The organism is Algoriphagus sp. oki45, assembly GCF_036245605.1.
In the GTDB taxonomy this organism is placed as follows: domain Bacteria; phylum Bacteroidota; class Bacteroidia; order Cytophagales; family Cyclobacteriaceae; genus Algoriphagus.
In genome coordinates this window covers 1-461,373 of record NZ_BTPC01000003.1, presented here as the reverse complement: position 1 = coordinate 461,373, position 461,373 = coordinate 1, and the positions used below count along the sequence as shown (strand labels likewise).

Genomic DNA, 461,373 nt, shown 5'->3' with positions numbered 1-461,373 from the left:
GAAACTCCAACTACCTGCCCATCCACCACTTTTTCCTGATATACCACTTTATAAACATCTCCCTTTTGCAGGGCCTGAAAATCAACCGACCATCCAAATAGATCTGCGAATTTGTTGATAATCTGGATCGAAACGTCTTTTTCGTCCATGTCTACATAAAGGGAGCGATCTATAATTCCTCCGATTTCTTTGGTTCTGAATTCCGCTGGCTTTTCGGCTTTATATATTTCCAAAGAGTCCAAATTGAACACAACATATTCGGCTGGATTGGGCTCATAAATGAAAAACTGGGCTTGAGAGGAATCAGAGGGGGTAAGAATTGTAAACTTCTTGTTTGCAGCAATCCACCTTACATCAAATACTTCTCTGGACTTTTTGGCGATTTCGTCTATGATCTGATAGGGAACATTGAAAGGCGAAAGGATAGAGGCCAAAGTTTGATTTTTATTCACCGTGCCCTCTACTATATTCAAACCCGTGACATTGATTCCATATAGATAGGTTTGGGGGTCAGCTTCCAAGGCTAGCGAATCGAGGGGCTGATCTTCAATTGAATCCGTATCGGCTACTTCTGAGGATAAAATTTGGAAAGTTGCGATGGCTCCAACTACAATAAATAGAGCCATAATACCTGTCCGTAAGTTTTTCATTGATCAGGGTGAAGATTGTGGTAATAATAATTAACTAAAAAAGGAAAAAAAGGTCTTTTTTCCAAAGAATATTGGTTGAACGGCATTGCACAACAATTGTACCGCAGCTATTCAAAAAGGAAAACTTTTTCCCTATTTCTGAAATTTTCCAAAACCTTTGATAATTCCCCTCCTTTCTATGGAATCTTTCTGGTAAGTAAGGATATCTCATGGTCAAATATTTATCTTTGACCTCCCAAAATTTAGGATACAAAAATGCTGAGAACACATACATGCGGCGAACTTCGCCTAGACCATGTCAATCAAAAAGTAACCCTTGCCGGTTGGGTGCAGCGGGTAAGAAATAAAGGGGGATTGATTTGGGTTGACCTGAGAGATCGCTACGGTGTCACCCAATTGATTTTTGAAGAAGGGTCTGCAGAGAAGGAATTGTTGGAGAAAGCAGCCCAACTGGGAAGAGAGTTTGTGGTCCAAGCTTCCGGTCAGGTCATCGAGCGGACTTCCAAAAACGATAAAATTCCCACCGGCTCCATTGAAATCAAAGCAGAAGAACTCACCGTTCTGAATCCTGCCAAAGTCCCTCCTTTCATCATCGAAGATGAAACAGATGGTGGGGATGACCTGAGGATGAAATACCGGTATTTGGATTTGAGAAGGGGAGTTGTTCGGGAAAAACTCCAATTGAGGCATCGAATGATGCAAGAGACCAGAAAATATATGGATGGTCAAGGCTTCATCGAGGTGGAAACTCCGGTTTTGATCAAGTCCACTCCCGAAGGCGCGAGGGATTTTGTGGTTCCAAGCCGGGTCAATCCGGGTGAGTTTTATGCTTTGCCTCAATCCCCACAGACTTTCAAACAGCTGCTGATGGTCAGTGGATTTGACCGATACTTCCAGATTGTAAAATGCTTTCGGGATGAAGATTTGAGAGCAGATCGTCAGCCGGAATTTACCCAAATCGACTGCGAAATGTCTTTTGTCAATCAAGAGGATATTCTACAGACATTTGAAGGTTTGGTGAAGAGTCTTTTCCGTGAGGTCAAAGGAATAGAGCTAGGCGAAGTGGATCGGATGACTTTTGAAGATGCCATGAAAGGCTATGGAAATGATAAGCCCGATCTCCGCTTTGGGATGAAATTTGTCGAATTGGACCACCTGGCCAAAGGGAAAGGATTTTCGATTTTTGATCAGGCAGAATTGGTCGTGGGTATCAATGCTCAGGGGGCTGCGGGATATACTCGCAAGCAAGTAGATGAATTGACTGATTGGGTCAAAAGGCCGCAAATCGGAGCGAAGGGGCTGGTCTATGTCCGATATAATGAGGATGGATCGCTTAAATCCAGCGTGGATAAGTTTTATTCCCAGGAGGATTTATCTGCATGGGCAGAGGCGTTTGGAGCAAAGCCCGGCGACTTGATGTTGGTATTAAGTGGAGATGCTAAATCGACCAGAAAGCAACTGTCTGAATTGAGATTGAAAATGGGCGAAGACTTGGGCTTGCGCGAGCGAAATGTCTTCAAGCCTCTTTGGGTAATTGACTTCCCTCTTTTAGAATGGGATGAAGAGACCCAGCGCTATCATGCCATGCACCATCCCTTTACTTCACCCAAACGGGAGGACATTCCGCTTTTGGAAAGCGATCCGGGTTCTGTCCGTGCAAATGCCTATGATTTGGTGATCAATGGGGTGGAAATCGGCGGAGGTTCGATTCGTATTCATGATCGGGCCACCCAGCAATTGATGTTTACCCATCTCGGATTTACTCCTGAGGAGGCTCAAAAGCAATTTGGCTTTTTGATGGAGGCCTTTGAATATGGTGCCCCCCCACATGGAGGAATTGCTTTTGGCTTTGACCGTCTTTGTGCCATTTTCGGTGGCTCGGACTCGATCAGAGATTACATCGCTTTCCCGAAAAACAACTCAGGCCGAGATGTGATGATCGATACACCAAGCACGATATCGGAAGATCAGCTACAGGAATTGTCGATCAAAGTGGCTTTGAAAAAATAAGTCTTAGGATGGTCTCTAGAGGCCATCCTTTTTTATTTCTCTCCGATCAGATAAGAGCGAATACCCATTACTATCAAGAGTTGCGCAGTGGCGTAGGTCCCCATGATCAGAATTCCCGCCTCTGGAAAAGACAGATAAAATTTGTCCACAGCTATTATCCCATCGGAAATCAAAAACAGGATTGATCCCACAAATACCTGCCAAAAGCTGGCTGGGATGCATTTATTATAGCGATCACGAGCTGTGGCCACCATGGATACAATAACCAAAATGTACCCGATTACGGGGATTTTGAGAATTCCGAGGTTAGGATTGATTAGGTAAAAAATAAAGGCAGCGGCAAGATAAACTGGTAGGTTGAAGAAGAAGCTTCGTACAAAATTGACCTGATCAATGCGGGTGGCTTGTTTTTGCGCCAGCTTAAATCCGATGATGTAACAGACATGGGCAAGGAAAAAAGATCCCAATCCATAGACAAACAGGTTTGGCCACAATAAAAGGACATCTCCAATCCAAGAAAAAATCAAAGCGCCGAGAACGGACTTAGTTAAAAGTGTGCTCGCTATAGGTCGGGTAATGAAAAAAAAGTATCCTATCAACCCCAAGATAATGAGAGGCTTGGAGAAAAATCTGGAGGCCTGATTTCCCTCGATCAAAAAGGCAAGGTCGACTAGGGTGGCACCCAAAAACAAATAGAGCCAGATGATGTTTTTATCTCTCAAAGCAATAATATTTTGAAATTTAATGTAAATCTAAAAGAATATGTGGGTTATGTGTTTTTTTATACATCAATCACTAGGTGATTCAAGGTGTAACCTCCATAAGATATAAGCCAAAAAATCCAAATTGGATTACTTTTGGCGAAAATTGGGTTAAAATTTCAAGACTTTTTTCCGAGAAAATCAAAAATGTTTGGAATGGAGGGTTAAGCTTATGTTAAAAAGCGTGAAATTTGCAGAGCAAAATTTAACGTTAACTACCCTTTGAATCAGGAAGTCAACCTTACCTTTGCGACGATTTTAAATCAAAACCAACTCTTACCAAAACAAAAAATTATGAGGCAAAATTTACTGAAGAACTTGCTGGCGATGGTCATGCTGGTGCTGAGCACCGGGTATGCCTTGTCTCAGGGTGTGACCACTTCGGGTATCTCCGGCGTGGTGACAGAAGCAAACGGTGAACCTCTACCCGGAGCTAACGTGGTAGCAACTCACCTTCCATCCGGTACCCGTTATGGGGCTGTTTCCAATCTTGAAGGGAAATATTCTATTCCGGGTATGCGTGTAGGTGGTCCATACAGAGTTTCTGTTTCTTTCATTGGATATTCCACGCAAGAGGTAGAAAATATTGTATTGTCCCTCGGTACATTTTCTAACGTAAATGTGGTTCTTGCTGAAGAGGGAACTGAATTGACAGAGGTAGTTGTCACTGCAGAAGGTAGTGTATTCTCTTCAGAGAGAACAGGAGCTTCTACATCTATCAATAATTCTACAATCAATAAACTTCCAACCATTGCTAGAAATATCAATGACTTTACCCGTTTGACTCCTCAGTCCAATGGGCAGTCTTTTGCTGGTCAGGATGGACGCTTGAACAATATCACTGTCGATGGTTCATACTTCAACAACTCATTTGGTTTGGGTAGTGGAAGTAACCCAGGAGGTAGAACAGGTGTTTCTCCTATTTCTTTGGATGCGATTGACCAAATTTCCGTGAACGTTGCCCCTTATGACGTTCGTCAAGGTAACTTTACCGGTGCTGGTATCAACACGGTTACTCGTTCTGGGACCAACGAATTTGAAGGATCCGCCTACTATTTCTGGAGAAATAACAACAATGTAGGTACTCAAGCCAAGGAAAATACTTTTGATCCAGGAGAATTCAAGTACAGACAAGTTGGTTTCCGAGTAGGCGGACCAATCATCAAGGATAAATTGTTCTTCTTTGCTTCATTCGAAGATGACAAAACTACTGAACCGGGTACCACTTTTAGAGCTAATAACGGTGGTGAGGCTATCGGTGGAAACGTAACCCGAGTTCTTGCTTCTGATTTGAACCAGCTAAGTAACTTCTTGAGAGACAATTTTGGATATGAGACCGGACCTTATCAAGGATATGATCACTCTACGGTTGCAACCAAATTCTTGGTGAAATTGGACTACAACATCAATGACAGAAACAAATTGAGCGTACGATACAATCACTTGGATTCTTCTACTGATGTATTGCTTTCCAACTCTTCTTCCTTGGGTTTTGGCTCTAGAAGATCAAACTTGAATGGTCTGAATTTCCAAAATTCCAACTATATCATTTTTGAAAATATCAGATCAATCATTGGTGAATTGAATACCCGGATCGGGAATAACATGACCAACAATCTGATTGTAGGCTATACCTATCAAGATGAAAGCCGTGGTTCAAGAGGTCAATTCTTCCCATTGGTTGATATCTTGGAAGACGGAGCTACATATACCACTTTTGGATTTGAGCCTTTTACTCCTAATAATGAGTTGAGATATAAGACCTTCCAAATTCAGAACAACCTTCAGTATTTCTATGGCAAGCATACTTTCACCGGTGGTTTCAGCTATGAAAACTATCAATCTGAAAACGTATTCTTCCCAGGCTCTCAGTCAGCTTATGTATTCAACTCTTTGGAAGATTTCTATTCCAGTGCTGATGCATTCTTGACTGGAAGACAAGACACCATCAACGTTAGAAGATTCCAAGTACGATATTCAAACGTTCCGGGTCAGGTGAAGCCTATCCAGCCTTTGAAAGTAAATTATGCAGGTATTTATGTTCAGGATGAATACCAAGTGAATTCCAAATTCAATTTGACCGGTGGTTTGAGAATTGATATTCCGTTCTTCGGTGAGACTGCTTTGAGAAATCCGGAAGTAGAAACCCTCAACTTCAGAAATCCAGCTGGAGAGACTGTAAGATTCAGAACAGATCAACTTCCAGGTGCCAATATCCTTTGGTCTCCAAGAGTTGGATTCAACTGGGATGCTTCTGGCAACAAGACGCTGCAAGTAAGAGGTGGAACAGGTATCTTCACCGGTAGACCAGCTTACGTGTGGATTTCTAACCAAGTAGGTAACAATGGTATCCTTACCGGTTTCGAAAGACAGGATAATACCGATTCCCGTCCATTCAATCCTGATCCGAACGCTTACAAGCCAGGTACTGTTACAGGCGCACCTGCTGCAAACTATGAATTGGCTCTTACTGAAGAAAACTTCAAGTTCCCACAGGTTTGGAGAACAAACATCGCTGTGGACAAGCAAGTAAAAGGTTTTGTATTCACCGGTGAATTCATCTACAACCAGGATGTTAACGGAGTAGCCTATTACAACGCTAACCTTGCTCCAGCCAACGGAGCCTTCACAGGCCCTCATGCAAGACCTAGATGGGTAGGCGGTAACTCTGCCACTCGAATTAATGGAAAGATTGACAATGCAGTAACTCTTTCTAACCAAGCTGTTGGTAACTCATGGGTAGCTTCTTTCTCCGTGGATTTCCCAACAGTTAATGGGTTCTCTGGTAAGGCTGCTTACTCTTATGGAGAGTCAAAAAATACCGTAGATCCAGGTTCTATTGCCTTCGGTTCTTGGAACAACAACCCACACAACGGTGATCCTAATAATCCAACTCTTGGCTTCTCCTCAAATTTTGCCGGACATAGAGTATTTACCGCTCTTGCTTATGAATTGGACTTGTTGAGCATCGGAAAGACAAATGTTTCCCTATTCTGGGAAGGTCGTACAATCGGCAACGGGTCATATGTTTACGGTGGTGACTTCAACGGTGACGGTGGATTCAGTAATGATTTGATCTACATCCACAGAAATACTTCTGAAATGAACTTCGAGCAGTTCTCTTCTTCAGGAGTTACTTTCACTCCTCAGCAGCAAGCTGCTGCTTGGGAAGCATTTATTCAGCAGGACAAATACCTCAGCGCAAACAGAGGAAGTATCGCCGAAAGAGGTGCAGTGATTATGCCGATGGTATTCCGAGCTGACTTCAGTGCTTCTCAGCAGTTGATCACCAAGAAAGAAGGTCAGTTCCTTGAGTTCCGAGTGGATATCCTTAACGTTGGAAACTTGCTTAACTCAGACTGGGGTGTTGGTCAGTCGTTCACTACTACTTCCCCACTTGTGCCTAGAGGAGTTGATTCGAATGGTGCACCTGTATTTAGACTTAGAAACTTCGGTCCTCAGTTGATTGATTCCTCCTTCCAAAATACGGTCAGCCCGGCCGACGTTTGGAGATTGCAGTTTGGATTGAGATACACATTCTAATCTATAGAAAATCAAATTTTTAAAAACGCCTCTGATTTCAGAGGCGTTTTTTGTATTTTTTGAAATCCTTACTATTAATTTTTATTGAATGAAGCTAAAAGCACTACCCTTACTGATCCTATTTTCTCCGTTTTTCTCGCACATTCTATCCGCTCAGACCGATAGCCTAATTCTGAATAACAAAGACAAAATCATCGGCGAAATCAAATCCATGGACAGAGGTGTGATGGTATTTGAAACGGATTACTCCAATTCTGATTTTAAAATTGACTGGAAAAAGGTCAATCAGGTCTATTCCCAAACCAAGTTTCTGATTACGCTATCAGATGGAATGAGGTATAACGGCATGGTCAACAGTATCAACGATAGCTTAGTCAAAATTACCCCTTCCATTCCAGAGAAATTTCTTGACCTAAAAAAGAAAAAACACAAGCAGGACACCACCTCCCTCGATCCCGTAGCAGTCCCAATCAATACAATTGTTTATCTAAATGCCTTGGATGAGGGTTTTTGGAGTAGGTTGTCCCTCTTTTTTGATGTTGGAACTACTTTGACCAAAGCCAATGACCTGAGGCAGTTTACCTTCAATATGGGCACCGGATATTTGGCTGACCGATGGAAAATCAACCTTACCCTGAATAACCTTCGATCTACTCAAAACGGTACCGAACCTATTGTCCGGAATGAACTCACTTTGGCATACAACTATTTTCTTCAAAAAGATTGGTATTTACTCTACAATCTGAATATACTCTCCAATACCGAGCAATTGTTGGATTTTAGAAATTCCAACATGGTCGGTATAGGTAAATACCTTGTCCATACCAATAAAGTATATTTGGGATTTCAGGGGGGAGTAAACCTCAACAATGAAAAGTTTGCCAATCAGCCGAGCTCTTCTAGGACCGCTGAAGGATTTTTAGGTGCTGGATATAATATTTACGACATCGGAGATTTGGACTTGATGACTACAGTAATGATCTACCCCAGCTTAAGTACTCGAGACCGAATCAGAAGTGATTTTAAGTTTGATATCCGGTATGAGTTTAAGTTTGACCTGTACTTCAAAGTCGGTACTACGCTCAATTACGATAATCAGCCCGTAGAAGGAGCATCTGATTTGGATTACATTTTTCAGACTACCATCGGCTGGAAGCTTTAAGCTAAAAAAAGTGCTGCCTTTAAGCCTATTGCTACATTTTGAGACATTAGTATCCCCGTTATTTTCCTTTGGTGGCATACATTTACCTTCAGTAAGTTTTCCCCTGATGGTAGTAGAAAGGCATGTATTTTTGCATTTACCAACTTTTATTCCCGGGATTGGGTTGTCACTGCATGTTATATCACAAACAGTTTTTACATCCAAGTAGCAGCGAATGGATAGTCTTTATTCATGGCGCCGGGGGAAGTAGTGCCGTTTGGCACAAGCAGTTGAGGGATTTTCAGAAGGAATTTAACCTTCTGCTAATCGATCTGCGCGGACATGGAAAGTCCATTGACCTTCCTCAAGCTATCTGGAAAGAGGAATACACCTTCGAAGCAGTCACACGGGACATTATCGAAGTCTTGGACCACCTACAGCTCCCTCCAGCCCATTTTATGGGGGTTTCATTGGGGACAATTTTGGCCAGACAATTGGCTGAAATGGAGCCACAGCGGGTCAAATCACTCGTCATGGCAGGAGCAGTGACACGATTGACGACTCAGTCGAGGATTTTGGTCTTTTTGGGCAACACCTTCAAGAAAATCATTCCCTATATGTGGTTATATCGGCTGTTTGCATTCATCATCATGCCGAGGAAGCAACATGCGGAGTCCAGAAATCTGTTTATCCGGGAAGCTCAAAAGCTGTGTCAAAAAGAATTTATCCGCTGGTTCAAACTGACAAAGGATATCAATCCTTTGCTCAGATATTTCAAGGAAAAAGACATCAATATACCCACGCTCTATGTGATGGGGGATCAGGATGTAATGTTTTTGGAACCGGTAAAAAACATTGTCAAACATCATAAAAACTCTATCCTTAAGATTCTTGATCGCTGTGGTCATGTCGTCAATGTAGAGCAACCAGAACAATTCAATCTGCTTTCTATCGCCTTTATCAAAAACCAACCTCTTTCTCTTTCTCAATGAAACCACAGACCAAAACCATTTTAGTTATTGGAATTCTGCTGATCATAGCTGTAGCATTCTTTTACCCAAGGCTAAGCAATCAAAGAAGTCAGCCCGAATCTTCCGGTTCGGGAGGGGGTGGTGGCCAGCAGGCCTTGCCGGTAAGTGTAATTAGATTGAAAAACGATACGTTGAGGAACCAGCTTCAGGTAACAGGAACCATACTCCCCAATGAAACTGTCAACCTTCGCTCTGAAATCTCCGGCTTGGTTACTCAAATCAACTTCAAAGAAGGACAATATGTATCCAAAGGAACTCCTTTAGTTTATCTCAATGATGACGAACTTCAGGCTCAGTACCAGCGGCTGCAGTTTACCCAGCGTTTGTTTGAATCTCAGGAAAACAGACAAAAACAGCTTTTGGCAAGAGAAGCAATCAGTCAGGAAGAGTATGATATCGTCCTGAATCAATACAATACCGCGCTCTCTGATATCAAACTTGTCGAGGCTCAGTTGGCAAAAACAGTAATCCGTGCGCCATTTAGCGGGATTCTTGGACTGCGCCTTATTTCCGAAGGATCAGTAATCGGTACCAATGATGTCATTGTGAATATTGTGAATATCGATCCTATCAAAATCGAATTTTCTATCCCCGAGCGCTATGCAAATCAGGTTACCGTAGGTTCTCCGGTATTCTTCTCCAATGAAGCCTCCCCGGAAGAAGTAAGAGGTGAAGTATACGCTTTTGAACCTCAAGTGGACCTGGCAACCCGGACACTCAAGCTGAGAGCACAAAGTCCAAACAGAGACCGGAGATTCCTCCCGGGGATGTTTGTCAAAATCAGATTTGTCTTGGAAGTAGTGGAAAATGCACTTTTGGTACCAGCAGAATCAGTTATTCCTGAACTCGATGGCTATAAAGTATTTGTCGCAACTCAAGACGGAAAAGTTGAAGAAAGAAGAATAGAAATCGGAACCAGAACCGATACTCAAGTCCAGGTACTCTCCGGACTGAAGGAGGGCGAGCTGGTACTCACCACGGGTGTGATGCAAGCACGGCAGGGAATGCCGGTAGAACCTACAATTATCAATTGATTTATGGCCAGTCTTTCTAATCTTAGTATCAACAGGCCTGTATTGGCAATAGTGATGTCTCTGGTGATTCTCCTTTTCGGTGGAATCGGGATATCTCTCCTTGGCATCCGGGAGTTCCCAAGTGTGGATCCTCCGGTGATTAACGTCAGTACTTCATACGTCGGAGCAAATGCAGACGTCATCGAAGCACAGATCACTGAACCGCTTGAAGAGCAAATCAACGGGATTCAGGGGATCAAATCTCTGACCTCTATCAGTGCCGATGGGAGAAGTAATATCTCCGTTGAATTTGATGTAGGTGCTGATTTGGAAGCTGCCGCCAATGATGTAAGGGACAAAGTGGCCGGTGCACAGGGAAATCTCCCTCCTGATGCAGAACCGCCTGTGGTTTCCAAGGCAGATGCCGATTCCCAGCCTATTGTGGCAGTCAATGTAAAGTCCAATAACAGAAGCTTGTTGGAGCTATCGGACATTGCAGATAAGATTTTCAAAGAAAGATTGCAGACTATTCCCGGGGTCAGCCGGGTTCAGATTTGGGGTGAAAAAGAGTACGCCATCCGGCTCCGAATGGATCCCCTGAAAATGGCTTCTTACGGAATCACTCCTTTGGATGTCCTGCAAAAGGTACAAAGTGAAAACCTCGAATTGCCTTCCGGGAGAATTGAAGGGGCTAATATCGAACTCTCTGTTCGAACCAAAAGCCGACTCAGTTCCCCTCAGGAATTCAATGACCTGATCATCAAAGAGGATCAGAATAACATTGTCCGGTTTCAGGATATAGGTAAGGCCGAACTCTCAGCACTCAATGAGCGGACTGTCCTGAAAAGAGATGGAGTGCCCATGGTAGCTGTCGTCCTTGTACCACTTCCCGGCTCTAACAATATTGAGATCGTCGATGAGTTCTATAGAAGACTGGGTCAAATTGAAAAGGATTTGCCTGAAGATGTGGGAGTTGAGATCGGATTTGACTCTACGGAATACATCAGAAAGTCCATTGCCGAGGTTCAGGAGACTATCATTACTGCATTTATTCTTGTTGTAGCGATTATCTTTTTGTTCCTAAGAGACTGGAGAACCACTTTCATTCCTGTATTGACCATTCCAATTTCCTTAATTGGGGTGTTTTTCATCATGTACTTGCTGGACTTTTCCATCAATGTGCTCACACTTTTAGGTATTGTACTCTCAATTGGTCTGGTGGTAGATGATGCCATTGTGGTCTTGGAAAATATCTATGCCCGTATCGAGAAGGGAGAAAAACCCTTGGAAGCGGCGAAAAAAGGATCCGAAGAAATCTTCTTCGCCGTCATTGCTACTACGGTAGCTCTTGCCGCTGTATTTCTTCCGGTTATCTTCCTTACCGGTACTACAGGAAGGCTCTTCAGGGAATTTGGTATTGTGGTGGCAGGCGCTGTAATTATTTCCTCATTTGTGGCATTGACCATGACTCCAATGCTGAGCTCCAAATTGCTTAAAAGAAGAGAGAAGCAAACTGCATTTTACAACTTGACTGAGCCATTCTATGTGTGGTTGAATGACCTGTATGAGAAAGCTCTAGCCGCGTTTATGAAAGTAAGAGGTTTGGCCTTTTTGTTGGTTTTAGCCTTGGCTGGAGGGATTTATGTCCTGTTCAATAGTCTACAAACCGAACTGGTTCCTACTGAAGACCGGGCTGAATTGAGAATCAATATGTCTGGACCTGAGGGGGCTACCTTCGGCTACATGGATCGTGTGATTGATAATTTGGTTGAAGACTTTCAAAAGGAATTGCCTGCAGAGGAGCGGGTAACCGTGATTTCAGTGACTTCTCCGGGTTTTGGCACAGCCAATACCAATTCAGGATTTATCCGTCTTTTCCTTACTGATGCTGAAAAGCGACAGAGAACCCAAAAGGAAATTTTCAATCAGGTCAACGCCAAACTCAGAAGTGTAACTTCAGTAAGGGCATTTGCTCAGGAGCCGGTTTCTATCGGAAACCGCCGGGGTGGACTACCTGTTCAATATGTGATTCAGGCACCTACGATTGAGAAGCTGAAAGAAGCTATTCCTCCCTTCATGAATGAGGTTGGCAAAAGTCCTGCATTTATCTTCTCTGATATCAACCTGAAGTTTACCAAGCCCGAACTCGAGATCGAAATCGACCGGGAGCGTGCCCGTAACATCGGAGTATCTGTCCAGGAAATCGCAAGAACCTTACAGCTTTCTTACTCAGGCCAGCGATTTGCCTACTTTATCATGAATGGTAAGCAATATCAAGTAGTGGGAGAAATGCAGCTGCAAGACCGAAATGAACCTATTAACCTTCGGATGCTCTATGTTAGGGGGGATAATGGACAACTGGTGCAGTTGGATAATTTGGTAAAGGTGAGAGAAAATAGTACTCCGCCTCAGTTGTACCGGTTCAATCGCTTTGTAAGTGCTACTGTTTCTGCAAACCTTGCAGAAGGGTATACTATCGGTGATGGATTGGATGAGATGGACCGAATCGCTTCAGAAGTGTTGGATGATACCTATTCAACGGATGTCTCAGGGCCTTCAAAGGAGTTCAGAGAAAGCTCAAACAGCTTGATCTTTGCCTTCATTTTCGCCTTGGTATTGATCTATCTGGTTCTTTCTGCACAGTTTGAAAGCTTCCTGGATCCACTGACGATCATGTTTACTGTGCCTCTTGCTTTGTTTGGAGCTCTATTGACTCTCTGGCTTTTTGGATTCACCCTGAATATTTTCAGTCAGATCGGGATTATCATGCTGATTGGTTTGGTGACGAAAAACGGGATTTTGATCGTAGAATTTGCCAATCAACGTAAGGCCCAGGGCATGCCCATTGAAGAGGCAATTTTCGGTGCAGCAGTAGCTCGATTCCGTCCGATCTTGATGACCAGTTTGTCTACCATACTAGGGATTCTTCCTATTGCTTTGGCCTTGGGCGCAGGAGCTGAAAGTAGGGTCCCTATGGGGGCTGCTGTTATCGGTGGACTGACATTTGCCACCGTGCTCACGCTCTTTATAATCCCAGCCATTTATACCTATCTCACTTCCAAGCAAGGAAGATTAGCCAGAATTTGATGAAAAAGCTTTCATTCGTATTTCTATTAAGTTTATTCTCAGTCCACTTTCAGACCTTTTCCCAACAGTCTCTCGATTTGGAAAAGGCGGTCCAGATGGGTTTGGAAAACAATTTGCAAATCAAAATTGGGCTTGAAACCGTAAATATCCGGGAATTGGACAAGAGGATCGGAGTAGGTAGCTTTTTTATGCCGGTCATTGATGCTACCCATTTACGTACCTTTGGTACTGAAGACGTAACTCAGACTTTTGTCAATGACCCTGAAAACCCCAGGGAGATCGATGGGGCAAAATCAAGGAATAAATCCTACAGTGTGGTAGGGGTCTATGGATTCAGGCCGGAGACTATCGTTACCATGAAGCGGTTGGGGGTACTGACAGAAATCTCTGAGTTAGATTCTAAGGTGATTGTAGAAAATACTGTAGCAAGCATTTCCACAGCTTACTACAGACTCATTCTAGAGCTTCAGCGGTACAATGTTCTCAAAGAAACCCTTCGACTGAGCAAGGCCCGATTGGATATTGCTCAAGCTCAATATGAATTAGGAGGGGCTGGAAAGCGGGACTACCTTACCGCTCAGGTAGATTACAATTCGGACTCCAGCTTGTTGATTACCCAAGAGCAGGTTATCCAAAATTCAAGAGTAAATCTAAACGAACTCTTGGCTATTGATCCAGGAACCATGTTTTCGATTCAGGACTCCACCATTCAAATCGGGGATCGCTTGTCATTGGAGACGCTTGTAGAGAATGCCTTTTTGGAAAACAAACTCCTGCTAGTCAATCAAAGGCTCAACAACGACGCCTATCTTCAAATCAAGGAATTGCAGGCTTCCAGATTACCGGTGATCAATCTCAATTCAAGCTTCACCAATACGGTTTTCAATTCAGACGCAGGTTTCTTGATTCAGAACGAACGACAAGGGATCAATTATGGGGGAAACATCACCTTAAACCTTTTCAGTGGTCTAACCCTCAACAGAAGAATCCAGAGTGCAAAAGTGAATAAACGAATTCAGGATTATTCCCTTGACCAATATGAAATCCAGCTTCGTTCCGATATAGAAAGGGCCTATAACATATATACCAAAAACCTGCAGTTGCTCAAAATTGAAGAAGTCAACTATCAGGTAGCCAAGGAAAACTCCGAAATAGCCCTTGAGCGATTTAGACTCGGGATATCCTCATACTTGGAGTTTAGAGATGCTCAGGTAAACCTGCTCACAGCCGAAAATAGGTTGATTACGGCTATTTTTTCGATCAAGGAGCAGGAAATCGAACTGATGAGGCTCAGTGGCAAAATTTTCTTTGAGAATAGTTATGAGGATTTTTCGGTAAACCCTTGATCTTCAAAATCTCCACGAACGGGGCTCTAAAACGGGCTCCGTTTTTTATTTGCTTTTTTTAAGAATCGCTTCTTTTTTGTTTTGGCATAGCCTTTGCCAAAGGGCCCTTGAACCATCGAGGGATTTCCCTTTCGCATGAAGCAATTTATTTCTGCAACATTTTCTATTCTCATCCTTCTGCTCTCAGGGGTTCAGTGTACCTTTTTTGAAGAAAGACTGAACCGAAATGAAAAATCCACCTATCAATTGGATTTGTTAGGCATTCAGGAAAGAGGGAGTATTCGCGCAGCTGTTGACAACAATTCCACGTCATATTACATCTATCGGGGCCGAAGGATGGGCTATGAGTTTGAGCTCCTGAGAGATCTGGGGAAAAACCTTGGGGTACAGGTCGAGTTTGTGATTGTATCGGATATTCAAGAGGCTTTCGAAAAACTTGACGAAGGCAAGGTAGATGTGATAGCAATGAACCTGGAGCCAAGTGTGGATCGCTCAAGAAAAGCTGCTTTCACTCATTATTTGGGTACCATGAGTACTTTGGTGATTGGAAAAAAGCCAATCGAGAAGCCAGTCACTTGGGAAGAAATAGGCAAGGATACGATTCATATCCGTAAGGGTACGGTCTACAACAAGCAGCTGAATAGCATCAAGGATTCGTTGGGGCTTGGTTTTACTGTTTTGGTTTCAGATGTTCATGAGGAGACATTGATCGATCAAGTGGCCGATGGAACTATCAAATGGACCGTAGCTGATAGGAATATTGCCAAAGCCAATCAAACCTATTATCCTGATTTGGATGCAACCCTAAAGGTCTCAGAGGATGGAACAGTTCATTGGGCAGTAAGGAAAAATTCTCCCGAACTTTTAGACGCCATCAATACTTGGCTCGCAGAGAAGAAAAAGCGTTTTATCCCTGAGGTTTATGCCAAATACTTTCTCAGTTCCCGAAATAGCTATTACCGAATCAACAGTCCTTTTTCCTCTTTGGGAGGAAATAGAATTTCTGTATTTGATGAGTTGATCCAGCAAAATGCCCGGGAATTAGGTTGGGATTGGAGGCTTTTGGCGGCTCTGGTCTACAAGGAATCGGGCTTTGATACCTCAGCAGTTTCCTATGCGGGAGCAGAGGGTTTACTTCAGCTGATGCCAGTTACGCTGGAACGATTTGGCGTAACAGATCCCAATGATCCTACAGAATCCCTTCGAGGAGGTGTGAGGTATCTTCAGTACTTGGATAAATTCTGGATGGAGCGTGTACCGGAGACAGCCGAACGGGTGAAATTTATTCTAGCTTCCTATAATGTAGGGCAAGGGCATGTGGAAGATGCTTGGAGGCTGGCAATGAAATATGGAAAAAACACACAAAGCTGGAAAGAGGTCTCTTACTTTTTGAATCTTAAAAGTGACCCGGACTACTACCGTGACCCCATCGTGAAAAGCGGTTATGCTAAGGGCCACGTAGCGGTCAATTATGTCCGGGATATTCTAGCCTTGTATGATTCTTACCGGAATTTGATTTCTCCTTAATGAAGCTCAAAGAGCGCCTCTATCTCTACAGGGATATTGTCCGGAAGAGAACCCATTCCTACTGCTGATCGTACGCCGATTCCGTTTTCTTCTCCCCAAACGGAGGCAAACAGCTCACTGCATCCGTTGATCACATAGGGATGTCGCTCAAAGGAGGGGATACAATTCACCATTCCCAAGACCTTGATGACTCGCTTGACCTTATCCAAACTGCCCAAATTGGCTTTGATTGTCGCCAACATCGCCAATCCCACCTGTCTGGCTGCGATTTTTCCCTGCTCAATATCCAAGTCCTGACCAACCCTTCCAATGATCAGAGTCCCGTCTGGCTTGACGGTTCCATGGCCGGAGAGATAGAGATATTTGCCATCGATGAGGCAGGGTTTGTAGACTCCCAATGGCTTTGGAGCTGGAGGAAGTTCCAATCCTAACTTTGCAAAATTCTGTTCAGGGGTGTTCATAGTATTTTATTTTGGGGAATTTAGACAAATAGATCCAGAATCAGAACCCCGATCAGGCCGGCAACTGCCACGATCGTTTCCATCAAAGACCATGATTTAAGCGTGTCTTTGATACTCACATTGAAAAACTCCTTGTACATCCAAAATCCTCCATCGTTGAAATGGGAAAACATCAAGCTACCTGCTCCGATCGAAAGCACCAATAGATTGGGATTGACGTCCATGGTGCTGACTATGGGAGCAATGATCCCTGCTGTGGTCAAGCCAGCGACGGTAGCAGAGCCCACACATACACGAATGACAGAGGTAATCAACCAAGCCAGAATCAGGGGATGCATTTCCCAAGTTTGCAGATTTTCAGCGATGGTTTGACTCACTCCGGTATCGGTAAATATTTGCTTCAATGCTCCCGCACCTGCTACGATCAGCAGAATCATGGCAATGTCCTTGGTGGCCACGGTGTAGATTTCCATCAGATGGGACATGCTTATTTTCCTGCGGATACCCAGAGAAAATGTGGCATAAAGCAAAGAAATCAGCATCACCACTCCAGGATCGGCTAAAAAGTAAATCCAAGAAGCCGTAGGGCTTTCTTTGGGAAGATCCAGGGTCAAGGCTGTCGTACCTACCAAAAGAAGTACAGGCAGCAAAGCAGTAAATAGGCTATTTCCGATGCTCGGTAATTCATTTTCAGGCTTTGGATCAGCTTGAAAAGTCTGAAGAGGAGTGGATTTGATTTTTTTCAAGAAAGGAGCAAAAATTGGCCCTGCAACGATGATGGTAGGAATGGCAATCAAGAAGCCATAGAATAATGTCAGCCCCATGTTGGCGTCGAATTGGGCGACCAAAGCTGCCGGAGAAGGATGTGGAGGTAAAAATCCATGAGTAACCGAGAGAGCCGCCAAAAGCGGCATTCCTACATACACTGCCGGCAGTCTAAACTGGTAGGAAACGGTAAAAGCCAAGGGGACCAAAAGCACAAAGCCCACATTATAAAACAGGGGAATCCCAACGATCAAACCGGTGAAGGCCATCGCCCAAGTGATGTATTTTTCACCGAAAAACCGCATCAGAAATCCTGCAATCCGCTGCGCAGCCCCACTTTCAGCCACCAGCTTGCCCAGCATGGCCCCGGTGACAATCACAATCACCAAATCTCCCAAAAGTGACCCCATTCCTTTTTGGACAGACCTAGCTACTTGGTCAGCAGGCAAGCCCAGCATCAGGCCGGCTGCGATGGAAGCGATCAGGAAGGAAAGAAAGGGGTTGAGCTTGGCCCATACGATCAGCAGAACCAAAATCGCGATGGATAGCAATACCAGAAGAAAGGTCATAATGGGGCTGGGGTTAAGCAAGAAATATAAGGAAATCTCATGGCTTAGAATCTTCTTGGGATAGCAATTCCGACTCATAGCATTGGATTTTAAAAAAATGAGGCTGTAGATAAAAGTCATTTTGTTTTGGAGTTCACTGTTTTATCCACCTTTTTTGAATAAAACTCCCTTGATATTCCAGCCCGAAGAGATATAATCCAGAGGGAAGTTTTTCGCAAAATTGAGAGAACAAATCCTCGTTCCACGTATCCTCCAAGAGAGTCTGACCCAGAGAGTTTTGAAGGGTTACTTTTGGATTGGGCTTCCAATCCCTAGGGAAAATAAGTCCCAGCCTACCTTCTGAATAAGGATTTGGGTAGATGATAACGTCTTTGGTATTAGATGAACTTGGGCTTTCCACGCGGATCACATCACTCCAAATGGATTCCCCCGTATAACTGATTTTTCTGATACGATAGCCATAGGAAAGATATCCTTTGGCCGTTTGGTCCAAAAACTCAAGATCATGGGCTTCTCTCTTCTGTGGATCAGGGCTAATCACACCTACTTTTTCCCATTGCCTTGTGGAGAAATTTAGCCGATGGATCTCAAAAAACAGAATTTCCTTTTCGCTATTGACTGACCATCTGATTTTATTGCCCAATGGGGTGCTTGATCCCTCAAGTTTTAACCAGCTCAGAGGAAGAATACTGGTAGTCCTAAAGCTCCCCACAGTAAAATTGACCCCCGATAGCTGTGAAAAAGTAACTTCTCTTCTAGCCCAAAGTAGTGCGGGATCCAAACCAATAAGATTTATGCCTGGAGCTGGATATCCGGTACCGACAATTCTAAGGTCTGTCACATCTCCCACGATCAGCTGATCAGCAGAAATCCTCAATTCAATCGGGTCGCTTCCTGTCGATAAGTCAGAAAATTCGAAATAGCTGAATTTTCGATACAGGATGGGAGTACCATCTGAATCGTTGAATCCAGGATTGAAATCTGCACCCTTGTATTCTGTAAATCTTATTGAGATATTCCCTCCAGGGGAGTTTCCCAATAGTTGTACTTTCCGAAGTCCTCCGTTTTGGGTGTCTTCAAAAGGGAACGTGGCATTGCTGGAATTCAGAGTTGCTGGAAGTCCGAAGTAGGTCATTTTACCTACATTCCTCCATCTTCCTCCGGAATGAGATAGGACTCCCGAATTACTGGTATTGATCAATAAATCGTTCCCCTCCATGTCTATGACTCCTTGTATGAGGGAAAGATTTCGGGTGATAGTCAGATCAGAGTTGGGGTGAAATACTCCTCCGGATTTATTGAGGGTTAGATCCCTTACAGTGAGTGAAAAGCCCAAAATCTCCTGACTGGAGGAGCCCAGCAGTGTGAGATGAGTGGATGAGGATAAAAAGTTTCCAGATCCTGATTTTTCCAGATTTCCCAGTAAGGTAAGGTTGTTGGGAAGAGATAGATTTTGACTTCCCTGTAACTCTACGTCCCGGACTGCTACCGGGGTGGCGGCGTCAGCATATGAGCTGGAGAGAAATGCCTTGGGTAAACTGCCTCCCCGATGGATAATTTTCCCATTCAACTGAAAATTGGCAGCTTCAATGCGGGGATTGCTCCCTTCCAAAATCAGAGTACCTCCATTTTGCAAATCAAAGTTTAGCGCACTGATTGTGCTGCTGGTAGATCTGTTGAGGATATTTCCATTGCACTCAGAAATAAAGGTGGCCCCTGATTCAATTACCAGTTCCCCAAAAGGTCCGGTCCCAAATACTGTGGTTTCGGTGTTGAAGGATAGGGTAAAGCACACATTAGGGATCACGGAGGTATCAATCTTTTGCAAGACGCTACCTGACCTCACTGTGAATGAAAGTGCTTTGAATGGACTTTCGATGACAAATTGCTCGCCTGGATCGGCTTCAAAAATCACCGAATAGCGACTTTGGGTAGTTTGTGCACTCCAGCTGTTTTTTTCAACGACGGTTCGGCTGCTTCCTTTGAAGGTAAGGGTGCTTCCGACGGAGTTTCCAATCCAGTTTTGACTGTTCCACGCATTCCCGGGAGTACCGGGGGCCGGACCAGAAAAGGCGTGGAGGCTTCCATACACATCCAAATTGAATCCATTTAGGTTTAATTTTTGGGCAGCTCCGGTCTCTGCATTGATGAAGATACTTTTCACCTCTTCATTTGCTGTGAGAGTTAAGGTGTGGGTTTGATCAATGTAGATATCCTGGCCTAGGCTGGGTTTAATGGATGCAGGCTGCCAGGAAGTGCCATCCCAAACGTTCCAAATCGAAGGGTTTGGGAAGTTGCCGCTGGAGATGGTTTTGTAGGCCCCAATTTCTTGAGCATTGACGAAATGAGAGAGGCACATGATTCCTCCAACTGCCAGGATAATCCTGTATATTCGGCAGTAAAAATGAGGAATACAGCAAACTAAATAGCTCAATGCTCTCATAAAAAATCGGATTTAAAAAGTAGTTCAATTTAAAAAAATGGGAAATAATAAAAAAATCGTTTTAACCTTTTTTTTACTGATTTTCATGTCATTAGGTCATTCCCAAGCCCAGATGTTCGAAGTCAGTTTGCTGACCTGCGGTCCGGGAGAAGAGCTTTATTCTTCCTTTGGGCATAGCGCTATCCGAATCCGGCAGACCGGTTCTCAGGGGCGGGATTTGGTTTTCAATTTTGGGACCTTTGATTTTAACACTCCCAACTTCTACGGGAAGTTTGCTACAGGAAAGCTGAATTATATGCTCAGTGTGTCGACCTACGATCAGTTTGTGGTGGAGTACTACCAAGACCAAAGGGAGATTCGCGAACAGGTTTTGGATTTGAGCGCAGAGCAGAAGGATTTCCTGCTTCAGCATTTGGAGGCTCAGTACGATCCAGCAAGGAGATTTTATAAGTACGACTTCTTTTTCAACAATTGTGCAACCAAGATCCGAGATGCTTTTGAAATCGCAATTGGGAGGCAGCTGGTCTGGAATGACCCTGTCAATCCCGAGGAGAAGACCTTTAGAAATCTGATCGACGAATACGTTTATCCGCTCCCCTGGGCAGATTTGGGGATTGACTTGGCCTTGGGCGCAGTCATCGATCGGGATGCGACCGAGCGGGAAGAGCAATATTTACCCGATTACATGGAGCAGGCTTTTGCCAGAGCGACTCTCGAGGGAGATGGACCTACCCGTCCTCTGGTCAAAGAGTCCCGAATCATTCTTGAGTTTCCGGAAAAAGCTGACCCTTCTCTCAGTTTGTTGAATCCCTATTTGATCTTTTGGTTGGTGGCAGTGATTTATGGGGTCTTAACCTTTTTGGATAAAAGAAAAGGAAAAATCAGTTTGGGGCTGGACGTGATTTTCTTTGGTGTTCTTGGCCTTTTGGGTTTCCTGATCGTGTTTCTCTGGTTTTTTACTGATCATTCCGCCACCAAATGGAACTGGAATCTGCTTTGGGCATTCCCGGGGCATCTGATTTTGGCAATAGGTCTCTTGCGGAAAAATAAGGCTGCATGGATCGGAAGGTACCTTTTAGCCACCCTGATTCTTGCCGTTCTGGCTCTTCTGATTTGGATTTTGGGGTTCCAATCCTTTCATCCCAGCCTGGTGCCTTTGTTTTTGGTGCTGTTCCTTCGGGCCAATTTCTTGTATTACCATATTGGGCAAACAGAAAAGGCTGGATTGGTCAACTGAAAAATCAAACCTTTTGCCCTGTTTCATGTGTTGAACCCTTGTTATGGAATTCAAACTTACCTCAGACTATCAGCCTACCGGAGATCAGCCCAAAGCCATTGAAAAACTGGCCGAAGGGGTGAATGCCGGCGAATCCGCCCAGGTTTTGCTGGGGGTGACTGGTTCGGGGAAGACTTTTACCATTGCCAATTTGATTCAGGCTACCCAAAGGCCCACCTTGGTATTGAGTCATAACAAGACCCTTGCTGCCCAGCTTTATGGAGAATTCAAGCAGTTTTTTCCTGAAAACGCGGTAGAATATTTCATTTCCTATTACGATTATTACCAGCCTGAGGCATTTATTCCAAGTTCGGGTACCTATATAGAAAAGGACCTCAGTATCAATCAGGAGATCGAAAAACTCAGACTGAGTGCCACTTCGGCCTTGCTGACCGGAAGGAGAGATGTAATTGTAGTTGCTTCAGTTTCCTGTATTTATGGTATTGGTAATCCGGAGGAGTTTGGGAAAAATGTAATTCGTCTTCAGGAGGGAGACCGTATTCCAAGAAATCAGTTGCTCTTCAAGCTGGTGGATATTCTCTATTCCCGAACCCAGAATGAACTCACACATGGGACTTTTCGGGTGAAAGGAGACACGGTAGATATTTTTGTGGCCTATGCGGATTGGGGATACCGGATTTTCTTTTGGGGAGATGAGATAGAAGCTATTCAGCGGATAGACCCTACTACCGGAAAAAAGCTGAATGATGAAAAGATCATTTCTATTTTCCCCGCCAACCTCTTTGTGACCGGAAGAGATACCATCAATCAGGCGATCAATGAGATTCAGGATGATATGGTCGCTCAGGTGAATTTCTTTGAAAAAGAAGGCAAATTCATTGAGGCAAAAAGGCTTCAAGAAAGGACTGAATTTGACTTGGAAATGATTCGGGAACTGGGATATTGCTCCGGAGTGGAGAACTATTCCCGGTATTTTGACCGGAGACAGCCGGGGATGAGACCCTTCTGTCTTTTGGATTATTTTCCGGAAGACTTTCTGATGGTAATCGATGAGAGCCATGTGACAGTACCCCAAATCCGGGCGATGTGGGGTGGAGACCGATCAAGAAAAGTCAATTTGGTCGATTTTGGTTTCCGATTGCCATCAGCCTTGGACAATCGTCCTTTGAAATTTGACGAATTTGAGCAATTGACCCGGCAAGTAATCTATGTGTCGGCAACTCCAGCGGACTATGAATTGGCTTTGACTGAAGGGGTAGTGGTCGAACAGATTATCCGTCCCACCGGTCTTTTGGATCCCACTATTGAGGTGCGACCCAGCCAAAATCAGATTGATGATTTGCTCGAGGAAATTGATCAGACCATAAAAACTGAGGCTAGGGTCTTAGTCACTACGCTTACCAAACGGATGGCAGAGGAGCTGCAGAAGTTTTTGGAAAGAGCCGGAGTAAAATCCCGATACATCCACTCCGAGGTAAAGACTTTGGATCGGGTAGAAATTCTCAGGGAACTTCGTCTGGGCGTATTTGACGTATTGGTAGGTGTCAATCTCCTTCGAGAAGGGTTGGACTTACCCGAGGTGTCACTGGTGGCTATTTTGGATGCGGACAAGGAAGGTTTCCTGAGAAATGAGCGATCGCTTGTACAGACTATTGGTCGGGCTGCCCGAAACTCTGAGGGTAGGGTCATCATGTATGCGGATCAAATCACTGAATCCATGCGTATGGCCATCGATGAGACCAAGCGGAGAAGGGCTTTGCAAATGGCGTATAACGAGGAGCATGGGATAGTCCCTACCACCGTGATCAAATCGCGGGATAAAATCATGGGGCAGACCAAAGTGGCTGATTCCAAGAAAAATGCGAAAGTCTACGCAGAACCTATGCCGGGAGAAGCTCCAATCGCTGCAGACCCGGTGGTACAATATCTAAGCAAGGACAAACTCCAAAAACTCATTGAGCAGACCCAAAAGCAAATGGAAAAAGCAGCGAAGGAGCTGAATTTCATGGAAGCTGCGCGTCTGAGAGACGAATGGATGGCTCAGAAAAAACGACTCGAAGAGCTTTCCCGTACACTCGGTTCCTAATCATAATCCAAAAGAAGACCATGACCCTTCAGGAGGTGAGGGCTCTTGCCGCAAAAGGGGAAGGGCTGAAAATTGAGTTCAAGAAAAAAGCAGCCTTCCCGGAAAAGATTGTCAGGGAAGTGATTGCCTTGGCCAATACGGCAGGGGGTGACTTGCTCATCGGGGTAGACGATGACGGGACGGTCAGCGGACAGCGGTTTATCGAGGAGGAGGTCTTTGTAATGAACAAAGCGATTGACACGCTGATATTCCCCAAGCTTGAAGTGGAGTGTACGATCATAAAACTTACCGAAAAGAAGGGGGTGGCAGTTTTTCAGATTCCTTTGAGCCCGGATCGCCCTCATTTTTTGAAAGAAAAGGAAAAAAAGCAGGCATATGTGCGGGTTGCGGACCGTAGTATTCAGGCGAGTAGGGAGGTTTGGGAGATTCTGAAGAAAGGACGGGTGCCGAAGGATACGGTTTTTACGTACGGCAGAAAAGAGGAACTCTTGATGAAAGCTTTGGGAGAAAATGGAAAAATTACTCTTAAAGAGTACTCCCGCTTGGCAAGAATTCCCATCTTTTTGGCTTCCAAAACCTTGGTTCGTCTCGTGACTGCCAATGTTTTGCAAATTCATCCTCAGGAATCGGAGGATTATTTTACTCTGAAGGAATAGGGGAGTTCAATCCCTGTGCGATGTGTAAACCCTTGACTTCCCTGCAGGCCACCGGTGTGGATGATGAGGATTTTGGAATCGGTAGGAAAGTGGTCGTTTTTTATTTTTTCCCAGATAGCAAACCCCATTTTTCCGGTATAGATCGGGTCCAGAGGAACCTGAAATTCCTTCCAAAACCATCGGATAAACTCAATCAATTCCTGCTTCCACCTAGCATAGCCCCCAAAATGAAATTGAGTTTCGATTTGAACTTGCCCCTTTGATTGGACTTGATACTGGGCCGCTAGATTTTCCATCTCTTGCCGGATAAATTCCCCTTTGAGCACGGAAATTCCCAGCAAAGTCTGGTAGGGGAGAAGAGAAGCAGCCAAACCCAATAAGGTGCCTCCAGTTCCGATTGGAGTGGCAAGGTGAGTGAAAGCGGATGCTCCTGGATTCAAAATTTCGCTTGTTCCTTGAATGGCCAGTTGGTTGGTTCCTCCCTCAGGAATCAGGTAAAAGTCTCCGAATTTTTGCTTTAAGTCCTCAATAACAGAGAAGGTGTTCTTTTCTCGGTAGGTTTTCCTGTCTACAAAGTGAAGCTCCATTCCCTTTTCCCGGGCATAGGCCAAGGTAGGATTCTTTGAGTCTGTGCCTTCGCCTCGAATGACTCCAATGGATTTAAATCCTTCTATTTGTGAAGCGGCCGCAGTAGCATGAATATGGTTTGAAAACGCTCCTCCAAAAGTCAGGATCATGGATTTTCCTTCTTTTTTGGCTTGTTGAAGATTGTATTTTAGTTTGAAAAACTTATTTCCCGAAACCAAAGGATGTACTTCATCGAGCCTTAGGATAGCGAGTTCAAGCTTCTTTTCTGCAAGAAGGTCATGGAAGAGGGGCTGAATTCTGGGCTCGTGAAGGTAATCCATTGGAGTTTTCATCAAAGTTAAGCGCTATCCTCCTATTTTTACGGGATGATGCAGCCGGAAGAAGACTTCGAAGAAGAAGAGTTAGAACTTTATGAACACCATCGAATAGTGGTGGACAAGGGTCAGTCTCCGGTGAGGATCGATAAATTCCTTACGGAAAAAATAGCCTACGCTACCCGAAATCGGGTTCAAAGAGCGATAGATGCAGGGACTATTTTAGTCAATGGGATGTCTTCTAAGTCCAATTACAAAATCAAGCCGGCTGATGAAATCCGGGTTTTGCTGGAGAAACCACCTCGGGATACAGAAGTCATTCCTGAAAATATTCCTTTGGATATCGTATTTGAGGATGGACATCTTTTGGTTGTGAATAAACCTGCAGGAATGGTGGTGCATCCTGCACATGGAAATTGGACGGGTACACTGGTCAATGGATTGGTTTACCATTTTCAGCATTTGCCAGAAATGAAGGGGAATGTTGGGCGCCCCGGATTGGTCCACCGAATTGATAAAGATACTTCTGGGCTCTTAGTCATTGCCAAAACAGAGGAAACTATGGCTCCCTTGGCTGCCCAATTTTTTCATCATACCATTGAAAGAACCTACTTAGCTCTTGTGTGGGGAGAGCCGGAGGAAGACGAGGGTACTGTGGTCGGACATGTGGGCCGGAGTGCCAAAGACCGAAAGGTCATGGATGTCTTTCCGGATGGCAGTCAGGGAAAGCATGCCGTCACCCATTGGAAAGTTCTCAGGCGATTGCGATATGTGAGCTTGATTCAGTGCAATCTGGAAACAGGCCGAACCCATCAAATTCGTGCCCATATGCGCTATCTGGGGCATCCTCTATTTAATGATGCCATGTACGGTGGAGATAAAATCCGCAAAGGAACCCAATTTGCTAAGTACAAAGCATTTGTTCAAAACTGTTTTGATTTGATGCCGCGCCAAGCCCTGCATGCGATGAGTTTGGGTTTTGTTCATCCGGTGACTCAAGAGAAGCTTTATTTTGAAGCCCCATTGCCACCTGATTTTTCTGGAGTCCTCGAGAAATGGGAAAACTACGTTCAGTTTGAATAGGCTTGGGTAGGGCAGTTTTAAAAAAAGAGGGATGTTCCCGTTTTTTACTGGAAATTGATTTGCATTTTTCTAAAAAAGGAAGGCTAAAAATAGATTTTTGTCAATTAATCTCATCTTTTCTGAAAAGAAGGCAGAAATCTTTGATTTTATCATTGCGATTTTTCTAAAATGAATTAGAAAAATTACCCAAATTTTAACAATACATCATAAATCAATCGTTTTCATTAAGAAATGTATAAAAATTAAATCATTTTCTTAGAAAGTTTGCAAAATAGAGTTTTCACCCCCTATATTTGAATCAAGCAAACGGCTAAAAAGTTTACTTCATACTGTAGGATGTTGAAATTGGCAGACAAGCCCTCCTGTCTCGGGGGTGGGGATGCTGGGATAAAGCAATTAGCGAGCTCGTAATTTGCCTAACTACCCCGTGGAGGTTCGAATCCTTCTCCTACAGCAGGTTATTTTGGGTTTATTGTTAATTGACTAAAACCATGGAATTTTATTTCATGGTTTTTTTATTGTCCATGCTTGAATAAATCCAAGCCAATTTTGAGCTTTTACTTTCTTTTTCGATTTTCTAATTCAGAGGCAAAAAGATTCTTTCCAATTATTGATTAGGTATTAAAAAAGCTATTTGGATAAAAAAAATGAAAAAAAGTAAAATAAATCTTGCAAAAATTTTAATAAATCGATCTGTTTTCTAATTTTGAGACATCAAAAGCTTCTAATTACTCAATCGATTACGGAGAGAAATTTGGAGGGTTTTGATTTCCAGTAAGTTATGGGTAAATGGCAAAACAGCCACCAGCTTACCAAATTACAGCCATACTGTAGGATGTTGAAATTGGCAGACAAGCCCTCCTGTCTCGGGGGTGGGGAGCCCAGCACAAAGCGAGCGTCGACCGGACTTTAGCCTAACTGCCCCGTGGAGGTTCGAATCCTTCTCCTACAGCAAAAAAAGCAACAGGAATGTTGCTTTTTTTTTGCGGTATTGATTCTGCAAGTAGGCCGAGGAAGGTTAATGAATGGTATTTTGACCTGATTTTTGGATGTAATTTGTGGTGAATTGCAAATACTCGTGATTTTGTGACTATCTTTTCTGTGTTAATTACCTCAGTTCCGCATGTCCCGGGAATCCGCTAAAAAGCACCTCAGACATCCTATTCGAAAAAAACTACTCGCCTTTTTTCTGAAGGTAGTTTTGGTTTTACTCTTTTTAGAATTCCTGCTTTATTTCGGATCGAATATTTTTCTCTCGCGGTATGCGCAGCGTAAAATAAATGAGGCAACACATGAAGTTTATGTGGTTGATTTTAACCGGTTCAATTTTTCACTTTTGAGAAGAGGATTTTTTCTGGATGGTCTTGTCCTGCAGCCGGTAAATTCTGATCTTAAAAATGAAGGTCAGGCTCTCTTTGACATCAAATTGGATCAGGTTGGATTTTCCGGGCTTTGTTATGATTTTTTTGAAAAGGAATTTACAATTGGAAAAATCTACTTGGATAACCCCAGTGTTGAATTAAGCCTTGCGGCGAATCAGACCAATGAACCTCCCAAAAATCAGGGCAAAAAGGAAGGCTCTCCTGTCAAACTACTTGAGCAGGAAATCAGGAAGAGTATCCTTAAAATGAACCTGGGTGCATTCCGGATTAATGAAGTCGAAATAGACCACGCTAACGTCTTATTTTTCAATTTTCTGAGTAAGGGAAATCTTGATGCGGAAAATACCTATCTGGTGGTCAAGAATATTGATCTGACTACCAAGGAAGAATGGACGACTCCTTTTAATGCAGAGGGTTTTGAATTTGAGTTGGATGAGGTAAAGTTTACTCTGCCGGATGGGGTGCATTCACTTGAAGCTGAGCGGGTATTTATTTCTTCGCTTGAGGATTTGGTTAATATCACCACTTTTTCTCTTCGCCCTGATGAAAGTCAGCAAAGTAAGGCTTACTATACTGTTAACTTGGACAAACTCCTTTTGGGGAATGTAGATCTGAATAAGGCCTTCATGACTTCCGAAATGGAGGTGGACGAGTTAATTCTCAATGAACCGTACTTTAAAGTTGCGAGTAATCCCAACCCCCATAAGGACAGCACAGCTTCCGGAAATCTAAATGATTTTATTCAAGGCATTCTCAAGTCCGTAAAAATAAAAGAACTGTCAATTAACGACGGCAAATTCGTAAAATCCCAGATTGCGGATACTCTAAAAAGTCGAATTGAACTGGAGCGTCTTAACTTCAAAATGGTCAAATTCTATCTTGGCGAGGATTTCCTGCTGAGGGAAAATCAATTCTTTTATGGCGAGGATGCCTCTATGGAAATAGATGGAGGTAGTCTTTATCTCGGAGATGATATTCACTTGATTCAAGGAGAGAAGATTTTTGTGTCCTCATTCAAGGATGAACTGATCGTCAGAAACCTCACTTTGAGTCCAAGGGAGGAAGGAATACAATCAAAATCCCCCAAAAACCTCCTTAAAGTAAGCTTATCAGAATTTTCTCTGGATGAAATCGACCTCAAAAAACTTTACAATGAAGGGATATTGAATGTAAACAGTCTTCTTATTGACAGGCCTAGTGTTGAAGTGGTAGAATTGGAAGATGCTGAAGAAAAAGTAGGAGGAGTTTCTACCAATGAGCTTATTTCTGGGTTTTTAAACCAAGCAAACATTGGTTCTTTCGAAGTAAGAGATGGAACTGTGCAGTTTACCGATGCCAGAGGGAGGAGAAGCAATGATATCGGATTTGATCGATTTAGTTTTCTCTTAGATGATCTATCCTTAAATGCTGATTCTTCTTTGCCCATTCAGGATCAGATTTATGCAGAGGAAATATCCTTGGATTTGTATGATTATCGATTAAAAATCAAAGATAACCTTCATGTCATTGTTGCGGATCAGCTCACGGTGGATTCCAGAAGAAGTCTGTTGGCGATAAGGAATTTGAGTATCAGGCCAGAGTCCCCGGATCAGATCCAATCCCTTCTCGATACCTACGGTAAGACCTCTGCGATCAATTTATTTGTTCCTTCATTTCGTGCCGAGGGTCTGGATGTAAAGGGGGCATTGATGGAAAAGGTGCTGGATGTGAGCCTGATAGATATGCCAAACCCGGAATTCGAAATCTCTGCCTACCGGGCGAAGCAAGAAACTGGGAAAGGAGAATCCCTTCAGTCTACTTCAGAAATTAAGGATGTTCTTTTGGGGTATTTCAATTTCATTCAGGTGGATTCTTTGAATTTGGGCCGAGCAAAGATCAAATATGAAAGCTTGATTCAGAATAAGAAAAGCAGTTTTCAAGAAGATGATTTTAACTTAAAACTTAAAAATTTTTATCTAAGCTCTACAGACACCACTTTTTCTGAGAAAACGCTCTTTTCAGAAGAGATTGACCTTACTTTCAATAATTACTCGTTTAATCTGGCTGCCGGCAAATACAATGTTGAAACGGATTTATTGAACTATAACTCAAAGGCTCAAGCCATCATTTTTGATCAATTGATTCTCAAGCCCGGGGATAATTCAAATAGTCGTTTAAATCTCGGGTTAAATTTTCCCAAGGTGGTTTTGCGAGGGGTGGATATAGAGGAGTTTGTTTTTGACAATATTCTCAATCTACAAAAACTAGAAATAGATCAGGGTTTGGTAGAAATAGGGATCGACCAGGAAATTTCTGTAGCGGAGACCAAAGGTCCAAAGAAGAAAGCTATCAGAAAATCTGTTGAATTTATAAGCATTGATTCAATCCAAGCTGTAGATTCCCAACTCCAACTGCTTTACCTAGGTGAAAATGCCTCGCGGCAGTCGATCCGAACCGGATTTGACTTTTTGATTCAAAATTTCTATCTGGATTCTTTGATGACTGAAAATGCGGATTTCAGTTCGATCTATTCTTCTGCGAATCTGGACCTTAAGGACTTTGTCTTTGCACTGCCTGACAGTGTTCATACCGTTAGTTTTTCCAAGGTAAGTCTTGGCGATCAAAGGGAAGAGATTGTTTTTTCGGACCTCAAAATCACCCCCAAGGACCATTTTGGGAAAAGTGGAAGTCCGGTGGTTGAAGCAAAAATTGATCAATTAGCGATTCGAAACAATCACCTTCCTGAGGTTTTGGATACCAAAACGCTCGATTTCAGGGAAATCCGAATTGTCAACCCCCAAGTGGACCTCTATCTGGATACACTGAAGTCTTCAACAAAGTCCAGTTCCAAACCAAAAAAAGAGAATCAGTTGATAGATTCTTTTTTGGTGGGAGACTTGCTTTTGGAAAATGGGAAAGTTCAAATCCACAAAAAAGGTATCGGGCCAGATCCACGATTAAACTTCCCTCAACTTGACTTCCAAGTCAAAGATTTGGGACTAGATCTAATGAATAAGGAACAAAAAGTGGACCTTGAGGATCTAGTAAAAAAGAACATTGCCTTTTCTCTAAAAGGATATCAGATCGATACTCCTGACAGTAATTACAGAGTAAGCCTTAAATCCATAGCCTATGAAAACGGCAACTTGGATATTCAGGGTATCTACTACCGACCCATCTTGGGGAATTATGCCCTTCTTCGAAAACTGCCCTTCCAGACGGATGCAGTCACGGCAAGGGTAAATAGTATTCGACTGGAAGGTTTGGATCCTTTGGAATACGTACAAAACGCGAAAATTAAGGCGAATAATCTGAGTATTTCCGGCGCAGAGATTGATTTGTTCCGTGACAAAAGGTTACCGCCGGACTTGTCTATTTACAAGCCGATGCCTCAATTTTTGATGAGCCATTCCAAAGTGTCGGCGGATATTTTTTCGATAAGGGTTAGAGATGGAAGAGTTAGGTATTATGAATTTGCACCCAAAGGAAACCTTCCCGGAATGATCAGCTTTGATCAGATTCAGTTGGATTTGGCGCCATTTTACCTAAGAAAGGAGGGAGAAGCCTATCCTCTTGATAAAGCAAGAATTGGTATCCAAGCCCGAATTATGGATCAGTCTGAAGTAAACCTGAATGCAGAGATGTACTTTGAGGAGAATTACCCCATGGATGTGGAAGTCAAAATGAAGGATTTTTCATTCACAGAGGCGGATGACTTTCTCTCAAAAACTCTTTTTGTGAAAGCTGTGGATGGTACGGTGACAGATGGAGACTGGAATTTCCGGCTGAATGAGGATTTTGCCCGAGGTAGGATGAGTTTTGGATATACCGATCTGAAAGTTCAATTCCTGGATAGCCTTACCTTGGAAAGAGGCTTGGGAAAGCTGAAGATCTATACTTTTGGAGCTAACCTGCTTGCAAAAAATAATAACCCAAGAGGAGGAAAAGGGAAAGTGGTGAGCAGAAGAATCTTCCAAGAGAGAAACAAAGGCAAGTTTGTCTTTAGCGCCTGGTGGAAGGCTACTTTCAGTGGACTCCGCGGCACATTTGGCTTGGGAAGGGCAAAAGTGCCGAAGGACTTGAGGAAAGAAGAAGAGGAATAAAAAAGAACCCATACAAAAGGTAGTATTGTATGGGTTCTTTTATTGAATGGGTTTGATTAATCCAGTTTCCCCTCAGTGTCTTTGAAGTCTCCTATGATTCGCGCGCCACTGTTGATCTGCACATCTCCGTAGATGGTTATTGTATTGTTATCACCTACAAATTCTAAAGTAGCGCCACTGTTTAGCCTTAAATCACCATAGATTACAGTCGACCCGGAAAGTCTCAGGGTAGAATTGCTATTGACATTGATGCTGGTGTTTTTTCTGTATTGACCAAAAGCAAACGACCCAACTACCGTCATCAATCCGTTGCTGTTGACATTTAGATTTTGCTCAATGGCCAAAGAGCCGCAGAAAAGAAATTCCCCACCTATGTTTACATTCTTTAGCTGCGCAGAACCAGCAAAGGCGGCATTTTCATTTCCGTTGATATTCAGATTGGAGCTACCTCGGTAGGGGGAAAGGCCCGTGCAGTTTATGTCTTCATTTTCCTCATCGTCGTCGTCATCCTCATCCCGTTCTACGATTTTTAGAATTTGAATTCCTCCTTGTCCGGTGGCTACAAAAATGAATTTGTCCTCAAATCGCACAAAATTTGATGACCCGTCCAAATCCAAGACTCCATAAAGCTTAGGGTCATCTTCATCATCCACATCCGCAATGGATATTCCTGCAGCGCCATTCGCCATGAAAAGCAGATCATCTTCCACGGATACTGCATTGGTCACAATATCTCCGGCTTCTACATTTTCGGGATTGATAGGAATAGGGAGGAGACTTTCTTCCCGCCCGTTAGAGAGGCGGTAAATTCCAGCGCCTTTTCTTCCCAAAGCGATAAATACATGATCGTCTTCAATATCGATAGTCCTTTTTGCCTGAGGCTCATCAGCATCGAGAGCTATTCTGGTCACCTCGGTTAAAGAGTTGGGATTCAAAATGCCCGCACCTTGAGTACCGCTAAGGATTGCTAGTCGATTTTCGCCAAAAGTCACACTCCTTAGGTCTTCACCTGGCACTTCTGAAAGCTTGTTCAGATTCCGGTCAAAGAGGGTCAAAGCACCATTGCTTCCACTGACTAATGCGGTAAATTGACTGGTGGCAGTCACATCGGTGGCTACAAAACCCGGAACTGATATCAACCGAAAGTCAGAGGTAAACTGACCGTTGGAGACGGAGACTATGCCCAAATTGGCCGGGTCAGTCACTTCGCTTTGATCTACATCCACGGCCATGGCTAAGAACAATACCCCGTCCCGATATTCCAAAGCACTGATATCGGCGTTTTTGAATATGGCTTGAGCCACAATTCTTGGCTTGTAAGCATCGGAAATATCCAAAATCTCAACTGCTCCCAAGTAAGTGGGACCTGCTGTATTGTAAGCCACATAGGCATAGTCATCATCAATATCCACATGGGTAGCCTGAAGGGTATTTCCTTCATAGACAGGTGATGATGCCTGAGAAATAAGGACCAAGGCGATTTCCTCAGCATCATCATCGTCCCAAATTCTTCCTGATGAATTTGAAGGGGCGGTAATTCCAATGACCCCGGATCCATCCAAAGAAAGTCTTTGACTTAAATGCTCACTGTCAGTATTGATAATGATGGAAGAATCATTGGGGGTTCCCGGGTCATCGTTGCAGGAAAAAGCCAAAAGAAGTAGGGTGAAGGCAATTAGGAATCCAATGTTCTTTTTGCCGAAAATTCGTTTCATACTTGTGTTTTTGTTATTTGAATACAGTGAAATGGAATTAAATTCTAAAATATGCTCAAAATCAAAATATTATTTTGATTTAGGCTTTCAAAAATAAAAAAAAGGCCGAAAATCCAATTTCGGCCTTTACTTTTTTTTGATAAATAGTAGCTAATTATCTCCTCAGGATGACCTTGTGATACTCCCGATTGGCACCCCAGCTGATTTCAAAAGTATAAACTCCGGCTGCTTTGAGACGAAGAATATCAGCCAGTCTCAGACTTAGCTCTCTAGGAATATCCCCTTCCAAAATATCGAATTGGCCAGTTGATGAGATCAAACGGACAGTGATTTTTTCATCATTGTATGCCCTGCTATCCAGCATTTCAAGGTTGATCGGATCTCCTGTGGTCGGATTTGGATATACTTTCCATCGGGTCAATCCTGAAAGTGATTCAACCTGAATGGCCTTGATGTCGCTGTAGGTGAAGTCCCCATCGAAGTCAAACTGCTTCAGTCGGTAGAAGATATTGCCTCCGGCGATAGGGAGTTTGAAGTCTTGATAGGAATAATCAGTTTGAGAATCTGAGTAGCCAGCACCATTGACCTGACCTATGGTTTCCCATGATTTTACGTCATTGACCGAGCGCTCTATTTCGAATCGATCGTTTTCCCATTCTTTAGCGGTAGCCCAAGTCAAATCACCTGAGCGCATAGAAGAATTGTATTCCGCATTAAAATAAAGGTATTCCAAAGGTAGAATTCGGAAGTTGGGGTATCGGATGTAAACGACGCCTTGGAAGCCGTTGCTACCTCCTGTCCTTCCGGCTCCACCACCTGAACCAAAGGTGGTAGCAGGTAGACCTACTCCGGTATTATTTCCTCTACCACCGGCATAGAAGGTAGAGCCACCAGAACCTGTGTAAGTGCTTCCGCCCATACCCGGTTCATTTACTGTGGCCCCGAAGGAGGTACCTCCTCCTCCAGCTCCATAATGCACGTTTTCTCCGGAAATACTCTGCATTAATCCATTACCACCATTTCCTGCGGTCATCAGAGAAGCATTTCCGGTACCATTATTTCCACTTGAAGCAGCGCCTCCACCACCGGCACCGGACCCACCAAAGCTTTGACCCATGGCTACCCCTCCTGAGTTACCATTACTTGCGGCGCCTCCTGATGAGGCGTTAGTTCCGAATGCTGCTCCCCCGCCTCCTGATGCTCCATTAGCTCCTTGACGATCGGCGTTGTTTCCACTAGAAGAACCACCTTTTCCTCCTCCTGCGGCATTGAGATCTGCGAATGTACCTTGGGCAGAATTGAAACTAGGACCTGTGAAACTTGATTCAGTTCCATTTGTACCTAGTTGGGACAGACTCGTGGCTCCTAGACCTTGAGATCCAGGCGTTACTTCAAAAGAAGCTCCTTGCAAACCAGGCGCTCCATTCATCGTGATTCCAGTGTAATGCTGATAAATAACAGCTCCACCGCCACCTCCGCCTGCGGCATCTCCAAAGCCTCCGCCTCCACCTCCGCCGACTACTAACACCTCAAATTCATCCAAGCCATCTGGAGCATTCCAGGTCCATGAAGAACAATCTCCGGTGATTCGGATGATAGTATAGCCTTCAGCATCGGTATATTGGAACACATCTCCAGTACCCGTACAAGGTGAAGGATCAGGGCAATCGTAAGTGAATACCAGCCTGCCATTTGGTCCTGTTGTGCTTATAATTGCCTGAGCTAGTCGATCCGCCACAGGCTCAGTAGCTGGAACTTGAGTGGCAAATACATCCGTACCACTGAATACGATAAAGATGAGTTCACCGGGTATGACAGAGACTGTCTGAGTTGCAGTATTTCCTCCTGTTCCGTCTCCAAATGCCTGAATAGTAACTTGGCTCACTCCAGCAGGAACTGTGTAAATAGCATCTCCATTTGCGGCCAAATACTCCGTACTGCAATTGATTCCATAAGGAGCAGTATTGTTTGTCGGTACCGAGTATGGACATTGATCGGCTATCCCTTGGATGGAGTTGATGGTCAGGATGGTTGTTCCTTCATTCGAATAGGGTAGTGATTGGAAAGTAAATTGACCCGGAGTGACGACGGTTACAGAAATGTTTTGGTCAGCAATCACGTTTGCTCCATCTGTACTGTAATTGATCACATATTCTCCCGGGGCTAGCTCAGGACCGTAAACGGTAATTGTCGAGACATAAGGAGGAGAGGAGCCAACTGGAGGATTGTCCACATCAATACTGGAAATAGGATAGCTTGGATCTTCCACCGTAATGGTTCCTGTGGCATTTACTGATCCACAACCTCCGGTCAAAGGAATACTGTAATTGAAAGTTCCTACTTCAGTTGGAGTTCCGGATATGGTAATGTCTCCCGAACCTGAATCAAAAGAAGCACTGATTCCTAAAGGAAGACCATTTGCCCCGGCTACCCCTTCATTTACTATTCCTGTGGCTCCGGTACTACGATGAATGAGGGTGATAGGAACCACGGTGTCAAGACATAGTACAGGGTCAGGGTTTACAGGGGTTACGGTGTTTTCTGGAATTACAGTCACGGTAACAGAAGAAGTCGGCATTGAATTACAATCCACTCCATTTAAGGTAGAGATGGTAATCCTTCTAAACTGGGTGGTCTCTGTCAATGCTGGAGAATCATAAGTAGCACCGGTCGCGCCAGTAATGGTGGTCCAGCCTGGATTAGAAGCATTGGTGAATTCCCACTGATAGGAAATAGTTCCGTCGCCGGTTCCAACAGAAGTGCTTGTAAATGCAACTGGATCTTCTCCTTCACAGATAGTCTGGTCTGCCGCAATCGCTCCTGCAACCGGAGTTGACTGTAAGGTGATGGTCACGGGTTCAGTTGCCGGTCCTTCGCAACTATTTGCGCCTACAGAGGAAATGGTATACCTTCTATATTGGGTAGTCTGGGACAATACAGGGGGATTGTAATTAGCTCCTGTTGGATTTCCCGGAACATCCACCCAATTTGGAGTAGATAGGTTAGTGTTCATTTCCCAACGGTAGGAGATGACTGCTCCAATATCCTGCGGACTATACACACTACCGATTATGGCTGCAGGGGTGTCACCTTCACAGACAGTTTGGTTACTTGCTATTGTGCCTTGATCAGGAACGTCCCGGACCGTGATTAACCCTTCAACTCGCACTTGTTGACATGAACCTGTTGTAAAGACCTCATAGAAGTATTGTCCGGGAGTGGTAGGAGAGCCGCTGATTCTCAAATTCACACCATTCCATGTGGCAGTAAGCCCAGCAGGTAAGCCTGTAACCAATGGTCCGTCCAATCCGCCACCCACTGCATATTCAATATCCACAATTGGAGAATCTTCACAGACCACTTGACTGTCATCCGTACCAACTGCAGAGGTTAATCGAATAAATGGCGACAGGGTACCGAAGGAAATGTCATCCAAGGCGAAATCATTTCCTCCCAATGCAGTATTTAGGTTGACAATTTCAATGATTGCCGTAGTAGCCGTACCTGAGCTCCAGCTCGGATTGGATCTGAATTCTCTCCAATTGTCCAATCCTACTTGAGCTTGACTAGTTGGTTCAGGTGCAGTTGACAGATCAAGAACAGTACCTACTAATTGTCCATTGATTTTGAATTGAAGCCTAGCATTTGAAGCAGGATTCAAATTCATTGCCCATGCCGAAAAATAGTATTCAGTAAATTGCTCAACTGCTACTTCTTGTCTCCAAATTACGGGTTGTCGGAGTGGACTACCTATAAGTGCCCCTCCATTGACCATCATAAAGTTTCGTGGCCCAGTTGCATTATTGGTATGATCTCTACCGAAGAAATTGGTATGATATCCAGGAGGAGTTGTGGTAGTACTTCCATGTGCATTTACATTAACCGCATAATACCCTTCAGGCCATAAACCTGTTGCAGGATTACCATTGACATAATACGCTTGATTTTGAGTGTATTCGGTGAAGAAACTTGGATTCGCTGGATCAAAATTGGTAAATGACCCATCGATTATCAATTCCTCAGCAATACTTATGGAAGCCGTGCTGGTGCATCCGTCAGGAGAAGTAGCAGTCACTGAGTAAGATCCTGCTATATCTACTACTATGGATGATGTGGTTTCTCCTGTATTCCAGAGCCAGGTCGTACCCGTTACATTTGAGCTAGCCACCAAAACCACACTTCCATCCACCGCACAATAATCCGCCTGTAAGGTAATTACAGGAGTAGGATCTACGGTAATGGTGAATGATTGCGATGGCCCAGGACAACCATTCACCGATGGTGTCACGGTAATTGTCGCTGTGATTGGACCTGCCCCAGGATTTTGGGCCACAAATGAAGGAATATTTCCTGTGCCGGATGCAGCTAATCCAATGGATGGATGGCTATTCGTCCAGTTATAGACCACCCCAGCAACTGCATTTCCACTAAAATTCACAGCTGAAGTAGATTGCCCAGAACAACCCACATCCTGATTAGAAATTGGATTTACAGTCGGCATAGGCCGAACCAGTACATCGACTTGGAAGGTGTTCCCCACGCATCCATCTGGAGTGATAGGAGTAACCGTATAAGTCACTGTTTGATCTACCAGTGAGGTATTGGTCAAAGTCTGGGAAATATTGGATTGAGGTGTTCCAACATTGGACTCTCCGGTTACATTTCCATTGGGAGATACGGTCCAAGTGTAAGTTGTACCCGCCGGAACGGATCCATTTGTCCCGTTTTGAGGAGTTACGGTAAATGTGCCTCCACTACAGATAATTGTTCCCGTGATGTTGGATATCACTGGTGTTACATTGACATCTGTGGAATTGGTAAACGCAGACACTGCCGTACACCCGCCTGCATTGCTGTAATTCACCGAAACATTTTTGGTACCGCTTGTTAACCAAGTAAGTGTGACGGTATGGTCAGTAGCTCCAATACCTCCAGAGGTAATGGTATAATCGGTTCCGACTGTCCCAGGTACAGTCCAGATATAGTTGGATTGTCCTGGTTGTGTGGTATAGGTGACAGGAGCTCCTACACACAGATCAGTAGTAGGGGCCTCTGTAAATGTTGGAGTTGGAAGTGGACTTACATTTAAGGAGTTTGAAACCGCCGATGCCGCAGTACAATTATTTGAGTTGCTATAGTTTACAGAGATATTTTTAGTGCCACTAGACAGCCATCTTAAGGTTACTGAATTATCAAATGGTCCAATTCCTCCAGAGGTGATGATATAGTCTGTTCCAGCAACACCCGGTACAGTCCATGCATAATTGTCTTGCCCGTTCTGAGTTGTATAGGTTACCGTGGTTCCCACACAAACTTCAGCAGGTATAGAAGAAGTGAAGGTTGGAGTTGGAAGGGCATTGACTATGGTTGAATTAACCACCGCAGCTACAGCCGTACAACTAGTGGAATTGGTATAATTGATAGAAACATTTTTGGTACCTGCTGTCAGCCAAGTCAGCGTAACCGTATTGCTTGTGGTCGAAGCGCTTCCACCTGTAATCGTATAATCAGTTCCTACAGTGCCGGGAATAGTCCATACATAGTTGGATTGACCTGGTTGGGTAGTATAGGTAACTGATTCTCCAACACAAACCTCTGCAGGAGGTGGAGTAATAAATGTTGGCGTAGGAAGCGCATTTACATTGGTAGAATTTACTACAGCTGATGCTGCAGAACAATTACTTGCGTTTCTGTAATTGACTGAGACGTTTTTCGTACCCGCTGTCAACCATCTAAGTGTGACTGTATTGCTTGATGCTCCGATTCCGCCCCCGGTAATAGTGTAGTCGATTCCCGCGGTTCCTGCTATTGTCCAAGTATAATTGGATTGACCCGGTTGGGTGGTATAAGTTATTGGAGCGCCCACGCAGACCTCAGAAACAATAGGAGCGGTAAATGTTGGTGTAGGAAGCGCGTTTACTATTGTTGAATTGATGGTCGCAGCAGCAGCGGTACAATTGTTTCCATTTGTATAATTTACAGCAACTGCTTTGGAACCACTAGTTAACCAAGTAAGTGTAACTGTATTGCTGGTATTTCCAATTCCCCCTGCAGTAATGGTATAATCAGTACCTGCTACACCTGGAACTGTCCACATATAATTGGATTGACCCGATTGGGTGGTATAGGTCACTGAAGTTCCTACGCAGACTTGGGCGGGAGGTGGCGTAATAAACGTTGGAACTGGAAGCGCATTTACAATAGTAGAATTGACCGTAGCCGTGGCCGCAGCGCAATTGTTTGAGTTGCTGTAATTAATGGAGACATTCTTGGTTCCGGCAGTTAGCCAGGTCAACGTCACCGTATGGTCCGCTGCTCCAATTCCTCCGGAAGTAATGGTATAATCCGTTCCAGCCGTACCAGGGATTGTCCAAATATAGTTCGACTGCCCGGTCTCAGTAGTATAGGTTACTGAAGCGCCCACACAAACTTCACCTGCAGGTGTAGGAGTCAAGGTTGGAACTGGCAATTCGTTCACCACGAAGGCTCCAGAAATACTCGAAGTTTGATCCGGACCACAACCTCCTGAACTAGAGACTACCACATAGTAGTATCTAGGAGTCCCATCTGCCAAATCAGAAGGCGGGGTAAATGTGTCAGAGTTTGTACCTACCTGCGTATCTACTCCTGTGTTAATTACTCCGGTCGTATTGCTGTACCACTGATAAGACAAGGTTCCGTTTCCGGAAGCGCTTACGGAAATTGGACTAAATGGCCCTTGGCCGTCACAGATAGTTTCTCCTGTAAGATCCTCTGAGTCGATAGCCGTTAATGGATTGACAATAAATGCTCCTGAAACCGAAGAAGTAACCGTACCACAGCTTGGACTGGTGGCAGTAGCATAATAGTACCTTGGTAATCCATCCGCCACACTCGCATCAGATGGAGGAGTGAAGGTAGAATTGGTTTCGCCGGTGAGCAATATGCCCCCGGTGTTGGTAGGAGAGGTATTTTGATACCATTGATAGCTTGCAGGTGTTCCCCCGTCACCTGTTGCAGCAATTTCAAGTTGGGTGAATGTACCTCCACCAAGACAGAAAATCTGATCGGGAGCTGATGAGTCAAGGTCTAGGTTGATTGCCGTTCCGGATGGGGAAACGATATAGGCACCTGTTAAGTCAGATGGGGTTGGACCACTACAAGTTCCTGATACCACTACATAGTAGTAAGAAATGCCTTCAGGTGAAGAAGGAGGGGTAAATGTGGCTGAGGTAGCCCCAGGAACTGCCGTACCCGGATCAATACTGATGTCCGAATTATCAGGTTTGCGATACCATTGGAAAGTTAATCCAGATCCCGTAGCGGTGATGGTAATCGGATCAAATCCATCCCCAAAACATTCTGTGTCACCCAATTGACCCGGATCAATTTCAGGATCTATTGCAACCGGGGTGCTTATTTCTATGGTATTTGAAGCTGGAGTTGGAATTGAGCAACCATTTGCATCGGTATAATTAACTGTTACCGTTTTGCTACCAGAACTTAACCACTGAATAGTGACTGTGTTGCTTCCTGTTCCTATTCCTCCTCCAGTGATGTTGTAATCTGTACCTTCAGTACCGGGAATAACCCAAACATAATCTAATTGTCCGCTTTGTGTAGTATAGGTTACGGCATCGTTGAGACAAACCGGATTAGATGGCTCGACTGTAAAACTTGGCGCAGGTAGGGGGTCAAGGGTTATGGTATTTGAAGCAGGAGCGATTCCTGTACATCCGTTAGCATCCGTATAGTTCACAGTTACGGTTTTGGCTCCGTCAGTCAACCACTGTAGGGTGACAGTGTTACTGTTAGTCCCGATGCCTCCGCCTGTGATGGTGTAATCAGTACCTGCCGTTCCAGAAAGGGTCCAGACGTAATTGGATTGACCTGACTCGGTGGTATAGGTTACTTCTGCTCCAATACAAACCGGATCGGATGGCTCGACGGTGAATGTGGGTACTGGAAGGGGATCAAGCGTTATCGTATTGGAAGCCGAAACTGCACTGATACAGCCATCTGGATTAGTGTAGCTAACCGTCACAGTTTTATCTCCAGGGGTTAACCACTCTATGGTGACGGAATTACTTGCCGTGCCAATACCACCTCCGGTGATCGTGTAATCCGTTGATTCAACACCCGAAACCGTCCAGATGTAATTAGATTGCCCGGATTGAGTGGTGTAGGTTACCTCGTCTCCAATACAAACCGGATTTGAAGGCTCAGTAGTGAAGGTCGGAACAGGAAGTGGGTCTAGATCGATGGTACTGATAGCAGGTGAGGCACCTTCACAGCCATTTGAATTTTCATAATTCACTGATACTGTTTTTTGCCCATCGGTCAACCAAATAATGCTGATGGTCTCATCGGTGCCGCCTCCTGTGATGGTATAATCAACCCCTTCTGCACCAGAAATAGTCCAGTCATAGTCAACAATGTCCGGGCCGGATTGGGTGGTGTAAGTGACCTCTTCTCCAATACATATTACACCGGTAGGTTCAGCAATAAATGTGGGAACTGGCAGTGAGTTAATATCAATTGAATTTGAAGCAGGAGCCACCCCTGAACAACCGCTGGCGTTGTCATAATTAACAGTGACAGTCTTCGAACCTGTGGTCAACCATGCAATAGAAATTGTATTGGTGGTAGATCCACCAGCGACAATAGTGTAGTCTGTTCCTTGGACTCCCGAAATATTCCAGGTGTAATTGGCACGGCCAGATTGGGTGGTATAAGTTACGGTCTCATTTAAACAATAATCACCGGATGGCTCTACGATAAAGGTGGGAGTGGGTAGAGGACTGACCGAAATAGGGCTACTGATAAAGGAAGCAGCTTGACATCCACTGGAATTGGAATAGCGGAGGAATACCTGTTTGGTGCCTTGAGTTAACCAAGTTAGCGTAAGTGTATTATCTGTACTTGTTCCACCGGAAGTAATGGTATAATCGATTCCATCACTGCCTGAGATCTGCCAGTCATAGTCAAATTGACCTGATTGGGTAGAATAGGTTACCTCTTCTCCAATACATACCACACCCGAAGGTGCTGCGGTAAAGCTTGGGCTGGGAAGTGGATTGACCGTAAGGCTACGGGTAGCGAAATCATCCGGGCAGCTTCCTGAACCTGCTACTGTATAAGTAATGGTTGTAGAGCCGCTGGAAATAGCGGTGACTGCTCCGGTTGAACTATTGATAGTGGCGACCGCTGGATTACTTGAGGTCCAAGTTCCTCCGAGTGAGGTAGAAGCAAATACGGTGCTTTCGCCGACACAGAGTTCATCTTCACCACTCAAAGTTCCGGCATCTGCTAATGGAGTCACCGTGATGGATCGGGTTTCAAAGTCATCTGCGCATCCTCCATTACCTGAGACGGTATAGGTTATAATAGCCGAACCTGCAGCTACTCCCGTCACCATTCCAGTTGCAGGATCTACAGTGGCTACAGCCGGATTTCCTGATGACCAGGTACCCCCTGAGATAGTGGAGGAGAAAGTTCTAGTTCCCCCTTCACAAACTTCTTGGGTTCCACTGAGGACACCTGCATCAGGTGGTGCAGTCACGGTGATGCTGATACTTGTTTCCGGTGCAGGACATCCTCCACTGGCAGGAAGTCTATAGAAAATATCCACTGTACCCGCTGAAATCCCCGTTACCAAACCTGTACTGGAAACAGTGGCAATAGCTGGATTGGATGAAGACCAGGTACCAAAAGCGGTAGAAGATAAAAGCTGAGTATCCCCACCAATACAAATGTCCTGATTTCCACTCAAAGTTCCTGGACTAATTGGCGCATTAACAAAGACCGTTCTGGAAGAAGTGGCAACAGAACAGCCCGTTATCGTATATCGGATAGTCGCAGCCCCTGCACTAACGCCTGTGATTACACCTGTATTGGGGTCAACTGTGGCAATAGCAGGGTCAGCAGAGGACCAAACACCTCCCGCCATGGAGGAGGTAAACGTGGTGGTGCCTCCAATACAAATAGATTGGGGGCCGTTAACTATTCCTGCAGTCAGTGTGTAAGTTAATTTTATTCGACCAGGTCCCCCCTCACCACCATTTTGATCTGTTCCATTCCGACGGGCACCACCTCCTCCACCCCCAGGTCCGGAACCTGAGCCGCCAGGAGTGTTGGTGGAAGTATTTGCAACACCACTTCCTCCGTTTCCCCCTCCGTCAGGAGCTATTGCACCATTTTGATTTGTTGCGTTGATTCCATTTCCACCAGGGCCTCCAGAAGACCCACCTCCTCCACTCCTTTGGCTTCCTCCAAAATTATCTGCAATTGCACCATTTCCACCAGATCGTCTTACCTCACCTATGCCTAATGAAGCACCACTACCGCCTGTATTTGAGTTATTGGCAGCTCCTTGACCACCATTTGCAACAACAAGATTTGAACCAAATACTGAACTACCTCCATTGATTATTGAGTTATTTCCTCCAGCACCTACAGTATAATTAAAAGAGTCTCCGGGATTTACGGTGATTATAGATCTAGAATATCCTCCACCACCGCCACCAGCTCCATAACCATCTGTGGTTCTTCTACCACCTCTTCCTCCACCTCCCCAGGCTTCTACAATCACCTCAGTGACTCCTATAGGGACTACCCAGGTTCCTGATGGATTGGTGTCAAAATCTAAAGTCTCAACACAGCCACAATCCTCCACTTCTATGGTTCCTGTTGCAAAGGCTACTCCGCAAGTTCCCAGTAATTCAATGCTGTAGTTGAAAATTCCCATCTCTGTTGCATTGCCAGTTATGCTTATTTCCCCGGTAGAAGAATTAAAGGTAGCGCTTACGCCAGTTGGAAGGCCATTGGCTCCGTCTACTCCATCTCCGGAGATTCCAGTAGCACCTGTAGTACTGTGGGCGAGATTAATGTCTCCTGTGAAAAAACAAAATGTATCGGAAGAACCTGGGGAGACTGTTTTGCCTGGATTTACTCGTATAGTCTTCGTAACAATGGCAGGACTGCAAGAACCACCGCTTGCGGTGAGTTGTAAGGTGATCAGGCCCAAGGCACTGTCATTTGGCCCGGCTGTGTAGGTCGCAGTAGCAGGGTTATTGGCATTTGTCCAGGTTCCGCTACCATTCAGATTTGTCCATACACCACTTGTCGCAGCACCTCCGATATTTCCTCCCATAAGAGCTGAGGTATCTCCATCACAAATCTCGTCTAAAGCTCCTCCTGCATTTGCCGTTGGGCTGGTTGTAATGGTAATCGTCTTGGTGGCTGTAGCTACTCCACAACTTCCTCCTACTGTGGTTAAGGTTAAGGTGATTGTTCCAGTTTCTGATGGTCCTGCCGTGTAAGTGGCATTTGCAGGATCGGTAGGATTATTCCATGTTCCGGCCCCACCGCTCCAGATTCCTCCAGAAACCGATCCGCCCACAGATCCGCCCATGGCCGGAGTGGTTTGCCCTTGACAAATTCCAGAAAGTGCAGGACCAGCGTTGGCTTGGGGAAGTGCATTGACAAAAATTGTTTTTGAAACTGAAGTAGAACCACAAGTCCCTCCAGAAGTGGTTAATGTGAGCGTGATTAAGCCGGATTCTCCAGGTGCAGCAGTATAGGTCGCAGTAGCAGGATTGTTGGCATTGGTCCAAGTACCCGATCCCCCGGACCAAGTTCCAGAAGTGGCTACACCACCGATGCTACCTCCCATTGGGGCTGAGGTTTGACCTTGGCAAATTGGGGCCAAGGCCCCTCCGGCATTAGCTGTGGCGCCTGGGTTTACGGTAATTGTTTTGGAATCACTTACCGTTCCACAGGAGCCGCCTGAGGTGGTCAGAGTCAATGTAGCTGTGCCGCTGTAGCCGGCAGGAGGAGTCCAAGTTGCATTTAAGAAAGTTGCACTGGGGCTAAACGTACCTCCTATTCCTCCATCAGACCAAATGGCCCCAGTCGCTCCACCACCAAAACTTCCTCCAAGGGGTGCAGAGAGGTCTCCCTGACAAATTGCAGTGAGGGCAGTACCTGCATCAACGGTTGGGTTTGGATTAACCAAAATTGTCTTGGAGGCGGTTCTGACACAGGATGCTCCAGTGGTTGTCAGTGTTAATGTTGCTGTTCCTGTATATCCTGCAGGAGGGGTCCAAGTGGCATTCAAATTTGATGCACTGGGACTAAACGTACCACCTATGCCTCCATCGGACCAGATTCCTCCTGTGGCAGATCCTCCAACAGTACCTCCTAAAGGAGCAGAAGTTCCGCCTTGACAGATCGGAGCCATAGCAGGACCAGCTGATATTGTAGTAGGGCAGGAGGGTCTAAGCGCAAGCAAAATTGAAGCACTTCTAGCATTGCCGCTAATTGACACTGTACCATTTCCTGTTGCTCCAGCAGTAGGTTTAATTGCCCATGCTCCCCCAATTGCCATATCTAACTCTTCATTCAAATCCACATCATAAGCTTCATTAAGGGATGATGGAGAAGTGGTTGTCCAAGAGTTGTTTGTGTGATTTCTATCGTTTTGTAAGGCAGTGAGCATAACAATGGCAGCATTATCACTTACTGTTGTTATGGAATTTGCAGTTACAGTGCTTGAATTACTATTTATTCGAATGGCTCCTGGGGGAACATCAAATGGATTTGAGTTATCTACTCCAGAGAAAGCAATAATAGCCCCCTGCATAAAATCCGTATCGCCATCTCCGGTAAAATTAAAATTGGCAGCAGCTACATCTGCAGCCGTAGCAATTTTATAGTAGAAGTCAACTCTCCATTCATCTCTACTCCCAGAACCACTGCCTGTTTCGTAATAAGTTGAACCGCTTATTAAAGTCCATCCAGGATATGTTTGGCTTGTTATATCACTATTGTCTTCGTCGGCCTGATGGATAGTTAATATCATTAAATCCCCAACTTGTAGCCCTGTTGGACGAGCAATTGATATTGTATTGTCGTTATCAGAATCTGTTGTGGCTGTTCCTCTCTGGGCAATCTGCCCCCTCACTTCTCCGACTCCAAAAAATCCAACGGATAGGATAAAAAACAATAAAATCACCCATAGTCTACCTCCCAAACCTATTTCAGGTTTTTGGAACGTAGACCTTAGAAATTTGTCTGAATAAAAATTTCCCATTTGAGCCCTTCTAAATCCAACAAACATACAAAAAAATGAATTTCAAACACGTTTTTTTGCCTGAAAATCTTGAAGTTAACTCCCGGACACCGGCAACATACTCCTTTGATCCACTCAAAAAAAATTCGTTCCAAAATCGAAGATGGAAAGGCATTAATTGAAACCTATTTGAAAAAACAGCAGAATCAACCGGTGTAAACCAAAACATACTATTTTTTGGATTACTAGGCACTTGACTATTAGAAAATAAAACGCTGATAGGGGATAAAATTATCCCTGATAAAAGGTGTTTTATATAATTTAAACTGTATTTGTTTTCCATAGGCAATACCCCTCAGTCTTCAGAAATATCTTTCCCTATTTATTCAAAAGGAACCAATTTTAAAAAGTAAATATCAATTATACAAAATAATATTTTAGCGTCGGTTTTTAGTTTTGGAAATGCAAAAATCTGTCATTTAAGTTGTTTTCTGTTGCTAGTTTGATTTTGCTATTTTCTTGAAATCAGGGCTGAAGATCGCACCTTGGGCTTCTTAAAGGCATAAAGTCCTTGTTAAATTGGACCTTTGAGTTTGGATAGAGAAAAAAAGGAATGGTTTTAAGGTTTGAATAAAATATATCCTTGCAGACAACTAGTGTTGTATCTTTTCATTTTCCAGTGTTTCTAGATGAGAATTGTACTGCTCTGCCTATTTCAAAAAAATACCCTGACCGTGTGAGTCAGGGTATAAATTATAAACCTATTAACCTCAGACTTTACCCATTCATACTGATCAAAAACTCAGCATTATCCCGGGTTCCTTTCATACGATTGAGTAGGAACTCCATGGATTCTTGTGAGTTCATATCGCTCATCAGCTTACGGAGAATCCATACGCGCTGCATCTCTTCCTTGTCCATCAACAAGTCCTCGCGACGGGTACCTGAACCCAGGACATCAATGGCAGGATAGATTCGACGGTTGGCCAACTTTCTGTCGAGGGCCAGTTCCATGTTGCCGGTTCCTTTGAATTCTTCAAAGATTACCTCGTCCATTTTGGAACCAGTTTCAACCAGAGCTGTAGCGATAATGGTCAAGGAACCTCCGTTCTCTACATTTCTTGCCGCACCAAAGAATCGCTTGGGTTTGTGCAATGCATTCGCATCCACACCTCCAGAGAGGATCTTTCCAGAGCTAGGTACCACCGTATTGTGTGCACGCGCAAGTCGGGTGATGGAATCCAGAAGGATTACCACGTCGTGCCCTACTTCTACCATTCGCTTTGCTTTTTCCAAAACGATGTTGGCAACCTTCACATGGCGGTCGGCCTGCTCGTCAAAGGTGGAGGAGATCACTTCCGCTCTAACTGAACGGGCCATATCCGTCACTTCTTCCGGACGCTCATCGATCAGCAAGATCATCAGATGGACTTCCGGATGGTTTTTAGTGATTGCATTGGCGATTTGTTGAAGGAGGACGGTCTTACCAGTCTTCGGCTGGGCTACTATCATCCCTCGCTGTCCTTTCCCGATAGGGGCAAATAGATCCAAGATTCGGGTGGAGTATCCATCCGGCTTGGTAGACAGGTTCAGTCTTTCTTCAGGGAAAAGAGGGGTCAGGTATTCGAAAGGTACCCGGTCTCTGATCTCGTCGGTTGTTTTTCCGTTTACAGTACCCAATTTGAGTAGGGCAAAGTACTTTTCTCCTTCTTTAGGAGGACGGATGGAGCCCTTAATATGGTCACCTGTTTTCAGTCCAAAAAGTTTGATTTGGCTTGGAGATACATAGATATCGTCCGGGGAGGCCAAGTAGTTGTAGTCCAAAGAGCGAAGGAATCCATAGCCTTCAGGCATGATTTCTAAAACCCCCTCATTCTCAATGACTCCGTCAAATTCTCTTGGGCTTAGGTATGGTTTCTTTCTATTCGAGTTCTGCACCGTCTCTGCAGCCGGCATCATCACTTCATCGTGAGATTTGAAATTTTTTCTTTTTGGGAGCTCGATTTCGGAATCCTGCTTAGGGCCTTTGGAGTCTCCTTCAGCAGAAGTATTGGCTTGGGTTTCTTCGGAAACTTTCGCATTGACATCTACCTCTTCAAAAACCCTTCTCCTCGGTCTGAAAGTCTTCCCCTCTTCCGCGTTTGCTGATTCACGTTCCTGTTTTTCAGCTTTGGGAGTTTCCTGTTTCTCCGGTTTAGGTGATGGTTCGCGCTTGGGTTTAACTTCTGCGCTTGCTTTTTCTTCTTTCGGAGCTTCTACTTTTTCTGAAGCAGCTGGAGCCGCGGGGGCTTCAGTCACATTTTGTCTTTTGAATTTAGGCTTGAATTCAGCCTCGTCGGTGGCTGGTGGAGTAGGGGCTTTGGGTGCGGGTTCGGGTTTCTTTTTTTCGTCTTCCGCTTGAGATTCGACGATTGAGGGCTTTTTCTTTGGGAGTGCCTGCTCTGGGGTGATGGCTTGCTGGTCGAGGATGGCGTAGACTAGGTCGTCTTTTTTGAGGTTTTTGAAATTTTTAACCCCAAGTTCCTCAGCAATCTCCTTCAGTTCAGATAAAAGCCTGATTCGGAGTTCTTCTATGTTGTACATAAAGAGGGAATGAAATAAATAAAGTCTTGTATGATGTGGTAATTGGAATCGTGGATGATTTTCTGAGCAAAAAAGGTCTGCAGGAAAAGCTAAAGTCAAAGTGGGCTGACTTGTTCATACACGGTGATAGCGCAATAATAAGTCCAAGCAATGGATTTAACAAATTTTTTGAATTTGGATTCCCTTTTTTTCCTAAAAGAGTCAGGATAAGACCTGTCTAAGCACCGCAAGGGATTTAAAGGGGCTGGGATTGTCAAGATGCTCACTATAATACCCAAGAAGGAAATCCAGCAATTTTCTCCTCAGACTCGCATTGATCTTTTTGGGGCAAGCATAGCCTTCTCCAAGTAGGTCATTGATGAAATCATAAGCTTCTTTTTGTTCTGCAAATGAAAAAGGCTGCTGCCGGGATTCTTCAAAGTAAATCATGGCTTCTTCTGGACCAAAACCCAAGTATTTGGCTTTTTCCAGTAAAAAGACCAGTGGAAAATGAGCGAGAAAGGTGTCCTTTTGATCCAAAATCCGAATGCTTTCCTCTACAAAATCAAATAGAAACTCATTCTGGTAATTTTCATAAATACTCCTGCTGATCACTTCAGTCATAAACAGGGCGATTCCCGTTCGCTGAAAATCGAATGGAATCATTTGCAAGGGAAATTGGATTTTGGCCTCGGATACTCTTTGCAATCCTGCATTTTCTTTGTCATACACCACTAGATCCAATACGGTGAGGGGTTGGTAAAGGGCCATTTTGCTGCTTTTCCCCTGTGACCGGACTCCATTGATCAGGTAAGACTTCAGACCCAGTTCTCTGGTGAAAATTTTCACAATAATGCTGGTTTCCTTGTACCGGATATAGCTCAATACAATGCCTGAGGTCTTTTTGATCATGGAGATTTACTTTTTATCCTCCAGGAAGCATTTTCTGCACCTTGCCTCATAGCTTTCCTTTTCTCCCAGAACCACCTTGTCCTTGCTGGCGGTGAGCCTTAGCGAAAAAGCAGCCAAATCTCCGCATTTCATGCAGATGGCGTGTACTTTGGTCACATATTCGGCAATGGCCATAAGCTGAGGCATGGGTTCAAAAGGCTTTCCCTCGAAGTCCATATCCAATCCGGCCAGAATGACTCTTTTGCCTTGATTGGCTAGGATTTGGGAAGTTCGGACCAGTTCAGAGTCAAAAAACTGAGCCTCATCTATGCCCACCACATCACAGTTTCCAGCAAGTAGAAGGATGTCTCCTGCAAACTGGACCGGAGTGGATCGAATGCTGTTTTCGTTGTGGGAGACTACATCGGACTCGTGGTATCGCTTATCGATTGACGGTTTGAATATTTCTACCTTTAATTTGGCGATTCTGGCCCGGTTGAGTCTTCGGATTAGCTCTTCCGTTTTGCCTGAAAACATAGAACCACAAATCACTTCGATCTGTCCTTTTCGTTCAGCGGGTCGTCGTGGGTTGGGTGATGGCTCGATAAACATGGACTATTCGGTGTAGGTGAGATGTGGAAATTTATTGATTTCAGCGACTCGGATGAGAATTTCTCCTTCTAAAATTCGGGTTTGGCAGGTCAGGCGCTCCGAGGATTTCAGGCGGTTTTGGTTGAGGTAAAAGATTTCCCGATCTGTAGGCTCACTGAGCTTCCCTTCACTATTTACCAAAATCATTTTGCAAGTAGTACATCTGCCTTTTTTCCCACAGGCATGCATCCAATCAATTCCATTTTCATGAATTAATTCGATAACTTTACGATCTCCGTGCTCCGATTCAATGACAAAATTTCCAAGGTTTTGAATGATAATTCGGGGCATTTTTACGTTTGATTTTGAAAACCGGACCCATCCATGACAGTTCAAATTAACAGCAATTATTTAGAAAATTATTCCAAAGAATACGCCCAAATCGTCTGCGACCGCTTTTTTTCTGACCGAAAGTTCATTTCCGGTCAGGAAATCATCCAGTTGACGAATAGTACTCAAGTTAATTTTTTTATCATCAAGCGGCTTTTTGAACTTTGGCAGGAGGAATTGGGCAAGCTAAAATCCAATCCGTTTTTTGACTATCGGGATATCACGGTCCATGAGGCTTTGACCCAGTTTATGAATGTGCTTTCCCGACGAATCAAGGTAGAAAGAACCCATTTCCAGCCTCTTGTAAAGGAAGCTGTGAGTCAGGCGATTCATTTGGCCTGTTTTCCTGTGGATTTTTACCAATCTGAAATCCAAAAAGCCCCTTCGGGAAAAATCAACGATTATCTAAAGGAGAACAGAAAGTACTATAAATGGCATGACCGGGTGGTTACCTTCCTGATCGACAAAGCAGGATTTGGCCAAGATAAGGATTCCTATCTCAAAGCCATTGCGGCCAACTATCAGGTAATTCGGGAAAATCTGGAATCAGAAAACCTGCTTATTGCTACTTTGGGTGATATTCGTCCCTTTGATATTGATCAGTACAAGGGGGCTGATTCCACCTCTTCAATTGAAAAAGAAGATCTACCCCATTCAGAGCCGATTGTGAGTTCAGCCACTCCAGAGGAAGAGCCTGTTATCAATAAAGAAGAGCCGATCTTGGAAGAGGTTAAAGTGGCGGTGGAAGAAGCCGCTAAGCCAATTTTTCAATCTCCTGCGGCAAAAGGAAATTTGGACTCCATGGCTTTAAAATCCCACTTTTCAGCCCAAAGTTATAAAGGGATGAAAGGCATTTTGGGAGAGTTGTCCGAAAGTTTGGCCTTGAATCAGCGATTTATGTTTACCAAGGAGCTTTTTGATGGAAACGCTGACTTGTTAAAGCATGCACTGAAGTCCATCGATCAGGCGGGATCATTTGACGCAGCGATTGAGTTGATTAATTCCCGCTACGTGAGCGAACTGGATTGGGAGACGGATTCCGAGGCGGTTCGCGAATTCCTCATGTTGGTTTACAGAAAGTACCCGGATTAATCTCAGGCTTGAGTCTGGATTTTTTGCTTTTCTAATTGATCAATCAACTCAGACGTCCAAGTTGGGCTACTCTTGAGGAGTCCAGCTTGACAAAAATGAAGAGCAAAACCGTAAATGACCAAAGAGAGGATCCCCCATAGCTGAAAAAGGGTAGGGGGATACCCACCACAGGGAAGAGCCCAATGGTCATGGCAATATTGATCATGAAGTGGAACAGGAGGATAGACACCACTCCATAGCCATAGATTCTTGAAAACCGGGTTTTTTGGCGTTCAGCCATGATGACCAGTCGGTAGAGCAAGGCAGTAAACAGGCCGATGACAATCAAGCTGCCCATCCAGCCGAATTCCTCACCCAGGGTACAGAAAATAAAGTCCGTATGCTGCTCAGGTACAAAATCAAATTTGGTCTGCGTTCCTTCCAAGTAGCCTTTTCCAAAAAGCCCTCCAGAACCTATCGCAATTTTGGATTGGGTGACATTCCAGCCCACGCCCAAAGGGTCAATATTGGGATTAAAAAGCACCATGATTCGGTTTTGTTGATGGGGCGGAAGTTTGGATACTACATAGTCCAGGGAATAAGTAAAGGCAATCAGCCCCAAACCAATTAGAGAGAATACCAAGGTCTTTTTCAAACTCTTTCTTCCCAAAAGAGACAATATAGCTACGATCAGTACAATGCCTCCTACCAAATAAAGATTGTTTTCTATACCCAATGCCAAAAGTGCCAAAGCCACAATCCCAAAACCCAAAACAAAATACCATTGAGGTAGGCCCTCTCTGTAAAACATGAGCAAGAAAGCAAAAAACACCATGGCGGTTCCGGTGTCCGGCTGAAGCAAAATCAAAAGAATTGGAATAAATAGTACCCCGAAAGCGATCAGTTGATTTTTGGTTTTTGTCAGATCAAAAGTGGGCCTCTCCATAATTTTTGCCAAGGCCAAAGCAGTGGCGAATTTGGCAAATTCTCCCGGCTGAATTCTAAAACTGCCAAAACCAATAGACAAGACTTGTCCATTGACTTCTTTTCCTATGAATGGTGTGACTACTAGTAGGGCTACGAAAAAGAGGAAAATAAATAAGGATAGATTTTCAAAAAAACGATAATCTGCCACCATGATCAGAATAATCAAAATGACTGAAATCCCAATTCGTACCAGCTGCTGTCCGGAATTGATGGACATATCAAACATGCTCTGAGGAGCCTGGCTATCATAGACTGCCGCATAGATATTGAACCAGCCAAAAATCACTAAGGCAAAATAGATGAGGACCACGCTCCAGTCCACCCGACTGATTTGAATATCAGATTCTCTCATTTAATAAATAAAATTGCCTGCCATCACATAATCCTGCAAGGCTTGTCGTGTCACTTCTCCCTTGAGGTATTTCTCTATCATCAGAGAAGCAGTACTCGCAGCTGCTCTTCCACCCCAGCCAGCATTTTCCACATAGACTGCAATTGCGATTTTTGGGTCTTCCTTGGGTGCAAAAGCAATAAATACGGAGTGATCTTCCCCGTGTGGATTTTGAGCTGTTCCGGTTTTACCTGCTAGTGTAATGTCCTTCATTGCTGCCCGAGCCGCCGTACCGTAAATCGCCTCTGCCATAGCATCCTGAATCAGATCAAAGTGGCGGGCATCAACTCCTACCTCCCTTTTGATTTGATATTTGCCGGGAATCAGCGTGGGGTCACCATCGACTGCTTTGATCAGGTGAGGGATATAGTAGTACCCCTTGTTGGCAAAAATGGCTGCCAAATTGGCCATTTGAAGTGGGGTTACTAGCATCTCACCCTGCCCGATAGAAAGGGAATAGATGGTAGAGTATTTCCATCTTCCTTCCCCGTAGATTTTGTTGTAATAATTTCCCGAAGGGATTTGTCCGGATTTTTCATTGGGGACGTCCACGCCCAGATTGGATCCGAGGCCAAAGCGCATTACTTTTTCCCTCCAGTCGTTCAAACCGATCTCAGTATCTTTGAAGGTATTGGAGACAACTTCCCGGTTGATGATCTGACGGAAAGCCTGATGGTAATAAGGGTTACAGGAATTACGGATAGCTCCAAATAGATTGACTGGGCTCGGGTGATTGTGGCAGGCCACTAGGGATCTATTACATGAGAAAGTAGTCTCAGGCACGAGAATGCCATCTTGAAGTCCAATCAGGCTTTGCACAATTTTGAAAATGGAGCCCGGAGGATAGGTGGCCATGATCGGTCTGTTGAACAAAGGCTTTTCAGGATCCCTGTTCAGTTTGAGGTAATTTTTTCCAAAATCCGCTCCGGTTAATTCATTGGGATCATAAAAGGGAGCCGAAATCATCGCGAGAATTTCCCCGGTTTTTGGCTCAATGGCCACCACAGAACCTTTTTTACCCTGCATGAGCATTTCCCCATAGCGCTGAAGCTCCATGTCCAAGGTGGAGGTGATGTTTTTACCGGCCACTGAAGCGGTATCGTATTCCCCGTCCTTGAATGGCCCCTTGTCCACGCCACGGACATTGACCATTTTGTATTTGACTCCCTTTTTGCCCCGCAGGTCATTTTCATAATACCTTTCCAGCCCGCTTAAGCCGACATAGTCTCCCTGAGTATAGTATTTCGTGGTATCTCTTTCGAGCTGACCGGCATTGATCTCTCCTATATATCCTAAGGCATGCGCTGCAGTGGAGTTAGGATAAGACCTTACTGATCTAGTGAGAATAAATAGCCCTGGATAGTCCACCAAGAAATTCTGAATACGGGCAAAATCCGTGGTGGAGATTTGCTTGATCAGAGGAGAGGGTTTTACAGAGGAGTATTTTCTAGCTGCAGTCAGGGCTGTGGTAAGGTCCTCTTTGGAGATTTCAAACAGCTTGCAAAACTGGAGTGTATCCTGGATTTTCAGCTCTTTGGGTACCACCATCAGATCAAAGATGGGATTGTTGTAGACCAAAAGTTCTCCGTTTCGGTCATAGACCAATCCTCGGTATGGGTGGTCTACGATTCGTTGGATAGCGTTCCGTTCAGCTTTTTTCAAAAAGCTGTCATCAAGTACTTGAATAGAAAACAGTCTGACTAGGAGAACCAAACTCACCAGGAAAATAAAGATGAGAATGATTACCGGTCTTTGATCATTCATCAGATTCCCCTCCTACGTTTGAAGAATAGCAGTTGTACAAGTATAGCCAAAAGGCAAGTGAAAATCGAGGAAAAAAGACTTTTTGTCAGAATAGAAAAAAAGCTTCCAAATCCCCACTGATCTATGCCAAAAAAGGCCATAGAAAAGATGAAAATCAGGGGGAATGCATAACTCAAAAACCATCCCAAGCCCATTTCTCCCAATGTGGGTGCCTGCAAGTCATCATAGCCTCCGGTGGGGCTGATTACCTTGAGCCAAAGTGGTCTGAAGAAAGCTAAAAGGGTTGCCGCTGCCATGTGAATGCCGATTGTCTCGTAGAATACATCTATCACGAATCCCATACCAAAAGCGATCAAAAGTAGAGGAATCGGAGCAAGACTGATCGGTAAAAGCAAAATTCCCAACAAATACAGGAAGGCAAAAGCCTGCCCGAACAATGCCAGATTTTTCAAAAAGAAAATCTGGATAAGCAATAGAGCCAAGAGGCTCAGCACATAAGAAATCAGGCTTCTAATATTCATTGCTTATCTCTGACTGTTGATAAAGGGAGTCCAGCTCCTCAAACTGGGTGTTTTCCACCAAGTAGACATAGCTTACTTTACTGAAATCCGTACTCAGTGTGATTCGGATTTTCAGATAGTTCGGGTTGTCATTATCCGGATTTACCTCCTTGATGATTCCGATTGGAATACCTTCCGGAAAAACCGCGTTGAATCCAGAAGTAATCACCGTATCACCGGGTTGGGTAAGTATATGCCTGGGTACATAAAGGAGATTGGCTTCCAAAGAGTTTTTGCCATCCCACTGCACGGAGACCAAGTCGTTGGTGGATTTGATTTTGGCCGAAATCAACAGGCCGGTATTGAGCAGGGAGAAAGCTACTGAATAGTTTTCTGAGACGGATTTCACCCGACCGACCACGCCATCGGGATTGAAGACACCCATTCCAGGCTTTACCCCATGCTTTTTCCCCTTGTTGAGAGTGAGGTAATTCTGCGCAAAACGCAACGAATTGGCAATGACCCTAGCTCCTCGAAACTCATAGGTCACCTCCAATGCAGAATCAAGGGGCAGATACATGCTATCAGCAGGGTAGGTGAGGAAAGTGAGTTTTGACCGGATCTCGGCATTTTCCTCAGTCAGGGATTCATTGGCTTCTGCCAGGGAAAAGAACTGAACCAAGTCGGCCTGCTTCTTCAGTACAGATCCAATCACTGCATTAGAACTGTTGAAGAAAGCGGCCCCTTGAGGGGAGTTGTTGGTGACGACCATCCAGATGGCAATCACTTCCAGTAGGATGAATAATAGGAATGCTCTTAATCGGTAAAGAAATTGAAGGATGCGTAGCATTCAGCGATTAGGTCATCAGTACAGTTCGGAAGTTTTGGATGTTTTTCAAAGCCGTTCCCGTGCCTCTTACTACGGCCCTTAGCGGATCCTCAGCAATGTGGATAGGCAATTTGGTCTTTTGGTGAAGCCGCTTGTCTAGACCTTTCAGCAGTGCCCCGCCACCCGTGAGGTGGATTCCGTTGTCATAGATGTCAGCGGAAAGTTCCGGAGGAGCGATTTCCAAGGCCTTGAGTACCGCTTCTTCGATTTTGGAAACGGACTTATCAAGAGCAAAAGCAATTTCAGAATAGGATACTTTGATGACCTTGGGAATCCCTGTCATCAAGTCTCTACCTCTGATTTCATAGTCTTCAGGAGCCTCGTCCAATTCAGTCAGAGCTGAACCGATAGCTATTTTTACCTTTTCTGCTGAGCGCTCTCCAATCAGAAGATTATGCTGTCTTCTCATGTAGTCCAAAATATCTTTGGTAAAAGTATCGCCGGCTACTCGGATGGATTGGTCAGCTACGATACCGGAAAGTGCGATCAGAGCGATTTCCGTAGTACCTCCTCCGATATCCACAATCATGGATCCCATGGGTTTCTCGATATCGATCCCAATACCTATAGCAGCTGCGATCGGCTCATAAATCATGTAGACTTCTTTTGCTCCTGCATGTTCGGCTGAGTCTCTGACAGCTCTTTTCTCTACTTCTGTAATCCCTGAAGGAATACAAATGACCATGCGGTGAGACTGAGGGAACATTCCCTTTTTCTGACCTGGGATCATTTTGATAAGCCCTCTGATCATCTGCTCCGCAGCATAGAAATCAGCAATTACTCCGTCTTTGAGCGGGCGGATGGTTTTGATATTTTCGTGGGTTTTCTCATGCATATTCATGGCCTCTCTCCCCACAGCCAAGACCCTGTTATTCGTCTTGTCTATGGCAATGATAGAAGGCTCATCTACCACGATCTTGTCCTTATGGATGATCAGCGTGTTGGCTGTACCCAAGTCGATGGCAATGTCACTTGAGAAAAAATCAAATAATCCCATTTTATACTTTTGATTGGATTGGAGTTGGTGTTGAAGATTTAAGATAGTATCTCGATACTGATTTTAAACGCGGGTCGGCAAAATTATTATCTTAAATCGATAAAACTCAGGGAAAGAAGAAATTTTTACAGAATTGCTGTCAGTATTGGCAATCAGATTTTATTTGATTTTGCTGGGTTTTCTCATCCTTGAGTAATTTAAATAATAAGTGAATGAGGGGAAGCTTTTTGCAATTCGAAAATCTTTCTCTTATTTTTGCGCCGTATTCGAAAGTTTCTGGAGGGGACACCAAGTCCCCTCTTTCATTATCCTAACCTATGGGCATACAGCGGCATACTATTGAAGACTTGGCTAAAAAGCACCTTCCGGACGACTCCCATTTCCTGGTGGAAGTCAAAATGGAAGACAAGAGCGGTAAGTCAAAGATTATGGTACTGATCGACGCAGACCAGGGAGTCACTATTGACACTTGTGCGCGAGTGAGCCGAGCCATTGGTGAGGAACTGGAAGCCGACGAGTCTATTGTTGATGCATTTGTGTTGGAAGTTTCATCTCCCGGGTTGGATTATCCCTTGGCGACTCCAAGGCAGTACCAGAAAAATGTAGGGCGTGAGCTCAGGGTTTGGCTGCAATCCGGTGAAGAGCAGAAAGGCAAGTTAATTGCAGTAGAGGAATCAGGAATAAAGCTTTTGATAAAAGTCAAAGAAAAGGGCAAAAAAGCCCGGGAAGAAGAGTTGAGTCTTCCCTATTCAGAAATTAAGAAATCAATCGTACAAGTATCTTTTAAATAAATCCAATGGATGCCAAAATCTTAATAGAATCCTTTGCAGAGTTTGCAAGGTCTAAAAATGTGGATCGACCTACCATGATCCGTATTCTGGAAGATGTGTTTCGCGCGATGATCCGTAAAAAGTTTGAAACGGATGAAAACTTTGATGTGACCATCAATGCCGATCAGGGTGATTTGGAGATTTTCCGTATCCGGGAGATCGTAGATGACAACTCGGAGGATATTTGGGATTTTGACAAGATCAGCCTTACCGATGCGCAAAAGATCGAACCCGATTTTGAAATAGGTGAGGAAGTGTACGAAAAAATTGAGCTGGAAGAGTTCGGAAGAAGAGCTGTGCAAATGGCTCGTCAGACACTTATTCAGAGAATCAAGGATCTTGAAAAAGATATTCTTTACAATAAGTACGAAGAGCAGGTTGGTGAAATCATTTCAGCCGAGGTCTATCAAATCCTGAGCAGAGAGATTTTGTTGATCGATTCTGAAGGAAATGAATTGGTTTTGCCTAAGGGCGAGCAGATCCCAAAGGATAGATTCAGAAAAGGAGATACAGTCAAGGCGATCGTACATAGAGTAGATATGATCAATGGCAACCCTAAGGTGATCCTTTCGAGAACTTCTCCGGTTTTCTTGGAGAGACTTTTCGAAAACGAAGTGCCTGAGGTTTACGATGGCTTGATCACCATTATCAAAATCGTGCGTGAGCCGGGAGAGAGAGCCAAAGTAGCTGTAGAGTCTTACGATGATCGAATTGATCCCGTTGGCGCTTGCGTCGGAATGAAAGGTTCAAGAATCCATGCGGTGGTTCGTGAACTTCAAAATGAGAATATCGATGTGATCAATTACACAGAAAATCTGGAGCTATATGTGTCCCGAGCCCTGAGCCCGGCCAAAGTATCTTCAATTTCTGTGAATGCAGATACCAAAAGAATTTCTGTTTTCTTAAAGCCGGATCAGGTATCCCTAGCCATCGGTAAAGGAGGGCATAATATCAAGCTTGCCAGTAGATTGGTGGGTTATGAGATCGACGTATTCCGTGAATTGAGTGAATATGAAGAGGAAGATGTGGTCTTGGAGGAGTTCTCTGATGAGATCGACGAGTGGATCATCGACGAGCTGAAAAAGACCGGTTTGGACACAGCTAAGAGTGTTTTGGCACTGACCAAAGAAGATTTGATTAGAAGAACTGAACTGGAAGAGGAGACTATCGATGAGATTTTCCGAATCCTCCGTACAGAATTTGAACAATAATAAGGGGATATACCCCGAAGAATACCCTAATTTTACTTAAGATTTCGAAAGAGGTTTTTGCTTATGTCAGAAGAAAAAATGATGCGATTAGGCGCTTTAGCCAGGAAACTCAACGTGGGAACAGCAACCATTGTGGAGTCTCTGGGCAAAAAGGGCTTTGAAGTGCAGGACAATCCCAATTCCAAAATTAACATGGAGCAGGTGGCCATGCTGGAAAAGGAATTCAAGTCCTCTGCACTGGAAAAAGAAGAGGCTTCCCACCTTTCTATTGGGAAGAGACATGAGCCGATTTCTATCGAGCCTGAAGTAGATCGTGCTCCAGAGCCGGTGATTCCACCTGCTCCTGAGCCTCAGCCAAAACCTACTCCTACCCCTCCACCTGCTCCAGCCCTTGAGCCTGAGGTAGAAAAGGTTTCCACAGAAGCTCCCAAATTGGGAGGGATAAAAATCCTGGGTAAAATCGATCTGGACAAAAAGCCCGCTCCACCCAAGCCAGAGCCTAAGCCGGCACCTGCGCCTCAAGCGCCTAAGCCAGCTCCAGCTCCAGCGCCAGCCCCCAAACCTGCTGAAAAGCCAAACCAGGAGCAGCCTAAACCAGCTCCTGTTAAGCCAGCTACTCCTACACCTCCGCCTGTTCAGGAACCAGCCTCTCAAGAAGAGGTAGATTTGATTTCTGCTAAGGCAGATTCCCTGAAGGGACTTACCGTTTTGGGTAAAATCGAATTACCGGTAGATAAGTCTAAGAAAAAAGGCGGTCCAGTAGCCTCCTCCGACGAGAGAAACCGAGATAAAAAACGTCCTCGAAAACGCATTGACAAGCCAGGAGGTGCACCAAATACCAACAGGCCTGACAATCGTGGACAAAAGCCGGGAAATCAAAAAGGCAAAGGCAATCAAAATCAGCAGCGAACTCAAAAAGCTGAGCCTACCCAAAAAGAAATCCAGGATCAGATCAAGCAGACTTTGGCAAGACTTCAGGGCAATAAGCCAGGAGGTAAGACCAAATCCAGAAGAGATAAAAGGGCTGACCGCGACAGGGAAGTGGAAATGGAAGGAGAGGAAACAAAAATCCTCAAAGTGACTGAATTTATTTCGGCCAACGATTTGGCTTCCTTGATGGACGTGACTGTCAATCAGATTATTTCAGCCTGCATGTCTTTGGGGATGTTTGTCTCAATCAACCAGCGACTCGATGCCGAAGCGATTACTATTATCGCAGATGAATTTGGATACGATGTAGAGTTCACCAAATCCATTGAAGACGAAATCGTAGAAGAGGTAGAAGATGATCCGGAGGATTTGGAAGAAAGAGCTCCAATTGTCACTATCATGGGTCACGTAGACCATGGTAAAACCTCCTTGCTGGATTACATCCGAATGTCCAAAGTGACCGCCGAAGAGGCAGGGGGAATCACCCAGCACATCGGTGCTTACGATGTGCTGACCAAGACAGGTCATAAAATCGCCTTCTTGGATACACCGGGTCACGAGGCGTTTACCGCGATGAGAGCCAGGGGTGCCAAAATCACCGACGTGGCGATTATCGTGATCGCGGCTGACGACAGCATCATGCCCCAGACCAAAGAAGCAATCAATCACGCTCAGGTAGCAGGAGTTCCGATGATCTTTGCTATCAATAAAGTAGATAAGCCTAATGCCCGTCCTGAAAAAATCAAGGAAGAGTTGGCTGGCATGAACCTACTTGTAGAAGAGTGGGGAGGTAAATACCAGTCCCAAGATATCTCTGCCAAGACCGGTCAGGGTGTAGATGAGCTTTTGGAAAAAGTATTGCTTGAATCAGAGATTCTTGAATTGAAAGCCAATCCTGATAAAAATGCCGTGGGTACAGTAATCGAGGCCTCCTTGGACAAGGGACGTGGTTATGTGGCAACGATCATGGTTCAGGCAGGTACACTCAGAGTTGGTGATATCATGCTGGCAGGTCAGCACTACGGCAGGGTCAAGGCGATGTTTGATCACAAAGGAAAGAAAGTGAAAGAGGCCGGACCTTCTACACCAGTTCAGGTATTGGGCCTAAGCGGTGCCCCACAGGCAGGGGATACAATCAAAGTGTATGACACGGAAAGAGAAGCAAGAGAAATTGCCAATTCCCGAGAGCAAATCCAGAGAGAGCAAAGCTTGAGAACCAAGAAGCACATCACTTTGGATGAAATCGGACGTCGATTGGCCATCGGTAGCTTCAAGGAACTCAACATCATTATCAAAGGTGACGTGGATGGTTCTGTGGAAGCCTTGTCCGATTCCTTGCTGAAGCTGTCCAAAGAAGAGGTAAAAGTATCCATCATCCACAAAGGCGTGGGACAGATCTCTGAATCTGATGTCTTGTTGGCATCTGCTTCTGATGCAATCATTATTGGTTTCCAGGTGCGTCCTTCTACCAATGCTAAGAAACTTGCCGAGCAGGAAGAAATCGAAATCCGTCACTATTCCATCATCTACGACGCAATTAATCAGATCAAGGATGCGATCGAGGGAATGCTTGAGCCGGAATTTGAGGAAGTCATCACAGGTAATATTCAGGTGAGAGAAATCTTCAAAATTTCCAAAGTGGGTACTGTTGCCGGTTCTTATGTCACTGATGGTTACATCACTAGGAAGAACAAAATCCGAATCATTCGGGATGGTATTGTAATCCATGAAGGTGAAATCGATCAGCTGAAGCGATTCAAGGACGATGTGGCTGAAGTAAAAGCCGGATACGAATGCGGTATCTCCATCAAGAATTTCAATAATATCCAGGTAGATGATACGATTGAAGGATATGAAATGAGAGAAATAAAGAGGAAGAAATAATTAGATTTCATTCTTCGGATAAAAAGGAACGGTTTCGCCGTTCCTTTTTTAGTTTTGGAGCATGTTAGATGCTTTTCGAATTATTCTTATCGGGCTTTTTCTTTTTTCAAGTCTTTCTCTGATTTTGGGATTGATCCGTCCGGTGTTAGTCCTGTGGTTTTTAGACCGATTCAATCGCCTGTTGGTCATCAAGTTTTATGGATTTCTAATGCTCATTCTAGGGTCCCTTCTCATTTTGCTTTCTTTGGCTAAGTGATTTCAGAATAAAAATTTGATATTTTTCAACTTCGCCAAATAAACCACTTATTGTTAATCTTTTGGATGCCTTGATTTTTCTATCCGGGAAAAAAATCTGAATTTCCGAACAGATTGACCTAGTCTTGAGAAAAATCATTTCCATAGCACTTTTGATTTGCTTTGCCATCTATCATTTTGGCTACTATGGATTTTATTTGTCTGCTTCCTACTCTTTAGAATCCAGCTGGAAAGATAAAATCTACAGCGAGCAACTGGGCTCTTTCGAGGAGCGAATGATGGAAATCCCTCTTTCAGCTCCCTATATGGCCAATCAGGAGGACTTTCAAGCTACGAATACCAGGTTTGAAAAGGACGGTAAATATTTCCGTGCCATCAAACAGCGGTACCAAAACGATACACTCCAGATTGTCTATGTTCCGGATACCTCTCGAAGGGTATTGGAGTCATCGGTCAAAAAATGGATTTCCTCTCTGGTGGATGATGAATTACCACAAGACCAAAACGGTAAAAGTATGGTTAAGCTTTTTGCCAAAGACTACGTAGAGTCAGACTTGTTCAACCTGCCTATTGCAGAGCGATCAGGCTATGAAATACAGATTGGGTTTATTTTTTCAGCTTACATGAGTCCTTTTTTCAACCTTGACTCGCCTCCTCCACAGATTTCCTGAATGCGAAATTCCTGATTACTCCTTAGGGCGGAGTGATTGGGTATGTACTTAATTTCAACTAAGCAGGAAATCCCAATGGCTTTGGGGCTTCCTGCTTGCCCTATTTTCCCTCTGTATACTATCAATTTTATTAGCATGAACTTCTATACCAAGTTCCTGAAAGGCTTTTTTTTGGCCTTTTTGGGACTATATACCTATACATTGGCCCAGTCCCCCACGGACGAGCTCATGATGCCCAAGCAGGAAATCTGCTTCTTGGGATATTATGAATACGGGCAATTTGACGAATATTGGGAAGGTTCCCTTCTCAGAACTAACGGTACCATCGCTACCGTACAGCGAAGAACAGCCTTGCTTATGGCGGCCTATGGATTGACGCCAAAGCTGAATCTATACGCAGGGCTTCCCTATGTTTCTACTAATTCCACCCTTCCAAACGGCGGGAAATTTGCCGGAACTCAAGGATTTCAAGATTATTCAATTGGGCTGAAGTACCAGTTTTTCCAAAGGAAAACTGAAGAAAATGAATTTTCGGCCTTTGCCTCCCTGAATTTTTCCAACCGTGCTTCCGATTACCTTTCGGATTATCAGCCCTATTCCCTTGGACTGGGCACTTTCCAGTTAGCCTGGAGAGGAATCCTTCATTACAAGCTGAAAAATGGTTTTTATGCCCGTGGATCCGGAGCTTTTGTATGGAAGGGCTACACCAAAGCGGAGCGTGAGTTCTATTACAACGACGGGAGCTACTTTACCCCATGGATGGATGTGCCTAATTCCTGGAATTACGAAGCTGTTTTGGGAAAGTGGTTTAAAGGGAATCTCCTTCGGGTGGAGCTCAGCTATATGGGGCAGCGCTCTACTTCGGGCGATGATATCCGGGCCTATAATGCTCCTCAACCTACCAATCGGGTAAATATGGACAGGCTGGGATTTTTCGCTCACTACTATTTTCCGAAGGTCAAAGGCTTGGGTGTTTTGGCTTCCTTTAATCAAGTGATCAGAGGAAAAAATGCCCCGAAAATGAACAGCCTGGGAACTGGAATCACCTATCAATTTGGACTTTAATCAGCAGATCAATGAAAATATCTATACTTAAAAACCTGATGGTTTTTGCAGCCGGTGCCCTGATTTTTTCCTGTAATATGGAATTGCCGACTCAGCTTGAGTTCGAAAGCTATGAATATGCCTCTCTGGATGAAAATGGGGGTAAGCTTAAGCCCATTTTGATTGCTCAGGGAGCAGATATACTTGTCCCAGTGCCTAGCGGGGAGACTTCTCCTGAATTTTTGAATGAAGTAGAAGAGGTGAAAAGAAGGATTGCATCGATGAACCAGGCGCAAAAGGAGAATGTCCTTCAATGGACCAACAATCCAGTAGTGAGGTGGAATGAAATAGCTTTGGAGTTGATAGCCAAATACAATCTCATTCCCGGTCCCAATCCTGATGGCACATACACTTTACCTGATCCTTCCAACCCTCAAGGCCCCCCTTCATTTCCCTTTGCCCATCCACCCTATGCGAGTAGGGCTTTGGCCTATCTTTCAGTAGCCCAGTATGATGGATTGATTTCTGCTTGGCATTATAAGTTTTTGTACAAAAGGCCAGCCCCCTATCAAGTAGATCGGGAGATTCCCCATGCCTATGTAGCACAAGCCATACCTGCTTATCCATCCAGTGGCGCAGTTTTGGCTCGGGTGTCTAGGGCTGTTTTATCGGTCATGTTTCCTCTGGAAGCGGATTATCTTGCCCAGAAAGAGCAGGAGCATCTCGAAGCCTTATTGCTCTCCGGCGAGAATGTCCCTAGTGATTTGGATGCCGGACAGATTATCGGGACCGAAATCGCATTCATCGCCTTACAAAGAGCATCCCAAGACGGGATGAAAAATGCCCAAACCAGTAAGGCGGTCTCAGATTCTATAGCCAATGCGGCATTTGAGCGATTTGGATGGAAGTGGATCAATCTTGAATCTCCCCAGCGCCCAGTCGGATTGACTCCTCTTTTTGGAAAAGTCCGTATGTGGAACGTCCCGAATGTAGAGGCTACCCGGCCTCCTGCACCTCCTGCCCCTGGAACTCCAGCCTTCGAGGAGGATGTAAGGATATTGAAAGAGTTTGCTGCCAACGTCACACCTGAGCGCAGGAGAATTGCTAATTTTTGGCAAGATGGATTGGGAACCTATACCCCTCCAGGACACTGGAATGACTTTGCAAACCGAAATATTGTGGAAAAAAAGTGGAATCCCCTTCGTTCTGCACGGGTACTAGCCTATTTGAATATGGCGATGATGGATGCTGGAATCAGCTGCTGGGATGCTAAATATTATTACCACTACCCCCGTCCCATTCAGCTGATTGATGGATTTGAGACCATAGCCGGTACTCCAAATTTTCCGGCCTACACTTCCGGTCATTCGGTTTTTTCGGCCTCAGGAGCAGAAGTATTGGCCTACTTTTTTCCAGACAAAGCCCGTCAATTCAGAGATTGGGCTGAGGAAGCGGCTATTTCACGGGTTTATGGTGGAATTCACTGGACATTTGATGCTACAGTAGGTACCCAACAGGGTAGAGATGTGGCTGAATACAGTATTCAGCGGGCCCAACAAGACGTAGCCAACCAATAAATTTTTGGAAGTCAAAGAACCTTTGCAGGTTCTTTGGCTTCTTGTTTTAAGCTCTTGAAGGCTAAGAAAATCAACGAAATCGCCAACACAAAAAGCAGGGCGGCGATCAGTGCCAGCACATAGCCTTTTTCCTGATAGTTTTTCCAGGCAAATAATCCCAAAGAGGCCAAAGTCACGGTAAACATGAAAAACATGGGAATCGTCACAAAGGTCGCGGGGATGTTTTTCTTGATCAGCCAAACAGCGATAGTCAAAAGGGCCAATGCAGCCAGAAGCTGATTGGCTGAGCCGAAAATCGGCCAAAGAGTAGAAAACTCCCCGGAAAGAAGCAAAAGCACGGATAGAATCACCACAATAAGGGTGGAGACATAGCGGTTTTTGGACAAAACTTTTGCAGCGGGCTGAGGCATATCCTCGAAATATTCCTGAAGGGTGAATCGAGCCAATCGAGTACATGTATCTAAGGTCGTCAATGCAAAAGCAGAAACGGTCAAGGCGACAAAGCCCACGGCGAATTGCTCAGGGACGCCTAATGTGGATATCATTCCTCCCAAACCCGTGGAAAAGAGGGATACAGGACCTTCTGTCCCCAATCGATCCACATATTCAGTGCGTGAAAGCACTACCACAGCCCCGACGGAGATGATGGCGAGAAAGGATTCGATCAGCATTCCACCAAATCCAACTACCTTGGCATCACTTTCTTTATCCAGCTGCTTGGAAGTGGTTCCTGATGCTACCAAGGAATGAAAACCCGAAATAGCTCCGCAGGCAATGGTCACGAACAGAACAGGAAAAAGATAGCCGAGATTCTGATCGGAGGTATGGATCTCTTGGCTCATTTCAATCTGTGGATTGGCTACGAAAACACCCAAAACCGCCGCCAGCATCATCCCATAGAGCAGATAGCTGTTTAGGTAATCTCTGGGTTGAAGGAGTAGAGAAACCGGAGTGACCGAAGCCAAAAAGGCATAGCCCAAAAGCAGAAGTATCCAAACCTCGTAGTCCAAGGCAAAAGGAAGCTGGGTACCGAGATAAACGAAGTAGTACATCAAAACCACTCCGATTACGGTGAGGATGATAAAAGGGATTGTCTTTTGTCCTACACTTCGATTGACTAACCCAAAGGCGATGGCCAAACCGATAAAAAGGATAGAAGCGGAGGCGACCCCTGGATTGGCTACGAAGGTTTTGGCAATGATATCGGAGAACACTCCAATGACCAAAATCAAAGTGGAAAAGGAGAAAAGGACAAACAACTGCTTTCCTTTGGGTCCGATTTGATTTCGGATAATGACCCCAATTGACTTTCCCTCTGTCCTCAGGGATGCCGCCATACTGCCCAAGTCATGGACCGCTCCGAAGAAAATGCCTCCGACCAAAATCCAGATGACAGCGGGTATCCAACCAAAAGTAACAGCGATAATTGGTCCCACAATTGGCCCTGCCCCTGCTATGGAAGCAAAATGATGGCCCAAAACCACGATGGGTTTGCTAGGCTCGTAGTCCACTCCATCCCTCAGCGTATGGGAAGGGGCTTTTCGGCTGTCACTCAGTCCAAATTTGTTGTAAACAAAGCGCCCATAAACGCGATAGGCGAGGATTAAAATAACAGCAGAAACTAGAAGGAGCAGAGATAAGCTCATGGTTATTTGGATAAGTGGTGGGGAGGCAGAGTCAAAATTTTGTTGATCCGAATACTTTCAAAATAATGTAAAATTAATGTCTTGAAAAAGTCATTTTACAGAAGGGATTCTTTTCCGGTCTGATGCCTTCTCTGGATTTTAATTTTAATTACCGGAGATAAGGTCTAAATTTGTAGCCTTTGACTCGTCAAAAAACAACCTAATATACCTCTATGGCTTGGTTTAAAAGAACTGATAAAGGCATCAAAACCTCTACTGCTGAGAAAAAAGATGCTCCCGACGGACTTTGGTTTAAGACTCCCAACGGAAATATTATCCATACCCGGGAGTTAAAAAACAACTCTTTTGTGTGCCCGGATGATGATTTTCATGTGAAAATCGGCTCCAAGGAATATTTTGAGATCATTTTCGACCAAAACAAATTCACCGAGATGGACAAAGACATGAAGTCCGGTGATCCGCTGAAATTTTCAGACACCAAGCCTTATTCCTCCCGTATCAAAGCAACCATCGAGAAGACCGAACTCAATGATGCCGTACGCACAGCCTATGGCAAAATGAATGGATTGGATATCGTAGTGGCCTGTATGGACTTTTCTTTTATCGGAGGCTCCATGGGTTCTGTGGTGGGAGAAAAGATTGCCCGAGCCATTGATCACTCCTTGAAGCACAAGGCTCCGTTTTTGATGATTTCCAAATCTGGTGGAGCTAGAATGATGGAAGCTGGGTTTTCTTTGATGCAGATGGCAAAAACTTCAGCAAAGTTAGCCCTCTTGGATCAGGCTGCTATTCCTTACATTTCGCTTTTGACTGACCCTACCACTGGTGGTGTCACGGCTTCCTATGCCATGTTGGGGGATTTCAATATTGCTGAGCCGGAAGCTTTGATCGGATTTGCAGGACCAAGAGTCATCCGGGAGACGATCGGAAAAGATCTTCCCAAAGGTTTTCAGAGTTCTGAATTTGTTTTGGAACACGGATTTCTTGATTTCATCATCGATAGGAGGCAGTTGAAATCAAGACTGACCACTTTGCTAAACCTCTTGAACAATTAATCAGTTATCTGAGTAAAAAGGATCTGAAAGCCAAGTCAAATTTGCCCGCATTTTTGGCCTGTTTTTCTGATTAATAAATATATTTGTGCACCCAAAAAAGGGGCTATTCCTAGGAAAAAGTAAAACAAAAATTTCATGGGTTCTGTAATTATTACGTCCATTGTAGCATTCACGGTAATTATCCTGCTACTGGTACTTATCCTCCTTTTTGCCCAGTCCAAGCTGGTCAATACAGGCGATGTCAAAATCGTCATCAATGGTGACGAAAAAAATCCTGTCGTGACTTCCGCAGGTACTACCCTTCTTTCCACTTTGGGTAACCAAAAAATCTTCCTTCCATCAGCTTGTGGTGGAGGCGGTACTTGCGCCATGTGTAAGTGTGTGGTGGAAGAAGGTGGAGGCGATGTATTGCCCACCGAGGTAGGTCACCTCAGCCGTGCTGAGCAGCAAGGAAAAGTAAGATTGGCATGTCAGGTCAAAGTAAAGCAAGACATGAAAATCCGAGTGCCGGAAGAAATCTTCGGTATCAAGAAGTGGGAGTGTGAAGTAGTTTCCAACTACAACGTCTCCACCTTCATCAAAGAGTTCAAAGTGAAATTGCCTGAAGGCGAAACACTTGACTTTGAATCCGGTGGATACATCCAAATCGACGTTCCTGCGATCACTGTAAACTTCAAAGACATTGATATCACTCCACATCCTGAATTGGGTCACCCTAATGATGTGTACAAGAGTGATTGGGATAAATTTGGTTTGTGGAGCTTGGTAATGAAAAATGATGAGCCTCTCTTCAGAGCTTATTCTATGGCCAACCACCCTGCTGAAGGTAACATCATCATGTTGACCATCCGTATTGCTACTCCACCTTGGGATAGAGCAAACAACAGATGGATGGACGTGAACCCGGGAGTATGTTCTTCCTATGTGTTCTCCAGAAAGCCGGGTGACAAAGTGACTATCTCAGGTCCATACGGAGAATTCCACATCAACCCAACCGAAAGAGAGATGATCTACATCGGTGGTGGTGCAGGTATGGCTCCGTTAAGATCTCATATCTTCCACCTTTTCCATACTGAAAAGACCGGAAGAAAAGTATCCTACTGGTATGGAGGTAGATCCAAAAAAGAACTCTTCTATGTACCTCATTTCCGGGATATCGAAAAAGACTTCCCTAACTTCCAATTCCACATTGGACTTTCCGAACCACTTCCTGAGGATAACTGGAATGTGAAAAAATCTTTGGACGGAGAAGGTGATGGTTACATCGGATTCATTCACCAGGTTCTTTATGACAATTATCTGAAGAATCATCCTGAGCCAGACGAGGTAGAATATTACCTTTGTGGACCTCCTTTGATGAATGCTGCGGTGCTCAAATTGCTGGATGATATGGGTATCCCTAAAGAGAATATCCGATTTGATGATTTCGGAGGATAAACAAAAAATAAAATCCCGCTCAGGCGGGATTTTTTAGTTTAGTACCATTTTTGTTTACTTTGATCTGAGATCACCGATACATGAATATTCACTCTTTTTTTGAACCCGTCGCTGAGTATCTTCTGGAGAAAAGCTATTCTGAAAACTCCTTTTTCCATCAAATACATATCCATGGAGAAAAATTTCCTGATCTGAAAGGTATTCAGATTGCCTTTGTCGGCCTCAGGGAAAGCAGGGGAACAGCCAAAGCCGAAAGCGTCTCAAGGGGAAGTACTGAAATCCGGGAAAAGCTGTACGAACTCAAGAAGGGTTTGGCTCCTTATCGAATGGCTGATTTGGGGGATATTATTTCGGGAGAAACGCTAAATGATACCTATCAGGCTATTCGGCAGGTGGGAGAGTACTTGATGAAGCAGCAGATCCTTCCCGTTTTCTTTGGAGGCACCCATGATTTGGATTTTGGGCAGTATTTGGCTTATCAGAAGTTAAAAAAGCTGGTCAACCTAGTCACTGTTGATGCCAAAGTGGACATGGAGGAGCAGGGTCCGGAAGACACCCGACATACTCAGGAGATCGTCCTTCATCAACCCAATTTTCTTTTTTCCTACTCTCACTTAGCCTATCAGAGCTTTTTGGTCGATCCTACGCTGATCAATGTCATGGAGAAATTGTACTTTGATCATTTACGCTTGGGCCAGCTGAGAGATGGATTCAAGGAAGTGGAGCCCTTGGTTCGGGATGCGGATTTGTTGAGCTTTGATCTCAGTGCGATCCAATCGGCCGATGCTCCCGGGGCGGTGGATGCCCAGCCTTTTGGTCTATCAGGTGAAGAAGCTTGTCAGATTTGCTGGTTTGCAGGGACCAATGAGAAATTGAGCTCTTTCGGGCTCTTTGGCTATGATCCTTATTTCGATGATGCTGCCAATAAGACGGCCAAAGTAGCGGCAGTGATGATCTGGTATTTCGTAGAAGGCTTTTACAATAGAAAAGACAGCCTTTCTTTCAAAAGCACGGATTATATCAAGTACACCGTCTCTTTAGACACCAAGCCCAATACCCTCGTTTTCTATAAAAGTAAAAAAAGCGGGAAATGGTGGATGGAAATCCCCCAAAATGAAATCCAGCGATTTGACCGGGTCAGTACCGTGCCATGCAGCTACTCTGATTATCAAATCGCCCAAAAAGGAGAAGTGCCCGAGCGCTGGATCAATGCACAAGTGAAGTTTTTTTGATGAAAAATTTCACCAAACAGCAGCTTGCCCTGAGAAATGGGCATGATAAACCCGAGATTTGGGTAGCCTACCGAGGAGTGATTTACGATGTGAGCTCTTCCAGGCTTTGGGCTAGAGGAAAACATTACGAACATTGGGCAGGGCAGGATTTGACTGAGGAGCTTAGGGATGCCCCACATACTGAAAAAGTTTTTGAAAAATTTCAGGCCATAGGTCTTCTCATATGATACTGATAGCAGATAGCGGTTCCAGTAAAACGGACTGGAGAATCATCCATAAGGATGGCAAGATAAGTCAACATCGTGGAGTGGGTTTTAATCCCTACTACATGACCTCTGAGGAAATGGCCCTGCAGTTGAGAGAAGATTTTCTGGTCAATGCGGAGGGTGAGATAGAGCAAGTGTTTTTTTATGGCGCAGGCTGCTCCGCTCCAGACCGAAAGGAAGAAGTCAAACAGGCGTTGCTTTCTGTGTTTCCTGATGTTGATGTGTCCATAGACCATGATTTGTCTGCGGCTGCCCGAGCGACTTGCGGGCATAAGCCGGGTATTGCCTGTATTCTGGGCACGGGCTCCAACAGCTGTGATTATGACGGGAAAGAGATCATTGATACCCGGCCTGCGGCAGGTTATATTTTGGGAGACGAAGGGGGAGGCGCTTTCATCGGAAAAAGGTTTCTCATCGATTTTATCCATGAAGAAATGCCCCAAAATATCAGAGAAGCGGCTATAGAGCGGTTTCACTTTTCTCAAAACATCATTCAGGATCATGTATATCGTCAGCCTTTTCCCAGTCGGTATATGGCCAGTTTCTGCAAATTCATTTCAGAGCATAAGTCGGACCCTTATTGCTATGGCCTATTTTATTCTTCCTTTATGGCATTCTTTGACAAGCATGTCTGCAAATACAAGGATTACCAAAATAAACCGGTCAACTTTGTAGGGTCTATCGCCTACTACAATGGGGATATCCTACGAAAAGCAGCACTAGATCGCGGCATCCAAGCCTCCATAATTATCGAAAATCCAATCGCAGGCTTAACCCTGTACCATCAAGAACTCCTATGAAAGTCACTGAAAGCAATTCTCTATACGATAACCTGGAAAAAATGGAGGTCGCACAACTCCTCCTGTCTATCAATGAAGAGGACCATAAAGTGGCCCCTGCAGTCAAAGGAAAGATTCCTGCCATTTCAGCCTTGGTTGAGCAGATTGTTCCAAGGATGCTGGAAGGCGGCCGTCTGTTTTATATCGGAGCAGGGACTAGTGGTCGTTTGGGGATTTTGGATGCTTCTGAATGTCCGCCAACCTACGGAGTACCTCATGATTGGGTCATCGGTTTGATTGCCGGGGGAGATGCTGCTATCCGGAAGGCAGTAGAAAATGCCGAGGATGACCCTGAACAGGCCTGGAAGGATATTCTGGAATATGGCTTTTCCGAGCTGGACACGGTGATTGGGATTGCCGCTTCGGGCACTACTCCCTATGTAATCGGAGGAGTAAAGCAAGCCAGGGAAAAGGGCTTGCTAACCGGTTGTATTACATGCAATCCAGACTCTCCGCTTTCTCAGGCAGTCGAGTACCCCATTGAAGTGGTCGTGGGTCCTGAATTTGTGACAGGAAGTACCCGGATGAAATCAGGAACTGCCCAGAAGCTGGTTCTCAATATGATATCCACTACAGTGATGATAAAGCTGGGCAGGGTCAAAGGAAACAAGATGGTAGATATGCAACTGTCCAATGCCAAGCTGGTGGATCGTGGGACCAAAATGATCATGGAGGCAACGGGTGTGTCATATGAAGTAGCTCAAGACCTTTTGCTTACACATGGTTCGGTGAGGAATGCTACAGCCTTTTTTTACAAGGAAGGGGAAAAGTAGAAAGATTTGAAAAGGCTCTGCAAATTAACCGAATTAGCTGTATCTTTGCGGCCTTATTAAATCACTGGATTTCAGTAATTTATTTCTAAAACCAAACTACAGCAGGGATGCTGCAAAACGATGAAAAAAAACAATCCTAGAAAACCATTTTTTAATTCAGAAAACCAAGATTCTGATTCTTCCCAATTCAAGAAAAAGTCTGAATTTTCTTCCAAAAAGACCGGGAAAGGGGATTTCCAAAAGAAGTCTTTCGACAAGCAGGAGCGGAAGTTTGATTCCAGACCGGATTTTGGAGATAAGCCAAAAGGTAGATTTTTTAAAGGAGAGGAGAAGTCAAGCCCTTTCAACAAAGAAGAAAAGAGACCTACTAGAGGAGGGAAATTCGAGAAGGACTTTGACTTTGGTGAACGAAAGCAATCAGGCAAAAAGTCATTTTCTCCCAAGTCCGATAGGCCCAAGCGGGAGGATTTTTCAGGCAAAAAGTTTGATAGGCGAAACGAAGAGCCTGAAAAGCCTTTTCGCAAGAACTTTTCCCAAGAAGGCCCGGAAAGGAAAGTGTACAAGGGAAGAGGAAAGGATGAAAAACCGAGATTTGAAATTAAGAGAGGGGAAAACTTCTCCGAAAAAGGTGAGGTTAAAAGAGGTTTTGGTAAAAATCGGCCCAGAAAGCAGGAATTGAATCCTGAAAGGCCGGAATACAACTTCAGTGATATTCCAGGCAAAAAATCCCAGGATGCAGGAGAAGACGGTCAAATTCGTCTGAATAAATACATCTCCAACTCAGGAATCTGCAGCCGTAGAGAAGCGGATGACTTGATTGCCAAAGGTATGGTCACGGTAAATGGAGAGGTCGTAACTGAACTGGGCAGGAAGGTAAAAAAGACGGATCGGGTGATTTTTCAGGGCAAGCGGATCAACCCCGAAAAGCCTGTTTATGTCCTGCTGAATAAGCCCAAGGATTTCATCACCACAACCAATGACCCTATGGAGCGTAAGACGGTGATGAATCTAGTAGCCAATGCCTGTGAGGAAAGGATTTTCCCTGTGGGTCGTCTGGATAGAAATACCACAGGTTTGCTTTTGTTTACCAATGATGGAGAGCTGGCAGCGAAACTTTCTCATCCATCCAACCAAATCAAGAAAATCTATCAGGTCACTCTGGATAAGCCCCTCACCCATAAGGATGAAGAGCAGATTTTGGAAGGTCTGACCTTGGAGGACGGAGATGTAAAAGTGGATGACATGCAGGTACTGTCCAAAGACCGGACAATTCTCGGTTTGGAGATTCATATTGGCCGAAACCGAATCGTCCGTAGACTCTTTGCCCATTTGGGATACGAGGTCACCGCTTTGGACCGGGTGATGTTTGCAGGCTTGGACAAAAAGGACCTGAAGCGCGGAAATTACCGATTCCTTACCGAGAAGGAAGTGATTCGATTGAAATATTATCTATAAAAAGAAAAGCTCCAATAGGAGCTTTTTTTATGCGAATCCCTTAAGCTGTTGGATCAAATCTCTTTTGGTCAGGATTCCGCCCTTTCTCCAGAGGATTTTGCCTCGCTTGAATAGGATGTAGTGTGGAATGGAGCGGATAGCAAACTGTTGACTGAGTTGGGGATGCTTGTCCACATTGATTTTGAGCAGTTTTATCTTTCCACCAAATTCGGCTAAGGCTTCCTCCAAGACCGGGTTCATGGTTTGACAGGGTCCGCACCAATCCGCATAAAAATCGACCAATACCGCATCCTGACTTTGGGTGATGATATCTTTTGGATTTTTCTTGGGCATTTTTAAAGGTTGAGGGTTAAAAGTTAAGAGTTATGGGTGTCTGTAAATGTCGAATTGTTGAACTGAGGAATTGATGAATTGAGAGTTAATTTTCATTGGTTATAGTCTTAGAATATGTTTTCTTCTCTCCAATTCAATTACATTTTACAAAGAAGAAGGCTGCCTTGGTAGAAAGCAGCCTTTGTAATTCGATCAAACTTTTGGAATTAGTTTCCGCTAGGAGCAGCTCCTGCTGGTCTCTGGGGCATCTGAAGGCCTAATTTGGCCAATACCAATTCAGTAAATTTATCTTCCTCTTTAGTATAAAGAAGAATTGGAGATTGTCCGGCAGTCTCAGCAAAGATGTGGGTGTAGTTGTTTTCAGCAGCTACGGCATTGATTGCATTGATGACTTTGGTCTGGACTGGCTCCAATAGCTCCTGAAGCTTTCGCTGATAGGATACTTGAGCGTCCTGTTCGTACTTCTGAAGATCCTGTTGCAGCTTGGTCAATTCAGCCTCTTTTGCGGCACGGGCATCATCGGTCATGGTTTGTGCGGCTTGCTGATACGCCTGAACCTGACGCTGAAAGTCATTGGCTTTGGTTTGGATATTGGTTTGAAGCTGGGTTTGGTAATCTTGAATGTCCGCACCGATTTGCTCCATTTCCGGCATCAAATCCATGATGAATTCCACGCTGGTATAACCGATTTTGATCTCTTGGGCCTGAGCCGCAAATCCCATGAATAGCAAGGCTACTGCAGATAGGATAACTTTTACTTTCATATTGTTCTGATTTGTTTTTGTACTTGTCTTTTTATTTTAAAAGAAGAGCTAGCATTTGGGAGCAGGGCTCTTTTTTCTTTTACTCACTAATTTTCATCTATTCCCAACTCCTCCAGGACAAATTCTGAATAATCATGTCTAGGGTCAGAGTAAATGATCGCAGAAGGTCCGGCAGCCTTATCAAAAAGCACGGCCAGGTTGTTTTTTCTGGAGACCCTTTCGATCGCATCGTAGATTTTCGATTGAAGGGGCTGCAGCAATTCTGCCTGCTTCTGATAGTAGACTCCGTTGATTCCGAAGATTCTGCTGTTGTATTCCTGCGAGGTCTTTTCCTTCGCCTTGATATCTGCCATCCGCTGTTGGTACATCTCTTCAGTGAGCAGTACCTCTTCAGCTTTTAGCTGAGTGTACATTTCTTTAATCTCCTGATCCAAACTTTGTGCCTCCTTTTTCCAGTCATTACTCAGCTTGGCGAGTTCGTCTTGGATGACTTTGTAGTCCGGGTGCTTGTTTAGGATAAATTCGGAATCGATGTAACCAAACTTTTGTGCCTTTAACTGGCTGCCAAAGAGCACAAAGAGCAGCAAAAGTACAATTTTCGGTGAGTTATTCATTTCTTCTGGAGTAAAATCAGAGCCTTAGTTTCCATGAAAATCGCAATTTTATTTTAGCATATTTTAACTAACGCTCCGATACTTAGAAAGATTATCTAAACTGCTGTCCGATTGTAAAGTGGAATTGTGGTCCACTTGCTGTTCTCTGTCCGGGTATAGGATCAAATCCATATCCCCAATCCACTCCCAGCAAACCGAAGGCAGGCATAAATATTCTGGCTCCTACACCTGCTGACTTTTTCAAATCGTAAGGATTAAAATCCTTGTAACTACCCCAGTTGTTTCCGGCTTCTGCAAACCCTAACAAGAAGATGGTGGCCGATGGATTAGGAGAAACCAAGAAACGGATTTCCATCACGTACTTGTTATAGACTACTCCACCATAAGGATCAGGATTTGCAGTGCCTCTTGTATCTCTACCAGGGGTGATACTTTGATTTTCATAACCTCTCAATCCAATGATTTCTTGACCCAAGGCAAAGTTATTGAAGGTCATTCCATCTCCACCCATTACAAATCTTTCCAAAGGTATGATGCCGATTTTATCCCCATAAGATCCCAAGAATCCCATATGCGCCCGGGCACTGGCTACCCATTTGGAAGATCCGAATATTGGCGTGTAGAAGGAAGCATCAAACATCCACTTGTGGTATTCCAGCCATGCGTATTTTTCCTGATCGGGAGATTCGGAAGTGATATTGTCATTCAGTGAGGCATAAGGCGGGGTGATATTGATCCCCAGAATTATGTTTGATCCCAATCGTGGATAGATGTTGTTATCCACGTTGTTTCTCGCAATGGTGGTGTTTAAGGTAACACTCTTGGAAGTACCCGTAGGATAGCTCAATCCAAAGGAAGTTCCAAATTGGTTGAACTCATAGTTTTGGAACTGAAGGGAATTACTGATGCTAAAGTAATCATCCGGCCAAGTGACACGCTTAGCCAGCCCCACGGTCACCCCTGTGATTTTGAAGAATCCAAGATCATCATTGACACCCGGATTTTGACTAAAGAAATCTACCTGTCTTTGGACTGAGTGGTTAAAGGAGAAGCTCAAAGCATTGGCTTTTTTACCTCCAAACCACGGCTCGGTCAGTGAGATGGAGTAGTTCTGGAAAGTACGCCCGTTGGCTTGGACTCTCAGGGAAAGCTTTTGTCCGTCTCCCACCGGAAGTGGGTCCCACTTATCGAAGTTGCCTATATTTCTGATGGAGAAGTTGTTGAAAGAAAGTCCAACTGTACCCACAAAGCCATAGAATCCACCCCAACCACCGGAGAGCTCGATTTGGTCATTGGGTCGCTCCTCCAGCTCAAATGTGATGTCCACCGTGGCATTCTCAAAGTTTGGCCGAAGATCCGGATTGATCTTTTCCGGGTCGAAATAGCCCAATGTGGAAAGTTCTCGAATGGTTCTCACCAATAGGCTTCGGTTAAACTTCTGCCCTGGAAGGATACGGATTTCCCTCATGACCACGTGGTCGGAAGTCCGTTCATTTCCTTTGATATTGACACTGTTGACCGTCACTTGAGGGCCTTCAAAGATCCGCATCTCCAGATCAATTGAGTCACCGGTCACATTGACTTCTACTGGCTCAATATTGAAGAAAAGATATCCATCGTCCTGATAGAGTGAACTTACGTCATCTCCTTTTTGGGGATCATAATTGAGTCTTTTCTGGAGCTTTTCCTTATCATAAACATCGCCTTTTTGTATGCCCAATTTGGCGAGAAGCACGGTGCTGGGATGGATGTAATTTCCGGTAAAGGTGATGTTGCGGTAGAAATACTTTCTCCCTTCTTCCACGTTGATATCGATATTGATTTTATCGTTGGAGAAGTTGTAGACAGAGTCTTCAATAATTTTTGCATCCCTGAAGCCCCGGCTATTGTAAAAGTTGATGACGTTGTCTTTGTCGTTACGGTATTCCTTGGGGATGTATTTGGACCCGTTCAGGAAGTTGAGTTTGAAGTTTTTGTGGATGTAGGAAGTAAAATCCTCTTTTGTGGCAGGTTCAGTGTGTAAAAGTGAGTTTTTCGCACTTTCCAAATTGGCATCAGTGAGTCGGGAATAGGCATCTTTGAAAATAGCCACTCTTGCATATTCCTTGGTCTTTTTCATTTTTCCCTTCAAAGCTCGATCAGCGATTTCATCATTTCCGTAGAATTGGATTTCGTTGATTTTGACCTTGGAGTTGATATTGATATCAAATCGGAGTTTGACACTGTTAGGTAAAGTGGTATCTCGGTCCTGATAGATTTTCACATCGGTATTGAGGTACCCCTTATCTAGGTAGTATTTTTCGATGTTTCTTTTGGCGGTATTCAGTACATCGTCCCTTACCACTCGCCCACGGATATTGACTTTGTCCCGAAGTTCGCTCTCCTGAGTTTTGTTGATTCCTTCAAATTCCACTCTGGAGAATCGGGGCCTTTCTGTCAAATCCAAAAGGAGATAGATGTCCTCTCCTTCTATTTTTGTGACTAGGATTTTTACATCTCCGATGATTCCCTGTCCCCAAAGTTTCTTTAGTGCATTGGAAATGGCGTCACCAGGGACATCAATCCGGTCGTCTACTTTCAATCCGGAAAGGGAAATGATAGCGATCTCATCCAATGTGGTTAGTCCTACCGCTTTGATTTCTGCTATGCGAAATTTTTGCGGCTTTGCATAGTTCAATTCCAGGATGTTGACAGCCCGTGGAGAGGTGTATCGGCTTTGTCCAAGCCGGATTTGGGCCATGGCCGAGACAGACCAGATCAAACAACAAAGAATAATTAAACCTCTTTTCATCAACAACTTATGGTTTTACTTGCTCACCGGTTTTGCCAAACCTACGTTCACGTTTCTGATAATCTTTCACTGCGGCATAAAGGTGTTCCATTCTGAAATCCGGCCAAAGTACAGGTGTAAAATATAGCTCTGTATAGGCCAGCTGCCAAAGGAGGAAGTTGCTGATTCTGTATTCACCACTCGTCCGAATCATTAGTTCCGGATCAGGAATTCCGGCTGTATCAAGATTACTTGCTACAGTCTCCTGAGTGATTTCTTCAGGTTTCAGCTCACCAGTTGAGATTTTTTGAGCAATGCGCCGGACGGCTTGAGTGAGTTCCCATTGGCCACTGTAGCTTAAAGCAAGAATAACTGTCAAACCGGTATTACGGGAAGTCTGTTCTTTTGCCTCCATGAGCTTATTGTAAGCGGATTTGGGAAGACTGTGTATATCACCGATCGCCTCCAGTCTGATGTTGTTTTTCATCATTAGGGAGATTTCATCGATGATGGTTTTTACTAGCAGCTCCATCAGAGCTCTTACTTCATCTTGGGGCCTGGACCAGTTTTCGGTAGAGAAGGAAAACAGGGTTAAATATTTTACTCCGAGGTCATCTGCACCTTCTATTGCGTCTTTTACAGCATGAATAGCATGCCGGTGTCCGAAAATTCTCATGGCTCCTTTCTTCTTGGCCCATCGGCCATTTCCGTCCATGATGATCGCAATATGTCGGGGGATATTAGTAAGGTCTAACTGTTCCTTCATTCCAATGCCTTGGGTACCTACTTTTTTGGAGGTACAAAAATGCTATTTCTTTTTTAATTATCAGCCTTTTGGTCCATTAATTAATACGCGTAGCACTTGACATTGGCAAAGGTGTAGGAGACGGTCAGGCCTAGGAAATAGTACCAGTCTTTGGTATTGGGGTTTCCGAAATTGATGATCTGAGAGGGGGTAGTACCTGTATTGGGATCGACTTCGGTATTGAGGAAAATCCCTGCCTTGGAATCGATTTTATCCAAATAATCCGTAAAGGTCGGTCTGAATCCCAGTTCTCCTGCCAGTGTCCATCGGTCATTCAAGCGGTATTTTACACCTCCACCAAATGGTATCACCGGAGAAGTAAGTTGGTAGTAATCTGCCGGAGTAAAGCGCTCAGCACTGGGTCGCCCTTTCATAGTGAAATAGGAAAAACCAATTCCAAAGAAGGCATACGGCGACCAACGGAACTCCGAATCATTGCGAAGGAAATCCAAGAAGTTGAATTCCATCACCGCAGAAGCCTCGATTACTCCACCTTTGAACCGGGCATCTCTGCTTTTTGCCACCAAATCCAAAGGTCTCACCTCATCATCTGCATGGAGAATAGCAGTACTCAAAGCCACCCGTAGTGTCCACACATTGTCAAAATTTCTCTTGCCAAACAACGTACCTTGAAATCCAATCTGGCCCAGATCAACTTTTCTAATGATATCCCCTGAATAGGTAGCGCCACCAATTCCTCCACCGATTTCGTATTTCTGAGCCATTGACTCTGAAATCCCCACAGTTAAGCTGATGAATAAAATGACTAAATATCTGAAAATGTTGGAATTGACCTTTTTCAAGACGATGCAAGTTAGAAAGGACTTAACGTTTAAAAAACGCAACAAAGTATTTAACGGGTTAATTAATGTTAAGCTCAAGGTCCTGAATGTTTCAGTTTCTCATATCAAATCCCCAATTCAACTTTTGTCGGAGTGTATCAAAGAAATGGTAATGAGGAAGTTTTACCAAATTTGCAGAAAAGGCCTCTTTTTTTACACTTAACTTAATATCCGAAGAAATTGAGGTAGATCGAGAATCCAAAGAAATCATGAATTTATCGGTTCTTCCTTCTATTTCAAAGCTAATTTCCGAATCATCAGAGACTATGATGGGGCGGACGTTAAGATTATGAGGGCTTACCGGGGTGATCACAAAGCTTTTTGCTCCCGGAGTGATCAATGGACCTCCACAACTCAGAGAATACCCTGTAGAACCAGTGGGAGTGGATACAATCAGCCCGTCTGCCCAATAGGAATTGAGATATTTGCCGTCAATATAGGTGTGGACGGTGATCATCGAAGAAGTATCCCGCTTGTGAATGGTAAATTCATTCAGGGCAAAATGGATCCCATTGAAGAACTTTCTGTTGCTCTGAAGACTTAATAAGACCCGGGATTCCAGTTGGAAATTGCCTTCAGCAAGATGTTCTACGGCTTCCTTTATTCGGTCAGTGGCTACTGTAGCCAAAAAACCCAATCTTCCTGTATTTAGTCCCAAAATTGGGATTTCATGTTGCCCTACTACACATACCGTGTCTAATAGTGTTCCGTCTCCTCCAATTGAGATAAAAAAGTCCATAGAGGCAATTTCCTCTTGGGTTTCCAATACCCAATAGCTCAGCCGCTGATTCCCGTTCATTTTCATCAGCCGGTCAAATGTCTCGGTCGCAAAAATCTCAAACTCATGTTTGATCAGTTCATCAAAGAGCAGTTCGACTTCTGAGAAATATTCAGCCTTCAGTGCCAGGCCGTGCAGGGCGACTTTCATTGGATACTGGGTATTCTATGGATTCAGGGTAAATCAGACAGGGAAATAAGTATTTGCTTAGGTCCCAATAAGAAGATTCACAGATCAAATATCTAAAAATCTCAACAAGTTGCCGATTCGGTCCTCATCAGCACTGATTCCGGTCTCTTCCTGAAAATGATCAATTACCCGATACCCGAACCTTTCCAATGTGGCTTTCACGTGCTTGAGGTCCGGCTTATCCAGTTTCAGGGTAAGCTTGATCTTGTTTTCATCCAAAGGATCTGAAGTGATGAATGAGCTCAATACTTTGGTGTTTTCAGATTCGATCAACCGGCAGATTTCCGATAGGTGGTAGTCTGACATTTCCATGGAGAGAATCAAAACTCCTCCTTGAGATTTGATGGAAAGGCTGTCAGCAAAAGCCGCAATGGCATCCTCCATGGTAATCACCCCGAGATAGGTGTTTTCCCGATCCAATACTGCCACCAGATTGGAGTGTTCGTCTGCCGATACTCTCAATACATCATAGATGTGCTTGTCTGAATATACCCAACAGGCCCCGGATACAACTTCCACTTTGCTGATTAAGACCTCAGGGTCATTAATCTCAAAAATGATTTCATCACTTACGAAGCCCAAAAACTTACCCTCATCCACGACCGGAAGCGCATCTGTCCGGATCTCCTCCATCCAGTTCAATGCCATACCGGCCCGATCTGAAAGTTTCAGGGGTGGAATGAGACTGTTGATAAATTCGTAGGCTTGCATGAAAGAAAGTTAAGAATTGAATTCAGAAGTAAAAACGTCCGAGGATAGTTTTCTGTTCAATTCTCCGGGTTTTTTGGGTCTCAAGTCAGAAAATAATTGGCCAGAATACCCAAAATTACTCCACCTAGAATGATTACCGGTGAAGAAACCTTAGAAAACTGCAAAAGTCCATAGGTTCCCAAAATGAATATAATATTGATTCCATTGGCTTCCAGAGGCTCAAAAAGCAAATAGGCCGCGGCAATGAGCATTCCACAGGATACGGCGTTGACTCCTTCCAAAGCTGCCCTTACTGGGCGATAAAGCTTCAGTTGATCCCAAAATCGAATCACAAAAAAGATCAGAAATATTCCGGGAAGAAAAATCCCTGCAGCTGCGACAAGCCCGCCCATGAGAAATCCAAAAGTCCCAAACTCCCGCATTGACAGAGCTCCAATATAGGAGGATATGGCAAATGTGGGCCCGGGTACTCCCTGTGAAATAGCATAGCCGGTCAGAAATTCCTCTGAGCTCAGGAAATGCTTAAAATCCACAAATTCAGTGTAGAGATAGGGAACCAGCACCTGTCCCCCGCCAAAAATCAAACTCCCGTTCCGATAGAAATTCTCAAAAAGCAACAAAGGTTGCCATTTAGTGATGGCCCCTGCCACCGCTGCTAAGATCAGTACTCCGCCCCAAAGGTAAAAGTTAGCCCATTTGACGGAGAAGGATTTGTCTTCCTCCGATTTGGGTTGGCTTTTGTATTTCATTGAGGTGCTTAATCCCCCCAGCACTAGCATGATGGGGAAAATGTATGGTGAGCTGTAGAAAAAAGCGACAAAAGCAGAAATCAGCATCAGGATCATAGCCTCTGTGCTTTTCACCATTTTGCTAATCGTTTTTTGCGCAGCAAAAATGATAAATCCTATAGCCATGGGCTGAATGAATCGGGCAAAATTCAGTGCTCCGGGGGTATTTTCCTGGAGAAAATTGATCAGCAAGGCCGCTGAAGTCATGATCAGAGTAGCCGGAAGAATCCAAACGATTAAGGCCAAATATGCTAAATTCGGTCCCCCCACACGGAAACCAATCGCAGAAACCAGCTGTGTAGAAGAAGGGCCCGGCAGCATGTTGCACAGGGCATTGAGCTCCCATAGTTCCTCCTCGGAGATATAGCCTCTAGACTTGACCATGCGCTCGAGCAACATCGCCAAAAAAGCCTGAGGTCCTCCAAAGGAAGTCAGGGACAGGATCAGAATGTCCTTGAGGAAAACAAGATATCGGACCCTTCGTACCGACATCTTATTTTCTGAGACCCAGCTCTCTTAGTCTTTCTTCCAAAAACTCTCCGGCCGTAGCATCGGTAAATTGCTTTGGATTGGCTTTATCGATACAGCTTTCCAGACAGGTTAGATCCATTTCTGAGCGGGGATGCATGAAAAATGGGATAGAGTAGCGGCTGGTGTTCATTTTGTCCCGTGGAGGATTTACTACCCGGTGGATGGTGGACTTCAGCTTCTTATTGGTCAGACGCTCCAGCATATCGCCTACATTGACCACAAGCTGATCCGGTAGGGCAGTAATTGGAATCCATTTTCCGTCTTTTCTCAATACTTGCAAGCCGTCTGCACTTGCCCCCATGAGTAGAGTAATCAAGTTGATATCTCCATGCTCAGCAGCTCTCACTGCATCGGCAGGTACTTCATCCGGATTTTCGATTGGGAAATAATGGATCTGACGAAGGATAGAATTGCCATAAGCTACTTTATCCTCAAAATAGTCTTCAGGAAGCTCCAAATTTAGTGCAATCGCCTTTAACATTTCCTTACCTGCATTTTCCAGGGTTCTGAAGGCCTCCAAGGCATCCTGCTTGAATTGAGGGATTTCCTTTGGCCAAAGATTGGCGGGATATTCCCCTTTAACTGGATCTTCGTCCGGAATAGCTTCCAATTCTTGTCCTACATGGTAGAATTCTTTCAAATCACCCGTATTTCTTCCTTTGGCATGTTCCTTTCCTTTTCCGGTGTAGCCTCTTTGATACCCAATTTCAGGTTTTTGGTATTGGGTTTTTACCTCATCGGGAAGGGCAAAGAAATCTTTGATGGATTGATAAAGCCGATCCTGAAGATCTTGGGATAGGCCATGATTTTTTATGGCTACAAAGCCGATATTCTGATAAGCTTCGCCCAGCTTTTTTACAAAGTTCATCTTTTGCTCAGGGTTGCCTGAGGTAAAATGAGCAAGGTCTAAGCTTGGGATCTCGTCGAAAAGGATTTCCATTGTGGAATTGGGTTTAATTGGGGTTCAACTAGAATTGTCCAAAAATAAATATCTTTAGACTCAATACTTACTCTTTGTATGAACAAATTCCCTGTATTCCTCCTGCTTTTGGTCTTGGGTTGGTTTTCCTGCAATCCTGATAAGAAAAGAATCAATGAAAAAGTAATTTCGGCCGAGCAGGATTCAGTTCAGCAAGTTGAGGCTGTTTCCCCTGTGACCTTTTTTCAGTTGGAAGATTCTGCTGCATTTCCGGATGCCATTTTGGAATTATATACTCCATTAGGCAATCAGGTTTTCAGACCGGGAAAAGTTCCTTTTGAGTTCAATGTCAAAAACTTTCCCATTTACGAAGCCGAGATCCGGACCCCAAGACTTTTCAATATCATCAACGGGGGAGATCCTGTGGGTCACCTTTCTCCTATTTTTCAAAAGGAATTGGCCGAAGGGACATACAGGGTAGTGGGATATTTGGTGGATGAGCAAGGATTAGCCTTAAAAAGCTTTGGGAATTACGTGGATAGAGATTTCTTGGTAGGTGAGTCCAGACCTTTTCCGTATTCAGCCGAACCCTATTTGGCACTAAATCTTCCCAGGAATGCTCAAAATGTACCCTTAGGCGAAGAATTGATTATTGATTTTCTTGTTTTGGGAGGCGATATGAAGTTGGATGGCTTGATAGTGCAGGTGGAAATCAATGATTGGAGCTACGAAATAGATCACATGGCCCCGATTTTGGTTGAAAATCTTCCTGTAGGTGACTATCAGGTCAAGGTCAAACTCCTCAGAAAGGATGGAAAAGAACTCGAAGGACCTTTCTCTTTTGTCACCAAGTCGGTCTTTGTTCGATAAGTCCTTATCTTTGCCGACAGATTTAAACCTCCATTTTCATGCTTTTAGTCAATCAAATCCGGGAGAACTATTCTACCTTTCTGGCCAGTTTGCAGAAAAGAAATATCCCCAATGCCCAAGAGCTTTTGGATCAGGCCATTGCTTTGGATGATCGGAGAAAGTCCAGCCAAACCGAACGAGATCAGCTTCAGGCAGAGGCAAATGCCCTGTCCAAATCGATAGGACAGCTGATGAAAGAGGGGAAAAAAGAGGAAGCTGAAGCCGCAAAAGCAAAAACTGGCGAAATCAAATCCCAAATCAAAGGGCTGGAAGAAGAAAACTCCCTAGCGGAAGAAAGTCTCAAAGCCCTGCTATATACCATCCCCAATGTGCCTCATTCCAGTGTGCCTGCCGGAAAAAGTGCTGAGGACAACGAAATTGTATTGGAGCATGGAAGCATTCCTTTTCTGTTTGAGGGCAAGTTGCCGCATTGGGAACTGATCAAAAAGTATGACATCATTGACTTTGATCTGGGAGTGAAAATTACCGGGGCAGGTTTTCCTGTCTACAAAGGAAAAGGGGCTCGTTTGCAGCGGGCATTGATCAATTTTTTCCTGGATGAAGCCTTAAAGGCAGGTTTTGTGGAGGTGCAGCCCCCCATTCTGGTCAATGAAGATTCGGGATATGGTACAGGTCAGCTACCGGACAAGGAGGGGCAGATGTATCATGCCACTGCAGATAATTTGTATCTGATCCCTACCGCCGAGGTTCCTATCACCAATTTGTACCGGGATGTGATTCTTTCAGAAGAGGACTTGCCCATTCGGAATGTGGGATATACGCCATGTTTTCGTAGGGAAGCAGGCAGCTGGGGAGCGCACGTGAGAGGTCTGAACAGACTTCATCAGTTTGACAAAGTAGAGATTGTACAAATCACCCACCCGGATAATTCGTACCAAGCCTTGGAAGAAATGAGTGCCTATGTACAAGGGCTTTTGCAAAAATTGGAGCTTCCTTATCGGGTGCTCAGGCTTTGTGGAGGGGATATGGGCTTTACTTCGGCTTTGACTTACGACATGGAAGTCTTCTCTGCTGCACAGGAAAGATGGCTGGAAGTAAGTTCGGTTTCCAACTTTGAGACCTATCAGACCAATCGCTTGAAATTGAGATTCAAGGGCGAGGACAAAAAGACCCAATTGGCTCATTCTCTCAATGGATCTGCCCTTGCCTTGCCAAGAATTGTGGCATCCATTCTGGAAAACAACCAAATACCGGAGGGCATTCTGATGCCGAAGGTTTTGATCCCTTACTTGGGATTTGATAAAATCTAAATCATATAAAACCGTCAGCAATGGCGGTTTTTTCTTTTTCTATTCCAAAAATCATGAAAATACACTTGCTACTTATTTTGGTATTTCTACCTCTTTTTTCCTTTGCTCAATCCCAAGCCGAGGAGGAAAAAGCCATTGCCAATACCATTCAATTATACTTCGATGGGATGATGGAACGAGATGCCTCCAAGCTGGAAGAAGCTTTTCTACCGGATGCACGACTGATCGGCTACAGAGGAGATCAGCTTTTTGTCACGCCTTTTGCGGAGTGGAAAGCAGGTACTGCCAAGGGAAGCCCAAGAAATCCTGAAGAGTACAGGAATGAATTGAAAAATATCAAGATTGTCGGAGAAATGGCCTTGGCAGAGACAGAGCTCTTCTGGCCGGGAATCTATTATTATGACTATCTCACCCTACTAAAGGTGGAGGGAAAGTGGAAAATAGTCCACAAAAGCTGGTGGGAAAGGCCGCTGGAAAAGTAAATCAGGACAGATGGAGAAGTTTCTGATGAATCTCCAGTACTTGAGGAATCAGTAGTTTGTTTTCTGCATTTTTGATCACAAAGTCAGCCAGCTCATTTTTCTTTTCATCGGGTAGTTGCTGATCGATGATGCTGTTGATCTGTGCCTCCGAGCGATGTGGGTCTCTCATTAGTACTCGGGCTACCCGGACTTTGAGAGGAGAGCTCACATTGATTAATTTATCCAACTGGCTTGCTGAGCCTGTTTCGAAAAGAAGAGCTGCTTCTTTGAGCACATAAGGAGCCATTTGTTCCTTGGTCCACTTTTCAAAGTCCAGACCAACTGCAGGATGAACCAAAGCATTTATTTTTTTAACCTTCTCAGGGTCCGAAAAGACTTGATCTGCAAGATATTTCCGATTCAAAGTCCCTTCTTGGGTGTATGCCTCCTGACCAAATTCCTCAGCAATTTTGAGTTTTAGATCGGAATCATGCTCCATTAGCCACTTGGCCCGATCATCTGCCGAATAAACAGGGATCCCCAAAAGGCCAAAAATGCGGCAGACCGTGGATTTTCCGGATCCGATCCCGCCGGTTATTCCCACCTTCAGTGCAGGTTTATTGTCCATATTTCAGGCGGATTAGCTCGGGATTTACTTTGATGTCCTTGATGTATTTGGGCGAAGGGGAGACTTGAATGGTGAGGGTGCTGTCAGATCGGTTTCTTTTGGAATAGTCCAAAATGGCCTCGAATTCCAGTTCCTTGAGTTCGTCGACAAAGCGCTCGTCGACCAAGTAGGTCATGACTGGAGTGATTTCTTCGTCTTCGAGGGAAACCGTTCTTGGGAAATTGATTTTTTTGACTTTCAGCCGCTTGTTGCCTTCCAGGAAATTCACAACATCAAAAGACACCTTGATTTCTTGGATTTCTAGCTCCACAAAATCGGCCAAGGATTTGTCCAGCGAAAGGTCGACTACACCCGAGAAGTTTTCATCCAGGTTTTTCTGGTCCAATTGGACTGGAAAATATCCCTCATAAAGCTCGATGACGGAGCTCGGACCTTTTACTGTGATGGATTTTGGCTCAAAATCTATATCCCCTTCAATGATGGCATTTTTTGCCAAGGTGTAGGAGGCAGAGTCCAGTTTTGGGATCAGAGCGATCGTCTCGATGCGATCAATTTGATAAGGGATAGAGTCTTCTAATAGTCCGATCAGCTGAGTAGGAGTAAGAAACTCTCCAAGGGATCGTTTCAAGTCTGAAGTTAATAGGAATTTTCTCTCGGCCGGATTAGCTAAAGGAATGGGGTAGGGGGGCTCGTTCAGATTGAAGTATTTTCTCAACAAATCCCAACCATTGCCGGTAATCTGAATCTGAATGCTTTTTGGGAGCGGTTTTACAGGGTAATACCGTTCCGTGTCGTATTCCCAAGCGATAGGGTAATCGACAATAGTGGTGTAATTGTCCTTGTTCAGGGCATTTAAAATCCAAAAAGTGGTAGCTGCAAGAATGCAGAGAACTACCACTTTTAGATTAGAGAGTTTTCGGGAAGAAATCCTGCGTGAGGATTTTTTGGTATCCGGCAAAGCTCGATTATTTGGTTGAAGCTGTTTTTTTGGAGAAGTCGAGCGAAATAGCGGATTTTTCCACTTTAACTTTGAGTCCTCGGTCCAGTTCGATGTAGACTACATCGCCTTCAACACTGCTTACCTTGCCGTGTATACCACCGATTGTGACCACTTCATCTCCTTTTTTTATTTCTTCGATAAACTTCTTGGTCTCTTTCTGTTTTTTCTGCTGAGGTCTGATCATGAAAAAGTACATGATCAAAATGATGGAACCAAAGAGAAAAACCTGCCCAAGAATGCCAGCCCCTCCTGCAGGAGCCTGAGCTAAGATGTAATTCAGCATGTGATTATCTCTTCAGAGGACCAGCAGGAGCAGCAGCTCCTGCCAATTTTGGAGTTACAGAACCCTTCATTCTCAAGCGGGTTACTGTAGGGTTGGTGTTGGCTTGGATAGTCACAGTAGGAGCCTGAGAACCGGATTTAGCAGTAGAGTTAAATACTACTTTCACAAATCCGCTTTCTCCTGGATTTACAGGTGATTTAGTCCAGTCAGGGCTAGTACATCCACAGGATGCGGTAATGTTGGAGATGACCAACGGAGCCTGACCGTTATTGGTGAAGTTGAAGATGTGCTCAACTACTTGTCCTTCGTTGATGGTTCCGAAATCGTACTCCATTTCCTGAAACTCAAATGCACCCATAGAGCTGGGATCTGCCGTAGATGCGGTCTGTACATTTACAGGAGTCACTGCAGTATTTGAATTTTCAAGTTGGGCGATTTTTTCTTCCAAAGCTTTGATTTTGTCAGCTTGATCGTCCTTTTGGTTGCATGCGCCAAGCAAAGCTACCACGGCAAGCACGCTGAGAAATTTAATTTTCATAGGATTATAATTGTTTGATTTTATCTGAATTTCAAATGGATGTACTAGGAAAACCTAATCTGTTTTTGATTGGTTTCCGGAGCATTGCCAGTTAATCAGTTTTTCCCTTGGTTGATTTGCTCAATAAGTTTATTGACATCGCTAAGAAGGTTCTCAGCTTTGTTTTTGGCTTCGCTGATTACTCTTTTACCTTCAGTCTTTGCTTCGTTCAGGTGAAGTTCTTTTCCTTCTACCAACTCTTTGATTAGCTCTTCCAGCTCTTTTTGGTATTTGGAAAGTTTGAAGGTAAGCTTATCTCTAGTATTAGCTCCGGTATCCGGTGCAAATAGGATTCCCAATGCGGTACCCACTCCGGCACCGACTAGAAAGGCGAGTAAAGTATTGCTGTTCTTGCTCATAGTTTTCTTATTTATTGTCTAAAAGTCCTCGACCACTCTTACGTATTTGGCCGCTTTCGGTTAGTTCTTTGGATAAAACATCCAATAAACCATTAACAAACTGCTTGCTTTTCGGTGTACTGTATGTTTTTGAAATGTCTATGTATTCATTGATACTGACCTTAACCGGAATACTTGGGAAGTTTTTCATCTCAGCAAGTGCCATGGAGATGATCACTTTATCAGTGAATGCCAAGCGCTCAATATCCCAGTTTTTGGTTTTTTGTGCGATCAGTGCTTTACTTTTCGCATCGTTTTCGATGGTGAAGTTAAAGATATTTTGAAAAAATTCCCTGTCTTCGTCCCAGTTCATGGCAATTTCGGGAAGTCTGTTGTCCTCTGAATCAGAGATATTGGAGGCATTTTTCAAAACTTTGGAAGCCAAACTTCTTACCACCGACTTGTTTTCAGTCCAATTCAGATCCTTTTCTGAAAAGAAGTTGAGCATCACTTCATTTTTGAAAATGATTTTTTTGAGCAGATCATCTGCCAGTTCGTAATCCTGCTCGATGGTAGGCTCAGCAATTTGCAGATAGGCCTGGTAAATTTCACTTGGTTTGATGTAATCTCTAAACCACTCTTTGATCTCCAGCTCGATGTCGTCTAGGTTGACTTGATTCCTTATTAGGGCGTTTTGGTAGTCCTGCGACTCCCGAATCTTTGCTAATACCTGATTCTTGGCCAGATTAAGGTCGTTTCCAAAACCAACCGGACTGTCGCCCGCCAATTTTTTCTTTTTGGCAAAGTCTTTCTCAACATGCTGAGCAAATGCCTGCAAAAGTTCAATTGCAAGGAGATAGAGTTGGGGAATTCGCTCAGCAGATGCCACCATGTTTTTCAGCAGAAACTGCTGGTCTTTCTCGTTGGCATTTTTGTATTGCTTCAGTGCTTCCAAAACTACCTTTTTGATTTTTGGACTGGCATCAGAGGCTCCCAGAAGTTGGGGGTTTTCAATATTTTGGTCAAAAAGGCGAAGCGCTTGCTCGGCTTCTTTGTTCAGTTGGGCTTTATCCTGCACTTCCATGCTGTTGAGATCGGGAAGAAAGGATTCTTTGATGAAGTCCTTGGCGAGGTTAAGGTTGGATCCTTTGCATTGTTCATAGGCGTAGAGATTTTGAAAAGCCTTGACCCTTAGGATTCTTCTGTTAAGCATAGTATTGTTAAAGAGCTGTAAATATAGGGAATTTGGGAGTGCCAACCCTATGGTGAATAGGACAAAAAACCCACCGACTCTTTCTAATCGGTGGGTTTTCAAAGGAGTAGGTCGAGAATCAGAAGGATAATTTTACCCTTCCAATAGCTTCAATTCTTTCTTTGGCTGCCTTGATGGCAGCTTCCTGAGCTGGAATATTCTCCTTCTCGGATTTATTCAAAATAGAAAGACAGGTATCATAGATTTTTTCGGTCTGCTTGTAGACAAGCTCCTCGTGGTAATCTCCGTAGTATTCTGCACCGACATTAATTACCCCTCCGGCATTGATCAGGAAATCCGGAGCGTAGATAATTCCTTTCTGCATAAGGATTTTACCGTGCTTGTCTTCTTCTGCCAGCTGATTGTTTGCTCCACCGGCGATGACGGTGCATTTCAGTCGGTCAATTGTTTGATCATTGATTGTAGCCCCCAAAGCACAAGGGGCGTAGATGTCCATGTCCAAATCATAGATTACACCCGGGTCTACTACGGTAGCTCCGGTGTTTTTGGCTACTTCCTGAAGTTTGTCTTCGAAAATATCGGTAATGAAGATTTCTGCTCCTTCTTTTACCAAATGGTCAATCAAGTACTTTCCAACCTGTCCCACACCTTGCACTGCGATTTTTTTACCGGAAAGGGAATCATTTCCGAAAGCTTTTTTGGCAGCTGCTTTCATCCCTACATAGACTCCGTAGGCAGTCACTGGAGAAGGATCTCCTGCTCCGCCCTTGATCTGAGGAAGCCCGGTGACATGATTGGTTTCCATGGCGATGTACTCCATGTCTGAGGTCTTCATGTTTACGTCTTCAGCAGTTACATATCTTCCTCCGAGGCTTTCTACAAATCTTCCAAACCTTCTCAGGAAGGCTTCATTTTTCAGTTTTGGGTCACCAATGATGACTGCCTTGCCTCCGCCGAGATTCAAGCCTGCCAAGGAATTTTTGAAAGTCATCCCCCGAGAAAGCCTCAATACATCCGTGATTGCCTCTTCCTCAGTAGCATAAGGCCACATTCTAGTCCCGCCAAGTGCCGGCCCCAAAATAGTATTGTGAATTCCGATGAGTGCTTTCAGTCCAGTAGCCTGATCATGGCACACTACCAACTGCTCATGGTCCATCGTGGTGATCTGTCCGAATATGGATCCCTCTCTCACCGTTTCGGTTGTTTTAATCTCTAACATGCGAACTTAGCTTTTTAGAATGTGTTATATTTGGGTTGTGTCCTTTGCTATCAGGCCGATACAAAATTAAATACTTTTATCAGCCTTCAAAGCAAACTCATCCGCAGTTTAATTAAGTTTATTTCCGTTTTAAAAGTTTTTATTTGGTGAAGCCGCTTTGGAGATTAAATAAGTATTTGTACAAATACAAGGGTCTATTGCTTTTGGGGATAGGATTTACTGTCATTTCCAACTTCTTCGTAATAATCCCCGCGCAGCTGGTCCGAATAGCAATAGATTATGTGGTGGAGAGCTTTGCGCTTTATCGCCCTCTTATGAACGGCGGATTGGGCGAAGCAGCGAGAGATAATTTTCTTCAATACGTACTCGTATTTGGGCTGTTGATCTTGGCTATGGCTCTATTGAGGGGGCTTTTTCTCTTTTTGGTACGGCAGACCATTATTATCATGTCCCGTAGGATCGAATATGACATGAAAAATGAGCTTTTTGACCATTACCAGAATCTTCCTTTAAGTTTTTACAGAAAAAACAGTACCGGTGACTTGATGGCAAGGATTTCGGAAGATGTCAGTCGGGTCAGGATGTATCTCGGACCAGCCATTATGTACGGTGTTGGACTTTTGACCCTTTTCCCAATGGTGATTTATTATATGATCAGGGTAAATGCTGAGCTTACACTATATTCTCTTTTACCTCTTCCTGTACTTTCCCTGAGCATTTATTTTGTCAATAATCTTATTAATGAACGTTCTGAGCGTATCCAGCGAAGTCTGTCCGGACTAAGTACTTATGTGCAGGAGGCCTTTTCCGGGATTCGAGTACTCAAGGCATTTGTAAGAGAGGAAGATTCTTCGATGGCGTTTGCAGAGGCGAGCGAAGAATACAAGGAGAAATCCATTGCACTGACTAAAGTCAATGCCCTCTTTTTCCCATTAATCATGGCATTGGTGGGAGTATCCACCATTATTACGGTCTATGTTGGAGGCTTACAGGTCATTGAAGGGCAAATTGGATACGGGGTGATTGCTGAGTTTATTTTGTATGTCAATATTCTTACCTGGCCGGTGACTTCCTTAGGTTGGGTAACCAGCATTGTCCAGCGGGCAGCGGCTTCCCAGACAAGGATCAATGAATTTTTAGATGCCAAAAATGACATGATCAGCACAGAAAAAATCAAGACCGAAATTGATGGAAATATTGAAGTACAGGATCTGACCTTCGTGTACCCTGATTCAGGAATCAAAGCTCTGGACTCCATTTCCTTTAAAATCAAAGCAGGACAGACCTTGGGAATCATTGGGACTACAGGCTCAGGAAAATCAACTATTGCCAATCTGCTGATGCGAATGTATGATCCTACTTCCGGTGTAATCAAGGTGGATGGGAGAGAATTGCCCCGATACGATGTGGCAGATTTGAGGAGACAGATTGGATTTGTGCCACAGGATGTGTTTTTATTTTCGGATACCATTGCCAACAATATCGCGTTCGGATTGGACCATGCAGACCGTGAACTAATTGAGCAGGCTGCCAAGGATGCTGACGTCTATCAGAATATCATTGATTTTCCAAAAGGATTTGAAACTCTTCTTGGAGAAAGAGGAATCACCCTCTCGGGCGGGCAAAAGCAACGGGTTTCCATTGCGAGGGCTATCGCCAAGGAGCCCAAAATTCTCATATTGGACGACTGCTTGTCTGCTGTGGATACCAAGACAGAAAATGCCATTCTTTCTGCGCTAAAATCCATCATGAGAGACCGAACCTCGGTAATCATTTCTCATCGGGTCTCCTCTGCCAAGCTCGCAGATCATATCATCGTGCTCCATGATGGGAAGATCATCGAGCGGGGAAACCACGAATCCCTTATGGATCAAAAAGGCGTCTACGCCGAGCTGTATGAAAAGCAGACCCAAGCCGGTGAGCCGGTGGATTCGTGAGAATAGCTGTTGAATTTCAGCTTTTTCCGTAACTTCATGATCCAGCACTAAAATTTTTGAATCATGGAAAAGAAGAAAACCGCAACAGAAGAAATCGAAGAAGTCCTTCAGGAAATTGGTCAAAAAATAGAAGAATTGATTGAAAAGGGGAAAGAGGCCGGTTCGGATGTCAAGGAAGAAATAGAGAAAAAGATCAAGGATCTGAAAGAAAACAAGACCTCTTTGGAGGAAGAATTGAAGAAAGCCAAGGATCTTCTCAAAAAGGAATACGAAGAAAAGAAAGAAGAAATCGAGCCACGATTAAAAGAATCCAAAGGCTTTGTTGTGGAGGGCTTGAGACAGTTGGGCTTGGCCTTCAAGTCCTTATTTGGAAAAAGCAAATCCTGAGGAAAGGAGCCCGGCTTTCAAGGATCAAAAAAATACCCTCATGAAATAGTAAGTTCATGAGGGTATTTTTTATTCTCGGCCGATTATTTATTTGCCTTGAAGGGCATTGCAGCGGTCATAGCTTGGGTCAATGTCTATGAATACATCTTCCTTTGCAGTCAAAAACCATTTTTCAAGCAGCTCATCCTCTTTTCTTCTGAGAGTAGCTGCTTTCAGCTTTTCGTAATCATCCTCCAAATTAGCCCGGTGAGCAGGGTATCGGGCTTTGTAAAAGAGAATCCTAACCTTGGTCCCTTCCCGTGGATCTTCAAATCTCATGGGCTTGGTCATGTCTCCTACCTGCATCGTATCTATTGTAAAATAAAGCACAGGGTCTTCAAGGGTTCTTAGAGAAAGACGGTTGGAGTTGGTGGCTGGATCTACAAAGAATCCTCCATTATCTGATGTAGTTCTGTCATCAGAGTATTCTTTTGCTGCCTTTGCAAAATCGATTTTACCGTTTTCGATCTCAGTTTTCAAGCTGTCCAGGTAGCGCTCTGCTTTTAAAATATCGTCTTCCGTGGGTGCGGGGATAAGAAGAATATGTCGCGTATTGTAGGAAGTCCCTCTGTTTTCCAGCAGCTGTATCATGTGAAAACCGAATTGGGTTTCAACAGGATCACTGATTTCGCCCTGTCTGAGTCCTAGGGCAGTGGATTCATATTGAGGGGCAAGTTCTCCCCGTCGGAAAAATCCCAAATCTCCACCTTGGGCAGCAGAACCGGGGTCTTGGGAATACCGTCTTGCCAAATCCGCAAAATCAGCCTTTCCATCCAAAATATCTTTTTTAAACTGGAGTAATTGGTTGACCATTTGGTCTCTTAGGGCAGGATTGATGGTGGGTTTCTTTACAATTTGCCCTACCGTAGCTTCAGAGGTAAAGAGAGGAAGCGAGTCTTGAGGTATGCTGTTGAAAAAGGATCTGACCTCAGCAGGCGAGACGGTTACACCTTCGGTGATTCGACCTCTCATACGTGTCACGATGAGTTGCTCGCGGATCACATCCTCGATTTCTGCTTTGAGCTGATCGGCAGTTTTGCCATATACTTGTACCAAGACGTCTTCGTCTCCTCCAAACTGTTGCATCACGGCACTGAAACGGCTATCTACTTGAAGCATCACCTCTGCATCAGTGACAAATATGGAGTCAATCTCTGCCTTGGCCACCATAAGTTTATTGATGAGCAAGGATTCGAACACGTCACATCTTGAAGGAGCTTCCACTCCCTGTTGGGCTTGGGAAAGTGCCTCCAGATAAGATTTCTGAATATCTGACTCCAAAAGGATATTGTTGTCTACTTTGGCTACAATCTTGTCCAGTACTTGTCCGGTTTGGGCGGGCTCCTGAGCTAGGGTCTTTACGGCTAATCCGACAAAGGCTAGAATTGCAAACAGATGGTTTATAGTTTTCATAGAAATGTTCTTTCCTGTCAAGCTTCCGTTGCTTACGGTTATCGATTGAGAGCTAGATAAGCCTCCTCTTTGACCGCATTGTTTACATTGACAGGATACTTGGTTTTAAGCGATTGGGTGAGTGTGTTTTCCAGATAATCCTGATAATCTCGAATTACCAATCCTCTGGATTCTTCAAATTTCCTTGGGCCTGCGGCAAACTTCTGGCCAATTACAATCAGGTAGGTTTGGCCATCCACTTGAATTTCCTGATAATTTTTGTTCATATCCGCCTTGGAGAGCACCGGATGATCTGTGTACTCAAATACTCCGGACTGAGTTTGAAATGCCAAAGGAGAATTGCTTCGGTAATTGTCCTCAAAGGCCCTGACCAGGGAGGAATTGTACCCTCCGTTGCTCAGTTGATTTCGAGCAGAGGTAAGTTGGCCAGAATCGAGTACTTTCACTATAAAGGCCTCCGCACGATCTTTCCATTGATAATTGGAAATATTTTTTCTGTAATACTCCACCTGGCCTAAGGAATCCATCAGCCCTTTTTGCCAAACCTCCTTATTCATCAAGGAGAAGAGCAATATCCCATCCCGATACTCCTTGGTGAGCATTTGATATTCTTTATTGCTCGAAGAGATATCCTGAACTTCTGTTTCAGAAAGGATGTGAGCCACATATCTGTCGTACCAAAAGTCAAAAGTCCCTTCTTTCGGATTATTTCTTACTTCCAGGTCTTTCATGTATTCGGCGAGATCCTTGGCCAAATAAGTTTTGCCTTTCAGTGAAAAAAGAGGGACTTGGTAAAGACTTTTAGCTGTCATTTGGGCTTCGAAATCAGCTTTTTCAATGCTGTTCAGTTCCTGTCCCAATTTGGAAACTGAGGCTTCATCTTCTTTGAACCCATAGCGAGCTTTCTGCACGGCCACCACTTGGGATTGAATCATTCGAGAGCGGCTGTCTCTGAGAATTTTTGACCGAATACTTTCTTCTAATTCCTCGAATGAGGAAAGAGGCTTTTTATCCTCCAATCTGAGAATATGATAGCCATATTGGGTGCGAATGGGAGGGGAGACTTCTCCAATTTCCGTAAGGGAGAAGGCCGCCATTTCAAAATCCGGAATCATTGCACCCACCCCAAACCATGGCAGAATACCTCCTCTTTGGTTGCTGGCCAAATCTTCGGAGTAGTTCAGAACGATATCTTCCCAAACGGTGGATTCTTTCTGTATTTCAGTGTAGATATCTGCGATTTTTCTTCTTGCATTGGCCTCCTGCAAGGAATCGTTGGGCTCGAAGCGTACCAAAATATGAGAAACCTGAACTTGTCCAGGGTTGTGTTTGCGGTCTTGGACTTGAACGATGTGATAGCCATAGTTGGTCAGCACGGGGTCAGACACTTGCCCAACTTGGAGGTTGAAGGCAGCATCTTCGAAGGGCTGTACCATTTGAAGGCTAGTAAAATAGCCTAAGTCTCCACGATTGGACTGTGCAGAAGGGTCATCGGAATATTGAACCGCCAGTTCATTGATATTGGCTCCATTTTCAATGTCGCCCTTGACTTTCAGTGCCATTTTCAGGACGATCAGGCTATCCTCTGTACTGGCGTTGGTGGGAAATTGGAACAGGATATGACTCGCTCTGACAATTTCCTGCATCCGGGAATATGCTTTTCTCAATTCTCCTTCTTCCAGAGAGTTTCTGATCAAAAATGGAGCGATCAAAGTTTCCTTGAATGAATCAAATTCCCTTCTGAATTCTTCGGTTTGGTCAAGTCCTTGGGCTTCTGCCTCTCGGACCTTGAGCTGATAATTGATGAATAAGTCCAGATTTTCTTCAAATTCTTCCCGGCTGATTCCTGGAGAAGAATCTACCGGGCCTGATTTGGAAATCAAGTACACCAGTTCGTCTCGTTGGATCGATTTGCCACCTACGGTCAAGAGTACCGGTGATTCCGCCGGGTCTTGCCCAAAGGAAGGAGAAACGAACTTTCCAGAGAGAGAGATGAAAAGGGAAAAAACAAATGCCGAAATGATCCGGTGCTTCATGAAATGGAATTCCTATTTGACGATGCAATGTTACAAATTTATCAGGAATTCAGGGAGATTGCTTTTGCTGGGAAGGATTTAACCAAAATTAGGAACGAAACCACTTGATAAGCCTGCAGGTGTTTACTCCGTCTTTGGATTCAAACTCTATTTCGTCCATGATTTTTCGGACCAGAATGATTCCCAAACCTCCCTTTCTCTTTTCTACCATGACTTTTTGAATGTCTGGCATTTCATACTCTAGCAGATTGAAGGCTTCTCCTTGGTCAGAGATTTCCACGATCAGTTTTTCCTCCGAATCCTTGATTTCCAGATGGATTTGATCTTTGGGATTACATCCGTGGGAGTGAATGATAAGATTGGCACAGACTTCTTCTACAGCTAAGGTTACCTGGAGACGATCGATTTCGGATAAGGCATAGTTTTCCAAAGAGCTTTGAATAAAAGCCCGAAGATTTACCAAAGCTGAGGTTTGGCAGGATATATCTACCTGGTATTTCATTTACTTGGCCAATGCTTCTGTTTTGTCCGGGTAAATTGGAATTAGCTTATCCAAGCCAAGAATGCGGAATACTTCGACCACTTTGGGACTCAGTCCAGATATTTTTAAAGTGATATCTTTTTCCTGAAATTCTTCCAAATAAGACATGAATACCCCCAATCCTGCTGAGGAAATGTATTCCAAATTTCTTCCGTCAATCAAAATGGAACGGGATCCATTTTGAACTAAATCCTGAATGGCTTCATCCAAGATGACAGAGTTACTTGCATCTACTTCCCCGTCCAGGCTAAGGATATCATGCAGGTCTTCTTTGGTTTTTTCCAGTCGGAGCATATTGGGTTATGGTTATTTCTTACTTAGATAGATGGTGAGGATGAAACTTTACCACCATTAGTGAGTAATCGTCATCGATCATTCCGTTGCCTCCTACGAAGTCATGGAGCGTATCAATCAAGATATTCTGTATTTCTTTAGGACTTTTATCGGGGTGCAATTCGACCAGGCTCCTGATTCTTTCAAAACCAAATTGTTGTCCTTTTTGATTTTTGGCTTCTACTATTCCGTCAGTAAACATCACCAGAATATCTCCTTCACCATATTCCATGGTTTTCTCCTGAACGTGATTTTCGTACTGTCGGTTTCTTAATATTCCTAATCCCAAACCGTCCTGCATCAGAAAATCGGACTTTTTCTCTTCAGCTTTGTAGAAAAGCGTAGGAACATGCCCTGCCCGGGAGTGGCAGATCTGTTTGGATTGGGTATTTATTAAGAAAATCGAGGCTGTGATGAAATGATTTTTGCTCAGGCAGCGGCTCAGTGCCGAATTGGCCTGAATCATAAACTGTGCAGGAGAAAGGTCCAGCTGAATGAGACTCTGGAATATTCCTTTCATTTGCGCCATGTGGAAGGCTGCAGAGGTGCCTTTTCCCGACACGTCTCCCATGATTAGAACATACTTTTCTTCACTGATCGCGAATGTGTCGTAGTAATCTCCACCCACCTCATCAGCAGCATTGGAATAGGCGCAGATCTCGAAAGTATCCGGGTGATCCAGTCGGGTAGGTAGCAGGGATTTTTGTACGCGCTGAGCGATTTTGAGTTCCTCCTGATAGCGTTCGTTCCGGATGGCTTGATTTAGCAATCGGTGGTTTTCTACCGCGATACTTGCTTGTCTAGAAAAGGTGGTGATTATGCCGATCATTTCCTTGTTGAAACCATCACGAACCTCTTTGACCAACAGGATTTGACCAATTTTTTGATTATTGACTACCAAGGGCACGACTAATGCAGATTGGTACTTCATATGATCCAGCCTTAGGTTCAGGGGCTGAAGTAGATTTACAGAAGTTGATTTTTCCCATTCTTCTATGGGAATTTCCATGATCTTAGCCAAGCTTTCTCTGTCTTTGTCATCCAAAAATCGAAGCTGAATAGGAGTGTTTTTCCCCCCTTCATGGACATCCAGCCATGCTCCATCAGCATAGGAGGCGCTCATGCAGGAATCCATCAGGATATCCAAAACCTGCTCTTCGTTTTCCTCTGGTTTGATCGACTGGCTGAGTCGCTGAAAATTGATCGTTTCGGTTAGTTTTTGCTCGAAGACCGAGGAAGTCGGTAGGTTGAACAGGGTGACCAAGAAGCTAAATAATCCATACAAAAAGATAAAGCCAAAGAGAGAAATCAGAAAGAGGTTGTCCGTCAAGTTGACTTGATAGATTTCTGCATCGCTGTAGGCTAAAAATCTAGTGAAAAGGAAGGCCGTACTGACCAAAATGAGAAAAAGAAAAAGCAGAGATTTCCATTTTTCTTTGAAATTCAGATAAGGGATCCACTTGAGATTTCCGGCCAAAACAGCCGAAATGATCAATAGGATAACCAATCCGAAAATGAAGGAATAATCCAGGTTGTTTTTGTTGAAAAAAACAAAAAACATGGCTACCAGCAAAGCAAATTCAAAGGCTTGCCATTGCTTGACTACCTGTTTTGTTTTTTGATAGAGAATGAGCGTTTTCCAGAGTAGAGCAGTGGAAATGAGGAAAATCGTAGTCAGTGCAAAATTGATATGATAGAAAAAGTTTTTGAGAAAAGGGTCAGCGCCGAGTTTGCTTTCCCCTAAAGAAAAATAGAAAAGCTCGATCACCAGGGCAATTCCACTGGCAAAAATACCTGTGGAGGCTCCTCTCCAGACCATTTCCAGAAAGTTTTTCTGCTTGTTTTTTTCCAGGGAATTGGTATAAAAAAAATATACGCAGATAAAGAAAAGAATTTCAAGAATCCAGGTGATTTCACTTGAAATTCCGGACTCCAGAGAATTGATCATTCCAAATATCCTGACCAAATCCACAAAAAGCAGTGCCAGCCACACCAAAAGGGATAGTAGGAGTGTCAGTCTGCCGATATGGAATTTGGGTAGCTTGATCATGGATAAATGATCACAATAATACTCAATCTGATCTAAACTGAATCAGTGAAAGCCCAACCTAGTGCCGGGCAGGTGTTAAAAATTGTAAACCGGACTTATAAGACCACCAAGTCATCCACGACTCCCTGTCCTACATGGTCGTCGATGAGTGCCAGGATTTTGGAGCGGTTGAGGAGAAGCTCTTTCTTCAGTGGGCCGGAACTGATGCGTACATAGAGCTTCTTTTCTTTGACAAACAGTCCATTGGTTCGGCTGGAGATGGTTTTTCCTACGATTTCAGGCCAGGAATTGATCAATAGGTTTTCTTGGTATTTGCCTTCCAGCCGGTAGGCTTTGAGCAGCTCTTTGAATGCTGACTCAAGTGGAGCAGCTTCTTTTTTTCTACCGGGGTTGTTGTCGTAGGCCATAGATTCAGACGAAAAGTTCGGCAGCGATACTGTCTGCCAATAGCATTCCTGATGGAGTCAAAGATAGGGTATTCTCTTCCTGAATCAGCCATCCTGACTGTTCAAATTTGTGGATCTCTCGCTCTTTCTCCTCCTTCAGCCAAATTCCAAATTTTTCTGCAAAAGCCTTTAAATCCAATCCCCAAATTGTCCTGAGGGAAGTTAAAATCAACTCGTTGGCTCGGTCTCCGGGAGTGTCTTCCTCAATTTCATAAACCAACTCTCCAGAGCCTAGGGCATCCAGGTATTTGGCATTGGACGCCAGGTTTGCACCTCTGGTTTTTCCGTCAAAAGAATGTGCACTTGGGCCAATTCCCAAGTAAGGAACTCCTCTCCAATAGTTTGCATTGTGCAGAGCCCAATTTCCGGGTTTGCCAAAGTTGGAAATTTCGTATTGGATATAGCCTGCTCTTTGGGTCTCTTCCTGGAGCCATTCCAATTGCTCCGCAACATAGTCCTCATCAGCTGGGGTAAATTTTCCTTTTTTTGTCCAGTTGCCCAAGGCGGTTTTGGACTCTACAGTCAGGCTGTAAGCAGAAATATGTCCGGGGTCTTGCTCCAGAGCTATTCGAAGGTCTTTTTTCCAAAGGCCATGATCAGAATGAGGAAAACCATAAATCAGATCTATGCTGAATTTTTCAAAACCCGCCTTCCTGGAAATTTCAAGAGCATTTAAGGCTTGGTCGGCTGAGTGACTTCGATTGTAAAACTTAAGGATTTCGGCTTGGAAACTTTGAACACCCAAACTCAGACGGTCTATCCCCAAGAATTTCCATTCTTCCAGCTGCTGGGGATTAAGGTCATCGGGATTGGCTTCCAAGGTGACTTCTTCCAGCTCGATGGAGTAATGGCTTTTGACCGAAGATAAAATCGATTCCAGCTGAGAACTGCTCAAAAGAGAAGGAGTGCCTCCTCCGAAGTATACGGTAGAAATCTTTTCTCCCTTCAGCTCATCTTTACGGAGTGTGAGCTCCAGTATGAGGCAATCTACCAGCTCAGCTACTTTGGAAAGGTTGGTCGAAAAATGGAAATCGCAGTAATGACAAGCCTGTCTGCAAAATGGAATATGAATATAGATGCCTGCCAAAGGGATTTCGGTTATTTTGCAAATATAACCAATCCCCCTATCCTTGAAGTTTAGGTTTGAATTCCTTTTTCTGCTTCTTCTTTTCTTCCCTCTATGCCTTCGAGGGCAAGAGGTATTTGGGGTATTTCTAGAAGTAGAAAATATGCCAATACAGGATGTTTCCTACTTTTTATCCAAAGAGCGAGCCGCAGGCCAAGCAGATTCCAGTTTGAAACAAATACTGTCCAAGGGATTCCTCCAAGCCAAAATCTTGGAGAAGGCCGGACAAGACACTCTGGTCTATCAGGTAGTATCGGGGCCTTTGTACTCCTGGAGCGAACTTAAACTTTCCTCAGTTCCGGAGGAATTTTTAGAGGCTAAAGGCCGGCCAGGAGAGGAATATACCGCACCTTATCTGTGGATAGAAGAATTGCTGGATTTTGCGGAGGACAAAGGCTTGCCTTTTGCGGAGGTAAAAATTGATAGTGTTCAAATCCATGGAACTAAACTTGCCGGAAAAATTGATTTCCAACCAGGTCCATTGATTACATGGGACAGCCTTTCTTTGGCTGGAAATGTAAAGACCCGTACTACTTATATTCAGCTCCTTTCGGGCTTAGAAGTTGGTAGGCCTTTTTCTCAGCGTAGATTGGAGGAATCTACCAAACTGCTTCAGAAATCTCCTTATTTTTCACTGAGCGGGTTACCTGAGGTCCGTTTTCAACAGCAAAAAGCTAAACCCGTTTTTTCCTTGCAGGAGAGAAGGCTGAATGTTTTTGATGGAGTGGTTGGTTTTTTACCCAATGAAAATGAGCCCGGAAAGCTTCTGGTCACAGGGCAGGTAGACTTGCAGTTGTATCATTTGGGTGGAAAAGGAAGGGATATTTCACTTCAATGGCAGAGGCTAAATGTGCAGTCTCAAGCTCTGGATTTGAAATACAAAGAGTCATTTATCTTCAGGTCGCCTTTGGATGCTTCCGTGCAATTTAGCCTATTGAGACAGGATAGCTCTTTTGTCAATCGTTCTTTTGTGCTTGACTTTGGCTATCGGGTATCGGAAAGCGGCTATTTAAACTTTTTTACTCGGAGACAAGCCGGAGATTTACTGGAGCAGCCTGAGTTTGACCTTGAGAAGTTACCTGCGGCTATAGATTACCGCTGGAATCAGTATGGAATAGGTGGAGAATGGAATCTTTTGGATGATTTGAGATTTCCCAGAAAGGGATGGAGGCTATCCGGAGAATTTTCCGCAGGGAATAAGCGAATATTAGAAAACACAGGTATTCCTGAAGATCTTTATGAAGGGCTCACAGAGAGTTCAACTCAGATCCAAGGAAGGGTAGAGGTAGAAAAGCATATTTTTCTTAAGCCTGCCTGGGGGATGTGGATTCGAGGTTCTGGGGGTATCATCGATAATCCAAATCTTTTTCTCAATGAACTATTTCGGATAGGAGGGCTTAATAGCATTCGAGGCTTTAATGAGAAGTTTTTCTTTGCCCGCCATTATGGATTTGTCAATTTTGAGCAGCGGCTGTTTTTTGGACAGAATTCCTATTTGATGGTCTTTGGGGATTTTGGGGTGCTGGATAATCCTTATTTTTCTCCTCAAAAGGACACACCTTTTTCTTTTGGATCAGGAATTAATTTGGACACGGAAGGAGGATTGTTCAGTTTTGTGTTTGCGCTGGGCAAGTCAAACGTTCAACCTTTGTCCTTCGAGTACGCTCGTGTGCACTTTGGATATTTAGCAAGATTTTAATCAGGTCTGATGAAACGCCTTCTATTTGCCATTTTCGGATTTTTGTGGAGTATTTTAATTACTCATGCACAGGTCTTGGAAACCTATGAAGTCACTCAGAATAATTCCGAAGGAGGCAGTATGCTTAATCCAAAAGTAGCTTACGAATTTGCTCTTTCTTCTTCCGGTTTTCCTTATTCCAACTTTGCCATTGAAGCGGCAGCAGAGAGTACATTGTTTCTTGACGGAAGGTTGTGGATGACCACCGAGAGGGATACACTCATTCTTATTTCCCTGAAGCAAATTGAAAAAATTGCTGGAAATACAGATTTTAAGTTGGTCATTTTTACACCCAAGGCTAAGGGAGACCGGGTTTCTGTCCAAAAGGTTCTAAAACTACCCAAAACCATCGATCAAGCCGGGGGGGATGAATTTTCTTCATCCCCTATTCCTCGCGCTTCTTATGGAGCTGATATTAGGGATTTCTTTTTTGTCAGCTTACTGATCATACTGTTTTTGGTTGCCTTGTACAGATTGGCCTACCCCTATTTACTTTCTGCCCTTCTTCAGCCCGTGTCTGTATTAAGTGCGGAGGATTTTTCAGATTCAGGAAGTTTGCAGAAGTTTTTCTCGTTTGATATTCTCTCCTACCTATTTATTGTCAGTTTGAAGGTAGCTCAGCTCCTATTGATGATAGGAGTGGTTTTTAGGCCCCAGCTGCTCATAGAGCAGGTCGGATTGGAGTATGCTTCTTTAATCTTGGTTTGGGTGGGATTAAGCTTTCTTGTGTTTTTATCGATTATTTTAAAATTTGTGGGGATCCGTATGATTTCATATTTCTTTGACTTGAGCAAGGTGGATTTTGCTCACTTTTTTTATCTACTAAGATTGATTGTTTTGGGTGTGGCATTGATTTCCGCAGGGGTTGCATTTTTTGTAGTCAATGACTTTGGAAGAATGGAACAAATGTTACCTTTTTTTATTAAGGGAATCTTTTGGGTATACCTTGCTGCTATTTTCGCTTTGTTTCTGATTATGATGAATCGGCTGAGTTTTAAGAAATATCATTTATTTACTTACCTTTGCATCGCCGAACTGGTGCCTTTTCTCATCCTATCGAAGTGGGTTTCGGTCTGGTTGTTTTAACGAGTGTTTTTAATAAAAAATTGATAAATCTGGTATGAGTAATACTCCAAAAGATCGATTTAAGCCTGTCAAAAGTATTTTAGTTTCTCAACCCAAACCCAGCGATGCCAATTCCCCATATTTTCAATTGGCAGAGAAGTACAACCTTAAGATTGATTTTCGCCAGTTTATCAAAGTCGAGCCAGTACCCCCAAAGGAATTCAGAAAGCAGAAAATCGACATTCTGAAGCATACCGCGATTATTTTTACCAGTAGAAACGCCATAGATCATTTCTTCGCCATCTGCAAAGATTTTAAAATAGAGATGCCGGCGGAGATGAAGTATTTTTGCATCTCCGATCAGACGGCCCATTACCTTCAAAAGTATATAGTCATTCGCAAGAGGAAGCTTTTTGTGGGACAGCGAACAGCTCAGGATTTATTTGATTACTTCAAAAAGCATAAAAACGAAAAGTACCTTTTCCCATGTTCGGATATCCGCAAAGATGACATTCCCGAATACATGGAGAAAAATGGAATAGCCTTTACAGAAGCCATCATTTATCATACACTTCCAGCTGATCTTTCGGACTTAGCAGATGTTAAGTACGATATACTGGCTTTTTTCAGCCCTTCAGGATTGAAATCCTTGAAGCAGAATTTCCCGGATTTTGTACAGGGGAAGACCAGAATTGCTGCTTTTGGTCCTACTACTTCACAGGCTGTCCGTGATTTGGGATTGATTTTGGATATTGAAGCTCCGATGCCAAATGCCCCAAGTATGACTGGAGCTTTGGAACTTTACATTAAGAAGGCCAATAATTTGTAAATCTTAGAATCATTTTCTGTGGATTTTCAGTTTAAATGTTTACACTCGTTAAAAATTGAATAATTCACACGCAATGTCAACAAATAGCCGTTTGGACAATTTTTTGAAATGCACAAAGTATTTGCTGATTTTCATCCTTTTCAGCCCTGTATTGGTGAATGCACAGCAAGATGCTCAGTTTACCCAGTACATGTTCAATGGCATGTTCTACAATCCTGCTTTTGCAGGTAAGGATGGAGGATATCGCTTTTCAGCGTTGCATAGGTCCCAATGGGCTGGATATTCGACAAGTAGCGGTCAGGGTGGTGCTCCAATTACGCAACTGATTACTGCCCAGGGTCGATTGGACTCAAAAAGTATAGGATATGGGTTGACTTTGGTAAATGATCAAATAGGCCCCTCCAATAATTTGGAAATGAACTTTCAAGGGAGCTATCATAAAAAGCTAAGGAGGGGAGTATTGAGTTTAGGGGCCTCAGCAGGCATGTTTTCGAGCTCTTTGGATTACGGTGAGTTAATAGTGGTGAACCCAGAGCCAAATTTGCCTAGTTCAGGAAAAGAAAATCAAATAGCCCTGGATTTTGGGGTTGGAGCTCTTTTCGACAGAGGAGATTATTATGTCGGATTAAGCAGCAAACATCTCAATCAGCCAACTTTTGATTTTGGTGATGCTACCTATGAAAATCAACTTAAAAATCATTCCTATTTTCTCTTTGGATATCGGATCAGGCCGATAGGTCAATTAAGAATTGAGCCCAGTTTTCTATTAAAAACTGTTTCTTTCAATAATTTTTCCTACGATGTGAGCGTTATGGCAACACATCAAAACAGGATTAATGCAGGTCTAGCCTATAGAGGTGAGGAGTCGGTCTCTCTAATTTTAGGCTATAGTTTACTTCGGGACAACTCCTTGAGATTGGGTTATGCATTCGATCTTGTGATAAGTGGGTTAGAAGCAAAATCTCCCACGAGTCATGAATTTATGTTGAGATATGTTCTCTCGGATGTCACAAAAGAAGTCCAACGGGTCATTCAGAGAACTCCCCGTTTCAGGTATTAAATCGATAAAAATCAGAGGTTCTGGCTATGTAATTATTTAGAGTAAAATTGGCAGGCAATTTGCATTATTAGGATTTATTCTTCTAATTTTCGCCATCTAAGTCAGTTTTGCGCTTGAAAAAATTTGATGAATTCAAAAACGTCATTTATGTATAAAAAAATGAAACTCCGTCTTTTGCCAATTTCCTTAGGCTTGGCAATAGCCACACTTTTACCAGGCTGTGGGCTTTTTAACAAAAAAGGATCAGCCAGTGAAAAGGCAAATAGGAGAGGGGAAGTTACAGGTGTGCCCAAACGTGCAAGCTGGTCTCAAAACCTCCCAATCGATATGGTTCCTATCAAAGCCGGGACTTTTTGGATGGGCCAATCAGATGAGGATATTGCTTACACCCAATCCTCAATGAATAAGCAGATAACGATCTCTGAATTTTTTATGGACAAGTACGAAGTGTCCAATAATAAATACAGACAGTTTTTGGAAGCCGTTAAAAATGGCGAATTAGCCACTGGCACTCCGACTACTCTTAAAGATCCACCTACTTTCAACTATGATGAACTGAGACCAGATACCACGGTATGGTCAACAAGCTTCTCTTATCATTATGGTGATCCTTTGATGGAATTTTATTTCGATCACCCTGCCTTTGACAACTATCCAGTAGTAGGAATTTCTTGGGATCAGGCTAGGCAATATTGTGAGTGGAGGACTTACCACCTAAGAGCAAACGACGAGGCTGAGTTTGACGTACCTGCCTTCCGACTTCCTTCTGAAGCAGAATGGGAGTACGCCGCAAAAGGAGGAAAGGATGTTGCCAAATACCCTTGGGGCGGTCCATACCTTAAAAACAAAAGAGGATGTCTTATGGCCAACTTTAAGCCTGGAAGAGGTAACTACATCGATGATGGATTTGCATACACTGCCCCTGTTGATGTATTTGCACCAAATGGATTTGGCTTATATAACATGTCAGGTAACGTCGCTGAATGGGTGATGGACGCCTACAAAACAACTTCAAGAGTGGACACTTGGGATTTGGATCCAGTATATGATGATCCAAATGAGCCTAGAAAAATCGTCAGAGGTGGAAGCTGGAAAGACATCGCGCATTATTTAGAGACGTCTACCAGAACTTATGAATACCAGGATGTGGCTCAGGCTCATATTGGATTTCGAACTGCGATGACATTTATGGGCCGATCAGGCTCCATGGATGTTAAAGCCACTAAAAGAGCAAGAAGATAAACCACATAAAACCCTACAAAAACCTTAACCTTAATTTAAAACTAAAAAATGGCTAGTAAAGGCAACTTCTTTTATTCAAGCGTGATGCCCAAGATTTATGGTATCGGTGCTGCAGTAGTAATTCTTGGTGCAATGTTCAAAATCCTCGACTGGCAAGGGGCCAATCTTATGATCGGGGTGGGCTTGACCACAGAAGCCATCATCTTTTTCCTTTCTGCTTTCGAGCCTAGACAAGAGGATGTGGATTGGAGTAAAATTTATCCTGAACTAGCCGACGGAGGATCCAAGAAAGGAAAAGGAGACGATGTCTCTGCCAAGTTGGATGATATGCTGTCAAAAGCTAAAATCGGACCTGAATTAATAGAAAGCTTAGGCAAAGGAATGAGCAATCTGGCCTCTTCTGCTGAGAAAATGGGCAACCTTGCAGATGCTGCCGTTGCCACAAATGAATATGCAACCAGCGTGAAAACTGCAGCTAAGACATTGGTAGACATGAATGCTTCATACAGCAAAACTGCAGCTGCCCTTACCGAAATGTCTTCTGCCTCTCAGGATGCTAAAGCTTACCATACTCAAGTACAAACGGTAACCAAAAATCTTTCTGCACTTAATGCAGTGTATGAAATGGAACTTCAAGATGCTAATAGCCATGTGAAGACACTGAATAAGTTCTATAGCAACATGACTTCAGCTATGCAAGGTCTTACTGAGGCTGGGAAAGAGACTGAAGCCTTTAAAAATGAGCTGGCTAAGTTAAATCAAAATGTAAGTTCTCTTAACAAAATCTATGGTGGAATGCTTTCTGCCATGAAAGGTTAATCTCATCCAATCATCTAAATAAAGAATCCAAAAAAGATGGCAGGAGCTAAAGAGACACCAAGACAACGGATGATCGGGATGATGTACTTGGTCCTGACGGCCCTTTTGGCCCTTCAGGTAAGTAATCAGATCCTCCAGAAGTTCGTACTCATCAACGATGGGATGGAAAGAACTTCCAGAAACTATATATCAAAAAATGAATTCACTGTCAATTCAATCAAAGCGACAGTTGAAGAACAAGGTAACAATCCTAAGGATGTTCCAAAAGTTGCTGCAGCGCAGCAAGTTCGTGAAGCTACAAAGGAAATCACAGTTTATCTGGAAGATCTCAAGCAGGAGTTGATCACTCAGGCTAATGCAAAAAATGAAGAAGGTAACTTCGTCAATGCTGCATTGAAGAACACAGAAGTTCCAGGAAACATGTTTGCTAACAATGGCAAAGGAGATGAGCTAAAAGAAAAATTGAATGCTTATCCAACAAAGGTTTCTGAAATTCTCAACGGTATCGGAATCACTGGAGTATCATTTAAGCCAATAGCTCTTGATGCTTCAGAGATTGAAATATTTGCAAATGATAGAGAAGTTAGAGGTAAGAGCTTCACCAATCTAAACTTTGTAAAGTCCCCAGTTGGTGCAGTAATGGCATTGCTTTCTCAGTTTCAAAATGAGGTTTTGAACATCGAAGGTGAGGCTCTTGCTCAAATTACCCAATCGATAGGATCGTTCTACTTCAAAGCTGATATCCTAGAAGGTAAGATCGCAGCGGTTTCCAACGTGGTCGCTGCAGGGACCAAGTTTGAAGGAGACATGTTTATTGCTTCCGCTTCCTCATCAGCTGCTCCTACCATGACTCTCAACGGTCGATCAGTTCCGGTTGAAAATGGATTTGGAAAGGTGGAATTCGTAGTACCTCCTGCAGGCAGCTACGATGATCGTGGTCTTTCCAGACAAGTTTTGAAAGGGGAGATTGTTACCAATGTGGGCGGTGAAGATCAGGTGATTCCTGTAGAATATGAGTATTTTGTTGCAAGACCGGTGATCAAAGTTTCTTCTGAGGTTGTACAGCAGCTTTATGCAGATTGTGCTAATGAGCTTTTGATTGAAGTCCCTGCATTAGGAAATTCTTATTCTCCAGAATTTGCAATTTCAAATGGTCAGTCTATTAAAGGAAATAATCCTGGTCAGGTGACTATTATACCTGGTGCTTCCGGGAAAGTGACCATTGGGGTTAGTTCCGGAGGTAATAAAATCGGCGATGTCGCGTTTGACATTAAGCCGGTTCCAGCACCTACCATCCGCGTTGTTGGTTCTAATGGAAGTGAAGTTGATTTGAGTCAGGCTCAAGCTATCAATGTTCTTTCCGGAATTAAAGTTGTAGCAGTCCCTGAACCGACTTTTGCCAGAACTATGGCAAAAGATGCCAACTTCGAAGTGACTGGTGGTGAACTGATCCTTCTGAGAAGTGAGGTTCCAAGACAGACTATCCCAATCGGTGGCAGCATGCGTTCTTTGCTCGAAAGTGCAAGACCGGGTGATGATATTGTGGTGAGAGTGACACAAGTAACACGAACAAACTTCAGAGGAAACAAAATCAACTCTGAACTAAGAGAAATCAAGAGGATTGCTGTTAAATAAGCAGTTCTGCAAACTACCTATAGTATGAAACGATTGGTGCAAAAATTCTTCCTCCTTGCCTTTATCCTGCTTGGCTTTAGTCTTCAGGGAGTAGAGGCGCAAGTAGCCACAAGTGTCAACCCATCTGGTTTTGGGGATCGACAGTTTGATATGGATACTGTTTACTCTGTAAAAAGAATCAGGGAAGATGATAAAATGTATCAAATCTCTGTCTGGAGAAGAATAGACTTAAGAGAGAAATACAACCTGTCTCTTTATGGTTCTGGCGACAATAAAGCCAATGGAATCGTGAACCAAATTTACAAGGCTGTAGTCGATGAGAATGCCTTGGAAGTATTTGGAGATGAAAATTTCACTCAGCCCCTCTCGATTGCTGAGTTTCAGGAAAATTTCTGGATTTCTGCAAACGGGGACTCTATTTTCGTGAAGCAGTTGTACTACTTGGACTTTAAAGAAGACTTTGTTTTTGAAAAGCACCATTCAAAAACAATCTTCGACATCAAGTATTTAGAATTGGTCATGCCATCTGCGACAAATGCCAATGCTGGACAAAAGACCATAGCTTATATTAGGTACAAGGATTTTGTGAACTATTTCAAAAACCATCCTGAAGCTCGATGGTTAAATTACCAGAACATATCTAAAAGTTTAACCTACGATGAGGCTTTTGAATCGCGATTATTCAGATCAGTGGTTAGAAGATTCACCAATCCAGATGAGGCCCTTATTGCTGATTTGGTGGATGGTGAACATCCTAACCCAGAGATGCAAGCTTATCTCAATTCTCTGGCTTTTGAATATAAATTACTGGAATTCGAAAACTCACTCTGGGAGTGGTAAAAAATAAAAGGGGCTTAGGCCCCTTTATTTTTTTCCTTCCATTCCATCAGACTTTGTGCACGGCTGCTTCCAATGACCTCACTTAGTTGCTCCAAGTTGGCTTCCTTGATTTTTTTTACTGATTTGAAGTGCTTCAGTAATTTTTCTGCAGTATTCTCCCCGATTCCTGGAATTGCAGTCAACTGAGTTCCAAATGCATTTTTGCTTCTTACTTTTCGGTGAAAGGTAATCGCAAAGCGGTGTGCTTCATCTCTGATTCGTTGGAGTAATTTGAGACTCTCTGACTTTTTATCGATATGAATGGGGTATGAATCTCCTGGAAAATAAATTTCCTCCAACCGCTTGGCTATTCCGATTATTGGCATTTTACCATAAACTCCAAGTTCCTGCAGGGCCTCTACTGCCGAGGAGAGTTGGCCTTTTCCCCCATCGATTACTATCAACTTGGGCAAGGGTTTTTCTTCCTCCAAAAGGCGTTTGTATCTTCTCCCCACGATTTCCTTCATGCTGGCAAAATCGTTGGGTCCTTCTACAGTTTTGATATGAAAGTGCCGGTATTCCTTGACTGCTGGTTTCCCGTTTAGAAAGCATACCATACTAGCCACTGGACTTGTACCCATAATATTGGAGTTGTCAAAGCACTCAATGTGATCAGGAATCTCAGGCAGACTCAAATCCTGCTGAAGCTGTTTGATCACCCTATCCTTTTTATCCTGATTCAGTCCTTGGAGTAGAGCCTTTTCTTTTTTGTAATACAAGGCGTTTTTCAGGGAAAGCTCAATCAGCTTTTTCTTATCCCCAATTTTCGGAACGCTGAGATTGAGTCCTTCGATTGGATTTTCAAGATTGATATTGGTAAGAGTTTCAGTTGCATCACTTTGAAACTGGTCCTGCAGGCGTATCAATGCTGTGATGAGCAATTCCTCTTCAGATTCATCCAGTCTCTTTTTCAACTCCACATTTTTAGAGGTGATCATTGCCCCATTTTTGACCCGCATATAGTTGACGTAGGCGGTTTTTTCATCAGCTACAAGGGTGCACACATCCAAATTGGCTATGCTTGGATTGGTAATGAGAGATTTGGCCTGGTATTTTTCGAGCAGATCCAATTTCTCCTTCATCCTTTGCGCTTTTTCGAATTCAAGCTTCTCTGCAAATTCTTGCATTTCCTGCTTGAAATATGTCTTAGCTACGCCGAGATTACCTTTCAGAATGTGCTTGGCCTGTTCTAAATCTTTGAGATAGGCTGCTTCGCGCTGATTGCCAACACAGGGACCTTGACAGTTGCCAATGTGGTATTCCAAGCAGACTTTGTACTTTCCTTCATCAATTTTGTAAGGTGAAAGATCCAAGCTGCAAGTTCGGATAGTAAAAAGCTCACGGATTAGATCCAGCACATTGTTCATGGCCTTGACACTTGCAAAAGGGCCGAAGTAGGTCCCTCTCTTGGGAATCAGTTTTCGGGTTGGGAAAATCCTTGGGAAGTTTTCCTTGGTAATAAGCAGATAGGGGTAGGTTTTGTCATCCCGCAATAGAATATTGTATTTGGGCTGTACCTTTTTGATCAGATTATTTTCCAAAAGGAGCGCATCGAGTTCTGAGTTGACCAAGGTAATTTCGATTCTCGCGATTTCTCTGACCATCCTTCTGGTTTTTAGATTACTTCCAGAAAGCTTATTGAAATAGCTGCTTACCCGCTTTTTCAGACTTTTTGCTTTGCCCACATAGATCAATTCATTCTCATCATTGAAATATTTATAGACCCCCGGATGGTCGGGAAGCTGAAGGTGATCAGAAGGCAAAAAGGACGAAGATTCCATGGGTCAAAAATAAAAAAACAGACCGGGAATCGATCTGTTTTCAGCTTGTTGAAATTGGTCAGGTTTAGAAATCATTTTTCTTGGCGTCGTAGTCAAAGTCAGCAAACCGTTGACTCTCTTGCTCGTATTTGTCGCAGTCAATTTCTATGCTTAATGGCCTTTCGGGTCTTGGGAAAGGACCTTTGCTATATCCAAGCGAAGGATCCGCATAGACTTTTGACATGTATTTGACCCAAATAGGTCGGGCTGTCCGTCCGCCTTGTCCGGCTGTCCAGCTTCTGAAGTGAATAGCGCGGTCATCCCCGCCTACCCATGTGCCGGATACTAGGTCTTTACTTACTCCCATGTACCATCCATCGGAGGCATTTTGGGTGGTACCGGTTTTACCTCCCAATTCATTGCCTTCTCGGAGTGTCCAAGGCACCCCTTGAGAAGTACCCGATTCTTCTTCAAAGCCGCCTCTAAGCATATATAGCATCAAATAGGCATGCTCTTCTGTCATCGCAGGACGCTTTTTCGGAGTGAATTGCTGAATGACATTTCCGTTTTTGTCCTCGATGCGATCAATATAGAAAGGCGTTGTGTGTTCACCTTTATTGACAAAAGTCCCGAAGGCACCGACCATTTCAAAGACAGATACATCATTGACTCCAAGCGCTAATGAGGGTACTTCTTCCAAATCACTTGTCACCCCAATCCGCTTGGCAGTTTCCACCACAATTTTGGGGCTTAGCTTTTTCATCATGTAGGCTGTCACCGAGTTGATGGATTGGGCCATGGCTCTTCGGATGGTCATTTTTTGATAGGAGAATTTGCCGTCGGCGTTTGACGGGCTCCATGCAGGCTGTCCCGGAATGTAGACTTCCACCGGCTGATCGACTACAGAATAACAGGGGCTATAGCCGTTCTCTATGGCTGCGGCATAGACAAATGGCTTAAATGTGGATCCCGGCTGTCTTTTACTCTGCTTGACGTGGTCAAATTTGAAGTATTTGTGATCGATGCCTCCCACCCAAGCTTTAATATGACCGGTATGAGCGTCCATGCTGACAAAGCCGGTCTGCAGGAACTTTTTGTAATACCTGAGCGAATCCATGGTACTCATCAGGGTGTCTATTTCTCCTCTTTCCCATGAGAACACCCGCATCTTCTTCTTCTCGTTGAGCTTGATTTCGATGGAGTCGGTATCGTTTCCATATCGATTTCTGAGCAGACGATAAGCCTCGGTTCTTTTTACAGCGTCCTCGATGAAATTGGGGATCACCTGCCAATTTTCATCAATCCAAGGTTCACGCGTGCCCATTTCTTTGTAAAAAGCCTTTTGCAGTTCTGACATATGTTCAGATACAGCCTCTTCGGCATAGCGCTGCATTCGGCTATCGATGGTCACGTGGATTTTCAGTCCGTCTCCAAATAGATCATAAGCGGTGCCGTCGGATTTGAGATTTTCCTTGGTCCATTTGATCATATCTGCCTTCACAATCTCACGGAAATAAGTAGCCAATCCTATGTTGTGGTTTTGTACTTTGTAATCCAGCTCGATGGGCAGCTTGGATATGGAATCATACTCTACTTCGGTCAGGGCTTCATTTTTTACCATTTGGTAAAGCACGGTATTTCTTCTGCGAAGGGAATTATCCGGATTGAATACAGGGCTGTAGTAGGTTGGAGCCTTAAATAGTCCTACCAAAACTGCCGACTCCTGCACGTTCAGCTCAGCCGGGGTCTTGTTGAAAAAGGTCGACGCTGCTGTTTTGATCCCGTAGGCATTGGAACCGAATTCGGAGGTATTCAGGTAAAGGGTCAGGATTTCATCTTTGGTGTAGGCTTTTTCCAGTTGGGTGGCTACAATCCATTCCTTGGTCTTGATGATGAGCATTCTCAATCCCGGAACATTGCTCAGTACTCCCTGACTTGCATCTGTTCTGGTTTTAAATAAGTTTTTGGCTGTTTGCTGGGAAAGAGTGGAGCCTCCTCCTGCATCTTGGCCCAAAATTAAGGACTTCACTATCACCCGGATCATGGCAGTCATATCTATTCCTGAGTGGCTCTCGAAGCGGACATCTTCCGTAGCAATCAATGCATTGACCAAGTTTGGAGAAAGGTCCTCGTAGTCTACAGGACTTCTGTTTTCCCGAAAGTAAGTGCCTAAAAGCACTCCATCTGAAGAATATAGTTCGGAGGCAATTTCACTTTCTGGGTTTTCCAAGGCTTTGAAGTCAGGAAGAGAACCAAAAAGCCCCAGGAAATTGATACTAACCATCCACACAAATAGGATGAAAAACAGAACGCCGGCAATAAAGGCGATCCAGAGATATTTTATGGTTTTACCGGCCCAAGCAGCAAGGGTGGGTTTGGTAGTTTTAGACATAGTTTACTGATACAGACTTCGGAAGAATAACAAATACTCTTCCATATTTTTGGTTTTATTCAGGATTTGGAAATTTTCTATAGAAATGAAAAAGGCCTTTGCTTTGACTTCATCCGGTAATCCCTCAGATTTAAAGTCACTTGAAAATTTCTTGTAGTATTCATAAGCGGTTTCCGAATTGGAGAATGGACTAATGATGAAAATGGCCTCCTCTGTGCTCATATTCATGTTTCCGGTTCTCAATCGAGAGTTTTTGAAGTTTTGTCCGTGGAAGTTTTCCAAGTCTCCCAAGAGATTTTTGGCTTTTTCGGATTCCTCCGGACTCATCGAAATCACAAAAATATGGGTTTGTGCGTCGTTTATTTTATAAGGCGAATTTTCAGGAATTTTAAGATTTTCTGGTGTCAGGTTTTCGGCTGGAGTGGCAGTGGAGTCGGCTGCTTCCTCTTCTTTGGGGGCCAAAGCTGCCAATTCTTCTTCAGACAAAAGTGGGCGGAGCATTTGCTTGGCCAAAGCGACAAGGCTTTCGTCTTTGGTGTTTTCGATATAGCCTTCCAATCGCTCCTTGAATCGGTCCTTGGATTGGGTTTTTCCGATGACCATGATGTCCAAAAGAAGCAGCTTTTCTGTAGTTCTGGTCAAAGGATATTGCTCCAAAGTAGAGCGGATGATTTGGGAAGCCTGTGAATATTGTCCCGAATAGTAGGCTTTGTAGGCTTCCTCGTAGCCTTTGGAAGCAGCGAGATAAGCTACATTCCCGGAGGCAGCATTCGGGTTGTTTACAGAAAAGGTGTACTGAGAATCCGGAAACTCCCGATTGAGTCGGGAAACATACTGCTGGGAGTTGCCTCCGGTATCTCTTTGTCCCAAAAAGAGCAAGTAGTAAACTTCCGGTTTTTTATTCGAATTGGGATAATTTCTGATGAGTGTCTCAAGATTTTCAATACTCAGCAGGGGTTCATTGAATTCGAAATAGAGCAATTTGCCCAATTCAAAATAAGACTCCTCCAATTCCAAATTGATCTGTTCCTTAATCTCGGGAGTAGTTGGAATTTGAGCTAATAAGCTTTCTTTGGTCGGCAATCCTGCTAAAATCGGGTTTTCCTGATTGGCCAAGGAATCCTCACTTGCCTTAATTTCCTCAGGCTGTGCGGAGGTTTGAAAGATCGCAGAGCGTCTTCTCCAATTGTCCTGAAGGGGTCGACTACCCCAGTTCCGGTTGAATTCAATCGCTCCTTGTTGCATAGCGACTCCATTGTCAAAATAGAAGCTTGAACCCGCATCTCTTCCGCTAAATGCCAAAAGGTTATTGAAAATATTACTGTTCTTGGGCTGTTCTTTTTCTCTTGCCTCTCTGATTAGACGCTCTTCTTCAGATTTGATGTAGGCCAAGGCAATGGCTTCCTGTTCTTCGGGAGTTTTTTCGGCAAGGATAATCAAGCTATCATTAAGCTGAATTCGTTCTTGGTGAAATACATAATTGTCAAGAGTGATTTTTCTCTCCTGAATGACCGATGCAGCCGGGTCATCCGCTTTGATGAAAGTCAATGCACTATCCAAGTAGTATTTGGTGGCCCGGTAGTCTTTGAATTCTTCAATGTGAATTTCTGCCAGTTTTTGATAAATATATCCCTTGATTCTGGGATTGGTTCCCGGTTCTTTAGCCGCTTGATGCAGGAGGTCCAAGGTAAGAGGAATGTCTCCCTGTTTTTCTTCAAAGAGCGCTTGTTCGTAAACCACCACATCTTTCAGATCCTTGTTTTTAGGATCCTTGTATAAGTCTTCGTAGTAATTGCGGACTTTTCTCAGGTCTTTAGAGGCGTTGAGTTCAGCCACTTGCTGCGCATAGAGGGTGGCGAAAAAACTCCGTTCGTATGGAGGATTTCCATCCAAGGCTCTTTTGTAATAATCGTAGGCCAAAGCGTCCAAGCCTTCCCGCTGATACAGCTGAGCAAGGATGAAATTGATTCTTGACTTTTCCTTTTTATCCTCTCCATATTCCAATGCCCGGTCCAAAGCCCCGATGATGCCATTGGCGTCATCCCGCACTTCATAATAATAGGCGAGGGTTCGATAGAGCTCGTAGCGGTTTTCGTCACTGATTCCCGACTCTTTGGAGAGGTAGTCGATGGTGAAATTGGCATTTTCGATTTCTCCTTTGTCAATATAGAGTCTCAGCAGACTGATTAAGGTCTGATGCCGCAAATCATTGTCTTTGCTCGTGCTATTCACATATTTGAAAGCATTCAGGGCATCATCCTGCTGGGCTTGGAGGTAATCTATTTTTCCCAAGAGGTAATAGCTGTCATCCTTCCACTTGGATATTTTGTGCCATTCGATGGCTTTGGAAGCCATATCCCGTGCAGAGTCCAGTTTGGCCTTGTTTTGCTGAATGGTAGCCGAATCAATGGGTACGAATACCGGTAATACTTGAGTGTAATCTTCTTTGTAATTGGTCCGTACCTGAGTTTCTACGTCCTTTATTTTTTGATCTGCGAGGTAATAGGCGTTGAAATGAGCCGTAAGGTTATGAAAGGCCCTATTGGTAAAAGTGTCCCGCTCGGAAGAACAGGCCACAGCAAAAAACATAAGGACCCCGAAAAGGCCGAAAATTTTTCTCATTTCTACATTTTACCCAAATGGAATACCAAAATAGGCTTTTTGCCTTACTTAGCGAACGAATTGGTCATTGTTATATTTTCCCCACTTTCCCTAACTTCACTTATGCCTGATTCCAAGCCCAAAAACAAGCCCGACTCTTCCGGTCCTCCGGTTTATGTGAAATACATTGGTTTATCCTTTCAGTTGTTTGGAATCATTGGAGGAGGGACTTGGCTGGGATGGTGGATTCAGCAAAAAAGCGCGATGAAATTCCCTCTTTGGCTGCTATTGTTCAGCTTTTTATCTGTTTTTGTGGCTTTTTATCAGCTTTGGCTTTCTATGAAAAGAGATGGGTAGCAATTCAGCAGAATGAAGTAGCTTTGTGCCAAAGTCGACCAAAGTGGCACTCCTTACTAATATACATGTACGTTTTTGGCTCTTTTCTCTGGGACTGGGGCTTATAATTTGGGTACTTCAGCAGGTGTTTCCTGCAATCATCCATCCCAAAATCTGGGAAATCCTGATTTTCCTCGTCTTGTTTTTCTTTTTTATTCAGCTGCTGAATTCATTCTTGCTGAAAATGCTCCCAGATAGTTTTTTTCAGATTTCTGTCTTGGCGATGGTTCTGAGGCTGGTTGGTTCCCTGGTTTTTATAGGGGTGGAAGTATGGCCAGGCATGGAAAATATTATTTTGTTTATCGCCGATTTCTTTGTGATTTTTTTGTTCTACTTAGTTTTTGATATCTACGCCTTTCTATCTAACTTGCGGCCGATTTCGAAGTAGCCCTCAAAAACAAGAGTTGATGACGCGTAAATTATTGGCCTTAAGTCTTTTATTTTCAGCATTTTTGCTGATTAATTCTACCCCCACTTTTGCGGCAGGATCAGAAGAAGATAAGACAAGCTTTATCATGCACCACGTGAAGGACTCTCATGAGTGGCATTTTGCGACCTTTGGGCACACTCACGTTACCCTTCCATTACCGGTTATTGTTTATTCTTCCGATCGAGGATTGGAGTTTTTCAAATCCAGCGATTTTCAGAATCATGACACGCACGCTTTCGGTAAGGAATATGCTCACGAAGGATATTTTATCGATGAGCATGATCACTTGGGAAGAGTAGACGGGGCGAGCTTTATTGAGCTTTCCATCACCAAAAACGTGGTCATGATGTTTTTGGTTATGATTTTCTTGGCTGTTTTGGCCATTTCTGCAGGCAGCTTCTACAAGAAAAATGGGGCTGTGGCTCCAAAAGGACCTGCAGCCATCCTTGAGCCGATTGTAATCTTTGTGAGAGATGAGATCGCCAAAAATTCCATCGGCCCTAAGTATAAGAAGTTCGTTCCTTACCTATTGACCTTATTCTTATTCATTTGGTTTGGTAACCTCTTGGGCCTTTTGCCAGGTGCAGCCAATATGACGGGAAACATCGGGGTGACCTTTACTCTTGCTATTCTGACCTTTATCCTGACCAATATCAATGGAAATAAGGATTACTGGAAGCACGTCTTTGCAACTCCGGGAGTGCCAATTCCTATGTTGCTGATTATCGTTCCGGTAGAAATCATCGGTCTGTTTACCAAGCCTTTTGCCTTGATGGTCCGACTTTTCGTGGCGATCACTGCAGGTCACATTGTGATCTTGGGCTTTATTGCTTTGGTCTTCATCTTTGAATCTTACGCTATCGGTGTGGTGAGTACCCTGATGGTGACCTTTATCAATATCATCGAATTGCTCGTGGCCACGATTCAGGCCTATGTATTTACGCTGTTTACGGCGATGTACATCGGCTCTGCAGTTGCCGAACACGCGCATGACGATCATCATTAATTAGAAATTTCTTTGTTCAATTTATAAATTCTACACTTATGTTAATGTCTATCTTGTTGACTGCTGGTTATGCACTTATGGGTGCTGGTATCGGTGCTGGTATTGTTGCGATTGGCGCAGGACTGGGTATCGGTCGTATCGGTGGTCAGGCAATGGAATCTATTGCTCGTCAGCCAGAAGCTGCCGGTAAGATCCAGGGTGCAATGTTGATCATCGCAGCTTTGATCGAGGTGGTTTCCCTGTTCGCAGCGGTAATCTGTCTGTTGATCGCGTTGAATATCGCGGGCATCAGCTAAACCAAACACAGAAGGGGATTGGCGCTAGGCCTTTCCCCTCTCTTTCTTTCCTCTATTGAACAATCTGAAATAAATCATACATCATGGATTTGATTACTCCCAGTTCCGCACTTATTTTCTGGCAGCTCTTCGGCTTCCTAGGGTTATTGTTTATCCTGATCAAATTTGCCTGGAAGCCCATGCTTGCCGCATTGGAAGAGCGGGAGACCAGCATCGAGAACTCCCTCAAAGCAGCCGAACAAGCCCGAAATGAAATGGCTAATCTGAAAGCAGAAAATGAAAAACTGCTTCAGGAGGCTAGATTGGAGCGGGACGCCATCTTGAAAAAAGCTCAAGAAGCTTCTGTCAAGATGATTGAAGATGCGAAAAATGAAGCTTCCAAGGTGGCTGCTGAGCAAATTGAAAATGCAAAAGCTGTCATCGAAACAGAGAAAAAAGCAGCCTTGACTGAAGTTAAAAATCAGGTAGCTCTTTTGACTTTGGAAGTGACTGAGAAGCTTCTCAGAAAGAACCTAGCCGACGAAAAGGCTCAAAAAGAGCTGGTCGAGGAATTTGTCAAAGACCTTAAGCTTAACTAATCATCCATGTCTCACGAAAGAGTAGCCTATGCCTATGCTAAGTCTCTGATGGAGCTGGCCAAAGAAAGAGGGCAGGTCGAAGAAGTATATCAGGATTTTGTGCATTTGGCCCAAATGTCCGATTCCAATCGGGATTTGAAGCTTGTCATGCGCAATCCCATCATCAGCTCAGAGAAAAAGCTCAATATCCTCCAGGCACTTTATGCAAAAAGAGGTGCTACAGAGGCTACGATGAAGTTTTACGAGATCATTTGCAGAAAAGGACGTGAAAATGTCCTTCCTGAAATGGCCAAAGCTTTCGTGAAACTATACAATATCGAAAACTCTATTCAGGTAGCTGAATTGACCACCACTTTCCCTATTGATGAAAAGCTGAGAAAAGAATTCAAGGCAGTCATCTCTCGGATTGCTGAGGCCAAGGAAGTTCAGCTTGTAGAAAAAGTCAATCCTGAACTAATCGGTGGCTACATCCTGAAAGTAAACGACAAACAGCTCGATGAGTCCCTCAGTGGGCAGCTCAAAAAGCTGAAAAGTCAGATTATCCAAAATCAATACGTCAAACAGTTTTAAAACGATCTATATACTACTATCATGGCAGAAGTAAGACCTGATGAAGTTTCGGCGATCTTGAGAGAACAACTCTCCGGTGTCAGAACTGAAGCTGAACTCGAAGAAGTGGGTACCGTACTCCAAGTGGGTGACGGGGTAGCCCGTATCTATGGACTTTCCAAAGCTCAAGCAGGGGAATTGCTGGAGTTTGACAATGGAACCAAAGCCATGGTGCTCAACCTCGAAGAGGACAATGTGGGTGCTGTACTTTTTGGGGATTCCAAAGAAATCAAAGAAGGAGATACCGTAAAGCGTACCAAGAAAATCGCCTCTATCCAAGTAGGTGAAGGCATGTTGGGTCGCGTAGTGGATACTTTGGGTAACCCTATCGACGGTAAAGGCCCGATCACTGGTGAATTGTACGAAATGCCTTTGGAGAGAAAAGCTCCCGGGGTAATATACCGTGAACCGGTAACCGAACCGCTTCAGACCGGTATCAAATCCATTGATGCCATGATTCCTATCGGAAGAGGTCAGCGGGAATTGGTTATCGGTGACCGTCAGACCGGTAAGACTGCCGTTTTGATCGATACTATCCTCAATCAAAAAAGCTTCTACGAAAAAGGCGAGCCTGTATTCTGTATCTACGTAGCTATCGGACAGAAAGCGTCTACCGTAGCAGGTATCTTGGCTGCTTTGGAAAAAGGCGGAGCACTTCCTTACACCGTAATCGTTTCTGCAGCGGCTTCAGACCCTGCACCGATGCAGTTCTTTGCTCCATTTGCGGGTGCGGCTATCGGAGAATTCTTCCGTGACACCGGACGTCCTGCCCTAGTGGTATACGATGACCTTTCCAAGCAGGCAGTTGCTTACCGTGAAGTTTCCCTTCTATTGAGAAGACCTCCGGGACGTGAAGCATATCCTGGTGATGTATTCTATTTGCACTCCAGATTGCTGGAAAGAGCTGCAAAAATCAATAAGTCTGACAAGATCGCTCAGGAAATGAACGACCTTCCTGATTCCATCAAGCATTTGGTGAAAGGTGGTGGTTCTTTGACTGCCCTTCCGGTGATCGAAACTCAGGCAGGTGACGTTTCCGCCTATATCCCTACCAACGTAATCTCCATTACCGACGGTCAGATCTTCTTGGAGACCAACCTTTTCAACTCTGGTATCCGTCCTGCCATCAACGTGGGTATCTCCGTATCCCGAGTAGGGGGTAACGCGCAGATCAAAGCAATGAAGAAAGTAGCCGGTACCCTGAAGCTCGATCAGGCACAGTTCCGTGAATTGGAGGCTTTCTCCAAGTTCGGTTCTGACCTCGATGCTTCTACCAAGCGTACCATCGAAAGAGGCCGTAGAAACCAGGAAATCCTGAAGCAGCCTCAATACTCTCCGGTATCTGTGGCGCATCAGGTAGCCATCATTTATGCTTCTACCCGAGGCTTGATGGATTCCGTGCCTGTAGAAAAAGCAAGAGCATTCGAGAAGGAGTTCTACACCCTGTTGGATACTTCTTATCCTGAGGCTTTGGAAAAAATCCTCAAAGGAGATATCGACGGGGCAGGTCAAATCCTCGCTCAAGCAGCCAAAGAATTGGCACCTAAGTACGCATAAATCAACCATTCCTTCCGGGTGGGCTAATCCCCACCTGGATTTAGATCGATACAAAGTAAGCACAGATGGCTAACCTTAAGGAAGTAAAGCAAAGGATCACCTCGGTCACGTCCACGCAGCAGATTACCAAAGCCATGAAAATGGTGTCCGCTGCCAAGCTGAGAAGAGCGCAGGACAAGATCGTGCAGATGCGTCCTTTCTCCCAAAAGCTGACTGCAGTCCTCAACAATGTTTCTGCATCGGCAGAAGGGGCGGCAGATTTGGTCTATGCTCAAAAAAGAGAAGTCAAAAAGGTGCTTTTCGTGGCAGTAACCTCTGACAAAGGCCTTTGCGGAGCTTTCAATTCCAATATCATCAAAGCTACTCAGGCGGCGATCCGTGAAAACTTCTCCCAAGCTGAAGTCACCATCATGCCAATCGGACGAAAGTCCATGGACTTCTTCAAAAAGACCCGATATGGCATCAAGGGGAATCACGCACAGCTGTTCCAGGATTTGAGTGTGGATGCCGTATGGAATGCAGCCAACGAGGTCATGGATGCCTTTGTAGCCGGAGAATATGATCAGGTGTTTTTGGTGTTCAATGAGTTCAAAAACGTGGCCACCCAAATCATCCGTACCGAGCAGTTTCTTCCTATGGCCCCGATGGAGTCTACCGAAGCAGTGGCTACTGAGACCGATTACATTTTGGAACCATCCCGGGAGTTTATCATTCAGGAGTTGGTGCCAAAGGCCCTTCGCGTGCAATTCTACAAGGCTCTCTTAGAAAGTAACGCTTCCGAGCATGGGGCACGAATGACCGCGATGGACAAGGCTACCGAAAACGCCGGAGAACTGCTCAAAGAACTGAAACTGATGTACAACCGTACCCGTCAGGCAGCGATTACCAACGAAATCCTCGAGATTGTAGCCGGAGCGAATGCCCTCGGCGGAAAATAACCAACAATAGATCCCAAATCGGAACCACAGCTCGTAAGGGTTGTGGTTTTTTTGTTTCAAAAGCTTCCCGCAGATTGCCAAAGAAAAAGCCACCGATTATCAGAGATTTTTTGAAATCGTATTTTACCTTTTATTCTTAAGCTATTTCATAGCTAAATAGCTTTTGCTATCTTAGTTCATAAGCTTTTAGAAAATGAACAAAGAGATTTTTTCAAATATCAATAAGATCATTGAGCGAGATAGTAAGTCCACTACTTACAAGTTTGCTTTGTTAAGAGCCACCATTGATCTTATTCAAGAAAACAGTCCATTTATTGAATTCAAAGGAGATAGGGTACATTTTCCAATGGGGCTGTTGATTGAAAAATGGATGGTATATTATTATCCCATACTTGATTCCAATTTGAAAATCCCTCAAATAAATGGAGACTTCAAATTAGCTTTTGAAAGGCAGCTTTCTGAAGTAGTAATGTTTTATCAAAATAAGGGAGGTCTGTCAGCTTTTTATGCTGATTTAAAGAGGAATGGAATTGACCAAAGCTTGACCCCAACTATTGTTGGTTTAGCAAATCAGTTAAACGCAACGATCAGGAAAATGCCTATGCATTACATTGGAAGATCCATTTCTTCAGATTTCCATTCAATTTTTCAGCCTGAACTGAAGCGAAAGTCCTCAAAAGTTGAAAGATTTGATAGTTCTTTTTTGGTGAATAACTATGGGACTTTTTCAATCCCGAGAGATTATTATGATGCCTTTGAAATATTGGGGAGTTTCATAAGTGGCCAAGATTCCATTTTCCTGAAATGGGCGGAGTTTTCATTTAATGCTTCGAGGAAGAGCCTTCCTCTTCAAATTATTCTTGAGGAATTGCTGGAATCTTCTGTTAAAGAGCGTGATTCAGAATTATCAAAAGGCCTTTTTGACTCACTTCTAAAGGATTTAGGTGAAACAGAATGTGTTTGGACTAATGAAAGAACTGAAAAGATTGAGGTAGATCACATTATACCTTTTGCAATTTGGAAAAATAATGACCTCTGGAATTTGCTTCCAGCTGTGCCGAAAGTCAATAACAAAAAGCGGGATAAAATTCCTACCCCAAACCTGATTGAGCGTCAAAAAGGGGTAATTCTTCATTATTGGGAACTTTTGGATAAAAGCTTTGAAACTCGTTTTCTAAATGAAGTCAAAATAAGTCTGTTAGGGAATGGTGATAATTCTAATTGGCGGGAACTGGCAATCGACCAATTAAAGAAATCATGCCATTTTTTAATCGAGAAAAGAGGATTTGACCCATGGGAACCTTGAATCAATTCTCCCACCTCACTGCTAAAGAACGGGAAAGTCTTTCCTTTCCAGCCAGAATGGTAAAGGAAAGAGGTCTTTTGGAAGGGGAGATATTGGATTTCGGTTGTGGATTTGGGAAAGATGTGGAAATTCTGAAAAGTCAAGGCTTCCAAATTGAAGGGTACGACAAGCATTACTTTCCTAAGTATCCAGACAGGAAGTTTAACACAATTATTTGCTTTTACGTGTTAAACGTGCTTCTCCCTGAGGAGCAGGCCTTGGTTTTAATTGAAATTTCCTCTTTGCTTAATGCTTCTGGTAAGGCCTATTTTGCTGTTCGTCGAGACTTGGTTTATGAAGGTTTCCGAACACACAAAATCCATCAGAAACCAACATTTCAGACCAATGTGATCTTGCCTTTTCGGTCTATTTTCAAGAACGATAACTGCGAGATTTACGAATACCAGCATTTCAATCAGATTCAAAGACCCTCTTCTGAGTGTCCTTTTTGCAATCCGGATATTGAAACTGAAATATTACTGGAATCGGCTCAGGCTTACTCCATTTTGGATAAATTTCCGGTAAATCCTGGACATGTTTTAATCATTCCAAAAAAGCATGTTTCGGACTATTTTGAATTAAGTTTCAAGGAACAATCCTCATGTATCTTCCTACTCAATGAGGTAAAAAAGGAAATTCAAAAACGGTATAATCCTGATGGATTTAATTTGGGAATCAATGTCGGAGAAAAGGCCGGGCAGACGATTTCACATGTTCATATTCATTTGATTCCGAGGTATTCGGGGGATGTGGAAGATCCCAGAGGAGGTGTAAGGGGGGTGATTCCGGAAAGGAAATTATATTAATATATTAAAAGAAATGTTTCTTTATAACCTTTCACCACCCACGATCAAGCCACAGATTTTATTTACAACCAAAACCCAACTTTTAATCCTTTGGATAAGCTTTTGGAAGTAATGGAGGAGAACAAAAAGCTCTACGAACGACTGCTTGAGTCCGAACGCGAAAAAGTAGCACTTCTCAGCAAGCTAGTCGGAAGGTGATTTTTGAAGAAAAATTATATAAAGGATTTCTTATTCACACCGATTTTTAGCTTCAGGGTTACTGAGAAAGCATTAGGCTGCTTTGGATTTGGTTATGGATTATTCAAGCGAGCTGTTTTCAAGAATGTTCATTAAGGATGTGTTTAGATAGAGTTTTTCTTTCCCTACTTTTTTGGAAAATAAAAATCCCTCTGCTTCCAATTCGCTTAGGTAGTTGCCTACCGTCTTTGGAGTACCAAGGCCTGCATCGATTAAAAATTGTCGCTTGGTGTAGGGAAGACGGAAAATGATTTCTACCAGGTCTTTGGAATACACCCTAGGCAAGGTAACTCGAATTTGTTCAGCTGTGTATTCCATCAAATTGGAGACCTGTTCTAGTCTTTTTAGCCCATGATTGGCTGTTTTTTCGACCATTTCCAGCATATATATAATGAATCCCTCCCAATCCTCACTCTCGGTGACGGCTCTAAGGTGGCGGTAGTACTCACTTTTGTGCTGTATGATGTATTCGCTGAGATAGATTGCCGGTATAGCGAGTAGCCCGGTTTGTTTAAGGAAAAGTAACAGGAGGATTCTTCCTGTCCGTCCATTGCCGTCAGCAAATGGGTGGATCGCCTCAAATTGGTAATGCATCAACCCCATTTTGATCAGGGGGTCGAAGGAATCATCTTCGTTGATGAATTTCTCCCAGTTGGCTAGTTTTTCCCGAATTACTTCCTCACCACTTGGGGGAGTGTAGATCACTTCTCCAGCGGTATTTGACAAAGTTGTCCCAGGAGTTGTACGTATTCCAGAAGTATTTCCTTTGATGGTTTGGACCAGTTCGATACAAAGGTTGGTCGTAATGAAAGGCCTTGATTTCATCCGCTCTAAGCCCATCCATAGTGCTTCCTTGTATCTAAGAACCTCTTTCGTTTCCGGGCTTTCAAATTTTTTATCTGCAATTAGAGCTTGGTACAAGTCATCATTAGTGGTGATGATATTTTCGATGGCAGAACTTGCCTTAGCCTCCTGAAGATGTATCGTATCTAAAAAAAGTGTGGGATTGGGCAGGTTTCGAATAGCTCCGTTCAATTGAGCCAAGGCCCTACTAGCCGATATGGTTTTCAGTAAAATCGGTTTTGTTTCTAGTTCTGCCTTTGGCGGCAACAAGGGTAGATCGTTGTAGGGGATCGTTTTGTCGAACATGGTCGGTGATAGGGGTAGAATTTACTCGCGTAGAGTCAACGAGGGTAAAAATAATCATTTTTTACCCTCGTTCAATTATCAGAGGTAAAATTTACCCTCGTTTGATAGGTGGTCAATCCAAATTGAAGTTCTATTAGGTCTATATCCTACTTATCACGACAAAGCCGATTTGGATCAATCAACCATACTCTCCTTTGGGAAAAGAAAATTCACTAAGGGTCTGAGATGCATTCTGAGGAGTTGAGACGACATATGGTCAGAATAAGCTTTGGCTCTAAAAACCTACAGACTCCACTGTTTTAAGAAAAGGTTATCCTCAGTATTTCAAATCTTTATAGACTTAAATATTTCAAAATAATTTTGTTGACAGGCTTTGATTTCCCCAACCTTCCCTAGGAATTTTTTCGTTCAACTAGACAAATCAACTCCTGAAAATCTATGAGAACTATCACGTATTTGCTGGCAATTGTCTGCCTGGGATTGGCCTCTTGTACGGTCATCCGGCAGGGAGAAGTGGGTGTAAAAAGGAAGTATGGAAAGCTGAATCCAAATGTGTTTGATGCAGGCTTGGTCTCTTACAATCCCTTCTCTACCCGTGTACTCAAGGTACCCATCCGCACCACCAATCAGGAAGTAAGAATGAATCTGCCGAGTAAGGAAGGACTCACCGTAGAGTCGGAGATTTCCATCCTTTACAGCGTAGAAAAAGCCAAGGTGCCTTACATCCTGGAAGATGTAGGCCAGAATTTCTCCTCTGTACTCATTATGAATGTGTTTCGCTCTGCCGCAGCGGATGTCAGTGCCCAATATATGGCCAAGGACATGCACTCCGGCATGAGGAGTCAGATCGAGAAGCAAATCCAGGAAAAAATGCACGAGTCTCTCCGGTCTCGGGGGGTGGTCGTCGAGCGGGTCCTGATGAAAAGCATCAAACTCCCCGATGAACTCAGCCGGGCTATAGAGCGCAAGCTTGCTGCCGAACAGGAGGCCCAACAGATGGAATACATCCTCGATAGGGAGCGAAAGGAAGCCGAGCGAAGAAAAATCGAAGCCCAAGGTACCCGGGAAGCCCAAAAGATCCTCGCCGAAGGCTTGGTCAAAGAAATCATCGAACTTCGTAGCATCGAAGCCTTCCGTGAGTTGGCCAACTCCCCCAATGCCAAAATCATCATCACAGACGGCAAGGCTCCTTTGTTGATTAATCCTCAAAGAGATTGATTTTAAGGGGATTTTGAGCTTTTTACAAAGGCCTCGGTGGGAAACTGCCGGGGCCTTTGGTTTGTAAACGGGCTTAGGAAGTCTTTCCAGAAAGTAGGTTATAAAACCAAGTTTTCCATCCCTCGTGTCTCTTCCTCTTCAAACTCCCTCAAAGCATTTACCAGCCGGAATCCCTGCATCTTGGGAAGGTCGGAAAGGGTAAGTTCCCGAGGGACTATTTTCCCTTCTGCAATCAGTCGGGCACGGGCGGTACCTTCGAGCAGGGGCGTGGAGGGAGTCAGCCAATCCTTTCCGTCAAAAAAGACCACATTGCAGTACGAGGTATCCCGAATAGCCCCATGCTGCAGAATCAATACATCATCCGCATCTCCCCGCTGCAGCTTAAGTTGGTCGAGGGCACTTCGGTCCCTCCATTTCAGGGAATAATCAATCTCCGGGGCTTCAATTAGTCGAAGTCGGTATAAAGGGGCTGTTTGATAGGGTTCAATTTCCCCCTTGGTTTCTTTGGAATTATAGAGGATGCGAAGCCGGTTTTTGCCTTTTTGAAACTCCTCAGGGATACAGATGCCTTCCAAAAGGGAAAAGGAAGGAAGCCGACCGAATTCCCGGAAATAGGAATGCGCAAACCTCCGCTCATGCCACTCCGCATGCCGAATCTCTCCATCGAGCAGACATAGCGTCTCAAACAAAGGGTACATAGACTTTGGTTTGGAGTTCCTGATATTCCTCCTCGGCTTGACTTAGAGCGGTGATTCCCCCTCCGCTTCTAAAATAAAAGGCCCCGTCCCGCTTTTCCAAAAAGCGGATGGCCACGGCACTTCCCACCTTTTCCCCGTCGAAAATTCCAAAAACCCCACAATAGTACCCCCTTTCGTCCAATTCGGCGGCTCGGATGATTTCCACGGTTTTGGCCTTAGGTGCACCGGTGATTGATCCTGCGGGCAGTAGCCGAAGGAGAATTTCTCCGATATTTTCTTGCCAGTTTTCCGGCAGAGTACCCCTGATTTCCGAACTCGTCTGCACGATTTCCTTTCCTCCGGCAGGAATCCGTTCGGTATAGCGGTAGCGAACCACCCGGATTTTTTTGGCGACCATGGCCAGGTCATTGCGCAGCAAATCCACCACGGTATTGTGCTCCCATTCTTCCTTGGCATTGGCCAAAAGGACTTGTTCTGCATTCTCGATTTTCCCGTCGAGGGTTCCTTTCATTGGGAAAGTAGCGATTTCATTTCCCTCCATTTTCACAAAACCTTCGGGAGAAAATACGGCGAATCTGTCTTGGAAAAGCAGCTGATAAGGTGCTTTCCCTAGGTAAAAAAGCTCCTCAAGAGTCCGGTCGGTTTGGACTTGGGAGGGAAAAGTCAAATTGAGCAGATAGCTGTCTCCCTGAAGAATATGATGTTGAACCAGATTAAATCTGCGCTGATATTCTGAAAAGGAAATGGGGGAAAAGGCCCAATTTACCCCGGGGAGGGCTTTTTTTGGAGTGGCATTCCCTTGGTCCTTGAATCTGAAAAAGATTCCATTAGCCGCCGCTTCTTCCCAGAGAAAGGCCTGTGGATTTTTCCCTTCATAATCCAGAAGGAAGAAAAACGGGGTTTTGCTTTTTCCCCATGCCGAAGTCAGTCTGACAAATTCTTCCGGGCTCATGGACAAAGGGAGATAAAGTTGGACATCACTTGGGCCCCTTGTGGGGTCAAAAAGGACTCGGGGTGGAATTGGATTCCAAAGATGGGTTTTTCACGGTGGCGGATGGCCATAATTTCGTTTTCGGCAGATATCCCGATGATTTTTAGCACTTCGGGTAGCGTATCTTTTTCCAGCATCCAGGAATGGTACAGGCCCACTTCCAAAAGAGAAGGAAGTCCGGCAAAGAGCTCATCTGAAGGCTGCACTTCAATTGACTTCTTTCGTCCATGAATCACTTGGGGCAATTGGATTAGCCTAGCCCCAAAGTACTCCCCGATTCCCTGATGACCAAGGCAAACGCCAAGTAGCGGAATATTCTTTTCTGCACAGGCTTCGATGCAGGGGAAAAGACCCGGATGGTCCTTGGGCCTCATCGGTCCCGGGGAGAGAATGACTCCACGAATGTCCTCCAGCAAGGCAGGCTGCCAGGAAGAGGAAGAAATGATTTGTAAAGGAAAAGAGGTGACCTCAGTGATCAGTTCAGCCAAATTGTAGGTGAATGAATCCTGATGGTCCAAAAGTAGCAGGCCCACAGTCAGTCTATCGAGTTTTCGGAGGCAAAGGTAAGCTAAGGAGACTGATTTTTGGGGAGTTTTGGAGGCTTGGCTTTACATTTTCTGAAGAAAGGAATATCCTACTCAAGAGGTCTATCCGATCCCAAATTTAGTTTGGACCCATCGTTCAAAAAACACGTCATTGACTTCGTAGTAAGACTTACCCTCGGAATCGCTGTCCTGACTCACCAGTTCCTTGTCGATCAATGCCTGCAGGGATTTGAGCACGGTGGCTCCGCTTCCGAGCTGATGATCTTGGATGAAGTTTTTGGAAGTAGGGGAAAAGATCCTGCCTGTTCTGGAAATGGCCACGGCGAGTTTCCATTGCTGAGTACTCAGGAGGGTGCGGTAGTAGAGAAAGAAGGTTTCGCCTTCATCCAGGATTTTTTGGGCGCAGCTTTTCCAGTCTTCTTCGGTGTATTCTTTTTTGTCCAACTGAAAAACCCGGTTGCAGAGGGATTGGACGTAGTAGGTATGGCATTTGGTCCAGTCAAGCATCTGATCCACGAGCTCGGGTCGGAGAGTTTTGCCGTGCTTTTTGAAGATGTTGATGATAAAGTCCCGGTATTCCCCATGGTCAATGGGCTTGAGCAAAAAAGGATTGGCACTTCGGTAAAAGGGTCTGGAAGGATCAGAGAATAGCTCGCTAAGGATCGTTTGCTGACTTCCCGAAAATAGGAAAAACACGTTTTGAAGCTGCTGAATGGCCGCCCGAAGCCAAGCGTCTGTATTTTTTTCCGGATAGGAGTGAATCTGCTGAAACTCGTCGATGGCAATCACTACAGGCTTTTCCAACTTGGAAAGGAAATCCAGAATATCCATCACGGGTCTTTGTGCTTGGCTGATTTGGAAACTCACCTGAGGGATGCCATTGAGCTGATCGAAGGAGATGACGGGCCGGAGGGTTTTGACAAAGTCCCATATCCGCTTTCCCAAGGGGTCTTTTTCAGGAAAGTGTTGGAGCAAGGCTGTTCCCAAGGAATTGAGTAGCTGGGATTCATTTTCAGTGGGTAAGATATCCAAATAGACAAAGCCCCAAGTTTTGGGGAGAAAGTGCCTGATATGGTGAATCAGAGCTGTTTTTCCGAGTCTTCTTTTGCCTATTAATAGACAGGATTGTCCGTTTTGCAAAAGACCGACTATCTGTTCGGTTTCAGACTCCCGGTCACAAAAGTAATCCGGTCCATAGTATCCTGTGGTGGGAAATGGATTAAGAGGCTTTTGATAGCGTGCTTTCATCAATCGGATTCCTTGAATTAACCAAAAGTAATTAACAAAAGGTAATTAACAAAAAGTAAATTACTAAAGGTTAATTGACTAGTGGTATTGGAAACCGCCAATCGAATCCAAGTTCAGGCTGGAAAACCGGAGATAAATGGCTAGTTTACAGGATTGTCTTCGTAATGCTCCATGAAAAAACTGTCCCTTCTTTACCTCCTGCTTGCCCTTATTTTTTCCTGCACTGCCCCGCCCAAAAAGGAAAGCCCACCCAATATCATTTTCATTTTGGCGGATGATTTGGGCTATGGGGATTTGAAGGCCTTTCATCCGAATAGTAAAATTTCAACCCCACACCTTGACCGGCTGGCAGCAGAAGGGATGATATTTACCGATGCCCACACTACCTCGGCAGTTTGCACCCCATCGAGGTATGCCTTGCTTACCGGTCGATACAATTGGAGGACAAGCTTGAAAGAAGGCGTTCTGACCGGGGAATCTCAAGCGCTGATTCCCAAAGAAAGAACCACTGTAGCCTCAATGTTGAAATCCAAAGGCTATGAGACGGCCTTTATCGGGAAATGGCACTTGGGTATGAATTGGGGATTGAAGGTGGATTCGATCGAGCAGGTGGGGAAAGGCTATGCGGCCGACTTCAGTTTGGTGGATTTTTCAAAGCCTGTTAAAAACGGTCCGACTGTCTTGGGCTTTGACTACAGCTATGCCCTCCCAGCTTCCTTGGATATGGCCCCTTATGTGTATGTGGAAAATGACCAAGTCACTCAGATTCCCAACCGGGAGACCATAGACGAAGGAGAGTATTCCTGGTGGAGAAAAGGCCCCACTTCCCCGGATTTTATCCATGAGGAGGTGACCCCGAACTTCTTTAAACGGACCATCCAATACATTCAAAGTCAATCCGGGCAGGACAAGCCTTTTTTCCTCTATCTAGCATTGCCTTCTCCCCATACCCCCATTCTTCCCAAAGAGGAATGGCAGGGAAAAAGCGGTCTGCTGCCCTATGCTGACTTTGTGATGATGATTGATGACTACATCGGGCAGGTCAACCGGGCTTTGGCCGAGGCAGGATTGGAAGAAAATACGCTGTTGATTTTCAGCAGTGACAATGGCTGCGCACCTGCAGCTGGATTTACCCAATTGGTGGAGATGGGGCATTTGCCCAGCGCACAATTCAGAGGGCATAAGGCGGATATTTATGAAGGTGGGCATCGGGTGCCCTTTATCGCCAAATGGCCCAGGCAAATCCAAGCGGGCAGCAGTGCAGGGGAAACCGTTTCTTTGGTCGATTTTTTTGCCACAGCTGCGGAATTATCAGGCTATGAAGTGGGGGAAAATGAAGGAGAGGATAGCTATTCTCTGCTTCCTTTGTTGCTGGGGAATACTCCCTCCGGGGAGTTTCGTGAAGCCACCGTTTTCCACTCCGTAAACGGAACTTTTGCCATCCGGAAAGGAGACTGGAAACTGATCTTAGCTCCGGGTTCGGGAGGATGGAGCTATCCCAGACCCAATGACCCGGTTTCGAAGGATCTTCCGGAGCTTCAATTGTTCAATCTTGCCTCAGACCCTGGAGAAACCACCAATTTGGAGGCTGAACAAACCGAAAAAGTGGAAGAATTGAAGAGCCTGCTTGCAAAATACATTCAGCAGGGGAGAAGTACACCGGGCGCGCCACAAGCCAACGACCCTTTTGAGGGGGAATGGGGGCAGGTGTGGTTTATGGAAAAATAAAGGCAGGCGAAAATCGACTTCGCCTGCCAGTTTTTGAAAAAATCTTCTTACAGCTTAATCCTTCTCGCAATCACCTCAGCCATAATGGTTAGCCCTTCTTTGTTGGGATGTACACCGTCAGGAAGCAGCTCGGGTTTGTCCATCAAGGGAGTGTAAAGGTCAATCACCTCTGCTCCGGATTTTTGAACCACCTCAAATAGCATGAGTCTTTGCTCATTATTCGTTACTTCGGGGGTGATACCAAAATTGACTCGGGTCACCGGTACGGGGAAGATGACATAGACTTTTCCGTCCTTGGGCATGTGTTCTCTGAATTCTGAGATCATATCGAGGTAGTCTTTGACAAAGTCCTCCTTGTGGGCCCAATTCTGCGGTTTGGAGTCATTGGTGCCCAATTTGATCAAAACCACATCGGGTTGGAAGTCTTTTACTTCCTGAAACTGTGGCTCATTCCAATACGGATAATCTCCTTTTCTCAGCAGGGTTCGGCCACTTACGCCAAAATTTCTAACCTCATAGGCATCTCCGAGTAAAGCTCCAACCTGAAGGGGGTAGGAATCAGGATTGTCCCGCCCGGGACCTTGGGTGATGCTGTTTCCCACAAAAGCCACTTTGATGGGGCTTTGGGCAAAAGTGGATAGACTCAAAAGGAAGGCAAATAGGGGTAAGAATAGTTTTTTCATCGGTTTTTGGGTTGAGTTGCAGCCATGAATATACTTTTTCTGCCAATGAAAAACTCACAAATTCCACGAGTGAGGTTGGAGATTTGAGTTAAACTCCCCAAAGTGACCAAGGGAAGTTAAGATTTCAGAATTCCGCCTTATTTTCGGCTATGGCTTTTCTTCAATCGGTCTATCGTCTGATTTCCCGGCTTTCTTTGGATGTGGTAGCAGGTGCAGTATCTGGATTGCTGTTTTTTTCCCGGCTTTTTCATACGGATTTGGATCCCTTGGTCTATCAGCTTTTGGGTATGGCGGTATGGTGCATTTATACCCTGGACCACATCTTGGATGCCCGCAAGCTTACCTCTCCGGTAACTTCCCGTCATGCCTTTTATCAGCGATACGGGGGGATTTTATGGTTATTTGTAGTGCCCACAGTCCTATTTGGTCTTTCTCTGGCTTATCGGGTTTTAGGTTTGGGAAAGGAGCTCTATTTCAGTTTGGGTTTGGGGATAGCTATTCTCCTGACCATGCTTTTTCTGAGAAAGGCCGGGAAAGCAGCCGGCTTGATCAAGGAGTTGAGTACGGCAGTGTTTTATGTCTTGGGGATAGCCTGGATTCCACTACTTCGGCTGGAGGCGATTGACTGGACTTGGCAAAACCTGATTTTCATCCCCGCCTATATCGGGTTGGCCTTTTTGAACTTGTTGATGCTTTCATTTTTGGACCGAAAGGAGGATGCTGCGCAGGGATTTGCCTCTGCAGCTTTGACCGTCGAGCCCGGCAGATTGTTGGGCTGGATAAGAAAGCTGGCCTTTGCCCTCATTTTCCTCAGTTTGGCCGGATTTATTCTTTTGCCCTCCTTCTATAGACCCTATGCATGTTTGCTATTGCTGATGGCGCTCATTCACTACCTCAGTTTTTTCCATGCTGGTATATCTAACGAAGCCAAACGAGGTCGCATGGAGGCCGCATTTATGCTTCCGCTTTTGCTTTGGGCTTTATGAAAGACGCCTATCGATTACTGGCTCCATTTTACTCCCAAATTTCCAGATGGGTTTTTGGAGAAAATAGAAAAGAAGCAAATCGATATTTTTTAGAGAAACTTCCTTTTGACAAGGTCTTGATGATCGGGGGAGGGGATGGTTCTGACTATCAGTTTTTGAGTAAAAAACTATCAGGAGATTATTGGGAAAGATCCCAATCTATGTTGGCTTTGGCCAGTCGAAATTTAAAAGAAACCAGCTTGGACTTTCATTTGGGGCATTTTTCAGGGAATGGAAAATACGATCTGATTTGCCTTCCCTTTGTCCTGGACTCTTTCATGGATGAGGAATTGGAGGTTTTTCTTAAAAAAATTACCGTAAACCTAAAGGAAAATGGGAGGCTGGTTTTTAGCGATTTTTTTCCTCCTGTTGGTTTTAGACAAAAGGTAGTTCACGGGTTGATGATTGGTTTTCATCGTCTTTTTGCCGCTTACCGGAGAGAGGAAATTCCGGAATACTCCCGATTTTTTGAAAAGGCAGGCTGGCAACTTCTGGAGGAAAAATCCTGGAAAGAGGGCTGGATTAAGGTGCAGGTCTACGAGTTGGCCGATTGATTTTTCCCTGAAAAGGAACAAAAATCGTAATCCAAATGGATCGGCTAAGTCTGAAAAATACCGGCAAAAGAAGCAAAGCCGACATGCCGATCAAAAGTAAAAGCTCCAGAATTGAAAATTCCTCGACCAGGGTTGAATAGGCGACCCAAACCGCAATAAACAGCGCGGTATTCAAGGCATAGCTGATAAACATAGCACCAAAGTAAAACCCCGGTTCGGGTTCGAAAGACTGACTGCAGTTTTCACAGTTTTTCCTCATTTCAAAAAAACTGGAAGGCCTTCCCCAACGAATGGGCTGAAAAAGTTTCCCTTTACGGCATTTTGGACAATACATTCCAAAGAGGCTTTTCCAAAGCGAAGGAAATGAGGTGGAGTCGGTACTCATCGCACTTTCTTTATGGTATTTTGGATCAGCTGATCAAAGTAGTGTCCATTTCCCGGACCGTACCAGTTCATTTCCCGGACTTCATGAAAATGCTCATCGTACAACTCATCCGGAGTGATGTAGCCAATATAGCCTCCGTTGAAAACGGTAATCATCAGTTTGAGGCCATTTTCCTGGGCCAGTTTTTCCCATTCCTCATAGAACACACCTGAAATCTCTCCGCTGGAAGCAATCATCAGAATGTTGCCGATCAGAGTAATATCAAGATGGGCATTGGTATCACCGACGAGGTAGTCAAATAGCCAAGGACGGATTCTCAGGTTGTCGGAAATCCGAAGATGAGGTTCTCTGAGTTCTAGATTCAATCTTGAATATTTGATTAAAGGTTTTTTATTGGAAGCAAAGTTGGTCATCCTAAGCCAAATCACTGAATCCAGAGAGGCAGCATAGGATTGGACCAGTTCGGGAGTATTTCCCTTTGCCATCGGGCGATGACTTCCCACGGTTCCTGCAGCGTAGAGCGCGAATTCATAGTCCCGGCTTTCCAACCTTTGGGTCAAAAACTTAGGATAATCCCCGGACAGACCCATGAATTTGGAGCTCAGGCAAGTCGCATGTGCGGAGTAAGTAAAGAAAAGGGCTTTTTTTCCATCCTTCTTTTTGGTGAAAATCAACTGCCGGACAAAGGGATCGTAGGGTCCGTCTTTTATAAAGCGGTTGGACACATGGTCCGGTGCATTGGTTTTGCGGAAGGAAATAGATACTGTATCCTGAGTGCTGAGTGCAGTTTTTAGGGCCTGGACGGATTTTGCGACCATGCCTTCGACGATTTTCTCATCGTATCCACCGAAGGCCATTTCTCCCAAAGGGCCGGGCATATATCCACCCATTCCGGAGTGGGTGTGGGTAGCGGTGAAGATCAATTGATTAATGGGGATTCCTGCTTTTTGAACTCCTTCCTCTATTGCTTTGGCTAAAGCAGGATGCACGATGAGCAATTCGAAATTCAGCCAAGCCAGTTGGGTTTGGCCATTGCTGAGAGCAAGGGCTTTGACATAGCTGCTATCCTGGACAAATTCATAAGGCCCTCTCGGGGCATAGCCGACCAAATCCACCGGTCTTTCAGGAGTGACGTTCACTTTTGACCATCCAGAAAGCCAAACCTCACCTTGAGTTTCCATCCATGGGGTTTGATCCAATCTGTTGAGAGTTTCTTTGAAAAAATCCTGATCTGCAATCGGAGAACGGTCCACGGTAGTGATCAGAACAAATCCCAGCAACACCAAAAAAAGAAAAGCCCAAAGAAAGATCTTCAGGGCTTTGATAAATGTGGATAAGGACTTATTCATGAATAGGGACAAAAATGTTCAATGTTCAATGCTCAATGCTCAATGATCAATTTTCAATAACCAATGATTAATAACCAATAACCAATGATCAATAACCAATGATCAATAACCAATGATCAATTACCAATAACTTTTTCTAAATGAGCATGTCGGACAATCAATACTCAAAAGTTCCGTATTGGCTCTGAATGGTTACTTTCTTGCCTTCATGGGGCTCCACTCGTCCGATGATTTGGGCTTCTACCCCGTGGGATTCTGCGATATCGATGATTTCATCTGCATAGCGCTCATCCAAGTAGATTTCCATCCGGTGGCCCATGTTGAAGACTTTGTACATTTCTTTCCAGTCGGTACCGCTTTCCTCCTGAATGATCCTAAACAAGGGTGGAGTATCAAAAAGGTTATCCTTGATCACATGAACCTGGTCCACAAAGTGAAGGACTTTGGTCTGTGCCCCACCGCTGCAATGGACCAATCCGTGGATGTGAGGTCTGAGGTAGTTCAATACGTCAACCATGATCGGAGCGTAAGTTCGGGTTGGGGAAAGAACCAATTTTCCCATATCCACAGGTGCACCCGGTGCAGGGTCAGTCAGATTGTATTTTCCGGTGTAGACCAAGGAATCCGGCACAGCAGGGTCAAAACTTTCGGGGTATTTGGTCTTCAACACCTTATTGAAGACATCATGACGGGCTGAGGTCAAGCCATTGCTTCCCATGCCTCCATTGTATTCCTTTTCGTAATTCGCTTGACCATAAGAGGCCAATCCTACGATCACGTCTCCTGCCTGAATTTTGTCATTGCTGATGACCTCGTCTCTTCGCATTCTGCAGGTCACTGTACTGTCCACAATGATCGTTCGGACTAAATCTCCCACATCCGCAGTTTCTCCACCGGTAAGGACGGCATTCACACCCTTGTCCCGAAGTATCTGCAATACTTCTTCAGTACCCTCAATGATGGCGGAGATGACTTCTCCTGGAACCAGATTTTTATTTCTGCCAATAGTCGAGGATACCAAAATATTATTGATCGCACCTACGCAAAGCAGGTCGTCGGTATTCATGATGATGGCGTCCTGAGCGATTCCCTTCCACACGCTGAGGTCGCCGGTTTCTTTCCAATAGAGGTAAGCCAAAGAGGACTTGGTCCCTGCCCCGTCTGCATGCATGATATTGCAATAATCCGGGTCCCCGCCGAGTGTGTCTTCCACGATTTTGCAAAAAGCCTTGGGAAAAAGGCCCTTATCTAGCTTGGAAATGGCCTGGTGAACATCTTCTTTGGAGGCGGAAACACCGCGCTGCATGTAGCGCTCGTTCATAGCTTGGGAAGGGTTTGGTTAAGGCAAAGGTAAGGAATTGAAAAATTGAAAGATTGGAAAATTCAAAAATTGCCCAGATTTACTGATTTGCTTCAGTAATCAGGCGGAGACCGTCTAGCGTGAGATTTCTGTCCACCTGATCAAAATCATCCTGAAGGTTGGTCAGAATGGAAGATAATCCCCCGGTTGCTAGGATCGTAAACTTTGTCCCGGTTTCTTTTTGGATGGATTCGAGCATCCCTTTGACCAGGCCTGTGTACCCATAAAGGACGCCTGATTGAATGGCATGAATGGTGTTTTTTCCCAAAACCGACTCTGGAAGCTTCAATTCCACCTCAGGAAGCTTGGAGGTATTCATAAACAGCGCTTTGATTGCCGTATGCAGTCCGGGAACGATGCTTACGCCCATGATTTTTCCCTTTTCATCCACTGTGGTGAAGGTCAGAGCCGTACCAAAATCCACCACAATCACGGGGCCTTTTACCCGGGAATAGGCCGCCATCACATTGCACATAAGATCGCTGCCGATTTCATTGGGGCGAACCGGCTTCACCGGGAGTTTTTTATAGCTATCAGGGCTAATGAGATAGGGAGCCAAACCAAAAAATCCTTCACAAAACTGAGTGATTACCCCATTGATTTCCGGCACTACCGAGCTGAAACCGATATGCGAAATTTCCGTGGGAGAAATACCGTGTTCCAAGAAATAGAGCGGAACCTTTTTTCCCAATTGGGAAATCAGCTTAGGCGTTTGGGTCTCCAGACGAAATTGATTGGTCCATTTGCCGTTTTTGGGATCAAAAAGCGCAAATACTACATTGGAATTGCCGGCATCAATGGCTAAAAACATTCGTTTCTTAGGTTTTGACTAATTTAGGGCCATTCCAAAGAAATAAGCAAATCTGATTTTCTGTTACTCCCTCCTCAGAGCTTTATTCCAGCACTAAGGGCTGGAAGACCGAGGACCGAAGACCGAAGTTTGTTCCAAATTAGTGTTAAATGGGAAATTTGAAGTTTGCGAGTTCCTGAGGTAGGATTTAAGAAATTAAATTAACCATTCAATAAACTAATCCTCCCATGTATTCTCTCCGAAAAGGAACCCTTGAAGACCTTCCCCGAGTACTCGAATTGATAAAAGAACTAGCCCTTTATGAAAAAGCCCCCGAGCAAGTGACCAACACTGTAGAGATGATGGAGAAGGACGGATTTGGGCCCAATCCGGTCTATGGACTTTTTGTCTGCGAAAAAGAGACCACAGGAGAAATTATCGGGATTGCGATCTACTACTTCCGCTATTCAACTTGGAAGGGTAAGCGACTTTATTTGGAAGATATCGTAGTGACCGAGTCCGAAAGAGGAAACGGAGCCGGAAAAATGCTCTTTGACCGGGTTATGGCCCAATGCTTGGAAGAAAGCTGTACCGGAATGATGTGGCAGGTCTTGGATTGGAATGAGCCTGCGATCAATTTTTACAAAAAATACGGAGCCTACCTCGAAGCCGGCTGGCTCAATGCCCATTTGCAGGATTTTGAGATTAAAAAACTGTTGGGTGAAGGGTGACCGATGACCGATGCATCTGACATCCGACATCGGTCATCCAACATATTCCCCTACCTTTGTGATTCATTATGAGAACAAAACCATTTTCTGTTGTCTATGAGGACAACCACCTCCTGATCGTCAACAAGGCGGCTGGGGTCTTGGTACAAGGGGACAAAACCGGTGACAAGACGCTGACTGACTACTGCAAGGACTACATTGCTGAAAAATACGAAAAGCCAGGAGCAGTTTTTCTTCACCCTGTTCACCGTCTGGATCGTCCGGTCAGTGGACTCGTGGCCTTTGCCCGTACCTCCAAAGGCTTGGAGCGGATGATGGAACTGTTCCGAAAGAGGGATATTCATAAAGTTTATTGGGCGGTGGTAAAGCGTCGTCCGCCCGAAGAGCAAGGCAAACTCACCCATTGGCTGACCAAGGATGAGGTAAAAAACTTTGTCACAGCACACGATCGGGAAGTTCCGGGTTCTCAGAAGGCGGAACTGAATTACAAAGTCCTCGGGAAGCTCAATGACCATTGGCTGCTGGAAGTACGTCCGATTTCCGGCCGTCCTCATCAGATTCGTGTGCAGCTTGCCTCCATGGGTTGCCCGATTCGGGGAGATGTGAAGTATGGGTTCGCTAAGCCTAATCCTGACGCAAGCATTAATCTCCATGCGTTTCACTTGGTATTTGTGCATCCGATCCGAAAGGAGAAGCTCTACATGAGAGCCGCCCTTCCAGAAAATGAGTTTTGGGAGCAGTTTTTGGAGTTTGAAACGGTCAAAGCCAAAGACCAACATTTGGACAATACCTTTTCGGGATAAACTAATACTTCTGAAATACCCTAGAAACACGGCACAAACGTGGTGAAATAGAGCAACCCCTATTTCGTCCCGATTTTCGGGACAAATTTCTATAGCATTTCGCAAAGCATATTTCCTTAAAAAATGAAAAACCTTCTCCTTCTTCTAGGTCTTATCCTTTTCTTGGGAGCCTGCACTTCCCAAAACTCCCCTAAAACCATCTACATCGTCCGACATGCCGAAAAGCAACTGGACGGAAGTGATCCTGAACTGCTACAGGTAGGTCAGATTCGGGCTAAAAAGCTGGCGCAGATTCTCCAAAACGAAGACATCAAGCATGTCTTCAGCACCGATTACAAGCGGACTAGACTCACGGCTTTGCCCACTGCTGAACAAGCCATCTTGAACATTCAATCTTACGATCCAAGCAATCACGATGCTTTGGTCGAGCAATTAAAGAGTCTGGAAGGAAATATATTGGTAGTCGGCCATAGCAATACGGTCAGTCAATTAGCCAATTATTTTGTAGGAGAAGGGGAGAAGTATGCTGACTTGGAGGATGTAGAATATGATTTCATCTATGTGGTGACGTTGGAGAAAAATAGGGCAGCCGTAGAGCGAAAAGTTTACAAGGATTTTTAGCCGTATTCTTCCGTTAAGTTTTCATTTCCTTTATCTTGAAAGACGAGATTAGGAAAAGAATATGAACCGGGAGGAAAACCTAAACCAACTTAGCAACAAGGATAAAATCTGGGATATCGCAGTGATCGGTGGGGGATCCTCCGGCTTAGGCGTTGCCTTAGATGCCGTATCCCGCGGGCTTTCCGTAGCACTTTTTGAAAAGGCGGATTTTGCCAAAGGCACTTCAAGCCGAAGTACCAAGCTTCTCCACGGAGGGGTTCGATATTTGGCTCAAGGGGATGTTTTTCTCGTTTTGGAAGCGCTAAAAGAGCGCGGTCGGCTGATCAAAAATGCTCCTCATCTCACCCAGAGTCAGGCATTTATTATTCCTGTTTATAATTTTTGGGATCGCGTGCAGTATAGCGCGGGCTTGAAAATCTACGATTACATGTCGGCAAATCTGAGCTTGGGGCCTTCCCGCTATATATCCAAAGAGGAGACGCTCAAAAGGATGCCTGGAATTGAGCCCAAAAATCTTTTTGGGGGGATTGTGTATTACGATGGACAGTTTGATGATTCCCGGTTGGCTTTGTCCATTGCCCAAACTGCGGATCATGCAGGAGCTTGCATCCTCAATTACACCAAGGTGACTTCTCTTCACAAAAACGATCAGGGTAAGCTCACTGGATTGAATGTTCAGGACGAGATTTCCAAGAAAAAATATCCCATTCAAGCCCGAATGATCGTCAATGCCACAGGGGTTTTTGCGGATAAAATCCTTCAGATGGACAATCCGGAAGCTCCCAAAACGATACAACCCAGTCAGGGAATCCATTTGGTTTTGGATCAGAGTTTTTTAGGAGGAAAAGACGCACTGATGATTCCTAAGACAAAAGACGGTCGTGTGCTATTTGCGGTACCTTGGCACGGAAAATTGGTGGTAGGTACGACTGACACGCTTCGGGAAAAAGCGAAACTTGAGCCGGAAGCCTTGCAAAAGGAAATTGACTTCGTGCTTGAGACCGCTTCAGGCTATCTTACCCGAAAACCCACCCGGGAGGATGTCAAAGCAGTCTTTGCTGGCTTGAGACCTTTGGCAAGGCCTAAAGAAGGCAGCACCAAGACCAAAGAGATTTCCAGATCTCATAAAGTTATCCTTTCTGAAAGCGGTCTTGTGTCCATTACTGGAGGAAAATGGACTACTTTTCGAAAAATGGGAGAGGATACGGTGGATTATTTTCCTAAAGTCACCGGACTCAATTTACCGGACTCCAAGTCTCAAGACATTCTTTTGCACGGATATTCCAAGGAAATAGCTGGGGGTCACTGGAAAATCTACGGTTCTGATGCTCAAAAAATCCAAGACTTGGCAAAGGAAAATCCAGCTTGGGCCGAAAAGATCCATCCTGATTTCCCGAATATCGGGGCTGAGGTGATTTGGGCTGTCAGAAAAGAAATGGCTCAAAAAGTAGACGATGTGCTTTCCCGAAGAATTCGTATGCTTATTTTGGATGCTCAAGCTGCCTTGGATTCTGCTGACAAAGTGGCCCGGCTGATGGCTGAAGAAATGGATAAGGAGGAAGCATGGATCAAAGCCGAACTTGAGGATTTCCAAAAGACAGCATCCAAATACCTGATAAAAACCTAATCGGAAAGTGAAGTTTTTTCGATTCCTTTTTCCAAATTAACCCGACAATGACCCAAAATCCATCTTACATTCTCGCCCTCGACCAAGGTACGACTAGCTCAAGAGCCATTATTTTTGATAAAAAAGGCCAGATAGTCTCAGTAGCCCAAAAGGAATTCAAACAGTATTTTCCCAAGCAGGGCTGGGTAGAACATGACCCCGAAGAAATCTGGACCAGTCAATCGGCTGTGCTTATCGAATCTCTCGTGAATAAGGGAATTCGGGCAGATCAAATTGCCGGTATTGGGATCACCAATCAGCGGGAGACCACCATCGTTTGGGAAAGGAAATCAGGCAAACCGGTCTATAATGCGATCGTTTGGCAGGATCGGAGAACGGCATCCTATTGCAATGAACTCAAAGAAAAAGGACATTCGGAGCTCATTGCTTCGAAGACCGGGCTGATCATTGACGCATACTTCTCTGCCACAAAAGTTCTATGGATTCTGGAAAATGTGGAGGGAGCAAGAGAAAAGGCCAAAGCCGGTGAATTGGCATTTGGTACAGTGGATTCTTGGTTGATTTGGAAACTCACAGCCGGGAAAAGTCATCTTACCGATATCACCAATGCCAGCCGAACCATGATTTACAATATCCATAATCAAGCTTGGGATGATGACCTGTTGGATCTTTTCGGCATTCCCAAATCCATGCTGCCTGAGGTGAAAAGCTGCAGCGAGGTATTTACGGAAACAGCCGGCGATGTGTTAAAAACCAAAATCCCCATTGCAGGAGTGGCCGGAGATCAGCAGGCGGCGCTTTTTGGTCAGCTTTGTACCGAGCCCGGAATGGCTAAAACTACCTATGGAACGGGTTGCTTTCTGGTCATGAACACCGGAAAAGAAGCCGTCCGGTCACAAAACCAATTACTCACCACCGTAGCGTGGAAAATCGGGAATGAAATCAATTATGCCCTGGAAGGCTCGGTTTTCATTGGCGGAGCAGCGATTCAGTGGCTGAGAGACGGGATGGAAATGTTCGGTCATGCCAAAGAAACGGAGAAGTTGGCAAGCAGTCTCGCAGACAATGATGGAGTCTATTTCGTTCCGGCTTTGGCAGGATTGGGAGCACCTCATTGGGATCAAAATGCCCGGGGGGCTTTCTTTGGAATCACCCGAGGGACGACTATTGCCCACATGACCCGAGCCGCCTTGGAAGCTATCGCTTATCAGGTTCACGATGTGCTTAAGGCTATGGAAAAAGATTCCGGAAAACCCACTCAAGAGCTTCGGGTAGATGGCGGAGCCACAGCCAATAATTTTCTGATGCAATTTCAGGCAGATATCTTGGGATGTGAGATCAAAAGGCCGGAAATCATTGAGACCACAGCGATCGGTGCAGCATTTTTGGCAGGCTTGGCTGTAGGATTTTGGAAAAGCAGGGAAGAGCTGCAGGATCTTTGGCAATCGGAAAAGGAATTTCATCCCCAAATGGATTCAGCCAAAAAAGAAAAATTGGTGCATTTTTGGAACAAAGCTGTAGAACGAGCTAAAAACTGGGTAGAAGAATGAATCCATACATTGCAGAATTGATCGGGACGGGAGTCCTGCTTCTTTTGGGGACAGGAGTCGTAGCCAACGTCCTCTTACCGGGTACAAAAGGAAATGGTGGAGGGCTGATGGTGATCACCACAGCATGGGCCTTGGCCGTGTTTTGTGGGGTGGTCATAGCCGGTCCCTACAGTGGCGCTCATCTGAATCCAGCCGTGACCATAGGACTTGCAGCAGTTGGTAAGTTTGACTGGGGTATGGCTCCGGGATATATTATAGCTCAGCTGGCAGGGGCTATGTTGGGTTCGGGCTTGGCTTGGCTGATGTATCGTCATCACTTTGACCTGGAAGAAAATCCCGAGCTGAAAAGAGCCTCCTTTTGCACCGATCCTGCCATAAGAAATTTCCCGACGAGTGTGATTTCCGAGGCTCTGGGCACATTTGTCTTGATTTTGGCAGTCCTCTATATCACCGGTGCTAAAATCGAGGACGAGCGAGGTACCCCGATTGGCTTGGGTTCTGTAGGAGCTTTGCCAGTTGCTTTTGTAGTTTGGGTGATTGGTTTGGCTTTGGGAGGTACAACCGGCTATGCGATCAATCCAGCCAGGGATTTCGGACCTCGACTCATGCATCAGCTATTGCCGATTCAGGGAAAAGGAAGTTCGGATTGGGGCTATTCTTGGGTGCCGATTCTAGGTCCTCTACTTGGAGCATTGCTGGCTGCAGGCTTATACAAAGCCGTGGGATTCTAGAGCGGAAAGGCCAAGCCTGCTTTGGCTACGACTTGTTGGATTCCCTGACTTTGGAAGCGGAATTCTGAAACAAAGCCTACCCAGTCGGTAATCCGAATGTAAGCGCCTGCACCGAAATTCCCTCCAACCAAATTCCTTCTCGTACCGGGACTGCCTGGCTGCGTGTTTTCGAAGGTTTGGCTGTATCCTGCCAAAACGTACACTTGAGAAACTCCTTCTGTGAAGTAGTAGCGGAGATCAAAACTGAAGTTGGACAGGTTACCTACTTCGGGTTTGATCCAGGTGAAGGAGGGCATGAGGGCAAATTTGTCTGCAAAAAAGTATTCAACTCCTCCCCCGTATCCAAACTGATCATTTCTAAGTCCATATGTGCCAAAAGCATGGATTCGAGCTTCCCCTTTCTCCTGAGCCAATGCTGTGAAGGAAACAAGCACCAAAAAAAACAAACCGAGCAAAGCCTTTTTCATAAGTTCTGATTTTTCTAAAAGGTAAAAGGCTTTGCTCAGCTATGCAATACTTATTCGATCAATTTGACGGTTCTACCGAGTCTGCCCAAGGAATCCATTCCTTCGATGATGATGAGGTGTCTTTTGGCTAGATCAGAATTGAAAAATTCCAGTGAAGCCTGACCATTGGCATCCGTTTCTACCAAAGGATTCCAGAAGAGGGTCGCCCTCTGGTCAGTGATGGCTTTTTGGGGAGTGACCTGATCATATTTTGGGGAGTAAAATTCCCTGCTGGCATGGTATCCCCCATATTGGACCACGAGAGTGCCCCCTACACTTTGGTAACTGATTCCAGCCCCGGTTTTGGTGTACACGGCAATGACTCCGTTTGCTCCTTGTGACCCAAAAATGGCCGTCCTTGCCGGGTCTTTGAACACGTCGATGCTTTGCACATCCCTTGGGTTGATGGTGAAAAGGAGAGATGCGTCTACGGGAACATTGTCCAAGAGATACAAAGGCTCTGTTCCTGCCTGAATTGAACCCACTCCACGGATTTGGACACTCGCTCCATTTCCGTTTATGCTTACCCGTACCCCTGCTACTCTTCCTTGGATCATCTGGAAGATATTGGTAAAGCCTACACTGCCGGGTATTTTGTCGGGCTCAATAGAAGCATCCCCTTCTCCGTAGAATTTCCTCGCGGTAGTGGCTTCTTCCTGAAGAGTCTGAGCTTCTATGGTTACCCCTTCCAAGTCTGTAATTCCGTCTTCAGCGGTGATTTGCTGCATAAGGGTTCGGGCCTGATAGGTTGCCACTAGTTCTTCCGGCCAAATGATTTTTTCCGGATATCTTCCTAATAGGGAAGGAAAGACTGGCTTAGGCTGTTCCACGCTTAAGTCAATGTAGTTTTTGGCACGTTGATCTTCTGCAGTGATGGTCACACTGACCGAATCCTGGTAGTTCAGCCCGGAAAAAACAAATTTGCCGTCAGGTCCATATTCTGAGCCGACTAGCTCAATTCCATCTCCGATCAAGGCGCTGATTTTTCCTCCGCCCAAGCCTTTTTTGGTTTCTATCTGTTCCTTTACCTGACCTGTGATGGTGATTCCCTGCTCGATGTAGAAGCCATTTTCTGGAAACTTTTCCTCCAAAATCTCTGGAACGGTAAATCTCCTCCAGCCATGGGTCATCATGACCAAATCAAGCTGCTCCAAGGTGGCAGGTTCCTGATTCTGAAAATAAAATCCCGGTTGATAGACTTTTCCCTGCAAATCAGAGGTCAATAGCAGGTGGGAAAAGATAGTGCCGTGGATTAGGCTTTCTTCCTTGACCTGATCCGCATCAGCCACCGCTATGGAGAAACTTCCCGGAGATGGCGTATCTCCGCTGCTGCTTTTCAGTTCAAGTTGGAATTTGCTTCTGGGGCTTAGATTTCCTTTACTTTCCACATTCAAGTTCAGTCTGTCTCCATTCTGCACAAAGATGAGGCGCTCGAGGAGAGGAGTTCCATCTTTTTTAAGCACGGTTACTGTGTTGATTCCTGAAGGAAGATTCTGCTTCGGGATGCGTACTCCCCAAACCCCATTGGTGAGCGTACCTTGAATCATGTAGTTGAGAAGGCCCCGAATATGGGAAAAAAGCAAAAGCTCTCCGGGATCTCCATTTCCTTGAATAAACACGGAAATAAAGGAGGCATCTGGGTTATTTTGAACTTGAATAGTTAATCCGGTCTGAGCTGCTTCGGGAAGAGCAATCCTGCGTTCCACATTTGAATTGGGACTCTTGACCAGTGCAGTGTAGTTAGCCTTTTCAGGAGTGAATGTGATTTTGCCCAGACCTCCAAATTGACTCTCAAACGAGGATTCTTCCACTCCTTCGATTAGACCGGATATTTGGGCAGGACTTCCGTCTGGATAAATAGCCCGAAATGCTACAGTGGCTTTTTTCCCCTGAACCCAATTCCCACCTTCGGGAAGGAACTGGATATCGACCTGATTGAGGGTGTAGGGAAGCTGGATTTTTTGGGTGACTATGTAGTCAGGGTTTTCCTCATAGCTCAGCTCAAGGTGCTGTTCGGGATGGTCTTTTTCAGGAATGCTAAAGCTGAAAGAAGCTTGTCCCTGCACATTCAGTTGGACTTGCTGCTGATAAAGCTGCTCCTGTCCGGCTATGGCACTCAGCTGAAGTACCTGATTGGCCAAAGGCTCTCCGGTGGCACTTACCGCCACGAGTTCTACTTCGTATTTGGCTTTTCCAGCTTCAGAACTGATCGATTTGAACTCTACCTGAGGAAGGAAGGATCCACCTGCTCCGTCTACTACTTTGACATATTGCTCAAAAAAGTACTCCTCCCCGAAATTTCGCATCCAAGAGGTGTAGGCTTTGATTTGATACAGACCGGTTTTTCCGTATCGGGGAATCTGGAATTCCCCAGCTCCTCTTCCGTTTTCTATTTCAATGATTCTTTGCGAAAGCAAAAGTCCATCTCCGTCAAAAAAATCCACATACAGGGTCTTGCTCAGCGGGGAGGGAACCTGTATTCCTCCTGCCACCAAGTAGGCGCTGAACCAAATATCCTCCCCCAAGGTGAAGGTGTGCTTGTCCAGATGGAGGTAGGCTTTTTCTACAGGAAATTCCTCTTGATAGGCTGAAAGGTAATTTTGGATTTGGGTTGGGAGATCATCTTGAGCCTTTAGACAGAAGGGGAAAAGGCACAGGACAGCCATGATGACTCTGAAAGTAAATCTGGGCATTTTAAAATAGTTGGTTTGGTTAAAAAACGGCCGTAAATAAACTAAGGTTTGATAAAACTGCAAGAAAAATTATTCGACGTTTACGCCAAATTTGCCACTTCATTTTTATTGGCCAGTTGCCCACAGGCTGCATCGATATCCTGACCCCTTGATTTTCGGACCTTTGCTATGATTCCCTGCGACTCCAGGATGCGTACGTACATGTCTACTGCCTCTTGCTTAGCCTGACGAAATTCTCCCTCATCAATCGGATTGTACTGAATGATATTGACCTTTGAGGGGATGATTTTGCAAAACTTAGCAAGTGCACGGGCGTGTTTTTCATCGTCATTGACCCCTTCCCAGATGACGTATTCGTAGGTGACTTTTCGTTTGGTCTTTTGGTACCAGTATTTTAGCGCCTCTGCCAAATCTTCCAAAGGATTGGAATCATTGATCGGCATCAGCCGGGAACGGGTTTCGTTGATAGCGGAGTGGAGGGAGATGGCCAAATTGAACTTTACTCCGTCATCGGCCATTTTCCGAATCATTTTTGGTATACCTACGGTAGAGAGGGTAATTCTTCGGGGAGCCATGCCCAGACCCTCCGGAGAGGTGATTTTATCTATGGCTTCGACTACATTATTGTAATTGAGCAGGGGTTCGCCCATTCCCATAAAGACAATGTTGGTCAGGGGCCGCTGGAAATAGGTTTCAGCTTCGTCCTTGATTGCCACCACCTGATCGTAGATCTCATCCGGATTGAGATTGCGCATTCTTTTCAGTCGGGCTGTAGCGCAGAAGTTACAATCCAAACTGCAACCCACCTGAGAAGAAACACAGGCGGTGATTCGCTTGGAGGTGGGAATGAGCACAGATTCCACGATTTTGTTGTCAAAAAGCTTGACGGCATTTTTGATCGTGCCATCATTGCTGTGCTGCATGAGGTCCACCCGGATGTGATTGATGATAAAGTGGGATTTGAGCAGTTCTCGGGTTGCGAGGGAGATATTGCTCATGTCATCAAAGTTTTTCAGGGACTTGTGCCAAAGCCACTCATACACCTGCTTGGCCCGGAATTTTTTTTCTCCGTGTGCCAAAAAGAAGGCTTCCAGTTCTTCGAGAGATAGCTTTCGGATGTCCTGTTTTTGATTTTCCACGGGGCAAAGTTAAGGATTGGAAAATTGAAAAATTTCAAAATTGGAAAATTGCTGATTTTAAGCTTTTAGGAAGTTGACTTCAGTTCATTTCAATAAGTTTTTTTCATGAAGTAGGTTTGAGCCTTTTATCATAAAAAAAGGGGGGATTCAGGAACTTATGCCTTATTTTTGCGCTTGCAATTCAAAAATAACCTATGCGCCAATCCTGGTGGAAAATCCTGGCGGTCGCTTTGCTGATCTACACCCTGACTGCCGGTCTATTGATGGACGTACCTCGTCTTCCGATTCTCAATGAGACCATCCGTGCCCTGCATTTCCATGTGACCATGTGGTTTGGGATGATTCTGATGCTGATGGTTTCAGTTTATTACAGCATTCGGTTTTTGCGTAGCAATCGACTTGAAGATGATGATCTCGCTTTGGAATTTACCAATGCAGCCATTCTTTTCGGAGTATTGGGTATTGTGACCGGAATGCTTTGGGCCAAGTTTACTTGGGGAGATTATTGGAGTGGAGACCCGAAGCAAAACGCCGCTGCGATTGGGCTTTTGATGTATTTTGCCTATCTGATTTTGAGGGGCAGCTTGGCAGATTCGCAGCAGCGAGGCAGAATCGGGGCCGTTTACAATATTTTCGCTTTTGCAGCCTTTATCCCATTAATTTTTGTACTCCCTAGGCTTACAGATAGCCTTCATCCCGGCAATGGGGGAAATCCCGGATTCAATGCCTACGACTTGGATTCCAAACTCAGAATGGTCTTCTACCCGGCTATATTGGCATGGACTCTTTTGGGGGTTTGGTTGGCAACTGTTCGGGTCAGAATCCGTAGGGTAGAGCGAGTTATCCATGACAGATTTCTTAATTCCTGATTGATGAAAAAATTATTTGTACTAATTCTCTTGATGTTTTCCCTGAATCTCAGTGCTCAGGATAAGATCGAAGTGACCGAGGCAGACTACAGCAATTCCACTGTGGAAATGGCAGATCAGATGCGTGCCGATGGAAAAATTTATGTATTGGTGGGCATCATTCTGATCATTTTCGCCGGAATGGTGGTTTATATCATCAATACAGATCGGAAAATTTCAAAACTGGAAAAGAATCTTCCCCAATAAATCAGCTATATCATGAAAAAAGGACATATCATCGGATTGGGCATCATTGCCGTAGCCATCGTCATCATCATGACCTCTATCGGGGATGCAAGTAGCTACGAAAGCTTCAGCACCGCGTGGGAAATGAAGCAGGACGGGGAAGACAAAGCCATACACGTGGTGGGTCAGCTGAAAAAAGATGAGGTAGGTCAAGTAACCGGAATCGAGGTGCGGGAAGACAAAACTTCCTTTACTTTCCTCCTTGTGGACAATGAAGGCACTGAGCAGAAAGTTTTCTACAACGAACCTGTTCCGGCTGATTTCCAGCGCTCCGAGCAGGTGGTCGTCATTGGATCTTACCGGGACAAAGACATCTTCGTCGCTGATAAGATTCTGATGAAGTGTCCGTCCAAATATCAGGAGACAGACGTGCAGGCGGCAGGAATGTGATGTTGGGATTATTATCTAATAAAAAATCATGATCAATACCTTTATGGGTAATCTCGGCCACTTGATGACCATCGTGGCCTTTGTCAGTGCATTGGTTACCGCCTATGCCTATTTTCAGTATTTCAGAGCCAATGAAATTGAAAAGGCCAGCTGGAGAAAATTCAGCCGGATCAGTTTTTACATTCACGCCGGTTCTACGGCGATGATTGCTTTTTCCCTGTTTGAAATCATCTACAATCATCGCTTTGAGTATTTCTACGCGTATTCGCACAGTTCCAAAGCACTTCCTGTCCACTACATGATTTCCAGCTTCTGGGAAGGGCAGGAGGGAGCATTTATCCTTTGGGCTTTCTGGAATGTGGTCTTGGGCATCATTCTGATTCAGACTAATAAGTTTTGGGAGGGTCCGGTGATGGTCGTGTTTGCCTTGGTGCAGGCTTTCTTGGTGTCCATGATTTTGGGTGTGGTAATCGGGGATTTGAAAATCGGCAGTTCGCCGTTTATCCTGTTGAGAGATGCCACTCAGGCACCGATTTTTGAGTTGAATCCGGATTTTGTTCCGGAGGATGGCACTGGTCTGAATCCGCTTTTGCAGAATATTTGGATGGTCATCCATCCGCCGACACTGTTTTTGGGCTATGCTTCTACTTTGGTGCCTTTTGCCTTCCTGATAGGCGGATTGGTGACCAAGCGCTATTCGGAGTGGATCCGTCCGGCTTTGCCGTGGGCGATTTTCTCTGCCATGATCTTAGGAATGGGAATCATTATGGGGGCGTATTGGGCCTATGTCACGCTGAACTTTGGAGGCTATTGGAACTGGGACCCGGTGGAAAATGCCGTCTATGTGCCTTGGTTGATTTTGGTGGCTGCTATTCATACTATGATCACTTTCAAGAAAAGCGCTACCGCTCTGAAGACCTCCATCGTCCTGGTGATTCTGAGCTTTATTCTGGTTTTGTATGCGACTTTCCTTGTGCGTTCCGGGGTGTTGGGTGATGCATCGGTGCATTCCTTTACCGACTTGGGACTTTCCGGTCAGTTGCTGATTTACATGCTGTTCTTCCTGGTTATTGCCGTCTTCTTGGCGGTGCGGGCTTGGAAGCATATTCCTACCTCGGAAAAGGAAGCCTCCGTCTACTCCCGTGAGTTTTGGATCTTTTTGGGTGCGGTCACCTTAGGACTGATGTCTTTTCAAGTGATTTTGCCTACCTCCATTCCGGCTTGGAATGCTTTGGTCGAAATCTTCGGAGGCATCTCCAATATGGCTCCACCTGCGGATCAGGTGGAGTTTTACACCAAATTCCAGTTATGGTTTGCCGTTGCTTTGGCTCTGCTGACCGCAGTTGGGCAGTTTTTTTGGTGGCAAAAGATGGACAAAAAAGCCCTCAAGGATGCGTTGATCACGCCCTACATCTTTTCAGTTTTGCTTTCAGCGGCGGTGATCGTCCTAGCAAAAGTTTACGATTGGAAATACATCATCATCGTACTGGCAGGGATGTTTACAGTAGTTGCCAACTCGGTGATTTTGGCCAAACTGCTCAAAAAGTCCACCTTCAAACTGGCCGGAGGTTCCTTGGCCCATATCGGTCTGGGGATGATCCTGATCGGAATCATGTTCAGCTCCGGCTATTCCGACGTGATTTCCATCAACATGTCCGGATTGACTTACAGCAACAGCTGGGAGGATGAGATGAACAAGGAGCACGTCCTGCTTTGGATCAACAAGCCCACACAGATGAAGGACTACACGGTAGTCTATCGTGGCAGACAAAAGAAAGTGGTCGGTATTCCCGAGTATGTCCCTGCCAAGTATTTGGAGTCCACCGGCAATGTAAATGAGGCTGTAGCCCTAGCCGATTACAAGGAGTATTTCAAAAAAGGAGATGTGGTCAATTTGGTTTTGGAGGAAAATGACTACTTCAAGATCGACTACTTCCAAAATGAGGCTTTGAAGTTTTCCCTGAATCCCATGTCTCAGTTTAATGAAGGAATGGGTGGGCTGATCTCCTCTCCGGATTCGAAAATCTACCTCAATCGGGACCTGTATACCTACGTGGCGGCGATGAATGACTATTCCGATCCGGAATGGAAAGAGGACGAAGTTTATGAAGTGAGTCCGGGAGAGCAGTTTCATATTGCGGATTTCGTGACCTATTTTGATGGGGCAGAGGTGATGAAAGAGATCGAAGGGTACGTCTTGCAGGAAGGGGATGTGGCTGTGAAGGCAAAGCTGAGAGTGTTGGATTACGATGTGGAGAAGTTGCTCGAGCCGACCTTTATCATCCGAAACAATCAAGTGGGCAAGCTGCCCGTGATCGATACCGAGTTGGGACTCAAAGTCAGCTTGGAGAATATCCTTCCGGATCAGAACAAATTTGTATTCAAAGTCAATCAGTACCAAAAGGACTACGTGGTGATGAAAGCCATCGTGAAGCCCTACATCAATGTGCTATGGGTGGGGACAATTGTGATGCTGATAGGATTTACCGTGGCTATTTTCCGTCGATTCGATGAATTCGCCAAGATGCGGGATAAGGGGATGGAGTAAATGCGTGCCAATATTTCCAAAAAAATCTAAGCCCAAATCCCCCGATTTGGGTTTTTTTTTGGCAAATTTTCCTGGAGTACTTGACTTTTAAACAGATCGTTTTAATCTTGATCTGAAATTTTAATCAACCACCTAACTCAATTTTATGAAAAACATTTTTGCCCCCCCCCAAGTACAAAAATTTAGGTAGATCCGGATTTTTACCACTTTTGCTTGTCCTGATTACCATGAATTCCCTGCTTACTTCTTGTGTGCAAGAGCCCGAAGCTCCCCGGCTGGAGCCAAATGCGGGGGATCAGCTCGCCAGGGTGAAGTCTTGGTTTGAAGAAAACAAAACTAATCTCCGGCTGCCCGAGCGTGGCTCGAACTTCCGTACGGAATCTCAGGAGTTGATTTTGCCATTTTTTGAAAAAGAACCCGATTGGGACCAATTTCATCACTATTACTTTCCCGATGGGCGGGAGGTATTTGAGGTCAGCCTGGAAAATGCCACCAAATATTTTCCGACAAGTATGCTGGACAGCTTCCCTGACAGAGATCCGGCGGAGCTGGTGATTCAGAATTTACTGTTTGTGAAGCATCCCACACAGGAGCGGTTTGATCCGCTGATTGCGAGGTATTATCCGGATAATCAAGAGTCCCTAGAAGATTTCAAAAGCATCAGTTATGGCGGGATACCCTATGACTGGTCTGGAAAAGTGGATATATGGACCTATGATGAGCGGCACTTTATCGGATTTATATTTGATAATGGAGAATTGACCCACCATTCCACGTATCAGCTTCAGACTTCAATGGGGGAGGCTAGAATCATGGGTGATTGCCGAACGATCATTCGGGAAATATCCAATAATTACACGGGCAGGGATGGAATTGTAGTAGTAAGACCACCCACTGTAGTTGTAGAAGTTGTTTGCACAGGTTCAGGAGGCTATACTCCCTCAGGGAATAATGGGAATGACGGAAGTGATTACCATGACTATGAGCGTCCCCCATGCTGTGATGATCCGGTTCCAGCTCCACCGCGGGACTTGCCTTCCTATGACCCACCGACTATTCCTTCACCAAATACCATTGTCAATCGATTGACCAATCCTTGTGCATCCAGAACATTTAAGCAATTATCAAAGGGAAGTCAGTACCTAACTGCTGCTCCAAATGATTTGGGAGCTTTGGATATATTTCCCGGAATGCTAGACCTTTTTGAACAAAGTGGGAAATTTGATTATCAAATTCAAAATGGGATAGTTCCAAATGGAGCAAATGCGAAAACAGATCTAATTAACGGAATGTTAGTGATAACTATCGATAATAATTATTTAAGTAAAGCAACCTCTTTAAGTTTAGCTCGGACCATTATACATGAAACCGTTCACGCTTACCTTTGGAAGCAAACAAAAATTCAAAGTGATTTAAATTCTTTACAATTGCTAAACTTTTATTGGGAAAAATATAAATCATCCGGTGATGGTAGGTGGCCTGATACCCATCATGCAGCAATGAGTGAGTTTATATTAGGAATGGCAGTTTCACTGTATAACTGGGATAAGAAACACGGTCCCTCGGGAGGAAGTTTGGGATTTGACTATTACTACAAGATGGCTTTTGGAGGATTAGTAAGAGATGATGATCCTACAAAGCTTATTGAAGAAGCTAAGCAATTTATTCCTAAAGGAAGCAGCTGGGCTGAAATCCAAAAAATCTTAAATAATGAAGCAACAGGAACTAATCAAGCTAATGGGACCAAGTGCAATTGATTTCAAATACCTACTACTTGTATGCTTTCTTTTTTGTTTCTTTTTTATCGCAAAAGGTCAGGGAAATGAAAAAAAGGAAAAGTTTACAAATGCTCAATATGAATTTTTGAGGGATGTATTCAGTAATAATTCAAATAAAAAAGCAAAAATTTATTTTGAATCAAAAGATCCAAATTCTTGGATGGGTAAATTTTTTGCCTCTGAAAGTGAAAAAGGAATAGGGACTTGCATGTATGAAGGGTCTTTACTCAAGAATTCAATAATTCAACTTAAAAATGGAGTATATGAAAAAAAGGACTATGATACAAAGAGATTTCCTCAAGGTATTATTCCCGTCAAAAACTCAAGAAAAAAGAAGGGATTACATATTTCTGAGCCTTTGATTGTTGAAACGTATTCATTTCTTTTTGTTTGGGATAGTAGTTATGAAGCTATTGAAATCTATCATAAAGGACATGAGGGAAATTGGAAATTTAAATGTTTCGTAATTCTAAAAGGAGATCTTTGAAAAAAGTAGTTTTGACAAACTTAATCTACAAAAAAGCCCAAATCTCCCGATTTGGGTTTTTTTTTTGCAAATTTTCCTGGAGTACTTGACTTTTAAACAGATTGGTTTAATCTTATCCGAAATTTTAACCAACCACCTAACTCAATTTTATGAAAAACATTTTTGCCCCCCACAGTACAAAAATTTAGGTAGATCCGGATTTTTACCACTTTTGCTTGTCCTGATTACCATGAATTCCCTGCTTACTTCTTGTGTGCAAGAGCCCGAAGCTCCCCGGCTGGAGCCCAATGTGGGGGATCAGCTCGCCAGGGTGAAGTCTTGGTTTGAAGAAAACAAAACTAATCTCCGGCTGCCCGAGCGTGGCTCGAACTTCCGTACGGAATCTCAGGAGTTGATTTTGCCATTTTTTGAAAAAGAACCCGATTGGGACCAATTTCATCACTATTACTTTCCCGATGGGCGGGAGGTATTTGAGGTCAGCCTGGAAAATGCCACCAAATATTTTCCGACAAGTATGCTGGACAGCTTCCCTGACAGAGATCCGGCGGAGCTGGTGATTCAGAATTTACTGTTTGTGAAGCATCCCACACAGGAGCGGTTTGATCCGCTGATTGCGAGGTATTATCCGGACTGTGAAGGCTCTCTTCTGGATTTTAATAGGATTAGCTACAATAATATTTCACCGATATGGAGCGGAAGGTTGGAGCTATTTACCTACGATGAACGATTTTATGTTGGGTTTCGCATTCTGGAAGGGGAATTGGATCATAGCTACCAGTACCAGGTTCATGAAGGAGATAAAAAATTAGATTATTCCAAGTTTGATGTTCGTTGTACTGTTTATTATTATCCGGTGGGATATCAGACCTGTTCTGGCGGATCCTGCCATACGACCATAGAGCGGATGGTAGGGGTGACGAGCTGTTCTGGATCATCCGGGATCAACTCTGGAGGGAATTACGGATTTCCCTCGGGTGGTGGGTCCTCGAGTACGGGGGGTGCCACGGATGGAAATGGGACTTGTAGCAGTTGCTATGATCCGCCGAGCGTGCCAGATCCTAATTTGACAGTAAGGATTGACTTGTCCATTAAATCAAATCCAAGGTTAAATTGCATCACTAATAAAATGTCATTGAATAGGTTTATAAATGAAATTGCAAAATTCACAGGAACTGATAATGACCCGGCGAATACAACGTTAAAATTAGGCCCACTTTCTGGTCCTAATGGCCAAATGAAAAATCTTGGAAACGGTAATTATGAAATTACAATAAACTCCAACGCGGATAATTTGAATCGCCCAGATTTGTTGATCGCTAAAACTATCCTTCATGAGTTGGTTCATGCCGAGATTGAAGAAGCTTTAAGGAAAAAAGGAGTGACAACTTGGGATGATGACTTTGGGAGAAATTTTGACACTTATGTGAAGCTATATATGGGAGATAATGACCAGCATCATGCGTATATGGCAGAGCAATTGCTCAACAAAATGGGAACTGCTCTGATGAATATTCACAAAAACCAGTTTCCAGAGGATTATGATAAGTTTTTGGCTTATAAAAGAAGAAATGGAGAATTCCCGAATGGAATCCCTTTGGATTTCTACAAGAATCTCTGTTGGGAAGGATTACATACTACAAAAGCCTTCAGTGTGATGAGTAAAATCACTACCAATCCGCCGATTTTAAGGCCTTTGGACAAGTATAGGATAGATCAAAAAGATGGAAAAGAATTATTAACAAAACCATGTGGAGGTTAACTTTTTTTCTGATAACACTTCCTTTTTTTTATTTACTATCAAAAAAGGAGGTGGTTTTAATTTTGAATGATTGTAACCATTGGGAACGTTATAATGATCCGTATTATACTCTGCGTTTTTCTTACGATAGACTACCTTATGAATTTCCTTTTATTTCGATGGGTCATAGATGGATCGACGAAGATTATAAACTATCTACTCAATCCATGACCTTCTCGCAAATAATGGAGTCCGACCCGATATATACTTCACAACTTAACCACCATGACTGGAGAAATTTAGCTAGAGAAAATGTGCGGGTTTATATCCTAATTCCTGAAGATTATTGCTCAGAAAAGCGGTTTTTGCATGATCATCAGTTTACCCTTTATGAGGTAAGAGTACATGTTACTGCTAGTGCGAATGATGTGGTGAGCAATCCAAAAGATTTATTTTCGTTTCCTGAGCTGGATACCCTAAGAAGGAAAAAGAAAAATTGACATCCGTCTTTGAGGTCATAGTGGGGTAGGCAGCGGAAAGGTTAAGACCCTGAAAGGAGGAGTCGAGTGATAGAATTCTCAAAAGCCCAAATCCCCCGATTTGGGCTTTTTGAGCTTTTTGCAAAAAGTGTCTTTTTCTTGATTTTTAGATCCTTTCTTCCAAAGGTTTTAAAAAGTCTTAAAGACAGTGATATTCTAAATTTCCCCCGTTCTTTATGGATTGTTCTACACTTAGGCCAAAAGGAATCCTTAATTTTGCCGCATGTTTGATGCGAAAGAAGTCCTGTCCGTTTCCCTGATTCTTTTTTCGGTGATTGATATTCTGGGTTCTATTCCGATTATCATTAATCTCCGCAAAAAAGTAGGTCATATCCAGTCCGAAAAGGCTACCCTGGCTGCAGGGGTGCTGATGATTGCTTTTCTGTTGGTTGGAAAGTCCATTTTGGGCCTTTTTGGTATCGGAGTGGAGGATTTTGCCATCGCCGGGGCCTTGATCATTTTTGCCCTTGGGGCGGAGATGATTTTGGGGATCGAGCTTTTTAAGCCGGATCCGGAGGCTACTTCCAGTGCCTCCATCGTGCCCATTGCTTTTCCCCTGATTGCAGGGGCAGGTACTTTGACTACGATCCTTACTTTGAAGGCGGAATTTGAGCAGATCAATATCGCGATCGGCATATTACTCAACCTGATTTTTGTCTACGTTGTCCTCAAGAGCACCAATTGGCTGGAGCGAAAGCTGGGCAAGACCGGAGTGGATGTGCTGAGGAGGATTTTTGGAATCATCCTCCTGTCCATTGCCGTGAAGATTTTCAAATCCAATGCTTTCCCTATTTCCACCATGTAAGGGTGACCTTTTCCTTTTTTCCTTATGATCAAAATCTATACAGACGGTGCTGCCAAAGGAAATCCCGGTCCGGGGGGATATGGGGTAGTGCTGAAGTTTGGCAAGCATGAAAAAGAGCTTTCTGAGGGCTTTCGGCTCACGACTAATAACCGCATGGAGCTTTTGGCGGTGATCCGAGGACTTCAGGCATTGAATACCACAGAATATCCTGTACAGATTTTTTCGGACAGCAAATACGTGGTCGATGCCATCGAAAGGGGCTGGCTTTGGGGATGGCAAAAAAAGGGCTTCAAGGACAAAAAGAATCCTGACCTGTGGCTGCGATACATTCCCCTTCATCTCAAATTCAAGCCTAAGTTTTTTTGGGTGAAAGGCCATGCCGGTCATCCCGAAAACGAGCGATGCGATCAGCTGGCGGTGGCTGCATCCATGGGGAGTAACCTTCCAGCTGATCTAGGATATGAGCAAGGCTTGGGTAATTGAGATTATTTGAAAGAGATCTTCCTTAACTGTCTCCGGAAAGGAAGTTTTCAATAAATCCTCTCACCGAAACCAAATGGATGGTCTTTCCCTCAATGATTAATTTATCCTCTTGGTCTAAAGTAAGGATGAAGCCTTCTTTTTTTTCAAAAAAGGACATAGCTTCTGTTAAGCCATCTAATTCCCGCTTTTTGTTATCAGCATGGACTCGTTCTGTCACTTGAATGAGCCATTTGCACTGCTTGCTTTCAAAAGCCACAAAATCACACTCTCCTTTTTCTTTGAAATAGAATAAATCCATCCTCTTTTTTCTCAAAATGAGATAGACCAGGTTTTCTAAGAGTCGACCGCTGTCTTTGGAAAAGCTCAGTGAGTTCGCCTTTGCAAACCCCGTGTCGACACAATAGACCTTTTTCGCATTTTTGGAGATACTTTTTTGTGACCAACTGAATTTTGGCAGAAAAAACAGTAAGTAAGAATCCTGCAGCCATGCCAAGTAATCAGAGACTGTGCTCGGAGATCCTACTTTGAAGGTTTTTCGCAGGCTATTAAAACTTGTTGTTTTTCCTACGTTGGCAATCAAAAATAAGGTGATCTCCATCAGTGTTTGGGTATTTTTAATACCATGCCGAATAGCTATGTCCCGAAAAACGATGTCTTTGAGTAGATTCTGAAGGACTTCAGGATTTCTGTCTCTTAAATACTCGGGAAAGCCTCCAGAGATCAGATAATCGAGGAAATTTTCATTTGAGTTTTCAAGGTTACAATAGGCTAAAAACTCTGAATAGGAGAATGGGAGGATTTCATGGGAGAGGTGTCGTCCTGTCAGCTTTGTGCCTAATTCGCTACTTAGAAGAGAAGCATTGGATCCGGTAATGAAAACCTTCCTGCCCCGATCATGAAGTTGCCTTACAAACACTTCCCATCCTTTTACATTTTGGATTTCATCAAAGAAATAGATCGAAACTTCTTCCCCAAAAAGTTCATCCAATTTTGGGAAATCTCCGATTTCAAAATCAAATATTCTTGGGTCTTCAAAATTTAGAAAGGCAAAATCAGTGGTTGTTTCTTCAATGATTTGGCGCATAAGCGTACTTTTTCCGCTTCGCCTGACACCTGTAATCACCTCGATATGAGTATTGGTGGGACTGAATTTTGCTAAGGCTTCCCGCTGAGTCAATCCTTTTATTTTGGAAAGGCTTTTTCTTTGCCCTTCGACAGCTGCTTGCAGATCCTCTTTAAGTATCATCAGATCAAAAATTTGGCTAGTAAAACCTCGGTGTACTTTATAAAAATACAAAAATTTACATTCAAAAAGTAAAAATGTTTACTTTGCAAACGTAAATTATTAAATGATTTTCCTGCTAAATCGCCCAATGTCACCTGTCTAAGGTCCGTCTACTGAATCTCCTCCATCGTGACTACAGGTACGTCTTGATGATTCAAATCCTTCAGCGGATGATATTCTGAGGTCGGATAAGTCCAGCCTTCATCTGTGAGGTTCCACATTAGGGGAGCTAAGTTTTGAACTGCTGCTTTGCAGCCTTGGACGATGGCTCCCATTTTTCCGGTTTGCTTGCTAAGCACCGCTTCATTTTCAATTTCAAAGGGTCCTGAAAAGCCTCTTTGCTTGAGCGTATTGATGAATGCTCTCCAGTCCATGGAGTCTCCTAGTCCGAATCCCGGCAAAGTGGCTTCATAATGGTGTCGATCCCAGGAGTTGGTGCTGTATGGGATTCCCAGTTTCTCAGCCCATTCGGGGCGGATTTGGTGCATGGGATACATATTTCCCCAAAAGGGATCTGGATTGTTTCGGGTGGATTTGACATGAATCCGCTTTAGCCGATCCATATCCGTGTGTTTGATCACTTCCACCGGATCCGTATGCTGCCATACGTCGTGGGAAGGATCGTATATTTCCCCGTGATTTTTCATTGGAACCAACTCGTACATCAGCTTTCGGGCGGCCAATACTCCTGTGAGGTTGTTGAATGTTCCCGTGAATCCTGAACTTCTCCAGCCTTCCATGGGGCAGTTTTCATACAAAACAGTCACTCCCAAATCCGCCGCATAGCGGATAATCGGCCCAAAAATGCGCTGGTATTCCAAAAGGTTTTTTTCAAATCCACCCTCTTCATTTCCCAATTCGTGGTTGTAGCCCACAAAAGTCCCCACCTTCACGTCATTTTCATCGCCTCCCAGGAGATACGCCATTCGGATCAATCGGATCAGGTGGTTTTGGTTTTTTACCCTTTGAACAGGATCTCCTCCGATGAGATTTTCGAAGGCTCCTATCGAAAGCCGGAGTTGGGCGCCATTGAACTTTTCGATCAGGGCTTTTGCTTGTTCCGGGCCAAAGTTTTCATAGTCCAAATGAGTGGCGACAAAGTCGTCCCGGGTTCCGTCTTTTCTGAAAACGCAGAGATCGAGTCCCTGAACGCCGATTTCTTTCGCCTTCTCGATGGTTTGATCCAGATTGAGCTGATCAAAGGCCGAGGTCATGATCCAAATGGGGTTTGCCATGGTTTTTTGGGATTTGCCTCTTAAAATAAAGGGAAAAAAACAGAAACAGGAGGGAATTGATACGAATGGTCCGGAAGCCTTATTTGCTCTCGGAATATCTCCTTCGGATCTCGATTTTCAGCTTTTGCCGGTCCCAAAGCGCTTGGGCAAGGTCAGCAGCGACAAAATCAGGATCGGAGCGATGAAGGATTTGCTTGAGTTTATTTTCATCCAAATCGACTCGGTAACAAATCTGCAGCAACTGCCCCATGTTTCGGTCCATCATGTGACTTACTGCACGGGTGAGTATTTCCACGGCTTTTTCTTCAGAAAATCCCTCTTTTACCTCCGGTAGCTGGAATTCTTTGGATACCAGTTGAAATGTTTCCTGTGCGATCGATTGACTCATAAAAAAACAAGGCCCCGAAAGACTCAGGGCCGGATATTAGGCTTCTTTTTCTTCTTTTGGATTGTCCTGAAGGACTTCAGGAGCCTGCTTTCGGATGATTTGGTACCAGGCGTTGAGTTTTTTGATGTCGGAGGTGTAAACCCTCGCTTCATCAAATTCAGGAAGAATAGACTTTAGAAAAGCCCGAAGTTCAGCGTCTGAGGAACTGGCATCCACTCCGGTATCTCCCTGATATTCGGCTTCGATTTTTTTCATCACGGACTCGAGGGGCTCAGCACCTTCTTCAGTCAGTGTGTAGATAGAAATATCACTCAAAATGGATACTCGGGAGGACATTCCGGCTACAAATTTGGCTTTTTTCTCGTCCAGAGACTCCAAAATCACTCCGGATCGGGTTGGTTTCAATACTCGGTAAAGTCCGGGTTTTCCGGATACGTTTGCAATATCTTTGAAATTCATTGTTGATTATTTTCAGCGTGCAAATATAGAATTATCGCTCAATTAGTCTGGTTTTCTTCGTATTCAATGACCAGTTCTTCAATAAAGGAAGTCAGTTCATCTTTGCCGGTCCCTTTTTCCGCTGAGGTGACAAAGTAATCCGGAGCCTCTTCAAAGATCTCCTCGGTTTTTTTTAAAAAAGCCTTCACGTTTTTGTCTACCTGAGATTTGGACAGCTTGTCAGCTTTGGTAAATACAAGGACGGCAGGGATACCTTCGGTCCCGCACCATAGGAGAAACTCCAAATCGATCTGCTGCGGAGGTAGTCGGCTGTCAATCAGGATAAATACTCCACAGAGGTTTTTTCTTCCGGTCAGATAGCCGCTGATCATGACTTCCCATTTGGCCTTGGTGTCCTTGCTGACTTTGGCGAAGCCGTATCCAGGCAAATCCACCAAATACCAGCGGTCGTTGATATTGAAGTGATTGATCAATTGGGTTTTGCCTGGCTTTTGAGAAGTTTTTGCCAATTCTTTTACCCCAGTGAGCCGATTGATCAGCGAGCTTTTGCCCACATTGGATCTGCCGATGAAGGCAATTTCGGCACGGTCTGGCTTGGGGCATTTCTCGGGTTGGGTATTGCTGACGACAAATTCTGCTTTCTGGATCATGATCGGATAGTTGATCACAAAAATAGGGCTTTATTTCCAAAGGCTTTTCCCTTCCCTATTTCAACAATTTTCTTTAAGTCGGGTTTCTGTAGTAAGTTTGCCCCCTTAAAGAAGATTCGTGATGACCGTAGTACCCTACAAAGACAAACAAGATCCCAAAAAAGCTCAAGTGGCTGAAATGTTTAACAACATCAGTCCAAAATACGATTTACTCAATCATGTGTTGAGTTTGGGAATCGATATCATTTGGAGGAAAAAGGCAGTCAAGATGCTTAAAAATGATCATCCTCAGGTTATTCTTGATATCGCTACGGGTACCGGAGACTTTGCTATCGAAGCCTTGGCCTTGAATCCTGACAAGATCATCGGAGTGGATATTTCAGAGGGGATGCTTTCCGAAGGCCGAAAGAAGATGATCAAAAAAGGCCTTCAGGACAAAATCGAAATGCAATTGGGCGATTCGGAAGGTTTGCTGTTTGAGGATAATAAGTTTGATGCAGTGATCGTTTCTTTTGGAGTCAGAAACTTCGAGAATCTGGAAAAAGGGCTGGCAGACATGTATCGGGTACTTAAGCCTGGAGGAAAAACGGTCATTCTGGAATTCAGTAAGCCCCGAGCTTTCCCGATGAAACAGGCCTACTCCTTCTATTCCAACACCATTTTGCCTCAGGTGGGCAAAATTGTATCCAAGGACAATTCTGCTTATACTTACCTTCCCGAGTCAGTTGAGGCATTTCCTGATGGAGAGGATTTTCTGGCCGTATTGAAAAAAGTCGGATTTCACAGCACCGTATGCAAACCACTCACTTTTGGTATCAGTTCCATCTACGTAGGACAAAAATAGGGCTACTTGGCCTGTTGATTTTTGGATGCATTAATGCGGGAAATGCTCAGGGTCTGTTTGGACTTACGAGCACCTCCGGATCAGACGACAGGACTCTTTCCTATGGTTTTTTTCTGGCCGGTCACACGGCTACCTACCAAATTCGCTATTCGGATGCATTTCTGACTCCGACTAATCCGACTGCGGCAGAGGTTCAGTCCATCTACCCAAAATACACACCGGGATTTTCACTGGGCTTCATGGGCATCTTGAGATTTCATGATCAGGTAAATCTCCTTTTTACTCCAAAAATCGGCTTTTACGAGTACAGAGTAGATGTCAATTATTTCAATCCCCCACTTGGCAACCTGCCTCCGGATAATACCGGTGGTGAAAGTAACCTGGGTATAAGGACTGATGAATTGGTCACGGAAGCCACCATGGTCGAGTTGCCCTTGCTTTTTAAGTACCGTTCTCAGCGATTCAATAATACCCGAATGTATTTCATTGGTGGAGGTAGCTATCAGTTTAGGACCAAGTCTCAGGATGAGGCCAACTTGGATCCGATTGTAACCACCGGACAGGACTTCACCATCGAGGCTGGAATGGGCTTCGAGATCTATTTTCGATTTTTCAAGTTCGCTCCGGAAATCCGCTTTTCCCATGGCTTGAATAATCTTTATGTGCCTGAAAAAACCGATCCTGCCTTTGCCTCAGCAATTGAATCCATCAGAAGAAAGTCTGTGACCATCTACCTCAACTTCCAATAATTCCTCAGATGTACGGAATTGTTTCCGTAGATTCTTAGGCATTTACTTTTTCATTCAAAAAGGCTTTTGAGTGGAATTCGCTACTTTAAGCATGCCTGAATTGATTTCAGGGGATTTTCTATCCAACCCAAAATGCCTATGAATTCCCGAAAATGGATACTCCTCGTATCTTCAGTCGTCTTGTTGACTTTGATTTCTTTCCTTTTCCTTTTTTCCCAAGGAAAATCCCAACCCATGTTGGGTTCAGTGCCTTATGTGTTTTGGGTGAGTTTTTTGGTGACTTGCCTCTTGGTTCTTTTCACTTTTTTGGGATCCAGAGTTTTTCCACATCTTGATTCCAAAGGAAAATGATCGGTTGGCTGCTCTTCTTCTTCCTGCTCTTTTTGGCTTCCCTGGGTTATGCTTCCTATAAGTCCTACCGCAAAAACAGAAGCTCCGAGGAGTTTATGCTGGCAGGTTCCAACATCGGGACGATTCTGGGTTTCTTGACTTTCTCAGCGGCCCTGTTCAGTGCGTTTACCTTTATGGGGATGCCAGATTTCTTCCGGGTGCATGGAGTGGGAGCTTGGATCTTTCTGGGCTTTTCGGATGCCTTGATGGTGTTTTTTATCCTTTGGTTTGGCTATGCCCTTCGCAAAAGAGCCGCTGAAGTTGGCTATCAGGGAGTGGCAGGATTTGTCCAAAGCTGCTTTAAAAACAAGTGGGCAGGGTACCTCGTTTTTGCGAGCTCTTTCCTGTTTTTGATTCCCTATGTGGCAATCCAAATCCGGGGTATTTCCATTTTTCTTAATGCATCCTTTCCGGATTTACTTCCCTATTGGGGCTGGTCGGCACTCTTGGTGATAATCATGCTGGTCTATTCAGAAATCGGGGGACTAAAAGCCATCATGTACTCTGATGCGATCCAAGGAGTGATTCTTTTGGTGGTCATTTGGATCATCGGAGTGACCTGCCTGACCATGGCGGGCGGCGTGGAAGCGGGTACCCAAGCGGTCTTGGAAAGCAATGAAGCTCTCCTTTCTTTGCCCGGACCAAAGGGATTGTTCAGTCCTGCATTTTTGATTGCTTCTACCATCGCAATTATGATGATTCCGGTTTCTCAGCCTCAGTTTACCACACGGTTGGTAGTGATGAAAAACTTAAAATCCGTTCATAAAATGGCCTATGCTGTTGGTATTTTTGCCATTTTGGTGATTTTGCCCACGGCATTCATCGGCCTTTATGGAGCTGTGAAATATCCAGACGCCAGTACAGCTGATTTCCTTTCTTCTGCTTTGCTTTTTGATCAGGCCAACCCGGTAGCGGCTTTGGCTGTGGTAGGTTTGTTTGCTGCCTGTCTCTCCACTACCAATGCCCAGATTTTCGCTTTGGGAACAGAATTGAGGTCTCTTTTGAGCGGAGAGGACAAGCGAAACATGCGCATTACCAAATTGGGAATCCTGATTTTCTCCCTGATTGTCTTGGTATTTTCTTCTCTCATTAGCGATGAATTGGTGCTTTTGGCTCGGGTGAGTTTTGCCGGAACTTCTATGATTGCTCCGGTGGTCCTGAGCGCCGTGATTTTCAAAAATCCCCCCAAGTCGATTCTGATTCTCTCCACATTCGCATTGGGATATTTTGTGCTTAGCCTTTTGGGTTGGGTTCCTGCTGGATTTGCCGGCTTGCCTACCGATGCGGCGATGTACCTGATTTTAATTCCTACCTCAGCCGCTTTAATGTTGGTTCATCATTCTAAAAACAAGAAACTCCATGCAGCTTAATTCCGCAATTGACCTTCAGGCAGTACAAGACCTACTTCCGAGATTTTGGGAGCTTTCCGGCCAAAAAATCAGGGCTATCGAGGCGAGTTTTGACACCTCAAAAGGAGCTCCTGTTTTTACCGAAAAGGGAGTTTATGTCACCCGAGGCTGGACCGAGTGGACTCAGGGGTTTCAATTCGGGTCATCCATTTTACAGTTTGACGCCACTGGTGAAAAGGAATTCCTGGAGATTGGAATGAAAAATACGGTCGAGAAAATGGCTCCTCATTTGACTCATACGGGCGTTCATGACCACGGCTTCAACAATGTGAGTACCTACGGAAATCTGCTCCGACTGATGCAGGAAGGGAAAATCGAGGGTTCAACTTGGGAAAAAGAGTTTTATCGGCTTGCTCTAAAAGTCACCGGGGCAGTCCAGGCAACCCGGTGGACCAAAATCCCCGGCGGAGGTTTTATTTACTCCTTCAATGGACCTCATTCCTTGTTTGTGGATACCATTCGCAGCTGTAGGGCATTGGTGGTTTCCCATCAGTTAGGCCATGTGCTGCAGGGGGAAAATGACGTCAAAATCTCTCTGATTCAGCGGGCCATCCAGCATCTTTTGAGCACAGTACGCTTTTCTGTTTTTTATGGAAAAGGAAGAGACAGCTACGATGTTCCCGGCAGAACAGCCCATGAGATCATTTTCAATACCAATGACGGCAACTGCCGCTGTCCCAATTCGCAGCAAGGCTACACCGGATTCAGTACCTGGACCAGAGGCTTGGCTTGGGCAATTTGCGGAGTCGGAGAGACCTTGGAGATCTTGGATGAAATTATGGAAGACGACTATGCCGCAGTAATCTCAAAGGCAGATTTGATTGCTGAACTCAATCAGGCAGCCATTGCCACTGCGGAGTTTTACCTAGCCAACACCCCAACCGACGGGATACCTTATTGGGATACCGGTGCGCCAAATTTGCATCGGATGGGTGATTACCTCAATCGCCCAGCCGATCCCTACAATGCCTTCGAGCCAGTGGATAGCTCTGCGGCTTGCATCGGGGCGCAGGGTTTGATTCGAATTGGTAATTTTCTCAAATACTCTGACCCCGAGCGATCCGAAAGATACCTTCAGGCAGGAATTCAGGTAGCGGGAGTACTTTTTGCCGAACCTTACCTTTCTACCGAAAAGGATCATCAGGGTTTGATTTTGCATTCGATTTATCACCAGCCCAACGGTTGGGATTATGTCCCGGAAAAAGGAAAAGTCGCCCATGGTGAGTCCAGCATGTGGGGAGATTATCATGCTCGCGAATTGGCCCTGTTGATACAGCGAATGGCTAATAAGGACACCTATTACACCTATCTAAATTGCGTGGCAAAATGAGCGGAAAATACAAACCTCAATATCCCCGGGTGGCCCAGCTAAAGACTGCCAATCTGTTTCGACAGCATTTGGAGAAAGAGCGGATTCCTCTTGAATTTGATGAGGAACTGGAATCGGGAGACAAGTCTCCCTTTGTGAAGCCTCATATTCTCAAATCCGGCAGGAAAATCGGCAATGCGCTTTGCATTCTGCCCATGGAAGGCTGGGACGGGACAGAAGACGGGAGGCCTAGTGAATTGACCAAGCGACGCTGGAGAAACTTCGCGCTCAGCGGAGCCAAATTGCTGTGGGGATGCGAGGCGGTGGCGGTGCGTCCGGAGGGAAGAGCCAACCCCAATCAGTTGATGCTGAATTCCTACACCTTTCCTGATTTTGTGGATCTTTTTGAAATGCTTCAGCAAACCCATCTGGAGCACTTTGGAGATACCTCGGATTTACTGATTGGCTTGCAGCTCACGCATTCGGGACGCTTTTGCAAGCCCAATGACAAAAAGAAAATGGAGCCGAGGATTCTATATCCCCATCCTGTTTTGAATGCCAAGTTTGGACTATCTGAAGATTACCCCGTGATGTTGGATGAAGAAATTGAAGGGATCATTGAGGATTACATCAAAGCCGCAGTTTTAGCTCAAAAAGCCGGGTTTCACTTCGTGGATATTAAGCATTGCCACGGATATTTGGGGCATGAGTTTTTGAGTGCTTACGATAGAGAGGGGAATTATGGGGGAAGCTTTGAAAATCGGACCCGGTTTCTCCAGGAGATAGTGGATGGCATCCGAAAAGCCGCTCCGGGGCTGGAGATTGGGGTGAGGATGAGCATTTTCGATTGGGTTCCTTTTCAGAAAGGGCCTGAGGAAAAAGGTGTTCCAGCCATGGAGGCTCCCTACCGTTACGCTTTTGGAGGGGGTGAAAGCGGGATTCAATCCAAAATGATCGAATCTTTCCAGTTTATGGAAGTGCTGACAGAGCTTGGGATTGAGCTTTTCTGCACCACTGCAGGAAGTCCCTATTATAATCCCCACATTCAGCGCCCGGCCCTTTTCCCGCCTTCTGATGGCTATTTACCCCCGGAAGATCCTTTACATGGAGTCGCAAGGCAGATTCAGGCGACTGCTGAGATCAAGGAAGCGTACCCCGAGTTTTATGTGGTCGGTTCAGCCTATTCCTATTTGCAGGAGTGGCTTCCCCACGTGGGGCAAAATGTCTTGAGGACGGGGAAGGCAGATTCCATCGGTTTTGGAAGAATGGTGTTAAGCTATCCGGATATGCCTGCGGATATTTTGAAAGGAGAGGGGTTGAAGCGGGGGAAAATCTGCCGTACTTTTTCGGATTGTACCACAGCGCCTAGAAATGGGATGATTTCCGGGTGTTTTCCCTTGGACCCGGTCTACAAAGCCATGCCTGAATACGAACAGCTAAAATTGGTAAAAGGAGAATGAGAAAGGTAGCACTAATCACCGGAGGTACCCGTGGCATCGGGCTTGGTATTGCTCAAAAGCTGGCCAAGGAGGGAATAGACTTGGCGCTCAATGGAGTACGTGCCAAAGAAGAAGTGGAGGATGTGATCTCAGATTTGGAAAAAGAGGGCATTCGTGTGGAGTATTTTCCCGGAAATATTGCAGAGCAAAACGACCGAGCAAGCATTTTGAATGGAGTGAAAGAGAAGCTAGGAAAGCTCAATTTCCTTGTCAACAATGCCGGGGTGGCTCCACCGGTCCGGGCAGATGTCTTGGAGGTGGAAGAGGAGGATTTTGATTATTTGATGGATATCAATTTGAGAGGCACTTTTTTTCTTACCCAAGCGGTGGCACGTTGGATGTTGGATCAGAAGAAGGCTTCCCCTGTATCCGATTTCGCATTAGTGAACATCACCTCAGTCTCTGCCAAGTTGGCTTCTACCAATCGGGTGGCCTATTGCATGTCCAAATCTGCACTGTCCATGATGTCTCAGGTATTTGCCGTGCGATTGGCCAGTCAGCGGATTCCTGTCTACGAAATACAGCCCGGAGTCATTGAGACGGACATGACCGCCAAGGTCAAGGAGATTTACGAAGAAAAGATCTCCCACGGACTGACCTTGGAATCGCGTTTGGGAACTCCAGAGGATGTTGGGAAAATCGTCGCAGCCATCCTAAGGGGGGACTTGACTTATGCTACCGGGCAAATTATCGCGGTAGATGGAGGGATGATGGTGGGGAGGCTTTGATTTCGAGTTTGTTTTTTCTGTATATTAGTTGGTAAAGTGTTGAAAATGAAAGCAGAATCAGAAATTTTAGAATCCTATTGGAGTGTTTTGAAAAAGCTTAGTGAAGATGTTAAGTTGAATCTTATTGAGAAACTTCAGAATTCTTTAAAAACCTTGAGAGAAAAAGATGAAATGGATAAATCTTTTGGGGCATGGGAAGGAGATGAGCGTGCTGAAGATCTAATTCAAAAAATTTCTGGATCAAGGAAATTTAATCGAAAACAAGCTGAATTTTGATGGTACTTTTTGATACCAATATTTGTATCTATTACATCAAAGGGCTTTTTAGTCTTGATTCAAAATTTGCAAAAGTCCAAAAGGACTTCAGGTTTATTTCAGAGATCCCTCTTGCAGAGTTGAAGTATGGAGTCCAAAACAGCCAAAATCCCCAAAAGAACCTCATTGTATTGGAAAATTTTTTATCTGGGTTAAACATACTTCCAATTCTTCCCACTTTGGATTTTTACGCGGTAGAGAAATCAAGACTTCGGAAATTGGGCCAATCCTTAGATGAGTTTGATTTATTAATTGGATGCTGCGCTGTTGTGAATAAGTTAACTTTGATCACCAACAACGGTAGACATTTTGAAAGAATTGAGGGAATCCTTTTGGATAATTGGGTAAAATAGGGATATAAATTGCCATATGCCTTCAGAATCTTCCCACCTAAAAACCGAAATCCTCGCCGGGATATCTACCTTCCTCGCCTGCTTTTACATCATTATTGTCAATCCTGCGATTCTGGCAGAAGCCGGAATGCCTTTTTCGGCAGTATTGACCGCTACGGTTTTGGTCTCTGCATTTGGGAGTCTGATGATGGGACTCTATGCCAAAAATCCCATCGTCGTCGCTCCAGGTATGGGAATCAACGCTTTCTTTACCTACACGGCTGTGATGGGCTTTGGGCTGACTTTTGAAGAAGCTTTGGGAGCAGTCTTTTGGTCAGGTGTAATCTTCCTTATTCTTTCGGTTTTCAAAACTCGGGAGAAAATCATTCAGGCCATACCTGCCGCCATCCGACATGCCGTTTCTGCGGGGATTGGATTGTTTATTTGCTTTATCGGATTCCAGAACGCTCACTTCATTATCGGAAATGAAGCTACTTTGGTAGGCATGGCCGCCTTCAAAGACCCCATTAGTCTGACTTTTTTAGCCGGATTGTTATTCACCGCGGGATTGCTGATTCGCCGCGTTTCCGGGGCGATTATCTTCGGGATTCTCTTTACCACCGCCTTGGCTTGGCCTATTGGGAGATGGTGGGGAGATGCTTCCGCAGTGAATTTTGGGATTTCTACACTGGTCAACTTTTCCGGAGTCTTGGCCATGCCGGATTTCAGTTTGGTGGGAAAAGCAGACATATTGGGTTCCTTGAGGGTGGCTTATATTCCTGTCATCTTTGTGTTCACTTTCACGATTCTCTTTGACGGAATATCCACCTTTGTGGGGCTTTCGGAGGCTTCAGGACTGAAAGATCCCGATGGAAGTCCACGAAATATGCGCAAATCCCTGCTGACGGATTCTTTGGCGACGCTCTTTGCAGGTTTGGTGGGAAGCAGTTCGGGTACGGCCTACATCGAGTCAGCAGTAGGGATCGAGGAGGGAGGAAGGACGGGATGGACAGCCGTGACAGCAGGATTGCTTTTTCTGCCTTTTATGTTTTTCTCCCCGCTTTTGTCCATCATCCCATCTATTGCAAGCTCGATTGCCTTGGTTCTTGTAGGCTCATTTATGGTAATTCCTCTGACCTATATTGACTGGAAGAATCCACAAGAGGCTTTGCCTTCATTTTTGACTATTGTATTGATTCCTTTCACTTATAGCCTTTCCGTTGGGATTTCATTTGGCTTTATTTCTTGGACAGTTTTACTTATGCTTACGGGAAAAGGCTCCCAAATCAACCCAATTCTTGCAGTCATCAGCCTGCTTTCTCTTTTCTTTTTATGGATTTGAAAAAACTAACCCTTACCCTCATTTTTTGTCTTGTTTTGGTCGAAATCCAAGCCCAGCGGATTGCGATCATGGGGGCATTGGATGAGGAGATTGCCATTTTGAAGGAGGAGATGGGCAAATACAAAACCCAAAACAAGGGAGGAATTGATTTCTTTCTTGGAAAACTAAGGGGGCAAAAAGTAGTCCTACTAAAAGCCGGAGTCGGAAAAGTCAATGCTTCCTATAGTACAGCGGTTTTGACAGAAAACTATCGCCCCAAAACCCTGATATTTACCGGAGTGGCAGGAGGATTGGCACCCGATGCTATGCCGGGGGATATTGTCATCGGGGAGCAATTGGTCCAATACGACTTCGGACAGATCGACTCTACGGGATTTCAAGTTTCTCCTTTTCGAAGGCTGAGTGGGGGGAATCACCAGGAACTTTTCATCCAAGCCGACTCAGAACTGGTAAAAATGGCCAAAACCGCTGCCGACCAATCCGAATTAGAACCGATTTCCGGGTGGAAGCCTCGGATATTTCAGGGAGTCATAGCCACTGGAGATGTTTTCGTCAGCAGCGATCAAAAAGCAAGGGAATTGTACGATGAATTTGGAGCCTTGGCCACAGAAATGGAAGGCGCGGCGATTGCCCACATCTGCCGGACCCTGGAGATCCCTTTTGTCATCATCCGTTCCTGCAGCGACAACGCGAATAACCACGCAAGGGTGAATTTTAATACGTTCGTGGGTCCTGCCTCGGTCAATTCGGCTAGGATTGTACTCGGTATTTTGGACCAAATGTAAAAAGGCTTCGACTCCGCTCAGCCTGACACTGGGGTCACTCTGAGCGAAGTCTAAGGGCAATTCTGATATTACCTCAACATTTCCCTTGAAATCACCAGCTTTTGGATCTCGGAGGTACCTTCTCCAATGGTGCAGAGTTTGGAATCCCGATAGTATTTTTCCACAGGATAATCTTTGGTAAATCCATAACCTCCAAAAATCTGAACGGCCTCATTGGATACAGATACAGCGACCTCGGAAGCATAATACTTGGCTTGAGCTCCGGCGAGGGTTACTTTTTCGCCCCGGTTTTTCAGATCAGCAGCTTTGAAAGTCAGAAGCCGAGCTGCTTCCACTTGAGTGGCCATGTCCGCCAGCTTGAAGGAAATGCCCTGAAAGCTGGAAATCGGCTTATTGAACTGTTGCCGTTCTTTGGAATACTGGATAGAAGCTTCCAAAGCTCCTTCGGCAATACCCAAAGAAAGGGCTGCGATTGAAATTCTTCCACCGTCCAAAATCTTCATGGACTGGATAAATCCTTCACCCACTTCACCTAAAACTTGACTTTCATGTACGCGGCAGTCTTCAAAAATCATTTCTGCCGTCTCAGAAGCCCGCATGCCGAGTTTATCTTCTTTTCGTCCGCCTTTGAAGCCGGGTGTACCTTTTTCGATGACAAAGGCAGTCATTCCGTGACTGTCACCCACCTCGCCGGTTCGGGCAATCACTACGGCCACATCCCCTGAGTAGCCGTGTGTGATGAAGTTTTTAGCTCCGTTGATTACATAATATTCTCCCTCTTTTTTGGCTACGGTTCGCATGTTTCCTGCATCCGAACCGGTATTGGGCTCTGTCAAACCCCAGGCACCCAGCCATTCGCAGGTGGCCAATTTTGGAAGGTATTTTTTCTTTTGCTCCTCATTGCCAAACATCAGAATGTGGCCGGTACAGAGGGAATTGTGCGCTGCCATGGAAAGTCCCACAGATGGGTCCAATTTGGCTAGTTCGGCAATGGCAGTCACGTATTCGAAGTAGCCAAAGCCTGAACCTCCATATTCGGTGGGGACCAGTACGCCCATCAGTCCCAACTCACCGAGTTTTTTAAAGACAGGCAGGGGAAAGTGGCTCTGATCATCCCAATCCTTACGAAAAGGAGTGATTTCTTTGGCTCCAAAGTCTCGGATCATCTGAGCGATCATGCTTTGGTTTTCGTTGAGGGAAAAATTCATGGATACTATTTTGGGTTTAATTCTGATTAATTAACTCCAAGATGAAAAATTGGTTTGGCAGTACCAAATCATCTAAAACCGATAATTATTTCGATTTACGACTGTTTTTTTTCATAAAATTTGAAATTTAGCTAAGCCTCCTCTTTTTTTGAAGGCGAAGTTCAAGGCCAGTGAATTATTCTTATTTTCGGAGGTATCCCATTAAAAATTAATCACCTATGCATAGGATAAGCCTATTTATCTGTTTTGGAATTTTATGGAGCTTAAGCAGTCTAGCCCAAAGCCCGAGACAGGTGATTGACAGTCTCCTTATTCGGGTAAAGGAGCCCCTACCTCCGAATCAATTGGCAAATATGTATGGAGAGATAGGTTGGCAATACGGTAGTATCAATTTGGACTCTTCGATCTACTTTGGTAAGCTGGCTGTAGAGCAAGCTGAACTAGCCGGGGATCCGGGAATATTGGCTCAAGCTTATTCAGACCTGGGTAGTGGAATCCTTCAAAAAGGGGATTTGGATGAATCCAAGGTGCTTTATCTCCGATCCCTTGCCTTGAGAAAGGAGATTCAGGATTCGCTGGGAATGGCCAAGTCTTACAATGCCCTCGGTTTTATTCACCAGAGAAAGTATGAGACAGATTCGGCCATTAATTATTTTTTGTTGGCATTGCCCATCTTTCAAAAATCCGGTGCACAACTCAATGCTGCAACTGTTCTGAACAACCTTGGGGTGATTTATCAAAATTTGTCCAACTACGAAAAGGCCAAAGAGGCCTATCAGGAATCGGCTTTTATTCGTGAGCAGCTAGGGGATGTCAGAGGGACTATCGCTTCCTACAATAATCTCGGGACAGTCTATAAGTACTTGGGTGATTTTGATAGTGCGGAGCGTTATTTCCAAAAAGCACTCGAGGGGTCGATTGAGCTTGGCGATTTGATGAATCAGGCGATGACCTATCGGATCTACGGGGCTTTTTTGATGGAAAAAGGGGATTTGGAGAAGTTGGAATCCGTAGCCAGGAAAGGTCTTGAGGTGGCAAATCAGGTCAATTCCCAATACGATATCGCCTCCATAGAGCATGCTTTGGGAGTTGCCCTCAATGCCAAGGGCGAGTTTGCCGAAGCTAAGAGATATCTGCTTTCTTCAGCTGCCAGTATGGTCGATCAGGGTACCGTAGAGGATGCGATGTTTCCTTATTTTGAGTTGATCTCCGTTTATGCGGCTTTGGGGATGCCGGATAGTTCCAGATTTTACGGCAATCTCTACCAACAAAACCTTAGAAATAAGCTGGAAAAAGAGTCCAAGGAAATCGTTTCTGAACTCCAAACCCAATACGAGACGGAAAAGAAAGACCGGGAAATAGCCGAGCAACAACTGGCCATTCGAAATAAAAATTTCCAACTCTACGGCAGTTTGATCTTAGCTTTAGCCTTGGGTATTTTGGGTTATTTGCTTTACCGTCAGCAAAAGCTGAAAAACGCTCAGCTCCAACAGGAAGCGGATCTCAAGGCGGCATTGGCTCAAATCGAAACCCAAAATAAACTGCAGGAGCAGCGTCTGCTGATTTCCAGAGACTTGCATGACAATATCGGCGCTCAACTTACCTTTATCATTTCGGCGATCGAAAACCTAAAATACTTCGACCCAATCAAGGAAAAGCTGAGTGAGCGATACGATTCCATAGCCAATTTTACCAAACAGACGATCACGGAGCTTCGGGATACCATCTGGGCTATGAACAGTGGGCAGGTGACTTGGGAGTCTCTTATCGGCCGAATTCAGGACTTTTTGCAAAAAGCCGGGCAATCCAGTCCGGATATCCAGTTTGAGCTCAATGTGGCATCCTCTGTAGATAAGAATTCCGGATTGGGGTCGGCTGCTAGCATTCAGGTCTTGAGGGTCGTTCAGGAAGCGGTCCAAAATTCAGTCAAATATGCTTCCCCGACTTTTATTCGGGTGAGCATCGAGCAGGAGGGAGTAGAATATCGCGTAGCTGTTCAAGATGATGGGAAAGGATTTGAGGAAACGAAAATCACTCCGGGAAATGGACTATACAACATGCGGAAGCGGGCAGAGGAATTGGGAGGAGAACTTGAACTGTCTTCGACTCCTGGAGGAGGTACTTTGATCCTTCTGGTTTGGGATTCAGAATAGGTAGTTTGGCGTATGGACTGAGCTCAAGATTGAAGGTATTTTTGATTCAATTTCTTGGGCATGTTTACATTTTTGAACCATATAGGAGGTATTGGCTTTTTGGCAATTGGCGCTTTGGGACTTTTGTTTTTTTTTCAGTGGCTATTGATTCGCGAAACACTTAGAGGAAAAAGACATCAAAGTGAGCGGCTCCGACAATTGGAAGTATTGGTTCAGCAAGAAATCGCCCGATCTCAAAAGGCACTCAGTCAAGTAAAGAACCTGGAAATTCTTAAGACTGAAACTGAGGAAAAATTGGGCTTAATCCGAGTTCTGCTGGAAATGATGCAGAAGGACAGTAAAAAGGACCCCTGATTAGGAGTCCTTTTTGAATTTATTGTTGGAAGTTTTTTATCAAATGATAGCTAAACTGGATGATTTCCAGATAATTGTCCTTGCTGATTTTTTCATCGATTCCATGAAATCGGGTCATGGATTCAGGAGTAATCCGAATCGGGTAGAATCGGTAGACTTGTTCAGAAATTTCCTGAAAATACCTCGAATCGGTTGCACCACCCAATAATCCAGGCACGACCAAAACTTCAGGGTGCAATCCACGAATGGTCTTTTGCACCACTTCGTAAGCTTCGGAGTCAGTGCTGGATACACCGGAGGGATTGGTCAAAAACCCTACAGGTTCTACCTTTACTGTATCGGGAACTACGCTTTCGATGTGGTCCTGGACAGATTCTATCGTTTCCCCGGGAAGAATTCTGAAATTGATCGTCGCCTCAGCCACTGTAGGGATTACATTGTTTTTCACTCCGCCGTCGATGATCGTGGGTGCGGTCGTGGTATGTGCATTCAGCGCTTCCAAAATGGGCTTTTTAAACAACCAAGGATTGGCAAAGAACAGGCGGTTTGGATAAGGAAGTTCTGGACCCAAATACTCCAACTGATCGGTAATGGGTGGAATCAGCTTGTAGGGCAACTGGTTGTTTTCCAAGTCGACGATAGCTTTGGCAAGGATTCCGATCGTATTTTCCTTTGGAGGAGCTGAGCTGTGACCTCCATTGGTACGGACGATCAGACGAAAAGAAGCAAACCCTTTTTCAGCCAGATTGATCATGGCTACCGGGCTGTTTAATCCCGGAATCATCCCTTCGGCAAAATATCCTCCTTCATCGAGGGTCATCAAGGCTTCTACCCCCTGATCTTTTAAGTATTCTGCAATTTTCCCTGCTCCTCTTGGTCCTCCCACTTCCTCGTCGTGGCCTGAGGCGATATAAATGGTCCTTTTTGGTTGAAATCCTTCAGAAAGCAACTTTTCCACAGCCTCCAAAACGCCTATCAGAGTACCTTTATCGTCCATAGTGCCTCGTCCAATGATATGGGTATCTGTGATGCTTCCCGAAAAAGGCGGCGCTTCCCATTGACTGAGGGTAGGAGCGTCTACCGGCACCACGTCCTGATGAGACATCAAGATGATGGGTTTTAGGCTGGGATCAGAACCTTCCCAAGTGTAGAGTAGGCTGTAAGTATTGATCTTTTCCAGCTTCAGGCGGATATGAATAAGTGGAAAAGTCTCTTCCAAAAACCGGTGAAACCCAAAGAAAGCTGCAGAATCCGGTGGCGTATCTTCACTGAAAGAAATGGTCTCAAACTGAATGGCTTTAGACAGATTGTCAAACACCTGATCTGAAAAAGCTACTTTTTCCAAAGGTTCTGAATCGACTTGTCGGGAGCTCATCCGAAGCGTATTGATTAGTAGGACGGCCACCAAAACACCAACAGCCAAGGCTAGGCCCAGTAAAATTTTCTTCATGGGAGGATTTTTTATTTCTGAAAGTAAGAAAAAAAAGTCCAAACACTTGGCTTGGACTTTTCGGGGTTATTGGATTTCTACGTCTTTGGTATTGTCATCAGGGATCCGGTCGATCAGCTTATTGTAGGGATCGATTCCAGCTTTGACGGGTTCTCCCTTGACTTTTACGGTCAGTGTGCTCTGCCCTGGTTTGATTTTATGCTTTTGGACATAAAGAGGATTGACTCGGGTTCGGCCATCTTCGTCTTTGTCTTCAGCTGCGAAGACGCCTACATCAATGTAGTCGGCTTCATATTCCGCATTGGATTCTTTTCCCGTTTCATCCGCATAGAGCTTTTGGGACCGAATATCCAGTGTGATTTCATACTCTCCCTCGGCTACTTTTTTGGCAACTGCCTTTTCGGCCTTGTTGTCGTAGAGCGTGATTTTGTTCCAGGTATCGTCCAGATAATACTTTAAGCTGTCGGGAGTGACTTGGTTCAAATGGCGGTAGAGATCATAGCTTCCCGGGAAAGGCGGAGCCTCTCTTAGGCCAAATTCCTGATTGAACGCATAGAGGGCTGAATCCATGGCCTCAGCTCCGATCAGATCCCGAAGGCCATAGAGAATCAAACTTCCCTTGTAATACCACTGATAAGCCCTGTTGGTGTTGATGAAGGTGTTTTCCTTTTTGCTTTCATTGGATCTGCCCGAGAGGTAATTGTCCAATTCTTCCTTGAGGAATCGCTTCATATTGTCTTTTCCATACCTTCTTTCCGTCAGGATCAAAGCGGAAAACTCTGCCAAGGCCTCCGAAATCAAGTTGGAGCCCCGGGTATAGTTAGGCGTGATCTGATGTCCCCACCACTGATGGGCAAGTTCGTGGGCAGTGACATAGTAGACATAGTCAAAGTCATCCGGATCCTTGAAGTCCGCCACCCAACCGAAGCTTTCCGAAAAGGGAACCGTATTGGGAAAAGACTGGGCAAAACCCGCATAGCGTGGAAACTCCAGAAGGCGCATCTGACGAAACTGGAAATCGCCGTAGGTCTCTGAGAAGTAAGTCAACCCATCCTGATAAGCCGCCAAAAAGCGGTCCAGGTTATAGGTATGGGAGGGATGATGGAAGATCTCAATATTGACCTCCTGTCCATCAGGGAGTGATCCTGCAGCTTTGAGTACTTCATAGTCAGCAGACACAAAGGTGAAGAAGGCCTGAATCGGAGTATCCTGAATGTAGTGGAAATACCGGCGCCCATTTTCCTCCCATTCCCGCTGAAGGTAGCCCGGGGCAACTGCGATTTGGGAAGGGATGGTACTCACCACTGCCTCAAACTGGATCAAGTCTGCGTCATCTGCGAACAGCAAAGTGGATTGTCCATAAGGATCACTGTGTTCAGGAAGGTCTTCCGGTTTGGCGGGGAGGTCGTACTTTTTGCGGTCCTCATCACTCGATAGTTCCGCATTGGCATTATAGCCGATTTCAGGGATTCCTCCGGAAAAGAAGGTCCCGTTGTAGACAATCTCCCGTCCGTAGCCTGAATTGGGGAATCCTTCATAAGCCTTGTTGCTGACGATGGTGAAATTCAGCGTATCACCCGGCATCATTGGCTTTGGCAAGGCAGTAATTTGATACCACTCTCTTTCAGGATTCTTTCCGAAAATCTGGAATTTCCTCGGCTCATAGGTCAAAGGGAAGCGATAAGGCAAAGTGTCACCTTGATGGATTATTTTAAAGCTGGTCAGGTCTGTACTGTTGAAATGAATAGAGTCAATCGGAGAATCGGTTTTATTTACCATTTCCACTTCTGCCAGGAATTCCGCTCTTCGCTCCATAGGATAGAGGTCAGCATTGATTTTGATCTTGGTGACCTTGGGCTGAGGGATACGCTCGTGTTTCTTGAGCTGTTTTTCATAAGCCACACTTCTCAGTTTGCCTTCTTCGGAGGTCAGGTAGCCATTTTCATAGACCACGGTTTGGTAGATGTAAGTCCCACACAGTAGTGCAATCACCAGAAAGGCAAAAGAGATCCTGGTAGAAGGATTTTTCATCCGCCCTTTGGCGGTATCCCAGCGGCTTTTCCAGGAGTTTTCTGCTCCTCTACTGAAGAAAATACTGAAAAACAGGACTAAAAAGACTCCCCAAGCTATCCAGTACATGTTGAACCAAACAAGGGGCTCAGCGAAATGCCCCAAGCCATTCATATCGCTCCATGTGTAGCTGGGCTTGTAGCTAAAGAAAAAGAGGTTGAAGTTGTAGCTGGCAAAGCTTTGGAGAATAATCATGACCAGCCAAATCCCAATCGCAGCGGCATGCCCAGCAAACTTATTGTTCACGACTAAATGAACAGCAAATACCAGCATTACCATTTGGATATAATCCGGAAAGGTGATCAGGTAGCTGTCTACCAGATATACGGATAGGTCATACTTATAAAATCCTTTAAGCGTCTGCACAATCAATCCGACCACAATCGGCAAAGAGGCCAAAACCAAAGAAATCAAAGCCATCCCCAAAAATTTGGAGGCAACTACCACACCATCCTTTACAGGAAAGGTATCGTTGATCACCGAATACCCTGTGCTGCGGTCCCGGTGGAGCGCTTCTCCCGTGAAAAAGACGATGATAATAAATACAAACAGATTGTAATCGTACCCTTTGTATTCCATCAGAAAGGAGGTCGAGGGTAAATTGGGCACGCTATAGATCGAATTGCCGATCCAGAAGTCCAAAACCAGGAAAATCATCCCGCCCAGCAAAATGCTCCGGAAATAGACATCCTTGAGTACATTTTGCATCTCGATTTTGGTCAGCGTGAGCAGGCTATTCCATTGATAGCCGGAGGAAAAATCAGGAAGAACTTTTTTGAAAATACCGCTAGGGACCTCCTGCGGTTCATTTTTCTGCACTGACTTTTTCTGGGAGGTTTGGAAGAAATAGGTGAAATCAAAGCGGAAATAGGAAGCCAGAAAGAAGACTAATCCCACAAGCACCCAAATAATTCTATTCCAAAGAAGATTGCCGGTCACAGAGAGCAAAAAAGTATTTTGTTCAAATGGAGTCAGATACCGGGTCTGCAAGCTGAAGGAATTCAGGCCAAAAGGATCGATGAGCTGCACCAAATCCTTGTTTTCGATATCCTGAGATAGAAAATTGGCCAAAAGGTACCCGATGAAAATCACAATCCCTCCGGAATAAATAGACCGGATATTCCGGGTGAAAATAATCAGGGCAAAAAACAAAGATCCTGCAAGCCAAAGGTTGGGTACGACCAAAGTCAACCAAGGGTGGAGGTAATTGATCAGGAGATTGGGTCCATACCGCTCTGCATCCGTACCGAAAAGCGGTCCCAACAAACTCCCCAAATATACACCGATCAAGGCCCCTAAGGAGATGAACAGCAAGATCACGAAGGAACCCCAAAATCGACCCATGAAATAGCCAAACTTGCTGATCGGGTAGCTGAATAGAAAAGTGCCCGTCTTGTGCTCCAAATCCCGATACAGGGGCACTCCCATGATGGCAGAAGCAATCAAAATCCCAAAAAGGGATACCAAAACCAACAAATTGGCAATGACAATCGGGGAGTTGTGGTAGACTTTTTCCGATCCTGCAGGCGTATTTCCAAATCCGATCAAAAGCATCGGAACCACCACCAAAAGCGCAAAGTAAATCCAGGTCGCCGGTCGGCTCAACCTGTATTTCAATTCGAAGAGAAAGATATCCTTGAACATGACTTTTGCTTAGATGGTGATTGGATCGACTTTCTTGGATATAAAGCTGAAATATACATCCTCCAAATCTGCTGGAGTGGCCTCGAATCCGTTGCCGGGATTGCCCTCGCTTTCGATTCTCAGGCTTAGTCTACCTGAAATCAGCTTGGTCGAAATCACATGATATTCTTTTCTATAAGTATCGAGATCCGACTTGTCAATGGATTTTTGGAAGATTTTCCCCTTGACCATCTCCAGTCCGTCTTTGGGCTTACCCTGCATAAGCACCTCACCCATACAGATGATGGCCATGTTGGAGCAAAGGGTATTGACATCTTCCACAATGTGTGTGGAGAGGATGACGATGGTGTTTTCTCCGATTTCGGAGAGCAAGTTGTAAAAGCGGTTTCTTTCAGAAGGATCCAAACCTGCAGTAGGCTCATCCACAATGATCAAAGAGGGATTTCCCACCAAAGCTTGAGCAATCCCAAATCGCTGTCTCATCCCTCCCGAGTAGGTGCCGAGTCCCTTTTTCCTGTCTTTAAAGAGGTTGACTTTTTGCAAAAGAGAAGCAACGACCTCTTTCCGCTCGGCTTTATTGCCTATCCCTTTCATTTGGGCAATGTGGTCCAGCATGGTCTCGGCATTGATCCTTGGATAAAGTCCAAAGTCCTGAGGCAAATAGCCCAGCCTTTCTCTGACTGCTTGTTTATCTTTCAATACGTCGATTCCATTGAGTGAAATACTCCCGGAGTCTGCGTCCTGTAGGGTGGCAATCGTCCGCATGAGGGTAGACTTGCCGGCACCGTTTGGACCAAGGAGTCCAAACATGCCCTGTGGGATGGTCAAGGAAACCTCATTGAGGGCTTTGACTCCATTGGCATAGGTTTTTGAGAGCTGATTAATGATCAATTCCATAGATTGGGGGGTTAAGAAAATGAATGGTTCAATACTTTATTTCGCACTTGTTCCAATTATTCAAAACAATATTCAGTGAAGTTCAAGTTAAGCATTTGATCTTAAAGGCATTTCTTAAATAATGATAATCGAAGCCCATGACCTCTAGATGAAGATTTTCTAAGGTTGGTTGCGGGAGGAAAGGAAAAAATCCTCTACTTCGAGACTCATTTCCCCAAAATCCAAAATGAAAAAGCTGAACCTTTCCTTCCTGTTTCCACTGATTTTCCTGTTTTCCTGTGCGGAGCGGGAGTTTTCCAAAGAGTCCGGTCAGATCGAATCCTTTGCCGAAATGGTCAAAGCGGGAGTCAAACCCATAGCCATCAGTCCACCTCTAAGTAAGGCTGAAATGGACCTGTTTATGCCGGAAGTGGAGCGAATCAGCGGGAAATATGGGATTTCTTTTTTGAGGGAATCTGAACTGATTGAGACCGATTTATTCCCTGCCCAAGTGGTAAACGATCTAGAGGTAATTCTTTTTTTCAAAGAACCATCAGGAAAGGCATATCAAGATCTGAAATCCGAAATTGAATCGCTAAAGGCCGATGGAAGCTACACCGGTACCAAAAGGAGGGAACTCAGCCGGAGATTTGGAAGACTTTTAGGCTATCCTGTGGCCTACATTAATGAATTATTGGCGGAGAATACCGGGTTTAGGGATTTGGAGGATTTTGGGATCCAGGGATCCTATCTTCATTGGTACTACAGGGATTTGGAGCAGGCAAAGGCATTTTATACCCAAAAACTGGGACTGAAAGTGGAGGAGGAAAAAGAAAATCAGGTAGTTCTCCAGCTTGTAGGGGATTCCTTTTTGGTGCTTAATGCCTTGGAAGGCCCGGGCTATTCCGGTCAGGAAGCCAAATCTGTGGCTTTGGCACTATTGACCGATGATTTGCAGACTTGGTATGATTTCCTTCAGAAGGAAAAGGTAGAGATCAAATACACCCTCAAAATCAAACCCGGCGGACCTCATGATGGCTTTGTGGCTGTCGATCCGGAAGGATATCTGTTGGAATTTGAGACTTTTTTCCAACATCCGGAAAATGAGGTTTTGATGCCCCAACTGCAGGAATTGAGTCCTATGACCACCACTTTGGGAACCGGATTTTCGTTCCGGGGTACCGTTACTTGGTTGTATTACCAAGACATGCTTCCTGCAGAGAATTTTGTCCTAGAAAACTTGGGCCTTACCAAAAGCGCCGATCAAGGCTGGGCGAAAGTCTACCGAATGACTAACAACAGCTACTTGGGCCTTGTGGATGGACTGAGAGGAATGAATACTTTTTCTCCGGAAAAGCTCGTGGAAGTACATATTGACCTCAAAAACCCCGGCCCTTGGGAAAATTACCTCAAGGCCAATGCTCCCGACTCCACCCGCAAAGCCAATTCCTTTAAGGATGCCGGTGGGTATATATTTAGGTTTTGATCATTGAGATAGGTTTTTTAACCACATAGACACATAGAAAGCATAGAAAAATGGGTATAATATTTTACCTGTGTAGACTTAAGTGACTAAGCGGAACCAATAAAACCGATGTATAGAAATTGTGATATTAATAAAAACCACATAGGCACATAGAAAACATAGAAGATAAATCATCCTTCTGGAAAACTATGTGAACCTATGTGTCTATGTGGTAATCCTTTCTTTAATTATGTTGTTATTCAAGAGAAATGCCATCTACCCCTCTTGAGGTGAAAAAATTTACTTTCAACTCATTGTAAATCAATAGAAAAACAGTTTTTTAAGCTTTAAAATAGATAATGTCAAAGATTTTTAATGATAATTTTTATGATAAATACCAGAAAACAAATTGACGAGCTTTCCTATCAGATCATCGGGGCAGCTATTGAGGTTCACAGGCATATCGGGCCGGGAATGCTGGAAAGTGTCTATCAAACCTGTTTGGAGATAGAATTAACAGAGCGAGGATTGACTTTTCAACAAGAACTGGAAATACCGATTGAGTACAAAGGACATCATGTCCAAGGGCTGTTCAGATGTGATTTCTTTGTAGAGGACTTGATCGTTGTGGAGCTTAAGGCCGTTTCCGAACTCCTTCCAATACATGAGGCTCAGGTGATCAACTACATGAATTTGCTAAAAATCCCAAAGGGAATCCTATTAAATTTTAATGTGACCAATTTATTCCACCACGGTCAGAAGACTTTTGTGAGCAAATACTTTGAATCCCTTTGGTAAGGAGCAAATTTAATTCAACTTCATAGAAGCATTTGTTTAAACCACATAGACACATAGAAAACATAGAAGCCTGTTTATCCTCCTAAAACTATGTGAACCTATGTGCCTATGTGGTAATTTTTAACTTATAGAAAACCCTTTCTGCCATTGGGAATAATGTTGTTTTTTCAAACCCCAGAATATTCTATGTTAGAGATATAGAATGCCGTCCAAGAAAAAACCATCCCATGAAAAAAACAGTGCTTCTCGTTTTCCTCATTTTGTCCTCCCTCTGGGCAAATGCCACCGAGCTGGTCAATCTCATCACAGCCTATCAAGCCGACCGGGGGGCGCTTTCCCGTCTTTATACCAATCGGCTCTCGGAGGAGTATTTTACCAGAATGGAGCAGTTCAATCAAGAGTATTTACGAACGCTTCAGGCTCAAAATTACGAGGCGCTTTCCGAGGATGGGAAAATCGATTACGTGCTTTTTCGTAACTATCTGGAGGAGGCCTTGGCTGTCCTGGATCTGGATCGTAGGGATTTTGAGCAAATCAAATCCGTGCTCGCTTTTGGGAAGCCCTTGGAAGACTTTGTAGTGGCCCGTCGTCGAGCCAAGCAGCCGGATTCCCAAGCGCTTGCTGCCTCTTGGAACCAAGTTGCCAAAGCTGTGGATGCTCAACTCAAAGCTTTGCCCGCTGCCTCCAAATACACCTCCTGGCAAACGGCCGATTTGGCGGCCTCTGCCGTGGAGAGTCTAAACCGGGTGACCAAAGAAGCCTATGACTTTTACTACGATTATGATCCTTCCTTTACCTGGTGGATGCCGGAACCCTGGAAAAAACTCGACGCCAGCATGAAGGCCTATGCCAAGGCTTTACGGGAGCACTACACGAATTCAGTAAAGGACGACGGAAGCGGCATCATCGGAAAGCCGATTGGAAGAGAAGCTTTGGAGAAACAATTGGGATTTGAGATGATCGCCTATTCTCCGGAAGAACTGATCGCTGAGGCGGAGAAGCAGTTTGCCTGGTGTGAAAAAGAGATGCTCAAGGCTTCGAATGAATTAGGCTTTGGCAATGACTGGAAGGCAGCCTTGGAAATGGTCAAGGAAACTTACCTCCCTGCCGGTGCCTGGCCTGAGGAAGTGGTACGATTGGGAGAAGAGGCGATTGATTTGATGGAGAAAAACGACTGGCTGACTGTGCCGCCCCTAGCCAAAGAGACCTGGAGAACGACCATGATCTCCGCCGAAAGGCAGCGGGTGAGTCCCTTTTTCTTGGGAGGAGAAGTCATACAGATTTCCTATCCGACTTCTGAGATGAGCCATGAAGACAAGATGATGTCCATGCGGGGCAATAATCCCCATTTTTCCAGAGCTACCGTGCAGCACGAACTCATCCCGGGTCACCACTTGCAGCAGTTTATGAATCAGCGGCACATGACCCATCGGAGGATGTTTGGTACCCCGTTTTGGACCGAAGGATGGGCGCTGTATTGGGAGTTTGTGCTTTGGGACCGCAACTTCCCTCGGGATGCCAAAGACAAAGTGGGCATGCTCTTCTGGAGAATGCACCGCTGTGCACGGATTATTTTCTCCTTGAATTATCATTTAGGAAAAATGACCCCACAGCAATGCATCGATCTGCTGGTGGAAAAAGTCGGTCATGAGCGTGCCAATGCCGAGGCGGAAGTCAGGCGATCCTTTGAAGGAAATTATGGTCCCTTGTATCAGATTGCCTACATGATCGGAGCCTTGGAGATCTATTCCCTGAGAAAAGAAATGGTAGAGTCCGGTAAAATGCCTGAGAAAGAATTTCACGATTTGATTATGACTCAAAACGCCATGCCGATCGAAATCCTGAGAGCAAAAGTGACCGGCAAACCCTTGGATAAAAACCACAAGGCGAGTTGGAAGTTTTTAAATTAAAGATTTAATCCTATCTTGATCCTTCAACTTTAGGAACTATGGAGTATCTGAAATCTTTTGCCTATCTGCTAATTTTAGGCGTGTTGCTGGCATTTATCCTGGGAATTTTTTGGCTTGTATTTTATTACAGCTGGAAGACCTTTATAGACTTTCGAAAAAGCAAGAATTAAAAAAAGGAAGGCTAATTGGCCTTCCTTTTTGGTTTAGTAGGTTTGAGTTTATTCCGGCATGTTTTTGAGTTTGATAATGATTACTCCGTTTGATCCTTCTTCGCCATATTTTTCAGTGGCCTGATCCCCTTTTAGAACAGATACACTTTCAATATCCTTGGGTTCAATAGATTCAAAGGATTTGACTTTTTTCAACCCAGATTTGGTTTCCAAAAAGTAAAGTGGCTGCTCACCATTGCCATTTACCGTTACGGCTACTTTTGGGGAAGTAGAAATCGCGGTACCGTTCAAGATCACATTGGAAGAATTTTGACTATAGCCAGAGAGTCTTTCTCCATTTATAGTGGTTCCGTTTTGAATGAAATACTTCTTCGGAGCCTCCAGCTTTTCGATTTGCTCTGGGGTCAGTTCATTTTTGATTGCCACCATCGTACTCATCTGGATCCGCTTCATTTGATTTTCCAGCCTTAGGACTTCATCGAGTTGCCGGGATACCTCCGAAGCATTGATTTTGGGCTGATCGAGCATCTTTTTCATTTTGGCTGTGGCATCGTCGAGGTCCCATTTGAGGGTAGAAAACTGCCCGGAATTCTCCGCATGAAGCTTTTTGATTTTGGTTACTTGGGCCTCGGTTAGGCCAATTGCCTCCCGCTCTTCCATCAGGTTGGTGGTGGTGTAGATTTTACTTTGGAAGGGGTCACTGGGAGCAGTTTTAGAAAATGTATATCCCATTGGAGTTGAGGGAAATTTAGCTGCCGGAGGAGTCACATATTGGGCTGAGCAAATACCTGCTGAAAGCATAAATAAAATTAGAAGGAGCTTTTTCATAAGAATAAAGTTTTGGAAATAGTTGGTTTAGTTTAATATTCAGTCAACAGGGAAGTCGTGGGGGATTCCCATATATCCATTTCGTTGGTTTCCTGTATCTGAAACTGCAATTCCTGATTAGGGCCTTCTTCCAAGGTAATGATCAACACCTCCGGAGCAGGTTCTTCTGACTTTTCTCCAGTAAGGAAAAAAGCCCCAAAAAGCAAGGTGGCTGCAATACCTGCAGGAATCCACCAAATGAACCTGCTTTTCTTTTCCACCTCCGGAAAAGGAGGAATAAGCAAGTGCTCATCCTGCTTGCGGAGTTCTTGAAAGAAGGTTTTTAGTTCGGGATCTTTATTGATGTTCATATGTCTCACAGATGGCACTGATTTTCACAGATGATTTTTTTGTCGTTTTATTTTAGGATGGTCCTTAACTAAACCTTCGAAGTTTCTTTAAACCTCAAAGGTTTTTCGGATTTCAATCCATTCTTTCAGTTTCTTTTTGCCCCGGTCGTAGTGGGTGCGAACAGTTCCGATATGCAGCTGGAGGACCTTGGCGGCTTCCTCCAGAGTCATGTCGTGGTAAAAGACCATCAACAGCACTTCCTGCTGCATTTTAGGCAATCGGCGGATTAGGCTTTCATGGCTGTCCGATTCTTCCGGTTCGGTTTCCCAGGCCATATTTTCCTCGATCTCCACTTCCTGCCATTTGCCTTTACTTCGAAGTTCGTCCATGGCTGTGAAGCGAATGACCGAAAAGAGCCAGGTTTTGGGATGGGCTTCGGTTTTCATTCGGGCTTTTCCCTCCAGGATTTTCAAGTACACTTGTTGAATCACATCCTTGGCCAGCTCCCCATCAAATCCGCAGCACTGCCGGGCCCAAAGAAATGCCTCCCGGTGGTGCTTTCGCAGAAAAGTATCTAGCTGGTTTCGGTTCATGTACACTACTTAATCGAAAATTATCAGAGGTTATATGACAAGGTGTTGGAAAAAGTTGAAAAGTTGTAAGGTGGTAATGTTGTAAGGTTGACGCAACTTTACAACTTTTGAACTTTACCACTCTACAACTTTAAAATGTGGGCCCCGCTGATCCGCCAATTCCGTCATCACCTCAAGCTGGAGAAATCCCTGAGCGAAAATTCCATCGAAGCGTATACAGCAGATGTAGAGAAGCTGGCAGACTATATCGAACGGGAATTTCCCGGGAAAAGTCCGCTAGAACTGGAATTGGAGCATCTCCGCCGATTTGTCAATGCTCTGGCCGCCCTTGAAATCTCGGCCTACACCCAAGCCCGAATCATTTCTGGGATCAAAGCTTTCTACCGCTTTTTGATGTACGAGGATCGAATCAAAGAAGATCCTTCGCAGCTTTTGGAAGCCCCCAAACTCGGACGCAAACTCCCCGATACCCTTAGCTATCCTGAGATTGAGCAGCTTCTGGAAGCCATTCCTCTCGGCGAACCCGAGGGCCATCGCAACAGAGCCATGCTGGAAATGCTTTACAGCTCGGGGCTCCGGGTCAGCGAGCTAGTCGAGCTGAAGAAAAGCCAAGTATTTGCCGATGCGGGATTTCTTAGAGTAGTGGGAAAAGGAAATAAGGAGCGATTGGTACCGATCGGGAAAGATGCCTTGAAGTATCTGAGAATCTATCAGGATGAAATCCGAGTCCATCAGAATCCCGCCAAAGGCCACGAGGAATTTGTTTTTCTCAACCGTCGGGGACAAAAGCTCACCCGGGTGATGATTTTCCTGATTATCAAAAAGACTGCGGAGCAAGCAGGAATTAAGAAAAATATCAGCCCGCATACCTTTCGGCATTCTTTTGCCACGCACCTGATCGAGGGCGGGGCAGATTTGCGGGCTGTGCAGGAGATGCTTGGACACGAAAGCATCACGACTACCGAGATTTACACTCACTTGGATCGTGATTACCTCCGGCAAGTGCTGACGGAGTTTCATCCGAGGAAGTAGAGGCAGTTAAAAAAGGTAAAAAGGATGAATAATGCTGAATTGCAGTACTATTTTAGGCCAAATGTAAACAAGGTTTTAGTGGGCTGTAACACTTGATATCTGCTACTTAGAATTCTATTCTTTATTTTGAAAAAGATTAATGAGCCAGTTTGTTTTTTATATCTTCAATGAGCAGCTGGGTTCGGTATTCAACACCAATTTTGTTCAAATGATAGGGAGTATTAAACATTAGGCTATCTGCCATTTTATATCTCTCTGGCGTACCCAGTATATTTATATTTTTATTTTGAAATTCCTTGTGGACTCTTTCAATTCTATCTAAGCTGTTTTCAAAAGAAATATCTTGAAAGCTTGGAAATGAAACGAATAGTCTTGCTCCTTTTTTTTCTATTTGTTCTTTAAATTCAATTACAGCATTTATTATTGATTGGTTAAAATTTTTGTCATAAGTTTTTCCATATGGTACAAAATATTCTTTGGGCATATTCCAGTGAGCGAAAACATCGCCGTAATTATTGAATGAATTTACACTATATATATCGCTTTCATTTAAGAAAAAATATTCTGTAGGAATAAATTTAGAAATCGAATAACGAAATGTATTCAGAAAAAATGACATGTATTTTTCAGTATTTAATAGTTTGATGTCGCTTCTTTGAACATCCATTATAGTACGGAATAACTCAGTAGAGCATTCATCGCTTTTTTCATAAAATTGATCATACTCTGGAACCAGAACAATAATGTCTCCTTTTTCTATATATCGTTCTGTGCTTGACAGCATGTAACTAAGCCCTATTTTCGCATGAATGGCTGTATTTATGGGGTTTAATTCCAATGAATCTTTTACCATTTGACTATTTAAACCAAAGCTTAGATTAGAGCCACCAACAAAAATAATTCGTGGCGATGGTGTTTCTTGCAATGCCTTATCCTTATTTATTTTTGCAAATAAGAGTGATTTTGAAGCCCTTGGTGTAGTAGGGAGGAAACTGCCAGTCAATATGAAAAGAAACAATACCAAAATAAATAAACTCGTTTTTCTTATAAATTTCTTTATCATTTCTTTAGAATTGAAAATAAATAAACTCTTGTTGTTTTCCTGCAAAATAAAATATTAGAAATATTATAGCATAATAAGTTGCGTACCTTAAAGGACGCTTCAATTTTATTACAAGATGGGCAATTGCATGCTGTCCATCTCGTCCAAGCCACTCTATTAATAAGAATATTCCTACTAAGAAAACAGTGGCTAAAGCTCTGTTTAATCCGGTCAGTTTTGGAATGGTAAAAAGAGATAGTGAGAATATTTCTGAAATATAACTGTAAGCATGACCAATGCTCTCTGCTCTGAAGAAAATCCATGCAAAAACAGTCAATAAGAAAGTGATTAGAATTTGCAAAAATTCTTTGATGGATGGGAAAAGTTTTCCCGGTGCTACAATAGTTAAATTGTTTCTATTTTTGTTGGTCAATAAAAGAGGTAGAAAATAAATTGCGTTTAATGCCCCCCAAACAATAAAGGTCCAATTTGCTCCATGCCAAAATCCACTTATAATAAAGATTATAAATGTGTTTCTTACCTTCATTAAAGTTCCTCCTTGACTACCGCCTAATGGTATATAAAGATAATCTCTAAACCAAGTAGATAGAGAAATATGCCATCTACGCCAAAATTCTGCGATGTCTCGTGAGAAATAAGGGAAAGCGAAATTCCTCATTAAATTAAATCCAAATAATCTTGAGGTACCTATAGCAATATCAGAATATCCTGAAAAATCCCCGTAAATTTGAAATGTGAAAAATAGGGCTCCCAAAACTAAAGTGCTTCCATTCAGGTCAGAAGAGTTATTAAAAATCTGATTAGCAAATTCAGCGCAATTATCAGCGATTACCACTTTTTTGAATAGTCCCCAAAGTATTTGACGCATCCCGTCGACAGCTTTGGAGTAATCAAATGATCTTTTTTCGTAAAATTGAGGTAATAAATTTGTTGCTCTTTCAATTGGTCCAGCAACTAATTGTGGGAAAAAACTCACAAATGCGGCAAAAGCTATAAAATTTTTTGTTGGATCAAGTTTTCTTCTGTACACATCTATCGTATAGCTCATTGTTTGAAATGTGTAAAAACTTATTCCTACCGGTAGAATAATGTTTAAAGAATTAGGTTTTATATCAAATCCAAAAAATGAAAATGCTGTAATGAAATTATCAAGAAAGAAATTGTAATATTTAAAAAAGCCGAGAAACCCAAGATTAATTAAAATACTTGTCCATAGAAGTAGTTTTCTTTTGATTTGATTTTCTTCATTTTTAAGTCTTAGAGCTATGGAATAGTCTACCATCGTACTGAAAAAAATTAGGGATAGAAATCTCCAATCCCACCAGCCATAAAAAACATAACTGGCGACAACAATCAATAAATTTTGAAGATTCAAATTTTTATTTGCAACGAACCAATAGAGAGTGAAAACTATCGGTAAGAATATTGCAAAATCAATAGAGTTAAAAAGCATTCTGCTAGTTTTGTTTTTTAGTTTGTGTTCTTCGCATTTTCACTTTTTTAAGATTGATGCAAACCTTGGTCATTGCTCCAATTTCTCGGGTTTATTTTTACTGATTTTATTGTTGTTTCATTTAGTTATTACTGTAATCCTAAAATTCCCTTTGGATCTGGACAATTCTTTTTATAAAACTCCAAATCCTTCTCTGCTGCAACCCCCGGGTAATCTCCCCAATTTTCTCCTAAGTCCCACATCAACTGAAAGTGCAAGTGTGGAGGCCAGTCTCCGTTTTCCGGAAAAGGTCCTACATGGCAAAGGAGCTCACCCGCTTTGAACTTTCTTCCCACTTCCAATCCATCTAGGTCTCTGATTGCCAAATGTCCGTATAGGCTAAAAAGAGTTTTTCCATTCAATTCATGCTGAAGAATAATGGTTGCACCATAATTTCCAAAGCCCTGATTATCCTGAAAACTGTGAACTCTCCCCTCATAGGGTACAAATACCGGTGCCCCAGCCTTTGTCCAGATATCCACTCCTAGGTGGATATTCCGAAAAGCTTCTGCTTCGGTAAGGAAGTTTTCACTTCGTCGGTAAATGGATCTTTTTTCTAGATAGCCGCCTATCCCATATCTTTTCCCTGCCTTCTCAAGCTGTGCAAAAACAAATCGGTCAAAATCAGCTGTGTTGCTAAGATCTACTTGTCTGAGGGCCTCATTGCCTTCGGTAAAATCGAGGGGGAGTGTGTTCTCTGAGGTTAGTTTTTCTCCCAGTATTGGGAAAAATTCAAAGCTATTCCAGTTCATTCGGCGAAAATAAAGATTCCTTGGTAATTGTTTGGATAGGGAAAAAAAAAGACAATAAATCCATTTTTTATCAAGGGTATAAGGACTTTTATCCGATCTAATCCTTCCGGCTACGGATAATTTTTCTAATTTTGCCCCAATTTGGACTTAAGTAAAATTTTCCTCAACCCTCCTCTCTAATGCCTAAAGACAGTAGCATCAAGCACGTTCTCATCATCGGTTCAGGTCCCATCGTCATCGGTCAAGCTTGCGAATTTGACTATTCCGGCTCTCAGGCCTCTCGCTCCCTCAGGGAAGAAGGCATCAAAGTCACGCTGATCAATTCCAATCCGGCGACCATCATGACCGACCCCGTGACCGCCGACAACGTGTACTTGCTTCCACTGGAAAAGAAATCCATACGAAAAATTCTCGCTGAGCATCCTGATATTGATGCCGTTTTGCCGACCATGGGTGGACAAACCGCCCTCAATTTGGCCATTGACTGCGAAAAAGCAGGAATCTGGAAAAACTCAAATGTTCGAATGATCGGGGTAGATATCGATGCAATCGATACGGCCGAAAATAGGGAAAAATTTAAAGCCCTGATGGAAAAAATCGGAGTGGGTGTCTGCAAAGGGGCTACTGCTACCTCCATGCTTCAGGGGAAAGAAATTGCTCAGGAAATCGGCTTTCCGCTAATCATCAGAGCATCCTACACCTTGGGTGGTGCAGGAGGAGCTTTTGTGGAAAAAGCAGAAGATTTCGAAAAGCTCCTCGCAGCCGGTCTTCAGGCCTCTCCTGTGCATGAAGTACTGATCGAACAAAGCATCCTAGGCTGGAAAGAATACGAACTAGAAGTCATGCGGGACAATATCGGGAACATGATTGTGATCTGTTCCATCGAAAACTTTGATCCCATGGGTGTGCACACAGGAGATTCCATCACGGTAGCTCCTGCCATGACCCTTCCGGATACGGTCTATCAGCGCATGCGAAACTATGCTATCACAATGATGAATAGCATCGGCAATTTTGCCGGGGGATGTAACGTGCAGTTTGCTGTAAGTCCTGATAATTCGGAGATCATTGGCATCGAGATCAACCCTAGGGTGTCCCGATCTTCTGCTTTGGCCTCCAAAGCCACCGGATATCCGATCGCCAAAGTAGCTGCCAAGCTGGCTATCGGCTACAACTTGGACGAACTGTCCAACTCCATCACCGGAACTACTTCCGCTTACTTCGAGCCATCTATTGACTATGTGATTGTGAAGATTCCTCGCTGGAACTTTGACAAATTCAAAGGTTCTGACCGCCGATTGGGACTTTCCATGAAGGCGGTAGGGGAAGTGATGGGCATCGGCAGAAACTTTCAGGAAGCCCTTCAAAAGGCCTGTCAGTCTTTGGAAATCAAGCGAAATGGCTTGGGTGCCGATGGCAAAGAACTCAAAGACCAAGCACAAATCCTGTATTCTTTGGCCAATCCAAGTTGGAACCGATTGTTCCATGTGTATGACGCCTTCAAACTGGGCATTTCCTTCCGTACTATTCAGGACCTGACCAAAATTGACAAATGGTTCCTCAAGCAAATCGAGGAGCTCATGCATGTAGAAGCCGAAATCGAGAAATACACAATTGAAAACATCCCTTACGAAGTGATGGACAAAGCCAAGAAAAAAGGCTATGCGGACCGTCAGATCGCGCACCTGCTGGATTGCTTGGAAAGCGATGTATTCAACAAGCGCTACCACGAGATGGGAATCAAGCGGGTCTACAAGCTGGTGGATACCTGCGCGGCCGAATTTGAGGCGCAAACACCTTACTACTACTCCTCTTTTGGAGAAGAAAATGAATCCGAGCGGTCAGCCAAAAAGAAAGTGGTGGTCTTGGGTTCTGGTCCAAACCGAGTTGGACAGGGGATTGAGTTTGATTACTCTTGTGTGCATGGTGTATTGGCTGCCAAAGAGTGTGGCTACGAGACCATCATGATCAACTGTAACCCAGAGACGGTTTCTACCGATCCGGATGTAGCGGATAAGCTATACTTCGAGCCGGTATTTTGGGAGCATATTTATGAGATTATCCTGCACGAAAAACCTGAGGGCGTGATCGTACAGCTGGGAGGTCAGACCGCTTTGAAACTGGCAGAAAAGCTTTCCAAATACGGCATCAAGATCATCGGTACGAGCTTTGAGGCCTTGGATTTGGCAGAAGACAGAGGGTTGTTCTCCACCCTTTTGAAAGAAAACAACGTGCCTTATCCGGAGTTTGGCACCATTCACAATACTGACGAAGCCCTTGAGCTTTGCAAGACTATTGGGTTCCCACTACTTGTTCGTCCAAGCTACGTCCTAGGAGGGCAGGGGATGAAGATCGTGATCAACGAAAAGGAACTCGAAGAGCATGTGGTCAATGTCCTTCGTGATATTCCTAACAATGAGATTCTTCTCGATCACTTCCTCGAAGGAGCTATTGAGGCCGAAGCGGATGCGATCTGTGACGGAGAAAATGTCTACATCATCGGGATTATGCAGCATATCGAGCCTGCAGGTATCCACTCCGGAGACTCCTATGCCGTGCTCCCTCCCTACAATTTGGGCGACCTGGTGATCCGTCAGATTGAGACCTACACCGAGAAAATCGCCTTGGACCTGAAGACTGTCGGGCTGATCAATATCCAGTTTGCAATCAAGAATGATAAGGTTTACGTCATCGAAGCGAACCCAAGAGCCTCCCGGACTGTTCCCTTTATCTGTAAGGCCTATCAGGAACCTTATGTCAACTATGCCGTAAAGGTGATGTTGGGAGAGAAAAAAGTCACTGACTTTACCTTTAAGCCAGTGAAAAAAGGCTATGCGATCAAGGAGCCTGTTTTCTCCTTCCACAAATTCCCGAATGTCAATAAGGAACTGGGACCTGAAATGAAATCCACCGGAGAGGCGATTTACTTTATCGACGACTTGATGGATGATTATTTCCTCAAAATCTACTCAGAGCGAAACATCTATTTGAGTAGATAATCCAGTTCGATAAAATCAAAAAGATTTGGTAAAATTTCTGATCATAATTTTAGGTGTGGGATGGTTGCTTGGGCAGCTGATTCGCTATTTTCTCCGATCCAAACTAGCCCAGTTTGCCCGTCAGGTAAATGAAGCAGCCATGGAGCAGCAGAGAGCACAGCAGCGAGCCTCCCGACCAAAAGATTCTGTAAACGTGGATTACATCCCCAAAGAGGAGTTGGAAAAGCGAAAAAAAGATATTGAAGGCGGAGAGTACGTGGATTATGAGGAAGTGAATGAGTGATTTTTACTCTTTCATCAAAATTCTCCGAAGTCAAAAAAGGGGGTCCAATATTTTTGGACTCCCTTTTTTTATTGGGTAGTGCTCAATTAACCTGCCCTTACCGGAATAGCCTTTCTGGTCACATTGCCTGCCATATCTTCCACCCAGATAATCAGAATGAGCTGGCTTTGTCCTGTGGGCACCGTGAGGGCCTGAGCTTCGGTCAGGTTTCTGAGCGATAGACTTTCTGAGGAGGGTAGGGCTGCCCCTCTGAGATTTCTCCAGCTTGATTCACCCATCATCTGCTCTCCAAACACTTGTACCTGGGCATTTCCTCCTTCTTGTTCGTCAAACCTGTCCTGATTGGTCAGCCGCAACCAAACGAATTTCAAAGGAGTGCTCAAAGGGTGTGCAGTAGTCTGAATAAATCCTTCCAATTCCAAAGGATCTCCTGCCTTGGCAGAAACCGAAGTAGCACCTCCAGTGAGCTCGATCATTGGCGCATAAGGGCGCTGGATATAAAAAGTGGTGTGGTAGTTTGACCCATCTCCAAAGCTGGTTTGGTTGCCATTGATATCCGCAGCAGATATCGTGATGTGATAGGGGCCGGCAAGTACATTTCCCTGAACTTCCGCTTCTGGACCTTCCCAAATCACCGCATAAGGATCGATTCGGACTGAGGTGCTCCCTGCTTCGATTCTCAGTCTGGTATCTGAGGCGGAGGCACTGAATATTTTTCTCACATTCAGTCGCTCAAAGTTGCTCAGCAAGCGTCCATGGGAATGACCGTCAAATCCCCCATGGATATCCAAAAGGACTTCTTGAACTCCCTGAGGGTCAGTTACCTGAAAAGCAACATCAACCCCTTGCTCGTTAGGAGAGAATACTTGGCCAGCACTTGGACTGATAGCTGTCGTGCCTGCTACAGGTCCGATTTCTGGAGCCTGCAGGTCTTGAGGTTCACCCGAATCAGTACAGGAGCTGAGTAAAGTCAATCCGAAGAAGGCAAGCAGGAATAATTTATTTGGTGTGCGTATCATATAGTTTGTTGGTTTAATTCAAGGGGTAAGTGAGTGAAATGGAGACGTTTCTTCCCGGTTCGGGAATATTGATCAGGCGGTATCTGCTTAGGTGATTTAAGTAGCGTACATTTCCCAGATTTCTTATACTGATCGTTAATGCGAGGTTTTTTTGCGCTATTGTGACCATTCCGTTCATTCTCCAGTCCACCAAAAAATAACCAGTGGTAGCCTGCTCGTTTCGAGCTACCCGGTTTTGGGCAAAGGTTTTCCGAAAATCCATCCCCAAACTCCAATCCCTGAAAACTGAGGAAGAATTTTGGATAGGGTAATCCAAACTGGCAAGAATCGACGCGGGTGGGGTCAGTGGAAGCGGAAGCTGGTTTTCTGTATTTTGATTCCAGACATATTCCCCGCTCAAGGTAGTTCGAAGATTCCATGGGCTGAGGTAGCTGAATTGGATTTCACCTCCTGCAAACAAGGCATTGTCTTGGCGGTATTCCCATAGCATACTGGAGCCTGGAAGGGGGGAGAATCGGCCGCTTGGAGCCAGGTAGATAAAATCCCGGTAAACGGAAACAAAAGACGAAATGGCCAAGGAAAAAGTGCCCCATTCCTGGCTCATGCCCAAATCTGCCTGCCAACTCCGTTCAGTGGTTAGCGTTGAGTTTCCTTTTTCATGACGAAAGTTACCATGGTGGATTCCATTAGAAGCCAGTTCTATGGGTGTTGGAAATCTTATTCCAGACCCCAAGTTGAATTTGACAAGACGGGAATCGTCAACCTGCCAAATCCAACCCGTAGAAATACTCGGAGCCAAAGGGCTTCGACTGATATCGGGATTTCTCTGGTCAAACTCCCCCGTCGGCTCTAGCCGCTCATAAATGGGCTGCAAGTGTTCGTCGATTTTCAGGTGTTGAGAATCTACACGAGCACCAATATTCAAGCTGATTTTTTTTGAAAGAGCCCATTCCAAAACCCCATATATGCCGGATTGGAAGCTTCTGTAGGCTGGAAGCAGAAATTCAAAGCCGGAGTAGGTATTGTTCATGAACTGATTCATGATTCCGGCTTGTAAGCTTCCCTTGGATAGTGGATATTTTGCGGCAAAATTTGCCGTATAAGTATCCAGTGAAAGTCCCAGTGCCAAATTTCCGGAAGGAGTTGGCCCAACACCATGAACATGGGGAAGAGACTCTTCCCTTCTTCGATTGGCTTGGTATCCCAAGTCCAGAGTGTAGTTAACTTTTTTTCTTTCCCAGTGTGTGTTGGAAATCAATTTCCAATGGGTATTGATTTGTCTGGGGAATTGGATATCTCTGGAATCTCCATCGTCTTCTAGGCTATAGGTTGTAGGAATTCCCACAGCACCGGTGAAAATCCCAGCTTCCTGCCCAAATCGGCTAAGTGTAAGTCGGGTTTCTCCATTGTAAAGTAGTTTTCCCCCGGCCAAAGTGAAGTTAAGCTGTCTTCCTGCTGTATTTTTAAGTCGTTGGTCAACAATCGGTAAGACGTACCCTGCATAGGTATACCGATCTGCCGGAACTTCATAGTCTCCATGACTCATTACTGAAAGAGTTCCTAGTCCAAAATATTTCCCTTTTCTCGCCTGAAGACTTAATGAGGAGCCAATCAGCCTGCTGTTGCTTTGGGCATCGAGAGCAACAGAACCTGAAATGCGCTCCTTCAAAGGTGCTGGGATAGGATTGATCTTTACGACACCTCCAAGGGCATCCGGTCCGAAAATCAAAGAAACAGGTCCCTTGAATATTTCCACATCTCCGCTGGTGTGTGGGTCGATTTCCAGTCCATGGTCAGCACCCCATTGCTGCCCTTCTTGTTTGATTCCAGAATCTTCGATGAGAATTCTGTTGAAGCTCAATCCTCGAATCATGGGCTTCGAGATCCCTACCCCCATATTCATAGCCTGGACTCCCGGGAGATTTTCCAATGCCCCGGCAAAAGTGATGGATTGCTGACTAAGCAATTCTTCTTTATCCACTTTTAGGGTGGATAATGAGCTTGATAGGGTTCCCAAAGCTTCTTTTTTGCCCAAGACTGCTACCTCTTCCAGATTCTTTGAGGAGGGCACGAGTAGGATGACCCCATTCAGTTGCTTGATTTGGGATATAGTGACGCTTCTTTTTTCAAAACCAACATGAGTGATTTCTATTTTCTCTATTGAATTCTTTAGGGAAATTGTTGCCCGACCTTCCCCATCTGCTATCAGCACCCAAACGGGACTTTCCTGAGCAGCATAGCCTAATATATGAGCGGATAGGGGCTGATTGGCTTGGTCCATTATCCGAAGGGAAATCTCTGATTGGGCCCAGACTTCTGTAGCTCCCAAAACCCAAAAAAGTACCAAGCACAGGCTGATTGATTTTTGATAACTCACTTTTGCAACACTGTTTCAAAAAGCAAAGGTAGGAGCGTGAATTAATTTTTTAAAGAAAATTGCAATAAAGTTGCAAAATAATTGCAACACTATTGCAAATGCTAAAAATGGGGCTTTTCTTTGGTCCGGAAATAATTAAACCGACTTTCTATGAAAAAAAGAGCACTATCTATTTTGTCACTTGCCTTTGTGGCTTTTTCTTGCCAAGAAGACGAGACTCCCATTGTTGAGCAGCCTACTTTTGAAAATCAGGAGAGCGAATGGATCCGCATTGCATCTTGGGATGCCTCCGGGAGATTCAGCATGATGAACCCGCTCAATGGAAATTTGTCCACACCCAATGTCAACCCATTTGCTGAAGGAAGTAGAAATTACCTCAGCACTACCGGGCAATATATTACCTCAGTGGAGCGGACAGCTGGAATTGTTCGGTTTTTTGACACGGGCATAGTCAATCATGAGGATCATGGGCATGAGTATGATATCCGCTGGCTTAATGCTACCGCCGAAGTCCCACTTCCAACCCATTTCTCAGCGAGCAGTGGCAATATCGTCATCTTCAATGACGGCGATGGTTCAATTACCTGGGCTAGGGAAGCATCGATGGAAACGCCCTCTTTCCAGCCGGTAGTACTGGGAGACTTGGGCAATGAAGTTCACCATGGGGCTGCTACTTGGTTGAAAGGAAATAAGTTTGCAGTTACTTTCAAAAACCCCGATATCCCGGGGGCTTTACCCCAAACCATTAAACTTATTGATTCCAACAAGGCTGTTCTGGCGGAAAATGCTGATGTCAGCGTGTCCGGTATCCACGGAGATGCGAGCAATGGCGAATTTGCGATCTTCGGCGGCACTACTGCAGTTCTTGTGGCGCGAGCTAACAATGAGCTGTTCAAAATTGACAATATAGCACCTTTGGAATCTACCTCAGGCAACTGGATGGGTACAATCAAAGCACATGACAACAACCCCATTTTCTATGGTTGGTCCCGAAACAAGGGAATTTTTGCTATTGATCCTGCCGCCAAATCCATGCGAAATGTATACGATGGTGACGATGTGGTGGGCTATTTCTTCAGTGCGGATGGGTCCAAACTGATCATTCAGAATAAATCCAATGAAGTGATGGTTTTGAATGCCACCAACGGCGACATGGTAGTTGAATCTGCCATTCCTGTGGCTTCTGTGGAAGATTTCAGTGCCAGAAAGGTAAGGGACGAATTTGAAACCTATCGCTTGATGAATGAAAATCCGCCGGTTTTGACCAGTTCTGAAAAATACCTTTATGTCCTCAGCCCTTCGCGGACTCAGATAGACGTGCTGGATCTCAATGATCTGAAATCTGTAAAAACCATGACGCTCTCCACACCTGCTACAACGATCATGAGGGTAGGATTTCAAACAAAATAATAAGGAAAATAAATATTTGGTTAAACGTTCAAAAACCGCTCCTGATCTTCGGGGGCGTTTTTTTTATCCTTTGAGGCTTTCAAAAACTCAAAGGCTTCTCATTTATGAAGCATTTCATCAATAAAATTCAAAAATCAATTTTGTTTCAAAACCTCCAAGTTTTCTAAAACCTAACATATTTTCTAAGCGATGAAAACCCATCTTCCAAGATGAACTACCAGTTGAGATCCTTATTTTCTCTCTTCAGATTTTTCCAAAACTTTTTTCTCCTTCATTTTTCTCAAAAAGTAATCTGGAGTACGAGTTACGATTTTGCCATCGATTTGGGCGACGATCTTTTGACCAAGTCGCTTTTTCATTTTTAAAAAGTCTTCCCCGGAATTCAGGATGGCTGATTTCAGTTTTTCTTTTAAGATTTCCTTCTCTTCTGTGCTCATTCTGTAAGGGACTTAATGACCTCAAATGTAGAAACATTTAGAATATTCATTTTCTGTCTCTATTATCTGAGACTGCCTACTGATCACTACATCCTTCTGCACCAAAAAACCTTGTATCCGCTTCCAGTTTTGGTTCCAATCAGGAAATCCTCTCCACCGTCCTTTAGCCCAAGTTTCTTTTTCAGTTCTTCGGCCCCCGTGACATAATTTCGACAGATTACATTGACTTTGCCGGCGGGGAAAAGAGACTTGATTTCCTGCTTTTTGGGAGTTACTTCTTGAACGACTTCAAAAATCCTTCCCGGAATACCTTCAGGGATAGTAGTCCCAGTATATAAATGGCTGTTTCTTTCCAGCTTTTTCAAACCAAATCGCTGGGCAAAAAGATGAAATGCTCCTGCTTTCAGAATTCCACTGACCGGCTCTACCAGATATTTTTCGGTTTCCCCCATTGAAAAATCAGCCTGTGCTTCTTCTTTTGGCTCAAAAGAAAATGTGTCAAATCCACTGCCTAAATCCACCACTTCAATTGTTTTGGAATTGGATGTATTTCCCTTTTCCCAGAAAAGGAGAAGTTCTTTCACCTCATTTTTAACAGAAACCACGGTGATTTTATGGATCTCAGGAAGTTCGGACCAAGCTTGGGAAATATCCAGCATAGGCGAAACTTTGAGGAGGATTTGTTTGCTTTTGGACTTCATCAAGTCCCAAGCTCCAATAACATCCGGCTCGCAGTCCTGGAGTTTGTAAAGTTTTTGGTTTCCGGTTCCACGCCTGGCTGGATCGGCATAGATCAGATCGAATTCAAGGTCAGTTTTCGACAAAAACTCCAGGCCATCCCCTTCGACAAATTCAAATTTGCCGGGATTTAATAGTTCAAGATTATGGCTTGCAATTTGAAAAAGTTCAGGCAGTCTTTCGCAATAAATTCCGGTTTCAAAACCTTGGCTCAAATGAAAAAAATCTACTCCTAAGCCTCCAGTAAGGTCAAGCATCACTTTCCCGGTCAATCCTTTTGCTTTGAAATGGGCGGTCTCTTTTGATGAGCTTTGCTCCAGAGAAATACTAGCCGGAAAAATCAAATCCGGATTTTCAGCCCAGGAAGGGAGTTTTTTGGCAATTTTCTGTCGCGCAGAGATTTGCTGCACAGCCATTTTCAGGTCAAAAGAAACTTTTCCCTGATACTTAAAAAGCAAAAGTGCAGGATCTTCCCGGAGATGATCCTGCACAAATTGTCTGAACTCAGCGCTATTGACCTCGCTGAGATTCATCAGACGAGTTTATTTTCCAAAAGGTATTCAGCGATCTGCACGGCATTGGTTGCCGCACCTTTTCTCAGGTTGTCTGCCACAATCCACATGTTTAGGGTATTGGGTTGAGATTCGTCTCTTCTCAGACGGCCTACGAATACCTCATCTTTTTTATGCGAGGTGATGGGCATAGGGTACACAAAGTTGGTCGGGTCGTCCTGTACCACGATTCCCGGAGCGCTTTCCAACAGACTTCTCACTTCTGCCAAATCAAAGTCCTGCTTGAATTCCACATTGACCGCCTCGGAGTGACCTCCCATGGTTGGGATTCTCACGGTGGTAGAAGTCACCTGAATGGTATTGTCGCTGAAGATTTTCTTGGTTTCGTTGATCATCTTCATTTCCTCCTTGGTGTATCCATTGGGCTGGAATACATCAATGTGAGGAAGTACGTTCATATCGATCTTGTGTGGATACACCCTAGGTGGATTTGCCTCGCCAGCACGCTCAGCCATCATCTGGTCTACGGCAGCCTTACCAGTACCGGTTACCGACTGATAGGTGGATACCACGATTCGCTTGATTCCATACTTGTGTCTCAAAGGCTCCAATGCCAACACCATCTGGATAGTGGAGCAATTGGGGTTGGCGATGATTTTATCTTCTTTGGTCAGCTCTTTTGCATTGATTTCAGGCACGACCAGCTTTTTGGTCGGATCCATTCTCCAGGCAGAGGAGTTGTCCACCACTACAGTCCCTGCTTCTGCAAACTTAGGAGCCCATTCCAAGGATGTACTTCCTCCTGCAGAGAAAATGGCGATTTCGGGTTTGGCTGCTACCGCATCAGCAAGACCGATCACGGTGTGTTTTTTACCCTTGTACTCGATCTGTTTACCTACCGAGCGCTCTGAAGCGACCAAAAGCAGTTCGTCATAAGGGAAGTTGTGCTCATCAAGCACTTCGAGGATTTCGGAGCCTACCAGTCCGGTAGCACCGACTACAGCCAGTTTCATGGTATAAATAGGTTTTTGTAAGGTAATGGGTTGCAAAAGTAAGGACTGTTGATTCATTTTCAGGAGCTAAGCACAAAATTTTAACGGGAAAGGATAGGTTGTTTTAAAACTGAATACTTAATAGTAACTTCAGCTTACTTTTCCCATTTTTTCCATGAATAGAAAAGCGGTACTAGTCTTTTTTGAAATTTTCCTTGCCTTGATTCGGCCTGAATTTGTTTTTACCCAAACTCAGTCTTTTGAATCTCCCTTTCAGATTCAGTCTTTTCCGGAGGAATTTCTTCCGGGTTGGTGGGGAAATGAGGTTCGCAGTACCTCAGCAAGAATTTTCCGATCTGGCAGTGCCGGTAGGGAGGGAAGCGGTGCCCTGGCGGTGCAGCCCATCAGCACCTTCAATGGAGTGCTTTGGGTTAGGTTGTCCACCGAGGGCTTATCCGATCCCAAGGTGTCATTTTGGGCCAGATCTCTTAGAAACGGTACTGGAAGTCGTCCGGCAGTGGTTTATTATTCTTGGGGGAAAAGTCTTAACGGGGAGTATGAAGGAAGAACAAGGTTAGGAGAGGAGAATGAATTTGGAAATGAGGATCAGGAATTCCGGAGGTATATTTTGGATCTGCCAGAGGAAATGAGGTCAGAAACGGAATTTTTTCTCAAGCTAGATATCGAATATGGTCCGGGTTCGGGTAGTGCTGCGCGTTGGCTGATGGATGATTTTGATTTCGGGGTAATTGTAGTGGATACTGATCCTCCCGGGATTGATTGGGTCAAGGGATATTCTGCTACCGAACTTCTTTTAGGCTTTGATGAGCCGGTAGATCCCGGTTTTGCTCAGATTCCATTAGCTTACACCTTGGAGGGAGAAAATCCAGAACGGGTTAGTTTGCTCAACGATTCCACGGCAATTCTTGCATTTTCCCAAACCTTGGAGGAAGGAAGATCTTATGAAATCGGAGTTAGGTCAATTCCGGATTTGGAAGGAAATTTCCTTCAGGATACTATGATTGCTTTTTCTTTTTTTGATCCTACTGCTTTCGAACTTAAGTCTCTGGTAATCAACGAGCTTATGCCGGCCCCAAGAAATGATCAGGATCTGCCCAATGTGGAATACATCGAGCTTTTTAATCCGGGAGAGAAAGAGTGGAGGCTAGGAGGGTTAGTTTTATCCAATTCCAGGACCTCAGCTATTCTTCCGGAATATTGGATGCCCCCGGGAGGCTATCTTTTGCTTTGCCCGGCAAATCAAGCCAGTCTGCTTCAGCCTTTCGGAGAGGTTTTAGCCATTGGTTCTTGGCCGACCCTACTAAATTCAGGCGATCAAGTCAGCCTAAAATCAACTGGAGAATTGCTGGTCGATGAGCTTTCCTACACTACGGCTTCTTGGGGTGGATCTGAATTTTCTGGAGGAGGATACAGTTTGGAGGTCATCAACCCCAGCATCCTCTGTGGAAACTCTAATTTTCTGCTTCCTTCCCAATCTCCCCAAAGGGGTACTCCGGGAGAACTCAATTCTGTGTTTGATCCTGATTTTGGAGGAGAGATGCCCATGATTTCCAGGGGGTACTTTTTGGATTCTATGCAGATTTTCATTGAGTTGAGTTATCCCATTTTATCCGTGTTTGGTCCGGGAAATGTGTGGCTTTCTCCTGAAGTGGGTATCGATTCGGCCTTTCTTATTTCCGGAAAAGAGATTCGAGTGTACCTCAATCGTCCGATAGAAGAGGGGGTTGTCCTTTCAATAAGTCTTACCGGACTACAAAACTGCTTAGGAAGTGAACTGCCTGAATTGGGGCCGATAAGTTTGGTTTGGCCTTCCCAAGTTCAAAAAGGTGACCTGATCCTAAATGAATTGCTTTTTGATCCCCTTCCTGGGGAACCCAAGTTTGTGGAAATTCGAAATACTACCCAGAAATATCTCAATCTGGAAGGATGGGCCTTGGGGAATAGAAGTTCAGACGGGCAGGTGGCACAGTTGAGGTTTTTTGGTGAAAGGGGCCTTTTTCTTCCTCCGGAGGGCTACTTGGCGATTTCTACGGATTCTACCCGACTGAAAATCACCTATCCCAAGTCCGCCTCAGGAAGGATGCTGCAGATTTCTTCCTTGCCCAGTTATCCCATCTCAGGAGGTACTGTGGTATTGGTCCGGCCAGATGGTGAAGTAGAGGAGGAGTTTCGGTATTCCAGCTCCTTGCATCATCCTCTTCTCCGCAACTCTAAAGGGGTCTCTCTGGAGAGAATTTCTAAAATTCCGGCAGCGGCGACCTCTGAAAACTGGCAATCCGCCTCCGAGGGGGAAGACTACGCTACTCCGGGCCGAAGAAACTCTCAGGACATCGAGCCCAAGGATTTAGAGTCAGTGATTACGATCGATCCCAAGGTTTTTGATCCGGAAGGAAGCTTTGGCCCCTCATTTACTACCATTTCCTATCTTTTGGATCAACCTGGCTGGCTTGGGACCTTCCGTATTTACACTTCAGGGGGTCAATTGGTGGAGACTTTGGGGCAGAATCAACTCTTGGGAAGGGAAGGGATATTTGTTTGGGATGGTACAGATGCCGAAGGACGCAGAGTTCGTCCGGGATATTATGTGCTTTTGACTGAATTGTATAATCTCTCCGGGGAGCTGATTGTCATCAAAAAGACGGTAGTGGTAGGGATAAAACTTTGATTTTCTACATTAATTGTAACCTAAAACCATTTTTTCTGTATATTAATAAGACAGAAAGATTGAATTTTATGGAACGCGACCTTATCACTCAAACCATCGAAAAGATAGTCCTCAAAGAAGGAAAAGAGCTACTGGAAGCTCAATCCTATCTGACCATGCGCTTTCGCATCTCAGTAGACCTTACTTGCCTTTCCAAAAGGCTGAAAAAGCTGATGCAAGATGAACAGGCTGTAGCCTAAATTTTCAACATATTATCCTGATTTTTTTATAAGTTATTGATTGTTAAGGGTTAAAAATTTTCACCGAATGGGCTTTATGGATTTATCCGTTGTTGGCTTGTCTTACTTTTTGGAAATATCGAAGACCGACGTATTTTAGGGAAATTAACCCATGTCAACGATTGGATTTTTCCAATCCTTTAACCCTAGAAGCTATGAGTCAGGAAGGAAAAACAGCATACTCTCCCGAAGAACTAAAGGAATTTGAAGAGATCATTTTGCAGAAATTGGCCGTGGCCAAGGAAGAATTGGTGTCTCTCAAAGAGACCCTGAGTAAGAAAAATGACAGTGGAACTGACTACACTGCTTCTACCTCCAAACTACTTGAAGACGGAGCGGATACACTGGAGCGCGAAAGCATGAGTCAACTTGCCGCCCGGCAGCAAAAATTCATCATCAATTTGGAGAATGCGCTGATTCGGATCAAAAACGGCACCTATGGAGTCTGCGTGGATACCGGGAAACTGATTTCTAAAGAAAGACTCAAAGCAGTGCCCCATACCATGCATTCCATCGAAGCTAAACTTGCAAAAAAGTAAACAATCCCTGCTTAAGCTTTAGGATTGTTTCTTCTACCTGCTAAAAGCTTATTATTATTGAATACCTTGAACATATCCAGGCTGGTTTTTTGACCAACTAGTAGCAAAAGAAATCTTGGAATTTCTTCATCGACATATCGAAGCACTGATTTTTTGTGCTCCCGAACCCCTTTCAGTCTCCGAGATTGTCAAATGTCTCGGAGAGATGTTTGAGGCGGAAATCCCTGTAGACCATGTTGAATCGGCTATTTACGACCTTCGAAAAAAATACAATCAGGACGATTTTTCCTTCGCCTTGGAGCATTTGGGTGGAGGATATCAGTTTTTGACTAAGCCGGCCTATCAGACATCCATCAGTATTCTTCTCAGACAGCAATCCCAGAAAAAGCTTTCGACTGCCCAATTGGAAACGCTTTCTATCGTAGCCTACAAGCAGCCCGTGACCAAGGGAGATGTGGAGCAGATACGCGGAGTGAATTCCGATTACTCGATCCAAAAGCTTCTGGAAAAGGAACTGATCGAAATCAAAGGTAAATCCGAGGGGATAGGACGTCCTTTGCTCTATGGGACTTCTCAGAAGTTTATGGAATATTTTGGAATCAATTCCATACAGGAACTACCTCAACCAAAGGACTTCTCTCAGCCTGAAAATCAAATCGGGGAGGAAAGAGATTAATTGAAAATTAGGCAGGAGTGACCTTAGCCAGTTTCGATACCAAAAACTTTTTCCCAGTACTTACCTCTTCACACAGCACGCGGGTTCTCCGCGTTTCTTTTTTGGTAAATTGCCTTCCTTGCAAGAAAAAGGATTGGCCTTCAGGTAAATCAGCCAAAAACTTCTCTGTCGAGTCTGTGGCTTTCAGATCGTATTTGCTCATTTCTTTCATGAGAAAAAGATCTTTTGCCGAACTGGCTGATGGATTTTTCATGTGAAGTCTCAAAGGGACTAAAATATCTCTGGGGAAGACCGACTCTACAAGCATGGGTGCCAATAGCTGCTGAAATTCTTTTTTCCATTCTTTTCCGTGTGGCGCATGTGCGAGGCCGTATCTTTCAAAAGTCCTCAAATGGGCCACTTCATGAATATAGGTGAGTAAAAACTGGTATGGATTTAAGTCTGAATTGAGTGTGATGGTTTGGATTTTTTGGTCTTTGCGGTATCTGAAATCGCCAAGTTTGGATGTGCGGGGAGCTTTGACATGAAAGTGAAAAGGAATCTCCTCCCAAAGCAAGGCGCAATAAGAAACAGAGGTAGGAGGCAGATGCTTGGTGAAAATAGAAATCAGGGCAGGAGGGATCTTCATGTAGGTAAAAATACCGGAATTTGGTGATTCCGGTGGTGGGCTGTGGCCAATAAACTATTTTTTCGGTAGTGGAGGTGAAGGTGACGGGTAAAAATAAGGACACAAAAAAAGCCTCAACTCAGTTGAGGCTTTAATTTCTTCTGTGTGTCAGTGATTACTGAACTGCAGTAGTGTCAGCAGCAACAGCAGCAGTATCAACAGCAGGAACTTCTTCAACTACTGGAGTCTCTTCTACAACTACGGTTTCTTCTACAGTTTCTTCAGTGGTTTTGTTACCGCAAGAAGCAGTAGCGATCAAACCAGCGATTGCGAAAATTGCAAATACTTTTTTCATTTGTTATGGTTTTCTTAATTACAGGGCAAAGGTACTAGTATTATTTTCAATTGTGCAAGCGCCGTTCAAATATTTTTTATTTGTTTTTATAAATGATTTTTACCGGAACTCCTTCAAAATCAAAATTTTCCCGGATCCGGTTCTCCAAGAAGCGGGTATAGGGGTTTTTGATGTATTGAGGCAGGTTGCAGAAGAAAGCAAACACCGGATTTTTGGTGGGTAATTGAGTCACATATTTGATTTTGATGTACTTTCCTTTCCATGCCGGAGGAGGATATTTTTCGATTTCTGCGAGCAAAACATCATTCAACTTGGATGTGGTCACCCGACGGGTCTTGTTTTCATAAACCTTCACGGCCAACTCAATGGCTTGGAAAATCCGTTGCTTTTCGGTCACTGAAGTGAAAATGATCGGGATCCATTTGTGCTCTCCCAAACGCTCCATCATCTGATCCTTGATTTTGTTCATGGTCTTGTGGTCTTTTTCGATCAAATCCCACTTGTTGACCATGATCAGAATCCCTTTGTTGTTTTTGATGGCAAGCCCGATCAGGTTGATATCCTGCGCTTCGAGCCCGCGAGTGGCATCGACCATGATAATGACCACATCGGATTCTTCCAAAGTGCGAAGCGAGCGCATCACGGAGTAAAATTCAATATCCTCCTTCACTTTACCTTTTTTCCGGATACCTGCGGTATCTGTGATGATAAAGTCCTTGCCAAAAAACTTATATCTCGTGTGGATGGCGTCTCGGGTAGTTCCTGCCTCATCGGTGACAATAGATCTTTCCTGACCGAGCAGAGCATTGAGAAATGAGGATTTGCCTACGTTGGGTCTTCCCAAAATGGAAATCTTGGGAACTCCTGCATCCGGGTCTTCCTCTCCTTCCTCGGCAAAGTGGGTAATTACCGCATCCAAAAGTTCCCCAGTACCGCTGCCACTCACTGCCGCAATTGGAAATATCTCATGATCTGAAAGCCCCAGAGCATAAAATTCGCTTGCCATCAGCGCTTTGTCTAGGTTATCGGCTTTGTTGGCTACGATGTAGAGGGGCTTTTTTGTCCCACGAAGCTCATTGGCAAACTCTGAATCCAAATCAGTCAATCCATCATGGCAATCCACCACAAAAAGAATGACATCGGCTTCCTCGATGGCAAGCTTGACTTGCTTTCGGATTTCTGCCTCAAAGATATCTTCAGATCCAGTGACATATCCTCCCGTGTCGATCACTGAAAAAAACTTGCCGGACCATTGGGCATGTCCATAGTGGCGGTCTCGTGTGACTCCGCTCAGGTTGTCCTCAATGGCTTTTCTTTCTTCTACCAGACGATTGAAAAGGGTAGATTTTCCTACGTTTGGTCTTCCTACTATTGCTACAATATTTGCCATGATTAAAGGGTGTCATACCCGAATTTTTTAAGTTTCAATTTGTTTTTTCTCCAGTCCTGCTCCACCTTGACAAAGGTCTCGAGGAAGACTTTTTTTCCAAAAAACTTCTCCAAATCTTCCCGGGCTTCTGTGCCAACTTTCTTCAGCATTTTGCCCTTGTCGCCGATCAGGATTCCTTTTTGGCTGTTTCTTTCGCAGAAAATAGTGGCCCGAATCCGGATGATCGCTTCTTCCTCATGAAAATCCTCAATACCGACTTCGGTGCTGTATGGGATTTCCTTTTTGTAATTGGTGAAGATCTTTTCACGAATGATCTCGGAGGCAAAGAACCGCTCCGGGCGGTCTGTTAGTTCCTCCTTGTCATAAAATGGGGGATGAACGGGGAGTTTGTCCAGAATTTCCTGAAGGATTTTTTCTATATTGAAGTTTTCTTTTGCCGAAATGGGGATCACTACATCAGCCTTTACGCGTTGGGTCCAATAGGAGGTGATTTCTTCCAGCTGTCCTTCTTTGGCAAGATCTATTTTGTTGATAACCAAAAGGACTGGAATTCCCGATTGATTGATACGCTGAATGACCTCCTCGATTTCTTCTTCAGTTTCGTAAAGGTCGGTGACGAAGAGAATGACATCGGCATCTTCCAGAGAGAGATTGACAAAGCCCATCATGCTTTTGTGTAGCTCATATTTGGGCTTTAGCATTCCCGGTGTGTCAGAAAATACGATCTGGTAATCTTCTGTATTTGTGATTCCGACAATTCGGTGACGGGTGGTTTGAGCTTTGGAAGAGATGATGGAAAGCCGCTCACCCACAAGGATATTCATGAGTGTAGACTTGCCTACATTGGGTTTACCGATGATATTGACAAATCCTGCTTTGTGGGATTGGGGATTCATTTTCCAAGAATTTTTTGCAAAGGTACTTGATTTTTGAGAGATAGTCCTTACCTTTGCATCACAATATCGCGGGATGGAGCAGTTGGTAGCTCGTCGGGCTCATAACCCGAAGGTCACAGGTTCGAGTCCTGTTCCCGCTACTACGAAGCCGATCAGAAATGATAGGCTTTTTTATTTTCTTTTTATCCCATCCAACGAAAATTTTCCTCCTCCGCTAAGCAGAAGTCCCATAAATGCGGCAAAGTAAAGGAGGGGTAATTCTTTTTTGCCAAAGGGATCATCCCAATGGGCATAAAATGCCGCCACAAGCATAGTAATCATCAATGGAATCGTCGCCCAGCGGGTCTTGAACCCCAAAATAATCAGTGCTGAACAAATCACCTCGGCAAAAATAGCCATGGATAGGCTGATTTCGGGTCCCAAACCAAAAGGATCCGCAAAGCGAACCGGCCCGTCTCCAAGCAGTCGGCCGATTTTCGGAATGCCGTGGGTCAGCATCATCCCTCCGGTAAGAAGCCGAACAAGCAGAAGACCCAAGTCCTGAGCTAGTTTATTATTCATGTCTACGAAGTTTTTTTTGAATTTAAGGTTTGACAGCAGATAGCATCCTGTCTTTTCCATTAAGGTCTTTATGGATAGTTACTCGGTCATATCCTTGTTTTTCCAAAAGACTCTGGATCTCCTCAGCGGCTTTTTCATAGATTTCAAAATATAAACGCCCCTCCTTTTTGAGCAGGTTTTTGCCCTTTTCGCCGATTACCCTATAAAAAATAAGCGGGTCCGAATCCGGCACAAATAAGGCCAAATGAGGCTCGTGATCTACTACATTAAGGTGCATTTCTTCTTTATCCCAAAGCGGCACATAAGGGGGATTGGACACAATAATGTCAAATTCTCTCAGGTCAGGTGTTTGGTTGAGAATGTCGATCAGGGAAAAATCTACCTTGGCATGAAGCAAGTCCCGATTTTTCTCAGCCACTTGAAGGGCTTCTTTGGAAATGTCCACCCCATAGACTTCCGGGGCCTTCATCTCCAAAGAGAGAGTAATCGGAATACATCCCGTTCCGGTTCCGACATCTAAAATCCGCAGTCCGCTTTGAGGGTTTTGGCTTTTGATCAGGTAGACAAGCTCTTCGGTCTCATTTCTAGGGATAAGTGTATCTGGAGTGACCAAAAAATCCCTTCCGTAAAATGGAGCCTTTCCAAGAATGTATTGAATCGGCATGCCGGATTGGAGTTTTTCAAAATCCTGCCAAAAGGCTTCCGGTAAATCCTTTTCTTCCACAAATTTCAAAAAATCCACCTTTTTCAATCCAAAATGATACTCCAATAACCAATCCACCAGATTTAGAGCCTCGGACTCCGGGTAAAGTTGGAGTTGAGCGGCAAGTTTACGGGAAAAGTCCATGTAGGAGATAGGCATATCCAAAGTTAAAATGCTTTTTCGGAGAAAAGACCACAAATCCCGGCATCAAAATTTTTCCTTGTACCTTTGCCTAACTATTTTCAGTCATGAAGTTACACAACAATACCATCCGGGGAGTGCATACCGCACTGGAAGCGATTTTTGAAGAAGGTCAATATGCAGATAAAGTAATCGAGAGAACGCTCAAGTCCAATCCCAAATGGGGGGCAAGAGACCGCTCGTTTATTGCGGAAACGACCTATGAGATGGTACGCTGGTGGAGGTTGATCAACTATTTGAGTCCTTCCAAGGGGTATTGGGATTTGTTTGGAACTTATTGGCTGATGCAGGGAAATGAACTTCCACCTTGGGAGGAATTTGAAAAGCTGAATCCCGCAAAAATCAAAGAAAAATACGAATCGCTAAGTAATCCAGCCCTATTGGAGTCGATTCCTGATTGGCTCCAAGACTTGGGGAAAAAGGAACTCGGAGAGAAATGGGATGCGGAAATTCATGCACTCAATGAAGAGGCCGAGGTAGTCCTTCGGGTCAATACCCTGAAGATTTCCAGGGAAAAGTTGAGAAATCGTCTGGCTGAAGATGGGATAGATACCTACATGATCAAGGGATATCCAGATGCATTGATTCTGGAAAAAAGACAAAATGTCTTCAGAAATTCAGCCTTCAAAGAAGGACTTTTTGAGGTTCAGGATGCCAGTTCCCAACTGGTAGCCGATGCCTTGGCTGTAGAACCGGGAATGCGGGTGATTGATGCCTGCGCCGGAGCAGGGGGGAAGTCCCTGCATCTGGCTGCTCTGATGGAAAACAAGGGTAAGGTCATTTCTATGGATGTGGAAGAGTGGAAGCTACAGCAGGCCAAGTTGCGGGCAAGGAGAAATGGAGTATCTATTTTTGAACCCAAACTTATCGAAGGAACGAAAACCATCAAGCGACTTAAGGAATCGGCTGACCGACTGCTTTTGGATGTGCCTTGTTCGGGTTTGGGAGTCCTGAGAAGAAACCCGGACACCAAATGGAAGCTTTCTCCGGAGTCCATAGAAAAAGTGCGTCAAACCCAGCAGGAGATTCTTCAGACTTATCCGTCCATGCTGAAAAGCGGAGGGCAAATGGTCTATGCCACCTGTAGTATTCTTCCTTCGGAAAATGAGGAGCAGGTCAAGCAATTTCTCCAAAGTGAAGCAGGAAAAGATTTTGAGCTAATTGAGGACAAAAAGGTCTTGGCTCAAGAAAGCGGATTCGATGGGTTTTACATTGCCCGATTGCAGAGGAAGTGATTTGTTCTTTGCATGCACCATCTGACAATATCCCCTTACTTGCGATTTACGATTTTGGATAACTTGATTTGCAGGAGATTCAAATATTCTTCTAAAATTCAATCTTTCAACTTTACCACTTTCCAACCTTACCACTTGCTGACTTTCCTCTTCCAAATCACCGGGCTATGGACATCCGACATCGGACCTGCTTTCTCCTCTCATAAATAATTTGCCTATTCCTTTATTATTCAGGTCTTTATTTTTTAATTTTAATCAAATTTTAAGTTATGGACCTAGAGCTGGTTTTTTCCTTCGCCAACTCGATTGCTTTTATTTGTTGGGTTTTATTGTTTGTTCTGTATCAAAAGCGATGGGTGTATAAGGCGCTTTTTTCTGTTGTATTTCCTCTTTTGGCACTGATTTACCTTTATTTCATCATTCAGGGGCTTTGGCATGAGCCGCAAGGCGGATTTGATTCATTGGCCAATGTTAAACTTCTTTTTTCAAATGATGAAGCTGTTTTAGCAGGCTGGATTCATTATTTGGTCTTTGATCTTTTTGTCGGAATGTGGATCTGTCATGATGCTGACCGCCGGACGATCAATCGATGGGTCCTGCTTCCCTGTCTATTGCTGACCTTTATGATGGGGCCTACAGGTCTTTTGCTATATGTGATTATCCGCGCTTTTTACATGAGAAAGTTTCCTCAGGAACCTTATGTGGAGAACCTGGTACACTGAGCTTAGTCGGAGAAATGGCCTCTTGGCCAAATCTGGAGGTTTGTGTCTCCTTCTTGGTGCTTTTCTACTCTTTCTTCCTCTTGTTGATCCCCGTGAACTTTTAGGTCAGTCCGTGTGGATGAAGCCTGCCAAATTCTTCCTGTCTATTGCCATTTATTTTTGGACTATGGGATGGATTATGGAAGAGGTAAAAGATTCTCGCTGGGTAGAAAAAATTTCCTGGATCACCTGGACCTTGATGCTGATTGAGTTAATCATAATTACCTATCAGGCCTCTAAGGGAAAAATATCCCATTTCAATAATGATACCCCATTGGATGGAGCTCTTTTTGGGCTGATGGGGTTGGCAATTACGGCCAATTCGTTGGTGGTGATTTTGGTTTTGATCAAGCTTTGGAATGCAAAACACCTTCCCCAAGGCTATTTATGGGGTTTGAGGCTGGGATTGCTGATTTTTTTGATCGCAGGATATCAGGGGTTTCTGATGGTGAGCTTACATCAGCATACTGTTGGCGCAGCCGATGGTCAGGAAGGAATTCCTCTTTTTGGCTGGGCTTTGACCTACGGGGATTTGCGGGTTTTTCACTTTCTGGGTATTCATGCCTTACAAATTTTACCCCTGATCGGATGGTTTGTATTCCGGGAAAGACCAATTCCTATCCTGGGGATAGCAATTCTTTACTTTCTGTTTTGTCTTTTTTTTCTGGTATTGGCTCTTTTGGGCAAGGGTTTGGGAATAGGGTAAAGGCCTATTTTCCAAAGCTTCTTTTATTTAAGCTTTATAAAAGCCGGGAATCCACATTTATTTTTGTTTTTGGCTAGCGCTGCAATGGTTTTTGTTTGTACCTTTGACGGGCAAATAGGGTTACCTACAACCAATATTTGCCATGAATCCAAACTCCTCGAAGTTCCTCTACGAAGCCCTCACCTACGATGATGTGCTTCTTGTCCCAGGTTATTCTGAAGTTCTCCCTAGAGACACCAATACTTCCACCTGGCTCACTAAAAAAATCCGATTAAACATTCCTCTTGTATCCGCAGCGATGGATACTGTCACTGAGGCGGAATTGGCAATTGCCATTGCCTTGGAGGGTGGATTGGGTTTTATTCACAAAAACATGTCCATTGAAAAGCAGGCTGCTCAGGTCCGAAAGGTAAAGAGAAGTCAGGCAGGGATGATTCTTGACCCGATTACCTTGGATATCAATTCCAGAGTAAGAGATGCTGAATCGATCATGCGTGAGTTTCATATCGGAGGGATTCCTGTGGTGGATGAGCACAAAGTCCTAAAAGGGATTATTACCAACAGAGACCTTCGCTTTATCAAAGACCCCAATCGCTTGATTCGGGAGATTATGACCAGTGAAAACCTCATTACTGCCAAATCGGGTATTTCTTTGGAGCAGGCAGAGGAAATCCTTCAGGAATACAAAATCGAAAAACTTCCCATCGTCGACGAAGACAATAAGCTAACCGGGCTAATTACATATAAGGATATCCTTAAAAGAAAAGATAAGCCGAATGCATGTAAGGATGAATATGGCCGGCTTCGAGTGGGTGCTGCTGTCGGAGTGACTGCCGATATCGTGGAGCGTGTAGAAGCGCTAAGAAGCGCTGGAGTCGATGTGGTTTCTATTGATACAGCCCATGGACATAGTAAGGGAGTAATCGATACCTGTAAAAAAATTAAAGCAGCTTTCCCGGATCTTGAAGTTATTGTGGGCAATATTGCTACTCCGGAAGCAGCCATTGCCTTGGCGGACGCAGGTGCCGATGCGGTCAAAGTCGGCGTAGGTCCAGGCTCAATTTGTACTACACGGGTGATTGCCGGCGTGGGGGTTCCTCAGCTTTCTGCGGTATTTGAATGCGCGGAAGCACTGAAGGATCGGGGTGTTCCGGTCATTGCAGATGGTGGAATTCGATATTCCGGAGATTTGGTCAAAGCCGTCGCAGCAGGAGGAAGCTCGATAATGATCGGTTCCTTGCTTGCCGGCACCGAGGAAGCTCCGGGAGAGATGATCATTTTTGAAGGTAGAAAATTCAAATCCTATCGGGGCATGGGTTCTTTGGAAGCCATGGAATCCGGGTCTAAAGACCGCTATTTCCAGGATGCAGAGGACAATATCAAAAAGCTTGTACCTGAAGGTATCGTAGGCCGTGTGCCTTACAAAGGACTGGTTTCTGAAGTGTTGTATCAGTTGGTAGGAGGATTGCAGGCTGGAATGGGATACTGCGGGACCAAAACCATCGAGGACCTACAGAAAAACGGGAAATTCGTGAAAATCACTGCTGCAGGGGTGAAGGAATCGCACCCGCATGACGTGAGCGTCACCCGTGAAGCCCCTAACTACAGCATCAAATCCTAAGATTTCTGATGGTTCCAAAAAGGCCCTTCCTTACCGAAGGGCTTTTTCGTTTTCGTTCCCCAGTCTTCTGTCTTCTCACTTCTTTTTCCAAATGGTTAGACTTAGGACAATATTTCCTACCTATGATTTTGGGTTTACGAGATTTTAATGAACCCTAACCATCCTTTGACATCCTAGCCTTCCAACTTTACCATTTTCCAACCCGGACGCGATAAGCACCCGGTTTTCCGTTCCTACTGATTGACCTCAAAACTTACATCCCATTCCTCTAAGACCTTCACTCGAGATGAAAAGTCAGGATGGAGTGGATTGATCAAGAGATTATGTTCGTCGGGATAGCTGCTTAAAGGCAAGCGGCAAGAAGGAATCTTCAAGGAAAGAGAGAGCATGCTTTTCGCCCATTTTCCTCCAAATTCCTGAGTACTTCTCGGATAGGGTCTGTTTTTCCAATCGGGAGCCAAAGTCTCAGGATCGAGATCAGGTATGCTTCCGGTAATTTCAATCAGAACCAGCTTCCCATGGCTTTGAGTCACTATGGGCCCCTTGATACTGAGCAGTTCCAAAAAATTCAAGGCTGAAACCGAACAGGCATAGATCATCGGAGTACCAAAAGGATTCCATCGGCCCGGTCCCAATCCATAGCCGAGAGAGTTTCTCCCGGGTAGGTTTTCGATCAGTCGAAAGTACCTCATCAGAGGATATTACCCCAGGATATCGCCTCCAAAGCCTGATCTACAAGGGTGATTTGGTAGGGGTTTTTAAGGAGATAAGCAGGTTTTTGATTGCCTAGACCAGCATTGGGAGTCTGAAGCCACTGGGAAAAAAGCTCTTCAGTCCCGTAAATCCTTACCCCTTTGGCAATTATCTGGTCTATTTCCAAGAGATTTTTGGTAAGTGCCCTGCTGAGCTTTCGGTCTTCCTTTTTCCAGCGGAAAAGGGTGCTGGGATCTATCTCCATTACCTCGGCAATGTCATGAGTAGTAAAGTCCAAGAAATCGAAAAACCGCCCTGTCTCATGGAAATCCAGGACAGCCCCGTAAGATTCTGCGGGATCACTGACTACCGAAGGTGAGCTCTGAAAAAAATGGTAGGGGCTGTTCCCGACTTCAATTACTTCAGGATCTGCGTCTGAAAATCGAATCTTCCAAGTCTGGCTCATAGCTTTAGAATTGATCTCCGCTAAATTTACACAAAATAATTGAAATTGCAAGTTTTAATTATCCTATTTGCAATAGTTTAGGTGCTTTTGTACACAATGTTCTTTACAATGGCTTCTGCATGAGAGATACTGTTTTCTATAAAAAACTCCCGTGTATTCAGGCCTCCGCAAACTACCCCTGCCAGATATACCCCGGGCACATTGGACTCCTGATTGGCTTGATCGTAGCAGGGCTGCCTCTTTTCATCCAAGCTTAATTCTACCCCCAACTGATCCAAAAGGCTAAAGTTGGGTTTGTAACCGGTCATGGCTAGTACCCAATTATTGGCAATACTTTCCTCCCCTTGAGGTGTGGAAATGATCACTTCATCCGTCTTTATTTCCTTGACTTTTGAGTTGGTAAAGGCTTTGATTGAACCCTCCTTGATTCGGTTCATGATATCCGGTCGCACCCAGTATTTCACATTATCATCTACCTCATCTCCCAACAGGACCATACTCACTTCAGCCCCTTTTCTCCAGCATTCTAAAGCGGCATCTACTGCTGAGTTGGCCCCACCGACTACCAGTACTTTTTGACCAATAAACGGCCAGGGCTCTTTGTAGTAATGAAGCACTTTGGGCAGGTCTTCTCCCGGCACATTCATCAGATTGGGCAGGTCATAAAATCCTGTGGCCAAAACGATCTTTCGGGTGAGATAGGATCCTTTTGAAGTCAAAATGTGGAAGTTTGATCCTAATTTTTTCAGAGTCTCTACCCCCTCGTAAAGATTGACTTTCAGCTGAAAATGAAAGTAAATCCGGCGATAATATTCCAAGGCCTCTGTTCGGGTAGGTTTTGCCCCCACAGACATAAAGGGAATACCGGCCATCTCCAAGCGGTCCGAGGTGGAGAAAAACGTCATATTCACCGGATAATTGTAGATCGAGTTGCAAAGCGCTCCTTTCTCCAAAATCAGGTAATTCAATCCTGCTTTTTGGGCCTCTATTCCGCAGGCCAAGCCAATTGGCCCTCCTCCGATGATGATCAAGTCGTAGATAGTTTGCATTGGGTTGTTGATTAAAATTTGATCAGAGTTTCTGTGAACTGACCTCTATCCCAGCCAAAGCGCCGCTCGGTAATTTGGGTTTTGCCTTCTTTATCCCGTAAAACTGCCGAAGCAGAGACCGTACCGTAATTTGGAGGCATCCGGATCAGCTGTGCCGAAAGGCTTTCTTCCATTTCTTTTGGAACTCCCGTTTCGGGTAATAGTTCCCAAGGGTATTTTTCTGCGGATTTGAGGATATCTAGCAGGATTTCCGGATTTGGGTCGGGAAGTACAGCCATGAGCTGTTTTTTGGCCAATTCAGTCTTTGGCCAAGGATCGTTGATTAGCCCGTTGCTTAGCCCATGAATTCCCGGTTGGATTTCCTCAGGCTCTTTTCCATAATTGCTCACATAATAAAGCCGGTCGCCTTCCGCAGTCAGTAAATTGAATCCATCAAAAAGTCCCCTTTTTTCCCAAACCTGATCCAGATAGTTTTCGGGGGACAGGGGGGAGTGAAGAAAATCCGTGACCAGCTTTCCCCGGCTCATCTGAGCTTTTCGATTTTGGGAGAAATCCCTGTAGTTTGTCAACAAAGCCCATTTTCCATTCGGATGAAACCCCATCCAAGTCCCGCCTCCTCTTAAATCTTTGCCAGCATACCAGCCCTCTTCCCATTGATGAAGGGAGGACGTAGGCCGGTCAAAAAACTCATCCCGGTTGGCTGAAATAAGTAAAGGAAAGTTCGGGTGGACTTTCCAGGCTATTGCTACCAAACACATATCCTAAAGGTAAAAAAAAGAGGTTGCGCTTAGGCAACCTCTGCTTGGGTGATTATCCAACTTTTTCTTGTTCCAATTTGGGATAATCTGTGTATCCTTTTTCTCCGGGAGTGTAGAAGGTGTCTTGGTCCCAGTCTGCCAAAGGAGCGTGGGAAGCAAAACGCTCAGGTAAGTCCGGATTAGAAATGAAGGGTTTGCCAAATGCCACAGCATCTGCCAATCCTTCTTCGATGATCTGATTGCCTTTTTCCTGGTCAAAAGCACTATTGATTACCAGAGTGCCTTTGTAAATCGGGCGATAGCGCTTGGCGATATTCGGCTCCGCAAATTCCAGCTTGCTGACATCGGTGAAAGGCTCCGAAAGATGAAGGTAGGCCAAATTGTACCCGTTGAGTTTGTTGATGATGTAATCAAAAGTAGGGATAGTCTCCTCATTCATGGTCATGCCAAAAACTCCGTGCAAGGAAGGATTCAAACGAACACCGATTCGGTTTTCCGGCATGACTTCTTTGATGGCATCGATCACTTCAAATAAAATTCGGGCTCTGTTTTCAATGGTTCCCCCGTAGGCATCGGTCCGATGATTTGAAGTGGAGTTGAAAAACTGATGCAACAGATACCCATTAGAGGAATGAATTTCTACTCCGTCAAATCCGGCTTCCATCGCATTTTTTGCTCCGTTTTTGAAATCCTGAATAGTCTCTTGGATTTCCTCCAAAGACATTTCTTTTGCTTTCACCGTTTCTTTGAATCCTTCCGGTGTAAATGACTTGGAATTGGGATTGGTCGCCGAGGCAGACAAAGGGAGTTTCCCCCCATGAAAATCCGGATGGGACATTCTTCCTACATGCCAAAGCTGAATGAAAATCTTTCCACCTTCTTCATGCACGGCTTGAGTTACTTGCTTCCAAGCTTCCTTTTGCGCTTCAGAATAAATTCCCGGAGTGTTAATGTAGCCCACCGCTCTTGGCGAAATCTGAGATCCTTCCGAAATAATCAATCCTGCGGAGGCTCGCTGACGGTAGTAGTTGGCGTGGATGTCAAAAACTTTGTTTTCCGCATTGTTAGCCCGACTTCTGGTCATTGGGGCCATCCAAACCCGATTTTTTAAAGCTAAATCTCCCACTTCAATTGGCTGCAAAAGCGCTTGTGTTTTACTCATGATAGTCGTTGGCTTCTAAATTCAATGTATATACAACTATCTCCGGCTAGTCAAAGTTCAGGTTTGGGAGAAGTTTTCTAAATTACTTTGCGCTGGCATCCAATCGATTCAGAAAAACCCGGTCTATGTACACCTTTCCCTTTATTTTATCCAAACTATGAGACCCTCTCTCCTTATCCTGACAGGCGCGGCTAGCGGCATCGGACTTCATATGGCCAGAAAATGTTATCAGGCTCAGATCCCGATGATTTTGATCGATATCAGGGAAAATGAGCTAAAAGACGAGTTTGGGGAGAAAGAGCGAATCAAACTCTTGGTTGGAAGTGTTTCTGATCCTGAAACCTGGAATCGGGCTTTAGTCCTTGCCAAGGAATGGAGCTTTCCCATTTCTCATCTGATCAATTGCGCCGGAGTCATTCGGCCCGGATTTTTAGTCGATTACTCACTTTCCGACATCGACTTTCATCTGGATATCAATGCTAAAGGTAGTATCCTCGGAACCACAATTATCGGTAGAGAGATGAAGGTTCAGGGCTTTGGGCATATCATAAACGTTTCTTCATTGGCAGGTTTAGCGCCGGTTTCAGGCTTAAGCTTGTATGTGGCCTCCAAGTTTGCTGTTCGGGGTTTTTCCCTTGCTGTAGCAGCAGAGCTGAAAGCCTTTGGCGTAAAAGTCAGTGTACTTTGTCCGGACTTGGTCAATACACCCATGCTGGACCTACAATTGAATTATCCTGAGGAAGCTAAGCTGACATTCAGCGGGTCTGGTCCTATTTTACAGCCTGAGGATGTGGTCAAAGCTATTCTCAAGCTAATGGATAAGCCCAAGGCTGAAGTGACTCTTCCAGCTTCTAGGGGTTGGTTGGCTAAAATCGCAGGTACCTGGCCTTTTGTTGGAGAATTATTTCGCAAATCATTGGAAAGGCAAGGAGAAAAAAATCTCAGAAAATTGCGCAAATAGCTCCTAATGAGCATTTAACACTTTTTAATACGAAAAAAATCGTATTTATTTTTGATCTTACGATACTCTTCGTATAACTTTGTACGAAAGCAATCGTATTATTCGCATGAACAAACCTACCGAAGCTGAATTGGAGATCCTTTCCTTGCTGTGGCAATTGAAGGAAGCGAGTGTCCGGCAGATTCACGAGCGGCTCGCCGCAGTGAAGGATACCGGATACACCACCACACTGAAGATCATGCAAATCATGCATGCCAAAGGGATGGTGGAACGTGATGAAACCAGCCGAACCCATATTTATCGCCCATTGGTCAAGCAGGGAGACACACAAAAATCCCTTTTGAAAAATCTGATGACCACGGCCTTTGGAGGAAGTACAAGTACTTTGGTCATGCAGGCCCTGGGACAGGAGAAGCCTTCCAAAGCCGAGATTGATGAAATTCGAGCCTTTCTTGACAACCTTGACAACGATAACGCATGAACCTTTTGAATGATTGGATTTCAGAACCTCTTTTGAATGCGCTGGGATGGACTTTAGTCCACTCAGTTTGGCAGTTGATTTTGATAGCTGGGTTACTAGCCTTAGTACTCAGACTGGCAAAGAGCTCCACTCCTGCCCTAAAGTATGGGCTAGCGGTAGCGGCCCTTATGGTTTCCTTCTTTTCGGTAGGCCTGACTTTCGTCTATGAATGGTCTCAAGTGGAAGCAGCGGCTTCCATTTCCTTACCTGAGGATTTTACCCTGAAGGTCTATCAGGAGCAGGTAGGTGAGGAGATTTCCTTGGAAAACTGGATGACTCAAACCTCCTTTTGGATAGAAACCAATCTGACTTGGTTGGTTAATTTCTGGTTTTTGGGGGCCTTGCTTTTCGTTTTTAGATTGGCAAATAGCCTCTCGGAAATACGTAGCCTGAGAAAGCAATCTACAGTTTTACTTGATTTCGAGACTCAGCAAGTGGCCCAAAGGATAGCTAAGAAACTGGGAATCCAAAGGAAGTTTGAACTACGAACTCATCACAAGGCCCAATCTCCTTTGACTTTCGGCACCTTAAAGCCGGTAATCCTCTTGCCAGCTGCTTTGGTTTTTCACCTTACTCCCCACCAACTTGAAGCCATTCTTGCACACGAGTTTGCTCATGTAAAGCGAAACGATTACTTGGTCCACCTGCTGCTCTCAGGATTGGAAGTAATTTTCTTCTTTCATCCTTGCTATTGGTGGATGAGTCAGACCGTCAAAGAACTCCGGGAAAATGCAGCTGATGATTTGGCATTGAAGTCGGGCATTCAGCCAAAAGTTCTGGCAACGAGCCTGGCGGAGGTTATCAATTTCACCAGAGAAAACACCCCCGAACTTTCACTTACCGCTGGCAAAAAACGAAATCCAACTCTACTGAGAATCAAGCGTATTCTCGGCTATTCCACTGAAAACTATCCACAAACTCCGCTAATTTCCATTCCTATGCTACTCACTGTATTTCTCAGCCTTGGGCTGATGGCCTCTGCCCAACAAGACACGCCCAAGTCTCCGGAGGCGCCTCAGCTTGCTTCCGAAGAGTTGCCATTAAGTTCTTCTTTTGTTCCAATCACACCTCAGGATACAACCATCAAAACCTACATTGATCCCAAGACTCAAGAGACCATTAAAGTATATGGGAAAAACACTATGATAATCACTTCTGATGATGGTAAAGTTTATCAAGTCAATGGAGATCGGTTAATCTACGAAGGGGATACTTTACCTCTAAGTCCAAAAACCAAGGCTGCACTCGAAAAATTAAAGAATCTGGAAACTAGTTCTATACCTGATTTGGATTTTCCTACAGTACCTGAATTCCCGATGGAATTGGAAATGGCTCCAATGCCAGACTTCGAAATAGAAATCCCGGAACTTGGAGAAATGCCTCCTTTTCCAATGGAAGCTATGGCTATGCCTCCATTTCCCGATTTCCCTATGGAGTTTGATTTTCTAGGCGAATTTCCAGCGGAGTTTTTTAAGTCGGATACCACCAAAATGACTGCTGCCGAAAGAGAAAAATGGCACAAAGAAATGGCAGACCGAGCCAGAGAATTCTCTAAGGAAGCTGAGCTCCGGGCCAAGGAATGGGAGATTCGATGGAAAGAAAATGAGCAGGAGAGACAAGCAAAAATGTCTGAGTGGGAGGCGAAATTTAAGCAAGAATTTGAGCCGAGAATGAAGGAGTTTGAGCTTAGGATGAAAGAATGGCAGGCTGCCAATGAACCTAGGTTGCAGGAATTTGAGGCAAAAATGAAAGCCTGGCAAGAAGCACAGGAACCGAAAATGAAAGAATTTGAGCTAAGAATGAAAGAATGGGAGAAAGCCCAAAAGCCCAAGTTGGAGGAATTCCAAAAGAGAATGGAAATCTGGCAGCAGGAGCACAAAGCCAAAATGGAAGAGTTTCAAATGCTGCTGAAAGAAGAGCTCCAAAAAGCCAAAGAGAAAAATTAAAACATGTGTTGTTGATCTATAAAAGACCTGTCCAATTGGGCAGGTTTTTTTTATGAAGGTGGGTTGATTCACCATTTCTTGATATTTCCTGGGAAAATCCCCCACTTTTTATCCCATACTCGACCCAGCATTCCTTTAGATCAGAGTTTTAATTCTAAAAAAGCCCAAAATCGGACTGTTTTAGCCCATTTTTTCAAGCTGTGCCTAGGGTGTTAACCTCTTGAAAATCAATAAAAATTTCGAAGAAATTTTTTTAAAAATATTGGTGTGGATGAATCTTTTGGCTATTTTTAATCCAAAGTGGGAAAAAGTGGGGGAAAGTGGTAGATTGTGTAATTCAATTTCTTACTTTTGTTTTTACAGAAAACTCTACAAAAGATAGCGTCAGCAAATGTTTAACAGTTCATACGATGCCAAGCTCGATCCTAAAGGACGTCTGGTATTGCCGGCAAAGATCAAGTCGGCAATTCCGGAGGCCAATGGGTCTACTTTGATGCTGCGTATGGCAGAGGACTACTGCCTCGCTCTGTATCCAATGGTGGAATACAGAAAGCTGGAGAACAAAGTCAAAGCGCTCAACATCCATAATCTGGAGCAGCGGACATTTCAGCGCTCTTTTTTCAGTACTGTCGTAGAGGTAGAGTTGGACAGTGCGGGTCGATTGCTTATCCCAAAGACTTATCAAGCCTATGCCAAACTGGAGAAGGATGTAGTGGTCGTGGGGAATGGAATCCGGATAGAATTTTGGAATCCTGAGCAGTACCAAAAGTTTGTGATCCCTGATCCGGCTGAAGTATCTGGCCAAATGGAAAAGTTTCTCTCCTGACCGTCATGACAGAGTCTGTGTACCATATTCCAGTGATGCTTGACCAATGCACTGAAGGCTTGGCTATTAATCCAAACGGGATTTATGTCGACGTCACCTTTGGTGGAGGGGGGCACTCTCGGGAAATCCTGAAAAATCTGGACCAAGGTCACCTTTACGCTTTTGATCAGGATGCGGACGCAGTGGCTAATGCACCAAAAGATGATCGGTTTACCTTGATCAAGGCCAATTTCAGGGATATCCGCCGCTACTTGAGGCTGTATGGTGTGAAGCAAGTGGATGGAATTTTGGCTGATTTGGGGATTTCTTCCCATCAGATCGATGAGCCAAGTCGTGGATTTTCCACGCGATTTAGCGGGAGCCTGGACATGCGGATGAATCAATCCGCTCCACTTACGGCCAAAGAGGTGCTCAACTCCTACGAAGAGTCCCGATTGCACCGGGTTTTTGGGATGTATGGGGAGGTGAAAAATGCCAAAACTCTGGCTCAGGCAGTGGTAGCCGAACGGGCAGCCAGACCATTTGATACGACGGAAGGCTTCACCGCCTTCCTAAAAAAGTTTGCTCCCAGAGGAAAAGAGTTCAAATACTTCGCTCAGGTGTTTCAGGGGCTTCGCATAGAGGTAAATGACGAGATGGGAGCTTTGGAAGAAATGCTGCTAAGTGCAGTCGAGCTATTGAAGCCTGAGGGAAGATTGGTGGTGATGAGCTACCATAGTCTTGAGGATCGGTTGGTCAAAAATCTCATTACCAAGGGGAAGTTTCAGGGTGAAGTAGAGAAAGACTTCTACGGGAATCTCCTTCGGCCCCTAGAACCAGTCAGTCGGGGTGCTATCGTAGCGGATGAGGTGGAGGTAGCCTCCAACCCAAGAGCGAGAAGTGCAAAATTGAGAATTGCAAAAAAGATAGGGAAATGAGTCAGAACACCTTTAAGAAGAAGCTTAAAGCAGGGAACAGCCCCAAAGGCGGTCCCCGAAAGACCATTTTTACCTGGATGGAGGAGAAGTTGGATGTGACCCGGATTTTGGGTGAAGGGGTTCCGGTGCAGTTTGTGCCGCCTGTAGCTTTTCTCACTCTCTTGGCTTTACTCTATATCTACAGCAATCACCGGGCTGAAAATATGGTGAGAAAAATCGAAAAAGCCCAGCAGGAAGTGGAAGATATCCGTGCCGATGTCACTACGCTGGAAGCAGAATATATGCAAAGCAGCATGCAGTCCGAGGTGGCTAAGCGTGTAGCCCAGTATGATCTCTATGAATTGAATCAACCACCGGTAAAAATCGAGGTGAAAAAGTGAATATCAAACGCTCCATAGTGCTCCGAGTGAGGGTGGTTTTCATCCTGGTCGCGTTGGCTGCGTGTGCCATTCCTTACCGTATTGCCGTGGTGCAGTTTCAGCAGGGTGAAAAATGGCGGGCCAAAGCCGAACAGGTCAATTTTCAGTACCGGGAAGTTCCTGCGACTAGAGGAAATATCTATGCCGCAGACGGAAGCCTTCTGGCGACTAGTTTGCCTTTTTACCGGGTAGCAATCGACCCCACTATGGCAAAAGATGCCAAATTCAAGAGCGGAATCGATTCTCTCTCCCGATTGCTTTCATCTTTCTACAGAGATAAGTCTGCAACGGCTTACAAGCGAATGATTCAGGACGCAAGGGGAGACAAAAAGCGCTATCTGGTCCTTAATAGAAAGCAAATCGGCTATCAGGACATGCAAAAAATGGCCAAATGGCCAATTTTCCGTGAAGGAAGACTGGGGGGGGGAGTCATTTTCGAAAAGGTAGAAAAGCGCTATCAACCCTTTAATTCCCTGGCTAGCCGTACGGTAGGATTCCTCAATGAGGATGAATACGGCGCGGGAATCGAATACAGCTTCAATAATTACCTCAAGGGCAAAGACGGGAAAGCTCTTTTTCAGCGTTTGGCAGGCGGAAGTTGGAAGCCGGTTTTTGATGCGGAGGATATCAAGCCAGAAAATGGCTATGATGTCTACACCACCCTGGATGTGAATCTTCAGGATATTGCCGAGACTGCGCTGAGACGACAGCTGATCGACAGAGAGGCAGCCTTTGGTTCAGTAGTAGTCATGGAAGTCAAGACCGGCCATATCAAGGCCATGGCGAATCTGCAGAGAAATAAGAATGGCAAGGGATATTCGGAAAGCTACAACTATGCGGTAGGGGATATCGGCAACACGGAGCCCGGTTCCACCTTTAAGCTTCTTTCCATGCTGGCGCTTTTGGAAGAAAATAAAATCAGTCTCAATGAGATGATAGAGACCGGTAATGGAGCCCATCGCTTTTACAATCAGACCATGTATGATGCAAAGCGGGGAGGTTTTGGAACTATTACCATTCGTGAAGCTTTTGAAAAATCCTCCAACGTGGCCATTTCCAAGCTGGTAGACATGCATTTTGGCTCCAGTCCTTCCAAGTTTTTGGCCTATGTGGACAAAGCGGGAATCAGCGAGCCTTTCGGAATTCAACTTGCAGGAGAGGGCAAACCTTTCTTCAAAAAGCCCGGAGCGAAAGACTGGTATGGGACTTCCTTGCCTTGGATCTCCATCGGCTACGAGTCCAAGCTCAACCCAATTCATACTCTTGCACTATATAATGCAGTAGCCAACAATGGGGTGATGATGAAGCCTCTTTTTGTGAAGGCAGTCGGAAGAGGGAATTCATTTGTAGAAATCTACGAGCCAGAGGCTATCCGGAAGAGTATTGCCTCCGAAAAGACCATCAAGCAGCTTCAGGAGTTGCTGGAAGGGGTAGTCCTGAGAGGTACTGCCAAAAATATCCTGAATACCGATTATTCCATTGCAGGCAAGACCGGTACGGCTCAGAAAATCACCAACGGGCGCTACACCGAGACTTACTACACCAGCTTTGCCGGCTATTTTCCAGCAGACAGGCCGAAATACAGTATGATCGTGGTGATTGACAGTCCTAATGGGTTTGCTGCATACGGTGGAGATGTATCCGCTCCTGTTTTCAAAGAAATCGCCGATCGGATTTTTGCGCTCGATATGGAGCTCAATCCGGTAGATCAATCCAAAATCTTTAAAGCGGAGTCAGATGATCCCACGATCCCTGTAATCAAGGCGGGTAAAGGGGAGGATTTGCAGGGAATTTTTGAGCATTTAGGCCTTTCCGCCAAATCTCCCGCAGCAGAGGAATGGGTAAAGCCCACTTTCGCAGCTGAGCGTGTGGATCTGAAAATCAATGAAACCGATAAGCCCGTAGTTCCTGATGTATCTGGAATGCCGCTTAGGGACGCGCTATTCATTCTGGAGAACAAAGGACTTCGTGTCAACTACAACGGTACCGGCCGGGTGATTCAGCAATCTATCTTGCCCGGAACCCAGCTAAAGCCCAATACCACCATAAATCTAGTGCTTGGATAAATGAAACTACTCAAAGACATATTATATAAGGTGTCACTGACCTCTACCCAGGGAAACATGGAGCAGAGAGTGAGCGAACTCGTCTTTGACAGCCGCAAAGTCAGCAAGGATTGTGCATTCGTAGCAGTGGCAGGTACTCAAGTGGATGGACATGAATACATTGAAGCAGCCCTGGAAAAGGGAGCTGCTGTGATTGTCTGTGAGAGGCTTCCCGAAAAGATTCGAGAAGGAATCACTTACGTACAGGTGACCGATTCAGCCAGAGCTTTGGGTATCATGGCTTCCAACTTTTTCGGCAATCCTTCCGACAAAATCAAAGTCGTGGCCGTGACCGGTACCAATGGAAAGACTACCACGGTGACTTTGCTTCATCAGCTCTTTGTGGCGATGGGGTATTCTACCGGGCTTTTGTCTACCGTAGAAAACAGAATCAACGAAAAGATCATCCCGGCTACCCATACCACACCGGATTCAGTCAGTGTTCATAAGCTGCTGAAGCAAATGGTAGATGAAGGCTGTACGTATTGCTTCATGGAAGCGAGTAGCCATGCCATCGTACAGGAAAGAATCGCTGGACTCAAACTGGCCGGAGCAGTATTTACCAATATCTCCCATGACCATTTGGACTATCACGGGACGTTCGATGAATACATCAAAGCCAAAAAGAAGCTTTTTGATGAGCTTCCCAAAGATTCCTTTGCCTTAGTGAATGCTGACGACAAGCGGGGCCTGGTCATGCTCCAAAACTGTAAGGCTACCCATCAAACCTTCGCCCTGAAATCCGCGGCGGACTTCAAAGCCAAAATACTTTCCAATACTCTGGAGGGTCTTGAGCTGGATATCAATGGAAAATCCATCTGGTTTAGACTGATTGGTACATTCAATGCTTACAATCTTCTGGCTGTATACGGAGTGGCGGTTCTCCTTGGAGAAGAGGAGGAGGAAGTTCTGCGAGAGCTTTCAGTCATCCGCGGGGCCAAAGGAAGGTTTGATCGGATTTCCAAAGGTGGAGTGACTGCCATCGTGGATTATGCGCACACGCCTGATGCCCTTGAAAATGTGCTCAAGACTATCAATCAGGTCCGTACCGGAAACGAGCAACTGATCACAGTAGTCGGCTGTGGTGGAAATCGGGACAAGACCAAGCGTCCGGCCATGGCCAAGATTGCAGTGAAGGAAAGCGACAAAGTGATTTTGACCTCCGACAATCCCCGATTCGAAGATCCCATGGATATCCTCAGAGATATGCAGGCTGGAATAGGACCGAGTGAAATGAGAAAAACGCTGACGATCGAGGACCGAAAAGAAGCCATCAAGACCGCCGTCATGCTGTGCCAAAAAGGGGATATCATCCTGATTGCAGGCAAAGGGCACGAAGACTATCAGGAAATAAAAGGAGTGAAGCATCATTTTGACGATGCGGAGACTGTAACGGAAATCTTAAATCAATTCACAACCAACCGCTGAAATGTTATACCCCATTTTTGACTATTTAGATCGAGTTTTGGACATCCCGGGTACGGGCGTGTTCCGATATATCTCGTTCCGTGCGGGTATGGCAGCGGTATTTTCTCTGATTATCACCATCACCTTTGGCAAAGCCATCATCGATTGGATACGCAGAAGGCAGATAGGCGAGACAGTCCGTGATTTGGGGCTCGAAGGTCAGGCGCAGAAGAAAGGCACTCCTACTATGGGAGGTCTGATGATGATTGCGGCCATCCTGATCCCGACCCTTCTTTTCGCCAACCTGAAAAATATTTATGTCATCCTCTTGTTGATTACCACTGTTTGGTTGGGCTTGATTGGATTTTTGGATGATTACATCAAGGTCTTCAGAAAAAATAAAGAAGGGCTCAAAGGCCGATTCAAAATCGTGGGCCAAATAGGAATTGGAATTATCGTGGGTACTACTCTGTACTTCCACGATGATGTAGTCATTCGAGAGTTTTCTACGCCTGTTTCTGTAGAAAGTGGGGTAGTCGAAACCCCGGCTTTCCAAGACGTGAAAGCGTTGAAAACGACCATTCCTTTTGTCAAAAACAATGAGCTGAATTACGAAAACCTGCTTGGATTCCTTGGGGAGAGCATGACTCCGATCCTGTACATCCTGGTGGTGATCTTCATCATCACTGCGGTATCCAATGGAGCCAATATTACCGATGGGATCGATGGTTTGGCTGCGGGTACTTCGGCGATTATCGGCTTGACCATTGCCATTTTCGCTTACCTAAGCGGTAATGCTATCTTCTCCCAATACCTCAACATCATGTATATCCCCAATTCCGGGGAGTTGGTGATTTTCGCCTCGGCCTTTATCGGTGCCTGCGTAGGTTTCCTTTGGTACAACGCCTACCCGGCTCAGGTTTTCATGGGAGATACCGGCTCATTGATGCTAGGCGGAGTCATTGCTGTTTTGGCACTTACCCTGAGAAAAGAGCTGCTGATTCCGATCATGTGCGGCATTTTCCTGATCGAAAACGTCAGCGTCATGCTTCAAGTCAGCTATTTCAAATACACCAAAAGAAAATATGGAGAGGGCAGAAGGATTTTCCTGATGTCCCCACTTCACCACCACTACCAAAAGAAAGGAATCCAGGAAGCGAAAATTGTGACCCGCTTTTGGATTGTCGGCATTTTGCTGGCAGTGATCACCTTGGCCACTTTGAAACTGAGATAATGAAAAAGATTGCCATACTCGGAGCCGGAGAAAGCGGATTGGGAGCAGCATTGCTTGCCAAGCGGGAAGGCTTTGCCGTATGGGTATCGGATTCGGGTCAGATTTCATCCCAAAGAAAAGAAAGCCTTAAGCAGGCAGACATCCTTTTCGAAGAAGAAGGCCACACCGAGGCAGAAATCCTTTCCAGCGATTGGATTATCAAGAGTCCCGGTATTCCTCATTCTGCTCCTTTGGTCAAGAAAGCCATGGAGCAAGGTATCCCTGTAATCGATGAACTGGAATTTGCCTTCCGGTTTAGCAAGGGAAAGGTCATTGCCATTACCGGAACCAACGGAAAAACTACCACCACCCTCCTCACCTATCATCTGATGAAGGAAGCCGGTTTGGATGTGGGCTTGGCTGGTAATGTGGGTAAAAGCTGGGCGGCTCAGCTTGTGGAGGGCGACCATGCATGGTGGGTTTTGGAAGTGTCCAGCTTTCAGATCGACGGAATGGTGGTTTTTCAGCCGGAAATCGCTCTTTTGACCAATATCACGCCGGATCATCTGGACCGCTACGAATACCAGCTCGATAAATACATCCTGTCAAAGATGAGTCTCTTCAAGCAGATGAACGCCCGACAAAAGGCCATTTTCTACAAAGAAGATCCTTACTCTCAACGTGGTTATTCCAAAAAGCCTTGCAAAGCCTCACCTTATTGGATTTCTCTCAATGAGCCTCAGGAAAAAGGTGGCTACACAGACGGAGAGACTCTTGAAATCGGCATCTCAGGAAAGCAAGCTTCCATTCCGGTGGATCTGCTGTCGATTCAGGGAAAGCATAATCTGCTCAACGCCCTTTTTGCCGGAACGGCAGCGATGCTGGCAGGGGTCACTGAAGAGCAGTTGAAAAGTGGTTTCCCCACTTTCAAAAATGCCCCCCATCGGATGGAGCAGGTGAGAGTCTTGAATGGAGTTCGCTACATCAACGATTCCAAGGGGACCAATGTGGAGTCGACCTACTATGCCTTGGGAAGTTATTCCGATCCTATGATCTGGATTGCTGGGGGAGTGGACAAAGGGAATGATTACACCAGCCTTCTTCCATTGGTGGAAATGGGCAAGGTAAAGACTTTGATCTGCTTGGGAAAAGACAACTCGAAACTGAAAAAAGCCTTTTCGGAGGCAATCGAGACGATAGTGGAGACGGAAGATATTCGGGAGGCAGTGACTTGGGCTCAGGAGCAAGCTCAGGAAGGGGAAGTGGTTTTGCTTTCTCCGGCCTGCGCCAGCTTTGATTTATTCAGGAATTATGAGGACCGGGGCGAGCAGTTTAGAGCTGCTGTTTTGGCACTAAAAGAAAAAGAGAACGCATGAACCAGCTGAAAGCATGGATTGATGAGCATTTCAAGGGCGATCCCATCATTTGGGCGATCGTGATTTTGCTGTCGTTGTTCAGCATCCTGGTTGTGTATTCCGCGACAGGAACCTTAGCCTACAAGACTGCCGGAGGAAATACCGAATTGTATCTATTCAGACACTCATTCCTGGTATTCCTGTCCCTCTTCGTGATGTGGCTGGCACACAAGATACCTTACAGAAAGTATGCGCTTTATGCCCGTCTTTTCATGTATCTGTCTATTCCGCTTTTGCTGTTTACCTACCTCTTTGGCTCCAATATCAACGAGGCCAACAGATGGTTGACCATCCCGGTCATCAATCAGGCTTTCCAGCCTTCGGATTTGGCAAAGTTGTCTCTGATAGCCGCCCTGGCAGCTATGTTGGCCACCAAGCAGAGGAATATCAAAGACTTTGCGGGAACCTTCCTTCCCATTATGCTTTCCATAGGACTCATCTGCGGACTGATCGGCTTGGCCAATATGTCCACGGCTATTTTGCTGCTGATAACCTGCCTTTTGATCATGTTTATCGGTAGAGTCCCGGTCAAATTTATCGGCTTGGTCGTTTTGATCGGAGTCATCGGTTTGGGTGGAGCTGTGCTCTTCGGACAGCGGGGAGACACTTTCCTAAGCCGAATCGAGGATTTCAGAGAGTCCAGAGTGGATGACAGCAAAATCCCTTTTCAGGCAGAGCAATCTTACATCGCCATTGCGACCGGAGGGGTGACCGGAAAAGGTCCTGGCAACAGCGAGCAGAGAAATTCTCTACCCCACCCGTACTCGGACTTTATCTACGCCATTATCATCGAAGAATACGGATTGATTGGAGGAGCAGCTGTGCTTTTCCTCTACCTCGCGCTCCTCTATCGGGGAATGCGGATTGTGGTCAATTCCAACAAAGCCTTTGGAGGCTTGCTTTCTGCCGGGCTCAGTTTTGCCCTGGTGATTCAAGCTTTGGTCAATATGGCCGTGGCTGTTGGACTCGGCCCGATTACGGGTCTTCCTTTGCCTCTTTTGAGTATGGGGGGAACTTCCTTGGTTTTTACCGGAACAGCCCTTGGGATTATCCTCAGCGTGAGTAGAGGAGATCATCAGGATGAGGCCAGCGCGGCTGCTGCCGAAATGCCAAAAACAAGTAATAGACTAAGAACAGCTTAAGCAAACGTGAACGCAGAGCGACCTACATATCGGATACTGATCAGCGGAGGAGGCACAGGAGGACACATCTATCCTGCGATCGCCATCGCCAATGCCTGGATGGAGAGGCATCCCGGTAGCGAGATCCTTTTTGTAGGTGCCTTGGGAAAAATGGAAATGCAAAAAGTCCCCGAAGCAGGCTATCCCATCAAAGGACTGCCAGTGGCCGGACTGCAGAGAAGCCTCACTTTGGACAATCTAAGCTTTCCTTTCAAGCTGCTGAAAAGCCTTCGAATTGCATCAGGCATCGTGAAGGAATTCAAGCCTGATGCAGTAGTCGGAGTGGGAGGTTACGCCAGCGGTCCGGTGCTTTATGCTGCGCAAAACAAGGGTATTCCCACTTTGCTACAGGAGCAAAACTCCTACGCAGGCCTGACCAATAAGCTGTTGGCCAAAAAGGCAAAATCCATCTGTGTGGCCTACCCCGGAATGGAGGCCTTTTTCCCAGCTTCCAAAATCAAAGTGACCGGAAACCCGGTGAGAAAGGACATTCTGGATTTGTCAGGAAAAAGAGAGAAGGCTCTGGCCCATTTCGGATTGGAGGAAGGACGAAAGACAATCTTGGTCTTGGGAGGATCTCTGGGAGCGAGGACGCTTAATCAAGCCGTCCTAAAGGACATGAAAAAGTTAGAAAAAGCAGGGTATCAGGTGCTCTGGCAAAGCGGGAAGTTCTACTTCAAAGCCATGCAGGAGGAGTTGAATTCTTCAGGATTGAAGCACATTCAGCTGAGGGAATTTATCCGGGAGATGGATTTGGCTTATGCTGCTGCCGATGTGATTGTGTCCCGTGCGGGTGCACTTTCTGTGTCTGAATTGAGCCTGGTCGGGAAGCCTGTGATCTTCATTCCCTCTCCCAATGTGGCAGAAGACCATCAGACAAAAAATGCGATGGCCTATGTGAGGAATGATGCAGCTGTACTCTTGGAAGATAAAGCCGCAGTAGGTCTGCTGAAGGAAAAAGTAGATGAACTGATGATTAACCCAGAGCTCATGCTGAGCCTGGGAACAAATATGAAAAAACTGGCCAAGCCGGAAGCGGCAAAGGCTATTGTGGAAGAATTGGAAAAACTCGTCGCATGACATTCAAAGGGATAAATAAGGTGTACTTTCTCGGAATCGGGGGCATAGGCATGAGTGCTTTGGCCCGGTGGTTTCGGCATGAAGGCTATCCTGTAGCAGGATATGACAAGACTCCTTCTCCCTTGACAGAAGAGCTGGAAGGTGAAGGAATGCTCATTTCCTATGAGGATCGAGTGGACAGCATGCCAGTCGATTTCACTACAGCTCCTGAAGAAGTTCTTGTAGTGTGGACTCCGGCTATACCTAGGGACAGTGTTCTTCTCAATTTCTTCCAGGCGCATTATACGCTGAAGAAAAGATCAGAAGTCCTCGGAATGATTACCAAAGACTTCTACACCATCGCAGTGGCGGGTACACATGGCAAGACCAGTACCTCTTCTTTGGTAGCACACCTGCTGAAATCGGCAGGTAAGCCGGTAGCGGCATTTTTGGGAGGAATTACTCAAAACTACCAAAGCAACCTGATCCTTCCCGGCAAAACCAAAGAACAGGTTTTGGTGGTGGTAGAAGCCGATGAATTTGACCGATCCTTTCTCAGACTTCACCCGAATGAAGCAGTGGTGACCAGTGCAGATCCGGACCACTTGGATATCTATGGTGACGAAGCCACTATTCTGGAAGGTTTCCGGGATTTCATCCGATTGGTTGATAAGCGGGGTAAGCTTTACATTCAGTCCCATGCTCTTTTCCGTCTGGGAGAGGATTTGGAGGCGAAGGCTACCCAAAGAGAATATGGACTCCGGTCCACGGGTATTCATGCCGAAAATGTCATTGCCAAGCCCGGAATTTTCCAGTTTGACTACATCGGTCCAAAAGCACAAATCAGCGGTTTGGAGCTGCAAATTCCTGGATTTCACAATGTGGAAAATGCCTTGGCAGCCATCGCCATAGCCGTAGATCATGGAGTGACTCCTGAACAGATACGAGAGGGGATCAGAACCTTCAGAGGGGTCAAGCGAAGATTTGAAATTCATTCTACCGAAGAGGGAAAAGTCTACATCGATGATTATGCCCATCACCCAGAGGAGATCAAAGCTTGCCTGAGCTCAGTGAGAGCAATGTACCCTATGCAAAGGCTCACCGTGATCTTCCAGCCTCATCTCTACACCCGGACTAGGGACTTTGCTGAAGGGTTTTCCGAAAGTCTATCCTTGGCTGATGAGGTGGTCCTATTGGACATCTATCCAGCCAGAGAACTGCCGATTGCAGGAGTCACTTCGGAGATGCTTTTGGATGGGATTCAGGCAGGGAAAAAGATATTGATAAAAAAGGATCAGGTAATGGAATACCTGAAGGAATCCCAGCCCGAGGTCTTGGTGACCATGGGGGCGGGAGATATTGACCGGCTGGTGCCGGGTATTGCAGCGTGGGAAAAGTCAAGAGTTATACTCAAAAAAGAATGAACTGGAAAAAAGTGAAAAAGGCAGCCGCTTTGGTCACCCTTTCAGTCATTTGGGTGGTTTTGATCGGCTTTGTGGAAAAGAAAGGACAGGAAAAGACCTTTCAGAAGGTGGAGATTGATCTAGAGGCAGTCAGTGGAGTCTATTTCGTCGAAGAAAAGGAAATAGCCACGCTGATCTCCCAATCTTTCCCTGAGCTCAAGCCCGGACTTCCTGCCACGCAGATACCCCTTGCTGAAGTGGAGAAAAGATTGATAGGGCATCCCTTTATCAAGAAAGCAGAAGCCTCAGTAGGCCAGAAAGGCATTCTAAAAGTAGAAATCGAACAGCATGAGCCTATTGCGAGAATAGCAAGGCCTATGGCAGCCGATGGGTACATCACAACAGATGGGCTCATCATTCCTACCTCATCCAGCTATACGAGCCGGGTTCTGATTTTGGAAGGGGATTATGCGGAGCAGTTGATGAATCAGGGGAGTCTGGAAGGCATGCCGGAGTTGATGCCACTTATCGAGTACATCACTGGGGATGAGTTTTGGAAAGCTCAGATTACCGAATTGGAAATCCGAAAGCGGAATGATATCCGACTGCATCAGCAAGTTGGAAAGCAGGTGATCGAGTTTGGGGATGGCTTTGATATCGAAAGCAAATTCGACCGGATAGAAGTGCTGTATCAGGAAATACTTCCGAGAAAAGGCTGGAATGCCTACGATCGGATTAGCGTGAAATTTAAGAATCAGATTGTTTGTGAATAAACCTTGGCTATGGAAAACGATAAACTTATAGTAGGTCTTGATATTGGGACGACCAAGATCTGCGCCATCATCGGCCGCAAAAATGAGTTTGGCAAACTCGAGGTGTTGGGTATGGGTAAATCCGTTTCCGACGGTGTCGAACGCGGCATTGTCACCAACATCGAGAAGACCATTCATGCCATCGAGAAGGCAGTCCAAGACTGTTCCGATATGGCCGATGTGGATATTGCCGAAGTGATCGTTGGGATCGCCGGTCAGCATATCCAAAGCAAAATCATGCATGGCAGCATTATGAGGCAGCCTACAGAGGATGAGATTACGATAGAGGATGTGCAGCGGCTTTCCGCAGACATGCACAATATCGTGGTGCCTCCAGGCAACAGCATCATCCATGTGATGCCTCAGGACTACACCGTGGACTACGAAGGCGGAATCAAAGATCCCGTGGGCATGGCAGGAACCCGATTGGAAGCGGATTTCCATATCATCACCGCCCAGACTACAGCCATTCACAATATCAATAAATGCGTTAAGCGCGCCAATCTGATCTCCAGTCAGCTCATTTTGGAGCCATTGGCAAGTTCTCTTGCCGTGCTCAGCGACGATGAGAAAGAGGCTGGGGTTTGCTTGGTGGACATCGGAGGGGGTACCACTGATATTGCCATTTTCTATGAAAATATCATCCGGCACACTGCGGTGATTCCTCTTGGAGGAAATATCATCACCTCAGATATCAAGGAAGGCTGCATGCTGATGCAGAACCAGGCAGAATTGCTCAAGACACGATTTGGAAAGGCTATCGCCAAGGAAGCCAATACCAACGAAATCGTATCCATCCCCGGACTCCGAGGAAGACCACCTAAGGAAATCTCAGTTTACAATCTGGCTTCCATTATCGAAGCCCGACTTGAAGAAATCATCGAAATCGTGCAAAACGAGATCATGCAAAGCGGCTATTACAAGAAACTCGCCGGGGGTATCGTCCTCACCGGGGGTGGCTCGCAGATGCAGTATATCTCCCAGCTCTTCGAATACAAAACTGGACTCGATACCAGAATCGGCTATCCCAATGAGCACTTGGGCAAATCCGTCATCGAAGAGATCAAAAGCCCGATGTATGCCACTTCGGTAGGTTTAGTCTTGGCTGGATTCAAGTCTTTGGACAACAGAGAGGACGAATACAACCGAAGAAAAGCCAACAGTGGGCATAAGCCAAAAATCATGCAGAAGCGGGAGATGATTTCCAACAGCTTCTTTACCAGTATCAGCAACAAAATCAAAAACATCATTTCCGCCGATATCGGCGATGACGACAATTATAACTACAACAACTAGGGCTTATGATTGGGGGAGATAATCAGCCTTGCGGATTATTTCCCTTGTTTTCCCTTTCTCACTAAATAACACTAACACTAGAAATTTTCACCAAACCTAAAATATGTCAGATAACATGAAAGATTACAGATTTGATTTGCCAAAAAATCAAAAGTCAATTATCAAGGTAATTGGCGTAGGTGGAGGAGGTAGCAATGCCGTCAACCACATGTACAGCCAAGGAATCAAGGATGTGGAGTTTGTCGTAGTCAATACCGACGCACAGGCCCTGAAGTCCTCTCCGGTTCCTCTCCGCCTGCAGTTGGGTGCCAACCTGACCGAAGGCCTCGGTGCAGGTGCCAATCCTGAACAAGGAAAAAGCGCCGCCATCGAATCTCAGGATGAAATCCGGGAATTGCTCTCCGACAATACCAAGATGGTCTTCATCACCGCCGGTATGGGTGGTGGTACAGGTACGGGTGCCGCTCCTGTCGTAGCCAAAATCGCCAAAGAATTAAACATCCTGACCGTGGGTATCGTCACTGCTCCTTTCATGTTTGAGGGGAAAAAGAAAATGGCAGTAGCTCAGGCAGGGATTGAAGCACTTCGTGAAAACTGCGATACGGTTCTTGTCATTCTTAATGACAAGCTGAGAGAAATCTACGGCAATCTTGCTATACGTACGGCATTCAGCAAGGCAGACGATATTTTGACTACAGCGGCCAAGTCTATTGCAGAGATTATCACGGTTCATCAGGATGTCAACGTGGACTTCGAAGATGTGAAGACTGTCATGAAAGATGCAGGAGCAGCCGTCATGGGTTCCTCTACCGAAGAGGGCGAAGGACGTGCTATCCGAGCAGCCGGTGCAGCCATCTCTTCTCCACTGCTCAACAATGTGGACATCAAAGGAGCCCAGAAAATCCTCCTTTCCATCATGTCTGGGGAGGAAGAAGAATTGTCCATGGACGAACTTTCCGAAATCACGGAATACATTCAGGAAAAAGCGGGCGACAATGCCGAGGTTATCTTTGGTCAGGGTATCGACCCTGAGTTGGGTAAAGCTATCCGCGTGACTGTCATCGCTACAGGATTTGAAATGGATAAGCTTTCTGACAAGCCTGCCAAGAAGGAATTTGTAGCTCCCATATCGGCTTTTGCCAATCCGGTAACCAAGCCCGTGGTAGAGGATGAGGATTCTGTGAAAACAGTAATTAATCTGGACTCTGGAAAGAGCGAAAAGGTAAAAGAAGAACCGGTATCCGGAACCAGCTTTTCCTTCAGCTTTCCCAAGGCACCTATAGCTCCGGTACAGCCTACTCAGCCGGAAAAAGAAGAAGAGTTTACCTTCGAATTCAAGCCTGTTCAGCAGGATACTCACGAAGATGAGCCATCCGAAAAAGTAGTTCATGACCTCTATGAGGAGGAGTCTGAAAAGAAAGAGGTGAAAATGCCTGAAGAATCAGAGCCGGTTCCCCAGCTTTTTGCAAATGACTACTATGAGCAGATGAAGCAAAAGGCGATTCAGAGAGCTCATGAGCGTTTTGAAAAGCTGAAAGGCAAGCGTTCATTCAACCCCACTCCTGAGGAATTGAAGGAAAAACTGGAAGTGCCGGCCTATCAGCGCAAGAATGTTGTACTCAATGAGCCCAAGCATAGCTCAGAGGCGGAAATCAGCAAGTACAATCTGAGCGACGAGAACGAGATTCTCGGCAACAACAGATTCCTGCATGACAATGTGGACTGAGAGTTAAAACTCTACAAGCATGTCTGCCTGGGTGTGCAGCAGTTCGACATACAGCCTGTTGGTGAGCAGGTTATCTGACATATTTTGCTCTATTTTGGCGAGCTTCGGCTTGAGAGCAAGAACGTGCATACCCAAATAATGAAAGATGTCGGTGAGGTGGCTCAAAGCGATGCCACCTCCGCCGATACCTGATGAAAGCCCGATAAGGGCACATTTTTTATTCCGGAAAGTATTGGGATAAGTCATCCCATCGATGAAGGTTTTTAAGATTCCGGGAAAAGACCCATTGTACTCAGGTACAATGAAAACATATTTCTTCCCTTCCTTGACTCGGTCATGAAAGGAATTGAAGTCCGGATTTTTCCCGTTGTTTTCATAAAGTGCAGTGGCGGTAAAATCTGCTGGCAAATGCTCCAGCTCCAGAATTTCTGATTCAGCACCTTTTTCGGCTAAAATGCCCTGGAATATTTCTGCGATGATTTTGGAGACAGAGTTCTTGCGGTTGGTTCCGACGATGATCTTGATCATGGATTTCAAATTACTCCTCACTATACAAGCAAGTGGGGCTAAAAGTTCTCAAGCCCAAACAAAAACCTATCTTTGGGCCTTATTTTAAACTACCATGGATTACCTACAGCAGATCAAAGAAGCCGAAGCATTTATCAAATCCAAATACCCCGAAAGTGTTCCTTTGGGAATCATCTTGGGGACCGGACTGGGCAATTTGGGAAACCAAATCGAAGTGGAACTGGAGTTGGATTACAAGGATATTCCTCATTTTCCGCTTTCGACCGTGGAAAGCCACTCTGGAAAACTGGTCTTTGGAACCCTTTCAGGTAAGAAAGTAGTCGCGATGAAAGGCCGCTTTCACTACTACGAGGGGTATTCGATGAAGCAGGTAACTTTTCCTGTTCGGGTGATGAAATTTTTGGGAGTGAAAACCCTTCTGGTATCCAATGCTTGTGGAGGCTTGGATCCTGCACAGGCTGTGGGGGACGTGATGATTATCAATGACCACATCAACCTTTTTCCTGAAAATCCCCTAAGAGGTATTAACTACGAGGAGTTGGGTCCAAGATTCCCCGATATGAGCGATGCCTATTCGCCTAGGTTGATTCAAATGGCTCTTGAAATCGGCGAGAAAAATGGCTACAAACTTCACCAAGGAGTATATGCCGGGGTAGAAGGTCCCAATCTGGAAACTCCCGCTGAGTATGTTTACATCCGCAAAATAGGAGCCGATGCAGTAGGGATGAGTACTGTGCCTGAAGTCTTGGTAGCCCGGCAAATGGGGATAGAGGTTTTTGGAATGTCTGCCATCACGGATTTGGGAGTGCCGGGCAAAATCCATAAGATTTCCATTCAGGATGTCTTGGATGCAGCGGCCAAAGCAGAGCCTATCATGAGCCTGATCATGCGAGACTTGGTTGCCCAGCTGTAATTCTGATCCCTGAGCTATTCTTTGGGAAGTTCGTCCAGAGTCTCCACCAGCAGCTCCATAAAAGGTCTGATTTCTGCTGGCCAGAGAGCCGGGTTTTTCCCTACTTGCCACCAAAGCACACCGGTCCGGTTTTCAAAGGCCAAGTAGTAAGCTCCTTCTTCGATGCAATTGGGGCAGGCGACAAAGTCATTGCCTAAGGGCCGGAGGTAACTTTCCGGGAAAGCAACCCGCAATTGCTCAGCTTGAGAAAGAAATCTGGAGTCCAAAGGAGCAGCTTTATAGGTGATAATGGGAGCGTCCCGAAATGTGTTTAGGTTGTCAATGAAAAGCCGACCTTGGTCCAGTTTGTAAAACTGCATGCAATTACCCTCACAGAAAAACTCCCATTGACCGAAGATAAACGCATCGACCTCTGGTGTTTCTTCTTCTTTGCATCCGGAAAGAAAAGGGACCAAAATCAAAAAGGAAAGCAAGATTCGTTTCATGGCTCTATGTGGATTGGAAGGATTCGGTTTGGCTTTTTGGTGTTCAACTGGGAATAAAGGTATTTTGACTCGATTCTTACAGACTTGCTGACTTTGGTCAAAAAAACGAAGGAAAAACCCAAATCGTTTTGCATTTTTAAAACTTTCTAAAAGAAATTTCTATTCCTTTTCATTCATGCATTCTGTATTCAGATTGGTTTTTTTGTTCGGTCTTTTTCTGACTTTTCCCCTTTTTGCTCAGGAAGAATCAAAAGTCTATGTTTTTGGAAAGAAACAGCCGAATCCAGCTTCCAGCTATGTTTTGACAGGTAAAATTTTGATCCAATCCACCGGAGAACCTCTACCGGGAGTAGGAGTAAACGTCGATGGGTTGTACACTGGAGTCTCTACGGATAAGTATGGATTCTACTACCTTACCCTCAGCCCCGGACCACATAAGGTTACCTTTCGTCACATTTCCTACATTCCCATCCCCACTGAAATAGAACTCTATGAAAACGGGGTGATCAATCTGGAGATGACCGAGAAAAACTTCGAGCTGGAGGGAGTGGTGGTGATGTCTGATCAGCCAGACCGCAACGTGAGGGAGGCAATCACCGGAATCACCAAACTGACCACTCAGGAGCTCAGAGCCATCCCTGCTTTTCTCGGAGAGGCGGATATCTTCAAAGGTCTTCAGCTATTGCCTGGGGTTTCCTCGGTGGGTGAGGGTACTTCCGGGATCAATGTTCGGGGAGCCAAAACAGACCAAAACCTGATCCTGATGAACGAAGCCCTGGTCCTGAGCTCCAACCATGCCCTCGGATTCCTTTCGGCTTTCAATACCGATGTGACGGAGACGTTTACCCTTTACAAAGGAAATCTTCCTGCCAACCTGGGAGGAAGGTCAGGCTCAGCCCTGAATATCCTGATGCGTCCTGGAGATATGAATTCTTGGAAAGGACAGGTTGGAGTCGGTACTTCCAATGGCAAAATCCTGCTCGAAGGACCTTTGGCAAAGGATAAGGTCAGTATCATCGCAGGAGGAAGAATCTCCAATGTAAACTGGCTACTCAATCAGGCTCGGGATATTGACTTGCAAAACAGCCGCCTGAACTTTTACGATGGGTACTTGGGTCTGAACTGGAAACTGGCTCAAGGCCATACACTAGAAGCCAATACCCTGCTGACAGGAGATGAGTTTTTGTTTTCTGATCAGTTTGGATACGACTGGACCAACAGGGTCAGTTCCTTACGATACCGTGGGATTTTGGGAGAAAACCTCTCAGTCAATGCTTTGGTCGCGGATGGGGATTTTACCAATGCCTTTATCGATCCGGAAGGCGTTGAAGCTGCCCGAGTGGTCAATGGCATGAGATATCAACAGGGGAAGCTTTCGGCTACTTGGGCCAATGAGAAGCTAGCGCTTACGGGAGGCGTGGAGGCAATAAATTATCAGGGAAAACCCGAACGATTGGAGCCCTTTGGTGCAAATTCCGCCGTGGTAGCGGAGGAGATAGGTAAGGAAAAGGGCTGGGAAGTGTCCGGATTTCTGAGTATGGAATACGAACTCGGCGAGTCCACCGGGCTGGTCGCTGGACTTCGCTATTCGACCTATTCCCAAAGAGGGCCGGATACTGTCTACCAATACAATCCCAACGGACCCATTACAAGCGAAAACATCATCGGTCAGGAGGTATTCGGAAACGGGAAAATCGCATCCTATTCCGGCTTGGAGCCCCGGATATCCATCCGCCAAAACCTCAATTCTACCACTTCGCTGAAGGTCAGCTATGCACGCCTTTTCCAGTATGTCCAGTCCATTTCCAATACCTTTGGACCTACTCCGATTGACCTTTGGCAGCTGAGCACGAGCTATATCGCTCCTCAGCGAACGGACAATTTTTCCGCTGGGATCTTCCGCAATTCTGCTGACAACAAGTGGGAGTTTTCGCTGGATGCATTTTATCGACTAGGGGAAAATCAGGTCGAGTACCGGGATTTTGCCAATATCTTTCTCAATCCCCACCTCGAAACCGAGTTGGTATTTGGGGAAGGCAAAGCCTATGGAGCCGAATTCATGATTAAGAAAAATCTCGGCGTAGTCACCGGATGGCTCGCATACACCTATTCCCGATCGTTTTTCCGTTCATTGAGTGAGTTTGTGCCGGAGCAGATCAATCAGAATGAATGGTTTCCATCCAACTACGACAAGCCCCATGAGGTGAATTTCATCCTGAGCCGGAAGATGTATCCACGGGGTCTTTTCAATTTCTCGGTGAATTATGCCACCGGAAGGCCGGTCAGTGCGGTGACGGCATCCTACCTTTTGGGAGGAGGCTTGGTGGTGCCGGATTACTCGGCGAGGAATCAATATCGGATTCCTGATTATTTCCGGGTGGATGTGTCCTACACCGTAGAAAAAGTCTTTTCCAAGAAGGGAGATAGCCTGAACTTCAGTATTTATAATTTACTCGGGAGAAGAAATGCCTATTCGGTCTTTTGGCAAAAGGACTCGGATTCCCAGCAGTTGAAGCCGTATCGCTTGGCTATTTTGGGGGCGATTTTTCCTTCTATTTCGTACAGTATTCAGTTTGGAGGTGATCATGAGTAAGGTATTCCGCGTGTGGGTATGGTTTTTTGTTTTTGGATTGGTTTCCTGTGTGGATCAGATCAATTTTCCTTTGGAAAAGCCTGAAACCGAGCGCTTGATAGTCAGTGGTTTGTTTACCGATTTGGAAGGACCGCATACCGTGTTCTTGTTTGAAACTACTTCCCAAGCGCGTCAGCCTCTTTTCCAGGATGGGTTTTTCACGCTGAATGATCGGCCTAGGCCGGTGACCAATGCACAGGTGACCTTGGTGGAAGAAAATTCCGGTTCTGGGTTTCCCTTTCGGATGGTTCGTCCGGGAGAATATGAATTGAACGGGCAATATGCACCCCGGTCCGGGATGAGTTTTTTCCTTCAGATCAATGTGGGAGGGGAAACCTATCGCTCAGTGCCGCAGACCATGCCTACTGTAGTTGGGTCTGATTCCCTGAGTTTTTCCTTTGAGCGGACTCGGGATGATGACAATCCCGATGCGGCACAGGTAGTCATCCGTACCGAAGTGACTCTGCCGGAGCAGACGGGGGGATATTATCTTAGGTGGGCCGTGGATGAAGCCTATTTCTGGGATTTGACTTTTTTCCCAAATCCATTCAATACCCCTCCTCCAAATTGTATTGTCTTTGATTTTCCTGATCCTGAGCGGATTACCTTGGTCAATGGAGACTTGCTTAACAACCCCGGAGGCAAATCCACACAGGTAGTGGCCCAGCGGGGGGTGGACCAGTCCTTTTTGAGTCGACATTATTTCAATGTGCAGCAGTTGAGTATCACGGAGGATGCCTATCGGTACTGGACGCAAATTCGTGAAGTGGTGAACAATACCGGGTCGGTTTTTGACTCCCCTCCGGCTCCAGTGCGGGGGAATATCTACAATGTTAATGATCCCGATGAGGTGGTTTTGGGGTACTTTGAGGTGGCCAAGTCTAGGGTGACGCGGATATTTACAACTGCCGCTGACGTGCCCTTTTTTGTGGAAAAAGCCTGTGAATTCATTCCCGGCAAAAGAAGAGATCAATATTTGCCTACCTGCCTGACCTGCAGTGCTTTTCCAAATAGCACCAGTCAGTTTCCGCCGTGGTGGTTTGATGAGTAGGGAGTTTTCCTTACTTCAACCTCTAGGGTTTTGGTATTTGATAACCTTTCGGATTTCAAGGTAAAAAATGAAAAAACCACATAGATACATAGGTTTACCTAGTCTAGGTATTCTATGTGCTTATGTGGTTTAATTCTTTTTTGAATCGAAAAAAGATCCTTCCCAAAATCCTTCAGGAAGTGTTTTTCTTTGAGCTAAGACCCATCAAGCTATAATCCAACCAAATCAGAATTTTCACCTATGAAATTATAAGAAACCACATAGACACATAGGTTCACATAGTCTATGTATTCTATGTGCCTATGTGGTACACAAAGAAGGTAGAGGGTCATTTTTGAGGTGATTAATTTTCTGAATACGAAAAATAAAGTTACTGATTTTCAATACCTTAAAAATTAATTATAGCCAGTTATTGACTTTTTAGTCGGGGGGGGGTATGTTTAAGAAGTTAAATTCTTTACTATGAAAAAACCTTTTTACTCCCTTGGGCTGGGAACTTTAGCCCTGATGATCTTTTGGTCATGTACTTTGGAGGAGATCGAGACTCCTCAGCAATCGGCAATGCTTGATCCTATTCCATTGGCTCAGGCATTTTATGAAATGGAAAAGCCCAAGCAGGGGAATTTCTACGGTAGAATTACCTCAGATTTGGAGGTGTTTCCACATTGGGAGGGAGCGAAGATCTATTCGGATTGAAGATTTCTGATCGTTCCGGCACATCGGAAAGTAAAAGCGACCTATGCGCAGGGGTATCTAAGGAGACTGGTTTTTCAGCTCGATGAATCTGGCGAAGTCATCCGGGGAGGAATCTTAGAAATCACAGGAAAAGACGGAGGGTTTCTTTTGGACAATGAGGAGGTCCTGATCGAAGGATTTCTCTCTGGTGTGAAATCTTCCCAACTGACCTATTTGTGGTCTGATTTTGGTTCCAAGCCATTGGACGGAATGCAGGCCAATGGGCGGACCGTCGAACGATCGGTGGATCGGCTGCTTAATTCCAGAAAAGGAACAGAAGGATTCAGCTTTGAGAATTGCATCGATTGGTACTGGGTGTATAGTATTGGCGGAGTCGTGGTCTATGAGGAGTACAGTCATACGACTTGTGGGTCTGGTAGCTGCGATACCAATAGCCAAGACGCATGTTTGGATGATGGAACAAATGGAGGGGGAGGTGATGGAGGCCAAATAGCCTATAAAATTGAAAACAATGTCCAGAATCCTTGCATTTCTAATCAAGTGGAAAAGGCTATTGATGCCCAATTTAAAAACCAAATAACCAATTTGATAAATAATGCATTTGGACAAAGCGAGAAATTTAATATTCTATTAGAAGACTTGGATCTCAATGATAATTCACTAGACGGAATCACAGGGACATCTTTTACAGATATGGCTGTAACCTTTACAATTACAATAAATTCAGGAGCATTAGCTTCTTCCTCCCAAGAATATATTATGGTTACAGTTTTTCATGAATTGCTCCATGCTTACATGAATTATTTAGGTATTAATATGTCATCAAATTCAATTGATCATGTAAATATGGCTAATTCATACCTTACCTTATTAAGCCAAGCATTAATGGAACATTTTGAGATTGGAGCTATAGATGCCTACCATTTGGCTTGGGGAGGATTGCAAAATACTCAAAAATGGTCTGAATTATCCCAAACACAAAAATACCATATCACTGAAACAAATCAAAAATACCGTTCTGGAGTTAAAGGTAATAAATGCAATTAGAAGGTTATGAAAATAAGATTATGTTTAACATTAAGTTTGATAATTTTTCTTAGTTCGTTAAATCAAGTTCAATGTCAATCCATTGAGGAAGATCAGTTTTACGCAGAATTAAAGAAAATAGTATCTAAGACAGCGATGCTTAATCCATTTGATTCCACTGGGAGAAAATATATTAGTTTTTCATATGAGGTGAGAATTGGAAATGAAGCAAGTATAAAAATCAGTGAACATGCACCCTGGGGGTCGAGAAATAGAATTGAGAAATTAAAAGATGATTTGGTTAATTATATTGAAAGCCAAGGAAAGGAAATTGATAATGAGTTAATCATTATTTATCCCGTGCTTTTTAATTTTGATTATTTGATAGATGATTCAAATAATTTAGGAACAGCAATTGAATCTTTGATTATAGAACCAGACCAAACGAATTGCCCCAGAATTGAGTCCCCAATTTATGTGGTTGCTAAAAAGCCTCAGGTGAACTGATCTTAATCAAAGCCCTACCAAAACCCTTCAGGAAGTGTTTTTCTTTGAGCTAAGACTCATCAAGCTATAATCCAACCAAATCAGAATTTTCACCTATGAAATTATAAGAAACCACATATACACATAGGTTCACATAGTCTATGTATTCTATGTGCCTATGTGGTTTAATCCTTTTTTGAATCGAAAAAAGATTCTTCCCGAAATCCTTCAGGAGGGGATTTTTCTATAGTCTAGATTCGGTGGACTGTGGTCTGTAGACCATTGACCAAGCCCTACTTCTTCATCCCCATATAATCAACAGTCAAGTAGCTAAGGGCACGCACTCCAAGTATGAATCCACTTTCGTCTAGGTAGAAGTCAGGTGTATGATGAGATGGGGTTTTCAAAGGGTCTCCACCTTTTTTCATTCCTCCAAGCATCATGAAAATGCCCGGTTTTTCACGCTGATAAAAGCTATAATCCTCCGAGGCGGTAATAGGGTCCACTAGGATTACATTTTCGGTTCCTGCTGCTTCTTGCAAAGTAGGAAGCATTTTAGCCATAAGTTCAGGGTGATTGACTGTGGATGGATACAGTTTTCTGATTCGTACATCAGCTGTGGCCCCTGCACTTTCAGCGATTTTGGTGGCTATTTCTTCAAACCGCCTATGTACCAGTTCCTGTTGCTCATCACCGAAAGTCCGGATGTTTCCTATCAATTCTACCTCTTCAGGAATAATATTGTGACGAATACCTCCATGAACTCCTCCTATGCTCACTATGGCCGGGGCTTCAGTGATATTTACATTTCGGGAAACGATGGTTTGAAGTCCAGTAATGATTTGGGAAGTCGTTACGATCGGGTCCACGCTAGACCAAGGCGAGGCCCCATGAGCTTGAACTCCCTTAATTGTTATATCAAAAAAATCAGCTGCAGCCATAAACGGGCCTGACCGGTAGCCGATCTGACCAACTTCCCTTTGTGAATCAATGTGTAGACCAAAAATGGCATCTACATCTTCCATCACTCCTTCTTCGACCATCTGCCTCGCTCCAAAAATGTCTACATCGACTACGCCTTCTTCGGCAGGTTGGAAGATAAACTTCACTGAGCCTTCCAGCTGATCTTTCATTCCAGCCAAGACCTCTGCCACTCCCATCAAAATCGCCATGTGGGAATCATGTCCGCAAGCATGCATCACGCCGGTTTCCTGTCCGTTGTAGGTGGCAGTATTGACTGACCTGAAGGGAAGATCATTGCGCTCGGTCACAGGAAGGGCGTCCATATCCGCTCGAAGTGCTACCATGGGACCGGGTTTTCCTCCTTTTAGTACACCCACTACTCCGGTGACAGCCACCTGCTCGGTCACTTCCATCCCAAGAGCCCGGAGATGATCCGCCACGATTTTGGCCGTTCGGAATTCTTTATTTCCCAATTCGGGGTATTTGTGAAAATCCCTTCTCCATTCGATCACTTTGGACTCGATGGCATCGGCACTTTGATCGATTTGAGGCCGCAGACTAGACTGGGCAAAAGCTGAGGTAGTCAGCAAAAGAAAGGGGAGCAGGAGCTTTTTCATGGGAAAATTGGGAATGGTGGGTGGTTAAACTGTCCTTAAATATAAAGGCAATCTTGGCTTTTTGAAGCATTTGGGAAAAGAGTTGACGCTTGGGCTTTTAACTAATTTTATCAAATCAAAGCAATTTTTAAAAAGGTAGGGAAATTTTTATCCCTAATTTTAACTAATTAATACTTGTTTTATGAGCAGTCAATATTATCCTAGTTTTCCTTTTTTTCTTGGTGTTTTGCTTTGCCTCACTTCATGTGATATAGGCTCCGAAGAAAAATGTATCTCCGTTTCCAAGAACTCTGAGGAATTGAGATTGGATACCTTGGTTTTAAACTCGCCCAAAAAGAATAAGATTTATCAAGCCCAACTTCGATTTTCCGGAGAAGTCAAAGACACTTTAAACTTGAAGTTTGGTCCAAAAAATCAATTAATCCTAGGCCCGGGAAAATATGATTCCTTGCTTTACAAAGGCGATTGGTATGCAGATCCTATGATTTTGAGTACTTCTGGTGGAAAAGGAAGTCAGTTGGAGTTTTGTACAAAATTTTTCTATTAATCAGATATTTATGAAAATCCGATACCTTATTTTGATTTTTCTTCTGCTCGGAGTAGGTTCGTTTCAATATGATCAATATCAACCCAATCGGAATCGTGAAAATGCAGAAAAAATCCGCCTCGGTATGACTTCAGAAAAAGTGATCCAACTTATGGGGCAGCCGGACAAAAAAAGTATTCTCTTTGCTTCCAGGGTAAATGCTGATACCACTTATCTGTATCGGGCGCCTTTTGGTTCTTCAGAGGAGATCTCAATTTCTTTCGATGAGGCTGAGAAGGTAGTTCACGTTACCAATGAATAAGGATTAGTTTCTAATCTACTTTCACAAAAAGTAACCACATAGACACATAGCATCACATAGATAATTAGGCTATGTTTTCTATGTGCCTGAGTGGTTCAAAACCCAAAGACTACCCCTCAAAATTGCGCTTGAGCTGCACCTTCAATCATTTCATCTCATACATATAAACCGTACGATTGCAGGATTGCAAAATCACCCCATAGCTTTTTAATCCTTCACGCAGCGAATCAAGTGAGCTTGCGTCTAAACTAAAGGAATATACCTTGGCACTTTTTGCCTGCTCAAAGAAAAATCTACCCAATCTTTTTTCCTGACTGAGTTTTTCGGCAAGCTCTTCTACAGTGTATCCCTCCAAAATGATTCGTGATTTGCTGGACTCATTCTTTTTGAGAACTCCATTTTTTGGAGTGTACAGAGACTTGTCGAGTTGGTCTTGGGAGCTGATTTGAAGACAATTACCCTTTTGATTTTGAGACGTTTGGCTGGTGACAAATTCAGGACGCTGATCCAACTGTTTCCAGATTTGATCCAGAACTGACTGATCCAAGTCAGCTGAAGTATTTATTCGCAAGGTGTAGAGTTCTTCTCCAAACTTTCGACTGATCTTAAATTCCACCTCAGGCCACAATTCGGTAAATATCTCAGATAGGGTTCCTCCCGTACTCACAAATCCGGGACCCGAAGCCGAACTTGTATTCCGCTCCCCATCCCCTTCGAATCTGTGCAATTCGAAATTACCTTGCTTAATGGTGCCACTTGCCACCAGGACTTTTTTGGAAGAAGCCACCTGAGTTTGTGAAAAACTAGGAAGGTAGCTCAGAAAGAGGAATGCGAAGGAATAAAAAAGGGGTCTCATAATTTTTGAGTTTTAGGAAGGGTTCGGGGTAAGTTTCGTTGGAGTTAAACTCGATGAAGGCCTCTTCGGTCAATAGGAGATAAAGTTCCTCATTGTATTCTTGTCCCAAAAAAGGCAGCTCTACACCATTGGAGAGTATGACTTTATTAAGCAAAGTTTTTTTTCCGCTCGGCAAATGATGAATCAAAGTTTGTAAGGAGGTATTTTTCACCAGAGAGTACCATCTCCAATCTTTTGATTGGGCCAAATACAAAGGGAAGTAAGTTTGTTCAGGATCAAGCCCCACGCCAGCTTCCGTCTCTTTTCCATAGGGAGATACTTGCAAAAGCTCTGTACCAACCCATTCCCCTTCTTGATTGAATCTGACCAGGGTATCATTTCCTATCCGGGAAAAAACCATCTCGTTTTCACTACTAACTAGCGACTGATTGGTCAACACATTGAAGGAGTAAGAATCAGTCGGCGAGGCGGGGTAGCTCAGGTATTTTTTAACTTTCTCAGGACTTTCTAGTGGATAAGTTAGGAGCTGAAAATTAAGCGTGGTATCTCTGTTCAGTGTATTGGGTGGCTGATATAGAAATACCCGATCCTCAACTACTGTCATCCTAGAAGCATCTATCCCCAAGTCCAAGGTGGTTTCAAAAGTTTTGGTTACCAAATCGAATCGGTGGGCAATTCCCTTTCCCTCGCAAAGCAGGTAAAGTTTGGTGCCTGAGATTGAAAAATCAGATATTCCACAGCCCTGGAGTTCCAAGTAAACTTCTGAATTAAAAATCAAAGGTTCCTGATTGGGATCTGGATAATGATACAAGGAAGATTTAGAGAGAATGGTAAATCCGCTCTCCCCGATTTTCCACTTATCAATTACACCACTGAACGGAATATGAGGAAATTCTACGAGGTCAAATTGATTGACTTCTAAGGAAACTGGCGATAAATTGGAGACTACTTGTTCCTGTACAGAAGGGCTGCCACAGGACAATACAAAAGTTAGCGATAAGAAGACAACAATTCGATTCATAGAAATAGAAGGAAAAGCGACAAAATCCTAGAATTTTGCCGCTTAAAAAACTTACTGAATACTTGCAGGAGCAGGATTTTGAATGCACGTAGCTGAATCAGCATTACAGCAAGCGTAATATCCGGAACCGCAAGACACTGAAGATCCTTTTACAGACCAAAGATTTACCCCAAGTATGGAAACTTGAGTCCTGAAGGTACAAGAGGTTGCTCCTTCTCCTCCTGCTGAACATGCTGCAGAAAGATTCGTGTAGGAAAACATAAAAAGTCCTAAACACAGAAATAAGGCAATACTTTTTTTCATGTGAAATTGAGTTTAAAGTTTAACATAGTTTTATCTCACTTGAGATGATTCATAAATAGATTGATTCATTTTTACGTTTAGTTAAACTAGATTAAAAAGTGATTTAAACTAGTTTAAAAAATCAAAGTAGTCGATTCGACTTTAGTTTGGATAAGTATTGGGGTGTCACATTAAAATAAGAGGCAAGATGCTTCTGAGGTATCCTGTACCATATTCCAGGATATTTCGTTTTGAAAAACTCCCATCTGTGGAGAAAAGACTTTTTTCCATTGATCAGTTTCCAGTTCAGATTTTGCTCATACTTGATTGTCGAAATTTTCTTCAAAATTTCGACAATCAATTTGGGTTCGATCTTTGGGTGATTCAATGTTTCCAAATTGAATATCTCAACAGTACTGTCTTCCAAGGCCTCTAAGGTGAATGAAGAGTTTATCTTGCCCCAGAAATAAAATCCTGTGAGATAGAAACTGCCTGTAGAAGGAAAGGAGTTGGTAAATTCCTCTAATCCATCGTCGTGAAACTCTCTAAACAATCCTTTCTTTATCCAGTACAAATTAGTCAATGGCTGGCCTTGCATCAAAAGACAATGCGCCTTTTTAACCAGGAGGCTCTCACTTTCCAATGGGAAACCCAGCTTTAAACACTCTTCTCTAACAAACTCAAAACCATTCATACAATCAGATTTATTTTATAAAATGATCAAATTAAAATCCATTTTTGGTTATTTTAACTATGATCCTGTTGAATTAGTTTGTGGATTTTTCAATTTATTTTATCCTTAGTTATTCCCGGAGCCTTTTTTGCTTTTGATTCCAAAAAACAACCCTCCCGAATCACTTCAAGAGGGGTTGTTCTATAGTCCAGATTCTGTGGACTGTGGTCCGTCGACCATTGACCAAACCCTACTTTTTCATGCCCATATAATCCACTACAAAGTAGCTCAGCACCCGCATGCCGAGTACAAATCCTCCCTCGTCGATGTAAAAGTCTGGCGTATGATGAGAAGGCGTTTTGGTAGGGTCTCCGCCTTTTTTCATCCCTCCCAAGCCGATAAAAAGCCCGGGCTTTTCCCGCTGATAAAAGCTGAAATCCTCAGCACCCGTCACTGGTGGATTGTAGTTGATGTTTTCTTTTCCCGCAGCAGCTTCCATCGTAGCTACCATTTGGGCGGTGAGTTCAGGGTCGTTTACCGTAGAAGGGTAAAGCTTTTGGATATTCACCTCCGCTCTGGCACCGGCACTTTCCGCAATATTCGTTGCGATTTCAGTGATGCGCTTGTGCACCAAGGTTTGCTGCTCGTCTCCGAAAGTTCGGATAGTTCCGATCATTTCCACTTTCTCAGGAATGATATTGTGACGGATGCCTCCATGAATAGCTCCCACAGTGACCACGGCAGGGTTTTGGGTGATATTGACACTTCGCGAAAGGATCGTCTGCAAACCGGTCACAATCTGGGAAGCGGTCACAATCGGATCCACTCCAGACCAAGGAGAAGCTCCGTGGGCCTGAGTGCCATGTACGATAATCTCCAGATTGTCCACGGCTGCCTGAGCAGGTCCAGAGCGGTAGCCGATTTTTCCCACTTCTGTCTGGGAAGAAATATGCAAACCGAAAATCGCATCCACATCTTTCATTACGCCTTCTTCTACCAGTTGCTTGGCTCCCCAAGTGGTGACTCCGGGCTCGTAGATCCCTTCTTCGGCAGGTTGGAAGATAAATTTGACCGAGCCTTCCAACTGATCTCTCATTCCGGCTAGGACCTCAGCCACACCCATCAGGATAGCCACGTGGGTATCGTGACCACAGGCATGCATGACTCCGGTTTCCTGTCCGTTGTAGGTGGTTGTGACGGTAGATTTGAAGGGTAAATCTACCCGCTCGGTGACCGGAAGGGCATCCATATCCGCCCGCAGGGCGACCATGGGGCCGGGCTTTCCGCCTTTTAGGACACCAACTACACCGGTCACGGCCATTCCTTCGGTGACTTCAATGCCCAAGGAACGAAGGTGATCGGCTACTTTTTTGGCAGTGCGAAATTCATTGTTTCCCAGTTCGGGATTTTGGTGGATGTCGCGTCTCCACTCGATCACTTTGGATTCGATAGAAGCGGCCTTTTGATCAATAGCCGGACGGAGTTTACTTTGGCCAAATGCCGTTCCACTAATCAGAAGTAGGGGGAGAATAAGTTTTTGCATAAGATTGTAAGGTTGATTAGGATTTAGGCGGTTTTTTGGGTGTTTGGGAAAATTAGGCTAAGCGAAGCTAAAATCCTTGACCTTTCGGATAAAAAGCGGTTTTGGAGAACTTTTGAGAATGATTTTGATTTTAAGGATAAGGAATTTATAGAGTTTGCCTTTGTTTTAAAATAAGGTGACTGCTGAAACAGAATCCCCCTAGCCCCCTTTGAGAAAGGGGGAATTCGCTTGTTTTGGTCTTCAAACTTCTTCTTTAATACAGAGCTGTTTTTGTTTATATAAATAGTAGTGAAAACGAATAAACCAATACCAAATGGAATTGAAAGATAAAATCGCCGTAGTCACCGGAGTCAGCAAGGGAATCGGGCTGGAAGTAGTCAAACTTTTGGTGGAAAAGGGAAGCATTGTCGCTGGCTGGGGAAGAACTCAACCGGAATTTGAGCATGCCAATTTCCACTTTTTCACTTGCGATGTGTCCAACGAAAGCAGCGTGGAAGTTGCCTATCAGGCCACTATTGCCAAGTTGGGTGCAGATATCCGAATTTTGGTGAACAATGCCGGTTTTGGAGTAGCTGGACCTTTTGAGACCATGAGTTCTGCCGACTGGAAATCCATGTTTGATACCAATGTACATGGGATTTTTTATGTGAGTAAGCGATTGATTCCTGCAATGAAAGCCGCCGACGAGGGACATATCCTGAATGTAGCCTCTATAGCCGGGCTGAATGGAGTGGCTAATTTTGCAGGCTATGTGGGGACCAAGCATGCGGTAAGGGGAATTTCCCACTCGATGTATATGGAGCTGAGGGATTTTGGAATCAAAGTTTCCACCATCTACCCGGGTTCTGTGCAAACCAATTTCTTTGACGATATACCGGGGATGAATGCCCATGAAAACATGATGCGTCCTGAGGATGTAGCCTTGACGATTGTGCAGACCTTAGAGACGCGTCCCAACTATTTCGTGGCGGATGTGGAGTGTAGACCTCTCAGACCGAAGGGGAAGAAGCGGTAGGCAGTGGGCAGTAAATTAATTTCTTTGCCATGGAGTAGGATGCTTGTCACACTGAGCGGAGTCGAAGTGTTGTGTTTTGAGGCTACAAAAAGAGAGGGTTTTGGAATAACTTGATACTTTCAATCGAAGAAGTGAAAAAGGACTCTTATTGGGAATTAAATTTATTTGGCTTCGACTCCTGTCATCCTGAGCGAAGTCGAAGGGTCAGCCTTACAAACGGTTCGACTCGGATAGTCAGAATAGTATCACAATTCAAAAAAGTATCCGGTAGCCTCAATTTTCCATGCTATTTAGCAGGATGCTTGTCACCCTGAGCGGAGTCGAAGGGTACTGGATTTAGAAAGTCTAAGAGGAAATTATCTGCTAGGTGCCTTGATTTCAGTTGGGCCTTTAATTTGGAACGAGGTGGGTTAGACTTCGACTTTGAGACTCTCGTCTCTCAGGTGCTCAGCCTGACTTGGGCTTTGACTTCGATTATGAAATATGATCCTCAAATAGGTTATATTGGCAAAGTTCCTCCTGATATTAATCCTTTTCAGGTTTGAAATTCACATGAGAAGATTGGTTTTTGCATGCTGAAAATGACTTTAAAAACCTCCCATTTATCCTGAATAATGGCTTCTTTTTTCTTTCTGCTCCATCCCTTCACTTGCTTTTCGAAAGAGATTGCTTCTTGAGCATTTTGGAATTCTTGGATGAATACTAGTAATATGGGTCTTCTTTTAAAAGTATAACAAGAGGGGTCAATCCCCATCTCGTGCTCTGAAATTCTTCTTTCAATTGAATTGGTGACTCCGGTATAGTAACTCTGGTCAGCACACTTAAGGATATAAACAAAAAACTTTTTCATAGAACTGAATTTAAATGAAAGATAATTAATCGATTACGCTTTTTCTTGATAAAACTTTGATCAATTGAAAAGGCTTCGACTCCTGTCATCCTGAGCGAAGTCGAAGGGTCAGCCTGACAGACGTTTCGTTTCCTTTCATCCTGAGTAAAGTCGATGGGTCAGCCTGACAGACGCTTCGACTCTTCGTGAGGGAATCTAAGAACTTGAATACCTCCCATTAAAAAACCTCCCACCGAACCCCTTGCCTTTCTGGCCTCATTATCTATTTTTGCCTCAGACCTGACCAAAGGGGATTTTGCCCCTGCCATGCGGGTGATTTTCTCTTTGGTCCTTCTTTTTATGTCACTCCAAGTCTCCCAACTCACTAAGGTTTATGGTTCCCAAAAGGTCCTCGATGCGGTTAGCTTTTCGGCTGCTCCGGGGAGGATTTTAGGCTTTCTCGGGCCCAATGGAGCCGGGAAATCCACTACCATGAAAATCATCACCGGCTATCTCGCCGCGGATTCGGGAGAGGTGAAAGTCTTGGGAGAAAATGCTCTGGAAAACCCAAAAAAGGTCAGTTCCAAAATCGGTTATCTTCCCGAACACAATCCGCTCTATCTGGATCTGTATGTCCGGGAGTTTTTGGAGTTTTCCGGAGGTCTTTATGGCATGAAATCCTCAGATGTTCGCCGGCGGGTCGAGGAGCTGATTCGCAAAACAGGCCTTCAACCCGAGCGGCACAAGAAAATCGGGCAGCTTTCCAAAGGGTATAGGCAGCGGGTAGGTTTGGCGAGAGCACTCATTCATGATCCTCAGGTGGTGATCTTGGACGAACCCACCACAGGCCTGGATCCCAATCAGTTGGTGGAAATCCGTGCGCTGATTCAGGAAGTTGCAGCTGACAAAACTCTGATCTTTTCCACTCATATCCTTCAGGAGGTGGAGGCTATCTGCCAGGATGTGGTGATCATCAATCGAGGAAAAATTTTGGCAGCAAGCCCTTTATCAGAATTAAGAGGAAAGGCTACTGCCGTAGAATTGACTTTGGAAACGGAGGAAGCGCTGGAATTGAGCTGGTTTGAATCTCTGGGGGAAGTGAAATTCGGTGCCAAAGGAACCAATGAATTGATTCTCACAGTGCCTGAGGCGAATGAAGCCCGAAAGGCTCTGATGCAGATCATTGCCTCTCGAAATCTAAATCTGATCAGCCTGAATCAAGGCAAAAAGAATCTGGAAACCCTTTTCCGAGAAATCACCCAAACCCCATGAAAAGTCTCTTTTTTAAAGAAATCAATGCCTTTTTTGGAAGTCTGACCGGCTATCTGGTATTGGTTTTGTTTCTGGTGGCCCTTGGGTTGATCGTTTGGGTTTTTCCGGAAAGCTCGGTTTTGGAGTATGGTTTTGCTGATTTGGAAGCCTTATTTACCTACACTCCCTATGTTTTTACTTTTTTGATTCCGGCCTTATCCATGCGGATGATTGCTGAGGAGAGAAGAATCGGCACTTGGGAGTTGCTGCGGACTTCTCCGCTTTCGGTGTTCCAGATTGTCTGGGCAAAATACCTGGCTTTGCTGGTGCTGGTGTTTCTGGCTTTGGTTCCTACTTTGCTCTATGCCTATTCCATTGCTCAGCTGGGAGATCCTCCCGGGAATTTGGATTGGGCGGGATTTTTCGGAAGCTGGATTGGTTTGCTGATGATCGGAGCGACTTTTGCTGCGGTGGGTTTGTTTGCGAGTTCGCTCACGGCGCAGCAGGTAGTAGCTTTTGTTTTGGGAGTTTTTCTCTGCTTTTCTCTGTATTTCGGGTTCTCTGCTTTGGGAGATTTACTTTCGGGTGAGGCAGCCTACTGGGTGGAGGAATTCAGCCTGAGTTACCATTATGCAAGCTTGGGTCGAGGAGTGATAGACAGCAGGGATTTGTTTTTCCTTTTGGGAATGATTTGGTTGTTTTTGGGCGGTTCAGTTTTGGTTTTGCGAAGCAAATGAAAAGGACAAAAAACTATATGGCCCTGTCTCTTTTCCTACTTTTGGGAGGTTTTATCTTGCTGTTTTTTGCAGGGCAAGTAGTAAAGTTCAGACTGGACCTGACGGAGGAGAAGCGGTATAGCCTTCATCCTGCCACGGTGGAAATGCTCGAAAATCTCGATCGCCCGATCCATGTCGATATTCTGCTGACTGCCGAGGACCTTCCCGGAGGAATGAGAAGGCTGCAAAAGTCCATGGAGGAGACTGTGCGGACTTTCAATGCCTATGCAAGTGAGAAGATCACGGTGGACTATTTTGACCCTTTGTCAGTCACTGATTCTCTGAAGGAGAATTTTATCTACAGCCTGGCAGATTATGGCATCAATCCTACCAATTTGTTCGTCAACCAAAACTCCGGTCAGCAGGCTCAGTTGATTTTTCCGGGCATTTTGGTAAGTGATGAGGAGTACGAGGTTGGGGCCCTTATTCTCAAAGGCGAGCGTGGTATGTCTCCGGACCAGATTCTAAATTTTTCCATAGAAAACCTCGAATACGAGCTCAGCAATGCTATTCGGAAGCTGATTGATCCGCAGAGCAAGGCGGTGGCCTTAGTGATCGGTCATGGAGAGCTTTCCGAAGATGAGGGCTTTGGAGTGGTAGAGGCCCTGGATGGGCAGTATGAGGTGTTCAAAGTGCCTTTGGATCAGGCAAAAAGCCCAAGCGACCTGAGCTCATTTGGGATGGTTCTAGTATTGGGCCCCAAATCCTCCTACACCGAGCGGGAGCTTTTTCTCTTGGATCAATATGTCCTCGGCGGAGGAAATCTGGTCGTGGCAGCCGAAGGAGTGGATGTCAATCTTGATGAAGCTGGGGGAGAGGGCACACTTTCATTTCCTCTGGAAAATGAACTGGACCGACTGCTTTTCCGCTACGGAATCCGGATCAATAAGGACCTGATTCAAGATCTCAATTTCTCCTATCTCCCCATCATGGGGGGTGTTTTTGGCAATCAGGAGCAAATGATTCCCTTGCCTTGGCCCTACTTTTTCAATGCGGGAAGAATGGCTCCCCATCCCATCACCAAGGGTTTGGATCAGGTGAATTTCAGATTTGTCAGCAGTCTGGACACTGTCAAGGCAGATGGGGTGACAAAGACTCCCTTGATTTTTGGTTCGGAAAAGGAAAAAATCCTGCCGGCCCCGACCCGTGTGGCGCTTTCGGATATGCAGCAAGCGCCCGTGGTGGAGGAGTTTACGATAAGCAATCTTCCACTCGCGTATCTTCTCGAAGGGGAGTTTACCTCGGTGTTCAAAAACAGGTTTCTCCCGGAAGAATTTTCCGGACAATCCTTCTTGGAATCCGGTAGAGGCAAAGTGGTGGTATTCGGTGATGGTTCCCTTTTTCAAAGTCAGCTGGACTTGGGAGGAAATCAGCCCCTGCCTTTGGGAGAAGATCCTTTTGCACAGACCACCTTTGCCAACAAGCAATTGCTGCTCAATTTGGCTCAATACCTAACCGATCCGGAGGGAATCATTTCGGCCCGAACCCGTACTCTTCAGATTCGACCTTTGGACCGGGTGAAGGTAAGACAGCAGGGGAGATTCTGGCAGGTGATCAACATCGGAGGTCCGATAGGAGTGGTCTTGATTCTGGGCGGAATCATCCTTTTTTTCCGCAAAAAACAATACAGTCGCAAAGCGTAAAAGGATGTCTGTTTTAGACTTCACAAGTTTTTTGACGGAAAGAAGAAGGCAGTCAGCCGAATTAGCATTTTATTTATAAATTTACCCCATTGGTTCAAAATGCAAATCCAATTTCACCGGCATTTGAAATGATGTACTTTCGGTTCATTCTATTCCTATGCTGTGTTGATTTCCTGTCCTGATAGACAGTTTGTTTGATAACTAAAAGACAATCAAAAAGATATGAAATTCATTGTTTCCTCCTCTGCCTTGCTGAAGCAGCTGACGTCCATCAACGGCGTCGTGACTACCAACCCGGTTGTTCCGATTTTGGAAAATTTTCTCTTCGAAATCAAAGATTCTGAGCTGACCATCACTGCTTCTGACTTGCAAACTTCCATGATCACCCAGATCCATGTGGAGGCCAAAGAGGATGGGAATATCGCCGTGCCGGCAAAAATCCTCATCGAAACCCTGAAAAACCTACCGGAGCAGCCGGTGACTTTCAGCATCGATCACGATACCTATGCAGTGGAGATCAGTTCGGATAACGGTCGGTATCGTTTGGCAGGGGAAAATGCCACGGACTTCCCAAAGATTCCTACCGTAAGCAATGCCACCACGGTAGATATGTCCACTGAAGTGCTTTCTTCGGCCATTTCCAATACCATTTTTGCTACCTCTTCTGATGAGCTCCGTCCTGCGATGACCGGGGTATATATCAATCTAAGTGCGACCAATACCACCTTTGTAGCTACAGACGGTCACCGACTGATCCGCTACAGAAGAGTGGATGTGGCCTCAGGAAGCCCTGCAAGTTTGATTATCCCAAGGAAGGCGCTGAACCTGCTCAAGTCTACTTTGCCATCTGAGAATGTACCTGTTTCGGTAGAATTCAACCAAAGCAATGCCTACTTCAAGTTTGGTCAGATCAAGATGATCTGCCGCTTGATCGATGAGCGATTCCCGGATTATGAGAATGTCATCCCTGTGGACAATCCGAACATGATGACAATCGACCGTATGGAGCTGTTGAGCTCTTTGAGACGTATCGCGATCTACGCCAACAAGACGACTCATCAGGTGAGATTGAAATTGACCGGAAGTGAGCTGATGATCTCAGCGGAGGATTTGGACTTTTCCAACGAAGCCAATGAGAGACTGTCCTGCGATCATGACGGAGAGGATATCGAAATTGGATTCAATGCCAAGTTTTTGGTGGAAATGCTGAACAACCTGAGCTGCAAAGAAGTCAGCCTGAAGTTTTCCGCTCCGAATCGTGCCGGTCTGATTCTTCCGGTAGAGCAAGATCCAAACGAGGATATTCTCATGCTCGTGATGCCGGTGATGCTCAACAATTACGTATAACCATAACCACAAACTATAAATCAAAAGCCCGGTTTCGCAGATGCGGAACCGGGCTTTTTTTGATCAATAGATTTTATTTTATCTAGAATGCCAGCATGGTCCAACAAGACCTCAGAGGTTTTTTGTATCCCTCAGCATCTTCAAAAACAATCCCTCCACACGCTCCCGGGCCCAGGGGGTTTTTCGAAGAAAAGTAAGACTGGATTTGATCGAAGGATTGTGGGTAAAGCAGCGGATAGGGATTCGTTCTCCGAGTTCTTTCCAGCCATAGTGTGTGACTAATTGCTCCAAGATGGTATCTAGTCTTAGGCCGTGAAGGGGGTTGTTGGGTTGGTGTTCCAATGAATTGAAAAATTAAGAATTAGTTTTTGATATTGGTAATTGATCATTAGCAATTGATCATTGCTTAGGCTGAATCAAATCCCAGAGATTTCCATACAAATCCCTGAAAACGGAGACTATTCCATAAGGCTCTTGGGCTGGTTCGCGGATAAATTCCACCCCTTTGGAGCGATAGTTTTCGTAATCCCGGTAGAAATTGTCGGTATAAAGAAACAGAAAAACACGTCCACCTGCCTGAAAACCGGTTTGCTTTTCTTGAGTCTCATTCGCTGCTTTGGCCAAAAGTAAATGGCAAGTGGACCCTTGCGGAGCCACTCTGACCCAGCGCTTGGTCTCACTCATCGGGGTGTCCTCTAGCAATTCAAATCCCAAAACCTGTGTGTAATACTGAATCGCTTCGTCATAGTCTCTGACGAGGAGGGAGATTTGTCCGAGTTGTTGGGGCATTATTTCGTAATTAGTATGATGATCTGTTTTGGTAGCTAAAGTAGGCCAAACGAGGTAAAAATAGCAGAGATAGCTTTCTTACTTTCCTGCAGGCTTGACTTTTGTAGGGGAAAGAATTTTTTAAGTCTAATTAACGGGATGATTTCAGGCAGTTTAGCTATTTCACTTTATTTTTAGGCAAAAAACCACTTTATGAGACTTTTCCTTTACGCGATTTTGTTGACTCTTTTTGTCCAATGCCAGACAAAGACCCAATCTGAAAACCTCAATCCAGCACTGGTTTCCAGTGGCGAATATATCAGTTTGTCTTTGGATGATTCTACCTCCAATATCAGCACCGGCTACCAATACTTTGATGCTGGGGAAAGAGAATTTTTCTTCAATCTAATTTGGGAAAGTAATACCCTTCAAGTTTACGATTTGAGCTCTGGTAACAAGATCAAATCCCTCTCTTTTGAGGCAGAAGGGCCATCCGGAGTAGGGGATGTTTTTGCCTTTCATGTGCATAGCCTTGACAGCATCTTTTTGTTTAGTCCGCCATTTGGGCAAAGGTTTCATTTGGCGAATTTGGAAGGTCAGATTTTGAAAAAGTTTGAATATGAGATTCCGGAAGGAGGAGGTTCTGCTTTTGTTCACAATGCATTTATGATATCTCCTCCAGTTCTGGAAGGGTCCAAATTGGCAGTTAACCACCGGTTCCCTCAAAATATGAGGGAACTCACCGGGGAGAAATTAGCCGGCCAATCCTTTGGCTATCAGATTGATTTGAGTACTGGAGAGACTGAATATTTTGCCCATCTATATCCAAATGATTACCTGACCTCGGGTCTAAAGTCGGTTGATTTTAGCCGAGCTCAGGGAAAGAATCAAATCGTATATTCTCTAGTCGGAGATCATCGGGTTTTTGTGGCCTCGTCTTTTGAGGAGGAATGGAAATCAGTAATTGCCAAAAGCCAATTTTTAGATGAGGCTTTACCGAGTTTTAATGCGGATGCAGTTTATGAAGAGTTCCAATCCTATGCTTTCTCTTCGAGCAGATATGGTTCGATTTTGTTTGACCCCTACAGGGAGGTTTACTATCGGATTGCGTTTCCCACTCTTTCGGAAGCTAGTATTGCCGATATCAGAAGTCTGGGAAATGCCTTGGGACCATTTGTGGTGATGGTTTTGGACTCGGATTTAAAAGTGATCACGGAGAAAAAATTTGAATCCGGGAAGTATCATCCGGACAATGTTTTTGTTGGGAAAAAGGGCCTTTACCTATCCTTGCAGCACCCCAATAATCCGGAAAACAGGGAAGAGGAGATGCAGTTTGAGTTGATTGAATTGAGATAAGAAAGTTGTTTTTTGATCAAAGAAATGCCCCCAACAAGGGTATGACTTTTTGGGGGCAAATCAATAGTGGCTTTTTAACTCATTTGATTGTTCCTGTTAGGCATTCATCTCGCTTAATTCCTGAGCAAGGGGAAAGTCAATCGGGAATTGTGTCAGATTGTGGATGTAGTTGGAAATTATTTTGTCCCCGATCACCATCACTACATCAATTAGGTTGGCTTCGGTATAGCCCGCTTCGAAAAAGGCATTCTTGCTTTCTTCGGTTGCTTTTCCCCTGTTTTCAGCCACAGATTTGGTGAATCCAGCCAAAGCATCCAGTTTGGCATCGAACGAAGCCGATCCTCCTCTGATTTCCAGAATCTGCCCATCGGTAAATCCATTCATCTTCCCCAACACGGTGTGAGCCGATTGGCAATATCTACAGCCATTCACTTGGGATACGACCAGATTGATCACTTCCCGCTCTTTGGCCTTGAGTGTTGATTTTCTGTTTTGGAGTGCCAGGTAGTCGCCGAGTGCCGTTTCGTTTTTGGCATAGTAGGCGTACAGATTGGGGACAAATCCCAAGCCTTTCTGTAGGTTGTCAAAAATAGCCTGATTGGCTGGACTTACTTCTTCTCGGGTGGGTACTGTGAAATTTTTCATCGTGGTATTGTTTGTTTTGGTTGAAATAAATTAACAATACAAAGATGGAGCGCTAAAGTCGGCTAGGGTTAGGCAGTATTTCCCGAGGAGTTGGCAATTTTGCCCAATCTTAGTTTCTCCTTGAAGTCGGATGGGGAGAGCCCTTCATTTTTCTTGAAAAACCGGCTAAAGCTTTGAATGTCCTCAAAACCCAGTTCATGCCCGATTTCTTTGATGCTTTGATCGGTGTAGCCAAGAAGTCTCCTTGCTTCCAGCATTTTCCGGTCATGAATAAAGCTTAGAGGGGATTTTTCGCCCAGTTTGGAAAATAGGTTGGACAGGGTTTTGGGCGATTTAAAAAGCAAATCGGCATAATCCGCCACAGTATGCTTGGTTTTGAAATGGGTTTCTACCAAATAGTTAAATTCCCGGATCAGATCCACCTGACTTTTCTCCAAATCCTCCATTTTTTGTTGGGACTTGTAGATTCGGGTGCAGAGGATCAAGAGCCTCTTCAATAGTATCTGAAGCATTTCGAGCTGCAGCGGGTCGGGCACTTCCCGAATCTCTATTTCAAAGACTTTCCAAAGCGCTTCTAATTTCTCGATCTCTTTCTCAAAAAGATTAATTACCGGCGTTTCTGCAGAACCAAAAAATAAGACTCCCTTACAGCCGATTTCAGAATCATGATCCAAAATGCAAAAGAATGCTCGGTTGAATCGTAAGAGTCTGGCCTTTTGCAGGTTTTTTACTTCCACTCGATGGAATTCCGTCAGGCATACTGCTTGATTGGCTTGAAAAGTAAATTCTATTCCATCAATAATCAGAATGGACGGATTCAAGAACCAAACAAAAGTAAGCTCACTTGGATTTTTTTCTTTTAGTAGAAAGCAATTGGAAGAATCTATTTCTTCTAGTTGAAGCTTTTCTGATGAAGGTCCTTGGAAAATCATTAAAGCCGATGTTTTGGAAAATTAAAAGTGGTTGAGTAAAAAATCAGAACCGAATTCCTTAGAATCAGGTTCCTTTTCCTTGCTAAACAGGGGATAGGATTTTGAGTTAGCGGAAATAGGACTTCGGACGAGTAAGGCTATGCTCAGCTTTCTGATTTCATCCTTATGCCTTATTCATAGCTGTTCAGGATTTGTAATCCTGAACCTCGATCATAGGATTTTCAATCCGGATACATCTTTTAGTCTTTGTTTTAAAGAGAATTGGGATTTAGTGATTAAAAATCTTCCGATCGAGCTTCGAGATTGCAAATCTCGAAGAGCTGGAATACCGAAGTTTTAGCCTTGATTCCAAAATCTAACCTTTGAGGTCTTTTTCAGACCTCAAAGGTTAGATTCCTTTAGGATCAAAGAGATAAATGGAAAAGGATTCCTCTAAAAAACGATTGATCTTTTTATCCAAAGACCAAAGTTGCAGTCCATTCTCCAAACAAGCTAAAACAATGACAGAGTCAATAAGGCCTATTCCCTGATTCAACAGTTGATATTTTTGAGAGAAAAGCCCTGCGTGATATCCGAGATTTGAATCCTTGATTTTTGGTGTGTTTTGATAAAAAATGTCCAGTATTTCCAATTCTCTTCTCCTCTTCGCTCCCTGAACCAATTCCCCAAAAATGATATCCAATGTCCACACAGATCGCTTATCCAAAAGTCTTTGGCAAGTGGGAAAATAGTCAGGATTGGCTTTGAAATATTCAATCCAGATGGAGGTGTCGAAAAGTACGCCCATCAAGAATTATTCTTTTCCCGAAGTTCTTCAGCAGTCCAGTAAAATTCCAAAGGTTCTGAGGCTATCCTTTGGGAGGCCGCATTTATTTTTTGGGTAGCCACATACTCCTGTAAGGCTATTTTCAGCGTTTCGGTGATGTTTTTGGCCTGAGCAAGTTCCATAGCCTCGGCAATCAACTCGTCGGATATCAAGGCAGTTACTTTCATAGTAATAAGATTTTGACCTAATATACGATGAATGATCGTATAATTGTTTCAATATATGAAACCTTAGAGGTCTGTAAAAGACCTCTAAGGTTTGATTTACTTCTTCCTCTCCCCTCTAAACGTCCCATTCGGCTGGATAAAGCTTACAGCCGTAATCTCCCCGTCTTTTTCCTCAAACTTGACCTTGAAGCCTTCCAGCACCTTCAGGTTAAATTCATGTTCCCCGATATTGACCAGTTCGTACTCAGGCTGACCGGGAACGAAAGCATAGAGCTTTTCCTCCTTGATGTAAATCTTCACTTCCTGCACGCCCATTAGGAGATAGGCTCCTTCGTACTTTTTCAAGTCATCTACCGAAAGCTCATTTTCTTTCGGAGTCCGCTTAAACTCGATCGGATCCAAGGCAGGTTCTAATGAAGCTTTTAGACCAGAGATATCTCCGGTCATGTTGCTGACAAACTGCAAGACAAAAGGATTATCTCGATTCGGTTCGCCTTGGTAGATCAAAAACAAATTGAACGCGTCGTAGTCTTTGTGCTCCAAAAAACCACCCAACAGACCTGTCTGCACAAAGAGCGTATCATTTTTCAGGTCAATTTCCATTTTCCCATAACCGGGATGTTCATAGGTGCCGGTGTAGTCCATCAGGATATGGGAAGGTTTGGTCAGGCTGACTTTCGCTGTGGAGTCTGCGGCAGCTTTCGCCTTGGCTTGTGCTTCTTTTGCCTCTTCCAAGCGCTTAACCGTTTCACCTAGCCAGTCAGCTGGTTCTAAGTTAAGCACGCGGTCTGCCACCATATTTCTAACCACATTGGGAAGGGGAGAGCCATTTTGGTTAGTCAGAATCATGATCCCCAAGCTGTCTGTGGGGAAGAAGGAGGCGGAAGCTGAAAATCCATCGATATTTCCTCCGTGCTCCACCCGGTAGTGACCTCGGTAAGAGGCCAAAAACCAGCCATAGCCATAGTTGGAAAACTGTACATCGGGATGCTCTTTGGAAGGTGTGCCGGCAGACACGACCATTTGGGCACTCATCGCTTCCTTTACGTAGTCTTCAGGGATGATTTGTTCACCTTTGAATTTGCCTCCGTTGATCCAGGTGATGAGCCAGTTGGACATTTCGGACACGCTGGAGTTGATCGCTCCTGCAGGACCCATAGCGGCGATATTGTAGTAATCCATTCGCTTGGTTTTTCCATCTAAGTCCACCGAGTAGCCAAAGGATTTATCTGCATCCTTTTCCATCTCCGGAATGCGGAAATTGCTTCGGGTCATGCCCAATTTATCAAAAAAGAGTTCTTTCACGTTTTGCTCCCAAGTCTTACCCGTGATTCGGGCACCGATTTCTCCTTGTAGGAAAAACATCCAGTTGTTGTAGTACCACATTTGCCGAAGTCCGGTGAATGGCTCCTGAAATTCGATGCGCTTGATCAGTTCCGATTTGGACTCAGAGGGAAACATAAACCAAGAAAAGTCATGCCTCGGCAATCCCGTCCGGTGTGCCATTAGATCCTTGACGATAATTTGTTCATTCATCCAGGGTTCGGCAAATCTAAGTTCGGGAATGTATTTTCCGGGCCTCTTGTCAAAGTCGATTTTTTCATCCTTTCTCAAAACACCCAAAACAGCAGAGGTAAATGCCTTAGAAGAGGAACCGATGGCAAAAAGCGTGTTTTCTGTCACCGGAACCTGATTTTCCACATCCTTATAGCCAAATCCCTTGGCATAGACGATTTGATCTTTTTGGACGATGGCAACTGCAAAACCCGGTGTTTTCAGCGCAATGCGGGCTTTTTCGAGCTCGGTATCCAAGGTTTTAAATACATCCGGCTTTTTCTGAGAAAAGGAAGGGCTTATAAAAAAGCTGAAAAGGAGGAGGGAGAGGAGAAGCTTTTGCATGCAAACATTCGTTTGGTTAAATATAGGGGCAGAAGAAATTGAATACAACCGTTTTTTATGGCGAAGGTCAAAGGTCATGGGGCACCCTTTGAAGTTTCCAAAAACCTCGAAGGATTTTATTCCTCCTATCAACTTTTGGTAGAACCAAATTTTGATTTTCAAAGAAAACCTTCGAGGTCTTAAAAAGACCTCAAAGGTTAGCCAAAACTCTCTGAAAATGAGTCAAAAACATGCGAAAAATACCCTATAATGGGTATTTTTTAGGAGATTTTTTCCGCCTACCTTTTATGAAATTTTTATCCGAAAAAACATGAAAAAGAATGCAAAAATTTTGAGCAAAAGCCTCCTGGGTTTGATGATCTGGGGGGGCATTAGTTGTACTACTTCGTTTGATGAAGAAATTCCCTTGGTGTTAGCTTCATCAGGAGTGGAAGTGATTCAGGGAACTTTAAAAGTTAATTCATTTGATAAGTATGAGGACCTTATCACCGGAAAGGAAAAACTCTACATTAGAGACTTTAACAGTTTTCAAAAAGGATTTGATGAATTGGAGCAATCAGTTGAAAATCTTCGAATCAGTCAAGAAGAGTATAATGAAATTACAGCTTGGGAAGGAAGTACACTCTTGGAGCTTTTGGATCAAGACGGATTTATAATCCTGGAAGAATATCTGATCTACTTGAATTTCAATAACCGTATTGCCGTGGTATCCACAGATCTAAATCTAAAGGATGAAATTCTTGCAGGAGATATTTCAAGTGAATCCATTCGCTTATTCAAGTTTGAAGATGATGTGATTGGACTATTGGAAATCAATAGCCCTTCGACGGTTGAAAAAGGTATTTACAGGGCGAGGATATTAACCACATTTGACCCTTTAGCCTACACAGTAATAAATGGTTGCGTTTGGGATAAATGTGATAATTCGACAACTTTTGGGAATTCTGCTAATACGGGCGGTGACATTATTGGTCTTGGGTTTAGTGGCGGGACATTCAGATATAGATTAGATGCTAAACATGTTTACCAAAATGCAGCAATTTCATTTAGGTTATTGTCTGAGGCTAAGCATATGCGTAAGCCAGAAGATGGATCAGTATTTTGGAAAGCACAATCAACATCACTTTATTTTTGGTATGATTTTGAATATTTGAGTAAAAAGAATGGTAGTACATTGAAAAAAAAGGCTAGCGTAAAAAATGATTATACAAATGATTTAGATACAACGTTTTATTCATCCAGTCGAGGTCTGGATAAGTTTTATTTGCGGACACAATTTTATGGCGAACCAGGAGGAAATCATGGTTATTCTCCTAACGGAACTTACTGGCAGTTTAATCTGAAACAAATTAGTAAAGGGTATTAACATGAGGGTCTTAAGATTATTTATGCTCGGGATTCTTACATTAGGTTCAACTGAAATTTCATTTGGACAGAAGAATTGGGGAATTGAAGCAAAAATTGGTACTGGAAATACCAATATAACTACTGCTGGAAACTATTCAGATTTGGAACTAAGCACCAATAACCACAGATTTATGAGTTTTGGGTTATTAAAAAAACTAAAAAACAACTTTAGTTTTGGTGTAGATGCGGATATCTACAGATTTCAGCTGGAGTATACCTTTTTACCTTTGGATCAAGACAACAAAGTTGGTACTCGCACTAAGTTCTGGTCAATTGGGCCTAAAATACAAAAAGACATATTCATAAAACCCAAATTAGGTTTAAGTTTAGCGACGGCATTTCATCTTTCTCAGACTAATCTAAATGATGAAGTGTACACTGGAATATGGCAGACAGTAAGACTTCCTGGAGGAGGTCAACCAATACCTGTCTTATTATTTGGAAATAAAGAAATCGAGAAAGTTACTTTTCACTTAAAGCCCGAAGGTGGAATATTCTATGATCTCACTGAGTCCTCCAGAATCACCTTTTCTTGTGAGTGGGGTATAGACTTACGTGAACCTGCTCTTGTGGTTAATTTGGATCGAATAGTAGTTGAAGATCAAACTTTTCAGAATAGGCATATTTTGGATGGAAATTACTTCTCAGCCCAACTAGGCTACCGCTACAGCTTCTAAAAAAATTGCTGGGAAATTTCCCCAGCAATTTTTAGTTAAGCATTTTCCAAAGTCCTTCTTACTTGATCAAGATTGACTCGGCACTCCTCGATTGACTCCCATTCCCGGCCTCTTTCCCCATGCTCGATTCCCACATAGCCATGGTAGTTGTGGGCGAGTACGATCTTCATCATCCGGGTGTAGTCCAGTCCTGTTTCACGACCCTGATCATCCCATACTTTTGGCTTCAGGCTGACTCCTTTTGCCATGGGCATGAGTTCATCCACTCCCCGATAAGAATCATAACTGAGAATCTGATCTCCATCCCGCTTCATTACAAAGTTGCCGAAATCCGGCAAGGTTCCCGCCCGGCGATGGGCTGTTTGCTTGATCAATTCAGCGAGCCATTTCCCGTTGGATGAGTAGCCTCCGTGATTTTCGATGATGACATTGATATCAAAATCATCCGCAAACTCACAGATTCTTCGGAGCGTGGAGCTGCAGACGTCGATGGCTTCCTGCTCCAGTTTGGGGTCCTGACTGAAGGGTACAGCCGTATAGGCATTGATACGAATGGAATGACAGCCTAAGAATTTGGCAGCTTCCACCCATTTTTTATGGTTTTCCACCGTTTGCTGTCTCTCCTCAGGAGTGGCAGCGCCTAATTGACCTTCCCGGTCCACCATAATCAGCACGTTGGTGACTCCTTCTCCTTCGGAGCGGGTTTTCATTTCTTGGAGATAGGCTTTATCCTGAGCTTTATCCATGAAAAACTGATTGACGTACTCCACCGCATCGATGCCGTGTCTTTTGGTCTCGATGGCAAAGTCCAGGTTGTCCATTTTCCCTCCGAAAAGGAGCGGGTTCAAAGACCATTGGGCTAAGGAAATCTTAAAAATCGGATCAGCTTTGGTTTTGGACATGGCAAATTCTGGAAGTCCCAGCCCTAGGGCAGCTGCAGCCAGGCCGGATGTTTTGAGGAAAGTTCTACGATTGGTCATGGGGGATTGGGTTAATGGTTATGATGTTCTAAGTTAATGAATTTGAGGGAGATTGCTTTGTGGTCTTGGGACAATACTACAAACTGTTCACTGAATACTGCCTACTTTTAAGACTTCTCACTTTAGCCTTTAGCTTTTCTAAACCTCCCATCCACTTCGATACTCCCTTGTCAGCAACTGATTTGCTTCTTCATCATTGGTGATCTTGACCAAGTTGGCATCGAATTCTACCTTTTTTCCAGCTCTCAAGGCAACTGCTCCTAGATTGATCGTATCGGTGATGCATTGGGCTCGGGTAAAGCTCCCCGGGGTCTGTCGCTTTTCCAGCATGGCATCTACCCATTGGTCAGTTTTGCGGTCCACCTCACGGGAATTGATTTGCTCTGAATCCCGGCCTACCATCATTTTGGATTCTGGCAATAGAACCGGATTTTCTCCACGGAATCCTCCCAGAATTTTTCCTTTTGTCCCAACAATCATCAATCCCTCTTCAGGAGTGTCTTTTCCATCGATTTCCAGTTCTTCGCAGGCAAAGGGCTTCATTCCCCCATCATACCAAAAAAGATCGAAGGCAGGAAGTGAAGCTTGGGCCGGAAAATTCCATTTTATCGTGCAGCTTGCAGGGAACGCTACATCATTTTTCACCCATTGATAGACCTGATTGACTTCCTCCCGGGTAGTCGTGCCGAAGGCCCGAGCGGAAACTGGACTTCGATCGATGCCCAAAGTTTCAAAAAGTGGGAACAAACTGTAATGCCCCATATCGGCTACCGATCCACCACCGAATTCATACCAACCACGGAAGACATTGTGTGTGTAGTTTTTATGATAAGGCATATCAGGCACCGGTCCTAGCCAAAGTTCCCAGTTCAAGCCATCTGGGATAGGCTGGGATTCTGCGGGTCTCTTGGTCCATTGCTGCCAGACAGGTCGGTAGGACCAATTGTGGATTTCTTTCAATTCCCCAATTAGTCCGGCATCCATCCAGGTTTTGATCTGTCGGTATTCGGGTCGATCCGACCAAGCTAAAAGGTGGGTCACCAATCCGGTATCTTTCGCCTGTTGGATTACTTTTCGCCCTTCAAGCAGTCGGTTGGCGATGGGCTTGTGGGTGACCACATGCATTTTCTGATCCATGGCAGCCAAGGCAATCGGCGCATGGGTATGATCGGGGGTCATGATTTTGACAGCGTCGATTCCCTTTTCCTTAGCAAAAAGCTCTCTGTAATCTTCGTAGCTGACACAACCCTTGTATTTTCCAGAAGGCTGTTTTTTTGCATAAAACTTCTCCACGTATTCCTGTCCAATGTCACGTCCACCGGGGATCCCGGGTTTGCCTTCCCACCATGAATCATCCCCGAGGGTTTTCCGAATATCGTTTCGGATTCCGTGGGCTGACCAGTCAAAGTAATCGGTGGAGAATTTATTCACGTCGCAGACGGCTACCAAACGTACTTTCGGGTTCTGCAAAAGGCTTCCCATCTCCCGTAGTCCCTGCGTTCCGCAACCGATATTCGCTACGGCAAGTTGATCCGAGGGTGGGACCTTGCCCAGTCCGGCGATCACATTGGAGGGGACAATGGTGAATGAGGCGGCAAAAGTAGCGGCGGAGGCCAGAAAATCCCGGCGGTTTAGCATGGACATGGTTGAGGTTTTTTGGTTGGGAAGGTAATTTAGGGAATTTGAGCAAAGACAGAATAGTTAGATTCAATGGGATTTGAGGAGTCTCCAAAACTCCTCGCGCATGCTATCTGCATCGATCTCGGTATAGACTTGAACTACTCGAGGAGTATTCTCCGGAGGAGTCATCACCGATGAAACCGTCGCCCATTCGGGATGAATGTAAGCCATCACCAATGCCAAATCCCACATCACCCGGGTTTTGTCTTGTGGATTATGAATGCGCCAGCGATCAGCCAAAATCTTTTCGATCTCCACGTTTTCATCCAGTCTCGCATAGGTCTCATCCCGATCAAACTTCAAGGCAAAAGAGGTGGTGGTAGTCATGATGGTAAAATCCAATTCCTCCAGATTTAGCAAGTAGTCGAAGGCATTTAAGTCACAGCGGATATTGAATTCACTTTTGTTCCAAGCCCGTGATTCAGGGGTATACCAAGAACCCAAGGAGAAAAGTCGGATTTTATCTTTGATATCGGGTGCCAAAATCAAAGCCGTGGCCACATTGGTCATGGCCCCAAGTGTCAGGACATGGAGTTTTTCTTCTCCTTTCATCTTCCGGGCTTCGGCGATAATGGCCTGGGCAGCCGGAGAATCTCTTGGGTCCTGCTGTCCCCATGCCCTTCCGATCTGCCGATCCGCACCCAAGGGATGCGGGATGTCCATTCGTCCCATGGCTGTGAGGATTTCCTCATTGAGTCGCTGACTTTCTTCGACGGGCTTGAGTGTGGCGGTTTCGTAGGCATTCCACTTTTCAAAGACCTTCAGATCGGCATTATTGAAGTGAGCCGAACTCAAGCCGATCAGATCGATTCCCGGCACTTTGACCAAATAGGCAATTGCATAGAGATCGTCCATTTCATTGCCTGTGTCGGAGTCTAGCCAGACTTTTTGCTGGGAAAAGATGGAGTTACTCAACAGAAGAAAAAGGGTAATAATAAGATATAGCTTGGTTTTCATGAATTGAGAAGGAATTTCACTCAAAATACCAATTTTTATTCCGACGAGGTACAGGCTAGCTACTTTTCCGGAAAAGCTTATCTTGAGGAGATAAATACTTCTGTCATGCAAAAGCTTTTCTTCCTCAGCCTGATTACTTCACTTCTTTTCTCCTGCCAGGAAAAAACATCAGAAGCTCCCCAAATCACCTATCCCGAGCGTCCCAATATCGTTTGGATCGTTGTGGAGGATATGTCTCCCGAACATCTGGAGAGCTATGGAGGCACAGGAGGGAAGACTCCCAACTTGAATGCTTTGGCCGCGGAATCTCTGCAATACCAAAATGCCTTTTCCACGGCTGGAGTCTGTGCTCCCAGTAGGGCAGCTTTGATTACAGGGGCCTATCAAACTTCCATTGGTGCCCATCATATGCGGACTTTGGCTCCATCGGCAGCAGCAGGGGATGCTTATCCGGAAGGATTTAAGGGGTATTCCACCGTATTGCCTGAAGGAATGTGGCCCTATCCGGTTCATCTTCGAATGGCCGGCTACTACGTGAGCAATAATGTCAAAGAAGACTATCAATTCCGCAGTCCGGTGATGATGTGGGATGAAAGCAGCCGAAATGCCCACTACCGCAATCGGCCCGATAAAAACCAGCCATTTTTCTCCATTTTCAACTTTACCACCACCCATGAATCCCAAGTTTGGGCTAGAGAAGGTCAGGACAGCTTGCTGGTGGATCCAAAGGACGTGACCGTGCCACCAGTCTATCCGGATGATTACCTGACCCGAAGAACTCTTGCTCGCTTCATCACCAACGTGATGCGGATGGATGCCCAAGTCGGAGAGGTGATTGCGCAACTGAAAGAAGATGGCTTGTACGAGAATACCATTATTTTCTTCTATTCTGATCACGGGGATGGGATGCCTTATTTCAAGCGGGAGTTATACGATCGGGGTTTGAAAGTGCCGCTTTTGGTCAAAGCACCTTGGCTGGAAGGAGGAACAAAAACAGATGAATTGGTCAGCTTTGTGGATTTTGGACCAACTCTGCTTTCTCTCGCAGGAGTACCTATTCCTGAATCCATGCAAGGGCAGGCTTTTTTAGGAAAGCAAAAAGCAGAACCTCGAAAATACATCTATGCTGGCCGGGATCGAATGGATAGCGAGTATGACCGAGTGAGGGCAGTATCAGATGGCCGCTTCAAATACATCCGAAATTACATGCCTGAGAAGGCTAATTACCAAAATATCCGCTTTCGGCTTCAAAACCCCTTGATGGGACACCTACTGGAACTGAATAAGCAAGGAGAACTCAATGAAAATCAAGCCCGCTGGTTTGCCCAAAGCAAGCCTGAGGAAGAGCTGTACGATACCCAAAGCGATCCTTGGGAGTTTACCAATCTGGCAGGCAATCCGGACTACGCTGAAAAGCTAGCCGAAATGAGGAAGGCTCATGAGGATTGGATCGCCAAGTATGGGGATATGGGGGCGATGAATGAAATGGAAATGGTCCGAAGTTGGTGGAATGGAGCGGAAAATCCACCAATCACTGCGGAAGCTGAGGTAAGTTTCTCCGAAGGGAAGGTCACCCTTACTTGCCCTACACCTTCAGCTTTGATCGGCTGGAGAAAGTCCAGTGGGGATGCTTGGAAGATTTATAATGGGCCTTTTGAGGCGACAGCAGGAGATTCCCTGTATGTGAATACGCATCGGATCGGGTATGAGGCGGTGGAGGTTTCTATAAAATTGAATAATAGGGATTGAAAAAATTAAGCAAATCTTGAACTAATGAGAAATAATTAATTCGGTTTTCTGTGAAATATATTCACATGGTTTATTTTTCATGTCCAAGCAGAGGATACAATAAGAAAAGTCCAAAATTCAAGGTTCGGACCTTAATTGTATCCTCGTAGGTTACTGATTGACTACCTCCTGGACTTGTACGGGGAAATATAGAGTAGTCAAAATCAGCCCGTTGATAACTGGCTTCCAAGCCTAATTGAAATTTTCCAATAGCCCTGGATACTTGCAGATTTCCTCCCGCTGTGAGAGAGGATGAATTGGGTCTAGGGCCGGCATGTGCCCATGTAAGAGTTTCGTTACCAACTGCCCTTACCATCTCGTAATATGGGTAGTTGATCTGTCCATAGCCTAGAAATATTCCCGTTCGATATTCCCAACTTCCTTTTTTCAAAAAATATCCCAGTCCGGGAGTGATTGATAGCATGTTGTTATTTTCATGAGAAAAGCGAAAATCCAATCCGTAAAGATCATTGACGAAATCTTCCATTTCGGTAACCGAGATCGGATTGTTTGTAACACCTGATCTCAGAAATACATAAAAGTGACTGCCGAAATGATAATTAAGAGTTCCGTGAATAGAATAGCCTACTTTTGCAAATCCATTGCTATCCTTTGAAATACTTGCAAGATTGGGTATGCTGGAATCTGGAAAATAAATCGCAGCCTCTTCCATATTATTTCCTCCGAATACACCCACTGGAAAGGAAGGACCTGCACTTACAGATAATGAAAATCTTTGAGGTGGATTTTCCTGGGAAAAGGAAGATTGAAGCATAAAGCCAAAGAATAAAACCAGAAGAAAAAGATTTTTCATTTAAAGAATATTTAGGGAAAAATATAAAAAAAATGTCAAACACATTAATTGACATTTGAAAAGTAAAAATACTTTAAGTAAGCTACGCCCAAGAAGATTGAATCACGTAATACGATGGCAGAGAAGCGCTCATGAAATGGAAATGGTCCGAAGTTGGTGGAATGGAGTGGAAAATCCACCAATCACTGCGGAAGCTGAGGTAAGTTTCTCCGATGGGAAAGTCACTCTTTCATGTCCTACACCCTCAGCCCTGATTGGCTGGAGAAAGTCCAGTGGGGAGGCATGGAAGGTTTACACCGGGCCTTTTGAGGCCACTACAGGAGATTCCCTGTATGTGAATACCCATCGGATTGGGTATGAGCCAAGTCAAATAGCAAGGATGATGGAATAGAATTAAAGAAAGTCTGAATATTTTATTTTGAATAGCTGGTAATCAGTAGTTTGGAGATATTTGAACCATGAATTAATCAGATTTTTTTATCCGATATTTAGGAAAGAATCATTTTTAAAAAAATCTCGCCTATGTTCACTTTGACCCCAACCATCACATTAAACCCATCAAATAAGGCTTGGAGGTTTTCTAAATCAGAGAATGGGTCATTACAAATGGATTTCATAAAAGAGAAGTGGAGCTTGAAAGTAGTGGGCTACATTTCCCCGAACTATGATCTAGGTCGATTTCAATCCAATCCTTCCCTGTTTCTCAAAGAAAAAGGAAAGGGCTCAAATCTTAATTTGGTGGGTAAAGTCTGGAAATGCTCCGGTGTACCTCTTTCCTATTGTGCTGAACTAGGCAAGTCTGAGGTACCCATGACAATTCCCGCAGGGAATCTCCGATTTTACGTTGGGTTAGTGATCCATCCCTATTCTGAAGGCAATATTTATTTGACTGGGACGCTCCAGTATTCCAATGAAGGCATCGGAAAGGAAAAATCTTATTTTGGTGATTTTTTGGCCCTTTTAAAGCAGTTTTATTTTTCAGCACCAGTTGTAGTTCCTCAAATCTCCATACCCAGACCTACCCGATATAATTTTGGAAATTCCAAGTTGGAGCGGGTGGAGTCTTATGATTCGGGCTTTTATTCTGGAGGTGGGTCCTACAGTATCGAAGAATCCATTTATTTGTATGGTGACTCTTCGTGTTTTTACCGGTATTTGAAGGTGGTTTCTATCCCGGCCTTAAGTGGAGGAATGGATCAAAGAGAGAGCAGAGGTACTTGGGCTCACCAAGGCAATTCATTGGATTTGACTTTATGGGATATTCCAAACAAACGGTTTATCCTAGAGCGGTTAAATCAAAGTCAGCTCTCACTCAATGGAGAAGCATTTTGGTGGAGTAAGATTTAGGAAAAAGGTGTCTATTATTCCTGAAGGCAAGGAATCTCCCTCACCGAACCAAAAGGCGGGCGAATCCGATATTCCTCGATTTGCTTTTGCCAGTCAATATCTTTCATCTGATAGTCCGGCGTGTAGCGTACCTGATCCCAAAAGGTGGATTTTGGGTTCTCAAATCGGGGATCATTCGTCTCTTCCATCCAAGCTATAAGTTGCTGGCGGAGCGCAGTTTTTACTTCGGCAAAAGCCGGGTCAGCAGCCAGGTTATGCAGCTGATAGGGATCCTTTTTCACATCGTAGAGTTCTTCTTCAGGCCGCAGGTCAAAGCTGAGATGGAACAGATCCGGTTGTCCAGCTTCGGCTTTTCCCCCCATCGCCATAATCAAGAACTTGGTGATGGAGTGATCCACATCTCCATATTGGCCAACCGACTGATGCACTGAGGGGTCTCCGGCAGGATTGCGTTCTGGCATGGGATTCCAGATGTAGAGATACTCCTGATTTCTGACTGCCCGCATGGGATAGCTCAGATCACCTTTCCGTACATTCGCATGGCGCTCTCGTTCGAGGAAAACTTGGTTTCGATCCTGCTTTTCTCCTGCCAAAAGCGGCCAAAGGGATTCCCCGGACATGGAATTTTGCGATAGCCCCGCCGCCTCCACAAAGCTTGGCGCAAAGTCCACGAAATTCACAAAATCATGAATTACTGTTCCGGCCTTGACTTTTTTAGGCCAACGGATTGCTAATGGCATTCGCGTGCCGTAATCGTAGAGATTGGCTTTGGCCCTTGGGAAAGGCATCCCATTATCACTCGTCATCACGATTATGGTATTGTCAAGTTCGCCCATTTCCTCCAGCATGGCGATGAGTTGCCCACATTCCCGGTCAAAACGCTCAATCTCGAAGTAGTAATCAAGAATATCGTTTCTGACACAATCATTATCAGGGAAAAAGCCAGGCACAACCACGTTTTCCAATTTCATTCCAGCCTGAATCCCGGTATTGGGCACATACTCCCGGTGTGGATCCGAGCTACCAAACCAGAAAGTAAATGGGGTTCTGGGCTCTCTTTCCTTTAAAAAAGTGGCAAAATCTGCAAAGCCTTTCCCGGCAGGATTGTGCTCAAAACCTGTCACTTTAAACTCTCCCGGTCCCCAGCCTTTGCGGGTAGCGCCGATGAAGTAGCCGGCTTTCTCCAAAATCTGCACATAGGTAGGATGCGCATTGGGGAATTCCGACCAGAGGTTTCCCCCGTCTCCATTTTGATGAGGATAGCGGCCCAGAAGAATAGAAGCCCGGGAAGGGGAACAGGAAGGCGAGGCCGTGTAGGCATTTGTAAAAAGTGCTCCCTCAGCAGCCAATCGGTCAAAAGTAGGGGTTCTGACCACTTTGTCTCCATAAACTCCGGCATGGGGAAAGGACCAGTCATCGGCAATCAGGAAGAGGATGTTGGGTTGTTTGCTTTGGGCTTTTGTCGCAAATAAGGAGCAGAAAAAAAGAGATGATGCAAGTAGTAGGCTTTTCATAGGCTAGGCATTTTCCTGAATTTAGTTTGCTATCGGGTTGATTCCAAAGGTATCTCTTGATTGCATGTGGAGAAAAAAATTAAACTCGATGCAACCATTGGGCTAAATAGTGCATCTACTACTTAAGTTAACTTTTACTTTTGATCAAACCGTACTGTTTTCAAAAAAATCATAATCGTCTTGGTTTTGCTTTTGGGTTTCCAATCCCTCAAAGCCCAAGAAAAAGAAGGCTATTGGGGCTTGGCAATTGGTTTACGATACCAAATCGTCCAAGACCAACTCATCACCCGAAGTCGCTACAGTGGAGCACCCATTTACTTCATGCTAAACCACGAGCGGCAAAAACCCAAGAAAATCAGCAACTTCCAGTTTGAAGGAAGTATTGGCTCATTGAAAACCAAGGAGTTTGAATTAGGGAAAAATTTGAGTCGATATCAGCAACCTCAGATTAGCTCTTATTGGAATGAAATCACCTATTCCAGTCTTTTTCTTTGGCGTGCCAAGGAAAAAGGAGAGTGGTGGTTTGGGCCATCACTCTCTCATCTGATCCATGTGCGCTACTCTCCCCGCTGGGACAATAGCGCAATAAACTATGATTTCAGCGGGAATCTTCAGGCTGAGGTTCGTTACCGCCGGAGTTTTGAGCTTTTTGGGAAAGCAATGAAAGGAAATATCGGACTTAAGCTTCCGATTATTGGGTATATCGCAAGGCCCATTTACGCCGGTGTCCCGGACTTTTTGGATCAGGAGAGGAGTTTCGAAAGTCAACTTTTTGAAAATACCAGCGTGAGTTGGCTGGGAAATTTTCCCAGAATTCAATTTGATAATTTTGTCGAGTTTCCCATCGCCGGGGGAAATAAAATCCAGGTGATTTACAATTGGGAGTACTATTCCTTTCAGGATCCCAATCCGGTGCAGACCGCCGCTCATACTTTTGGTATCAACTTTCTAATGCGCACCAAATGAAAAAGCTAACTGGAATTTTGACGCTATCCATTCTCCTCCTTTGCGGGTCTTGTGAGCAGCTGCTGTTGGATCCCCAACCAGACAATACGAATGCGGAGAATTTTGATGTGCTCTGGGAAGTGATGAATGAGCGGTATTCGCTTTTTGAGTTTAAAAATATCGACTGGGACAGCATCCGGACGGTGTATCGACCGCTGGCACTGCAAGCTCAAAATGACACCGAGCTCTACGACGTATTTGCTGCCATGCTCAACACGCTTCGAGACGGCCATGTCAATCTGCGAACGCCCTTTGACATCAGTCGATACCTCCCCTATCTAGGCGAACCGGCCAATTATAGTTTTGATGTGCTGGAGCAGAACTATCTGGAAGACTACCGAATCACCGGCTATCTGTTGAATCAGGAAATCGATGGAGTAGGCTACATCCATTACCGGAGCTTTGCAACGCCTATTTTGGATTCGGAACTGGATTTTGTCGTGGATCGCTTTAAAGGCCTACCGGGGGTGATTATCGACATCCGAAACAACGAAGGCGGGGATCCGGCAAACGGGCTGAAAATCATCTCCCGGATCATTTCAGAGCGGACCAAGTTGTACTCCTATCAGTTGAAAACCGGTCCCGGACCGGATGATTTTTCGGAGGAAAAGGAAGTTTTTTTAGATCCTGACACAGAAAATCCCAAATTTTCTGGACGAATCGTGGTGCTGACCAATCGGACGGTTTACAGCGCGGGAAGTTATTTTGCCGCCTACACCAAAGCCTTGCCTGAGGTGGTGCTGATGGGAGATGATACCGGGGGTGGCTGCGGCGTGCCGGCAGGCTACGATCTCCCGAATGGTTGGTATTTCAATTACAGCAGTACGATTGGCTACACGGTAGACGGGCTTAACTTCGAAGGAGGAGTCCCTGTTGACATCCGCGTAGAAATGACTCCTGAGGACATTGCGGCAGAGCGAGATCCGATCTTGGAGCGGGCGATTGAGTATGTGAAGACGGGGCAATAGGTAGCTTTAATTGAATCTTCCAAAATGCCATAAAATTCCAGCTGGATCATGGAGAAAAAATTCATCTCCCCACTCATTTTCATGGATTTTGGAAAGTTTTACTCCTGCATATTTATTTGGGAGATTAAGGTTTTCGATTTCTTTCAGGGTTGCTTCCAAATCTTTTACCTCCAAAAAAACCATAGAATTTTCCACCCAATCCTTGAGGAAGTAGTCCTGAAGATAGAACCCGAGTTGGTTTGCATAGAAATAGGACATCTTTTCGGAAAGAATGATCTCCTTGAATCCCAATTCAACATAAAATTTTCTAGAAAGCTCAAAATCTTTTGAGCCGATAAAAGTTCTGATGGATTTACCTTCAAGTTTCATGGTTTGGAATTTCTATGAATTTAATTTGCCATCAGATGGATTCCAAAGGTTTCACAAAATGGGGAGACGTGATTTTTTTCGTTCCTACTTATGATTGCAATCCTGACCTAACCTTAGAATTCAATCATTTTAAGATGAAATCAGCATCTGACCTCAGCATTAAGCTCAAAAAATAGCATTGACATTAAAATTTCAAAAAGTTAAGGTCTGTCCGGGTTTAGGGTTTGGTGTTTAAGTCAAGTTTATCAATAGAAGAGCTCTTTGAAATTTAAAATACCGAAGTTAGAAAAGTAGATACAATCATTGATCTTTTCGTCACTAGAGATAATGCCAGTCAAGAGCAGGTAAAGACTAAAAAACGGTGCATTATCAAAAACTTTTGCCAAAGCTTATCCCCCCAAAAATAGGCATAAATGTCCATTCTTCCCTATTTCCAATAGGTGAACTAAAAAAAGGGGTATAGCCAACCCTAAAAAAGAATCCACCTTCGGGTTTTTGGTATCTATAGCCGAATCTTAGGGGTATAGCAGTGCCAAATACAACTTTATCCTTAAATTCTAGTGTTTCAGAATCAAGAAAAGAACCTGCATCTAAATAGGGTAAAACTCCAAACCCTATTTCCAAATGATGTTTTGATTTTCCATAGAAGGCCGTCAGTTCTAAAGGAATTGCAGGTAGCCAAAAAGTCCTTGAATTTGATGTTTCTCTAATCAGCATTGAAAATCCAGCACTGGCATTCAATTTAAGTTTTCCTTTTTGGTGAAAAATGGTGCTATAGTTAAACGCATAAACCCCAGAGGTACCTCCTAGTTCCAAGTAAACGGCTTTTTTGGCAGTAAAAGGCTCTGCTGTGGATTGGGCCAGTCCATCAAAGGATAGCCAGAGGGTAAAACCCAAAAGCAAAAAGAACGAATGTTTATGTTGAGGCTTCATGTTTTATCAATTTTGTTTGAGGTGTGAAACTTGTAATAGATGTCTTGATCAATTTTCAATAATAATTTGCTCTCTGAACACATGGTCACCTGCATAAATATGTAGGAAGTAATTTCCAGGTTGTAAATCTCTTGTATCTAACTGTATCTTATTATCCTTGGACTCGCCACTGATTACCAGTTTTTCACTTCGGTCGAAAACATGCACTTTAAAGGCTAAGACGCTTGGTTTGTTTATTTGAAGCTGGGATTGCCCCTGTAGCGGCACCTCTGACTTGATTTCATAACCGCCATACTCTACAAATAATTCTCCATGTGAAGGATTGGGATAAATGTTAAAATCTCCCGAAGAATACATGTAGCCGCAAGGTATGACGGTAATGCCTGTCAAATGAGTGGCACCACATCCATTGTTAACAGATACTCGGACGGGACCAAAGGTATTATTTGTGGAGGGAAGGAAGAATGTTATGGTATTGTTCGAAGTACTCTGAACTGTCCATCCAGATGGGTAAGTCCAGTTATATGAGTATCCATTTTGGTGTCCGGTAGGAACATTGGCGGTGTAGGTATATGAATTGCCGTTACAAACCATTCCTGGGCCAGCTACTGAGACCTGTGTTTGATTGAATGGCCCTATCTGAACCGAAAAATTTCTTTTTTGACTATACCAGAAATTACCTGGGCCTGGTTTTTCGATCATGCCTTGAACAGAAATAATGTAACTTCCCGAAGGAGTTCCAGCAGGATCGACTATATTAACCGTTTCATTGTCCTCAACTATATTACCACCACCATTAATAGACCAGCCAGATGGTGCTTCCCATCGGTAGGGATAGTGGTAATAACAGTTTCCTCCTAAAGAAGGCGGAGGGAAAATGCTGGCTAAAGTGGGACTAGTCGTATAGGAGTATGTTTGGCCTGAAGTGCACATCGCGGGGCCTGAGATTGGGCTAGGAATTGGGACTCGTGAAGTTGTCGAAACAGTTTTTTCTCCTCCTCCAAATGGAGCACAAAAATTAGCCACAACCTTGATTTGATAAAGCCCAATATCAGGAAAAGTATATGTGAAATTTACACCAGATCCCTGACCTACGAGTGTGCTGCCATTAAGTACTTCCCTGTGTATGCTGCAAGTATAAACTTCAATCCCAAACGTCTCTTCGAATGTCCTCGCAGTGTACGTCACGGATTTATTTGGGCAAACAAAAGTGGATGATCCCTCGATAACTACATTTACCGCCTGCGCCGTTTGAGAAAAAAAGCCTGCGCATAGAAAAAGGAAGACAAAAAGGGTTTTTGATCGATTCCAGTAGGTGACCAGAAATGATACTTTTCGCGTTAGGAAATTATGTGTTTGTGTGTGTGGGGAGAGGGGTAATTGCATTCATAGTAGAATGGGACTTTTATCGGATAAGACCAAAAGGAATTTAAAGCATATTTCAACAAAAACCAATTCTTTAGTAAAAAAAACTAATTTTATTTTTTGTTTTTTATCCCCTTTGGATAAACCTCTCCAAACTGAAAGTCAAGGCAATAAAAGGCATAATTGAAGAAAGGTCTAAATGAAAATTGGATTTGATGTGTACTAACTAGCTGTTCAGGATTCACACTTCTGAACGGGGATCATTGGATTTTAAATCCGAATAAGTTAATTCTAATTCCTAATGATTGAACTACAGGCATTGAATTTAAAATTCGATATGAGGGAGCAGTCCATTATTTGACTTTTACAGAAAATCAAAGGAAAGGACATATCAAATTGATAGAATTTGGGTGAGCGAGAAAGAAATTTTCACTAAAGATTAAGATCTTCTGATCCATCTTTGAGAAAGTTATAATTCTGAGATTAAAATCTCTGGATTGAGCCTCGAGATTACATCCACGATAACTATTGGGACTTGAAGAACTGATTCTTGAATTTAAGATTTCCGCTGATGAAAAAGTGGATATCCAGGATCTTCCAAAGGGAGATTACCTTGTCAGAGTAAAAATAGGTGAGGATGTGGTTTTGGAATCTAGATTAATAAAAAATGAATAAAATTTCTTTGCTTCTGGGACTTTGTTGTTTTATGAGTATTTCCTGTTTTTCTCAACAGAAATTTCTAAATAAGCTTGAACTGGGAATTCAACTAGGCGCAAGCATTCCAATTGGATCATTTTCCAAATCAGTCGTGGAGCCCTCTTTAGATCAAAACTTCAATCCTGAAAATCAATATCGGGAGTTTAGAGGATTTGTGAAGCAAGAAGGAGGACAGGCACAACTCGGAAGTAATTTAGGAGTCACTTTGGCATACGCCCTTTCTCCTTCCTTTTATTTTTCTTTAAACTATTCAAGATTTACCAACCCAATAGATGTCAGTCCCCAGGAAGACTATTTTGCAGCTAATTTGCAGAACAGGACAGACTTCTTTGGGAATGAGTATCAAATTTTCGGTTCACTCGAATCAGATCATTATCAAGCTAATGGCTGGTATTCCGGATTTGGCTATCGCAAGGCCATAGGCACTTGGGCCTTCTTTGGAGAGGGATATTTAGGAGTAAATCAATTAAGATTCCCATTTTATACCTGGACTTTTGATTCTCCTGGACCAACTACAATCTTGCGCCCAGCTCCTATTGCAGAACGTCCCGTCCCAGATAAGTTACCCGCAATTCTCTACGGAATGGGTCTTGGACTAGAAAAATCTCTATCGGATAGAATCGGCGTGAGCCTTAAATTTAAATACTTAGCATCAAACCACAGTCATGAGTACTGGACCGTACCCCTCGTGGGGTCGCGAGTTTATGAAATTGATGATCAGATCAATTTTAGAGTTATTACCACATCAGTGGGAGTGGCCTTTAAGTTAGCAGAATGAAAAAATTATTCTTTTCAATACTCCTTGTTTTCATCAACCATATTGGTTCCTTCGGTCAAGAAAAGTTTTTCGAAAAAATCGAATTTGGTTTTTCCGGTGGATGGGCTGTACCGGTTGGTCATTTTAAGGAAATTTCTGTCGCTCCATCTTTAGAACCTGTCCCACCGGACTCTAGTCCGGAGAGATTTCAGGGATTTCTCAAAAATGAAGGAGGCCAAGCACAACTGGGCTACAGTCTGGGACTAAATCTAACTTATCATCTCACTTCTTCGGTTTTTATAAGCCTAAATTATCTTAATACCCAAAATTCCATAGATACCCATCCCCAACAGACTTTTTACGATGCCAATTTTAAATCTGAAATTGATCTAAACGGATTACCATTTGAAGTTCCGGGAAGATTGGAAAGCGACCCTTATCGCGCTAATCTTTTTTATTTGGGAATAGGGTATCGTTTGCCTATTCATCGCCTGGAGGTTCGATTTACTGGCTTGGCAGGGATAAATAACATGGAGTTTCCTTTTTATTCCTGGACCTATCAGATTTCAGAGACCACAGCCATTCCACTCAGGCCATTTCCTGTAGATGGACCAGTGCCGACTAGCTTACGGGAATTTGCTTATGGACTCGAAACCAAAGTAGCCTACTCGCTGTCTAAAAAGCTCAATATAAACCTTTCAGCCACCTATCTTCGTTCTGACCATCCTTATGACTATTGGACCAGTTTGCTGGCAGCATCTATTGGATATAAAATTCAGGATGAAATTCGATACAGAAATCTTGCGGTTCAATTTGGGATTTCTTATCGGTTTGGGGGTTAGTGAAAAGTGAAGAATCAGCGGAGGGGATTATTACCTGAATCTGGAGTTGTATCGGATATTGGGAAACTAAAGAATGATCGACTCCTCCAATCTTCTTTTTCCTCCAACCAACACATTCAAGTCAATCTTCTCCCCGATTCCGGGTTAACTTCCCTTTTCGGAAAACTGCCAGATAATTCAGTTTTCATGTTATGGTTGTATCTAGCCACCCAGATGGGGACGAGAAAGGTTTAAAAAAATCATCAAAAAATTAAGCTTGATCAATTGAAAAATGCTTTTTTAAAATAAATCGTTGAAATATTTGCATAATAATAATAATAATATGTTTGACTCAACTGACTGGTCAGTCAGTCGCTGAAGTTTTCAGCTTGTTTTACATAAATTAATTTTATAATGAAAAAAATGTTTTTTGGGTTGATGGGATTGTTTTTTCTTTCCGCAACCTTAACTCCAACTTCAAACGCCTGGGCTGGTAATCCCTACAAAATTGTTTGGCAACACTGCGGAACAGGAGCTGAAGTTGAAATGGTTATCCGATGTCGTTTGGTCGGAGGTGATGAATGCTTTGCCAATTGGCAGGGACATTGTGATGAGCCAGGTGCAGGGCTAGATTAATTTTAAAGCAAGTACCTTGATAGTAAACCTTTCAAGGTACTTTTTCAACTAAGAATTATGCTGCGAAAGTCTTTATCTATCTTTTTACTGTCTTTCATTTCTTGTAAACAAGATATTAATCAATTTTCATTTGAACCAATTAGTGTTCAAAAACCACTGTGCGTATCTGAAATAGGTGAAAGTTTAGAAATCCTTGAGATCCAGACCAAATATCCCATTTCGGGTACTCCAACTATTTTGAAATCCGATCGGTATTATTATTTGTTTGAAGAGGGAATAGTCACTTCATTACATCAAGTCAGTTTGGATGGAAAAGTCCGGAAAAGTATTGATTTTGGGTATGACGATAAGCTGAATGCAGATGCGATTACTCAAGTTGTATTAAAGGAAAATAGGGTAGGAATCGTTTCCAGAGGGAATTTGGTTGTCTGGTTTGACGAGAATTTGGAAGAAATGGAGTCGGAAAAGCTTCCTTTTATGGCCAATTTTCATTTTATAATGGATGAAAATCGAATGATCTCATTTACTAATCGAATTGACGATCAGGAGGATTTTGACATTTTAATCCAACAAAATGGAGAAGTAAAAAAAGAACTTCCAATTCGAAAGGATGAATACAATTTTGTTTATAAATCCTATTCACCTTTTTCTGAATGGAATGGTAAGGTTCTGTTTTCCCAAGCCTTCAATGATACGGTTTATGTTTGGGATCAGGAGGGGTTTCTGCCACTGTTTCATGTGAATTTTGGGGTAAATGCCGTTTCAGATCGACTCACCCAAATCCAGCATCCTTTAGATATGTTGGCATTTTTTAATGAGAAAAAATACCATTACTTACCCGGAGAAGTTTATGGTATGGACCATGATCGAGTTCTTTTTCAAATCAATGAAAAGGGAAACAGAAAAATCGGTTTGATGAATATAGAGTCTAAAGAGTTGACTGTTTATCCGGGAATAGTTGATAATTCCATCTCAAACATGATTCTATATTTCCCTCAATTTTCGAAAGGAGGAGAACTGTTTTTCGGAATTTCCGGTGAACAAATTCTTGAGAATTATGACAGAATTCCAGATTCTTTCAAACATCGACTTTCCCCGGAATACGCAGAATCCTTTTTTATTTATCGTCTTAAAATCAAATCCGAATAATCCCTATCTGTATAGACCAATTATTTGGATTTTATTATCCCGAGGTCAAATCCCTATATTTCTAATCTGATCTTGTCTAAGTTTTAGGATTGGAAATCCTTTGATAAGTCCTCAAGGAGCAAATCTGCGAAAACCGCAGTATTTCTTCGTGTTCTTTGTGGTATGCTTTTTTATCTAATCTCAAAAACAGCCGACTCCCAAGGCCCAAAGTCCAATTCGATCTCTGCACCTGAGTCAGTCACCAGAAGTTTAGTCTTCTTTTTTCCAAACATCACTTCCTTGATTTCCCACTCGCCTTTTTCCAGTTTCCATGCCTTCAGCAATTCTGGAGAAAGTTTCAAGGTTGTTTTCACCGATTGGAATTCGTCGAAATTGGTCACCACAATTAGCTTTTGGCTTTCATCCCATCGGGCAAAAGCAAAGGCTTTGTCTGTGTATGCTGGGTTTTGCTTTCGGTTGAAAGAATGCAATTCCATATACTCTCCCATCAGCGCCGAACTGTTTCTGGTGAAGTTGAGCACTTCAGAGTAGTAGTTTCGAAGCGCTTTTTCATTTTCGGAAAGTTGTCCTCCATCAAATTTTCCTCCGTTCATCCATTTCTGATGCTGCGGTACCCCGATGTAATCAAAAATGGAGGTCCGGCTAGGATCACCAAAACCTGCATCTTCTGCTCCCGGTTCGCCCACTTCCTGCCCGAAATAGATCATGGTAGGAGAAGTAGAAACCGTCGCAGAAACCACCATAGCAGGCATGGCTTTCCAGGGATTCCCGGCAAACTCCGGACTGGCAATCCGCTGCTCGTCATGATTTTCCAAAAAGTGCAGCATATGATCCTCAATGTCTTTTAGCCCTTCTAAAATCGGTACAAGATTATCCGTCGAACCGTGACCCTGCATGATATGCTTCAGCGTGTCGTAAAGCTCCACCTTATCGTAGAGGTAGTCCATTTTACCCTTGTGGATGTAATCCCGATACAAACTCGGGTTGTAAACTTCCGCCAATAAGAAAGCCTCCGGATTGGTCATTTTGATATGGGAATTCAGATAGGACCAAAACTCCACCGGCACCATCTCGGCCATGTCGAAGCGAAATCCGTCTACGCCTTTGCCCAGCCAAAATTGGGTAATGTCCTTGAATTTTTTCCAGGAATCCGGCACGTCTTTCCCCTGCCAAAAGTCATAATGCGCCTTCCAGTCCAGAGAATCCGAGCCGGCAGGTAACTCTTCGAAATCTTTGCTGCCATCGGGTTTGATTCCGTAATTGATTTTTACCGTTTCGTACCAGTCATAGAAATCAGGCTGAGCCAATCGTGAACCGTTACCTGTCCATTTCGCTGGCTTTTCTTCAAATCTCCCATCGGCCAGCGGATGCTTTTCTCCCCCGAGAGGCTTGTATCCATTTTTTGCCGCAGGCACGACAAAATCCTGACCTGGAATGTAGTAGAAGTTGTTGTTTTTGGAGTATTCTACTGTTTTGTCATCGTCTGCCCCAAAGTCCCGAACTCCGGCAGGGTTGTTTTTTCCTTCATAATGCCGTGACACATGATTAGGGACAATGTCGATGATCACCTTCATTCCATGCTTGTGCGTTCGGGCGATCAGCGCCTCAAACTCCTCCATCCGCTTGGTCACATCCACCGCCAGATCAGGATTGACCTGATAGTAATCCCGTACGGCATAGGGTGAACCTGCGCGCCCTTTGATCACATCCGGATCGTCCGAACTCACCCCTATCTCTGGAAAATCCCCGATCACGCCATGATGCGGGACTCCCGTGTACCAGATATGGGACACCCCAAGCTTTTTGATTTCTTCCAAAGCGGTATCTGTGAAGTCATTGAACTTCCCAACCCCATTTTCTTCTTTGGTACCCCAAGGTTTGTTGTTCGTATTGGTATTGCCAAAAAGGCGAGTAAAAACCTGATAAACGACTATTTTCTGGGGTTTCATAGGCTCGGGTTCTTGGGGTTGGGGAGCTTGGCAGGAAAGGGCTGCTGCTACCAAAACCGCTGGGATTAAAAATTTCTTCATCAGGTTATCGGGTCAATCGGTACAGTAAAATCGTATTTCTTTTGATCAGATCGGGGAATTGCTTCATGTTGATTGTCTCTCCGGGAGCGTGGGCACCGCGACCCGAAGCCCCCAAACCATCCAAGCCGGGGAGAATCTCCGCTACATAGGCGATATCTGCCGCACCCCGGCTTCCAGGATCGCCTGGCTTGACCTCACCCAATCCCATATCCAAACTCACCTGATTCAGCACAGCTGCCAACTTGTAGTTTTCTTCCCGAGGACTCATGGAAGGAATCCCATCCCGAAAAGTAATTTCTGCATCCGTTTGGTGGAGGTTTTTGGCGACGATTTCACGCATTTTGGCTCTAGCAGCCTCTTTTTGGGCCTCTCCCAAAAAGCGTAGATCTCCGGTCACATAAGCTTCTCTTGCCACAATATTGGTTTTGCCCAAGGCTTCCCCTTTTCCGGTTTTCGAATCGTAGGAAATATCCGAGCCCCCGATAAACTGGCCAGGATTGAAGGTCAGGTACTTTTCTTCCGAAAGGGCTTCGCGAAACTCATTCAGAATTCTAGCGGCTTCGTAGATCGCCCCATAGCCGGCATTTTGGCCAAAAACCCCACTGGAATGGCTTTGACGACCTGTTGTTTTCAAAGTCCAGCCGCTGGAACCTCTCCGGGCAACGGTGACAGAATTGAAGCCCTGAGCAGTCTCATAGCCAAAAGCGATATCGTGGGATTTGGATCGCTCGATAAAGTCTTTTCTGGAAAGCTCATTGTCCCCCGAACTCTCCTCATCCCCCATAAAATACACAGTCACAGTTCGGTCGTCCAAGAATCCGAGTTCGTAAAGAGCTTTCAGGCTGGCAAAAACCAACACATCACCGCCTTTCATGTCATTGGCGCCCTGTCCGGTGGCAGTGCTGTCATTTAGCCAAGTGAAGGGAGTGAAGGGCATGTCTTTTTCAAAAACCGTATCAATATGCCCGATCAGAAAGAGTTTTTTACCTTTCGTTCCTTTTCGTGTGGCGACAAAATGACCTGCCCGATTCACTTTCTCGGGCACTTCCACCCATTCCGTTTGGAAGCCGATTTTTTCGAATTCCCGGGCGAAAACACGTCCTACTTCCCGCACGCCTTCTTTGTTCAGCGAACCGGAATTGATATTGATGACTTCCTCGAGGAGAGCGACCGTTTCTTGGTAGTTTTTGTCGATCAGTTCGATGAGTTTTTGCTCGTCAGCATTGAGTTTTTGCTGCGCAAAAGAAAAAAGAGGGCTAAGGGCCAGAATGAGGATCAGGGGGATTTTTTTCATGCTTGAAAAATAGGGGAAATCTGGTGTGGGGGCAAGGATGGATTTTTAATCAGGGGTGATTGGATGAAATATTTGATACAGATCGCCCCCTTGGGGCTCTTGGATATCGAAATCTATGGTTATTACCCAGAATTGAATTCTGGGTTAGAACAGGGCGTGCCGTTGGCACTTTTCTAACATCGGAAGATTTTTAAGTAGCACCAAAGGTGCGTCCTGTAATAGCCCCAAATTCAATTTGGGGTATCAAATTGGGGGTTTAAACCCAAGAGCCCTGAAGGGGCGATCTGTATTTTACATCAATCCCACACATATTTTTCATCAAATTCAATATGATATTCCTCCAAAAACCTTCGATACTCGGTTTGGAAATCTATTTTTTGATGATGCTCTTGCTGGTTTTGGATATATTTTTTGACCGTCTCTAATTTGGATTGGCTAACGGAAAATACGCCATAACCCTTCTGCCATTCGAAATCCCGACAGATCAATTCCTTGAATTTGATCGAGCTGGAGATTTTGACATTTTTCACCAAATCGGCAATGGTGATGGTTCGTGGCAGTGTGCAAAGCCAGTGAATATGATCTGGCATCATGAAAATCTCTTCTGTAAATGAACCCAAACCCGCACCGACTTTGACAAAATAGGCTTGAGCGTTTGGCCTGATTTCTTCTGAAATCATCGGGATTCGGTTCTTGGTAGAAAAAACGATGTGGAGGTAGACTTTGGCTAGGGACTGAGGCATGGTTTGAAAAATGGATTACAGATCGTGCCTGCCTGACCGTCAGGCAGGCCTTTGGCACTCTTTAAAAATATAAAATTGATTTTAAACCCAGAATTGAATTCCGGGCTGGAAAGGGACGTTCCGGTGGCACTTTTCCTAAAACTTGGTTGAAATACCAATAGCGCTTAAGGCGCATTTTGTATTAACCCCAAATTCAATTTGGGGGCTTTATGCAAAAAAACATCGCAGAGCCCCAACGGGGCGATCTCTATTTAACTTACTCAAGAAACCTCCTGGGCTTCAGATTGAAGTTTTCATGGAAAGATGATCTCCTTTCCCCAATTATTAGATCGGATTATTTCCTGGATTTCAGGCTTTTCGGAAGTTTCGGAGTATCTTGATTTTCGACACTTAGCCTGAGTTTTAATCTAATTTTTATAATACCGCCAGTTATGACAAAATATCAATCCAATTCAAAGTGGAAAAAGAACCCCCAATCCGGAGAGTGGAACAATCCCGACAACTGGGAGGAGGGACAATTACCCAGTGATGAGGCAGTTTTTTCATCCTCAAATGAAACAGAAATCACTTTCTCGAAAGAGCAAAGTGCTCAAGTTGGGGCCTTGATTTTTGATGAAAATGCCTCTTCATTCCAGCTGAAATTTGGGACCCGAACCACAGACGAGAAGCTCATGCTTACTATTTCCGGAGAAGGTGTGGTCAACCGGTCCGGTCGGCCTCAATGCCTAAAGGTTGCCGCCACCAATTATCACTACTACGACCCTCAGCTTCAATTTGCCGGATCAGCTTCAGCAGGAGGCAATGATGTCTACTATGAGTCTGGGCCGGAATCCTTGGAAGAAGGGTATGGGGGAGGAATCATCGGATTTACCGAAAAAAGTCATGCCGGGGAGGCCAATTTTGTAGTTCGTACGGGAAAAAAAGACCCACCGAATCCTAAAGTTAAGCCTAGCACGGTCGGTGGAGAGGTGAGTTTTAAGGATCATTCCCGAGCCAACCGGGCCAAGTTCACCATTTATGGTTCCTTGAGCTTGGATGATGGAGATACCTTTGGAAACACGGTCTTTCACGATTATGCCTCTGCCGACCACGGGACATTCATCAATGTGGGAGCCACAGTGGCAAATGGGGACGGGGGAAATACCCAGTTTTATGATCATTCCACCTCGGATCATGGTTTGTTTCTGAATTTTGGGGCATCCCATGAAAAAGGGAACGGGGGAGACGTCGCCTTCGATGGATTTGCCAGTGCCAGTCATGGAGTGTTCCAAAATTTTGCAGCAACTGCTGAGGGTGGATTCGGAGGAGTGACCAGTTTCAATAACAACAAACCTTTCATGGATTCTGTAGGTGCTTCTGCAGGCCACGCCTTTTTCCATAATTTCGGAGCCAAGGAAAAAACGGACGGGGGCGGTGGCCATACTGAATTTACAGCGAAGTTTGGTTCTGCTTCTGCCTTTAGAGCCACTATCATGAACTATGGGAGCGTGCTGGAATTGGATAATACCGCTGGATATACCCTTTTTTCAGTGACATTGCCTTCCAACTATTTTCCTTCGGCAGGCGAAGCAGTAATCAGAAATTATCCCGGTGTAGTCAAAGGTTCGTCCCCTGGCCGAACCACTTTCAAGATTCGTGGAGATGGGGAACCCGGAAAGAATGTGCCTACAGCTGATAAATCTACGATTGAAAACTTTGGAGGCACGGTCCAGGGAGCGTTAGGAGGTTTTGTATCCTTTTCTGAAACCTGCCGGGCAGAAAAAGCCACGCTAATTGCCTATGGAGGGATCAATGGAGGGTTGGGAGGAAAAATCATTTTTTCCGATCAATCCCAAGGAGAGGATTCAGTAATCCAGCTTTTTGGCAATGGGATTTTGGATTTGAGTTGGCACGTTGGGCAATTTCATTGTAAAAAAATGGTACTCAATGAAGGGTTGATTGAGCTGAACTTGGGGACTGAAGATTCGTGCATGGTTATTTCTGAATCCTTGGATATTCAATCGAAACATACAAGGTTTCTATTTACCTGGAATGCAAATGATCCAATCGAGCCAGGAAGAAAATATAGAATTTTGTCTGCGTCAAATTTGGATTCTTATCCCATTGCGACCTTTGAGAGCAACTCTCCAGATGGACTTGAACCCAAATTTAAGCTGGAGAAAAACACGCTTTTTGTTTCTTTTTCATAAGATTGAATGGATATTATTTTCCTCAAAAATCAAACTCAAAAAACCTAAGAAACCAATAATGGCCAATTTTAACATCGACGCCGACAAAAACCTAACCTATGACGCCATCGTCATCGGTTCGGGAATCAGCGGTGGCTGGGCGGCAAAGGAACTTTGCGAAGCCGGACTAAAAACCCTTGTCCTCGAGCGAGGACGCATCGTGGAGCATGTGGTGGATTATCCTACCATGACGCTGGACCCCTGGGAGCATGAACTTCGGGGTGGACTCACTCCCGAGCAAAAAGCTAAGCATCCGAAAGGAGGGCGTTCTGGATTCATCGGAGCTTTCAATGAACACTTTCATGCCAATGATCTGGAAAATCCCTACACGGAAGTCAAACCCTTTATGTGGGTTCGTGCTCACCAAATGGGTGGTCGATCCCTGCTTTGGGGAAAGCAAACCTACCGCTGGTCAGATCTGGATTTTGAAGCGAATGCCAAAGATGGGCATGGTGTGGATTGGCCGATTCGATACAAGGATATCGAACCTTGGTACACCCATGTCGAGAAATTTGCCGGGATCAGCGGGGAAGCCTTAGGACTTCCTCAGTTGCCGGATTCGCACTTTTTGCCTCCCATGGAGCTGAATTGTGTGGAGAAACACGTAAAGGAGCGAATCGAGAAAGATTTCAAAGGAAGAAATATGATCATCGGAAGGGTAGCTCATCTAACCGAACCATTGAATGGCAGAGGGAAATGCCAGTTCCGAAATCGCTGTGATCGGGGCTGTCCATATGGTGCGTATTTTTCCAGTAATGCGGTAACCCTTCCTGCTGCCAATGCCACGGGCAATTTGACTATCCGACCTTTTTCCATCGTGCAGTCTGTTGTCTATGACGAGCAAAAAGGAAAAGCTTCAGGAGTGCGAATTATCGATGCCGAGACCAGCGAGGAGATTGTGTACAAAGCCAAAATCATTTTTGTAAACGCATCTACATTGAGCACCACCCAAATTTTACTCAATTCTACCTCTTCGAGATTCCCCAATGGATTGGGAAATGATTCCGGGGAATTGGGGCATAACCTCATGGATCACACCTATCGGGTAGGAGCCATGGGAACCGTGGAAGGATTCGAAGATCAATACTACAAAGGTCGCCGACCCAACGGTATTTATATTCCCCGCTATGTCAATCTGAAAGATGGACCTCAGTCTGACAAATTTGTTCGGGGCTTTGGTTTCCAAGGTGGAGGAGGTAGATCCGGTTGGGGAGCAGGAAGCAATCAGGAGGCTTTTGGAGGGGATTTCAAAGACGGACTGATGAAGCCCGGACCTTGGGAGTTTTTCATTACCGGGTTCTCAGAATGCCTTCCTTACCATGAAAATCAGGTGTATCTGAATAAAGATGTCTTGGATAAATGGGGGCAACCCACACTCTCCATCGATGCGGAATGGAAAGCCAATGAACTGGCTCTCAATGATCAGGCCCGTCAGGATGCTAAGGAAATGCTGGAACGCGCTGGGTTGAAAGATGTGATGGAATTTGACAACAAGCACGAGATGGGTTATGGAATTCACGAAATGGGTACCGCCCGAATGGGTAGGGATCCCAAAACCTCCGTGCTAAATGGCAACAATCAAGTGCATGGATGTGAAAATGTATTTGTCACCGACGGGGCCTGTATGACCTCCTCCTCCTGTGTCAATCCTTCTTTGACCTACATGGCACTCACTGCAAGAGCTGCCAATCATGCCGTATCCGAACTCAAAAAACTCAACCTCTAAGCCATGAACAGACGCGACGCACTCAAAAAATCAGCATTAGCACTCGGTGCAGCTGCCGGAGCTCCCACTTTGCTCGGATTGCTTCAGTCCTGTGCCCAGCAGGATCGCTTGACTTGGACTCCCCGGTTTCTTGGGGAGGATCATGCTAGATTTCTGTCCTCATTTGTGGACTTCCTTTTGCCCAAAACCGAAACTCCCGGTGGTTTGGATGTGAAGGCAGATATTTTCATCGACCTGATGTATGCCAAGACCTACGACGAGGCTGGGCAAAAGCAGGTAGTCGACCAAATAGAAAAATTCAATGCTGACTGTAAAGAAAAGTACGGGAAAGTCTTTGCTGAGCTTTCTGCGCAGGACAAAGCAGCCTGCTTCAAGGAGCACGAGGCCAATTCTCCTAAGTTTCCAAAAAAAGTGTGGGGCGGAGATGTGGGCCCTCGGGAGCCGGTTGGGTTCTACAGAGGTCTGAAATCCACCGTGCTTTGGGCCTATTTCAGTTCGGAGGAAATCGGGAAAAATGTCCTTAGCTACGATCCTATTCCGGGAGAATACCGGGGCTGTATGCCCCTTTCAGAGGTGGGGAATACCTGGAGTTTGTAGTTTTTCTCACAGATAAAAGAATCAGAAATGATCTGCATAAACTGTGAACAAATGAATGCAGAAGTACGCTCGAGATATTTTGCCTAAGAAGTTCTTTTAGTATTTGTTGTTAGCTCAATCCTCCTTATAAGGAAAATTGGATTGGGAGCCTTACTCATATCCCACATTCACACTTTGCTCATAGCTTGGCATGGCTATTGCCCTTTTTCAAGCTAATTAATTCTTTCACCAATCATTTTATTTATGAAAACCAAAAGTCAGATAGTTTTAGGATTAGCCTTTTTGAGCTTGTCTCTCGTTTCCTGTGAAGGAACCCAAAAAGATTCTTCTCAAGTAGAATCTATTGAGGTTGAATTTGAAACGGAGAAAAAAGAGCTGAAACAGGAACTGGAAGATCTTCAATCGGAGATTGATCAAAAAATAGCCGAACTAAAAGCCAAAAAAGAAGAAGCTTCTGAGGAGATGAAATCAGAGTTGGAGGAAATGGAAAAGGAACTCAAAGGTGAAAAATCCGAAGTGGAAAAAGCTTTGAAGGATGTGGAGAAAGCCAGCGAAGATACCTGGAAAGACATCAAGAAAGCTGCTAAAAACACTTCCAAAGACATTGAAAAAGAATGGGAAGACCTGAAGTCGACCATGGAGGGGATTTTTGAGAAAAATTAATTTTCCCTGAATCAGACAAAAGCCGATCATTTTGAATCGGCTTTTTATTTGATAAGACTAGCTTAAAAGTATATCCATTAATTTTTTTGAAATATGGAACCCATTTTCCCTAAGATCTTCAAGGACTTTCTCAAAATCATCAATTAGACCGGCTTTCTTGGCTAAAGTCAGAATCCCCAAAGTTCCGATGATATCAAGTCCGTTTTTTAAGGCAATTTTTCTCCCTTTGCTTTCGTCAATTATTCATAGAGAATTTCCAGTATCAAGAGCAAGAGCGATCGAACTTGCTTCACCAAAATCCAAAATCTTTTTTAGTTCAAAGAATTTGGATTCATTTTGATTTTTTACAAGAGAAATCCATTCGGGTAGGGTTTCTCCAAATTCTTGATATACTTCTTTTGTGATTATGACGTTTTTAAAAAGTGATTTCAATATTTCCAGCTTTTTGACCCTTTGAAGGGCTATAAGACAACTGGTATCAGAAATGACCGCTTTATTCATGAAGGAGTTTTTTCAAATCCTCTTCAGTCTCTCCAAAAACTGTAACCCCATATTTTCCTACGGATTCGATGAACTTTCTTTTGCTTATTCCAACAAGTTCAGCAGCTTGACCTGAGGAAAGTATTCCCCGCTCAAAAAGCACTGCTGCGATTTGCATTTTTATTTCTTTTTCATCTGCAGACTCAGGAACCTTTAGGGTTATTGTTTTCATTTTTTAAATAATTCAATTCAATTTGCTCGATTTTGAATGATTTGTTATGATTTTGAATAATCAACTTTCTAATTCGACTTTTTAAAACACTTTCAATGAGTTCCCAGAAGGAATATGATACACGGGTAAGCCCGGCATATTTTGATTGAGCCAGTTTTTGACAAATTCAGAACCGCCCTCCTCGCTCGCAGAGTGGCCAATCTCAATCATGGAAAGCTTCATTCCGATCTCATTGGCAGCCCTGATATATTCGGGAGTTTCCCATTCGTTGGATTCCCCGCAGACGAGCACATCCGGCCGGTGCTCCATGATTTGAGTGATTTGGAGTCGACCGCCTACAGCCCCTGGAAGTAGCAAAACTTTTTCGCATGACTGATTCAAGTCTCCCACATAGCGCATGGCTGGCACTCCCAATTTGGCTTTGATATGATTGATCAAACCTCGAAGGTCAGTTTTGGGAATGTTCAGAATCCTGCTTCCCGGTGTGTAGTATGCATTCCAGCCCAAATCTCCGACTACGCCAACTCTCACTCCATCATCGGTCATTCGGTGTACATAGTCGTGATTTCTCCACAGCGTGATTCCGTTTTTCTCCATCAAATCATATTTGGCACGGAATACCGGGTCCTCTTGCAGATAATCCGTCTCATCCTGCCCGGAGAAAAAAGTCGGCTCGTGGGGAATAATCAGGTTGGCTTTCAATTCTATCGTTTTTTGGATGATTTCCATGGTGGTAAACATGGTCGTTACCACTCCGGTCACTACCGTGTCTCTGGAACCCACCTTGATCGTGTCCACAGTTTGGGCAAAAGGAGCATTGGGAACCTGAGCGATAAAGGTGTCCATAATCTCACCCACAGTCCAGTTTTTTTGATGGGAAAAAGAAAAAGCATCCCAGGGATTGGCAATCATACCCGCTCCAATCAGAGCGCTGGACGTATGGATAAAGTTTCTTCTGTTCATGGTGAAATAGGGGATAGGTTCCCTTAAAAGTAAAAAAAAAGCTGTAAGCGAGTTCGCCCACAGCTGTATTATTCTAAATAGAGGGTTTAGTCTACTTTCACATTGGTAAACCAAATGAATCGGTTGCCATCTTGACCCATATGATCCAAGGCAAAGGAGATCGGTCCAAACTGTTGCTCGTTTTCCCAAGTCCAGGTTCTGCCGCTGTCCCCGTTTCCTCTTCGGAAAGTCCACTCCAGAATCTTGTTGTTTTCATCCAAATACAAATCGTAGGCATCTCCTGGAGTATAACCCATACCGGGTGATTTGGATTCTCCTGGGGCATAGACAATGGTCAGCTGGGTGGAATTGGTGCCTTTGATCGGGGTAGAGACATTTTCCTTGGTCTCAAAGGTGTAGCCTGTATCCCATGCAAGCTGGAAAGGCATCATCAGCCAGTATTTGTCATTGACAAAGCCTGCGTCAGCAGGAGGTAGGGAATCCGCATCCAGGAAATAGGTGTAGGTAGTATCCGGTCCGGAGTAGTATACGGTTCGCTCTTTAATGTTCCATTTCCAGTCTCTGGAAAGCACATTTACCGAATCCCGCTGCACATTCCAGGTGTAGGCGATGGAGTTGACTTGATCAAAATTCTCGATTCCGTAGGCTTTGGCCACCTTGACAGGAAGTGAATCGGGAGTCTCTTCTTTGGTCGCACAGGAGTACAGAAGAAGGACAGAAAGGAGTAAAGGGAGGAGGTTTTTCATAGAATAGAAGTGATTAAAGACTAAACTACAGATAATTAACTTGGTTTGGATATCCAAGATTTCAGTTTTTGATATTCGGCGAGTTGATAGCCAGGACGGATGAGGTACAGAAAATTGTTCAAATGGAGCATTATCCGGAAAAGGGGAGAGGGAAAGATTTTCTTTTTGCCCTTACTGCTACCTATCAGGATTTTTCTGGCGACAGTTTCAGGAGATTGCATGGGAAATGCTTTGGGGATGTTTTTTCCTGCAGTTTCAAAAAAACCGGTGGAGGTAGAGATCGGGAAAACCAAGGTCAGCCAATCCCCGTCTTTTTCTGCCCAAAGCCCTCTGGCCCATTGCAAAAGGGCGGACTTTGTAGCTCCATAAATGCTGTATCCCGGCACTGCCCAAAAGGCAATCGCCGAACAGGTGATCACATGCCTGAATTTTTCACTTGGAAATTGCTTTCTCAATTGGAATCCGAGCTGGATCGGGGAAAATACATTGAGCTGGAAAAGGCTTTCCATATTTTCCCAATCCTGATTCACAGCCAGTCCATATTCTGCCTTTCCTGCATTGGCAAAGCAAAATTCGACTCCCTCCCAATGGTTGCTTACCCATTCGAGTATCTTTTCATTTCCTTCTTTTTTGCTTAAATCTGCCTCTAAAATTCCTCCGAGTTCTGGAAATTCCTGACGGAGTTTTTCTAAATAGACTGGATTAAAGTCCACGGCAAGGATTTGTCGGGTATGGGGATAAAGCTGACGCAAAAGAGCCAAGCCGATTCCTGAACCCGCGCCGGTGAGAATTATTTTCGCCTGATCAAATGGACTCATCCAAAATGGTAGGTTGGGGAAAGTGAATATGAAATGGATTGACCTTCACTGCCAAAAGAGGGCGGATTTCGCGGATATCCGGGAAAAAAACCGGATCAATGTCCAAGCCTTTTATTTTGGCAAGTTTGCCCCAGCCAGTTCCTTTTGGCTGGGTGAGGTAAGATTTCTTTTCCCAAAGTTGCCTAAGGTCAATAGGAATGAGGGAGGTAGTGACAGGGAAAGGGATTCCTCCATGGGCGATTGTCGCAGAGAACACTTTTTTCCCTTCTGAGAAAATGGAAATTTGGTCTGTGCCTTCGCTTTTTTCCCAGGTAAAGGGGGCTGTCTTTTTGGGTATTCCCCAATTGGCTCTACCGTTTTGAGTGCTTGCCTCGGAGTCCACGTAGATGCGGGTGATCGCTTGCTTTTTGGGCTGTCCAAACTTCCCCGGGATAATCAGCAATTCCTTGTAAGGCCCCACGGGGGATTCGGTATAGTCCACCAGCATGACAAAACCCAAGCCTCCCCGAAATTTCCCCCTTAGTCCTTTTGGAAGATTACCTTCTTGTTCTACCCAATCCATTTTGAAGGAATAGATCAAAATAATGCCCTCACCTTTGAGATCCCATGGAGGGGGGACTCGCTTTATCAGTTCAGAATTGATTTCAGCTTCTTGGTTTTCAGGCATAGGGAGAAGGGCTTATGGAAGTCCAGCCTCCGTCTACAACAAGAGTTTGGCCGGTGATATGCCTTGCTGAATCGGAAAGCAAAAAGAAAGCTGCCTCAGCAATATCTGTAGTGGAGGCAGGTCTTCCGGTTGGAGTCAGTTTGGACCAAGTGGTGGCGTAGTCAGGGTCAGAGGTGGTTCTTTCTGTCAGCGTCGCCCCGGGAGCGATGGCGTTGACCCGGATGCCAAGCGGTGCCAATTCCAAGACCAGATTTTTGGCCAACATCTCCACGGCTGCTTTGCTCATGGCATAGGCTGCCAGATTTTCGTGGCTTTGATGGGCTGTGACGGAGGAGGTGAAAAGGATAGCTCCACCGTTTTCCTGCTCGCGCATGACTCGGGCTGCTGCTTGGGTGAGAAAGAAAGTTCCGGCTTGATTGACCCGCATCACTTCTTGGAAATCCTCACGGGAATAGTCCAAAAATCCCCCAAACAAGGTGATTCCCGCATTACAAACCACTTGATCGATTCTTCCGAAGTTTTCCAAAGCAAGGGAAATCAACTCATCGATCACAGCTTCATCCGCCGAATCTCCGGAGCAACCCAAAACAGAGCCTTTCCCCATTCGGGAAAGGTTGGCCACGGCTTCTTCGGTCAGACTTTTTTCCAAATCATTCAGGATGACCTGACCTCCGTTTTCGACCAGTTTTCGGGCGATTTCCAAGCCGATTCCCTGTCCGGCCCCGGTGATGATGGCAACTTTTGGGTTTTTCATATTGCGCTGGTATTAGGGACTCCAAGGGTTTAAGCCCCTTGGAGGATTGGTTTCCTCAATTAATGAGAATCTCTTTTCACCTCCGAGCCTGAGCTTCCCTGAAGGAAATCAAAGTCGACCCCTTCGTGAGCCTGATTTACTTTATCCAAGAAAAGGTTGACATAACCTCTTTCGTAAGGAAGCTCTGTCGGCACAAAGTCTTTTCTTCTGGCCTCGAATTCCTCCTCGGAAATAAGCAGATTCAAGGTCCGATTCGGCACGTCCAGTTCGATCAGGTCACCGTTTTGTACCAAAGCCAAAGGACCTCCAATGGCCGATTCGGGGGATACGTGCAGCACCACGGTGCCAAATCCTGTTCCGCTCATCCGTCCATCGGAGATTCTTACCATGTCTTTTACACCCTTTTCGAGGAGCCTTTTGGGCAATCCCATGTTGCCTACTTCCGGCATGCCCGGATAGCCTTTGGGTCCCACGTTTTTCATCACCATCACACAGGTCTCATCAATATCCAGGTTGGGATCGTCCACCTTTGCTTTGTATTCATCGATATTTTCGAATACAACTGCCCTTCCGGTATGTTTGAGCAGACTTGGAGTAGCGGCTGAGGGCTTGAGCACCGCGCCGTTTGGACAGAGATTTCCTTTCAGTACTGCAATTCCGGACTCCGGTTTGATGGGATTTTCGAGTGTTCCGATCAGATTGCGGTCCCAGCATTGGGCATTCGAGATATTTTCGCCGATAGTTTTTCCGTTGACTGTCAGGGCATCGGTATGCAGATGTTTTTGGATTTCCTTCATGACGGCGGGCATACCTCCTGCATAGAAAAGATCTTCCACCCAGTGTTCGCCCGAAGGCTGCACATTGGCAATGAGGGGGATTTTTGCTGAGAAATGGTCAAAATCAGTCAGGTCCAGCTCCACTCCGATACGCTTGGCGATGGCAGTCAGATGAAGAATATAATTGGTAGAGCCTCCGATAGCGGCATTGACCATGATAGAGTTTTCGAAGGCTTTTCGGGTCAGGATTTTGTCCATGGTGAGGTCTTCTTTGACCATCTCCACGATCCGCATTCCCGCCAAATGTGCCAGGACTTTTCGTCTGGAATCAGCCGCCGGAATGGTGGCATTGTCTGGAAGTGCCAACCCAAGAGCTTCTACCATTGCAGCCATGGTGGAGGCGGTACCCATGGGAGCGCAATGCCCAATTGATCGGGACATGGAGGATTCAACCTCGATCATGTCCTCCTGGGTGAGTTTGCCTACTTTGTAGTCCTCCGCAAACCTCCAGATGTCGGAAGTGCCGATCTTTTTCCCCCTGAATCTTCCGATCAGCATAGGACCTCCGGAAAGGACTAAGGTGGGAAGATTGACAGAGGCAGCGCCCATCACGAGTGAAGGAGTGGTTTTATCGCAGCCGCACATCAGCACGACCCCGTCCATAGGATTGGCGCGGATACTCTCTTCCACATCCATGGAGGCAAGATTGCGGAAAAGCATGGCTGTGGGCTTGATGGAGCACTCGCCAAGTGACATCACCGGGAATTCCAGTGGGAATCCTCCTGCTTCCCAGATGCCGCGCTTGAGGGCTTCGGCCAAATCCCGGAAATGGGCATTGCAGGGCGTGAGTTCGGACCAAGTATTGCAAATGCCGATGACCGGCTTTTCTCCGGTAAAAAGATGGTGGGGAAGCCCCTGATTTTTCATCCAAGAGCGGTAAATGATTCCGTCTTTGCCGGTACGGCCGTACCATTCTTGGCTTCGGAGTTTTTTCTTTGACATTGGTTTTTCGGGTTGAGAGATTTTGGTCAGAAGTTACCAAAAAATCCCCATTCCAGAGAAAAACCTATCTGTTGAAAACTTTTGGCCCTTTATTCTAAGGGGAATCTTTATAATTTATCAGAAATAAATCTTCGGAAAGTGGGTTCACCTCTTCCCGAAGATTTACAAAAAGTGTCCGTTTGAAATAAATTTCTTAAAGCAAGGGAAATGGTTTTGATCTGATTAAACCCAATTGTCAGGAAATCCGCTCAATCTTTGCCCCTAAGGCATTCAATCGCGCATCGATATTCTGATAGCCCCGGTCGATCTGCTCGATATTGTCAATGACAGAGACTCCATTGGCAGACATGGCTGCAATAAGCAGGGCTACTCCAGCGCGGATGTCCGGAGAAGTCATGCGTATGCCTCTCAGTGGGTATTTTCTGTCAAGTCCGATGACGGTGGCTCTGTGTGGATCACAAAGGATAATCTGAGCTCCCATATCGATCAATTTGTCCACGAAAAAGAGACGGGACTCAAACATCTTTTGATGAACCAAAACTGTCCCTTTGGCCTGAGTGGCCGTGACAAGCACGATGGAGAGCAAATCCGGAGTGAACCCTGGCCAAATCTGATCAGCAACAGTCAAAATCGACCCGTCGATGAAGGTTTCGATCTCGTAATGCTTCTGAGCTGGGATGAAAATATCATCTCCTCTGAACTCCATCTGTATTCCCATCCTGCGGAAAGTGTCGGGAATGATGCCCAATCGGTGAATCTGACAGTCTTTGATCGTAATCTCAGACTGGGTCATGGCAGCCATCCCGATGAAGGAGCCAATTTCAATCATATCGGGAAGCATGGTGTGATCTGTTCCTCCCAATTCTTTGACGCCTTCGATGTGAAGGAGATTGGAGCCTACCCCGGTGATTTTTGCGCCCATGCGATTGAGCATGTCACAGAGCTGCTGCAAGTAGGGTTCGCAGGCGGCATTGTAAATGGTAGTTTTCCCTTCGGCCAAGACAGCTGCCATGACGATATTGGCCGTACCGGTGACCGAAGCCTCATCAAGGAGCATATAAGTTCCCTTCAGATTTTTTCCGTCAATATGGAAAATCTCATTTTTGGAATCGTAGTGGAATTTTGCCCCCAGTTTTTGGAAACCGAAAAAGTGGGTGTCCATTCTTCTTCGCCCGATTTTGTCTCCTCCCGGCTTGGAAAGTTTGCCTTTGCCAAATCGGGCTAAGAGTGGTCCCAAAATCATCACCGAACCTCTTAGCGCTGAAGCTTTTTTGAGGAAATCCTCTGTTTCCAGATAATCGAGATTGACCTGATCGGCTTGGAAAAGGTAAGATTCAGGGCCTAATTTTTCCACTTTCACCCCCATGTCGGACAGCAGCTCGATGAGCTTATTCACATCCCGAATATTGGGGATTTTGTGAATGGTCACTTTTTCCGGGGTGAGGAGTACAGCGCAAAGAATCTGAAGCGCCTCGTTTTTTGCTCCTTGGGGGATGATTTCACCTTGGAGGCGGGTGCCTCCGGTGACTCTAAAAGATGCCATTTATTATCTGCGTTTTTTGTGACCGTTTCGGTGTTTTTTATTGTGATGCTTCTTCTTGGAGTTATGGGATCCTTCTTCCACATGAGGGATTTTGAAGTCCCTTCGGGTATTGGATTCAAAGAGGGCGTTTTCTCTTACCTTCTCCAAGTCGATATGAAGCTTGCCTCGTGAGAGTGTTTTGATGTCATCAATGATGATGCCATCATCAAAATTGTCCCTGTTCCATGTGGAATGAAAGCTCCTCATCAGCTGACCGATGTAGATGATGGCATTTTCCTGCTCCTCATCGTTTTCGATTTCAATGGCTTTTTCGATCAGCTTTTCAATGTTTCGGCCATAATGCTTGAATTTGACCTCTCCTCGTGGATAGCCAATGGGAAGCGGCTTTTTGCCAAGCAACTCTTTTTCAGGCTTGGGAAAAGGTCCATCCACATCCAGCTTGAAGTCAGACATGATGTAGAGATCATCCCAAAGTTTCTGATCGTTTTCCAGCTTCATGGAGGGGTTGAGCTGCTTGATGATTTCGATGATGGTGTAGGCACTTTGCGTCCGCTTTTCCCTATCCTCGATGCCAGCTACATGATCTACGAGCTGTTGGATGTTATTTCCGTATTCTTTCAAAATAAGATGTTGTTTATCAGGTGGTGTATGCTCCATTTTGCTTCTCGGTTTTCCATGTAAAAGGTAAAAAAAAATTCACCAAAAGGATTCCGAAGCAGGGGATCAGTCTATGATTCTGAGCTTGGCAAAGCTAAGCAATAATGTTTTCTCCCCAAAATGCTCAAATTGGATGGTAGCTTTTCGGTTAAGTCCCTCGGTTTCAATTTTCTGTACCTTTCCATAGCCGAATTTGGGATGCTCCACCAACTGCCCCGCTTGGAGGTTGTTGGTATTGGAAGGCTTGAAGTCCGGGCTAGGGGTGTGGATTTTCATCTGCACCGGGGTGCGGGTCTCGCGTTGCTTTTTGATTCCGATAAATCCCTGAGCTCCCGGAAGTCCCTCACTTCGTAAGGCTCCTGGCATTTCTCTGGTTGCAGACATGCGCTTGTTGACCTTGATAGTGGAGGGATCCACTTCTTCCAAAAACCGGCTGGGCTCACAGTTGAGCAAGCGCCCAAAGCGGTAGCGGGTCAAAGCATAGGTCAAATAAAGTTTGTCCATGGCTCGGGTAGTGGCTACGTAGAAGAGTCTACGCTCCTCTTCAAGGTCTTCCCGGCTCTGCATCATCATTTGGGAGGGGAAAAGGTCTTCCTCCATCCCCACGACAAACACCTGCTTAAATTCCAAGCCTTTGGAGGAGTGAATGGTCATCAGCGTGATGGCATCTGTCTGGTTTTTGTCCTGATCATTGTCGGTGAGCAAGGCGATTTCCTGAAGGAAAGCACCAAGGCTTTTGTCAGGATTTTCGGGGTTGTCCACGTATTCTTTGACCGCATTGAGCAGTTCCTGTACGTTTTCGTAGCGGTTGAGTCCTTCGATTGTTTTGTCCTCATAGAGTTCGCGCAGCAAGCCACTCTGCTTGGCTACGGAGCTAGCCACTTCGTAGGCGTCTTTTCGCTCCATTTCGATCTGGAAGGCCTTGATCGTCGTGGCAAAATCATCCACCGCATTTCCTGCTCTTCCCGGGAGAAAACTGTGCGCATTTCGCACAACCTCCCAAAGCGGGATATCATGCTCATAAGCGGCGACCAGGATTTTTTCTACCGAGGTATCCCCGATTCCTCTTTTGGGAAAATTGATAATTCGCTTGAAGGCTTCTTCATCGGCAGGATTAACCGTAAACCGCAAGTAGGCCATCAGGTCCTTGATTTCCTTTCTTTGGTAGAAGGAGAGGCCTCCGACGATCTTGTAGGTCAGGTTCATTTTGCGAAGCGCTTCTTCTATCGCACGGGATTGGGAGTTGGTTCGGTAGAGGACGGCAAAGTCGCTGTTGTTTAGCTTTTTGTTGTTTTTTTCTTCGAAAATAGTCGTGGCCACGATCCTTCCTTCCTCATTGTCTGAGGTGGCTTTGATCAGCTCGATCAGGTCGCCATCGGGATTGGAGGTCCATACGACCTTTTTGAGCTGAGCCTTGTTCTTGTCAATGATGGAATTGGCTGCCTCCACAATGGTCTTGGTGGAGCGGTAGTTTTGCTCCAGCTTGACGACAAAGAGGTCCGGATAGTCTTTTTCGAAGTTGAGGATGTTTTGGATATCCGCTCCGCGGAAAGCATAGATACTTTGGGCATCATCTCCGACCACACAGATGTTTTGGTGGACAGCGGCGAGCTTTTTGGTGATCAAATATTGGGAGACGTTGGTGTCCTGAAACTCATCCACCATCACGTAGCGAAAGCGCTGTTGATACTTGTTGAGCACATCCAGGTGGTCGCGGAAGAGTACATTGGTATTGAAAAGCAGGTCGTCAAAGTCCATTGCTCCAGCTTTGAACAGGCGCTCTTGATACCTCTGATAGATGACACCCATTTTGGGTTTCATGGCGGCCTCGTCATCCGCTTTCACGAAGGGATCTGCCTGATAGGCCTGCCAGGAAATAAGTCGGTTTTTGGCTCCCGAAATCCGGGAAAGTACCACTCCCGGCTTGTACACTTTGTCATCGAGCCTCATTTCCTTGACGATAGAGCGGATCAGGGATTTCGAATCGTCGGTATCGTAGATGGTGAAGTTGGAAGGATAGCCGATTTTGTCGGCCTCCACTCGCAGGATTTTTGCAAAAACAGAGTGAAAAGTCCCCATCCAGGTATTTCTGGCTTCCAGTCCCACGAGCTTTTCGATCCGGTGCTTCATCTCGCTCGCAGCCTTATTGGTAAATGTCAAAGACAAAATCTGAAAAGGATCGACCCCTTTGGCATAGATCAGATGGGCAATCCGGTAGGTAAGCACACGGGTTTTACCTGATCCTGCACCGGCAATGATCATGACCGGTCCATCGGTACGTTCTACAGCTTCCCGCTGCGGGGGGTTGAGTTCCTTGAGATAATCCATTAGTAAGTATCGAGTATCAAGTTTGGAGATGGAAGACGGAAGACCGGAGATGGAAGGCGGAAGGGTCAGGTAGCGATTTATGGAGAAACATTTTTGAATCTTCCTTATAATCTTCACATCCCAAACTTTCCAACCTTAAAACATTTCCACTTTCCAACTTTTACACTTTCCATCGCTTATGACTCCAGAGATATAAATCCGGTTGCTGACGAATATTGTCTTCCAGCCTCCGGCAAAATTCATCCGTGATGCTGTGCGGAGCTGCGTTTTCATAGGGGGGGCTGTCCAGGGAAGTATATTCAAATCGATAATGTCCCCGTTTTAATTTGGTCATTTTGCCAAAAAACACCGGAAGTTCCATCTTTTTGGCCATGAACTCTCCCCCTTCGAAGAAATAAGCCGGTCGGTTCAGAAAGTCTCTTTGGTAGCGCTTTTCCTTTCCGGGAGGCCTTTGGTCCGCTGCCAAATGTACAATTCTCGGCTCAGATCTCATGGTAATCATGCTTTTTCTGAACTCCCTTTTCTCGGTCATCACTCCTCCGAAATGGGTTCGGATGGCGAGCATAAGCTTGTCGAAGAAGGGATTGTTCAACTTGAGGTAGACCGTCTCCGCGGTGACTTGGGTATTCAGGGCCACACCGAGAATTGCCATTTCCCAGTTGAATACGTGCCCGGCCATCATCAGCGCGCTTTTTCCCTTCAGTACTTCCGCATCGATGATTTCCTGTCCTACCACCCGAAAGCGTTGTCTCAATTCCTTTTCGGAGATGGTCAGCATTTTGATGGTTTCGGCAAAAAAAGCATCGGTGAAGTTGCGGTAGAAGCGATTTCGGATTGCTTTTCGCTTTTCATCTGATTTTTCGGGAAAGGCATGCCGTAGGTTTTCGTCAATGACTTTTTTACGATAGCGAATCAGGTATCTGGCGATCAGATACAGTACATCCGAAAACAGATACAAAACAGGAAGGGGCAGACGGGAAATGAGTCTGAAGAAAAACATAGCTAAAGATATGCAGGGAAATTTTGGCTCCTGTCTTTGAGCCTTTGCAACAAAATAAATGAAATAGACTGACTTTCGGTTCAGACTTTAGGGATAAATTCAGGCTTTGATTACTTTTGAACCTTATGTCTGAAGTACAACGCAGGAAATACACTCCGGAGGAGAAGACCGCCATCTTTGATGGGGAGTTTATGCCACACATCGACTCCATGTACAATTTTGCCTTTCGGCTCACTTTTGATGAAGACGATGCCAAGGATTTGGTACAGGATACCTACATGAAGGCTTTCCGGTTTATCAACTCATTTGAGCAGGGAACCAACGCCAAAGCTTGGCTTTTCAGAATCCTGAAAAACAGCTTTATCAACGAGTATCGGAAGAAGAGCAAGCAGCCCGCAAAGGTAGATTATCAGGAAGTGGAAACTTTCTACAACTCAGATGATGTTGACTACCAAAGTACTACCGATCTGAGGGCTGAATCGGTCAAGGATATGCTCGGCGATGAGATATCCAATGCCCTTAATGCTTTGGCAGTAGACTTCCGTACAGTCATTATCTTGGCGGATCTGGAAGGATTTACTTACGAAGAAATGGCCAAGATTCTGGACATTCCCATCGGGACGGTCCGGTCCAGGCTTCACAGAGCAAGGAATCTGCTCAAGGACAAACTGAGAGGATACGCCCAATCCATGGGCTACAATACAGACGAAGAGGAGGAATAAAACGATTACCAATGGAAAAAAACGAACAATCAGCAGGAGAGCGGAAGCTGCAATGCAGCGACGTGAGCAAGTGTTTTCAGCTGCTGGAAAGTATTCTGGACGGTGAAATGGGTGAGGAAGGCAAGGACGTCCTCAAAGAAAAGCTGGCTAAATGTCAGCCTTGCTTTGAGCATTTTCACCTGGAGCAGGCCATCCGGGAAGTACTCAAAACCAAATGTACCAAGCAACCCTGTCCTGATAAACTGGCTGATTCCATCCGCCAAAAGATCCAAGAAATCAAATGAGTAAAGCCTCCGGCAAAGCCATTATCTTTTCTGCCCCGTCTGGTTCCGGGAAAACCTCCCTGGTCAAGCACCTGATTCAGCAAGTCCCCGATCTAGGATTTTCCATCTCGGCCTGTACCCGGGATAAGCGAGGTCGGCATGAAGTACATGGAAGAGATTACTACTTTTTGAGCATCGCCGAGTTCAAGCAGAAAATCGATCAGGATGCCTTCGTGGAGTGGGAAGAAGTTTACGAGGGGAATTTTTACGGTACGCTCAAGGAAGAAGTGCAGCGTATCTGGGACAGCGGCAAGGCGGTTATTTTTGATGTGGATGTCAAAGGGGGATTGGCTTTGAAAAAGTACTTTGGAGATCAGGCATTGGCCATTTTTGTGCAAGTTCCCAGCATGGAAGTACTGGCCTCCCGACTCAATGACCGGGGGACAGAATCTCCGGAATCCCTTTCGAGAAGGTTGTACAAAGCCGAATTTGAGATGACCTTTGCTCCGCAGTTTGATGTGACCCTCCTGAATGACGACTTTGGAAAATCTTCCAGTGAAGCCGTGAAGTTGGTGTCAGATTTTTTAGCCAAATAAGGGTTCATGAAAATCGGGCTGTATTTTGGAAGCTTCAATCCCATCCATATTGGCCATCTGATAATCGCCAATACACTCTACGATCGCACTGATCTGGATGAGGTATGGTTTGTAGTCAGTCCGCAGAATCCCTTCAAAAAGCAGCAGTCTCTCGTCCACGAGTTTGACCGGCTACGGATGGTCGAACTCGCCATCGAAGACCATTTTCATTTTCGGGCCTGTGATGTGGAATTTCGTATGCCCAAGCCCAGCTACACCATCGACACGCTGACCTACCTTAGTGAGCAGCATCCCCAACATCAGTTTGTCCTGTTTTTGGGTTCGGATAATCTGACCCATTTCAAAAAGTGGAAAAACTACCAGGTCATCTTGGAGCAATACGAGGTCTTGGTCTATCCCCGTCCCGGAGATCTGGTCAGTTTTGATCACCCTAAGGTAAAGACCATTGAAGCGCCTCTTTTGGACATTTCGGCGACTTTTATCCGGAAGTCCATTCAGGAAGGATTTTCGGTCAAGTACCTTTTGCCAGAAAAGGTGGAGGAGTATATCCTGGCCAAGAAGCTGTATCACTAGCAATCGCTCAATTTTTACCGTCTGAAAAAAAAAAATACCTCCCATGGAAATGTATTTAAAATTAATCAGCTAGGTATTGCCTAGACATGAGGTTAAGTTTAACTTAGTTTCAACTTCAAGATGAAGTTGTTTTTGGGCCAAAAACTTTTTAAGCAAATCAAACTCTTTAAAAAACTATTAAAAAAGTATTCTTCGGACTGGCGTTTTTGGGATCAGTCCTGATGTTTAACCAAGGTGCAAAGGCGCAAGACGAAGGTCTCGAAGGAGGATCTTGTTATCAGCGAATGTACTGGTGTGGTTATAAAGTAGAAGCATTGAATTGTGAGACTTATCAAACTGGAACTAGGTGTTCTAGATATTTGCCTCAGTGTTATAGTTGTAATTAAATGTTGAGGCGGTTTTAAACCGCCTCTTTTTTAAAATCTTCTAAATATTTATTATGAAATGCTTCCTTTTGGTATCTCTTCAAGTTCTATTTTTCTTCTGCAGCTGTACCTCTAAAGAAACTAAACCTTCCAACCCTGATTTTCTTTCCCTTTCCATTTCAGATGCTGCATCCTTATCGGTTGCTGACTTGGAGATAGTTGACCTTATCCCTTTGGAGACCACCTCCCAAAATCTGATGGGAAATGACCTAAGAGTGAGAAGGGGTGAAAACAAAATCTTTGTGATGGATATCGCGCAGCGGGATGGAATCCATATCTTTTCAGATACAGGACAGTTCTTAAAAACCGTTGCGGTCAAAGGTGAAGGACCCAATGAATTGAAAGGATTACAGGACTTTCAAATCGATAATCTAGGGCAGCTTTTTTTACTCGCTACACTAGGTGATCGTACGACCATTTATCAGATCAGTGAAGAGGGAGAGCTTCATAAACTTACAGATACGGAATATTTAGCCAGTGCATTTACCCTTGAAGAAAATGGTGAATTTTACCTTTATGGGAGTTACAATAAGCCTTTGGTGACGCACCGTTTGGCGCGTGTTGATTCTTCAGGCAAGGTCTTGCAGTCTTATTTTCCCAATGACTACACCAATGAGATGCTTCCTATGACCGAGCGGAATTTTTATGAGACAGAGGGAGGAGACTTGGTATTGGCTGAGATTTTCAACGATACACTTTATACTCTTCAAAATGGGAGGGTACAAGCTTTAGTAAATATTGATTTGGGCCGTTATCAGATTCCCAAGGAGTTTTGGGAAATGGACTTGATGCAGGGGTTTGAGCTGATCCAAGAGCAAGGTTTTGCAGTATTCAATTCTGCTTTTGGCAATTCCAATCGGATTATTGCCAATATCCATTTCCAGGGGAATGAGATCGGTACCCAAAAGAAGGTTTACCTCTACGACAGAATCATGGGCGAATTTCAGGTGTTGGATTACCCCGAACAGGAAGCCGAAATCTGGAACGATCCCATGGGCTTAGAAGAGGATCAAATCTGGTTTTTGACCTATCATTCCTTTCTCAGGGAAAGTCAGCATCCAAGCTTATCTCCTGAACTATTGGCTAAAATTCCTGAGCAAGAATTCGATTATCCTATTTTGATCAAAGCAAAACTCAACTAAATAGAATGAGGCGATTTTTGATTTATTTGTTTTTTTTGGGCTTTTTAGGATGTAAAGAGAAAGCCGAAATTGAAAAGATCAGCATTCCGGAAGGTCTTGAGGCAGTTGGATACGGGGAAAATTCAAAAGAGCTGTGTTTAAGTTGCTCAAAAAAGTTGATCGTTTACCTAAATCTGGAAATCAACTCCATGTATTTGTTTGGGATGAATCCGGATTTTTGGACGGATATGCGAGACAAGTATCCCGAAATTGGTGTGGTATGTGTGCTCGCCGGAAAAAACGCTGAGAAAAAACGGGATAGAAACTATGTGATCCGAAGTTTGGAAGAGGCTCGGTTTCCCTTTCAGGTGCTCTATGATCCGGAAAACAGGTTTTTCGAGATGAATGGACTCCAACAGGGCATCAATCCCAAAAGCAGTCTTAAATTCTTCTTTACCAAAGACGATGTGTACTTTTCTTCTCCCCAAGTGGGTATTCCTGAACTTTTCCAGGGGCAGGTAGAGGAGTTTTTAAAGGAGTAAAATTACCAATCGAGAGATCTACTGCTTACTAAAAGCATGGTATTATTAGTTTCAACTTTGGGAACAGAAAAAATGAAGATTACTGTTTAAACTGATTTGAATCCGTCTGCAAAAAAAAATACCTCCCATTGAATTGGTTTAAAATTAATTAGCTAGGTATTGCCTAGACATGAGGTTAAGTTTAACTTAGTTTCAACGTCAAGATGAAGTTGTTTTTGGACCAAAAACTTTTTAACCAAATCAAACTCTTTAAAAACTATGAAAAAAGTATTCTTCGGACTGGCGTTTTTGGGATCAGTCCTGATGTTCAATCAAGGTGTGATGGCACAGGCTTCGCTCCCAGGGGATGGGGGAAGTCAATTTACTTGCAAAGTTGAAATACTAGTCTGTAGTTGGTGGCATGGTACTACCCGGCAAATATGTCATCAAAATGGCACTGGTGTAGAATGCCCTTGCGGTCAATCCACAACTTGTCCCTGATTAAATAAGCACACCCTGCATCTATCTGGTGGAGGGTTTTCAATCCCTTAAAACCTCAATACTGAATATACCCAATGAACAAATTCAAATTTGCTTGTATCATTTTCTTGCTTTTTAATTTAGCCTGCAAGCGTAGTAGTCCTTATTCAGCGTATCTGACTATCCCTCAGGAATCCCAAGATCCAATCCTTATTTCCAGTTTGTTTGAAGAGGTGGAAATTATCCCTATAGCAGGTGACCCGGCTTTTTTTCCAAATGAGCTAGACAAAGCAATGGTCTCAGATCAATTTATTGTAGTGGGAGATTTTACTTATTCCCAAAGCTTGTATGTAATTGAAAAGGAATCCTGGGAGATTTTTCCTATTCCATTGCGGAAAGGCGAAGGTCCAAATGAAGCCAAAGAAGTCTCAGATTTTTGGATTGGCAATGATTTCCTTTATATCCTAGACGGAGTTGGGAAAAAAATTCTTGTCATGAAAATTGAAAATAACAGTATTAGTCTCCTTAATGCTATTGCTTTGGAAGTGCCTTTGCGAAAATTTGCCAAGACGGAATCCGGGTTTGTAGGTCTTACGGGTGGCGGACAGGAATATGCCTTGGTATTTGTTGATTCCAATGGTAAAATCATAACTACTCATCTGCCTTTTTCAATAGAATATTTGATGACTCCAATGAACCCCTTTCATCAAGTAAATGATGGGAATAAGTCCATGGTATTACTCCATACCCAATTTTCTCCCCTTATCTACAGGGTAGACCAGGGTGAATTAGTAGAATACAAAAGTTTTGCCTTTGGTGGTGAACCATTGAAAACCCCTGAAAAAACAGACTTTCGTCTTGATCAGGGAGGGTTTGATCAATTCAGGGCCACACTTCAAAGTCAACCATCTTTTTTTACCATCTTTGAAAAAACAGCAAATCAATTCTTGCTTTTCCATATAATCAATGAGGTGCCAAAAATGGCCTTGGTTGATGGAGAATTCGGATTGAGTTTCAGGTTCCAAAACTTTAAGAATGACATAAGTTTTGACCAGCCTTTTCCAAAAGTAATCGGAGTAGATAAGGACAAGTTTTTAGCTTTTTTATTTAAGGATCAGATAAATCCAAGTGAGGCTGGATTTGAGAATTCACTCCTGAAAACTACTATGGATTCCCATCCAGAAAAATTCATTTTCTTAGTTCAATTTAAGCTTAAGCTGGATTCAATATAGCCCATACGAAAACGCTTAAAACACTTTATTTGGTTGTATCCTACCTTAAAATAATTTTAATGCCGTATGCAAAAAAAAAACACCTCCCATGGAAATGTTTTTAAAATTAACCAGCTAGGTATTGTCTAGACATGAGGTTAAGTTTAACTTAGTTTCAACTTCAAGACGAAGTTGTTTTTGGGCCAAAAACTTTTTAACCAAATCAAACTCTTTAAAAACTATGAAAAAAGTATTCTTCGGACTGGCGTTTATGGGATCAGTCCTGATATTCAATCAAAATTTGAAGGCAGATGAATCGGTGCCTGGAGATCAATGCCTCTGGAAAAGACAAAGTTGCGGTCTGTTTTAAGGCTCTTATGAAGCATGCTTGGTCAATGGAGATGGTTTGCCTTGTAGTTGTGGTGATGTAACAAGAAACTGTTAATGAATTAGTAAGAGGGAGGAAGTTTCCTCTCTCTTATTTTTAAAAATAGTACTGAATACCAAAGGCACGAACCTTCCTTGATTTACAATCCAATTTCACAAACTAGTTTTTATAAAACAGGGAATAATCAAGCCCCTTTCCTTAATTAAATTACCATTAATTCGTTCTTATTGTTTATGAAATTTAAAAAAAGCCATATTAGTTTATTCTTTTTTTCAATCGTAGTAGTATTTTACTCCTGTAGCCATGAAAAGAAAAAGGAATTAGTAATGCCAGATTCTTGGAAAATTCCTTCTTTAGAAAATTCTGAGAAAAAGCTAAGTACTCTTATCGATGATAATTATTTTTTGGTGCCCTTGGAGACTAATGATTCTTCACTCATTGTGAAAATTGAAAAGGTCGTTTTGGAAAATGATCGAATCTTTGTGCTAGATCCTTTAAGTCCTCAGCCTGTTAAGGTCTTTGATGCCACAGGAAAGCACTTAAGAAATATTGGCAAAAAGGGAGGTGGACCCGGTGAGTATAATAATCCGATTGACCTGTTTATTGACGGAATATATGTTTACCTATATGACAATCCGGAAAATCTGTTGCGATTTGATCTCGAAGGAAATTTTGTAGATGCAAAAAAAACTGGAGTTGCAGGCTTTAGAATTGAGAAGAATAAAGACAAGGGATATGTATTCATCAATGGCGGTACTGAGTCAAATTTGGTGACTACCGATAAAGATTTTAGTTCTTCCAAAAGTTTTTTTCCGTACCAAAACAGGATCGTTGACCAATTGATTTTATCCCCTCTATCCAAGCGGATCGACGGCTCGGTGATTTATCGGCGTTATCTCAATGATACCATTTTTGTCATCGATGAAATGGGCACACCGAATCCACACCTCTTTATTGATCATGGGGAAAAAGCCTTCAAGACAGATGCCACGATCAGTCAGGATTTATTGGAGGAAAGAATGGTAGAATATTCTGTGAATCAATTGTTTTTGGAAAACTCAGATCATCAGATTCTTTATTTCTTACAATCCATGAACCCCTATTTTTCCCTTAGAAATAAGAAAAATCAAAACACTTATTTGATCAATTTCATGAATCTGGAAAATGACGTCACCTTTACGAATCCTTTGGCGTTTACTTTTACCACTGCCGATTGGTTTGTAGCGGCTATTGACCCTTCGCAATTGGCTGAGGATCGAACTGAATTTCCCGAGAAAGCTAAAGCATCTATCGAAAAGGTCTCATCTGGGGATAATCCGATTCTGATGTTCTGCAAATTCAAGTTTTAAGGCTCAGGAAAAATCTGAATCTTTCTTGAAAACACATCCCCCTTTTAATTCAAACCATCTACTTCCTGCCATAAAAAATCCCGAGCTCCTCGCCCGGGATTTTACTTTTCTTCTAAAATAAACTAAAGCATACGATTCAACTATCTTATGTCTAATGTCTAGCGTCTAAAGTCTATCTCTCACTTCTTCATCGCCACTCGATCCGGCTTGGTCGATATCCGCTGCCAGATCAGTTCTCCCACCTGAGTACCTTGAGTCACTCCGTACTCGATGGCAGGGCGGTAATGAATTCCTCCGTAAAATCGGCTGATGGCCGCTTCTTGTGCCGCTTGGGAAAAGGAATCAAATTCCCGGATCGGCAATCCATAGTTCACTTCAGAGCTGTCTACCAGATGAAACTCATCCCCGAAAAGCTGAGCCAAGGTATAGGCCGAGGCGGCTGAGGCCACACTGTGTCCGCTGGTATGCTCGGGAAAAGGAGGAGTCTGGAGCAAAGGCACCCAATCCTCATCGATGTGCTGATTGATATAGGTCTCAGGGCGGATGAGCTTGCTGCGGTATTTCTCATCCCAGCAGGAGATAAAGGCTTCATTCAGGGAAATACCGGTCAAAGCCAAGGCTTCCACGGTTCCTTTCCAGTCCTTGCCTGCACCGGCTGCAGCGATGGATGCGATACTCATCCAGTGTCCTCCCGGAGTGATTTTTTTCTCTGCAAACATCACATGCCCTTTTACATTCATCTTGTATGGATTGCAATCCCAAAACATCGCGATGTCCTTATTTTCCTTAGTAGCGTTGATGTCCGCCTCATACACTTCCTTGGCCAACTCATAGAATGGAGAACCCGGTTCGGTAGAGAAGGGAGGAGGAGGGAGGGGCTTGAATTGGGCGGCAGAGTCCAGCACAAAGGTTCTGATCTTGTTCCAATGTGGCTCGATCGCTTCCATGTAGGCCGGAGGAGTCGGTTGCCAAGTGCCCGGGTCGCTGACTACCGTGTACTTGGGGAAAGAACGGCTTTGGTGGTAATTGTCGGTTTTGGAGTAAGCGATCACCTGATTGGCGATCTCGGTTCCAAAAGCCAGAGAAGTTTCAAATACGTCGGAAGGGATTCCTTTTTCCTTCAACTCTGCATAGACTGCATCCCGATGCTCGTGCATCATGTTTTCGGAGAAAATCAAAGCTGTCCCTACCTGATAGTAGGCAGCTAAAGCCGCCAAAGGAGGGTAGATTCCCTCCGGCACACTTACCTGAATCGGCTCGGACCCATTCAATTGCCCCATGAGCGAGGCATAGTTGGCTGGGTCGGTGGCAGCGGCTACTTCATAGGCAGCCAAGGAGGCATACGAGTAAATCCTCGCCGCGACAGGAGGAGAGAAGATGTCATGAATAATGACCTCGGTGATCCGGTTTTGAGCCCGGTGGAAATAGCTTCCGTCGGTGATAGCTTGGGAATAGTCCTTTTTTTCCTGACAGGAAGAAGCCAACAGAACCAGTAGGAAGGCGCTTAGGGTAATTTTAAACTTACGCATAGTGGGTATTTCAAATTAAGTGTGATAAATGATTGCTCCAGATTGGGTTTGAGCGATTTATCAACTTACATGAGACTTCAAAGCTAAAGATAAGCCAGCCAAGGACAAATGATTTCTCTCAGCTTTTTATCGGTACGGGAAAAGAGGACCATTGTTTTCTGCTCCCAGAAACAGGGGAATGCCTTTCCACTGGATTTCCCTGATTTGACGGATTTCAGTTTTAGAGGTGTTGGCAGCCTTTAGATATTCGATCGACCAGGATTGGTCATCCCAGTGAAGGAGCATAGGCCTTCCACTCAGGGATTTTCCCAAATCCACCCGGAGTTCCGAGGAATTGAATCCAAGGGCGATCTTTTGGGTATGTGGAGAAAATGCCAAACTCATCACCTGACTCCACTGAGCTTCATCCGGGAAGGGGACGAATTGGAATTCTCCGGACTCCTGCTGGAGATACACCCCTGAGCGGAATTCATAGGCTGGAAGTTTCCGGGTATCCTTAAGCTCTTCTTCGGAGAAAAGGTCCTCCGGCTTGGAGATTTGTGCATAAGCAGCGTAGGAAGGATGCTTACGCTTGATCCCCGGAATCTGACGGATCAGGTCATCTCTTGTAGCAAAAGGCACCAACTTCTCTCCCATATAGTGGAAAATCAATGGGTCTGCCTGTCCATTCCCGTCAAAGTCATGGTGATACAACCAAACAGGTTTTTCTCTGCTTGCTTTCAGCTTGGAGTTGAGGCCCAAATTGCCTACCAAAATGTCCGGCTTACCATTTCCATCTACATCGGCTATTTCCAGGGAGGAAATCCATCCGGCTGAATATTCCAGCCCTTTGAGCTTGATTTCTGTAGCCTTTCCACCTACGAGAGAAAAGATCCTGATGGGATTCCAGTCTCCGCTAAGGATCAGCTCGGCCTGATTATCCCCATCCAGATCAGCGAATCGGGCGGAATTTATCATTCCGAATTCCATATTTTCTCCAAACCATTGAGCGTTTTCCTCCCGAAACTGTCCCCGGCCCTGATTGATCAGCAGGACGGATTTGGGGGAAGCCCCATAGTCACCGGTTTTCACCGCAGCTCCGATAAACAGGTCCAAGTCTCCATCTCCGTCCACATCATGCACGGCGACGCAAGAGGTATTTTCCCCCACAGGAGGGAGGGAATTCATGGAAAAGGAGAAACGTCCTTGTCCATCTCCGAAGAAAATCCGGTCAAAATTAAACAGGTTGCCTGAGGCGTACTCATTGCCTCCGCTTCCTACAAAAAGGTCCAGGTTTCCGTCGCCGTTGAAGTCCGCAAACTCAGCCACCACATCCTCAGCCTTGGCCAATTGTCGGAAAACAGGGTTCTCTACTTCTTCAAACTCTCCCTTTGCATTTTGTAGGAAAATAGCCCCCGGCTGATCCATGGCCCCGCCGTGGTATAGGTCATCCAAGCCGTCTCCGTTGACATCTCCCACAGCCAAGGCAGGGCCCATTTGGGTAAAGCTTTTGGGAGCCAAATACTCCCTTTTGAGAAAATCCACCTCGTTTTTCTCCTGATGTTTCCAGGGTAGGAAAGGGGGAAATTCCGAAGAATTAGGGCTTGCAGGGAAAGACGTAATGGGCACTTCCTTTCCTTTTCCTTTTTCCAAGGAAAGGGTTTGATTTACGCTGCTTTCCAGAAAAATCTCGGTGAATCCTTCCGGCCAGAAAACTTGAATGGAGTCGATTTTTTCTTCTTTTCCCAAACCGAAAACCAGTGAGGTGGAAGGGCCTGACTGAAATCCCCGGGAAGTACTGAGGCGCTGATGGTATGTTTTTCCAGAAGAAAAGAGCGTTACTTTCGATCCGATCCCGAAAGGATTGCCGGGACCTCCTTTGAGGTTGACTTTTAGGAAGTGATTTCCGGATATTTCGCTTTGGTTTTCGTAGAGGAAGGCTTCCTGATCGATATTGTTCACGATCAAATCCAAATCTCCGTCATTGTCCAAATCAGCATAAGTGGATCCATTGGAATAGCTTTCCTGGTCCAAACCTAGAGCTTTAGCCTGGTTTTCGAATTGGAGATTTTCGGTTTGTTTCCAGGCAAAATTAGAGATTTTCAGCTGGGGCAAGAGGTCGATTTGCTTTTTGCGAAGCTCCTCCAGAGGAGTTTTGGCATCGGCATCTTGGCTGTATTGGATAAAATCCAAGTCATTGGGACGTTTGGTGATCCCATTGGTGACATGAATGTCTACCAAGCCGTCATTGTCCATATCAAAAAGTAGGGGAGACCAGCTCCAGTCTGAGGCATGCACACCGGAGAATAGGGCGATTTCCGCAAAATTTTTGCCGGACTGATTGAGCTGAAGGTGATTTCTCACGTATTGATCCGAATATCCAAATCGCTCTTTGACCTGATAGACCTCAGCCTTGTCTTCCCCAACGGATTTCATCCAGATTTCGGGATCTTCTGGAAGCATGTCGGTGGTGAAAATCTCCGGGAAGCCATCCCTATTAAGGTCCGCGGCGTCATTTCCCATACTGTATCGGCTGGTATTGGAGATCATTTCCCCCAAAGCCTCCCGGAAAGTGCCGTCCTGATTGTTAAGGTAGAGGTAGTCGTTTTCGGTGAAATCGTTGGAAACGTACAGATCCAACCAACCGTCACCGTTGAAGTCCTCGGCAGCCACTCCCAATCCAAAACCCAAGATGCTGGAGTAGATTCCGGAGCTTTGGGTTACGTTTTCAAATCCTTTTCCTCCTTCGATCAGGAGGTTTTTGTACAATTGATCTCCGCTCGGGTCGTAGATCATCCGATTTTTGGCTTGGGCAAATACTTCCGGGGATTTGACGTTGTGATTTAGAAGATAGAGATCCAGGTCTCCGTCCCGGTCGTAGTCAAAAAATACGGCATGCGTGCTGAATCCCCGGTAGCCCAGCCCGAACTCTTCGGCAGCTTCCCGGAATTTTCCATCACCCAAGTTGAGGTAAAGCAGATTTTTTCCTTGAATACTTCCGAAACCTCCTACTTGGCAGACGTAAATGTCCAATAATCCGTCACCGTTGACATCCGCCATAGTCACCCCTGTGGACCAGCCACCGTCTCCGGATACCCCGGCGGATTCCGTGATGTCCTCAAACTGGAAATTGCCCTGATTGAGGTACAGCTTGTTGGGAACCTGATTGCCGGTAAAGTACAAGTCCACCCATCCGTCGTTGTTGATATCTCCAGCTGCAACACCGCCTCCGTTATAGAAATAGAGGTATTCCAAAATATTCAGCTCAGCATTGGAATTCAGAGTATTGGCAAAGCCAATTCCAGTCTCTTCCGAAGATCGAAGCTGAAAAAGGGTGTCTTTTTGTTCTTCCTGTTTTTGGCAGGAAAAAAGCCCTCCCAGGAGAAAGGAAGAAAGAAAAAGGAAGCGGATTTTCATTTCGATATCCTCCAGATTTCTGCCTGCCCTTTATTTTTCGCAACGAGAAGCCGATTTCCTTCCAGTAAACTAAGCGCACGGATGTCCCCTTCCAATTTCAACCCATGAAGACGGTTGGGAAGGAACTCGAAGGTTCCGTCACCTTTTCCGAGAAGCAGTTCTCCGAATCCTGCGTCGTACTTACCCATTTCGGGCTTGACTCCAAAGAGATTCCCACCCAACAGAATGTCTTGAACCCCATCCTGATTGAAGTCTCCGATTTGGATGGCATAGATCCATGTTTTTTGGGCAAAAGAGGGGAAAGGCTTCCAGGAAAACTTCCCTTCCCCCTGATTGATCAAGACTCCGGATTCAAAGGAATTGGCGGATTGGATGATGGACTTATCTAGAACTTCCTTGGGGAAAATGTCAGTCAGGGCTTCTCCATTGTAATCCGTGTACCGGATGTACTTCTTTTTTATGCCGGGAACCTGCTTTTCAAGCTCGTGCTTGAGTGTAAATGGAATCTCTTTGCCTTCGATCTTTTGGGTATAAATCTGCTCGATTGATCCATTTTGATCAAAATCATTGAGATAAAGATGAATGGGACGATCGGTTTGGGGCTTGAATCGGGAGTTTAGTCCCTGATTTCCCAAAATCAAATCGGGTAATCCGTCTCTGTTCAGGTCAGCAACTTCCAGAGACCGGTACCAGCCCATAAGTTGATCGGCTTCAGGAAGAATGATTTTTTCGAGGTTGCCTCCGGTATTTCTAAATAGAGTAGGGGCCATCCAGTCGCCTACTACCGCCAAATCCATGTTTCCGTCCCCATCCCAATCCAAAGCTTGGGAAGCAGTAACCATGCCCAGTCCCTTCAATTCCGGAGCGAGGGAGGAAGACTGTTCGGTGAAATTTCCCTTTCCGTCATTAATCCAAAGTTGGGAGTCGGCAGGGGCTCCATAGGTGAAAGGAACCAGCCTTCCTCCCACAAAAAGGTCCAAGGCACCATCTCCATTGATATCCAATAAGCTTACACTTCCGCTACTTCCGAATACGCCTCCAAGCGCAGTGCTGAATCCAGCCTCAAAGTTTCCTTTCCCGTCATTGATGTACAGGCGATCCGCTAGGTCAGACGATCCAAAGCCAGATTCATTTCCTCCTGAGGTAACAAAAAGGTCTAAATCTCCATCCCCATCTGCATCAAAAAAGACAGCATCTGTGTCCTCGGACAAGGCATTGGCTTCAAAGGCTTCCTGAGAAACCAAACGGTAAGTGCCATTGGCCTCTCCGATATAGAGCTTTCCAGCAAAGGTTTTTCCCCCTCCAAAAAACAAGTCCTCGATTCCATCTCCATTTACATCTCCTTTGGCAAAAGCAGGGCCTTCTGTGGAAAGCATAAAATAGGTCAACCTGTCCCGGTCAAAGTCAACAAACTCGTTGTCCTGATGGGTAAAATCCAAGTTGGATACAGGTTCTTTTTGGAAGTAGAAAGGACTGCTTGTGGATGGGAAAAAGAGTTGTCCTTCGGGAAGATCACCTGCATCGGTCCACTTGAGAGAAAGCACTTGATCAGCAGGGATATTTTCTAAAAGGGTGTATTTTCCATCGGGCCAAAGGACCTCAACTTTTTCCAAAATCGATACCGAACCCAATCCCAAAGTCAGTTTGGGATCTACCGAGGACTGAAATCCCCGGTTGGGCATCTGTTCCAGATAAAAGAGTTTTTCACCAGCACTTACTCGAATCTGAGTGCCTATGGCATGCGTATTTTTCTCCTTTCCTTCCAATACAAACTGAATGGAATGATGCTCAGGAAGCAGGGTTTTGCTTTGGTTTCTGAAGATTTGAGCAGGTTGATTGACATTGTTGATCACGAGATCGAGCATACCGTCATTGTCCAAATCCCCATAAGCCGCTCCGTTGGAATGGATGGCTTTTCCCAAGCCCCAAGCTTCTGCTTTATTTTCAAACTTGAGGTTTCCCTGATTTTGAAAAGCGTAATTGGAAACGGGATTCACGGGAATCGGGTCAATCAGGGCCCGGTAATCCACCCCTTCCTGAGAGATGATTTTGATCTTAGTCTGCTCATCATCGATAAAATTCAGGTAGTCCAGGTCGGTGATATCCTGATAGATGCCGTTGGCTACGAAGATATCCCGCTGCCCGTCGCTGTCCATGTCGAAAAGCAAAGCCCCCCAGCTCCAATCCGTGGCTTCCACCCCTGCAAGGCGACCGATTTCGCTAAAAGTCCCGTCCCCGTTGTTGAGGTGGAGCATGTTTCTGGAAAACTGGTAATGGTAGCCGTGCTGCTTATTAAACTGAAATTTATCCCAGTTTTCGAAAGTCGTGACCTGCTTCAGCCTAGTCTGCGGCTCGGGAAGCATATCCGTCACGAAAATATCCAGCAGTCCGTCCCCGTTCATATCTGCAATGTCCGCTCCCATGGAGGCGGCAGAGATGGAACGCATGTAGGATTCCAGAGATTCGGTGAAAGTTCCGTCCTGATTGTTGATGTAGAGGTAGTCTTTTTCAAAAAAGTCATTGGAGATGAAAATATCCGGCCAAGAGTCCTGATTTACATCCCCGATGGTAATCCCTAATCCAAAGCCGATAATCGAACCATAGATTCCGGCTTCCTCACTTACATCCACAAATCGGTCTCCATCATTTCTGAATAGCTTATCTCCTCCCACAGGGTCACGCTTGGGACGCTCATTCTGCATTTTATTGAAAGAGCCGATGGCCTGATAGGAATTATTGAGCAGGTAGACGTCCAAATCACCATCCTTGTCGTAATCAAAGAAGACTGCATGGGTAGAAAATCCCTGATCCGCAAGCCCGTATTCTTCCGCTTTTTCCTGGAAAGTACCATCTCCTTGGTTGATGAAAAGCTCATTTTGCTTGTTGTCTCCCGAAATGTCTCCTGAGTTGCAGACATAGATGTCCAGCCACCCGTCTCCATTGACATCAGCCATGGCCACTCCTGTGCTCCAAGCTCTTGTCCCTGCCACTCCTGCCTTTTCCGTGACCTCTTCAAACTTGAAATCACCTTGGTTTAGGTAAAGCCGGTTTGGACCTAAGTTGGCTGTAAGGTAGAGGTCCACCAGTCCGTCATTGTTGACATCTCCGATGGCTACTCCCCCACCGTTATAGAAATTTCTGTAAGTGAAAATGTTGAATTCCTCCTGAAAGCTCAGGTCATTTCGGAAGTCAACTCCGGAGGATTCAGGACTGATTTCCGAAAAAAGCGTAGGCTCAGAAGGCTTTTTTTCCCCGCAAGAAATCGCAAGACCCAGGATAAAGGCAGGAAGAAGGAATTTTCTCATGATTGGGGGCTTGCTTTTAATTTTTTCTCTGTGGGCAGATCGCTGATTTCCACTCTGACTGAGGAGATATGCTTTTTGAAAACGCGGATTCGTCGGTTTCCGTCCATTTTTACAAATACCACTTTGGATTGATCGGGATCAGAGATTTCCAAGAAGCCAGGCCCATACCAGCTTTCCATCAACTTAACCACATCGGCCCGAAGATTTTCCACGCTAAGCTCTTCATTCCAGGGAGCCCAGTTTTCGTAGGTGATTTCTGCGGGCATCAGGTAGATTTTATCCTCTTCAAACTGGGGATAAAATCGCATTTTGGCAGGATTTCCAGAGGGAAGGGTGAGGCTATATTCCACGGAGAGTTCGGTAGGCCCATTGGTCAGAATTCCTTCCTTGTTCAGGTCCCAGCAGGTTTGAAAAAAGTCCTTGCGAGTCATGCCCAACTCCAGGCCGAGGAACAGTTCATTAACCTTTTTTCCAGAAGCTAACTCTCTTTCCTCCAACTTCTGATAGTCAGATTTGCAGGAAAAAAGCAGGGCGACCAATCCTATACTAACGTATTTCAAAAGCCAAGGGCGTATCATCATTTCTAAATGCGACTAAATGTAATTTCTGTTTGATTGGGACTTGAAGCCAACTTCTCGTTTCTCCGGGCACAAAGAGGCCACTTTCTTCCGGTAGGAGGGTTTTCCAGGTCCCATTTTCCAAAGGAGTCAAAACCCAGGCATAGCTTCCCATTTGGGTTCCTAGCTCTGGTTTGATGCGGCTTTGATTTCCTGCAAAAACCAGTAAGGGTAAGGAATCTGGTCTTGGAATGACTGCAATGGAATATACCGGAGACAGTTGGATTTCGTCGGGTAGGTAGACTTTAGTGAACTGACCTGCTGCTCCGTTGAGCCAGAGGGAAGTAGCCAGCAAATCCGCCTGCAAAGTTAGGGATTTTGACCAAACTGCAGGAGGAAAAAGCGACTCCAAACTGGCGTTCTGATAAGCTGAATAGGTTGTGAGTTGCTTCTTCAAAGATGGAATCTGCTTGAGCAAGGGGTTTTTCAAAACCAAAGGGATGGTGTATGAAGCTTCTTTTCTGGAAAGAATCTGTTCCACACTTCCGTTTTGATCAAAGTCATTGATGATCAGCTGAAGCGGAGAAGAGGAGGAGGTGCGGATTCGGGAGTTGAGTCCCAGATTTCCGGCAAGGATATCCGGCTTTCCATCTCCGTTCACATCAGCTATTTTCAGGCAGTTCCATAGTCCGGAAGTGCCGGAAAAACCGAATTCTTCACTTTTTTCAACCCACTTTTTACCTTCTTGAGTAAAAATCCGAATCGGCATCCATTCCCCAACCAAAACGAGTTCAAGCATGCCATCTCCGTTGAGGTCAGTGATTTTACCGTCGGTAAGCATCCCCAGCTGGCGCAATTCCGGATAGTCCGCACTGCGGTCGGTAAAGTTTCCCTTGCCGTCATTCTCCCAAAACTGAACCCCCACCGGAATGCCGTAAGCAAAAGGTACAGCCCGTTCTCCGATGATCAGATCCATTTCTCCATCCTTATCCCAGTCTACTATCTCGATGAAAGACGTGGGGGTGGATGCGAAAAGTTGTGGACTTTTCCGGAAGTTTCCCTTTCCGTCATTGAGGTATAGGCGATCAGAGTAGGTTGGGGAAAAATTGGAGCTTTCTACTCCTCCGCTTCCCACAAGCAAATCCAGAAAGGAATCCCCGTTGGCATCGAAGAAGACCGCTGTGATGTCTTCTGCCAGTGCATCTTGTTCAAAAAGGGCTGTTTGACTGGAAATAAATTCGCCTGAGGCCTGTTGAAGGAGCAGTTGGGATGACTGTCCTTTGGATCCGGGAAGAAAAACATCCTCTAGCCCGTCTCCATTGACGTCTGCCGAAGTGGCCTTGGGGCCTTCATTGCTGATCATCCAAAACCGAAGTCTATCCCGGTCAAAATCCACAAACTCACTCTCCAGGTGAGTAAAAGGAAGTTCAAAAATTGCCTGGTAAAAAGGAACTGAATTTGTTGATGTGGAAGGTGTCTTGGGGGATGCTGATTGCCTTTCCGGTTTCCAGATCTGATTGACTTGGACATTGGAAAAGATGTTTTCGGCTCCATCTGGCCAAATAATCCGGATAGAATCGATGACTTCTGATTTTCCCAGACCAAAATGAATCCGGGAATCAACAGAGGACATATAGCCTTTGACAGGCTGATATTCCTGGTAGAGTGTGTTCTCTTCCAAATAGACAAAAACCTTTGCCCCGAATGCCTGTTTCAAATCGACGCTTAGGAAATTGCCTTTTTTCTTTTCCACTGCTTGGTTTTGGTAAAGAAAGACCTCCTCATTCAGATTGTTAATGACTAGGTCCAAGTCTCCGTCATTGTCCAAATCTGCATAGGCTGCACCTGTGCTGAAGGTTTTGGCCGAGAGGCCTTCTTTTTCTGCTTGATTTTCAAATTGCCAATTGCCCAAATTTTTAAACCAGAAATTGGGCTGGGGAGAAGAGGGAAAGGCATCGATCATTTGGGTTACCAAGATTGAATCTTCTTTGAATTCTTGGATTTTGCTTTGGTTGTTGACATAGAAGTCAACAAAATCAAAGTCCGTCAGGTCTTTGACAATGCCATTGGCCACAAAAATGTCTTTTTGCCCATCCAAGTCAGCATCGAATATCAAAGCTCCCCAGCTCCAGTCTGTGGCTTCTACTCTGGCAAATCGGGAGACTTCGGCCCAAACCGGCATTTGAGTTCCCGGTCGGAGTCCCAGATTTCTTTGCAAGGTGTTTCTGGTGAATTGATGGTGGTAGCCTGCCTGCACATTGGCTTTATATTTATCCCACTCCTCAAAGGGGGTTTTGGTTTTGATCCGTTCCCAAGTGGCAGGAAGCATTTCTGTGACAAAAATATCCGGCCGGGCGTCGTTGTCTAGGTCTGCGATATCTGCGCCCATGGAACCCATGCTGATCTCTGGCAGCAATTCAGGCAAAACCTCGCTGAACGTCCCGTCCTGATTGTTAAGGTAAAGGTAATCCCGTTCGAAAAAGTCATTGGAAACATAGAGATCCGGCCATTGGTCTTCGTTAAGATCTGCGACCGTGACTCCTAGACCGTAGCCAATGGCACTGCCGTAGATTCCTGCTTGTTCGGATACATCGGTAAACTGATTTCCATCATTCCTAAAAAGCTTGTTCCCTCCCTCAGGGTCTCTGATTTCCCTTTGGCCTGCTCGCAAGTCGAAGACTCCGACGGATCGCCCTGAATTGCTCAGGAGATACATGTCCAAGTCACCGTCCCGGTCGTAATCGAAGAAAACAGCATGCTGACTGAGCCCTGATTCCGCCAGTCCAAATTCTTTTGATTTTTCAAAAAAAGTAAGGTCGCCCTGATTGATGAAAAGTTCATTGTGACGCTTTTCTCCTCCCATGGGGCCGGATTTGCAAATGTAAATATCCAGAAGGCCGTCCCCGTTGATATCGGCCATGCTCACTCCGGTAGTCCAGTAGCCTTGGGAATCCAAGCCTGCTTCTAGGGTAATGTCTTTATATTTCATTCCTCCGAGATTGAGGAAGAGTCGGTTAGAGGTTTGATTACCTGCCAAAAAAATATCCGGTAATCCGTCGTTGTTAAGGTCGCCTACGGCCACTCCGGCGCCGTTGTAGAAGTTTCTAAAGGTGTAGGGATTTACCGTTTCGGTGTAGGTAAGGTCATTTCTGAACTTCAGTCCTGTTTTTGAGCTATCCAGAAGGACAAAAAGTGTGTCATTTTCCTTTTTGCAGGAAAACAGAAGGAGAATTAGCAGTAGTAAAACAGAATGACATCTCATGAGCCTGGGGTAAAAAAAAGAAGTGTACCGAAGCACACTTCTTTTCAAATTTAGCAATCTGCGCTATTAGTAACCTGGATTTTGCGTCAGGTTAGGGTTAGCGTTGATTTGGTTCAAAGGAATTGGGAACAACACGCGGAAAGCAGCGGATTGATCTTTTTCCCACCATGGCTGACTCCACTTTCCGAATCGGATCTGTGCGGTTCTTCTGTTAGCCTCAGCAAACATTTCACGTCCGATTTCATCAAATAGCTCGTCTAATGTGATGCTGCTATATGCTGGCATACCGGCACGGGTTCTAATTTGATTTACAGCTGCCAAGGCGTCTGCAGTTTTGCCTTGACGTAATGCAGCTTCGGCTTTGATTAGGATGATTTCACCCAATCTGAACAAAGGATAATCGTTGTTCAAGCTGGAAGCCGCTCCTGAAGCAAACTCAAATTTACCTACTCTTACACCAGCTTGTCTGAATGCATTAGGAGCAAGCATGTTGATCTCTGGAGTGAAAGTCAAAGGCTCTCCATCCGGATCACCTGGCTCCACAGAGATATCCAACAATCTGCTGCCATCAGAAGAGAACTGAGGACCTACCAAGAAGGAGTTTTTACGAGCATCATTATCATCGAAGCTGTTGTAGAATTCCTCCAAAGAAGCATATCCGTTCCAAGGCTGTTCCTGCAAATTGTAGGTGTTTTGGCTCAGATAGTGCAAAGTCATCTGTGCTAGGTTGAAGCCACCTGCATTGTTTTGGTCATAAGGAAGGGTAAGGATATTTTCTGTTGATCCATTGTTTCTTTCGCCAAAGTTGGCAAAGAAGTTACTGGTCAGAGAATAATTTCCGCTATTGATCACTTCATCAGCTGCGGCTTCTGCATCAGCCCATCTTTGAGTACCGGTGTAGATTTCAGCATTGATGTACAATCTTGCCAACATGGCCTTAGCTGTGAAATAGTTGATGTAATACTTAGAACCTTCCTCTGGTAGTGCATCGATGTTATCCAGGATAGAAGATTCAATAAATGAGAATACTTCTGCTCTGGAGCTGTTGGAAGGATTACCTCCTGTAGAGTTCTCATCAATGATGGGTACATTACCGAATGAATCGATCAACCACATGTAAATCAAGGCTCTAAGAACTTTCAATTCACTAGTAAGGGCAGTTACATCCGGATAGGCAATAATCAAGTTGTTGATTTCCCCAATTGCACTGTAGCAATAAGCCCAAGAGTTATTGAAAGATTCTTCGGATGGATTCCACAAGTGTCTGTGCATTCTCAGCCACTGACCACCATCTTCCCAGTCAGCCCCTTTTTGAGGGATTGCTAGTTCGTCGGAAGCTACTTCATTGATAGACCAAATACTATTGTGGCCTCCCCATGAACCTACGATTCTGGAGTACGCGGAAGCTTTGAGGACGTCAATCAAATTCGGATTGGTACTGTTTGCAATATCATCCGCCGTCACGCCATCCAAAACCTCCTGCTCCAATTCCTGACATGCACCCATGGCAAATACCACCGGGAGCACTAAACAGATTTTTTTTACTGATTTAAACATATCTGTAGAATTTGATTGGTTATTTAAAGTTTACAGTTACACCCAAAGTGAATGAACGAGTCTGGAAATAGGTATTTCTACGCTCAATACCCGGAGAAAGTGCTGAGGTAAATGGATCATTGTTTTCAGCATCATTGGTTCTCACTTCCGGGTCGATACCCGTGTAACCTGTGATAGTGAACAGGTTCTGAGCAGCAAAATACACTCTCAAAGAACTCAGATTAGCTGATTTTGTTGGGATATTGTATCCTAATTCCATGTTGTCCAGTCGGATGAAAGAAGCATCTTCCACCACAGTGTTATTCATAGTAGGAGACGAAGTTACCAATGGATTGGTTGGGGTTTTGTCTGTAATTACAGAGTTCCAAGTATTGGAAGGAGTATCTGCATTTTCATAGAAACCTCTGTAAGAGTTGTACAAATCATGACCCCAAGCGCCTCTTAAGAATACATTCAAAGACCAAGCGCCGTAGCTAAATGAGTTGGCAAAGCCAAATTCACCTTTAGGGAGACCATTTCCGACTCTTGTCCATTCGTTTGGATCGGTAGTATTCAAAATATACTCACCTGCCTCAGTGAAACCGATGACGGTTGGTCCGTAGATATCACCTAAGTTTTGACCAACTCTGTTGTAAATGATTGGATTGTTGTTCTGTCCTGGAGAACCAGGAGTTGCAAATCTTAATTCTTCGAATCCTAGCTCTCCGTTTGACAAACTTTCGATAGTAGTCTTGTCATAAATGGTAAAGTTAAAAGTTGGGGTCCACTTTAGCATACCTTTACCTACTTGATTTACTGTGGTTACGAATTCAAAACCAGCAGCTCTCAGGTCAGCCAAGTTTACCCAAGTAGAACCTGCGGTGTTGAATCTTCCTGGGTCAAATGGGTTAGGAGCACCTGCCGCCACAGGGACATTGAAAAGAAGGTCAGAAATATTTCTGGTGTAGTAGTCCACGCTACCGGTCACTTTTCCATTCCAAATACCGAAGTCAACCCCTACGTTAAATTCTTTCTTGGTTTCCCATTTCAAATCTCTGTTAGGGTTTGCGAACTGATTAAGGCCTACAAAAATATCACTCTCTGTCAATGGATCTCCATCCAAGTCGATTCGGTTTCCGTTTCCGAATACTCCCAAAGCCAAGGTTGGTGATGGAGGCAAGTTACCGGTTACACCGTAAGATACTCTTGGTTTGAATTGGCTGAAAACACCCATGTCGAAAATTTGAGTAAAGTCAGAACCTACTGAGAATGCTGGGAAATAACCGGTTTGGTTGTTTGCACCGAATCCAGAATAGGTCTCTGCTCTCACTGATGCAGATACGAAGAACATGTTATCCCAATTGAAGTTGGCTCTACCAAAAACAGAGTTCAATTGATCCTCATTGGCGAATGAGGACACGTTGGTATTGTTACCGAAACGGATAGCACCGGCACCTAAGTTGTTCCAACCAGTATCAAAAAGGAATTGCCTTGTTCTAGCTCTAAATCCTTCGTTGCTAGTAAACTGAGTTCCCACACCACCCAAAAGGGTCATATTTAATTTATCAGAAAGATCAGTCTCGTAACGGAGTGTGGATTCAAAGATTCGCTGAGAACGATCGAAAGTAGCCCTCTCTGCAGATCCAACTGCACCTAATCCAACTTGATAATCCTGAAGAGACCAAAAGTTACCGTCCAATTCATTCCTTCTATCCTGAGAATACTGAGCAGATATCGTCAAGTTGTCTAAGATATCAAACTCTGCTCTGTATGAAACTAGGGAAGTTTTAGTCTCTCTTATAAACTTCTGCTGGTTAGCCAAAGCAACTGGGTTGAAGAAATCAAACAAATCTCTTTGGAAATAACCTCCGAATCTGTTAAGTGCATCTTCCGTATCCTCGAAAATTGGAGCGGTTGGGTTGTAGATCGTAGCATATCGGAATGCCGCGTCATTAATGCTTTCTCTATCTTCGTTCGTAAATGAAAGATTCACATTCAATCTCAATCGGTTGTTAAGGGCACCCTGAGAAAGATTCAAACGGGTATTCAATCTTTCATTTCCTACTCCATTTACAATACCGTTGTTGTCTCGATAGTTAACAGAAGCCATGTAGCTGGTATTGTTGAAGCTTCCGGATACACTGGCATTGGTAGTAAATGACAAAGCATCATCAATCAATTCGTCTCTCCAGTCAGTTCTGCTGCCGAAGTCAGTTCCACCTCTGGCCACAAACTCTTCAGGAGAAAGGATCGGAATCAAGTTGGTCGCTTGGTCAAGCGTCGCAAAAGAATTGATGTTTACATTGGTTGTTCCGTCTTTCTTTCCCTGACGGGTAGTGGTAATCAAAATTACACCGGAAGAACCTCTTGCACCATAGATTGCCGCAGCAGAACCATCCTTCAATACATCGATGGACTGAATATCATTCGGGTCAACGTTTTCCAAAGAAGCGCCAATGACTCCATCCAATACGATGAGGGGAGAGGAGTTTGCACCGAAAGTAGAAAGACCTCTCAAACGTACATTGAAGCCGTTATTTGGGTTACCCCCCGGACGGGTGATAGACAGACCCGCTACTTTACCTTGCAAAAGCTGAGCAGGGTTAGTCACATTACCTCGGTTGAAGTCTTCGGGTTTTACACCTACTACAGCAGAAGTGATTTCTTTCTTGTCTTGGCTACCATAACCAATTACCACTGCTTCCTGAAGGCTTTGAATGTCTTCCTCCAGATTAATGGTGATAGAAGATTGGTTGCCGATTTCGATTTCTTGGGTCAAGTAGCCCACAAAGGAAACGACAAGAATTTGATCTCCGGCCTGAAGAGGAAGGCTAAACTTCCCGTCCAAATCGGTGGCAGTTCCTCGAGTGGTGCCCTTGATCAGGACAGTAGCACCCGGAACAGGGTCTCCAAAGGACGCATCCAACACAGTACCGGTCAGTGTGCGGCTTTGGGCGTTGGCGAATGCGATAGAGCTTATTGTCAGCACCATCGCAAGCAGCAACGACTTGAGTTTTGGTAAATAATTTCTCATAGGGTTTTTTGTTTTTTGAAAAAGCGAAATAGGTATGAGTACTTAATTTCAATTCTAAGGTGAAGCAATAATTTTAATTTTGCAATTGTTAACATTTGCCAAATCCTGTAACAGAAAACCCCATCTGTAATGGAATATTCCTAATTTTAACAATTACTTAACAAAAATTAATCTTTGTTGATAAATATTTAATGGAAAACGTTTTCCTTTTAAGCACTATCAAAAAAATCACTTTTTATTAATTATTTTAAAATTTATTCATTTTGCAGAAAGCCCTTTTCCAGCACGTCAGGGACATTTTTAAAATTTTTAAAGAAGTAAGAGGGCTTCCTTGTTAAAATAAAAGAATGAATTCGTTTAGTTGATTTCCATCCAATTGTCGATTAGAGGTATTTCAGTAAGGCTTGCTCGGGAAATAGGTATATTAAAGAGTGTTCCGAACTCTTAGCCTAGATATGTTAATTTCTATTAGAAAATCAAACTCTGAAACAACCTCCCCGTATCAATTTGCATCTTTATAGAGTAAAACATTTCATTTTGTTCATGACTCTTTCTTCTCGGGCTTTTCTGCTCTGCTTTTCCTTGCTTTTTCTGCTTTCTCTCCCCCCTCTTTTCTCTCAAGGAATTCGGGGATTGATAACCAATAAAAATCAGGAGCCTTTACCTTTTGCTTCAGTTTTTATCCGAAATCTCGAGGATGGGGTGCCTACCAATGAAAACGGGCGCTATGAATATAGACTTCAGCCTGGATTTTACGATGTTCTAATCCAGTTTTTAGGCTACAAGTCCCAACTCATCACCGTGGAAGTCAAGGATCAGTGGGTTGATTTGGATGTGGTATTGGAGGAGCAGGTAATTGCTCTCCAAACAGTGGAGGTACAAGCAGGGGCTGAAGACCCTGCCCTGACCATTATGAGGAAAGCAATTGCCAAAGCAAAATATCACAGACTTCAGCTTCAGGAGTATTCCATGACCGTCTACCTGAAAGGAACCGGTCAGCTGACAGATGCTCCTTTTTTCCTGAGGAAAAAACTGGAAGAAGAGGGCATGAAACTGAATGAAGCCTACACCTCTGAGTCGGTATCCCGGATCTCTTTTGCGCTTCCGGATAAAGTCGAGGAGAAAGTCATTTCCATCCGTACCAATGGGGATAACCAAGGAACCTCTCCTGCTCCCTATATCCAGACTTCTTTCTATCAGGATCAGATCAACGGGATAGTGTCCCCACTCTCCCGATATGCTTTTCAATATTATCAGTTTCGCTACGAGGGGAGCTTTTTTGATCAGGGAGTCATGGTCAGCAAAATCCGGGTGACCCCACGATCAAGGGGAGAGCAGGTCTTCGAGGGATATATTTATATAATAGAAGACTTGTGGGCAATTTTCAGCCTGGATTTGAAAACCTCACTCCTTGGTTTTGAGATCACGGCCAAGCAGCAATATGCACCTGTCGCGGATAATGTCTGGATGCCCCTCACTCATACCTATTCCTTTGGCGGTAAGATCTTCGGATTTGCCGGGGAATTCAACTATCTGGCTTCTACCCGGGAATATCAGATCAAACTCAATCCTGATTTGGCTGCAGTACCCGAAATCATTGATGAAAAAGTCCAGGAAATCCCCGCAGATGCCCTGAAGGTCAACAAGACCCAATCTGCCTTGGAGCAATTGGCTACCGAAGAGCCGAAGACACGGAAAGAATACCGCAAGCTGATCAATCAGTATGAAAAAGAAATGCTCAAAGAGGAAGCGGAGGAGAAACAAGACCCCGTGGTCTCGGAGCGGAATTATTCCGTAGATTCTTTGGCGAGAAAAAGAGACTTGGCGTATTGGGATAGCATTCGGCCGGTTCCACTCACGATAAAGGAAGTGGAAGGCTACAAAAGAGATGACAGCCTGGCCACGGTAGAGGCTGCCAAAGTCAGTGAAGTGGACTCCATAGCCAAAAAGGCCCGATCGAAATACAAGCCTCTTGATTTTCTGAATGGTTCAAATTATAGCTTTGGAAAGGGAGTTTCTCTGGGCTTTAGGCAAAACTGGACCAAGTTTTCCTTTAACACCGTCGAAGGTTGGAAGGTGGGATTGGGTATGTATTATCGAAAGTACAGCGAAATCAAACTGGCAGATAGCGTCAATCGAATCCGTAAGAGCTTCAATATCGAGCCGGAATTGAGGTATGGCTTTTCCAGTCGGCGGTTTTATGGAAAAGTAAATTTCCGCTGGTCCCATACTCAACCCACTTCTGGACAGACTTGGGGTCTGGAGGGAGGACGATTTATCTATCAGTTCAATACTTCCGAACCCATCAATGAGCAGGTCAATGCCTTTTATTCACTTTTGGTGAGGAGAAATTACATGAAGCTTTATGAGCAAGACTTTGCCCGGGTCTATTGGGCTCATCGGGTCAATTATGGTTTTACCTATCGGGCCAATTTCCTTTGGGCAGAGCGAAGAGAACTTTTCAATATGAGTGATTACAGCTTTTACAACAAGCCCGAAAGAGAATACACTTCCAATCGACCTGAAAATGTGGAAGCAATCGAGGGAGATTTTGGAACTCATCGGGTAGCCCGGTTCAGTGCTTCAGCGGAATGGAGGCCCGGCCTGACCTATACCATAAGAAACGGGAGAAAGTTGCCGAATTATGAGCGCTCACCGCTGCTTACCTTTTCTTACCAAAAAGCTATTCCTCAACTGGCCGGGGGAGGAAATGCCGCTGATTTTGACCAAATCGAAATGGGGATTGAGCATGATTTTTCCTTCGGGGTCAGCGGGAAGTTGGATTTCAATGTCACAGCCGGAACCTTCCTTAATAACAACCGGGTGTATTTTGCGGATTTCAAGCATTTTGGAGGTAACCGAACCATCTTTTCCAATTTCGGTCCGGCAAGCAATTATCGCCTGATGGATTATTACCGATACAGCACTGCATCCTCTTATGTGGCAGGCATCGCACACTATCAGTTTCGGAAATTTCTCTTTACCCAACTCCCCATGCTTCGGTTTTCCGGGCTAAGGGAAAATATTTTCGTGAATTACCTCAAAACAGAAAACTCCCCGCATTACACCGAAATAGGCTATTCTCTGGACAACCTATTCAGGATCTTCCGGGTCGAGGTAGGAGTAGGGTTTGAAAATGGGGAGTTTCTCCGCGCAGGTCCCTTGTTTGGGATAGCCACTTTTATCAATGTTAGCTTTGAGGATTAAAGCTTTTCCGATTTTGGGAGAATTTTGAAAATGCTTCGTTGGTCTTATGCTTACAAGTTTAACCAATAGGTCATTTTGAAAACAATTGCCCTCGACTTGGAGCTTCCAAACTCGATAAATCCATCAGGATTCATTTCTGCCAAATAGTTGTCGGTATAGACTAGGAATATATCCGATACCGGAGCAAATCTCCATTGTAGCCTCGAGTTAATATTTACATTTTCGATTTGACTGTTGTACTGGACGAAGGTGGTCCAAAACAGTTCCTTACTAAACGTGAAATCGAATCTTGGTCCTATTAAAAACAAATTAGAACTGTTGTAGGGTTTGGGAAGCCTGATTCGATTGTAAGCAAAATCAATACTTGTAAAACCTAATGGCTGATACCTCCATTGTATGCCTCCCTCCAAATTGATTCTCGTACCATTGAAGTACTCCCCTGATCGAGTACTTATATTAAAGGATACTTTCTTTCTTTCGTCCGACTCGTATCGAGCGATGATCAGATTGTTTTTGTATTCTGTATTTGCCGGTAAACTCAGACCTCCGCTTCCGCTTGGATCAAAACCATTGAATAAGTAGGTGTACTGTCTTCTTAATCGCAGGGAAAAGCGGGCCGAAGACTTCCAATTGATATCGTAAAGGAAATTCACATCCCAGTCCAAGAATCCATAAGTTTCATTTCCCACCATATCAAAATCTAAACCAGGGCCATGGCGCTGAATTCCTCCTTTTGAGGGAAATATACTCCGGCGGTAAGTCATAGCTAATTGTTGAATATCTGTTCTGCGAACAAATCCAACTTCGGGAGCATAGTTTGCCCCAACGGATTGCGCCCTCATATCCAAGGACCACTTAGGGACACTATATTGTAATTCTATGCCTCCCGCAAAGGCACTATCCACTGGTGTCTCTTGGATATTTCGGTGATAAAAAAACTTTCCGGTAATCCGATTATCCTCAGAAGCTAAATTATAATCTACCCCAAAAGTTCTATCCCAGGCATTATATAAGCTATCCGAATACTCTTTTGAACTTTGGAAGGTTTGCTTATTGACAAAAAATGCGGAAACGTTTGACCTTGCAAAAACCTTTTGCTGAAGCGAAACCATGGAATAGTTATAAGAAGGTAAACCTGCCGCCTGATCATCGGCTACCTGCATACTTAGAATGCCCACTCGCAAATTGTCATTAGCCTTTCCGCTGACCCTAGCTCCAAAAGGAATGGTTGACTCGATATTTTGACCAGTACTCTCATCTCTGGAAACACCTATTCTTCGGCTGAAAAAAGGTCGAGTGCTCCTATTCCCATAATTGGAGAATAAATCCGCATTTTCCAGAAAAAACTGTCTTCTCTCAGGGAAGAAAATTTCGAATCTATCTAGGTTGGTTACCTGTTGGTCTACCTCTACTTGGGAAAAATCAGGATTTACAGTCAGATCTAAGTTTAAACCTGGTGTAATTCCGTATTTGACGTCAAATCCGGCGCTGAATCCGGATTGGGTTTCCCCATTGGATTCAAAATTAGTGCTTGAGTTTCCTGAAATATAAGGGATGACTGAAAGGTTTTTTCCCCCCGTTTTGGTAGGTACTTCCCAACTTCCCACTCTCAAAGAAGCAAGATTAAACAGGGTGAAATTTCTGGGGATTGGAGCCCAAGTGGACCTTTCTGCACTTTCGCTGTCTATCCGATAAAAATTAATATTCCATTCAGTTTGCCCTTCATTAAACCGGAGAGTATTGAAAGGAATGGCCATTTCTGCGACCCAATAATTTCCATATTGTCTGGCTTCTCCCTTCCATACATTGTCCCAGTCCAGACTAAATGAGGTTTCGCCGGTGCCTCCATTGACTACTAAGCCTTCTCTTTGTACTCCGAAAGGATTTATTCCAAATGTAAAAGCATTGGTTCTGTCCTGGAAGGTGTCGAAAATGACCGTAAAATTATCATTTGCAGCTCCTCTAAAATCTCTTCGAAGAGAAGGAGTAACGTATTCCTTTTCCTTTTTCTCACTATAGAGGACTCCTAGAATGTAGATGTTTTTATCGTCAAATAGGACCTTGGCTACAGATTGATTCACAGCAAGAGAAGAGTCAAATGGAAAATATTGCATCCAGTTGAAAGCTGAATCTGCCATTGCCCATTCCTTTTCAATCACTCCGTCAATTTCAATAGGAGTATTCACTCTTTTGAATTGAATATCTTGGGCAGTCAGGTAATTAAAGACAAAACATAATCCTAGGATAAATAGAGATTTCCTTCCCATTCTGTAAAATTAATCGAGGTGCAAAAGGACGGGAATGGGATTTTGATCAGTGGTTTTTGTACTTCCTTTCAGTTATTCAGTAGGAATATTTGTAATCAGGCAGATAGGTGATTTTTCTGTCAAATTGGCCTTATCGCATAAGGCTTAGGCCTGACTTTTCTTCAAAATAAAAAATGAGATTTTTTTTTTACTGGATTGTCGATTGATCAAGAAATGAGTTTTGCGGAGCATTTTTGCTTTTCGGAGCTGAGAATGAGCTGAAAAAATAAAGCCCGGCTGTACCGGGCTCTTTATTTTGATTTGGGAGATTAGACTTTCATGATGTCAGCTTCTTTTTTGGCTAGAAGCTCATCTATTTTTGTAGAGTACTGATCGGTGAATTTTTGGACTTTTTCTTCTGCTTTTTTTACTTCGTCCTCAGAGGCTCCTTCTTTTTGGAGTTTTTTAAGGGAATCATTGATCTCTTTTCTTACAGAGCGAATGGATATTTTGCCTGTTTCACATTCCTGCTTAGCCATTTTGACCAGTTGCACTCGTCGCTCCTCAGTCAAAGCTGGAATGGTAAGAATGATGATTTCGCCGTTGTTTTGAGGTGCCAAGCCCAAGTCGGAATTGATGATGGCTTTTTCAATTTCGGAGATAAGATTTCTTTCGAAAGGTTTGATTGCCAAGGTTCGGGCATCCGGAGTATTGACAGAGGAGACCTGATTGAGCGGAGTAGGGGCACCATAATATTGTACCATAATTCCGTCCAAAAGATTAGGCATTGCTTTACCTGCTCTGATTTTTACCAATTCTCCTGCAGTGTGATCCACTGCTTTTTGCATCAGTTCTTGAGCTTCATCCAGAAATAATTCGATTTCTTCCATGGTATGTTTGTTTTTTAGGCGGTGATAAGGGTTCCGATTTCTTCACCCAAAACCAACTTGCTTAGATTTCCTGCTTTGTTCATGTCAAATACGATGATCGGAAGATTGTTTTCATGACACAGAGTAAAGGCAGTCATGTCCATTACGCTGAGATTTTTCTCATACACTTCCGAAAAGGTAATATTGTGGTACTTGGTAGCCGAAAGGTCTTTTTCAGGGTCTGCGGTGTACACTCCATCTACTCTTGTTCCTTTTAAAACCACATCTGACTCGATCTCAATCGCCCGAAGCGCTGCAGTGGAGTCTGTGGTAAAGTATGGATTTCCGATTCCCGCTCCGAAAATTACAATTCTTCCTTTTTCCAAATGCCGGATAGCTCTTCTTCGGATAAAAGGTTCACAGACACTTTCGATCTTGATCCCGGACATCAATCGGGTAAACATTCCGTTTTGCTCCAAAGCACTTTGCAATGCCATGGCATTGATAAGTGTGGCCAACATGCCCATATAGTCTCCCTGAACCCGGTCAATTCCCGATTTTTCGGCTTGTACGCCCCGGAAAATATTCCCTCCTCCGATCACAATGGCTATTTCTACGCCTAGTTCTTTGACTTTTTTGATTTCATCTGCATACTGCTGAAGCCTCTCCGGATCGATTCCGTATTTTTTCTCACCCATCAGGGCCTCTCCACTTAGCTTCAGAAGAATTCTTTTGTATTTCATGGGTTGGTATTGGTTTTTGTAATTGACCTTTTTTGAAAGGACTTTTGGGTTGATTTGACCAAAATTTGATTGGGTTCCCCCAAAGGAGAGTTAACAATCCGACAAATATAATTTCTTCAGTCCATAATGCTAGAAGGAAAATAAAATTTGGCTTAGAATGGTATAAATTGATCCTAAGGCAATGTCTCAAAAAGTCCATGGATTTCTGGAAAAATAAAAGGGAATGGAACCCGAGCGCTGTGCTGAATTGATCTTAAAAGGAATTCAGAAAGGGAAAGAAGAATTTGTGGTTGGGGGAATGGAGCGGTTTACTGTGTTTTTCAACCGGATTTTTCCTGGACTAAACCGCTTGATCATTCGCTCCAATCCTTTGCAGAAGCTTAAGATGATTAAGAGTTTTTTTGGAATCAAGTGAAGTATTAGAATTGAATCAAAACCTGATTTTTCTCTACGCTTTGTTTCAAATTCACTTTCACTTCTTTTACCACACCATCACCGGGAGCTTTGATAATATTTTCCATTTTCATCGCCTCCAAAATCAAAACGACATCTCCTTTTTTGACTTCATCGCCCGGTTTTACTTTTAAGTCTAGAATCAGTCCAGGCATAGGAGCTTTGATGTCTTTGAGTGCACCGGAGCCTGCAGCGGACATCCCCATTTTTTCCAGCAAAAGGTCAAAGCGGTCTTTCAGTTGGATAGTGGCGGTCTGGTATCCCAGTCGGATTCTCATGGATTGAGTTTCCCTGTCCCAATCGATCAATTCAGCCTCCAAGGACTCATTTCCTTTGATCAAATGGATTTTTCCCTCGCCCAGCCATTGGATATCCCAAGCGAGTTTTTGGCCGTTGACCTGAAAAAAACCTTCGTTTTTTTCTACCTGTTGCGTGTCATTTTGGAGAATTACTGAAAACATTCCTGCTATTTTGGATCAAAATTTATGTCCTATCGTCGTTTTCCGATAGATTTTCCCCAAATATGAAAGAATTGATTTCCCTACCCAAAGAAAATTTCCTGCGTGGTTTAAAAATATGCTTGGTTTCGGGTCTGACTTTTTTAGCGGCCTGTAAGTCTGAGCAACCGATTAGTTCTTCTTCAGAGCCCCAAATCACAGCTTATCCTGATAGGGAAAAAAAGCAGGATAGTCTGGATCGAATCTTTTTGATGCGCCAAAAGGAAAACGTCCTGGAAAATTATAAAGCTTCAGCGACGCGGGATTTTGATATCCTTCATACGGATTTGGATTTGTCCTTTGACTGGTCCAATCAGTCGGTCATTGGGAAGGCTATTTTGACCATCAAACCCTTTTTCTATTCTCAAAAAAACCTTCAGTTGGATGCCAAAGATTACGAAATGGGCGCAGTCTATTTGTTGGATGGGGAAAATCGACAAAAGCTGAATTATGGATACAATGAGCGCGAGCTCACTATTTATTTGACAAAAGAATTCGGTGCAGTAGACACATTCCTCGTGGAAATTAATTACCAAGCCTTCCCCGAGAGAAATTCAGGTGCGGGCTCCCAGGCCATTACTGATACCAAGGGCTTGTATTTCATCGATCCTCTGGATACCATTCCCGGCAAGCCCAGGATGATTTGGACTCAGGGAGAGACCGAGCACAACAGCAAGTGGTTTCCAACCATTGACCACCCCAATGAGCGCTTTACCCAACTCTTCAAGTTGACAGTAGAAGATTCTTTGGTCACTATTAGTAATGGAAGATTAGTCCGGCAGGAATCTTTGGAAGGGGGGATGAGAAAGGATTATTGGGAGATGGACCTTCCTCATGCTCCTTATTTGGCAGCCTTGGCTATCGGAAATTTTGCAAAAGTAGAGGACAGGCACGGGGATCTTCCCTTGGGCTATTATGTAGAAAAAGGCTACGAGAAAGGCGCAGAAAAAGTATTTGCCCATACCCCGGAGATGATTGCTTTCTTCGAGGAAAAGCTCGGCTACCATTTTCCCTGGCAAAAATACGATCAAATTGTGGTGAGGGACTTTGTATCAGGAGCGATGGAAAACACAACGGCATCCATTTTCATGGAGAATCTTCTGCTGAACGAGCGGGAGGCCATCGACTCAGATTGGGATTACATCATTGCTCATGAGCTTTTTCATCAGTGGTTTGGAGACTTGGTGACTGCCGAGTCCTGGTCCAACCTGACACTCAATGAGGCCTTTGCCAATTACAGCGAGTATCTCTGGAATGAGTACAAATATGGAAAGGATGAAGCGGCGCTGAAGTTGATTGCCGAAATGGAAGGATATTTCAGTGAGTCTGAAGAAAAGCTGGATAGGCTAATCCAGTTTCAATATGAAGATGAAGAGGATTTATTTGATGCACACAGATATAATAAAGGAGGAGTAATTCTCCATATGCTTAGACTATACCTTGGGGACGATGCATTTTTTGCCGGATTAAATGAATACCTCAGGAGGCATGCTTTTCAATCCGTGGAAGTTCATGATTTGAGACTGGCCTTTGAGCGGGTTAGTGGAAAGGATTTGAATTGGTTTTTCAACCAATGGTTTCTGGACAGAGGTCATCCTGAGCTGATTTTTGACATCGATTATTCCATTCCGGAAAACATTTTGATATCGGTGCATCAAGTTCAGAGTTTGGAGGAGAGTCCTGTTTTTCAGTTTTCATTGGAAGTAAGCTGGTACGAAGGAAAAGAAAGAAAGTCCAGAAGGTTTTTTGTAAACAAAGGGTTTCAGCAGTTTGCTTTGGGAAATGAGACTCCGCTAACTCAGCTATATATAGACGAGGGGAAGAATCTTTTAGCCAGAAGAACTCAGGAAATGAATGCATCTCAATATCAGAGACAATTTGAGGAATCTTTGCTGGGGGTGGCTAGGTACGAGGCTTTGGATAGCTTGATAGCAAGGAAGTCAGAAGTAGAATTGGAATCAATTCTTACGAAGGCTTTACAGGACTCTTTCTGGGCTATTCGGGAAAAGGCCTTGGGGATTTTGCAGTTGGATCCCTCATGGGCTGAAAAGATACCCGGCATAGAAGAGGCCGTATTTACTCTCGCCGAGAATGATCCCGTTAATTCAGTTCAGGCAGGAGCTTTGGAAGTTTTGGCTTCATGGGATGTGGACAAGTATCAGCCGCTCTTTCAGAGAAAAGTGAATGCACCTTCTTATTTGGTGGCAGGATCAGCCTTGACAGGATTGGTGCTTTCCGGGGAAGATTCCCAAGAAGTTGAGTTTTTTGAGCGTTTTGAATCAGAGAACAACTTCAGGATGGTCATCCCTTTGGCGGAATTCTACATTGATCAAAGTATTGCTGGCAAAGGAGAGTGGTTTTTCGAGAAAAGTTCCCAACTGACTCAGGAAGGGCTTTATTATTTTCTCGGGTATTTTTCGGAATATTTTATCCGAATGCCTGAGGAAGGTGCTCAGGAAGCGATTGGGTATTTATTCAACTTGATGGGGAGATCTACACAAAATTATCTGCGTATGGGAGCATTTCAAGCTCTAATGGGCTTTGCTGATCAACCCGATGTAGTGGCCAAATTGAAAGAAATAGCTAGCAAGGAGCAGGATCCTCAGCTCAGGAATTATTACGATTATTTTTTACAGGTACTCTCAGATGAAAATTAATGGATTGAAAATGAAAGGCTTGAAAGATATCTGCTGAAAAAAAATCCTTTTTTATCATACACCCTTTGATACTTTGTCAAAAGGCTATAATTTTGCCATCCGTTAAGGTTATAAGGGTTCAAATAGCCATGAAATTTTAACGCAGTTGGGGGAATACCAAAGCGGCCAACTGGGACGGACTGTAAATCCGTTGACTTATGTCTTCACAGGTTCGAATCCTGTTTCCCCCACAGAATTGTTGAATTGCAAAATTTTTTTCTAGTTTTGCAGGGCAAAAAAATCCGGTGCGCCGGAAACAAGCGGGAGTAGCTCAGTTGGTAGAGCGGCAGCCTTCCAAGCTGCAGGTCGCGGGTTCGAGCCTCGTCTCCCGCTCTGTGCTTTTATAAGCACTGAGAAGTGAAAGCCGACGTAGCTCAGGGGTAGAGTACTTCCTTGGTAAGGAAGGGGTCACGGGTTCAAATCCCGTCGTTGGCTCAACACGAAAATTATTATCTAAACATATCTTTAAACTTAAACTGAGGATTTTCACGCATGGCAAAAGCAACATTCGACCGTTCCAAGCCGCACGTTAACATCGGTACGATTGGACACGTAGACCATGGCAAAACAACTTTGACTGCCGCCATTACTACCGTATTGGCAAAAAAAGGTCTTTCTGAAATGAGAGATTTCTCTTCTATCGACAACGCTCCCGAAGAGAAAGAAAGAGGTATCACTATCAATACCTCACACGTAGAATATCAGACTGAAAAGAGACACTACGCTCACGTAGACTGTCCTGGTCACGCTGACTACGTTAAGAACATGGTAACTGGTGCTGCTCAGATGGACGGTGCTATCCTAGTGGTAGCCGCTACAGACGGACCTATGCCTCAAACTAGAGAGCACATCCTTTTGGCTCGTCAGGTAGGTGTACCTGCACTAGTTGTTTTCTTGAACAAAGTTGACATGGTGGACGACCCTGAATTGCTTGAGCTTGTTGAAATGGAAGTTAGAGAATTGCTTTCTTTTTACGAATTCGACGGTGACAATATCCCAGTTATCGCTGGTTCTGCTCTTGGAGCATTGAACGGTGAAGACAAGTGGGTTGACACAGTTATGCAATTGATGGATGCTGTTGATTCTTACATTCCACTTCCTGAGCGTTTGATCGACAAAGACTTCTTGATGCCTGTTGAAGACGTATTCTCTATCACTGGTAGAGGTACCGTAGCTACTGGTAGAATTGAAAGAGGTATCATCAACTCTGGTGATCCTGTAGATATCATTGGTATGGGTGCTGAAGGCCTTAAGTCTACAGTAACTGGTGTTGAGATGTTCCGTAAGATCCTTGACAGAGGTGAAGCTGGTGACAACGTAGGTTTGTTGTTGAGAGGTATTGAAAAATCTCAAATCAAGCGTGGTATGATCATCTGTAAGCCAGGTTCTGTGAAGCCTCACGCTCACTTTAAGGCTGAAGTTTACGTACTTTCTAAGGAAGAAGGTGGACGTCATACTCCATTCTTCAACAAGTACAGACCTCAGTTCTACTTGAGAACTACAGACGTAACCGGCGAAATCAAACTTCCAGAAAACGTGGAAATGGTTATGCCAGGTGACAACGTAACTATCGAAGTAAACTTGCTTTCTGCGGTAGCTTTGGAAAAAGGTTTGAGATTCGCAATCCGTGAAGGTGGCCGTACAGTAGGTGCCGGACAGGTTACTGAAATCTTGGACTAATCCTCCGATAGATAAATTAACGATGCGATCCCGAAATATTTTTTGGGATCGCATTTGTTTCTAAAGACATTATCCCTAATTTTGCGTTCCCTTTTGGGGAGCGTTCATTCACACGGGCATAGTTCAATGGCAGAATAGCGGTCTCCAAAACCGTTGATGGGAGTTCGAATCTCTCTGCCCGTGCAGCAGTTATTGACTATGAATCTTAAAAACTTTGTCCTCGAATCAGTTGATGAAATGAAAAACAAGGTCACTTGGCCTAAGTATTCATTTCTTCAGAATAGTGCCGTATTGGTATTGGTAGCATCTCTCATCTTTGCCTTGTTTATCGGGGTAATTGATCTGGGATTCGAAAATGTCATGACATGGTTTTATGATTTATTTTAATTGACATTACAGAATGGCTGAACATAAATGGTACGTCCTCAGAGTAGTAGCAGGGCAGGAAAAAAAGACGAAGACTTATCTGGAGAATGAAATTTTCCGGCAGAAGATCGAGGAATTTATTCCTGAAGTCCTGATCCCCTCTGAGAAAGTGTACGAGATGCGCAACGGCAAAAAGCGTGTAAGAGAAAGAAACTTCTTTCCTGGTTACGTTTTGGTCAATGCGGATCTTTCTAATGGGGAAGCCAATCACGTAATAACGAGTATTCCGGGAGTAATCGGTTTTCTTGGATCAAACCAGGGGGGAGCTTCCAAAACCCCTGAACCATTACGACAATCAGAAGTCAACCGTATCTTAGGTAAGGTTGAGGAGATTGATGAGTTTGCCGAGAAGCAGGATACACCATTTATAGTCGGAGAGGCCGTAAAGGTAATGGACGGTCCTTTCAGTGGATTCACCGGAACAATTGAGGAGATATTTGAGGAGAAGAAGAAGCTTAATGTTATGGTTAAGATCTTCGGCCGAAATACTCCAGTAGAGTTAAACTTTATACAAGTAGAAAAACAAGACTAAGCAATGGCTAAGGAAATCACTGGTTATGTAAAACTACAGGTGAAAGGTGGCCAGGCTAACCCGTCGCCTCCAGTAGGTCCAGCTCTTGGTTCCAAGGGTTTGAACATCATGGAGTTCTGTAAGCAGTTCAATGCACGTACCCAAGATAAAATGGGCACCGTGCTTCCTGTACTGATTACGGTGTATTCTGATAAATCTTTTGATTTTGTGGTAAAAACTCCTCCAGCTGCAAATATGCTGTTGGAAGCTGCAAAAGTTAAAGGAGGTTCTGCGGAGCCAAACAGAAAGAAAGTAGGATCTGTCACTTGGGATCAAGTGAGAGCGATTGCTGAGACGAAAATGCCTGACCTGAATGCTTTCAAAGTAGAATCTGCCATGAAAATGGTGGCTGGTACTGCACGAAGCATGGGTATCACAGTATCTGGTAAAGCCCCTTGGGAAGTATAAATAAAAAACAATGGCTAAGTTAACAAAAAAGCAAAAAGAAGCTCTTTCGAAGTACGACCCAAGCCAAATGTACTCCCTCGAGGCTGCTTCTTCACTGGTTAAGGAAATCACCATGACCAAATTTGATGCTTCTGTCGATGTAGATGTCCGTTTGGGCGTTGATCCTCGAAAAGCAGATCAAATGGTAAGAGGGGTTGTAGCCCTTCCTCATGGTACCGGCAAAGACATCAAAGTATTGGTGCTTTGTACTCCTGACAAAGTTGCAGAAGCCACCGAAGCAGGTGCAGATTACGTAGGTTTGGACGATTACATTGCCAAAATCGAAGGCGGATGGACTGACGTAGACGTCATCATCACTATGCCTAACGTTATGGCTAAGGTAGGTAGATTAGGTAGAGTATTAGGCCCTAGAGGTTTGATGCCCAATCCTAAATCAGGAACCGTTACTCTAGAAGTAGGTAAAGCGGTAAAAGAAGTGAAAGCAGGTAAGATTGATTTCAAAGTAGATAAGTTTGGAATTATTCATGCCGGTGTCGGAAAAGTTTCCTTCACTCCCCAGCAAATTGAGGATAATGTGAAAGAGCTGATTATGACCATTTCCAAGCTGAAGCCTTCTTCTGCAAAAGGGACATATTTCAAAAGTATTCATCTTTCCAGCACCATGTCTCCTGGTATTTCAGTAGACAAGGGAAGCATTCAAGGTATATAATCATGACTAGAGACGAGAAAAAAGTTGTAATCGACGGTCTGACTGATAAGTTTAGGGAAACCCCTTTCTTCTATATCACTGATGCGTCTGGATTTAGTGTTGCTCAAATCAACGCCTTTAGAAGAACTTGTTTCGAAAGAGGTGTAGAATATAAAGTCTACAAGAATACATTGATCAAAAAAGCTTTGGAAAATCTGGATGCAGACTACTCCAAGCTGGTTGACGGTGCCCTTAAAGGGTTCTCAGGAATCATCTTCTCAAAGGAAAATAGCAATCTTCCTGCGAAAGTGCTTCTTGACTTTAGAAAAAAATTGGGTAAAAAGGAAACAAGACCTGCATTCAAAGGAGCTGGTATCGATTCAGATGTAATTCTGGGCGAGAACAACCTCGAGATGCTGTCTAACCTCAAATCCAAGCAAGAGTTGCTGGGCGACCTTATCGGATTGCTACAGTCTCCTGCAAGAAATCTTATCTCTGCTCTGCAATCCGGTCAAAACAACATCACTGGTGTGTTGAAGACCTTGGCAGAAAAAGAGGCTTAATATTCTTATCAAATCATCAAAAACAAAATTAACTAATTAATACAATGGCAGATCTTACACAACTTGCAGAACAGTTGGTAAACTTGACTGTAAAAGAAGTAAAAGAATTGACAGATATCCTTAAGGATCAGTATGGTATCGAGCCTGCTGCAGCTGGTGCTGTGGTAATGGCTGGTGGTGCTGCTGCTGGTGGAGGAGAAGCTGCTGCTGAAGAAGAAAAGACTTCTTTCGACGTAATCCTTAAAGCTGCTGGTGCTCAGAAATTGGCAGTTGTGAAACTGGTTAAAGAATTGACTGGTCTTGGATTGAAAGATGCTAAAGATCTTGTTGACGCAGCTCCTAAGCCTTTGAAGGAAGGTATCGCTAAGGACGAAGCTGAGGCTTTGAAGAAGTCTCTTGAAGAAGCTGGTGCTGAAGTAGAGATTAAATAATTTGGTACTCCCTCGCCTCTAGGTAAGGGAGTAGCCTTAAGACCTGACTAAAATAGTCAGGTCTTTTCCTGTTTATGCACAGGTTAAAAATTGCATTATTCTAAGCGAAAATTGTCGCTTTTCAATAAGAAATTTCACTATAAACAATACACTACCTTGGCTATCAAGAATCAAACCGTAAGGAAAAGTTTCTCCTCCATTAAGGTGGTCAAAGACTATCCTGATTTTCTCGATATTCAGCTGCAATCTTTCAAAGATTTCTTCCAGCTGGATACTCCTGCCGAGAAGAGAAGAGCAGATGGGTTATTCAAAGTTTTCGCTGAAAACTTCCCGATTAGTGATTCCAGAGAAAATTTCACTTTGGAGTTTATCGATTATGCCGTCGATCCGCCCAAATACAGTGTGGAAGAATGCATCGATCGTGGCTTGACTTATTCTGTCCCATTGAAAGCAAAGCTGAGATTACTTTGCCATGACGAGGACAATGAGGATTTTGAAACCATCGAGCAGGAAGTCTTCTTGGGTAATTTGCCCTATATGACTGAAAAGGGCTCCTTTGTGATCAATGGTGCTGAGCGAGTCATCGTGTCTCAATTGCACCGATCTCCAGGAGTATTTTTTGCGCAAAGCAAGCACACCAACGGAACGAAGTTATATTCTGCCCGAATTATTCCTTTCAAAGGTTCTTGGATCGAATTTGCTACTGACATCAACAATGTCATGTATGCCTACATCGACCGTAAGAAAAAATTCCCGGTGACTACGCTTCTCCGTGCCATCGGTTATGGTTCTGATAAAGATATCCTTGATCTTTTTGGTCTTTCCGAAGAAGTGTCTGCTACCAAAACTGCCTTGAAAAAAGTGGCAGGAAGAAAATTGGCGGCAAGGGTCTTGAGAACTTGGGTAGAGGATTTCGTAGATGAGGATACCGGTGAGGTAGTATCCATCGACCGAAATGAAGTATTGCTAGAAAGAGATACAATTCTTACCGAGGAAGATATTGAAATGATTTTGGATTCAGGCTCCAAGTCCATCATTCTCCATAGAGAAGATGTAAACGTGGCTGACTTCTCCATCATTTACAATACCCTTCAAAAAGATAACTCCAACTCTGAAAAAGAGGCGGTGGAAGTTATTTATAGACAATTGAGAAACACTGAAGCACCTGATGAGGCCACTGCCCGTGAGGTGATCAATAGCCTGTTCTTCTCAGACAAGCGTTATGACTTGGGTGAAGTAGGACGATATAGAATAAATAAAAAGCTTGGACTTGAAATCGAGCCAGAAAAAATTGTCTTGACGAAGGAAGATATCATTTCTATTGTGAAGTACTTGATCGGTTTGATCAACTCTAAGGCAGTAGTCGATGATATCGATCACTTGTCCAACAGACGGGTTCGTACAGTTGGAGAGCAGCTATATAGCCAGTTTGGAGTAGGTTTGGCAAGAATGGCCAGAACTATCCGCGAAAGAATGAACGTTCGTGACAATGAAGACTTCAAACCTGTCGATTTGATCAACGCACGTACCCTTTCTTCTGTGATTAATTCCTTCTTTGGTACAAACCAGCTTTCTCAGTTTATGGATCAAACCAATCCATTGGCTGAGTTGACTCACAAGAGAAGACTTTCTGCTTTAGGTCCTGGTGGACTTTCAAGAGAAAGAGCCGGCTTCGAAGTGCGGGACGTTCACTATACTCACTACGGCCGTCTTTGTACGATCGAGACTCCTGAAGGACCAAACATCGGTTTGATTTCCTCCCTTTGTGTTCATGCAAAAGTGAACTCCATGGGCTTCTTGGAAACTCCGTATCGAAAAGTAGATAATGGAAAAGTTGGCATGAGCACGGAAGATATCGTGTTTTTGACCGCTGAGGAAGAAGACAATAACAACATTGCACAGGCCAATGCGCCATTGGATCCTTCCGGCAAGTTTGTCAATGAAAAAGTAAAAGCGCGTTTCGAAGGGGATTTCCCTGTTTTGGATCCAAGTGAAATCTCATACATGGATGTCGCGCCAAACCAAATTGTTTCTGTGGCAGCTTCTCTGATTCCGTTCTTGGAGCATGATGATGCAAACAGAGCATTGATGGGATCCAACATGCAACGTCAGGCTGTTCCTTTGCTAAGACCAGAAGCACCAATTGTGGGTACTGGTTTGGAAGCCAAAGCAGCTATTGACTCCAGAGCATTGATTATCGCAGAGGCAAACGGTGTAGTTGATTATGTAGATGCCAAGAAGATCACCATTAAATACGACCTATCTCAGGACGAACTTTTGGTCAACTTCACTGACGAATACAAGACTTATGATCTGATCAAATTCAGAAGAACTAACCAAGACACTACGATCAACTTGACTCCTTTGGTATTGAAAGGAGAAAGAGTAGAGAAAGGTCAAGTTTTGGTCGAAGGTTATTCTACAAATAACGGTGAGTTGGCTTTGGGTAAAAACCTGAAGGTAGCTTACATGCCTTGGCAAGGTTATAACTTCGAGGATGCGATCGTAATCTCCGAAAGAGTGGTTCGTGAAGATATCTTTACTTCCATTCACGTAGAAGAGTTCCAACTTGAAGTAAGAGATACCAAGAGAGGTGAGGAAGAATTGACTTCTGAAATCCCTAACGTTTCTGAGGAAGCGGTTAAGCACCTGGACGAAAACGGTATTATCCGAATCGGTGCTGAGGTTAAAGAGGGGGACATCATCATTGGTAAGATTACTCCAAAAGGTGAAACCGATCCAACCCCTGAAGAAAAACTCCTTAGAGCGATCTTCGGTGATAAGGCCGGTGACGTGAAGGATGCTTCTTTGAAGGCATCTCCTTCCCTGAATGGTGTGGTAATCGAAACCAAGCTTTTCTCCAGACCTAAGAAAGACAAAGACGTCCGAGCAAAGGCTAAGGCTGAAGTAGAAAAGCTCAAGGCCAAATACTCCAAGGACCTTTTGGGTATCCGTGCCAGAATGATCAACAAATTGGTCACTTTGCTGGATGGCAAGACTTCTCAGGGAGTAAAGCACAAGTTTGGTGATGAAATCATCAGCAAAGGCATGAAGTTCAATCAGAAGAATATTGAAAACAACCTTTTCCCTGCTAAGAACCCTTACAGAGATGAGTCTAACTACAATGTTCCTGAGGAAGCAAATCTGATCTCCGATATCATCCTGGATGATTGGACAGAAGATGCGCACACCAATTCTCTCATCGTGCAATTGGTGAAAAACTATACCAATGCCCGAAACGAGATTTCCGGCAACTTCAAGAGAGAGCGATTTACTTTGGAGGTAGGAGATGAATTGCCGGCAGGTATCGTTCAGCTCGCCAAAGTGTACATTGCCAAGAAAAGAAAGCTCAAGGTGGGTGATAAGATGGCTGGTCGTCACGGTAACAAGGGTATCGTAGCGCGAATTGTCCGAGACGAAGACATGCCGTTCTTGGAAGACGGAACTCCAATGGACATCGTATTGAATCCATTGGGTGTACCATCCCGAATGAACATTGGGCAGATCTTCGAGACTGTTTTGGCTTGGGCTGGACAGAAGATGGGTAAAAAGTATGCAACTCCAATTTTTGACGGAGCTTCTTTGGAAGAGGTTTCTGCAGAGTTGGAAGCTGCAGGCCTACCGGCTTATGGACGTACTTACTTATACGATGGCTTGACTGGACACAAGTTTGATCAGCCTGTCACCGTAGGTATCGCCTACATGCTTAAGCTAGGTCACTTGGTAGACGATAAGATGCACGCCAGATCTATCGGACCATACTCTTTGATTACTCAACAGCCATTGGGTGGTAAAGCCCAGTTTGGTGGTCAGCGATTCGGAGAGATGGAAGTGTGGGCTTTGGAAGCATTCGGAGCATCTCATGTCCTTCAGGAAATCCTAACCGTGAAGTCTGATGACGTAATCGGCAGGGCTAAAGCTTACGAAGCGATCGTGAAAGGTGAAAACCTTCCTAAACCGAACATTCCTGAATCATTCAATGTATTGGTTCACGAATTGAGAGGTTTGGCTCTTGAAATTACCTTGGATTAATTTGGCTCATAGGGCGGGCAACCGCCCTGAACATATCTCAAAAAATTATGTCGTTTAGAAAAAATAAAAAACTCAACAACGATTTTTCCCGAGTTACGATCAGCTTGGCCTCTCCAGAATCTATTTTGGATAGCTCCAATGGTGAAGTAACCCAGCCGGAAACCATCAACTACAGAACCTACAAGCCAGAAATGGGCGGGTTGTTCTGCGAGCGGATTTTCGGTCCTGTGAAAGACTGGGAGTGTCATTGTGGCAAATACAAAAGAATCCGATACAAAGGCATCATCTGTGATCGATGCGGTGTAGAGGTGACTGAGAAAAAGGTCCGTCGTGAGCGAATGGGCCATATTGAGCTTGTAGTTCCCGTAGCTCATATCTGGTATTTCAAGTCTCTTCCAAATAAGATTGGATACCTTTTGGGTCTTCCAACCAAAAAGTTGGACCAGATTGTTTACTATGAGCGCTATGTAGTAGTCCAAGCTGGTATTAAGGCGGAAGAAGGAGTTCAATATTTGGACTTCCTCACTGAAGATGAATACCTGGACATCATGGACAAGCTTCCTAAGGAAAACCACATGCTTGACGATGACGATCCAAACAAATTCATCGCCAAGATGGGTGCAGAAGCTTTGGAAATGTTGTTGGCGAGATTGGATTTGGATGATCTATCTTATTCTCTTCGTCATCAAGCGGCTACAGATACTTCTCAACAGAGAAAAGCAGAAGCTTTGAAGCGTCTGAAAGTTGTGGAAGCATTCCGTGATGCAAGAACCCGTATCGAAAACCGTCCAGAGTGGATGGTAGTCCGAATGGTTCCTGTGATTCCACCAGAATTGCGTCCATTGGTACCTTTAGATGGTGGTAGATTTGCTACTTCTGACTTGAATGACTTGTACAGAAGAGTAATCATCCGAAACAACCGATTGAAGCGATTGATCGATATCAAGGCTCCTGAGGTGATTTTGAGAAACGAAAAGCGAATGCTTCAGGAAGCTGTAGATTCTCTATTCGACAATTCAAGAAAAGTAAATGCGGTAAGAGCGGATGGAAACCGTGCTTTGAAATCCCTTTCTGATATGCTGAAAGGTAAGCAAGGTCGATTCCGTCAAAACCTACTTGGTAAGCGTGTGGATTATTCTGGTCGATCTGTGATCGTCGTAGGTCCAGAGTTAAAGCTTCATGAGTGTGGTCTTCCTAAAAATATGGCGGCTGAACTTTTCAAGCCATTTATCATCAGAAAACTGATCGAAAGAGGCATTGTGAAGACGGTGAAGTCTGCCAAGAAAATTGTGGATCGCAAAGATCCAGTGGTATGGGATATTTTGGAAAACGTGTTGAAAGGACACCCTGTTCTTTTGAACCGTGCCCCAACCCTTCACAGATTGGGTATTCAGGCATTCCAGCCTAAGCTGATCGAAGGAAAAGCGATTCAGTTGCACCCATTGGTGTGTACTGCATTCAACGCTGACTTTGACGGTGACCAAATGGCCGTTCACGTGCCGCTAGGTCATGAAGCTATTTTGGAAGCATCTACTTTGATGCTTTCAGCCCACAATATTCTCAACCCTGCCAACGGTGCGCCGATCACTGTACCTTCTCAGGACATGGTTTTGGGCTTGTACTATGTGACCAAAGGAAAGAAATCCACTCCTGAAGAGCCTGTGGCAGGTGAAGGAATGACTTTCTATTCTCAGGAAGAAGTCATTATCGCCCTCAATGAAGGCCAAATTTCCAAGCATGCACACATTAAGTGCAAAGTGAAGGTGAGAACCGGAGAAGGTGAAATTTCTGAGCAAATCATCGAAACTGTCGCTGGCCGATTGATTTTCAATCAGTTTGTACCAGAGGAAGTAGGATATGTGAATGAGCTTTTGACCAAGAAAAAGCTTCAGCAGATCATTGCCGAGGTAGTAAAGGTTTGTGGTATTGCGAGAACTGCTCAGTTCTTGGACGACATCAAGAATCTAGGATTCCAGATGGCCTACCAGGGCGGCCTTTCTATGGGCTTGAACGATGTAATCATCCCTGACGAAAAAGAGCCAATGATCGCTAAGGCCAAGGAGGAAGTGGACCAAGTATGGAACAACTACCTTATGGGGCTGATCACCGATAACGAACGATACAATCAGGTAATTGATATTTGGACTCGTACCAATTCTCATTTGACTAACAATCTGATGAAGAAAATGGAGGAGGACAAGCAAGGATTCAATGCCATCTACATGATGATGCACTCAGGAGCTAGAGGTTCCAGAGAACAAATCCGTCAATTGGGTGGTATGAGAGGTCTAATGGCTAAGCCTCAGAAAAACCTTCAGGGTTCTGTGGGGGAAATCATCGAAAACCCAATCCTTTCCAACTTCAAAGAAGGTCTAGATGTATTGGAATACTTCATCTCCACTCACGGTGCTCGTAAAGGTCTTGCCGATACAGCATTGAAAACTGCCGATGCGGGTTATTTGACTCGTCGACTGGTGGACGTGGCCCAGGATATGATTGTGACTGAGGAGGATTGCGGAACTTTGAGAGGACTGGTAGTTCAGCCTTTGAAAGACAACGACGAAATCGTTGAGCCACTTTCTGAGCGTATTCTCGGTAGAGTATCTGTACACGATGTGTATGATCCCGTTTCTGACGAATTGATTGTACCTGCTGGAGTCGAAATCACAGACGAAATTGCCAAGTTGGTGGATGAGTCTGCCATTGAGGAAGTAGAAATCCGTTCCGTATTGACTTGCGAAACACGAAGAGGCGTTTGCTCCAAGTGTTATGGTAGAAATCTTGCTACAGGCAAGATGGTGCAAGCAGGTGAATCAGTAGGGGTAATTGCAGCTCAATCTATCGGAGAGCCAGGTACTCAGTTGACTTTGAGAACTTTCCACGTAGGGGGTACAGCTTCCAACATGGCTGTGGATGCCAGCATCAATGCCAAGTTCGAGGGGGTGATCGAGTTTGATGAGGAATTGAGATTTATCGAGACCACCAACAGAGACGGTGAACCAACCACAGTAGTGATGGGCCGTTCCGGTGAAATCAAAATCAATGATGCCAAGTCTGGTAAGACGCTCGTTTCCAACCACGTGCCTTATGGTGCTGTGTTGAACGTGAAAGACGGACAGAAAATAGCCAAGGGTGAATCCTTGTGTACTTGGGATCCATATAATGCGGTTATCCTTTCTGAGTTTGACGGAAACGTTGAATTCGAAGCGATCGTAGAAGGAATCACCTACAAGGAAGTAGCCGATGATCAGACTGGTTTCCGTGAGAAAGTAATCATTGAATCCAAGGATAGAACCAAAAACCCTGCGATTGTGGTCAACTACGGAGAAGATGCGAAAGCATACAATATTCCGGTAGGGGCTCACTTGGCAGTGGAAGCTGGTGATAAAGTGAAATCTGGTCAAATCCTTGTGAAGATTCCTAGATCTGTGGGTAAAACCCGAGACATCACCGGTGGTCTTCCACGGGTAACCGAACTCTTCGAAGCAAGAAATCCTTCCAATCCGGCCGTAGTTTCTGAAATCGACGGTGTGGTATCTTATGGAGGAATCAAGAGAGGTAACCGTGAAATCGTCATTGAATCTAAAGATGGCGTGATCAAGAAATACATGGTCTCTCTTTCCAAGCACATCTTGGTTCAGGAAAATGACTTTATCCGCGCAGGCGAGCCATTGTCTGATGGGGCAATCACTCCAAATGACATTCTTGCTATCAAAGGACCAACTGCGGTTCAGGAATATCTTGTCAATGAAATCCAGGAAGTTTACAGACTTCAAGGGGTGAAGATTAACGATAAGCACATTGAGGTCATTGTATCTCAAATGATGCAAAAAGTTGAAATTCTTGATGCAGGCGATACCAACTTCTTGCAGGGTCAAGTAGTAGACAAGTGGGCATTCCGTGAGGAAAACGACAATATCTTGGACAAAAAAGTGGTGATGGACGCAGGTGACTCCTCTACCTTGAAGCCAGGTATGATCATTTCTGCCAGAAGATTGAGAGATGAAAACTCCAGCCTGAAAAGAAAAGATTTGAAACTGGTTCAAGTAAGAGATGCAGAAACTGCTGTTTCCAAACCTACTCTTCAGGGTATCACAGCAGCCTCTTTGGGTACAGAAAGCTTCATTTCTGCAGCTTCTTTCCAAGAGACTACCAAGGTACTCTCCGAAGCAGCTATCCGTGGAAAGCGTGATGAACTGCTCGGTTTGAAAGAAAACGTAATCGTTGGTCACCTGATTCCTGCAGGTACCGGACAGAGAAGATTGCAAAATCTAATTGTCGGTTCCAAAGAGGAATACGAGAAACTTTCCGAAAACATGGAAAGAGCTACCTCAAAAAAATCAAGTGAGGCCATCCTTTAAATAAAGAATAATTGAACCCGAAAGGCCTGTATCTCAAGTACAGGCCTTTTTTAATCTCAAGAAAAAATGGAAGACAACAAAAGACCTGATCAGCAGATCAATGTAGAGCTATCCGAAGAGGTAGCAGAAGGTATTTATTCCAATCTAGCCATGATTGCTCATTCTAATTCGGAATTTGTGATTGATTTTATCCGCCTAATGCCAGGAGTACCCAAGGCAAAAGTGAAAAGCAGAATCATTGTTACCCCGGATCATGCCAAGCGATTATTGGCTGCCTTGAAGGATAATATTGAAAAATACGAAGCTGCATTTGGCAAAATTAACCCTAGTGGCGGGGCACCCTCTTTTCCCATTTCCTTTGGAACACCAGGAGAAGCTTAAGAAAAATATAACTGCTTAATTTTGTTACTCTTATTACTTCTTGTACCTTTGCAGTCCAAAAATTAACAGTTTACAGCAAAAATAAATATCATCAGTTAATGCCTACTATTCAACAGTTAGTAAGAAAAGGTAGAAATACACTGGAATTCAAGTCAAAGTCTCGCGCTTTGGACGCATGTCCTCAGCGAAGAGGGGTTTGTACCAGGGTATATACTACGACCCCAAAGAAGCCTAACTCTGCAATGAGAAAGGTGGCAAGGGTAAGATTGACCAACGGAAAAGAAGTGAACGCTTACATTCCGGGAGAAGGACACAATCTGCAGGAACACTCTATCGTACTGATCAGAGGTGGTCGTGTGAAGGATCTTCCAGGAGTAAGATACCACATCATCCGTGGTGCATTGGACACCGCCGGAGTAAAAGACCGTAAGCAAGGTCGCTCCAAGTATGGTGCAAAAAGACCTAAGGCTGGAAAAGGCGCACCTGCTGCGGCTCCAGGCAAGAAGAAATAACAAAACGTTTTAAAAAGAAATGAGAAAAGCGAAACCAAAGAAGAGATATATTCTTCCTGACCCAAAGTTCAATGATACTTTGGTCACCAAGTTTGTAAACTGTCTAATGATCGACGGGAAGAAGAGTATTGCTTACAACATTTTCTACGATGCAGTAGCAAAAGTAGAATCCAAAGTAGGTGAGAATGGTCTTGAAGTTTGGAAAAAGGCGCTTAACAATATTGCTCCATCCGTTGAGGTGAAGAGTCGTAGAGTTGGTGGTGCTACTTTCCAGGTTCCAATGGAAGTGAGACCTGAAAGAAAGATGTCCCTTGGAATCAAGTGGATGATCACCTATGCTCGTAAAAGAGGTGAGAAAACCATGATGGATAGACTAGCCGGTGAAATCATCGCAGCTGCAAAAGGCGAAGGTGCCGCAGTGAAGAAGAAAGATGATACGCACAGAATGGCCGAAGCCAACAAAGCATTCTCCCACTTTAGATTTTAATCCCGATGGCAAGAGACTTAAGATATACTAGAAATATCGGTATCGCTGCTCACATCGATGCCGGTAAAACGACTACCACTGAGCGAATTCTTTTTTATGCTGGTGTTTCCCACAAAATTGGTGAAGTGCACGACGGTGCTGCCACAATGGACTGGATGGCTCAGGAGCAGGAAAGAGGGATTACCATCACCTCTGCAGCTACTACCGTATTTTGGAATTATCGAGACCAAAAATACAATGTGAACATTATCGATACCCCGGGTCACGTAGACTTTACTGTTGAAGTTAACCGTTCCCTTCGGGTATTGGATGGCTTGGTATTCTTATTCAGTGCAGTAGATGGTGTGGAGCCTCAGTCTGAGACCAACTGGAGATTGGCCGATAATTATAATGTAGCACGAATCGGTTTCGTCAATAAAATGGACCGTGCAGGTGCTAACTTTTTGGATGTTTGCAAGCAAGTGAAAGATATGCTTGGCAGCTATGCTGTTCCTTTGCAGATTCCAATCGGTGCAGAAGATAAGTTCCGAGGTGTTGTTGATTTGATCAACAACAGAGGAATTATCTGGAACGAGCACGACATGGGAATGACCTATGAAGTAGTTCCGATTCCTGAAGACTTGCAGGAAGAAGCAGCGCAGTGGAGAGAGCACTTGCTTGAAGCTGTAGCTGAGTACGACGAGTCTTTGATGGAGAAATTCTTTGACGATCCAGATTCTATTTCTGAAGAAGAAATTCTCACTGCTTTGAGAAAAGCAACAATTGACATGAAGATCGTTCCTATGGTTTGTGGTTCTTCTTTCAAAAACAAAGGAGTTCAGACCATGCTTGATTTGGTGATGGAATTGCTTCCTTCTCCATTGGATAAGGACGATATCATTGGTCATGCTTTGGACAACGAAGAGCAGGAAGTAAGAATCGCTCCAGATGAGAAAGAACCTTTTACAGGTCTTGCGTTCAAAATTGCCACTGACCCATTCGTAGGTAGACTTTGCTTTGTAAGAGCTTACTCAGGTGTTCTTGAATCCGGTTCTTATGTGTTCAACAGCCGATCTGGCAATAAAGAGCGTATCTCCCGAGTATTCCAAATGCATGCTAACAAGCAAAACCAAATCGAAAGATTGGTAGCCGGGGATATCGGAGCGGTAGTAGGCTTTAAAGATATCAAGACCGGTGATACGCTTTGTGACGAAAAGCGCAAAGTAGTATTGGAATCTATGATCTTCCCTGAGCCAGTTATCGGTTATGCAATTGAGCCTAAGACTCAAGCTGACGTGGATAAATTGGGTATGGCGATTGCCAAATTGGTGGAAGAAGATCCTACACTTCAGGTAAACACCGACCACGAAACTGGTCAGACGATCTTGAGAGGTATGGGTGAGCTTCACTTGGAAATCATCATCGATCGATTGAAGAGAGAATTCAAAGTAGAAATCAACCAAGGTGCACCTCAGGTTGCTTACAAAGAAGCTTTGTTTGGCAATGTGGAACACAAAGAAGTCTACAAGAAACAGACAGGTGGTAAGGGTAAATTTGCGGACATTGTCTTCGAATTGGGTCCAAGAGAGGCTGATGCCGAAACCGGTGAAATCAAGCCAGGTTTGGATTTCGTAAATGGCATCGTAGGTGGTGTGATTCCTAAAGAATTTATCCCAGCTATCCAGAAAGGATTTAACGAAGCCATGAAAAATGGTCCTTTGGCAGGCTATCCAATCGAATCCATGAAAGTAAGATTGTTCCACGGATCCTTCCACGATGTGGACTCCGATGCGCTTTCTTTCGAATTGGCAGCAAGAATTGGATTTAAAGAGGCAGCCAAAAAGTGTAAGCCTCAGCTTTTGGAACCAATCATGTCCGTGGACGTGGTGACTCCAGATGAGTACACAGGTCCTATCACCGGTGACTTGAACAGAAGAAGAGGTTTGATGAAAGGGATGGATACCAAGGGTACTTCTACCGTAGTCAGAGCAGCTGTTCCTTTGTCCGAGTTGTTCGGTTACGTGACTGACTTGAGAACGATCTCTTCCGGTAGAGCGACTGCGTCCCTGACCTTCTCTCACTACGAGCCAGTTCCAAGCAATATTGCTGAAACAGTGATTGCCAAAGTAAAAGGTGAAAAAGCCTAATCTTCAAGAAAATGAATCAGAAAATCAGAATAAAACTAAAATCATACGATCATAGCCTGGTGGACAAGTCATCAGAGAAGATCGTGAAGGCAGTAAAGGCCACAGGCGCTGTAGTAGTAGGTCCTATTCCTTTGCCTACCAAGAAAGAGAAGTTTACCGTGTTGAAATCCCCACACGTAAACAAGAAAGCTAGAGATCAATACCAGCTTTGTACTTATAAGAGATTGGTAGATATCTACTCCAACTCTTCTAAGACGGTGGATGCACTCATGAAGATTGAGCTTCCAAGCGGTGTGGATGTAGAGATCAAAGTTTGATCGACTCTGAAACCTTCCTTCAAAAGGCCTGCAAATCATGCAGGTCTTTTGTTTTTGTGGGGAATTATAAAATTTTCATTGGTAAGAAGTTCAAATCTTAGGCTTCAGCCAATCATTTTTTTCTAATTGTTTGAAAATATTAGAGTTGGGATTTGCTGCCAAATTTTATTTCAGTAACTTTGCAGTCCTTAAAAAGGGCCCAAGCGCATAAATGCTTGTGGATTATCAAATTATCTTATTTAAGATGTCTGGTATTATAGGTAAAAAAGTCGGAATGACTAGCATCTTCAGTGCCGATGGACGTAATGTCGCATGCACGCTAATCGAAGCTGGTCCTTGCGTAGTGACGCAAGTAAAAAACGTTGAAACAGACGGGTACAACGCAGTGCAGTTGGGGTTTGGTGAGCGAAAGGAGAAAAACACTCCTAAGCCATTGATGGGCCATTTCAAAAAGGCCGGCACCACTCCAAAGCAGAAAGTTGTTGAGTTCCGAGATTTCCGGGTCGAATTTGAAGGCCAGGTTAATCTAGGGGCTACAGTGAAAGCTGGTGAAGTATTTGTTGAGGGCGACTTCGTAGACGCCATCGGTACTTCCAAAGGTAAAGGATTTCAGGGTGTGGTAAAGCGTCATGGGTTTGGCGGTGTGGGTGGACAAACTCACGGTCAGCACAACAGACAGAGACACCCAGGTTCTATTGGTGCATGTTCTTGGCCTTCCCGAGTATTCAAGGGGATGAGAATGGCCGGAAGAACTGGAGGAGACAGAGTAAAGGTGATCAACCTTCGTGTGTTGAAAATCTACCCTGAGCAAAACCTCTTGTTGGTTTCTGGTTCAGTGCCTGGTCCAAAAAATTCATTTGTTATTCTGGAGAAGTAAGCCATGGAATTAGCAGTAATTAATCATCAAGGACAAGATACAGGTAGAAAGGTGACTCTTTCGGACGAGATTTTTGCAATCGAGCCCAATGACAATGCCATCTATCTGGATGTGAAACAATACCTGGCCAATCAGAGACAGGGAACTCACAAGTCAAAAGAAAGAAATGAAGTAGCAGGTTCTACCAAAAAGATCAAGAAGCAAAAGGGTACCGGTGGTGCACGTGCAGGATCTTTGAAGTCCCCGCTTTTCAGAGGTGGAGGTAGAGTATTTGGCCCTAAGCCAAGAGACTATTCCTTCAAATTGAATAAGAAAATGAAGCAGTTGGCTAGAAAGTCTGCCCTTTCTTATAAGGTAAAAGACAACAGCCTAGTGGTTTTGGAAGATCTTTCATTTGAGGCTCCAAAGACCAAAAGCTACATCGCATTGCTTAATGGACTTGCTCTAGCTGACAAAAAGACCCTTTTGGTACTTCCAGAAGACAACAAGAATGTCTTCTTGTCCAGCAGAAACCTTCCTAAGGCGAAAGTAGTCACTGTGAATGATGTCAATACTTATCAGCTTCTTCACGCAGATCACTTGGTGTTGTGCGAAGGTTCTGTAAGTAAGTTGGAAACCATTTTATCGAAATAAGACAATGGAGATTCTGAAACAGCCTTTGATTACAGAGAAGATCTCAGGACTTAACGAAAAGGGAGTATACGGATTCATCGTAGAAAAAACCGCAGATAAGCTTCAGATCAAGAATGCTGTAGAAAAGACCTATGGCGTGAAAGTAGTGTCTATTCGCACCATGCGATATGCTGCGAAGCATAAGACCAGATATACTAAGAATAGAATCGTATCAGGCTTCACCAATTCCTTCAAAAAGGCAATTGTACAGGTAGCTGACGGTGAGGTGATTGATTTTTACGGAGAAATTTAATTGAATCAATATCATGGCAATTAAAAAATTAAGGCCTGTAACTCCGGGAACCCGATTCAGAGTGGCTCCAGCTTTCGACGAAATCACTTCGTCCAAGCCAGAGAAATCTTTGATCGCTCCTTTGAAGAAATCAGGCGGTAGAAATAATGAAGGCAAAATGACTGCCCGTTATATCGGTGGTGGTCATAAGAGAAGACTGAGAATTGTAGACTTCCAAAGAAACAAGTTTGGTGTACCAGCGACTGTAAAGGCGATTGAGTACGATCCAAACAGAACAGCACGTCTTGCCCTACTTTACTATGCAGACGGTGCCAAAGCCTACATTATCGCCCCGGAAGGTTTGCAAGTAGGACAAACAGTGATTTCCGGAGAGAAAGTTGCTCCAGAAGTGGGCAACGCCATGCAAATGGCAAATATTCCAATGGGTACCATTGTACACAATGTGGAATTGAAGCCAGGTAAAGGTGGAGCATTGGCTAGGAGTGCAGGTGGATACGCTCAGATCGTTGCTAGAGATGGCAAGTATGTGACCGTTAAGCTTCCTTCTGGTGAAATGAGATTGGTTTTGGGAGTATGTATGGCTACAGTTGGAACAGTTTCCAATGGTGATCATATGAACGTAGTCTTGGGCAAAGCAGGTCGTAAGAGATGGCTAGGCGTTAGACCACGAACCAGAGGTGTAGCGATGAACCCAGTCGATCACCCAATGGGTGGTGGTGAAGGTAGATCCTCCGGTGGTCACCCAAGATCCAGAAAAGGTCTTCTTGCCAAGGGTAAGAAAACCAGATCCCCTAAGAAGTATTCAAACAAGTTTATCGTTAGCAAAAGATCTAAATAAACATGGCACGATCATTAAAAAAAGGTCCTTATATCGAGCACCACTTGGTAAAGAAAGTAGACGCCATGAACGAGTCGGGCAAGAAATCTGTCATCAAGACGTGGTCAAGAAGATCAATGATTTCTCCGGATTTCGTAGGCCACACCTTCGCTGTGCATAACGGTAACAAGTTTATTCCTGTTTTTGTCACTGACAACATGGTAGGTCACAAGTTGGGCGAATTTGCTCCTACGAGAAATTTCCGTGGCCACGTTGCTAAAAAAGATAAAGGAAAGAGATAATCATGGAAGCAATAGCAAGATTACGAAATGTTCCTACCTCCCCGCGCAAAATGCGCCTGGTTGCTGATCTCGTGAGAGGTAAGCGAGTGGGAATGGCTTTGAGCCTGTTGAAATACACCCCAAATCATGGAGCTCTCAGACTGGAGAAATTACTTCTCTCAGCAATTGCCAACTGGCAAGCCAAGAATCCTGATGCCAAGCTGGAAGAGGCTGATCTGTACATCAAAACCATCATGGTAGACGAAGGTAGATCCTTGAAAAGACTCAGACCTGCCCCTCAGGGTAGAGGTCACAGAATCCGTAAAAGATCCAATCATGTAACCCTCGTTGTTGATGCATTCAACTCCGGAGAAGTTACCGCTGATTTTGAAGAATTAAACGAAAAGGCAAATTAAGAAAAGACTATGGGACAAAAGATTAACCCAATAGGATTTAGACTTGGTGTAGTCAAAGGCTGGGATTCCAACTGGTATGGTGGAAAAGACTTTGCTGAAAAACTATACGAAGATCAGCAAATCCGAAAGTATGTCCTTGCCAGAATCCCTAAGGGCGGTATCTCCAAGGTGATCATTGAGCGTACGCTTAAAAGAATCACTTTGACTATCCACACCGCTAGACCAGGGGTAGTAATTGGTAAAGGTGGCGCCGAAGTAGATAAGCTGAAAGAAGAGTTGAAGAAAATCACTAATAAGGATATTCAGATCAACATCTTCGAAATCAAGCGTCCTGAACTGGATGCAAAGTTGGTAGGTGAATCTATCGCTCAGCAGCTTCAGGCAAGAATTTCCTTCCGCCGGGCAATGAAGCAGGCAATCGCCGCTTCCATGCGAGTAGGAGCAGAAGGAATCAAAGTAAAACTCTCCGGACGTTTGGGAGGTGCAGAAATGGCAAGATCTGAAATGTACAAGGAAGGAAGAATTCCTTTGCATACTCTGAGAGCTGACATTGACTATGCTATCTCCGAAGCCTTGACTGTCTACGGAATCATCGGTATCAAAGTATGGATATTCAAAGGTGAAGTATACGGCAAGAGAGATCTTTCTCCTAATCAGGGTGCAGCCAATGAGCCTAAAGGCCAGAGACCTGCAGGTCCTAAGGGAAGAGACAACGGTCCGAGACGAAGAAAAAGAAATAACTAATTTTCACCGTTCTAAGTGAGAAATCATGTTACAGCCAAAAAGAACTAAATATAGGAAAATGCAAAAGGGCCGTGTCAAAGGCATTGCACAAAGAGGGCATGAGCTTTCTTTTGGCAACTTTGGCATCAAATCCCTGGAGCCAGGATGGATTACTTCACGCCAGATCGAGGCAGCGCGTATTGCCATGACCCGAGCGATGAAGAGAGAAGGTCAGGTTTGGATCAGAATTTTCCCTGACAAGCCGATCACCAAAAAGCCCGCTGAGGTTCGTATGGGTAAAGGTAAAGGTGCACCAGAATATTGGGTAGCCGTTATCAAGCCAGGAACGATCCTTTTCGAAGCTACAGGCGTTAGCCTGGAGACCGCTCAGGAAGCATTGAGACTTGCGCAGCAGAAGCTGCCTGTAAGTACAAGATTTGTGGTAAGAAGAGACTACGCTGAATAATCAGGAATTATGAAAAACACTGAAATCAGATCACTTGCAGCAAGTGAAATCGCCGAGCGAATAGTCGCTGAGCAGGAGAATCTAAGCAAATTGAAATTTGCCCATTCGATTTCTCCAATTGAAAATCCTAACAGAATCCGCGAGACCAAGCGTTTGATCGCAAGATTGCAGACTGCATTGGCCTCCAAATAACTAGCTAACAGAAAAGAAAATGGCTACGATTGAGAGAAATCTTCGAAAAGAGAGAATTGGTAAAGTCGTAAGCAACAACATGGATAAGTCCATTACTGTAGCTGTAGAGCGAATGGTAAAACATCCTATCTACGGTAAGTTTGTTGCTAAGACTACCAAATTTATGGCTCATGACGAGAACAACGAGTGTAACCCAGGTGACACCGTGAGAATAAGCGAAACTCGTCCGCTGAGTAAGAACAAGCGTTGGAGATTAGTTGAAATTATTGAAAGGGCTAAGTAATCATGATACAGCAAGAATCCAGACTAAGTGTGGCGGACAACTCCGGTGCCAAAGAGGTATTGGTCATCCGCGTATTGGGAGGAACTAAAAAGCGATATGCTTCTATTGGTGATAAAGTAGTCGTGACAGTAAAGTCAGCCCTATCTTCCAGCAACATGAAAAAAGGTACCGTTTCCAAAGCGGTGATTGTAAGAACCAAAAAAGAAATCCGCAGAAAGGATGGTTCCTATATCAGATTCGAAGACAATGCAGCTGTGTTGTTGAACAACAACGATGAGCCAAGAGGTACCCGTATCTTCGGACCTGTTGCCCGCGAGCTCAGAGAAAAGCAGTTCATGAAGATTGTTTCCTTGGCCCCTGAAGTATTGTAATCATGGAAAGAAAATTCAATAAGCAGCAAAAGCTGCACATCAAGACCGGAGATACAGTAAAAGTGATCGCCGGAGATGACAAAGGAAAAACCGGTAAAGTACTTTCCGTAGATACCCAGAAAAGTAAGGCAATCGTAGAAGGAATCAATATGATCACCAAGCACGTGAAGCCCACTGCGGCCAAGCCTCAAGGAGGTATCGAAAAGAAAGAAGCTGCACTTCATATCAGCAACTTGATGCTTGTAGATCCTAAAACTGGTGAAGCTACCCGTACAGGTCGCAAGCTAAACGAAAACGGTAAACTAGTCAGATATTCAAAGAAAACCGGGGAGGTGATCAATGGCTAATCCAAGAATGAAAGAAAAGTACCTGAACGATATCGTTCCGGCTTTGAAAGAAAAATTCCAGTACACTTCTGTAATGCAAGTGCCAAAACTTACCAAAATCGTCCTTAATAAAGGTATCGGAGCGGCTGTTGCGGACAAGAAACTTGCAGATCAGGGCGTTGAAGAACTGTCTTTGATTACTGGCCAAAAGGCTGTGGCTACCAAAGCTAAAATCGCCGTATCTAACTTCAAATTGAGAGAAGGAATGCCTATCGGTGCCAAAGTGACCCTCAGAGGTGAGAGAATGTATGAATTCCTAGACCGTTTGATGACTGTTGCCCTTCCTCGTGTAAGAGATTTCAAAGGCGTTTCCGATAAAGGATTCGATGGTAGAGGTAACTACACTTTAGGAGTGACAGAGCAGATCATTTTCCCTGAGATTTCCATCGAAAAGGTGAACAGAATCTCCGGAATGGACATCACTTTCGTGACTACTGCAAATACAGATGAAGAGGCTTTTGCAATGTTGAAAGCTTTCGGTATGCCTTTCGTAAATAAAAACCAAGAATAATCATGGCAAAAGAGTCCATCAAAGCTCGTGAGAGAAAAAGAGAAAGACTGGTAGCCAAGTATGCCAAGAAAAGAGCTGAGCTGAAAGCAGCCGGTGACTACGAGGCCCTTGACAAATTACCAAAGAACGCCTCTCCGGTAAGACTTCACAACAGATGTAAGCTGACCGGCCGTCCTAAAGGATACATGAGAAAGTTCGGTATCAACAGGGTTACCTTCAGAGAAATGGCAGCTGCAGGTAAGATTCCTGGTCTGACAAAGTCTAGCTGGTAAATAAAACGACAGTAGTTTTTATTCTAAAAATCAATTCGTAACTTTGCACGCCCAATTTGGGTGGTGCTAGACTAAATTTATTATGACTGATCCAATAGCCGATTATCTGACCAGATTGAGAAATGCTATCAAAGCTTCTCACAGAATCGTCGAGATCCCTGCTTCTAATATCAAGAAGGAGATTACCAAAGTATTGCACGACAAAGGATACATTCAAAACTATAAGTTTGAGCAGAATGGTCCACAGGGCACAATCAAGATTGCGTTGAAGTATAATCCTTCAACTAAGCAGAACGCGATTGTAAGCCTGGAGCGAGTAAGTACTCCAGGTTTAAGAAAATATGCCAAGCACGATGAATTGCCTCGAGTAATCAACGGCTTGGGTATTGCGATCATTTCCACCTCCAAAGGGGTAATGACAGACAAAGAAGCCCGTACCGAAGGAATCGGTGGCGAAGTACTTTGCTACGTATATTAATTAACTATCATGTCTAGAATAGGTAAAAAACCAATAAATCTACCCAGCGGTGTTACTGTAGACGTGTCAGCTCATGGAACTGTCACTGTTAAAGGTCCAAAGGGTACACTGACTCAGGATGTGAATCCTGATATTCAGGTGAAAGTGGAGGGACAAGAACTTGTCCTTGCCAGACCTACTGATTCTAAAAGACACAAATCCATGCACGGACTTTATCGTGCGCTGATCAACAATATGGTGATCGGAGTATCTGAAGGATACAAAAAGGATTTGGAGCTTGTCGGTGTAGGTTATAAGGCGTCCAATCAAGGTCAGATTCTTGAGCTAAGCTTGGGTTATTCTCACAGTATTTTCATGGCTTTGCCTAATGAGATCGCTCTCAAGACCGAGACTCCTAAAGGTAAAAACCCAGTGATTACTCTTGAGGGAATTGACAAAGAATTGATTGGTCAGGTAGCAGCCAAAATCAGATCCTTGAGAAAGGTAGAACCTTACAAAGGAAAAGGTGTGCGCTTCGTTGGTGAAAATGTTAGACGTAAGGCTGGTAAAACTGCCGGTAAAAAATAATAGGTTATGGCATTTAATAAGAATTCCAGAAGACTTAGAATCAAGCAGGGTATCCGTAGAAAAATCTCCGGTACTGATTCCAGACCTCGTTTGTCTGTATTCAAGAGTAATACAGGTATTTATGCTCAGTTGGTGGATGACCTTAAGGGTCACACTTTGGCACAGGCTTCTTCCAAGGAGCTAGGTGCAAAGGCTAACACCAAACTTGAAGTATCCAAAGAAGTGGGTAAAAAATTGGCCGAAAGAGCTGTAGCTAACGGAATTTCTTCCGTTGTCTTCGACAGAAACGGCTACCTGTATCATGGTAATGTAAAAGCTTTGGCTGAAGGTGCCAGAGAAGGAGGCCTTAAATTTTAATCGATATGTCCCAAGTAAGAAGAAAACCCATTAGGGCTACAGATACAGAATTAAAAGAGAAAGTAGTAGCTATCAACCGAGTAGCCAAAGTGGTGAAAGGGGGTAGAAGATTCTCCTTCTCAGCTATCGTGGTGGTAGGCGATGGTCAAGGTGTAGTAGGTTACGGATTGGGTAAAGCCAATGAGGTGACTGATGCGATCACTAAGGGCATCGAAGATGCAAAGAAAAACTTGGTAAAAGTACCGGTTTTGAAAGGCACAATCCCTCATGAGCAAATCGGAAAATTCGGTGGAGGTTTCGTATTGATCAAGCCTGCAGCAGCCGGTACCGGTGTAATCGCCGGTGGTGCAATGCGTGCAGTATTGGAATCAGCTGGCGTAACAGACGTATTGGCTAAATCCAAAGGATCTTCAAATCCTCACAACGTGGTAAAAGCAACCATTGATGCTTTAGTCCAGCTTAGAGATGCGATCGCAGTATCTCAGCAAAGAGGTGTAAAAATGGCTAAAGTCTTTAACGGATAATCATCATGGCAAAGATTAGAATCACACAGGTTAAGAGTACGATCAAGAGACCAAAAGATCAAAAGGCAACTGTTGCAGCTTTAGGACTGGGTCGTATCAGCAAGTCTGTGATTGTGGAGAATACTCCTCAGATCGCAGGTATGGTAAATAAAGTGAATCACCTGGTAAAAGTGGAGGAAGCTTAATTATGAAACTGAATACATTAACTCCGGCTGAAGGATCTACCAAAAACAGAAAAAGAATTGGTCGTGGTACCGGTTCTGGTCGAGGTGGAACTTCTACAAGAGGTCACAAAGGCGCTAAGTCAAGATCTGGATACAAGAAAAAGATCGGATTTGAAGGTGGTCAGATGCCACTTCAAAGACGAGTGCCTAAATTTGGCTTTAAATCTTTCAATAGGGTTGAATACAAGCCCGTGAATTTGGATACCTTGCAGATTCTTGCCGAACAATACAACTTGACTGGTATCGATATGGAAGCTTTGGTAGCACATGGCATCGCTTCTAAGAACGACAGAATTAAGGTATTGGGTGGCGGAGAATTGAAAGCCAAATTAGACGTGACTGCACACCAATTTTCAGCTTCAGCCGTTGAAGCTATCGAGAAACTTGGTGGTACTGTAAATAAGATTTAAGTAAATGAAAAAGTTTATTTCGACGGTTAAAAACATTTTCTCGATCGAGGATTTGAGAGTGCGTATTCTAAATACCATTGGATTTCTCATCATTTTCCGATTGGGGTCATTCATCGTTCTTCCCGGGGTAGATCCAAGCAAATTGGGTGGAGCTCCTGAAGGGATTTTCGGCTTGATTGACACTTTCCTTGGAGGTGCATTTAGTAATGCGTCCATCTTCGGTTTGGGAATTATGCCATATATCTCTGCTTCCATCGTGCTGCAGTTGCTAACTGTCGGAGTACCCTATTTCCAAAAGATGCAGAAGGAGGGGGAATCTGGTAGAAAACGAATCAATCAGATTACCCGAGTTCTGACTATAGCAATTACAGTCGCTCAAGGGATTGGATATGTTACCGCAACTATCCTTCCTACAGGGGCAGTAATGGTCAGTACTTCCCTTTTCATGTTCAGTTCTTTGGTTTTGCTCTCAGCAGGAACAATGTTCTGTATGTGGTTGGGTGAAAAAATCACCGAAAAAGGTATCGGCAATGGTATTTCCATGCTGATCATGATTGGTATCATTTCTAGATTTCCTGGAGCGATTATCGCTGAGGTGGTTGAAAAAGGATCGGGAGGATTGTTACTGTTGTTGATTGAAGCAGGTGTATTGTTTTTCGTTGTTCTTGCAGTTGTTGCTTTAACAGAAGCAACCAGAAGAATTCCAGTTCAATATGCCAAGCAAGTAGTGGGTGGAAAAGTATATGGTGGACAGAGGCAATATATTCCTATCAAGGTGAATGCTTCAGGTGTTATGCCAATCATTTTCGCTCAATCTTTGATGTTTGTACCTGCCTTGGTAGCTCAGATTTGGGCTGGTGAAAGCGACATTGCCAATTACATCGGAACCACTTTCAGTGATTTTACCTCTTGGCAGTATAATTTACTCTTCGCCGTCTTGATCATTATTTTCACTTTCTTCTACACCGCTATCACCGTTAACCCGGAGCAAATCGCAGAGGATATGAAGAGAAATGGTGGTTTCGTACCAGGAATCAAGCCAGGTGCGCCTACCGCAGAGTTCATCGATGGGATCATTTCCAAGATTACACTTCCAGGGTCAATCTTACTTTCTGTAGTTGCTATTCTTCCTGCTTTGGCTATAGTGGCAGGTGTAGGCGGGGAGTTTGCTCAGTTCTATGGAGGTACCTCTCTTTTGATTATGGTGGGTGTGATTATGGATACCCTACGTCAGATCGAAAGTTATCTTTTGATGAGACACTACGAAGGAATGATGAAAAGCGGTAATATGAAGAATAGTGCTTCTAATTACCAAGTAGCTTAAAATGATTCATTACAAGACCTCTGAAGAGGTTAATAGAATAAAACAGAGTGCGGATATTCTTGGAAGAGCTCACGGAGAAATCGCCAAGTATATCAAAGAAGGGGTAAAGACCTCTTTTCTTGACCAAATTGCTGAAGAGTTTATCAGGGACCATGGTGCAGTACCTTCATTTAAGGGCTACAATGGGTTTCCTGCATCACTTTGTATTTCTGTGAATGAGGTTGTTGTTCATGGATTTCCGAGTGATTATGAATTGAAAGATGGCGATATAATCTCAGTAGATTGTGGAGTCTTTCACCAAGGTTTTCATAGCGATTCCGCTTATACGTATCCTATTGGTGAGGTTTCCCCTGCTGTTCTGGAATTATTAAAAGCCACCCGAGATTCGCTCTATTTGGGTATTGAGGCAGCCAAAGCCGGTAATCGAATCGGTGATATTGGATTTGCCATTCAGAAATTCGTAGAAGCCAAAGGCTACACTGTTGTTCGGGAATTAGTTGGACATGGTTTAGGCAAAAAGCTGCACGAAGCTCCTGAAGTACCCAATTATGGCAAAAAAGGTAGCGGACCCTTATTGAAACAGGGAATGGTGATTGCGATCGAACCCATGATCAATCTAGGTACACGAAATATTGTACAAGAAAGAGACGGGTGGACGATTCGTACGGCAGACAGGAAGCCTTCTGCCCATTACGAACATACCGTCGCAATATTTGAAGATAGGACAGAGGTTTTGACAACCCACAAATACATAGAGGAGATCTTTAAATTCTAATATGGCCAAACAGACATCAATCGAACAAGACGGTACCATCACGGAAGCGTTGTCTAACGCGATGTTTAAAGTGGAACTGGAAAATGGACATCAACTGATTGCTCATATTTCCGGTAAGATGAGGATGAATTACATCAAAATCCTTCCCGGAGATAAGGTCAAGTTGGAGCTTTCTCCCTATGATTTGACAAAAGGCAGAATAGTATATCGATACAAATAGCCTAACCAGAATCAGGAAAATCGAATCCATTTACCATTGGGTTTAGTTTTTCGTACAAAAGCGGCAAAAAAGTAAAATAACAATCCTATGAAAGTAAAGGCATCTATTAAAAAGAGAAGTGCTGACTGCAAGGTGATCCGCAGAAAAGGAAAGCTTTACGTCATCAACAAAAAAAATCCTAAGTATAAACAAAGACAAGGTTAATCATGGCTAGAATTGCAGGTGTAGACATACCAGACAATAAGCGCGGCGAGATTGGGCTTACCTATATCTTCGGAATTGGCAGAAGCTCTGCCCGTGCGATCTTAAGCAAGGCCGGTATTTCTTTTGACAAAAAAGCAGGTGAGTGGAACGACGATGAGTCTACTGCGATCCGAAATATCATCGCCGAGGAATACAGAACTGAAGGTGCTCTGAAGTCAGAGGTTCAATTGAACATCAAGCGATTGATGGATATCGGTTGCTACAGAGGTTTGAGACACAGAAAAGGACTTCCAGTGCGTGGTCAGGGTACCAAAAACAACGCCAGAACAAGGAAGGGTAAAAGAAAGACTGTTGCTAACAAGAAGAAGGCAACCAAATAAAACCTGATTTAGATTATGGCTCAGAAAAGAAACGATAAATCAAAAGGTAAAAAGAGAGTAGTAAAGGTAGAAGCTGTAGGACAGGCTCACATCAAGGCTTCCTTCAACAATATCATTATCTCTATTACCAACAATGCAGGTCAAGTGATCTCATGGGCTTCTGCCGGTAAAATGGGTTTCAGAGGTTCTAAGAAAAATACTCCTTATGCTGCACAGATGGCCGCTCAAAACTGCGGTCAGGTTGCTTACGATCTAGGTTTGAGAAAGATCGAAGTATTCGTGAAAGGTCCAGGCGCAGGTCGTGAATCCGCGATCAGAACCTTGCAAAACGTTGGATTGGATGTGACTACCATCGTAGACGTTACTCCACTTCCGCACAACGGTTGTCGTCCACCAAAGCGTAGAAGAGTTTAATTTTAAAAAGGTAACAGAATGGCTAGATATACAGGTCCTAAAGCAAAAATCTCCAGAAAATTTGGAGAGCCTATCGAAGGGCATAGCAAAGCGCTTCAGAAGAAAAACTATCCTCCCGGTCAGCACGGAAGAGGAAGAAGAAAGAAGCAGTCTGAATATGCAATCCAGCTTGCCGAAAAGCAGAAAGCAAAATACATCTACGGAGTATTGGAAAGACAATTCGCCAAAATGTTTGATATCGCTTCCAGAAAGTCAGGTATCACCGGTGAAAACTTGCTTCAACTATTGGAGGCTCGTTTGGATAACACCGTGTACAGATTGGGAATTTCACCTACAAGAAGAGGAGCCAGACAATTGGTGGGTCACAAGCACATCCTTGTCAATGGAGAAGTGGTAAACATCCCTTCTTATACCCTAAAGCCTGGAGACGTAGTTTCCGTAAGGGAGCGTTCCAAGTCTTTGGAGGCAATTACCAGCAGTTTGGCAGGAAAAGGCGCCAACAGATATCCTTGGCTGGAGTGGGACAATGCTTCCCTTTCAGGTAAGTTTGTAAGTGTGCCTGGCAGAGATGATATTCCTGAGAATATCAAGGAGCAGCTCATTGTCGAACTTTACTCTAAGTAATAATTTACTATTTTCAGCTAAAAACAGAACTAAATATATGTCCATACTAGCATTTCAAATGCCTGAAAAAGTGGTGATGGAGAAAGCAGATGACTTTCACGGTCTTTTCACCTTCAAACCACTTGAAAAAGGCTATGGAGTTACCATCGGTAACGCCCTAAGAAGAATCTTACTTTCTTCTTTGGAAGGATACGCGATCACTACCGTAAAAATCCCGGGTGTGGTTCACGAGTTTTCCACCATCGAGGGTGTAGTAGAAGACGTTACTGATATCATTTTGAACCTCAAGCAGGTGAGATTCAAGAAAGTCCATGAGGCTTTCGACGGCAAAATCACTGTTGAGATCAAAAATCAGTCTGTTTTCACCGCAGGGGACATTGCTAAATTTACTTCCTCCTTTGAGGTACTCAATCCTGAATTGGTGATTTGTCACATTGACGAGTCTAAGGTTTTCGAAATTGAACTGACTATTGAAAAAGGAAGAGGGTATCTGCCAGCTGAAGAATCCAAACCAAAGGAGCAGGTTTTCGGCCAAATTGCAATCGATGCGATCTTCACACCCATCAAAAATGTGAAGTATAGCGTAGAAAATACCCGAGTAGAGCAAAAGACTGACTTCGAAAAGTTGATCTTGGAAGTAACTACCGATGGGTCTATCCATCCAGAGAAAGCACTCCAGGAATCAGCTAAGATTTTGATTCAGCACTTCATGCTATTCTCAGACCAAACTATGGTCTTGGATTCTACCGGTATCGCCGAGCCAGAGCCAATCGATGAAGAATTCCTTCACATGCGTAAGCTGTTGAAGACCTCTCTCAGCGACCTTGACCTTTCTGTCAGAGCATTCAACTGCCTCAAAGCTGCTGATGTGAAGACTTTGGGAGACCTTGCCAAGTTGGAGATTTCAGATATGATGAAATTCAGAAACTTCGGTAAAAAATCCCTTGCGGAATTGGAGCAGCTGATCCAAGAGAAAGGACTCACCTTCGGGATGGATATTTCTAAGTACAAACTTGATGAAGAATAAATAAAATGAGACACGGAAAGAAAATTAACCACCTTGGTAGGACGTCCGCTCACAGGAAGGCAATGCTTTCCAACATGGCAACTTCCCTCATTCTTCACAAGCGTATCTCCACCACGCTTGCCAAGGCTAAAGAATTGAAGAAGTATGTTGAGCCTCTGGTGACCAGAGCTAAAGAAGATACTACCCACAACAGACGAATTGCTTTCTCTTATCTGAAAAGCAAAGAAGCGATCAAAGCGCTCTTTGGAGAAGTAATCGAAAAAGTAGGTACTCGTCCAGGCGGATATACCCGCATTATCAAAACTGGTTTCAGATTGGGTGACAATGCTGAAATGTGTATCATCGAGCTAGTTGATTTCAACGAATTGATGCTCAAGGATGCCAAGCCAGCTAAGAAGACTACCCGTCGATCCAGAAGAAGCAGCGGAAGCAAAGCTACAGATGCAGCTCCAGCCGCTCCTGTTGCAGAAGCAAAAACTGAAGAGCCTAGTGCTCCTGAAGCTCCTGTTGAAGGCGAAACTGAAGAAAAATAAATTGAAAGTTTACTTTCACATAACAAAGGATTGGACACTCGTTCAATCCTTTTTTTATACCCTAAACGCTTACCCTCCTTCCCAAGAAATGGTTAACTTTGGGCAATCTCAAGCAAAATGAACAAACAAAAAGCTACACTTCTTCTGGCCGATGGCACGGCCTTTCATGGTACTCTCATCGGTAATCCCGGCACAAATGGGGGTGAAATTTGCTTCAACACCGGAATGACCGGCTATCAGGAAATCTATACAGATCCCTCTTACACTGGACAGATCGTAGTCACGACTACCTCCCATATTGGAAACTATGGGGTACACGCAGATGAGATCGAATCTGATCACCCTTGCGTGGCAGGTATCGTGGTCAATAGCTTTTCTGAAGTATTTTCAAGATTGGATGCTTCTGGATCCCTACAGGATTATCTGGTTCGGTATGGAATCACAGGCATTGCAGATATTGATACTCGAAAGCTTGTCCGTCATCTTCGATCCAAAGGTGCAATGAATGCCATCATCAGCTCCGAATATGAAGGGAATTTAGAAGGATTGAAGAAGGAATTGGAAAAAGTGCCGGATATGAACGGCTTGGAACTTTCCTCTACCGTTTGTACCCAAGAGCCTTATTTCTACGGGGATGAAAATGCTCCCATCAAAGTAGCTTGTTTGGATTTTGGGATCAAAAAGAACATCCTACGAAACCTTGCCTCAAGAGGAGTCTATTGTAAGGTTTTTCCTGCCAAAGAAAAACTGGAAGAAATCCAAAAATGGAATCCAGATGCGTACTTCTTATCCAACGGACCGGGGGATCCGGCTGTAATGGAATATGCAGTAGATACAGTAAAAGAAATTTTGGGTACAGGCAAACCCGTTTTTGGGATTTGCTTGGGTCATCAGCTTCTCGCAGAGGCAGTAGGTATCAAAACTTACAAAATGCACCATGGCCACCGTGGACTCAATCATCCGATCAAAAACCTCTTGACCGGGAAAAGTGAAATCACCTCCCAAAACCATGGCTTCAATATCGTAAGAGAGGATGCAGAGCAAAATCCGGAAGTGGAAATCACCCATGTGCATCTGAATGACCAAACCGTAGCAGGAATCCGTCTGAAAAATAAACCGGCTTTCTCGGTGCAATACCACCCAGAATCCTCCCCGGGACCTCATGATTCCCGATACTTATTCGATGATTTTATAGCCCTCATCAACCAAAACTAATTTTCATAAACCTTTTAAAACTATGACGTTGATTCAATCAATTCATGCAAGACAAATCCTCGATTCCAGAGGTAATCCAACTGTAGAAGTAGACGTATTTACCGAAAATGGTGCTTTTGGGCGCGCAGCAGTCCCTAGTGGGGCTTCTACAGGCGTCAATGAAGCAGTAGAGCTTCGAGATGGAGACAAAAGCAAATACCTTGGAAAGGGAGTTCTCAAGGCCGTTTCCAATGTCAACGATATCATCGCTCCGGAATTGGTGGGGATGGATGTATTTGAGCAAAATCTTATCGACCAAATCATGATTGATTTGGATGGAACTCCTACCAAAAGCAAATTGGGAGCAAATGCCATCCTAGGCGTTTCTCTCGCTGTGGCCAAAGCAGCTGCTATGGAAGCAGGACAGCCGCTTTACCGATACATTGGTGGTGTCAATGCCAATACCCTTCCTGTTCCCATGTTGAACATTATCAATGGAGGTTCTCACTCGGATGCTCCGATTGCTTTTCAGGAATTCATGGTTCGTCCCGTAGGTGCACCAAGCTTCTCTGAAGCCATCCGTATGGGCGCTGAGATTTTCCACAATTTGAAGAAAATCCTTCATGACAAAAACCTCAGCACTGCAGTGGGGGATGAAGGAGGATTTGCTCCCAACTTCTCCGGAGGTACTGAAGAGGCTCTGGCCTGTATCTTGGATGCGATTGCAAAGGCTGGGTATAAGCCCGGAGACGATGTCACTATCGCTTTGGACTGTGCTTCTTCCGAATTCTACAAAGACGGGAAATACGATTACTCCAAGTTTGAAGGTCCCAATGGAAAAGTTCGCTCCAGAGAAGAGCAAGTGGCTTACTTAGCTGAGTTGACCGAAAAGTATCCTATCGATTCTATCGAAGATGGTTGCGCTGAGGAAGACTGGGCTGGATGGGCCATGCTGACTGCCAAAATCGGTGACCGTGTGCAGCTGGTAGGTGATGACCTTTTTGTAACCAACGTGAAATTCTTGAAGCGTGGAATCGAAGAAAAATCTGCCAACTCCATCCTAGTCAAGGTAAACCAAATCGGAACCTTGACTGAGACTTTGAATGCTGTGAACTTGGCTCATAAGGCTGGTTTCACTGCAGTGATGTCTCACCGTTCCGGTGAAACGGAGGATTCCACCATTGCAGATTTGGCTGTAGCTACCAATTGCGGACAGATCAAGACTGGTTCTGCTTCCCGTTCTGACCGTATGGCTAAGTATAACCAATTGTTGAGAATCGAGGAGCAATTGGGTGATTCTGCCGTATTCAAAGGACGATTGAAGTAAAATTCCATTATCAGAAAAACACTTAAGAGGCAGTCCAATCGGATTGCCTCTTTTTTTGCATCATTTTTGTACCTTGACCTAGCAAATTGATCCCATGAAGAAGATCCTCAAATACAGCAGCAATTTTTACGTCCTGGCGACTTCTTTTTTCCTCTTTTGGATGATTTTTATCGATTCCAATAACCTGATTAATCAATTTCGACTGAGCAAAAAGCTATGGGACTTGGAAGATCAAAAGGAGTTTTATCTGGAGAAAAAAGCCCAAGTCAAAGCAGAACGGGAAGAATTGATGAGCAATCCGGAGCTTCTGGAGAAGTTTGCAAGGGAAAAGTATTTCATGAAAAAACAAACGGAGGATATCTATGTCATCGTGGAAAAATAGAGTTTTTGCAATTCTTCTTCTAGGCTTTGCCTTTATTCAACTGGATGCATTTGCCCAGCGGGAGATTTATGGGGATTCCACCAGCCTGAAGGATAGGCTGTTTTTTGGAGGGAATCTTGGCCTTCAATTTGGGACGGTAACCTTTATCGACGTTTCTCCTTTGGCGGGGGTGATGATTACTCCGAGACTCTCTGCAGGTGCGGGGATTACCTACCAGTATTATGATGACAATCGCTTTCAGGGAGCCAATGGGTCCTCTTATGGAGGGCGGGTTTTCGGTCGATACAACGTACTTCCGAATATTTTTACCCACGTTGAATATGAAAATATCAACTGGGAGACTTATAGCATAGCCGAACAGGCTTTTCGAAGAGTATGGACAGATGCGCTGTTTATTGGAGGAGGGTACTTTGCGCCGTTTGGGAGAAGGGGAGGAGCTAATTTTACCTTTTTGTACAATGTCCTCCATGACAACCAAAATTCCTACTATGCCGAACCTTATGTGATCCGAGTGGGTTTTGTGCTATAGCTACTGCACCTCAAATCGATGAACTCTCTTGTATCCAAAATCTTTAAAACCCATCAATCCTGTTCGGATTGCCCCTCTCCACAGGTGATCCAGTCCTTTTTTGAGGAATTGCTGGGTCTGCTTTTTCCGGAATATGCCCTGCAAAAAGTCAAATCAGAAGAAGAGGTTTCAGCTCGCCTGATTTTGCTCAGAGAGCAATTAGGGGCAATTCTTTCGAGGAATCAGCATCTGCACTCAGGAAAAGGTTCCGATTTGGCACAAACCTTTTTTGATCAGCTGGAGCAAGTCTTTGATTGGGTGCATCAGGATGTGGATGCGATGTTTGAAGGAGATCCCGCTGCCAAATCCAAAACAGAAATTTTGCGCAGCTATCCAGGATTTTATGCGATAGCAGCCTACCGTATAGCCAATTTATTGCATGAGTTGGGAATCAAACTGATTCCCCGGATGATTACTGAGATTGCCCATAGCCGGACGGGGATTGATATCCATCCCGGGGCTACGATCGGTCAGTATTTCTGTATCGACCACGGTACAGGAGTGGTCATTGGGGAGACCACCCATATCGGAGATCGGGTAAAAATCTATCAGGGAGTCACCCTCGGGGCATTGAGTGTAGACAAGGCCGATGCAGATACCAAAAGACACCCTACTATCGAGGATGGAGTGGTTATTTATGCTGGGGCTACTATTTTGGGTGGAAATACCGTCATCGGCAAAAACTCGGTGATTGGTGGCAATGTATGGCTGACTAAATCTGTCCCTGCTCATTCCAAAGTCTATTACCAAACTCAAATCCATCATGAGGATGGCTTGGTGACCGACCGGTACGTATTCAAAAATGACATCGATGCGACTCTTTGAATTGATCGGAAATACTCCGCTAATCCAGTTGGAGCATATTCCTAGCCATCCCAAAGTGAAAATCCTCTGCAAGATGGAAGGACAAAATCCCGGAGGAAGTGTGAAAGACCGGGCAGCCTACAATATGCTGCAGTCGGCTTTGGATCGAGGGGATATCAAAAAAGGAGATAAACTCGTCGAAGCTACCAGCGGAAATACAGGGATAGCCCTTGCCATGGTCGCCAAAGTTTTGGGACTGGATATGACCTTGATCATGCCGGACAATTCCACCAGAGAGCGAGTCCTATCCATGGAAGCCTATGGTGCGAAAGTCATCTTGACTCCGGCTGCAAAGACCATCGAGTATTCCCGGACGCTCGCCGAGCAAATGCGGGATGAGGAGGGTTATTTTATGCTCAATCAGTTTGGTAATCCGGATAATTACCTAGCCCACTACAAGACTACCGGACCGGAGATTTGGAGAGATACCGAGGGAAAAGTCACTCATTTTGTATCTGCCATGGGGACTACTGGAACCATCATGGGCGTGTCCCGCTACCTGAAAGAAATGAATCCGGCTATTCAAATCGTAGGGACTCAACCCACCGATGGATCAAGTATCCCGGGTATCCGACGCTGGTCCCCGGATTTTTTGCCTGCCATTTTTGAAAAAGAACGGGTAGATCGGGTGATCGATGTGTCCCAAGAACAGGCTACCCAAATGACCCGACGCATGGCCAAAGAAGAAGGAATCCTGGCGGGAATGAGCAGCGGCGGAGCGCTCCATGCAGCCATAGAATTGTCCAAAGAGCTTGAAGAAGGCCTGATCGTCTGCATCACCTGTGACCGGGGAGATCGGTATTTGAGCTCGGATTTGTTTGGGTAAAGGGCAATTTAAAATTTGAAGATTAGTGAAGTTGGAAAGTGGGAAGGTTGAAAAGTTGTAAAGTTCGTTTCAGAAACACCTTGGTTCAAGCCCCATTGGAATCAAAACCTAAGAAGGGAATGGGCTAAAGCCGCATTCCTATTCAAATGCCAATTTTATTTGACTTGTATTGCCTCCTGCTTCAGCTGGAGGCTGAAATAATGAGAAAACAATTTTATGGGCTTTAGCCCAATTGGTTCAATTCCCCCTTGAGGACGGACAGGTCTCCTGACCTGCCTTCATCAGGCGGGCCTGCCCGATGCAGGCGGGCCTGCCCGACACAGGTGGGCTTGGACCTCCATGTAACACCCACCAAGCCATACAAGGTTATCCCCATACGCTCAACGTTTTACGCTCAATTTCCCTTTCCTAAAAATTTACTACTAAACTCTTGTTTTATTAATTCCCACTACCTAAATTTTACTACAGTTTATTACTGTATCGTCCTATTCTTTCACAAAAACCTCAATTTTTATGGAGAACAAAATCTCAATCCAAATCCCAGCGGCGGATTTGGCAGCTGCAAAAGCAGCGCTGGAACAGGTGCAAAGTATTTTGGCACCCTATGTAGTCGCCCTCACTCCTGAGCAGCGGAAGACCATTCCGAAGATGAGTGACGGCACTGAACCCTTCGTGGGGAAAGTATCGGAGTATGCAGTCAGCAATCCCCAATTTATGCCCCCGTTTGTCCCGAGGGAGGAATTTGAGAAGGATTGGGAGGCAGTCAGTGGCCTGCTGCCCCTGTTGAGACTCTGTACGCAGATCGAGGATACCCTCAGCGATACGACCATGCTTGCCGGTTCGGAGGCCTATATCAGCGCTCTGAGCTATTACAATTCGGTGAAGCAGGCCGCCAAGATGAATGTCCCTGATGCCAAAGCCATCTACGAGGACCTGCGAAAACGCTTTGAGGGGCAGGGAAGAAGAACTCCTCCAACTCCCTGAGTAAAAGAAAAATTGCCGGATTACACTTAACACAGGGGCCGGATGCGAAAGCGTCCGGCTTTTTTATGGCACTGCTGCCCAAAAAGACCTGGTACCTCCCTACACAAGCAAACTCCCTGGGAAGTTTACTCCCTTTTCTTGGATAAAAAGAAAACCGCTTCGCCTCAGAATCCAAACTTTTCATCTAAAAGACGAACACGCTTCCCGATTTGCTGAAATTTTTCACCCAAGTGCCGAAAGAGTTTAGCAATTCTTCGAAAAGAGCGAGCAAAACGGTAAACCGGTTTCTCGAACTGCCGAACTTTTTCACCGAATAGTCGAACCGGTTCGCTGATTTGCCGAAAAGGTTTCTCTCCGAGGCGAACTAGTTGAGAAAAAAGGCAAACTGGGGTACTTCGGAAGTGGGTAGGGGTACTTCCGAAGTACCCCCACCCCTCATTGCGAGCCTGTCTGCCAATGAGGCGGGAAGGAGAAACGACTACGAAGCAATATCAAAAGAAAGAATTGGGCTAAAGCCCGATGAAACAAAAATCCTCTGGTTTGAATGGGCTAAAGCCACATTCCAATTCAAAAACAGGTACCATAGCTTTTAATTGTCTCCTACTTCAGATGGGGAAAAATTTACTTGCCTCATGCTTCTGCTGGGGAAAAATTGACTTGCCTCCTGCTTTAGCAGGGGGATCGGAATCCTACAACAAGATTTCCTGGCTTTAGCCCAATCCTAATGATAGCTTTAGGAAAATGGAATTGCAAATTCCAGAAAAATATAAAAGCGTAGATGCTCCCGTACAGCAGTCGGGACTTCGGTTAGACCAAGGCTCTACTCCCAGAAGGGGGCAAGCAATCCTTAAAGTTCGACCCACTTCGGGGTCGGGAAAACCATGATGATTGATCTATGATTTCCACGGGTTGGGGTTCGCAAGCTCACCCACCAACCCGCGGCTATTGAAAAGTTTGACCCCTTGTCAGGGGTCATGATTTTGAAAAATTTTGTGATAATTAAATGATCCTGAAAGGATCCAACCTCTCAATAGCCCTAGGTGCAACCTAGGGAAAAAGGAATATAGTTTTTGGATCTGGCAACCCTGATAGGGGTTGAACTGGTAGGTAATCACAAAAGATATTTTTCATCGAATTCAATTTCATGTTCTTTCAAAAGAGCCTTGTATTCTTCCCTAAATGAAATTTTGCGATGATGTTCTTCTTGATTTTTGATGTAGTTGATTAATCGGTTTTTTTCTTTAATCGACTCTGAAAAAGCACCATAACCATCCTGCCAACCTTTGAACTTCGGAAAAATGCTTTCTTTTTTTATAAAGTCATCTGCAGCTAATTTGATGTCTTTGATCAAAGAGGAAATAGATAGTGTAGGATGGACATGAGTCAAAATGTGTAGGTGATCTTCAACGCCATTGATTCGATAGAGATGGCAGTTTTTATTGGTTAAAAGTTGGTGGAGATAAGCAAAAAGTCGTTTTTTCTGGTCTGGTACGATGGTAGGTTCTCGGTGTTTGGTGGAGAAAACAAAGTGATACAAAAGTTGGGTATGAGTGGCCATAACATATTGGTTTTGATTGAAAAAGATGATTTGAAAATCGCCAAATAATTCAAAAATGGCAAGGGAAAAATGAGGTGGAAATAAGTTCGACCCGCTTCGGGGTCGGGAAAATCATTGATGACGGATCCTTTTATCCACGGCCCCGATAGCCATCGGGGTCACCCGCGGTTAATGAGAGGTTTGACCCCTTGTCAGGGGTCATGATTTTGAAAAATTTTGTGATAATCAAATGATCCTGAAATGCCTGTCCGCTGTGGCGGAGATCGAACTTTTCAATAGCCCCCGGTGCAACCGGGGGTAGGAGTGAATGGTTGTTATTGGTTTTGGCAACCCTGAAGGGGTTGAACTTGTGGAAAAGGGAATTTCATCCCGACAGTTGTAGGGGATCCAAATGATATAAAAGCGTAGATGCTCCCGTACAGCTGTCGGGACTACGCTTAGACCGACACCTAGTCTACACCCAGTATAGGAACTGACCCGGTACGGGTCTGATATCGGTAGAAAACAATCATCTATAGATCAATCCGATCCGCCGCGGCGGAGTCGAATAAATAATCTCAATCCTTAATTTCTACCTATATAACATCCCTACGGGATGAACGATCTTGATGAAAAGCCCAACAGGAATTGCAAATTCCAAAGGATATTAAGGCGGAGTTGCAAACTCCGCCTAGTCAAACGAACATTCTACACTCAGAAGGGGCTCTACTCCCAGAAGGGGGCTAACATTCTATTCCCAGTCGGGGAAAAGCACCGGAACCGCAAGCCGGGTCACAGATGGTGAGTTGGAGGAGCCAGTTGCGATAGGTATCGAGCTTTTGCTTGAGTTCGGTCTTGCGCTTTCGCTCGGCTTCCTTGGTTTTATAGCTGAGGTATTTGGAGAATTCCTCGTCCACCAGTTCGAGTTCAGCTTTTTTCTCGGTACAGAGCCGACCTAGGGTATTGTCTACGATGTACTTGGTGATGTACTTGGGGGTGTAGAAGACCCCATCCCGCTTGCGCTTGGTTTTGGACTTGTCCACCGTTTCCCCGGCGAGTTGGGCACGGACATTCTCGATATCATTCAGGGAATGTTCGAAGATATGCCCGAGGATATTCGTGTCCACTTCCGTGTCGAAGTCATACTCGGTGAGCTTACGGACGTGCTTTTCCAGTACGCTGTCGGAGATCTTCAGCTCCTCCAGGACGGGATCGATGGCGAAGAGTCCCCCGTTGTAAGCGTGGATTTCGGCTTTGCCGGGTTGGACTCTTCCGGTATTCAGGTAGCCGAAGTATTTTTTGAATCGCTCGTAGATGGGACGGTACTCGTCCAGTTCCGCAAGCTTTTTCCATTGATTGACGATCTCCATGATGGAGTTGGGTGGTAGCAGCCCTTTGTCCTCGGCAAAGAAGATAAAGAGGAATCGGTCGAGGAGCTTTTGGCTTTTCTTGTAGAGAAGTAGCTCGTCTTGCTCGGGATTCTGGGTCACCAAGTCCTGCCAGAGTTCCTGCTTGAAGGAGGAGTAATCCTTGTAGAGTTGTTTGGTGATCTGCTCCTCGGCAAGCAAGGATTCCTCCTTGATCTTTTTGGGGAGTCCCTGCAGGAGATTGTCTTTTTGAAGCAGCAGCCAAAGCAGCTTAAACTGCTCATTATCCATCGCAAGGATATTGAACTCCACATAGTCCACGGCATTGTCGATGTAGAAGCGCAGCTTTTCAAAGTTGCTCGTGATCACATAGACGCAGTCGGGTTGGTTGTTTTTGTAATTGAAGGCCTGATCGCGGATTTTATCCAAGTCCTTGGTATCAGTGCCTTTGAGTTCGATCACGGCAAGGGCATTGCCGTCTTTGAGAATGGCTCCGTCGGTCTTTTTGGAATCCTTGATATTCTTAAGCTCGGTGGTCAGGTTGAAGTCCGGCTCGGGATTGATGGTATAGCCTAGGATTTTGACAAACAATTCCCGAAGGAAACCCTCCTGAAACTGCTCCTCTTTGGCGGCGCGGATATTATCCCGTATTCGGGGATTGTGAAAATAGGTCAAATAGGCGGCTAGAGCCTCCTGAATGGGTTGATTGGCCTGAGCGGCGAGGTATTTTTTGAGAACAGAACTTTGGAATAGCGCCATTGAAAAAAGGAAATCAAAAACTTCTCCCTAAAGATATGGGATGAATTGAAAATTGGAAGTCTTTTTCGGTGAGTTGGCAGAAAGTGTCAGATGAAAAAAGGGGAAAAATAAAAACCCTTGAGGTTTTTTGATTCCTCAAGGGTTGAATCTTTAGAAAAACCGCTTCATCTTCTCCAATCCTTCTTTCACTACCACTTGAGCGTCCATAGCATAATAAGTTGGATTGAAGAGTTCCAGAGAAAGGATAATCTCTCCGCCTTTGGATTTAAGGGTATTGGCAAGTTCCTGCATGGGGGCGGCACCATCTCCGGGCATCACCCGGTCTTTGTCCTGCTGCTCCAATCGGGGAATAGCTGCAGGGACATCGTTCATGTGGAAAATATCGATGGCCTGTCCGTCCAATAGTTTCATCCCCTCAAAGCCTGAACCTCCCCGAAAGAGGTGATAGACATCCGCAAGAATCTTGGCATCCTTGTCGTCTGCCACCGCAGCGACCATCATTGCTTGTCCCAAGTGGTAAAATGAGGGAAATGCCCCCCAGAATTCCAGCTGAGGCATGACCCCCGTTTTTCTCCCCAAGTCCAGTAATCGCTTATACTTTTCTCCAGCCTGCATCAGGTCCAGAGGAGCCTCCGAGCCAATAGCCGGTGCAGCCACCCGAGGACAGCCCAATTCTGCCAAAATTCCCATTTCCTTTTCCATCTGCGCAAATCCCGCTTTGCTTTTCTCCGCATCCTGAGCCATCCAAGTGGGAAAGCCGATGCAGTCAAAAAATTCCAATCCGGCATCAGAAGCCAGCTTTTTCAGAGAAGCTACGGATTTACCTTCGCCGAGATAGGCCTCGATTTCCATCATCCAGGGCTCGAAGCCATCGTATCCGGCCCGTGCTGCAAGCTCGATGATTTGTGGTAGACTGAGCTTTTGCCCGCGGATGGTGGAGGTGTTCAGGGAAAACTTGAATAGCGTATTTTCCTTGGGAGCTGAGGAGGCTTGGGCTAAAGAAGGGGCGGTGGCAAGGGGAGCCAAAGCGAGGGTTTTGAGCAGGTTTCGTCGGGAGAAGGTCATGGATTCTAAATTTTTTGTCCGTTCAGTAAATTAAATTTACCGCTTAAAGATATTTTGAAGAAATAGGTAGAAAGGCAATTTTCTATTGTCAATTTTATAGAATGCATAAAATACAATTTTTACCGCTTTTGGTTTTTTATTTTCTTTCCAGCGGGCTTTTGGCTCAGACTGTCGGTCGTAATTTGGCTTTTTTGCCCGAATACCAAGAGCAGCTTCCTTTTTTTCAGGAGCTGATTACCGGGGGTAAGTATGAGGAACCTTCGTCACTCATTCAGGGAGATCCTTACTACCATACCCGACAATTTGAATCCGGCAGCCTGACCATTAATGAAATCACTTATCCGGGAGTGCCACTTCTGTATGATATTTTCCGGGATCAGATTTTGACATTTCATCCGCTTTTCAACCAAAAGACTCTGATCAAACCCGAAAAGGTAGATCGATTTGTGATGGGAGATGGGGCTGCTTTTGCCAGAATGGAGGGAAATGAGAGTTTTGGAAAAGATGGAAGTGGATTTTACAAAGTCATCGCTGAGGGAGACTATTGGGCTGTTTCCAAACCCTACAAGACCGCCAAAGCTCTCCGTGAAATGTCCCGTTACGATGAAGTCTATGTAGAAAAAGAGACCTTTTTTCTCTGGAAAGGCGGTGCTTTTTTCCCCATATCCAAAGGCAAGGAGGCCATAGCTCTTCTCGGTCTGAACAAAGCAGAAGCCAAGCGAAAGCTTCGTGCAGAGCAGCTCAATTTTAAACAAAACCCTGAAGGCTATCTCCAGCTTTTGGTTCATCTAACTCCTTCCCAGCCATGAGAAAGAGTGCGATAGTTCTGATTTTTCTTTTATCAGCCCTTTCTATTCAGGCCCAGACCTCTGACCGAATTTCCGGGTTTTATCCCGGGATTTCCTTTGAGCGGTTTGTGGATTTGGTGGAGAAGGAGACTTCCTATCGGTTTTACTTCGATCCAAGGATGGTCAAGGAGCTTACCGTGAACCTTTCGGCCAATCAGGACAAGCTGGAGGATGTGCTTCGGGTGATTTTCGAAAAGACCCCACTGACCTTTTCCATTTCTTCAAGTAAGGAGGTTTTTCTTTTTTCTGGGGAAAAGTCGCCGGTGGAATTCCCTGCAGACTACCTAAGCAGAGGCAGTGAAGGCACTTCCTCTTCCCGCCCCATGGATGAATTTGTGCGCAATCGGCGCTATGTCTTGGGGGTGCCGGGTCCGGGTGATGAAGCCAGAATCCAAGGGCAAATCATCAGTTTGGAAAATCAGAAACCGATTGAGGGGGCTATTGTCTATGACAAAACATCACTCAGGCAGACCATTACCGATCCGGAGGGAAGATATGAGTTGCTCCTTCCCAAAGGGGATTTGACCCTGATGATTCAAAATATTGGTGGCTACACCGAGCAGCGTCTGATTACCCTGCAGGGAAGTGATCAGCTGGATATTCAGATAGGAGAGGGGATATTCTCTTTGGCCGAGGTGACTGTTCGCTCCGGAGCTTTGACTCAGGTGAGTCGTCCGGAGATGGGAGTACAGGCCCTGAGTGTACAGCAGATGAAAAAGCTCCCTGCAGTACTCGGAGAGGTGGATATCATCCGGGGGATTCTCACCCTTCCCGGAGTCAATACGGCTGGAGAGGCGAGTGTGGGGTTCAATGTCCGTGGAGGTGCCGCCGATCAAAACCTGATTCTTTTGGGACAAAATACCTTGTTCAACCCATCCCATCTTTTCGGGTTTTTCTCAGCAGTCAATTCCGATATGGTGGAGGGAGTGGAGCTTTACAAAGCAGGAATTCCTGTCAGCTATGGAGGCCGCTTGTCTTCAGTCCTTCAGGTGACTCCCAAAGTGGGGAGGAAAGACCGAATTGGTGGCTCGGGAGGTATAGGGCCACTGACCAGTCGTCTGTCTCTCGAAGGACCCATCGGTCAAAAGACCACCTTTACTTTGGGTACTCGACTCACCTATTCGGATTGGTTGTTGGACTATTTGGAGGAAAGAGCGGATTTGGGAGCTAGCCGGGCGTTTTTTGGAGATTTGAATGGCTCTATCCAGAATGAGATTGGGGAGAAAGACCGACTTACCCTTTCTGGCTATCTGAGTAGAGATGAGTTTCAGTTTGACCCGGATACGGTCTATCGGTATTCCAATGAGAATTTTTCCCTGACTTGGACTCATTATTTCAATGATGAACTGGAGGCAGACTTTTCTGTGGGGCAGGATGGGTATTCTTTTGAAGTGGAAGGTCAGGATAATCCACTGAATTCTTATATCTACCGATTTGAAATACTCCAACGCTTTTTGAAGGCTCAGTTTCGACAGGAAAAAGGAGATCGTCACATCCTTACTTATGGATTCCATGGGATTCATTACCGACTCAATCCGGGGACTTTAAACCCACTGGGAGCTGAAAGTATCGTGATTCCGGATGAGCTTCCGGAGGAACAAGGATTGGAGCTTTCAGCATTTTTGGGAGACGAGTTTAAAATCAACGAGCAGTGGACAGTAAGCGGGGGAGTGCGGTTGAACTGGTTTGGGTTTTTGGGGCCACAGGTTTTGCCTGCCTACGCGGAAGGAGCTCCTTACTTGCCGGAAAACATTATAGGAGAAGAAAACTATTCCTCCGGTGAGTTAATCAAGAGTTATTTTGGTCCGGAATTCCGCTTTTCTGCCCGGTATGCGCTGAATAACTGGTCATCCATCAAGGCTGGAGTCAATTCCATGCGGCAAAACATCCACTTGCTCAGCAATTCTTCAGTGATCACTCCTACGGATACTTGGAAGCTCAGCGACGCTTTCCTTGCGCCTCAGCGGGGGATTCAGTACGCCTTGGGCTATTTCCGGAATATGAACAACAATACCTTGGAGTTTTCGGCAGAAGTCTACTACCGCTCCATGCAGAATTTGCTGGATTACCGTTCCGGAGCAACGATCGTACTCAATGAACGGATCGAGCAGGATGTCTTGGTGACACAGGGGCAGGCCTATGGTTTGGAGCTTTTTCTGAAGAAAAGCACAGGAAAGCTGAACGGTTCTTTGGCATATACTTATAGCCGGTCTTTGTTGAGATCTGACCCCAGCGAGCAAAAGGAACAAATCAATCGTGGGGAGTGGTACCCCAGCAATTTTGACCAGCCTCACAATGCCAATTTGGTCTTGAATTATGAGCTAAGCAAAAGGATCAATACCACTTTGGCAGGGAAATACAGTACGGGCCGGCCGGTGACTTTGCCTATTTCCAAATTTGAATACGGAGGATCCGAGCGGGTGTACTTTGGGGATAGGAACTCCTTCCGGGTACCGGATTACTTTAGGCTGGACCTTTCGATCAATTTGGAAGGCAATCACAAAGTAAACAAGGTGGCTCACGGTTCTTGGTCCTTTGGGGTGTACAATATTCTCGGGCGGGACAATGCCTACTCCGTGTATTATGTGCCGGAAGGAGGTTCACTTCAGGGCTATCAGTTGGCCATTTTTGCTGAGCCGATTCCATTCATTACCTATAATTTCCGATTTTGATGAATATGCTGCTTAGACTTTTTGTGGTGATTGCCTTGGGGATGACGTCCTGCAGGATTCCTTTTGACCCTGAGGTGCCGGATACGTTTACTGATGTGCTGATCGTGGAGGGATATTTGGATTCGGAAGGGAAACCCAGTGAATTACGACTTAGCAAGACGGTTCCTTTGAGTGCGGATACTTCTTCCCTTCCTGAAACCAATGCCAGGGTTTTTTTGACAGCCTTCTCAGGAGAATCTTATCCTTTGACCGAAACAGAACCGGGGATTTACCTTTTTCAGGCAGATGTGCCAGAGGAGGGGACCTATACTTTGGAGATTCAGCTCGCCAATGGAGATCGGTATCAATCCCAGCCTATCCGCCCTATTTTGACCCCTGAGATCATCGATGTGGGTTATAACCGAAATGAAGATGGTGTAGAGGTATTTATATCAACAAAAGGGGATGAAAACGCGGATGATTTTCTCTGGACCTATGAAGAAACCTGGATTTACCGACCTAGAATCAGGACTACGTATATCTATGACCCCGAATTGAGGGATGTGAGATTTCGAACTGAAGCGGAGCAGATTTCTCTTTGCTTCAAAACAGAATCCAGCCCGGATATTTTATTGGAAACAAGTTCAAGATTTCAGGATCAAGTGGTTTTTCAAAAAACCATTACGCAAATCCCTGAGGGAGATGAGCGTATCATGGAGCGCTACAGCATTTTGATTGCTCAAAAGGCAATCTCAGAGGATGCGGTTCAGTTTTGGGATATTCTGAAGAAAAACACAGAGGATATTGGCTCCATTTTCAGCCCTCTTCCTTCGCAAATCACAGGAAATATCCGAAGCTTGGATGAGGAAGGCCGCCCCGTGGTCGGGCAAGTCAGCATGGGAGTGGTTCAGGAAATCCGGCTTTATGTTGACTTTGTAGATGTATTGCCTTGGCCATATATCGACCCGCAGTTTAACGATTGTGTGATCGGATCGGACGAAGTGAGAATTCCCGACTATTCTGCAATTTTCGGAAGTGGATTTACCCTTCCTGCCAGAGAATTGTTAGTAGGGACGTCCATCGTGGGCTATTACCCCACTGATCGAAGATGTGCAGACTGCACGCTATATGCATCACCGGTAAGACCTGATTTTTGGGAAGATGAATAAGACCAAAATGAACAAGATAATTTCCTTTTTCTCTTCCAAAACCAGTTGGATTGCAATACTCATTCTTGCTTCGGTGAATTTCAGCCTTGCAAGACAGGAAACCAACCTGATCGAGGAGGTGTCTTTTTCGATACCCAAAACCCTATTTTTCACTGGAGAAAAAATCTGGCTGGAAGCCCAAGTGAACATCAAGGACAGAATCAGTCCTTCTCAGGTCCTTTATGCGGAATTGGTGGATGCCAACTCCAACTCCATGGATTACGTCAAAATCCCTCTGCAGCAAGGAAAGGCATTGAATTATTTTTCCATCAACCAAAAAATCCCCTCAGGAAACTACCTCCTGAGAGTATACACTCGGATCAGCCCCTACCTCAATCCGGAGTCAGGGATGGCTCAGCAGCTGATCACGATCATCAATCCCACTCTTCCTCCGTCTTCCCCGGCTGAACCTTCGGCACAGCGGTCAAGCCCTCCCCAAGAGACCTTTCAAGCAAAAAAATCCAGTCAACTTCCCGAATCTTCGATCAACTGGGACTCTTCCGCTTCCTCTTTTGGGATTTCCATAGCCAATCCATTTCTGCCTGAAGAGCAAAAACAACTACTCTCCGGCGAAATCTACCAACCCATCGAAAGTCAAACCCTCTTACCGGAGTTGTTTGGTCATATAGTGCAAGTCAGGGTGCCGGAATTTATTCCCGAATCCACCTACTTTCTTTCCGTGCATGGAAGTCAAAGTGCCCTGTTTACCGATATTCCTGACGGGGAGGGGAAATTGCTTTTTGATATTGGCGGACTCAAGCATTGGGACCGGATGATTATTCAGTTGGAAGATGGAGCCGAAATGCCCGGAATCGAGGTGGTTCCTCCTCTGATCAAAACCAGATTTAAAGATGGGTTCTCCATTCCTCCTTTGGTGCTGGAGGAGGGTGATTTACCTTATTTGGAAAAGCTGCTCAAAGCATCCATTGTGGAGGCTAACTATCAAACCCAATTTATCGACGACTCTTTGAAAGTCGTGACGGGGTTTGTGGCGGATTTCACCTACTTCTTGGATGATTATACCCGATTTGAGGAGGTAGAGACGGTATTGAGAGAATATGTCCCTTCGGTTTTTGTCCGCTCAGAACAAAGGAAAAAAGTATTCCGTCTCGTGGATAATCCGGGAAATAAGGTCTTTGATTCCAATCCGCTGATCTTGGTTGATGCCATGCCGGTCTTTGATTCGGATCTTTTGGCTCAGTTTAATCCCAAGTATTTTTCCAAATTGGAGGTGCTAAACCGGGAGTTTTTTCTTAACGAACGAACCTATGACGGGGTGTTGAGCTTTAGCAGCTACCAAAATGACTTTGGTCTTTTCCCTTTGGCCAATAATGCCCGTTTTTTTGATTATTTCGGACTGCAGCCTTTGTCTGTTTTAGATAAGGGGCAGTTTTCAAAACCTGCCGAAAACCGACGCTATCCCGACTGGAGGACGGTTCTTTATTGGTCAAGCTCTTCGCCCCTTCCTGCTTCCATCGCTGCTCCGGATTGGGAGGGCGTGTTTTTGATTTGGAAAAGGATCCCCACAGCGGATGGCAAACAGCAAGTGGAGCGAACCTATTTCAGGGTAGATTGATAGCTCAGTCCGCTTTTCTTCCCAATTCTTCCTTCAGAAACTTATTCAACTTGGCCTCATAGGCTTTGGATTCAGGATATTCTGGAATCAGCCCTTTCTTTTCCGGGAAGGTCTCCATATGCAAGGTCTGAGTAGGGAAGGCAAAACGAACTCCCAGGGAATTAGCCAGTTTGACAGTCTGAACGAGGATTTCATGTCTTGCTCTCAATTCTTCACCCCAAGTAGGAAGCTCGAAGAATATGTAAAACATGATGTCTTGGCTGTAGGAAGAAAGATTGTTGAAATAGACGTGATAGAGATCTTTTCTCGTGTCCGGATGGGAAATTACAATTTCCCTTAGGCCTTCCACAAATTTTTCGATCAGCTCAGGCGGGGTGTCATAGGTGATGGTCAGTGTGGTGAAAAAGCGTCGGTATTTTCTCAGCCCGTGATTATCCACTACAGAGTCGGCAATCTTTCCATTTGGGACATACATGACCGAATTTCGGAAGGTACGGATTCGGGTAGAGCGGAAACCCACTTCCTCCACCGTACCGTCAATATCTCCAGAAGTCACCCAATCGCCCACTTGGAAGGGCTTGTCAATGAAAATCATGATAGACCCGAAGAAGTTTTTGATGGTGTCCTGGGCTGCCAAGGCGATTGCCACCCCACCAATGGACAAGCCGGTCAGAAAAGGAATGATGTCGAAGTTTAATCCATCCCGGAGTATGAAAAGAGTACCCACCAGGATGACAAGTGCTTTAAGCGTCTTGCGAATCAATGGAACGAGCTGATCATCGAGAGTTGATTCTGTTTTGGTAGCCAAATGCTGGAAATACGCCGCGACCACATCCACAATTTTGTAGAAAATCACCGTGATCAGGAAAGGCTTCAAGGTATTGAAGACAATGATCACCCAGCTCCAAATCTCAGCAGGCAGCTGAAGGACTCGGACAAAGAGAGAAAGCAAAACCACAATCAGATAAAAACTGGTGATTTTGGCTATGGGAAGCAGGTAGTTTTCTCCGATATATCCGTAGCCCAGCCTTTTCAACAGGTAAATCAATCCCCGATCTACCAAAAAGGTGAAAATCAGATGTGCCAAAAAGGTAAGGATGATGAGTAAAAAGAGCCCGGTCAGTTGCCAAGTCTGCAGCCCGAGATATTCATCAGTTCCGATTTTTGGAAGGATATTGAGCAGCTTGTCAGTCCCGAATGGGTAGGTTTCGTCATGGAGTCGCTCGATCCGGGAGACAGAAAAAGCGGAGAATTTCCATTGATTCCCCCTTTTCTCGAGGTATATGCTGGGAACTTTGGCCGCATCAAAGTAGAATCTGGGCTCCCCTCCTGCGGTAGAATCTACATAGACAGGATCGTTGGGAATTTCACTCGTGCGAATGATGACTCCTTTCCCTTCCAAGATTTGTTTCAGCTTAATGGCTAAGTCTTCCGGATCTCCTTCCACTCCCCGAATGTCCAGTGTCTTTGCAGAGATATCGGGCTGGAAATGGTTTTTCTCCAGATTGAAAAAGAAAGTCAAGGTGGTATGATAGGGTGTTGTCAGATTGACCTCTTCGGAGAGTCCCTCTGCCTGTTGCTCATCTATGATGAGCTGAGCAAAGGCCGGATTCAGGGTAAAAAAAAGTAAGGAAAATAGTAGAAAACAGGGTATACGCTTCATTTCAGTCATTTGAATGAGGCCGCAAGTTACGCAATCAATAAAGTCTGCCCAAAAACTTCCGAATCAATCGGGCATCAAGTACTGGAATGTATTTTTCCCTGAGCGGGTATAGATGGCATATTGACCCTCAGACGCCCGGTGAAGGATTTGAATTGGCCCTTCACTTTCCAGAGGTGGCTGGGTAAGCAGGGTGCCCTGCAGGTCATAGAGGTAGCCAAAGCCCTGCTCCGGGTCAGTGACTGCAAGGAGGCGGCGGTTGGCTCCAAAGTCAAATAATTTAAAAATCAACTGCTCCCCAGCCAAAGGCAAACTGAAAAGCAACTTTTCTTCACCGTCCAAAATCAGGGTTTTGTTGAACTGCCGCACCAAAATCAGGTAGGTTAGCTCGGACTGGTCAGAGAGCAATTCAAATCGGTCGTCCCGGTTGTCTTTAATCAGCTGATTTCGGTAATTGATTTCTCCCGAAAAACCCGAACGGATAAGTTCTCCGGATTGGGAAATCCCCTGGATTTGGAAGGGAGTCTTGTCCTTGGTGATGGCTAATGAGGTGGTAATCTCTGCCCCGAAATCAATTGGCCCTCCTTCTTGCCTTTCCCCACGTCGATTGAGCAGGTGAAGCTTTCCCGATTTACCCTGAGCCACCATGTAGTCACCCATGCCGGGTACTCGGACGTGTTCCGGTGCTTTGAGTAGGGGGTCTTTTAGAGCTAGCGGATTCCAGCCATCCAGCTTTTGTCCGGATCGGTCAGTCAGCCAAAGGTTACCATTCGCTGTAGCAAGGAAATAGCGGTAGTCCTTGGAGTTATCGTAATCGACCAGATTGAGATGGGTTATTTTCTCATTTTTGAGGGAAAAAGGGAAGCCGGGAAGTGAATTGCCTAGCCTGTCTATACCATGCACTTGATCTGCTGTCGCAAAAAGCAATTGGAGCTTTCCGTTTTTGTAGTAGTCGATTTGGAAAACTTCTGAAATGATAGGGCCTGATAGCTCTTTGGTAAACACAGTTTGACCTGCTGAATTGAGCAGAAAAAGCGTGTTTTGCTCATCCTGAAGGACCAAATCTTGGGTTTTGTCATTGAAGTTGAGAACAGCACGTGGACCAAAAATCAGCGGATTGCTGAAAGTGATTTCCTGGTTAGGGGCTAAGACCAGAGTTGGATTGGTGATTTTTTCCTTTGGACCTTCACTTTCAAACGGGATCAGAATTGTAGCTTCTTTTTTGCCAGAATACTCATTGATTCGGAAAGTCAGGTAAGGAAAAGAACGGAATACTGAGCCATATTTCTGTAGAAAAGTACTCCAGGAAGGATTGGCTTCCTTTGTCCATTGATTCCAGATTTTGGGAAGGAAAAAGGTTTTGCTGTAGCCGGCAGCAGGTGAAATGGACTTTGGGCTAGGGTCATTTGCCTTGGCTTTGTTCCAAGTATTGCCTAGATAGAAATCATCCAGAAACATCTTCATCCCTGAAGCGGAATTGGCTATGACCAGAATTTCACCGACAAGGGTAAGATGGGACTGGGGAAATCCCCAAAATTTTCCGCTGAAAAGATGGGCAGGAAACTCCTCCTCAGGGAAAAACAGGATTTCATTGTCCCGGTAGAAATCGCGGGAAAGCCCCTCAGCTTCATTTCGGAATTCTTGGAGAAAGGCCCAAGTCTGTTCCGGATTGTTAGTTTTTGCCAGAAGAATTTGATTGTTTCTTTGGTTGCCCAAGTTTTCGAGTTTGAGCAGGTATTGCTCTCCGGTAAAACTATCCAGAAATCCACGGTCCAATAATTTGGCCTGAAACTCCCCACTCAAGGTAGACTTGGGGACAAAGGATTTGTTTTGTAGTCTTTGAGCTTGGAAAATATCCGGTAAATTAATTTGGGTCAATGCAAGGGTATTATTGGTAATCAGCTTTTCGAAATCGGGAAAATTAGCTTTTACTGAAGGGAGAAACTGGATCTCGGTCTCCAGAGATATAGGCCCTTTTAGCTGAATTTGGTTTTCCTCCAAAGCCAGATTAAGTGCTACTGCATAGTCTTGACTGCTCATTTCGCGGATCACTCCGTTTTCCCGATCTACACTGATTCCGGATAGAAGCCGGGACACACCCTTGGAGGTCAAAATCAGGCGCCCCAAGCCAGAGGGAGGTGAGGAATTGGGGTCTAAGGTAGAAGAGAGGTTTGGTTGGGTGGGGTCAAGAAAAAGACGGATAGCCTCCTCAATCAGGAATGAAGTGGAGGAGATGACCAAAACATTACCAAGCGCTGTAATTGTCCATTGGGGATTGTTGGATGAGTCAATAAACTCCCAAATCGGCTGGTCACTGTACTTTCTGGACTTGAATTGGCCTTTTTCTGCCAGTTGAGTTCTAAAATCTTCCAAGTACTCCGTCGCAGATTGATTGCCAAAATTTAGGGCATACATCAAGTCAAAGCTATCGATTCCGGTGGAGTGGTAGCTGATGGTGACTTGTTTGTTTCTAAGAGCTTTGGTCACCAGTCCCGCATTACCGGTCAGGCTGTCCAAAGTTACCAACTGGTCTGCCAGGCTTTCCATTGCCGGAAGCTGGGAAAGCAAATTCCACACAGGATGAGAAACCAGGTCATTCCAGGCTTGATCGGCCGAATTGGTCTCGAAGGTGAATGCTGCCTCACTGGAAATGAGTTCGAGATTACTGATCGACCGGGAGGAAAAGTAAGTTTGGTACAGTGAATATCCACCCCAGCCCATGGCGAGTAGGGCAATCAGGACCAGAAGACTTTTCCAGATTTTCACTGACGAATTTTGGGTGAATGAATTTCGAGTTTACAAAAAAGACCCAAGAATTCCCCATCATAGGGCATATTCTTGGGTCTGATTTTATTCAGAAAGTGGATTACTTTGCCAGCTTGTCGAGGACATTCATCACTTCTTTCACGTGGCCCCTTGAAGTTTCCAGAAGAGCCTTTTCTTCTTCGTTCAAGTCCAGTTCAATGACTTTTTCGATTCCGTTTTTGCCTAGGATTACAGGTACTCCCAAGTAGCAATCGTCGATTCCGTACTCTCCATCCAGCTTGATGCATACAGGGAATACTCTTTTTTGATTTTTCAGGATGGCTTCTACCATTTGAGCAGCTGCCGAACCCGGTGCATACCAAGCAGAAGTGCCCATCAGCTTGACCAATTCGCCACCGCCAAATTTGGTTCTTTCGATGATCGCGTCCAGCTTATCTTTGGCTACAAGCTCAGTGACAGGGATACCTGCTACCGTAGTGTATCGAGGAAGTGGCACCATAGTGTCTCCGTGACCTCCCATCAGGATAGCCTGGATTTCCTTTCCGGATACATTGAGTTCGTCTGCCAAAAATGCTCTGTAACGAGCAGTGTCGAGGATTCCTGCCATACCCATTACTTTGGTACGTGGAAGTCCGGAAGTCAGGTGGGCCTGATAGGTCATGACATCAAGTGGATTGGATACCACGATGATGATTGCGTCAGGAGAATATTTGATTACATTTTCTGTCACAGACTTTACGATACCAGCATTGGTTTCGATCAGGTCGTCGCGGGTCATTCCGGGTTTTCTTGGAAGTCCGGAAGTAATTACGACTACGTCCGAGTTGGCTGTTTTGCTGTAATCTGCGGTGCTACCGACTGTTTTGCTGTCGTATTGATTGATGGGAGCTTTTTGCCAGATGTCGAGTGCTTTACCCTCAGCCACTCCCTCTTTGATATCTACCAAAACAATCTCCTCGGCTATTTCCCGATAGGCTAAAACATCAGCACAGGTGGCACCTACGTTACCTGCACCTACTACGGTTACTTTGCTCATGATTTTATCTGTTTTTTTGAATGAATGCCTTGAAAAGCGGCGCTAAGATATTAAACAACGGCAAGGAATTGAAGCCGGTTTCAGAATACTTTGGCAGAAGGCGGGGAATTTTGATGAACGAAAACAGGGCGGGATAAACAGCCTATTCAAACATCTGCCTGAGGCTGAAAAACCCGAATGATTCCCTGTAGGAGCGAAACAGCCGCTGATTATTTGCATTGTAATATTCAGCCAGTGAAGTCATCATTTTTGCCTTGATCTTTGGGTTGCTGTCGAAAATCTCCTGAATGGCAAAATGCGGAATCACGATCAGCTGAGCTTCATCGGAGGTGATAATGGCCGTGTAGGTTCTTTTGGCATTTTCTATCAGAGAGTTTTCCCCGAAAGCATCTCCTTTTCCCAGTTCCATGATAGTCTCAAAGTTATCTTTGATATCGATGGTCAGTTCGATGGTCCCTTTTTTAATCAAGTACATCGCCTGACTGGGATCTTTGCTAAAGAAGACCACCTCGTCCTTCATATACTTTCGGTGATGTAGGGTAGGAAGAAATCGAGCGAGTTCCTTTTGTCTTAGCCTTTCAAAAAATTTGATTCCTTGGAGAAATTCAAACATTTGGATTTCCTCGGGTTCATAGGTTTTAGAAAAAGGATTGCGCATGATTCAGCTTTTTTTGAAGTAAAAGACTTTTCTTGTAGATGGACCCCGCTTGGCCCAATCTGCGATTCGGAAACCGATCACCCAGGCTATTTTTCCACTGGAAACCAGCACCTTCACCTGCTGTTTTTTGATCAAAGGGACTTTGGAGTCGATAAGAAAGTCAGAGATTTTCTTTTCCGCATTCATTCCCAAAGGCATAAATCGATCGCCTTCCTTCCAGTTTCTTATTTCCAGGGGAAATTCCAGCAGATCTTCGTCCAATTGAGCGTTTTCAGGAGAAGAATCGATGGGGATAGTAGGTGAAACCCTGGCTATCCGATAAGTGCCTTCAGGAAGATAAATTTCCACAGACTTTTCTTCTACAGAAATTCCGTCAAATTCGATAGGCTTTGGAGCAAGATATATTCCGGTTCTATCCAAATTGATTAGGTGACTTGGGCTGTAAAAAACCGTTCCCGGCTTGGGTTCTGCTACCGAGGAGTGAATTTGATTTACTTGGTCCGGCTGGAATCCATAGGGCCTCAACCAGAAGTAAAGAAGACTTGCTCCCCCGGGCTGATGCTGAATTGAGGTATAGGGGAGAAAAGATCCATCTTCGTCTGTCTGGACATGGATGGATTTCCAATCCTCAAATAGCCCTGAAAAGGCCTTTCCGGTATCTTTGAGTCGGGAAAAACTCGTTAGCAGGTTGGCTTTGGCATCCGACGCAACCTCATACAGTGCAGGCAGGGCCTCTAGCCTTAGTTTGTTTCGTTTGTAGTCTGATTTGGCATTGGAGCTGTCTTCCCTCCATTCCAGTTGGTTGGATTTTGCATATTCAAGAAGGTTTTCTTTAGAAAAGGACAATAAAGGCCGGATGAGCCAACCCTTTTTTTCAGCCATGCCATAAAGGCCTTCTATCCCGGTACCCCGAAGTAAATTGAGGAAAATGGTCTCCAACTGATCATCCTCATGATGAGCTAGGAAGATTCCTTGAAGGTGATTTTGTGCTCTGATTTTTTCAAAAAAATCATAACGGATTTCCCGGGCTGCCATTTGTATGGAAATTCCTTTCTCCTCGGCGATTTTCTGAGTATTCCCATGGTGGAGGTGAAAAGGGATTCCCCATTCGTCGGAAATCCTGGCTGAGAATTCTGCATCCTGCTCGCTTTCTTCACCTCTCAATTGAAAATTGACATGGGCTATTTCAAAGGGGATTCCTGATTTCCAAAGTAAGTGGGCGAGACATACACTGTCCACTCCTCCACTGAATCCAAGCAGGTAACGACCTTCCTTTTTCAGGTCAAGTCGGGGAAGAATCTCGGAAGTAAACTGGTCCAACATCGATCAAAAATAGGTTTTTATTTGGATTAGGTGAATTCGGGACAATTAGGAAATTGACCTGTTTTTAACCGGATTTATGAGCCTCAGAGCGGTCGGTCTGCTGGTTTGTGCTAATTTTGCCCCCGCAGTGTTTGACTATATGACCCGAATCTCCTTTTTGTTTTGCTTGTTATTGCTGATAAGTTTTTCCGGAGAAAAGCTCTTCGCTCAGCAAGGGTCTACCTTGGAGATCAATCAGGCAGATGTCCTGATTGGTGCCAGTGGATTTGAGCGCTTGGTCGGAAATGTGAAAATGAAGCATCAAAATTCCCTGATTTCCTGTGATTCGGCTCATTTTTTTCGTGCAGAAAATAAGGCAAGACTTTTTGGGAATGTGCAAATTAAGGATGTGGAAGATCCCATTGTCACCAACAGCCGGTATGCAGAGTACGACGGGAACACCAAAATAGCCAAGCTCAGGAACAAAGTTGTATTTACCAATCAGGAGACCACCTTGACCACTGAGTTTTTGGATTACAATCGAGAGACCAATGTAGCTACCTATTTCAATGACGGGAAAGTGGTAGACTCAGTCAATGTACTGACGAGCAAGCGGGGAGTCTATGAGATCAATTTTGAGAAGATTACTTTTTTGGAAGATGTGGTTTTGGTCAACCCGGACTACACGATGAAAACCGATAATTTGGTCTATTTGACTATCCCAAAGACTGCGGAGACAATAGGTCTTACCAATCTGATTTCCAAGGAAGGGAATACTCTTGATGCTCAAAAGGGAAGCTTCTACGATACCCAAAAGAAGCAGTTTCGGTTTTTTGACGGGATCGTGGAGACTGAAGAAAGCCGAGTCAAAGCCATGGAGCTGTTTTATGACGAGAATCTGGCTTATTATGAAGGGAAAGAGGATGTCCGCGTTCTGAACAAAGAGCAGCAAACCGAGGTGTTTGGAGACGAAGGGAAATATTGGGAAGAAAGAAAGTACAGTTTGGTCTATGGTAAGAGTCTGGTCAGAAGGTATTTTGAAAAAGATACCCTCTACATGACTGCGGACACGCTGATTTCCCAAGACAATGAGGCCGATACGGCCAAATATCTCTTGGCTTTCAAATCCATTAAGCTGTATAAAACTGACTTATCGGGTCTTGCGGATTCCTTGTTATATAATTATTCAGATTCATCCATTCAGCTGTTTCAAAAACCTGTTCTCTGGAATCAGAAAAGTCAGATATCAGCCGACAGTATGGTTTTTTATATAGCCAATGAGAATCTGGACCGGGTGAGAATGAAGGATAAGGCTTTTGCCATCATGACGGATACCCTATTAAACTTCAATCAAATGAAAGGCCGGCAGATGGATGGAAAGTTTGTCGAAGGTCAGATAAAGACGCTGGAGGTCGTGGGAAATGCAGAATCCTTGTACTATGCGCTGGAAGCAGATACAGTAAATCAAGGGATCAATAAGATTTTAAGTGCATCTATCAAAATGGACTTTGAGGATGGGGCTGTGAGGAGGGCTAATTTTTCCGTTAGACCTGACGGTAAATTTACACCAATTCAGTTGATCAATGAGGAAAATTCCCGATTAGATGGGTTCCAATGGAGAATTGAGGAAAAACCGACAAAAGAAACTATTGATGCCTGGAGAAAAGTCGAGGAAATCGATTCTCAGCAAAAAAATCTGTTTAATGAGCCGGATGTCAGATTGAGGATGCCAACCGAGGAGGAAATTCAAAATAAACTCAAAAATTCGGGGTTGGCACCTGTTAAACCGTAGTTCCTTTTTTCCTTTTGGAGTGCTTTTGATTAGAATTTGTTTTTCACTCAGCCAAAGAACAAAAGGTTAACAACAATTAACCGTGAATTTTATTGTGTTGGCAACCTAAAAGTTATTTTTGTACGTATATTAATAGACTTAATTGACCTAAGTGTAGACTTATTGATTAGAACTTTACATGAAACTCCTGCTCAAACTTTTTCTGTCCATCTTTTTGGCAATGCCCGTGGTGTCTTTGGCGCAGGATGTGCAGGTTTTGAGTGAGGGATTGGACTTCAGAGGAGCGATAGGAAGTAGTCAGAGGAAAACCATTCTTTTACAAAATACCTCCAACCAATCAAAAACTTATATTCTCAAGAGTCTTCGAGGAAGCGTCGGCTCCTCCCAAAAAGTGAGAGTTTGTATCGGAGAGCAGTGTTTTGACCCAAAAAGGGATTTGGCCAAAATCAATATAAAGCTACAACCTGGGGAAATTCTGACTGACCTTTATCTGGAGTTTGAGTCTGGAATCGTAGAGACACGTGGTAGTTTTGATCTTTTATTTGTTAACGTTGAAAATTTAAGAGACAATTTCATCGTTGAAGCTAAGTACCAAGTGGAGGCTGAGTTGGTTAATGACTTCTTCCATAAGGATATCCAAATCAGTGAAATCTACCCCAATCCAAGTAATCGAGTGGCTCAATTGGACTATGAGATTCTTAATCCGAAATCCAAGGCCAAAATCTCAATCAATAGCTTTATCGGAAATCCCATCGCCGAGTATGAATTGGACCCTACCAGAAACTCTCTGGTGATTAATGTCGCCGAATTCCAGCCCGGAGTATATTTCTACACCCTTTTTGTGGACAACAAAAATGTGGTTACCAAAAAGCTCCAAGTGAAGAAGTAAGCTATTCACACTTGGATTATCCCCTTGAATCTCAATAATTATCCCGTATATTTGCGGTCTTGTAAATCAGCATGCAGTACAAATCCATCCTTTTCCTGTTTTTCTTCGCACTACTTGCCTCTTGTGGTCCATTCAACAAGCTGGAAAAAAGTACCAATTGGGAAGAATTATACAACGGTGCTAACCGATACTATCAAGAAGGGGAGTACAACAAAGCGATCATTCTTTACGAAAAAGTTCTTCCCGTAATCAAAGGCTCCGAAAAAGCCGAGATGGCTGAATACAATTATGCCAACTGTCACTTCAAAACCAAAAGGTACATTGAGGCAGCAGGCTATTTCAATAACTTTTTCAGGACATACAATCGTAGTCCACTAGCCGAAGAAGCCCTGTTTATGCATGCTTACTCCCTTTATCTAGATTCTCCGGATTATAATTTGGACCAGCAAAGCAGTAGGGAAGCAGTGGCGGCAATTCAGCAGTTTGTGACCAGATTTCCTGGATCTGCTAGCTACGAGCGAGCGATGGAGATGCTCAGTGATCTCGAGGATAGATTCGAGCAAAAGTCATTTAGCGAGGCAATGATGTACTACAGACTTAAAGATGGACTCTATCCGGGTGATTTCTACAGGGCATGTATTATCAACTTTCAGAATTTCATCAAGGATTATCCAGAAAGCAAACATAATGAAGAGCTTGCCGTGAAGTTGGTTGAGGTGGCGTATGGCTATGCAGAAAACAGTGCTTTTTTGAAGAAAGAGGAAAGGCTAAACGATGCGATCAGGTTCGCTGGAGATTTTTACAGAAGATATCCCAATAGTGGATTCACCTCGGAAGTCAAGAAATTTGAATCTGAAGCAAGAAAAGAATACGATGATCACATGAAGCTGAAGGCTGAATACAACGAAAGACAGGGACTTCAGAATTCAGGTCAGGTGACTTCAAATGAAAATTAAAACAAGAAAAATTTAAATTAATCGATATGGCAATCAATCCATCCATCATTACCCGGGACTTGGATAAAGTAGCAGAACCAACCGGCAACATCTACGAATCCATCCACATCGTGGGACAGCGGGCCAAGCAGATTTCCAGCAATCTCAAGGAAGAGTTGAATAACAAACTTTCTGAGTTTGCATCCACTGTTGATAACCTGGAGGAGGTTTTCGAAAACAAAGAGCAAATCGAAATCTCCAAATTCTACGAAAGAATGCCTAAGCCTTCTACTTTGGCAATGGAAGAGTTCATGGAAGGCAAGGTTTATCACCGATTTCCAGACCAGGTACAGGAGTAATTCCAATGAATTTAAAAGGAAAGCGGATTCTATTGGGTGTGACAGGCAGTATAGCTGCTTACAAGTCAGCCCTCTTGACCCGCCTTCTGATCAAATCCGGGGCAGAAGTGCAAATCATCATGAGCGCTTCTGCGCTTGATTTTATTACCCCGTTGACTTTGGCTACCCTCTCGAAAAATCCTGTTTTGAGTGAATTTTCAAATAAACAAACAGGAGAATGGAGCAACCACGTGGAGCTGGGACTTTGGGCCGATCTTTTTATAGTAGCCCCGCTGAGCGCCAATACCTTGGCCAAGTTTGCCAACGGGCTTTGTGACAATTTGCTAAGCGCTACGTATCTATCGGCACGCTGCCCGGTGATGGTCGCTCCAGCTATGGATTTGGACATGTATCAACACCCCTCCGTCCAGTCCAACCTTCGTCGATTACAGTCTTTTGGGAATCTGGTTTTGGAGGCTGAAAGCGGAGAATTGGCAAGTGGGCTTTCAGGTCAGGGAAGAATGATTGAGCCAGAGCATATTCTCCAGCAGGTAGTCCATTTTTTTCAGTCAAAAAGTGACTTTTCAGGAAAAAAAGTCCTTATCACCATGGGCCCAACCCAAGAGGCTATTGATCCCGTCAGGTTCATCAGTAATCATTCCAGCGGTAAAATGGGCCTTTCATTAGCTAGATCATTTGCTTCAAGAGGAGCCGAGGTTCATGTCGTTTCGGGACCTGTTGCTTTGGATTTTTCAAAAGACCAATTTCTTGTCACTCACGTTCATTCAGCAAAAGAAATGTTTGATGCGTGTCAAGCACTTCATCCTCAAATGGATATTTGTGTATTTGCGGCAGCTGTGGCAGATTATGCTCCTGCTCAAGTAGCCTCGGAAAAGATCAAAAAGGATGAGTCTACTCTTTCCTTGGATTTGGTGAAAAACGTAGATATAGCCAAGGAATTGGGTAAAATGAAAGGTTCAAGGCAGCTTCATATTGGCTTTGCTTTGGAAACTGAAAATGAAGAAGTAAACGCCAAATCTAAATTGGATAAGAAAAACTTTGATTTGATCGTTCTTAATTCTGCAAAGGAAGAGGGAGCCGGATTCAGGCATGATACAAACAAGGTGCGGATTTTCCACAAAGACGGAAAAAAGTTTAATTCGGACCTTCTTCCCAAAGAACAGATTGCCGAACTCATTTTGGATCAAATCAAAACTATTCCGGTTTGGGTTTGAGCAAGGGAATTTTGCTAAGTTTAAATTCATGAAGCGAATCTCACTTTTACTTCTCCTTTGTCTAGCTGCTTTGGAGCTTTCCGCTCAGGAATTGAATTTCACCGTAATCATCAACAGCGATCGGTCCCGCTTTCAAAACACAGATATTTTTTCCCAGATGAAAACCAATTTTGAGCAGTTTCTGAATGGGAGATCCTGGACTGATGATGAATTTCGCCCTGAGGAGCGAATCAAAGGGAACCTACTGATCACGATCAATGATGTGCCGCAAGTGGGGATATACAGTGCCACAGTACAGGTACAGGTGGTCAGACCGGTATATGGGACTAATTATGAATCTTTGCTTTTCAATTTTGCAGACAGAAGCTGGAACTTTGAATACATTGAATCCCAACCTCTGGAATTCAACCGCTTTTCCTTTTTGAACAACATCAGTTCCCTCTTGGCTTTTTATGCCTACATCTCATTGGGGATTGATTATGATTCCTTCTCCAACCGTGGAGGGAATCCGTACTTTGAAATTGCCAATGAGATTGTCAACAATGCGCAGCAATCCGGTAGGCCAGGCTGGGTACAAAATCCTAACGACCGCAGAAGCCGATATTGGCTGATCAATGACATCTTTGTTTCCCCGGTTTATTCTCCCATCAGGGATGCCTATTATCTCTATCATCGACAAGGAATGGATTTGATTCAGATTGATGAGGAGAAGGCCTTCGGAAATATTCTCGAAGCGATTCGTCTCGTCGCGCAGGCAAACAAACTTCAACCCAACGGGATTTTTACGATCAGCTTCATGGATGCTAAAGGGGATGAAATCTCCCAAGTCCTAAAAAATGCCCCCTTCGAAATCCGGGATGAAGCTGTGAAACTCCTCTTGGAAGTAGACCCAAACAATGCCAAAAAGTACAACGAACTGCTGAGAAGCTAGCCTTGATTTTTTAGCTTTGCCCTGAGTAATTCTGCCATGCTACAATCTCTTCAGATTTCCAATTACGCCCTTATTGACCAGCTGATGATGCAGCCTAGTCCCGGTCTCAGTATGATAACCGGTGAAACAGGAGCAGGTAAGTCCATTATGCTGGGTGCAGTAGGATTGCTTCTGGGTAACCGGGCAGATACAAAAGTTTTGCTTTTCGAAGACAAAAAATGCGTAGTCGAAGGGGTCTTTGATTTAAGCGAATACGGACTACGGGAATTTTTTGATGAGCAGGAGCTGGATTACGCTGATTCATGCATTATTCGTAGAGAAATCAGCCCTAGCGGAAAATCCCGGTCTTTCGTAAATGACACTCCAGTTCTGCTGGAAGTGCTGAAAGAGTTGGGGTCAAAGCTGATGGATGTGCATTCTCAGCATGACACCTTACTTTTGGCAGAGGGTACTTACCAATTGGGTCTGGTGGATGCGTTTTCTGAGGCTGGAGAAGTATTGAAAATCTATCAAAAGGCTTTCAAAGACTTCAAAATTGCCAAGAAAAATTTCGAAGACCTGAAGAAAAAAGCTCTCGAACTTCAAAAGGAGGCTGATTTTAATCAGTTTCAGCTGGATGAGCTCAGCGTTTTGGGATTGCAGGAGGGAGAGCAGGGAGAGTTGGAGTCTACTCAGGAAGTCCTGGAAAATGCGGAAGAAATCAAGCTGAAAATCAATGAGATGCTTTCTCTTTTTCAGGATGATCAATTTGGCGTTTTACAGGGACTGGCACAAGTAAATCAGGGAATGCAAGCCTTAGAGCGTCTGGCTCATAAGTTTGGAGGCTTAAAAGATAGATTTCAATCCGTATATATCGAGCTGAAAGACCTCGTGGACAGTTTGGGAGAGGAGGAAAGCCAAGTAGAAGTGGATTTTGAAAAATTGGACGAAATCCGGGATCGATTGAGCAAAATCTATCAACTCCAGAAAAAGCATGGAGTATCCTCGGTAGGGGAGTTGATAGCTATCGAAGCCCAGCTAGCCGATCAGGTATTTCAATTTCAAAATCTGGACGAGAGCTTGGAAAGGGCAGAAAAGGAATTTATTTATTCAGAAAAGACGCTACTGGAATCGGGAAAGAAGCTCAGCGAAAAGCGAAGATCCTGTTTTGTTGATTTCCAAAAATCCTTGGAGGGTCTTCTTTCAGGTCTTGGAATGGAAAATGCTCAAATCCGAATCGAGGCGAAGGAGGTTTCTCCCGGTCCTTCAGGATTGGATGAGGTGGAAATTCTTTTTTCAGCAAATAAAGGCAGTCAGCCTCAAGCCTTAAAAAAAGTAGCTTCAGGAGGAGAATTTTCCAGATTGCTGTTTGCCATCAAATATCTCATGGCAGATAAGATGTCCTTACCTACTTTGATTTTTGATGAGATCGATACGGGAATTTCGGGTGAAGTGGCTTTGCAGATGGTGAAAATGATGAAGGAAATAGCCCAAAAGCATCAGGTCATTTGCATCACTCATTTGCCGCAAGTGGCAGCCAAAGGAGAGCTGCACTATTTTGTTTTCAAAGATAACTCTTCGGATAAAACCCTTTCCAAAATCAAGCTTTTGAGTCAAGAGGAGAGAGTTCAGGAATTAGCCAAAATGATTGCCGGAGCCAGTCCATCCCCAGCAGCAGTTGAGAGCGCTAAAGAGCTATTGGCTGGGTGAGGGCGTAAATGGTAAAATTTTAGCTATTTTTACCTGAATTTTTGAACCAACCCAAAAAAGAAATATGCCAGAAAATTTGCTCAAAGGGAAAGTAGGGATCATCACAGGTGCACTGGATGAAAATTCCATTGCTTGGAAAACGGCCCTTAAAGTCAAAGAACAGGGAGGGAAGTTTGTCCTGACCAACGCCCCGATTGCCATGAGAATGGGAGCCATCAAGGAATTGGCCGAAGAGTGCAATACCATTGTCATTCCGGCGGATGCCACTTTGGTGGAAGATATCGAAAAGCTGTACGCAGAAGCCAAGGAGTTTTTGGGAAGCGATTTTGACTTTCTACTTCACTCCATCGGGATGTCCCCAAATATCAGAAAAGGCAGATCCTATGGTGATTTGAACTATGATTGGGCAATGAAATCCTACGATGTATCTGCTATTTCGTTTCACAAGATGATGCATGTGGCTGAGAAAATGGACGTGATGAAGGAATGGGGTTCGATTATTGGACTTTCTTACATTGCTGCACAGCGAGTGTATCCTTTCTATACCGATATGGCAGATGCCAAAGCTCTTCTGGAGAGTATTGCCAGAGGATACGGATACCGATTAGGAAAGCTTAAGAAAGTTAGGGTAAATACCATTTCCCAGTCCCCAACCAAAACCACTGCAGGAACAGGTATCGGAGGTTTTGATTCCTTCTTCAACTTCGCGGAAGCACTTTCTCCACTTGGAAATGCCTCAGCAGAAGCTTGCGCTGATTACATAGTTACACTCTTTTCCGACTTCACCCGCATGGTGACCATGCAAAACCTTTTCCACGACGGAGGATACTCTTTTACAGGAATTTCTGAAGAGATCATGGACAAGTTCAAGGATCTTTAAGCCAACCAAAAGTAAATATGAGCCTCGCAGATACTCAATCAGCGAGGCTTTTTCATTTTCCCACATCCCAATTCCTTTTTTTGATTACTGATTTTCGCTTAACTTATCCCTGTACTAACCCACCAGCCTCATGTTGAAAAAGATCACCCTGTTTGTATTTTCAGTTTTTGCCAGTCAGATATTAGCGACAGCGCAAATTATGCCTGCACCGGATCGATCTGAGGGAGATGGCCCTTATGATCGGCTAATCATCCGTGGGGTAACCCTCATTGATGGTACAGGTGCTCCCCCGATTGGCCCGGTGGATATTGTAGTGGAGAAAAACCGAATCGCCCAAATTCAGGTAGTAGGCTACCCTGGCTTACCGATTAATGATAACCGACGTCCCAAGGCAGATGAAAACACCAAAGTATTGGATATGGAGGGGCATTACTTACTTCCGGGATTGGTGGATATGCATGGACATATCGGAGGGACTGGCCAGGGAACTCCGGCTGAATATGTGTTCAAACTTTGGATGGCCCATGGGATCACTACTATCCGGGACCCTTCTGCTGGCAATGGATTGGCTTGGGTTTTGGACCAGAAGAAAAAATCTGCAGCCAATCAGATCACTGCACCTAGAATTTTGGCTTATACTTCTTTTGGCCAAGGTGCAGAGAAGCCCATCACCACTGCCGAACAAGCCAAGGCTTGGGTCAATGAGAACAAAGCGAAAGGAGCTGATGGGATCAAGTTTTTCGGAGCAAATCCCGAAGTCATGCAGGCAGCCATTTCAGAAAACAAGCGGATTGGGCTTCGTTCTGCCATGCACCATCAGCAGTTGGATGTAGCCCGATGGAACGTACTGAATTCTGCCAGGGCAGGATTGACCTCTATGGAGCATTGGTATGGCCTACCTGAAGCTCTTTTCGAAGACCGTACGATTCAGGACTTTAGACTGGACTACAATTATCAAAATGAGCAGCACCGCTTTGGAGAAGCTGGAAAGCTGTGGAAGCAAGCTGCTCCACCTTATTCTGACCATTGGAATAAGGTCATGAATGAGCTGCTGGAGTTGGATTTTACCCTAGATCCCACATTTAATATCTATGAAGCTAACCGTGACTTGATGCGTGCCCGAACCCAGGAATGGCATGAGACATATACTCTACCTTCCCTTTGGCGGTTTTATGCGCCAAGCAGACAGTCCCATGGTTCCTATTGGTTTGATTGGACCACAGAAGAAGAGGTGCAGTGGAAGGAAAATTACCAACTTTGGATGACGTTTATCAATGAATACAAAAACCGAGGTGGACGAGTAACAGCTGGTTCGGACTCAGGATTTATCTACCAATTGTACGGCTTCGCCTATATCCGGGAATTGGAATTGCTTCGAGAGGCAGGTTTTCATCCTTTGGAGGTATTGCGCAGTGCCACCTTGTATGGAGCAGAGGCCTTGGGGATGGAAAAGGAAATCGGCTCTGTAGAAGTGGGGAAGTTGGCTGATTTTGTGATTTTAGAAGAAAATCCCCTCCAAAACCTAAAGGTGCTTTACGGGACAGGTTCGATCAGGATAGATGACAATAACAAACCCGTCCGAGTAGGTGGGGTGAAGTACACCGTGAAGGATGGAATCGTATATGATGCCAAACAGCTTTTGGAGGATGTAAAGCGCATTGTAGATGAGCATAAGGCAAGAGAAAATGCTCGATTGACTCAGCCGGGATTGGACTGGGAATAATTCTTAAGATCAGGAAATTCTTGAAATGAGAATGAGGAAGTCAGTCTTCATTCTCATTTTCTTTTTAACTTAATTCTGTAACCAAAATCAAGTGAAATGCCATTTATAGAAGCCAATGGAGTAAACCTGTATTACGAAGAGAAAGGCAACGGAAAAGAAGTTGTCCTCTTTTCTCATGGGTTGCTATGGAGTCATAAGATGTTTGCTGCTCAAGTGGAAGTTCTTTCGAAATCCTATCGAGTGATTGCTTATGACCATCGGGGACAAGGTCAAAGCGAATCAAAGGGGCCTTTTGACATGGATACTGTGGCTGAAGATGCTGCCGCACTTATAGAAAATCTCGGATTGGGAAAAGTACATTTTGCAGGACTTTCCATGGGAGGATTTGTTGGGATGCGTTTGGCCGCAAGAAGGCCTGATTTAATCAAAAGTTTGATTTTGATGGAAACGAGTGCCAATGCAGAACCTGTCGAGAATCTTCCCAAGTACAAAACGCTAAATGGAATTGTAAAGTGGTTGGGGGTTATTGCACCGGTTGCAAATAAAGTCATGCCGATCATGTTTGCCGAATCTTGGCTTACTAACCCGTCCAATTCAGTAGAAATCAAGCATTGGAAGAAGGAATTGATGGCAAATAAAAAATCAATTACCGGACCAGTGGAGGGAGTGATATATAGAAAGGGAGTTGAGGAGGAGTTATCGAAAATTACCTGTCCCACCCTGATCATGGTAGGAGATGAAGATGTTGCCACTAAACCGGAAAAGGCAAAATTCATCCAAATGGGAATCTCCGGAGCAGAACTCCATCGTATTCCAGGTGCAGGTCACAGCAGCTGCATTGAGAAGCCTGATGTGGTGAATCAGTTGATTATAGATTGGTTAAATGCCAATTCATAAAAAAAGCCCCTTGGGGCTTTTTTTAATTCTTTTGGAATACTCTGACATAATCCACAATCATGTGCTGAGGGAAGCTGGTAGAGCTATCGGGTGAACCGGGCCAATTTCCGCCCACAGCTACGTTGAAGATGAAAAAGAAGCTTCTTCTGAATTCATCCAATTGCTCTGGTGTAGTATCGATCACATGGTATTGCTTGTTGTCTATAAACCAGCGAATGGATGTGGCATCCCATTCAATAGAGTACACATGAAACTGGTCGGATAAAGTGCCGGATGCAAGTGAATATTCACCTCCAAATTGCGCCCGGTTGCCATCCTGTTGCCAGTGAACCGTACCATGAACTGTTTTTTCTCTGCCTTGTCCTCCGATCATTTCCATGATATCAATTTCTCCACAGGCAGGCCATCCTACTGTTCGGATGTTTGCGCCTAGCATCCACAGAGCTGGCCAAAGCCCCTGTCCTTTAGGCATTACTGCCCGGATGTCAACTCTTCCGTATCGGAATTGCTTTTTATTTTCTGTGATGATTCTTGAGGAAGTGTAATCGCTACCTGAAAAAGACTCTTTTTTGGCTGTGATGATCAAATGACCTCTTTCTACAGAGGTGTTTTGTGACCGGTAATGCTGGAGTTCATTGTTACCCCATCCATTATCCCCTTTTCCTGTTTCATGAGTCCAAGAAGAAAGGTCAAGGCTGTTTCCATTAAACTCGTCTTCCCAAACAAGGGTCATCCCAGGGTAGGACGTTGGGGAAGTAAATCCCGTAGTAGGGATAATAACCTCAGTTGAGCCGGAGGAGCCTGAGCCAGGATTGTCATCCTCTGATGAGCAACCAATGAAACCTAAAAGTAAGGCTGCAAAGAAATAATTGATCGGATGTTTCATGGGGTTTTTGGGTTAATTAAATCTAAAAGGCAGAGCGTTTTGTATTTGACGCTCTGCCTTATTTTAAACTGCTTATTCAGATATAAGTTTGAATGTCCACCAGACTCCACTGCCTGTCTCGATATGGAGGGTCATCTTTTTCACTCCACCTGATTCTGTGAGGCTGATTACCTTGTAAGTAACACTGTCAGGAACTTCCACATTAGGAAGTTCGCCTGCATTCACTGCCTTTGGTAAAGCTACGTGGGCTCCTTCACCGATAAGGGTAAGTGAGGTTCCGTCAAATGTGTAGGAATAGGTGCCCTTTCCATCATGAGGAGCAACGGGCGCACCACAAGCATCTGAAGCAACTCCCTGCCAAGCTTCAAGCCAAGTTTGCGTTCCCATTTCGTAAGAGAAGCTACCATCAGCACCAAATGTGTAGACATCATCGAAGAAGCAAGCTCTTGTAGTTACGTCTGCAGCGGAATTTGCAAACCACTCAGTACTTCCCTCTGTTGGTCCTACTCCGAATGAACCCGCTACAGGTTCCATTTTCCAGTCTCCTACAATAGAAACTTCATCAACACCTCCGATTTCACCGGAAATCAGCTTGAAATCCCACCATACTCCAGATCCGGCCTCGATTCTCAAGGTCATTCTTCGGGTGTTGCCGTCCTGTACTGGATCCACAATTGTGTAGGTGATTTCATCCTGTGCAGGTACACCATTTGAGATTTCGCCAGCGTTGTGGACTTTTGCCAGACCGATAAATGCACCTTCACCACTTACTGTGAGTGAGTTTCCAGCATAAGAATACTGGTAGGTGCCCGAACCGTCAAACGGAGCTACAGGAGTACCGCACTGGTCTGAACCTACACCTTGCCAAGTTTCTAACCAAGTTTGGTCACCCATTTCGATAGTAAATGTGCCATCAGCTCCGAAAGTGTAAGTGTCGTCATAGTAACAAGCTCTGGTAGTCACATCAGCTTGAGAAATAGAAAACCATTCTCCATTGCCAGGTCCTGGTCCCACAGCCAATGATCCTGCTACCGGCTCCATTTGCCATGTACCGGTGATGTCAAATGCAGGGCGCAAAGAAGCAACTGTAAAACTTCTTACAGTAGAAGTCGCATTGCCATTTGTGTCTCTTACTGTTAAATCCAAAGTGTAATCTCCAGGCTCAAATCCACCCGGCACAGAGATAGTCACAGTAGCGTTGTCACCGGTCAAAACTTCTGATCCGGAAAGTACAACAGCTCCCCCTCGGATAAAGTCATAGCTCAGGGATTCCAATGTGCTGATAGTGGATCCTTCCACTCCATCGGATAAAACAACTTCCATTCTAAAGTCCTGACCCTCTACTAATCCGCTGGTAATCGGTCTGAGAGTAATAGAAGGAGGAGTATCCACCACAGGTGGTTGCTCGTAATTGTCACATGCCCAAACCCCTACCAAAAGGGAGAGCATCATGATTAGTTTGGTGTATTGGGTTTTCATATGTTTTTATTTTGGACCCAATTTCTTGTAATGCTTGATGTGTCCCAAAAAACAAACTGCATCTTCATTTCATCAAATGAAAAAACCACTACATCAAAAACTCATCAAGACGGTGAAAAATACATTTTCAACGATTTTTAGGCTGTTTTTTGGAATCATGCAATTCGTCAATTGCATCAAAAAATGAAAAGGATTTTACAGTCTTTATTTAGCAAAAATAAAGTATATGATTAATCTTTAGTAGGATTTCATTCCTTTTCGCCTGGGCCTTGTAGAGGTTGAAATAGTCGGATCTCTGGTTTTTCCGGAGTGACATAGGGAATAGTGAAGGTTATAAAAAAACCTCAGTGAATTCTCACTGAGGTCTATTTGATGTTTTCCTGGGGAATGGATTAATACAAATTACTGAGCAGGAGCTAGTTCTTCAAGCCTTAATTTGGATATGCCATAACCTTTTGGGTTTTGCCAGTCCTCCTGAATCACAGCGGGTCCTATGCTTATGAATTGAGGCGCTGCTGTTGTGTTTCGAAACAAAAAATAGATTTCTTTTTTGCCTGGTTCGGGTTTTAGTAAATAATTTAATCCACCTAAGGATACAAGAATTTCTGCGCCTCTAGGGAATTCGTTGGGGTTTTCGAGTTCAATCGTAAATCGGAAATCTTTATCAACAACCATTGAAGTAATCAAGGTTAGATTGAGTGCCTGATAAAACCTCAGGTTGTTTGATTCGCCCACTAGAATCGGCCTAACATAAAACGCATCCTTGGAATAATTGCCCGTAAAGCTAAGATCCATCCCAGAGGTGATGGGTCTAGTTGGAGTAATCTCCCAAGATTTTACCCGGTTTCGTTCTATATCCTCTGGGTTCAATTGGATTTTTGGAATAGAACTCAGCGATTTGTCTAATTTGATTGCTTGGACTTGTTGAAGAGTAGTTTTTGTTAAAGTCAGGTTTGAAGTTTTGGACAGGTTCGTACCTGGTTTTACAGTTGCATTGCTTGGGACTTTTGTCTTGGTGCTGAACTGGGCATGTGAATAAATCGGTGCTAGGAGCATCACTAAGAGAACGGCTTTCAAAAATTCTTTCATGATTTCTTTTTTTTGATTAAAATTTCTTGAACTCTACTCTTCGATTGGCTGCTTTTTCTGCTGAAGTAGAATTGGAATTCAGCGGTTCTGCTTCTCCTTTTCCTTGAGTTTGAAGTCGGTTTTCAGCTATTCCAAACTTTTCCTTCAGGTAATCTGCCACTGCAATTGCCCTTTTCTCAGAGAGGATCTGATTGCTGCTATCGTCACCATCGCTGTCTGTATGGCCGATGATTTGGATTCTCAGGAATTCATCCGATTTCAATACTTCCCCCAATTGATCCAAAAAATCGTAAGAGGAGGATTGAAGCTGGTCAGAGGCAGTCTGGAATAGAATGGCAGTGGTGCTGAAGCCCTCAGCTCTCAAGAGTTTTGACCGTAGATCTTCTCCTTCCTCTGTGATCTTGAGGTTGGCGATGGCTACTACCAAATCCTTTTGGAGATCGACATCCCGCACATAAAACTGAATGTATTTCCCAAGGTCTTCTGCTGCCAAGGAAGGAATGTCCACCACTTTTTCATCCTCCATGAAGAGTCGTACTCTTTTGCCGTTTTTGACCAAAGTAAAATGAATCAAATCATTGAGCTGATTGGTGTATTCATAAGGAATAGTGTTGCTCATTTTATTGGCGGTCCCGTAGGATTCCACTGCAATTCTTTTGGACCCTCCATCATACCAAAGGTTAAATTCCATACTCGCTCCTTTTTTTGCTTTGGTATAGAGTGCCTGATCTATTAAATGAATGGCAAATCGTACTGACGTGGTGGTTTTGTATTCAAGATTGTAGGTGAATAGATCAAACTCCACAGCATAGTTTTCTGGGAGTTCTTTTGGCAGCACTGGTAAATAGTAGCCTGTTCCCGAAGTTCTCAAGGCCTTAAAATCATCGATAGTAATGATTTCCCCTCCTGTGTTGGTCTCCCACTTGGCGGGAAAGTCACCTAAAGCGTCACGTTCAAAATAATCCGTGTACATGACCTGACCGTTAGGGATGAATTGGCCAGCGATAGAAAGTGAGGGGTCGTTGCTTTCTTGGGTCGGAGTAGCGGGACTTTGGCTGGATTTATTTTGTTTTTTTGAAGAACTGCTTCCTTCTTCTTCTATCTGTGTTTCTTTAGCCTGCTTTTTTTGTCCTTTTTTTGATTTGAAAATATTGGGAGCCTCCATCACCGTCTCAAAAGCCTCATCGGTGACCTGACTTGCTTTTTCCTCCACTTTTCGTTCGACTGTTCGCTTGGCTGATTCTTCTGCGGTTTTCTTCAAATCCTTGATAAACTTGGACTGGGCATGAAGAGGCAAAGAAGAAAATGCGAAAAAGGTTAAAAGGAGAAAGATAGGGCGTGAATTAAGGGTTTTCATTGGGATTGAGGGATTTTGAAAAACGAAATCCATATTACCCCTGAGAATGGATAATCACTTGTAAAAACCCGCTAAATGCTTGCAGTATTATTTCTTGATGTTTTGGACTTGCGTGAGATAGGGCTGATTTTCGACCAGTTCTTTGAGGAGAGAAAACTTCTCCAGATGAAATTGACTCGGAGATTCTCCACTGTAGGCTTTGAAGTCTTTGAAAAAGTGGGAAATGTCGTAATAGTTGAAAAAAGAAGTGAGAAAAGGCAAATCAGGATTTTCTCCTGCTCGGGTAAATTCCACGAATATGGAATTGAATCGGGTGATTCGAGCATATTGAAGTGGAGAAAGGCCTACTTGCTGACGAAAGAGATGCTGAAGGTGTCGTTCGCTGACATGTAGCTCTTTGCAAAGCTCTCTTGTGCTGATACATCCTTTTTTCTCAAAAATCAACTCCATGGCATAGTCCACCAGGGTTTTGGACATGTCTAGGCCGGAGAGGATTTCCAAAATAAATTCCTCTGCTTTTTCTACCCTTTTCTCAAAGCTTTGCTCTTCTTTTATTCGTTTTAAATAAGTCAAAAGAGCTTTATCAAATACTTGCTCTAGGGGAGTTGGCCTATCTGTGAATTGAATGGATGGTCTTTTCGTAAGCCTCCAGATTGCAGTAGGAAGAAGGGCTATTCCAAATATATCAGCCTCCTCATTTTCTACTTTTAATCGGTAGCTTCGTGTTTGTTGACCCACCAGATAAATTTCCGGCAAAGGCCCATCGTAGGAATGAAACCCGGTCACCTGGTATCGGCCCTCTAAATGAATTCCTAAAATCCCGGTGCCTGATGGCATCAAAAGCTCACCCGGGTCATTAGCAGCCATGGGGGATTTTTTCATCTGATAAAAGAATGTAACTACCCCAGAAGCTGATTTAGAAGGTGGAAATGAATGATACATCTCAGGAAAAATTAAAGTTTTTATCAAGTAAAATAGCTTATTCTTTTCTGAATTGGCATTTTTTTAAAAAAATCTGAAAAAGATGAATGAGGAGTGAAACCTTTTGGATAAATTAGATGTATATACATTAAATTCACTTGTATTGAATATGGGGAAAATAGAAGAAGCAATCCGACAGCGGGAGTTTAAGGATCCTTATAACAAAGCAGTGGTCAACCTGCTTTTCACACATAGCTACTTGGTCAGTGCTCAAAGCGCTTTATTTAAGCCCTGTGATATTTCTCCTGAGCAATACAATGTCCTCAGAATACTCAGGGGCCAAAACGGAGCTCCGACTACAGTTTCATCTATTCAAGAAAGAATGCTAAACAAAATGTCCAATGCTTCCAGACTGGTAGAAAAGCTAAAGATGAAAGAATTGGTCCGAAGGGAAGAGTGTCCCTCGGATCGGCGTCAAGTGGATGTGTTGATTACTGAAAAGGGCTTGGAACTTCTTCAGTCCCTGGAAAAGCAAGTCGAAGACGCTAATCGACAGTTTGTCAACCTGAACCTGGAGGAGGTTGAGCAATTGAATTTTCTTCTGGACAAGCTGAGAGGTTAAAAAATTTACATCAATAGATGTATATACAAATAATGTTAAAACAATTTATTACAAACAATTTAAACCAATCAAAACAATGAGCACGACAAAATGGATTATTGACCCTACCCACTCTGAGGTATCTTTCAAGGTAAAACACTTGGTGATTTCTACAGTGACCGGCTATTTCTGCAAGTTTGAAGGCAGTGCCGAAGTAGGATCTGAAGATTTTAACGGAGCCAAGGTTGCCTTTACCGCTGACATTGACAGCATCGACACCAATCAGACTGACCGTGATAACCACCTGAAGTCAGCAGATTTCTTTGATGCAGCCAACCATCCAAAATTGAGTTTTGAGGGGACTCTTTCAAATGACGGAGGTGATTACTCGCTGAAGGGTGACTTGACCATGAGAGGCACAACCCATGCGATCGAGCTCTCAGTAGACTTTGGAGGGGTGGTAGCAGATCCTTATGGACAGACCAAGGCTGGATTTGAAATCGAAGGTAAGCTGAACAGAAAAGACTTTGGACTGGCTTGGTCAGCAATCACTGAGGCAGGAAGCGTAGTGGTCAGCGACCAGGTTCGATTGATCCTCAGCGTACAGTTGGTGAAGCAAGCATAACAAACCTTTGAGGTTTTTGATTAATACCCCGAAGGTTTTCTGAGCCCTCGGGGTTTTATTTATCCAATAATTGAATTTATCATTTAACCACAATACCATGAGACCCTACATCACAGGAATACATCACATCACTGCGATAGCAGGTGATGCACAGAAAAACATCGATTTCTATACCGGCATCCTTGGGCTTAGATTGGTCAAAAAGACCATCAATTTCGACGCACCGGATGTGTATCACTTCTACTTTGGAGATGAATTAGGCAGACCGGGTACGGTATTCACCACTTTTCCCTTTCAGGGAGCCAGAAGAGGTACCAAAGGCACCGGGGAGTTGACCTACACCGCCTTCTCTATTGGTAAGGATTCTTTGGAATTTTGGATCGAAAGGCTGAAGCGCTTTGGAGTGCCGGTTTCAGATGTCCTCACTCGATTTGAAGACAAGCTGATCCGATTTGAAGATCATGATGGCATGGGGATCGAACTGATAGCCAATAACCAAGACGACCGTGCAGGCTGGACCTATGGTCAAATTCCGGCTGAACACGCTGTCAAAGGCTTTTATGGAGCCACCTTAAACCTTAGAGCCAAAGAACTCACTGAGCAGCTTCTTACCCGTCATATGGACTATAAGTTTATTGGTCAGGAAGGGGATCGTTATCGCTTTGGTACTGAAGGCAAGCCCGGGGATATCGTAGACATCCTGATCGATAAAAGCGGAAATCGGGGCATGCAAAGTGCAGGGACCGTACATCACATTGCCTTTCGGACTGCAAATACCCAAAGTCAATTGGCAATCCAGGAAATCCTCATGCAAAATGGATATCAGGTCACCGAAGTAAGGGACCGTAACTATTTCAAGTCAATTTATTTCAGAGAGCCAGGCGGGGTATTGTTTGAAATAGCAACAGACGAACCCGGTTTTGCCATCGACGAGGAAGAGGCCCATTTAGGTGAATTGCTCAAGTTGCCTGAATGGGCAGAGCCGAGCCGTAAGAGAATTGAAGCCGCTTTGGTACCCGTCACTTTAAATCCTGAAAATTATGCATAAAGTCGTTCGAAAGGGAGTTTCGATTAGTGAAGCCAGAAAGGCTATCATTATGATCCATGGAAGAGGAGCCACCGCTGAAAGCATTTTGGGCATCAGTTCATACCTGAATTTGACCGACTATGCAATTTTGGCTCCTCAGGCAAACGGAAACTCTTGGTATCCGTTTGGCTTTATGAAGTCAGATAGTGGCAACTTTGTTGCAATGAATTCGTCTTTGAATCAAATCCAAACCCTTTTCGAAGAGGTAATGGATGCGGGGATTTCACCGGAGAATTTATATCTCCTGGGATTTTCTCAAGGGGCATGTTTGAGTTTGGAATTTGCCGCCCGAAATGCCCAAAAATTGGGTGGAGTAGTGGCGTTCACAGGTGGATTGATTGGAGAAATGCTTAATCCGGATAATTATTCCGGCGATTTTCAGCAAACTCCGATTTTTATCGGTAGCAGTGATCGGGATTTTCACGTTCCTGCCTCCAGAATCCAAGATTCTGCGGCATTGCTCAGGCAGATGGGAGCAGAAGTGACTGTAAAGTTATTCGATGATCCGGATCACACAATAAGACCGGAAGAGATCGATTGGGTCAATAAAAATATTTTCGTCCGAGGGGAAAAGTAAAATCAGCCCTTTCGCGGATGTGTATATTTTCTTGTAAGGTCTATTTAGTTTAAAAAGTCCCCGGCAGGTTGTCGGGGTATTTTTTTTGCCTTTTCGTCTATATTTTAAGCTTAAAATTATTTTGTAAATAATTGATATTCAATTATTTAAAATCATTTTTTGAAATTTACTCAATGTGCTGAGTAAAATTACTCAATGGATTGAGTTGGCCACAAAAGCAGGAAGGTACGATAAGAGATTCTATGGTTTTTTGGAAAAAGTTTCCCACAGATTTACACAGAAAAAGACACAAATGTTCACAGATTTGGTGTCCTCTTGCTACAAACCCTTCGTGCTATCTATTTAACCTTTGAGCCCTTTTTGACAAAAACTAATAGGAATACCGGATTTGTGACCCGCGCTCCGCATCCAGCTCGATCTGGGCAAAGACTCCGATCTCCTGCTGCAATTCTTCCACATGGCTGATGATGCCGACCACGCGGTTTTCATGGCGGAGAGCCTTGAGTGTCTCAAACACCACCCGAAGGGAATTTCTATCCAGCGCTCCAAACCCTTCATCCAGGAAGAAAAAGCTCTGATCGGCTTGATTGAGTGCTTTGACTTTTTCGGCCAAAGCCAAAGCCAAACAAAGTGAAGCCTGAAAAGTCTGCCCTCCGGATAGGGTTTTGAGCAATCGCTTCTTGCCTCCGTTCAGATAATCCACCACCCAAAAGGTATTGTTGTCATCGATTTCGAGGCTAAGGCTGTTTTTGGTCAGCCTCATGAAGCGCAGATTGGCTGTATTGCAGAGCTCACGGAGATAGATCGAGCTGACATATTTGACAAAGCCTTTTCCGAAAAAGAGTCTCTCCAGCTCTCTCAGCCCAGTTTCCCGACTTTCGATTTCCAAAAAGCTTTGACTCAGTTTCTCCTTTTCTTCCAATTTCTGCTTCATTTCTTTGATGGATTCCTGAAGGAGAAGCAGTTGGTTTTGAAGGGTTTTTGATTGCTCTCGAAGATGTTCAAGCTTTTCCTTTTTGGACTGGAAGACCTCTTCAGAGAAGGAAAGGACTCCAGCTTCCGCTTGTAGGTCGGACATCTTGGAGCGGGTGATTGCCAGTTTTTGGTCGAATTGCCGGATTTCCAGCGCCGTTTTTTCAGCATCCAACGAATGATGGAAAAGTCGAATCAATCCAGGCTCATCCAAGAATCCATACTCGCTTTTCAATCGCTCGAATTCTGTACTCAGCAAAGAGATTTTTTCCCGGTTTTCCTCGATCAGCCTTCTGTAATTTTCAATGTCGGACAGGTTTCTGGTTTGGGCAGTTTTTCGTTCCTGCAGATGTTTTCTTTTCCCCTCGAGGAGTTCGGCAGCCTCTTCGATATCCCGCTCAACTTTTGCAATGGCGGTTTGAATGAAAAGGGGCTCTTTTTGGAAAAAAGGCTTGCAAAAGGTCGGATCCTTGATTTCCTCCTGCTTGGATTGGATTCGGGAGGAGATATCCTGAGCCGCTATTTGGGCTGATTGGAGTTGTTTTTCAGCTTTCTCTGCGATTTCACGTCCCAAATTCCAAGCCTTTCGTTGGGTTTGGATTTGCCGGATTAGGCTTTCTTTTTTGCTGTGATTCTGAGCCAGTTGGGAGATCTGATCGGCCAACTCCTCTTCTGTTTGAATGGTTTTCTGCTTGAGTTTTTTCCAAAAATCAGCTTGTTGACCTTCGATAATTTTGATTTCTTTCAGCTTGTCTTGGAGATTTCTTCCTAGGTTTTCCAAGTTGTTTTGCTCCACTTTTTCTCTTTGGATCAAGGCCAGGATCTTTTCCAGGTAGTCTTTCTCCTTGCTGATCTCCAACTCTTTGGCTTTGATCTCTTTTTCATCGGACTGACCTTCGAGAGGCAAAGGATGCTCCAGAGATCCACAAAGTGGACAAGGTTCTCCGTCAGTGAGCAGGTGGGCATGGGTATTCAAGCCTTGTTTTCTCAGGAGCTTTTCCCGCTCGGTTTCGATAGTGAAAATGACGGACTTTTGGGTCTGAGTCCAGGATTCCAGGCTTTTTTCACCTGCCGGAACTTTCTGATTGATTTCCGTCAAGAGCGTTCTGATTTTCTTCTCTTCCTGTTCAAAATTCCCCTTGATCCGGAGCAAATCTTTCATCCGCTCCTCGTTGGTTTTCAATTGATTCTGTATGCTTTTCAGCTCCGACAATAGCTCCGGATCGGCTGAGGGCAGTGTTTCGGATTGATTTTCGAGCTGTTGAATAGCCAACTCAACTTGGAGCAGTTCGGCTTTTTTTGCTTCCAATTCGGGCTGAAGCATTTCTACTTGCTTTTGGGCAGCTTCCTGTTTTTGGATTAGTTCCTGAATTTCGATGACTTTCCGCAGGTCCCGGATTTTAGCTTCCCGGGCAGGGCGTTCCTCGTTTTTTTTGCGAAGCTCGAGTTCTTCGGCTTCCAATTGGGCGATTTCCTTCACGAACCCCTCCTTGAACCGCTCGCAATCCGTCAGACTGACCTCGTACTTTTCCAAGTCTTTTTTCCGATCCTGCAATTGATCCCAAACCGGACGTAGGTAGGTTTTGGCAGTGATAAACTCTTTGTGGAGCTGGCGTTTTTCCTCTATTTCAGAGCTTTTTTGCTCCAAATGGACTAATTGGGTTTTGATTTCCTCCAGCTGAAGGAACGACTTACGGGTGAGCTCCAGGTTCCGGTATTCTTCTTCTGCTTCTTTCAAAGCTTGGATGGCCTTTTGATTCTCAGCTTCCAATTCGGCAGTTTCCTGCCTCTTTTCGCCGAGGCTTTCTGAGGAAATGCCTTCCAGATTGTCCAGCAAGGCTTTCAGGCGGGTTTTTTCCAGTTCGGCAGCTTTTCTGAGTTCTCCTGCTTTGGCGGAAAGATCAAATCGCTCCAAGCCAAACAATTGTTGCATCATGTCCGCCCGCTCTTTGGGAGACTGATCAATAAACTCCCGGAATTTACCCTGAGGGATGATGATGGTCTGCTTGAAGTGCTCCTTGCTCATGCCAAGGACCGTTTCAGCCTTTTCGGCTATCGCTTCCCATCGGCCTTCCTTGAAGCTGTAAAATACATGTTCTCCGGTATCGATTTTCTCGGGGTCTTTCTTATTTCGCTTGGCAGAATACCGGGATAGGTAAGTTTGGGCATTGTTTTTTCCGGCACGGAAAGTAAAGTTGATCAGCAGGTGATCGCTCTGCAGATTGAGCATGGAGGAGCGCTCTCCGGTGGCTGCCAGTCTCTCGGTACTGCCATAGAGTGCGAGTAGAATCCCTTCCAAAATGGAAGACTTGCCACTGCCCACAGCCCCGAAAATCCCAAAAAGACCGGCAGCAGTCAGCGTTTCAAATTCTACGGTTTGCTTTTCACGGTAGGAGTAAAGGCCTTCGATTTCCAGTCGTACGGGGATCATGCGGGGTCGGTTTGGCTGATTATTTCTCTGAAAAGCCCGAGCAGTTGGGCATTGGGCTCCTGCCCTTTTTCACTTTGGTAGAAAAGGCGGAAGAGGGTCTCCATGTCCTTTCCCAGGTCATCTACATGGAGCCCAAAAGATTCCTGTCCGCCTGTGTTTTTGAGTTGGGGGATCAAGCTCACGATGCCGTCATGGGCTTTTAGGATGGCTTTTCGGGTAGTGGCATCGATGGATTCGTCGGCTACGAAAGTGATTTCCACGAAGCAGTAGGGGTTGGATTCCAGCCAAGCGAGCGTGTCGGCTAGGTTGTCAAACTTCACCCGATAGAGCGGTCGGCCTTGCTTGAGTCCGATGGGGCGATAGCTGACCGGCTTTCCAGCCTGGGCCTCGATCAGGACTACTTTTTTCTCCTGATCGGCTTCCGAAAAAGAATAGGCCAAGGGAGAACTCGAATACACGACCGGAATGGAGTCATGTCCCACGGAATGGTATCGGTGAAGGTGCCCCAATGCGGCGTATTGGATTTGGGTGGGGATGTTTTGGGTGAAAAGGGCTTGCGTGCCTCCCACGTGGAGGATGGGTCGCTCGGATTCGGGTTCGACCTCGGCCTTTTCTCCTTCTTTCATAAAAAAGAAATGGCCCATAAAGAGATTGAGTCCTTGCTCATCGCAATTTCGATCTGCCAAGTCCTGCCATTTGGCGGAAAGGATTTTTCGGAATTCGGCTTCCCGATCTTCCTCTCCGAGGTAAGTGCGCAGGCTGACCTCATTGGCGTAGGGGGCCAAGATAACACGAACGGGGAAGTCCGCCTGAGGCAGTTGGATTTCTACAAATCCGCTATCAGACTTCAGAATTTCCACGCCTGAGTCCAGCTTTCCGCAGGGAATCACGCTATCGTATCGGCTGTAGAAGAATATCCCCAATTCTCTGGCCAATGGATCGGGTGCCTCGACAAATTGTGTACTGTCGTGATTGCCGGAGATGGCGAGGATGGGTCGGGTTCCGTTTTTAGAGAGTCGGTGTAGGGTTTTGTAGAGTAGCTCCACCGCTTCGTGGGCGGGATTGAAGCTGTCAAAAATATCTCCCGCAAGCAATACCAAATCGACTTGCTCTTGATCGGCGATCTGGCATATTTCATCCAGGACGAGCTTCTGCTCCTCGAGTCGGGAGTATTCCTGCAGGCGCTTGCCCAAGTGCCAGTCGGCGGTGTGGAGGATTCGGATCATTTCAGTAGGCAGTTTTCAGTAGGCAGTAGGCAGTTCCGGAAGTATAAGTGGATTGGGATTAGTCATTTTCTGCTTTTGACTAAACTTTATATACTAAGATAGTCCAAGGTAGAGCATCCTCCAAGGGAAAGAATAGGGATGACAGGAATTGGCACTTTTATTGAAAAATGGGTCTTAAATCGAGCATGATGACCATGTTACAAATTGACATGATGATAAGACATGCGAGATTAAATGTGGCAAATAAAAAACAAAAAATAAACACATTAAATGCTAGCTTAGTCTGTGCTCACCCGACTTGTCTTTTTATTTCTGCTCACCCTAATCGGGACGGAAGCCTATGCTCAAGTGGATTCTTTGTTGATTCAAGAAGGGACAGCTAGCTTTTATGGTCGGAGGTTTCATGGCAGAAAGACCGCCAGTGGGGAGGTTTTTTCCTTGGATAGCATGACCGCAGCTCATAAGCGTTTGCCTTTGGGAACTTGGGTGCGCGTGATCAACCAAAAGAATGGCTTATCGGTTGTAGTCCGCATCAATGATCGCCTTCCCCTCTATTCTAAACGTCAAATTGATCTGTCTCGGGCTGCGGCGACTCGATTGGAAATGATTCAGGACGGACTGGCCAAAGTGCGCATCGAGGCAGTGGATTTGGACCAACTGGATCGCTTGGTGGAGTACTATGCGGATAAGGAGCATCCGGGATTGAGAATAAGACCTTATTATCGGAGTATTGCGGCGCCGAAGAGGGAAATTGATTTGAGTTTAAGACCACTTGAAAAAAGATATTTTTAAAACTATACCACTGTAAATCAGCGATATATGATCTTCATAAAAAAGATTAATTGTAGAAACTAATCCTTTTTTTTTGCTGGTCGTGGATAGGGATTGAAAAGTCAAGGTCAGTGCGCATAGCCTTAATTTTTCACTGAAACCAAAGGTTGGTTCTTTTATTATTTTCCATTTATTTCTTTAATCATGTTCAAAAAATCTTTAAAAATCGTTCTCTTGACAGGTGCATTAATTGTATTTGGTCTCGGTGCGACAAGCACCAGTGGCTATTTGGCCCAAGCGCAGGATTTAGCTAGTGTGGCAAGTTCCGATACCTATTCTCCCCAAGATGTATTTTGTGTAAAAGCTGAAGTTAACTTGGGTTTGAGTTTCAAAAGTGGTGACCCTGACCCTTCAATTGGTGTTAAGATCGGGACCGGAAGAAGGATAAAGTGCAAGCCTGGATTTTTAGAAGGGTGTAATCAAACTGGTTGCAAATAAGCTCAAAGGGAAGGACTTATGTCCTTCCCTCTCTAGACAAATTTTTGCGAAATGCTTTACAAAATGTTTCCAATCAGATGGGTTTTTCTGTTTCTTATCATCAATCAATCTTGTATTGATAAGAAGAATTCCAATAGAAGTCTGGAAGAGATTTCATTTAATTCCATTGATGAAATAGAGCAATTGGATATCCAGAATTTCATAGCTAAAAGTCGCTATGTTCCGATAGCTCTTCCTGAGGATCAGCCTTTCTATACAGCCGATAAAATTCAGGCTGGAGATGGCAAGTTCTTCCTTGGTGACATTGAGTTGGAAAATACGGTCCTGATAGTCAATGAAGCCGGGGAATTTATCGATCAGATCATTACCGGAGGAAATGGTCCCGGAGAAATCCCCCGATTTGAGGATTTTATCTATCATCCGGATCGGAACTCGCTCTTGTTTTTGACGGGTTGGAAGATTTTTGAGTATAGTACCAAAGGTGAATTCCGAAATCTGATATCACTGCCAGTCTCCGAAGTCTTCCACTTCATCGCCTATGGTGGAGAAAATCAAGTTTGGCTCTATACCCTTCCTCCTCCTTATGCAGGAGAGGAGACCAAGGAGGTTCGATTACTTTCTTTGATTGATTTGGAAAAGGGTGCCAAAATAGATTCGTTACTTTCTATCCCTGAAGGAAGAATCGCACAGGTCTCAGGAAGCAAGGAACTTACTTTTCAAAACGGGAATGTAGTTTTTGCACCTGTTTTTGGTAACTCAGTTTATACTTTGGGACCTGTTGAGAGGAATTTAGCCCAAAAGAAGTATTTGTCTTTTGCACTAACAGACAATTTCTTTGGCCTATCCGGTCTTGATACCTATTTCGAGCGACTCCAGGAGGATAGAAGCTTGGCTTTTGCGGATAATTTTGTGGATTTGGGGGATCGTGCCCTGTTTTTTATCTACAAGTATGGAATTTCTGCAAGGTGGGGAGCTTATAATCAGGCGGATCACAGCCTTACCCTCGCTGAAGGATTGATGGATGGCGAATTGGAACTTCCGCTAGTTCCTTATTTGGATGTCCAAGACCGGCAAGTCTTTCGACTTTTGGACAGCGAGTATTTTGACCAAATCGAGGCACAGGATGAGGAAGGATTGGTGATAGGTAGATTAAAGGAGAAATTTCCGGATTTGATGAATATGAAAACTAAAATGCTGCTCTGTGTATATGAATACTAAACTGCTTACCCTACTTCTGTGCCTCTTTGGCCTTGTGTCGACTGCCCAGCAAAAGTCCCAAGTACCCGATAGAATGGTATTGGTGCCCGGAAATGATCAGATTAAGCCCTTTTATATGGATCAGTATGAAGTGACCGTGTTGGAATTTAAGAAGTTTGTCGATGCGACCGGGTATGTGACGGAGGCGGAGAAGATTGGCGGAGTGATGCAGCTTAATTCAAGGAGTGAATGGGAACTCGTGGAGGGAGGTACTTGGAATAGTCATGCATCCCTACATAAGCGGGGGTATGACGTCAAACTGTATGAAGAACCCCGATTCATGAACAATCCGGTGATGAGTCTGGCCCCAGCCGATGTATTGGCCTATGCCAGGTGGATGGGAAAGCGGGTTCCGACCTATCAAGAGTGGATTCATGCAGCCAAAGCAGGTCAGAAAAACTATTCCTATTCCTATCCGGGAGGAGATAATCTAAAAAAATTGGCTTGGTATGAAGGGAATACGGATAGTTGGTTTCCTAAAGATGTGGGGACAAAGGAACCCAATGAATTGGGAATCTATGATTTGGCAGGAAATATTGGAGAGTTGGTTTGGTTTAACAAAGGAGAAAAAAAATATGTATTAGTTGGTGGAGCATTCTATGAATCTAAAGAATGGCAAGTAATTGGAAAAATTTCACCTAGCCCCTTGGAATTGAATAGGCCCTCTGAAGGAATAGGATTCCGTTTGGTGAAGGATGTGGAATAGGTCATTAAATCAACACTTTAGGAAATACAAATGGGGATATTCCTGTTAATATATTTGACTTTTCTAATTTCGATATCTGCCCAGCAAAAGACCCAAGTACCCGATAGAATGGTATTGGTGCCCGGAAATGATCAGATTAAGCCCTTTTACATGGATCAGTATGAAGTGACCGTGGTGGAATTTAAGAAGTTTGTCGATGCGACCGGGTATGTGACGGAGGCGGAGAAGATTGGCGGAGTGATGCAGCTAAATTCAGAGGGTGTTTGGGAATTGAGGGAAGGCAATACTTGGATGAGTCATGGATCACTAAAAAAGCGGGGCTATGATGTCAAACTTTATGAAGAACCTCAGTTCATGAACAATCCGGTGATGAGCCTAGCCCCAGCCGATGTATTGGCCTATGCCCAATGGGTGGGAAAGCGGGTACCTACCTATGGAGAGTGGGTACATGCGGCCAAAGCAGGTCAGGAAAGTTATCCAAATAAGTATCCAGGTAGTGGCAATCTAAAGAAGGTAGCCTGGTATGAAGGGAATACGAATAGTTGGTTTCCTAAAGATGTGGGGACAAAGACGCCCAATGAATTAGGAATTTATGATTTGTTAGGTAATGCCGAGGAATTGGTTTATTCTGATGTTGGACAGCAAAAATTTGAATTGGTTGGAGGGGCCTTTTTCTCCTCGGTTATTTGGCTTCAAATTGGTAAAAGAGCAGCTATTAAAATTGAAAAGAATAGGCCGCTTGACGGAATGGGGATCCGTTTGGTAAAGGATGTGGAATAAATCACCTTACTAATGGTAAAACGACGGTTTTTTTATGTCTTTTTGATTCCAACATTGCTTTTTGAATGGAGTTGTTCTAAACAAGGTTCAGCTCTCCCAAATACCAAAGAAATTGATATCCTCCCCCTTTCTTTTCCCGACTTGGACCCATTTTCCTTTCGCATCTCACATGTTAAAGAGGACACTTTGTTTTTTGTGGATGATTCAGGCCAAAAGCTTTCCAAGTTTTCCTTACTCGATCAGCGACTCTATCAAGTGGGATTGAATCTTATTGGTGATTTTAAACCCTCCAAGATGCATTACATTTCCACTGACTCGATCCTGTTTTACGATGGATCTCGGCTTTTGCTGTATCGGGGCGGAGGTGGAGAGCAACAAATCTCCCCCTTTTTTGAAAGGCTTTCTGAGCTGGAGGGAGAGGTCTATGCACAATACCCTTACGAGCGAATTGCCAATAGCCTAGTTTATCTTCAGGATCAGAAAAGTGTTTTATTCTATTTTGCCAAGGCCGATGCGGCCAAGAGGCGGGTTTTTGCAAGCTATTCTTTAGTGACAAAAACCTGGATTTCCTTTCCAGTCTATCATCCTGCTGATTTTGAAGGGGTTGCGTTTGATTACACCACCTTTCCCTCGGTGGCTGTAGGGCAAAGTGGTTTTGCGTTTATTTACTCCATTTCACCGACGATCTCCGGCTATTCTTTTGAAGGCAGTGAGCAGAAGGAAGTATCAATTTCTTCCTTTGAAGGAAAGCAATCTTCCGAGCATCAGACATTTCGGGATTCTTGGGACCAAGCCTATTTTCAAAATTGGGTGCTGACTTCGCCCAATTACTTAAAACTCCTCTATGATCCTTATCGAAAAGTCTATTATCGGATCTCCCAAGAGGCCTTGGCGAAAGAGGTCCCGCTAGGGGAGGATTATTATACTTTTCATTTGAGAAATAGGCAGCTCTATCTGACTGTCCTGAATGAAAAGCTGGAGATTTTGGGGAATTATCCCTTGGAAAAAGGGAAGTACGATCCTTCCAATGCCTTTGTCTTTTCCGAAGGACTTTGGATCCCGTATGCTCCCGAACTGATGGAAAAGGAAGAGTTCGCAGGCGATTTGATTTCTTTGGAGCTATTGGCTAGTCCTTGATTTACTGCCTGTTAGCAATACTAACTAAAAATTTTATCCTTGAAAATCAACTACTTGCATAAAAATGGTAAAATATTTAAAAACTACACTTGTTTTTTTTTTTTTTTTCAAATGTAAACTTATCAACGAAAGATCAAGGTCGGCGCGCAGGTCTGGATTTTTTGCAGAACCAAGGGTTGGTTCTGGTGAGTTTTTAACTAATTGAATCTTAAAAAATGAAAAAAATCTTTGTATTTGCCTTTGGTTTAGCGATGACCTTAGGATCTGCTCAAGATGCAAATGCCTTTTGGTGGAAAGAGTATACCGTAGACTGCAAAGCTAAATTGACCACATCAGTCACAATTGGAGAAGGAAATAAGCTTGCTTCTGTTTCAGTCGGTTTTGAAGAAACGTGGGATGGAAAAAAAGATGTTTGTCGGGACGGAGATTCTTGGTGTTGGGCCTCAGATTGTCGATAATTCCATGATTAGATGTTCAATTTGGGTGGCAGTTATTGCCACCCTTTCCTTATTTGGGTCTTGTAGCAAAAAAAATGAGACGCCCGAAGAAACTGGCAATAGCAAATTTTTAGGTTTTGTAGGAGCGGATTCCTTGAGTAGTGAATTTGTCTTTTCTGAAGGGAGCCCGATTAAAATCAGCCTAAATCAGGATCAAATTAACTCGAAAGTCAAACTCTCGGATTTGATGGCTGATTATCGATTGGTAAGTCTGAAAAACTGGGAAGGTGGGGTAGTGGGGGCAGTTGACAAAATTCTCTTTACTGATTCGCTTGCATTTATTTTTGACCAATACATCTACAACTCCCTTCAGGTATTTGATCTTTTTTCCGGAGAGCAAGTCGGCCTTTTTTATCCTACAGGAGAGGGGCCTGGAGAGATGAAAAATATCGCCGAATTTGACTTGGATGAGTCTAATAGGAGGATATTGATCTATGATAATTCTTTAGCCAAAATGTTGTATTTTACTTTTGAGGGTAAGTTTCTTTTTGAAAAGCGACTTCCGATAAGGGGGCATTCCTTCAAAATTTTCCCTGATAATCAACTCCTATTCTCAAGTATTGGTGATGCCAATGATCATTTGGGAAAGACTGGAGCCAGTGATTTGTTTTTGTTGGATAGCAACTATACCATAAGAAACATATACAAATACCCCAAAATCGATCAGAAGCTTTCGCAGTATATTCCAAGGGATGTGATTCGAGAAAATGGGGGCACGGTTACCTATTTTCCAAGATTTTCTAGTGAGTTATTTCAGATAGAAAGGGAAAGTAAAACCTTAAAACCATTGATCCATGTAGATTTAGGTTCGGAGGGATTGTCTGATGAAGATTTGAAAAATGTGGGTCCGGAATTTATCTCGGAAAGAAGAGAGGATAAAAAATTCTATGGGTTTGGATTTCATTTTGTCACTCCCAATTGGATAGGGATGAAGTTCGATGCATCGAGAAGTGAACTTTATGTTTTTCATAATTTAAAATCCGGCGAGGTATTATCCGGCAAGACGGTGGATTTTGATTTTGAGGATTTGATTTCTTTTAGTTTTCCTATGGCATGCAGAGGCAATACCTGCATTACAGAATTAAGCCTGGAACATTTTAGAGAATATGACTTGAGTGATCTTTTTCAAAAGCTCGCTAAAGAAAACGGGAGAGATTATTCCAAAATCAAAAGTTTTCTTGAGTCAGTAGAGGATTTTGAGCAGCCTATTTTATTGGTTTTCACTTTGAAATAGGTAATAGGCTGATTTCCGTTTTCTTTCCTGAAAACCTTTGGATACCCTATGCGGCTGAACTTATGGAAAATGAAGGGCTGGACGGAGACTTAATCAGCTCAGCGTAGCTAGCTAGTTGATTGAAAATAAACCCGTTAGCATTACTAACTAAAAATTTTATCCTTGAAAATCAACTACTTGCATAAAAATGGAAAAATATTTAAAAACTACACTTGTTTTTTTTTTTTTTTCAAATGTAAACTTACCAACGAAAGATCAAGGTCGGCGCGCAGGTCTGGATTTTTTGGGAGAATAACCTCGCCCTGCATGGTGTGAAAGGTGGGTAAATAACTCTTTTATTATATGAAATCAATTATTAAAGCTTCATTTCTTTTAATGATTCTAGGTTCTGTGAACTTTGTTAAAGCTGATTGCACACTAACCACTGCTCCTGGTACAGACGGAAGATGTTTCACTCGAGATGGTGAATATGTCTGTTTAGAAAGATCAGAGGATACCCAATGTTTTGTTTCTACAGGGACTGGACCTGGCCAGGTTGGATAATCATTATGTGTAACTATGGGGGCGGGGGCTACTCCTCTCCCCCTCATTTATTCATGAAAAAATGAAATCAATTTATTTGTTTATTTTGGGTTGCGGATTATTAGTATCATGTAAGAATGAAAAAGTTGAATCAAGTTATTTCCAAGGAAATAGAGTTTCCCTTATTAAAAATGATTCAATTTATTTTCAACTTGATAGTCTTTCAACTTCTAGGAATTCATCTACACAAATTGTTGAAGTAGATAATGATTATTATTTTTCATTTTTAAATAAAAAGAATAATTCAATATATCTATATGATTTATCTTCCCTTGACTTTAAAAATAAGATTTCTTTTGAGATAAATGGAAAAGAGGCGATTGGAAAGTTGTCAAATTACTATTGGCTTAGCAAAGATTCAATATTTCTTTATTCTTATGGTAGTGCGAAGTTCACTATTGTTGATTCCGAGGGAATTGTAAAAAGGGGGTACCATATAGATAATGGTGGAAGTGCTGTAAGGCCTGAATTAGATAGTTCGAGACCTCTTTTTCGGTTTGGAAACAAAGTTGGCTTTAATTGTTGGGGTTCAGAGAAAGAGTATTATAACAATTCAGAATTTGATGAAAATGCATTTATGTTTTTTGATCTCGAAAATGAAGAAAAACAGTATAGAATATCATACCCTGATGCATATAAAGGGGCGATTTGGGGAGTCCAATTTTTTCAATTTTATCATGATTTTAATAAAATTGACAATTTGCTCGTTTTAAGTTTTCCTATTGATAATGATTTAACTATTTATGATTTAAAAGTATCCACCCGAGCAACTGCATATTTTTCAGCCTCCATTGACCAGCTAATTTTGCTTCAAAAACAAACTTATGAAAAGAGCGAGTCAACAAGAAATGGAGGCGATGGTAGCTTCCTTCAAATCCAGTGGTCTGACCCAACGTGACTTTTGTCTGCGGGAGAATATCAAGCTGCCCACCTTCTCCTACTGGTACCGAAAAGTAGGAGCTGGAGCTACGGCTGTCTCATCCGGTTTCACTGAAGTGAGCCCTTCTTTGCCTTCTGGCGATCTTGAGGTAGTCTATCCCAATGGTGTAAGGATTCGGGGGATCCAGGATCTGTCACTACTTGAGCTACTGGTCAAGCTGTAAGATGTTTGCCTTAGGATCTTCGCACCGGTTCTTTCTTTTCGGCGGGGCGGTGGACATGCGCAAAGGCTTTGACGGGCTTTGCGGTCTGGTCCGCAATTCACTGGACCGGGATCCGCTGTCCGGGGAAGTGTACATCTTCCTGAACCGCAGCCGAACCCTGGTCAAGCTGCTCCACTGGGAAGCCGGCGGACTGGTGATCTACTACAAGCGGCTGGAAAAAGGTACCTTCCGGCCACCCGAGGGAATGGAGGCTGGCGGCAAACTCCCCTGGAGTTCACTGGTGCTGATGGTCGAGGGCATCAGGATTCTGGAATCCCGTCAGCTTCCCAGATTTACCCGACCCTGAGGATTTTTTTCAGGATTTTTACTCCTTTTTTATCGACCGGGGTTCAGGTTTTGGGGAAGGGAACAGGCTCTGAGGATACCGTGGCAGTATTTTATGAGTTAAGACAATAATCATTCTCGGGGGACTGTTTATCCACAGGTGGTGTGGGAAACTAATGCTTTGACCGCTTCTTTCGGGGTGTTATTTTCGGTGCATGAACAAACCCCTAGACCAGCTCTCCACTGCCGAACTCATCGCCCTACTGGGCGAGCGGGATCAGCGCATCGAAAAGCTGGAGGGGATTCTTGCCAAGTTTCAAAAGATGCTCTTCGGTCAGAAGCGGGAGCGCTTTGAGTCCCCTGACCAGCTGAGTCTGCCTTTTGAAACCACAGCCGAAGTACAGCAGGTCCTACAGGAAGAACTCACCCAAAAGGTGGAGTATGTCCGCAGGAAATCCGGCGCTGTACATCCCGGCAGGACAAAACTGCCCGAACACCTCCCCGTGGAAGAGATCGAGTTGTATCCTGAAGGCAATCTGGAAGAGATGACCTGCATCGGCAAAGAAATCACTGAAGAACTGGACTACGTGCCGGCCAAGTTTATCATCCGCCGCTACATCCGTTATAAGTATGTATCCAAAGCCCAGGATGATAAATCCCCGATAGTCATCGCAGCACTCCCTTCCCGCCTGATTGACAAAAGCATCGTGGGAACAGGTTTGCTCGCTTCCATCCTGACAGATAAATACGTAGATCACCTCCCGCTATACCGACAGCTCCAACGCTTCAAACGGGAAAACATCCCAATCGCCTCCTCCACACTGGACGGCTGGGTGAGACAGGGGCTCGAGCGGCTGGAAATCCTTTACGGCTGGTTGGTAAAAGACACCTGCGGGAAAGGATACCTCCAGGCGGACGAAACCACCATCAAAGTACTGGACAGCACCAAAAAGAAAGACACCCATCTGGGCTACTACTGGGTTTACCATAACCCTGTGGACGGCACCGTATTGTTTGATTACCAGAAAGGCCGTAATCAAGAGGCTCCCCAAAAGATACTGGAAGGGTTTAAAGGATACCTGCAGACCGACGGCTATATTGGCTATGACCCGTATGCCGCATTACCGGGTGTCACCCACCTCTGCTGCTGGGCACATGCACGGAGAAAATTCTTTGAGGCCCAGGAAAATGACAGGGCAAGGGCAGAACTGGCACTGGTCTTTATCGGGAAACTCTATGAGATCGAGGCCCATTGCAGGGAAAAGAAGCTGACTCCAAAAGACAGAAAAGCTTACCGGCTGGACAAGGCCCTGCCTGTTTTAGATGCCTTTTCCAAATGGCTGACCGAAAACTATGCCCAGACACTTCCAAAAAGTGCCATCGGTATGGCCATGGCCTATACCATGAGACTATGGAAAGAGCTGTCAAACTATCTCCTGGACGGGGTACTCGAAATCGACAACAATACCGTGGAGAACAGGATCAGACCTGTAGCCCTGGGAAGGAAAAACTACCTGTTCGCAGGATCACATGAGGCAGCACAGCGAGCAGCAATGATCTACTCCTTTTTTGCCATGTGTAAAACCGAAGAAGTCAACCCTCAGCACTGGCTCAAGTACCTCTTCGACAATGTCATGGACACCAACATCCAGAAAATACACGAACTCCTGCCCAAAAATTATAAACAATCTCTAGCAAAAAATCACACTACATAAAGACGCAGTTGCCCGGGTGGATACATTTAAAAAACAATCAAGTAAGGAGGGTTTCGTCTAATGGGGGAGGTAGAGTAAATGTTGAACCTTTGTCTTATAAAATTGGAAAAATCGCACCAGATATAATTGATGAGGTAAAGCATCAAATGAGACAAGATTATTATTCCTTCATCAAGTTTGATCCGACTAATAATATTTACATTAGAGTATTGAATAAGAAGTTTAAAGACGATTTTATTGAGTCTTTCTCAGGCTTGAATTCAGTTTTTGGAGAATATTCTTTGGTGTTTTTGGATAAAGATTTTAATTTTTTTGATATTGTTGATTTGCCCAATAATCAATATTATCTAACTTCTATGTTCTTTAAGGATGGGAAAATTTACTTAGAAAAAATTCAAAATTATGATGAAGATTTACTTGTTTTTGATCTTGATGGGTTGCAGTAATTCAAGATTGAGTGAATTTAATGATATTGGGAATTTTCCCAAGCAGGAACCGATTGTTTATATCCCAAATGCAGGCTGTCCGGGTTGTATTAGTTATGCGGAGGAATTTTTGTTAAGAAATAAAGGGTCGAAATGTGTTTCATTTATTTTAGTTAATGTGTTGTCTCAAAAACAACTGAAAATTAAATTGGGTCAGGATATATTAGATTATGAGAATATAAAAATTGAGAATGGAGATATTTTTGATGAATATGGTGTTACTGGATTTTATCCATTTATTGTTTATTCTACTGGTGATATTGATGAAATTAGTCCTGAGAATCAGCAGTCTTTAAGCGTACTTGAGGATTACCTTAAAAATAATTGTGCTCTCTAATTTGGTTTATTGGTTTAATTATACCCGTGTTCAATTAATAATTGTAACAGTTTTGTAAAATTTGAATTCAAATTGAAGAGTATTTATGATGGATTGATTCATGGTTTCATCTATTCCTTCTAAGGATTGAATAAATTTTTAAGCGGGATTATTTCTCAAAATTATTTTTATATCTTAGTTCGATTACTCCCAACTCGTACCACATGCGTTTATCCTTTTATTTATTCTTTTTACTGATTATCAGTACTTTGGGCTGTACAGAGTCCAAGACCGAATCCCAAGAGATTCCTTCCGAGTCCTTCCGCAATGAAGTGGCTGCCACAGAAGTCAGGGTCGCCACCGCCGAGCGGAAAAGTTTTGACTACCTCATCAATGCCACCGGCAAGCTGGAGGCCCTATCCGAAGTCAAGGCCCTCGTGGAGCGGGAAGGATACCTCGAAAAGGTGCAGGTCCTCGAAGGACAGTATGTCCAAAAAGGTCAAGTCATCGCCACCCTTGACCGTCGGGAGGCAGAGTTTGCCCTGGAAAAAGCTCAAATCAATCTGACCAAAGCCCAATCCGAGCTGGAAGTGCTCAAAGCGCAGTTTCAGCTGGCCTTGGAGTCCAAAGACCCCACAGTCGTACAGACAGTGCAGGAGCGTATCCGGGTTAATTCCGGCCTTTCCCTTGCTGAGGTGGAGCTCAAAGAAGCCGAGCTGAACCTTGCCCGATGTGAAGTGCGGGCTCCTGTGGCTGGCCGCATAGCCAATATCAAATTCAAGGAAGGAAGCCTGGTCACCAAAAATGCGGAATTTGCCGAGCTCCTATCCACCGATCAGTTGCTCCTTCGGGTCAAGGTCCTCGAGTCGGACGTTCCTCTGATCTCCTCCAATCAAAAGGCCGAAATCTATCCCATCTCCGATCCCCAAAATGCTTTGGAGGGTCGGGTCATCGCCGTCAATCCCAAAGTAGATGAAAACGGACTGGTGCAGGTGACCTTGAGCTTGAATTCTGCCAAAAACCTCCTTCCCGGGATGAATGCCCGGGCCATCATCCGAGCCCCGCAAAGCAATAGCCTGGTCGTACCCAAGGATGCGGTGGTCTATCGATCAGGAAGAGCCGTGGTCTTCACAGTCGAGGGCGGCAAAGAGTCCAAATGGAACTACGTGGAAGTGGGCCGGGACAATGGCCGGGAGATCGAAGTGCTGGAGGGCATCCCCGAAAACAGTACCGTCATCACGACCAATAACCTTCAACTTGCTCATCAGGCTCCTGTCCAAATCGTAACCGAGTAAGCTATGATCCGATTTTTGCTGGAGCGGCCGATTGCGGTCATGATGTCCTTTTTGGCCTTGGTGGTCTTTTCAGGCATTGTCTTTCGCCTGTTGCCTATTTCGCTTTTGCCTCCCATCGATGTGCCTCAGATCGTGGTCAAGGTCACCTATCCCAATGCCTCCCCGGAGTCCATCGAGCAGAACGTCCTGCAGCAAATCCGGGAGGGACTGATCACCCTTAATGGCTTGGAAGAGATGGAAAGCAAGGCCGGTTCGGAAGTAGGGACTGTCCGGCTGACCTTCGACTACGGCACCCAAATGGAGCTGGCCTACATCGATGTCAATGAAAAAATCGACCGACTGGTCAATACCCTCCCCCGGGACTTGACCCGCCCCGAAGTGATCCGAATCAATACTTCGGATATTCCTGTAGCCCGGGTTCAGGTCATTCCCAAAGCCGACACCGACCCGGTGGAGGTCAGCCTCCTCGCCGAAAATGTGCTCAAAAAGCGAATCGAGCAGCTTCCCGGAGTCTCTCTGGTCGATATCAATGGGAAGCGGGAGCGGATCATCTCCGTGGAGCCGGATGATGAAGCCTTGGCTGCTTTGGGCATGACCCAACAAAATCTCATCGACGCCATCCAAGCAGGAAATGCCGAGCTCCCGGGTATCAGCGTCAAAGACGGGCAGTTTCGCTATTTCCTCCGACTCGCCACCCGCGTAGATACGCCCGAAGATGTGGAGTCTCTTCCCGTGCGATCTGCCAAGGGGGCCATCGTGCCTTTGGGAAGAGTGGCCAAGGCTCGATATGAGACTCAGGAGATGTTGGGATTTCACCTTTTTGGCCTGCAGGAGGGGCTTGTGATCACTGTACATAAGCAGGCTTCTGCCAAAATGAATGAGCTGATTCCCGAGCTGAAGGCTTCCTTGGATTACTTCCGGGCAGACTATCCTCAAGTAGAATTTGAACTCACCCAAGACCAAAGCAATCTGCTTAATGCAGCCATTTCCAACCTGCAGACCAGCTTGCTTTTTGGGGGTATTTTCGCCTTCGCTGTACTTTTCCTTTTCATCAAAGACTTCCGTATTCCGCTGATTATGGGGGTGAGTTTGCCGACCTCGCTCTTGATCAGCTTTCTCGTTTTTTACTTTTTCGGCATATCCATCAATATCATTTCTCTATCCGGCCTCGCTCTGGGGATCGGGATGCTGATTGACAATGCGATCATCGTTTTGGACAATATCACCCGAAAGCGGGAGAGTGGCTTGCCGCCTTTTGAGGCTTGCGTGCAGGGTGCCAATGAGGTGATGGGAGCTTTGATTTCTTCCGTGCTCACGACCTTGGCGGTATTTGTGCCCCTGGTATTTTTGAGCGGGATTTCCGGGGCCTTGTTTTATGATCAGGCAGTGGCTGTGGCAGCGATTCTGTCTGTTTCCCTGATGGTGGCCTTTGTGCTGCTTCCTCTGCTTTATTGGTTGATCTTCAGGGTAGGGAAAAGAGGAGACGTGCAGGGAGAACCCAAAGCATTTATTAAAACTCTTGGACTGTATGAGCGGGTTTTTGACTGGGTTTTTTCCCGAAGAAAAACGGCTTTGATCGGCTTTTTTATCCTGATTCCTATGGGTTTGGGTTTGGGGCTTTTGCTCCGATCCGAAGGGCTTCCTGAAATCGAAAAGCCCGATGCCACTCTGGAAATCGACTGGAATGAACCCATCTCTGCTGCGCAAAACCGGGATCGGATGCTCAGTTTGATTCAGGGCGTGAGGAATTATTCGCAAGCGGAGACCGATGTCGGCGTGCGGCAGTTTCTCCTCTTTGACGGGGACAATTCCATCCAAAAGTCCCTGCTTTACCTGCTTTTTCCTTCCGAGTCGGAGAAAAATACCCAAATCGAAGTCCTGAGAAAGCGATTGGAGGCCGATTTCCCTTTAGCCACCTATGTCTTGGGAGATGCGCCAAATACTTTTGATCAGCTGTTTTCCAGTAACTTGCCCTTTTACGAAGTACGTTGGAAAGACCTGACTCAGAAGAAGCCCATTCCTGCTGAAAAAATGAAGGGCTGGCTGGATGATTTTCCTACAGAAAATTGGACACCGGGTCCCGGTCTTCAGGAAGAACGCTCCGTGGTCTTTTCCCTTTTGGCAGAAAAAATGGCCCTGTACCAAATTCCTGTAGAGAATGTGCAGGAGCAGCTTTCCCGCTTGTTTGGTGTATTTACGATTACCGATATCCGACGATTTGGGGAGGTGACTCCTATTCGGCTCAAGGAAAATCAGGATCGCTTCGAGCATCTGCTTCGGACCACCCGGATCTATGCTTCGGACAGTACCTCGTATCTTTTGGGAGAGTTTGTGGATTTCCAATACCGAAATCAGTACAAGTACATTACCGCTGACCGCGGCGGAATCTATCAAAGTGTGGAAGTGGCCGATCCCAATCCCGAAAAGATGGAGACGGATTACATTCGGTGGGGTGTAGGGCATGACTTGGCAGTGGAAACGCAGGGGCAGTTTTTCCGGGATCGGGAAAATCTCCGTCAGTTGATAGGAATCCTGTTGGTATCGGTTCTGCTGTTGTACTTTATCCTAGCCGCCCAGTTTGAAAGCTTTGTGCAGCCCTTGATCGTGGTCTTTACCCTTCCTTTGGGGATAGGGGGAGCCTTTTTGATCCTGCTGATCACGGGTTCTTCCCTGAATGTCATGTCTGCCATTGGCCTGGTTGTCATGCTCGGAATCATGGTCAACGACGCGATTCTGAAGATCGACACGATCAACCGACTGAAGGTGGAATTTGCCAAAGATTCCTCTTTGAGTGAAAAGGAAGTAAGAAATAAGGCGATACATGCCGGAGGGAAAATCCGGCTCAAGCCCATCCTGATGACCTCGATCACTACGATTCTGGCCCTGATTCCGATTATTTTCAGTTCAGGCTTGGGAGCGGATTTGCAGCGGCCATTGGTGTATTCGGTGATCGGAGGACTTACCATCGGGACAGCCACTGCGTTGTATTTTGTACCCTTGATGTATTGGTTTTTTGACAAAAATGTAGGCAAAAGAGAGAAGCTATGACGCCGTTTCGGGTTTTGATTGCATTTGTGGTGTTGGGGATTCTGGGCTTTGCCACAGTCCCTCTGCTCTCCGTGGATCTGAATCCCCGGGAGCGGGAACCTGTGCTTTCGGTCGGTTTTTCCATTCCCCAATCTTCTCCAGAAATCATCGAAAAACTGGGTACCTCTCCTCTGGAGGGGGCTTTTTCCCAACTCACCGAGCTCAAGCAGATCAAGTCTGTCTCCAATTATAACCAAGGTTCTGTCACCCTTCGCTTTGACAAGAAGGCGGATATGGAGTTGAAAAAGTTTGAGGTTCTGGCCCTGATTCGGCAGATTTATCCTCAGCTGGATGAGCGGATGTCCTACCCGGTGGTGACCCAAAGTGAAGAATCCCGAAGAGATTTCAAGACGCCGATTCTCACCTACAGTGTCAATGGACCTTTTGCCAGCTTCGAGATCAAAAAAATCGCCGAAGATGTACTCAAACCCGCCATCACCCGATTTGCCGAGGTGGAGGAGGTACAGGTACGGGGGGCCAATGAACTGCAGCTTTTTGTCACCTTTGACGGGCAGCGGCTTCAGGCCTTTGGGCTCACCCGCAATCAGCTTAATCAGCAGCTAAGCCGGGCCTTTGGGCAGCAGTTTCCCGGGACGGTGTACAACGATCGGGGGGAGACGCTTTTTGTCACCCTCGACCGTAAGCTGAACAGTTTGGATCAGCTGGAAAACCTCATCATCAAGCAGGATCGGGGGCTGGAAATCCGCCTGAGGGACATTGCTCAGGTGACCTTGGAAGAAGCGGAGCCGATCAGCTTCTATCGGATCAATGGGAATAACTCCGTGACGCTGTCGATTTACAATCGGGACGGAGTGAACAAGGTCCTTTTGGCCAAAAGCCTAAAAGCCTCTCTCGAGGCAGCCAAGATCAATCTGCCGCAGGGCTTCGAAGTACGGCTGGAAAACGACGACACCGAGTTTTTGGAAAAGGAGCTTAACAAAATCTATCAGCGCTCGGGCTTGTCGATTTTGATCCTGATCGCCTTTATTTTTCTGATCAACCGAAACCTGAAATACCTCAGCATACTCTTTTTGGGGATCGTGGTCAATCTCAGTTTGACTTCGATGATCCTGTATTTTTTGGGAGTAGATATCCATTTGTACTCCATCGCTGGCCTGACCATCAGCTTTGGGCTGGTGGTGGACAATGCCATCGTGATGATCGATCACTTACACAAGTATCGAAACAGAAAAGTGTTTTTGGCCCTTTTGGCAGCGTCATTGACTACAGTTGCAGCTCTCTTGCTGGTTTTGCTTTTGCCGGAGGAAGACCGGAAAAACCTGACCGAGTTTTCGATCGTGGTTTCGGTGATGCTGGGGGTGAGTTTGTTGGTGGCTTTGTTTTTCACACCGGCATTTTATGAGGTCTTGTTCAAGGATTCGGTGGTGAAAGGGAGAAAGCTGGCTTTTTCCCGACTCAGAAGCCGAGCCAAGTGGCTGAATCGCTACGAAAGCTGGGTGGGTGGTACGGCCCGCTTTAGAAAGGCTTTCCTCTTTGCCGTAATTTTGCTTTTCGGTACCCCGATTTTTTTCCTTCCTGCCAAGTGGGAAGGTCAGGAGTGGTACAATAAGACCGTCGGAAATACTTTCTACCAGGAGGAAATCCGTCCCTATGTAGACAGGGCTTTGGGAGGTTCTTTAAGGATGTTTGTACGGGGAGTGTATGAGAAAAGCAGCTACCGGGAGCCGGAGAAGACCCGACTCTTTGTCACAGCCCGTCTTCCTTTTGGCAATACCCTTCAGCAGATGGACTTCATCATGCGGGAGTTTGAAGCGTACCTGAAAGGCGTGGAGGGTATCGATCAGTTTGTCACCTATGTGGTCTCCGGGCAATACGCCCAAATCGTGATTACCTTCAAGGAAGCCTACGAAAAAGGGGCCTTGCCCTATCAGCTGAAAGGCAAGCTTTCCGTCAAATCCACCGACTGGAGTGGAGCCCAATGGAACATCTACGGCGTAGGGCAGGGCTTCTATACCGGTGGAGGGGGTGAGGGGATTCCCAGCTTTCGGGTGGAAATGCGGGGGTATAATTTCGACGAACTGGAGCGGCAGGCAGATGTAATTGCAGAAAAACTCCTAAAACACAAGCGAATCCAGACTGTCAATACCAACGAGCGACTCAGCTACAATGAGCAGAAAACCCAAGAGTATGTCCTCCGCTTGGATCAAACCCAAATAGCCTTGGGAGGTACCTCTCAGTACGAATTGGTCAACACCCTTCAGGACCTGTCCAAGCCTCAGCGCCCGGCCACCTACCTGAATTTGGAAGATCAAAACTATGGGCTGATGCTCAGAGAGGTTCAATCGGAAGGGTTTTCCAAGTTTGATCTGGAGCAAAAGGGACTTTTCAGCGGGGAGGATAAAATCGTCAAAATCTCTGATTTTGGGGCGCTGTCTTTGGAGACCACTACCAACGCGCTTCACAAAGAGGATAGGCAGTATCTGCGGGTGGTGTCCTTCGAATACATGGGTTCGGCGAAGTTTGGCAACGAGTACCTGGACGAAGTGCTGAAAGAAATGAAGGCACAGATGCCCATTGGCTACGAAGCGAAAAAGCAGGAATGGGGATGGAGTTTTGAGCAGACCAAAAGACAGTACGGGCTTTTGGGGCTCTTGATCGTGGCCATTTTCTTTATCTGTACGATCTTGTTTGAAAACTTCCGGCAGCCTTTCTTGATCATCTTCCTGATACCGATCAGCTTTATTGGGCTGTTTTTGATCTTTTCGCTCTTCGACTTCTACTTTGACCAAGGAGGCTATGCAGCCTTTGTGATGCTTGGAGGTTTGGCCGTGAATGCGGGAATTTTTATCCTGAATGATTTCAACAACCGATCCGGAAGAAAAGAAAACCGCAAGCTCCTCAAGTCAATCGCCGGTAAGGCCATTCCGATTTTGCTGACGGTGCTTTCGACCTGTTTTGGTTTGATTCCCTTTCTGATCGAGGGCCAAAATGAGATCTTTTGGTTTTCTCTGGCCATCGGGACGATTGGCGGATTGGTTTTCAGCTTGCTGGGAGTCTTTTGGATTTTGCCTGTGATGATGTGGAGGAAGGCGAAAAAGCTTGCCTGAAAAATCGGGCTCTCCTGTCCTATTTTTTATTGACTTCTGCGATTAACAAAAAAACACCATGAGAAAACTCTTGATTTTTGGTAGCCTTACCTATGTTCTTTGGAGCTGTGGAGAAGATGAGTTAGCTGAAAAAAGCTCCGGTTTTGAGGCTGAATTGGTATGGTTGGACTCCGTCGTGGTGGATTCCTTTATTGACCTGACTTTGGCAGCGGTAGACCCGGAAGATGGGCGGATGATTTTCAAGGATCGTTCTTTGAACCATATTCTTTTGACTGATTTAAAAGGTGAGATTTTAGATACTTTGGAGTTGAAAGGAGAAGCACCAGACCAAGTTTCATTACCTGTGGAGATGGTTTTTGATGAAGGAGGATTGATTGTCAAAGATTTGGAGGCGGGGATGCCACTAAATTTTTTCAATAAGGATTTCAAGAAAGTGAAGAAAAGCCCCTCTTTAGCACTTGGACTTAGTTTTCTGGAAATCAATCCTTATTGGGTGAGTTTTAGCCCGATCCAAAAAGAAGGAAAAATACTCCTTGTTGGTATGGAAGGTAACGGAGTAGATCCTGAACTGATGACAGAGAGTTGGAAAAAGGCTGAGTTTTACGATCAAGCAAAAGCTGGATTCGTTTATGATCCGGAATTGGATTCTCTATGGAGATTCAATTCATTTCCGGAAAACTGGGAATACAGAAAAACCCGAGAATGGAAAGGGTATGTTTTCCCTTTTGTCCAAGCCTTGGGAGAAGAGGAATTGATTGGGGTTTTACCACGGGTCGGGAATCAGTTTTTCCTGTATCGATGGGAGAATCAAGAGCTAATTCCTGTGAAAGAAACTCTCCTAAGCCATCCCGATCGAAATGATCGGCTAGACTATGATTCGAATGATGATTATTTTCTTTATCCGAGTTTTTCTGACCTAAAGGCCGGAGGGCACTATTTTTTGATCCAATTCCATACAGAGATTCCAGTGGCGGTCAGAGATGAGTATAAAGCTAGGATTCCTGATTACAGAAACAATCCGGAGTTCAATGAGGCCTTTCAAAAGTATTGGAAATACAAATATCTACTTGTGAATCAGTTTGGGGAAAGTTACCCTTTGAGGAATCTGCCTATTGAGGGTACAGTCCACCATCTCGATAAAAACGACGTGCTGTACATCAAACCCAAATCTGAAGTAGAGAAGGATAATAATGTCTTTTACCGCTACCAAATATTGGGAAAGACTGAGGAGAAAAGAACTCAAATAAAATAGTTGGAGGACTTAGGGATTGGAACCTGTCTTAACTCCCTTTTTATAAATCGGGATTTGTACGCCAAAGTAGGCATCCGTACTTCTTGAATTTTTGGAAAGCAGATTGGTGAGGATTGATCCTGAGCCTAAGGTCACAGGACCTAAGCGAACCCCAACTCCCCAAGAAATACTTCCCTCGTATTGACGGTAGGAAATCGGACTGTATAGGCTAAACCATCCCGATTCCAATCTTGGAGTCAAAACGAAGCTGTTGACGATTTGACTGACAGGGAACTGCTCGTTGTTTTTGATACTGATGGAGCCATGGCCGGATAGATAAAACCGGTTGGTGATCGCATAGTCAGCGAATATTTGCAGGGAAGTGGGCATTCCCAAAACGGGAGAGCTGATCTGCTGAGTTCCAGTGTAGTTTTCCTCCAAAAACTCAATCAAATCCTGATCTGGAATCTGATCCAAAAACAGAGTTTGGTTCATATCGTAATCCCAATCCGTAAAGTTCTGGTACCGGATTCCGCCCAAGTCCAAAACGGAAATGCCAGCTTTGAATTTGTATCCGTCAGTATAGGCGTTTTTACTTTGATCCTTTACTTGGAAAATCAAGCCCAAATCCGCTCCGAATCCGGATTCCAATTCGCTGAAAAAGTCATTCTCTGAGTCAAAGCCTTCAGAATAGCCAAAATTAAGATTTCCTCTGGTGGTCAGCGTATTGGGAGTCTCCAGATATACTGCACCCAATACCCGACTGGAGCCCACAGCACCTCCGCCGCCTACGAGGTACTTGACGGTGGCTGCACCTCGGAGACTGTAATTTTCATTTTCCACAAAAACCCTTCCGTAGGTGAGGCCGATTTCTCCCCAAGTGTGAGCAATTCCCGACAAATCCTGCATCACTACTTCAAAACTTTCTGATTCATCCTCCCCGACTATGGTTTCAAAAAAGTCCCCGCCGATGTTATTCAGATTGAAAAAGGTCCGAAAACGAGTCGTTAGGGCCAAGCTGTTTTTGGAATCCAAATTGAATTGAAACCCAGGCCCAAACACATCCAAGTTTCCCACAAAATTGTTGTCGGGTTTGGCGTTGATATTGGTACTGGACTGTAGTCGCTGGAAATTATTGATTTGGTCCAAGTCTCCCAGACTCAGCCCAATGTAGTCATTGCCTACATAGGCACTCATCGAAAACAAATGAATCTCAGATTTCAGTCTGGGATTGATTACGTTGGCAGGGTTTAGACTCAAGCCTTTGATTCCGGCCCGATTGTCGATTTGGGCACCGATTAGGGTTTGGGAAAGGGAAATGGAGGGTCCGAGGAATATCAGTCCGATGAAAAAGGTCAGGAATTGTTTCATTGTAAGTATTAGGTTCGTGGTAAATAAAAGAAAGTGGGAGAGCCGGGAGCTTGCGGGCAATCTCATTCCCTAAACAATATCCGGTATTTATTTTAAAATGGGGTTAAAAAGAGGTTAAGAATGCAGGCAAATGTGCTTTTTGACAAAAAATGATTTGAAATATAGGTGGGGAACTTCTTTTTAACTGGGATATTTCTTTAATCGGTCAATCAAACAAACCGCCGTAAACCAGACCAAAAGAAAGAATGAGTTGCTGAAGGGGAGCTCTTTTGGTTTCAAATTAAAACGCTCCTCCTCCATCAGGAAAAGGAACATATCTCACATCTCCCTTGGTCAAAAAGCGCAGGTCACTGCTGCTTTGGTAGTTTGCTTTGAATTCCAAGAAAAGTCCGGGCTCAGCAGCAATGGGAATTTGTACCCCGGTGCCCAGACTGTAGGCAAGTGTCCAGTTTTCAAAATCCTTTCCTGATTCGATTATCTCTTCAGAAAGGATGGTTTCCCGGACTTTATATCTAGTGTAGAGATAGTTCGCCCCAAACTTAGTCTCGATGAAATGCCTGATTTTCCCCAAGGGATTGGTTTGGTAGCGAATGACTGCCATTCCGGTAGCGATATTGTTGTTCCTGCGGAGTCGGAGTTCATCCGAAAAACCCCGGTATAGATCTGTTCTCCTTTCCAGCTTGCTTCCATAGATGCCTTAGCCCAGTTCCAGGCCAAGAGATACCGGTGCGGTAGGTGCTTCATAGAGGAAAAGGCCTGAGAGAGAAGGTATAAACAGGCCTCCCACTTCATTCTTCAGCTCTCCTACAGCTATCCCTCCATTGAAATGGCCACCAGCAGACCATACTTGGGCATGGGCAAAATTTCCCAAAGCCATCAAAAAGACTAGTTGGATTAGTTTTTTCATATCGTAAGACTTGTTTCTTCCTACGAAAAAGAGGGGAGGGATGGTTTTTGAAATGGAGTTTATCCTTTCTATTTTCTCTTTTCCAAAAACTCCAAAAACCCCCTCAAACCCATCACTCGGATATTTTTTGCTATTGGGTAATTTTCATCCTTTGGAACGATCACATGAAGCAAAGGGATTCCCAAGTCTTCCATCGCGATGTAAGTTCCTTTGGTCAGGATAGGGGCAGAACTGAACTTGATTTCTGCTGCAGCCACCCATTGGTCGTTTCGGCGGATAAGTAGGTCGATTTCTGCCCCGTCTTGGGTGCGATAGTAATACATCTCATCATCCGAATTCAAGACAGAGTGAACCTGATTTAACACGAAGGCTTCCCAAGAAGCGCCCAGAATAATATTGCCGAATAAGTTTTCCAGAGATGAGATTCCCAAAAGGTTATGAAGCATTCCTGTATCTCTGAAATAAAGCTTGGGAGACTTGACCAGTCTTTTTTTCATATTCATATGCCAAGAGGGAAGCTCTCTCACCAAAAACGCTTCTATTAAGAAGCTTAAATAGGTTTTAATTGTCGGAATAGTCAGTCCCAAAGATTTACCAAATGTAGAGTAGTTGAGGACTCCCCCATTTGAAGAGGCAATCATCATCAGGAATTTCCGGGTAATGCTTGGATCAGCCGGTAGCCCATAGTTTGGTAAATCTCGCTGTACATAACTGGCAATGAAAGACCTGTACCATTCTGTGGTAAATCTCCTGTTGTCTTTGAGGTAAGGCTCAGGAAACCCTCCCATTAGCCATAGTTTATTTTGATCTTCAGGATTGATTTCAAGAAGGTTAAGGGGAGTCATTTCTAGGTAGTTGATCCTTCCAGCCAAACTTTCGGAGCTTTGTCTTAAGAGTTCAGGAGAAGCTGATCCCAAAATGATGAATTTCCCAGGCCTTCTATTTTCGTCTACCATTGACCGAATTAGAGGGAAAAGGTTGGGTACGTGCTGAATCTCATCGAGAATGATGGTTTTGTTTTGGTACTCAGTAAAGAATAGTTCTGGGTCTTCAATTTTGTTTAGATCTGAATTTTTTTCAAGATCTAGATAGATTGAGTTAGATGGATATGAAGCTGTTTTGGCCAGAGTGGTTTTTCCTACCTGCCTCGGCCCGATCAATCCAGTTACGGGGAAATTTTGGATTGAAAAGTAAAAATCATCCTCAATTTTTCTTTGTATCATCCCTGCAAATCTAAAAATAAATTTTAGAAATGCAGGGATAAATTATTTGTAAATTTCTGAATTTCAGGATTATTATTTTTGATGATTGAAAAAAAGGACACTTTTTCTAGGTGTTTGAATTACTGGGCTTCATCCCTGCAAAATTAAAATCAAATTTTAAATTTTCGGGGATAGATTTTTTATAGATAGTTGAAAATCAGAACAAATACCTTTCGGGATTTCAAAATCTGGAAGGTTTGGAATGCCAACAAATAAATCCCGAACATTTCCATGTCCGGGATTCAATCCTTATGCTGAGTGGAGTTGATTCGTCAAACCTCAAATCTCTAATTATACTTTATTCGGCTCTGGATGCACCCAAGGTCCGCGATAGGGTCTCCGGAGCTTGGCAGTCGCCTCGGGATCGTTGATTACAGTCATGGTTTTTGGGTCGTACCGAAGGGGTCGGCCACCCAGTTCCATGGAGATGTTCGCCAAAATGCAAGATGCGGTAGAGATGTGGCCTTCTTCTACATCTGCAATAGGCAAAGTATCCTTGTCGATGGATTCAAGCCAGTTTTTCATATGAAGTCGTGTTGCCGGAGCCGCATTGAGTTCGATTCGGTCTTCGGTCAGGTCTTCAGGGTACTGCTCCCGCTCAAAGACACAGTCAAAGTGGATTTTCTCCTCCTTTTGATCATAGGGGAAATAATCTGCCTGCATGGTACTACCGGCTAGCATTCCTTTTTCTCCGAAAATCTTAAAGGACCAAGGATATTCCGGATCGACGGGATTGCCCCAAGTACGGTGCTGCCATACCACATTCAGTTCAGGGAATTCGAAAATGGCCGTTTGTGTGTCGGAGATGTTTGATTTTCCTTCTTTTTGGACAAAAATACCTCCTGTCGAGGTGATTTGGCTAGGCCATCCCAGCTTGAGCATCCAGCGGACTGTGTCCAGCATGTGCACGCACATGTCACCGGTGATTCCGTTGCCGTATTCCATGAAGGTTCTCCACCAGCGGATGTGAGGAAGTCCATCATAGGGCCTCATCGGGGCTGGCCCGGTCCACATTTCGTAATTGAAGAAATCAGGAACAGGTTCTACGGGAGGGTTTCCGTTTGCTCGCATGTGGAAATAGCAGCAGACTTCCGCGTGACTGATTTTACCCAATTTGCCGGTGTCAATGATTTGCTTCTTGGCATCAATCAGGTGTGGGGTGCTTTTTCGCTGAGTACCGATTTGGCACTTCCGGTTGTATTTTCTTGCAGCGGCCAAGATGGCTTCTCCTTCGATCACGTCTACGGAAATAGGCTTTTGCAGATAGACATGAGCCCCTGATTTCAGTGCTTCTATAGCCTGAAGAGCATGCCAGTGATCCGGAGAACCAATCAGCACCAGATCGCATTTATGTTTTTTAAGCAATTCCCGGTAGTCTTCAAAAAGCTCGGGTACGTTTTTGGATTTTTGCCGTTGGGAGACGAGTTCACCGGCGGCAGTAAGCATGTTTTTGTCCACATCACATAGGGCTACCACTTCCACGTCAGCCACTTGGATGAGTCGGAACAGATCGGATTTCCCATACCAGCCGGTACCGATTAGTGCTACTTTCAGCGGGCCTTCCCGATCTTTGAAGTCCATTCCAAAAAGGCCAAAACTGGCCAAAGTCATCAGGGCAGAGGATCCTTTCAAAAAATCTCTTCGATTCAATTGATTCATAGGTTTTTGGGTTAAAGCGTGATGTTGATCAACAATTTACAAAAAGGGCACTCAGATGCAAACAGGGTAGGGATGGGAGGGAGAAGTTGTAAGGTGGAAAGGTTAAAAAGTTTTATTTCGATTTTCAAAATCCGGTGATTGGGCTGGGGTTTAACTTTTCTCCAGATTTTCTAAATCATCCAGATCCTTTGATCTTTTAGATGCATTTTTTGCATCTATCAAATCATTCTTATGAAGTGTTCTAACTTTCAGACCTCCGTCATCATAGATTTTTGATTTGGAAAATGCTTGATCAAAGTTGAGTCCTTTTACCTCAGTCATGATGTCAATGGCAACTGGTGATTTGCCATAAGAAAAAACATTCCATTCCGGATGGTGTAGAAAATTCTCCTCAGTCATATCGAAAACTGGCATTCCAAATTGATAGAAAGCCTTTTCTAGTTTTTTGTAGTTCTTTTTTGTCCTCTTCACCCAGATATCCATGTCTCCGGTGGTTCTGGAGTATCCATGTATGATTACAGAAAATCCTCCCACCAAAATGTAGTCCACACTCTGCTCGTTGAGTGCATTTAGAAAATCTCTGAAATCATCTTGAAAAATACTCCCCATTATTTTCTGACTTTAATCTGAAAAAAAGTCTTGTCCATTTTAGGAGGATTTTCTAAGTCATATCCGTAAGCAATACTATTCAGATATTGGTGAATCCGAAGTCGTTCCTGCCAAGTTGTATCTCGGTATTCTTTGCCATAATTGACTTGTTCAGAAGCGTTTCTGGCTTGAAAGGCAGTTCGGTCTAGTCGGTATTTTTTTGGAGAATCGCTCATGATTGGAAGTTAAGAAATTCGTGTTATAAAAATCTGAATTCTGAAATCCCAAATCTGAAATCAAAACTTGACCCCAAACCGCTCTCCCAGTTGAGTCAAATCTTTCACTACCGGTTCAAGCAAAGGAATTCCATCTTTCATCCGGATGGATTCCAGCTCTCTTTCCGGATCACCCGGGATTAGTACCTTTTCATTTCCGGGCGTGGTCTCGGCAGTTCTGAATCTTCTAATCCAGTTGTCCATATGGGATTTGAATTCATCTGCAGGGCGGAAGGCATCCACCCGCATAGCTCCAAAGAAATGACCGATTCCCTCACCCACCAAGTTGGGAAGAGGGTCCAAAAATGCTACAAATGGAGGAACCCAAGGTCCGTAATTGGCTCCTGAAAGTACGGCTGAGAAGATATCCACAATTGCTCCCAAGGCATATCCTTTGTGCGAACCATGCTCTCTATCTCCACCCAAAGGCAGAAGTGCTCCGCCATCTTTGACCCCGTTCGCCGAGGTGGTTGGGTTTCCAGATTTATCCTGAACCCAGCCCGTAGGAGTATCCAGCCCTTTTCGTTGCAGGATTTCCAGTTTTCCATTGGCAGCGGTGGTAGTCGCCATATCAGCTACGAAGGGAGGTTCCTCATTGGCAGGAATAGCCACAGAAATCGGGTTGGTGCCTAGAAGCCTTTCTTTAGAAAAAGTAGGGGCCACCAGCGGACTGGCATTAGTCAGAGATATTCCAATCATGTCTTGCTCCAAGGCCATCATGGCATGGTATCCGGCGATGCCGTAGTGATTGGAATTCCTTACAGAAACCCAACCCGTTCCTACGTTTTTGGCTTTTTCCATAGCCACTTTCATTGCAAAAGGTGCGACCACCAATCCTAGACCACTATCCCCGTCGACTACAGCTGTGGATGGAGTTTCGTAGGTCACCCGTACCTTAGGTTTAGCATTTATTCGGCCTTTTTCCCATAGCCTCACATAGCCGCTCAGCCTGGCCACTCCATGACTATCTACCCCCCTTAGGTCAGCCGAAAGCAATACTTCTGTGGCAGTCTTTGCGTCAGATTCCGGACAGCCGATTTGGATCAGCATGTCATAGGTGAAGCGGTAAAGGTGTTCGTAGGAGAAGTTTTGCATGAAATATTAATTGTCGATGAGGCAAAGATAATTGAGCGAGGTAACCAGCAGTTTTGGTCAAGAAAGAAGTTGACCTTTTTTAGCCTTTATGGCTAAAAACCTTAAACTGCTACTTTTCCGGACAAAAGACGGGAAACAGCACCCTCTTTCAAAGAATAATGGGAACAGACAATAGCCTCTACTGGCACATAGCGAAGGATAAATTCGATCAGGCAACTGGCTACCACGATCATATCCACCCGCATTGGAATCATTCCAGGGATATTCAGTCGCTCTTCTCGATTTTTGGTTTTGAGCAGCTCAAAAATCCGCTCGAATTCGGCTTTTGGCAACTCAAATACATGCTGTCCTGTGAGCTTGCACTGAAGCATGGATTCAAAATAAATATCCGTCAGCGTGTCAAACGTACCTGATGCTCCCACAAGTCCGGTTGGCTTGTACCGGTGAATGGCTTCTATTAAAGGCGAAAGCTTTTCCTGACAGTGAGCTTCGAGCTTTTCCACTTCATTAGGTAAAATAGGATCATGATAATGGAAAGCATCCAGAAGGCGTTGTCCGCCGATTTCGAAGCTTCTTTTCCAGAAAACCTCCTGAGAAGTCCCGATGATGAATTCCACTGAACCTCCTCCGATGTCCATCATCAGATTTACATGGCCATTGAGCGAGCCAGAGAGATTAATGCCCTCATAGATCAACTGAGCTTCCTCTTCTCCTGAAATGACATGAATTTCTATTCCTATATCCTCTTTCACCTTTTGGACAAATTCTGCCCCATTACCGGCATTTCGGACTGCTGAGGTTGCAAAAGCAAAAACCTGATCGATGTTTTCTCCATCAATCAGGTTTTTGAAATGCTTGAGAGTATGAAAAGCCCTTTTTTGGGCATCTTGAGCAAGTTGATTTTGGCTGATACCGCCCTGTCCAAGCTTTACCGGGATTTTTTCTTTGTAAAGTGTTTTGAAATCGACGCCATTTAATTCCACCAATAACAAATGAAATGTATTGGTCCCCATGTCGATCACCGCAGCCTTTCTGGTACTCATATTCTGCCAAAATTTTTGGATGGGCGAATATAGAAAGTTTTTGAAAAGTTCAAGGTTGAATAGCCCAGTCGATTGAAAAAGAGTGAGAGTCAGGTAGAATCGGTTATTCATCTATTGAATTTTCCAATCTTCCTATTTTTCGGCTTTCCAATCGACTCAAGGGCCTATATTTGATGACAGAACGAAAATCCCGAATATGACTGACCCAAAAAATACTTTGTATACCCTGCCAAGCAATGCGGAAAAAATCGAGCTTTTGGCCAAAAAAAATGCAGAAGCGGAGTTGGGAGGAGGAAAATCCCGAATAGATTCTCAGCATAAAAAAGGAAAGCTGACAGCAAGAGAGCGAATAGACCTGCTTCTGGATGAGGGTACTTTTGAAGAGATTGACAAGTTTGTCATGCACCGGGCAAAGGATTTTGGTCTTGACAAAGAACATTACCTTGGAGATGGTGTAGTGACAGGATATGGTGAAATCAACGGTCGTCTCGTGTATGTCTTCTCCCAGGATTTTACTGTCTTTGGAGGTTCGCTTTCAGAAACCCACGCGGAAAAAATCTGCAAAATCATGGATTTGGCTATGAAAAATGGTGCTCCAGTGATCGGATTGAATGATTCTGGTGGTGCCCGTATTCAGGAGGGAGTCAATTCTCTGGGAGGCTATGCGGATATTTTTTATCGAAACACTTTGGCTTCCGGTGTGATCCCTCAGATTTCCGCCATAATGGGTCCTTGTGCAGGAGGGGCAGTTTACTCTCCGGCCATTACGGACTTTATTCTTATGGTGGAGAATACTTCTTACATGTTTGTGACCGGTCCAAACGTAGTCAAAACCGTGACCCAGGAGACTGTCACTGCCGAGGAGCTAGGTGGAGCATCTACCCACAGTACCAAGTCTGGGGTCACCCATTTTGCCTGTGCAAACGAAGTGGAGGCAATCCGACATATCAAAAGATTGCTGAGTTACATACCTCAAAACTGTGAAGATACGGCTCCCATTTATCCCTATGAACTGAAAAAGGATGAGTCCAGGAAGGAACTGGATGCACTGATTCCAGAAAACCCGAATCATCCATACGATATGAGAGATGTGGTGAGGGGGATTGTGGATGAAGAGTCCTTCTTGGAAGTTCATGAAAACTACGCGGATAATATCGTGGTGGGTTTTGCCCGCATTGCAGGTCGGAGCATTGGGATTGTTGGCAATCAGCCCCAGTCCATGGCGGGTGTGCTGGATAATCATGCATCGATTAAAGCTGCCCGTTTTGTTCGTTTTTGCGATAGCTTTAATGTGCCATTATTGGTTTTAGTGGATGTACCGGGCTTTTTACCGGGTACAGATCAGGAGTGGAATGGAATCATCACTAATGGAGCTAAGCTTTTGTATGCTTTTTCTGAAGCGACGGTTCCAAGAATCACTGTCATTACTCGAAAGGCATACGGTGGTGCCTATGATGTGATGAACTCCAAGCATATCGGAGCCGATATGAACTACGCTTGGCCCACTGCGGAGATTGCTGTGATGGGGGCAAAAGGAGCTGCAGAGATTATTTTCAAGAAAGAAATAGCCGAAGCTGAAAACCCAGAAGCCAAACTTCAGGAAAAGGTAGATGAATACACCGCTAAGTTTGCCAATCCGTATCGGGCGGCTCATCGGGGCTTCATAGACGAGGTCATCATTCCATCCGAAACCCGAACCAAACTGATCAAAGCCTTCAAAATGCTGGAAAACAAGGTGGATAAGCTTCCAAAGAAGAAGCATGGGAATATTCCGCTTTGACAATCCTCAATTTTCAATCAACAAAATTCAATTTTCAATGGAATCAAATTCCTTTTTGAACAAATACCTCAACAATGCCTCCCCAACCGGGTTTGAAGCCTCCGGGCAGGAAATCTGGTTAGATTATATCCGGCCTTTTGTAGATAGCTATTTTACTGATAACTATGGAACTGCCGTAGGGGTGATCAACCCCGAGGCAGAGTACAGGGTGGTAATTGAGGCTCATGCGGATGAAATCAGCTGGTTTGTAAATTACATCAAGGACGATGGGTACATCTACGTCCGTCGCAATGGAGGCTCGGATCATATGATCGCGCCTTCCATGCGGGTGAATATTCATACCGACAAGGGGATTATTCCTGGAGTTTTTGGTTGGCCGGCTATCCATGTGCGAAAGGAAGGAAAGGAAGATGCACCTACCTTGGATAATATTTTCATCGATGTGGGCGCCCGCTCCAAAACCGAGGTGGAGGAAATGGGAATCCATGTGGGATGCGTGATCACCTTCAAAGATGAGTTAATCGAATTGAATGGTAAATTCTGGTCAGGTCGAGCATTGGACAACCGAATCGGTGGCTACATGATCGCTCAAGTGGCCAGAAAACTAAAGGAATCCGGGAAGAAGCTTCCTTTCGGGCTGTATGTAGTCAATGCGGTTCAGGAAGAAATAGGTCTTCGCGGTGCTGAGATGATTGCTCACCGAATCAAACCCAATGTGGCCATCATCACGGATGTATGTCACGATACCACTGCACCTTTATATAATAAGGTGACGAGCGGTGATCAGACAGCAGGAAAAGGCCCGGTATTAACCTATGGTGCATCGGTTCACAAGAAACTGCTGGATTTGATTATTGCTGCTGCGCGAAAAAATGAAATTCCATTTCAGCGAGCAGCTGCCTCAAGGAGCACAGGTACCGATACGGATGCTTTTGCTTATTCTAATGAAGGAGTGCCTTCAGCTTTGATTTCTTTGCCTCTAAAATATATGCATACTACTGTTGAGACTGCCAGTAAGCAGGATATTGAGCAAGTGATTGAGCTGATGTATGCGTTCTTGGTTGATTTTGACCCAAGTTTTGATTTCAGGTATATTAAATAGGTCAACAGACCACCGGCCCCAGTCAACAGCAGTGGTCGGTGGTCTGTCGACTATTGACTCAAATGCTCTTCACTGATCAACTCAATCGATCCATTTTTTTATCGGATCCACCTAAGCGGATCATTTCACTGGTGCCTTCCCAAACGGAATTGTTGGTGGATTTGGGTTTGGAAGAAAGCATCGTAGGGGTCACCAAGTTTTGTATACATCCCAAGCATCTTAGAAAGAGTAAAGCCATCGTAGGGGGAACCAAGAATTATCGATTTGAAGTCATTGATTCACTCCATCCGGATTTGATCATAGGCAATAAGGAGGAGAATGATCGAGAGGGGATTGAAAAATTAGCAGAGAAATATCAGGTCTGGATGAGCGAAATTTTTTCGCTGGAGGATAATTATAGGATGATTGAACAAGTCGGGCGATTTACCCAATCAGATTTAAGAGCAGAAGAAATAATCGGGAAAATCAAATCTTCCTTTGCAGAACCGATTGCAAAAAAAGGAACCTGCGTTTACCTGATTTGGAATGATCCCATTATGGTTGCGGGTGGATCCACCTTCATTGATTCTATGTTGAAATTGGCTGGCTTTGAAAACCTGGTTAGGCAAACAAGATATCCTCAGCTTTCGGCGGAGGATCTGCAGAACCTTTCCCCCGAATTCCTGCTATTGAGCTCCGAACCTTTTCCTTTCAAAGAAAAGCACCTTGATTTTTTTCGGTCTCTTCTTCCCAATTCCCAAATTAAGCTTGTCGATGGAGAGCTTTTCTCATGGTATGGAAGCCGGTTGATCCATTCTGGGAATTACTTTCGGAATTTATAAGGAAATCCTTTCAGAGACTTGACTTTCCATTTGTAAAAATTATAAATACTGCTAGGTACTTTTTTAAAAAATTCAATTAACTTTTCTACCTCAAGCTTTTCGACTTTGAATTCTCAGGTCGTTGGCGAAATTGAATGAAAATTAATTGATCAATCCATGAAAAAACAAAAATGGTTATTTCTGGGAATGCTAGTCCCTCTGGTATGGGCTTGTGGTCCCAAAGCAACTGAAGAGGTTGTGGAGGAAGAGGTGGTAATAGTAGACAACTCCCTCACAGAAGAAGAGAAGGCAGAAGGCTGGATGCTTCTTTTTGATGGGACATCGATGGATGGCTGGCGTGCCTTCAATGGAGACAGCACTCCTCCCAATTGGATAATTGAGGATGGAGCGATGAAGGGTTTGGGTGCTACCGGGGGTGAAGACTTTGGAGGAGACATAGTATTTGGTCCGATGGAGTTTGAGGAGTTTGAAATGGAATTCACTTGGAAGATATCTCCCGGAGGCAATAGTGGGGTGTTTTACCACGTAGTGGAGGGGCCTGATTACAAGGCACCTTATTACACAGGTCCCGAATATCAGGTAATTGATCAGCTGGGATTTGCTCAGCCTTTGGAAAAATGGCAGTCTCTCGCTGGAGACTATGCGATGTATGAACCGGATTATGAGGGAGTGGTCAAGCCTGCCGGAGAGTGGAATGTTTCCAAAATCATTTTCTCGGAAGAGGGAGCAAGCTATTGGTTGAATGGGAAAAAGACGGTAGAGTTTATCCCTTACTCAGAAGACTGGACAGCAAGAAGAAACTCCGGCAAATGGAATGATTTCCCTGATTATAAAATTGCCCGCAAGGGATTAATTGCATTGCAGGATCACGGGGATCCTGTTTGGTTCAAAAACATCAAAATTAGACCTCTATGAGAAAAATAGGATTCATCCTTCTGACCCTGTTTATTGTGCAAGGTGCTTATGCCCAGAAAAAACAAAAGCTTTTCAATGGAAAAGATTTAACTGGCTGGGTGATTTATGGTACTGAAAAGTGGTATGTGGAAGACGGCTTGTTGGTTTCTGAAAGTGGTCCCGACAAAGGTTATGGCTACTTGGGTACCGAAGAAAACTTCGATGATTTTGAGATTGAATTGGAATTCAAACAAGAAGCCAATGGAAACAGCGGAGTTTTCATCCGATCCACCGTAGACGGTACCAAAGTTTCGGGCTGGCAGGTAGAAGTAGCACCTCCCGGAAGCGACACAGGAGGAATCTATGAATCTTATGGAAGAGGATGGTTAATCAAACCTGATCCTGAAAAAGACAAAGCCCTGAAATTTGGGGAATGGAACAAAATGAGAATTGTGGTAAAAGGAGATAATGTTACTCCTTACCTTAATGGAGTGGAGATGGTCAATTTCTCTGACGAAAAAATCGGTCAGGGAAAAGGAGGCGTTTTGCTTCAGATTCACGATGGTGGAGGAATCAAAGTTTACTGGAAGAATATAGTCTTGAAAAAGCTTTAAGGTAAAAGCTTTTGAAATTTCCTTCAATGAAAGAATTCCAAAGCAGTTTCTTTTTGCTTTGAGAAAAAAAAAGGGTAAGACTGGTTTTTGACTTCAAGACAAATAGGGGATATAAAAAATGAGTTTATAAAGAACCTTGGGGATCATTTACCTCAAGGTTCTTTCTATTTTAATTTTTCCCGATCAATATCAGAGGTTTACAATTTCTTTTGGAAAAAATGTGAAGCAGCTATTGCTACGGACATATTTCTGTCGATATTTGCACTCCCAATCGACGCAGAAGGCGTTGGGGAGGTAGGAAGGAGGCTTTGGAAGTTTGAAAAGACGGGGAGTTCAAAAGGGGAGGGGAGAAAAAAAATATTCAATTTTCTTCTTGCCGGGTAAAAAATATCGCGTACCTTTGCAGTCCTGTTCGAAAGGAACGGGTCAAAAAAAGCGAAAAGCGAAAGGAAAAAAGCCGGTGATGCGGCTGGAATCCACCAGTTCTTGTGAAGACAAGGAACAAGTTCATTGAAGTGATGTAAGGCGAAAAAAATCTGATGAGCTAGTCGGGCTGATGTCTATGCTTTAGGC

412 protein-coding genes and 5 tRNA genes (1 of these 417 only partly in view) are annotated in these 461,373 nt (G+C 44.5%); 253 read left to right on the top strand and 164 right to left on the bottom strand.

The window, feature by feature from the left end; translation table 11 throughout:
• Positions 1-626 carry the 5' end (the start) of a M23 family metallopeptidase gene (locus AAA942_RS16005; protein WP_338221299.1) on the bottom strand. The gene continues 655 nt to the left of window position 1, outside the view, so the window shows 626 of its 1,281 coding nt (coding positions 1-626); the start codon lies at positions 624-626; the stop codon falls past the left edge of the window.
• 279 nt (positions 627-905) lie between these two features.
• On the opposite strand from AAA942_RS16005, the gene aspS reads away from it, so the two are divergent.
• A complete protein-coding gene (aspS, locus tag AAA942_RS16000) occupies positions 906-2,660 on the top strand; it encodes an aspartate--tRNA ligase (RefSeq protein WP_338221298.1) in 1,755 nt (584 codons plus the stop codon).
• Positions 2,661-2,692: 32 nt separating this feature from the next.
• On the opposite strand, the gene AAA942_RS15995 is transcribed toward aspS, so the two are convergent.
• Positions 2,693-3,382 carry a lysoplasmalogenase gene (locus AAA942_RS15995; RefSeq protein ID WP_338221297.1) on the bottom strand — a complete coding sequence of 230 codons (690 nt, stop codon included), beginning with the start codon at positions 3,380-3,382 and terminating at the stop codon, positions 2,693-2,695.
• 333 nt (positions 3,383-3,715) lie between these two features.
• On the opposite strand from AAA942_RS15995, the gene AAA942_RS15990 reads away from it, so the two are divergent.
• From AAA942_RS15990 to AAA942_RS15960, 7 genes are all read left to right on the top strand, one after another.
• A complete protein-coding gene (locus AAA942_RS15990; RefSeq protein ID WP_338221296.1) occupies positions 3,716-6,964 on the top strand; it encodes a TonB-dependent receptor in 3,249 nt (1,082 codons plus the stop codon).
• 88 nt (positions 6,965-7,052) lie between these two features.
• On the top strand, positions 7,053-8,126 hold the full coding sequence (locus AAA942_RS15985; RefSeq protein ID WP_338221295.1) for a DUF481 domain-containing protein: 1,074 nt from the start codon (positions 7,053-7,055) through the stop codon (positions 8,124-8,126).
• 173 nt (positions 8,127-8,299) lie between these two features.
• Positions 8,300-9,097 carry an alpha/beta fold hydrolase gene (locus tag AAA942_RS15980; RefSeq protein ID WP_338221294.1) on the top strand — a complete coding sequence of 266 codons (798 nt, stop codon included), beginning with the start codon at positions 8,300-8,302 and terminating at the stop codon, positions 9,095-9,097.
• Positions 9,094-10,170, top strand: a complete 1,077-nt coding sequence (locus tag AAA942_RS15975; RefSeq protein ID WP_338221293.1) for an efflux RND transporter periplasmic adaptor subunit — start codon at positions 9,094-9,096, stop codon at positions 10,168-10,170. The genes AAA942_RS15980 and AAA942_RS15975 overlap by 4 nt, the downstream gene beginning before the upstream one ends.
• Positions 10,171-10,173: 3 nt before the next feature.
• Entirely contained in the window at positions 10,174-13,236 is a 3,063-nt protein-coding gene (locus AAA942_RS15970) for an efflux RND transporter permease subunit (RefSeq protein ID WP_338221292.1), read from the top strand.
• Entirely contained in the window at positions 13,236-14,582 is a 1,347-nt protein-coding gene (locus AAA942_RS15965) for a TolC family protein (protein ID WP_338221291.1), read from the top strand. The genes AAA942_RS15970 and AAA942_RS15965 overlap by 1 nt, the downstream gene beginning before the upstream one ends.
• A 135-nt stretch (positions 14,583-14,717) precedes the next feature.
• Entirely contained in the window at positions 14,718-16,109 is a 1,392-nt protein-coding gene (locus tag AAA942_RS15960) for a transglycosylase SLT domain-containing protein (RefSeq protein ID WP_338221290.1), read from the top strand.
• On the opposite strand, the gene AAA942_RS15955 is transcribed toward AAA942_RS15960, so the two are convergent.
• The 3 genes from AAA942_RS15955 to AAA942_RS15945 form a co-directional block, all read right to left on the bottom strand.
• The gene (locus AAA942_RS15955; RefSeq protein WP_338221289.1) at positions 16,106-16,570 is read right to left on the bottom strand and encodes a RidA family protein; all 465 of its coding nucleotides are present in this window, start codon (positions 16,568-16,570) and stop codon (positions 16,106-16,108) included. The genes AAA942_RS15960 and AAA942_RS15955 overlap by 4 nt on opposite strands.
• A gap of 20 nt (positions 16,571-16,590) precedes the next feature.
• On the bottom strand, positions 16,591-17,904 hold the full coding sequence (locus tag AAA942_RS15950; RefSeq protein ID WP_338221306.1) for a gluconate:H+ symporter: 1,314 nt from the start codon (positions 17,902-17,904) through the stop codon (positions 16,591-16,593).
• Positions 17,905-18,037: 133 nt separating this feature from the next.
• A complete protein-coding gene (locus tag AAA942_RS15945; RefSeq protein ID WP_338221288.1) occupies positions 18,038-20,347 on the bottom strand; it encodes a T9SS type A sorting domain-containing protein in 2,310 nt (769 codons plus the stop codon).
• An 85-nt stretch (positions 20,348-20,432) separates the two neighbouring features.
• On the opposite strand from AAA942_RS15945, the gene AAA942_RS15940 reads away from it, so the two are divergent.
• From AAA942_RS15940 to AAA942_RS15930, 3 genes are read left to right on the top strand one after another with little or no spacing between them, the layout of a single operon-like run.
• Positions 20,433-21,584: a lipoprotein N-acyltransferase Lnb domain-containing protein gene (locus AAA942_RS15940; protein ID WP_338221287.1), complete on the top strand. Its 1,152-nt coding sequence runs from the start codon at positions 20,433-20,435 to the stop codon at positions 21,582-21,584.
• Positions 21,585-21,627: 43 nt separating this feature from the next.
• Positions 21,628-23,670 carry an excinuclease ABC subunit UvrB gene (gene uvrB, locus AAA942_RS15935; RefSeq protein ID WP_338221286.1) on the top strand — a complete coding sequence of 681 codons (2,043 nt, stop codon included), beginning with the start codon at positions 21,628-21,630 and terminating at the stop codon, positions 23,668-23,670.
• 20 nt (positions 23,671-23,690) lie between these two features.
• Positions 23,691-24,326 carry an AlbA family DNA-binding domain-containing protein gene (locus AAA942_RS15930; protein WP_338221285.1) on the top strand — a complete coding sequence of 212 codons (636 nt, stop codon included), beginning with the start codon at positions 23,691-23,693 and terminating at the stop codon, positions 24,324-24,326.
• On the opposite strand, the gene AAA942_RS15925 is transcribed toward AAA942_RS15930, so the two are convergent.
• The gene (locus tag AAA942_RS15925; RefSeq protein WP_338221284.1) at positions 24,305-25,246 is read right to left on the bottom strand and encodes a 1-aminocyclopropane-1-carboxylate deaminase/D-cysteine desulfhydrase; all 942 of its coding nucleotides are present in this window, start codon (positions 25,244-25,246) and stop codon (positions 24,305-24,307) included. The genes AAA942_RS15930 and AAA942_RS15925 overlap by 22 nt on opposite strands.
• Positions 25,247-25,279: 33 nt before the next feature.
• Between AAA942_RS15925 and AAA942_RS15920 the strand changes: the two genes are divergently transcribed.
• Positions 25,280-26,311, top strand: a complete 1,032-nt coding sequence (locus tag AAA942_RS15920; protein WP_338221283.1) for an RluA family pseudouridine synthase — start codon at positions 25,280-25,282, stop codon at positions 26,309-26,311.
• A gap of 1,123 nt (positions 26,312-27,434) precedes the next feature.
• Positions 27,435-31,775: a hypothetical protein gene (locus AAA942_RS15915; protein WP_338221282.1), complete on the top strand. Its 4,341-nt coding sequence runs from the start codon at positions 27,435-27,437 to the stop codon at positions 31,773-31,775.
• Positions 31,776-31,831: 56 nt separating this feature from the next.
• Here AAA942_RS15915 and AAA942_RS15910 read toward each other — a convergent pair whose 3' ends face one another.
• The 6 genes from AAA942_RS15910 to AAA942_RS15885 all read right to left on the bottom strand — a co-directional run bounded on the left by AAA942_RS15910 (position 31,832) and on the right by AAA942_RS15885 (position 50,936).
• The gene (locus AAA942_RS15910) at positions 31,832-33,490 is read right to left on the bottom strand and encodes a hypothetical protein (protein WP_338221281.1); all 1,659 of its coding nucleotides are present in this window, start codon (positions 33,488-33,490) and stop codon (positions 31,832-31,834) included.
• A gap of 154 nt (positions 33,491-33,644) precedes the next feature.
• On the bottom strand, positions 33,645-46,331 hold the full coding sequence (locus AAA942_RS15905; protein ID WP_338221280.1) for a glycine-rich domain-containing protein: 12,687 nt from the start codon (positions 46,329-46,331) through the stop codon (positions 33,645-33,647).
• Between the two features lie 987 nt (positions 46,332-47,318).
• The gene (gene rho, locus AAA942_RS15900) at positions 47,319-49,124 is read right to left on the bottom strand and encodes a transcription termination factor Rho (protein ID WP_338221279.1); all 1,806 of its coding nucleotides are present in this window, start codon (positions 49,122-49,124) and stop codon (positions 47,319-47,321) included.
• 201 nt (positions 49,125-49,325) lie between these two features.
• Positions 49,326-50,015 carry a DNA repair protein RecO gene (recO, locus tag AAA942_RS15895; protein ID WP_338221278.1) on the bottom strand — a complete coding sequence of 230 codons (690 nt, stop codon included), beginning with the start codon at positions 50,013-50,015 and terminating at the stop codon, positions 49,326-49,328.
• A gap of 6 nt (positions 50,016-50,021) precedes the next feature.
• Positions 50,022-50,606, bottom strand: a complete 585-nt coding sequence (locus AAA942_RS15890) for a thymidine kinase (protein ID WP_338221277.1) — start codon at positions 50,604-50,606, stop codon at positions 50,022-50,024.
• Positions 50,607-50,609: 3 nt separating this feature from the next.
• Positions 50,610-50,936 carry a 2Fe-2S iron-sulfur cluster-binding protein gene (locus tag AAA942_RS15885; RefSeq protein WP_338221276.1) on the bottom strand — a complete coding sequence of 109 codons (327 nt, stop codon included), beginning with the start codon at positions 50,934-50,936 and terminating at the stop codon, positions 50,610-50,612.
• A 33-nt stretch (positions 50,937-50,969) separates the two neighbouring features.
• Between AAA942_RS15885 and AAA942_RS15880 the strand changes: the two genes are divergently transcribed.
• A complete protein-coding gene (locus AAA942_RS15880) occupies positions 50,970-52,067 on the top strand; it encodes a hypothetical protein (protein ID WP_338221275.1) in 1,098 nt (365 codons plus the stop codon).
• A gap of 43 nt (positions 52,068-52,110) precedes the next feature.
• On the opposite strand, the gene rodA is transcribed toward AAA942_RS15880, so the two are convergent.
• From rodA to AAA942_RS15855, 5 genes are read right to left on the bottom strand one after another with little or no spacing between them, the layout of a single operon-like run.
• Positions 52,111-53,385: a rod shape-determining protein RodA gene (gene rodA / locus AAA942_RS15875; protein WP_338221274.1), complete on the bottom strand. Its 1,275-nt coding sequence runs from the start codon at positions 53,383-53,385 to the stop codon at positions 52,111-52,113.
• Positions 53,386-55,188: a penicillin-binding protein 2 gene (mrdA, locus tag AAA942_RS15870; RefSeq protein WP_338221273.1), complete on the bottom strand. Its 1,803-nt coding sequence runs from the start codon at positions 55,186-55,188 to the stop codon at positions 53,386-53,388.
• A complete protein-coding gene (locus tag AAA942_RS15865) occupies positions 55,188-55,709 on the bottom strand; it encodes a rod shape-determining protein MreD (protein ID WP_338221272.1) in 522 nt (173 codons plus the stop codon). The genes mrdA and AAA942_RS15865 overlap by 1 nt, the downstream gene beginning before the upstream one ends.
• Positions 55,699-56,538, bottom strand: a complete 840-nt coding sequence (gene mreC, locus AAA942_RS15860) for a rod shape-determining protein MreC (RefSeq protein ID WP_338221271.1) — start codon at positions 56,536-56,538, stop codon at positions 55,699-55,701. The genes AAA942_RS15865 and mreC overlap by 11 nt, the downstream gene beginning before the upstream one ends.
• A 7-nt stretch (positions 56,539-56,545) precedes the next feature.
• Positions 56,546-57,574, bottom strand: a complete 1,029-nt coding sequence (locus AAA942_RS15855; RefSeq protein ID WP_067542855.1) for a rod shape-determining protein — start codon at positions 57,572-57,574, stop codon at positions 56,546-56,548.
• Between the two features lie 317 nt (positions 57,575-57,891).
• Between AAA942_RS15855 and rimP the strand changes: the two genes are divergently transcribed.
• The 7 genes from rimP to AAA942_RS15820 all read left to right on the top strand — a co-directional run bounded on the left by rimP (position 57,892) and on the right by AAA942_RS15820 (position 65,976).
• On the top strand, positions 57,892-58,365 hold the full coding sequence (gene rimP / locus AAA942_RS15850; RefSeq protein WP_338221270.1) for a ribosome maturation factor RimP: 474 nt from the start codon (positions 57,892-57,894) through the stop codon (positions 58,363-58,365).
• Between the two features lie 5 nt (positions 58,366-58,370).
• Positions 58,371-59,615, top strand: coding sequence for a transcription termination factor NusA (nusA, locus tag AAA942_RS15845; protein ID WP_338221269.1), 1,245 nt, complete (start codon positions 58,371-58,373; stop codon positions 59,613-59,615).
• Between the two features lie 63 nt (positions 59,616-59,678).
• Positions 59,679-62,429, top strand: coding sequence for a translation initiation factor IF-2 (gene infB / locus AAA942_RS15840; RefSeq protein ID WP_338221268.1), 2,751 nt, complete (start codon positions 59,679-59,681; stop codon positions 62,427-62,429).
• A gap of 61 nt (positions 62,430-62,490) precedes the next feature.
• On the top strand, positions 62,491-62,685 hold the full coding sequence (locus tag AAA942_RS15835) for a hypothetical protein (protein ID WP_338221267.1): 195 nt from the start codon (positions 62,491-62,493) through the stop codon (positions 62,683-62,685).
• Positions 62,686-62,809: 124 nt separating this feature from the next.
• Positions 62,810-63,355, top strand: a complete 546-nt coding sequence (locus AAA942_RS15830; protein ID WP_338221266.1) for a hypothetical protein — start codon at positions 62,810-62,812, stop codon at positions 63,353-63,355.
• A gap of 135 nt (positions 63,356-63,490) precedes the next feature.
• Positions 63,491-64,420 (top strand): transporter, encoded by a 930-nt coding sequence (locus tag AAA942_RS15825; protein WP_338221265.1) that lies wholly within the window; start codon positions 63,491-63,493, stop codon positions 64,418-64,420.
• An 11-nt stretch (positions 64,421-64,431) separates the two neighbouring features.
• Entirely contained in the window at positions 64,432-65,976 is a 1,545-nt protein-coding gene (locus AAA942_RS15820; RefSeq protein ID WP_338221264.1) for a phosphatase PAP2 family protein, read from the top strand.
• Positions 65,977-65,987: 11 nt separating this feature from the next.
• Here AAA942_RS15820 and AAA942_RS15815 read toward each other — a convergent pair whose 3' ends face one another.
• Complete coding sequence (locus AAA942_RS15815; RefSeq protein WP_338221263.1) at positions 65,988-67,622, bottom strand: carbon starvation CstA family protein; 1,635 nt, start codon at positions 67,620-67,622, stop codon at positions 65,988-65,990.
• Positions 67,623-67,834: 212 nt separating this feature from the next.
• On the opposite strand from AAA942_RS15815, the gene accD reads away from it, so the two are divergent.
• The 7 genes from accD (at position 67,835) to AAA942_RS15780 (ending at position 74,679) form a co-directional block, all read left to right on the top strand.
• Entirely contained in the window at positions 67,835-68,677 is an 843-nt protein-coding gene (accD, locus tag AAA942_RS15810; RefSeq protein WP_338221262.1) for an acetyl-CoA carboxylase, carboxyltransferase subunit beta, read from the top strand.
• Between the two features lie 135 nt (positions 68,678-68,812).
• Entirely contained in the window at positions 68,813-70,114 is a 1,302-nt protein-coding gene (gene nqrF / locus AAA942_RS15805) for an NADH:ubiquinone reductase (Na(+)-transporting) subunit F (RefSeq protein WP_338221261.1), read from the top strand.
• A gap of 80 nt (positions 70,115-70,194) precedes the next feature.
• Positions 70,195-71,346 carry a formimidoylglutamase gene (locus AAA942_RS15800; protein ID WP_338221260.1) on the top strand — a complete coding sequence of 384 codons (1,152 nt, stop codon included), beginning with the start codon at positions 70,195-70,197 and terminating at the stop codon, positions 71,344-71,346.
• Positions 71,346-71,573 carry a cytochrome b5 domain-containing protein gene (locus tag AAA942_RS15795; RefSeq protein ID WP_338221259.1) on the top strand — a complete coding sequence of 76 codons (228 nt, stop codon included), beginning with the start codon at positions 71,346-71,348 and terminating at the stop codon, positions 71,571-71,573. The genes AAA942_RS15800 and AAA942_RS15795 overlap by 1 nt, the downstream gene beginning before the upstream one ends.
• Positions 71,570-72,412: an N-acetylglucosamine kinase gene (locus AAA942_RS15790; protein WP_338221258.1), complete on the top strand. Its 843-nt coding sequence runs from the start codon at positions 71,570-71,572 to the stop codon at positions 72,410-72,412. The genes AAA942_RS15795 and AAA942_RS15790 overlap by 4 nt, the downstream gene beginning before the upstream one ends.
• Positions 72,409-73,224, top strand: coding sequence for an N-acetylmuramic acid 6-phosphate etherase (gene murQ, locus AAA942_RS15785; RefSeq protein ID WP_338221257.1), 816 nt, complete (start codon positions 72,409-72,411; stop codon positions 73,222-73,224). Before AAA942_RS15790 ends, murQ begins: the two co-directional genes overlap by 4 nt.
• A gap of 120 nt (positions 73,225-73,344) precedes the next feature.
• Complete coding sequence (locus tag AAA942_RS15780; RefSeq protein ID WP_338221256.1) at positions 73,345-74,679, top strand: pseudouridine synthase; 1,335 nt, start codon at positions 73,345-73,347, stop codon at positions 74,677-74,679.
• 27 nt (positions 74,680-74,706) lie between these two features.
• On the opposite strand, the gene trxA is transcribed toward AAA942_RS15780, so the two are convergent.
• The 10 genes from trxA to AAA942_RS15730 form a co-directional block, all read right to left on the bottom strand.
• Complete coding sequence (gene trxA, locus AAA942_RS15775; RefSeq protein WP_338221255.1) at positions 74,707-75,012, bottom strand: thioredoxin; 306 nt, start codon at positions 75,010-75,012, stop codon at positions 74,707-74,709.
• 206 nt (positions 75,013-75,218) lie between these two features.
• Complete coding sequence (locus AAA942_RS15770) at positions 75,219-75,776, bottom strand: OmpH family outer membrane protein (protein ID WP_338221254.1); 558 nt, start codon at positions 75,774-75,776, stop codon at positions 75,219-75,221.
• 86 nt (positions 75,777-75,862) lie between these two features.
• Entirely contained in the window at positions 75,863-76,390 is a 528-nt protein-coding gene (locus tag AAA942_RS15765) for an OmpH family outer membrane protein (RefSeq protein ID WP_338221253.1), read from the bottom strand.
• A gap of 91 nt (positions 76,391-76,481) precedes the next feature.
• Positions 76,482-79,181, bottom strand: a complete 2,700-nt coding sequence (locus AAA942_RS15760) for a BamA/OMP85 family outer membrane protein (RefSeq protein WP_338221252.1) — start codon at positions 79,179-79,181, stop codon at positions 76,482-76,484.
• Positions 79,182-79,188: 7 nt separating this feature from the next.
• Positions 79,189-79,926, bottom strand: a complete 738-nt coding sequence (locus AAA942_RS15755) for an isoprenyl transferase (RefSeq protein WP_338221251.1) — start codon at positions 79,924-79,926, stop codon at positions 79,189-79,191.
• An 80-nt stretch (positions 79,927-80,006) separates the two neighbouring features.
• Complete coding sequence (porG, locus tag AAA942_RS15750) at positions 80,007-80,768, bottom strand: type IX secretion system protein PorG (RefSeq protein WP_338221250.1); 762 nt, start codon at positions 80,766-80,768, stop codon at positions 80,007-80,009.
• Between the two features lie 91 nt (positions 80,769-80,859).
• A complete protein-coding gene (locus tag AAA942_RS15745) occupies positions 80,860-81,735 on the bottom strand; it encodes an NAD kinase (protein WP_338221249.1) in 876 nt (291 codons plus the stop codon).
• An 84-nt stretch (positions 81,736-81,819) separates the two neighbouring features.
• On the bottom strand, positions 81,820-82,485 hold the full coding sequence (locus AAA942_RS15740; RefSeq protein WP_338221248.1) for a CBS domain-containing protein: 666 nt from the start codon (positions 82,483-82,485) through the stop codon (positions 81,820-81,822).
• Between the two features lie 80 nt (positions 82,486-82,565).
• On the bottom strand, positions 82,566-83,765 hold the full coding sequence (gene chrA, locus AAA942_RS15735; protein WP_338221247.1) for a chromate efflux transporter: 1,200 nt from the start codon (positions 83,763-83,765) through the stop codon (positions 82,566-82,568).
• Position 83,766: 1 nt separating this feature from the next.
• Entirely contained in the window at positions 83,767-84,744 is a 978-nt protein-coding gene (locus AAA942_RS15730) for an isopenicillin N synthase family dioxygenase (protein WP_338221246.1), read from the bottom strand.
• Positions 84,745-84,822: 78 nt separating this feature from the next.
• Between AAA942_RS15730 and AAA942_RS15725 the strand changes: the two genes are divergently transcribed.
• Genes AAA942_RS15725 through AAA942_RS15715 form a run of 3 tightly spaced genes read left to right on the top strand, consistent with a single transcriptional unit; the run spans position 84,823 to position 87,385 of the window.
• A complete protein-coding gene (locus tag AAA942_RS15725) occupies positions 84,823-85,593 on the top strand; it encodes a hypothetical protein (protein WP_338221245.1) in 771 nt (256 codons plus the stop codon).
• A gap of 38 nt (positions 85,594-85,631) precedes the next feature.
• Positions 85,632-86,903, top strand: a complete 1,272-nt coding sequence (serS, locus tag AAA942_RS15720) for a serine--tRNA ligase (RefSeq protein WP_338221244.1) — start codon at positions 85,632-85,634, stop codon at positions 86,901-86,903.
• Between the two features lie 53 nt (positions 86,904-86,956).
• Positions 86,957-87,385 (top strand): nuclear transport factor 2 family protein, encoded by a 429-nt coding sequence (locus tag AAA942_RS15715; protein ID WP_338221243.1) that lies wholly within the window; start codon positions 86,957-86,959, stop codon positions 87,383-87,385.
• Between the two features lies 1 nt (position 87,386).
• Here the strand turns inward: AAA942_RS15715 and coaE are convergent, their stop codons facing one another.
• From coaE to AAA942_RS15680, 7 genes are all read right to left on the bottom strand, one after another.
• On the bottom strand, positions 87,387-87,992 hold the full coding sequence (gene coaE, locus AAA942_RS15710) for a dephospho-CoA kinase (protein ID WP_338221242.1): 606 nt from the start codon (positions 87,990-87,992) through the stop codon (positions 87,387-87,389).
• Positions 87,982-88,950, bottom strand: a complete 969-nt coding sequence (locus tag AAA942_RS15705) for a YbbR-like domain-containing protein (RefSeq protein ID WP_338221241.1) — start codon at positions 88,948-88,950, stop codon at positions 87,982-87,984. The genes coaE and AAA942_RS15705 overlap by 11 nt, the downstream gene beginning before the upstream one ends.
• 7 nt (positions 88,951-88,957) lie before the next feature.
• On the bottom strand, positions 88,958-89,275 hold the full coding sequence (gene yajC / locus AAA942_RS15700) for a preprotein translocase subunit YajC (protein ID WP_338221240.1): 318 nt from the start codon (positions 89,273-89,275) through the stop codon (positions 88,958-88,960).
• A gap of 4 nt (positions 89,276-89,279) precedes the next feature.
• Positions 89,280-89,813 (bottom strand): DUF1573 domain-containing protein, encoded by a 534-nt coding sequence (locus tag AAA942_RS15695; protein ID WP_338221239.1) that lies wholly within the window; start codon positions 89,811-89,813, stop codon positions 89,280-89,282.
• A 95-nt stretch (positions 89,814-89,908) separates the two neighbouring features.
• Complete coding sequence (locus AAA942_RS15690; protein ID WP_338221238.1) at positions 89,909-90,211, bottom strand: YtxH domain-containing protein; 303 nt, start codon at positions 90,209-90,211, stop codon at positions 89,909-89,911.
• 7 nt (positions 90,212-90,218) lie between these two features.
• Positions 90,219-91,403, bottom strand: coding sequence for a transcription antitermination factor NusB (nusB, locus tag AAA942_RS15685; RefSeq protein ID WP_338221237.1), 1,185 nt, complete (start codon positions 91,401-91,403; stop codon positions 90,219-90,221).
• A 118-nt stretch (positions 91,404-91,521) separates the two neighbouring features.
• Complete coding sequence (locus AAA942_RS15680) at positions 91,522-92,622, bottom strand: Glu/Leu/Phe/Val dehydrogenase dimerization domain-containing protein (RefSeq protein WP_338221236.1); 1,101 nt, start codon at positions 92,620-92,622, stop codon at positions 91,522-91,524.
• Between the two features lie 146 nt (positions 92,623-92,768).
• Here AAA942_RS15680 and AAA942_RS15675 point away from each other — a divergent pair, with 146 nt between their 5' ends.
• Entirely contained in the window at positions 92,769-94,559 is a 1,791-nt protein-coding gene (locus tag AAA942_RS15675; RefSeq protein WP_338221235.1) for an ABC transporter ATP-binding protein, read from the top strand.
• Positions 94,560-94,622: 63 nt separating this feature from the next.
• A complete protein-coding gene (locus AAA942_RS15670; protein ID WP_338221234.1) occupies positions 94,623-94,946 on the top strand; it encodes a hypothetical protein in 324 nt (107 codons plus the stop codon).
• 87 nt (positions 94,947-95,033) lie between these two features.
• Here the strand turns inward: AAA942_RS15670 and AAA942_RS15665 are convergent, their stop codons facing one another.
• From AAA942_RS15665 to hemW, 7 genes are all read right to left on the bottom strand, one after another.
• Positions 95,034-96,398, bottom strand: a complete 1,365-nt coding sequence (locus tag AAA942_RS15665) for a peptidylprolyl isomerase (protein WP_338221233.1) — start codon at positions 96,396-96,398, stop codon at positions 95,034-95,036.
• A 38-nt stretch (positions 96,399-96,436) separates the two neighbouring features.
• Positions 96,437-98,434 (bottom strand): peptidylprolyl isomerase, encoded by a 1,998-nt coding sequence (locus tag AAA942_RS15660; RefSeq protein ID WP_338221232.1) that lies wholly within the window; start codon positions 98,432-98,434, stop codon positions 96,437-96,439.
• Positions 98,435-98,522: 88 nt separating this feature from the next.
• Positions 98,523-98,936 carry an ATP-binding protein gene (locus AAA942_RS15655; RefSeq protein WP_338221231.1) on the bottom strand — a complete coding sequence of 138 codons (414 nt, stop codon included), beginning with the start codon at positions 98,934-98,936 and terminating at the stop codon, positions 98,523-98,525.
• Positions 98,937-99,269, bottom strand: a complete 333-nt coding sequence (locus AAA942_RS15650; RefSeq protein WP_338221230.1) for an STAS domain-containing protein — start codon at positions 99,267-99,269, stop codon at positions 98,937-98,939.
• A gap of 19 nt (positions 99,270-99,288) precedes the next feature.
• The gene (locus AAA942_RS15645; RefSeq protein ID WP_338221229.1) at positions 99,289-101,358 is read right to left on the bottom strand and encodes a GAF domain-containing SpoIIE family protein phosphatase; all 2,070 of its coding nucleotides are present in this window, start codon (positions 101,356-101,358) and stop codon (positions 99,289-99,291) included.
• 95 nt (positions 101,359-101,453) lie between these two features.
• Positions 101,454-101,765, bottom strand: a complete 312-nt coding sequence (locus AAA942_RS15640) for a DUF721 domain-containing protein (protein WP_338221228.1) — start codon at positions 101,763-101,765, stop codon at positions 101,454-101,456.
• A 4-nt stretch (positions 101,766-101,769) separates the two neighbouring features.
• Entirely contained in the window at positions 101,770-102,891 is a 1,122-nt protein-coding gene (hemW, locus tag AAA942_RS15635; protein WP_338221227.1) for a radical SAM family heme chaperone HemW, read from the bottom strand.
• A gap of 43 nt (positions 102,892-102,934) precedes the next feature.
• Between hemW and AAA942_RS15630 the strand changes: the two genes are divergently transcribed.
• The 8 genes from AAA942_RS15630 (at position 102,935) to porN (ending at position 112,158) form a co-directional block, all read left to right on the top strand.
• The gene (locus AAA942_RS15630; RefSeq protein WP_338221226.1) at positions 102,935-104,629 is read left to right on the top strand and encodes a BamA/TamA family outer membrane protein; all 1,695 of its coding nucleotides are present in this window, start codon (positions 102,935-102,937) and stop codon (positions 104,627-104,629) included.
• A 9-nt stretch (positions 104,630-104,638) separates the two neighbouring features.
• Entirely contained in the window at positions 104,639-105,754 is a 1,116-nt protein-coding gene (locus tag AAA942_RS15625; RefSeq protein ID WP_338221225.1) for a DUF4271 domain-containing protein, read from the top strand.
• A gap of 34 nt (positions 105,755-105,788) precedes the next feature.
• Positions 105,789-106,562: a uroporphyrinogen-III synthase gene (locus AAA942_RS15620; protein WP_338221224.1), complete on the top strand. Its 774-nt coding sequence runs from the start codon at positions 105,789-105,791 to the stop codon at positions 106,560-106,562.
• Positions 106,563-106,635: 73 nt separating this feature from the next.
• On the top strand, positions 106,636-107,622 hold the full coding sequence (locus tag AAA942_RS15615; RefSeq protein ID WP_338221223.1) for a PorP/SprF family type IX secretion system membrane protein: 987 nt from the start codon (positions 106,636-106,638) through the stop codon (positions 107,620-107,622).
• Positions 107,623-107,769: 147 nt separating this feature from the next.
• Positions 107,770-108,864 carry a type IX secretion system lipoprotein PorK/GldK gene (gene porK, locus AAA942_RS15610; protein WP_338221222.1) on the top strand — a complete coding sequence of 365 codons (1,095 nt, stop codon included), beginning with the start codon at positions 107,770-107,772 and terminating at the stop codon, positions 108,862-108,864.
• Positions 108,865-108,912: 48 nt separating this feature from the next.
• Complete coding sequence (porL, locus tag AAA942_RS15605; protein WP_338221221.1) at positions 108,913-109,683, top strand: type IX secretion system motor protein PorL/GldL; 771 nt, start codon at positions 108,913-108,915, stop codon at positions 109,681-109,683.
• A gap of 36 nt (positions 109,684-109,719) precedes the next feature.
• Positions 109,720-111,318, top strand: coding sequence for a type IX secretion system motor protein PorM/GldM (gene porM / locus AAA942_RS15600; RefSeq protein WP_338221220.1), 1,599 nt, complete (start codon positions 109,720-109,722; stop codon positions 111,316-111,318).
• A gap of 24 nt (positions 111,319-111,342) precedes the next feature.
• Entirely contained in the window at positions 111,343-112,158 is an 816-nt protein-coding gene (gene porN, locus AAA942_RS15595; protein WP_338221219.1) for a type IX secretion system ring protein PorN/GldN, read from the top strand.
• A gap of 14 nt (positions 112,159-112,172) precedes the next feature.
• Here the strand turns inward: porN and uvrC are convergent, their stop codons facing one another.
• From uvrC to porW, 3 genes are all read right to left on the bottom strand, one after another.
• Complete coding sequence (gene uvrC, locus AAA942_RS15590) at positions 112,173-113,978, bottom strand: excinuclease ABC subunit UvrC (protein ID WP_338221218.1); 1,806 nt, start codon at positions 113,976-113,978, stop codon at positions 112,173-112,175.
• A gap of 64 nt (positions 113,979-114,042) precedes the next feature.
• Positions 114,043-116,349: a penicillin-binding protein 1A gene (locus AAA942_RS15585; protein WP_338221217.1), complete on the bottom strand. Its 2,307-nt coding sequence runs from the start codon at positions 116,347-116,349 to the stop codon at positions 114,043-114,045.
• A 3-nt stretch (positions 116,350-116,352) separates the two neighbouring features.
• A complete protein-coding gene (gene porW, locus AAA942_RS15580; protein WP_338221216.1) occupies positions 116,353-118,971 on the bottom strand; it encodes a type IX secretion system periplasmic lipoprotein PorW/SprE in 2,619 nt (872 codons plus the stop codon).
• 102 nt (positions 118,972-119,073) lie between these two features.
• On the opposite strand from porW, the gene AAA942_RS15575 reads away from it, so the two are divergent.
• From AAA942_RS15575 to AAA942_RS15530, 10 genes are all read left to right on the top strand, one after another.
• A complete protein-coding gene (locus AAA942_RS15575; RefSeq protein ID WP_338221215.1) occupies positions 119,074-119,307 on the top strand; it encodes an AtpZ/AtpI family protein in 234 nt (77 codons plus the stop codon).
• 43 nt (positions 119,308-119,350) lie between these two features.
• On the top strand, positions 119,351-119,734 hold the full coding sequence (locus AAA942_RS15570) for a hypothetical protein (protein WP_338221214.1): 384 nt from the start codon (positions 119,351-119,353) through the stop codon (positions 119,732-119,734).
• Positions 119,735-119,753: 19 nt separating this feature from the next.
• Complete coding sequence (gene atpB, locus AAA942_RS15565; protein ID WP_338221213.1) at positions 119,754-120,782, top strand: F0F1 ATP synthase subunit A; 1,029 nt, start codon at positions 119,754-119,756, stop codon at positions 120,780-120,782.
• A 38-nt stretch (positions 120,783-120,820) separates the two neighbouring features.
• Positions 120,821-121,078 (top strand): ATP synthase F0 subunit C, encoded by a 258-nt coding sequence (gene atpE / locus AAA942_RS15560; RefSeq protein ID WP_026947636.1) that lies wholly within the window; start codon positions 120,821-120,823, stop codon positions 121,076-121,078.
• Between the two features lie 83 nt (positions 121,079-121,161).
• The gene (atpF, locus tag AAA942_RS15555; protein WP_338221212.1) at positions 121,162-121,656 is read left to right on the top strand and encodes a F0F1 ATP synthase subunit B; all 495 of its coding nucleotides are present in this window, start codon (positions 121,162-121,164) and stop codon (positions 121,654-121,656) included.
• A gap of 6 nt (positions 121,657-121,662) precedes the next feature.
• A complete protein-coding gene (gene atpH / locus AAA942_RS15550; protein ID WP_338221211.1) occupies positions 121,663-122,226 on the top strand; it encodes an ATP synthase F1 subunit delta in 564 nt (187 codons plus the stop codon).
• 21 nt (positions 122,227-122,247) lie between these two features.
• Entirely contained in the window at positions 122,248-123,822 is a 1,575-nt protein-coding gene (atpA, locus tag AAA942_RS15545; protein WP_338221210.1) for a F0F1 ATP synthase subunit alpha, read from the top strand.
• Positions 123,823-123,887: 65 nt separating this feature from the next.
• Positions 123,888-124,760 (top strand): ATP synthase F1 subunit gamma, encoded by an 873-nt coding sequence (atpG, locus tag AAA942_RS15540; protein WP_338221208.1) that lies wholly within the window; start codon positions 123,888-123,890, stop codon positions 124,758-124,760.
• 193 nt (positions 124,761-124,953) lie between these two features.
• Entirely contained in the window at positions 124,954-126,066 is a 1,113-nt protein-coding gene (locus AAA942_RS15535) for an HNH endonuclease signature motif containing protein (RefSeq protein WP_338221207.1), read from the top strand.
• A complete protein-coding gene (locus tag AAA942_RS15530) occupies positions 126,054-126,911 on the top strand; it encodes a bifunctional class I SAM-dependent methyltransferase/HIT family protein (RefSeq protein ID WP_338221206.1) in 858 nt (285 codons plus the stop codon). Before AAA942_RS15535 ends, AAA942_RS15530 begins: the two co-directional genes overlap by 13 nt.
• Before the next feature lie 297 nt (positions 126,912-127,208).
• On the opposite strand, the gene AAA942_RS15525 is transcribed toward AAA942_RS15530, so the two are convergent.
• Complete coding sequence (locus AAA942_RS15525; protein WP_338221205.1) at positions 127,209-128,297, bottom strand: Fic family protein; 1,089 nt, start codon at positions 128,295-128,297, stop codon at positions 127,209-127,211.
• 438 nt (positions 128,298-128,735) lie between these two features.
• On the opposite strand from AAA942_RS15525, the gene AAA942_RS15520 reads away from it, so the two are divergent.
• Entirely contained in the window at positions 128,736-129,515 is a 780-nt protein-coding gene (locus AAA942_RS15520; protein ID WP_338221204.1) for a prohibitin family protein, read from the top strand.
• Between the two features lie 98 nt (positions 129,516-129,613).
• Here AAA942_RS15520 and AAA942_RS15515 read toward each other — a convergent pair whose 3' ends face one another.
• From AAA942_RS15515 to AAA942_RS15500, 4 genes are all read right to left on the bottom strand, one after another.
• Positions 129,614-130,213, bottom strand: a complete 600-nt coding sequence (locus AAA942_RS15515; protein WP_338221203.1) for an aminotransferase class IV — start codon at positions 130,211-130,213, stop codon at positions 129,614-129,616.
• Positions 130,197-131,165, bottom strand: a complete 969-nt coding sequence (locus AAA942_RS15510) for an aminodeoxychorismate synthase component I (protein WP_338221202.1) — start codon at positions 131,163-131,165, stop codon at positions 130,197-130,199. The genes AAA942_RS15515 and AAA942_RS15510 overlap by 17 nt, the downstream gene beginning before the upstream one ends.
• Complete coding sequence (locus AAA942_RS15505) at positions 131,162-131,737, bottom strand: anthranilate synthase component II (RefSeq protein ID WP_338221201.1); 576 nt, start codon at positions 131,735-131,737, stop codon at positions 131,162-131,164. Before AAA942_RS15505 ends, AAA942_RS15510 begins: the two co-directional genes overlap by 4 nt.
• A gap of 114 nt (positions 131,738-131,851) precedes the next feature.
• Complete coding sequence (locus tag AAA942_RS15500; RefSeq protein ID WP_338221200.1) at positions 131,852-132,997, bottom strand: AAA family ATPase; 1,146 nt, start codon at positions 132,995-132,997, stop codon at positions 131,852-131,854.
• Positions 132,998-133,168: 171 nt separating this feature from the next.
• Between AAA942_RS15500 and AAA942_RS15495 the strand changes: the two genes are divergently transcribed.
• Entirely contained in the window at positions 133,169-134,725 is a 1,557-nt protein-coding gene (locus tag AAA942_RS15495; RefSeq protein WP_338221199.1) for a sulfatase family protein, read from the top strand.
• A 47-nt stretch (positions 134,726-134,772) separates the two neighbouring features.
• On the opposite strand, the gene AAA942_RS15490 is transcribed toward AAA942_RS15495, so the two are convergent.
• Entirely contained in the window at positions 134,773-135,408 is a 636-nt protein-coding gene (locus tag AAA942_RS15490; protein ID WP_338221198.1) for a GDSL-type esterase/lipase family protein, read from the bottom strand.
• A gap of 149 nt (positions 135,409-135,557) precedes the next feature.
• Between AAA942_RS15490 and AAA942_RS15485 the strand changes: the two genes are divergently transcribed.
• Positions 135,558-136,394, top strand: coding sequence for a hypothetical protein (locus AAA942_RS15485; protein ID WP_338221197.1), 837 nt, complete (start codon positions 135,558-135,560; stop codon positions 136,392-136,394).
• Positions 136,391-136,987, top strand: coding sequence for a class I SAM-dependent methyltransferase (locus AAA942_RS15480; RefSeq protein ID WP_338221196.1), 597 nt, complete (start codon positions 136,391-136,393; stop codon positions 136,985-136,987). The genes AAA942_RS15485 and AAA942_RS15480 overlap by 4 nt, the downstream gene beginning before the upstream one ends.
• Here AAA942_RS15480 and AAA942_RS15475 read toward each other — a convergent pair.
• From AAA942_RS15475 to AAA942_RS15460, 4 genes are all read right to left on the bottom strand, one after another.
• A complete protein-coding gene (locus AAA942_RS15475; protein WP_338221195.1) occupies positions 136,956-137,372 on the bottom strand; it encodes a DUF983 domain-containing protein in 417 nt (138 codons plus the stop codon). The two genes, AAA942_RS15480 and AAA942_RS15475, sit on opposite strands and share 32 nt — an antisense overlap.
• Positions 137,369-138,721, bottom strand: coding sequence for a neutral/alkaline non-lysosomal ceramidase N-terminal domain-containing protein (locus tag AAA942_RS15470; RefSeq protein ID WP_338221194.1), 1,353 nt, complete (start codon positions 138,719-138,721; stop codon positions 137,369-137,371). Before AAA942_RS15470 ends, AAA942_RS15475 begins: the two co-directional genes overlap by 4 nt.
• Positions 138,722-138,878: 157 nt before the next feature.
• Positions 138,879-140,042, bottom strand: a complete 1,164-nt coding sequence (locus tag AAA942_RS15465) for an AIR synthase related protein (RefSeq protein ID WP_338221193.1) — start codon at positions 140,040-140,042, stop codon at positions 138,879-138,881.
• Between the two features lie 79 nt (positions 140,043-140,121).
• A complete protein-coding gene (locus AAA942_RS15460; protein ID WP_338221192.1) occupies positions 140,122-140,892 on the bottom strand; it encodes a type III pantothenate kinase in 771 nt (256 codons plus the stop codon).
• Positions 140,893-141,119: 227 nt separating this feature from the next.
• Between AAA942_RS15460 and AAA942_RS15455 the strand changes: the two genes are divergently transcribed.
• The 6 genes from AAA942_RS15455 (at position 141,120) to AAA942_RS15430 (ending at position 146,934) form a co-directional block, all read left to right on the top strand.
• A complete protein-coding gene (locus tag AAA942_RS15455; RefSeq protein ID WP_338221191.1) occupies positions 141,120-141,602 on the top strand; it encodes a GNAT family N-acetyltransferase in 483 nt (160 codons plus the stop codon).
• A 68-nt stretch (positions 141,603-141,670) separates the two neighbouring features.
• Entirely contained in the window at positions 141,671-142,405 is a 735-nt protein-coding gene (locus tag AAA942_RS15450; RefSeq protein WP_338221190.1) for an RluA family pseudouridine synthase, read from the top strand.
• Between the two features lie 123 nt (positions 142,406-142,528).
• Positions 142,529-143,026: a SixA phosphatase family protein gene (locus tag AAA942_RS15445; RefSeq protein WP_338221189.1), complete on the top strand. Its 498-nt coding sequence runs from the start codon at positions 142,529-142,531 to the stop codon at positions 143,024-143,026.
• A gap of 61 nt (positions 143,027-143,087) precedes the next feature.
• The gene (locus tag AAA942_RS15440) at positions 143,088-144,653 is read left to right on the top strand and encodes a glycerol-3-phosphate dehydrogenase/oxidase (RefSeq protein ID WP_338221188.1); all 1,566 of its coding nucleotides are present in this window, start codon (positions 143,088-143,090) and stop codon (positions 144,651-144,653) included.
• Positions 144,654-144,700: 47 nt separating this feature from the next.
• Positions 144,701-146,203: a glycerol kinase GlpK gene (gene glpK / locus AAA942_RS15435; RefSeq protein WP_338221187.1), complete on the top strand. Its 1,503-nt coding sequence runs from the start codon at positions 144,701-144,703 to the stop codon at positions 146,201-146,203.
• Positions 146,200-146,934, top strand: a complete 735-nt coding sequence (locus AAA942_RS15430) for an MIP/aquaporin family protein (protein WP_338221186.1) — start codon at positions 146,200-146,202, stop codon at positions 146,932-146,934. The genes glpK and AAA942_RS15430 overlap by 4 nt, the downstream gene beginning before the upstream one ends.
• Here AAA942_RS15430 and AAA942_RS15425 read toward each other — a convergent pair.
• From AAA942_RS15425 to rlmN, 3 genes are all read right to left on the bottom strand, one after another.
• Entirely contained in the window at positions 146,931-147,401 is a 471-nt protein-coding gene (locus tag AAA942_RS15425; protein ID WP_338221185.1) for a hypothetical protein, read from the bottom strand. The genes AAA942_RS15430 and AAA942_RS15425 overlap by 4 nt on opposite strands.
• A 50-nt stretch (positions 147,402-147,451) precedes the next feature.
• Positions 147,452-150,133, bottom strand: a complete 2,682-nt coding sequence (locus AAA942_RS15420; RefSeq protein ID WP_338221184.1) for a TonB-dependent receptor plug domain-containing protein — start codon at positions 150,131-150,133, stop codon at positions 147,452-147,454.
• Positions 150,134-150,213: 80 nt separating this feature from the next.
• Positions 150,214-151,272: a 23S rRNA (adenine(2503)-C(2))-methyltransferase RlmN gene (rlmN, locus tag AAA942_RS15415; protein ID WP_338221183.1), complete on the bottom strand. Its 1,059-nt coding sequence runs from the start codon at positions 151,270-151,272 to the stop codon at positions 150,214-150,216.
• Positions 151,273-151,466: 194 nt separating this feature from the next.
• On the opposite strand from rlmN, the gene ccsA (AAA942_RS15410) reads away from it, so the two are divergent.
• The 10 genes from ccsA (AAA942_RS15410) to rnhA all read left to right on the top strand — a co-directional run bounded on the left by ccsA (AAA942_RS15410) (position 151,467) and on the right by rnhA (position 161,194).
• Positions 151,467-152,141 (top strand): cytochrome c biogenesis protein CcsA, encoded by a 675-nt coding sequence (gene ccsA / locus AAA942_RS15410; RefSeq protein ID WP_338221182.1) that lies wholly within the window; start codon positions 151,467-151,469, stop codon positions 152,139-152,141.
• Between the two features lie 3 nt (positions 152,142-152,144).
• On the top strand, positions 152,145-152,387 hold the full coding sequence (locus tag AAA942_RS15405; protein ID WP_338221181.1) for a CcmD family protein: 243 nt from the start codon (positions 152,145-152,147) through the stop codon (positions 152,385-152,387).
• Between the two features lie 12 nt (positions 152,388-152,399).
• The gene (locus tag AAA942_RS15400; RefSeq protein ID WP_338221180.1) at positions 152,400-152,816 is read left to right on the top strand and encodes a cytochrome c maturation protein CcmE domain-containing protein; all 417 of its coding nucleotides are present in this window, start codon (positions 152,400-152,402) and stop codon (positions 152,814-152,816) included.
• Between the two features lie 28 nt (positions 152,817-152,844).
• Positions 152,845-155,364, top strand: a complete 2,520-nt coding sequence (gene ccsA, locus AAA942_RS15395) for a cytochrome c biogenesis protein CcsA (protein WP_338221179.1) — start codon at positions 152,845-152,847, stop codon at positions 155,362-155,364.
• A 227-nt stretch (positions 155,365-155,591) separates the two neighbouring features.
• Positions 155,592-157,121: a hypothetical protein gene (locus AAA942_RS15390; protein WP_338221178.1), complete on the top strand. Its 1,530-nt coding sequence runs from the start codon at positions 155,592-155,594 to the stop codon at positions 157,119-157,121.
• Positions 157,075-157,629: a hypothetical protein gene (locus AAA942_RS15385; RefSeq protein WP_338221177.1), complete on the top strand. Its 555-nt coding sequence runs from the start codon at positions 157,075-157,077 to the stop codon at positions 157,627-157,629. The genes AAA942_RS15390 and AAA942_RS15385 overlap by 47 nt, the downstream gene beginning before the upstream one ends.
• A gap of 229 nt (positions 157,630-157,858) precedes the next feature.
• Complete coding sequence (locus AAA942_RS15380; RefSeq protein WP_338221176.1) at positions 157,859-159,388, top strand: hypothetical protein; 1,530 nt, start codon at positions 157,859-157,861, stop codon at positions 159,386-159,388.
• A 206-nt stretch (positions 159,389-159,594) separates the two neighbouring features.
• On the top strand, positions 159,595-159,867 hold the full coding sequence (locus tag AAA942_RS15375) for a hypothetical protein (protein ID WP_338221175.1): 273 nt from the start codon (positions 159,595-159,597) through the stop codon (positions 159,865-159,867).
• A gap of 262 nt (positions 159,868-160,129) precedes the next feature.
• On the top strand, positions 160,130-160,711 hold the full coding sequence (locus tag AAA942_RS15370; RefSeq protein ID WP_338221174.1) for a MarC family protein: 582 nt from the start codon (positions 160,130-160,132) through the stop codon (positions 160,709-160,711).
• Positions 160,712-160,735: 24 nt separating this feature from the next.
• Positions 160,736-161,194, top strand: a complete 459-nt coding sequence (gene rnhA / locus AAA942_RS15365; RefSeq protein WP_338221173.1) for a ribonuclease HI — start codon at positions 160,736-160,738, stop codon at positions 161,192-161,194.
• 22 nt (positions 161,195-161,216) lie between these two features.
• On the opposite strand, the gene AAA942_RS15360 is transcribed toward rnhA, so the two are convergent.
• From AAA942_RS15360 to yihA, 5 genes are all read right to left on the bottom strand, one after another.
• Positions 161,217-162,440 carry an ATP-binding protein gene (locus tag AAA942_RS15360; protein WP_338221172.1) on the bottom strand — a complete coding sequence of 408 codons (1,224 nt, stop codon included), beginning with the start codon at positions 162,438-162,440 and terminating at the stop codon, positions 161,217-161,219.
• A 149-nt stretch (positions 162,441-162,589) separates the two neighbouring features.
• Complete coding sequence (locus AAA942_RS15355; protein WP_338221171.1) at positions 162,590-163,714, bottom strand: sugar phosphate isomerase/epimerase family protein; 1,125 nt, start codon at positions 163,712-163,714, stop codon at positions 162,590-162,592.
• A gap of 79 nt (positions 163,715-163,793) precedes the next feature.
• Positions 163,794-164,102 carry a hypothetical protein gene (locus AAA942_RS15350; protein ID WP_338221170.1) on the bottom strand — a complete coding sequence of 103 codons (309 nt, stop codon included), beginning with the start codon at positions 164,100-164,102 and terminating at the stop codon, positions 163,794-163,796.
• A gap of 36 nt (positions 164,103-164,138) precedes the next feature.
• Positions 164,139-164,561, bottom strand: a complete 423-nt coding sequence (locus tag AAA942_RS15345; RefSeq protein ID WP_338221169.1) for a DUF5606 family protein — start codon at positions 164,559-164,561, stop codon at positions 164,139-164,141.
• Positions 164,562-164,599: 38 nt separating this feature from the next.
• Positions 164,600-165,211 (bottom strand): ribosome biogenesis GTP-binding protein YihA/YsxC, encoded by a 612-nt coding sequence (gene yihA / locus AAA942_RS15340; protein ID WP_338221168.1) that lies wholly within the window; start codon positions 165,209-165,211, stop codon positions 164,600-164,602.
• A 121-nt stretch (positions 165,212-165,332) separates the two neighbouring features.
• On the opposite strand from yihA, the gene ubiE reads away from it, so the two are divergent.
• The 11 genes from ubiE to AAA942_RS15290 all read left to right on the top strand — a co-directional run bounded on the left by ubiE (position 165,333) and on the right by AAA942_RS15290 (position 174,913).
• The gene (ubiE, locus tag AAA942_RS15335; protein WP_338221167.1) at positions 165,333-166,055 is read left to right on the top strand and encodes a bifunctional demethylmenaquinone methyltransferase/2-methoxy-6-polyprenyl-1,4-benzoquinol methylase UbiE; all 723 of its coding nucleotides are present in this window, start codon (positions 165,333-165,335) and stop codon (positions 166,053-166,055) included.
• Positions 166,004-166,804 (top strand): type IX secretion/gliding motility protein PorT/SprT, encoded by an 801-nt coding sequence (porT, locus tag AAA942_RS15330; protein WP_338221166.1) that lies wholly within the window; start codon positions 166,004-166,006, stop codon positions 166,802-166,804. The genes ubiE and porT overlap by 52 nt, the downstream gene beginning before the upstream one ends.
• A gap of 138 nt (positions 166,805-166,942) precedes the next feature.
• Entirely contained in the window at positions 166,943-167,155 is a 213-nt protein-coding gene (locus AAA942_RS15325) for a hypothetical protein (RefSeq protein WP_338221165.1), read from the top strand.
• A complete protein-coding gene (locus tag AAA942_RS15320; protein WP_338221164.1) occupies positions 167,152-168,564 on the top strand; it encodes a sodium:solute symporter family protein in 1,413 nt (470 codons plus the stop codon). The genes AAA942_RS15325 and AAA942_RS15320 overlap by 4 nt, the downstream gene beginning before the upstream one ends.
• Complete coding sequence (locus AAA942_RS15315) at positions 168,554-169,933, top strand: glycosyl hydrolase (RefSeq protein ID WP_338221163.1); 1,380 nt, start codon at positions 168,554-168,556, stop codon at positions 169,931-169,933. The genes AAA942_RS15320 and AAA942_RS15315 overlap by 11 nt, the downstream gene beginning before the upstream one ends.
• The gene (locus AAA942_RS15310) at positions 169,930-171,372 is read left to right on the top strand and encodes an oxidoreductase (RefSeq protein WP_338221162.1); all 1,443 of its coding nucleotides are present in this window, start codon (positions 169,930-169,932) and stop codon (positions 171,370-171,372) included. Before AAA942_RS15315 ends, AAA942_RS15310 begins: the two co-directional genes overlap by 4 nt.
• Positions 171,369-172,139: a 3-ketoacyl-ACP reductase gene (locus AAA942_RS15305; RefSeq protein WP_338221161.1), complete on the top strand. Its 771-nt coding sequence runs from the start codon at positions 171,369-171,371 to the stop codon at positions 172,137-172,139. The genes AAA942_RS15310 and AAA942_RS15305 overlap by 4 nt, the downstream gene beginning before the upstream one ends.
• Before the next feature lie 45 nt (positions 172,140-172,184).
• Positions 172,185-172,415: a hypothetical protein gene (locus AAA942_RS15300; protein ID WP_338221160.1), complete on the top strand. Its 231-nt coding sequence runs from the start codon at positions 172,185-172,187 to the stop codon at positions 172,413-172,415.
• The gene (locus tag AAA942_RS20345; RefSeq protein ID WP_445083348.1) at positions 172,415-172,807 is read left to right on the top strand and encodes a PIN domain-containing protein; all 393 of its coding nucleotides are present in this window, start codon (positions 172,415-172,417) and stop codon (positions 172,805-172,807) included. Before AAA942_RS15300 ends, AAA942_RS20345 begins: the two co-directional genes overlap by 1 nt.
• A gap of 16 nt (positions 172,808-172,823) precedes the next feature.
• Positions 172,824-174,128: an NCS2 family permease gene (locus AAA942_RS15295; protein ID WP_338221159.1), complete on the top strand. Its 1,305-nt coding sequence runs from the start codon at positions 172,824-172,826 to the stop codon at positions 174,126-174,128.
• Complete coding sequence (locus AAA942_RS15290) at positions 174,125-174,913, top strand: 5'-methylthioadenosine/adenosylhomocysteine nucleosidase (RefSeq protein ID WP_338221158.1); 789 nt, start codon at positions 174,125-174,127, stop codon at positions 174,911-174,913. The genes AAA942_RS15295 and AAA942_RS15290 overlap by 4 nt, the downstream gene beginning before the upstream one ends.
• A gap of 68 nt (positions 174,914-174,981) precedes the next feature.
• On the opposite strand, the gene AAA942_RS15285 is transcribed toward AAA942_RS15290, so the two are convergent.
• On the bottom strand, positions 174,982-176,121 hold the full coding sequence (locus tag AAA942_RS15285; protein ID WP_338221157.1) for an acyl-CoA dehydrogenase family protein: 1,140 nt from the start codon (positions 176,119-176,121) through the stop codon (positions 174,982-174,984).
• A gap of 218 nt (positions 176,122-176,339) precedes the next feature.
• Here AAA942_RS15285 and AAA942_RS15280 point away from each other — a divergent pair, with 218 nt between their 5' ends.
• On the top strand, positions 176,340-178,274 hold the full coding sequence (locus AAA942_RS15280; RefSeq protein ID WP_338221156.1) for a tetratricopeptide repeat-containing sensor histidine kinase: 1,935 nt from the start codon (positions 176,340-176,342) through the stop codon (positions 178,272-178,274).
• A gap of 60 nt (positions 178,275-178,334) precedes the next feature.
• Positions 178,335-178,628, top strand: coding sequence for a hypothetical protein (locus tag AAA942_RS15275; RefSeq protein ID WP_338221155.1), 294 nt, complete (start codon positions 178,335-178,337; stop codon positions 178,626-178,628).
• Positions 178,629-178,647: 19 nt separating this feature from the next.
• Here the strand turns inward: AAA942_RS15275 and AAA942_RS15270 are convergent, their stop codons facing one another.
• The 3 genes from AAA942_RS15270 to AAA942_RS15260 all read right to left on the bottom strand — a co-directional run bounded on the left by AAA942_RS15270 (position 178,648) and on the right by AAA942_RS15260 (position 184,689).
• Entirely contained in the window at positions 178,648-180,078 is a 1,431-nt protein-coding gene (locus tag AAA942_RS15270; protein ID WP_338221154.1) for a M20 family peptidase, read from the bottom strand.
• A 66-nt stretch (positions 180,079-180,144) separates the two neighbouring features.
• Entirely contained in the window at positions 180,145-183,792 is a 3,648-nt protein-coding gene (locus AAA942_RS15265; RefSeq protein ID WP_338221153.1) for an ABC transporter permease/M1 family aminopeptidase, read from the bottom strand.
• 9 nt (positions 183,793-183,801) lie between these two features.
• A complete protein-coding gene (locus AAA942_RS15260; protein WP_338221152.1) occupies positions 183,802-184,689 on the bottom strand; it encodes an ABC transporter ATP-binding protein in 888 nt (295 codons plus the stop codon).
• 226 nt (positions 184,690-184,915) lie between these two features.
• Here AAA942_RS15260 and AAA942_RS15255 point away from each other — a divergent pair, with 226 nt between their 5' ends.
• The 3 genes from AAA942_RS15255 (at position 184,916) to AAA942_RS15245 (ending at position 188,841) form a co-directional block, all read left to right on the top strand.
• Complete coding sequence (locus tag AAA942_RS15255; protein WP_338221151.1) at positions 184,916-186,154, top strand: VOC family protein; 1,239 nt, start codon at positions 184,916-184,918, stop codon at positions 186,152-186,154.
• A gap of 366 nt (positions 186,155-186,520) precedes the next feature.
• On the top strand, positions 186,521-186,931 hold the full coding sequence (locus tag AAA942_RS15250) for a GxxExxY protein (protein WP_338221150.1): 411 nt from the start codon (positions 186,521-186,523) through the stop codon (positions 186,929-186,931).
• A gap of 227 nt (positions 186,932-187,158) precedes the next feature.
• Complete coding sequence (locus AAA942_RS15245; protein ID WP_338221149.1) at positions 187,159-188,841, top strand: DUF885 family protein; 1,683 nt, start codon at positions 187,159-187,161, stop codon at positions 188,839-188,841.
• Positions 188,842-189,059: 218 nt separating this feature from the next.
• Here AAA942_RS15245 and AAA942_RS15240 read toward each other — a convergent pair whose 3' ends face one another.
• The 3 genes from AAA942_RS15240 to AAA942_RS15230 form a co-directional block, all read right to left on the bottom strand.
• Complete coding sequence (locus AAA942_RS15240) at positions 189,060-189,839, bottom strand: Spy/CpxP family protein refolding chaperone (protein ID WP_338221148.1); 780 nt, start codon at positions 189,837-189,839, stop codon at positions 189,060-189,062.
• Positions 189,840-189,871: 32 nt separating this feature from the next.
• On the bottom strand, positions 189,872-190,189 hold the full coding sequence (locus AAA942_RS15235; protein ID WP_338221147.1) for a hypothetical protein: 318 nt from the start codon (positions 190,187-190,189) through the stop codon (positions 189,872-189,874).
• Between the two features lie 87 nt (positions 190,190-190,276).
• Positions 190,277-190,762, bottom strand: a complete 486-nt coding sequence (locus tag AAA942_RS15230) for an RNA polymerase sigma factor (RefSeq protein ID WP_338221146.1) — start codon at positions 190,760-190,762, stop codon at positions 190,277-190,279.
• A gap of 135 nt (positions 190,763-190,897) precedes the next feature.
• On the opposite strand from AAA942_RS15230, the gene xerD reads away from it, so the two are divergent.
• Positions 190,898-191,794 carry a site-specific tyrosine recombinase XerD gene (gene xerD / locus AAA942_RS15225; RefSeq protein ID WP_338221145.1) on the top strand — a complete coding sequence of 299 codons (897 nt, stop codon included), beginning with the start codon at positions 190,898-190,900 and terminating at the stop codon, positions 191,792-191,794.
• Positions 191,795-191,930: 136 nt separating this feature from the next.
• Here xerD and AAA942_RS15220 read toward each other — a convergent pair whose 3' ends face one another.
• The 3 genes from AAA942_RS15220 to AAA942_RS15210 all read right to left on the bottom strand — a co-directional run bounded on the left by AAA942_RS15220 (position 191,931) and on the right by AAA942_RS15210 (position 195,101).
• Entirely contained in the window at positions 191,931-192,857 is a 927-nt protein-coding gene (locus tag AAA942_RS15220; protein WP_338221144.1) for a hypothetical protein, read from the bottom strand.
• A gap of 4 nt (positions 192,858-192,861) precedes the next feature.
• Positions 192,862-194,310, bottom strand: coding sequence for an MBOAT family O-acyltransferase (locus tag AAA942_RS15215; RefSeq protein WP_338221143.1), 1,449 nt, complete (start codon positions 194,308-194,310; stop codon positions 192,862-192,864).
• A 128-nt stretch (positions 194,311-194,438) separates the two neighbouring features.
• Positions 194,439-195,101 carry a peptidoglycan DD-metalloendopeptidase family protein gene (locus AAA942_RS15210; RefSeq protein ID WP_338221142.1) on the bottom strand — a complete coding sequence of 221 codons (663 nt, stop codon included), beginning with the start codon at positions 195,099-195,101 and terminating at the stop codon, positions 194,439-194,441.
• A gap of 179 nt (positions 195,102-195,280) precedes the next feature.
• Between AAA942_RS15210 and carB the strand changes: the two genes are divergently transcribed.
• The gene (gene carB, locus AAA942_RS15205) at positions 195,281-198,100 is read left to right on the top strand and encodes a carbamoyl-phosphate synthase large subunit (protein ID WP_338221141.1); all 2,820 of its coding nucleotides are present in this window, start codon (positions 195,281-195,283) and stop codon (positions 198,098-198,100) included.
• A gap of 25 nt (positions 198,101-198,125) precedes the next feature.
• A complete protein-coding gene (locus tag AAA942_RS15200) occupies positions 198,126-198,383 on the top strand; it encodes a DUF4834 family protein (RefSeq protein ID WP_338221140.1) in 258 nt (85 codons plus the stop codon).
• Between the two features lie 86 nt (positions 198,384-198,469).
• On the opposite strand, the gene AAA942_RS15195 is transcribed toward AAA942_RS15200, so the two are convergent.
• Together AAA942_RS15195 and AAA942_RS15190 are read right to left on the bottom strand one after the other, a co-directional pair.
• On the bottom strand, positions 198,470-199,402 hold the full coding sequence (locus AAA942_RS15195; protein ID WP_338221139.1) for a DUF4625 domain-containing protein: 933 nt from the start codon (positions 199,400-199,402) through the stop codon (positions 198,470-198,472).
• Between the two features lie 13 nt (positions 199,403-199,415).
• Complete coding sequence (locus AAA942_RS15190) at positions 199,416-201,749, bottom strand: TonB-dependent receptor (protein ID WP_338221138.1); 2,334 nt, start codon at positions 201,747-201,749, stop codon at positions 199,416-199,418.
• A 180-nt stretch (positions 201,750-201,929) separates the two neighbouring features.
• On the opposite strand from AAA942_RS15190, the gene AAA942_RS15185 reads away from it, so the two are divergent.
• Positions 201,930-203,189: a hypothetical protein gene (locus AAA942_RS15185; protein WP_338221137.1), complete on the top strand. Its 1,260-nt coding sequence runs from the start codon at positions 201,930-201,932 to the stop codon at positions 203,187-203,189.
• Between the two features lie 230 nt (positions 203,190-203,419).
• Here AAA942_RS15185 and AAA942_RS15180 read toward each other — a convergent pair whose 3' ends face one another.
• The 3 genes from AAA942_RS15180 to AAA942_RS15170 form a co-directional block, all read right to left on the bottom strand.
• Positions 203,420-203,626: a hypothetical protein gene (locus tag AAA942_RS15180; protein WP_338221136.1), complete on the bottom strand. Its 207-nt coding sequence runs from the start codon at positions 203,624-203,626 to the stop codon at positions 203,420-203,422.
• An 86-nt stretch (positions 203,627-203,712) separates the two neighbouring features.
• Complete coding sequence (locus AAA942_RS15175) at positions 203,713-204,897, bottom strand: class I SAM-dependent methyltransferase (protein WP_338221135.1); 1,185 nt, start codon at positions 204,895-204,897, stop codon at positions 203,713-203,715.
• Positions 204,897-205,889, bottom strand: a complete 993-nt coding sequence (locus AAA942_RS15170; protein WP_338221134.1) for an aspartate-semialdehyde dehydrogenase — start codon at positions 205,887-205,889, stop codon at positions 204,897-204,899. The genes AAA942_RS15175 and AAA942_RS15170 overlap by 1 nt, the downstream gene beginning before the upstream one ends.
• Before the next feature lie 154 nt (positions 205,890-206,043).
• Here AAA942_RS15170 and AAA942_RS15165 point away from each other — a divergent pair, with 154 nt between their 5' ends.
• The 4 genes from AAA942_RS15165 to scpB all read left to right on the top strand — a co-directional run bounded on the left by AAA942_RS15165 (position 206,044) and on the right by scpB (position 210,047).
• Complete coding sequence (locus AAA942_RS15165; protein ID WP_338221133.1) at positions 206,044-208,554, top strand: lamin tail domain-containing protein; 2,511 nt, start codon at positions 206,044-206,046, stop codon at positions 208,552-208,554.
• Positions 208,555-208,622: 68 nt separating this feature from the next.
• Positions 208,623-208,793 carry a hypothetical protein gene (locus AAA942_RS15160; RefSeq protein ID WP_338221132.1) on the top strand — a complete coding sequence of 57 codons (171 nt, stop codon included), beginning with the start codon at positions 208,623-208,625 and terminating at the stop codon, positions 208,791-208,793.
• A gap of 194 nt (positions 208,794-208,987) precedes the next feature.
• On the top strand, positions 208,988-209,371 hold the full coding sequence (locus AAA942_RS15155; RefSeq protein ID WP_338221131.1) for a TraR/DksA family transcriptional regulator: 384 nt from the start codon (positions 208,988-208,990) through the stop codon (positions 209,369-209,371).
• A gap of 115 nt (positions 209,372-209,486) precedes the next feature.
• Entirely contained in the window at positions 209,487-210,047 is a 561-nt protein-coding gene (scpB, locus tag AAA942_RS15150; RefSeq protein ID WP_338221130.1) for an SMC-Scp complex subunit ScpB, read from the top strand.
• Between the two features lie 7 nt (positions 210,048-210,054).
• Here scpB and AAA942_RS15145 read toward each other — a convergent pair whose 3' ends face one another.
• The 4 genes from AAA942_RS15145 to era form a co-directional block, all read right to left on the bottom strand.
• Positions 210,055-210,675, bottom strand: coding sequence for a SprT-like domain-containing protein (locus AAA942_RS15145; protein WP_338221129.1), 621 nt, complete (start codon positions 210,673-210,675; stop codon positions 210,055-210,057).
• A gap of 154 nt (positions 210,676-210,829) precedes the next feature.
• Positions 210,830-211,009 (bottom strand): hypothetical protein, encoded by a 180-nt coding sequence (locus AAA942_RS15140; protein WP_338221128.1) that lies wholly within the window; start codon positions 211,007-211,009, stop codon positions 210,830-210,832.
• Positions 211,010-211,085: 76 nt separating this feature from the next.
• Positions 211,086-212,399, bottom strand: coding sequence for a ribosome biogenesis GTPase Der (gene der / locus AAA942_RS15135; RefSeq protein WP_338221127.1), 1,314 nt, complete (start codon positions 212,397-212,399; stop codon positions 211,086-211,088).
• A 2-nt stretch (positions 212,400-212,401) separates the two neighbouring features.
• Complete coding sequence (gene era, locus AAA942_RS15130; protein WP_338221126.1) at positions 212,402-213,295, bottom strand: GTPase Era; 894 nt, start codon at positions 213,293-213,295, stop codon at positions 212,402-212,404.
• 67 nt (positions 213,296-213,362) lie between these two features.
• Between era and AAA942_RS15125 the strand changes: the two genes are divergently transcribed.
• A tRNA-Met gene (locus AAA942_RS15125) sits at positions 213,363-213,435 on the top strand.
• A gap of 31 nt (positions 213,436-213,466) precedes the next feature.
• Here the strand turns inward: AAA942_RS15125 and AAA942_RS15120 are convergent.
• Positions 213,467-213,856, bottom strand: a complete 390-nt coding sequence (locus tag AAA942_RS15120; RefSeq protein ID WP_338221125.1) for a DoxX family protein — start codon at positions 213,854-213,856, stop codon at positions 213,467-213,469.
• A 22-nt stretch (positions 213,857-213,878) separates the two neighbouring features.
• Complete coding sequence (prmC, locus tag AAA942_RS15115; RefSeq protein WP_338221124.1) at positions 213,879-214,718, bottom strand: peptide chain release factor N(5)-glutamine methyltransferase; 840 nt, start codon at positions 214,716-214,718, stop codon at positions 213,879-213,881.
• 89 nt (positions 214,719-214,807) lie between these two features.
• Here prmC and AAA942_RS15110 point away from each other — a divergent pair, with 89 nt between their 5' ends.
• The 4 genes from AAA942_RS15110 to guaB all read left to right on the top strand — a co-directional run bounded on the left by AAA942_RS15110 (position 214,808) and on the right by guaB (position 219,083).
• Entirely contained in the window at positions 214,808-215,995 is a 1,188-nt protein-coding gene (locus AAA942_RS15110; RefSeq protein WP_338221123.1) for an RsmB/NOP family class I SAM-dependent RNA methyltransferase, read from the top strand.
• Between the two features lie 269 nt (positions 215,996-216,264).
• Positions 216,265-216,717 carry an ABA4-like family protein gene (locus AAA942_RS15105; RefSeq protein WP_338221122.1) on the top strand — a complete coding sequence of 151 codons (453 nt, stop codon included), beginning with the start codon at positions 216,265-216,267 and terminating at the stop codon, positions 216,715-216,717.
• 40 nt (positions 216,718-216,757) lie between these two features.
• A complete protein-coding gene (locus tag AAA942_RS15100) occupies positions 216,758-217,462 on the top strand; it encodes a hypothetical protein (protein WP_338221121.1) in 705 nt (234 codons plus the stop codon).
• Positions 217,463-217,604: 142 nt separating this feature from the next.
• Positions 217,605-219,083, top strand: a complete 1,479-nt coding sequence (gene guaB / locus AAA942_RS15095; RefSeq protein WP_338221120.1) for an IMP dehydrogenase — start codon at positions 217,605-217,607, stop codon at positions 219,081-219,083.
• Positions 219,084-219,316: 233 nt separating this feature from the next.
• On the opposite strand, the gene AAA942_RS15090 is transcribed toward guaB, so the two are convergent.
• The 5 genes from AAA942_RS15090 to AAA942_RS15070 all read right to left on the bottom strand — a co-directional run bounded on the left by AAA942_RS15090 (position 219,317) and on the right by AAA942_RS15070 (position 223,211).
• Positions 219,317-219,775 carry an RES family NAD+ phosphorylase gene (locus AAA942_RS15090; RefSeq protein ID WP_338221119.1) on the bottom strand — a complete coding sequence of 153 codons (459 nt, stop codon included), beginning with the start codon at positions 219,773-219,775 and terminating at the stop codon, positions 219,317-219,319.
• Entirely contained in the window at positions 219,775-220,242 is a 468-nt protein-coding gene (locus AAA942_RS15085; RefSeq protein ID WP_338221118.1) for an antitoxin Xre/MbcA/ParS toxin-binding domain-containing protein, read from the bottom strand. The genes AAA942_RS15090 and AAA942_RS15085 overlap by 1 nt, the downstream gene beginning before the upstream one ends.
• A gap of 77 nt (positions 220,243-220,319) precedes the next feature.
• Complete coding sequence (locus AAA942_RS15080; protein ID WP_338221117.1) at positions 220,320-221,291, bottom strand: YpdA family putative bacillithiol disulfide reductase; 972 nt, start codon at positions 221,289-221,291, stop codon at positions 220,320-220,322.
• Between the two features lie 11 nt (positions 221,292-221,302).
• Positions 221,303-222,049 carry an NRDE family protein gene (locus tag AAA942_RS15075; RefSeq protein ID WP_338221116.1) on the bottom strand — a complete coding sequence of 249 codons (747 nt, stop codon included), beginning with the start codon at positions 222,047-222,049 and terminating at the stop codon, positions 221,303-221,305.
• A gap of 52 nt (positions 222,050-222,101) precedes the next feature.
• The gene (locus tag AAA942_RS15070; RefSeq protein WP_338221115.1) at positions 222,102-223,211 is read right to left on the bottom strand and encodes an alkene reductase; all 1,110 of its coding nucleotides are present in this window, start codon (positions 223,209-223,211) and stop codon (positions 222,102-222,104) included.
• Between the two features lie 157 nt (positions 223,212-223,368).
• On the opposite strand from AAA942_RS15070, the gene AAA942_RS15065 reads away from it, so the two are divergent.
• The 16 genes from AAA942_RS15065 to ftsZ all read left to right on the top strand — a co-directional run bounded on the left by AAA942_RS15065 (position 223,369) and on the right by ftsZ (position 242,417).
• Positions 223,369-224,172 carry an SDR family NAD(P)-dependent oxidoreductase gene (locus AAA942_RS15065; RefSeq protein WP_338221114.1) on the top strand — a complete coding sequence of 268 codons (804 nt, stop codon included), beginning with the start codon at positions 223,369-223,371 and terminating at the stop codon, positions 224,170-224,172.
• Positions 224,173-224,278: 106 nt separating this feature from the next.
• Entirely contained in the window at positions 224,279-224,653 is a 375-nt protein-coding gene (locus tag AAA942_RS15060; RefSeq protein ID WP_338221113.1) for a BlaI/MecI/CopY family transcriptional regulator, read from the top strand.
• A complete protein-coding gene (locus AAA942_RS15055) occupies positions 224,650-226,638 on the top strand; it encodes a M56 family metallopeptidase (RefSeq protein ID WP_338221112.1) in 1,989 nt (662 codons plus the stop codon). The genes AAA942_RS15060 and AAA942_RS15055 overlap by 4 nt, the downstream gene beginning before the upstream one ends.
• Positions 226,639-227,029: 391 nt before the next feature.
• Complete coding sequence (gene mraZ, locus AAA942_RS15050) at positions 227,030-227,464, top strand: division/cell wall cluster transcriptional repressor MraZ (protein WP_338221111.1); 435 nt, start codon at positions 227,030-227,032, stop codon at positions 227,462-227,464.
• 5 nt (positions 227,465-227,469) lie between these two features.
• Positions 227,470-228,381 carry a 16S rRNA (cytosine(1402)-N(4))-methyltransferase RsmH gene (gene rsmH / locus AAA942_RS15045; protein WP_338221110.1) on the top strand — a complete coding sequence of 304 codons (912 nt, stop codon included), beginning with the start codon at positions 227,470-227,472 and terminating at the stop codon, positions 228,379-228,381.
• Positions 228,378-228,761 carry an FtsL-like putative cell division protein gene (locus AAA942_RS15040; protein ID WP_338221109.1) on the top strand — a complete coding sequence of 128 codons (384 nt, stop codon included), beginning with the start codon at positions 228,378-228,380 and terminating at the stop codon, positions 228,759-228,761. The genes rsmH and AAA942_RS15040 overlap by 4 nt, the downstream gene beginning before the upstream one ends.
• The gene (locus AAA942_RS15035; protein ID WP_338221108.1) at positions 228,758-230,866 is read left to right on the top strand and encodes a penicillin-binding protein; all 2,109 of its coding nucleotides are present in this window, start codon (positions 228,758-228,760) and stop codon (positions 230,864-230,866) included. Before AAA942_RS15040 ends, AAA942_RS15035 begins: the two co-directional genes overlap by 4 nt.
• Complete coding sequence (locus AAA942_RS15030) at positions 230,867-232,333, top strand: UDP-N-acetylmuramoyl-L-alanyl-D-glutamate--2,6-diaminopimelate ligase (RefSeq protein WP_338221107.1); 1,467 nt, start codon at positions 230,867-230,869, stop codon at positions 232,331-232,333.
• 1 nt (position 232,334) lies between these two features.
• Positions 232,335-233,546, top strand: a complete 1,212-nt coding sequence (mraY, locus tag AAA942_RS15025; protein ID WP_338221106.1) for a phospho-N-acetylmuramoyl-pentapeptide-transferase — start codon at positions 232,335-232,337, stop codon at positions 233,544-233,546.
• Positions 233,546-234,901 carry a UDP-N-acetylmuramoyl-L-alanine--D-glutamate ligase gene (murD, locus tag AAA942_RS15020; protein WP_338221105.1) on the top strand — a complete coding sequence of 452 codons (1,356 nt, stop codon included), beginning with the start codon at positions 233,546-233,548 and terminating at the stop codon, positions 234,899-234,901. Before mraY ends, murD begins: the two co-directional genes overlap by 1 nt.
• Positions 234,898-236,082 carry an FtsW/RodA/SpoVE family cell cycle protein gene (locus AAA942_RS15015; protein WP_338221104.1) on the top strand — a complete coding sequence of 395 codons (1,185 nt, stop codon included), beginning with the start codon at positions 234,898-234,900 and terminating at the stop codon, positions 236,080-236,082. Before murD ends, AAA942_RS15015 begins: the two co-directional genes overlap by 4 nt.
• 36 nt (positions 236,083-236,118) lie before the next feature.
• Positions 236,119-237,201, top strand: a complete 1,083-nt coding sequence (gene murG / locus AAA942_RS15010) for an undecaprenyldiphospho-muramoylpentapeptide beta-N-acetylglucosaminyltransferase (protein ID WP_338221304.1) — start codon at positions 236,119-236,121, stop codon at positions 237,199-237,201.
• A complete protein-coding gene (murC, locus tag AAA942_RS15005) occupies positions 237,198-238,604 on the top strand; it encodes a UDP-N-acetylmuramate--L-alanine ligase (protein WP_338221103.1) in 1,407 nt (468 codons plus the stop codon). Before murG ends, murC begins: the two co-directional genes overlap by 4 nt.
• Entirely contained in the window at positions 238,601-239,356 is a 756-nt protein-coding gene (locus AAA942_RS15000; protein WP_338221102.1) for a cell division protein FtsQ/DivIB, read from the top strand. The genes murC and AAA942_RS15000 overlap by 4 nt, the downstream gene beginning before the upstream one ends.
• Before the next feature lie 9 nt (positions 239,357-239,365).
• Positions 239,366-240,691, top strand: coding sequence for a cell division protein FtsA (ftsA, locus tag AAA942_RS14995; RefSeq protein ID WP_338221101.1), 1,326 nt, complete (start codon positions 239,366-239,368; stop codon positions 240,689-240,691).
• A 115-nt stretch (positions 240,692-240,806) separates the two neighbouring features.
• The gene (ftsZ, locus tag AAA942_RS14990; protein WP_445083349.1) at positions 240,807-242,417 is read left to right on the top strand and encodes a cell division protein FtsZ; all 1,611 of its coding nucleotides are present in this window, start codon (positions 240,807-240,809) and stop codon (positions 242,415-242,417) included.
• A 3-nt stretch (positions 242,418-242,420) separates the two neighbouring features.
• Here the strand turns inward: ftsZ and AAA942_RS14985 are convergent, their stop codons facing one another.
• Entirely contained in the window at positions 242,421-242,945 is a 525-nt protein-coding gene (locus AAA942_RS14985; RefSeq protein ID WP_338221099.1) for an NADPH-dependent FMN reductase, read from the bottom strand.
• Between the two features lie 94 nt (positions 242,946-243,039).
• Between AAA942_RS14985 and AAA942_RS14980 the strand changes: the two genes are divergently transcribed.
• The gene (locus tag AAA942_RS14980) at positions 243,040-243,858 is read left to right on the top strand and encodes a purine-nucleoside phosphorylase (RefSeq protein ID WP_338221098.1); all 819 of its coding nucleotides are present in this window, start codon (positions 243,040-243,042) and stop codon (positions 243,856-243,858) included.
• Positions 243,859-243,872: 14 nt separating this feature from the next.
• Here AAA942_RS14980 and AAA942_RS14975 read toward each other — a convergent pair whose 3' ends face one another.
• A complete protein-coding gene (locus AAA942_RS14975; protein ID WP_338221097.1) occupies positions 243,873-244,343 on the bottom strand; it encodes a hypothetical protein in 471 nt (156 codons plus the stop codon).
• A gap of 175 nt (positions 244,344-244,518) precedes the next feature.
• Between AAA942_RS14975 and AAA942_RS14970 the strand changes: the two genes are divergently transcribed.
• The 5 genes from AAA942_RS14970 to AAA942_RS14950 all read left to right on the top strand — a co-directional run bounded on the left by AAA942_RS14970 (position 244,519) and on the right by AAA942_RS14950 (position 250,255).
• A complete protein-coding gene (locus AAA942_RS14970; RefSeq protein WP_338221096.1) occupies positions 244,519-246,936 on the top strand; it encodes a TonB-dependent receptor in 2,418 nt (805 codons plus the stop codon).
• Positions 246,929-248,026 (top strand): DUF4249 family protein, encoded by a 1,098-nt coding sequence (locus tag AAA942_RS14965; protein ID WP_338221095.1) that lies wholly within the window; start codon positions 246,929-246,931, stop codon positions 248,024-248,026. The genes AAA942_RS14970 and AAA942_RS14965 overlap by 8 nt, the downstream gene beginning before the upstream one ends.
• A gap of 462 nt (positions 248,027-248,488) precedes the next feature.
• The gene (locus AAA942_RS14960; protein ID WP_338221094.1) at positions 248,489-248,722 is read left to right on the top strand and encodes a hypothetical protein; all 234 of its coding nucleotides are present in this window, start codon (positions 248,489-248,491) and stop codon (positions 248,720-248,722) included.
• A gap of 147 nt (positions 248,723-248,869) precedes the next feature.
• Positions 248,870-249,769 carry a hypothetical protein gene (locus AAA942_RS14955; RefSeq protein ID WP_338221093.1) on the top strand — a complete coding sequence of 300 codons (900 nt, stop codon included), beginning with the start codon at positions 248,870-248,872 and terminating at the stop codon, positions 249,767-249,769.
• Positions 249,770-249,775: 6 nt separating this feature from the next.
• The gene (locus AAA942_RS14950; protein WP_338221092.1) at positions 249,776-250,255 is read left to right on the top strand and encodes a hypothetical protein; all 480 of its coding nucleotides are present in this window, start codon (positions 249,776-249,778) and stop codon (positions 250,253-250,255) included.
• A 272-nt stretch (positions 250,256-250,527) separates the two neighbouring features.
• On the opposite strand, the gene AAA942_RS14945 is transcribed toward AAA942_RS14950, so the two are convergent.
• Positions 250,528-251,814 (bottom strand): amidohydrolase, encoded by a 1,287-nt coding sequence (locus AAA942_RS14945; RefSeq protein WP_338221091.1) that lies wholly within the window; start codon positions 251,812-251,814, stop codon positions 250,528-250,530.
• A gap of 181 nt (positions 251,815-251,995) precedes the next feature.
• On the opposite strand from AAA942_RS14945, the gene AAA942_RS14940 reads away from it, so the two are divergent.
• Together AAA942_RS14940 and AAA942_RS14935 are read left to right on the top strand one after the other, a co-directional pair.
• The gene (locus AAA942_RS14940; protein ID WP_338221090.1) at positions 251,996-252,361 is read left to right on the top strand and encodes a hypothetical protein; all 366 of its coding nucleotides are present in this window, start codon (positions 251,996-251,998) and stop codon (positions 252,359-252,361) included.
• Positions 252,362-252,371: 10 nt separating this feature from the next.
• The gene (locus AAA942_RS14935; protein ID WP_338221089.1) at positions 252,372-252,662 is read left to right on the top strand and encodes a hypothetical protein; all 291 of its coding nucleotides are present in this window, start codon (positions 252,372-252,374) and stop codon (positions 252,660-252,662) included.
• A gap of 145 nt (positions 252,663-252,807) precedes the next feature.
• On the opposite strand, the gene AAA942_RS14930 is transcribed toward AAA942_RS14935, so the two are convergent.
• The 4 genes from AAA942_RS14930 to AAA942_RS14915 all read right to left on the bottom strand — a co-directional run bounded on the left by AAA942_RS14930 (position 252,808) and on the right by AAA942_RS14915 (position 257,037).
• Positions 252,808-253,518, bottom strand: coding sequence for a hypothetical protein (locus tag AAA942_RS14930; protein WP_338221088.1), 711 nt, complete (start codon positions 253,516-253,518; stop codon positions 252,808-252,810).
• Complete coding sequence (locus AAA942_RS14925) at positions 253,466-254,539, bottom strand: hypothetical protein (protein WP_338221087.1); 1,074 nt, start codon at positions 254,537-254,539, stop codon at positions 253,466-253,468. Before AAA942_RS14925 ends, AAA942_RS14930 begins: the two co-directional genes overlap by 53 nt.
• A gap of 51 nt (positions 254,540-254,590) precedes the next feature.
• Positions 254,591-254,842 (bottom strand): hypothetical protein, encoded by a 252-nt coding sequence (locus tag AAA942_RS14920; RefSeq protein WP_338221086.1) that lies wholly within the window; start codon positions 254,840-254,842, stop codon positions 254,591-254,593.
• A gap of 902 nt (positions 254,843-255,744) precedes the next feature.
• Positions 255,745-257,037: an amidohydrolase gene (locus AAA942_RS14915; RefSeq protein ID WP_338221085.1), complete on the bottom strand. Its 1,293-nt coding sequence runs from the start codon at positions 257,035-257,037 to the stop codon at positions 255,745-255,747.
• 313 nt (positions 257,038-257,350) lie between these two features.
• On the opposite strand from AAA942_RS14915, the gene AAA942_RS14910 reads away from it, so the two are divergent.
• Positions 257,351-258,052 (top strand): SDR family oxidoreductase, encoded by a 702-nt coding sequence (locus AAA942_RS14910; protein ID WP_338221084.1) that lies wholly within the window; start codon positions 257,351-257,353, stop codon positions 258,050-258,052.
• Between the two features lie 535 nt (positions 258,053-258,587).
• On the opposite strand, the gene AAA942_RS14905 is transcribed toward AAA942_RS14910, so the two are convergent.
• Positions 258,588-258,902, bottom strand: a complete 315-nt coding sequence (locus tag AAA942_RS14905; RefSeq protein ID WP_338221083.1) for a GIY-YIG nuclease family protein — start codon at positions 258,900-258,902, stop codon at positions 258,588-258,590.
• A gap of 339 nt (positions 258,903-259,241) precedes the next feature.
• On the opposite strand from AAA942_RS14905, the gene gldA reads away from it, so the two are divergent.
• The 4 genes from gldA (at position 259,242) to dnaN (ending at position 263,898) form a co-directional block, all read left to right on the top strand.
• Positions 259,242-260,153 carry a gliding motility-associated ABC transporter ATP-binding subunit GldA gene (gldA, locus tag AAA942_RS14900; RefSeq protein WP_338221082.1) on the top strand — a complete coding sequence of 304 codons (912 nt, stop codon included), beginning with the start codon at positions 259,242-259,244 and terminating at the stop codon, positions 260,151-260,153.
• Positions 260,150-260,869 carry a gliding motility-associated ABC transporter permease subunit GldF gene (gene gldF, locus AAA942_RS14895; protein ID WP_338221081.1) on the top strand — a complete coding sequence of 240 codons (720 nt, stop codon included), beginning with the start codon at positions 260,150-260,152 and terminating at the stop codon, positions 260,867-260,869. The genes gldA and gldF overlap by 4 nt, the downstream gene beginning before the upstream one ends.
• Positions 260,866-262,551, top strand: a complete 1,686-nt coding sequence (gene gldG, locus AAA942_RS14890; protein WP_338221080.1) for a gliding motility-associated ABC transporter substrate-binding protein GldG — start codon at positions 260,866-260,868, stop codon at positions 262,549-262,551. Before gldF ends, gldG begins: the two co-directional genes overlap by 4 nt.
• Positions 262,552-262,773: 222 nt before the next feature.
• Positions 262,774-263,898 carry a DNA polymerase III subunit beta gene (gene dnaN, locus AAA942_RS14885; RefSeq protein ID WP_338221078.1) on the top strand — a complete coding sequence of 375 codons (1,125 nt, stop codon included), beginning with the start codon at positions 262,774-262,776 and terminating at the stop codon, positions 263,896-263,898.
• Between the two features lie 111 nt (positions 263,899-264,009).
• On the opposite strand, the gene AAA942_RS14880 is transcribed toward dnaN, so the two are convergent.
• Positions 264,010-264,240, bottom strand: coding sequence for a VF530 family protein (locus AAA942_RS14880; RefSeq protein ID WP_338221077.1), 231 nt, complete (start codon positions 264,238-264,240; stop codon positions 264,010-264,012).
• A 57-nt stretch (positions 264,241-264,297) separates the two neighbouring features.
• Complete coding sequence (locus tag AAA942_RS14875; protein ID WP_338221076.1) at positions 264,298-264,687, bottom strand: VOC family protein; 390 nt, start codon at positions 264,685-264,687, stop codon at positions 264,298-264,300.
• A gap of 192 nt (positions 264,688-264,879) precedes the next feature.
• On the opposite strand from AAA942_RS14875, the gene AAA942_RS14870 reads away from it, so the two are divergent.
• Positions 264,880-266,022: a DUF4221 family protein gene (locus tag AAA942_RS14870; RefSeq protein ID WP_338221075.1), complete on the top strand. Its 1,143-nt coding sequence runs from the start codon at positions 264,880-264,882 to the stop codon at positions 266,020-266,022.
• A 96-nt stretch (positions 266,023-266,118) separates the two neighbouring features.
• On the opposite strand, the gene AAA942_RS14865 is transcribed toward AAA942_RS14870, so the two are convergent.
• From AAA942_RS14865 to AAA942_RS14845, 5 genes are all read right to left on the bottom strand, one after another.
• Entirely contained in the window at positions 266,119-266,667 is a 549-nt protein-coding gene (locus tag AAA942_RS14865; RefSeq protein ID WP_338221074.1) for a carboxymuconolactone decarboxylase family protein, read from the bottom strand.
• 68 nt (positions 266,668-266,735) lie between these two features.
• Positions 266,736-267,599 carry a helix-turn-helix domain-containing protein gene (locus tag AAA942_RS14860; RefSeq protein ID WP_338221073.1) on the bottom strand — a complete coding sequence of 288 codons (864 nt, stop codon included), beginning with the start codon at positions 267,597-267,599 and terminating at the stop codon, positions 266,736-266,738.
• A 388-nt stretch (positions 267,600-267,987) separates the two neighbouring features.
• Positions 267,988-268,386, bottom strand: a complete 399-nt coding sequence (locus AAA942_RS14855; RefSeq protein ID WP_338221072.1) for a PIN domain-containing protein — start codon at positions 268,384-268,386, stop codon at positions 267,988-267,990.
• Positions 268,386-268,592, bottom strand: a complete 207-nt coding sequence (locus tag AAA942_RS14850; protein ID WP_338221071.1) for a type II toxin-antitoxin system VapB family antitoxin — start codon at positions 268,590-268,592, stop codon at positions 268,386-268,388. Before AAA942_RS14850 ends, AAA942_RS14855 begins: the two co-directional genes overlap by 1 nt.
• 96 nt (positions 268,593-268,688) lie before the next feature.
• On the bottom strand, positions 268,689-270,491 hold the full coding sequence (locus AAA942_RS14845; protein WP_338221070.1) for a serine hydrolase: 1,803 nt from the start codon (positions 270,489-270,491) through the stop codon (positions 268,689-268,691).
• 310 nt (positions 270,492-270,801) lie between these two features.
• Here AAA942_RS14845 and AAA942_RS14840 point away from each other — a divergent pair, with 310 nt between their 5' ends.
• Together AAA942_RS14840 and AAA942_RS14835 are read left to right on the top strand one after the other, a co-directional pair.
• Positions 270,802-271,857: a hypothetical protein gene (locus AAA942_RS14840; RefSeq protein ID WP_338221069.1), complete on the top strand. Its 1,056-nt coding sequence runs from the start codon at positions 270,802-270,804 to the stop codon at positions 271,855-271,857.
• 22 nt (positions 271,858-271,879) lie between these two features.
• A complete protein-coding gene (locus AAA942_RS14835; protein ID WP_338221068.1) occupies positions 271,880-272,575 on the top strand; it encodes a hypothetical protein in 696 nt (231 codons plus the stop codon).
• Positions 272,576-272,610: 35 nt separating this feature from the next.
• On the opposite strand, the gene AAA942_RS14830 is transcribed toward AAA942_RS14835, so the two are convergent.
• The 3 genes from AAA942_RS14830 to AAA942_RS14820 all read right to left on the bottom strand — a co-directional run bounded on the left by AAA942_RS14830 (position 272,611) and on the right by AAA942_RS14820 (position 276,192).
• Entirely contained in the window at positions 272,611-273,555 is a 945-nt protein-coding gene (locus tag AAA942_RS14830) for a sugar phosphate isomerase/epimerase family protein (RefSeq protein WP_338221067.1), read from the bottom strand.
• 138 nt (positions 273,556-273,693) lie between these two features.
• Entirely contained in the window at positions 273,694-275,199 is a 1,506-nt protein-coding gene (locus tag AAA942_RS14825) for a Gfo/Idh/MocA family protein (RefSeq protein WP_338221066.1), read from the bottom strand.
• Positions 275,200-275,262: 63 nt separating this feature from the next.
• Positions 275,263-276,192, bottom strand: a complete 930-nt coding sequence (locus tag AAA942_RS14820) for a nucleoside hydrolase (protein WP_338221065.1) — start codon at positions 276,190-276,192, stop codon at positions 275,263-275,265.
• A 105-nt stretch (positions 276,193-276,297) separates the two neighbouring features.
• On the opposite strand from AAA942_RS14820, the gene AAA942_RS14815 reads away from it, so the two are divergent.
• Positions 276,298-277,941 (top strand): sulfatase family protein, encoded by a 1,644-nt coding sequence (locus tag AAA942_RS14815; RefSeq protein WP_338221064.1) that lies wholly within the window; start codon positions 276,298-276,300, stop codon positions 277,939-277,941.
• Between the two features lie 70 nt (positions 277,942-278,011).
• On the opposite strand, the gene AAA942_RS14810 is transcribed toward AAA942_RS14815, so the two are convergent.
• Entirely contained in the window at positions 278,012-278,794 is a 783-nt protein-coding gene (locus AAA942_RS14810; protein WP_338221063.1) for a hypothetical protein, read from the bottom strand.
• Positions 278,795-278,891: 97 nt separating this feature from the next.
• Here AAA942_RS14810 and AAA942_RS14805 point away from each other — a divergent pair, with 97 nt between their 5' ends.
• The gene (locus tag AAA942_RS14805) at positions 278,892-279,185 is read left to right on the top strand and encodes a hypothetical protein (RefSeq protein WP_338221062.1); all 294 of its coding nucleotides are present in this window, start codon (positions 278,892-278,894) and stop codon (positions 279,183-279,185) included.
• 215 nt (positions 279,186-279,400) lie between these two features.
• Positions 279,401-280,141, top strand: a complete 741-nt coding sequence (locus AAA942_RS14800) for a hypothetical protein (RefSeq protein ID WP_338221061.1) — start codon at positions 279,401-279,403, stop codon at positions 280,139-280,141.
• Positions 280,142-280,155: 14 nt separating this feature from the next.
• Here the strand turns inward: AAA942_RS14800 and AAA942_RS14795 are convergent, their stop codons facing one another.
• A complete protein-coding gene (locus AAA942_RS14795) occupies positions 280,156-281,655 on the bottom strand; it encodes a sulfatase family protein (RefSeq protein WP_338221060.1) in 1,500 nt (499 codons plus the stop codon).
• 180 nt (positions 281,656-281,835) lie between these two features.
• Between AAA942_RS14795 and AAA942_RS14790 the strand changes: the two genes are divergently transcribed.
• The gene (locus AAA942_RS14790) at positions 281,836-282,621 is read left to right on the top strand and encodes a hypothetical protein (RefSeq protein ID WP_338221059.1); all 786 of its coding nucleotides are present in this window, start codon (positions 281,836-281,838) and stop codon (positions 282,619-282,621) included.
• The gene (locus AAA942_RS14785) at positions 282,618-283,628 is read left to right on the top strand and encodes a S41 family peptidase (protein WP_338221058.1); all 1,011 of its coding nucleotides are present in this window, start codon (positions 282,618-282,620) and stop codon (positions 283,626-283,628) included. Before AAA942_RS14790 ends, AAA942_RS14785 begins: the two co-directional genes overlap by 4 nt.
• Before the next feature lie 6 nt (positions 283,629-283,634).
• Here the strand turns inward: AAA942_RS14785 and AAA942_RS14780 are convergent, their stop codons facing one another.
• The 3 genes from AAA942_RS14780 to AAA942_RS14770 all read right to left on the bottom strand — a co-directional run bounded on the left by AAA942_RS14780 (position 283,635) and on the right by AAA942_RS14770 (position 286,316).
• On the bottom strand, positions 283,635-283,997 hold the full coding sequence (locus AAA942_RS14780) for a glyoxalase (protein WP_338221057.1): 363 nt from the start codon (positions 283,995-283,997) through the stop codon (positions 283,635-283,637).
• Positions 283,998-284,366: 369 nt separating this feature from the next.
• Complete coding sequence (locus AAA942_RS14775; protein ID WP_338221056.1) at positions 284,367-284,900, bottom strand: hypothetical protein; 534 nt, start codon at positions 284,898-284,900, stop codon at positions 284,367-284,369.
• 78 nt (positions 284,901-284,978) lie between these two features.
• Entirely contained in the window at positions 284,979-286,316 is a 1,338-nt protein-coding gene (locus AAA942_RS14770) for a T9SS type A sorting domain-containing protein (protein WP_338221055.1), read from the bottom strand.
• Positions 286,317-286,823: 507 nt separating this feature from the next.
• On the opposite strand from AAA942_RS14770, the gene AAA942_RS14765 reads away from it, so the two are divergent.
• The 5 genes from AAA942_RS14765 to AAA942_RS14745 all read left to right on the top strand — a co-directional run bounded on the left by AAA942_RS14765 (position 286,824) and on the right by AAA942_RS14745 (position 290,375).
• A complete protein-coding gene (locus tag AAA942_RS14765; RefSeq protein ID WP_338221054.1) occupies positions 286,824-286,970 on the top strand; it encodes a T9SS type A sorting domain-containing protein in 147 nt (48 codons plus the stop codon).
• Between the two features lie 133 nt (positions 286,971-287,103).
• On the top strand, positions 287,104-287,790 hold the full coding sequence (locus AAA942_RS14760) for a hypothetical protein (protein ID WP_338221053.1): 687 nt from the start codon (positions 287,104-287,106) through the stop codon (positions 287,788-287,790).
• Positions 287,787-288,611 (top strand): outer membrane beta-barrel protein, encoded by an 825-nt coding sequence (locus AAA942_RS14755; RefSeq protein ID WP_338221052.1) that lies wholly within the window; start codon positions 287,787-287,789, stop codon positions 288,609-288,611. Before AAA942_RS14760 ends, AAA942_RS14755 begins: the two co-directional genes overlap by 4 nt.
• A 393-nt stretch (positions 288,612-289,004) precedes the next feature.
• On the top strand, positions 289,005-289,226 hold the full coding sequence (locus AAA942_RS14750; RefSeq protein WP_338221051.1) for a hypothetical protein: 222 nt from the start codon (positions 289,005-289,007) through the stop codon (positions 289,224-289,226).
• A 237-nt stretch (positions 289,227-289,463) separates the two neighbouring features.
• Entirely contained in the window at positions 289,464-290,375 is a 912-nt protein-coding gene (locus tag AAA942_RS14745) for a 6-bladed beta-propeller (protein ID WP_338221050.1), read from the top strand.
• 170 nt (positions 290,376-290,545) lie between these two features.
• On the opposite strand, the gene AAA942_RS14740 is transcribed toward AAA942_RS14745, so the two are convergent.
• From AAA942_RS14740 to tnpA (AAA942_RS14730), 3 genes are all read right to left on the bottom strand, one after another.
• Positions 290,546-292,405: an alpha-amylase family protein gene (locus AAA942_RS14740; protein WP_338221049.1), complete on the bottom strand. Its 1,860-nt coding sequence runs from the start codon at positions 292,403-292,405 to the stop codon at positions 290,546-290,548.
• A 4-nt stretch (positions 292,406-292,409) separates the two neighbouring features.
• On the bottom strand, positions 292,410-293,699 hold the full coding sequence (locus tag AAA942_RS14735) for a M20/M25/M40 family metallo-hydrolase (RefSeq protein WP_338221048.1): 1,290 nt from the start codon (positions 293,697-293,699) through the stop codon (positions 292,410-292,412).
• A gap of 296 nt (positions 293,700-293,995) precedes the next feature.
• Positions 293,996-294,442: an IS200/IS605 family transposase gene (gene tnpA, locus AAA942_RS14730; RefSeq protein ID WP_338221047.1), complete on the bottom strand. Its 447-nt coding sequence runs from the start codon at positions 294,440-294,442 to the stop codon at positions 293,996-293,998.
• A 431-nt stretch (positions 294,443-294,873) separates the two neighbouring features.
• Between tnpA (AAA942_RS14730) and AAA942_RS14725 the strand changes: the two genes are divergently transcribed.
• The 4 genes from AAA942_RS14725 to AAA942_RS14710 all read left to right on the top strand — a co-directional run bounded on the left by AAA942_RS14725 (position 294,874) and on the right by AAA942_RS14710 (position 299,656).
• Positions 294,874-296,631 (top strand): hypothetical protein, encoded by a 1,758-nt coding sequence (locus AAA942_RS14725; protein WP_338221046.1) that lies wholly within the window; start codon positions 294,874-294,876, stop codon positions 296,629-296,631.
• Between the two features lie 58 nt (positions 296,632-296,689).
• Positions 296,690-298,396: a GMC family oxidoreductase gene (locus AAA942_RS14720; RefSeq protein WP_338221045.1), complete on the top strand. Its 1,707-nt coding sequence runs from the start codon at positions 296,690-296,692 to the stop codon at positions 298,394-298,396.
• A gap of 3 nt (positions 298,397-298,399) precedes the next feature.
• Positions 298,400-298,993: a gluconate 2-dehydrogenase subunit 3 family protein gene (locus AAA942_RS14715; protein ID WP_338221044.1), complete on the top strand. Its 594-nt coding sequence runs from the start codon at positions 298,400-298,402 to the stop codon at positions 298,991-298,993.
• 243 nt (positions 298,994-299,236) lie between these two features.
• On the top strand, positions 299,237-299,656 hold the full coding sequence (locus tag AAA942_RS14710) for a hypothetical protein (protein ID WP_338221043.1): 420 nt from the start codon (positions 299,237-299,239) through the stop codon (positions 299,654-299,656).
• 57 nt (positions 299,657-299,713) lie between these two features.
• On the opposite strand, the gene AAA942_RS20340 is transcribed toward AAA942_RS14710, so the two are convergent.
• From AAA942_RS20340 to AAA942_RS14650, 13 genes are all read right to left on the bottom strand, one after another.
• Positions 299,714-299,836: a DUF3368 domain-containing protein gene (locus tag AAA942_RS20340; protein ID WP_445083347.1), complete on the bottom strand. Its 123-nt coding sequence runs from the start codon at positions 299,834-299,836 to the stop codon at positions 299,714-299,716.
• 63 nt (positions 299,837-299,899) lie between these two features.
• A complete protein-coding gene (locus tag AAA942_RS14705; RefSeq protein WP_338221042.1) occupies positions 299,900-300,157 on the bottom strand; it encodes a hypothetical protein in 258 nt (85 codons plus the stop codon).
• On the bottom strand, positions 300,150-300,368 hold the full coding sequence (locus tag AAA942_RS14700; protein WP_338221041.1) for a UPF0175 family protein: 219 nt from the start codon (positions 300,366-300,368) through the stop codon (positions 300,150-300,152). The genes AAA942_RS14705 and AAA942_RS14700 overlap by 8 nt, the downstream gene beginning before the upstream one ends.
• An 81-nt stretch (positions 300,369-300,449) precedes the next feature.
• Positions 300,450-301,331, bottom strand: a complete 882-nt coding sequence (locus AAA942_RS14695) for a Nif3-like dinuclear metal center hexameric protein (RefSeq protein WP_338221040.1) — start codon at positions 301,329-301,331, stop codon at positions 300,450-300,452.
• Positions 301,332-301,417: 86 nt separating this feature from the next.
• Positions 301,418-302,077, bottom strand: a complete 660-nt coding sequence (locus AAA942_RS14690) for a hypothetical protein (RefSeq protein ID WP_338221039.1) — start codon at positions 302,075-302,077, stop codon at positions 301,418-301,420.
• Positions 302,078-302,112: 35 nt separating this feature from the next.
• On the bottom strand, positions 302,113-302,895 hold the full coding sequence (locus AAA942_RS14685) for an SDR family NAD(P)-dependent oxidoreductase (RefSeq protein ID WP_338221038.1): 783 nt from the start codon (positions 302,893-302,895) through the stop codon (positions 302,113-302,115).
• Complete coding sequence (locus tag AAA942_RS14680) at positions 302,882-303,562, bottom strand: acetoacetate decarboxylase family protein (RefSeq protein ID WP_338221037.1); 681 nt, start codon at positions 303,560-303,562, stop codon at positions 302,882-302,884. Before AAA942_RS14680 ends, AAA942_RS14685 begins: the two co-directional genes overlap by 14 nt.
• Positions 303,555-304,316 carry an SDR family NAD(P)-dependent oxidoreductase gene (locus AAA942_RS14675; protein WP_338221036.1) on the bottom strand — a complete coding sequence of 254 codons (762 nt, stop codon included), beginning with the start codon at positions 304,314-304,316 and terminating at the stop codon, positions 303,555-303,557. Before AAA942_RS14675 ends, AAA942_RS14680 begins: the two co-directional genes overlap by 8 nt.
• Before the next feature lie 59 nt (positions 304,317-304,375).
• Positions 304,376-306,094 carry an IlvD/Edd family dehydratase gene (locus AAA942_RS14670; RefSeq protein ID WP_338221035.1) on the bottom strand — a complete coding sequence of 573 codons (1,719 nt, stop codon included), beginning with the start codon at positions 306,092-306,094 and terminating at the stop codon, positions 304,376-304,378.
• Positions 306,095-306,329: 235 nt separating this feature from the next.
• Positions 306,330-307,637 (bottom strand): UDP-N-acetylglucosamine 1-carboxyvinyltransferase, encoded by a 1,308-nt coding sequence (murA, locus tag AAA942_RS14665; protein ID WP_338221034.1) that lies wholly within the window; start codon positions 307,635-307,637, stop codon positions 306,330-306,332.
• Between the two features lie 3 nt (positions 307,638-307,640).
• Complete coding sequence (locus AAA942_RS14660) at positions 307,641-308,294, bottom strand: DUF4290 domain-containing protein (RefSeq protein ID WP_338221033.1); 654 nt, start codon at positions 308,292-308,294, stop codon at positions 307,641-307,643.
• A 66-nt stretch (positions 308,295-308,360) separates the two neighbouring features.
• On the bottom strand, positions 308,361-310,622 hold the full coding sequence (locus tag AAA942_RS14655) for an ATP-dependent helicase (protein ID WP_338221032.1): 2,262 nt from the start codon (positions 310,620-310,622) through the stop codon (positions 308,361-308,363).
• A 160-nt stretch (positions 310,623-310,782) separates the two neighbouring features.
• On the bottom strand, positions 310,783-311,682 hold the full coding sequence (locus AAA942_RS14650; protein ID WP_338221303.1) for a lysophospholipid acyltransferase family protein: 900 nt from the start codon (positions 311,680-311,682) through the stop codon (positions 310,783-310,785).
• A gap of 65 nt (positions 311,683-311,747) precedes the next feature.
• Here AAA942_RS14650 and AAA942_RS14645 point away from each other — a divergent pair, with 65 nt between their 5' ends.
• The 9 genes from AAA942_RS14645 to AAA942_RS14605 all read left to right on the top strand — a co-directional run bounded on the left by AAA942_RS14645 (position 311,748) and on the right by AAA942_RS14605 (position 319,271).
• Complete coding sequence (locus AAA942_RS14645; RefSeq protein ID WP_338221031.1) at positions 311,748-312,344, top strand: sigma-70 family RNA polymerase sigma factor; 597 nt, start codon at positions 311,748-311,750, stop codon at positions 312,342-312,344.
• A gap of 11 nt (positions 312,345-312,355) precedes the next feature.
• Positions 312,356-312,628 (top strand): anti-sigma factor, encoded by a 273-nt coding sequence (locus AAA942_RS14640; RefSeq protein WP_338221030.1) that lies wholly within the window; start codon positions 312,356-312,358, stop codon positions 312,626-312,628.
• Complete coding sequence (gene gmk, locus AAA942_RS14635) at positions 312,625-313,203, top strand: guanylate kinase (protein WP_338221029.1); 579 nt, start codon at positions 312,625-312,627, stop codon at positions 313,201-313,203. The genes AAA942_RS14640 and gmk overlap by 4 nt, the downstream gene beginning before the upstream one ends.
• Positions 313,204-313,209: 6 nt before the next feature.
• The gene (gene nadD / locus AAA942_RS14630) at positions 313,210-313,776 is read left to right on the top strand and encodes a nicotinate (nicotinamide) nucleotide adenylyltransferase (protein ID WP_338221028.1); all 567 of its coding nucleotides are present in this window, start codon (positions 313,210-313,212) and stop codon (positions 313,774-313,776) included.
• Positions 313,777-314,215: 439 nt separating this feature from the next.
• Complete coding sequence (locus AAA942_RS14625) at positions 314,216-315,343, top strand: 6-bladed beta-propeller (RefSeq protein ID WP_338221027.1); 1,128 nt, start codon at positions 314,216-314,218, stop codon at positions 315,341-315,343.
• A 5-nt stretch (positions 315,344-315,348) separates the two neighbouring features.
• Positions 315,349-315,864: a hypothetical protein gene (locus AAA942_RS14620; protein ID WP_338221026.1), complete on the top strand. Its 516-nt coding sequence runs from the start codon at positions 315,349-315,351 to the stop codon at positions 315,862-315,864.
• A 554-nt stretch (positions 315,865-316,418) separates the two neighbouring features.
• Positions 316,419-317,555, top strand: coding sequence for a 6-bladed beta-propeller (locus AAA942_RS14615; protein WP_338221025.1), 1,137 nt, complete (start codon positions 316,419-316,421; stop codon positions 317,553-317,555).
• 220 nt (positions 317,556-317,775) lie between these two features.
• Positions 317,776-317,904 carry a hypothetical protein gene (locus AAA942_RS14610; protein WP_338221024.1) on the top strand — a complete coding sequence of 43 codons (129 nt, stop codon included), beginning with the start codon at positions 317,776-317,778 and terminating at the stop codon, positions 317,902-317,904.
• Between the two features lie 344 nt (positions 317,905-318,248).
• On the top strand, positions 318,249-319,271 hold the full coding sequence (locus AAA942_RS14605) for a 6-bladed beta-propeller (protein WP_338221023.1): 1,023 nt from the start codon (positions 318,249-318,251) through the stop codon (positions 319,269-319,271).
• Between the two features lie 179 nt (positions 319,272-319,450).
• Here the strand turns inward: AAA942_RS14605 and AAA942_RS14600 are convergent, their stop codons facing one another.
• The 7 genes from AAA942_RS14600 to AAA942_RS14570 form a co-directional block, all read right to left on the bottom strand.
• The gene (locus tag AAA942_RS14600; RefSeq protein WP_338221022.1) at positions 319,451-320,800 is read right to left on the bottom strand and encodes a vanadium-dependent haloperoxidase; all 1,350 of its coding nucleotides are present in this window, start codon (positions 320,798-320,800) and stop codon (positions 319,451-319,453) included.
• 126 nt (positions 320,801-320,926) lie between these two features.
• Positions 320,927-324,196, bottom strand: a complete 3,270-nt coding sequence (locus AAA942_RS14595; RefSeq protein WP_338221021.1) for a VCBS repeat-containing protein — start codon at positions 324,194-324,196, stop codon at positions 320,927-320,929.
• A complete protein-coding gene (locus AAA942_RS14590; protein ID WP_338221020.1) occupies positions 324,193-327,501 on the bottom strand; it encodes a VCBS repeat-containing protein in 3,309 nt (1,102 codons plus the stop codon). The genes AAA942_RS14595 and AAA942_RS14590 overlap by 4 nt, the downstream gene beginning before the upstream one ends.
• Complete coding sequence (locus AAA942_RS14585) at positions 327,498-328,079, bottom strand: hypothetical protein (protein WP_338221019.1); 582 nt, start codon at positions 328,077-328,079, stop codon at positions 327,498-327,500. Before AAA942_RS14585 ends, AAA942_RS14590 begins: the two co-directional genes overlap by 4 nt.
• Positions 328,048-331,320 (bottom strand): VCBS repeat-containing protein, encoded by a 3,273-nt coding sequence (locus AAA942_RS14580; RefSeq protein ID WP_338221018.1) that lies wholly within the window; start codon positions 331,318-331,320, stop codon positions 328,048-328,050. The genes AAA942_RS14585 and AAA942_RS14580 overlap by 32 nt, the downstream gene beginning before the upstream one ends.
• Before the next feature lie 66 nt (positions 331,321-331,386).
• Positions 331,387-332,877, bottom strand: a complete 1,491-nt coding sequence (locus tag AAA942_RS14575; protein ID WP_338221017.1) for a RagB/SusD family nutrient uptake outer membrane protein — start codon at positions 332,875-332,877, stop codon at positions 331,387-331,389.
• 19 nt (positions 332,878-332,896) lie between these two features.
• Positions 332,897-335,890, bottom strand: coding sequence for a SusC/RagA family TonB-linked outer membrane protein (locus AAA942_RS14570; RefSeq protein ID WP_338221016.1), 2,994 nt, complete (start codon positions 335,888-335,890; stop codon positions 332,897-332,899).
• A 543-nt stretch (positions 335,891-336,433) separates the two neighbouring features.
• Here AAA942_RS14570 and AAA942_RS14565 point away from each other — a divergent pair.
• Positions 336,434-339,097 carry a DUF5686 and carboxypeptidase regulatory-like domain-containing protein gene (locus AAA942_RS14565; protein ID WP_338221015.1) on the top strand — a complete coding sequence of 888 codons (2,664 nt, stop codon included), beginning with the start codon at positions 336,434-336,436 and terminating at the stop codon, positions 339,095-339,097.
• Between the two features lie 50 nt (positions 339,098-339,147).
• On the opposite strand, the gene AAA942_RS14560 is transcribed toward AAA942_RS14565, so the two are convergent.
• From AAA942_RS14560 to pyrH, 3 genes are all read right to left on the bottom strand, one after another.
• Positions 339,148-341,364, bottom strand: coding sequence for a DUF5916 domain-containing protein (locus tag AAA942_RS14560; RefSeq protein ID WP_338221014.1), 2,217 nt, complete (start codon positions 341,362-341,364; stop codon positions 339,148-339,150).
• A gap of 308 nt (positions 341,365-341,672) precedes the next feature.
• Entirely contained in the window at positions 341,673-342,233 is a 561-nt protein-coding gene (frr, locus tag AAA942_RS14555; protein ID WP_338221013.1) for a ribosome recycling factor, read from the bottom strand.
• Between the two features lie 14 nt (positions 342,234-342,247).
• Positions 342,248-342,955 (bottom strand): UMP kinase, encoded by a 708-nt coding sequence (pyrH, locus tag AAA942_RS14550; protein WP_338221012.1) that lies wholly within the window; start codon positions 342,953-342,955, stop codon positions 342,248-342,250.
• 223 nt (positions 342,956-343,178) lie between these two features.
• Here pyrH and AAA942_RS14545 point away from each other — a divergent pair, with 223 nt between their 5' ends.
• Entirely contained in the window at positions 343,179-343,370 is a 192-nt protein-coding gene (locus tag AAA942_RS14545) for a hypothetical protein (RefSeq protein ID WP_338221011.1), read from the top strand.
• 4 nt (positions 343,371-343,374) lie between these two features.
• On the opposite strand, the gene AAA942_RS14540 is transcribed toward AAA942_RS14545, so the two are convergent.
• On the bottom strand, positions 343,375-343,869 hold the full coding sequence (locus tag AAA942_RS14540; RefSeq protein ID WP_338221010.1) for an acetyl-CoA carboxylase biotin carboxyl carrier protein subunit: 495 nt from the start codon (positions 343,867-343,869) through the stop codon (positions 343,375-343,377).
• Between the two features lie 62 nt (positions 343,870-343,931).
• Here AAA942_RS14540 and AAA942_RS14535 point away from each other — a divergent pair, with 62 nt between their 5' ends.
• The 54 genes from AAA942_RS14535 (at position 343,932) to cysM (ending at position 383,326) form a co-directional block, all read left to right on the top strand.
• Positions 343,932-346,562, top strand: a complete 2,631-nt coding sequence (locus AAA942_RS14535) for a M1 family metallopeptidase (protein WP_338221009.1) — start codon at positions 343,932-343,934, stop codon at positions 346,560-346,562.
• Between the two features lie 147 nt (positions 346,563-346,709).
• Positions 346,710-346,792 (top strand) — tRNA-Tyr (locus tag AAA942_RS14530).
• A 69-nt stretch (positions 346,793-346,861) separates the two neighbouring features.
• Positions 346,862-346,934, top strand: a tRNA-Gly gene (locus AAA942_RS14525).
• Positions 346,935-346,964: 30 nt separating this feature from the next.
• A tRNA-Thr gene (locus tag AAA942_RS14520) sits at positions 346,965-347,036 on the top strand.
• A 57-nt stretch (positions 347,037-347,093) separates the two neighbouring features.
• Positions 347,094-348,281, top strand: coding sequence for an elongation factor Tu (gene tuf / locus AAA942_RS14515; RefSeq protein ID WP_338221008.1), 1,188 nt, complete (start codon positions 347,094-347,096; stop codon positions 348,279-348,281).
• Positions 348,282-348,393: 112 nt separating this feature from the next.
• Positions 348,394-348,464 (top strand) — tRNA-Trp (locus AAA942_RS14510).
• A gap of 15 nt (positions 348,465-348,479) precedes the next feature.
• Complete coding sequence (secE, locus tag AAA942_RS14505) at positions 348,480-348,668, top strand: preprotein translocase subunit SecE (RefSeq protein WP_338221302.1); 189 nt, start codon at positions 348,480-348,482, stop codon at positions 348,666-348,668.
• A gap of 13 nt (positions 348,669-348,681) precedes the next feature.
• On the top strand, positions 348,682-349,239 hold the full coding sequence (nusG, locus tag AAA942_RS14500; protein ID WP_338221007.1) for a transcription termination/antitermination protein NusG: 558 nt from the start codon (positions 348,682-348,684) through the stop codon (positions 349,237-349,239).
• 3 nt (positions 349,240-349,242) lie between these two features.
• Positions 349,243-349,686: a 50S ribosomal protein L11 gene (gene rplK / locus AAA942_RS14495; RefSeq protein ID WP_338221006.1), complete on the top strand. Its 444-nt coding sequence runs from the start codon at positions 349,243-349,245 to the stop codon at positions 349,684-349,686.
• 10 nt (positions 349,687-349,696) lie between these two features.
• Positions 349,697-350,395, top strand: coding sequence for a 50S ribosomal protein L1 (gene rplA, locus AAA942_RS14490; RefSeq protein ID WP_338221005.1), 699 nt, complete (start codon positions 349,697-349,699; stop codon positions 350,393-350,395).
• 2 nt (positions 350,396-350,397) lie between these two features.
• Positions 350,398-350,937 (top strand): 50S ribosomal protein L10, encoded by a 540-nt coding sequence (gene rplJ / locus AAA942_RS14485; RefSeq protein ID WP_338221004.1) that lies wholly within the window; start codon positions 350,398-350,400, stop codon positions 350,935-350,937.
• Between the two features lie 44 nt (positions 350,938-350,981).
• Positions 350,982-351,368, top strand: a complete 387-nt coding sequence (gene rplL, locus AAA942_RS14480) for a 50S ribosomal protein L7/L12 (RefSeq protein ID WP_338221003.1) — start codon at positions 350,982-350,984, stop codon at positions 351,366-351,368.
• 156 nt (positions 351,369-351,524) lie between these two features.
• Positions 351,525-355,400 (top strand): DNA-directed RNA polymerase subunit beta, encoded by a 3,876-nt coding sequence (gene rpoB, locus AAA942_RS14475; RefSeq protein WP_338221002.1) that lies wholly within the window; start codon positions 351,525-351,527, stop codon positions 355,398-355,400.
• 47 nt (positions 355,401-355,447) lie between these two features.
• Positions 355,448-359,761 carry a DNA-directed RNA polymerase subunit beta' gene (rpoC, locus tag AAA942_RS14470; RefSeq protein ID WP_338221001.1) on the top strand — a complete coding sequence of 1,438 codons (4,314 nt, stop codon included), beginning with the start codon at positions 355,448-355,450 and terminating at the stop codon, positions 359,759-359,761.
• A 66-nt stretch (positions 359,762-359,827) separates the two neighbouring features.
• Positions 359,828-360,142 carry a DUF3467 domain-containing protein gene (locus AAA942_RS14465; protein ID WP_338221000.1) on the top strand — a complete coding sequence of 105 codons (315 nt, stop codon included), beginning with the start codon at positions 359,828-359,830 and terminating at the stop codon, positions 360,140-360,142.
• 98 nt (positions 360,143-360,240) lie between these two features.
• Complete coding sequence (gene rpsL, locus AAA942_RS14460) at positions 360,241-360,654, top strand: 30S ribosomal protein S12 (protein ID WP_338220999.1); 414 nt, start codon at positions 360,241-360,243, stop codon at positions 360,652-360,654.
• Positions 360,655-360,673: 19 nt separating this feature from the next.
• Complete coding sequence (gene rpsG / locus AAA942_RS14455) at positions 360,674-361,141, top strand: 30S ribosomal protein S7 (RefSeq protein WP_067544568.1); 468 nt, start codon at positions 360,674-360,676, stop codon at positions 361,139-361,141.
• Between the two features lie 5 nt (positions 361,142-361,146).
• The gene (fusA, locus tag AAA942_RS14450) at positions 361,147-363,267 is read left to right on the top strand and encodes an elongation factor G (RefSeq protein ID WP_338220998.1); all 2,121 of its coding nucleotides are present in this window, start codon (positions 361,147-361,149) and stop codon (positions 363,265-363,267) included.
• A gap of 11 nt (positions 363,268-363,278) precedes the next feature.
• Complete coding sequence (rpsJ, locus tag AAA942_RS14445) at positions 363,279-363,584, top strand: 30S ribosomal protein S10 (RefSeq protein ID WP_024284766.1); 306 nt, start codon at positions 363,279-363,281, stop codon at positions 363,582-363,584.
• 244 nt (positions 363,585-363,828) lie between these two features.
• Positions 363,829-364,461: a 50S ribosomal protein L3 gene (gene rplC / locus AAA942_RS14440; protein ID WP_338220997.1), complete on the top strand. Its 633-nt coding sequence runs from the start codon at positions 363,829-363,831 to the stop codon at positions 364,459-364,461.
• 3 nt (positions 364,462-364,464) lie between these two features.
• The gene (rplD, locus tag AAA942_RS14435; protein WP_338220996.1) at positions 364,465-365,094 is read left to right on the top strand and encodes a 50S ribosomal protein L4; all 630 of its coding nucleotides are present in this window, start codon (positions 364,465-364,467) and stop codon (positions 365,092-365,094) included.
• Positions 365,095-365,098: 4 nt separating this feature from the next.
• The gene (rplW, locus tag AAA942_RS14430; protein WP_338220995.1) at positions 365,099-365,386 is read left to right on the top strand and encodes a 50S ribosomal protein L23; all 288 of its coding nucleotides are present in this window, start codon (positions 365,099-365,101) and stop codon (positions 365,384-365,386) included.
• Between the two features lie 13 nt (positions 365,387-365,399).
• On the top strand, positions 365,400-366,224 hold the full coding sequence (gene rplB, locus AAA942_RS14425) for a 50S ribosomal protein L2 (protein WP_338220994.1): 825 nt from the start codon (positions 365,400-365,402) through the stop codon (positions 366,222-366,224).
• 2 nt (positions 366,225-366,226) lie between these two features.
• Positions 366,227-366,505 (top strand): 30S ribosomal protein S19, encoded by a 279-nt coding sequence (gene rpsS / locus AAA942_RS14420; RefSeq protein ID WP_026953267.1) that lies wholly within the window; start codon positions 366,227-366,229, stop codon positions 366,503-366,505.
• Positions 366,506-366,507: 2 nt separating this feature from the next.
• On the top strand, positions 366,508-366,900 hold the full coding sequence (gene rplV, locus AAA942_RS14415; RefSeq protein WP_338220993.1) for a 50S ribosomal protein L22: 393 nt from the start codon (positions 366,508-366,510) through the stop codon (positions 366,898-366,900).
• A 9-nt stretch (positions 366,901-366,909) separates the two neighbouring features.
• Positions 366,910-367,644, top strand: a complete 735-nt coding sequence (gene rpsC / locus AAA942_RS14410) for a 30S ribosomal protein S3 (RefSeq protein WP_338220992.1) — start codon at positions 366,910-366,912, stop codon at positions 367,642-367,644.
• Positions 367,645-367,669: 25 nt separating this feature from the next.
• Positions 367,670-368,089, top strand: a complete 420-nt coding sequence (rplP, locus tag AAA942_RS14405; RefSeq protein WP_338220991.1) for a 50S ribosomal protein L16 — start codon at positions 367,670-367,672, stop codon at positions 368,087-368,089.
• 9 nt (positions 368,090-368,098) lie between these two features.
• Positions 368,099-368,281: a 50S ribosomal protein L29 gene (gene rpmC, locus AAA942_RS14400; protein WP_338220990.1), complete on the top strand. Its 183-nt coding sequence runs from the start codon at positions 368,099-368,101 to the stop codon at positions 368,279-368,281.
• A 19-nt stretch (positions 368,282-368,300) separates the two neighbouring features.
• On the top strand, positions 368,301-368,564 hold the full coding sequence (gene rpsQ / locus AAA942_RS14395) for a 30S ribosomal protein S17 (RefSeq protein ID WP_338220989.1): 264 nt from the start codon (positions 368,301-368,303) through the stop codon (positions 368,562-368,564).
• Between the two features lie 2 nt (positions 368,565-368,566).
• Positions 368,567-368,935, top strand: coding sequence for a 50S ribosomal protein L14 (rplN, locus tag AAA942_RS14390; protein ID WP_026953273.1), 369 nt, complete (start codon positions 368,567-368,569; stop codon positions 368,933-368,935).
• Positions 368,936-368,937: 2 nt separating this feature from the next.
• The gene (gene rplX / locus AAA942_RS14385; RefSeq protein WP_338220988.1) at positions 368,938-369,282 is read left to right on the top strand and encodes a 50S ribosomal protein L24; all 345 of its coding nucleotides are present in this window, start codon (positions 368,938-368,940) and stop codon (positions 369,280-369,282) included.
• Positions 369,275-369,832 (top strand): 50S ribosomal protein L5, encoded by a 558-nt coding sequence (gene rplE, locus AAA942_RS14380; protein WP_338220987.1) that lies wholly within the window; start codon positions 369,275-369,277, stop codon positions 369,830-369,832. Before rplX ends, rplE begins: the two co-directional genes overlap by 8 nt.
• Before the next feature lie 2 nt (positions 369,833-369,834).
• On the top strand, positions 369,835-370,104 hold the full coding sequence (rpsN, locus tag AAA942_RS14375) for a 30S ribosomal protein S14 (protein WP_026953276.1): 270 nt from the start codon (positions 369,835-369,837) through the stop codon (positions 370,102-370,104).
• 82 nt (positions 370,105-370,186) lie between these two features.
• Complete coding sequence (rpsH, locus tag AAA942_RS14370; RefSeq protein ID WP_338220986.1) at positions 370,187-370,582, top strand: 30S ribosomal protein S8; 396 nt, start codon at positions 370,187-370,189, stop codon at positions 370,580-370,582.
• Positions 370,583-370,591: 9 nt separating this feature from the next.
• Complete coding sequence (gene rplF, locus AAA942_RS14365; RefSeq protein WP_338220985.1) at positions 370,592-371,149, top strand: 50S ribosomal protein L6; 558 nt, start codon at positions 370,592-370,594, stop codon at positions 371,147-371,149.
• A 6-nt stretch (positions 371,150-371,155) separates the two neighbouring features.
• Positions 371,156-371,506 (top strand): 50S ribosomal protein L18, encoded by a 351-nt coding sequence (rplR, locus tag AAA942_RS14360; RefSeq protein WP_338220984.1) that lies wholly within the window; start codon positions 371,156-371,158, stop codon positions 371,504-371,506.
• A 5-nt stretch (positions 371,507-371,511) separates the two neighbouring features.
• The gene (gene rpsE / locus AAA942_RS14355; RefSeq protein WP_206570971.1) at positions 371,512-372,030 is read left to right on the top strand and encodes a 30S ribosomal protein S5; all 519 of its coding nucleotides are present in this window, start codon (positions 371,512-371,514) and stop codon (positions 372,028-372,030) included.
• 5 nt (positions 372,031-372,035) lie between these two features.
• Complete coding sequence (gene rpmD / locus AAA942_RS14350) at positions 372,036-372,215, top strand: 50S ribosomal protein L30 (protein WP_338220983.1); 180 nt, start codon at positions 372,036-372,038, stop codon at positions 372,213-372,215.
• A gap of 2 nt (positions 372,216-372,217) precedes the next feature.
• Positions 372,218-372,664, top strand: a complete 447-nt coding sequence (gene rplO, locus AAA942_RS14345; protein WP_338220982.1) for a 50S ribosomal protein L15 — start codon at positions 372,218-372,220, stop codon at positions 372,662-372,664.
• Positions 372,665-372,668: 4 nt separating this feature from the next.
• Entirely contained in the window at positions 372,669-373,988 is a 1,320-nt protein-coding gene (gene secY, locus AAA942_RS14340; RefSeq protein ID WP_338220981.1) for a preprotein translocase subunit SecY, read from the top strand.
• A 1-nt stretch (position 373,989) separates the two neighbouring features.
• Complete coding sequence (map, locus tag AAA942_RS14335) at positions 373,990-374,763, top strand: type I methionyl aminopeptidase (RefSeq protein WP_338220980.1); 774 nt, start codon at positions 373,990-373,992, stop codon at positions 374,761-374,763.
• A gap of 1 nt (position 374,764) precedes the next feature.
• Positions 374,765-374,983 (top strand): translation initiation factor IF-1, encoded by a 219-nt coding sequence (gene infA / locus AAA942_RS14330; protein ID WP_077346329.1) that lies wholly within the window; start codon positions 374,765-374,767, stop codon positions 374,981-374,983.
• A gap of 87 nt (positions 374,984-375,070) precedes the next feature.
• Entirely contained in the window at positions 375,071-375,187 is a 117-nt protein-coding gene (gene rpmJ / locus AAA942_RS14325) for a 50S ribosomal protein L36 (RefSeq protein ID WP_013927415.1), read from the top strand.
• A gap of 2 nt (positions 375,188-375,189) precedes the next feature.
• Positions 375,190-375,567: a 30S ribosomal protein S13 gene (gene rpsM, locus AAA942_RS14320; RefSeq protein WP_338220979.1), complete on the top strand. Its 378-nt coding sequence runs from the start codon at positions 375,190-375,192 to the stop codon at positions 375,565-375,567.
• A gap of 15 nt (positions 375,568-375,582) precedes the next feature.
• The gene (rpsK, locus tag AAA942_RS14315; RefSeq protein ID WP_338220978.1) at positions 375,583-375,981 is read left to right on the top strand and encodes a 30S ribosomal protein S11; all 399 of its coding nucleotides are present in this window, start codon (positions 375,583-375,585) and stop codon (positions 375,979-375,981) included.
• Positions 375,982-375,999: 18 nt separating this feature from the next.
• Complete coding sequence (gene rpsD, locus AAA942_RS14310) at positions 376,000-376,605, top strand: 30S ribosomal protein S4 (RefSeq protein ID WP_338220977.1); 606 nt, start codon at positions 376,000-376,002, stop codon at positions 376,603-376,605.
• 37 nt (positions 376,606-376,642) lie between these two features.
• Positions 376,643-377,632, top strand: coding sequence for a DNA-directed RNA polymerase subunit alpha (locus AAA942_RS14305; protein ID WP_338220976.1), 990 nt, complete (start codon positions 376,643-376,645; stop codon positions 377,630-377,632).
• Positions 377,633-377,637: 5 nt separating this feature from the next.
• On the top strand, positions 377,638-378,165 hold the full coding sequence (gene rplQ, locus AAA942_RS14300; RefSeq protein ID WP_338220975.1) for a 50S ribosomal protein L17: 528 nt from the start codon (positions 377,638-377,640) through the stop codon (positions 378,163-378,165).
• 117 nt (positions 378,166-378,282) lie between these two features.
• Positions 378,283-379,380 (top strand): glutamine-hydrolyzing carbamoyl-phosphate synthase small subunit, encoded by a 1,098-nt coding sequence (gene carA, locus AAA942_RS14295; protein WP_338220974.1) that lies wholly within the window; start codon positions 378,283-378,285, stop codon positions 379,378-379,380.
• 22 nt (positions 379,381-379,402) lie between these two features.
• Positions 379,403-380,686: a phosphopyruvate hydratase gene (eno, locus tag AAA942_RS14290; protein WP_338220973.1), complete on the top strand. Its 1,284-nt coding sequence runs from the start codon at positions 379,403-379,405 to the stop codon at positions 380,684-380,686.
• Positions 380,687-380,780: 94 nt separating this feature from the next.
• Entirely contained in the window at positions 380,781-381,068 is a 288-nt protein-coding gene (locus AAA942_RS14285; RefSeq protein WP_338220972.1) for an FtsB family cell division protein, read from the top strand.
• Positions 381,049-381,597, top strand: a complete 549-nt coding sequence (locus AAA942_RS14280) for a hypothetical protein (RefSeq protein ID WP_338220971.1) — start codon at positions 381,049-381,051, stop codon at positions 381,595-381,597. The genes AAA942_RS14285 and AAA942_RS14280 overlap by 20 nt, the downstream gene beginning before the upstream one ends.
• Before the next feature lie 18 nt (positions 381,598-381,615).
• Positions 381,616-382,461, top strand: coding sequence for a serine O-acetyltransferase EpsC (gene epsC / locus AAA942_RS14275; RefSeq protein ID WP_338220970.1), 846 nt, complete (start codon positions 381,616-381,618; stop codon positions 382,459-382,461).
• Complete coding sequence (gene cysM / locus AAA942_RS14270; protein WP_338220969.1) at positions 382,448-383,326, top strand: cysteine synthase CysM; 879 nt, start codon at positions 382,448-382,450, stop codon at positions 383,324-383,326. Before epsC ends, cysM begins: the two co-directional genes overlap by 14 nt.
• A gap of 223 nt (positions 383,327-383,549) precedes the next feature.
• Here the strand turns inward: cysM and AAA942_RS14265 are convergent, their stop codons facing one another.
• Positions 383,550-383,702, bottom strand: coding sequence for a hypothetical protein (locus tag AAA942_RS14265; RefSeq protein WP_338220968.1), 153 nt, complete (start codon positions 383,700-383,702; stop codon positions 383,550-383,552).
• Between the two features lie 137 nt (positions 383,703-383,839).
• Between AAA942_RS14265 and AAA942_RS14260 the strand changes: the two genes are divergently transcribed.
• Positions 383,840-384,310, top strand: coding sequence for a hypothetical protein (locus tag AAA942_RS14260; RefSeq protein ID WP_338220967.1), 471 nt, complete (start codon positions 383,840-383,842; stop codon positions 384,308-384,310).
• A gap of 1,111 nt (positions 384,311-385,421) precedes the next feature.
• Here the strand turns inward: AAA942_RS14260 and tnpA (AAA942_RS14255) are convergent.
• The 3 genes from tnpA (AAA942_RS14255) to AAA942_RS14245 all read right to left on the bottom strand — a co-directional run bounded on the left by tnpA (AAA942_RS14255) (position 385,422) and on the right by AAA942_RS14245 (position 389,038).
• Positions 385,422-385,868: an IS200/IS605 family transposase gene (tnpA, locus tag AAA942_RS14255; RefSeq protein ID WP_338220966.1), complete on the bottom strand. Its 447-nt coding sequence runs from the start codon at positions 385,866-385,868 to the stop codon at positions 385,422-385,424.
• A gap of 722 nt (positions 385,869-386,590) precedes the next feature.
• Entirely contained in the window at positions 386,591-387,973 is a 1,383-nt protein-coding gene (locus AAA942_RS14250) for a hypothetical protein (protein ID WP_338220965.1), read from the bottom strand.
• 150 nt (positions 387,974-388,123) lie between these two features.
• Entirely contained in the window at positions 388,124-389,038 is a 915-nt protein-coding gene (locus AAA942_RS14245; protein ID WP_338220964.1) for a sugar phosphate isomerase/epimerase family protein, read from the bottom strand.
• Between the two features lie 101 nt (positions 389,039-389,139).
• Here AAA942_RS14245 and AAA942_RS14240 point away from each other — a divergent pair, with 101 nt between their 5' ends.
• From AAA942_RS14240 to AAA942_RS14225, 4 genes are read left to right on the top strand one after another with little or no spacing between them, the layout of a single operon-like run.
• On the top strand, positions 389,140-389,847 hold the full coding sequence (locus tag AAA942_RS14240) for a hypothetical protein (RefSeq protein ID WP_338220963.1): 708 nt from the start codon (positions 389,140-389,142) through the stop codon (positions 389,845-389,847).
• Positions 389,844-392,558, top strand: coding sequence for a TonB-dependent receptor (locus AAA942_RS14235; RefSeq protein ID WP_338220962.1), 2,715 nt, complete (start codon positions 389,844-389,846; stop codon positions 392,556-392,558). Before AAA942_RS14240 ends, AAA942_RS14235 begins: the two co-directional genes overlap by 4 nt.
• Positions 392,558-393,706, top strand: a complete 1,149-nt coding sequence (locus AAA942_RS14230; protein WP_338220961.1) for a DUF4249 domain-containing protein — start codon at positions 392,558-392,560, stop codon at positions 393,704-393,706. Before AAA942_RS14235 ends, AAA942_RS14230 begins: the two co-directional genes overlap by 1 nt.
• A gap of 7 nt (positions 393,707-393,713) precedes the next feature.
• A complete protein-coding gene (locus AAA942_RS14225) occupies positions 393,714-395,321 on the top strand; it encodes a hypothetical protein (RefSeq protein ID WP_338220960.1) in 1,608 nt (535 codons plus the stop codon).
• A 4-nt stretch (positions 395,322-395,325) separates the two neighbouring features.
• Here AAA942_RS14225 and AAA942_RS14220 read toward each other — a convergent pair whose 3' ends face one another.
• The 5 genes from AAA942_RS14220 to tilS form a co-directional block, all read right to left on the bottom strand.
• A complete protein-coding gene (locus AAA942_RS14220; RefSeq protein WP_338220959.1) occupies positions 395,326-396,984 on the bottom strand; it encodes a mechanosensitive ion channel family protein in 1,659 nt (552 codons plus the stop codon).
• A gap of 63 nt (positions 396,985-397,047) precedes the next feature.
• Positions 397,048-399,747: a hypothetical protein gene (locus AAA942_RS14215; protein ID WP_338220958.1), complete on the bottom strand. Its 2,700-nt coding sequence runs from the start codon at positions 399,745-399,747 to the stop codon at positions 397,048-397,050.
• 100 nt (positions 399,748-399,847) lie between these two features.
• Positions 399,848-400,783, bottom strand: coding sequence for a malate dehydrogenase (mdh, locus tag AAA942_RS14210; protein ID WP_338220957.1), 936 nt, complete (start codon positions 400,781-400,783; stop codon positions 399,848-399,850).
• Between the two features lie 142 nt (positions 400,784-400,925).
• On the bottom strand, positions 400,926-401,441 hold the full coding sequence (locus AAA942_RS14205; RefSeq protein ID WP_338220956.1) for a Crp/Fnr family transcriptional regulator: 516 nt from the start codon (positions 401,439-401,441) through the stop codon (positions 400,926-400,928).
• Positions 401,442-401,444: 3 nt separating this feature from the next.
• Positions 401,445-402,764: a tRNA lysidine(34) synthetase TilS gene (gene tilS / locus AAA942_RS14200; protein WP_338220955.1), complete on the bottom strand. Its 1,320-nt coding sequence runs from the start codon at positions 402,762-402,764 to the stop codon at positions 401,445-401,447.
• A 76-nt stretch (positions 402,765-402,840) separates the two neighbouring features.
• On the opposite strand from tilS, the gene AAA942_RS14195 reads away from it, so the two are divergent.
• The 10 genes from AAA942_RS14195 to AAA942_RS14150 all read left to right on the top strand — a co-directional run bounded on the left by AAA942_RS14195 (position 402,841) and on the right by AAA942_RS14150 (position 414,052).
• Positions 402,841-404,535, top strand: coding sequence for an OstA-like protein (locus tag AAA942_RS14195; protein WP_338220954.1), 1,695 nt, complete (start codon positions 402,841-402,843; stop codon positions 404,533-404,535).
• A 178-nt stretch (positions 404,536-404,713) separates the two neighbouring features.
• Complete coding sequence (locus tag AAA942_RS14190) at positions 404,714-405,424, top strand: T9SS type A sorting domain-containing protein (RefSeq protein ID WP_338220953.1); 711 nt, start codon at positions 404,714-404,716, stop codon at positions 405,422-405,424.
• A 71-nt stretch (positions 405,425-405,495) separates the two neighbouring features.
• Positions 405,496-406,380, top strand: a complete 885-nt coding sequence (locus tag AAA942_RS14185; RefSeq protein WP_338220952.1) for an outer membrane protein assembly factor BamD — start codon at positions 405,496-405,498, stop codon at positions 406,378-406,380.
• A gap of 26 nt (positions 406,381-406,406) precedes the next feature.
• Positions 406,407-406,718, top strand: coding sequence for a DNA-directed RNA polymerase subunit omega (locus AAA942_RS14180; RefSeq protein WP_338220951.1), 312 nt, complete (start codon positions 406,407-406,409; stop codon positions 406,716-406,718).
• A gap of 5 nt (positions 406,719-406,723) precedes the next feature.
• Entirely contained in the window at positions 406,724-407,932 is a 1,209-nt protein-coding gene (gene coaBC, locus AAA942_RS14175) for a bifunctional phosphopantothenoylcysteine decarboxylase/phosphopantothenate--cysteine ligase CoaBC (protein WP_338220950.1), read from the top strand.
• A 28-nt stretch (positions 407,933-407,960) separates the two neighbouring features.
• Positions 407,961-408,863, top strand: a complete 903-nt coding sequence (gene porD / locus AAA942_RS14170; protein WP_338220949.1) for a type IX secretion system protein PorD — start codon at positions 407,961-407,963, stop codon at positions 408,861-408,863.
• Between the two features lie 36 nt (positions 408,864-408,899).
• Complete coding sequence (recN, locus tag AAA942_RS14165; RefSeq protein WP_338220948.1) at positions 408,900-410,552, top strand: DNA repair protein RecN; 1,653 nt, start codon at positions 408,900-408,902, stop codon at positions 410,550-410,552.
• Positions 410,553-410,616: 64 nt separating this feature from the next.
• On the top strand, positions 410,617-411,432 hold the full coding sequence (locus AAA942_RS14160) for an enoyl-ACP reductase FabI (protein WP_338220947.1): 816 nt from the start codon (positions 410,617-410,619) through the stop codon (positions 411,430-411,432).
• Positions 411,433-411,562: 130 nt separating this feature from the next.
• Positions 411,563-413,155 (top strand): amidohydrolase family protein, encoded by a 1,593-nt coding sequence (locus AAA942_RS14155; RefSeq protein WP_338220946.1) that lies wholly within the window; start codon positions 411,563-411,565, stop codon positions 413,153-413,155.
• Between the two features lie 96 nt (positions 413,156-413,251).
• A complete protein-coding gene (locus tag AAA942_RS14150) occupies positions 413,252-414,052 on the top strand; it encodes an alpha/beta fold hydrolase (RefSeq protein WP_338220945.1) in 801 nt (266 codons plus the stop codon).
• Positions 414,053-414,074: 22 nt separating this feature from the next.
• Here AAA942_RS14150 and AAA942_RS14145 read toward each other — a convergent pair whose 3' ends face one another.
• The 5 genes from AAA942_RS14145 to AAA942_RS14125 form a co-directional block, all read right to left on the bottom strand.
• Entirely contained in the window at positions 414,075-414,938 is an 864-nt protein-coding gene (locus tag AAA942_RS14145; RefSeq protein WP_338220944.1) for a glycoside hydrolase family 16 protein, read from the bottom strand.
• Positions 414,939-415,010: 72 nt separating this feature from the next.
• Entirely contained in the window at positions 415,011-416,417 is a 1,407-nt protein-coding gene (locus tag AAA942_RS14140) for a hypothetical protein (protein ID WP_338220943.1), read from the bottom strand.
• Positions 416,418-416,819: 402 nt separating this feature from the next.
• The gene (locus AAA942_RS14135) at positions 416,820-417,506 is read right to left on the bottom strand and encodes a hypothetical protein (RefSeq protein ID WP_338220942.1); all 687 of its coding nucleotides are present in this window, start codon (positions 417,504-417,506) and stop codon (positions 416,820-416,822) included.
• 16 nt (positions 417,507-417,522) lie between these two features.
• Positions 417,523-418,863, bottom strand: coding sequence for an OmpA family protein (locus AAA942_RS14130; RefSeq protein ID WP_338220941.1), 1,341 nt, complete (start codon positions 418,861-418,863; stop codon positions 417,523-417,525).
• Between the two features lie 87 nt (positions 418,864-418,950).
• Positions 418,951-419,745, bottom strand: coding sequence for an AraC family transcriptional regulator (locus tag AAA942_RS14125; RefSeq protein ID WP_338220940.1), 795 nt, complete (start codon positions 419,743-419,745; stop codon positions 418,951-418,953).
• A 208-nt stretch (positions 419,746-419,953) separates the two neighbouring features.
• On the opposite strand from AAA942_RS14125, the gene AAA942_RS14120 reads away from it, so the two are divergent.
• The 4 genes from AAA942_RS14120 (at position 419,954) to AAA942_RS14105 (ending at position 422,674) form a co-directional block, all read left to right on the top strand.
• Entirely contained in the window at positions 419,954-420,406 is a 453-nt protein-coding gene (locus AAA942_RS14120) for a MarR family winged helix-turn-helix transcriptional regulator (protein WP_338220939.1), read from the top strand.
• A gap of 76 nt (positions 420,407-420,482) precedes the next feature.
• On the top strand, positions 420,483-421,010 hold the full coding sequence (locus AAA942_RS14115; protein ID WP_338220938.1) for a YceI family protein: 528 nt from the start codon (positions 420,483-420,485) through the stop codon (positions 421,008-421,010).
• Positions 421,011-421,107: 97 nt separating this feature from the next.
• Positions 421,108-422,058 carry a ring-cleaving dioxygenase gene (locus tag AAA942_RS14110; protein WP_338220937.1) on the top strand — a complete coding sequence of 317 codons (951 nt, stop codon included), beginning with the start codon at positions 421,108-421,110 and terminating at the stop codon, positions 422,056-422,058.
• Positions 422,051-422,674, top strand: a complete 624-nt coding sequence (locus tag AAA942_RS14105) for an alpha/beta hydrolase (RefSeq protein WP_338220936.1) — start codon at positions 422,051-422,053, stop codon at positions 422,672-422,674. Before AAA942_RS14110 ends, AAA942_RS14105 begins: the two co-directional genes overlap by 8 nt.
• A 370-nt stretch (positions 422,675-423,044) precedes the next feature.
• Here AAA942_RS14105 and AAA942_RS14100 read toward each other — a convergent pair whose 3' ends face one another.
• Both AAA942_RS14100 and sbcD read right to left on the bottom strand, forming a co-directional pair.
• Positions 423,045-426,077, bottom strand: coding sequence for an SMC family ATPase (locus AAA942_RS14100; RefSeq protein ID WP_338220935.1), 3,033 nt, complete (start codon positions 426,075-426,077; stop codon positions 423,045-423,047).
• Positions 426,074-427,303 carry an exonuclease subunit SbcD gene (sbcD, locus tag AAA942_RS14095; RefSeq protein WP_338220934.1) on the bottom strand — a complete coding sequence of 410 codons (1,230 nt, stop codon included), beginning with the start codon at positions 427,301-427,303 and terminating at the stop codon, positions 426,074-426,076. Before sbcD ends, AAA942_RS14100 begins: the two co-directional genes overlap by 4 nt.
• Positions 427,304-427,588: 285 nt before the next feature.
• Here sbcD and AAA942_RS14090 point away from each other — a divergent pair, with 285 nt between their 5' ends.
• The 18 genes from AAA942_RS14090 to AAA942_RS14005 all read left to right on the top strand — a co-directional run bounded on the left by AAA942_RS14090 (position 427,589) and on the right by AAA942_RS14005 (position 447,410).
• A complete protein-coding gene (locus tag AAA942_RS14090) occupies positions 427,589-428,095 on the top strand; it encodes a septal ring lytic transglycosylase RlpA family protein (RefSeq protein WP_338220933.1) in 507 nt (168 codons plus the stop codon).
• A gap of 183 nt (positions 428,096-428,278) precedes the next feature.
• Positions 428,279-428,572, top strand: coding sequence for a hypothetical protein (locus tag AAA942_RS14085; protein ID WP_338220932.1), 294 nt, complete (start codon positions 428,279-428,281; stop codon positions 428,570-428,572).
• Positions 428,573-428,635: 63 nt separating this feature from the next.
• Entirely contained in the window at positions 428,636-429,790 is a 1,155-nt protein-coding gene (locus AAA942_RS14080; protein ID WP_338220931.1) for a 6-bladed beta-propeller, read from the top strand.
• Entirely contained in the window at positions 429,780-430,535 is a 756-nt protein-coding gene (locus AAA942_RS14075) for a formylglycine-generating enzyme family protein (RefSeq protein WP_338220930.1), read from the top strand. Before AAA942_RS14080 ends, AAA942_RS14075 begins: the two co-directional genes overlap by 11 nt.
• A gap of 54 nt (positions 430,536-430,589) precedes the next feature.
• Positions 430,590-431,315: a formylglycine-generating enzyme family protein gene (locus tag AAA942_RS14070; protein ID WP_338220929.1), complete on the top strand. Its 726-nt coding sequence runs from the start codon at positions 430,590-430,592 to the stop codon at positions 431,313-431,315.
• A gap of 12 nt (positions 431,316-431,327) precedes the next feature.
• Positions 431,328-432,452, top strand: a complete 1,125-nt coding sequence (locus tag AAA942_RS14065; RefSeq protein ID WP_338220928.1) for a DUF4221 family protein — start codon at positions 431,328-431,330, stop codon at positions 432,450-432,452.
• Between the two features lie 215 nt (positions 432,453-432,667).
• Positions 432,668-432,910, top strand: coding sequence for a hypothetical protein (locus AAA942_RS14060; protein WP_338220927.1), 243 nt, complete (start codon positions 432,668-432,670; stop codon positions 432,908-432,910).
• Positions 432,849-434,183, top strand: coding sequence for a 6-bladed beta-propeller (locus AAA942_RS14055; RefSeq protein ID WP_338220926.1), 1,335 nt, complete (start codon positions 432,849-432,851; stop codon positions 434,181-434,183). The genes AAA942_RS14060 and AAA942_RS14055 overlap by 62 nt, the downstream gene beginning before the upstream one ends.
• A 604-nt stretch (positions 434,184-434,787) precedes the next feature.
• Positions 434,788-435,663, top strand: coding sequence for a DUF4221 family protein (locus AAA942_RS14050; RefSeq protein ID WP_338220925.1), 876 nt, complete (start codon positions 434,788-434,790; stop codon positions 435,661-435,663).
• On the top strand, positions 435,590-435,868 hold the full coding sequence (gene tnpA, locus AAA942_RS14045; RefSeq protein WP_338219502.1) for an IS66 family insertion sequence element accessory protein TnpA: 279 nt from the start codon (positions 435,590-435,592) through the stop codon (positions 435,866-435,868). The genes AAA942_RS14050 and tnpA (AAA942_RS14045) overlap by 74 nt, the downstream gene beginning before the upstream one ends.
• 1 nt (position 435,869) lies before the next feature.
• On the top strand, positions 435,870-436,214 hold the full coding sequence (tnpB, locus tag AAA942_RS14040) for an IS66 family insertion sequence element accessory protein TnpB (protein WP_338219503.1): 345 nt from the start codon (positions 435,870-435,872) through the stop codon (positions 436,212-436,214).
• 193 nt (positions 436,215-436,407) lie between these two features.
• Positions 436,408-437,907 (top strand): IS66 family transposase, encoded by a 1,500-nt coding sequence (tnpC, locus tag AAA942_RS14035; protein ID WP_338219504.1) that lies wholly within the window; start codon positions 436,408-436,410, stop codon positions 437,905-437,907.
• Between the two features lie 89 nt (positions 437,908-437,996).
• On the top strand, positions 437,997-438,353 hold the full coding sequence (locus AAA942_RS14030) for a hypothetical protein (RefSeq protein ID WP_338220924.1): 357 nt from the start codon (positions 437,997-437,999) through the stop codon (positions 438,351-438,353).
• Positions 438,313-438,729, top strand: coding sequence for a hypothetical protein (locus AAA942_RS14025; RefSeq protein ID WP_338220923.1), 417 nt, complete (start codon positions 438,313-438,315; stop codon positions 438,727-438,729). Before AAA942_RS14030 ends, AAA942_RS14025 begins: the two co-directional genes overlap by 41 nt.
• A gap of 203 nt (positions 438,730-438,932) precedes the next feature.
• A complete protein-coding gene (locus tag AAA942_RS14020; RefSeq protein ID WP_338220922.1) occupies positions 438,933-440,003 on the top strand; it encodes an efflux RND transporter periplasmic adaptor subunit in 1,071 nt (356 codons plus the stop codon).
• A gap of 3 nt (positions 440,004-440,006) precedes the next feature.
• The gene (locus tag AAA942_RS14015; RefSeq protein WP_338220921.1) at positions 440,007-443,051 is read left to right on the top strand and encodes an efflux RND transporter permease subunit; all 3,045 of its coding nucleotides are present in this window, start codon (positions 440,007-440,009) and stop codon (positions 443,049-443,051) included.
• Positions 443,048-446,158 carry an efflux RND transporter permease subunit gene (locus AAA942_RS14010; protein ID WP_338220920.1) on the top strand — a complete coding sequence of 1,037 codons (3,111 nt, stop codon included), beginning with the start codon at positions 443,048-443,050 and terminating at the stop codon, positions 446,156-446,158. Before AAA942_RS14015 ends, AAA942_RS14010 begins: the two co-directional genes overlap by 4 nt.
• A gap of 58 nt (positions 446,159-446,216) precedes the next feature.
• The gene (locus tag AAA942_RS14005) at positions 446,217-447,410 is read left to right on the top strand and encodes a hypothetical protein (protein ID WP_338220919.1); all 1,194 of its coding nucleotides are present in this window, start codon (positions 446,217-446,219) and stop codon (positions 447,408-447,410) included.
• 9 nt (positions 447,411-447,419) lie between these two features.
• On the opposite strand, the gene AAA942_RS14000 is transcribed toward AAA942_RS14005, so the two are convergent.
• The 9 genes from AAA942_RS14000 to AAA942_RS13960 all read right to left on the bottom strand — a co-directional run bounded on the left by AAA942_RS14000 (position 447,420) and on the right by AAA942_RS13960 (position 455,589).
• Entirely contained in the window at positions 447,420-448,760 is a 1,341-nt protein-coding gene (locus AAA942_RS14000; protein ID WP_338220918.1) for a DUF5723 family protein, read from the bottom strand.
• Between the two features lie 280 nt (positions 448,761-449,040).
• Positions 449,041-449,361, bottom strand: a complete 321-nt coding sequence (locus tag AAA942_RS13995) for a hypothetical protein (RefSeq protein ID WP_338220917.1) — start codon at positions 449,359-449,361, stop codon at positions 449,041-449,043.
• A gap of 96 nt (positions 449,362-449,457) precedes the next feature.
• Positions 449,458-449,667, bottom strand: a complete 210-nt coding sequence (locus AAA942_RS13990; RefSeq protein WP_338220916.1) for a hypothetical protein — start codon at positions 449,665-449,667, stop codon at positions 449,458-449,460.
• Positions 449,668-449,735: 68 nt separating this feature from the next.
• Positions 449,736-450,890 (bottom strand): ATP-binding protein, encoded by a 1,155-nt coding sequence (locus tag AAA942_RS13985; RefSeq protein ID WP_338220915.1) that lies wholly within the window; start codon positions 450,888-450,890, stop codon positions 449,736-449,738.
• Positions 450,891-451,220: 330 nt separating this feature from the next.
• Positions 451,221-452,588: a Gfo/Idh/MocA family protein gene (locus tag AAA942_RS13980; protein ID WP_338220914.1), complete on the bottom strand. Its 1,368-nt coding sequence runs from the start codon at positions 452,586-452,588 to the stop codon at positions 451,221-451,223.
• Between the two features lie 150 nt (positions 452,589-452,738).
• Positions 452,739-453,197, bottom strand: a complete 459-nt coding sequence (locus tag AAA942_RS13975; protein WP_338220913.1) for a nucleotidyltransferase — start codon at positions 453,195-453,197, stop codon at positions 452,739-452,741.
• Positions 453,197-453,412: a hypothetical protein gene (locus tag AAA942_RS13970; protein ID WP_338220912.1), complete on the bottom strand. Its 216-nt coding sequence runs from the start codon at positions 453,410-453,412 to the stop codon at positions 453,197-453,199. Before AAA942_RS13970 ends, AAA942_RS13975 begins: the two co-directional genes overlap by 1 nt.
• Before the next feature lie 60 nt (positions 453,413-453,472).
• On the bottom strand, positions 453,473-454,546 hold the full coding sequence (locus tag AAA942_RS13965; RefSeq protein WP_338220910.1) for an Ldh family oxidoreductase: 1,074 nt from the start codon (positions 454,544-454,546) through the stop codon (positions 453,473-453,475).
• A 101-nt stretch (positions 454,547-454,647) separates the two neighbouring features.
• Positions 454,648-455,589, bottom strand: coding sequence for a Ppx/GppA phosphatase family protein (locus tag AAA942_RS13960; RefSeq protein WP_338220909.1), 942 nt, complete (start codon positions 455,587-455,589; stop codon positions 454,648-454,650).
• A gap of 196 nt (positions 455,590-455,785) precedes the next feature.
• On the opposite strand from AAA942_RS13960, the gene AAA942_RS13955 reads away from it, so the two are divergent.
• The 5 genes from AAA942_RS13955 (at position 455,786) to AAA942_RS13935 (ending at position 460,800) form a co-directional block, all read left to right on the top strand.
• Positions 455,786-457,369, top strand: coding sequence for an acyl-CoA carboxylase subunit beta (locus tag AAA942_RS13955; RefSeq protein WP_338220908.1), 1,584 nt, complete (start codon positions 455,786-455,788; stop codon positions 457,367-457,369).
• Positions 457,370-457,406: 37 nt separating this feature from the next.
• Complete coding sequence (locus tag AAA942_RS13950; protein ID WP_338220907.1) at positions 457,407-458,471, top strand: M42 family metallopeptidase; 1,065 nt, start codon at positions 457,407-457,409, stop codon at positions 458,469-458,471.
• Between the two features lie 62 nt (positions 458,472-458,533).
• Entirely contained in the window at positions 458,534-459,292 is a 759-nt protein-coding gene (locus AAA942_RS13945; protein WP_338220906.1) for an ABC transporter substrate-binding protein, read from the top strand.
• 156 nt (positions 459,293-459,448) lie between these two features.
• Positions 459,449-460,207 carry a 3-keto-disaccharide hydrolase gene (locus AAA942_RS13940; RefSeq protein WP_338220905.1) on the top strand — a complete coding sequence of 253 codons (759 nt, stop codon included), beginning with the start codon at positions 459,449-459,451 and terminating at the stop codon, positions 460,205-460,207.
• Positions 460,204-460,800 carry a 3-keto-disaccharide hydrolase gene (locus AAA942_RS13935; RefSeq protein WP_338220904.1) on the top strand — a complete coding sequence of 199 codons (597 nt, stop codon included), beginning with the start codon at positions 460,204-460,206 and terminating at the stop codon, positions 460,798-460,800. Before AAA942_RS13940 ends, AAA942_RS13935 begins: the two co-directional genes overlap by 4 nt.
• Positions 460,801-461,373: the final 573 nt, after the last annotated feature.

Bases quoted from the DNA above. Each gene is read 5' to 3' on its own strand.
- aspS (WP_338221298.1), top strand. From the start codon at position 906: ATGCTGAGAACACATACATGCGGCGAACTTCGCCTAGACCATGTCAAT.
- AAA942_RS15990 (WP_338221296.1), top strand. From the start codon at position 3,716: ATGAGGCAAAATTTACTGAAGAACTTGCTGGCGATGGTCATGCTGGTG.
- AAA942_RS15985 (WP_338221295.1), top strand. From the start codon at position 7,053: ATGAAGCTAAAAGCACTACCCTTACTGATCCTATTTTCTCCGTTTTTC.
- AAA942_RS15980 (WP_338221294.1), top strand. From the start codon at position 8,300: ATGTTATATCACAAACAGTTTTTACATCCAAGTAGCAGCGAATGGATA.
- AAA942_RS15975 (WP_338221293.1), top strand. From the start codon at position 9,094: ATGAAACCACAGACCAAAACCATTTTAGTTATTGGAATTCTGCTGATC.
- AAA942_RS15970 (WP_338221292.1), top strand. From the start codon at position 10,174: ATGGCCAGTCTTTCTAATCTTAGTATCAACAGGCCTGTATTGGCAATA.
- AAA942_RS15965 (WP_338221291.1), top strand. From the start codon at position 13,236: ATGAAAAAGCTTTCATTCGTATTTCTATTAAGTTTATTCTCAGTCCAC.
- AAA942_RS15960 (WP_338221290.1), top strand. From the start codon at position 14,718: ATGAAGCAATTTATTTCTGCAACATTTTCTATTCTCATCCTTCTGCTC.
- AAA942_RS15955 (WP_338221289.1), bottom strand. From the start codon at position 16,570: ATGAACACCCCTGAACAGAATTTTGCAAAGTTAGGATTGGAACTTCCT.
- AAA942_RS15950 (WP_338221306.1), bottom strand. From the start codon at position 17,904: ATGACCTTTCTTCTGGTATTGCTATCCATCGCGATTTTGGTTCTGCTG.
- AAA942_RS15945 (WP_338221288.1), bottom strand. From the start codon at position 20,347: ATGAGAGCATTGAGCTATTTAGTTTGCTGTATTCCTCATTTTTACTGC.
- AAA942_RS15940 (WP_338221287.1), top strand. From the start codon at position 20,433: ATGTCATTAGGTCATTCCCAAGCCCAGATGTTCGAAGTCAGTTTGCTG.
- uvrB (WP_338221286.1), top strand. From the start codon at position 21,628: ATGGAATTCAAACTTACCTCAGACTATCAGCCTACCGGAGATCAGCCC.
- AAA942_RS15930 (WP_338221285.1), top strand. From the start codon at position 23,691: ATGACCCTTCAGGAGGTGAGGGCTCTTGCCGCAAAAGGGGAAGGGCTG.
- AAA942_RS15925 (WP_338221284.1), bottom strand. From the start codon at position 25,246: ATGAAAACTCCAATGGATTACCTTCACGAGCCCAGAATTCAGCCCCTC.
- AAA942_RS15920 (WP_338221283.1), top strand. From the start codon at position 25,280: ATGATGCAGCCGGAAGAAGACTTCGAAGAAGAAGAGTTAGAACTTTAT.
- AAA942_RS15915 (WP_338221282.1), top strand. From the start codon at position 27,435: ATGTCCCGGGAATCCGCTAAAAAGCACCTCAGACATCCTATTCGAAAA.
- AAA942_RS15910 (WP_338221281.1), bottom strand. From the start codon at position 33,490: ATGAAACGAATTTTCGGCAAAAAGAACATTGGATTCCTAATTGCCTTC.
- AAA942_RS15905 (WP_338221280.1), bottom strand. From the start codon at position 46,331: ATGATATTAACTATCCATCAGGCCGACGAAGACAATAGTGATATAACA.
- rho (WP_338221279.1), bottom strand. From the start codon at position 49,124: ATGTACAACATAGAAGAACTCCGAATCAGGCTTTTATCTGAACTGAAG.
- recO (WP_338221278.1), bottom strand. From the start codon at position 50,015: ATGATCAAAAAGACCTCAGGCATTGTATTGAGCTATATCCGGTACAAG.
- AAA942_RS15890 (WP_338221277.1), bottom strand. From the start codon at position 50,606: ATGTTTATCGAGCCATCACCCAACCCACGACGACCCGCTGAACGAAAA.
- AAA942_RS15885 (WP_338221276.1), bottom strand. From the start codon at position 50,936: ATGCCCCGAATTATCATTCAAAACCTTGGAAATTTTGTCATTGAATCG.
- AAA942_RS15880 (WP_338221275.1), top strand. From the start codon at position 50,970: ATGACAGTTCAAATTAACAGCAATTATTTAGAAAATTATTCCAAAGAA.
- rodA (WP_338221274.1), bottom strand. From the start codon at position 53,385: ATGAGAGAATCTGATATTCAAATCAGTCGGGTGGACTGGAGCGTGGTC.
- mrdA (WP_338221273.1), bottom strand. From the start codon at position 55,188: ATGAATGATCAAAGACCGGTAATCATTCTCATCTTTATTTTCCTGGTG.
- AAA942_RS15865 (WP_338221272.1), bottom strand. From the start codon at position 55,709: ATGAATATTAGAAGCCTGATTTCTTATGTGCTGAGCCTCTTGGCTCTA.
- mreC (WP_338221271.1), bottom strand. From the start codon at position 56,538: ATGCTACGCATCCTTCAATTTCTTTACCGATTAAGAGCATTCCTATTA.
- AAA942_RS15855 (WP_067542855.1), bottom strand. From the start codon at position 57,574: ATGGGATTATTTGATTTTTTCTCAAGTGACATTGCCATCGACTTGGGT.
- rimP (WP_338221270.1), top strand. From the start codon at position 57,892: ATGGGCATACAGCGGCATACTATTGAAGACTTGGCTAAAAAGCACCTT.
- nusA (WP_338221269.1), top strand. From the start codon at position 58,371: ATGGATGCCAAAATCTTAATAGAATCCTTTGCAGAGTTTGCAAGGTCT.
- infB (WP_338221268.1), top strand. From the start codon at position 59,679: ATGTCAGAAGAAAAAATGATGCGATTAGGCGCTTTAGCCAGGAAACTC.
- AAA942_RS15835 (WP_338221267.1), top strand. From the start codon at position 62,491: ATGTTAGATGCTTTTCGAATTATTCTTATCGGGCTTTTTCTTTTTTCA.
- AAA942_RS15825 (WP_338221265.1), top strand. From the start codon at position 63,491: ATGAACTTCTATACCAAGTTCCTGAAAGGCTTTTTTTTGGCCTTTTTG.
- AAA942_RS15820 (WP_338221264.1), top strand. From the start codon at position 64,432: ATGAAAATATCTATACTTAAAAACCTGATGGTTTTTGCAGCCGGTGCC.
- AAA942_RS15815 (WP_338221263.1), bottom strand. From the start codon at position 67,622: ATGAGCTTATCTCTGCTCCTTCTAGTTTCTGCTGTTATTTTAATCCTC.
- accD (WP_338221262.1), top strand. From the start codon at position 67,835: ATGGCTTGGTTTAAAAGAACTGATAAAGGCATCAAAACCTCTACTGCT.
- nqrF (WP_338221261.1), top strand. From the start codon at position 68,813: ATGGGTTCTGTAATTATTACGTCCATTGTAGCATTCACGGTAATTATC.
- AAA942_RS15800 (WP_338221260.1), top strand. From the start codon at position 70,195: ATGAATATTCACTCTTTTTTTGAACCCGTCGCTGAGTATCTTCTGGAG.
- AAA942_RS15795 (WP_338221259.1), top strand. From the start codon at position 71,346: ATGAAAAATTTCACCAAACAGCAGCTTGCCCTGAGAAATGGGCATGAT.
- AAA942_RS15790 (WP_338221258.1), top strand. From the start codon at position 71,570: ATGATACTGATAGCAGATAGCGGTTCCAGTAAAACGGACTGGAGAATC.
- murQ (WP_338221257.1), top strand. From the start codon at position 72,409: ATGAAAGTCACTGAAAGCAATTCTCTATACGATAACCTGGAAAAAATG.
- AAA942_RS15780 (WP_338221256.1), top strand. From the start codon at position 73,345: ATGAAAAAAAACAATCCTAGAAAACCATTTTTTAATTCAGAAAACCAA.
- trxA (WP_338221255.1), bottom strand. From the start codon at position 75,012: ATGCCCAAGAAAAATCCAAAAGATATCATCACCCAAAGTCAGGATGCG.
- AAA942_RS15770 (WP_338221254.1), bottom strand. From the start codon at position 75,776: ATGAAAGTAAAAGTTATCCTATCTGCAGTAGCCTTGCTATTCATGGGA.
- AAA942_RS15765 (WP_338221253.1), bottom strand. From the start codon at position 76,390: ATGAATAACTCACCGAAAATTGTACTTTTGCTGCTCTTTGTGCTCTTT.
- AAA942_RS15760 (WP_338221252.1), bottom strand. From the start codon at position 79,181: ATGAAAAGAGGTTTAATTATTCTTTGTTGTTTGATCTGGTCTGTCTCG.
- AAA942_RS15755 (WP_338221251.1), bottom strand. From the start codon at position 79,926: ATGAAGGAACAGTTAGACCTTACTAATATCCCCCGACATATTGCGATC.
- AAA942_RS15745 (WP_338221249.1), bottom strand. From the start codon at position 81,735: ATGAAAGTCGCCCTGCACGGCCTGGCACTGAAGGCTGAATATTTCTCA.
- AAA942_RS15740 (WP_338221248.1), bottom strand. From the start codon at position 82,485: ATGCAAGCCTACGAATTTATCAACAGTCTCATTCCACCCCTGAAACTT.
- chrA (WP_338221247.1), bottom strand. From the start codon at position 83,765: ATGTCGGTACGAAGGGTCCGATATCTTGTTTTCCTCAAGGACATTCTG.
- AAA942_RS15730 (WP_338221246.1), bottom strand. From the start codon at position 84,744: ATGGAAATCCTTTTCGACGAGATCCCAAGCTTAGACCTTGCTCATTTT.
- AAA942_RS15725 (WP_338221245.1), top strand. From the start codon at position 84,823: ATGAACAAATTCCCTGTATTCCTCCTGCTTTTGGTCTTGGGTTGGTTT.
- serS (WP_338221244.1), top strand. From the start codon at position 85,632: ATGCTTTTAGTCAATCAAATCCGGGAGAACTATTCTACCTTTCTGGCC.
- AAA942_RS15715 (WP_338221243.1), top strand. From the start codon at position 86,957: ATGAAAATACACTTGCTACTTATTTTGGTATTTCTACCTCTTTTTTCC.
- coaE (WP_338221242.1), bottom strand. From the start codon at position 87,992: ATGGACAATAAACCTGCACTGAAGGTGGGAATAACCGGCGGGATCGGA.
- yajC (WP_338221240.1), bottom strand. From the start codon at position 89,275: ATGCTGAATTACATCTTAGCTCAGGCTCCTGCAGGAGGGGCTGGCATT.
- AAA942_RS15695 (WP_338221239.1), bottom strand. From the start codon at position 89,813: ATGAAAATTAAATTTCTCAGCGTGCTTGCCGTGGTAGCTTTGCTTGGC.
- AAA942_RS15690 (WP_338221238.1), bottom strand. From the start codon at position 90,211: ATGAGCAAGAACAGCAATACTTTACTCGCCTTTCTAGTCGGTGCCGGA.
- nusB (WP_338221237.1), bottom strand. From the start codon at position 91,403: ATGCTTAACAGAAGAATCCTAAGGGTCAAGGCTTTTCAAAATCTCTAC.
- AAA942_RS15680 (WP_338221236.1), bottom strand. From the start codon at position 92,622: ATGTTAGAGATTAAAACAACCGAAACGGTGAGAGAGGGATCCATATTC.
- AAA942_RS15670 (WP_338221234.1), top strand. From the start codon at position 94,623: ATGGAAAAGAAGAAAACCGCAACAGAAGAAATCGAAGAAGTCCTTCAG.
- AAA942_RS15665 (WP_338221233.1), bottom strand. From the start codon at position 96,398: ATGAAAACTATAAACCATCTGTTTGCAATTCTAGCCTTTGTCGGATTA.
- AAA942_RS15660 (WP_338221232.1), bottom strand. From the start codon at position 98,434: ATGAAGCACCGGATCATTTCGGCATTTGTTTTTTCCCTTTTCATCTCT.
- AAA942_RS15655 (WP_338221231.1), bottom strand. From the start codon at position 98,936: ATGAAATACCAGGTAGATATATCCTGCCAAACCTCAGCTTTGGTAAAT.
- AAA942_RS15650 (WP_338221230.1), bottom strand. From the start codon at position 99,269: ATGCTCCGACTGGAAAAAACCAAAGAAGACCTGCATGATATCCTTAGC.
- AAA942_RS15645 (WP_338221229.1), bottom strand. From the start codon at position 101,358: ATGATCAAGCTACCCAAATTCCATATCGGCAGACTGACACTCCTACTA.
- AAA942_RS15640 (WP_338221228.1), bottom strand. From the start codon at position 101,765: ATGGCCTACGACAACAACCCCGGTAGAAAAAAAGAAGCTGCTCCACTT.
- AAA942_RS15625 (WP_338221225.1), top strand. From the start codon at position 104,639: ATGAAACGCCTTCTATTTGCCATTTTCGGATTTTTGTGGAGTATTTTA.
- AAA942_RS15620 (WP_338221224.1), top strand. From the start codon at position 105,789: ATGAGTAATACTCCAAAAGATCGATTTAAGCCTGTCAAAAGTATTTTA.
- AAA942_RS15615 (WP_338221223.1), top strand. From the start codon at position 106,636: ATGTCAACAAATAGCCGTTTGGACAATTTTTTGAAATGCACAAAGTAT.
- porK (WP_338221222.1), top strand. From the start codon at position 107,770: ATGTATAAAAAAATGAAACTCCGTCTTTTGCCAATTTCCTTAGGCTTG.
- porL (WP_338221221.1), top strand. From the start codon at position 108,913: ATGGCTAGTAAAGGCAACTTCTTTTATTCAAGCGTGATGCCCAAGATT.
- porM (WP_338221220.1), top strand. From the start codon at position 109,720: ATGGCAGGAGCTAAAGAGACACCAAGACAACGGATGATCGGGATGATG.
- porN (WP_338221219.1), top strand. From the start codon at position 111,343: ATGAAACGATTGGTGCAAAAATTCTTCCTCCTTGCCTTTATCCTGCTT.
- uvrC (WP_338221218.1), bottom strand. From the start codon at position 113,978: ATGGAATCTTCGTCCTTTTTGCCTTCTGATCACCTTCAGCTTCCCGAC.
- AAA942_RS15585 (WP_338221217.1), bottom strand. From the start codon at position 116,349: ATGTCTAAAACTACCAAACCCACCCTTGCTGCTTGGGCCGGTAAAACC.
- porW (WP_338221216.1), bottom strand. From the start codon at position 118,971: ATGAGAAAAATTTTCGGCCTTTTCGGGGTCCTTATGTTTTTTGCTGTG.
- AAA942_RS15575 (WP_338221215.1), top strand. From the start codon at position 119,074: ATGCCTGATTCCAAGCCCAAAAACAAGCCCGACTCTTCCGGTCCTCCG.
- atpB (WP_338221213.1), top strand. From the start codon at position 119,754: ATGACGCGTAAATTATTGGCCTTAAGTCTTTTATTTTCAGCATTTTTG.
- atpE (WP_026947636.1), top strand. From the start codon at position 120,821: ATGTTAATGTCTATCTTGTTGACTGCTGGTTATGCACTTATGGGTGCT.
- atpF (WP_338221212.1), top strand. From the start codon at position 121,162: ATGGATTTGATTACTCCCAGTTCCGCACTTATTTTCTGGCAGCTCTTC.
- atpH (WP_338221211.1), top strand. From the start codon at position 121,663: ATGTCTCACGAAAGAGTAGCCTATGCCTATGCTAAGTCTCTGATGGAG.
- atpA (WP_338221210.1), top strand. From the start codon at position 122,248: ATGGCAGAAGTAAGACCTGATGAAGTTTCGGCGATCTTGAGAGAACAA.
- atpG (WP_338221208.1), top strand. From the start codon at position 123,888: ATGGCTAACCTTAAGGAAGTAAAGCAAAGGATCACCTCGGTCACGTCC.
- AAA942_RS15535 (WP_338221207.1), top strand. From the start codon at position 124,954: ATGAACAAAGAGATTTTTTCAAATATCAATAAGATCATTGAGCGAGAT.
- AAA942_RS15530 (WP_338221206.1), top strand. From the start codon at position 126,054: ATGGGAACCTTGAATCAATTCTCCCACCTCACTGCTAAAGAACGGGAA.
- AAA942_RS15525 (WP_338221205.1), bottom strand. From the start codon at position 128,297: ATGTTCGACAAAACGATCCCCTACAACGATCTACCCTTGTTGCCGCCA.
- AAA942_RS15520 (WP_338221204.1), top strand. From the start codon at position 128,736: ATGAGAACTATCACGTATTTGCTGGCAATTGTCTGCCTGGGATTGGCC.
- AAA942_RS15515 (WP_338221203.1), bottom strand. From the start codon at position 130,213: ATGTACCCTTTGTTTGAGACGCTATGTCTGCTCGATGGAGAGATTCGG.
- AAA942_RS15510 (WP_338221202.1), bottom strand. From the start codon at position 131,165: ATGAGCCCGGAAGAATTTGTCAGACTGACTTCGGCATGGGGAAAAAGC.
- AAA942_RS15500 (WP_338221200.1), bottom strand. From the start codon at position 132,997: ATGAAAGCACGCTATCAAAAGCCTCTTAATCCATTTCCCACCACAGGA.
- AAA942_RS15495 (WP_338221199.1), top strand. From the start codon at position 133,169: ATGAAAAAACTGTCCCTTCTTTACCTCCTGCTTGCCCTTATTTTTTCC.
- AAA942_RS15490 (WP_338221198.1), bottom strand. From the start codon at position 135,408: ATGAAAAAACTATTCTTACCCCTATTTGCCTTCCTTTTGAGTCTATCC.
- AAA942_RS15485 (WP_338221197.1), top strand. From the start codon at position 135,558: ATGGCTTTTCTTCAATCGGTCTATCGTCTGATTTCCCGGCTTTCTTTG.
- AAA942_RS15480 (WP_338221196.1), top strand. From the start codon at position 136,391: ATGAAAGACGCCTATCGATTACTGGCTCCATTTTACTCCCAAATTTCC.
- AAA942_RS15475 (WP_338221195.1), bottom strand. From the start codon at position 137,372: ATGAGTACCGACTCCACCTCATTTCCTTCGCTTTGGAAAAGCCTCTTT.
- AAA942_RS15470 (WP_338221194.1), bottom strand. From the start codon at position 138,721: ATGAATAAGTCCTTATCCACATTTATCAAAGCCCTGAAGATCTTTCTT.
- AAA942_RS15465 (WP_338221193.1), bottom strand. From the start codon at position 140,042: ATGAACGAGCGCTACATGCAGCGCGGTGTTTCCGCCTCCAAAGAAGAT.
- AAA942_RS15460 (WP_338221192.1), bottom strand. From the start codon at position 140,892: ATGTTTTTAGCCATTGATGCCGGCAATTCCAATGTAGTATTTGCGCTT.
- AAA942_RS15455 (WP_338221191.1), top strand. From the start codon at position 141,120: ATGTATTCTCTCCGAAAAGGAACCCTTGAAGACCTTCCCCGAGTACTC.
- AAA942_RS15450 (WP_338221190.1), top strand. From the start codon at position 141,671: ATGAGAACAAAACCATTTTCTGTTGTCTATGAGGACAACCACCTCCTG.
- AAA942_RS15445 (WP_338221189.1), top strand. From the start codon at position 142,529: ATGAAAAACCTTCTCCTTCTTCTAGGTCTTATCCTTTTCTTGGGAGCC.
- AAA942_RS15440 (WP_338221188.1), top strand. From the start codon at position 143,088: ATGAACCGGGAGGAAAACCTAAACCAACTTAGCAACAAGGATAAAATC.
- glpK (WP_338221187.1), top strand. From the start codon at position 144,701: ATGACCCAAAATCCATCTTACATTCTCGCCCTCGACCAAGGTACGACT.
- AAA942_RS15430 (WP_338221186.1), top strand. From the start codon at position 146,200: ATGAATCCATACATTGCAGAATTGATCGGGACGGGAGTCCTGCTTCTT.
- AAA942_RS15425 (WP_338221185.1), bottom strand. From the start codon at position 147,401: ATGAAAAAGGCTTTGCTCGGTTTGTTTTTTTTGGTGCTTGTTTCCTTC.
- AAA942_RS15420 (WP_338221184.1), bottom strand. From the start codon at position 150,133: ATGCCCAGATTTACTTTCAGAGTCATCATGGCTGTCCTGTGCCTTTTC.
- ccsA (WP_338221182.1), top strand. From the start codon at position 151,467: ATGCGCCAATCCTGGTGGAAAATCCTGGCGGTCGCTTTGCTGATCTAC.
- AAA942_RS15405 (WP_338221181.1), top strand. From the start codon at position 152,145: ATGAAAAAATTATTTGTACTAATTCTCTTGATGTTTTCCCTGAATCTC.
- AAA942_RS15400 (WP_338221180.1), top strand. From the start codon at position 152,400: ATGAAAAAAGGACATATCATCGGATTGGGCATCATTGCCGTAGCCATC.
- ccsA (WP_338221179.1), top strand. From the start codon at position 152,845: ATGATCAATACCTTTATGGGTAATCTCGGCCACTTGATGACCATCGTG.
- AAA942_RS15390 (WP_338221178.1), top strand. From the start codon at position 155,592: ATGAATTCCCTGCTTACTTCTTGTGTGCAAGAGCCCGAAGCTCCCCGG.
- AAA942_RS15385 (WP_338221177.1), top strand. From the start codon at position 157,075: ATGAAGCAACAGGAACTAATCAAGCTAATGGGACCAAGTGCAATTGAT.
- AAA942_RS15380 (WP_338221176.1), top strand. From the start codon at position 157,859: ATGAATTCCCTGCTTACTTCTTGTGTGCAAGAGCCCGAAGCTCCCCGG.
- AAA942_RS15375 (WP_338221175.1), top strand. From the start codon at position 159,595: ATGACCTTCTCGCAAATAATGGAGTCCGACCCGATATATACTTCACAA.
- AAA942_RS15370 (WP_338221174.1), top strand. From the start codon at position 160,130: ATGTTTGATGCGAAAGAAGTCCTGTCCGTTTCCCTGATTCTTTTTTCG.
- rnhA (WP_338221173.1), top strand. From the start codon at position 160,736: ATGATCAAAATCTATACAGACGGTGCTGCCAAAGGAAATCCCGGTCCG.
- AAA942_RS15360 (WP_338221172.1), bottom strand. From the start codon at position 162,440: ATGATACTTAAAGAGGATCTGCAAGCAGCTGTCGAAGGGCAAAGAAAA.
- AAA942_RS15355 (WP_338221171.1), bottom strand. From the start codon at position 163,714: ATGGCAAACCCCATTTGGATCATGACCTCGGCCTTTGATCAGCTCAAT.
- AAA942_RS15350 (WP_338221170.1), bottom strand. From the start codon at position 164,102: ATGAGTCAATCGATCGCACAGGAAACATTTCAACTGGTATCCAAAGAA.
- AAA942_RS15345 (WP_338221169.1), bottom strand. From the start codon at position 164,561: ATGAATTTCAAAGATATTGCAAACGTATCCGGAAAACCCGGACTTTAC.
- yihA (WP_338221168.1), bottom strand. From the start codon at position 165,211: ATGATCCAGAAAGCAGAATTTGTCGTCAGCAATACCCAACCCGAGAAA.
- ubiE (WP_338221167.1), top strand. From the start codon at position 165,333: ATGACCGTAGTACCCTACAAAGACAAACAAGATCCCAAAAAAGCTCAA.
- porT (WP_338221166.1), top strand. From the start codon at position 166,004: ATGCAAACCACTCACTTTTGGTATCAGTTCCATCTACGTAGGACAAAA.
- AAA942_RS15325 (WP_338221165.1), top strand. From the start codon at position 166,943: ATGAATTCCCGAAAATGGATACTCCTCGTATCTTCAGTCGTCTTGTTG.
- AAA942_RS15320 (WP_338221164.1), top strand. From the start codon at position 167,152: ATGATCGGTTGGCTGCTCTTCTTCTTCCTGCTCTTTTTGGCTTCCCTG.
- AAA942_RS15315 (WP_338221163.1), top strand. From the start codon at position 168,554: ATGCAGCTTAATTCCGCAATTGACCTTCAGGCAGTACAAGACCTACTT.
- AAA942_RS15310 (WP_338221162.1), top strand. From the start codon at position 169,930: ATGAGCGGAAAATACAAACCTCAATATCCCCGGGTGGCCCAGCTAAAG.
- AAA942_RS15305 (WP_338221161.1), top strand. From the start codon at position 171,369: ATGAGAAAGGTAGCACTAATCACCGGAGGTACCCGTGGCATCGGGCTT.
- AAA942_RS15300 (WP_338221160.1), top strand. From the start codon at position 172,185: ATGAAAGCAGAATCAGAAATTTTAGAATCCTATTGGAGTGTTTTGAAA.
- AAA942_RS20345 (WP_445083348.1), top strand. From the start codon at position 172,415: ATGGTACTTTTTGATACCAATATTTGTATCTATTACATCAAAGGGCTT.
- AAA942_RS15295 (WP_338221159.1), top strand. From the start codon at position 172,824: ATGCCTTCAGAATCTTCCCACCTAAAAACCGAAATCCTCGCCGGGATA.
- AAA942_RS15285 (WP_338221157.1), bottom strand. From the start codon at position 176,121: ATGAATTTTTCCCTCAACGAAAACCAAAGCATGATCGCTCAGATGATC.
- AAA942_RS15280 (WP_338221156.1), top strand. From the start codon at position 176,340: ATGCATAGGATAAGCCTATTTATCTGTTTTGGAATTTTATGGAGCTTA.
- AAA942_RS15275 (WP_338221155.1), top strand. From the start codon at position 178,335: ATGTTTACATTTTTGAACCATATAGGAGGTATTGGCTTTTTGGCAATT.
- AAA942_RS15270 (WP_338221154.1), bottom strand. From the start codon at position 180,078: ATGAAGAAAATTTTACTGGGCCTAGCCTTGGCTGTTGGTGTTTTGGTG.
- AAA942_RS15265 (WP_338221153.1), bottom strand. From the start codon at position 183,792: ATGTTCAAGGATATCTTTCTCTTCGAATTGAAATACAGGTTGAGCCGA.
- AAA942_RS15260 (WP_338221152.1), bottom strand. From the start codon at position 184,689: ATGGAATTGATCATTAATCAGCTCTCAAAAACCTATGCCAATGGAGTC.
- AAA942_RS15255 (WP_338221151.1), top strand. From the start codon at position 184,916: ATGAAAAAGCTGAACCTTTCCTTCCTGTTTCCACTGATTTTCCTGTTT.
- AAA942_RS15250 (WP_338221150.1), top strand. From the start codon at position 186,521: ATGATAAATACCAGAAAACAAATTGACGAGCTTTCCTATCAGATCATC.
- AAA942_RS15245 (WP_338221149.1), top strand. From the start codon at position 187,159: ATGAAAAAAACAGTGCTTCTCGTTTTCCTCATTTTGTCCTCCCTCTGG.
- AAA942_RS15240 (WP_338221148.1), bottom strand. From the start codon at position 189,839: ATGAAAAAGCTCCTTCTAATTTTATTTATGCTTTCAGCAGGTATTTGC.
- AAA942_RS15235 (WP_338221147.1), bottom strand. From the start codon at position 190,189: ATGAACATCAATAAAGATCCCGAACTAAAAACCTTCTTTCAAGAACTC.
- AAA942_RS15230 (WP_338221146.1), bottom strand. From the start codon at position 190,762: ATGAACCGAAACCAGCTAGATACTTTTCTGCGAAAGCACCACCGGGAG.
- xerD (WP_338221145.1), top strand. From the start codon at position 190,898: ATGTGGGCCCCGCTGATCCGCCAATTCCGTCATCACCTCAAGCTGGAG.
- AAA942_RS15220 (WP_338221144.1), bottom strand. From the start codon at position 192,857: ATGATAAAGAAATTTATAAGAAAAACGAGTTTATTTATTTTGGTATTG.
- AAA942_RS15215 (WP_338221143.1), bottom strand. From the start codon at position 194,310: ATGCTTTTTAACTCTATTGATTTTGCAATATTCTTACCGATAGTTTTC.
- AAA942_RS15210 (WP_338221142.1), bottom strand. From the start codon at position 195,101: ATGAACTGGAATAGCTTTGAATTTTTCCCAATACTGGGAGAAAAACTA.
- carB (WP_338221141.1), top strand. From the start codon at position 195,281: ATGCCTAAAGACAGTAGCATCAAGCACGTTCTCATCATCGGTTCAGGT.
- AAA942_RS15195 (WP_338221139.1), bottom strand. From the start codon at position 199,402: ATGATACGCACACCAAATAAATTATTCCTGCTTGCCTTCTTCGGATTG.
- AAA942_RS15185 (WP_338221137.1), top strand. From the start codon at position 201,930: ATGAAAAAAAGAGCACTATCTATTTTGTCACTTGCCTTTGTGGCTTTT.
- AAA942_RS15180 (WP_338221136.1), bottom strand. From the start codon at position 203,626: ATGAGCACAGAAGAGAAGGAAATCTTAAAAGAAAAACTGAAATCAGCC.
- AAA942_RS15175 (WP_338221135.1), bottom strand. From the start codon at position 204,897: ATGAATCTCAGCGAGGTCAATAGCGCTGAGTTCAGACAATTTGTGCAG.
- AAA942_RS15170 (WP_338221134.1), bottom strand. From the start codon at position 205,889: ATGAAACTGGCTGTAGTCGGTGCTACCGGACTGGTAGGCTCCGAAATC.
- AAA942_RS15165 (WP_338221133.1), top strand. From the start codon at position 206,044: ATGAATAGAAAAGCGGTACTAGTCTTTTTTGAAATTTTCCTTGCCTTG.
- AAA942_RS15160 (WP_338221132.1), top strand. From the start codon at position 208,623: ATGGAACGCGACCTTATCACTCAAACCATCGAAAAGATAGTCCTCAAA.
- AAA942_RS15155 (WP_338221131.1), top strand. From the start codon at position 208,988: ATGAGTCAGGAAGGAAAAACAGCATACTCTCCCGAAGAACTAAAGGAA.
- AAA942_RS15145 (WP_338221129.1), bottom strand. From the start codon at position 210,675: ATGAAGATCCCTCCTGCCCTGATTTCTATTTTCACCAAGCATCTGCCT.
- AAA942_RS15140 (WP_338221128.1), bottom strand. From the start codon at position 211,009: ATGAAAAAAGTATTTGCAATTTTCGCAATCGCTGGTTTGATCGCTACT.
- der (WP_338221127.1), bottom strand. From the start codon at position 212,399: ATGGCAAATATTGTAGCAATAGTAGGAAGACCAAACGTAGGAAAATCT.
- era (WP_338221126.1), bottom strand. From the start codon at position 213,295: ATGAATCCCCAATCCCACAAAGCAGGATTTGTCAATATCATCGGTAAA.
- AAA942_RS15120 (WP_338221125.1), bottom strand. From the start codon at position 213,856: ATGAATAATAAACTAGCTCAGGACTTGGGTCTTCTGCTTGTTCGGCTT.
- prmC (WP_338221124.1), bottom strand. From the start codon at position 214,718: ATGCCTATCTCCTACATGGACTTTTCCCGTAAACTTGCCGCTCAACTC.
- AAA942_RS15110 (WP_338221123.1), top strand. From the start codon at position 214,808: ATGAAGTTACACAACAATACCATCCGGGGAGTGCATACCGCACTGGAA.
- AAA942_RS15105 (WP_338221122.1), top strand. From the start codon at position 216,265: ATGGACCTAGAGCTGGTTTTTTCCTTCGCCAACTCGATTGCTTTTATT.
- guaB (WP_338221120.1), top strand. From the start codon at position 217,605: ATGAATCCAAACTCCTCGAAGTTCCTCTACGAAGCCCTCACCTACGAT.
- AAA942_RS15090 (WP_338221119.1), bottom strand. From the start codon at position 219,775: ATGAGGTACTTTCGACTGATCGAAAACCTACCCGGGAGAAACTCTCTC.
- AAA942_RS15085 (WP_338221118.1), bottom strand. From the start codon at position 220,242: ATGAGCCAGACTTGGAAGATTCGATTTTCAGACGCAGATCCTGAAGTA.
- AAA942_RS15080 (WP_338221117.1), bottom strand. From the start codon at position 221,291: ATGCAAACTATCTACGACTTGATCATCATCGGAGGAGGGCCAATTGGC.
- AAA942_RS15075 (WP_338221116.1), bottom strand. From the start codon at position 222,049: ATGTGTTTGGTAGCAATAGCCTGGAAAGTCCACCCGAACTTTCCTTTA.
- AAA942_RS15070 (WP_338221115.1), bottom strand. From the start codon at position 223,211: ATGAGTAAAACACAAGCGCTTTTGCAGCCAATTGAAGTGGGAGATTTA.
- AAA942_RS15065 (WP_338221114.1), top strand. From the start codon at position 223,369: ATGAGACCCTCTCTCCTTATCCTGACAGGCGCGGCTAGCGGCATCGGA.
- AAA942_RS15060 (WP_338221113.1), top strand. From the start codon at position 224,279: ATGAACAAACCTACCGAAGCTGAATTGGAGATCCTTTCCTTGCTGTGG.
- AAA942_RS15055 (WP_338221112.1), top strand. From the start codon at position 224,650: ATGAACCTTTTGAATGATTGGATTTCAGAACCTCTTTTGAATGCGCTG.
- mraZ (WP_338221111.1), top strand. From the start codon at position 227,030: ATGTTTAACAGTTCATACGATGCCAAGCTCGATCCTAAAGGACGTCTG.
- rsmH (WP_338221110.1), top strand. From the start codon at position 227,470: ATGACAGAGTCTGTGTACCATATTCCAGTGATGCTTGACCAATGCACT.
- AAA942_RS15040 (WP_338221109.1), top strand. From the start codon at position 228,378: ATGAGTCAGAACACCTTTAAGAAGAAGCTTAAAGCAGGGAACAGCCCC.
- AAA942_RS15030 (WP_338221107.1), top strand. From the start codon at position 230,867: ATGAAACTACTCAAAGACATATTATATAAGGTGTCACTGACCTCTACC.
- mraY (WP_338221106.1), top strand. From the start codon at position 232,335: ATGTTATACCCCATTTTTGACTATTTAGATCGAGTTTTGGACATCCCG.
- murD (WP_338221105.1), top strand. From the start codon at position 233,546: ATGAAAAAGATTGCCATACTCGGAGCCGGAGAAAGCGGATTGGGAGCA.
- AAA942_RS15015 (WP_338221104.1), top strand. From the start codon at position 234,898: ATGAACCAGCTGAAAGCATGGATTGATGAGCATTTCAAGGGCGATCCC.
- murC (WP_338221103.1), top strand. From the start codon at position 237,198: ATGACATTCAAAGGGATAAATAAGGTGTACTTTCTCGGAATCGGGGGC.
- AAA942_RS15000 (WP_338221102.1), top strand. From the start codon at position 238,601: ATGAACTGGAAAAAAGTGAAAAAGGCAGCCGCTTTGGTCACCCTTTCA.
- ftsA (WP_338221101.1), top strand. From the start codon at position 239,366: ATGGAAAACGATAAACTTATAGTAGGTCTTGATATTGGGACGACCAAG.
- ftsZ (WP_445083349.1), top strand. From the start codon at position 240,807: ATGAAAGATTACAGATTTGATTTGCCAAAAAATCAAAAGTCAATTATC.
- AAA942_RS14985 (WP_338221099.1), bottom strand. From the start codon at position 242,945: ATGATCAAGATCATCGTCGGAACCAACCGCAAGAACTCTGTCTCCAAA.
- AAA942_RS14980 (WP_338221098.1), top strand. From the start codon at position 243,040: ATGGATTACCTACAGCAGATCAAAGAAGCCGAAGCATTTATCAAATCC.
- AAA942_RS14975 (WP_338221097.1), bottom strand. From the start codon at position 244,343: ATGAAACGAATCTTGCTTTCCTTTTTGATTTTGGTCCCTTTTCTTTCC.
- AAA942_RS14970 (WP_338221096.1), top strand. From the start codon at position 244,519: ATGCATTCTGTATTCAGATTGGTTTTTTTGTTCGGTCTTTTTCTGACT.
- AAA942_RS14965 (WP_338221095.1), top strand. From the start codon at position 246,929: ATGAGTAAGGTATTCCGCGTGTGGGTATGGTTTTTTGTTTTTGGATTG.
- AAA942_RS14960 (WP_338221094.1), top strand. From the start codon at position 248,489: ATGAAAAAACCTTTTTACTCCCTTGGGCTGGGAACTTTAGCCCTGATG.
- AAA942_RS14950 (WP_338221092.1), top strand. From the start codon at position 249,776: ATGAAAATAAGATTATGTTTAACATTAAGTTTGATAATTTTTCTTAGT.
- AAA942_RS14945 (WP_338221091.1), bottom strand. From the start codon at position 251,814: ATGAAAAAGCTCCTGCTCCCCTTTCTTTTGCTGACTACCTCAGCTTTT.
- AAA942_RS14940 (WP_338221090.1), top strand. From the start codon at position 251,996: ATGAGCAGTCAATATTATCCTAGTTTTCCTTTTTTTCTTGGTGTTTTG.
- AAA942_RS14935 (WP_338221089.1), top strand. From the start codon at position 252,372: ATGAAAATCCGATACCTTATTTTGATTTTTCTTCTGCTCGGAGTAGGT.
- AAA942_RS14930 (WP_338221088.1), bottom strand. From the start codon at position 253,518: ATGAGACCCCTTTTTTATTCCTTCGCATTCCTCTTTCTGAGCTACCTT.
- AAA942_RS14925 (WP_338221087.1), bottom strand. From the start codon at position 254,539: ATGAATCGAATTGTTGTCTTCTTATCGCTAACTTTTGTATTGTCCTGT.
- AAA942_RS14920 (WP_338221086.1), bottom strand. From the start codon at position 254,842: ATGAAAAAAAGTATTGCCTTATTTCTGTGTTTAGGACTTTTTATGTTT.
- AAA942_RS14915 (WP_338221085.1), bottom strand. From the start codon at position 257,037: ATGCAAAAACTTATTCTCCCCCTACTTCTGATTAGTGGAACGGCATTT.
- AAA942_RS14910 (WP_338221084.1), top strand. From the start codon at position 257,351: ATGGAATTGAAAGATAAAATCGCCGTAGTCACCGGAGTCAGCAAGGGA.
- AAA942_RS14905 (WP_338221083.1), bottom strand. From the start codon at position 258,902: ATGAAAAAGTTTTTTGTTTATATCCTTAAGTGTGCTGACCAGAGTTAC.
- gldA (WP_338221082.1), top strand. From the start codon at position 259,242: ATGTCACTCCAAGTCTCCCAACTCACTAAGGTTTATGGTTCCCAAAAG.
- gldF (WP_338221081.1), top strand. From the start codon at position 260,150: ATGAAAAGTCTCTTTTTTAAAGAAATCAATGCCTTTTTTGGAAGTCTG.
- gldG (WP_338221080.1), top strand. From the start codon at position 260,866: ATGAAAAGGACAAAAAACTATATGGCCCTGTCTCTTTTCCTACTTTTG.
- dnaN (WP_338221078.1), top strand. From the start codon at position 262,774: ATGAAATTCATTGTTTCCTCCTCTGCCTTGCTGAAGCAGCTGACGTCC.
- AAA942_RS14875 (WP_338221076.1), bottom strand. From the start codon at position 264,687: ATGCCCCAACAACTCGGACAAATCTCCCTCCTCGTCAGAGACTATGAC.
- AAA942_RS14870 (WP_338221075.1), top strand. From the start codon at position 264,880: ATGAGACTTTTCCTTTACGCGATTTTGTTGACTCTTTTTGTCCAATGC.
- AAA942_RS14865 (WP_338221074.1), bottom strand. From the start codon at position 266,667: ATGAAAAATTTCACAGTACCCACCCGAGAAGAAGTAAGTCCAGCCAAT.
- AAA942_RS14860 (WP_338221073.1), bottom strand. From the start codon at position 267,599: ATGATTTTCCAAGGACCTTCATCAGAAAAGCTTCAACTAGAAGAAATA.
- AAA942_RS14855 (WP_338221072.1), bottom strand. From the start codon at position 268,386: ATGGGCGTACTTTTCGACACCTCCATCTGGATTGAATATTTCAAAGCC.
- AAA942_RS14850 (WP_338221071.1), bottom strand. From the start codon at position 268,592: ATGAAAGTAACTGCCTTGATATCCGACGAGTTGATTGCCGAGGCTATG.
- AAA942_RS14845 (WP_338221070.1), bottom strand. From the start codon at position 270,491: ATGCAAAAGCTTCTCCTCTCCCTCCTCCTTTTCAGCTTTTTTATAAGC.
- AAA942_RS14840 (WP_338221069.1), top strand. From the start codon at position 270,802: ATGAAAAAGAATGCAAAAATTTTGAGCAAAAGCCTCCTGGGTTTGATG.
- AAA942_RS14835 (WP_338221068.1), top strand. From the start codon at position 271,880: ATGCTCGGGATTCTTACATTAGGTTCAACTGAAATTTCATTTGGACAG.
- AAA942_RS14830 (WP_338221067.1), bottom strand. From the start codon at position 273,555: ATGACCAATCGTAGAACTTTCCTCAAAACATCCGGCCTGGCTGCAGCT.
- AAA942_RS14825 (WP_338221066.1), bottom strand. From the start codon at position 275,199: ATGTCCATGCTAAACCGCCGGGATTTTCTGGCCTCCGCCGCTACTTTT.
- AAA942_RS14820 (WP_338221065.1), bottom strand. From the start codon at position 276,192: ATGAAAACCAAGCTATATCTTATTATTACCCTTTTTCTTCTGTTGAGT.
- AAA942_RS14815 (WP_338221064.1), top strand. From the start codon at position 276,298: ATGCAAAAGCTTTTCTTCCTCAGCCTGATTACTTCACTTCTTTTCTCC.
- AAA942_RS14810 (WP_338221063.1), bottom strand. From the start codon at position 278,794: ATGAAAAATCTTTTTCTTCTGGTTTTATTCTTTGGCTTTATGCTTCAA.
- AAA942_RS14800 (WP_338221061.1), top strand. From the start codon at position 279,401: ATGGATTTCATAAAAGAGAAGTGGAGCTTGAAAGTAGTGGGCTACATT.
- AAA942_RS14795 (WP_338221060.1), bottom strand. From the start codon at position 281,655: ATGAAAAGCCTACTACTTGCATCATCTCTTTTTTTCTGCTCCTTATTT.
- AAA942_RS14785 (WP_338221058.1), top strand. From the start codon at position 282,618: ATGAAAAAGCTAACTGGAATTTTGACGCTATCCATTCTCCTCCTTTGC.
- AAA942_RS14780 (WP_338221057.1), bottom strand. From the start codon at position 283,997: ATGAAACTTGAAGGTAAATCCATCAGAACTTTTATCGGCTCAAAAGAT.
- AAA942_RS14770 (WP_338221055.1), bottom strand. From the start codon at position 286,316: ATGCAATTACCCCTCTCCCCACACACACAAACACATAATTTCCTAACG.
- AAA942_RS14755 (WP_338221052.1), top strand. From the start codon at position 287,787: ATGAAAAAATTATTCTTTTCAATACTCCTTGTTTTCATCAACCATATT.
- AAA942_RS14750 (WP_338221051.1), top strand. From the start codon at position 289,005: ATGAAAAAAATGTTTTTTGGGTTGATGGGATTGTTTTTTCTTTCCGCA.
- AAA942_RS14740 (WP_338221049.1), bottom strand. From the start codon at position 292,405: ATGAAGAAATTTTTAATCCCAGCGGTTTTGGTAGCAGCAGCCCTTTCC.
- AAA942_RS14735 (WP_338221048.1), bottom strand. From the start codon at position 293,699: ATGAAAAAAATCCCCCTGATCCTCATTCTGGCCCTTAGCCCTCTTTTT.
- tnpA (WP_338221047.1), bottom strand. From the start codon at position 294,442: ATGCCTCAGTCCCTAGCCAAAGTCTACCTCCACATCGTTTTTTCTACC.
- AAA942_RS14725 (WP_338221046.1), top strand. From the start codon at position 294,874: ATGACAAAATATCAATCCAATTCAAAGTGGAAAAAGAACCCCCAATCC.
- AAA942_RS14720 (WP_338221045.1), top strand. From the start codon at position 296,690: ATGGCCAATTTTAACATCGACGCCGACAAAAACCTAACCTATGACGCC.
- AAA942_RS14715 (WP_338221044.1), top strand. From the start codon at position 298,400: ATGAACAGACGCGACGCACTCAAAAAATCAGCATTAGCACTCGGTGCA.
- AAA942_RS14710 (WP_338221043.1), top strand. From the start codon at position 299,237: ATGAAAACCAAAAGTCAGATAGTTTTAGGATTAGCCTTTTTGAGCTTG.
- AAA942_RS14705 (WP_338221042.1), bottom strand. From the start codon at position 300,157: ATGAATAAAGCGGTCATTTCTGATACCAGTTGTCTTATAGCCCTTCAA.
- AAA942_RS14700 (WP_338221041.1), bottom strand. From the start codon at position 300,368: ATGAAAACAATAACCCTAAAGGTTCCTGAGTCTGCAGATGAAAAAGAA.
- AAA942_RS14695 (WP_338221040.1), bottom strand. From the start codon at position 301,331: ATGAACAGAAGAAACTTTATCCATACGTCCAGCGCTCTGATTGGAGCG.
- AAA942_RS14690 (WP_338221039.1), bottom strand. From the start codon at position 302,077: ATGAAAAACCTCCTCCCTTTACTCCTTTCTGTCCTTCTTCTGTACTCC.
- AAA942_RS14685 (WP_338221038.1), bottom strand. From the start codon at position 302,895: ATGAGTCCATTTGATCAGGCGAAAATAATTCTCACCGGCGCGGGTTCA.
- AAA942_RS14680 (WP_338221037.1), bottom strand. From the start codon at position 303,562: ATGCCTGAAAACCAAGAAGCTGAAATCAATTCTGAACTGATAAAGCGA.
- AAA942_RS14675 (WP_338221036.1), bottom strand. From the start codon at position 304,316: ATGAAAAACCCAAAAGTTGCCATCATCACCGGGGCCGGACAGGGAATC.
- AAA942_RS14670 (WP_338221035.1), bottom strand. From the start codon at position 306,094: ATGTCAAAGAAAAAACTCCGAAGCCAAGAATGGTACGGCCGTACCGGC.
- murA (WP_338221034.1), bottom strand. From the start codon at position 307,637: ATGGCATCTTTTAGAGTCACCGGAGGCACCCGCCTCCAAGGTGAAATC.
- AAA942_RS14660 (WP_338221033.1), bottom strand. From the start codon at position 308,294: ATGGAGCATACACCACCTGATAAACAACATCTTATTTTGAAAGAATAC.
- AAA942_RS14655 (WP_338221032.1), bottom strand. From the start codon at position 310,622: ATGGATTATCTCAAGGAACTCAACCCCCCGCAGCGGGAAGCTGTAGAA.
- AAA942_RS14645 (WP_338221031.1), top strand. From the start codon at position 311,748: ATGTCTGAAGTACAACGCAGGAAATACACTCCGGAGGAGAAGACCGCC.
- AAA942_RS14640 (WP_338221030.1), top strand. From the start codon at position 312,356: ATGGAAAAAAACGAACAATCAGCAGGAGAGCGGAAGCTGCAATGCAGC.
- gmk (WP_338221029.1), top strand. From the start codon at position 312,625: ATGAGTAAAGCCTCCGGCAAAGCCATTATCTTTTCTGCCCCGTCTGGT.
- nadD (WP_338221028.1), top strand. From the start codon at position 313,210: ATGAAAATCGGGCTGTATTTTGGAAGCTTCAATCCCATCCATATTGGC.
- AAA942_RS14625 (WP_338221027.1), top strand. From the start codon at position 314,216: ATGAAATGCTTCCTTTTGGTATCTCTTCAAGTTCTATTTTTCTTCTGC.
- AAA942_RS14620 (WP_338221026.1), top strand. From the start codon at position 315,349: ATGAGGCGATTTTTGATTTATTTGTTTTTTTTGGGCTTTTTAGGATGT.
- AAA942_RS14615 (WP_338221025.1), top strand. From the start codon at position 316,419: ATGAACAAATTCAAATTTGCTTGTATCATTTTCTTGCTTTTTAATTTA.
- AAA942_RS14610 (WP_338221024.1), top strand. From the start codon at position 317,776: ATGAAAAAAGTATTCTTCGGACTGGCGTTTATGGGATCAGTCCTGATA.
- AAA942_RS14605 (WP_338221023.1), top strand. From the start codon at position 318,249: ATGCCAGATTCTTGGAAAATTCCTTCTTTAGAAAATTCTGAGAAAAAG.
- AAA942_RS14600 (WP_338221022.1), bottom strand. From the start codon at position 320,800: ATGCGTAAGTTTAAAATTACCCTAAGCGCCTTCCTACTGGTTCTGTTG.
- AAA942_RS14595 (WP_338221021.1), bottom strand. From the start codon at position 324,196: ATGAAAATCCGCTTCCTTTTTCTTTCTTCCTTTCTCCTGGGAGGGCTT.
- AAA942_RS14590 (WP_338221020.1), bottom strand. From the start codon at position 327,501: ATGAGAAAATTCCTTCTTCCTGCCTTTATCCTGGGTCTTGCGATTTCT.
- AAA942_RS14585 (WP_338221019.1), bottom strand. From the start codon at position 328,079: ATGATACGCCCTTGGCTTTTGAAATACGTTAGTATAGGATTGGTCGCC.
- AAA942_RS14580 (WP_338221018.1), bottom strand. From the start codon at position 331,320: ATGAGATGTCATTCTGTTTTACTACTGCTAATTCTCCTTCTGTTTTCC.
- AAA942_RS14575 (WP_338221017.1), bottom strand. From the start codon at position 332,877: ATGTTTAAATCAGTAAAAAAAATCTGTTTAGTGCTCCCGGTGGTATTT.
- AAA942_RS14570 (WP_338221016.1), bottom strand. From the start codon at position 335,890: ATGAGAAATTATTTACCAAAACTCAAGTCGTTGCTGCTTGCGATGGTG.
- AAA942_RS14565 (WP_338221015.1), top strand. From the start codon at position 336,434: ATGACTCTTTCTTCTCGGGCTTTTCTGCTCTGCTTTTCCTTGCTTTTT.
- AAA942_RS14560 (WP_338221014.1), bottom strand. From the start codon at position 341,364: ATGGGAAGGAAATCTCTATTTATCCTAGGATTATGTTTTGTCTTTAAT.
- frr (WP_338221013.1), bottom strand. From the start codon at position 342,233: ATGGAAGAAATCGAATTATTTCTGGATGAAGCTCAAGAACTGATGCAA.
- pyrH (WP_338221012.1), bottom strand. From the start codon at position 342,955: ATGAAATACAAAAGAATTCTTCTGAAGCTAAGTGGAGAGGCCCTGATG.
- AAA942_RS14545 (WP_338221011.1), top strand. From the start codon at position 343,179: ATGGAACCCGAGCGCTGTGCTGAATTGATCTTAAAAGGAATTCAGAAA.
- AAA942_RS14540 (WP_338221010.1), bottom strand. From the start codon at position 343,869: ATGTTTTCAGTAATTCTCCAAAATGACACGCAACAGGTAGAAAAAAAC.
- AAA942_RS14535 (WP_338221009.1), top strand. From the start codon at position 343,932: ATGAAAGAATTGATTTCCCTACCCAAAGAAAATTTCCTGCGTGGTTTA.
- tuf (WP_338221008.1), top strand. From the start codon at position 347,094: ATGGCAAAAGCAACATTCGACCGTTCCAAGCCGCACGTTAACATCGGT.
- secE (WP_338221302.1), top strand. From the start codon at position 348,480: ATGAATCTTAAAAACTTTGTCCTCGAATCAGTTGATGAAATGAAAAAC.
- nusG (WP_338221007.1), top strand. From the start codon at position 348,682: ATGGCTGAACATAAATGGTACGTCCTCAGAGTAGTAGCAGGGCAGGAA.
- rplK (WP_338221006.1), top strand. From the start codon at position 349,243: ATGGCTAAGGAAATCACTGGTTATGTAAAACTACAGGTGAAAGGTGGC.
- rplA (WP_338221005.1), top strand. From the start codon at position 349,697: ATGGCTAAGTTAACAAAAAAGCAAAAAGAAGCTCTTTCGAAGTACGAC.
- rplJ (WP_338221004.1), top strand. From the start codon at position 350,398: ATGACTAGAGACGAGAAAAAAGTTGTAATCGACGGTCTGACTGATAAG.
- rplL (WP_338221003.1), top strand. From the start codon at position 350,982: ATGGCAGATCTTACACAACTTGCAGAACAGTTGGTAAACTTGACTGTA.
- rpoC (WP_338221001.1), top strand. From the start codon at position 355,448: ATGTCGTTTAGAAAAAATAAAAAACTCAACAACGATTTTTCCCGAGTT.
- AAA942_RS14465 (WP_338221000.1), top strand. From the start codon at position 359,828: ATGGAAGACAACAAAAGACCTGATCAGCAGATCAATGTAGAGCTATCC.
- rpsL (WP_338220999.1), top strand. From the start codon at position 360,241: ATGCCTACTATTCAACAGTTAGTAAGAAAAGGTAGAAATACACTGGAA.
- rpsG (WP_067544568.1), top strand. From the start codon at position 360,674: ATGAGAAAAGCGAAACCAAAGAAGAGATATATTCTTCCTGACCCAAAG.
- fusA (WP_338220998.1), top strand. From the start codon at position 361,147: ATGGCAAGAGACTTAAGATATACTAGAAATATCGGTATCGCTGCTCAC.
- rpsJ (WP_024284766.1), top strand. From the start codon at position 363,279: ATGAATCAGAAAATCAGAATAAAACTAAAATCATACGATCATAGCCTG.
- rplC (WP_338220997.1), top strand. From the start codon at position 363,829: ATGTCTGGTATTATAGGTAAAAAAGTCGGAATGACTAGCATCTTCAGT.
- rplD (WP_338220996.1), top strand. From the start codon at position 364,465: ATGGAATTAGCAGTAATTAATCATCAAGGACAAGATACAGGTAGAAAG.
- rplW (WP_338220995.1), top strand. From the start codon at position 365,099: ATGGAGATTCTGAAACAGCCTTTGATTACAGAGAAGATCTCAGGACTT.
- rplB (WP_338220994.1), top strand. From the start codon at position 365,400: ATGGCAATTAAAAAATTAAGGCCTGTAACTCCGGGAACCCGATTCAGA.
- rpsS (WP_026953267.1), top strand. From the start codon at position 366,227: ATGGCACGATCATTAAAAAAAGGTCCTTATATCGAGCACCACTTGGTA.
- rplV (WP_338220993.1), top strand. From the start codon at position 366,508: ATGGAAGCAATAGCAAGATTACGAAATGTTCCTACCTCCCCGCGCAAA.
- rpsC (WP_338220992.1), top strand. From the start codon at position 366,910: ATGGGACAAAAGATTAACCCAATAGGATTTAGACTTGGTGTAGTCAAA.
- rplP (WP_338220991.1), top strand. From the start codon at position 367,670: ATGTTACAGCCAAAAAGAACTAAATATAGGAAAATGCAAAAGGGCCGT.
- rpmC (WP_338220990.1), top strand. From the start codon at position 368,099: ATGAAAAACACTGAAATCAGATCACTTGCAGCAAGTGAAATCGCCGAG.
- rpsQ (WP_338220989.1), top strand. From the start codon at position 368,301: ATGGCTACGATTGAGAGAAATCTTCGAAAAGAGAGAATTGGTAAAGTC.
- rplN (WP_026953273.1), top strand. From the start codon at position 368,567: ATGATACAGCAAGAATCCAGACTAAGTGTGGCGGACAACTCCGGTGCC.
- rplX (WP_338220988.1), top strand. From the start codon at position 368,938: ATGGAAAGAAAATTCAATAAGCAGCAAAAGCTGCACATCAAGACCGGA.
- rplE (WP_338220987.1), top strand. From the start codon at position 369,275: ATGGCTAATCCAAGAATGAAAGAAAAGTACCTGAACGATATCGTTCCG.
- rpsN (WP_026953276.1), top strand. From the start codon at position 369,835: ATGGCAAAAGAGTCCATCAAAGCTCGTGAGAGAAAAAGAGAAAGACTG.
- rpsH (WP_338220986.1), top strand. From the start codon at position 370,187: ATGACTGATCCAATAGCCGATTATCTGACCAGATTGAGAAATGCTATC.
- rplF (WP_338220985.1), top strand. From the start codon at position 370,592: ATGTCTAGAATAGGTAAAAAACCAATAAATCTACCCAGCGGTGTTACT.
- rplR (WP_338220984.1), top strand. From the start codon at position 371,156: ATGGCATTTAATAAGAATTCCAGAAGACTTAGAATCAAGCAGGGTATC.
- rpsE (WP_206570971.1), top strand. From the start codon at position 371,512: ATGTCCCAAGTAAGAAGAAAACCCATTAGGGCTACAGATACAGAATTA.
- rpmD (WP_338220983.1), top strand. From the start codon at position 372,036: ATGGCAAAGATTAGAATCACACAGGTTAAGAGTACGATCAAGAGACCA.
- rplO (WP_338220982.1), top strand. From the start codon at position 372,218: ATGAAACTGAATACATTAACTCCGGCTGAAGGATCTACCAAAAACAGA.
- secY (WP_338220981.1), top strand. From the start codon at position 372,669: ATGAAAAAGTTTATTTCGACGGTTAAAAACATTTTCTCGATCGAGGAT.
- map (WP_338220980.1), top strand. From the start codon at position 373,990: ATGATTCATTACAAGACCTCTGAAGAGGTTAATAGAATAAAACAGAGT.
- infA (WP_077346329.1), top strand. From the start codon at position 374,765: ATGGCCAAACAGACATCAATCGAACAAGACGGTACCATCACGGAAGCG.
- rpmJ (WP_013927415.1), top strand. From the start codon at position 375,071: ATGAAAGTAAAGGCATCTATTAAAAAGAGAAGTGCTGACTGCAAGGTG.
- rpsM (WP_338220979.1), top strand. From the start codon at position 375,190: ATGGCTAGAATTGCAGGTGTAGACATACCAGACAATAAGCGCGGCGAG.
- rpsK (WP_338220978.1), top strand. From the start codon at position 375,583: ATGGCTCAGAAAAGAAACGATAAATCAAAAGGTAAAAAGAGAGTAGTA.
- rpsD (WP_338220977.1), top strand. From the start codon at position 376,000: ATGGCTAGATATACAGGTCCTAAAGCAAAAATCTCCAGAAAATTTGGA.
- AAA942_RS14305 (WP_338220976.1), top strand. From the start codon at position 376,643: ATGTCCATACTAGCATTTCAAATGCCTGAAAAAGTGGTGATGGAGAAA.
- rplQ (WP_338220975.1), top strand. From the start codon at position 377,638: ATGAGACACGGAAAGAAAATTAACCACCTTGGTAGGACGTCCGCTCAC.
- carA (WP_338220974.1), top strand. From the start codon at position 378,283: ATGAACAAACAAAAAGCTACACTTCTTCTGGCCGATGGCACGGCCTTT.
- eno (WP_338220973.1), top strand. From the start codon at position 379,403: ATGACGTTGATTCAATCAATTCATGCAAGACAAATCCTCGATTCCAGA.
- AAA942_RS14285 (WP_338220972.1), top strand. From the start codon at position 380,781: ATGAAGAAGATCCTCAAATACAGCAGCAATTTTTACGTCCTGGCGACT.
- AAA942_RS14280 (WP_338220971.1), top strand. From the start codon at position 381,049: ATGTCATCGTGGAAAAATAGAGTTTTTGCAATTCTTCTTCTAGGCTTT.
- epsC (WP_338220970.1), top strand. From the start codon at position 381,616: ATGAACTCTCTTGTATCCAAAATCTTTAAAACCCATCAATCCTGTTCG.
- cysM (WP_338220969.1), top strand. From the start codon at position 382,448: ATGCGACTCTTTGAATTGATCGGAAATACTCCGCTAATCCAGTTGGAG.
- AAA942_RS14265 (WP_338220968.1), bottom strand. From the start codon at position 383,702: ATGGGGATAACCTTGTATGGCTTGGTGGGTGTTACATGGAGGTCCAAG.
- AAA942_RS14260 (WP_338220967.1), top strand. From the start codon at position 383,840: ATGGAGAACAAAATCTCAATCCAAATCCCAGCGGCGGATTTGGCAGCT.
- tnpA (WP_338220966.1), bottom strand. From the start codon at position 385,868: ATGGCCACTCATACCCAACTTTTGTATCACTTTGTTTTCTCCACCAAA.
- AAA942_RS14250 (WP_338220965.1), bottom strand. From the start codon at position 387,973: ATGGCGCTATTCCAAAGTTCTGTTCTCAAAAAATACCTCGCCGCTCAG.
- AAA942_RS14245 (WP_338220964.1), bottom strand. From the start codon at position 389,038: ATGACCTTCTCCCGACGAAACCTGCTCAAAACCCTCGCTTTGGCTCCC.
- AAA942_RS14240 (WP_338220963.1), top strand. From the start codon at position 389,140: ATGCATAAAATACAATTTTTACCGCTTTTGGTTTTTTATTTTCTTTCC.
- AAA942_RS14235 (WP_338220962.1), top strand. From the start codon at position 389,844: ATGAGAAAGAGTGCGATAGTTCTGATTTTTCTTTTATCAGCCCTTTCT.
- AAA942_RS14230 (WP_338220961.1), top strand. From the start codon at position 392,558: ATGAATATGCTGCTTAGACTTTTTGTGGTGATTGCCTTGGGGATGACG.
- AAA942_RS14225 (WP_338220960.1), top strand. From the start codon at position 393,714: ATGAACAAGATAATTTCCTTTTTCTCTTCCAAAACCAGTTGGATTGCA.
- AAA942_RS14220 (WP_338220959.1), bottom strand. From the start codon at position 396,984: ATGAAGCGTATACCCTGTTTTCTACTATTTTCCTTACTTTTTTTTACC.
- mdh (WP_338220957.1), bottom strand. From the start codon at position 400,783: ATGAGCAAAGTAACCGTAGTAGGTGCAGGTAACGTAGGTGCCACCTGT.
- AAA942_RS14205 (WP_338220956.1), bottom strand. From the start codon at position 401,441: ATGCGCAATCCTTTTTCTAAAACCTATGAACCCGAGGAAATCCAAATG.
- tilS (WP_338220955.1), bottom strand. From the start codon at position 402,764: ATGTTGGACCAGTTTACTTCCGAGATTCTTCCCCGACTTGACCTGAAA.
- AAA942_RS14195 (WP_338220954.1), top strand. From the start codon at position 402,841: ATGAGCCTCAGAGCGGTCGGTCTGCTGGTTTGTGCTAATTTTGCCCCC.
- AAA942_RS14190 (WP_338220953.1), top strand. From the start codon at position 404,714: ATGAAACTCCTGCTCAAACTTTTTCTGTCCATCTTTTTGGCAATGCCC.
- AAA942_RS14185 (WP_338220952.1), top strand. From the start codon at position 405,496: ATGCAGTACAAATCCATCCTTTTCCTGTTTTTCTTCGCACTACTTGCC.
- AAA942_RS14180 (WP_338220951.1), top strand. From the start codon at position 406,407: ATGGCAATCAATCCATCCATCATTACCCGGGACTTGGATAAAGTAGCA.
- coaBC (WP_338220950.1), top strand. From the start codon at position 406,724: ATGAATTTAAAAGGAAAGCGGATTCTATTGGGTGTGACAGGCAGTATA.
- porD (WP_338220949.1), top strand. From the start codon at position 407,961: ATGAAGCGAATCTCACTTTTACTTCTCCTTTGTCTAGCTGCTTTGGAG.
- recN (WP_338220948.1), top strand. From the start codon at position 408,900: ATGCTACAATCTCTTCAGATTTCCAATTACGCCCTTATTGACCAGCTG.
- AAA942_RS14160 (WP_338220947.1), top strand. From the start codon at position 410,617: ATGCCAGAAAATTTGCTCAAAGGGAAAGTAGGGATCATCACAGGTGCA.
- AAA942_RS14155 (WP_338220946.1), top strand. From the start codon at position 411,563: ATGTTGAAAAAGATCACCCTGTTTGTATTTTCAGTTTTTGCCAGTCAG.
- AAA942_RS14150 (WP_338220945.1), top strand. From the start codon at position 413,252: ATGCCATTTATAGAAGCCAATGGAGTAAACCTGTATTACGAAGAGAAA.
- AAA942_RS14145 (WP_338220944.1), bottom strand. From the start codon at position 414,938: ATGAAACATCCGATCAATTATTTCTTTGCAGCCTTACTTTTAGGTTTC.
- AAA942_RS14140 (WP_338220943.1), bottom strand. From the start codon at position 416,417: ATGAAAACCCAATACACCAAACTAATCATGATGCTCTCCCTTTTGGTA.
- AAA942_RS14135 (WP_338220942.1), bottom strand. From the start codon at position 417,506: ATGAAAGAATTTTTGAAAGCCGTTCTCTTAGTGATGCTCCTAGCACCG.
- AAA942_RS14130 (WP_338220941.1), bottom strand. From the start codon at position 418,863: ATGAAAACCCTTAATTCACGCCCTATCTTTCTCCTTTTAACCTTTTTC.
- AAA942_RS14125 (WP_338220940.1), bottom strand. From the start codon at position 419,745: ATGAAAAAATCCCCCATGGCTGCTAATGACCCGGGTGAGCTTTTGATG.
- AAA942_RS14120 (WP_338220939.1), top strand. From the start codon at position 419,954: ATGGGGAAAATAGAAGAAGCAATCCGACAGCGGGAGTTTAAGGATCCT.
- AAA942_RS14115 (WP_338220938.1), top strand. From the start codon at position 420,483: ATGAGCACGACAAAATGGATTATTGACCCTACCCACTCTGAGGTATCT.
- AAA942_RS14110 (WP_338220937.1), top strand. From the start codon at position 421,108: ATGAGACCCTACATCACAGGAATACATCACATCACTGCGATAGCAGGT.
- AAA942_RS14105 (WP_338220936.1), top strand. From the start codon at position 422,051: ATGCATAAAGTCGTTCGAAAGGGAGTTTCGATTAGTGAAGCCAGAAAG.
- AAA942_RS14100 (WP_338220935.1), bottom strand. From the start codon at position 426,077: ATGATCCCCGTACGACTGGAAATCGAAGGCCTTTACTCCTACCGTGAA.
- sbcD (WP_338220934.1), bottom strand. From the start codon at position 427,303: ATGATCCGAATCCTCCACACCGCCGACTGGCACTTGGGCAAGCGCCTG.
- AAA942_RS14085 (WP_338220932.1), top strand. From the start codon at position 428,279: ATGTTCAAAAAATCTTTAAAAATCGTTCTCTTGACAGGTGCATTAATT.
- AAA942_RS14080 (WP_338220931.1), top strand. From the start codon at position 428,636: ATGTTTCCAATCAGATGGGTTTTTCTGTTTCTTATCATCAATCAATCT.
- AAA942_RS14075 (WP_338220930.1), top strand. From the start codon at position 429,780: ATGAATACTAAACTGCTTACCCTACTTCTGTGCCTCTTTGGCCTTGTG.
- AAA942_RS14065 (WP_338220928.1), top strand. From the start codon at position 431,328: ATGGTAAAACGACGGTTTTTTTATGTCTTTTTGATTCCAACATTGCTT.
- AAA942_RS14060 (WP_338220927.1), top strand. From the start codon at position 432,668: ATGAAAAAAATCTTTGTATTTGCCTTTGGTTTAGCGATGACCTTAGGA.
- AAA942_RS14055 (WP_338220926.1), top strand. From the start codon at position 432,849: ATGGAAAAAAAGATGTTTGTCGGGACGGAGATTCTTGGTGTTGGGCCT.
- AAA942_RS14050 (WP_338220925.1), top strand. From the start codon at position 434,788: ATGAAATCAATTTATTTGTTTATTTTGGGTTGCGGATTATTAGTATCA.
- tnpA (WP_338219502.1), top strand. From the start codon at position 435,590: ATGAAAAGAGCGAGTCAACAAGAAATGGAGGCGATGGTAGCTTCCTTC.
- tnpB (WP_338219503.1), top strand. From the start codon at position 435,870: ATGTTTGCCTTAGGATCTTCGCACCGGTTCTTTCTTTTCGGCGGGGCG.
- tnpC (WP_338219504.1), top strand. From the start codon at position 436,408: ATGAACAAACCCCTAGACCAGCTCTCCACTGCCGAACTCATCGCCCTA.
- AAA942_RS14025 (WP_338220923.1), top strand. From the start codon at position 438,313: ATGAAGATTTACTTGTTTTTGATCTTGATGGGTTGCAGTAATTCAAGA.
- AAA942_RS14020 (WP_338220922.1), top strand. From the start codon at position 438,933: ATGCGTTTATCCTTTTATTTATTCTTTTTACTGATTATCAGTACTTTG.
- AAA942_RS14015 (WP_338220921.1), top strand. From the start codon at position 440,007: ATGATCCGATTTTTGCTGGAGCGGCCGATTGCGGTCATGATGTCCTTT.
- AAA942_RS14010 (WP_338220920.1), top strand. From the start codon at position 443,048: ATGACGCCGTTTCGGGTTTTGATTGCATTTGTGGTGTTGGGGATTCTG.
- AAA942_RS14005 (WP_338220919.1), top strand. From the start codon at position 446,217: ATGAGAAAACTCTTGATTTTTGGTAGCCTTACCTATGTTCTTTGGAGC.
- AAA942_RS14000 (WP_338220918.1), bottom strand. From the start codon at position 448,760: ATGAAACAATTCCTGACCTTTTTCATCGGACTGATATTCCTCGGACCC.
- AAA942_RS13995 (WP_338220917.1), bottom strand. From the start codon at position 449,361: ATGGCAGTCATTCGCTACCAAACCAATCCCTTGGGGAAAATCAGGCAT.
- AAA942_RS13990 (WP_338220916.1), bottom strand. From the start codon at position 449,667: ATGAAAAAACTAATCCAACTAGTCTTTTTGATGGCTTTGGGAAATTTT.
- AAA942_RS13985 (WP_338220915.1), bottom strand. From the start codon at position 450,890: ATGATACAAAGAAAAATTGAGGATGATTTTTACTTTTCAATCCAAAAT.
- AAA942_RS13980 (WP_338220914.1), bottom strand. From the start codon at position 452,588: ATGAATCAATTGAATCGAAGAGATTTTTTGAAAGGATCCTCTGCCCTG.
- AAA942_RS13975 (WP_338220913.1), bottom strand. From the start codon at position 453,197: ATGGGGAGTATTTTTCAAGATGATTTCAGAGATTTTCTAAATGCACTC.
- AAA942_RS13970 (WP_338220912.1), bottom strand. From the start codon at position 453,412: ATGAGCGATTCTCCAAAAAAATACCGACTAGACCGAACTGCCTTTCAA.
- AAA942_RS13965 (WP_338220910.1), bottom strand. From the start codon at position 454,546: ATGCAAAACTTCTCCTACGAACACCTTTACCGCTTCACCTATGACATG.
- AAA942_RS13960 (WP_338220909.1), bottom strand. From the start codon at position 455,589: ATGAGTACCAGAAAGGCTGCGGTGATCGACATGGGGACCAATACATTT.
- AAA942_RS13955 (WP_338220908.1), top strand. From the start codon at position 455,786: ATGACTGACCCAAAAAATACTTTGTATACCCTGCCAAGCAATGCGGAA.
- AAA942_RS13950 (WP_338220907.1), top strand. From the start codon at position 457,407: ATGGAATCAAATTCCTTTTTGAACAAATACCTCAACAATGCCTCCCCA.
- AAA942_RS13945 (WP_338220906.1), top strand. From the start codon at position 458,534: ATGCTCTTCACTGATCAACTCAATCGATCCATTTTTTTATCGGATCCA.
- AAA942_RS13940 (WP_338220905.1), top strand. From the start codon at position 459,449: ATGAAAAAACAAAAATGGTTATTTCTGGGAATGCTAGTCCCTCTGGTA.
- AAA942_RS13935 (WP_338220904.1), top strand. From the start codon at position 460,204: ATGAGAAAAATAGGATTCATCCTTCTGACCCTGTTTATTGTGCAAGGT.